A 442,100-nucleotide genomic window follows, 5' to 3' on the forward strand; every position below is an offset into this window, starting at 1 on the left:
CGGGAGCCGCGAGCTCCCTCAAGAGGCGAACACACCCCAGCCCGCGCAGGCAAGGACGGCGGTCAAGCCTCAACCCCGATCAAATTCGAAGAGCCGGAAAAGGTCGTTCTCGTCACGGGCGCCTCCGCCGGCATCGGCAAGGCCACCGCCCTCGAACTCATCCGCGCCGGCCACATCGTCTACGGCGCCGCGCGGCGCGTACACAAGATGGACGACATCCGCGACGCCGGTGGACACGTCCTGGCGCTGGACGCACGCCGGCCGGAGGACCTGGAACGGGTCATCGGCGCCGTGGTCGAGGAGCAGGGCCGCATCGACGTACTGATCAACAATGCCGGCACCGTCCTGCACGGCGCGGCCGAGGACATCCCCCTCGACCTGGCGCGCGACCAGTTCGAGGTCAACGTCTTCGCACCGGCCCGGCTGACTCAGCTCGCCCTGCCGTACATGCGCGAGCAGGGATCCGGCACGATCGTCAACGTCTCCTCCATCGGCGGCGAGATCGCGCTCCCGCTCGGCTGCTGGTACTACGCGACCAAGCACGCGCTGGAGGCCTACTCCGACTCCCTGCGCATGGAGGTGGAGCCGTTCGGCATCGACGTCGTGATCATCCAGCCCGGCATCATCAAGACCGAGTTCGAGGACCGCACGGCACAAGACCTCCGTGAGATCTCCGGCGCGACCGCGTACGGGCAGATGGCCGAAGCCATGGCCAGACGCGCCGAGACGCAGCTCGGCGAGAACACCCAGGGCAGCGACCCCGGCGTCGTCGCCACCACCATCCGGCAGGCCATCGAAGCCGGCAAGCCCGAGACGCGCTACGCGGTCGGCTGGACGGCCGACAAGCTCCTGGAGCTCAACAGGACACTGTCGGACCGCGAATTCGACAAGCTCATCATGAACGCCGCGAAGTAGGCCCCCGCCATGTCGCACCAACCTGACCCACGCAGATGGTGGGCGCTCACCGCGCTCGTGCTCACGTCGCTGGCCGTGGGCTTCGACGTGACCATCCTGAACCTGGCACTGCCGAGCATGGCCGAGGCCCTGCACGCCGACAACGCCCAGTTGCAGTGGTTCGTCATCGTCTACACGCTGGTGCTCGCCGCCGGCATGATCCCGGCGGGAATGCTGGGCGACCGTTTCGGCCGCAGGAGGACGCTCCTGGTCGCGCTGGCCATCTTCGGCGTCAGCTCCCTGGCCGCCGCCTACGCCTCCTCGACCGGGATCTTCATCGCGGCGCGTGCCGCGCTCGGCCTGGGAGCGGCGCTCATCATGCCCACGATGCTGGCGCTGATCCCGACGATGTTCACCGCGAAGGAGCGGCCGAAGGCGATCGGCACGCTGGCGGGCGCCTCGATGCTGGCCTTTCCCATCGGCCCGATCCTGGGCGGCTGGCTGCTGGACCACTTCTGGTGGGGCTCGGTCTTCCTGATCAACATCCCCGTGGTCATCCTGGCGATCCTCGCGGTCGCCGCCTGGCTTCCCGAATCGCAGCGGGAGCGCGGCAGGCGGATCGACGCGGGCGGCGTGGTGCTGTCGAGCGCGGCGCTGACGGCATTGACATACGGCCTCATCGAAATCGGTGAGCGAGGCTGGACCGACGCCGCCGTGTTCGGGCCGATCCTCGGCGGGATCGCCGCGCTGGTGCTGTTCGTGGTCTGGGAGCGACGGGCCGGCGCACCGCTGGTGGACCTTTCGCTGTTCGCCAATGCGCGCTTCACCGTCGGCACCGCGCTGGCCACGCTCGTCAACTTCACCATGTTCGGCGTTCTGTTCGTGCTGCCGCAGTATTTCCAGGCGAACCTGGGCACGGACGCGATGGGCAGCAGCTTACGGCTGTTGCCGCTCATCGCCGGGATGCTCGTCGGGATGTCGGCGGCAGGCAGGCTGAGCAGGTTGATCGGCCCCAAGCCGGCGGCCGGCCTGGGGTTCGTCCTGCTCGCCGGGGGCCTGTTCTGGGGGGCCACCACCGGTACGGGCAGCGGCGTCGTGCTGGCGGCCGCGTGGACGGCCATGTACGGCCTCGGGCTCGGCTGCGTCCTGCCCACGGTCATGGACGCGGCGCTGGGCGCTCTGTCGCCCGGCAACGCCGGCGTCGGCGCCGCGGTGAATCAGTCCATCCGTACCCTGGGCGGCAGCTTCGGCGCAGCGGTGCTGGGCTCGATCCTGACGTCTGCCTATCGCGCCGCGGTGCCGGAGCATGCACGCGAGAGCGTCTTCGCGGGGCTGGCCGCCGCACGATCCGCCGGCTCCGCGGCCTTGGCAGATACGGTCCGCTCTGCCTTCGTCCACGGCCTGGACCTCGTCCTGGCCACCAGTGGCGGCCTCGGCCTCCTCGGCCTCATCCTCGCCCTGGCTTGGCTGCCTGGTACGCCCGAGCGTCCCCGGCCGAGCACGACCCCGGCCAAGCGGGTCCACGTACCGGATATCGAGTGAGTTCTTGATCGTCCGGCTTGGATCCGAGCGAGCGGAGGGGCGCGGGGCTGCTACTGCGCGCGCACCACCGGCACACCCTCGCTCGCCTGTACCAGCACGAACCCCTGACCCTGGAACGCGAGCTGCATCGCCTCCCCGCTCCCCCGGCCGATCAGCGCGCCCACCTTCATCGTCCGGTTCACGCCGACGTGCAGGCCGGTGCTCCAGCAGACCGCCGCCTGCCCGTCGGCGTACGTCGGCATGGCCGCCGCGTCCAGCAGCACCGGCGTGCCGTGCGTGGTGACCGCCACCCACCCGGTGCCGGTGAGCGTGGTGTTGAACAGGCCACCCGCCGCGACGCCCGCGCCCTGCACCCGCTGGATGTCCCAGGTGAGCTGCGGCTGGAAGGCCAGCAGGTTGCGCCCGTTGACGGTGAGGCCCTCGTTCTCCAGGTAGAACAGGTGGATGTCGTCGGCGTTGTCCGCGAGGTAGAGCAGGCCCTGGCCGCGTACCCGCATCAGGGACGCGCCCTCGCCCGTCATCGCCTTCTTGAACAGCTTGCTGATGCCGCCCGCGCCCTCGTAGTCGAAGTCCATCTGACCCTGGAAGGCGACCATCGAGCCCTGCTTGGCCAGCACCTCGTCGGGGAGTTGGACGCGGAGCATCTTGCCGTTCTCCAGGGTGAAGCCGGCGGGAAGCTGCCGCGGATCGAGGTTGCCGAAGACTGAGCTGCGCATGATCGACCTTTCGAAGGAGCGGTCCCGCCAGCGTAGGTCACTTCGGGTCAGGCCAGTGGCTTCTGGTAGGCGCGCACATGATCCACCACGAGCTGCGCGGGGAACACCGTATCGGCGTCGGGGTCGCCGACCCAGCCGTCGCCACCGCCCACGGCCAGGTTCAGGATCAGCGTGTGCGGGTGGCGGAAGGACTGCGCCCAGGCGGCGCCCGCCGCGGCGGCGGTCAGCGTACGGGTGACCACTCCGTCGATCGACCACTTGATGTAGCCGTTGGCACCGGCGTCCCAGTCCACGGCGTAGGTGTGCCAGTCGTCGATGCCCTCCCCTTCGGGCAGGGGCGTGCTGTCGCCGAAGTTGATGTCCTCCAGCCCGCCGTGCGCGTGCTGCTCCACGAGCGCAGGGTGGTCGCCGAGGGTCTCCATGACGTCGATCTCGCCACTGGCCGGCCAGTCGACCTGGGCGTTGTTCCCGCCGACCGTCCAGAACGCCGGCCACAGCCCCTTGCCGAGCGGGGCAATCATCCGCGCTTCCAGGTGACCGCCCGCCTGCGTCCAGGCGGGCAGGCCGTCGTTGCCCGCCCAGTCGAGCATGGTCAGCCGGGCCGTGGCGTACCTGCACGGCAGGTCCGGCTCCGCCCCGTGGTCCGTTCCCGACTTCCAGCCGCACATGGCGCCGGGGGTCACGTTCTGGTCGGCCGTCAGTACGAGATGGCCCTGCCCGTCGAGCTTGGCGTGGTCAAGCTTGTACTCGGCGATGCTGCCGGTACACGCCTGGTGCCAGCAGGGGTCGTTGAACCACACCGGGCCGGCCAAGCCGGTGTTCGGCCCCGCACCGGCCGCGCCGGAGAAGTCCTGGTCGAACGTGATCGGGTTGGCCGCGACGGTGAACGTCTTGCGCGGCGTCAACTCCGTCCAGACGTCGCCGACCTCATAGGCGACGAAGTACGTGTAGGTGCCCGCTGGATAGGCCCGCGCGTCAGTCGTGAACGCCTTCGCGGCCGTCGTGAGCGTGGTCGCGATCGCGCCGGGGAAATCGACGACCTGCCCGGCGGAGTCGCGTACCGCGATGGTGAGCGCCTGGACGGGAAGCGTTCCCGACGCGCGCACCTTGGCGGTGGCGGTCATCGGGCGAGCGGCGGTCGGGGCGGAGTCCTCGACGGCCAGGGCGTCCACAGTGACGGTCACCGCGGCTGACGCCGGGGACGCACTGAAGGTGGCCACGCCTAAGACGGCCGCGGCGACCAGGACGCGAAAGCGAGCAACCATGATGCCCTTTCTGCACTGTTTTGAAGATCGAACTCGACGCATCGTATAGGCGGGTTTCCGGCGATCTCAGGAGTGTTCAAGGTTTTCTGAATTCAGGACTTCATGTATCGTCAGGGGCATGTTGACGATCGCCCCCGAGATCGAGGTGCTCGCCCGGTTCGGTCGCGCGCTGGCCGACCCCATCCGCTGCCGGATCCTGATCGCGCTGCGCGAAGCGCCGGCCCACCCCGCCGACCTGGCCGAACTGCTCGGCATCTCCCGCACCCGGTTGTCGAACCATCTGGCCTGCCTGCGCGACTGCGGCCTGGTGGTCGCCGTGCCGGTGGGCCGGCGCACCCGGTACGAGCTGGCCGATCCCCGGCTGGGCCACGCCCTGGACGACCTGCGTACCGCGGTGGTGGCGGTGGCCGCCGACCGCACCTGCGTGGACGCGGCCGAGAAGGGCTGCTGCTGATGACCGTCCTCGGCGCGGACCGCCGCGTGACACTGACGCGGCGGATCCGGCTCCTGGTCGCCGCCACCATCACCTACAACGTGATCGAGGCGATCGTCGCCATCACCGCCGGGAGCATGGCCTCTTCGGCGGCGCTGATCGGGTTCGGCCTCGACTCGGTGGTGGAGGTCGCCTCGGCGACCGCCGTCGCCTGGCAGTTCTCGGCCGCCGACCACGCCCGGCGCGAGAAGGCCGCGTTGCGCGTCATCGCCGTCTCGTTCTTCGCGCTGGCCGCCTATGTGAGCGTCGACGCCGTCCGCGGGATGCTGGGCGTCGGCGAGGCGGGGCACTCCACGCCAGGCCTGGTGCTCGCTGCCCTGTCCTTGATGGTCATGCCATTCCTGTCGGCCGCGCAACGCCGCGCGGGCCGCGAACTCGGCTCGGCCTCGGCGGTCGCCGACTCCAAGCAGACGCTGCTGTGCACCTACCTGTCGGCGGTGCTACTGGTCGGGCTCGGGCTGAACAGCGCGTTCGGCTGGTCGTGGGCGGATCCCATCGCCGCCTTGGTGATCGCCGCCGTGGCGGTCAAGGAGGGGCGCGAAGCCTGGCGCGGGGACACCTGCTGCGCCTCGCCCACGCGCACCGCCACCGACACGTCCGCTCGCACTGACGACACAGCCGCTTGTACCGACGACTGCTGTCGAATCGGCGAAACGGCGACGCACTGATCGGCCGCCATGCCGCGCTGGAGACCACGTACGTCGGCCGGATGAACGCGGCCCGCGCCAGGGCTCGGTGACCGCACCGGGAGTGGGCGCAGATCAGAGATCAGCGCTGATCGTAGTGGTCGTGGTGGTCGTCGTAGCGGTGTTGTCGTCACGGACATCACCGCAGGCCGTCTCGAATATCTTCAGCGCCTCGGCGGCATGCACCGGGTCCAGGCGGGCCGCGAAGCCGTCAAGACTGAACGGCTTCTTCGCGCTGAACGGCGGATGGACGGCTGCTGTCGCGACCTTCTCGTAGAGCGGTTTGATGATTCCTTTGAAATAGGCGTCGGCCAGCTCGCCTTGAGTCACCTGCGCGTGTGCGACAAGCGCCTCGATCGCTTTGTACTGAGCGCTGTACTGGGCGTCGCTCCTGACGATCTTCCCGTCTCTTACGAGGCCGGTCACGAGCAAGCGGGTGAAGTACTCGGTGAGGCCTTCGCCGAACCAGTGGCCGAGGACGTGCTCCAAAGCCGGATGGGAGAGCTTGTGAATCGCCTCGTGATACTCCGTTCCGGTGCCGAGCTCGTTCAGCTGTACGTAGATGTCCGCACCGATTCGCACGCCGGGTGTGCCCTTGCCCTCGTTGAAGGTACCCCCGTTCTCCAGCTCTGCGGCTTTGACCTCATCTTCACTTTCGGGCGCTCTCTTCAACACGAAGACTGCACCCATCTCCTCCGGAGTGACGTAGTGTATTTGATCGTCGCTGAGCCAGCCGGGCGTGGAAAGATACGGCCTGAACGAGTCGTCCGCATGGAAGACCTCGAGGATTTCCTTCGCGGCCAGCTTCGCGTTGAGGTTTAGTTCTTTCGCCTTATCGACATGACCTTTTTCGACTCCCCACGACCGGTCGGGAGAGACGACCACCTCCATGCCGTCGGCATTTATGATCACGCTGAATGGGGCAAGCTGGCCGTGGGCGACTGTCACGTTCGACATGAACCCGACAATGTCATACTCCGCAGCCGGAACCGTGATGTGGCCCCCCTCCTCGACTTTGCGGTCTTTTATCGCCTTCGTGTTGATCCCCGGCACGCTCTCGCTGAAGCTGACCTTCCCGGCTCCTTCGAGCTCTTGCCTCCTTTCCTCCCAGAACCCCCGGCGGAGTTCCTTGCTGTTCCTCTTTGCGAGATCGTCTATTAACGTCGTCGTTGATTTGTACGTCAACTCGACGAGGTCGGCGCGGTCGATGAAAACGGGGTCGCCTCCTGTGACACGCTGCCCCTTGATCATCGGCCGCCCGTCCGCATGGTAGACCCATTTTGTGTCGTCGAATTCGTCGAGTGCGAGAGATTCCCAGCCTATCGCGCCCGAGATTTCCTGGCCGATCGTGTCGCCCTCCTGCACCCGATAAACTGTTATCTGGTTTGGATTGTTGTATTTTGGATTCCAGGAGATCTTGATCTTCGGCGTCTCGGGCTTGACGAACACCTCGGCGCCGGACTTCAGGAAGCTGTCTCGCTTGCTCTTGGCGAAACCATCCGGTTCCCCGGGCTTCGGCGCGTTCAGTTCACCCAGCAGTTCTTCCAGCGTTTTCTCCGGCTGGGGTTCTTTTCTGATGCTCGGTGACAGGTCCGGGAGCTCTCCCAGGTCGAGCATTGATTGATCCAGGTCGGCTAACAAGTCGGCTGTGTTGTCCCGCTCGACGTCGCTATCCTGCTCGATGTCTTTGTGCCGCTCGGTGTCCTTGTCGCGCTCGTCGCCGGAACTGCCGCTTCTGTCGCGAGACGTGGTGGGGGCGCTGCCGTCAGTCGACTTGCGCCGTGGCGATCTGGCCCTCGGGCGTCCAGACATCTCGGCTCCTCAGGAGGTGGCGCACCATGGTGTCACCGCCCCGAGGCCCCGTACATGAGCACCAGGGTGACGTTACGCAGGGGACGCTGGTCGTGTCGACATATCGTGATCGGCGGGCGGGGTCGCCTCATGCCCGCGCGTACGAGGCCATGTCCTTCTGGGACCTCGGCAGCCCGTAGTGCGTGACGAACTCCAAGAAGTTTCCCAGCTCCCAGACGCCCCGCGAGTCCGCGAGGACCTGGAGGAGCTGCTGCTGACGGTCGTCCAGCGCGGTGAAGGGTGTGCCAGCGACCAACGGTTCGGGGTAAGCGATCCGCAGGGCGACGACGGCCACCGGCAGCGCCTGCATTCCGGACAGGGCGGGCAGCCGGGCCAGCAGCGCCGCGAACAACGCGTCGGCATGGGCGTCGCCGAGCTCCCGCAACGCCAGCACGGCGTACCCGCGGAGGTCGCCGTCGTTGAACGGGATCGCCTCGTACGACGCGTCATCGCGGGCGATCCAACCCAGCAACTCGTCCGCGACCCGCTCCCCCGCCTCCGGCCCCAGCAGCCGGGACCGCGCGATGGCCGCACCCCAGCGCACCACATCGCGAGGATCGTCCAGCCCAGCGCCCAGCACGGCCGCCGTCTCGGAAGCCGTCTCGGAAGCCGTCTCGGAAGCCGTCTCGGAAGCCGGCCTCCCGCTGGACGGGACGCCGAGCAGGCCGATCGCGACCAGGGCGGTGGCGGCTACCGAGGGCTCCTCGTCCGCCGCCGCCCTGAGCAACGGTGGCAGGCTGACGGACCGCTCTTCGGGATACCAGGCCAGGGCGTACGCGGCGGCGGCGCGCAACCGGGCGTCCTCGTCGGCGATCAGGCCGCGGAACACCGGCAGCCCGGCACCGACCGCGTCGTACGCCTTCAGCGCGAAGTACGCGAAGAGCCGCTCCTCGTCCTCGGGCTCAAGCGTCTGCAGGTAATTGAACAGACCGAGATCCTCGTCCCAGTCGTCCTCTTCGTCGTCTTCATCGTCATCGTCATCGTCGTCGTCCGCGAACTCCTTGCCGGCGGCCAGCAGCAGGTCCCCGCCCGCAGCCGTAGCCCGATGGCCGTCGAGGGGATAGCCGGACGGCAGAAGTTGCTCGCCGTAACCAACGGCCAGCTGGGTCAGCAACCCCAGGACGGCCACCCGATCCGGTGTCTCGGGATCGGCGGCCAGCTCCAGCAGGAACGGCACCGCGTACGCGCTCGCCTCGAACCGAGTGCCCTGGTGGAAGATGTTCCCGTACAGGCTGTGCAGCGCCTTGTCCCGGATGCCGGGATCGGCAGAGCGCAGGGCCCGGATCTGGTCCGGTACGTCCGTCGCGCGACCGTAAGCGTGCGTCAGGTCGGCCCAGTCGATCATGTCGAGACTCGCCAGCATGCCGACATGCTGGCATATGGCCCACGCCATCGCCCGGCAGTTGGCGCAACAAGGTCACCAGGTCCGTGACACCGCACCCGCTGAGGGCAGATGCCGAGTACGGCACCGACCAGTACAGGAGGCATTCATGCAGAGCAAAGAGTGGACCGTGCACATCTACATCAGCGAGGACGACGCGGACAAGCGCACGCTGGCCCGTGCGGTCCTGTCCGCACAGGACAGCGAGTGGCACGAGAGCGTCGGCATCGCCAGGCGCAACCCCGACGACCGCGCCGTGCCGGAGATCGGCGACGAGCTGGCCGCGGGGCGGGCGCTGATGGATCTGGCCGACAAGCTCCTCGGCGACGCCGCCGAGGACGTGGCCCAGCTCGGCGGCCCGGTCGAGGCAAGTTGACCGCGCGCGTGGAGGCGCCCAGTGGGAGGCCCGCCGGGCGCCTTCACACTCTGTCGCACATCTAGGTGCGCAGGAGCAGCTCTAAACAGGCAGGAGCAGCCGGAATTCGGTTCGGCCCGGGCCGCTCCGTACGTCCACCGAGCCGTCGTGGGCGGCCACCACCGCCTGGACGATCGCCAGCCCGAGCCCGGCCCCGCCGGTGGCCCGCGAGCGGCCCTGGTCGGCGCGGGAGAACCGCTCGAAGATCCCTTCCTCCAGGCCGGGCGGTATGCCGGGGCCGTCGTCCTGGACGGTGATCTCCACCGCGTCCGGCAGCCTCCGTACGGCCACCACGACCGTGGTGCCGTCGGGCGTGTGGATGCGGGCGTTGCTCAGCAGGTTCGCGATCACCTGGTGCAGCCGGAGCGGGTCGCCGGTCACCGTGACGGGTTCCTCCGGCAGCTCGAGCTGCCAGCGGTGGCCGGGTCCCGCGGCCCGCGCGTCGCCGGTGGCCTCGATGGCCAGGCGGGACAGGTCGACCTCCTCCCTGGCCAGCGGCCGTCCCGCGTCGAGCCGGGCCAGCAGGAGCAGCTCGTCGACCAGCTCGCTCATCCGTTCCGACTCGGCGTCGATCCTGCCGAGCGCGTGCCGTACACCGTCCGCCATCGGCTCGTCGCCGCGCAGGGCGAGCTCGGCGTGCCCGCGGATCGCCGCCAGCGGGGTGCGCAGCTCGTGGCTGGCGTCGGCGGCGAAGGCGCGCAGCCGCTGCTCGACGGCGTGCCTGCGGCCGAGAGCCGACTCCACGTGGCCCAGCATGCGGTTGAACGCGGCGCCGACCTGGCCCGTCTCGGTGCGCGGGTCGGTGTCGGGTACGCGTTCGGCCAGGGTCACCTCGCCGCTGGCCAGAGGCAGCTCGGTGACCTTGCGGGCCGTCGCGGCGATGCGTTGCAGGGGGCGCAGCGCCAGCCGTACCCACAGTGCGCCCGCGACACCCGCGGCGGCGAGCGCGCCGGCGAACATCACCAGCTCGAACAGCTGCAGGCGGTTCATCGTCTCCTCGACACCGTGCAGGGACAGCCCGGTGATCATGACGTCGTTGTCCCGGCCCGCGGTGGCGAGGAGCCGGTAGTCGTCCAGGACCGACAGGTCCACGGTCCGCGGCGGGCCCCCGACCGGCAGCGCCGCCAGCGTCTTCTCGTCGTCGGGGCTGAGCCCGGGTTGGGCGCCGTTCCGTTCCGACACCACGGCCGCGTGGGTGACGCGCCCGTCGACCAGGCGCGCGCCGAACGTGCCCCGTGCCTGCCCCCGCGTGTCCTCGCCGTGCTCCAGGCTGGCGGCGAACCGCCCGTGGTCGGCGGCGAGCTGCTGGTCGATGGGGCCGAGCAGGAAGCGCTCCATCGCCACCGACGTGGCGACGCCGACGGCCGCGCACGACAGCGCCAGCAGTACGAGCAACCCGGCGATCAGCCGGGCTCTGAGGGTGCGCGGGAGGAGGTTCACGGCTTGAGCACGTACCCGACGCCGCGCACGGTGTGGATCAGCGGCCGGCGGCCCGCGTCGATCTTCTTGCGCAGGTAGCTGATATAGAGCTCCACGACGTGGGCCTGGCCGCCGAAGTCGTAGGACCAGACGTGGTCGAGGATCTGCGCCTTGCTCAGCACCCTGCGCGGGTTGCACATGAGCAGCCGCAGCAGCTCGAACTCGGTGGGCGTCAGGTCGACCGGCGTGCCGTCCCTGCTCACCTCCCTGGCCTCCTCGTCCATGGACAGGTCGGCCACGACCAGCCGGTCTCCGGTGCCGGGCCGCGCCATGCCCGCCCGGCGCAGCAGCCCGCGCAGCCGCGCGAGCACCTCGTCCAGGCTGAAGGGCTTGGTCACGTAGTCGTCGCCGCCCGCCGTGATGCCCGCGACCCGGTCCTCGACCGCGTCGCGGGCGGTCAGGAACAGTACGCACAGCTCGGGCCACCGCGCTCTGAGCCTGCGCATGAGCTCCAGGCCGTTCAGGTCGGGCAGCATGACGTCCAGGATCGCGGCGTCCGGCGCGAACTCCTCGGCCGCGCGGATCGCGGCGGCCCCGTTCGGCGCGGTGCGGACCTGCCAGCCTTCCTGGCACAGCGTCTTCTCCAGCACCTCCAGGAGGTCCGGTTCGTCGTCCACGACGAGCACGCGGATCGGCGTGCCGTCTGGGCGCAGCAAACTGCTCATTTCAGAAAAATACGTGCTTCGTCTGAGAATGCGGTGAATGGGTCCGTTCATAGGGAAAACAGAAGATTGCCTGGCACGGTGTGTGCCATGACCACTCTTCACGCTCCAGCACGGCGAGCCGCCGTCACGGCGCCGCCGCGCCACCGGGTCCGGCCCGAGCTGTTGCTGTGGGCCGTGGTGGCCGGCGCGCTCGCGGTCATCGGCCTGTGGTGGCGCGGCACACCGTCCGTGTCGGGCCTGGACGGCTGGCTCACCGAAAGCGGCCGCGTCACGGGCCTGCTGGCCGGGTACGGCATGGCCGTCCTGCTCGGGCTCATGGCCCGCGTCCCCGCTCTGGAACGCGGCGTGGGCAGCGACCGGCTGGCCCGCTGGCACGCCATGGGCGGCCGGTACGTCATCGGGCTCGTCGTGGCGCACGTCCTGACCATCATCTGGGGGTACGCGGTCGCCGACCAGTCCGGGGTGGTGGACGAGGCGGTCACGATGGCGCTGTCCTTCCCGGATGTGCTGAAGGCGACCGTGGCCTTCTTCCTGCTGCTCGGGGTGGCCCTGGTGTCGGCCCGCGCCGCCCGCCGCAGGATGCGCTACGAGACCTGGTTCTACCTGCACTTCTACACCTACCTGGCGGCCTGGCTGGCGTTCGGGCACCAGCTCGCGACCGGCGCGCAGTTCACCGGCGATCGCGTGGCCCAGGTCGCCTGGTACGTCCTCTACCTTGGGGTGGCCGCGCTGCTGGTCTGGTACCGCTTCCTCGGCCCGGTCCGGGTGTGGGCGCGGCACCGCCTGCGGGTGGCCCACGTCACCGCCGACGCGCCGGGCGTCGTCTCGATCCACCTCACCGGCCGCCGCCTGGCCCGGCTCGGCGCCGAACCGGGCCAGTTCTTCCGGTGGCGCTTCCTGACCCGCGAACTGTGGTGGTCGGCCAACCCCTACTCGCTGTCCGCCGCGCCGGACCGTGACGGGCTGCGCATCACGGTCAAGGCGCTGGGCGACCACAGCGCGGCGCTCGCCCGGCTGCGGCCGGGCACCCGGGTGATCGCCGAGGGACCGTACGGCGGATTCACCGGACGCCTCGGCCGCAGCCCCAAGTCGGTGCTGATCGCGGGCGGCGTCGGCATCACCCCGCTGCGCACCCTGTTCGAGACGCTGCCCGGGCAACTGACCCTGCTCTATCGCGCGCGTACGCCGGAGGAGCTGCTGTTCAGGGACGAACTGGAGGAGATCGCCAGAGTGCGCGGGGACGCCAGGCTCTACTGCTCGGTTGGCTCGAGATCCCCGGATCTGTTCACCGGGCTCGACCGCCTGCTGCCCGACCTGCGCGAGCACGACGCCTACGTGTGCGGGCCGCCCGAGATGACGCGCTCGGCGATCCAGGCGCTGCGGTCGGCGGGCGTGCCCGCCCATCGGATCCATCACGAGTCTTTCGAGTTCTAGGGGTTCCCGCCATGAAGAGAGCACTGCTCGCGGTGGTCACCACCGTCATCGGCCTGGTGCTGCTGCTGTCGTTCAAGCCGCACGACGTCACCGGGGCCGCCCAGCCGCCCGCCGCCCTCGCCCAGACCCAGACGTCCGCGACGCCCGCGCCCACCTCGGCCCAGCAGTCCGCGGGCGCCCGTACGGTCGACGGCGACGCGGCCGACACGCGCTGGGGTCCGGTGCAGGTGCAGATCAGCGTCACCGGCGGCAAGATCTCCAGCGTCCAGGTGCTCCAGGCGCCGAACGAGAACCGGCGCGACGTCGAGATCAACAACACCGCGCTGCCCATCCTCCAGGAGGAGACCATGTCCGCCCAGAGCGCCCAGATCGACTCCGTCTCGGGCGCCACCTACACCAGCGACGGCTACATCCAGTCCCTGCAGAGCGCCATCGACCGGGCCGGGCTGTGACCCGCCACGTCGAGCACGCGATGGGGACGGTCTTCTCCTTCGACGTACGCCACGACTTGGACATACGCCACGACGCCGCCGACGCGGTGGCGCGGGCGGTCGCCTGGCTGCACCACGTGGACGCGGTCTTCTCCACCTACCGGCCGGACAGCGCGATCAGCCGTCTCGGCCGGGGCGAGATCGACGTGTCCGCCTGCCCGCCCGAGGTGGCCCAGGTGCTTGCTTTGTGTTCACAGACAGAGCACGACACGAACGGATATTTCACCCTGTACCCCGGCGGCCGCCTGGACCCGACCGGCCTGGTGAAGGGGTGGGCGATCGAGGAGGCGTCCCGGCTGCTGTCCGAGGCGGGCGCGTCCCACCACTGCGTCAACGGCGGCGGCGACATCCAGCTCGGCCCCGGCCCCTCGCCGTGGCGGATCGGGATCGCGCACCCGGCCCGGCCAGGCGCCCTCTGCACCGTGGTCACCGGCCACGACCTGGCCATAGCCACCTCGGGCAACGCCGAGCGGGGCCCGCACATCCTCGACCCCCACACCGGACGCCACGCCGCCGCGCTGCTCTCGATCACCCTCGTCGGCCCACGTCTGACCGCCGTCGACGCCTTCGCGACCGCGGCGTTCGCGATGGGCGATGCCGCCCGCGACTGGGTGGAGGAGATCGACGACCTTGAGGCGTTCGCGGTGACCGCGAACGGCGGCTGGCAGACCAGCGGCTTCGGCGCCCTCACCGCCAAGAACTGACTTCTCCCCACCCCGCCACTGTGTTGGCGGCGCAAGCTGGTTTAAGATACAAACCAGTTTGATGGTTAGAGGAGTTGTGATGGTAGACGACGGCGAGCGGGTCCGCAGCCCGGAAGAGACCCTGCGCCTCATCGAGGAACAGCAGGCCGCCACTGTGCGGCGGCTGAGGGGCGATCCCCTGTTCCTGTACGTCCCCTGGGGCGTCGCCTGGATGGTCGGCTTCACCTGCTTCTTCCTGCACTACGGGCTCGACGGCAAGCCGTACGCGCCGATCTCCCAGACACAGGCGCTGACCGTCCTGATGATCTTCCAGTTGATCGCGGGCTCCCTGGTCGCGTACGAGATCACCAGGATGAACATGGGGCTCCGGGGCGACACCACGGCCAAGGGTGCGATGTACGGCTACACGTGGTTCGCCGGGATGGTGGTGATGTCGGTCATCGCCATCCGGGTCAGCCCGATGCTGCCCGAGGCGGAGTCCGGCCTGCTCTGGGCGGGCATCTCCCTGCTGGTGGTGGGCGTTCTGTACATGGCCGGCGGCGCGATCTTCCTGTTCTGGCCGATGTTCTTCGTCGGCATCGGCATCAGCGCCGTCAACGCCCTGGGCGTGTTGCTCGGCCCCGGCTGGCACGCGCTGCTGACGGCGGTGCTGCTCGGCTTCGGGCAGATCGTCGTGGGCCTGTGGTGGAGACGGAGGCGGCGCCCGTGACGGCCGGCAACGCCGTTCCGGAACTCGATCCGGTGATCCACGCGCAGGCCAGGCTGCGCGTCGTGGCCGCGCTCAACACGATGGGCGCGGGCGACGAGATCACCTTCCCGGCGCTCAAGGACCTGCTCGGCATGACGGCCGGCAACCTCTCGGTCCACCTGACCAAGCTTGAGGACGCCGGCTACGTCCAGATCACGAAGACGCACAAAGGCCGTACCCCGGTCACCTACGTCGCACTCACCACGCGCGGCCGGCTGGCCTTCGACGACTACACCAAGGCGATCCGCGCCCTACTCGACTCCGCAGGAGGCACCCCATGACCATCCTCGCCAGAACGGTCGACGCCACCCGCCGCTACGGCGACGTGCTGGCCCTCGACCGCGTCTCGCTCGACATCAGGGCCGGCGAGCTGGTCGGCCTGCTCGGCCCGAACGGCGCGGGAAAGTCCACGCTGATCAACCTGTTCGTGGGCCTGCGCCGGCAGACGTCCGGCACGGTCGAGCTGCTCGGCGGCTCCCCTCAGGATCCGCTGGTACGCCGGGGCATCGGCGTCACGCCTCAGGAGACGGGCCTGCCCGAGTCGCTGCGGGTCGGCGAGATCGTCGACTTCGTATCCTCACATTTCCCAGAAAAAGCGGATAAAGGGGAGTTGCTCGCTCGGTTCGGCCTCGACGATCTGGTCAAGCGGCAGATCGGCGGCCTGTCCGGCGGCCAGAAGCGGCGGCTGGCCGTGACGCTGGCCTTCGCCGGCAACCCGCGGATGGTCTTCCTCGACGAGCCGACCACCGGCCTCGACGTGGAGGCCAGGCGCACGCTCTGGGACGGCATCAAGGACTTCCACGACGGCGGCGGCACGGTCCTGCTCACCAGCCACTATCTGGAGGAGGTCGAGGCCCTGGCCAAGCGGGTCGTGGTCGTCGGCCACGGCCGGGTGCTCGCCGACGACACCGTCCAGGCCGTACGCGACATGGTGGGTGTCCGGCGCGTCTCGCTGGTCGCCGAGAACCTGCCCGAACTGCCCGGCGTACTCGCCAGCGACCACGAGGACGGCCGGATCAACCTGGTGACCACCGACCCCGACCGGCTGGTCGTCGAGCTGGTGCGGAGCGGCACGCCGTTCTCCGGCCTGGAGATCAGGCCGACCTCGCTGGAGGAAGCCTTCCTGACCATCACCTCGAACTCGAACCCAAAGGAAAGCGCCCATGTCTAGCCTGACCCTGGCCCACACCCGCTACCAGGTGCTGGAGCAGATCCGGGTGCCGATCGGCCTGGTCGCCAGCGCGTTCTTCCCCGCCGCGTCGATGCTGGCGTTCGTGGTGCCGTTCACCGGGGACGATCCGGTGGCCTCGACTCGGGCGACGGGGTCGATGATGCTGATCGGCGCGATGTCGGCGGCGATCATGGGGCTCAGCATCACGGTCGCCCAGGACCGCGAGCAACCCTGGAACACCTACGTGCGCACCCTGCCCGCCGGGCCGTTCCCCCGCTTCGCCGGGCGGATCCTCACGACGATGGCCACGATGCTGGTGGCGACGATCCCGGTGCTGCTGATCGCGACCCTGTTCACCGCGGCGACCATCACACTGCCCAAGCTGCTGATCGGGCTGGTCGCGCTGCTCGGCGGGGCGGTGCCGTTCATGCTGATCGGCCTGTTCCTGGGCTACCTGCTGGCCTCGAAGGCGGCCATCGGCGTGTCGCAGATCCTGTTCTTCCCCATCGCGATCCTCGGCGGGCTGTTCCTGCCGCCGCAGATGATGCCGGACTTCGTGCAGGCGGTGTCGCCGTTCGTGCCGAGCCGCGGGGCGGGCGAGCTGATCTGGGCCGTGACGACGGGAAGTTCCCCGAACACGGTGGCGGTGATCATGCTTGGGGTGTGGACCGTGATCGCGGCGCTGGCCGCCGGCTGGGCCTATCGGCGCGATGAGGGGCGCCGCTTCTCCTGAAAAACTGAACGGGGGGTGTGCCGCCGAGTCCGCAGCGATCTCGACGGCACACCCGTCCGTGAGGGGGTCCGGTGTTACTTCTTCTCTTGGAGGGTGACGGTGACGTTACTCGACTTTCCGTCCCTCATATAAGTGATCTGAACCTGTTGGCCCACTTTGAAACCTCTGACCTGGCCAACAACCGTATCTCCGCCCTCCACCGGCGTGTTGCCGATCTTGGTGATGAGGTCGCCCTGCTTCAGCCCGGCCTTGTCCGCAGGGCTTCCGGAGGTGACCTGCCGGATCAGCGCGCCCGGCACGTCGCCGGTGGCGTCGGTGACGCTCACGCCCAGGAACGCGTGTGTCACCTTGCCGCCACTGATGAGCTGGTCGGACACCTGCTTGGCGGTGTTGACCGGGATGGCGAAGCCGACGCCGATGTTGCCGCTGCTGCCGCCGTTGGTGGCGATCGCGCTGTTGATGCCGATCACCTGACCGGCCGCGTTGACCAGCGCGCCGCCGGAGTTGCCCGGGTTGATGGCCGCGTCGGTCTGGATGGCGTCGCCCAGCGTCGTCGTCTCGCTCTCCTGGCCCTGCTGCTGTTGCTGGCCCCAGCCGGGCGGTACCTGCTGCTGCTGTTCCTGCTCGCCGCCGACGGTGACCGTGCGGTTGAGCGCGCTGACGATGCCCGCCGTGACGGATCCGTCGAGGCCGAGCGGGCTGCCGATGGCCAGTACGGAGTCGCCGACCTGGATCTGGTCGCTGTCGCCGAGCGAGGCCTTGGTCAGGCCCGAGACGCCGTCGGCCCTGATGACCGCGAGGTCGGTGGACGGGTCGGTACCCACGACCGTCGCCTTGGCCGTCTTGCCGTCGTTGAACTTGACGGTCATCTGGCCGCCCTGTCCCGCGCCGACGACCACGTGGTTGTTGGTGAGGATGAGCCCGTCATCGGACAGCACCACGCCCGACCCCTCGCCGGTCTGCCCCTGGATCATGACGACCGACGGCTGCACCTTCCGCGCGACCTCGGCCACGGTGAGCTGGCTGGACGCCTGCTTGAAGACCGGGCTCGGCGCGGAGACGACACGCGTGTCCTGGAACGACGTGGCGGCGACGGCCCCCACAGCGCCGCCTCCCACTGCCATGGCCGCCAGGGCGAGCCCGGCGATCGCCTTACGCCCGACGGAGAGACCCTGCTTGGGCGGCTTCGGAGGTGGTGGAGGCTGGTTCATTCTCACGGTGTCCTGCCGGGGAAAGCCCCCGGCGGAGGGCGGCTGGTCGCCGAACTGGCTCCAGCCGCCGGCGCCCTGCTCGCGAGGCTCGTTCGCGTTCATCGTCATCTCCTCATGTACCGATGACTCAAGAGTGCCAAGAAGCCCGTAAGTGCAGGTTAAGCCGTTGATCAGAACTGTATGAGAGGGTTGACAGCAGCCTTATCACCCCTGGTCGGGGGCCGCTTACGTGGGTGGAAACCGCTCAGAAAAAACCTGCTGAGCAGCCGGCACAGGCGTACACGATCATGCGAGGGTACGCCCTGAAAGGCCAGCTCATCTGTTCGCTTAGGCCACTGTCGTCCACCTGGCGGTCTCGGGTCTACGCTGTCGCAGTGACCACGGAACACACGCATGACGATGCGTCGCAGCACGTCCCGAAAGTCGGCGGCCGACTGCGGAAGATCGGCTGGGGGGCGCTCGCACTGTTCCTGGCCGCGTTCGCGATCTTCGAGAGCGTCAAGTACGGCCTGCCGACCACGGCCGCCATGCTGGCGTTCTTCGCCCTGCCCGACCTGGCACGGCTGGCCGGAGTCCGCCCGCCTGGGCTGCCCTACCAAGTGGTTCACCGTGTGTGGGTCCCGTTGGCGATTGCGGTCGGCTACTCGATCGGGCCGATCGTGTGGCCGCCGCTTTTCACTGCGGGCCTCGGCTGGCTCACCCGCATCGCCGTCGAGCGGGCGTTCTGGCGTGGGCTCTCCCAGAGCGGTTGACCAACTCGTTCGTCTCGTTGCCGATCTTGGCGACGGAACGAACGGCCCTTCCACCCGTGTGCTGATCTCCTCTGCCACGTCTTGGATCTGGCAGAAGCTTGGTGTATCAAAAGCTCGGGCCTGGCAGCTACTCACGGCCGCTCACGGCGACGTTGACAAGTAGCCCCCGCGCTCCGGGCTCACCTCAAGCGGGCCAAAAGGTCGCGTAGCCTGCTGCAACGTCACAAGCAGTGGGGTATGTGGGCGCATTGTGGCGACTGCGCCGATCATTGATAGTGATCTAATCTCTGGGTCGCGTAGAAGGAGATCGTATATGCGCGTTCGTGCAGGGATCGTCGCCATGGGAGTGGCAGCGCTGGCGACAGCGATGCTGGCCCAAGGCGTCACGACCAACGTCCTCAAGACACGCCACGACACTGTGAAGAACACGTAACGGAAAGCGTGGCTGCGGCCCCAGGCCGCTCAATCCTCTGTGCCCCATCCCTGTGTTCCGCCATCGTGACGCCTACCTCTTGATCTCATCACGAACGACATCGTGGGCAAATGTCCACGATGCCGTTCGTGAAAACTGAGGCCCTGCCAGACGGCAGGGCCTTTCGCATGCCGATACGCCAAGACCGCCGTAGCCGCGCTGTTCGCCGCGATCGTCCTCGTGAACGGCGCGGTGTCCGACGACGTGCTCACTGCCACCGAGATCGTCAACGCGGTCCTCATCGTGCCCGCGGAGTCGACGAAGCTGGTCTACAACGGGCCGGTCGGCGACATCTGAAGGGTGACGGCTGCTTCATCTCTTGCGGCGGTTGACGACCATCACCACGAAAACGAACGTCACGATGACCATGATCACGGCCAGAAAGACGATCATCTCGACGACGCCGATGCCGAACATGGCGCTCCAAGCTGGGTAGGGGGTGACCTGTGGGTGCAGCGTAACGGTTGCGTGCCCGCGTGATCTACGTCGTGGCGGGCCAGTACTCGTCCTTCAGCAACCGCTTGTACAGCTTGCCCGTGGGATGGCGCGGGAGCTCCGCGCGGAAGTCCACCGACTTCGGGCACTTGTAGTGGGCCAGCCGCGCCCGGCAGTACTCGATCAGCTCCGCCTCCAGCGCCGGCCCCGCCTCGGCCATCGACATCGGCTGCACCACGGCCTTGACCTGCTCGCCCATCTCCTCGTCCGGGATCCCGAAGACGGCCACGTCGGCGACCTTCGGGTGGACGCACAGGATGTTCTCCGCCTCCTGCGGGTAGATGTTCACGCCGCCTGAAATGATCATGTACGAACGGCGGTCCGTCAAGTAGAGGAAGCCCTCGGCGTCGAGGTAGCCGATGTCGCCGAGCGTGGTCCAGCCCCTCCCCTGAGGGTCCTGGACGGAGCGGGTCTTGTCGGGGTCGCCGTGGTATTCGAAGCGGGCGGGGCTCTCGAAGAAGATCGTGCCGTGCTCGCCCAGCGGCAGCGCGTTGCCGTCTTCGTCGCAGATGTGCACGTTGCCGAGCAGCGAGCGGCCGACCGTGCCCGGGTGCTCCAGCCAGTCCTGTGAGCCGGTGTAGAGGAAACCGTTGCCCTCGGTGCCCGCGTAGTACTCGTGGATGATCGGGCCCCACCAGGCGATCATCTGCTCCTTGACGGGCACCGGGCAGGGAGCGGCGGCGTGGATGGCGCACTGCAGGGACGACAGGTCGTACTTGTTCCTGATCTCGCCGGGCAGTTTGAGCATCTTGATGAACATGGTCGGGACGAGCTGCGAATGCGTCACCCCGTACTTCTCGACCAGTTCCAGATAGCGTTCGGGGTCGAAGCGTTCCATCACCACGATCGTCGCGCCGAGCCGCTGGAAGGTCATGCAGTAACGCAGCGGCGCCGCGTGATAGAGCGGCGCGGGCGACAGGTAGACGCTGTCGGCCGCCGGCGCGAACAGGGCCTCGACGAGCTTGAGCAGCAGGTTCGACTCCGTCAGCGGCGTGCGCGGCAGAGCGGGCTTGACGCCCTTGGGCCGGCCGGTGGTGCCGGAGGAGTAGAGCATGTCGGAGCCCTGGCACTCGTCGTCGATCGGCGTGGGCGGCTGTCCGGCCACCGCCTCCTCGTAGGAGTCGAAGCCCTCGGCGGTGCCGTCCAGCATGAGGCGCAGCTCGACACCGGGCGTCGCGGCGGTGATCGAGGTGGCGACCTCCGCCAGGCTCGCGTCCGCGAGGAACACCCGGGCGCCGCAGTTGTTCACGATGTACGCGAGCTCGTCGGTCCCCAGCCGCGAGCTGATCGCCGTGTAGTACAGGCCCGCGCGATGCGCCGCCCAGGCGATGGCCAGGTAGAGCGGATGGTTGGCGAGCATGAAGGCGACGTGGTCACCCGGCCGCAGCCCGGCGGCGCGGAACAGGTGGGCCAGCCGGTTCGACTCCTCGTCCAGCTGACGGTAGGTGACGACCCGCCCGGAGGCCGCCATGATCACAGCGGGCTTGTCGGGCGTGACGGCTGCGATGGCTCCCGGATGCATGACCGAACAGTATTCGGCAAAGCGCGCGCGGCGCCAGGGAATGACCATCAGGGAGTACGGCGAAGCCGCGATCTCATCGTCGAGATCGCGGCTTCGCGGTCCGCTCAGGCAGCGGCGTGATACACGTCCTGCCAACCGGAGTGGAAGCCGGTCGGTTCGTGCCTGTTGCCCCTGCTCACGTCGACGTAGATGTGAGCCGCGTTCTTACCCGAGAACGAGTAGTCGGCGGGGTGCTTGCGGCAGTTGGAGAAGGAGTTGAAGGTCGCGTGACCGTCGTGGTCGACGACCTTGAAGGTCTCCCATGCGCACTTGTCGCGGCCCCACCACTTGTAGGTGGTGAGGGTGCTGTCGACGGTGAAGAAGTAGTTGTAACGCCACTCCCACACGTGCTTCTTGATCTTCTTGACGACGAACTCGCAGTGCTTCTTGTGGCTCTTCTTATCGAAGGAGCACACTTTCTCCTTGACGAAGAACGTCTTCCAGTACCAGAACTTGAACCGCTTCTTGTCCACGGTCACCTGGCCTTCTGCCTCGGCCTTGTGATCGCTGGAGAAGTAGGGTCCCCAGTCCGCCTCGTAGAAGTGCGACGAGGTGATGGTGGCTGGAGTGGCGGGTGTCGCCGTTGTGGCATTGGCCGATGCCGGTGCGCCGATGGCCACCATGGTGGTGGCCGCGACGCCGATCATGATTCGTGAAACGAATCGCACTGGGTCCTCCTCGGGAGAGGTATTGCTGACCCAGTCTTCGTACGTCCGACCGATTGCCGCCCGCTTTCAACCCACTTAACACCACAGGTGGCGAGATAAGAGGACTTTCCCGATCTTCCGGATTTATCGTGTTATTCGCCGGCAGGGATCACGGAACCGGCGTACTTCTGCTTGATGAAATCCTTGACCTTCGGGTCCTGAAGGAGCTTGCCCAAGGTCACGATGTTCGCGTCCTTCTCGTGCCCGGCAGCCACGACCAGCCCGTTGACGTACGGGTTCCCCTCGGACTTCTCCAGCACCAGGGCTTGCGAAGCGGGCTTGAGCCCGGCCTCGATGGCGTAGTTGCCGTTGATGACCGCGGCGTCGACGTCGTCGAGCGAGCGGGGCAACTGCGCGGCCTCCAGCGGCTTGAACACCAGCTTCTTCGGATTGTCGGTCACGTCACGCTCGGTCGCCGCGGTGCCGGCGCCGTCCTTGAGCTTGACCAGGCCGTTGTCGGCGAGCAGCTTGAGCGAGCGGCCCAGGTTCGTGGCGTCGTTGGGCACGGCCACGGTGGCGCCCTGCGGCAGGGCGGCGAGCGTGGTCGCCTTCTTGGAGTACAGCCCCAGCGGCTCCAGGTGGACCGGGGTGACGAAGCTCAGCTTGGTGCCCTTGGAGGCGTTGAAGTCGTCCAGGTAGGGCTTGTGCTGGAAGAAATTCGCGTCCAGCTGGCCCTCACTGAGCTGTACGTTCGGCTGCACGTAGTCCGTGAACTCCACGATCTCCAGCTTCAGCCCGGCCGCGGGGGCCAGGTTCTGCTTGACGAAGTTCAGGATCTCGGCGTGCGGCACCGGGCTGGCGCCCACCTTCAGCACGGTGTCGGCGGACTCGGCGGCCTTGCCGGTAGCACCCTGCGACGTTCCGCATGCGGCGAGCAACAGGGCCAGGGCAGCAGCGCCCACAATGTTCCGAAATTTCATTATTTTTCCTTATCTATGTGACAAGCGGCGGGCGACCAGGTCGCCCAAGCTCTGGATCAGCTGCACCAGCACGATGAGCAGCACGACGGTGACGATCATGAGCAGGGTCTCGAACCGCTGGTACCCGTACCTGACGGCGAGGTCCCCCAGCCCGCCCCCGCCGATGGTCCCGGCCATGGCCGAGTAGCCGATGAGCGCGACGACGGTGACGGTCACCGCGGCGACGAGGCCGGGCAACGCCTCGGGCAGCAGCACCTTCCGCACGATGGTCGTACGGCCCGCCCCCATGGCCTGCGCCGCCTGCACCACGTCGGCCCCCACCTCGCGGAGCGCCGTCTCCACCAGCCTGGCGAAGAACGGCACCGCCCCCACGGTGAGCGGCACGACCACGGCCGCGGTGCCGATGGTGGTGCCCACGACCAGCCGGGTGAAGGGGATGATGGCGATCATCAGCACGATGAACGGCAGCGACCGCCCCACGTTCACCACGACACCCAGCACCGACTTGACCGCCGGCAGCGGCCGCAGCCCACCGCGATCGAACACGACGAGCGCCACCCCGAGCGGCAGACCGAACAGCACGGTGAACAGGGTCGACCAGCCGACCATCTGCGCCGTCTGCCCGGCCGCCTCCCACAGCAGCGGCCCCATCTCATCCCAGGTCATAGCTGTTCCTCCCCCGAACGGTCTGCCGAATCCCCGGACCGGGGCCAAGAAGACGCACGTCACGGCGGGCAGCCACCTCCACCGGAGGAGCGTGCCCCTGGACAGGGCCCGGCCACGGGCGGTGGGTGGCGCCCACCGTGCTGTGCCGTACGACAAGAAAGGCTTTTCTCATCACAACACCACCCCCCGCGCGCGAAGGAAGGCCAGCGCGGCGGCCTCCTCATCGCCCGACAGGGACACCCGCAGGCGGCCGACGGCGAGTCCCGCGAGGTTCTCGATCGAGCCGCCCAGGATGTTCACGTCCACGTCGAACTTGCGCACCACCTCCGACACCACCGGCTGATGCGGGTCGCCCGTGAACGTGAGCGTGATCGAGCCCGCGGGCGCCGGCTCGGACAGGGGGAAGATCTCGCTGGTCAGTCGCGACCCCGGCGTCCTGATGAGGCCGGCGATCGTGCCCGATTCTTCGACGCGGCCGTCCGACATGATGGCGACCGAGTCGCAGATGCTCTTGACGACGTTCATCTCGTGGGTGATCAGCAGGATCGTCAGGCCGAGCTCGGTGTTGAGCCGCTTGAGCAGGGACAGGATCGACTGCGTGGTGGCCGGGTCGAGGGCGGAGGTGGCCTCGTCCGACAGCAGTACCGACGGGTTGCCCGCCAGCGCCCTGGCGATGCCGACGCGCTGCTTCTGGCCGCCCGAGAGCTGGTTCGGGCGGTCGCCGCCCCGGCCGCCGAGGCCGACCAGGTCGAGGAGTTCGGTGACGCGGCGTTCCCGTTCGGCCCTGGGCACGCCCATGACCTCCAGCGGAAAGGCGACGTTCCCGGCGACCGTGCGCGAGGAGAGCAGCGCGAAGTGCTGGTGGATCATGCCGATGCGCTGCCTGGCCCGGTTGAGGTCGCCGCTGCGCAGCGCGGTGAGGTCCTGCCCGGCGACGGTGACGGTGCCCGCGGTGGGGCGTTCGAGCAGGTTGACGCAGCGCAAGAGGGTGCTCTTGCCGGCACCGCTCTGGCCCAGCACGCCGTAGATCTCGCCTTCGCGTACGTGCAGGTCGACGCCGTCGAGGGCGACGGTGTTCCCATACACCTTGCGCAGGCCGGACGCCTGTATCACCAAAAATCCCCACCACTAAGAGCGGCAGCACGCCGCTGGAATCGACATCGTCATCGTCGGAGCGCCCGCGGGCGGGCGGTCTAACGCGTGCCGGGGTGGAAGGGCAGGTGGCTCAACCTGCGCAGCACAAAACTGGGAGAAATCATGGGTGACCTTCGAGGTGAGGACGTCGGGTTATCGGCTCTGACAGTCCATGGCGAACATTCGCCCCATACAGCAACACCTGGCGCCGCTGCGGGCGCTCTGGTCTGTCGCGTATGCCTCGTTCACGCCATTGCTAACGGCTATCTGGCTTCCCGCTATTCCCTATCTCCTCGGTGACTTGGATCACGATGCTCCAGCCGTGCGCCGGAACGACGGCCGGGTCGGTCCCGCCATGCCGCGGCTCGGCCACGCTGTCGACCTGGCCGATCGGGAACCGGTGCGGCTCGTCGCCGAGGTTCAGCAGGGTGACGATCTCCGTCCCGCCACCGTCGCGGGGCCGGGAGCGGAGGGCCACGGCCGTGTTGGTCAGGTGTTCGGCGGTGGTGTGGGCTCTGACCAGCCACGGGTGACGCCGGCGCAGGCCGATGAGCCGCTGGTGCAGCCGGTAGACCTCGGTCCCGTCCGGGGCGAGCCCGCCTGGCTCCGCGGGGAACGCCGGCCTGATCGCGTCGTCACCTCCGACCCGCTCCTCCTTCACCCCCTGGAACGCCTGCTCGTCCCCGTAATAGACGCTCGGCAGGCCACCGACGGTGAACAGCACGGCCAGGGCGTGGCCGAGGTGCTGAGGGTTCTCAAGCCGGGTGGCGATCCTGGTGACATCGTGGTTCCCGACGAACGTGAGGGGGACGAAGGTGTCCAGCAGCCCGTCGTGGCGGTCGAGGGCCCAGGCGAGTTCGAAGAGGTTGCGGTCGTTGAGCGAGCTCCAGATGGCCTTCCACAGCTCGTACTGGGTGACGGAGTCGAGCCCCGACGCGGCGACATATTTGGCGTAGTCGCCATGAATCACCTCGCCACCGAACCACGCCTCCGGGTGCCGCGCGCGCACCTCGGGCAGGACCTCCCGCCAGAACGACGCCGGTACGGCATAGGCGGCGTCGAGCCGCCACCCCGCCGCGCCACGGTCGAGCCAGTGGTTCAGTACGGCGGCGACGTGGTGGCGCACGGCGGGTTCGGCGTGGTCGAGCGCGACGAGCCCGTGATGCCCCTCGAACACCTCGTAGCCCTCGGACCCCCTCCTGAACCATCGCTCGTCCGCCTGGAACGACCGGCCGACGTGGTTGAACACGCCGTCGAGGATGATCCGCAGCCCGCGTCGCCGTGCCTCGGCGACGAGAGAGTCGAAGTCGGCGTCGTCACCGAGGCGGGGGTCGATCCTGAAGTGATCGACGGTGTCGTAGCCGTGGGTCTCGGCGGCGAAGATCGGGCCGAGCTGGAGCCCCGAACAACCCAGTTCCACGACGTAGTCCAGCCACGCCTCCAGGTGGCGCAGCCGGTGCCGCACCTCTGGTCGGGCGGTGGCCGGGGCCCCGGTGAAGCCGAGCGGGTAGACCTGCCACCAGATCGCATGGTCAGTCCACGATGGCACGTGCGCTCCTCTCTCGGCGTACTGCCCAGGGCAGGTATCCCAGCCCCAGAGCCAGCACGCACCCGATGGCCGTGTCGGCCAGCCGGTATCCGATCGTGGCGGGGGCCACGCGTCCGCCGCCCTCCATAAGCAGCAGCACGAGCGGCGTCATGACGGTCGCGTACAGGGTGTAGTCGCGATCCTTGAGTACCGGCCTGACCGCGGCCAGCCCGGTGACGAGCAGCACGAACAGCCACGGCGCCGGCACCCACAACAGTACGGCGGACCCCGCCACCACTCCGGCGCCGGTGCCCGCGGCCCGCTCGATCGCCCGCCGCAACGCACCGTCCAGTTGCCGCCTGACGACGATCACGACGGTGACGGCGATCCAGGAGGCGGTCGGCTGCGGCCACACCAGGCCGATGATCTCGGCGGCGGCCAGGCAGGCGGTCAGGCGGATGGGGTACTGCCAGCCACTCAGGGTCCCGAGCGTCCGCCACCAGCGGCGCAGCAGCGCTCGCTTGGTGGGCGCGGGGTTCGCCGGCGGTACCGCGACGGGCTCTGCGCGGCGGGCTCCGAGGCGCGGTTGTCTCGTGTGGGTGCACAGCGCGGTGATCAGGAGGCCCCAGATCGCCCCTTCGGCGAACAGTACGGCGGCTGCGACAGGAGCGGCGTGCTTGGCCAGGCCGGTCGAGATGACCATGAAGACGATGAAGCGCGTGGTGTGCTCGGCCATGGGACGGCTCATTCCGCCCACCACCGCCACCACGGCCGCCACCAGCACGATGGTGACCGCCGCGATCCAGCCATGCCCGCCGACGGCAGCGCCGACGAGCCCCGCCACGGTCGTGGTCGCGACCGCGTAACCACCTCGCCCCAGCCCCTCCGCCAAGGACACGCCTCTGACGGCCACGCCGTCGGCGACACCACCAGCGGGGCCCATGGAGACGCCGCTGACGGCGAGAGCCCCGATGGCGGCCAGCGCGCCCAGGGCGGAGTGCCCAGAGGCGACGCCCCACGCGACCGGCCCGCCGAGCCCCAGCCCGGCGGCGATCATACGTCGCGTCTCGATCCCCACGTCGGCACCTCCCGACGCCGGACCCTACCACCTTCCTACGCATTGCGTATCAAATAGCGCCCTAACATCATGGATGGCCGGATATTTAGTAAGTGCTACCGTAATAATTATGGACGACGAGGAACTTCGAGCCACAGCCGTAACACTCCGCCGGGCCGCCGTCAGCCTGGCCCGGCGCCTGCGCGACGAGCGCCCCGCACACGGCCTCGGCGCCCTGGCCCTGTCCCTGCTCGGCCACCTGCACCGACGCGGCGCCATGACCGCCGGAGAGCTGGCATCGGCCGAACACCTGCAACCGCAGTCCGTCACCCGCGTCCTCGCCGCGCTGGACGAGCAGGGCCTGATCCGCCGCTCACGCGACGAAGACGACCGCCGCCGGCACCACATCGTCCTCACCGAACAGGGCACCGCGCTGCTCACCGAGCGGGCCGGCACCACGGACCTGTGGCTGGCCCAGGCGATGGCCCAGCGGCTCACCCCGGCGGAGTGCCGGATCCTGGCCGTGGCAGCCGACCTGCTGGACCAACTGCATTCGTAGTCGGGTCGTCCAGCTCCTACCGGTAGGGGTCGCGCAGCGGGGTGACGCGTTCGGCGAAGTCGGCTTTGATCCTGGCCATGCGCGGGCCTGGGGCGTAGAAGCGGCCCTTGGTCTCGCCGTACGGCTGGAGCCAGCCCTTGGCCGCGAGGTCGCGCAGGTCGCGGGCGGCCTGGCCCTGGCTGAGCCCCTCGTCGGCCTGGTAGCGGCTCCTGCGCAGGCGCCTGTTCACGAACACCTCGTAGAGGGCGGAGACGCTCCGGCTGTTGAGACCGTCGGCGTCGACCTGCTCCTCAAGCAGCATCCAGATTTCTCCGGCCTCGGTGAGTCGCTGGCGGACCCGCTGGGCCTGAAGGTGATGGGCTCGCAGGCAGAATCGCACCCAAGGCAGCGTCTCGCCGTGCGGCCGCCATGAGCCTTCCTGGATCTCTCGGAGCGCGCGGTAATAGTCGACCGTGTTCTCGCCCAGGCCGAGCCACTCCTCGATGGAAGAGAACTCCGGCGTCAGGATCTGCTCACGAGCGAGGACCAGTGTCTGCAAGGCACGCGACATCCTCCCGTTGCCGTCACGCCACGGGTGGATCGCGACCAGGTTGAAGTGGGCCATCGCACCGCGCACGTAACTCGGCGCATCGAGATCTCCGGTGTTCAGCCATGCGATGAGCTCGTCGAGCAGCCCTGGCACCGCTTCGGCGTCGGGGCCCTCGTAGACCACCTCTCCGGTCGCGGAGTTGCGAACATAAATGCCGCCCGGACGCACAACTCCGGGAGTCTTGTCACGATGGTGACCGATCATCATGAAGTTGAGCGCATTGAGCAGCCCCTCGTCGAAGCGGAACGCGGGAGCGCGCGAAAGCAGCTGGATATAGGTCAGCGCCTGTTGGTATCCCGCGATCTCTCGGGTGACCGACGCCGACGTCTCCAGCGGCTCCTCGCCTTCCATAATCGACTCGATGTCCTCGACGCTGGCCCGGTAGCCCTCGATCGAGTTCGACCCCTGGATCGCCCGCGCCTGCAACTGCCTGCGGAGCTGCCCGTCCCAGCGATGCGTCTCAGCCAGGCGGTACTTCAGGTCGCGCCGCATGTCCTCGATCTCCGCGAGCACCGCCTTATCCGCGGCCTCCAGCGTGGGCGTGTCGTACAACATGAGCCAAGGAAAGCATGCGCTAATCATTCAGTCAAACGAACGGATGATTCGCTCAAAACGCCAAAACCCCGCTGTACCGGAGTACAGCGGGGCAGATGGTCGGTCAGGCCGCGACCGGAGAGGCGACCTGGGCCGGGGACAGGGCGATGTCGAGGACCTCGCGTACGTCGCTGACCGGGTGGATCGTCAGCTCGTTGCGCACCTCCTCGGGCACGTCGTCCAGGTCCGGCTCGTTGCGGGCCGGGATGAGGACCGTGGTGATGCCCGCCCGGTGCGCCGCCAGCAGCTTCTGCTTGACGCCGCCGATCGGCAGCACCCGCCCGGTGAGCGAGATCTCACCGGTCATGGCCACGTCACTGCGTACCGTACGGCCGGACAGGAGCGAGGCCAGCGCGGTCGTCAGCGTCACGCCCGCCGAGGGGCCGTCCTTGGGCACGGCGCCCGCGGGGAAGTGGACGTGGACCGAGCGGTCCTTGAACGCGGTGACCGGCAGCTCCAGCTCCGCGCCGTGCGAGCGCAGGTAGGAGAGCGCGATCCGGGCCGACTCCTTCATGACGTCACCCAGCTGACCGGTCAGCGTGAGCCCGGTCTCGCCGGTCTCCGGCTCGGCCAGGGACGCCTCGACGTAGAGGACGTCGCCGCCCGCGCCGGTGACCGCCAGGCCCGTCGCCACTCCGGGCACCGAGGTGCGCTGGGTGGCCTCGGGCAGCGACGACTCCGGCACGAACCTGGGGCGGCCGATGTAACCGACCAGGTCGTCCTCGCCGACCGTGACGGGCAGCTCGTCCTTGGCCGTGACCTTGCGCAGGATGCGGGCGACCGAGCGCTCCAGGGAGCGTACGCCGGCCTCCCGGGTGTATTCGGCGGCCAGCCTGCGCAGCGCCGCGTCCTCGACGCGTACCTCGTCGGCGGTCAGTCCGGCGAGGTCGAGTTGCCGGGGCAGCAGGTGGTCACGGGCGATCGCCACCTTCTCGTCCTCGGTGTAGCCGTCGAGCGTCACGATCTCCATGCGGTCGAGCAGCGGCCCGGGGATGGCCTCCAGGACGTTGGCCGTCGCCAGGAACAGCACGTCGGACAGGTCCAGCTCGACCTCGAGGTAGTGGTCGCGGAACGTGTGGTTCTGCGCCGGGTCGAGCACCTCGAGCAGGGCCGCCGTCGGGTCGCCGCGGTAGTCGGCGCCGACCTTGTCGACCTCGTCGAGCAGGACGACCGGGTTCATCGACCCGGCCTCGCGGATGGCGCGGACGATGCGGCCGGGCAACGCGCCGACGTAGGTACGCCGGTGACCGCGGATCTCCGCCTCGTCACGGACGCCGCCGAGCGCGACGCGGACGAACTTACGGCCCATCGCCCGCGCGACGGACTCACCCAGCGAGGTCTTGCCCACTCCGGGAGGACCGGCGAGCGCGAGTACGGCGCCGCTGCGGCGGCCGCCCACCACGCCCAGGCCCTTGTCCTGACGGCGCTTGCGCACGGCCAGGTGCTCGATGACGCGGTCCTTCACGTCGGCGAGGCCGGTGTGGTCGGCGTCCAGCACCTCACGGGCGCCGGTGATGTCGTAGTTGTCCTCGGTCCGCTCGTTCCACGGCAGGTCGAGGACGGTGTCGAGCCAGGTACGGATCCAGCCGGTCTCGGGAGACTGGTCGGACGTACGCTCCAGCTTGTCGACCTCCTTGAGCGCGGCCTCGCGCACCTTCTCCGGCAGGTCGGCCGCCTCGACGCGGGCCCGGTAGTCCTCTTCCTCGGTCTCGGTGGAGTCGCCGTTGAGCTCCTTGAGCTCCTTCCGGACCGCGGCGAGCTGCTGACGCAGCAGGAACTCACGCTGCTGCTTGTCCATGCCCTCCTGGACGTCCTTGCGGATCGTCTCGGCCACGTCCAGCTCGGCGAGGTGCTCGCGCGACCACTCGACCAACCTGGCCAGCCGTTCGGCCGGGTCGGCGGCCTCCAGCAGCTCGACCTTCTGGGCCGTCGTCAGCCAAGGCGTGTAGCCGGAGCTGTCGGCCAGCACCGAGGGGTCGTCGATCTGGTTGACCTGGTCGACCACCTGCCAGGCGCCGCGCTTCTGCAGGATCGTGGTGGCCAGGGCCTTGTACTCCTTGGCCAGCTCCTGGGCGCGCTCGCCGGCGGAAACGGCCTCGATCACGATGGCCTCCACCCAAAGGGCGGCGCCGGGGCCGGTCGTGCCGGTGCCCACGCGAACCCGGTTGACGCCACGCACCACAGCAGCGGGCTCGCCGCCGGGCAGCCTCCCGACCTGCTCGACAACGGCCTGCACACCGACCGCGCCGTAACGGCCGTCGATCCGGGGAACGAGGAGGACCCGCGGCTTGTTGCCACCAGATGCCTGGGCCGCGTCAATGGCCGCCCGCACCTCGGAGTCGGACAGGTCCAGCGGAACCACCATGCCCGGCAGGACGACCTCGTCGTCCAGCGGCAGGACCGGGAGGATCAAGCTCTCACTCATACGAACTCCAAAGGGTTGAGTTATATCGACTCAAGTCATTAGAGCCTCTGATTGTTCCCAGGGTTGCCGATGTTCGCTCACGGCGATCGTAATCATGTAAGCTAGTCATACCTGAGGATGACGACCCAGGGTTGATGTCCGCCCGATCCCGCACCCGTAGGGTGGTCGCGTGTTCTCGGCAGTGGTGCGACCCTTCGCGCTGGCGCTGTTCCAGGGCGACGCGGACCCGCCGCCGCCCCGATCGCGCTGGCTGCGTTTCCGGCTGCCCCGCTGGCAGCCGCTGGCCGGCGTTCTCGACCTGGTCCGGGTGGCGGACATCCTGATGGCGCTGCTCCTGTTCGGCAGCTCGTACTCCCAGCTCGTCAACTGGAACAACGTCGCCAAGCTGCCGGTCAACGACCCACTGCTCTACCTCACCGCTGCCGCACTCTCCGTGCCCGTGGCGCTGCGCGACCGGTGGCCGCTGGGCGCCTGGCGGATGACCATGGTCCTGCTGCCGGTCGTCCTCTGGGTGACGCAGACGGTCGGCACCAGCAATCCGCCCTACTCGCTCGGGCTGGCGGTGATGTACCCGTTGGTGACCTATTCGGTTGCCGCACGCTGCGACCGGCAGATCACCGTCGGCGTGTGGGTGCTGAGCCTCCTGGCCGCGTGGATCGTCGATTCCCACTCGTTTTACCTCGTCGCGATCATGGTGACGGTCGCCCTGCTGTTCGGCTACAACGTGCGCGTACGGCGTAACGCCACAGCGAGGCTCGTGGAGGAGGAGCAGCGCACGCGGCTCGCCGAAGGCGCTCAGGCCGTGCTCGAAGAGCGGGCCAGGATCGCGCGCGAGCTGCACGACGTGGTCGCCCACCACATGTCGGTGATCGCCATCCAGGCCGAGGCGGTGCCGCTCAAGGCGGCCGGCGATCCCGCCCGGCTGGAGGCGGGCCTGGCCGAGATCCGCAGCCTGTCCCTGGAGGCCATCGCCGAGCTGCGCCAGGTGCTCGGCGTGCTGCGCGACCAGGACGGCCGCACCGACACCGCGCCGCAACCCGGCCTCGACCGGCTCGACGAGCTCGTGTCCAACGCCCGCGCCGCCGGGCTGACCGTGCTGGTCGCATTACCTGAGTCGCTCGGGGCGCTGCCGCCCGCCGTGGGCCTTTCCGCGTACCGGATCGTGCAGGAGTCGCTGAGCAACGCGATGCGGCACTCGCCCGGCGCCACGGTCACGATCACCGTCGAGCCTGACGGCGGCGCCTTACGGCTCCGCGTCGCCAACGGCGGCGGCACCGCGCCCGGCGGCGCCGAGGGGGCCGGGCATGGGCTGGTGGGCATGCGCGAACGGGCGGCGCTGCTCGGCGGCACGTTGGAGGCGGGACCGGTCGACGGAGGCGGTTTCCAGGTGATCGCCACGCTGCCGATCGCGGTGGCGGTAACGGAGGAGACGACGTGATCCGGGTCCTGATCGCGGACGACCAGGGGATGGTGCGCACCGGGTTCACGGTGTTCCTGAGCACGCAGGCCGACATCGAGGTGGTGGGCGAGGCGGCCAACGGCGAGGAGGCGTTACGACAGGCGGCCGAGCTGCGGCCCGACGTGGTGCTCATGGACGTACGCATGCCGGTCATGGACGGGCTGGAGGCCACCAGACGGCTCCTGTCGTCGGACGACGGCCCGAAGGTGCTCATCCTGACCACCTTCGACCTCGACGACTACGTCTATGAGGCGTTGCGGGCGGGGGCGAGCGGGTTCCTGCTCAAGGACGCCTCGGCGGTCCAGCTCGCCGAGGCCGTGCGGGTGGTCGCGGCGGGCGACGCGCTCATCGCTCCGGCGGTCACCAAGCGGCTGATCCACGAGTTCGCCCGGCTGGGCGCGCCTCGGGCGCCGACGGTGCGGCGGCTGGCGGAGCTGACCGAGCGCGAGACCGAGGTGCTCGCGCTGGTCGCGCAGGCGATGTCCAACCAGGAGATCGCGGTGAAGCTGGTGGTGGCGGAGCAGACGGTCAAGACGCATGTGGGGCGGGTGCTGATGAAGCTGGGGCTGCGCGACAGGGCACAGGCGATCGTCTACGCGTACGAGACGGGGCTGGTACGACCGGGCGACTGACCGCGTACGGATGCGGGACCGCCCCGCGCCAGGCTGGCAGTCGGGAACCTCCGCCAGACCGCTCTGGCCGGGTTTCTTCACACCGTGACGGCCTCAACGGCGGGATGGCGGGCAGGGGGCGGTCAGATGAGGACCACGACGGCGATCAGCGCCAGGACGGTGACCACGGTCGCGGCCGTGATCGTACGGAACCGGGCAGGGGCGAAGAGCCCGGCCTCCAACTGCCGCCCAACGGACCGGTACCGCGCCGTTCCATAGGCGCTCACCAGCAAGCCGGCGAAGATCAGGATGCCGCCCGAGACCACGGCATGGACTCCTCTGTGCGGGGCGAACTTCGCCACCGCGACACCGAGCGCCGCCACACTGATGCCGGTGCGCAGCCATGCGAGGTAGGTCCTCTCGTTGGCCAGGTGATCCCGAGCGCGGCTGCCGGTGTTCGCTGCGGCCTCATCGGGGATCTCCCCATTCATGCGTCCTCCCGGTGTGTTCGGTGACCCGGAACGAGTCGAGGAGGTTCGAGGACATTGTCCGCTTCAGGTGTGCCACCCCTCCCATCCGGGGGGCCGTGACGGCGCTCCAAGCTGTTCGCAGTTCGGGACTGGTAACCCCATGCCGACGGAGCGAAGCCGCAGGCCAGACCATTGTCGGGAATCGGCGTCGGGCCTGCTCGGCCGGCTGCCGGCAGCGGCGGTCAAGCCGTTGATGGCCTAACTATTGGAGTGTTTTCTCCCTTTATAGACCTTAAGTCGGGAAGGGAGCATTTATGGCTGACCTTCCTTTTCATGACCGGACCGACTTCGACAACGCCGAGCGAGGATTCGTCTCGCGGCTGAGCCCAGCGGTGGTCAAGGCCGCCGACGGCCGCGTCATCTGGGACAACGACTCCTACGACTTCCTCAACGCCGACTCTCCCGAGGGCGCTCACCCGAGCCTGTGGCGGCAGGCCCAGCTGTGCGCCAAACAGGGCCTGTTCGAGGTGACAACCGGCATCTACCAGGTGCGCGGCCTGGACCTGTCGAACATGACGATCGTGGAGGGCGAGACCGGCGTCATCGTCATCGACCCGCTGATCTCCACCGAGTGCGCGGCCGCCGCCCTGCGGCTCTACCGCGACAACCGAGGTGACCGTCCGGTCACCGGCGTCATCTACACCCACTCCCACGTCGACCACTTCGGTGGTGTGCGCGGCATCACCAACGGTGAGGGCATCCCCATCATCGCCCCGGCCGGTTTCATGGAACACGCGGTCTCCGAGAACGTCTACGCCGGCATCGCCATGAGCCGGCGCTCCGTCTACATGTACGGCCCGGCGCTGCCCCGCTCGGCCGAAGGACAGATCGGATGCGGTCTGGGCATGACCACCTCGACCGGCACCCTCTCTCTCATCGCACCCACCGTCGACATCACCCGCACCGGGCAGGAGGAAACGGTCGACGGAGTACGCATCGTCTTCCAGCTCACCCCCGGCACCGAAGCGCCCTCGGAGATGAACTTCCTGTTCCCCGACCGGCGCGCGCTGTGCCTGGCCGAGAACGCCACCCACAACCAGCACAACATCCTCACCCTGCGCGGCGCGGTGGTACGCGACGCCCGCGTCTGGGCCCGCTACCTGACCGAGGCGATCACGCTGTTCGGCGACAAGGCCGACGTCGCCTTCGCCTCACACCACTGGCCCACCTGGGAGAAGGTGAACATCGTCCGCTTCCTGGCAGAGCAGCGTGACATGTACGCCTACCTGCACGACCAGACCCTACGCCTGCTGAATCGCGGCCTGACCGGCATCGAGATCGCCGAGGTCATGGAGATGCCGCCCGTTCTGGAGCAGGCCTGGCACACGCATGGCTACTACGGGTCGGTCAGCCACAACATCAAGGCCATCTACCAGCGCTATCTCGGCTGGTTCGACGCCAACCCGGCGCATTTGTGGGAGCACCCACCGGTCCAGCAGGCCAGACGGTACGTCGAGTGCCTGGGCGGCACCGCAGGAGTCGTCGGGCTGGCCCGACGTTATGTGGGCGAGGGTGATCTGCGCTTCGCCGCCACCCTGCTCAACCACGCCGTCTTCGCCGACGAGCACGCCGCCGAGGCCCGCAAGCTGCTGGCCGAGGTGTACACCGCCCTCGGCCACGGCTCGGAGAACGGCACCTGGCGCAACTTCTACCTGATGGGAGCCCTGGAACTGAACGGCGGCATCGTGCCGTCCGACATCGACGTCACCTCACCCGACATGATCGCAGCTTTGACCACAGAGCAGATCTTCGATTCGCTGGCCATCCGCGTCAATGGGCCCCAGGCGTGGAACGAGCGCTTCGCCATCGACTGGCACCTCACCGATTCCGGCGAGCATCACCGCACCAGCATGTCGAACGGGGTGCTCATCCAGCAGCAGGACCCGCCTGAGGCCACCGTGGAGCTGACCGTGCGGCTCACCAAGCCGCAACTGCTCGGCTTGCTCGCGGGTAAGGGCGCCGACAGCCTCGACCACGACGGGGACCTGAGCGTCCTGCGGCACCTCACCGCCGTCCTGGACGACCCGGCACCCGACTTCGCCATCGTCACTGCCTGAGAGCCGTCTTCCCCGCTGCCAGGCACGCCTTCACCGCCGGGGACTGGACGGTCAACTGGACGCGCCCGATCGCCTACGCGCGGGTGGCGTTATGACAGCCTTTGCCGACGCTCGTGTCACCCCCAGGTACTACCGGAGAATTCAGCCCCTGCGGTGACGCGGTCGACGGCCTCCCGCCCGTAGCTTCTGATCATGCTCAGAATGCTCACGCTCGCCGGAAGTCTCGCGTTCGGCGCGGTCCTGGCACTGCCCAGCCAGCACAGTGGCCGGCTCGTGAAGGTCTACGGCGACCTGGCCACCGCCGATCGGGTCGCCATCGTCGTGCCGGGTGCCGACACCACGGTGGCCACCTTCGAGGCGAGCACGAAGCGGCCGGGCGGTGCGGCCCGGGCGCTGCTGGCCGAGGCCGCGAAGGTGGGCCACGGCGAACGACTGGCCGTGGTCGCTTGGCTCGGCTACGAGGCGCCGCCAACGTGGAGCCTGGACGCCATCACGGACGCAACGGCCATCGAGGGAGCGAAGGCCCTTCGCCGTACCGTCACGGAGTTGCACGCGCGGACATCCGCGCCGATCGCCTTGCTGTGCCACAGCTATGGCTCCGTGGTGTGCGCCAAGGCCGGGCCAGACCTGCCCGTGGCCGATATGGCCCTGTTCGGCAGCCCCGGAATCGACGCACCGTCCAACCGCACGCTATCCAAACCCACGCGGCTCGACCGCACGCCATCCGACCGCACGCCATCCGACCGCACGCTGCCCAACCCCCTACCGTCCGACCCGACGTTGCCCAACGCCACGCCATCCGACCCCACACCATCTGCCACCAGGGTGTGGGCGGGTGTGGGCGGGGGCGATTGGATCCGGTTCGTGCCGAAGGTGAAGCTTGGGCCGCTCGGTTTTGGGGCCGACGCGCTGAGTCCCGGGTACGGCGCGCGGCTGTTTGAGGTCGGTCCCGGCGGGCACAGTGACTACTTCGCACCCGGTACGCCGTCGCTACGCAATCTCACGTTGATCGCCTTAGGCCGCCCCGGTGACGTGGTGGCTGCCGCACCAGCATGACAGGGTCGGGTTTAATGACAGTGTGTCGTCATCAACTTGACGTGCCCATCCAGGGTTTGTGACACTTTGTCATGAAAGACCGGCCACACATTGGGGTGAAGCGTGACGTCGTTCTCCGAGACCTTGAAGAACGCCACCTGGGGCGACCACGAGTCGGCCGAGGACGAGAGCTACCTCAAAGAGCTGATGAGCGGCCGGTTGAGCGAGCAGGACTACGGCGAGCTCGTCGCCCAGCACTACTTCGCCTACCTCGCTCTCGACGGCGCCGCCAAGACACTGGTCGACCATCCGGTGACCGGGCGGTTCGTCTTCCCGGAGCTCTATCGGGAGCCGGCGCTGGAGCGTGACCTGCGGACCGTCTACGGGGCCGGCTGGCGTGACCGGATCGCCCCCTCGAAGGCGACCCGGACCCTGGTCGCGCGGATCGAGCAGGTGGCCGACTGGCCGGGCGGCTACATCGCCCACCACTACACCCGCTACATGGGCGACCTGTCCGGCGGGCAGTTCATCCGGATGGAGCTGCAGAAGATCTACGGCTATCAGAAGGGCGGCGGGGTCGACTTCTACCTGTTCGACGAGGTCGGCAGCCTGCCCCGATTCAAGAACGAATATCGCGCCCGCCTCGACGCGCTGCCCTTCGGCGAGCGGGAGCAGCAGCGCATGATCGGCGAGGTCAAGCTGGCCTACCAGCTCAACACCGAGGTGCTCGGCGAGCTGCTCCACGTGATCAAGGCCGCCGCATAGGACGCCCTGCCGGTGAAATACGAGTGGCCGCGCCGCCACTGACCGATCGGCGCGCATTTCGAATATCGCCCTCTTTCCTGCGCTGCCGACGCAGGCGTTGACGCTGGTCCACCGCATGCCGGGTCGCGGAGTACGCGCATTCGCCAACATTTCCAGGAAAATTGAAATCGTGGCTTCGCCGCCGTGTGCGCACTTATATTTGCTCGCGTCGCACGAAATTCTCGCACGCTTCAGGCGCATCATTCATGCCTGACCGCACCGCACCGGAAGGCGAACCGTGACGCAGCCGACCACGTACCAGCAAGGAAGTCAGCAGGACGCGGCCACGCGCGCGCTGACCGCGCACGAGCACATCACCCAGATCCACAGCAGGCTGCTCCAGATCCCCGAACAGCTCGGCGGCGCGTGGAAAGGCGAGTCGGCGACCGTCTACGCGCAGGTTCTCAACGAGTGGAACCCGCAGTTCAAGAAGGTCATCGACGCCCTCCACCTGATCGCCGAGAACCTCAAGGGCTCGGGGATCGAGTACGAGGAGGCCAGCACCTCCACGCAGGCCGTCACCCAGAATCTCATGGCCGCGCTCAACGGCGGCAAGCTCTGAACACCGACTGCTAAGGAGGGGTGGCCATGGGCAACCCGGACATCATTCTCGCTAATTTCGACCAGATGGAGGAGATCGCGGCTGAGCTCGGCCGGGCGTACGGCAGCCTGGTCGGCGAGCTGACCGATCTGGAGAGCGACCTGAAGATCCTGGAGACCTGGGACGGCTCCGCGAAGGGCGTCTACCTGGAGGCCAAGCGCAACTGGAACGAGGCCGTGGTGACGATGGGTGACACCATGCAGCGCTTCGGCCCGGCCTTGCACGACGCCACCGGGATCATGCGGGACGCCGAGCAGGCCAACGTCCGCCGCTGGGGCACCTGACCGCGATCGGCGGCCCGACCTGGCCCAGCGAGCCGCCGCACGCGGCCGCCCGCCCGAACGACCACCCGCGCAGACCGACCGAACGACCGTGCCACACGCCGCCAACCTCGGCCGCCCGCGCGAACGACTTTGCCGCACGCGGCCGACCGTGCCGCACGAGCTAGACCATGTCGTCCGGCTTGGCCCGCAGACCGTATCAACCCACTCGCATCACCCCACCTGCGCAAAAGTCGGCTTACAGCAGGATGCCCAGCCGGCCTTCGGGCCCCGGCCTACCATGGACGCATGCCCCGTATCTCCGCCGCCACGATCGGTGAGCACCGAGCCCAGACGCGCGATCGCATTCTGCAGGCCGTCGCCCGCCTGTCGAGGGTGCAGGGGATCGACGCCATCTCGATGACGGACGTGGCGAACGAGGCCGTGATCACCCGGACCGTCCTCTACAACTACTATCCGGACAAGGCCGCCCTGCTGCTGGCCTTCACCGAGCGGGTCACCAGCTACTTCATCGAAAGCTACGAGCGGGAGTTGCCGGCAGGGGCGTCTCCCGCCGACCGGCTGCGCGTGTTCGTCCGGCTGCAGCTGACCGGCCTGCTGGCGCACCCGCATCCGGGAGCGGCCGACCTCGGCGCCGCGCTCGGTCCCGACGCCTACCAGCAGCTCGCCGAACACGTGGCGCCCATGCAGCGCATCCTCGTGGAGATCCTGGAGAGCGGGATCGAGTCAGCCGCTTTCCAGATACTCGACGTCGAGGCGACGGCCCGCATGATCCTCGCGGTGATCGGCGCGGAGCGGGTGCCCTTGATCAGCGGTACGGTCACCGTCGAGACGGCGGGGGAACTGGTGACGGGCTTCGTGCTGAGGGCCCTGGGCAACACCGCGCCGTCGACCCCGCTCAGCAGGTCGTCGAGGTCTTCCTTCAGCGAGGGCCCGGCCGAGTCCCCGTAGGGCGACATTCCGGTGATGTGCCAGGCGGCGTCGGCGGGCGCGCGTCACCGGCCTGCCGATCGCAGACCGGTATGTCGTAGAAGGACGGGAAATGTTCGTAGAACACGAACATTGCTCCACTTGTCGGGGGGAGCCCAGATGTACCAGAAGGCGGTGACAAGATTGGCTTCATGGACGACGATCACGTAGCGCTGAAATCCGCCCGTGGGCGCTGGATCCTGGCGGCGACCGTGCTCGGCTCCGGCCTGGCCATGCTCGACAGCACCGTGGTGAACGTCGCGCTGCCCTTTCTCGGTGACGACCTCGATGCGGGCATGGCCGGGCTGCAGTGGACGATCAATGCCTACACGCTCACACTGGCCGGGCTGATCCTGATGGGCGGCTCGCTCGGGGACCGCTACGGCAGGCGGAAGGTGTTCCTGATCGGCACGGTCTGGTTCGCGCTGGCCTCGGCGCTGTGCGGGCTCTCGCCGAACATCGAGTTCCTGGTGGCCGCCCGCGGGCTGCAGGGCGTCGGCGGCGCGCTGCTCACCCCGGGGGCGCTGGCGATCATCCAGGCGTCGTTCGTCAGGGACGACCGGCCGCGCGCGGTCGGCGCCTGGTCCGGGCTGGGCGGGGTGGCCGCCGCGATCGGCCCGCTGCTGGGTGGCACGGTGGTGCAGACGGTGGGCTGGCGGTGGGCGTTCCTGATCAACCTGCCGTTCGCGGCGATCGTCGTGCTGGTCACGCTGCGGCATGTGCCCGAGAGCAGGGACGAGCAGGCCGCGGGGCGGTTCGACGTGCTGGGCGCGGTGCTGGCGGCGCTGGCCCTCGCCTTCCTCACCTACGGCCTGATCGAGAAAGGGGCTACGATACCGCTGGTCGTGGGGCTGGTGCTGGGCGCGGCGTTCGTGGTGCTGGAGAAGCGCAGGTCCCCCGACGCGCTGGTGCCGGTGAGCATCTTCCGGGACCGGGTGTTCACGGCCGTGAACGTGGTGACGCTGTTCGTGTACGCGGCGATGGGCGTGGTGTTCTTCCTGCTCGTCGTGCAGTTGCAGGTGGTGTCCGAATTCCCGCCGACCGCGGCCGGGCTGTCGATGCTGCCGGTGACGATCCTGATGCTGCTGCTGTCGGCGCGTGCCGGCGAGGTGGCCAAGCGGTACGGCCCGCGCTGGCCGATGACGATCGGCATCCTGGTGGCCGGGCTCGGGTTCCTGTGGATGAGCACGATCGGCTTCGGCGCCTCGTACGCGCTGCAGGTCTTTCCCGCGGTGACGGTGTTCGGGCTCGGCTTGACGGCGGTGGTGGCGCCGCTGACCGCGACCGTGCTGGCCACCGTGAGCGAGCGCTACGCCGGTACGGCCAGCGGCGTCAACAACGCGGTGGCCCGCACCGGCAGCCTGCTGTCGGTGGCCGCGGTGCCGCCCCTGGTCGGCCTGGTCGGCGACGCCTTCAAGAACCCGCCCGTCTTCAACGCGGGCTTCCACGCCGCGATGCTGATCAGCGCCGCGATGATGGCCGTCTCCGCGCTGATCACCTTCGTGACGATCAGGAGGAACGTCCTGGCGCCTGAGGAGCAGCTCAGAACGTGAACCCCTGGCTGCTGACGCTGTTGTCGAAGTTCGACAGGAGCAGGTCCGGCTCGCCGACCGCGCGGATCTCCGGCAACCTGGTCAGCAGCACCCGGAACATCGTCCGCAGCTCCTGCCGGGCCAGGTTCGCGCCGAGGCAGAAGTGCGGCCCCGGCCCGCCGAAGCCGACGTGCGGCTTGGTCTCGCGGGTGATGTCGAAGCTGTCGGGGTCGGGGAAGACCGTCTCGTCGCGGTTGGCCGAGCCGTAGAAGAGGACCACCTTGTCGCCCTCCTTCAGCTCCAGGCCGCGCAGGGAGTAGTCCTGGGTCAGCGTGCGCCGGAACTGCATGATCGGCGACACGTGGCGGACCATCTCCTCGATCGCGTTGCCGATGCGGCCGTCGAAGTCCTCCATCAGCAGCTCGCGCTGCGCGGGGTTGTCGGTGAGCAGCTTGATGCCGTGGGCCATCGTGTTGCGGGCGGTCTCGTTGCCCGCCACCAGGAGCAGCGCGAAGAAGGAGCCGAGCTCGCGGTCGGTAAGCTTCTCGCCGTCGGGGTTGGCGGTGACGAGCAGGGACACCAGGTCGCCCCGCGGGTCGGCGGCCCGCTCGTGCCCCAGCTTGATCACCATGCGCTGGAGGGCGAGCAGGGCCAGCATGTTCTGGCCGGCGAGCTGCACGCTGCGGACCAGGCTGGGGCGTACGCCGGTGTAGGCGGTGGAGACGTCGACGTGTTCGTGGACCTTGGCCCGCAGGTCGTCGGGGATGCCCATCATGTCGCAGATGACATGGATGGGGAGCCGGGCCGCGACCTGGCGGACGAAGTCACGCGGGCCCTGCTCGACGACGTCGTCGACGATCCGCTGGCAGGCGGCCTCGATGTCGTCCTGCAGGCCGGAGAGCATGCGCGGGCTGAACGAGCGGGTGACGATGCGGCGCAGCCGGGCGTGGCGCGGGTCGTCCATGTTGACCATCGACTCGCCGAACACCTGCTTGACCCAGCCGGGCGGCTCCGGATTGGTGACGGCGGGCTCACTGGAGAAGACCTTGGCGTCGCGGCTGGCCTCGATCACGTCCGCGTGCCTGACCAGCGCGTAGAAGCCGCTTCCCGACCGGAGGAAGGGCACCTTCTTCTCCGGGAAGAACACCGGATGTTCCAGTTGCCGGAGTCTGGCGAACGCCTCGTGCCGCTCCTTGGGGGGCCGGCGCCAGAAGCCCAGATCCGCGAGGTCGATGTCCACCCGCCTATCCTGGCACGTTCCCGTAGCGTTAAGACCTGGTTCGGGCGGGGCGGAAATACCTACCAGTATGAACGCTCTGCTAGCCGCCTGCCTGGTTCTCCCCCTCGTTTCGGGTACGACCCACAGCGCGGCTCCGTCATGCGGCGGATCCCCTTCCGACTTCGACGGCGACGGCCGTCCCGATCTGGCGGTGGCCGCCCCGTACGACGACCGGCGGGCCGGTTCCGTGACGGTCGTCTACGGCAACGGCCAGAAGGTGAAGCTGACCCAGGAGGGCGCCGAGCCGGGCGACTCGTTCGGCTCCGCGCTCGCGGTCGGTGACTTCGACGGCGACCGGTGCGCCGACCTGGCGGTGGGCGTGTCGGAGGAGTTCGCGGGCGAGCGCGTGCCGGGGGCCGACGGCAACGGCGTCGTCGAGCTGTTCCACGGCTCGCCCACGGGCCTGCGGCCGGGCAAGGAGCTGGCGCCGGCCAAGCCGTCGAGCGACCGGTTCGGGGCGTCGCTGGCGGCCGGCGATCTCGACGGCGACGGGCGCGACGAGCTCGTGGTGGGCTCTCCTGGCCACCGTACGGGCGGGGGCGTCACGATCTACTGGATGAGGGGCCGCAAGCCGTACCAGATCACTCAGAAGACGCCGTGGATCCGGCAGGCGGCGAACGTGACGGACCAGTGGGGCGCGGCGCTGGCGACCGGCGACTTCGACGGCGACGGGCGCGACGAGCTGGCCGTGGGCGCGCCCGCCGACAGCGTCACCCAGGACGGCCAGGGCTCGGTCACCGTCATCGACGTACGGGCCAAGCGGGCCCGGCTCCTGACGCAGAGCAGCTCCGGGATCAAGGGTGCCGCGGAGAAGTGGGACGCGTTCGGGGCGGCGCTCACGACCGGCGACTTCGACGCCGACGGGCACTCCGACCTGGTCGTCGGCGTGCCCGGCGAGGGGCTGAGCGCCAACCAGCGGGCGATGGACTACGGCGACGGAGCCGTGCACGTCCTGTACGGGAACGGCAGCGGGCTGCTGCGCGGCGCGCGGTCGGAGATGTGGACGCAGCGGCTGCTCAAGGGTGAGCCGCGGTACTACGACAGGTTCGGCGCCGCGCTGGCGGCCGGGGACTTCAACGGGGACGGCGACGACGAGCTGGCCGTCGGCGTACCCGGCGAGAAGGGGGTCCAGGTGCTGGCCGGAGCCAGGAAGGGCGGGCTGACCAAGGACGGCAACCTGCTGATCAAGGGCAAGGGGCGGGACTTCGGCGCGTCACTGGCCGCGCTGCCCGCGCTCGGCGGGCGCTACCGGCAGCTCACCAAGGAGCGTCAGCTGTTCGGGCTGGTGGTGGCGGCGCCGGACCAGGGCAAGGTGCTGTACGTGCCGGGCTCGCGCCAGCCGGGCACGCGTCCCGGGCTGCGCCCGGGGAAGGTCCGCGAGCTCAGCAGCGGCCCCGGCCTGTACGGCTACGCCTTCGGCTGAGGCTGAGCGCGGAGGCGAAGCTACGCGTTCGGCTGAAGAGAGCCCTTCACCCGAGGTGGAGCGATCTGAGACGGGGCGAGCGGAAGCGTGACGCGGAAGGTGGCGCCCTTGCCCGCCGCGCTCGACGCGGCGACGCTGCCGCCGTGCGCCTCGACGAGCGTGGCGGCGATCGACAGCCCCAGCCCGGCACCGCCGGTGCTGCGCGCCGGATCGGCCCGGTAGAACCGCTCGAACACCCGCTCGGCCACCTCAGGCGAGAACCCGCGTCCCTCGTCGGTCACCTCGACGACGGCCTTGCCGTCACGCGCCCCCACCCCGACGGTGAAGGCCGTGCCCGGCGGGGTGTGCGTGAGCGCGTTGCCCACCAGGTTCCCCAGCACCTGCCCGAGCCGCAGCTCGTCACCGGTCACGAGCACCGGCCCCTCGCTCCCGTACAGCATGACCAGCTCGATCTTCCGGTCGGGCGCGAGCGTCTGGGCGTCGATCACGGCGGTGGCGGCGACGCTGAGCACGTCGACGGGCCGGGCGTCGAGCTCGCGGCGCTGGTCGAGCCTGGCCAGCAGCAGCATGTCCTCGACCAGCAGGCCCATCCGCGCGGCCTGCCCCTCGATCCGGCTCAGCAGCCGGGTCGCCTCCGTCAGGTCCTTGTCCGCCCCAAGCCGGAACAGCTCGGCGAACCCCCTGATCGAGGTGAGCGGGGTCCGCAGCTCGTGCGAGGCGTCGGCCATGAACCGGCGGGTCAGCTCCTCCGAGCGCCGCGCCGCCCTGGCCGACTCGCGCGCCGACTCGGCCGCCGCCTCGCGCTCCCGCACGGCCACCTCGATCCGGCCGAGCATGCCGTTCAGGGCCCGGCCGAGCTTGCCGACCTCGGTGGTGGCCGCCCAGAGCGGGACACGGCGCGACAGATCGCCGTCCGCGATGTGGCGGGCGGTCCGCTCGATCTCCCCCAAGGGGCGCAGGCTCCGCCGTACGAGCCAGTAACAGGCGAAGCCGAGCACCACGAGGGTCCCGCCGCCCCCGACCGCCACGATCAGGAGCAACTGGGAGACGGTGTCGTCCAGGTCGCCCAGGCTGATCGCGATGATCCTGCTGTCGCCGTCGCGGCCCGGCATGGCGACGGCCCGCCAGGAGGGGCCGTCGGCGGCCTGCGATTCGACGGTGAAGGGCTGCCCGGCCATGCGCGCGACGTCGGCGGTGGTGAGCCTGGGCAGGTTGGGGGTGTGAGTCTCGGTCGACTCGGTCATGGTCCTGATCTTGGCGCCGGTCGGGTCGACGAGCACCGAGTGGAACAGGCCGAAGAAACGCTGCGGCTGCGGGCGCGGCTGCGGGTCGGGAGGCGGCGGAGCGCCCCGCCACGGCGTGCTGGCGGCACGCAACTGCTGGTCGACGCGCTCGACGAGATAACCGCGCAGCAGCCGTACGGCGAACAGCCCGGTCAGCGTGATGGCCAGCGTGACCATCAGCAGGGTGGCCGAGACGAGACGCAGCCAGAGCGGCGTCCGCGCGAGATACCTCCTCATGTCATGTCCCGGCCGGGTTCAATCCTTGGGCGGGCGCAGGATGTAGCCGACGCCGCGCAGCGTGTGCAGGTATCTCCGCTCGCCGGTGTCGACCTTGCGACGCAGGTAGGAGACGTACGACTCGACCAGCCCGACGTCGGTGCGCCAATCGCCGTTCCAGACGTGGTCGAGGATCTGCGTCTTGGACAGCACCCGTCCCGCGTTGAGCATGAAGTACAGCAGCAGCCGGTATTCGGTGGGCGACAGCCGCACCTGGACGCCGTCGCGCCACACCTCGTGCGTCTCCTCGTCCAGCTCCAGGTCGGCGATCCGCAGCCGGTTCGGCGGCGGCGTGCCCCGCCTGGTCCTGCGCAGCACCGCCCGGATCCGGGCGATGACCTCCTCCAGGCTGAACGGCTTGGTCACGTAGTCCTCGCCGAGCCCGAGCCCGGCCAGCCGGTCCTCCGGCGTGTCCTTGGCGGTCACGAACAGCACCGGGACCCGGCGGCCACGGGACCGCAGCCTGCCCGCGACGGCCAGGCCGTCGAGGTCGGGCAGCATCACGTCGAGCATGACCAGGTCGGGCGTGCTCTGCTCGGCCACCCGCAGGGCCTCCTTGCCGTCGGCCGCCGTGAGCACCTCGAACCCGGCCATCCGCAGGCTGGCGGAGAACAGCTCCCTGATGTTGGGCTCGTCATCCACCACCAGCAGCCTGGCCTCCGGCTCGGTCATCTGCCCCCTCCTCCCTGGCTGATCGAGGTGGCCGCCACCGAGCCGTCCCCGCCCTTCTCACCGCGCACCACGACATTGGTGCCGGTCGCCAGGTCGGCAAGCTTGCCCGGCTTGGTCACCTGAACCGTGGTCGCGTCGGTGGTGGTGACCGTGACCGTGGTGCCGTCCATGGTCTTGACGTAGACCTTGCCGCCTTCGACCTTCTCGACGGTGCCCACGGTGCCGCCGCCACCGGCGCCGCCCATCCTCTGACCGTACCCGCCCGGCATCTGTCCCCTCCCGTCGGGCTGCTGGCCGTAGCCGCCGGCCATCCCCTGCCTGGCGCCGCCCTGCTGGCCGGCGGCGGCCGTGGCGGGTGAGCCCAGCGCCTTCTGTACCTGGATGCCGATCACCACCCCGGCCACCAGCACCACGCCCGCGATCAGCCCGAGCGTCACCTTCGACAGCGGCTTGCGCGGCTGGACGGCCAGTTCGCTGTTCAGGTCGTCCGGATACGGCGAGCCGTCAAGTGGGGCCATTTCTGTCTCCTTCGGGGGGTCTGTCACTCGTGGCGCAGGGCCTGGATCGGCCTCAACTTGGCGGCTCTGTTGGCGGGATAGCTGCCGAAGAACAATCCGATGCCGACGGACACGCCCAGCGCGAGCGCGACCGACGACGGGACGAGCACCGGTTCGATGCCCGCGATGGTGAAGCGGGTGCCCAGGAACGCCACCAGCACCCCGGAGAGCCCGCCGACCAGGCTCAGCAGCGTGGCCTCCATCAGGAACTGGCCCAGGATCGCGCTCCTGGGCGCGCCGATGGCCTTGCGGATGCCGATCTCCCTGGTCCGCTCCGTGACGGTGACCAGCATGATGTTGGTGATGCCGATGCCGCCGACCAGCAGCGAGATCGCCGCGACCGCGCCGAGCAGCACGGTGAACGTGCCGGTCGCCGCGCTGACGGTCTCCTGCAGGGTGGCCTGGTTGAGTATCCGGAAATCGGCCGAGGTAGTGCCGGTGATGCCGTGCCGCTGGTTGAGTATGGCGGTGACCTCGGACTGCGCCGACTCCGTCGCCGCCGAGCCGCCGGCCTGCACGACGATCGAGTTGAGCGAGTCGAACCCGGTCAGGCTCTGTTGTACGGCCGGCAGCGGCGCGATGGCCACGTCGTCGGCGTCCTGCTGCCCGCCGGTCGACCCGCTCTCCTTCAGCACGCCGACGACCGTGAACGGCACGCCGGAGATCGTCACCTGCTTGCCGATCGGGTCGAGGGTGCCGAACAGCTCCTCGACCACGGTCTGCCCGAGCACCACGACCTTCCTGGCGGCCAGCACGTCGTCGTTGAAGAAGTACGTGCCCTTGGTCACCGGCTTGTTCGTGGCCTCGAAGTAGCTCGGGTAGGTGCCGATGAGCTGGGAGATCGAGTGGCTGGCCGCTCCGTAGGTGGTGGCGGCCGAGGAGGCGGTCACGACCGGCGAGACCGACGCGACCGACGGCGCCACCGTCTTGTCGGTCAGGGCCTTGGCGTCGGCGAGGCTGAGCTCCCTGGCCTGGGTACGCGGGCCGGTGTTCTGCCCGCCGCCGGGCGCGCCACCGCCGCCCCCGGCCCGCGCGAACCCTCCGCCGCCGCCCCCGCCACCGCCCGAGAAGGACGGGGAGATCGTCAGCGTGTTGGCGCCGAGCCGCTGGATGTTCTTCTGGATGCTCTGCGAGGAGCCCTCGCCCACGGCGACGAGCAGGATGACCGCGGCGACGCCGATGAGGATGCCGAGCGTGGTCAGCGAACTGCGCATCTTGTTGGCCAGCAGTCCGCGCAGGGCGAAGCGCAGGATCTCGAGCTGGTTCATCGGGCGACCTCCGCCATCCGCGGCGGCGGCCCGTCGATCGGTCCCTGCCGGACGTCCTCCACGATCTCGCCGTCGACCAGCCTGATGACCCGCTTGGCGTGCGCCGCCACGTCGTTCTCGTGCGTGATGAGCACGATCGTGCGGCCCGACTCGCTGAGCCTGTCCATGATCTCCAGAACGTCCTGCGTGGAGGCGGTGTCGAGATTGCCGGTGGGCTCGTCGGCCAGCAGCAGGGCGGGGGCGGTGATGAGCGCCCTGGCCACGGCGACGCGTTGCTGCTGGCCGCCGGAGAGCTGGTTGGGCTCGTGGTGGATGCGGTCCGTGAGGCCGACCTGCTCCAGCGCGGCCAGCGCGCGCCTGCGCCGTTCGGCCTGGCCGATGCCGCCGTAGACCAGCGGCAGCTCGACGTTGGCCAGCGCGCTCATGCGCGGGATGAGGTTGAACGACTGGAAGACGAAGCCGACCCGGCGGTTGCGCAGCTTGGCGAGCTGGTGCTCGTCGAGCTGCCCGACGTCCGCGCCGTCGATCAGGTAGCGGCCGGTGGTGGGCACGTCCAGGCAGCCGAGGATGTTCATCAGCGTCGACTTGCCGGAGCCGGAGGCGCCCATGATGGCGAGGAAGTCTCCCTGCTCGACGTCGAGGTTCACCCCGCGCAGCGCCCGTACCCTGGCGTCGCCCTCGCCGTACTCCTTGACCAGGTTCTGCACGCTCAGGACGGGAGCCGTCATCGTCCGCCTCCCGGCACGCCGCCGCCGCCCGGGAAGCCGCCGCCGAAGCCGCCCTGCCGCTGGTTGCCGGTGCCCGTGGTGGTGGAGGAGGTGGCGGGCGGGACGATCTGGTCGCCTTCGGAGACGCCCGACTTGATCTCGGTCAGCGAGGCGCCCTGGACGCCCACCTCGACCGGGGTTCTGACCTGCTGGCCGTTCTTGAGCAGGGTGACCGTGTTCTGGCCGCCGCTGGTGGAGACCGCGGTGGAGGGGACGGTGATGACGTTCTCCGCCTCGCCGGTCACGACCTCGACGGTGGTGGTCTGTCCCAGGCGCACCTGTTTGGGGACCTTGGTGAAGGAGATCGTCACCGGATACTGCACGACGTTGTTGCTGGTGGAGGCGACCGGCTCGATCTGGGTGACCTTGCCGGTGGCGGTGACGCCCGGCAGCGCGTCGAACGTGACGCCGGCCGCCTGGCCGACCTTGAGCTTGCTGACGTCCGACTCGGTGAAGGTGCCGACGAGCTGGAGCTTGCCGGTGTCGGCCAGGTCGATGAACCCCGACCCCGATCCGCTCCCGCTCTGTCCGCTCTGGCCGGTGCTCTGGGTCGAGGTGCCGCTGGAGGTGCCGGATCCGCTGGAGGAACCGCCGACGGCGCCGTTCACGGCCGTGACCGTGCCGGCGAACGGCGCTCTCAGCACCGTCGCCGTGGCCGTGCGCTGGGCCTCCCGGTAGGCGTTGCGCGCCTTGATGTAGGCGGCGTAGAGCTGGGCGGTCGAGGTCCCGTCGTCGACGGCGCTGTCGTACGTGGCGCGCGCGGCCGACAGGTTCTCCTCCGCCGCCGCGTCGTCGAGCTTGGCCAGGATGTCGTCCTTGCGGACCTTGTCCCCTGCCTTGACGTAGACGCGCTCGACGGTCCCGCTCGTCCCGAACGCGAGCGTTCTGCTCCTGGAGCTCGCCACCGCGCCCGAGGCGGACACCGAGGCGGTCACGGTGCCACGCCCGGCGGTCACTGTCCGGGTGGCCGTCTCACTGGCCACCTCGTCCGTGCCGAGCTGGGCGTACGCGAACGCGACACCGCCCAGCAGGAGCACGCTCAGGGCCCCGTTGGTTATCAGCGCTCTGCGCCTTGTCGACACCTTCACAGCCGGTGACCCTTGCACACCAGCCTGCGCTACAGCCGCGAGCTAGCTGAAGGTTCGCTGACAAAGTCCACGCATCTGGAGACACACAGACAACTCTGAGCTGCCTCGCAGCCCTGTACTAACCTGCTCACGCCATGATGGGCCCTCATGAGACCGACTTTCCCGCCTAAGGCGCTCAAGCTAGGCGGGCTCGCCCTGGCCGTCCTGGTGGCCGGCTCCGGCCTGGTGCTGGCACTCCGCGACGATCCGGAGCCCGCCGCCCAGGTACGGCTGGCAGCCGCCAAGCGGGGCGTCGTCACCGCCTCGGTCACGGCCGCGGGCAACACCGTGGACGGCTCGCGGCGCGACCTGGGATTCGGCGGCTCTGGAGCAGTGACCAAGATCTACGTCAAGGTCGGCGCCAAGGTGAAGAAGGGCCAGGTGCTGGCCCGGGTGGACGGCACGGCGGCGCGCGAGGGCTACACGGCCGCCGCCGCCGACCTGGCCGCCGCCGAGGAGGCCCTGAACACCGCCTCGACCGCCACCACCAGCACGGCCACGTGCTCGCCGAGCAGCGGCGGCACGTCCGCCTCCGTCGTGGGAGCGGTCGCGGCCAAGGGCGCCTTCGGGCCTTCGGCGGTGCCCATCGCGGACGCCGCCCCCACCACCACGCTCACTCCGGCCACGACGCCGACCCCCCGGCCCACCTGGACGCCGACCCCGGAGCCCACACCGAGCGGCCACGAGCCGCAGCCCACGGTCACGGTGACCGTCACGGCCACGGCGACCGTCACCGCGACGGTGACGGCCACGCCGGACGGCGGCCGGCCGTCGGCCTCGCCGACCGGCACCGCCACCGGCAAGCCCTCCGCGAAACCCACCGGCAAGTCCTCCGCCAAGCCGACCGGCAAGGCCACGGGCAAACCCACCGGAAAGCCCGGCGCCTCAGGCAAGCCCACCGGGAAGGCCACAACGGGAGCCCGCCAGTCCCAGGGCGGCAGCCCCTGCAGCGGCGCCAACGGCAAGGGCGGCATCAGCGAGGACCAGGCGAGCGCGAACGTGGACCGCGCCCAGGCCGCCCTTGAGCAGGCCGCCGACGAGGTACGCGGCACCCGGATCGTGGCCCCCGCCTCGGGCACCGTCCTGTCGGTGGCCGGATCGGTCGGCGACACGGCGGGCACCAGCACGTTCATCAGCCTCGGCGACCTGAACGAGCTCCAGGTCGACGCGATGGTCACCGAATCCGACGTGAACAAGCTCAAACTCGGCCAGGAAGCGAGCATCACCCTGGCCACGCGCGGCTCGGAGAAGTACGCGGGCAAGGTCACCCGCATCGCGCCGACCGCCACCGTGAGCGACAAGCTCGTCCGCTACTCGGTGACGCTCGCCTTCGACAAGCCGCCGCGCGGGCTGATGCTCGGGCAGACGGCCTCGGTGTCGGTGACGACGGGCACGGCCGACGACGGCATCTACGTGCCGGCCGAGGCGTTGAAGAGCCGCTCGGACGGTACGACCGTGGTCACGGTGCGCTCGGGCGGGCACGACTCGGCGCGGGTGGTGCGTACGGGGGTGCGCGGGGACCAGTACGTGGAGATCACCTCGGGGCTGAGCGAGAGCGATCAGGTGGTGATGGCGGGCAGCGCCACGGGCGAGTTCCCGGACACCGCCTGGCCGGAGAGCTGACGACCCCCGGCCGGGCCACCTCGGTGGCTCGGCCGCGTACGCGTTGAGCCAACCCTCAGCCTTTTCACAGCGGACATTCAGGTTAGGACGCCGGAGACGGCCCGGGGCACTCGGCGGGTTCAGGTTCGGGCGCCGGAGACAGCCGGGGTCACCCGGCGGGTTCAGGTTCGGGCGTGGGCGGTGGCGGGGATTGTGAGGCTGTGGGCGGTCTTGGCGGGGGCGCCCTTGCGGGAGATGTACTCCAGCGTCCGGTAATCCACGGAAATATCGTCACGAGTGACTTTGGCCATGATGTAGCCCCGCCGCTGGTCGATGTAGGAGATGTGCGGGTTCTCCTGCAACGCCTCGGCGATCCACGTCTTGTCCCGGTACCCGTCCCCGTCGCTGGCGATCGACGACGTCACCAGTTCCCTGGCCACCACGGGCGAGTCGGGGTCGTCGAAGTCGGTCTTGAGGTCGGCCAGGTGGTGCATGTGGGCGTCGCCGGTCAGCACGACCGGGTTCGAGGTGCCGGACAGCGAGCCCAGCAGCCGGGTCCGCTCGGCGGCGTACCCGTCCCACGAGTCGAGGTTCACCTCGCGGCCCGGCCCCACCTTGTAGTCGCGCTGCGCCATCAGGATCTGCTGCCCGAGCAGGTTCCACCGGGTGCCGGACTCGCGCAGGCCGTCCTCCAGCCAGCGCCACTGGTCGGCGCCCAGCAGCGTGCGCTTGGCCGCCAGCCGGTCGTCGCACCCGGCGCGTACCCCGTCCAGGCACGCCTGGTCGTCACGGAACTGCCGCGTGTCGAGCAGGTGGAAGCGGGCCAGCGACCCCCAGGAGACGCGCCGGTTCACCCGCAGCACCGCGCCCTGCACACTGGCCCGGCGCAGCGGCATGTTCTCGTAGTACGCCCTGAAGGCGTCCGCCCGGCGCCGGGCGAAGCCGGGGGCGCCGGTGCTGGAGACGGGCCCGGCCCAGTTGTTCTCCACCTCGTGGTCGTCGAAGGCCACCAGCCACGGCGCCACCGCGTGCGCGCGCTGGAGGTCGTGGTCGCTCTTGTACTGGGCGTGCCGCAGCCGGTAGTCGGCCAGCGTCTCGCACTTGCCCGGGGTGTGCGTGCGTACCCGCCCGGCCAGCGCGGTGTAGCCGCTCGGGCCGTACTCGTACATGTAGTCGCCGAGGAACACCACCAGCTCGGGCTCCTGCTCGGCCAGCCGCCGGTAGGCGGTGTAGTAGCCGTGCTCGTAGTGCGCGCAGGCGGCGACCGCGAACGTCAGCGGCCGCTCACCCGTCGGCGTGGTCCTGGTACGGCCCGCGGGCGAGAGCCTGCCTTCGCTCTTGAACCGGTAGAAGTAGTCGCGCCCCGGCTCCAGTCCCCCGACCTCGACGTGGACGCTGTGCGCGGCGTCCGGCCGGGCCTCGGCCGTACCGGATCTGACGATCGAGGAGAAGCGCTCGTCGGTGGAGATCTGCCAGTCGACGTCCACGCCGCGCGAGGGCATGCCGCCGCGGCCGTCACCGGACAGGGGGTTCGGGGCGAGGCGGGTCCAGAGGACGAAGCCGTCGGTCGACGGGTCTCCGGAGGCCACGCCGAGGGTGAAGGGGTCGGTCTTGAGGGTTCGGGTCTGCTGGGCTTCGGCCTGCTGGGACGGCACGAGGAAGGTCACTGCCGCCGCGGCGAGGAAGGATCTGCGGTCCACGGTCCAGGTATGTCCACCCCGACTGACACGGTCGTGACTGCGGAGTCAAGCCTGGATGAACAGCATCAGTCCTCCTCCCGCCGCTCCTCCCCCTCTTCTCGCAGCTCTCCGGGCAGATCCCGGCCCCTCACGTCACGCCTTGAGCGTCTTCCGCAGGGCTTCGGCGGAGGTGAACTGGACGCCCGTCATGCCCGCTCGCTCGGCTCCGGCCACGTTCTCCAGCCGGTCGTCGATGAACACGATCTCGGCCGGGTCGGCGTCGAGCTCGGCCGCCATCCGGTCGAAGATCTCCCGGTCCGGCTTCACCAGGCCCATCCTGCCGCTGTAGAAGCGCCGTTCGATGGCCGCGATCCAGGGCAGCCCGTCCAGGCCGTCGGCCAGGCAGGCGGGCGCGTTGGACAGCAGGGCCACGTCGTCGCCACGGTCCAGGAGATCGTTCAGGATGGCGACCGTACCCTCGTCGGGGTAGGCCCAGCTCGCCAGGTCCATCGCGACCAGCCTGGCGACCTCGGCGATGGCGGCCGGCCGGTCGAGGACCGCCGACCAGTAGGCGGCCGGGGTCAGCGACGCCCGGTCGAACTCCAGGCGGTGCTCCCAGTAGCGCCGCCTGAACGCCTTGGGATCGGCGTTCACCGCCTGGGCCATCTCGTCGGCGTCGGACTCGGGCTGGGGCAGGGACAGCACACTGCCGTAGTCGAAGACAATCCACGTCATGGCAGGAATGGTCGCAGATGCGGGTCGAGTGCCGGGCAACCCAGGTACTTCTCGGCGGTGTGAAAGTCGATCCAGTCGAGGTTGACCCGTTCCTCCACGTCCACGCCGGTGAAGCTGCCGCCCAGATCGGCGGGGATGGCGGCGATGTCGTCCTTGTCGGCGATGTTCACCCAGCGCTTGACGCCCGTGGGCCGTAGGCCGAGGCCGTTGATCGGGGCGGGCAGGAGGCGCTCGAAGACCACGTTGCGCATGCCGAGCGGGCTGCCGAGGGTGAGCAGCAGCTCGACCTCGAGGTCGGGGTTGGCCCAGAGCGTCTCGTAGGCCACGACGCTGCCCAGCGAATGGGCGACCACCACCCGGGGACTGTGCTTCCTGATCGCGTCGCGGACGGCCTCCTGGCACCTCACGCGCCTGGCCGGGTCGGTCAGGTAGGCCGCCACCTCCGGCGCGAACATCGACGCGAACGCCGCCGACCTGCTGTCGAGCCGGGTGAGCAGCCACCCGGTGAACATCTTGAGCGCCCCGGTGAAGCGCTCGCCCATGTCCAGGTTCCTGGCCCAGCCGACGAGCACCTGCTGGGCGGAGGCCGGCAGGGCCGCGAACGCCTGCGGGCCCTGCTTGGGCTGCCGGTCGTGCAGCAGGTGGGAGAAGTAGGCCACCTCGCTGAAGTAGTCGCGGCTCTCTCCCCCGAGCGCCGCCCGCAGGTAGCGGTCCCACTTGAGGCGCATCGCCTCCGCCGCCCCCGTCGCCGAGTTGCCCGCCGCCACGTAGTAGTTGTACTTGCCGATCCCGTGCACGCCGACGATGCCCGCCACAGCGCCTCCCCATTCACCCCGCGATTCCAGAGCGATAGTGACACACCTCACTTGCAGCCCGCCTTCAGGTTTAGTCTTGCCTAAAGGTTTAGGTAGAGCTAAAGTGAAGAGACAAGGAACCGAGCGCTGAGAGCGAGACCGTGATGGCCTTTCGCCGGAGCACGCCCGATGAGGGGAGTCCGGGCGCTCTCGCCCAGGACGCCGTCGACGAGATCACCTGGTATATGCGGGAACACAAGATGTCCCGTGCTGATCTGGCCGCTTCGATGGGCGTTTCGCCCGGCAGGGTGAGCCAGATCCTGTCGGGAGACGAGAACCTCACACTCCGTACGCTCGGTGCCGTCGTCAAAGCGCTCGGCGCCCGCATCGAGTTCACGCTCAGCGAGGCCGAGGAGGAGTCCATCCTGCTCGTCGAGGAGACTCACGGGTGAGGCCTGAGCGGCGCGGCGATCCGTGACCGCGACGGCGGCACGAACCTCGGCAGCGACCGATACCCGGCCCGATAGGCCGAGGCCAGCAGCCGCAGGACGTCGTTCTCCGCGTCATGCCGGAGGATGCCGTGTAACCGGGTCAGATCATTGACATACCGCTCATACCTTGCCAGCCGTGTCTGCCGGGAGCCGCGCAGCGCGGTGATCACCTTGGAGCGCGGCGCCCCGTCCTCGATCAGCGCGGCCACGTCGAGCCGCCGTTCGATCGCGTCCAGCCGGGCGTGCACCCGTTCCTTCCTGCGCTCCTCCGGCGAGAGCCGCTCGCCGATGCGCTCGTGGTAGCGGTTGGCGGCCAGGCTCAGTTCGTACACGCTCCACGAATCGTCGACCCGCCGCTCGCACCAGCGCCGCTGGTCCTCGGCCATCGCCTGGTCGAGCCGGGCCAGCAGCGACACCAGCCAGAACGTCGCCGCCTCCTTGGCCAGCGAGCGCCGCTCGTCCTCGCGGGAGCGCACCTGGCTCAGCCACAGTCCGCCCGGCGCGGCGGCGCCCAGCACCGTGGACAGGTAATTGTTCAGCAGTTCACCGCTCACCAGCGCCACGCCGGCGGAGACCAGGCCGGTCAGCAGGATGATGGCGACCGCCAGCCACCAGCCTCCGGGACCGAAGGGCCGGCCCTTGCCCTGGCAGCGGAGCAAGAGGAAGCCCGTGGCGGAGGCGATGGCCAGTGGCACCGTCAGTGCTATCTGCGCCGCCGTCACGTGGACCACGGAATCGGCCTCCCCCACAGATCGTTGTCTCCATAATCGCAGCGGCGCCAGTTATTGGAAATGCCGTTGCATTAGGGATATGTAGCTCAGATACGGTGACATTCCACATTGAAGAACAGGAGTACCCCGACATGCCCGGCCCGCTGGTCGTCAACGACTCGGTCGTCATCCCGGACGCCGAGCTCGTCTGGCGTTTCTCCCGCTCTTCCGGCCCGGGCGGCCAGGGCGTCAACACCACCGACAGCCGGGTGGAACTCGTCTTCGACGTCTCCGCCACCACGGCCCTGCCACCGGCGCTCAAGGCCCGCGCCCTCGACCGGCTGGGCACCCCCACGATCACCATCGCCGCGTCGGAGTACCGCTCCCAGTTGCGCAACCGCGAGGCCGCCGAACAGCGCCTGGCCCAGCGCATCCGCGAGGCCATCGCGCCCCCGCCCAAGCGCCGCCGGGCCACCAAGCCCAGCCGGGGCGCGGTCGAGCGCCGCATCGCCACCAAGAAGCTCCGCTCCGACGTCAAGCGCCTGCGCCGCAGCCCCAGACCCCGGTGACCGACCGGACTATGCCGAAGGACCCGTCAGGACGAGCTGGGGCGAGAACACGGGCTGCACGGTGAGCGGCACGGGGCAGAGCTGGCCGACGATCTCCCGTACCTGATCGCGCAGGTAGAGGGCCGTCAGGCGGCCCTGGTCGTCGAAGTGCGGGCAGGTGGGCGAGAGCACCAGTTCGGTGCCCATCACGACCGCGCCCGCGCCCATGAGCTCCTTGAACAGCTCCGCCTGCGCCCACATGGCGCCGCAGGCGCGCACGCTGGCGCTCATCACGGCGACGTGCTTGCCCGCCAGGCGCCCGCCGGTCGCCATCCAGCGCAACGCGTGGCTCAGCTCAACCGGGAGCAGGCTGTGCTCGGGCGCGGTGAGCAGCACCGCGTCGCACTCGTCGACCTTGCGGAGCAGGCCTGCCACCTGCTCGGGTACGGGACCGAGCGCGTGGGGCGGGACCGCGCCGAGTCCGCGCCAGCACTCCAGGCGGGCTCCCCTGGGCAGCTCCCCGCCCATTGCCTCCAGCAATTTGTTGATAAATGATCCCGCGTGGAGGCTCGCGGCGATCCCGAAGATTTTCACCCTTCACTCCTAGAGATGTTGATGTGTTGCCCGTGGTCGGGAACCTGCCCGATGTCGGCTATGTCCAAGACCAGCTCCGGGTCAAGAGGACGCACGGGCTTTGCCGGATGATGATCCCCATGGAATACACACGCGTGGGCAGCTCGGGCCTGAAGGTGTCGCGGATCGGCCTGGGCATGATGAGCTACGGCGATCCGGCGGACGCCCCTTGGTTCCTGCCGGAGGAGGCCGCCGAGCCGATCGTGCGCCGGGCGGTGGAGGGCGGGGTGACCTTCTTCGACACCGCCGACATGTACTCCGGCGGCGTCAGCGAGGAGATCACCGGCAGCCTGCTGCGCGGGCTCTTCGACCGCCGCGACGACTACGTGCTGGCGACCAAGGTCGGCTTCCCCATGGGCGAGGGGGCCAACGAGCGTGGCTTGTCGCGCAAGCACATCCTGGACTCGATCGACGCCTCGCTGCGCCGGCTGGGCACCGACCACGTGGACCTGTACCAGATCCACCGCTGGGACGACGAGACGCCCGTCGAGGAGACCATGCGGGCGCTGCACGACGTGGTCAAGGCGGGCAAGGCGCGCTACATCGGCGCCTCCCTCATGTACGGCTGGCAGCTCTCGAAGGCGCAGCACGCGGCGAAGGCGGCGGGTCTGACCGGGTTCGTGTCGATGCAGACCCGCTACAACCTCGTCTACCGGGAGGAGGAGCGCGAGGTGCTCCCCTACTGCGCCGACCAGGGGCTGGGCGTGCTGCCGTACAGCCCGCTCGCTCGCGGCCTGCTGGCCGGCGGGGAGGGGCGCGCCACCGCCAGGGCGGCCCACGAGGACCGCGCGCCCGCGGACGAGGGCATCGTGGCGGCCCTGCGGGCCGTGGCCGGAGAGCGGGGGGTGCCGCCCGCGCGGGTGGCGCTGGCCTGGCTGCTCGGCAAGAGGCCCGGGAACGGCAACGGCGCCGTCGCCGCGCCGATCGTGGGGGCGACGCGGCCCGGCCACCTGGACGACGCGCTCGCCGCCGTGGACCTCGTCCTCACCGCGGAGGAGGAGGCCCGCCTGGAGGCGCCGTACCGGCCGCGCGAGCCGTTCGGCTACGGCTGGTGATCACCTCGCGGGCGGCGCGGTCGATCATCGCGCGGTGGCGCGCGCCTCGCGGGCGGCGTGCGCGGTCATCGTGTGGCGGCGCGCCTCGCGGGTGGCGTGCGCGGTCATCGCGCGGCGGCGCGCGCCTTGCGCTCGGCCCTGCGCTCGACGAACCTGGCCGCCGTCGTCTCGGTCTTGGCCAGGAACGCGGCCAGCTCCTCGCGGGCCTGCTCGCCGCCCGCGTCGAGGCCGGTCTTGTCGAACACGGCCCACTGCTTCAGCACCGGCATGAGCACGTCGTCGAGGTGCAGGCGCAGGTCGTAGATGCCCTCGTGGGCGATGATCATGGCCTTGCGGGTGAAGCCCTCGATGCTGGAACCGGGCATCTGGAAGGTCTTGACGACGTCGGTCACGGCGCGCATGGTCTGGTTCGGGTCCAGCTCGAAGGCGGCCTTGAGCAGGTTGCGGTAGAAGAGCATGTGCAGGTTCTCGTCGGCGGCGATCCTGGCCAGCAGCCGCTCGCAGCCCTCGTCGCCGGAGGCCCGGCCGGTGTTGCGGTGCGCGATGCGGGTGGCCAGCTCCTGGAAGGAGACGTAGGCGAGCTGCTGGAGCATGGTGCCGTACTCGGTGATGTAGCCCGCCTCCATGTGCCTCATGCGGGCGCGCTCCAGGGCGACCGGGTCGACCGCGCGGGTGACGGTGAGGTAGTCGCGGATCGCGGTGCCGTGGCGGCCCTCCTCGGCGGTCCAGCGCTGCACCCAGGTGCCCCAGGCGCCGTCACGGCCGAACGTCGTGGCGATCTCGTGGTGGTAGCTGGGCAGGTTGTCCTCGGTGAGGAGGTTGACGATGAGCGAGATCCGGGCGGGCTCGGGGAGTTTCGAGTCACCGTCCTGCCAGGCCTCGCCGCCGTAGATGCCGTCGAAGTCACGGCCCTGGCTCCACGGAACGTACTCGTGCGGGAACCATTCCTTCGCCATCGCGTTGTGGCGGTCAAGCTCCCCGGCGACCACGGGCTCGAGCTCGTGCAGTAGTTCCGTCTGCGTCATCGCCATCAAGATCGTCTCCCTGTAGTTACGGTACCGTAAGTTAGGCTACCCGAAGGTCATCGCGACCAAATAGGGTGACCTTATGCGACCAAGTGTCCGGGGCGTCCTACTCGATCACGACGAGCAACTGATGATCTTCCGCCGGACGGTGCCGGGCCGCCAGGTCTACTGGTCGGTGCCCGGCGGCCACGTCGAGCCGCAGGACGCGACCCTGGAGCACACGCTGCACAGGGAGCTGCTGGAGGAGCTGGGCGCGACCGTCTCAAGCGTGACGCCACTGACCACGGTCACCTATCCGTGGCAGGGCGGGATCAAGACCCAGCACGTGTACGGCTGCCGCCTGGTCGCCCTGGATCCGGCCCTGCGCCACGGGCCCGAGCTCGAGGACCCCTCGCGCGGCGTGTACGAGGTCGTGCGGTTACCGCTGCGGGAGAGGGAGATCACCTCCCGGCACGTCGTCCCCGAGGCCGTGGCCGCCTACCTGTCGCGCAACATCAGCGCGCTGCCGCGCCTCATCGGCGATCCTCGATCTCCCACAGATGGTCGATGACGTGCCAGGCCGTCCCCCGCATGGCGTAGGCGGGCGGCCAGCCGGTGGTCTGCGGCGGCTGCCAGGGGCGTGACAGCACCTCGGCGAGCTCCTCGCGCATGGCGTCGCGGTCGTCCCGGCTCTTGTACGGCCTGTGCCGTACGTCCACCTTCCTGGCGTAGGCGCGCTCGGCGTTGGCGACGTGCGCCATGACCTTCGACAGGTCGCGCCCGCCGCCCCGCGGCCCCTTGCGCAGGTCCTCCGGCGACTCGGCCGCGACCTCGTCGAACAGCTCCCAGGCGGCGCGCAGCAGCGCCACCCGGCGGCCCGCGGTCTCGGCGTCGATCGGCGCCTGGTCGAGCTCGGGGATCGCGAACGGCGCGCCGAAGTCGGTCATCGCGGTGCCCGGCACGCGGGCGACCACCACGGGATCATCCGGCTCGAACCGGAGCCCGGCCCGCCCGGCGATCACCCGGTAGCGCGGCGCGTACTCCATGAGCAGGTCGATGGCCGCCTCCTCGCCCTTGGCCACACGGCACCAGCCGGGCCACTCCAGCGAGCAGGCGAAGACCTTCTTCGGGCCGACCTCCAGGTAGATGCGCGTCATGCGGACCACCTTCCCAGGCGTACCTGTCAACCGGCGTCAGGTTCAGATCAGGTCGATGAGATCCGCCACCGAGTCGACCACCAGCGACGGCCGGTAGGGGAAGCGGTCGATCTGGTCGCGCTGGGTGACGCCGGTGAGCACCAGGATCGTGTGGAGCCCGGCCTCCATCCCGCACACGATGTCGGTGTCCATCCGGTCGCCGATCATCGCGGTGGTCTCGCTGTGGGCCTCGATCTCGTTGAGCGCGCTGCGCATCATCCGCGGGTTGGGCTTGCCGACGAAGTAGGGATCGACGTCGGTGGCCTTGGTGATCATCGCGGCGACCGCGCCGCAGGCGGGCAGCGAGCCCTCGGTGGACGGGCCGACCGGGTCGGGGTTCGTGGCGATGAAGCGGGCGCCGCCCTCGATGAGGCGGATGGCCCGGGTGATCTGCGTGAAACTGTAGGTGCGGGTCTCGCCGAGCACCACGTAGTCGGGGTCGATGTCGGTCAGCACGTAGCCGACCTCGTGCAGCGCGGTGGTCAGCCCGGCCTCGCCGATCACGTAGGCGGAGCCGCCCGGCCGCTGGTCGTCGAGGAACTGGGCGGTGGCCAGCGCCGAGGTCCAGATCGACTCGGCGGGCACCTCCAGGCCGGCGGCCGCCAGGCGTACCGAAAGGTCGCGCTGGGTGTAGATGGAGTTGTTGGTCAGTACCCGGAATTTCTTGCCGGACTCGCTGAGCTTCTTGATGAAGACGTCGGCGCCCGGGACCGGCCTGCCTTCGTGTACGAGCACGCCGTCCATGTCGGAAAGCCAGGAATCGATCCGCTTACGCTGAGTCACGCGGCCCATCGTACCGAGTGTCCCTTATCGACTTCGCGACCAGCATATGAAGAATGTTCTTCATGTCGTTCACTGAATCCGCGCGGGACATGCGGGACGATCTCGTCCGGCTGCGCCACTCGCTGCACACCACTCCGGAGATCGGCCTCACACTGCCGCGTACCCAGGAGAAGGTCCTCACGGCGCTCGACGGGCTGCCCCTGGAGATCACCACCGGCAAGGCGCTCAGCTCGATCACCGCCGTGCTCAGAGGCGGCCGGCCGGGCCCCTCCGTACTCCTGCGCGGTGACATGGACGCGCTGCCGGTCGCCGAACGCAACGACCTGCCGTACCGCTCGCAGATCGACGGGCAGATGCACGCCTGCGGCCACGACCTGCACACCGCCATGCTCGCGGGCGCCGCGCACCTGCTCAGCGCGCGGCGCGAGGAGCTGGCCGGGGACGTCATCTTCATGTTCCAGCCGGGAGAGGAGGGCCACGACGGCGCCAGGCACATGATCGAGGAGGGCGTGCTCGACGCGGCGGGCGCGCGACCCGTGGCGGCCTATGGCCTGCACGTCGTCTCATCGATGCTGCCCCAGGGCCTGTTCGCCTCCCGGCCCGGGCCGCTCATGGCCGCGGCCGACGTGTTCAAGGTGACGGTGAAGGGGCGCGGCGGCCACGGCTCCAGCCCGCACCGCGCGCTCGACCCGATCCAGGCGGGCTGCGAGATGGTGGCGGCGCTGCAGACGATGGTGACCAGGACGTTCGACGTGTTCGACCCGGTGGTGGTCACCGTCGGGTCCTTCCACGGGGGCACGGTCGACAACGTGATCCCGGACGAGGCGCACTTCGAGGCGACGCTGCGCACGTTCTCGCCGGGCAACCGGACGCTGGCGAAGCGGCGGCTGGTGGAGGTGGTCGAGGGCATCGCGGCCGCGCACGGGCTGTCTGTCGAGGCGTCGTTCGGCATGGGGTACCCGGTCACCGTGAACGATGCCACCGAGGCGGAGTTCCTCTCCAGGACGGCGGAGGAGGTGTTCGGGCCCGGGCGGTTCTTCGTCACGCCGCAGCCGGTGATGGGGTCGGAGGACTTCTCGCACGTGCTGGAGAACGTCCCGGGGGCGTTCGTCTTCCTGGGGGCCTGCCCGGCCGACCGCGATCCGGCCGTCGCGCCGTACAACCACTCCCCTGAGGCGCAGTTCGACGACTCCGTCCTGCCGGACGGCGCCGCCCTGTACGCCTCTCTCGCGCTGTCGCGGCTGGCGTCCTGAACCAGCCCGAGTTCTTTTACGGCCGGCATGGGCCGGCCCCACCCGCCGACCGGTGCCGGGCCCTGTCCAGGGGAACGCTCCTCAGGTGGGATTGGCCAGGCACCGTGACGTGCGCGTTGTCGACCGTCTGAGGAGGTCTCGATGCAGGCGTGGATTCCGGACCCGGCCCGGCTACTGGTCATGGTGGACAAGCCCGTACCGGAGCCGGGGATGGGTGAGGTGCTGGTCCAGGTCGAGGCCTGTGGGGTGTGCCGGACCGACCTGCACCTGATCGAAGGGGACCTGGCGCCCCGGCACCCGCGGATCTCGCCCGGCCATCAGGTCGTCGGGCGCGTGGTCGGCGGCGACGGGGATATCGGCGGGCGTGTCGGGGTCGCCTGGCTCCGGTGGACATGTGGTGCCTGCCGGTACTGCCTGGAGGGTAAAGAAAATCTTTGCCCTTCGTCCGCCTACACCGGGTGGGATGCCGACGGCGGTTACGCTGAGTATCTGACCGTGCCCACCGCCTACGTCTATCCCCTGCCCGAAGGCTTGCCCGCCGAGAGGCTGGCACCCCTGCTGTGCGCGGGGATCGTGGGCTATCGGGCGCTGCTGCGAGCCGAGGTGCCGGAGGGCGGGCGGCTCGGGGTGTACGGGTTCGGCGCGTCCGCCCATCTGACCGCCCAGGCGGCGATCGCCCATGGGGCCGTCGTGCACGTGGTGACCAGGTCCGCCGCCGCCAGGGAGCTGGCCCTGCGACTGGGCGCGGCGTCCGCCGGAGACCGGCCGCCCGAGCCGCTGGACGCGGCGATTCTTTTCGCGCCCGTAGGTGATCTGGTGCCCACCGCGCTGGAGGCGCTCGACCGGGGCGGCACGCTGGCCGTGGCCGGGATCCACCTCACCGACATCCCCTCGCTGAACTACCAGCGCCACCTCTTCCAGGAGCGGACGCTACGGAGCGTGACCGCCAACACCCGGGCCGACGGACGGGCCTATCTCGACCTGGCACTCGGGCATCCGCCCCACGTGACGACGGCGCCCTATCCCTTCGACAGGGCCGACGTCGCGCTCCGCGATCTGGCAGATGGGCAGGTCAACGGGGCTGCCGTGCTTATGCTGGGTTGATGGCGCCGAGCTACATCGAGGAAGCTATGAAGAAAAATTACATTACACTTACAACATCTGGAGATTATTGACGTGACCTGTGCGTGACCGTAAGGTCCGGGCTAATCCCCCGCGATCCTGAACAGGTCCGAACATTCACCCCCGGAGCGGTACATGAAGCGACTAGCAGCGGTAGTAGCGTTGCTGGGCCTTGCCACTGCCACAGCGTGCAGCAGTGGCTCCACCAACAAGTCCAGCTCGGGCGGTGGTGGCGGGCTCTTCACCACAATCGACGTCAACAGACCGGGCCTCGATGCGAGTGCCCCGGCGAACCCGTACAACCCGAAGGGCAACTCGTTCTCGGGCTTCAACGCGATGCGACTCGCGTGGGTCAAGAACCACTTGACGGATCCCAACCAGGCTCTGCCCGGCATCGCCGCGAGCTGGGAGATCGCCCCGGACAACTCCGCCATCACGCTGAAGCTTCAGCCCAACGCCAAGTGGTCCGACGGCAAGCCGGTCACCGCCGAGGACGTCAAGATGTCCATCGGCATCGCCTACACGCAGGGCAGCACGGCCTTCTCGGTCACGCCCGGCGCGGCGGGCGCCGCCGCCGAGGTCACCGTCGTGGACCCGCAGACGCTGAAGATCACGCAGGACATGGCCAACCCCAGTCCGAAGTTCGCCCGCGGCGTGCTCGACACGGCGGTCCTGCCCGCCCACGTCTGGAGCAGCGTCCTTCCCGCGGACTTCTGGGACAAGCTCAAGGCCGCCCGCGGTGAGGGCGCGGAGGCCGAGAAGGCCCGCGCGGAGATCACCACCCTGGGCCAGAAGGTGCTCACCTTCGCGCCGCCCAAGGACGTCTCCGCGGGCCCGTTCGTGCTGGAGCGGGTCAATCCCGGCGAGGCGCTGCTGGTCAAGAACAAGAACTTCTTCAACGCCGCCAATGTGGCTCCGGCGCAGGTGAAGTTCCTCAACTACACCGGCAACGAGCAGATCTGGAACTACCTCACCGCCGGCAAGCTCGACGCCTCCGGGTTCGTCGCCGCTCCCACGGACGTGATGAACCGGATCAAGGCGGCCCCGGGCAGTGAGGTCATCAAGGGCTATTCGCCGGTGGCCGTGAGCATGGCCTTCAACCAGTCCAAGAAGCCGTACGACAACGTGCACGTGCGCCGGGGCCTGGCCTACCTCATCGACCGCGACCAGGTCACCAAGGTCGCCTCACCCGAGGGCGGCACGCCGGCCATCACCACGACCGGCATCCACCAGAAGGCCGCGCAGGCCTGGATCCCCGACACGCTGTCGAAGCTCGAGCCGTACAAGCCGGACGTGGCCAAGGCGGAGGCGGAGTTCAAGGACGCCGGCCTGACGAAGAAGGACGGCAAGTGGATGCTGGCCGACGGCAAGGCGTGGAAGGTGTCCATGCACGCGCCGGCGGGCTTCTCCGACTGGCTCTCGGCGCAGGAGAACATCAAGAGCCAGCTCATCAAGGCCGGTGTCGACGCGGAGGTCGTGACCACCACGGACTACCCGCTCTACCTCGAGGAGCTGGCAGCGGGCAAGTACGACGTGGGCTTCTGGCTCATGGCGCTCGGCCCCGCGCCGTATGACATCTTCCAGCGCCTCTACGGGGCCTCCAACGGCTGGACCAACGTCGCCGGCAAGATCGAGCACTCCCCGGCGGGCAAGAACGGCAACTGGATGGGCGACCCCGAGCAGATCGAGGTCGACGGCGCCAAGATCAACCCGGGCGAGCTGACCGGCAAGCTGAACTCCGCCACCGAGGACCAGGCCAAGCCGATCATGGCGCAGCTCGCGACGGCGGCCAACCAGGACCTTCCGGTCATTCAGCTCTGGGACTACGTCAACAACCAGTTCGTCAACAACAGCCGATTCACCGGCTGGCCACACGACGACGAGATCCTGCGCCTCGGCACGGGCGTCCTCGCCTCCGGTGTGTGGATCCAGCTCGGCATGGTCAAGTCGAAGCAGTAAATTTATGATGATCCTTACACGGCGACTCGCGGGCCACCTGGCCCGCGGGTTCGTCATGATCCTTGTTGTCGCCACGATCAGCTTCTTCATCATCAACAACATCCCGGGCGACCCGATGGCGGCCCGTTACGAGAAGCTGATCGAGGGGGGCATGGCGCCCGAGGCGGCCGCGCAGGCCGTCAAGGTGCTGTACGGGTTCCAGCCGACGGGCACGCTCTGGCAGCAGTACTCCGACTTCATGGGCGGCCTGCTCCACCTCGACCTCGGCGTCTCCGTCAGCAGGCCGGGCACTCCCGTGGTCGACGTGCTGACCGAAGCGGCCAAATGGACCGTTCTACCGGTGCTGGTCGGCACGCTGCTCAGCTTCCTCGTCGGGGTCGTTCTCGGCGTGTACGCGGCGATCAAGCGCACGGGCAAGCTCGGCGACGCGCTGGCCATCTCCGGCTCGTTGCTGCACGGCATCCCGCAATACGTACTCGCGCTGCTGCTCGTGGTGATCTTCGCGACGCTGATCCCCATCCTGCCCGCGGACGGACCGGTGGACATCCTGTTCGATCCGGGCTTCAACGCCGGCTACATCGGCTCGCTCATCGAGCACGCCGTGCTGCCGGTCGTCACCTACGCGCTGTCGGCCTACGGCGGCTGGGTCCTGGCGATGAAGTCCAGCGTGGTCACCGTGCTGGGCGACGATTTCATCCTGGCCGCCGAACTACGGGGCATGAAGCGCTCGATCGTCTTCCGTTACATCGCCCGCAACGCGATCCTGCCGCTCTTCACGATCCTCGCCCTGTCCCTGGGGTTGCTCCTCGGTGGCGCCGTGTTCATCGAGAAGATCTTCAACTATCCGGGGCTCGGGCTGCTGCTCATCGACAGCGTCAACGATCGCGACTACGCGCTGATGGGCGGCGCCTTCCTGCTGATCACCGCTTCGATCATCGTCGCGAACATCGTGGCCGACCTGTTCTACACAGTGATCGACCCGCGGGTGCGGAGCGGAGAGGACGCGAAATGAGCGACACGCTGATCCCCGAGATGATCCCCGAGACGGGGATGTCCACCTCCGCGACCATGCGCCGTAACTTCTGGCTCGGCGTCTGGCGGGTGATGAAGCGCAAGCCCAGCCGGATGGCCGGTGTGGTCATCATCGCCGGCTTCGCCTTCATGGGCGTCTTCGGGCCGATGTTCTTCCCGGCCCAGTTGCCGGACAATCCCAACGCCATCACCCAGCCGCCGAGCTGGGCCCACTGGTTCGGGACCGACCCTCAGGGCCGGGACGTTGTCGCGCTGGTCATCACCGGCTCGCGCTACGTACTGCTCAGCGCCGCGGTGACCGCGCTCATCACGGTCGTCTTCGGTACCTCGCTCGGCCTGTTCTCCGGGTTCAAGCGGGGCCGCTGGGACACCGTGCTCATGCGGATCACCGACATGAAGCTCACCATCCCCGGCCTGCCCCTGCTGCTGGTCCTGGCGACCGTCTGGAAGTTCGGCAGCCCCATCCAGATGGGCCTGGTTCTCGGCCTGCTGGGCTGGGGCGGCGTGGCGCGGGCCGTACGCGCGCAGACCCTTTCCCTTCGTGAACGCGGCTTCATCGAGGCCGCACGCGGCCTCGGCCTGTCCACGAAGCACATCATCAGCAGGGAACTGCTGCCCAGCATGGCGCCCTACATCGCGATGAACATGCTCATCGCGGTCACCGGCGCCGTCTACGCGCAGGTTGGACTGTTCTTCCTCGGTGTCCTGCCCTATGAGTCGGACAACTGGGGTGTGATGCTCAACCTGGCGGTGTTCCAGGCAGGCGCCATGATCACCACGAATGCGCTCGGGTACCTGCTGGCGCCCCTGCTGGCGATCCTGCTGCTCACCCTGGGCATCGTGCTCGTGGTCGACGCCATGGACGAGATCTTCAATCCCCGGCTGCGTGAGGAGTAGCAGTGGCTGAGCAAGCGCCGGGAGTGCGCATCGACGGCCTGACGGTCGTCTACAAGACGCCGGCGGGCGAGCTGCCCGCCGTACGCGGCATCAGCCTGACCCTGGAGCCCGGCACGATCACCGGCATCGTCGGCGAGTCGGGGTCCGGCAAGTCCACGCTGGCCCTGTCGCTGCTGAACGCGGTCCAGCCGCCGGGCCGGATCTCGGCGGGCAGCGTGGAGATCGACGGGCTCGGCGACGTGGTCGGGTTCGCGGGCGAGCAACTGCGCAAGGCCAGGGGTGCCCACATCGGGTACGTGTTCCAGGCCGCCCAGAACTCACTGAACCCCCTCAAGACGGTCGGCAAGCAGCTCCTCGACCTGGGACGCTCCCACGGCGTCGAGGACCTGCGCGGACTGGTCCGCGAGGCCAAGGAACTGCTCGGCCGGATGGGCCTCGACGGGGCCCGGGTGCTGGACTCGCACCAGCACGAGCTGTCCGGCGGCATGCGGCAGCGGGTCGGCATCATGCTGGCGCTGGTGCTCAACGCGCACCTGGTCGTGCTGGACGAGCCGACGACCGCGCTCGACATGATCACCCAGGCGAACATCCTCAAGATCGTCCGTGAGGTGCACGCCGAGCGCGGCCTGACCACGCTGGTGATCACGCACGACATCGGCGTGGTGGCCGAGGTGGCCGACCGGCTCGCGGTCATGTACGGCGGCCGGCTGGTGGAGCAGGGCCCCACCAGGGAGGTGCTGGGCTCGCCCCGCCACCCCTACACCAGGGGCCTGATCAGGGCCATCCCCCGGCTGGTCGGTGACATCGACGAGGCCCGGGCGCTGCCGGGACGCCCGCCGACGCTGGTGACGGTGCCGAAGGAGGGCTGCGTGTTCAGGGAGCGCTGCGAGCTGCGGATGGAGGTCTGCGACACCGTCGATCCCTCGGTCGTGGCGGACGGATCCAGGATCGTGGCCTGCCACGCCGTGACGGTGAAGGAGCACGCCTCGTGATCAACGGAACGGGCATCACCAAGACATTCAAGCAGCGGGGCAACGTGCTCGGCCGGAGAGAGGTCCCGGCGCTGCGCGGCGTGGACTTCGCGATCGGCAAGGGCGGGTCCGCCTCGTTCATCGGCGAGTCGGGCTGCGGCAAGACCACGCTCGGGCGCATCATCGCCGGGCTGGAGACGTACGACTCGGGCGAGATCGAGATCGACGGCACGCCCATGTCGCCGCTCAAGCACAAGCACCGGCAGCCGCACTTCCGCAAGATCCAGCTGATCCACCAGGACCCGTACTCGGCCCTGAACCCGACCCGGACGATCTACCAGACGCTCCAGGCGCCGCTGGCGCTGCGGGCCGGGCAGACCGGCCGGTCCAAGGGATGGATCGACGAGCGGGCCGCCGAGGTGCTGTCCCTGGTCGGCCTCGATCCGGGAACGGTCCTGTCGCGCTACCCGCACCAGCTCTCGGGCGGCATGCGGCAGCGCGTCGTGATCGCCCGCGCGCTGACCGTCGATCCCGAGATGCTCGTCGCCGACGAGGCGGTCTCGATGATCGACGTGTCGCTGCGGCTCGGCATCCTGGCGCTGCTGAAGGACCTGCGCGAGCGGCTGGGCGTCAGCGTGCTGTTCATCACGCACGACGTGGCCACCGCCCGTTACATCGGCGGCGACAGCGAGCTGTACGTCATCTACCGCGGCCAGGTCGTGGAGCGGGGGCCGGTCGACACGATCATCGCCGATCCGGTGCATCCGTACACGCAGTCGCTGCTGTCGGCGATCCCCGTGCTGCACGGGCTGGAGCTGCCCGGCGAGGAGCCGGTGGTGCCACTGGAGCCGCTCACCGGGGAGCAGTCCGAGAATGGGTGCCTGTTCGCGGCCCGGTGCCCGTTCCGCGGGGACGGGTGCACGGACGAGCGGCCGCTGCTCCGGGTGACGAAGGGTGTTCCGCAGGAGCACGCCTGCTACTACCCGCAGCGGCGCAGCGTCATCGCCCGCCCGATGAGCGAGGTGTGACCCCTTGGTCCATGCCGACGACGCCGTGACGCCCGCTCAGAACCACCCGGAGGCGCCGTACGCCACCGCGGAGACCCGCGCCGTCCTTGAGGCGGGCGTCCGTGAGGCGGGCGTCCGTGAGGCGAGCGTCCGTGAGGCGAGCGTCCGTGAGGCGAGCGGCTCCGCGGAGCTGGGGGACGCTGCTGAGGTGGCGCGGGTGGCGCTCACGCTGGACGCCGGTGAAGGGGCCGCTCTCGTCGACCGACTGGCGCACCCGCCCGCCGGTCGGCGCTGGACCGCCCTGGTGATCGAGGGCGGGGTCGTCATGGCCTCCGTGTCCGCCAAGGATCCGGCCGTCGGACATATCGACCTGCTGGCCGTACACCCCGATGTCCAGGGGCGGGGACACGGCCGGGAGCTGGTCCGCGCGGCCGAGGGGTGGCTGCGGTCGGCGGGCGCGGCGCAGGCGCGCTTCGCCGGGAACCCGCCCTGCTACGCCTGGCCGGGCATCGACGTGCGCTACACCGCCGCCGCGTGCCTGGCGGAGAGCCTCGGCTACGAGCGCTACCACATGGCCTGGAACATGACCGCCGACCTCGGCACGGACCTGTCCGTCGACGACGACCTGGCACGGCTGGCCCAGAGAGGCGTGCACGTCCACGCGGCCGACCAGGGGCGCGACAGCGTCGCCCCGGAGGGGCGCGAGAGGGTCGCCGCGTTCGTGCGTGAGCACTGGAACGAGAACTGGGCCTGGGAGGCCGCCAACGCCGCCGGGCTGCACTACGCCGAGCGCGACGGCCGGATCCTGGGGTTCGCGGCCTGGGGGGCGCGCCCCGCCTGGTTCGGGCCGATGGGGACGGCGCCCGAGGCGCGCGAGCTCGGCGTGGGCGGCGTGCTGCTCCGCCGCTGCCTGGCCGACATGCGCGCCGCCGGGCAGTCCAGCGCCCAGATCAGCTGGGTCGGGCCGCTGCGGTTCTACTCGCGCGCTGTGGGCGCGCGAGCGGAACGCGTCTTCTGGCTCTACCGACGCGATCTGGCGTGATGTCACACGTAAGTGCAGAGTCCGCCACCCACGGTGCGCCGCTAGCCGCGACCACCGTAGAGCAGTCGTCCTTCGGGGTGTACGGGGTCGGGGCAGAGGGCGCGGGGGTCCTCCCCGGCGTCGAGGCACCTCGTGAGCGTGTCGGAGCCCCACAGGTGGTCCAGGAACAGCTCGGGCCCCCACCAGGCGAGCTCGCCGGTGTAGAGCGTACGGGCGACATGCAGCATCGACAGCCCGGTCAGCACCGGCCGGTACGCGGCCCGGTCGTACACGTGCAGTTGGACCCCGTGCACGGTCGTGCCCACGTGCTTGTGGAACATCGGCGTGAACCACGTCTCCCTGAACCGCACCCCGGGCAGGCCGAGCGCGTTGAGCGCGGGCGCGAACCCGTCATCGACGTACGGCGCGCCGACCAGCTCGAACGGCCGGGTGGTGCCGCGCCCCTCGGAGAAGTTCGTGCCCTCGAACAGACCGGTGGCCGGGTAGGCGTACGCGGTGTCGACGGTCGGCATGTTGACCGACGGCATCACCCAGGGCAGCCCGGTCTCGGCGAACGTCATGCCGCGCCACCAGCCGTCCATCCTCACCACCTCGAGGTCCAGGTCGAAACCGAACAGCGTGGCCAGCTCACCCGCGGTCCTGCCGTGGCGCACCGGCAGCGGGAACCTGCCGACGAAGCTGGCGAACTCCGGGTCGAGCAGCGGCCCCTCCTCGACGGTCCCGCCGAGCGGGTTGGGCCGGTCCAGCACCACGAACCGCAGGCCCAGCCGGCTCGCGGCGGCCATGAGGTCGTACATGGTCCAGATGTAGGTGTAGAAGCGGGTTCCCACGTCCGCGATGTCGAACACCAGCGTGTCCACGCCGGATCGCGCCACCACCTCGTCCAGCGCCGCGCCGGAGACCTTGTGCGTGTCGAAGACGGGCAAACCGGTTCTGGCGTCGATCGTGTCGTGCTCACCGGCGTTCGCCTGGGCGGTCCCCCGCATGCCGTGCTCAGGGCCGAACAGCGCCGTCAGCGGCACTCCGGCCGCTCTGAGAGCGTCCGTCGTGGGGGTCAGATCAGGCAGAACGCCTGTGGGATTGGTGATCAGGCCCAGCCGGTCGCCACCCACCAGGGTGGGATCCGTGGCCAGCCGTTCAGCGCCAGTGCGCACGTTCGTCATCAACCCATTGTGTGAAAGATATTTACAAGAGAGAAGTAGAGGGTGGAAATTAGCGTCATGATCAATCCGCTCCCTGAGCCGCCCACCGAACAGAGCGATCCCCGCTACAGCCAGATCGACCGGCTGCCGACGGAGCAGGTCGCCCGGCTGATGAACCAGGCCGACGCCGCCGTGCCCGCCGCGGTCGCCGTCGCGATCCCGGCCATCTCCGCCGCCATCGACGCGATCGCCGCGCGCATGGCCGACGGCGGGCGGCTGCTGTACGTCGGCGCGGGTACATCGGGGCGACTGGCCGTGCTCGACGCCTCCGAGTGCCCGCCCACGTTCGGCACCGATCCGTCGCTCGTCCAGGGCATCATCGCGGGCGGACTCGACGCGCTCACCCGCTCCGTCGAGGGCGCGGAGGACGACGCCGAAGCGGGCGCCGCCTCGCTCGCGGCGCTGGAGGTGGACGCGCTCGACTCGGTGGTGGGCGTGTCGGCCAGCGGACGTGCCCCTTTCGTCCTCGGTGCACTGGCGGAGGCGACCCGGCGGGGCGCGCTGACCGCCGCCCTTTCGTGCAACGACGGCGCGCCTCTGTCGGCCGCCGCCGAGCACGCGATCGAGGTGGTGGTGGGACCCGAGGTGGTGACCGGCTCCACCCGTCTCAAGGCGGGCACGGCCCAGAAGCTGGTGCTCAACATGATCTCCACCATCTCCATGGTCCGGCTCGGCCGTACGTACGGAAACAAGATGGTCGAGATGTCGGCGATGAACAGCAAGCTGGCCGACCGGGCGGTCCGCATGGTCAGCGACATCACCGGCGCCGACCACGACACGGCGGGCAAAACGCTGGATGCGGCGAGCGGCCAGGTGAAGATAGCGGTGCTGATGATCCAGCACGGGCTCGACGCCGGTGGGGCGCGGGCCCTGCTCGAATCGCACGGCGAGCGGCTCAGCGACGCGCTGAGCAGCTGACCGCGCAAGAGTGACCGCGCAGGAGTGGCTGCGCAGGAGTGGCTGCGCGGGAGCCACTGCACGGGGCGGTATTCACGGGGAGGCTGAACGATGTCCGACCGGCTGGACGCGATCCTGGCGGACGGCGTGCCGCGCGTGTGCTCGGCGGCGGTGGCGCTGATCGCCGTGGACGGCTCCGTCGCGGCCTCGGCCGCGACGGGCGAGCTCGTCCGCTATGCCGACGCCGAGGGGACCCTGGCCGCCGACCGGCCGCCGGCTGGGCGCGACTCGGTCTTCGACCTGGCCTCGATCAGCAAACTGTTCACCACGGCCGTGGTGCTGTCGCTGGTCGAAGAGGGCCGTCTGGACCTCGACGAGCCGGTGGCGGCCTGGCTGCCGGTCGGCGACCCGCGGGTCACGCTGCGACGCCTGCTCACCCACACGGCCGGTCTGCAGCCCACCCGCCGCATCGATCTCGAACTCCCGGACGCCGACCCGGCCACGCGCATGGCGGCGGTGGTCGGCACTCCGGTCACCGGCCCGGTGGGCGGTCCGTACCTCTACACCGACGTGGGCATGGTCATGGTGGGCCGCATCGCCGAGTTGGCGGGCGGCGCGCCGCTGGACGCGCTGGTCGGCGACCGGGTCACGGGCGTGCTCGGCCTGGCGGACACCGGCTACCGGCCGGGGCCGGCGATGCTCCCGCGGGTCGCCGCCACCGAATGGAAACCGGAGCGCCAGGGGGCCGCCGCCACCGACGGGACGTCGGAACACCAGGGGACCGTCGCGGGCTGGACGCCCGAGCCGCTGACGCCCGGTTGTGTGCGCGGCGAGGTGCACGACGAGACCGCGTACGGCCTGGGCGGCGTGGCGGGGCACGCGGGCGTGTTCGCGACGGCCGACGACCTGCTGGCGTTCGGCGAGACGCTGCGGTTGGGCGGCGGCGGGTTACTGCGCCCGGAGACCGCGGCCGAGATGGTCCGCGACCAGGGGGCGGAGGGTGCGGCGTTCAGGCACGGCCTCGGCGTACGGATCGGCGACCCGGCCATCGTGGGACCGCTGGGCGCCGCCGCTTTCGGCCACTCCGGGTTCACCGGCACCTCGCTGGTCGTCGATCCCGCGCGCGGGCTGACCGTGGTGCTGCTGACGAACGCCGTACACCCCGTACGCGGCCGCGACGGCATCCGCGCCCTGCGCCACGCGGTCGCCGGAGAGGCACTGCGGCTCGCGGGCTGAAGCGCCGACGCGGCAGCGGTCCACGACCGTGGTGGCGCACCCAGCGGCCACCTGAGGCAGCAGCCGCCGGCAACGCTTGTCCTGGTTCACCCGTGGATCGAGGATGAGCTAGCCGGGTGACAGGATCAGGCCGGGAGGTCTACGAGGACCAAGGGGCCGAGGTCACATAGCTGGCGGAACTCGCCGGGGAGATCGGCGCCGAAGGGGCCGCGGACAACGGGGAGTTCGGGGCCCAAGGGGAATCTCCTGGCTGGTCGGGGCGGATGGGGGTGAAGCGCACCGGCAGGTGCGCCAGCGACCGGTGGAACGGGCCCGGCCGCCACCGCAGTTCCTCGCGCGGCACGGTCAGTTCGAGGTCGCTCAGGTGAGAGGTCAGGCGCTCGATCGCGGTCACGGCGATGAGCAGGGCCGGGTCGCTGACCGGGCAGCGGTGCGGCCCGGCGCCGAAGCCCAGGTACGCGCCGCCGTCGGAGCGCAGTTCCTCGGGCACGTTGGTCGGCTCGGTGTTGGCCGCGGCGTAGGAGACGAGGACCAGCTCTTCCGGCTGGATCCAGGTGCCGTGGAAGTGCACGGGCTGGCGCACGAAGTACGGGCCGAAGTTCGCCATGGCGGGCTCGGCGCGCAGGGCTTCCATCACGGCGTCGTACGTGCTGAGCGCGCCATTGGAGAGGGAGCTGTAGTACCGGTCGTCGCTGACCATCCGGGAGATCGCATTGGAGATCAGACTGGACGTGGGGTCGAAGCCCGCGGCCACGACGAGCACCACGTTCTGCACCAGCTCGTCGCCCTCCAGCCCGGCCGGATGGTCGATCATCCAGGAGGTCAGGTCGTCGCCTCGCTGGGCGTACTTGGTCTCGATCAGCTCGCCGATGTAGCGGCTGAACTCATCGCTGCCCCGCTTGCCCACCTCACCGACCGCCTCCATCATGTCCGACAGGGCCTTGCTCAGAGCGGCGCTGTCGGAGTCGGGCCGCCCGAAGAGCAGGTTGAAGACGCGCACCGGGATGGGCCGGGCGAAGTCGGCGGCCAGGTCGGCCTCGCCCTTCGCGGCGAACTGGGCGATGAGCGAGTCGGCCACCTCGATCACCATCTGGCGCAGCTTGTGCGGCTGGAGCAGCATGAAGCAGTCGGAGATCACCTTCCGGTAGCGGGCGTGCTCGGCCCCGTCGGTGAGCAGCGCGCTGGGCCGGTAGCCGAGCAAGGCGATCATTCCCGCGGCGTCCGGGGTGTCGGGGAGCCGGGTCTGCCAGGCGCTGGGGTTCTTGCTCCAGACGCCGCCGACGTTGTTGAGCACGTCCACGGCGGCCTGATAGCCGATCACCAGGTGGGCCTCTATGCCCGGGGAGATCTCCACGGGCGCGACCGCGCCGTGCCGCCGGCGCAGCTCCGCGTAGATCGCCTGCGGGTCCCGGGCGTACTCGTCCCCGTACAGGCGCCCGGCGTCGGGCATGTAGCGCAGGGTCATGACAGCACCAGCTCTCTGATGTGCTCCACCAGCGCGATCAGCGAGGCGCGGGCGGAGGCGGGGTCGCGTGCGTCGCACACCACCATCGGCGTGCTCGGGTCCAGGTCGAGCGCCTTGCGCACGGTTTCCAGCGGGTAATCCGGGGAGTCGGGGAAGTGGTTGACGGCCACCGCGTAGCGGATGCCGGCGTTCTCCACCAGGTCGAGTACGGCGAAGCTGTCGTCGATGCGGCGGGTGTCGGCCAGCACCAGCACTCCCAGCGCGCCGCGGACCAGCTCGTTCCACAGGACCTGGAACCTGGTCTGTCCCGGTGCCCCGAACAGGTAGAGCACCACACCGGGCAGGGTGAGACGGCCGAAGTCGATCGCGGTGGTCGTGGTCGTCTTCTCGTTCACGCCGGTGAGGTCGTCGACCAGCGTGCCCGCCTGGGTGAGCACCTCCTCGGTGTTGAGGGGCTTGATCTCCGAGAGCGCGTCCACGATGGTCGTCTTGCCCACGCCGAACGGTCCTGCGATGACCAGCTTGACCGGGATGTGTTCGGTACTGATGCGGCTGTCAGAGAGCGCGGAGGCCACTGAGCACCAACTCCAAGATCTCGATGTCGGGCAGGTCGGCGGCCGGCGGATCGCGGGTCAGCAGCGTTCCGCCGCCGACGAGCCCGGCGACCAGCAACCGCACCACGCAGTACGGCAGGCCCAGATGCGCGGCGCATTCGTACACCGACAACGGCCCCTCCCGCAGCAGGGCCAGCAGATGCGACGCCGGAGGGTCAAGCCCGTCGGTGGCGGCGTCGGGCACGATGGAGACCAGGGTCGTGCGTTCGACCGTGATGTGGTCGGGCAGGGTCAATCTCGCGGCGGCCATGTAGTCCGGGACGACCCGCCGCCGCTGCCGGCCGGAGGTCATGTCCGAACGCCCGGCACCCTGGCCGCGCTGGCCTCGTCGAGAGCCTTGATCAGTTTCTGCACCTGGAGCTGCACCTCGTAGGCCAGCGCGCCGATGTTGACCGCTCCGGTGGCCGCGACGACGAGGGCGGCGCGGTCGCCGGCCGGGGCGACGTAGTAGTAGCCGCTGCCGGCGGAGATGACGATGTCGACCACCTCGCCCTCGGTGCCGTTGCTGAGGCCGTCGCACAGGGCGCGGGCGGCCCCCAGGACGGAGCTCGTCATGGCGGCGGCGCGCTCGCCGCTCTCGACGCCGACGTCGGCCGAGCCGCCGAGGATGAGCCCGTCACGGCTCAGCACCACGCCGCGGGTGACTCCGGGCAGTGCCAGCAGGGGCGACAGGACCCAGGACACGTCGAGGGACAACGGGCGCCCCTTGGTCTGAACACGACCGGAAGCACTGTGGGTGTCCATGGAACGGTCAATTCCCTTCGGTGATGTCATGCTGCTGCGGCGGGAGCGCTTCGCGGCGGCCCGCTTCGGCTCCGACCTGGAAGTCTCCCCACCGCTTCTGGGCCTCTTCCGGAGTGGTGAGCGCCTTTCCGCCCGAGCCGTCAGAACCACCGGAGCCGCCCGGTCCGCCGGTGGGCCTGGAGCCGGACGCGGCACGCGTCGGCTGGCGTCGGCGCTGCGGCAGCGGCGCCAGATCCTCCGTCTGGTCATGCCGTTGCTGGGGCCCCGTCACGGGTTCCGGACGACGCGCTTCCGTGAGCTCGGGCCGTACGGAGGAGGCGACGGGCTCCGGTCGACGCGCTTCCGCGGGCTCGGGCCGTACGGAGGAGGCGACGGGCTCCGGTCGGAAGGCGGCCGCGGGCTCCGATCGGATGACCGTGGCGGCGGTCGGGACGCTGGCGCGGACCGGCTCGGGGGCCAGCACCGACGGCCTGCTGTCCTCGGGCATCTCCACCAGCAGGGCCGCCGGAATGCTCAGCACGGCCTGGACGCCGCCGAAGGCGCTCTTCTTGATCGTGACCTGCATGCCGTAGTGCGCGACCTGGCGGCCGATCGCAGCCCAGCCGGTGCGGGGCGGGTTGCCCAAGTCGACCAGGCGGACCGGGTGGGTGCCGCTCAGCAGGCGGGTCGCGCGGGCGTACTGCTCCTCGTTGAGGCCGACGCCGGCGTCGTCGATGACGATGGCGGCACCGTTGTTGGTCTCGTGCACGGCGATGGTCACCTTCAGCGTGCCGTGGGAGTGGTGGACCGCGTTGGCCAGCAACTCGGCGGTGGTGAACAGGATCGACTCCGCCGCGCGGGCGGCGACCCCGATCCGGCGGCGCAGGTGGTTGGCCGGGCCCTCGATGCGCTGCTCGAAGTTCTCCACCCGTGAGATGGCGCCCACCATGAGGTCCACCAGATAGGTGTCGTCACGCGACAGGCCGGGCGTGGCGCCGCAGGCGATGCCGGTGGCCTGCACGCGACGGATGATGAGTTCGTTGAACATGTCGAGCCCCAGCACCTCGCGCAGCAGCGTGGTGTGCTCATCGCCGCTGTAGCGCCGTTGCACGTCCGCGAGCAGGTCCTGGGCGCGTAGCGCCTGGGTCTGCACGCGGGAGATCGCGCCTCTGACGACCGCCTGGGCCGCCTCGTCGATGCGCTCGCCCTCCTCGCGGACGCCGCGGGTGAGCGTGTCGAGGATGGCGCGGTGCAGCCTTTCGACGTTCGTGCCGGCGAGCGCCGGGTTCTGTACGCCGGGCACGATCACGTGCGGGGCGCGCAGGTGCGACAGCAGGGCGGGGATCCGCGTCGAGAGCAGGTACTCGGTCTCGGCGCGTACGAGGTCCTGCTGGGCGCGTGCCTCGCGCAGCAACTCCGTGCTCTCCTTGGCCTGGTGCTCCGCGCGCACCAGGCGCTGGTCCCTGGCACCGGACTCGCCCGTCAGGTGCTCTTGGGCCCGGCGGGCCTGAACGAGCTGCCCACGGGTCTGAGTGAGGTCACGGCGTACACGCAGGTGGAGGGTCAGGACGCCCACGAGGGCGAGGGCGAGAACGGCGGCGCCGATCATTATGGGGACGCTGAAGGAGTCTTGCAGCATGACGATCCTGGGGTCGGGGGAAAACCGGAGGAGGGCTATTGACCGCCGGAGAGCCTGCGCTAGCGGCGCGTGGGGGTCTCGCGCAGCGGCCGGCTGGGACCGCGTCGGCGTGACGCGCGCCCTTCCGCGACGCCGGCACGGTGGAGTGCCTGATGCGATGCGGACTGAGGCATGGCGGGGCCAGACGACATGGGCATCCTCGGTCTCAGCGGAACGATGGACAAACGGGAAACCGGAATTTCCAGAAGGTCACGATAGTCTACGGTAAGTAAGATCGTAACTGCGTTCGGCCATATATCATGATATTTGTCGGGATCGACAAGAATGTGGTCGCCATGCAGGCGATCATGGCGGGTTCGCGCTTCAGTGATCTTCCTGCCCAGGTCGTCGAAAGTGGCCTGGAGATCGCTACCCGACCTCGCCGAGGTCGAAGGCGACGTCGGCGAGATGAACCGTCCGCACCTCCGGGTCGTCGAGGAGCTTGCGCAGGTCGGCGAGTTTCCAGCCGTCGACGACGAGCCCGTGCACGACGCCCTCCTCGGCATGGTCGGCGAGCCACTCGTAGTGCAGACCGAACTCCTTGAGGTCGTCTCCCTCGCCAAGCAGCCCGACCCACCGGCGGAACTCCGCCAGCGCCGCCGCGGGCTCGGTCTCGCACTGGTAGGTGATATCCGCGGAGAAGTCGTCCTCGACCATGTCGCGGTTCCAGACGATCGCGTTCGCCGAGGGCGGGTCGCTGGAGTCGTAGTAGGACAGGGAGTACATGTAGGAGACGTCCGCCCCTCCGCAGATCTTGTGCCTCCGGTTGAAGGCGACGAGCCGCTCGGTGGTCATCGAGTCCGCGAACTCCACGACCGCGACGGCGTCGAGCGTCTGGGGAAGCCCGTCGATGGCCTTCCGGGCCTTCTCCGTCACCACTTCGTCGACGTCGGCCTCCTCCTCCACGGAAGCGATCGCGTCGGCCAGGCTGCCGGACGGCCCATCGAGGGAGGGGGCCCGGACGGCGCCGAATAAGTTCTCCACGATTGTGTACTCCGTCCCGCCCCCGCCGGGACCGGCCCTGCGCGGCTCCCCCCACAGCGTGTAGGTCGTGTCCCGCAGTCCCCCGCCATTGCTGTAACCGTCCAGCAGGCGCTTGTCCGGGTTCGCGAGGCGGGCGGCCGTGCCGTACACCTTGGCCATCCGCCCGTCATCGAAGTCGACGAACAGCCACAGAACCCGCTCAGCCACGCTGAGGACCAGGAACAGCGCCGCGGTAACGGCCAGGACCTTGAAAAGGGACCTGGCCACGTACGCCCAGTCGGGCTCGCTCACGTTCATCATCGTGCGCCCCTACGATCTAGATCAACTCGGGTAGGGCGCACCATAGCCGCACAAAACCTGACTTGCGAGCGATCGTTGAGTGCCCGCCAATGATCCTGCAAAGGAGGTCGCTTATTCATTGATGCACAGGGTCCGGATGAATTGTCCTTACCGGGACCCCTCGTATCTAGGAGCACCCGATGAAGCGCACCCTGCTCGGTCTCACGGTCACCGCCGTCGCGGGCCTGGCCACCGTCGTCCCCGCCACCACGGCATCCGCGGCCGCCGGCCCGGACTACTGCCTCGACGGCTACGTCTGGCGCCAGGCCGGACCCACCGACTACGTCTGCGTCAGGGCGAGCGCCCGGTCCCAGGCCGCCGCCGACAACGCGGCCGCAACCCGCCGCTGGATCTCCGGTGACCAAGGTCCGCACACCTGCGTCGCCGGCTACGTGTGGCGCAGGGCCTTCGCCGGAGACGAGGTCTGCGTGACGCCGGCCGTACAGTGGCGGACCGCCACGGACAACGCTCAGGCTTCCACCCGCTGGGTGACCACCCGGTTGACGGTCACCTCGTACGTCGACCCCGTGGAACCCGGCAAGCCCGTACTCTCGGACTCCGACCTCCCAAAGATCATGATCAAGGGCGACCATTTCAACTACGGCACCACCAAGCTGTACATCTACCGGCCCAACCACCAGATCATCTGGCAGGGCACGGCGAAGGCCGCCGGCCACAAGGGAATCGCCGGAGGCAGCTTCAGCGCGAAGACGGGGGTCATCGACTGCCAGAAGCTCGGGAGCACCGACGGCTTCCTCGCCTACGCCCAGGCGCAGGACGGGCTGTCCGGGCGCTGGTCGGACAGGTACCAGGTCAAGGTCGGCTGCACGGTGGCCTGACGCCGTCGGCGGCGGCCAAGAAATCCCACCGGCCGAATAATGGCGCACATTTCGGGCAATTTATAACAATCACGGCATTCTTCCGTAGCGGCTAGCTTGTTGACAATCCGCCCATAGGAGCCATTCGCTCTCTCAAGAAACAGACCCGATCAGGTGAAAGCCCTTTCGACTTAGAGGATCTTGGAATATGCGGCCAAAGACGTAATATTGCATGATTCTCCGGCCATAGCGGTTTATGATGGCCCCCTGTTCGCGGGACCTGGGGAATCCCGTTATAGAGGTAACAGGGGGGCATGGGGCGTGGAGTGGTTTCTGAGTCTCATCGGTGGATCTCTTATCAGTGGCTTCGTCAACTTGATTCCGGAACTCATCGGCGACGAACTACGCACCCGTGGCGTCATCCGTACGCTGAACCACCAAGACCGGCTGAGCCGAGTCGCCGACGAACGGCGGCATGCCGCGCGGATGGCCTACCTGGACGAAGAGCACCGGCGGCAGTTACTCCTGGAACGTTACAAAAGCTTGAACGCCCGCTATCCCCTGGGCACGATCGGGCGGCTGCGCTCGATGACCACCGACCCGCGGCCGGCGGTGCTGATCTCTCCGATGAGCTTCGCCGGCGGCACGAGTGGGCGGGTCACCGGCCTGGTCCACGACGCGCTACGCCAGATCCCGGACTTCTCCCGGCACGCCGCGCTGCACACAGGGGCGTTCGTCAGCGACGGCGGGGTGAGCCGGCTGATCGAGGGCTCGACGGGCGCCGCGGAGATCAGTGCCCTGGAGTTCCCCTCGCACCCGGCGGTGCTCGTCTACTTCGAAGGCGACGGCGATCATCTCAACGCGTTCGCGTACCTGAGCTCTCTCTTCCCGACGGTCGACGGTCTGACGGGCTTCCCGATCCGGATCGCGTGCTTCGGCTGGGGCGACCGGACGACCACGGGTCAGTCCGGCGAGGGCGCGCTGCCTGTCTGGCAGTACGTCAACATGACCGAGCTGGACTACCCGGACGAGCAGATCGTCGCGGCCATCGTGGCCTGGTTCGTCCTGACCTGCGTGGAGATCTACTGGCAGCTTCGCGGCGCCGCGGTGAGCCTGCGCCCGGACGCGGCCGGGCTCTTCATCGGTCCCGTGCCGGCTCGGGCCGTCGGCGCCCAACCGGCTCCTCCCCTGCCCGAAGCCTCGGTCTACGGCGCCCAGGACGTGTTCGCCTGCCGGGTCGAGATGGAGGTCATGGAACTCGAGCGACGAGGCTTCACCGTGGAGACCCTGGAGCTCGATCGAGATCGCGTGGCGCTGATCGTCTCGACGAACGACCTGGGGGTCTCCTTCGTGCTCGACGCCGGCTTCCCCGCCACCCCGCCCGACGTCTTCTATGTGGAGGACACCGGTCCGGAGCACCTCGAACTCGACTCGTCCATCTGGTCACCGGAGCGAACCCTGCTGGACATCGTGGAGGTGCTCGGATGAGCGAGCATTTCGTGGTCCGCATCTACGAGTCCGAGCTCGCGGTGATCACTGACGAGACGTTGGACCATCATGAGCTGGAGACCGGTGGCAGCCTCTTCGGCCTCTTCGGCCACGGCGGCGGACCGACGGTCTTCCTCGCGACGCGTCCGGCGGGCGAGGTCCTGAAACGACAGACCTCACTGGAACTCGACCCGCAGGTGACCCGTGCGCTCGAGCAGGTCGCCTGGGACGGGTTCGGGGTCCAGTGCATCGGCATGTGGCACTCACACCATTGGATCGACCTGATGGAACCGAGCAGTGGCGACCGTGAGCGCACTCGCAGGTACGCGCAGAAATATCACCGTCCGCAGTACACCGAGATACTCGCCAACTTCGTCAGCAGGGAAACATCGCATTCCCGGCATGGCAGGGGCCGGCCCGGGAGCGACTACCGCGTCCAGCTCACGCCCTTCTTCTATCTGGACGCCCGTAACCTCACCAGGGCGGAGACCTTCTTCCACGTGCTCCCCGGGGAGAGCCCGCTGCGCGGCACCCTCGCCAAGCTCGTGGGCGGGCTCGTGGACAGACCCAGCCTCAGCACGGCCATGCGGCCCGCTTCGCGGCTCCCGGAGGAGTCCTACCGGCTTGCCGGGTCCGCCGCGTCGGCAGTGTCCGGGTGGCGGCGCTTCGTCTCGGGCGTACGGTCGGACTCCGGCGACGAGGTCGCCGACGACCATCGCGCCGACGAATCACCGGAGGCACCGGACGCCAAGCCGGCAGCCGAGGAGCTTGCCGAGAGCTCGGCGGTCGTCGAGAAGCGGCCGGACGATCTGGAGCGACCGCGTGCTGAGCGACCGCGAGAGGCGGCGGACCTCCCAGCGGCTCCCGCGAAGCCGTCGCAACCCTCGGGAGGCCGGATCCTGCTCCTGCCGATCCCTGATCTGCCCGACTACGTCACCCAGTACATCGAGCCCGCCGTGCAGTCGCTGGCCGGCCGTTACGACGTCGAGGTCAAGGTGATCCATGCGGATCGCATCGCCTTGATCGTGAGAATTCCCGGCCGCGCGACACGCCTCCTCCTCTTCGCCGCCTGGGACGGCGAACGCGCTGTCACCGCCGAGTGCAGGGTCGCGGTGGTCCGCGGGAAGTCGCACGAGGTCGTGGAATGGCACGCGCGGCAGCGGGCGGAGATTTACGACCTGCGCGTTCCGCTGAAATGGGGAGTCCTGCTTCTGGAGAAGCTTCCTTGAATTCTAGGGGGGAACTGTGGCCTGGGATTACTACCAGAGGATGCGACTCGTCGAAGACTCGAATGGGCTGCGGACGTACTTCCCGTCCTTCAGCTTCTATGAGCCGACCGGCCGCACATATGTCAGCGGTTACTGGACGAGCAACATGGGCAACGGCTACGGGGTGATGATCACCGTCCCGCCCGGCTACCCGGATGAGTGCCCGAGCACCTACATCAGCTATCCCAGCCCGTTGCAGGGCTATATGGGGTGGCGGACGGTCGAGTCTTATGGCACCAGCCACGATATGCACACCTGGAAGACCGATCAGCCCGGCTGGGTGAAGATCTGCACCTATCGCCCTGAGCACTGGTCGGTCGAGCACTCGATGCTGAAGATAATCGAGAAAGGCCTGCTGTGGATCGTCGCGTATGAATGCCATCTGCAAGACGGCCAGCCGATCAAGAGTTTTCTCATAGACGCGTGAAAGAACCGAAACCGCAGGAGGCCCCCATGGCCACGGATAAACACAACGACATCCGGGCGTTCATGGAACAGATGAAGGCATCGGGGGGAAACCCGCCGTCCGGCAAGCGGATGGTGCTCAACCCGCAGACCGGCAAGTTCGAAGTGCGCTCGGTCGGCGACCGGCCCGGCGACCAGATCCCGAACGTGTCCGCCGAGGACATGAAGGCTTTCGCTCATGACTGACCAGCCGAACGTGCCCCACCATGTGGTGTTCACCGACAGCGCGCTCGCCGTCATCGCGAGAGTCGCGACGCCCGGCCCGATGAAGCTGGGCATGCGCCTGCGCGACCAGGGCGACCTGGCAACCGTCGAGGGACCGGCCGGCAACGACGTTCTGGTGCTTCCGGAACAGCCCGCGGACGACTGGGTCCTCGACGAGCCCGGCCCGCTGATCGCGTGCTGGACCGACGACGACGGCATCCGCGCGCATCGCACGTCCGGCTTGGGCGGCCCGCTGGGGGAACGGATCGGGGCCTCCGTGGTCCCCGCCGCCGCGGACGCCTTCGAGCGAGTGCACGGCATCTTCGAGACCGACGTGCTCCGGAAGAAGTCCGTCGCGGTGCTCGGCTTGGGCTCCGGCGGCAGCTTCATCGTGCGCGAACTCGCCAAAGCCGGAGTCGGCCGCTTCCTGCTCCTCGACCACGACCGGCTCGAGGTGGGGAACGTCTCGCGGCACGAGTGCGGGCTCGCGGACGTCGGCCGGCTGAAGGCCAACGCCATGCGCGACGTCGTACATCAGCACCATCCTGCCGCGCGGGTCTTCACCAGCGGCCTGCATCTGAACGGCGAGACCCGCCAGCAGGTCAAGGACCTGATCAAGTACGTCGAGGCGGATCTGGTGATCTGCGCGACCGATACCCGGGAGAGCCGGCTGCTGATCAACCGGATGTGCCTGCAAGAGGGACTTCCGCTGATCCTCGGGGGTGTCTACCGTCGCGCGTACGGCGGCATCGTGCAGCGGGTCATCCCTGGTCTGACGCCCTGTTACCAGTGCTTCGTACAGGCGCTCCCCGAACAGGCCGCCGACAACGAGATCAGCAGCGCGGAGGACGCCGCGCGCGTCTCCTACACCGACCGCGCAGTGGCCCCGCAGCCCGGCCTGTCCACCGACATCGTCCCCATCGCCCTCCACATGGTCAAGCTGGCGTTGCTGGAGCTGCTCGACGGCGAGTCACCCGCCTTCGCGACCCTCGGCGCCGACCTGGTCGCCCCGATCCACCAGTGGATCAACCGCCGGGAGCTGGCCCACGCGGGACTCGAGCCGATGGGGGTGTCCGTCGACGGGCAGAGCGTGCTCCGCTGGTACGGAGTCCTCCTCGACCAGCTCGAAGACTGCGCGGTCTGCGCGGCCGGCTCCGGCGCGGTCAAATCGGAAGACGACGAGTACTTCGGCGGCCCCGAACCGGCCTGACCGGTCATGCCCTGCCGGCCGCTGCCTGCCCGGAACGGCTCTCGTGCAGGAATGAGCGCAGTTCGGCGGTGTCGATGACGTGGGCCAGTCTCGGGAAAACGCTGGTCATCAGGGTGTGGTGGGCTTGCGGGTCCGGGTCGGCGACGCCGTCGGACAGGATGTAGAGCTGGTAGTCGCGGTCGGCGGCGTCGATGACGGTGGACAGAACGACGCCGCTGGTGGTGATGCCGGCGATGACCAGGGTGGTGATTCCGCGTTCCCGCAGTTGCCGGTCGAGGTCTGTCGTGGACAGCGCGCCGTACCGGGTCTTGCGGACTGTGATGTCACCGGGCTCGGGGGCGAGCTGATCGTGAAAGGCGGTGGCGGGATCCTCGTGGTGCATGAGGCGCTGCCGGCCGATGAAGGAGAAGGTCTTGTTGGCCGGCGGTATCGCCGCCCAGTCGGCTTCGGTGAAGCCGACCCGCACGTGGGCGATGGCGGCACCGTGCGCTCGCATGTCGGCGATGGCGCCCGCTACCCGTGACAGCAGCGCTACAGGGCTGGCCGACTCGGGGAGCGAGGCCAGGATTGTCGGCTGGTAGTCCATGACGAGCAGTGCGGTTGTCCGAGGGTTCAGCGCCGGGGTGGTGACGGTCATGTCTGTCCTTGGGTGATGAGGGTGCTCTGGCATGTGAGAACGCGTACCGGGGACCGGCTACGCCTTGCCGGGACGGGTTCGGCAAACTCCTTGCGGTTGTCTTGGAGTCCCTTGGCGGCGCTCATCAAAGCGGAGCCTGTCGCGCGGTGTCCAACAACCGACACGCCGCCAGAAACAACCAGGAGTTGTTCACGGAGCTGGCCCTCGGGAGATCGAACGGTTAGCGGGTGGGCGTTCTGCACGCTTATGACCGATCTGAGGATGGGCAGCGGTTTCCCACTAGTCTTGATCCCCGTCAGCCCCGAACGAACGAGACGCTCCATGACCACCCCAAACGTGGCAGAACTCCGCGAAAGCTCGCGTCGGCGAGTCGCCGACCGGCCCAAGGGACCTGCGCTGAGCCATGTGGAAGACCTCCGCGGTCCGAACGGCATCCCGCTGCGCCACTACCGGCCGGCCGAGCAGCAACGGCCGCTGGTGGTGTTCGCGCACGGCGGCGCCTTCATCCTCGGCGACCTCGACACCCACGACCGCACCTGCCGGCGCATCGCCGACACCTGCGACGTCGAGGTGCTGGCCGTCGACTACCGGCTCGCGCCCGAGCATCCCTGCCCCGCGGCCATCGATGACGTGGCCGCCGTACTGCGCTGGGCACGCCCGGCGGCGGTAGCGGGCGACAGCTCGGGCGGCTACCTGGCCACCATGGCGTGCCTGCGACTGCGCGACGCCGGCGATCCCCTGCCCGGCCTGCAGATCCTGATCTGCCCCAACACCGACCTGACGCTCTCGCAGCCCAGCGTCCTCGACAAGGGCACCGGTCACGCGCTCGACGCCGACTTCCTCGCCTGGGCCATCACGTGCTGGACGCCGGATCTCACCGACCGCGCGCCCGCCAGCCCACTGCTGGCACCAGACCTGTACGGCATGCCCGACACCCTCATCGTGACCGCCGAACACGATGCGCTGCGCGACGAAGGCGACGCTTACGCCCATCGACTGGCACAGACCGGAGCGCATGTGGTGCACCGCCCAGAACCCGGCCTGCAGCACGGCTTCATCCAGGGCATGGACCTGACCTCCCCCGAAGCGGCCGCCGCCCAGAAGCGGCTGTTCGACGACATCGCCGCCCTGATCCACAGATGAGCGCGCGAGCGGTACCGGGGCAGACCAAACCGCGACTCTGAAGCGCCTGCGCGTTCATTCCAGCTACCGAAACGGCGGTACCTGATCCCGATCACAGCGCGGGACCCGGTAAGCATGTGGTGGACGGACGGTATCGACTGAGAAAGCAGAGGCGCCGCGATGCGTGATGAGCTGGCTGTGCGACCGATGGGCCGGATCGGGTTGCCGGTCACGCCGGTGGGGATCGGGTTGGCCGCGCTGGGCCGGCCGGCGTACATCACACTCGGCCGGGAGGAGGACCTCGGCGATGATCGCAGCGTCGCCGCGATGCGGGCGCGGACCTGGGCGGTGCTGGATGCGGCGCTGGCGGCCGGCGTACGGTACTTCGACGTGGCCCGCTCCTACGGCAGAGCCGAGGAGTTCCTCGGCGGCTGGCTGCGTGAGCGCGCCATCGCGCCCGGGACCGTCACTGTGGGGTCGAAATGGGGGTACGCGTACGTCGGCGACTGGCAGATGGACGCCGACCGGCACGAGGTGAAGGAGCTGTCCGCTGACCGGCTGCGGCACCAGCTGGACCAGACCCGAGCGCTGCTGGGCGAGCACCTGTCGCTCTACCAGATTCACTCGGCCACCGACGAAAGCGGCGTGCTCGGCGACGAGGACGTCCTGGCCGAGCTACACGAGTTGCGCGCCGGAGGCGTCGCGGTCGGCCTGTCCACGACCGGCCCGCACCAGGCGGACACCATCGATCGGGCGGTCGAGATCGGGCTGTTCGACACGGTCCAGGCCACCTGGAACCTGTTGGAGCGATCCGCCGGCCCTGCCCTGGCCCAGGCACACCGTTCCGGTCTGGGTGTGATCGTCAAGGAGGGTGTGGCGAACGGCCGCCTGACCTCCCACGCCGCGCCTGCCGCGCTCGCCCGTGCCGCCCGGGAAGGCGGCGTCACGCCGGACGCCCTGGCCTTGGCCGCCATTCTCGCCCAACCGTGGGCCGGTGTGGTGCTCAGCGGGGCCGCCTCGGTGGATCAGTTCAGCAGCAACCTGACCGCGACCCGCGTCGACTGGGATACCGAACTGGACGAGCGCCTGGCCGCACTGACCGAGAGCCCCCAGACGTACTGGACGACACGAGGGTCGCTGCAATGGCAGTGATCGCTCTGTTGCAAGGACTGTTCGTGGCTGGGTTGCGAACTTTTCGCGCTGACTCGTAGGGGGTTCGGCTGGTCACGGATGCGTGCGAGGTCGTGCCGCTGCCATCATCGGCGCGGCTCGGCGACGCCGCGCCGGACCACGCCGGCTGCGGCGACACCAAGCTCACGCGGGGCGCGACCGGGTACGGCGTCCGTTTCCTGCGTGCCGGCTCAGCGAGCGGAACACCTGACCGCGCCCGCGGCTACTTCCTCAGCCAGAGCATGTAGAACGGGCTGTCCCAGCGGCAGTCGTACTCTTTGTAGTTTTCCATGATGAGCTTGGCGGTTCCCACCTTGACGCAGTTCTCAAGCGTCCGGAAGCCCTGGTACGCGGTCCAGCCCGACGCCGTGGCACTGGCCGGGGTGGCGGCGCCGAGAGCGCCGGCGACGAGGGCGCCGGCCATCGCCAGGGTCACGCCGAACCGTGCGGCTTTCTGTCGCAAGACATCGTCCTTCCTCGATGGGCGGCGCATGCGCCGCCATACGGATGGCCCCACGGTAACGTCCCTTGATCATTAAATTCAGGCATATATCGATCTTCATCGAAGGGTGGGCAGGATGGCGACGTGCCCCATAGACCGCACCCGTCCGTGAAGGAACGTCTCACTCCACGCCACCACCGAGGCCACGTCCGGCCAGGGGAGCCGGCGGTTCCAGGCGCGCGACCATGGCCACGCCGCAGAACGACACACCCCATGCTCGTCGACCTCCCGCTCACCGCCGTGATGCGGCGGGAACCGAACAGTGCGATCGCGAGAGGTCCGCCTGTTACATCTGAGCGATGTGGCCAACCGGTCGGGTCCCCAATGCGGTGGCGGCTATGTCGATCCGCTTGATGCGGCGTATGCTGGGCCTTTTCATGGCTTTGATCGGATTCTTGGTAGCGGGCGGATCGACCTTTCTTCAAACTGCGATCCGGCAACAAACGTAATTTGATCGGACTGGGATCCATCAGCTTCTTCTTGGCGCTGCGCTGGATCATTCATTTTGGACGGAGCTGAACGTCATGCAGGTGTACCACCCCAAGCTCATCGCGCCGGTGCGGAGCGTGGGGAGGCGAGAATTCGACCTGTCCCGGCACATAGTCGTGATGGGAATTGTGAACCGTACGCCGAACTCGGGCCTGGATCCGAATCGGTCGATGGAGGTCAGTGGGGCGATCAAGACGGCGGAGCGGGCGCTACGGGACGGCGCGGAATGGCTTGACGTAGGGGGTCGGGCGTTCCGCTCCGATCAGCCACCGTTGTCGGGGGCGGAAGAGATAGACCGAGTGGTGCCGGTGATCAAGGGCATTCGGGAGAAGAGTGACGCCGTGATCAGCGTGGACACTCACCTGCCGGAGGTTGCGGAGGCGGCTTACAAGGCGGGTGCCGACGTGATCAATGACACGAACGGGCTCCGTTCGCCGGGGATGGCGAGCCTTATTGCCGAGACGGGGATGAGCGTTGTCATTACCCACAGCATCGGCGGGCCGGGAGAAGTGGTGGCGAGTCCCCAATATGATGATGTCCTCAGCGAGGTGACGGAATTCCTTCGCCAACGGGCGGACACCGCAGTTGGATGCGGCATCAAACCGGAGAAGATCTTCATCGATCCGGGGCACGACCTGAACAAGACCACCGAGCACTCGAACACGATAACCCGCCGACTGGGAGAGATTGCGGCAATTGGATATCCGGTGCTCGTGGCGTGCAGCAACAAGCATTTCATTCGGGAAAGCCTCGGGGTGGAGCCGGGTAGCGAAGCGCTGAAGGCCGGAACGATTGCGGCGAACACGGCATGCGTCTATCGGGGTGCGAGGGTCGTGCGGGTCCATGATGTCGCAGGGAATGTTGCCGCGATGAGGGCAGCGGAATCAGTACTCGGTATGGCGTAAATCTGTGCGGCTTGGCGGACATTTTTCTGAAGCGCGCGACCGGTGCGCGGGTTCGGCGAGTCGAGCGAGCTGACGGCACGCAGTGCGGCGCCCAACCCGCCCCGACGTGCCGAAGAGCCCGCGCAGGGCGGGCTTTTCGGGGTTGGATATTTCCGAATTAAGACATCGTTTCCAGTTCGGCACGCGTCAGCTTGAGGGTGTTCTCCGGCAGCGACGCGGGATTGCTGGAGGTGTCCAGCGGATACTTCGCCTGGACGGGGTTGAGCAGTGCGGCGGGCGAGTCAGGGTAGGTTTCCAGGAACAGGACGTAGCCGCTGTCCTGGTTCATCGCAGTGGTGTGTTCCTCCGCATAAGTCACCCCTTCGAAGTTCCCCCCGAGCTCCTTGACCTCGATGGACTGCCCTACCTGGGCCTGACCTTTGAAGACCTTTACCACCTGGGCCGTGTAGACGGTGATGACCGTCGGCGGGGCCTCGGGCTCGGCGGCCACCTCGGCCGGGGCTCCCGCGTTGGGATTCAGGTTCGGATCCGTCTCTGCGGGATCGGGCGCTTCCGCCTGTTCCTGGAGGTAACGAGGCTCGCCGACGATGCGGGCTTCGACGACCAGGGTCGCCTTGTCGAAGAGCGCATCGGCGCTTTGGTATTGGGGATAGTCGGCTCGATAGAGGACGGGTTCCTCATGTGCCGAGCATGCGGTCACGAACACCGCGGCGAAGACAAGCGCGCCAAGACGCCGTAGCACTGGTCGGCCTCCTTTAGTAGTAGGCGTTGACGTCGGCGACATCGTGCGACTGGGGCTTGGTCATCGAGTTGCGGTTCCTGCTCGAATTCATGATCGAGGTGCCCGAGTTGTGCGCGAGGTTCAACGCGTGCCCGAGCTCGTGAACCAACGTGCTCGTGACGAAGTTCGAGAAGTTCGACGCGTCCCTGTTGATCGTCCGGGAGTTCAGCCGGACGTACATGCACATCCCGCCGCACCTCTGATAGTGCCCGTAATAGGTGTTGCTGTAGGACTTCACGGTGATCGTCGAACCCGAATTCGAGTTCTTGTAGAAATTAGCGGGGCTCGAGGTCGCGTTCCAGTTGGACAACGCCTTGTTCATCGGCGTCTGCCAGGTGCCGTTATAGCTGTAGGGGTAGATGTGGATACTGGCGATGTCCTGGCCGGTGCCGTTCCAGTGGGCGAATGCCGGCGAGATGCCCACCGTCCCCACCAGCATGACGGCGAGGACCACGAAAAAGCCTCGCCGTGCGTTACGTCCTAACGTTCCCGGATGCATTTTCGAGACGTCACTCCTTGCGTTCTGGGGGTGCCGTGCGTGAACACAAAAGGGGCCGACAATCGAGATGAGAAGTCAAGGCCCGGCTATCGAAGGAAGAGGCATCGGAAAGATGATCGAAGCGCTTTTAACGGAGTATGAATGCCAGAATGATCACGTGTCAAGGATGGTTGAGCGGGATTTCAGAGGCATGGGGGTGAGGGCGCGAAATGAGGTGCACCGGAGCGTCCTGGAGGGTTGATCAAGCGTGATTCTTCCCTGCGGAGAGTCCGCACATGCGTCCTCGGCGGGCTCGGTCATGCCGAGCGACTGGCGTGGAACGTGCCATATGAGCGCGGCCACGCGGTGTGCATCTTCGCGTGGACGTGCAAGTGCAGTAGTCCCGTCTATGAACTGTGCCAGGCGGGCGGTCTGCGGTTCATCCGGCGCCCCCGAGACGGACCGAACACGCGAATCGTCGACGAAAGCGACCGATGGAATGCCGGGCAGGCGGTGGCCTTTCCTAGGCGGAGGGGGCCAGGGCCTCCAGCGCCTCCTCCGCGCGGCGCATCGCCTCCTTGGCGTCGGAGGTGACGATCTCCGGGTCGAAGTTCAGGTCGTGGAAGACCTCCGTCACGCCCCTCGTCGCCAGCTCCCCCACGTCCGCCCTGATCTCCTCGAAGGTCCCCGTCAGCGGCTGCCGGTCCTCAGCCCCGCCGGGGCGTACCCGGGTAACCCCCCGGCAGACGAAGCGGAACCCCTCGGTGTCGCGGCGGCCCGCCTCCACAGCCGCCGACTTGATCAACTCGATCCGTCCGGCGACCGCCGAAAGGTCCTCCCGGCTTGAGCTGATCCAGCCGTCCGCGAGCCGCCCGGCCCGGCGCAGTGCCACGTCGGCCGTGCCGCCGAGCAGGATCGGGGGCACTGGCGACGGCTTGGGGTCGATGTGGGAGCGCGGCACCTGGTAGAACTCCCCGTGGTGCTCGACCACCCCGTCCTGCCACGCCTTGCGCAGGACCTGGACGAACTCCTCGCCCCGGCGCCCCCGGTGCTCGAAGCCGACGCCCGCCGCCTCGAACTCCTCCGGCAGCCACCCCAGCCCGAGCCCGGCCGTCAGCCTGCCCATGGAGACGGTCTGCAGGGTCGCGAGCTGCTTGGCCAGCAGCACCGGCTGGACGAAGGCGTTGATGATCGCCACGCCCAGCCTGATCGTGTTCGTCGCCCCGGCCAGGTAGGCGAGCGTGACGAGCGGGTCGTGCACGCTGCGATATGTCGGCCCCATCGGGTGCCCCACCGGATAGAGCACCCGCTGGAAGGTCCAGAGCTCGTGGTATCCCAGTTCCTCGGCGCGGACGGCGACGCGGCGCATGTTGCTAGGCGTGGCCCACGGCCCTGACTGGGGCACGGCGAAACCTATTCTCATGCCATCTAGTCTGACCGACCCTCGTTCGCTCCAGGAATAACCCTATGACCTGTGAAAAGGAACGCTCTAAAGATCTAGCATCTGCCGTGCTCGCCGCGGCGGCCGGGTGCATGCAGCTCGCCGCTGCCGCCACCGTCCACGCCATTCTCCGGCCTGTGGAGCGGCGCCCGATCGACGAGGAGTACGTGCGCGGCTACACCCGCGCCAGCCGCCGGTTGACCCGGTCTCGCTAATCCGCCTTCCGGTCTCGCGCCGGGTCGGCGAACCGGCCGCAGCCGGGAATGTGGTGGATGAGCCCTTCTTCGCGCAGTTTCCGGAGCGCGATCGTGATGGTGATGGCGGCCGGCCCGTACTCCTTCATCAGCGCCTGCTCGGAGGGAGCGGGTCCCCGGGCTTGAGCTGTCCGGAGGTGATGGTCTCGCGCAGATTCTCGGCCAAGCGGCGGGACGGCGGCACCGGCGCGCTGGTATTCCCCCGCTCGACGACGTACGTACCTTTCGCATGCACGATCTCGACGCGGCCCTGCTCGCGCAGCAGAGCGATGGCCGAGCGGGCGTTTCCCGGCGATATCCAGCAGGATCGTGGGGGGGAAAGCGATCTTGTCTCGGGCATCCCCGTCGAACGCGTCCGACAAGCGATCCAGTGCGTCCGCGAACCGCCTGTCGGTCACCTCGGCCAGGTGCGGCGGTACGGCATGGATGTCACCTCCCCCTCGCCGAAGCGTCGTGGAGCGTCACCCCCCTGAACACCAGCCGACGACGACATCCCCTGGTCGGCCAGGTGGGTCAACCACACCCTGCAGTCGGCCTGAATGCCGCCTGAGGGATCGCCAAGCTCGCCTTCTGCGCCGACACTAGGGTCAACCCGGGACCAGGCGACCCGTGGGACGAGTTCGCCCCGTCCCAGCCCGGTGAACTGCCTCGGCGCCCGCGCAACCACGAGCCCAGGAGAAGGGACTGCACCATGCGGACCTGCCAGAACTACATCAACTACGAGATCACGGGCCTGCCCCGCGTGACGCTGCCGTCCGACCTCAACACTGAGACGGTCCTCGCCAAGATCCTCGGTAGCCCGCTGAAGAAGCGCGGGCTCGGCCTGGGCGACACGACCCCGGAGGAGCGCGCCGCCCTGTTATGGCTCCTCGCTCACTACTGCACGGAGGACAGGCGCGGCACGACCCACCACGCGCTTCTGCCCATCCGCCCGGGAGGGGGTGACGCCGCCCTCGGGCAGGTGATCCTCCAGTACGACGACCAGCTCAACGGGACGGCCACCCTCGCCGGGCGCGGCCTCCCCCTCGGCGGCCCCGCCTTGAACATCACCTTCAAGGGCCTGAGCGACACGCTCATCAACAACTACATGCTTGCGGGCATCTCCGGTAGGTGGACCACGGAGGAGCTGACCAAGCTCTATCACGCCCTGGCCCTCGTCCCACTCGATGACCGGCAGGCCTTGTGGGGGGTCCAGGTGGATCGGGTCGAGACGCTGGTGGCCGACGAGCAGAAGGCCCACACGCAGGGCAGGTTCGAGCACTCGGTGGGGTCGGCCTCGGCTGACCTGGGCACGCTCACGCTGACGGACGCCGCGTTCGGCAGCGACGACCAGGGCTTCTACGGCGGCAGCGACACCTCGATCGCCCGCCCGCCGAGCGTGCAGGTCATCCTGCACGAGGTCGGCCACGCGGTCGAGAGCCTGGTCCGCAGGAGCGAGTCCCGCAACATCGCCGAGCGCGCCCTGAGGAGCCTCAACTACGGTTTCGCGCCGAACTCTCCACTATCGACGGAAGCGATCACAGACGCCTGCCAACTCCGGTACCAAACCCTCAATGGCGCGTTCGATGCGGTGAAGCTCGCCGAGGACACCTACCGCCTTGCCGCGTCCAAGGGCAGCGAAGCGCGCCAGAAGATCACCCAATGCGAGAACCTGGGCGGCAAGATGAAGGACTTTGCCCAGGCCGCGCGAATCATGCTGGACGACCAGACCTCCACCTCGGCCTTTGACCTGCTCAACGAGCTCCAGACCGAGTACACGACGCTGTCCGACTGGTACAAGTCCGCCAAGGACATGATCAGGGGACGGTTCGACGCCGACCAGTACACCCGCATGACCGACGCCATGCGGGGCAAACTGGACCACGAGCCCTGGCTGATCTACCGCTACGAGCTCCACCGCTGGGCCGACCTGCAGAGCCGCATGTCCGCCTGGGACGACAAATACGTCAAGTCCAAGGGGGTCGTCACCGGCCGGGAGCAGGCTCTCGTCGACTTCGTCGAAGGCCTCAACGACAACTTCACAATCCATTTGACGCAGTACACGACGAACTTCTTCAGCAAAGACAAGTCCTACGGCGAACTGTACGCAGAGGCGTTCAGCCTCTGGCTCGTCCACCCTGAGGCGCTGGGATCGCACAGCCCCAGGCTGCTGGAATACTTCGAGAGCGGTGATTACCGCCGGGGCGACTGAGCCGCACGTCGCCAGGCCGTCCCCCCGGCGACCCCGCTCGACACGATCAGCCGCCGAGGCTCACCGTAACGAGAGTCGCCGCTCATGTGGATCTCCTGACGTGTGTGAATCAGGGGCTGTGGGTGAGGCGGGCGATGAAGTCGCCGAAGTCGTCGGCGGTCTCGGCGGTCATGGTCAGTTTGTGCTGGTTGCCGTCATCGTACAGATGGAGGTTCCAGGAGCCGAAGGGTGGGTCTTCGGCGTGGTGCGGCATGGTGTTGTGCATGGCGATGATCCGGACGCCGGGGGCGTGGCTGCCGAGTGTGCGGTGAGGCATCAGGCACGCTCCTCGGACGGCCAGGCGGCGATGTAGGCCGCTTTCTCCTCATCGGTGATTCTTTCGACCTGGTCCGGGTGGATCCGGTCGGTGCGGCCGATGTCGTGCCAGATCACGGACAGGTCGCCATCCTCTGCGGCCGACCTGGACTCGCTCACGCTCATCCCCGCGCGCATCACCCCGAACACCCGAGCCCGCCTCATCGCAGGGCTGCCACCAGGAAGGCGAGGGCGGGCAGGAGTTCATCCCGGCCGCGCTCAACGCGTGGTGCGACCAAGTCGAGCAGCAAGATCATTTCGCGGGCATTCCGCGATCAGCGGCACGCACAGGCATCGACTGGCACACGATGGCATACGCCGAACGTGGACGGGCTGCCGTTACCGCAGGCCAGGTGGGCGATTCTGAATGGTCCGGCGAGTACGTGCGGCGAGCTGCGACCCCACACCAGCCGGATAGTCTGTATCAGTGGCTCTGGAGGAGGAACTGGCGGGGATCGCCGGCGCTTATGGCGGCACGGGCGACCTCGTGCGTCACCCGACGCGTACGGACGTGGTGGTCCTGCGCCGGGGCGAGGTGGTGGTGAAGGCGCACTCGGTGCGCGACAAGGTGGAGTCGCTGCGGCCGAGGCTGCGCGCGGCCGCGTCGGCGGCGTTGAGCGGCCTGATGCTGGCACCGCTGGACCCCGAGGTTCTGACGGTGGCGGGCCGCGCCGTCACGGTGTGGCCCGCGGGCCGTCCCGTATCCCAGGACGACCCCGACGCCGCGCCCTGGGAGGAGGGGGCCAGGCTGCTCGCCCGGCTGCACGCCGTACCTCTGACGTTCTTACCGGCGCTGCCCGCGGCGGGAGGGCCGGCGCGGGCCGCCAGGGCGGTGCGGCGGATGCCCGGTGATGGTCCCGTCGAGCAGCTCGTACGGCGGGCGTTCATCGAGCTCCCCGAGCCCGAGCCGGGGCCGGGACTGCTCACCCACGGCGACTGGCACCTGGGTCAGCTCGTCTGCCGCGACCGCTGGTTACTCATCGACGTCGATGACCTCGGCATCGGCGACCCCGCCTGGGACCTGGCCAGACCGGCCGCCTGGTACGCCGCGGGGCTGCTCGACCCGGACGTCTGGGATCGGTTCCTCGGCGCCTACCTCGCCTCCGGCGGGCCCGCGCTCGGCCGGGGCGACGACCCGTGGCAGTGGCTGGACCTTCCGGCGCGGGCGCTGACCGTCCAACTGGCCGCCGTGGCGGTGCTCAACGCCGAGCGGGAGCATCGGGAACTGGACGAGGTAGAGCATTCGTTGGTCGAGTCGTGCAACAGAATCGTCCGAGCGTGACGGGGTCGCGCGCGGTAGGTTCTTCCCTAAACTCCAAAGCCGAGGAGAGCGCGACATGCAGTGCCCGAAGTGCCGCGGCAATATGCGGACATATGAGCGTAATGGCGTCCACATCGAGCAGTGCGACAACTGCCGTGGGATCTTCCTCGACTACGGCGAGCTCGAGACGCTGACCCGGATGGAGTCGCAGTACCACGCCGCTCCCCCGCCCGCGCCCGGCCCGGCATGGGGCGCTCCCCACGGCGCTCCTCACGGGGGCCACTACGGCCACCACCGCGGCCAGCGCAGCTGGGTGGGCATGCTGTTCTCGACCTGACCTGGTCTGAGGCCTGAAACAGGGCGGGCCGCGCACTCCAGGTGCGCGGCCCCGGCATTTCAGCTGGGGAACTGCCCCGGATCCACGTCGGAGGTGCGGGCGTTGCCCCCGGAAATGGCGTGCAGCGTGACCCGCCAGTCGTGCCAGAGGATCTGCGTCGAGGTGAACGTGGTCTTGAACTTCACCGTCTTCTGGAACCGCTCGAAACTGCAGTCACGGGTGAACGACTTGCTCTTGCCGTCCCAGTCCACGCCGTGCGTGAAGAAGATCTTGTAGGTGCCGTCGCGGACGCCCCTGACCTTGAACTTCGACTTCTTGCGCACGTACACGCTGAACGCCCTGGACTTGCCCTTCATGACGGTGACGACGGCGTCGCGGGTGCCGCCGTTGTCGATCTGCAGCGAGCTGCGGCCCGTCATGCTGCCCTTGCGCAGGTAGTGGCCGTTGCCGAGCCGCCTCGTCTGCTTGCCCTTGGCCTTGACGGTGACGACGTCGGCCGGATAGCCACCGGCGCCCTGCAGCGCTTCGCCCGCCTTGTCGAGGGAGCCGAGCCGGCTGCCCAGGTCGGTCAGCACGGCCGACGAGGTGCACAGGGTGCGGCTGCCGACCTTGCCCGCCGTGGTGCCGAGCTGGGTGGCGAATTCGCGCAGGCTGCTCACGTACGCGTCGTGCTGGGCGCGTACCTCCTGGGGCGGCGTCATGGCGGCCAGCTCGTTGGCGGCGCCCAGCAACTGCTCCTGGGCGCGCTGCACGCGCTGGTCGAGTGTCTTGAAGGTACGAGCGCCGACCATGGCGTTGATCGCGTCGAGCATGGCCTTGTGCTTGGTGCCCAGCTCGCTCTTGTACGCCTCGGCGGTCAGCGCGGTGGGGCCGGTGCTCTGGGGGGTGGCGGGGCCGGAGTTCGCGATGATCGAGCCGGTGCCGCCGCCGACACCGCTCACGCTGGCCTCGCCGCCACTCGGCCGCTGCGGCGTGGCGGAACACGCGGCCAGCGTGAGGGTCGCGAGCGCGAGCGCGGAGGAGATCAAGCGAGGGGCAGCCACCTGCCACACTATCTCCGGATTGATCCCCGCCCGTCAATCACGATTCAGCCAGTCCCTCGTCGCGGTCCTGGCGCAGCCACCTGGTCAAACCGAGCATTTCCAGGAATGGCAGATCATGACTGGCCACGATCAGCGCGCCGCGGTAGGCGGCGAGTGCCTGTGCGAGCTGGCGGACGCTGGGCATGTCGAGGTTGTTGGTCGGCTCGTCGAGCAGGAGCAACTGCGGCGGGGGCTCGGCCGACAGCAGCGCCGCCAGGGTCGCGCGGAACCGCTCGCCGCCCGACAGCGTGCCCACCGGCCGCGACACCCGGTCGCCCCTGAACAGGAACCGCGCCAGACGGGCGCGCACCTCGTGCACCGGGGCGGACGGCGCCAGCGCGTGGACGTTGTCGAGCACGCTGAGTGAGTCGTCGAGCAGGTCGAGCCGCTGTGCCAGGTAGCGGACCGGGACGTTCGCACCGTGCTCGGCGATCCGGCGCAGCAGGGTGGTCTTGCCGGACCCGTTCGGGCCGAGCAACGCGATCCGCTCAGGGCCGCGCACGACCAGCTCCTCCAGTACCAGGCCATCTTCCCTGTCGGTGTCGCGCGCCGGACGGGGAAGCGGGAGTTCCAGGATCACGCGCCCGGCGGGCACCGCGGTGCCCGGCAGTTCGATGCGGATCTCCGCGTCGTCGCGGACGGCCTGCTCGGCCTCGGTCAGCCGGTCACGGGCCTCCTCCAGCTTCTCGGTGTGCATGTTGCGGTGTTTGCCGGCCGACACCTGGGCCTGGCGCTTGCGCTCCTGCATGATGATCTTCGGTTCGCGCTTGTTCGCGTACATCTTCTTGCCGTACCGCTGGCGCCGGTCGAGCTTGGTGCGGGCCTCGACGAGCTCGCGTTGCTGTCGCTTCACGTCGGCCTCGGCGACCCGGACGTCGCGTTCGGCGGCCTCCTGCTCGGCGGCGAGCATCTCCTCGTAGTCGCTCAGGTTGCCGCCGTAGCGGCGGACGGTGCCCTCGCGCAGGTCGGCGATCTGGTCGACGAGTTCGAGCAGCGCCCTGTCGTGGCTGACGACCACCAGCACGCCCGGCCAGGCGGCGACCGCGGCGTAGAGGCGCCGCCGCGCGTCGAGGTCGAGGTTGTTGGTGGGCTCGTCGAGCAGCAGTACGTCGGGCCGCTTGAGGAACTGGGCGGCCAGCGCGACCATGACGGTCTCGCCGCCCGACAGCGTGGCGACGGTACGGTCGAGCCCGACGTGGTCGAGGCCGAGCCGGTCCAGCTCGGCCCGCGCGCGTTCCTCCACGTCCCAGTCGTCGCCGATGGCCGCGAAGTGCTCCTCGGCGACGTCACCGGCCTCGATGGCGTGCAGCGCCGACCGGGCCGCACTGATGCCGAGCAGGTCGGAGACGGTACGGGTGGCCTTCAGGGAGAGGTTCTGCGGCAGGTAGCCCACTTCTCCCGCGACGGCAACCGATCCGGTACGCGGGACCAGCTCGCCCGCGATGATCCTGAGCAAGGTGGACTTGCCGGAGCCGTTGGCCCCGATCAGACCGGTACGCCCGGCCGGGAAGGCGGCGTCCAGGCCGTCGAGCACAGCAGTGCCGTCGGACCAGGAGAAGGACACGCCGTCAACGACAATGGAAAAAGACATGAGGTGGCTCCCGTCACAAAGATCGAAATTTCGTGACTTGGCGGGAAACACCGCTGAATACGCCGAAGGATCGTACGCCGAAGGAATCGGCCAGGTGCGGTGCCCGCGACCTCAGATCCTCACGTCAACTGCCCCCAGGGCTCGGCGATACGTCGCAGAGGACAGTACCCGCCCGGAACCTATCCGGCAAGACCCCTGGCCCGATGGGCCGCCACGTTCACCCTGTTGGAGCAGGCCAGCGAGCAGAACCGGCGGCGCCCGTTGCGCGAGGTGTCGACGTACACCGTGTCGCACCCCGCCCTGTCGCACCGGCCGAGCCTGCGCCCGTCGGAGAACGAGATGGCCATGGCCAGCCCGCCCGCGGTGGTGTCCTTCGTTCTGCTGACGATGTCGGCGTCGACGGAGAAGAAGTGCAGGTGCGGCTCGCGGCCGTCGTGCGCGCTCACGTACGGCTTGGACGCGGTGATGTCGAGCAGGTCGTTGATCAGCTTGATCTGGGTGTCCTGGTCCCGCTCGCCGAACAGGGGGGCCAGCCGGTGCCGCCACTCCGCCAGCTCGCGCGCCTGCCCGGGCGTGACCTGCGGGCGGAGCATGCCGTGCTCCGTGAGCATCGGCTCGATCGCCTCCGGCCGGAAGTCGGTGCCGTTGACCAGGGCGGCCGCCAGGGCGGCGCCGTTGCCTCCGTAAGCATTGAAATGCATAAGACCATTACATCAGGCTGGAGTCATGCATTCCAGACATGTCCACGACCCGCTGGCTCTCGCCGTCGTCTCCTCTCACTCCACCTCCGAGGGTGTCGTGTCCTACCTGCGCTGCGACTGCGGAGCGTGGGAGGTGCGGACCCCGCACATGGTCGCCACCACCGGGCCGCGCGGGGACGTACGACGGGGCTGAATGCATCGACTGGTGTGGGGCGGGGGATCTAGAGTCGGCAGCATCACCCCCACCAGGAGGTCAGGCATGTCCAGCATCCCCGCCCTGCTACGCGACCGGGTCGCGGCCACCCCCGACGCGGAGGCCTATCGGGTGCCGTCGGAGGACGGCTGGACCTCGCTGTCCTGGCGGGACGTCGGCGAACGCGTACGCGGGCTCGCCCTCGGCCTGGCCGCCCTGGGCGCCGGTCCGGGCACCCGCGTGTCGATCCTCTGCTCCACCCGGCTCGAATGGGTGCTCACCGACCTCGCGGTGCTGTCCACGGGGGCCGCGACCACCACGATCTACCCGTCCAACACCGCCGCCGAGTCGGCCTTCGTCATCACCGACTCCGGCAGCACGATCATCATCGCCGAGAACGACGACCAGGTGGCCAAGCTCAGGTCCGTACAGAAGGAACTGCCCGACGTCACCCACGTCGTCGTCATCGACGGCGAGCCCGCCGACGACGGCTGGGTGCTCACGCTGGACTCACTGAGCACCCAGGACACAGCAGGCGACTATGACGCGATGGTCGACGCCATCGGCGAGCACGATCTGGCGACGCTCATCTACACCTCCGGTACGACCGGCCGCCCCAAGGGCGTGGAGCTGACCCACGACAACTGGCTGTACGCCGCCGACGCGGTCCGCAAGATCGACCTGCTCTCCGAAGCCGACCTGCACTTCCTCTGGCTGCCGCTGTCCCACTCGTTCGGCAAGCTGCTGCAGGTCGTGATGATCGACATCGGCGTGGCCACCGCGATCGACGGCCGGCTCGACCGCATCGCCGAGAACCTCGGCACGCTCAAGCCGACCATCATGGCCGCCGCGCCGCGCATCTTCGAGAAGATCCACAACACCGTGGTGGCCACCGTGCAGCGCGAGGGCGGCGTCAAGGCGCGCATCTTCGCCTGGGCCCGGGAGACGGGCATCCGGGTCAGCAAGGCCCGCCAGCACGGGGTGGCGATCCCGCTCACCACCCGGCTGGAGTACGGGCTGGCGGACCGGCTGGTGTTCGCCAAGCTGCGGGCGAGGTTCGGCGGCCGGATCCGCTACTTCATCTCCGGCGCGGCGCCGCTCAATCAGGACATCGGTGAGTTCTTCGACGCGGCGGGCCTGACGATCCTCGAAGGCTACGGGCTGACCGAGTCGTCGGCGGGCAGCTTCCTGAACCGGCCGGACTCGGTGAGGTTCGGCACGGTCGGGCAGCCGCTGCCCGGCACCCGGGTGCGGATCGCCGACGACGGGGAGATCCTGATCGGCGGGCGCGGCATCATGCGCGGCTACCACGGCCTGCCGGACGAGACGGCCGGCACGCTGTCCGACGGCTGGCTGCACACCGGCGACATCGGCGAGCTCGACGAGGCCGGGCGGCTGATGATCACCGACCGCAAGAAGGAGCTGATCAAGACCTCGGGCGGCAAGTACGTGGCGCCCACCTACCTGGAGGGCCGTATCAAGGCCGCCTGCCCGTACCTGTCGCACGTCTTCATCCACGGTGACCGGCGCAACTACGTCACGGCGCTGGTGACGCTCGACATGGAGGTCGTCAAGCCGTGGGCCCAGGCCGAGGGACTGCCCGCCGACCCGGAGTCGCTGCGCGAGCATCCGCGCATGCGCGAGGAGGTCGAGCGCGCGGTCAAGACGGTCAACGCCGACCAGGCCAGCTACGAGACGGTCAAGAAGTTCGCCATCCTGGCGGCGGACTTCACCGTGGAGACGGGCGAACTCACGCCGAGCCTGAAGGTCAAGCGCAAGGCCGTCGAGGAACGCTACGGCGACACGCTCGACTCCTTCTACGACGGCCCCGCGTGAGCGGTGCCGGTCACAGCACTCGCTTGGCGCCCGGCAGCGACCGCACCAGGTAGGCCAGCCCCCAGCAGACCGGCAGCGCGATGACCGCCGCCACGGCGAACTTGACGACCGCGACCGCGTGCAGCCCGGCCAGCGCGTAGCTGATCGGCACCAGGACGAGCGGGTGGATGATGTACACGGTGAACGCCTGGGCCGACAGCCACCTGCCGCGCGGCCCCTGGTGGTTGAACCGCTCCCTGAAGAACACGGTGAGCCCGATGATCAGGCTGACGGCGAAGGCCGACTCCCAGGTGGCGGTCACGGCGGTCGACAGCAGGCCGGTGGTGAGCTGCCCGAGCGGCAGCAGGACGACCGTAACCAGGCCCGCGCTGATCAGCCCGAGCAGCCCGGCCCTGGCCGGCAGGGTCTGGAACCAGCCGCGCCTGAAGGCGATGAGGCCGACCACGAACATGGCCGCGTACTGCGGCAGGAAGTACGGCGTGGGCAGCCCGAGCACCGGCACGTAGGAGCCGACGGGCACCGGGATCCGCCACAGCGTGGTGGCCACCGCCAGACCGACGGTGAACAGCACGATCCAGCGCACCCGCAGCACCGAGTCCCGCGCCCCGACCTCCGCCTCGGCCGGCGCGCGGAAGCGCCGCCACAGCACGTAGAGCGCGGCGAACACGATCAGCACCTCGGCGAACCACATCGGTCCCGGGTCCCACGACCCGATGTAGTACTGCCAGTACGGCAGCGAGGCGTATGCGGACTTGTAGGAGCCGAACGTCACCAACGGCCGCAGCACCAGCAGGAAGACCAGCAGCGGGATGCCCAGCCGGATCAGGCGGTCCCGCAGGAACGCCCGCCCGCCCTTGCGGTCGTGGGAGCCGGGCGTGAAGAAGCCGGAGATCAGGAAGAAGAAGCCCATGAAGAACGCCTGGTTGAACACCACGAGAATGTCCAGCGCGACCCCCGAGGGGTCCTTGGCGGGCTCGATGTAGTACCAGAGCGGGATGTTCCCGTACGTGACCGCGACATGGTGGATGACCACCAGCGCGGTCAGCACGATGCGCAGGTTGTCGATGGCGAAGAGCCGCGTGGCGGTCCTCAGCTCGGTCTTCACTTTACGGCCCTCTCGAATAGGTCGGCCAGCTCTCTGGCGTGCGCGTCCAGGTCGTGGTCGGGGTAGGTCACCCAGTAGCCGAACATGTTGTCGACGGCCGCCGACATCGTGACGGCCATCACCCGCACGTCGAACTGCCGGAACTCCCCGCTCGTCTGCCCGGCGAGGTAGATCCGCTCCAGCTCCGCGTAGGTCTCCTCGTTGGCCTTGATGCCGTAACGCGGCTGGCCGTCGGCGGTGCGCAGGTTGTAGAAGATCTCGCCGAGCGCCCTGAGCTGCGTCCGATGCGCCCTCATGTGCGCGGTGATCGACAGGATGTACGTCTTGAGCAGGACCGTGGCCGATTCCACACCCTTCATCTCGGCCAGCACGTGCTCGCCGATCGCGGTGTAGACCCGGTTGACCACCTCCTCCATCAGCTCGTCCTTGCCGGCGAAGTGATAGGAGATGACGCCCTTGCTGATGCCGGCGTGCTTGGCGATCTGGGCCAGCGACGCCGCGGCGAACCCCGACTCGGCGATCACCTCGATCGCGGACGCGACGATCTGGGCCCGCCGCGCCTCCTCGATGAACGAGCGCGCCTTCTGGCCGCTCGACTCAATTTCTGACCGCATGGCCAAAATTTAACACATGCGGCCAGGATGTGCGCATCTCGTGTACGGCCATCGGCCTCAGCGCAGGCGCGACCGGTAGACCGCCCTGGCCTGTCGCAGCACGGCCAGGTGGTCGGCGAGCTGGTCGCGGCCGGCCAGCCTGGCGTACCGCTTGATGAGGCCTTCGAGCAGGTCGAGCCAGTCGAGGCACCACTGGACGTCGGCCGGCCTGGCGACCCGCCCGCCGTCGACGTCCACGTGTACGGGGCTGGTCAGGGCGTAGCCGGTGTGGTTGAGCGTGCGCGGGTGCGGGTCGCACAGGGCCTCGGCGATCACGTACGTGGGGTGGCCGGCCTCCAGCTCGACCGTCACGCTCAGCACCTCCTCCTCGCCACGCCGGTGGAGCGTCGGCGGGCGGCCGCCGGCCTCGGCCCAGTCGCCGGGGCTGGTCGCGGGCTCCAGGCCGCGTACCTCGCCGCCCCACCGCTCGCCCGCCGGGAGGCGCTCGGCTCCGGCGCGGACGCCTTCGGCCGTACGGACGCGGACCGCCGTGGCCTCCGGGCCGATGGCGGTGGCGGTGACCGTCAGCCGGTCGCCGGGGCGGGCGTCGATCGTGTCGCCCGGCCCGTACCCGTCGACCGACAGCTCCAGCCAGGGTCCGGTGGTGGCGAACGTACGGCCGGCCCGCACCGCGTCGGCGAACGACGCGGCGGTCAGCGCGCCCTCCACCTGCGCGTAGACGCGGGCCCAGCCCGGCGGGTTCGACTGGTTGCCGGCCCGGGTGAAGGAGATCATCGAGTCGGTGCCCGCGGTGACGGCCAGCCGGTTGCCCGCCCCGATCAGCCGCCGGTACACCGCCGCGGTGCCCGTGATCGAGGAGTGGGTCAGCACGTCGAGGCTGTCGACGAGCCCGAGCGCGGCGTCGGCGACCAGCTCCCTGGCGGCGCAGTTGCGGGGCGCGGGCCAGACGATGGACTTGGGCGAGTCGCTGTCGCCGATCGGCTGGTGGAACGGGTGGCTGTAGCCGACCAGCGCCCCCAGGCCGCGCAGCTCGCGCAGCCCCTCGGCGTTGGGCGGCCAGTCGGCGTCGCCGTCGAACCCGCTGTGGAACCGCTCCGGCGCCGCCAGCGGCGCGAAGGCGTAGACGTGGCCGAGCAGGTCGTTGCGGTACTCGGCGCCCATCCTGGCCACGTGGGTCGCGTCGGACCAGGGCAGATCTTCGCCGCCCCAGTGGTCGAGCGCCGCCCGGTCGTAGACGCGGGCGCCCGACACGTTGCCGGCCAGCAGGTTGAGCACGTGCAGGTCCTCGCCGTGCTGCGCCGCCGCCGCGTCGGACGGGCCGCCGACCACGTCGCCGGCCCAGTTGAGGTGTACGTGCAGGTCGCCGCCGTACCAGCCGAGGGCCGCGGCGTCGTAGATCCGTTGCGGGACCAGCCGGACCAGGCGCTCCTCGCCCGGTTCCGGGGTGATCTCCGTGGTGGCCTCGCCGTACTCCATGCCCCTCGTCACCGTGATCGTCAGCGGCTCGGCCGGGACACGCAGGAGAAGGTCGTCGCCGTGGAAGTACGGGCGGCCGTGGAAATCGTGGCGGTGCGGGGTCGCCTCGGGGAACCAGCCCTGGCCGTCGGCGCCGGTGACGCTCCACCGGCAGGGGAACCCGGCGCTCAGCCGTACCGTGGCGGCCGGGGCCCTCCTGACCAGCCCGTCGATCGGCACGGACGCTCCGTCGACGGTGAGCGTGCTGTCGCGGTCGATCTCGACCAGCCAGGCGCCTCGCGGCGCGACGACCCGTTCGGCATCGTCCACGACGACGGTGTGGGCGACGTCGCGCCGCGAGTCGACCAGCAACGCGATCCGCGGCCTGGCGTGGTCCGCGCGGTCCAGCAGCACGCGCGGCGCGGGATCCTGCGCCGCGCACGGCGCGAGATCCTGCGTACCGCAGTCCAACACCGCCTGCGGTACGCCGTCCAGCACCGTCTGCGGTACGCCGTCCAGCACCGCCTGTGGCACGCAGTCCAGGACGGCGCCGGTGGCCGTCAGGCGGAGGGCGGCCAGGTGGGCGGGCAGTTCGCCGTCGAGCGTGTCGCGCAGGAGCTCGTCGAAGTCCGGCTCCGCCAGGCGGGTGGCGAGCTGGTCCAGGGCCTCGCCGGGGTGGCGCTCGGCGAGGCGGCGGAAGGCCAGCCGCCAGAACAGGTCCATCTGGGCGGGAGCCAGGACCCTGCGCCTGGCGAAGAGCTTGACGTAGGGGATCTCCGGCTCGCCCCACGTGATGCCGTGCTCGCCGAGCAGCCGCCCGTACTCCTCCAGTGCCCCCGTGACCGCCTCCGGCAGCTCCGACTCCACATCCATGGGCCCCTCCCCGCGTCCGATGTGCGCCATAGTGACATGGATCACGTCACCGATCGGTTACGGCGCGTAGAAGTGGATGGGATATTCCACCCAGCGGAGGAGGAATCTCAACCCGAGAACCACTCACCTCAGCCGGTCGTCGGTCAGGGGCGCTTGAAAGCGTTCAGCAGGCGGTCGGCGGCGAGCGCGGGGGTGAGGGTGCCCGCGAGGACGTCCCGTTCGACCTCGTCCGCGATCGCCGCCACCTCCGGCGCGTCCCGGAGCTCGGTGAGCAGCCGGTCGCGCACCAGCGTCCACGTCCACTGCACCTGCTGGCCGCGGCGCTTGGCGGCCAGGTCCAGCGACTTCTGGTGGGCGAGCACCTTCCGCCACAGCTCGTCGAGCCCGGCGCCGGTGAGGCCGCTGCACGTGAGGACCGGCGGCGGCGCGGAGCCGGAACGCAGCATGCGCAGCGCCCCCGCGAGCTCCCGCGCCGCTTTACGCGCCGCGAGCTCGTGCTCGCCGTCCGCCTTGTTGACCGCGATGACGTCGGCCAGCTCCAGCACGCCCTTCTTGATCCCCTGCAGCTGGTCCCCGGTACGCGCCAGGCTGAGCAGCAGGAACGTGTCGACCATGTCGGCCACCGCCGTCTCCGACTGGCCGACGCCCACGGTCTCGACGAGCACGACGTCGAACCCGCCCGCCTCCACCACGACCATGGCCTCCCTGGTCGCCTTGGTGACACCGCCCAGGGTGCCCGACGTGGGCGAGGGCCGGATGAACGCGCCGGGGTCCACCGAGAGGCGGGCCATGCGCGTCTTGTCGCCCAGGATGCTCCCGCCGGTCCTGGTGGAGGAGGGGTCCACGGCCAGTACGGCGACCTTGTGGCCCTGGCCGGTCAGCATGGTGCCGAGGGCGTCGATGAAGGTGGACTTGCCGACGCCCGGCACCCCGGACACGCCCACCCGTGTGGCCCCGCCGGACAGCGGGGTGAGCTCGACCAGCAGCCGCTGGGCGAGCACGATGTGGTCCGCCCTGGTCGACTCCACGAGCGTGATCGCTCGGGCGATCCACGTGCGCGACCCTTCTCGCACGCCGCGGGCATAGTCCTCCAGCGAACGCACTCACCCCTCCTTTTCTACGCTCGGTAAGCCTAACGTCCACAAATCCTGACTTTTGGCGCTAGGGTGCTGGACTGTCTATTCTCAGCGGTCACAGGAGTCACTCCCCTTATGCCCAATGTCGAACCCTTACGTGCGGGCGACCCGGCGGCAGTGGGGCGCTACCGGCTCGTCGGGCGGCTGGGCGCGGGCGGTCAGGGCGTGGTCTATCTCGGCCAGGCGCGCAACGGGGCGCCGGTCGCGATCAAGGTGCTCCGTGAGGACATCGCGGGCGACGACCGCTTCGCCAAGGAGATCGCCGCCGCGCGGCGGGTGGAGCCGTTCTGCATCGCCCAGGTGCTCGACGCCTCGACGTCGGGCCGGCCGTACATCGTGACCGAGTACGTGGACGGGCCGTCGCTCCAGGACGCGGGCCGGCACAGCGGGGCGGAGCTGCAGCGGCTCTCGGTCGCCACGGCGACCGCGCTGGCCGCCATCCATCAGGCGGGCGTCGTCCATCGCGACTTCACGCCGTCGAACGTGCTGCTCGGGCGGGACGGCCCCCGCGTCATCGACTTCGGCATCGCCCGCGCGCTCGTCTCCGGGGTGACCTCGACGAGCAGCATCGTCGGCACGCCCGCCTACATGGCGCCCGAGCAGTTGGCGGGGCAGGTGGTGGGGGCTCAGGCGGATGTGTTCGCGTGGGCGTCGGTGATCGTGTACGCGGCGTCGGGGGTGCCGCCGTTCGGCGACGACTCGCTGCCCGCGGTGATCAACCGCATCCTGCACAGCGAGCCGCAGGTGGGAGAGCTGCCGGAACCGCTGCGTTCGGTGGTGCTGAGCTGCCTGGCCAAGGATCCGGGGCACCGCCCGTCCATGCAGGACGTGCTGCTGCACCTGCTCGGCGGACAGTCCCGGCCGGTGACACCGCCGCCTGGCCCGACGGGGTACGGCGCCGAGCCGAGCCAGGTCGGATACGGCGCCGCCCCCGACCAGGCCGGGTACGGTGCCGCGCCGGATCAGGCCGCGTACGGTGCCGCCCCCGACCAGGCCGCGTACGGTGCTGCGCCGGATCAGGCCGCCGCGCACGGGACCGCGCAGGGACAGGCGGCCGGGCGCGACGGCGGACCGGGAGCGGGGCGGGCGCGGCGGCGAGGGAAGACCGCCGCCATCGCGGGCGCCTCCGGCATCTCGGTGCTGGCGCTGGCCGGGGCGATCGTGTGGCTGACCCCGTCGACACCGCAGCCGAAGAACCTGTCGGGCGTCTCCACGAGCACGCCGAGCCCGTCCACCTCCCCCACGCGTACGCCACGCCCGAAGAAGACCGATACGTCCCAGCCGACCACGGATCCGGCGAGCCAGAACGGCACCCCCACCGCGGACCCCGCGACCGCTACCGGGCAGCTCAAGCTCCGGTACGTCCGCGTCGGCGGCGCGCTCGACAACGGGTGCTACGCCGGCGGCCAGGTGACGCTGACCGGCCTGGTCCAGCGCCAGGGCAAAGCGGTGAACTTCGGCTTCACCTGGATCATCGACGGCAGGACGGTGTGGCGGTCGACGGCCATCATCCCGGAGGACGGCGAGCTGTACCTGACCTCGCCCCGCAACCTCAAGGGCACCGGCGGCACCCACTCCGCGACTCTGCGGATCACCTCACCCGTGGCCAGGCAGCGGAGCGTCTCCGTCACCTTGTGCCCGCGTGAGACGTACTGAGGCCACACGTGGAACCGCTCCTGCCGGAGGATCCCGGCGCCGTCGGCCCGTACCGGCTGGTCGGGCGGCTGGGCGAGGGCGGTCAGGGCGTGGTGTACCTGGCCGAGGCGCCGGACGGCGGGCCGGTCGCGGTCAAGGTGCTGCAGGACGGGCTGGCCGGGGACGACCGCTTCGCCAAGGAGGTCGCGGCCGCGCGGCGGGTGGAGCCGTTCTGCATCGCGCAGGTGCTCGACGCTTCGCTGGGCAGCCGGCCGTACATCGTGACCGAGTACGTGGACGGGCCGTCGCTCCAGCAGGCGGGCCGGCACACCGGCGGCGACCTGCAACGGCTGGCCGTGGCGACCGCCACGGCGCTCGCCGCCATCCACGCGGCCGGGATCGTGCACCGCGACTTCAAACCGGCGAACGTCCTGCTCGGGCGGGACGGGCCGCGCGTCATCGACTTCGGCATCGCCCGCGCCACGGACTCCGCGCTGACGGTCACCAGCAGCATCGTCGGCACGCCCGCCTACATGGCGCCCGAGCAGCTCGCCGGGGCGGCCGTCGGGCCCGCGGTGGACGTGTTCGCGTGGGCGTCGGTGATCGTGTACGCGGCCGGCGGGGAGCCGCCGTTCGGTCAGGACGCGCTGCCTGCCGTCATCAGCCGCATCCTCAACAACGAACCCCAGCTCGGCGACCTGCCGGGCTCGCTGCGGCCGATCGTGTACGCGTGCCTGTCCAAGGATCCGGCCCGCCGCCCGACCATGCAGGACGTACTGCTCGGCCTCCTGGGCGGCCGGCCATCCGGCACGACGGGGCCCGGTTTCCCGGAGTCCGGAGCACATGGACCGCCGGGTGCCGGGCTGGGCTTCCCGGGGTCCGCAGCGCATGGACCGCCGGGCCCCGGGCATGGCACCCAGCCCGGCGGGCCGATCGGGCCCGGGCACGGCGCGCCGCCTAGGGGGCCGATCGCGGTTGGGCCCGGGGAGGGGACGCGGCCGGGCAGGCGGTCGGGCGGGCTCGGGCATGGCGTGGAGCAGGGGCAGGGGCACGGGCAGGCGGCGGGACGTGGGCGGGTGCTCATTCCGCTGCTGGCCGGTGGGGGTAGCGTGGCGATCATGGCGTCCATCGCCACCGCCGTGACGCTCGCGTTCCCGCCGGGCACGGGGACCCAGCCGCCGGCCGCCGCCTCCTCCAGCACCTCCGTGACCGAGGCAGACGTCCCCACCTCGGACGGCACCCCGTCGAAGAGCCACCGGCCGCGGCCGCGCAAGACCACCCACAAGCCCACACCGAAACCCAGCGCGACCCCCACCCGGACACCCACGACGAGACCCACGCCCTCCCCCGAACGCACGACGCCCACGCCCACCCGCACCACGAAGAAGCCCACCACCACGAGGGCCAACCTCTCGATCCTCGCCATCAACGTCCACGGCGCCCACCCCACGAACGGCTGCCTCATGCCGCCGGTCAACTTCGACACCCAGGTGGAGACGGACAAGACCCCGGCGGGCGAGTACGGCACGCTGAAGTACAACTTCGCCTGGGTCATCGACAGCAAGACCGTCATGCGCCGCGGGGGCCTGATCGGCCATGGCGAGTACACCGGCTGGGAGGGGTCCCTGGGCTACATGGTGTCGGCGGGCACGCACACGGTCACGTTCAAGCTGACGTCGCCGGTCGTCAAGAGCAGGTCCACCTCGTTCACCGTCTGCTCCATCGAAGACTGATGACGCAGGAGGATCCCACCGAGATCGGCCCGTACCGGCTGGCCAGGCGGTTGGGCGCGGGCGGTCAGGGCGTGGTCTACCTGGGGTACGCCCCGGACGGCACGCAGGTGGCCGTCAAGGTGTTGCGGACGGGTTCGGGCCACGACGACCGCCTGGCCAAGGAGATCGCCGCGGCGCGGCGGGTGGAGCCGTTCTGCATCGCCCAGGTGCTCGACGCTTCGCTGAGCGGCCGGCCGTACATCGTGACCGAGTACGTCGAAGGCCCCTCGCTCCAGGAGGCCGACCGGCACACCGGCGCGGGCCTGCAGCGCCTCGCGGTCGCCACGGCCACGGCGCTGGCCGCCATCCACCGTGCGGGCGTCGTACACCGCGACTTCAAACCGGCGAACGTCCTGCTCGGCCCCGGCGGCCCCCGGGTCATCGACTTCGGCATCGCCCGCGCGTCCGGCTCCGCGCTCACGGTCACCAGCGGCATCGTCGGCACTCCTGCCTACATGGCGCCCGAGCAGTTGTCCGGGACGGCCGTCGGGGCCGCGGCGGACGTGTTCGCGTGGGGGTCGGTGATCGTGTACGCGGCGTCGGGGGTGCCGCCGTTCGGCAACGACGCGCTGCCCGCCGTCATCGACCGCATCCTCAACAACGAACCCCGGCTCGGCGACCTGCCGGACGGCTTACGGCCGATCGTGTACGCGTGCCTGTCCAAGGACCCGGCCCGCCGCCCGACCATGCAGGACGTCCTGCTGCGACTCCTCGGCGGTACGGCGAACCCCATGTCAGGCGGTCACGCGCCGAGCGCCGGGAGCGGATCCTTAGGCCCCGGACCGGCCGGGGGCGGACCGCCCAGCGGGGGCGGGGCGTGGAACGGGGGCGGGCGGGTTCAGGGGCGCAACCGGGCGTTGCTCGTGGGCGGTGCGGCGGTGGCCGTGGTGGGGGTGGTGGTGACGGCGACCGTGGTCTGGGCGCTGCCGTCCTTACGTCTCCCGAACATCGTCGGCGCCTTCACCGCCCCCACCCCAACGCCCAGCACCAGCCCCTCCCCCACCGCCGCCGCCCCCACCAAATCCACCGGCACCAAGAGCAAACCGTCGCCGAGGCCCTCCCCCGGACGCGAGCAACCCACCCGCGACACGACCACCACCCAGCCGACGACCAAGCCCTCCACCAGACCGAGCACCAAGCCCAGCACCACCGCGACCGCCACCGAACCCGCCGCCGAGCCGACGACCGCGAGCGGCGGGGTCCGGTCCGTGAACCTGCGCACGGAAGGCGTCGACCTGGGCGGCTGCTGGCGTGGCGACCTCAACGTGTACGCCGTCATCGACGGTCCCAAAGGTCACGCCTTCACCTACCGCTGGCTCGTCGACGGCCAGAACCTGGGCCGCACCCCGGCCGTGACCCCGCACAAGGTCTACCTGCCGGCCGGGTCGTTCAAGACGCAGGGCACGCACCGGGTCGCCTTCAACGTGGTCAGCGGGGGCAGCCGGCAGCGCGGCATCACCGTGAAGATGTGCGCCCTCGACCGGATGGAGTGAGGCCGGCTCAGTGCCCCAGGCGGGACGCGAGCTCCTCCAGCAGGTCCAGGGCGGCGTCGGCGATGACCGTACCGGGAGGGAAGATCGCTGAGGCGCCGGCCGCGCGCAGCTCGTCGAAGTCGCCCGGCGGGACGACGCCGCCGACCACGATCATCACGTCTTCGGCGCCCAGCCCGGCCAGGGCCTCCCGGAGCGCGGGCACCAGGGTCAGGTGGCCGGCCGCCAGCGAGGACACGCCGACGACGTGCACGTCGGCCTCGACGGCCTGCCGCGCCACCTCCTCCGGCGTCTGGAACAATGGGCCGACGTCCACGTCGAACCCCAGGTCGGCGAACGCGGTGGCGATCACTTTCTGGCCGCGGTCGTGGCCGTCCTGGCCCATCTTGGCCACCAGGATGCGCGGGCGGCGGCCCTCGGCGCGCTCGAAGGCGGCGCACGCGTGCCGTACCCGCTCGATGTTGGCGGTCGGGCCCGCCTCGTCGCGATACACGCCGGAGATGGTACGGACCTGCTCCGCGTGGCGCCCGAAGACGCGCTCCAGCGCGTCGGAGATCTCGCCCACGGTCGCCTTGGCGCGGGCGGCGTCGATCGCCAGTTTGAGCAGGTTGTGCTCGAGGCCCGGGGCGGGGTCGCCGGCGGCCTTGGTCAGGGCGTCGAGGGCGTGGGTCACGGCGCCGTCGTCGCGTTCGGCCCTGAGCCTGCGGAGTTTGTCGAGCTGCTGCGCCCGTACGGAGCTGTTGTCGACCTTGAGCACCTCGATCGGCTCGTCGGCGTCGGTGCGGTACTTGTTCACGCCGATCACAGGCTGGCGGCCCGAGTCGATGCGGGCCTGGGCGCGGGCCGCGGCCTCCTCGATGCGCAGCTTGGGCAGGCCCGCCTCGATGGCGCGGGCCATGCCGCCGGCGGCCTCGACCTCCTGGATGTGGGTCCAGGCGCGTTCGGCGAGATCGTGGGTGAGGCGTTCGACGTAGTAGGAGCCGCCCCACGGGTCGATCACCTTGGTGGTGCCGGACTCCTGCTGGAGGAGGAGCTGGGTGTTGCGGGCGATCCGGGCGGAGAAGTCGGTGGGCAGCGCGAGCGCCTCATCGAGGGCGTTGGTGTGCAGGGACTGGGTGTGGCCCTGGGTGGCGGCCATGGCCTCGACGCAGGTACGGGCGACGTTGTTGAACGGGTCCTGCGCGGTGAGGGACCAGCCGGAGGTCTGGGAGTGGGTACGGAGGCTCAGCGATTTCGGATTTTTCGCGTTAAATCCGGAAACGAGGTTTGCCCATAGGAGGCGGGCGGCTCTCAGCTTGGCGACTTCCATGAAGAAGTTCATGCCGATGCACCAGAAGAACGACAGCCTGGGCGCGAACCGGTCGACGTCCATCCCTGCGGCGACGCCTGCGCGCAGGTATTCGACCCCGTCGGCCAGGGTATAGGCCAGCTCGAGGTCGCAGGTGGCCCCGGCCTCCTGAATGTGGTAGCCCGAGATGCTAATGGAATTAAACTTCGGCATCTTTTCACTGGCAAATGCGAAAATATCCGAAATTATGCGCATTGATGGGGCTGGGGGATAAATGTAGGTATTGCGGACCATGAACTCCTTGAGGATGTCGTTCTGGATGGTCCCGGCCAGTTGCTCCGGTGCCACCCCCTGCTCCTCGGCCGCCACGATGTAGAGCGCCAGCACGGGCAGGACCGCGCCGTTCATGGTCATCGACACCGACATCCGGTCGAGCGGGATCCCGTCGAACAACTGCCGCATGTCATAGATCGAGTCGATCGCCACCCCGGCCATGCCCACGTCACCGGCGACCCGCGGATGATCGGAGTCGTAGCCCCGGTGCGTGGCCAGATCGAAGGCCACTGACAGCCCCTTCTGCCCGGCGGCGAGGTTGCGGCGGTAGAAGGCGTTGGAGTCCTCGGCCGTGGAGAAGCCCGCGTACTGGCGGATCGTCCAGGGCTGGTTGACGTACATGGTCGGATAGGGGCCGCGCAGGTACGGCGCGGCGCCCGGATAGGTCCCCAGGAAGTCGAGCCCGCCGAGGTCGTCGGCCGTGTAGACGGGCTTGACCGCGATCCCCTCGGGCGTCTCCCAGACCGCACCCTCACTCACCGCGACCCCGCCGGGCTCGGCGGATTCGGCGGATTCGGCGGATTCGGCGGATTCGGCGAGTGTGGCGGGCTCGGCGCGCTCGCCGGGGGTCGGGCCGGTCAGCGGGATGGCGGAGAAGTCCGGGATCATCGCGTCACCTCCAGGTCGTCGAAGGTCGTGCGGAGTACGGCGAGTGCGTCGCACCCGGCGTAGAGGCGGCCGTCGACGCCCTCGTACTCCCCCTTCCCCGCCAGCCAGACCTTTCTCGCGCCCGCCCGTCTTAGCGCGGCGGCGACGGCCTCGGCGTGCAGGCCGTACATCTTGTCGCTGGAACACAGGCAGGCGACGTTCGAGCCGCTGACGGCGAAGGCGGTGGCGATCTGGTCGGGGTCGGTCCCCGGCCCGGCGGACTCGGTGGCCAGCCCACCCGCCTGGAACAGGTTCGCGGCGAACGCGGCACGGGCCGTGTGGGCGGCGACCGGGCCGATGGTGGCCAGGAACACCACGGGCCGCTCCGGCTGCGCGTCGGCGAGGTCCCGCAGCGCCTCGAACTCCTGGGCGTACCGGATCTCCGGCAACCCCTCCCCCGCGCGGCCCGCCGCGCCCTCGGAAACCCGTTCACGCGGGGGACGCTCGCCCTCAGCAACGTCCGCGCCGGCGCTCGGGACGGGCTGTCCGCGGACCGGCTTCTCGGCGATGTCGGGGAACTCGCTCACGCCGGTGATCGGGAAACGCCGGTGGGCGATGTCGTCGGCACGACGCCGCCTGGTGTCCGCGATCCGGCCGGCGACCAGCTCGGACGCCGCCCCGATCCCCCCGGCCGCCTCGATCTCCTGGAACCAGGCCCAGGCACGGTCGGCCAGGTCGGCGGTGCGGCGCTCGACGTACCAGGAGCCGCCCGCCGGGTCGGCCACCCTTCCGGCTCCGGCCTCCTCCAGCAGCAGCGCCTGCGTGTTGCGCGCCATCCGCCGGGCGAAGGCGTCCGGCGGACCCAGGCACGCGTCGAACGGCTGCACGGTCACCGCGTCCGCACCCCCCACCCCGGCGGCGAAGCAGGCGATGGTGGTGCGGAGCAGGTTCACCCAGGGGTCGCGGGCGGTCATCATGGCGGAACTCGTCACCGCGTGCTGCCGCTGCCCGCCGTCCGCCGCCCCGCACACCTCGGCCACCCGCGCCCAGAGCGTGCGCGCGGCCCGCAGCTTGGCGATGGTGGCGAACTGATCGGCGGTGACGGCATAGCGGAACTCCAGTTGCCCGAACGCCCGCTCGACGCTGAGCCCCGCGCCGGTGAGCGCCCGCAGGTGCTCGACCCCCAGCGCGATCGAGCAGCCGAGCTCGTCGGCGTCGCTCCCTCCCGCGTCGTGGTACGGCGTGGCGTCCAGCATGACGGCCCGCATCCCGGGGAAACCGGCCGCGCACCGCTCCGCCAGCTCGACCGTCACGTCCCGTCCCGCCGTACCGATCGAGGCGCCCAGGTTGCCCGTCGGCGAGACGCCGCGCTCCGCCGCGAGCCCGAAGAGCACCTCGGCGGCCTCCCGAGCTTCGGCTCCGGCCTGCATGACGATCGGCGCGAGGTCCAGATAGACCTCCCGCAGGAGGTCGGGGAGGCGCCCGACCGGGATCGCGCCGGCACCCAGGACCAGCCAGAGCGAGGTGACCCCGTGCTCCAGATCGGCCAGCACGGTCTCGGCATCGGCCACGGAGTGCCGCTGCCGCACATCCCACCCGGCGCCCGCCGCCTGGCGAGCGCGCGGCAGGTGCTCGGGCAGGTCGGCGGCGTCATAGAGCGGCGCGAGCGTCACACCGTCGTACGTGACGCCGGACAGCGCCTCCTCCGGCGACCCGGCCTCGACACCCGACTTACGCAGAACCTCGAGCGCCAGGGCCCGCCAATCGTCCCGGTTCGTGGTAGGAAAGCCCGCTGCCAGATGCATGTTTCGGATAGTAGGCGTTGCCCGCCGAACCCAGTAACCCCGGGTTCGCCCCTGACCGACCCCACCGTCAGGTCAGCGGTGCCTCCCATGACAGCCGCCAGGTGGCCGGCCCGACGATGCCGTCGTCGCCGATGCCCTGTTCGCGCTGGAAACGCAGGCAGACCTCGCGTGAGCCGCTGCCGTAGGCGCCGTCGACGTCGATGTCGAGGCCGCGTACCTTCATCTGCTGCTGCCATGTACGCACGTCTTCGCCATGCATCACGGGCGGGTACTTCAGCAGCCGCCCGGGGAACGGCGGCGCCGTCGGCGTGTCGGGCGGCGGGGGGGTATCGCCACCCGGCCGCGGCGCGCCGCGCTTGACCCACGCGTAGAGGGGTTCGCCCGGGCAGTCGGTCGAGTAGCCGTCCCGGTGTCCCTTGATCTCCTTGCCCGCGTTGCCACGTTCCCGGACGTACTGGACCGCGTCCAGGATCGCGTGGAGCACTCCGTCGGGCGGCTCCACCAGCCCGGCGTTGCCGACCAGGCCGAGCACGGCGTAGTGGCCCGTGTTGAGCCCGGCCCCGTTGGCCGCGGGTAAATGGTGGAGCCCCCGCCCCTCGAACACCTTCCGATGCGGACAGGCCACGAACGAGTAGCCGATGTCGATCCAGCCGTTGCCGTCCATGTGGTAGCCCTGGATCGACTGCACCAGCGACACGCAGACCGCGTGGTCGCCGATGATGCCCGGATCGACCCGGCCGCCCGTGTAGTGGACCTTAACTCCCTTGGTGGAGTCGAGCTGTGTGTAGTCGCCGTGCCGCTCACGGGCGTGCCAGTCGCGCCGTAACACGAGGTCGATGGCCACCTTGTGCTCTCCGGGGGTTGGGGAATGTGACCACTGAGCGTAGCCCGGAGTGCGCGGAAAGGTTGGTAGATCTGGTTATTTTGGCACCTATACCGGCTTAAGGCCTGATGACCCGCTTGTCGGTGACGATCGCGGTGATGAGATCGTGCGGGGTGACGTCGAAGGCCGGGTTCAGCGCCCGCGTGCCCTCCGGCGCCACCCGCCTGCCCCTGATGGTGACGATCTCGTCGGCGCCTCTGTCCTCGATCTCGATGTGCTCGCCGGACGGGGTGGCCTGGTCGATGGTGGTCTCGGGCGCGACGACGATGAACGGCACCCCGGCCCGCTCGGCCCCGAGCGCCAGCGCGTACGAGCCGATCTTGTTGGCGGTGTCGCCGTTGGCGGCGATGCGGTCGGCGCCGATGAGCACCGCGTCGATGCCGCCCTTGGCCAGCAGGTACGCTCCGGCGGAGTCGGCGATGAGCAGGTGCGGCGCGCCCATCCTGGCCAGCTCCCAGGTGGTGAGCCGGGCGCCCTGCAGCAGGGGGCGGGTCTCCAGGGCGAGCACCTCGGCCAGCCGGCCGCGCTCGTGCAGGGTCTGGACGACGCCGAGCGCGGTGCCCCGTTCGACGGCCGCCAGCCCGCCCGTGTTGCACACGGTCATGATGCGCAGCCGGTCGCCTTCGAGGAGGTCGGCGCCGCGCTTGCCCATGGCCTCGCAGGCGGCGATGTCGTCGTCGCGGATCCGCAGCGCGGCCCTGAGCACGGCCTGCCGGCCTTGGGGCAGGTGGGCGACGGCCTGGTCGACGCCCCAGGCGAGGTTCACGGCGGTGGGCCTGGCGGCGCGCAGCCTCGCTATGGCGTCCTGGTCGCCGGCCGCCAGCACGACGCCGAGCGCCCCGGCCACGCCGAGCGCGGGCGCCCCGCGCACGGCCAGCCGCCGGATGGCGTCGATCAGGTCGGTGACGGTCTCGATCCGCACCATGACGCACTCGTCCGGCAGCAGCGTCTGATCCACCAGCTCGACCGCGCCATCTACCCAGTCAATCGTCCTCACGCCCAAACCGTAGCCGTCCACGACCGTCCGCGTGGCGTGCCGGTATAGACCGCTTTCCCGCGCTGTGTCCACCGTCGCTGCCGGCCAGGTAGCGGACCTGGACCGTTCGGCCGGCGGGGAGGCTTCAGGGCCCTTCCAGCTCCTAGGATCTGCGTGGAGAAAGCCACAAACAATGACGACGCACGCAAGGCTTCGTTAACCGGTGGGTCACCGTGAGGGAGGGTCATGGAGCTGCGTGACATCGAGATCTTCCTGACGCTGGCCGAGGAGTTGCACTTCGGCCGGACCGCCGAGCGGCTCCACGTGACCCCCGCCCGGATCAGCCAGGTGATCAAGAAGCAGGAACGCCAGGTCGGCGCCCTCCTGTTCGACCGGACCAACCGGACGGTACGGCTGACACCGATCGGCGAGCAGCTACGCGACGATCTCCGGCCCCTCCACGCGGGGCTGATGGACAGCATGCAACGGGCCAAGCTGGCCGCCCGAGGCAAGACCGCCCGGCTCCGGATCGGCATGATCCCGGTCAACACCCACGACCTGCGCCCCTACTGGTCGACCTTCCGCACCCACCACCCGTACTGCGAACTCCAGCTCCGCCACGCCTCCTTCGTCGACCCCTTCGGCCTCCTGCGGCGTGGCGAGGCCGACATCCTGGTCATCTGGCTGCCCGTCGAGGAGCCTGATCTCACGGTCGGCCCGACCCTGTTCGCCGACCGCCGGCTGCTGGCCGTCGCCGCCGACCACGCACTGGCCGGACGATCGGCGGTCTCCGTGGAGGACATCGCCCACTTCCGGCACTCCGGCGCCAGGCCCGTTCCCGCCTACTGGGAGGACACCTTCGTCCCCTTCCAGACCCCGCGCGGCTACCCGATCGAACGCGGGCCGCTCGTCACGAACATGGACGAGCTGCTCTCCTTCGTCAGCATCAGCGAGACCGTCAACGTCCTGCCCGCCCATTCCGCCCGCTACTTCTCCCGTCCCGACATCACCTGGTTGCCCATCACCGATCTGCGGCCTCTCACCTTCGGCCTGGTCTGGCGGACAGAGACGGAGAACGACCTCATCCGGGCCTTCGCCCGAATCGTCACCGACCTCGGCCCCCTCTGACCCGACCGGGGGGCTTGGTCCAGGGAGGGGACCAGGGTGTCTCACCGGTGCCACCTGCCGCTTCGTGCGGAAGCGTCTTGAATTCCCTGTAGTTCCCTGAAGGAATCAGGCAACTCGGACAGGCGTGGCCCGGCCTGGGCCACCCCCGTGCTCGGTGAAGGTGAGCACGGGAGTGGCTTTGGCGTGGTGGAAGCCTGTTCGATGGCGAGAATTCCTGACATGCCCTGTCCGGTACGGCTGGTGCCGTCCCGGCTTGGGTGCACTCGCCCAGCCCATGCACGCACCCCCGAGCCCGACAGCCGAGCCCGACAGCGCAGCGACCACCACGCCGAGCCGGAAGACGACGATCACAGCCCACCCCCAGGGCGCCCAGGCGAACGCCGACCCCGCCCCCGTGCCCCAAGGCTCGGCCGGAAACCCGCCCACTCGCCGCCGCCCCGAAGACGAGACCGGATCCATGCCCCAAACCACGTTCAACCGGCACAACACGGACTACGAGTCCATAGCGGAATCTGAGGTTCTCATAGCGAATATGCGGAGCGGTTCATACCCTCGACCTTGATGACCATTTCCGCTACCCGACCGAGGCCAGCCTGCCGATCCGGCTGCTGATCGACATGGTCACCCGCCGCGACGAGCTGGATCCCGACACCGGTCCACCCTCGCGATAGCCGGCGGTTTCGGGAGCGCGGACCCCGGTCAGGGGAGCACGGTGGCGCTACGGCCGCCGAGCGAGGTTCCGCTCGGCGGCCGGGAGCACGGCGGGGCCGCCGTACAGGGCGGTCGTGCCCGTCAACGCTTGACGGACAGCCCCGCTGTGGGGAACAGGACGAGCGGCGACGCCTGTGACGTCCTCGCGCCGCTCTGGCCGCACAACGCCAGCAGCAGATGGTCCACGAGGGCGTAGTCGATCGGGCTCGGTTCGATGTTTCCGTTGTCGTCGAGGTGCTGGTACTTGGCCAGGTTGAGCCCGAAGGACAGCTGCCGCTCGCCGTCCGGGCTGGACAGCGACTGCGTGAGCATGCCGAACACGCCGCCGTCGTGCCCCCAGAACCGTCCGCAGGGCAGGTCGAGAGAGTAGATCCCGAGGCCGTAGTCGATCGCCACGCCGCCCGCCAGAACCCGCACCGTCTTCCGCATCTCGGTGAGCTGGGCGTCGCCGATCAGTTCGCCGCGCAACAGCGCCCGGTAGAACCGGTTGAGGTCGTCCATGGTGGACACGACCGCGCCCGCGGTGCTCGCCCACGACATGTTGTAGACGCTGTAGTCGCGTGGCGGGTCGATCCAGCCGAACAGGGACTCGTAGGCCTTGGAATGCGGTCCGGGAATCTGCGGCGTGCGGGGGAAGGAGGTGTTCCGCAGGCCCGCCTTGCGGATCACGTTGCGGGTGATGTACTGCTCGGCGCTGATGCCGGTCACCTTCGCCAGCAGCAGGCCCGCGATCACGTAGTTGGTGTTGGAGTACGATCCGGGCGTCGTGCCCGGCTCCCCGGTCGGCGGCGCGGCGAGGCCGAACTTGACCAGCTCTTCCGGGGCGATCTCCCGGAACCGGTTGTCGTCCAGGCTGGCGGCCGAGCCCTCCAGCAGTGAGGGGAACGCACCCGCGATGTAGTCGCCGATGCCGCTGGTGTGGTTGAGCAGCATCCGTACGGTGGTCTTCTGGCCGCGGTCGCCGGGGATCAGGCCGGGCAGGTAGCGGTTCACCGGCGCGTCCAGCTCGATGGCGCCGCGCGCCACCTGCTGGAGGATCGCCACCGAGGTGAAGGTCTTGGTGATGCTGCCGATCCGGTGGACCATCTCGGGCCGGACCGGCCGGCGGGTCACCACGTCGGCGACGCCCGCCGCTCCCTGCCACGTCTTGGCTCCGTCGCGTACGCCGGAGTAGATGCCGAACATCCCGGCCTGGTGGACGGCATCGAGGGACTGCCGGAGCGCCTGCCGGTCAAGCCCTGGCCCGGGCGCCGCCGAGGCCGCACCGGGCGTGGCCAGAACCCCGGCCACGACCAGCGCGGTCACCGCGGCCATGACCCGCCTCGGGCGGCGCGCCGCGGGTAACTTGTCGAGCTGTCTGGGATGGCGAGAAATCATAGCCATCAGCCTGATCCAGGAATGCCGACAGCGTCAGACCGCATTGTCACCGGCCCGGCATGACACCAATCATGCGAAACCGATGACAGGCGCGCCCACCTCGCTGAACCGCCCAAGCGAAGCCCCTCGCACCTACGCATCCGCTGAGAAGTGGGCGACGGCGTCCACAAAGCGTCCGTGACCCCCGCCGCTGCGATCTCGCACACCGTCCACCGGATCCTGGCCTCCATCCTGGACGAGCGGCGGCGCTTGTCAGGCCGGCTCGCGAGCACGGTGCGGACAGCGTCGATGAGGCCATCGGTGCGGGCCCCGCTCGAAACCGGCCCAGTTGAAGGTCGTCGTCGCCCGACTGTCTCCTTCAGCTGTCTCGTCGGCGGGCCCGCCACAGTGCCGTCGCCGCGCCTACGAGCAGCAGCGCGACTCCGATGAACGCTTCAGTGCCGTCGTGGGGTGCGAGGTGCCCGGTGTGGGCCAGCAGGGTCGCCGTCATCGCAGGTCGAAGGTGGTTGCGACGGCTGGGGCCTCGGCGAGGTGGATGGTGTGGGTGGTCGCGATGTGCAGCCAGGCGTTGCCGGTCCGCAGCGTCGTGACGGCCTTCGCCAGGCCCCAGAACGCGACCTGCATGAACCATGCGAGGGACAATGCGACCTGCGCGGGCGAATCCCACGCGAGGAACGCCTCGGTGATGTTGAGGGCGCCGTAGGCGAGGGCGGACAGGACCGATCCGGTCACCCACGACCGCGCCAGGACCGACAGCCGCGGGGTCAGCAGCGACTGGGTCGTGATCATGATGGGCAGGAACGACCCGAGGGTGAACAGCACGAGGGTGAGCGCGTGCCCGGTGACGGAGGTCGTGTAGTACTCCGGGGTGGCGACGAAGAAGATCGGCGGGAGCCCGACGAGGATGAAGTACGGTATCCACACCTTCGGCCGGTCGAACCGCAGCAGCATGCTGTCCGGGCGGTAGCCCAGCCGGTAGCGGAAGAACCAGTACGGCAGCACCGCGAGAGTGACGAAGTTGAAGATCGCCCAGGTCAGGGTGGTCGCAGGGGTCTGCCGGTCCCAGACGGCCTGCGCGCCGGGAGCGAGCCCGACGAAGGCGATGTGGGTGCGGATGCCGAACACGCTGCCGATCGCCAGGACCGCCGCCATCCAGGCCAGCAGCCCGGCGGTCTCCTTGCCGGGGTTGCGGAAGTCGGGGGCGTTGCGGTGATCGAGCGGTGCGCGGCGCCGCGCGAGGAGGAATAAGAACGCGATGCTGACGATGCCGCCGCCGATGCCGGAGAAGTACCCGATCGGCTCTTGGTCGCTGAGCGGCAGCATGGACCGGTCGGTCGTGAAGATGTAGACGGTGGCGGCCGCCCAGACGGCGAGGAACAGCAGCAGCCATCGGTTGGTGAACAGGTCGCGCACGGCGGTCGGTGCCGTCGTCGGTGCGGGGGTGGTCATGGGGGACTCTCCCGAGGAGGCCGGACAGAATGGAGAACGATGTTCTCGTTGAGAGCATCGTTCTCTTTTGCCGCTCTGTCAAGAACAGTGTTCTCGTTTTGTGCGACCATGACGGGATGACGACCGCTTCCACCGGTCTGCGGGCCCGCCGCCGACAGGAGCTGCTCGCCGCCATCCGGACCGCCGCCCTCGAGGAATTGCGCCGCTCCGGCGCCGCCGGCCTGTCCTTGCGCGCCGTCGCCCGCGACGTCGGGATCGCCGTTTCCGCCCTCTACCGCTACTTCCCGAGCCGCGACGAGCTGCTGACCAACCTCATCGTCGCCGCGTTCGACGAGCACGCCGACGCCGTCGAAGCCGGCGGCGCGCACGATGACGTGGGGGAGGCGCTGCGTGGGGTCTGGCACGCGTACCGGGCCTGGGCGGTGGCCCACCCGGCCGAGTTCGGGCTCGCCTACGGCACACCGGTCCCCGGCTACGTCGCGCCGCCGGAAGACACTGTGCGTGCCGGCAGCCGCATCGGCCGGTTCGCCCTCGGGCTGCTCGCCCGCGCCTACGCCGAAGGCCGCCTCGACCCCGACACGCTGCACCGGCGCGCCGCCCACCTCTCACCGGGCACCGCCGAACAGCTCGAGACCTGGTCCAGACGGCACGAACAGCAGGTGCCGACGGAGGTCCTCGCCGTCTGGCTCGACCTGTTCGTGCGCCTGCACGGTCTCGTGTCCATGGAGGCGTTCGGCCTGCTGCGCCCCATCACCCCGGACGCCGCCCTCTACGCCGCCGAAGTCGTCGAGACCGAGCTCGCCGCTCTGGTCAGACCCCGACCTTGATGGCCGGATGTTCGCCGCAGGGGACGCTCGTGACGCGCCGTGACGCCCGATCGGCGGCCACCAGGAGAAGAAGGGCGGGACGAGACGGCTATCGACGGACTGCGACGACAACAGCCGATCGGCCGTCTTCCGTCCGACTCCAGGCCCGACCTCGATCTCGTGCCGCGCGTTCCCGAGACCCTCGCCCATCACGGACATCCAGTAGCAGCAGACCCCGCTTCCGCAGACTGCCCGCGAGGCCGTCGGACGCATCTAGGCCATGTCAGCAATCCCCGTACCAGTCAACGAAGGCGATGCTGTCCCACTGCTCCTGGGTGAGAGCAACGTGTGTCTCTTGTCGTATGAACAGAATGATTCCCTCCAGCATCTCGGGACCGTCCATGGTCACGGTGGCCACCGTGCCCCCCGACGCGTTGCGGTAGAGCCACTTGCCGTGCCACGTATCAGTGAACACGGTGGAGACGGTGTAGAGGTTGCCCTGCCAGAAGGCCCGCGACTGGCCGGACTGCGGGGGCTCGAGGTTGATCTCTGCGGCGAAGAATTCGTGCTGGTTCTGGCCGATCTGCCGGCAGTCACCGGCCGTGAACGTCCGGGGAAGCACGGAAATCCCCCGCACTCCTCGCCCGGTGAAGCCGACTCCGAGGCTGGAGCCACTGGCGGCCTGCGCCACACCAGGTAGCAGCGCCACGACCGCGACGCAGGCGCCCACCACATTCTTGAGGACGTCCGGCAGGAGCTCGTCGATGTAGCTCCGGACGAGGGCGACGCCTCGACCGAGTGCGGGCGCACCTCAACGCCGGTGCGGACCGACGAACAGAGGCTGAACCGCGCCCGGCGACGGGCCGCGGTTCAGCCTCTCCGCCGTCCGAGGACCGCGTCCCGCTCGCACGGCGGCTGGTCAGACATCGACGCTTAGGCGGACCGTCACCATGTCGCCTACCTCAAGTCCTTCGGCTTTCCGCACCCCCGCCTTCACCGGCACGATGTAGCGCCCATCTTTCGGGAACAGCGAAGTCTTCCAACCGATCTCCCCGATCCGTGCCGTGACCGGAATCATGCCCCAGCCGTAGGTCACGAACGCGGAAGTCGCCGCCAGCTCACCGCACTCCTCTTCCGGAACGGTGATGAAGTGCCACGGCGCCGGACCTCTCCAGAACCACATCAGCCCGCTGAACTCCACGTTCATTCGAGCAGGATAGCGATTACCGGAGCAGGGCCTCCTGGGTCACCGAGGCGATCAGTGCCCCGTCGGCGGCGCGGATCGAGCCCTGGGCCAGTCCACGGGTGCCGACATGGGCGACAGAGCTCATGGAGTAGAGGAGCCACTGGTCGACGCGGGGCCGGCGGTGAAACCAGATCGCGTGGTCGAGGCTCACCTGCAGACTGTAAGGCCCCTGCGCGTGCGGAGATCGGGCGGCGCCGACGACGGCGATGTCCGACAGGTAGGTGAGCAGGCACGCGTGCAGATCGGGATCACTGCCGACGGGCGGGGTCAGCCGGATCCAGAACGGGTGGAGGATCGGGAATCCCCCGGGGCCGGGTGCGACGACGGGACGGATGTCGAACGGCCCGTCATCCCCGAACATCCTGGAGAACTGGAGGGACGCCAAGCCCTCCGGCGGGGGTACGGACAGCGGGCCGGCCGCCTGCCAGTCCTCTCCGGGTTCGGGATCGTGGAAGGAGGCGATCATTTCGAAGATCGGCTTACCCTCCTGGACGGCGGCCACCGAGCGGGTGGAGAACGAGCGTCCGTCCCGGGTCCTGGTCACGTGGAAGTGCAACGGTTCTTCCGGCCGGGCGGGGCGGATGAAGTAGGAATGCAGGGAATGTACGTGTCTCGGGCCGCTGACGGTGAGACCCGCGGCGCGCAGGGCCTGGGCCGCCACCTGCCCGCCGAAGGTCCGTCCCCAGCCGGGTCCGCCGGCTGAGGCGACGAACAGGTCGCCGTCCAGCTGCTCCAGGTCGAGCGTTCTCAGAAACGATGATGCGTCGGTCACGGCACCTCTCATCAGGGGTCAGATCCGGCGGGAGCCGGCCTGCCAGTAGGGGTCGCGCAGCAGCCGCTTGTACAGCTTGCCGGTCGGGGTACGCGGCAGTTCGGGGACGAAGTCGATCGAGCGGGGCACCTTGTACCCGGCCAGGGAGTCACGGCAGTGGGCCATCAACGCGTCGGGCAGGTCGTCGGTCGCATGGGCGTCTTCCGCCAGCTGGACGACGGCCTTGACCTGCTCGCCGTACTCGTCGTCGGGTACGCCGAACACCGCGACGTCCCGGACGGCGGGATGAGTAATCAGGGCGTTCTCGATCTCGGCCGGGTAGATGTTCACGCCACCGCTGATGATCATGTCGATAGCTCGGTCACACAGGAACAGGTAACCGTCCTCGTCGAAGTAGCCGATGTCTCCGGTCGTGAACAGGCCGTCGGTACGGTGGATCGAGGCGGTCTTGTCCGGGTCGCCCCAATACTCGACGTCGTCGCCGCTGGTGTAGCGGAACCAGATCTCGCCCTGCTCCCCCGGTTTGGCGACGGTGCCATCGGAACGCAAGATGTGGATCTCGGTCGTGGCGAGCGCGCGTCCGACGCTGCCCGGCTTGGCCAGCCACTGGTCCGCGGTGATGATCGTGTTGATGGACGCTTCGGTCGAGCCGTAGTACTCGTGGACGACCGGCCCCAGCCAGTCGATCATCTCGCGTTTGACCTGTGGCGAGCAGGGGGCGGCGCCGTGCCAGACCGCGGCGAGGCTGGTCCCGGAGAAGGACTGCCTGGTCGCGGCGTCCAGGCGCAGCAGGCGGACGAACTGGGTGGGCACCAGATGGACGTTGGTGATCGCGTGTTGATCGATCAGGTGCAGGGTCTGGGCGGGGTCGAACGCGCGCCGCATGACGACGGACCGGCCGCTCAGGAACAGCGTGAAGGAGAACGCCCACTGGGCCGAGTGGTAGACCGGGCCGACCAGGAGCGTCCGGCCGTGCTCCGGGATGGCGAAGGTCGCGGCGAAACCCTCAGCGAGCGGCGCGAGGTGGTCGATGGGCGCTCCCACGGTGAACAGCTTGCGGTTGACGCCTTTCGGACGGCCGGTGGTCCCGGAGGTGTAGAACATCGGGGTGCCCATGACCTGTACCGCCGGCTCGTCCGGCGAGGCGGCGGCCACGAACTCCGCATACGGGACAAACCCGGGGATGCCCGTACCGAAGGCCACCCGCGTGGGCAGGTCGAGCCCGACGAGGGCCTCGCTCGCCTGCGCGGCGAAGGCCGGCTCGGAGAAAAGGGCCCGCACACCCGCGTCCTGGAGTACGTAGCGGAGCTCCTGGGCGGTCCAGTGCCAGTTGACGAGGACGTAGCGCAGGCCGATGTGGCTGGCGGCCGCCATGACTTCGAAGTACTCGCGGCGGTTGGCCGCGTGGACGGCGATGACATCACCAGCGGCGAGCCCCGAGCCGAGGAGCGCACCGGACAGCCGGTCGACTCGCTCGTTCAGCTCGCGCCACGTGGTGATGCCCTCATCGTCGACCAGCGCGAGTTCGTCCGGCCGGGTCTCGGCGAAGCGGCGCAGCAGTCGGGCCATCGATGATCTCCACTCTCCAGTCGCCTGATGTGTTCATCGACATCTTGACCGATATTAGAACACGATTCTAGAGTGCAGCTCTTGACCGTGGTGGGCCAGGGGATCGCCGCCGTTCCAGCCGGCCACGTCCGCGCCGGGCGACTTGCCTGTGACCTGCAGCTCCTCATCTGCCTGTCTCAGCATTCGAGAACTTCTCAAGCCCTGCACCTCCTGCTCTGCCGCGCGCATGGGAAGGCTCAATGTCCGTACAGCTGGGTCGACGTCCAGGTGTTCGCGCCGGTCGCGGGACCACCGCTCACGCGCCGGGTACGGCGACGCGCAACACCTGGTGACGGCGAACGGGACAACACAGTTCACGCTGAGCTATCCCAACCGCGGCTGGGACAACTGGACGCACGTCCTGGCCCAGCTCACGCTGACCGCCGGCTGGAACACCCTGCGCTTTCAGCGCGCAACATCGTCTGTCCCTACCACGCGTGGACCTATGGCCTCGACGGGCAACTGAAGGCGGCTCGTCGCGCCGAGAGGATGGCGTCCTTCGACAAGAGAGAGATCTGCCTCGACCAGGTGCGGGTGGAGGAGTTCGGTGGGTTCGTCTACGTCAACCTGGACCCGGGCGCCGTTCCCATGGGCGAGCAGGCCGGGGACCTGGCGGCCGACATCGCCCGGTGGGCCCCCGACGTCGCTCGACTGACCCACGCCAAGCGGCTGACGTACGACGTCAGGAGCAACTGGAAGAACGTCATCGACAACTTCCTTGAGTGCTACCACTGCCACATCGCCCACAAGGAGTTCGTCGACCTCGTCGACATGAGCACCTACGAGGTGAAGACCCACGGCATCTGGTCGAGCCACTTCGCCGAGGCCGGCAAGCACGAGAACTCGGCGTACGACGTCTCAGGCGCATCGGTCACCCAGCACGCGGTGTGGTGGCTCTGGCCCAACACCTGTCTGCTGCGATACCCGGGTCGCGGTAACTTCATGGTCTTCCAGGTCGTTCCTGCCGGTCCCGACCGGACCCTGGAGACCTGGGACTTCTACTTCGAGACGGCCGAGCTCGATGGCGCCGAGGTCCAGTCGGTGAGATACATCGACAAGGTGCTGCAGGAGCAGGACATCTCCCTCGTGGAGAGCGTCCAGCGCGGCATGAGCACCCCTGCCTTCGACCAGGGCCGCATCGTTTGCGACCCGGCCGGCTCCGGGCTGTCAGAACACGGGGTGCACCACTTCCACGGCCTTGTCCTCGACGCCTACCGGTCGTATGTGGCACGCTCCGGCACCGGGCGCGATCACGAGGAAGCTGTCCCCACCCTCACCGACTGAAGGAGCGGCCATGTCGAGGCCTGTCATCATCACCTGCGCACCGACCGGCGGAATCCACACCCCGACGATGTCACCGCACCTGCCCGTGACCCCTGACGAGATCGCTGCCGCGTCCATCGAAGCCGCCGAAGCGGGCGCGGCGATCATTCACCTCCACGCCCGCAACCCCGAGACCGGCCGGCCCGACCCACGACCGGAGCTGTTCCTGGACTTCATGCCGAAGATCAAGAGCGCCTGCGACGCCGTCCTGAACGTCTCGACGGGAGGGGGTCTCGGAATGACCCGCGAGGAACGGCTGCGAGCCGCCGTCGCGACCTCCCCGGAGATGGCGTCGCTCAACGTCGGCTCGCTGAACTTCGGGATCTTCCCGATGCTGGAGAAGCACTCCCAGTGGAAGCACGACTGGGAGCCGGCCTTCCTGGAGATGACGCGTGACTTCGTCTTCAAGAACACCTTCGCCGACCTGGAGTATGTGGTCAAGGAACTCGGCCATGGTCACGGGACCAGATTCGAGTTCGAGTGCTACGACCTCGGTCACCTCTACAACCTGGCCTGGCTCATCGACCAAGGCTGGCTCGAGCCGCCCTTCTTCGTGCAGATGGTCTTCGGTGTGCTCGGCGGCGTCGGTGCCGACCTTGACAACCTCCAGCACATGCACACGGTGGCGGACAGGCTGTTCGGGGACGGCTACGAGTGGTCGGTGCTCGCCGCCGGACGCCACCAGATGCCGTTCGCGACGCAGGCCGCCATGCTCGGCGGCAACCTGCGGGTGGGCATGGAGGACAGCCTGTACATCGGACCGGGCGAACTCACGTCGTCGAACGCCGACCAGGTACGCAAGATCCGCGGCATCGTGGAGGCGCTCGGACATGAGATCGCCACCCCGGCGCAGGCCAGGGAGCGACTCGGTCTCAAGGGAGCCGACCGTGTCACCTTCTGAGCTCGCGCGCCGCCCACCGCGGTCGCCCGTGTCGCCTCGCTCGGCGGCGGAGTGATCGGTCAGAGCTGGACCGCCCTGTTCCTGGCCGCCGGGAAGTCGGTCGCACTGTTCGATCCCGACCCGGCCGCGGAGTCGCGGGTCCGCCGCGCGGTGGAGACAGCGTGGCCGGCCCTCGTCGAGCTCGGCCTCGCGACCCGGGCCGAGCCGGAAGGTGAGCTCCTCGTGTGCGCGGATGCGCGGACGGCGGTAGCGGAGGCCCAGTTCGTCCAGGAGAGCGTGCCCGAGCGGATCGAGCTCAAGCACCAGCTGTACGCCGAGATCGAATCCGCCCTCGCGGACGGGCCAGCTCCCGGGAGCCACGGAGCCGCTCTGGTGGACCCAGCTGTGGGAGACCGCACCGGGAGCGGCCGCACGGCTGGGGACCACACACCTGGCGTCGACGGACCTGGGGTTCTCTCGGCTCGTCTTCGGGGACCTGCTGGAGGCTCGGGTGACTGAAGACGACTCAGCGATGGACCTGTCGTGGCCCAACGGATCGGTCCGCGTTCACACCTCGGACCGTCCAGGCGTGACCGGAATGAGCCTGCGCGGCGGTCCCGCCGGCGGCATCGCCATCGGTCCCGCCCGGCTGGGCACGCAGGCGCTGCATGACACCTTGGTCTCGCTGATCGTCGAAGGCGTCGGAACCGCAGATGGTCAAGTCGCTGGATCTGGTGGCCGAGATCGGGCACCGGGCTCGGCAGGCTAACGCTGGACGCCGCGCCCCTGTGCCGCCCCGGGGAGACGCCCGCTGAACCGGGTGCCACGTCCCGCCGTTACGGCCCGCGCTGCGACGCCTACGTGGTCTTCCCGGCCCCGTTCAGCGTTCGGCCAGGACGATGACCGCGTCCTGCCGGTTCAGGACGATGGGCTCGGACTTCGGTGGGTTGAGGACGATGCCGTAGTGCGGCGGGATGTTGATGGCCGAGGTGTCGCGGTAGCCGATGGCGGTCTCGCCGCGGCGGCGCGCCGCTTCTATGACCGTCGAGAACGTGACCTGCTTACCCGACGCGACGTATGAGCCGGCGGGGCGCGGATAGATCTCCGAACCGCGCGAGTCGAAGAGGTAGCCGAACACGTCCGCCAGGTGGCGGTTCTCCGCGAGCTGGGCGAGCAGGAGGCCGATCACCGTGTCGCTGATGACGATGTCGTCGGCCTCCGTCACCTCGGCGAGCTCGCGGTTGTTCTCGTCGTGCATCTCGCTGACGATCGAGTAGTGCTCGCCCAGCGCGCTCTGCATGTCGCGGAGCTGCAGCAGCGTCATGAGCGTGCGGGTGTCGGCGTGGTGCGGCTTGAAGCGGTCGTCCGACAGGACGATGACGTGCTGGAAGAGGCCGACGCCGAGCGATTCGAGCGCGTACCGGTCCGTGGTGTCGCATTCCTTGACGTTCACGGTGAGGTTGGCCAGGCCCGCGAGGCCGGCTCCGGCCTTGGGGTGGTCGGCGGCGACCTCCAGGACGGAGCCGGGAGAGACGTAGCCGTCGAGGTACTGGACGATCTGGTCGGCCCGGCCGTTCCAGTTGAGCAGCAGCGTGCGCTCGGGTTCGGGCTCGGTGCGGTCGGCGACGGCGATCGCGGTCTCGTCGAGGGCGGGCTCGCCGGTGGCCGGCCGGATGGCGGAGTCGTCGTGCGCGATGACGATGACCTGGTCGGCGGCTTCGATGAGGGTGTCCATGGGCGGGTTCAGCACGACTCCGGCGGGCCTGCGCAGCCCGATGACGGTGGCCGTCTCGTAGGCGTGCAGCGCCTCGCCGTACGTGCTGCCCGCGAGTTCCGTTCCGGCGCGCAGGTAGATCTCGCCGCCGTCGAAGTTCAGCAGGTCCATGCAGACGACGGACATGCCCGACTGGCGCGACGACTGGACGATGAGCCGGGCGGCGGTGTCGTCGGAGTCGACCAGGTGGACGTCCTTGCCGCCGGCCAGGCGGGCGGCGGCGATGTTGCGGCTGGCGGCGATGGCGGCGATCACCGGCGGGCGGATGCCCGGGCGCTTGGCCAGGGCGAGCAGGATCTTGATGACGTGCGCGTCGGGGTCCTCGCCGTCGGGTGAGAGCACGACGACGGACCTGGCGGCGGCCAGGTTCATCAGGTTGAGGTCGCGCGACTCCGTGGGACGTCCCGTGCGGCAGACCAGGCGGGTCCTGCCCAGGTCGCCGAGGTGCTCGCGGATGTCCTCCTCCATAGCCAGTTTGTCGCGTTCGGCCAGTACGGCGATGACCGAGCCCGGCTGGCTGGCGTGCGCCTTGACCAGCTCGGCCACGATCGTGAACACCTGGTCCGACCAACCGAGCACCACCGTGTGCCCGGACTCGACGATGCGGGAGCGGCCCCGGCGCAGCCGGTCGACCTTCTGCTTGAGGCCGTTGGACAGCAGGCCGACGAGCATACTGACGATGAAGATGCCGCCGAGCGACCCGGCGAACATCACCGCCATATAGGCGACCGACCCCTTGTCGCTGGCGACCTTGCTCGGGGTGAGCGCGTGCATGAGCGCGATCCACATCACGTGGCCGGCGCCGCCGACCCCGTCGGGCTCCTCCGGGGCCAGCCAGAGGGTGAGCCCGGCGACCACCGCGATGAGTCCGAAGGACACCACGGCCAGCCAGCCGATCAGGGAGGCCGTACCCCTGGACATGGTGTTGTCGAACCAGTACCGCACCCGCTCGCGGAACGTCACCCTCGCCACCCCGAAAACCTCCACATAGGCGTGATTTGATCAAGGACACAAGGTACCGGGCTATCTAGGCAAATGCATGGTGACCGGTAACGTATCCGCCATGGCGACCCCCCTGACCCCTGACGATCCCGCATCGCTGGGCGCGTACCGCCTGGCCGGGCGGCTCGGCAAGGGCGGGCAGGGCGTCGTCTACCTGGCGCACTCCCGCGACGGCGAGGCGGTCGCGATCAAGCTGCTCAGCACCGGTGACCAGGAGACCCGCGCGCGGCTGGCGCGGGAGCTCGACGCGCTGGAGAGCATCGCCTCCTTCTGTACGGCGCGCGTGCTGGACGTCTCGATCGAGGGGCCGCGGCCCTACGTGGTGAGCGAATTCGTGGAGGGGCTGTCGCTGGCCGACCGGGCTCGCGAACGCGGCCCGTTGCGCGGCGGCGAGCTGGAACGCCTGGTGGTGGGCACCGCCACGGCCCTCGCGGCCATCCACGCGGCGGGCGTCGTGCACCGGGACTTCAAGCCGGCCAACGTCCTGCTCGGTCCCGACGGCCCCCGGGTGGTGGACTTCGGCATCGCCAGGGCGGAGGGCGCGGCGACGATGACCTCGGGGCTGATCGGGACGCCCGCCTACCTGTCGCCCGAGCAGATCGCCGGCTCGCCCGCCTCCCCCGCGTCGGACGTGTTCGCGTGGGCGGCGACGATGGTGTTCGCGGCGACGGGCCGCAGCCCGTTCGGCGCGGACACGGTGCCCGCGGTGCTGCACCGGGTCCTGCAGGCGAACCCGGACCTGTCGGACCTGCCGCCCCGGCTGCAGGGGCTGATGGCGTCGTGCCTGTCGAAGGATCCCGCGCACCGACCCACCGCCCGGGACCTGATGGTCTCCCTGGTCAGCCCCACCTCGACACCTCCCGCCCCCTCACAGGGCTTCCCCGCCGGAGGGCCGGGCGGCGTCCCCGGTATGGGCGCTGGGGAGCGTACGGGACCACGAGCCGCCGCACTCACCACCGACGTCTCCAGGCGCAACCGCTCGCGTGGCCTGCTGATCGGCGCGCTGGCGGCCGTGCTCGCCCTGGCCGCGGCGGGCGGCATCTTCCTCTGGACCAACCGCGCCCCGACCGGCACCGGAGCCCAGGCGTCCACCAGCCACACGCCACGCGCTGACAGCACCGCCGAGAAAACCGCCGACCAGACGACCGAACCAACCCGCGCCACCACCGAACCGACACCCACCCCCAGCCAAGCGACCACCACCGAGCAGCAGCCTCAAAGCGGCTCGCTGAAGATCCCCGCCGCGTTCACCGGGAAGTGGTCCGGCCACATCACTTCCACGAACCCGCTCGACAGCGACGGCGCCGACGACACGATCGAGCTGAAGGCCGGGCGGTCCACCGCCCAGTGGGAGTCGAAGGGTGGCTACGTCAGCTGCACCGGCAAGATCACGCTGACCAAGGTGGCCGGTACAAAGCTCACCTTCACCCTCCAGCCCGACACCATCGACTGCATCGCCGGCACGGTCTGGCTCACGCTCGACGGAGACAAGCTCACCTACCTCTGGCGCGACGTACCGGGCCCCGGCTTGGTGGAGGAGACCGGCGAACTCAGCCGGAGCTGACACCCGGAGCACCAGCAATACCTCCGCAATTGCGCAAATCCCGTCGACAGACCGGGCCGCGAACCGGGATCATTAGTGTTATGTCTGTGATTAAGGAGGTGCCGTTCCCCAGTCCGGACTCCCCCGAGCTTCCGATGAACATCTGGATCGACGACGCCGACTCCGCCATCGACGTCATCGACGCTCTGGCGCTGTCGCCGTTCGCGACCGGAGTGCAGCCCTGGTCCCGCCTGGCCAACCTGGAACGCGTACGCTCCGACGCCGCGCTCCGTCCCGAGCAGGGCCGGATCGTCCGCACCGCGCAGGTGCAGGACGGTTCCGAGTCGCGCCTGATCTGCGGCGAAGGCTGGACCTTGCGGATCATCCGGCACCGCAACCGCACCGCGACCGTCAGCGTCACGGCCGTCAGCGACGAGCTGGCCCGCTCCGTGCTGAAGGAGTGCACCGACGGAGCCGAGGAGCCGGAGCCCGACGCCGACCACGTCGAGATGGGCTTCTGGTGGCGCGGCACGCACGGCGGCACCCGCTCCGAGAAGCCGATCACCGCCTCGCCGTGGGACGAGATCAGCGGCAACTACTCCGCCCGGGTGCGCCGGTCGCTCGACGGCCTGATGACGGTCACCCCGGCCGACATCGGCGGGCGCCTCATCCTGCTGCACGGCCCGCCGGGCACCGGCAAGACCACGCTGCTGCGGTCGCTGGCCAAGCAGTGGCAGGACTGGTGCCAGGTCGACTGCGTACTCGATCCGGAGCGCCTGTTCAACGAGCCGGGCTACCTGATGGAGGTGGCGGTCGGCTACGACACCGATGAGGACAAGCAGCGGTGGCGGCTGCTCGTACTGGAGGACTGCGACGAGCTGATCAGCTCGTCCGCCAAGGCCCAGACGGGTCAGGGGCTGTCGCGGCTGCTGAACCTCACCGACGGCCTGCTGGGGCAGGGCCGTGACGTGCTGGTGGCGATCACCACGAACGAGGACCTGACCCGGCTGCACCCCGCCGTCGTCCGGCCTGGCCGCTGCCTGGCCCAGCTCGAGATCGGCGCGCTGACCAGGGACGAGGCGGTCCGCTGGCTCGGCTCATCGCAGGGCGTCGGGCCGTCGGGGGCGACGCTGGCGGAGCTGTACGCGCTCCGCTCGGGCCGCGCGATCCCGCCGCCCGCCGAGGGCGAGTCCACCGGCCTGTACCTCTGACCGGCCGGCCCGCTCCGCGCTGGACGAGCCGAGCGGGCAAATGGATCAGCCGAGCCAGGCGGACGGGCGGGTGGGCGGGCGGATCAGCCGAGCCGGGCGTGCAGGCGGCGCGCCTCACGCACGAAGCCGCTGCTCCCCTTGCGCCGCGCGATCTCCGCGACGCACGGCAGCTCCCCCCGGGCCCCCGCCCATGACGCCACCCGTACGGCGAAACCGAGTGCCTGCGTGTGGGCGGTCTGCGGACGCTCCCCCGGCCCGGGCAGGTAGGCGGCCAGGAACCCGGCCACCACCTCCCACACCTCCACGTGCGCCCCGTGCCGAGCCGCGCTCTCCAGCGACTCCACCACCGCGCCCAGCTTGAACCAGGCCCTGCGCAGCAGCAACGCGAGCTGCCGCCCCACCTCGGCGGCGGGCAGGTCGCCCCGCTCGGCCATCCTGACCAGCACCCGGACCCCTTCGTTGGGCTGCGCCTTACCCAGCGGCGAGTCGCGCTCGACCAGGAAGTACGCCAGAAGCAGCGCCACCCCCTCACCCGCCGGCCCCTCGGCCCGAGCCAGCGCCCTCAGCACGCCGGGCTCCACCCCGGGCGTGTTCCAGTGGTAGAGCAGGAACGGCAGGGCGTGCAGCGCCACCGCCTCCCGGTCCGACGGCAGCAGGGCGGGCCACCACAGCATGTAGACGTCGCTGCCTTCCCGGCGTGAGGCGTTCGGGTCGGCGAGCAGGTCGCGGAGCAGGCCGGGCTCGCCGGACGGCAGATCGATCCTGGGCACGAGGTCGGGATGCTCCCCGCCGGAGGGTTCGCGGTCTCCGGCGTAGGCGGTGGAGCCGCCGCGCGTCCACCCGACGGCGGTCGCCGGCGAGAGGCGGCCGCCGTTCATCCATCGCGCGGCCGTGACGCCCGCCCCGGACGTCAGCCCACCCGCCCGCGCCGCCACCTCGGGCGCGATCGAGCGGGGCAGCCGCAGGAGCGCCTGCCACAGGTCGGCGTCCATGGCCTTGGCGCCGGTACGTTCGTAGCCTTCGAGCCGATCGACCAGCACGCCGGGATCCAGGTGCCCGGTGCCGCTGGTGGGGGTGGCCAGCAGATACGGCGGCAGCGTGCCCGCCCGCAGCGCGAAATGGACCTCCGCCCAGCGCCGCAGCAGGAACAGGTGCGGCGGCGACACCCGCGCGGGCGACGGCAACAGCGACGACGACTGCGCGGACGGCGGGCCGAGCCGGATCCCGGGCGTGACGATCTGCCTGGCCATCGCCTCAGACCACTGCTCGAGGTAGCGCCACTCCGGCTGCACGTCCAGCCGGGTCGGCCAGCTCGTCCAGCGGGCCAGCACCGAGCGGAGCAGGTCACGGTCATCGGTACAGAACCGGACGAACGCCGCCAGCCAGCGTTCGGCACCCTGCCAGTCCTCGCGGTCGGGGAAGGTGTCCAGCTCCCGGATGTCCCCGATCGGCGCGAAGCCGGCGGCCGGCAAGGAGAGCTCGGGCAGCGGCACGGGCACGAAGCCGTCGTCCTCGTCGGCCGCCACCTCACCGCCGAACACCGCCACGAGCTGCTCGCCGAGGTCCGGCGGCAGCAGCCCGAGTGCGTCACGGATCACCTCGGCGCCTGCGAGGGTGAACCGCTTACCGTGCTTGAGCGCCAGCCGTACGGCCCGTTCCTGGATGTCGCCGGACTCGCACGCGAAGGCGTACGCCAAGGCCAGGGCGTACTCGTCGGCATTGTCACCGGCGTCGCGGGCGGCCTGGTCGAGCCAGGTCAGCCCGGCCGACACCAGCTTGCGCTCGGGCCGGAACAGCAGCGCCTGCAGGGCCTCGGCCACATCTTCGGGGTCGAGCGCTTCGAGGCGGCGCAGGTGCCGCAGCGCCAGCTCGGCGACCGCTGCCGGCGCGGCGGGCAGCAGCCGCAGGTAGTCGCGGGCGCGCGAGTCGACCTCGGCGTAGGTCGGCTCGACGAGCTCGTGCAGCCGGGCGAAGAAGCGCAGGTCGCCGGCCGAGCCGCCGCGCAGGAAGCGGCGGACGCAGCCGTCGAGCAGCAGCCCCCGGTCGATCGTGCCCTCGCTCTGGAGCACCGCCAGTGACGCCAGCCAGGTGCCGGGCATGAGCGGGGCGATCTGCTCCCCTTGCAGCGCCCTGCCCACGCCCTCCGCCTCGAAGATCAGCGGGAGCAGGTGGCCGAGCAGCGGGTCCTCGCGCAGTCGCCGCGCGGTGGGCGGTTCGCCGACCCAGGCGACCACCAGCGGATCGTGCGCGGGCGGGACCGCCCCGCTGCGCCGGAGCAGGAGGAGCGCCAGCCGGCCGCCCTGCTCGGTGGTCGGGCTCAGGACCCTGAGCCGCCGCGCGACGCGGATCGCCAGGTCGGCCTGCCATTCCTGCGGCCGGGCGGCGAGCACCCGGAGCAGCGGCTCCAGTTCGTCCGGCTGGGGCCGCAGGCCCGCGAACTCGCGGCGGTTGAGCCAGGCGGCGACGGCGGCCGCGCCGCCGATGGTGCCCGCCCCGGCGACGCGCATCGGCTCGATCCAGTCGTCGCCGACATTCATGCCGCCCTGCCAGGGCCAGTCGGGTGCGAGCGAGAGCGTGAACCGCTGCCTGGCCGCGGGGAAGTGGCCGGGCAGCCGTCCGGCCACCTCCTTCCTTTCCTGGTCGTCGAGCCCGAGCACGATCTCCGCGACCTTCCCCGTGTCACGGGTGGCGATGGCCTCCTCGACGGCCTCCCAAGCGCTCACGCCTCGGCCCCGGCACGGGCACGGGCACGGGCGGCGATCCGGGCGGCGAGTACGTGCTTGCACGGTCCGCGCGACCCGGCATGGTCGAACCACCACGGACAGGTGCAGGACCCCTCCGCGAGGCGGACCAGCCGTACGCCGCCATCGGTTGTCACCTCCGCCGTTTCGCCGGAGAGGCGCACCGCGCCCGAGTCGACCAGCGCGCGGGCGGCGGTGAGGCGCGGGTTGAGCTCGGCGACCTGGTCCCGGTCGTAGGGGAGCTCGCGGTGGAAGTGGGCGGCCTCGTGCAGGTCGTAGCCGACGCGCCCGGACGTGCCGAGCTGGGTCAGCGCGGCGCGTACCCGCGACGGTGGCAGGCCCGAACGGTCGGCCAGCAGCCCGATCTCCACGGCGGGCTCGAAGTTGAGCAGCATCCCCACCACGTCGGCGTCCTCGGCGGCCTCGTCGGTGGCCAGGTCGGCGAGCACCGCGCCCTCTCCGGAGAAGCCACGCCACGGCTGCGGCGAGATCGCCAGGGTGTAGCGCATGCCGGGCAGCTCCAGCTCCCAGGCGCTCGCCTGGTGCTCGGCGCCGCCCGCCGGGCCGCTCGCCTGGCGCCCGGGACCGCCCGCCGGGCCGTACACGCGCAGTGCCTTGGCGAACCTGAGCAGCGGCATCAGCGTGGCGATCCGGCCGGCCCCGGACAGGCAGACGCCGCCGGGGGCGGGCGCGGTCGCCACCCGCAGGTCACGGCCCGCGGGGATGGCCCAGACGGTGGCGTTCGCCCGCTTCGGCAGCGAGCGCAGGAAGCGTACGGCCTGCGGCCCGTGCAGCTCGGCCCGCAGGTCGAAGGCGGCCGCGATCACCTGCACCTCGGCGAAGCCGCGCAGCCAGCGCGACGGCAGCGGCACCTTCTTCTCCACGACCGCGCCGTCGAGCGTGGTCACCGCCATCTCGTCGGGCCCGACGCCCAGGTGGAGCGGGTCCCTGCCGCCCACCCTGGCCAGGGCCTCGCGGAGCGGGCCGTTGACGTCGACGTTCGTGGTGCCGCGGTCGAGCACGTCGCCGTCGAGGGCGAGCACGTCGAGCCGGGCGTAGACGCCGCCGCAGGCGGAGAACGACTCGAACCTGAGCCGGTCCCCGTCGCAGGTCACCACCGGGTCGCGGGTCCAGCCGGGGCGGGGCTGGTGGTAGCGGGTGAGCGCCACGTCGGCCACGGCCAGCAGGCCCGCGGCGGCCGGCGCCGCCTGGGTGAGCAGGCCGCTGAAGAATCGGGGATGGGTCTGGGGACCGGATAACGCCGTCCCACCGGACGTCGAGAGACCGAGTCTGCCGTCGGCGAGCAGGGAGGGTCCGGCGTAGGAATACGCCTGCACTGCTTGAGTCATGGCCGGAACATTAGAGATCACCACCGACAGGATCACCGCAGTACGTAAACCTTCCGATGCGCGACAACCGGTGCGAAACCACAATGGGTTCGGTGCTCACCGTGGACCTGGCCCGCGTCGCCTTCGCCCGCTTCGCCATGCCGGCCACCCCTTTCACCTCATGGACCAGCCCGGAACAACGCATCGGCTTCACCGCCACCCAGCTCGTCCCCTCGTGGACCGCGCTGACCCCGCCCGGCACCTGGATCGAGGTGGAGCTGCAGGTCAGGATCTCGGCGGGTGAGCTGTCGAAGTGGTACGTCATGGGCCGCTGGGCCGAGCACGGCGAGGTCCGCACCTCGTTTCCCGGCCAGGGGGACGAGGACGGCGACGTGGCCGTCGACACGTTCGTGGCGCGGCGGCCGGTCACGGCCTATCGGGTGCGGGTCACGCAACACGGCGCGGGCGCCCGCGTGGACTGCCTGGGCGTGATGGCCTCCGCCCCCTCCCGGCGTCCGCCCGTCCCGAGCCGTCCCGGCAGGGCCGAGGCCGTCGAGCTGGTGGTGCCCCGGCACTCGCAGTACACCCATGCCGGTCACCATCCGGAGCTGGACGGCGGGGGCGCCAACTGGTGCAGCCCCGCCTCGGTGGCGATGGTCCTCGGCTTCTGGGGCCGCGGTCCCGATCCTGAGGAGCTGGCCTGGGTGGTGGCCGGCGACCCGAGTCCCGTGGTCGACCACGCCGCGCTCGGCACCTTCGACCACAGCTACCAGGGCACCGGCAACTGGCCGTTCAACGTGGCCTACGCGGGCCGTTTCGGGCTGGCCGGGTTCGTGACCAGGCTGCGCTCGGCGACCGAGCTGGACCTGTTCGTCCGGGCGGGGATCCCGGTGATCGTGTCGCTGGCGTTCAAGGCGCACGAGCTGCCGGGGTCCGGCTTCTCCTCGGGCGGGCACATCCTGGTCGTCACCGGTTTCACCGCCGAGGGCGACGTCGTCGTCAACGACCCGGCCGCGCCGAGCGACGCCGATGTGCGCCGGGTCTATCCGCGGGCCGCGTTCGAGAACGTCTGGCTCAGGAGCTCGGGCAGCGGCGGCATCGTGTACGTCATCCACCCGCCCGAGCATTCCTTGCCCCCGTCCCCTGGCAATTGGTGACATATGAGCATTCGACCGATCGATGTGGCCCGGACCGATGGCGGTCCCCAGTGGGTGGAGGCCGTCGCCACGCCCGCCGGGCTGGAGGTCTGGTGGGACGATCCGCGCCCACATGAGGGCGGCCGGCGCTGCGTGGTGCGCCGCCTGCCGGACGGCTCGCTGGTCGACGCCCTGCCCCAGGGGTGGAACGCGCGCAACCGCGTGGTCGAGTACGGCGGCCGGTCCTGGCGCCCGCTGCCCGGCGGCGGCCTGGTCTTCACCCACTGGGCCGACCAACGCGTCTACCTCCTGGACGGCCCACCCGCGACAGGCGAGGCGGCCGCAAACGGAGGCGCGGCCGCCGAGCCCGTGGCGGGTGGGCCCGCACCTGGTGGGCCCGTGGCGGGTGGGCCCGTGGCGCTCACGCCTGAGGGGTCGGCGCGCTACGCCGACCTCTACCTGCCGCCGGGCCGGGAGGAGGTGTGGGCCGTGCGCGAGCAGGACGACGTGCGCGACCTGGTCGCGGTGCCCCTCGCCGGCGGCCCGCTCAGAGTGATCACCAAAGCCCAACATTTCCTGATGAACCCCCGCATCTCCCCCGACGGCGGATATGTCGCCTGGATCGGCTGGGACCACCCGAACATGCCCTGGGACGGCACCGAGCTGTGCGTCGCCCCCCTCGGCCAGGACGGCACCGCCGGACCGTACCAGGTGGTCGCGGGCGGCCCGGCGGAGTCCGTCATCCAGGCGGAATGGCGCGACGAGCACGCCCTGTACGCGGTCACCGACCCGACCGGCTGGTGGAACATCCACCTCGTCGCCCGCGACGGCTCGGGCGGCCGCAACCTCACCCCGGTGGAGTCCGAGGTCGGCACCGCGCCCTGGAAGCCCGGCAGCACCTTCTTCGCGATCGCCGGCGACCGCCTGGTGGTCGTGCACGGCACCGCCGGCCGCCGCCTCCTGAGCGTCCTGGACCCGGAGCGCGGCGACCTGCGCGACCTCGGCGGCGAGGCGACGTACTGGGCTCCGACGATCTCGGCCGCCGGGGGCAAGGCCGTGTCGGTGTCCGCCACGCCGTACACGCCGGCGGAGGTGACCGTGGTCGACCTCGACGGCGGCGCGCACGAGGCGGTGTCGGCGCCGAAGCCGCTGCCCGACCGGGCGCTGCTGCCGACGCCCGAGGCGGTCACGATCGAGGGCGTGCACGCGCACCTGTACCACCCGACCGGCGTCGAGGGTCCCGCGCCGTACGTGGTCTTCGCGCACGGCGGGCCCACCGGCAACTACACGATGACGCTCGACCTGGAGCTCGCCTACTTCACCAGCCGGGGCCTCGGCGTGGCCAAGGTGAACTACGGCGGCTCCACCGGCTACGGCCGCGCCTACCGCGAGCGGCTGCGGCACGAGTGGGGCGTGGTCGACGTGGACGACTGCGCCAGGGTGGCGCGCGGGCTGGTCGAGCTGGGCCGGGCCGACGCGGCCAGGATCGCGATCCGCGGCGGCAGCGCCGGTGGCTGGACCACGGTCGCGGCGCTGGTGCACAGCGACGTGTTCGCGGGCGGCGCCGCGCACTACGCGATCACCGACCCGGAGAGCTGGGCGGCCGAGACGCACGACTTCGAGTCGCGCTACCTCGACGGCCTGATCGGGCCGCTGCCCGAGACCCGGCGGCGCTACACCGACCGCTCGCCGCTGCTGCACGCCGCGCGGACCTCTGGGCCGTGCCTGATGCTGCACGGCCTGGAGGACGCGATCGTGGACGTGGGCCAGGCGGAGCGGTTCGTCGCCGAGCTGGACCGGCACGGCAAGCAGTGGGCCCTGCTCACCTTCGCCGGTGAGCAGCACGGCTGGCGCCGGGAGGAGACCATCGTGGCGGTGCTGGAGGCCGAGCTGGCCTTCTACGGACTGATCTTCGGGTTCGAGACGCCCGAAGTGGCACCGCTCAAGCTGAAGGGACGGCCGTGAAGAGCGTCGGCGAAATCTGCTCGGACCTGATCAGGTTCGACACCACCAATCCGGGGTCCGGCGAGCGCCCGGCGGCCGAGTACGTGGCCACGTTGCTGGCCGACGCCGGTCTGGAGCCGGCGGTGTTCGAGTCGGCGCCGAAGCGGACGACCGTGGTCGCCCGGATCGACGGCGACTCCCGCGACGCGCTGCTCATCCACGGCCACCTCGACGTGGTGCCCGCCGACCCGGCCGAGTGGCGGATGCACCCGTTCTCGGGTGAGATCACCGACGGCTGCGTCTACGGCAGGGGCGCGGTCGACATGAAGGGGTCGTGCGCGATGACGCTATCGACCGTGCTCGGCATGGCGGCGAGCGGCCTGCGTCCCAAGCGTGACCTGGTGCTGGCGTTCCTGGCCGACGAGGAGGCGACGGGCGACTACGGCTCGCGGCACGCCGTCGCCGAGCACCGGGAGCTGTTCGACGGCGTGACGGAGGCGATCAGCGAGTCGGGCGGCTTCAGCGTCGCCGACGGCGAGCACCGCGTCTACCCGATCGCCGTGGGCGAGCGCGGCACGGCCTGGATGAAGCTCACCGCCCACGGCGTGGCCGGCCACGGCTCCAGGCCCGCGGTGGACAACCCGGTCGCGACGCTGGTGCACGCCCTGTCGCGGGTGGCCGCCCACCAGTGGCCGGTACGCCTGACGCCGTCGGTCGCGGCGCTGCTCCAGAGCCTGTCGGAGATCACCGGCCGGCCCATCGACCTTGACCGCCTCGACGAGGAGGCGGCCCGGCTGGGACCGCTCGGCCACCTGTTCAGGGCGCAGATCCGCAACTCGGCCAACCCGACGATGCTCGACGCGGGCTACAAGGTCAACGTCGTGCCGTCCACGGCCCACGCGCACGTGGACGGCCGCTACCTGCCGGGGCTTCAGGAGGAGTTCCTGTCGACCATGGACGAGCTGCTCGGGCCGAAGATCACCAGGGAGTTCGTCAATCTGGAGGACGCGCCGGCCGCGCCGTACCCCTCGCCGTTCTTCGACTCGCTCGCGGGCGCGCTCGTGGCCGAGGACCCGCTCGCCCGGCCGGTGCCGTACGTCATGAGCGGCGGCACCGACGCCAAGTCGTTCTCCGACATCGGCATCAAGGGGTACGGCTTCGCGCCGCTCATGCTGCGGCCCGATCTGGACTACTTCGGGATGTTCCACGGGAAGGACGAGCGGGTGCCGGTGGAGGGGCTGGAGTTCGGCACCCGCGTGCTGACCCGGCTGCTCACCTAGGGCCGAACCAGGTGTCGAGGGCCTCGGCGAGACCGGCTTCCGCACCGGCCCAGGCGACGTAGCCGTCCGGGCGTACCAGCAGGGCGGCCTGGTCCGGCGCGCCTTCCAGCACGCGGAGGTGGTCTTCCCGGCCCTTGGCGGCCGCGCGGGTCTCGGACGGGCCCGTCAGCAGGCCGCGGCCGTCCCTCAGCAGGTCCCTGAGCCAGCCGGCGCCCTCGATCTCCCAGTCCGGCAGGAACCGCCCGATCAGCGGATGCGGCGCGTCCGGCGCGTAGTCGATGTCCGTGCCGTTGGCCATGGCGATGAAGTGCCGCTTGGTCTCCGGGAACTCCAGCACCTCGGTCAGCACCTCACGCAGCGCGTCGACCTGCGGCCCCGGCCGCATCAGGGCGACCTGGGCCCTGGTGTTGCGCAGGACGCGGGCCGCCACCGGGTGCCGTTCGGCGGTGTAGGTGTCCAGGAGCCGTTCGGGCGCCTGGCCGCGGACCACCAGGGCGAGCTTCCAGCCCAGGTTGGCCGCGTCCTGGAGGCCGAGGTTGAGGCCCTGGCCGCCGATCGGCGAGTGGACGTGCGCCGCGTCTCCGGCGAGCAGGATGCGGCCCCGGCGGTACGTCTCGGCGTGGCGGGTGTTGTCGCTGTAGCGGATGCCCGCTTCCAGCCTGGTGACGACCGCGTCCGTGCCGCTGACCCGCCGGATGCTCTCCTGGAACTCCTCGGCGGTGACCGGAAGGTCCCGCTCCTCGGGACCGCCGTCGAACTCGATGGTGGCGATCTCCCCCGGCACCAGCGACTGGTTCACCAGCCCGCCGGGACCGCGCAGGGACGAGGTGATCGCACCGGGGTCGGCCAGCTCGGCCACCACGGTGCGCCCGGTCATGGTCGCGGACGTGCCCGAGAACGGGATGCCGGACCGCTTGCGCACGAGGCTCCGGCCGCCGTCGCAGCCCACCAGGTACCCGGCCCGTACGGTCCCGCCGTCCGCGAGCGTGGCGACCACGCCGGTGCCCTCGTCGGCGATCTCGACGACCCGGCACCCGGACCGCACGCCGACGCCGAGTTCGGCCGCGCGATCGGCCAGGACCCGCTCCAGCTGGTGCTGCTTGAGCAGGAGTATCTCGGGGGTTCTGTTGCCGGGCTCGCCGATCAGCGGCAGGCCGCTGAAGTGCCCGCTGCTCACGCCCTGGCGGAGCGTGTTCACGAGTCCGGCGACGATGTCGCCCTCCGCCGGCTCGCGGCCGGTCGCCAGCTGGTCGAACAGCGCCCACTGCGCCTCGGCCAGCGGCTCCACCAGCCCGCGCAGCCCCAGCGTGTGCATGGTGCGCCCGTTGAGCGAGCGCAGCCCGAGGCTGCGCGTGACCCGTTCCCGGCCGGTGGCCGCCTCCAGCACCAGCGGGTCCACGCCGGCCACCTTCAGCTCGCAGGCCAGCAGCAGGCCGACCGGCCCGCCGCCGACGATCAGTACGTCCGCGTCCACGGCATCTCCCTACTTACGGTGTATGCTTACGTCGTAAGTAGAAACATACACCGTAAGCTCTGTCAACCGGAGACCTACGGCAAGAGGAGCGACAATGGCCCGGCGCGAGCCGCTGAACAGGGAGAAGATCCTGGACGCAGCCCTGGAATTGGCCGCGGAAGAGGGTCTCCAAGGGCTTGCCATGCGGCGGCTGGCGAAGGCGCTCGGCGTCGAGGCGATGTCGCTCTACAACCACGTGTCCAACAAGGCCGACATCCTGAACGGCCTGGCGGAGCGGGCCTTCAGTCAGGTGGAGCTGCCCGACCCGGCGCTGCCCTGGCAGCAGCGGATCCGGGCCCTGGCGCTGAGCATGTATGAGGTGTTCAGCCGCTCTCCGGTGGTGCCGATCGCCCTGATGACCGACCAGGCGAACCCGACCTCCGTACGGGCACTGACTCCGCTCGACAGCCTGGTCGGCACCCTGTACGAGGCGGGTTTCGACGACGCGGGGGTGTGGCGCGCGCTCGGCGCGGTGAACGGCCTGCTCTTCGGGTCGCTGCTGCTGTCCACGGCAGGGTTCAGCGGCGACTTCCGCGACCACGCGGGACGACAGCGGGTCGGCGTCTACATCCAGGAGATGGACCCGGCCCAGCTACCCCATTTCAGCAAGCTGCTGCGGAACATCCCCCAGACCGATCACGCCAGGGACTTCGAGCGTGCGCTGGACATGCTCATCGCCGGACTGGAACAAAGCATTCCGTTCTGATATCATAGAGGCACAGCGGAACGAACGGAAGGACCCCTCATGAGCGACAACCTGACCACCGGCTGGGACGTACTCGACGCCTCGCACCGGGCGCTCCGCGAGGCCGTGCGCAACGTCCCGGCCGGCGGCTGGAGCCTCCCGACGCCCTGCGCGAAGTGGAACGTCACCCAGGTGCTCCAGCACGCCGCGGGCGACCAGATCGGCTTCGCCGCCTTCCTCACCGGCGAGCCGGGTCCGGCCGAGAATCCGTTCGAGCCGTCGGGCGAGCTGGCCGAGGAACCCGGGGCGTACGCGGAGGCGGCGATGGAGCGCTCGGCCAGGGCCTGGGCCGGGGTCGACAAGAACGCCGAAGAGGTGCCCGTCCCGGTGCCGCCGAACAAGATGGCGCCCGCGCTCGGCGCGGGCGCCTGCGCGCTCGACGCGGCGGTGCACGCCTGGGACATCGCCCTGGCCACCGGGCAGCCCTCGCCGCTGACCCCGGAGCTGGCCAGGGAGCTGCTGCCGGTGGCGAAGAGCATCGTCGAGCCGCTGCGCCAGTGGGGCGCCTACGCCGCGGTGCTGCCCGCCGAGCCGGGCGACGACGAGGTCGCGGAGCTCCTCCGCTACCTGGGCCGCAACCCGGCCTGGACCGCCTGAACGCCCGGGCCCGTGCGCGTCAGCGGAACCTGCCGCGCACGGTCCGCCGCACGACCAGGCCGAACATCGCCACCGAGGCCACCGTCAACATCCCCGCCTCGATCCACTGGAAGCGCCAGAAGCGCGCCGGCGGGTGGTAGTAGACGACGTACCGGTAGCCCTTGCCGAACAGGCACCGCTCCCACGCCTCGGCGTTGCGGTTGCTCCGCCCGACGTCCACCCGGCGCGGGCACACCCCGGCGGCCGGGCTCTCCACCTCCCTGCCCGACGGCTCCTCCCACGCCACGCCGACCAGCCGTACGTCGGGATCGTTCATCACGACACTGTCCGTCAGCTCGGCCCGCGCCGGCTCCGCGTAGTAGTCGCTCACCGCGAACAGCGTGAACATGCTCGCCATGATCCCGGCCACGACCAGCGCCATGGCGGGCACCGTCCGCCGGAACAGCGACCCGGCCAGCGTGCCGAGCGCGAACGCGAACAGCCACCACGCCGCCGGCGCGACTCCGACCATGTTGAACACGCCGATGTTGCCGAACGCCGAGTCGATCCCGCTGCGGAACACCGGCCGCCACAGGCTCACCATCAGCGACAGCAGCAGGCCGCCGGCCACCGCCGCCCCGCCCAGCACGGCGAGCTTGACCGCCAGCCAGCGCCCCACGGGCAGCGACTGGGTCCAGGCCAGCCGGTAGGTGCCTCGCTCGTACTCGCGGCCCAGCAGCGGGGCGCCCCAGAACGCGCCGATCAGCGCGGGCAGCACCAGCGGCATCCAGCCGAAGATCGTATAGACCGCGTCGTAGCGCTGCCCCAGCACCACGTCCAGCTCGCCGCAGACCGCCGCGGGCCCCGGGCAACCGGGCGGGGCGTGGCCGGCGATGTAGAGCTTCGCCTCCACCGCCGAGCCGAGCAGCAGCAGCCCGAGCGCGGCCAGGAAACCGGCGGTGATCACCATCTGTGACCGGTGCTGTCGCCAGGTCAGCCAGATCATCCGCGCACCCCCGCCAGCCCCGGCAGCGCCACCGACTCGGGGCTGCGCAGGTAGGCCATGACCAGCTCCTCGAGCCCGGCCGGCCGGACGTTCCAGCGCGGGTCCAGCACGGGCTCGCCCCGTACGAGCAGCGTGGCCTGCCGTGCGGTGCACGTGGCGCCGACGACCCGCGTCCTGGCCGCCACCCCGTCGGCCAGCTCGGCGGGGCCGGACAGCACGCGGTGCTCGGCCAGGAGCTCCTCGACGTCGCCGCTGACCTGCAGCCGCCCGCCGTTCAGCACGACCAGCCAGTCGCAGGTGTCTTCCAGGTCGGAGACCACGTGCGAGGACAGCAGCACGGTCAGCCCGCGGTCCGCGACCTCGGCCATGATCGACCGCATGACGTCGTGCCTGGCCAGCGGGTCGAGGTTGGCCAGCGGCTCGTCCAGCACGAGCAGATCGGGGTGCCTGGCCAGCACGAGCGTGAGCGCGACCTGAGCTTGCTGTCCGCCGGAGAGCTTGCCCACCTTCCCGTCGAGCCCGATGCCGAGTGTCCGGAGCCTGCTCCGTGCGGCCGTGTCGTCCCAGCCGGGGTTGAGCCGGCGGCCGAACGCGAGCATCTCGGCGACGGTGAAGCCCTCGTACAGCGGCTTGTCCTGGGCCATGAAGGCCGCCTCGCCGTACACCGTGACCGAGCCCCGGTCGGGGGTGATCAGGCCCGCGGTGGCGTGCATGAGCGTGGTCTTGCCCGCGCCGTTCGGCCCGACGAGCGCGGCGACCCGCCCGGCCGGGACGGAGAGCGAGCAGTCGCGCAGCGCCCACGTGCGCCGGTAACGGACGCCCAGGCCCGTCGCCTCCAGCGCGGGCCTCACGCCACCCCCTCCTTCATCGCGTCGGTCACGACGACGTTGAACAGCGCCCGCAGATCATCCAGATCGAGCCCCGCCTCCCGCGCCTCGTGCACCCACCCCTCCAGGCTCCGGCGCAGCCGGGTGTGGTCGGCGAGCCCCGCCCCGAGGATCGCTCGGAGCACGAACGTCCCCTGCCCGGGGCGCCCCTCGACCAGCCCTTCGCGTTCGAGCTCGCGGTAGGCCTTGAGCACGGTGTTGGGATTGATCGCCAGGCTCTCGACGACCTCGCGCGCGGTCGGCAACTGGTCGCCCGGCCGCAGCATCCCGAGCCGGAGCGCCTGCCTGACCTGGTGGACGAGCTGCAGGTACGTCGACACCCCCGAGCCGCGGTCCAGGGAGAACTCGATCATCAAAGAATCCTTTCCCTAATTCAATAGTGAAAGGGTGTTGGACGGGAGCGCTCCTTGTCAACCGGACACCGCGACGACATCCCGTTCCGTCACTACTGCTACCTTTATGCGTTTTAGTCCGTCTATGCAGGGTGAGGTACAGGGGTGCGGCGGTTCGGCACAGTGATCGGTAGCGTGACGGCGGGATGCCTGCTGGCGGGATGCTCCGCCCTGCCCGCCCTGCCAGGGCTCGGCAAAGCGGCGGAGCCGAAGGCGGCGCCGGCCTCCTCCGCCGCCGCCTCACCGGGGGCCGGCCGCTCGGTGTCGGACGAAGAAGGCGGCACGATCATCGCCGGCTACATCAACCGCAACAACGCCGCCAACCAGGCCAGGAGTGAGAAGCTGCTGGCCGGGTTCGAGGGCGGGTCCAGCTTCGCCATCGACAAGGCCGCCTACACCTCCAGCCGGCTGCTGACCAAGCAGGCCGCCCACACCTACAAGCCCTTCGTCTACACCAAGCCCACCTACTACGCGCCGCCCGCCGGTGACGCGGCCTGGTTCCTCACCACCGCGCACTGGCAGCGCGGCAAGGAGACGGCCAAGGAGGTGACGTACCTGCTGTTCGCGCGGGAGGCGGCCGGCTGGCGGCAGGTGTACTCCCCCGACTCGTACGAGGACGGCACGGCCGGCGTGCTGCCGGGCGTCAAGACCGACGGCGCGGGCGCCGCCGCCGAGGTGGCCCAGGCGGACGGCAAGGGGCTGCTCATGTCGCCCGCCGACTTCGCCCGGCGCTACGCGGCCCACCTGAGCGGCAAGGGCACCGCGGCCGACAAGACCCTCTTCGCCGCCGACGACATCTCCACCGGCGCGGCGTCGAACCGCGCGAAGATGGCCAGGTACGCGGAGCTCACCGAGACGGTCCGGCCCGCCACCCGCTACCCGTCGTACGCGCTGCGCACCGCCGACGGCGGCGCGCTGGCCTTCACCACGCTCCAGCGGGACCGGCTCTACGACGTGCGCCAGGGCCCGGAGCGCAACTACGTCTTCCAGAAGGACAGCGGCCTGCTGCGTGGCCACTACTACAACTCCATGAAGATGACCGAGCTGATCCAGGTGGCGGCGCACATCCCGCCCAAGGACCGGAAACCCGCCCAGGTCGAGGTGGTGGCCGGCTACTCCGGTATTACGGCCGGCAGCGGCCGCTGACCGGCCTTAGCTGAACTTGCTCTTCGGCCGTTCCTGGAGCTCGCCGTCGAGGTAGATGTCGAGCTTCTCGTTGTAGAACGCGACCAGCCCCGCGACCCGCTCGCTCTCCGGCAGCGGCGTCCGGTACGACCAGGCGAGGTCCTTGCGGCCGTTGACCGTCCAGTACTCCGCCGTGCCCTTGTACGGGCAGTGGGTGGCGGTTTCGGTGTGTTCGAGCAGATCGAACCGGACATCCACCTTGGGCAGGTAGTAGCGGGTGGGCAGGCCCGTCTCGAAGAGGATGCGGGGGCTGCGCGAGTCGGCCACCGTCACGCCGTCGACCTCGACGCGTACGTGCCGCGAGCTCGGCAGGATGTCGACCCTGGTGTACGGGTCACGCGGGTGGAAGAAGACCTCCTCGTCCTCCTCGAACCAGGCGTGCATGGCGTCCCACTCGAAGCGGATGTGCCCGCGGATGTCCTCCAGCGGCGACTCGGGGTACGCCAGGGCCGCCTCCGGGGCCTCCGCGCCTCCCGAGGTGACCGTGTAGACGACGCCGTCCCCCCGGCTGGGCGAGTGCTTGGTCGTGCCCGTCTGCTTGAGCGCCGCCTCCTCCACGTCCGCCAGCGGGAAGTAGTACGTCGGGTAATAGGGGATCTCCCACACCAGGAGGGCGTGGGTGGTGTCGGCCACCACCCGCCCGCCGAGGTAGGTCCTGACACGCTTGGCGGAGCGCTCGACACGCACCCGGCCGCGGCTCGTGGCTTCCTTCGCTTCCATGCTCGGCGCAACCGCCAACCGGCCGCCGCTATTCCAGCTGTCTCAAGGCCCTTACGACAGACCGAACGCCGCCAGCGTCGCCCAGGTCGCCGCCGTGCCCACCAGTGCCCCGGCCACCACCTGCGCCCACGTGTGGTGGGCCAGTCGTACCCGGGCCCAGCACACCACCGCCACGACGGCCGCCCCGGCGAGCGCGGTCGGCAGCACGGGCAGAACGTGGGCCAGCACCACCACGGTCCCCGCGCAGACGGCGGCGTGGAAGGAGATCTTCCAGCGCATCGTGACCGGCACGGTGACGGCCAGAGCGACGAGCATCGCGGTCACCGTGGCCACCAGCAGGGTCGGCGCGCCCAGCGCGACGAGCAGCACCAGGGCGACCAGCACGGCGGCGACGGCGGCCAGCAGCGGCCCGGTGCGGCGGGCCCGGTCGACGATGTGGTGGGAGTCGAGCCGCCCCGACCGGACACCCAGCGCGATCACCGAGGCGGGCACGCCGCCGCACAGCGCCGAGGCCGCCAGGCCCCACGCGCCACCGCTCCAGCCATGGGCGATCAGGCCCACGGCCGGGGGCATGGTGATCACCAGCACCTGCGGGGCCAGCAGGTCGGTCACCCGCTTCGCCACCAGGTCCGCCGTCATGACAGCAAAGACTACGCGATCATGAAGAGGTCAGCCCATGCCCGCCGCGTTGACGATCCTGGTGGTCGAGCGGTTGGGGATGGCCTCCAGCTCCCAGCATTCGGCGCCCAGCAGCGCGGCGGCGGCGCAGCGGCCGCCCGCGTGCGGGTCGCCCGCGGTGTGCGCGAGCGCTCCGGGCCGCATGGGGGCGAGCAGGTCGATGTAGTCCTCCGGGCCGTGCGCCTCCGAGGGCCCGGTCACGATGAACACCCCGCTCACGAAGCGGAGCGCGGCCAGCACCTCGGCGCGTTCGGCGGCCGGGTTGACCGGGCGTGTGGGTCCCTTCCAGGCGCGTACGCGTGGATCGTCCTCCACGCCGACCACCAGCGGCAGCCCGCGCCCGGCCACGTCACCCAGATAACGCACGTGGCCGACGTGCAGGATGTCGAAGACTCCGGTCACGAACACGGCCCCCGGGTGGTCGTATGGCTGCACCCAGACGGCCTCCAGGCTGCTCACGCAGGCACCCCTCCTAGTCGACTCGTCGATCGCAGCGTACTCGGTCGGCCGGAACGGGTGCGCAAGCGATCGCGGGAAAGGGCATTCCTACCTTTTCGCAATAACCTCTCGCACCCGTCTGACGCGTCTCATGACGTCGCCGTAATCGGGGAGGTCGCCGTGGCACCGCCGGACTTTCACAGCGTCGAAGGAGGCGAGGAGCCCGGCAACGCCGCGTTCGTCGTCCGGTTCCGGGGGACTCCGTCCCAGGTGGCGAGGGTGAGAGGGCTGGTGACGGCGGCGCTCGGCCGCGACCATCCGCTGTACGACGACTGCGTGCTGCTCACCAGCGAGCTGGCCACGAACGCGATCCTGCACTCCCGCTCCGGCGACGGCGGCTGGTTCACGGTGTCGGTGCACTCCGCGGGGCCCCTGGTGCGGGTGCTGGTGAAGGACGGGGGGTCGAGCGGGGTGCCGTGCGCGTGCCGTACCGGGACGCAGGCGACCAGCGGGCGCGGACTGCCGCTGATCGAGGCGCTCAGCCACCGGTGGGGGGTCGTCCGCGAGAGCGGCGCGACGGCCGTGTGGTTCGAGTTACGACTGGTGACGATCCCCGCGCAACGGTCAGCGGAGGCGCTCTGACCTGCAACCATGCAAGAACAGATATGGAGCCGTTCTCGATATCGATATTAGACATCACCTGATCCGATCTGCTGTGCTCCTCTCCTCTGTTGGACGAGAGCAAGGACATGGCATGCGAAACCCCCGCGCCCGTCGCTTCCCGGCCGCGCTGCAAGCGGCCGCGCTGACGATCTCCCTCCTTGGGGGCGGCGTCTATGGGACGGGCACCGCCTCGGCGGCGACGGCACCCTCGAAGGCGGTGAGCGGCCTGCGGGACGCCTCGAGCGCCCAGAGCGAGCTGCGCGCGCTTGAGGCGTCTTTCAAGGGCCGCATCGGCGCGTACGCCCTGGACACGGCCACGGGGAAGACGATCGCCTACCGGTCGGGTGAGCGCTTCCCGCTGCTGTCCACCTTCAAGGCGATGGCCTCCGCCGCCGCGCTGCACAAGGCCCGCACCTCGGACCCGGGCCTGATGGAGCGGGTCATCCGCTGGACGGCCGACGACCTGAAGCCGAATTCGCCGGTGACCGAGAAGCACGTGGCGGACGGGCTGACCGTCGCCGAGTTGTGCAAGGCCGCGATCACCTACAGCGACAACACCGCCGCCAACATGGTGCTGAAGCAGATCGGCGGGCCGGCCGGCCTGACCCGGTACTTCCGTACGCTGAAGGACCCGGTCTCCCGCCTGGACCGCTGGGAGACCGAGCTCAACGACTGGACCCCCAAGGAGCGGCGGGACACCACCACTCCCGCGTCCATCGCCCGCGACCTCCGCAAGGTCACGGCCGGTGACGCGCTCGACGCCAAGGACCGGGCGACCCTGAACGACTGGCTGACGGCGAACACCACCGGCGGCGCCCGCATCCGCGCCGGCCTGCCCAAGACCTGGACGGTCGGCGACAAGACCGGCACCGGCTCGACGTACGGGACGGCCAACGACATCGCGGTCGTCTGGCCCGCCAAGGGTGCCGCCCCCATCATCATGGCGATCTACACCAACCGGCCGGCCGCCGACGCCGCCAACGACGAGAAGACCATCGCCGCCACCGCCACCATCCTCGCCCGCGGCCTGGGCAAACTCCCGTAACGCGGTCAGACGTCGAGACGGCACAGGCCCTCGGCGAGGGCCTTGGTCGTCAGGCGGGTGCGGCTGTCGCAGCCCAGCTTGGCGAAGATGTGCTCCAGGTGGGTCGTCACGGTGCGGACGCTGAGCACCAGGGCGGCGGCGATCTGCGGGTTGGAGTCGCCGGCCGCGACCCGGGTGAGCACGTCCACCTCCCTGCCGGTCAGCTCGTACGGCAGGGAGCACGGGCGTTCGGCCACCACCGCGCCCTGGATCGAGCCCTGGAAGCCGACGCCGGCCCGCACCACCCGCACCTCGTGCCAGCGGCCGCCGCGATCGAGCCAGAGGCCGCGGCGGCTCAGCTCGCGCGAGTCGATGAAGGCACGGGCGAGTCCCGCGATGGCCGATTCGTCCCATAAGGCGGCGGACTTCGCGACGCCGGGGACCTCGCGCCGGACGCCCAGCCGGTCGTAGGCGGCCGCGAGGAACCCCGGCGGCAGCCCCACCGGGTCGATCACGCACCGGGTCAGGTCCGTGACGTGCGCCAGCATGGGCGCCACGGCCGCCACCAGCGGGCCGGTGAGCTCGAGGAACGCCTCCCTGGCCGCCAGGTGCAGCAGGCCGGTGTAACGTCCGTCGGCCAGGAACAGCGGCGCGGTCAGCCCGGCGCGCCAGCCGTACGGGGCGAGATGGCGGCGGAAATAGCGCTCGGTGCCCGGCTCGGGCATCGGCACCGGCGCCCGCGTGGCCATCGCCGTGCGGTAAGCGTCGAGCCCGGCGTACTCCTCCGCGGCATCGCCGTCGATGCGCCGGTGACCGTCGGAGACGACGCTGTGGTGCCGCCCGTTGGCCGGGTCGAACGCGACGAACTCGTAGGCGTCCACCGGGACCACCCGGCGCAGCGCGGCCATCGCGCCGCGCGCGCCACCGCCACCCGCCGCCTGGTAGCCGACCTCGGCGAACGCCTGCAACTGGCGGACGTTCAGAGTGATCTCGGCCACGGTTCTTTATATCAGTGCGCGAACTTGCGCACCGAGACCGCACGGCGGGGCGTTCCCCGCCTGGCTGGCACAGGAGAAGGGCCGATCCCCCGCGTTATAGCCAGTCCTTCTTCTTGAACACCACGTACAGTGCGACGGAGGCCGCGGCCACCAGCGCCGACGACAGCCAGACGCCCCAGGGCTGGCCTTCACCCGGATAGGGCACGTTCATGCCGTAGAAGCCGGTGATCGCGGTCGGCACCGCGATGATCGCCGCCCAGCTGGTGACCCGCTTCATGATCTCGTTCAGCCGGAACCCCTGCTGGGCGAGGCGGGTCTCCCGCATGTTGGCCAGCAGATCGCGCAGCGACTCCGTCCACTCCGTCACGCGCACCACGTGGTCGTAGACGTCCTCGTAGTAGGGCGCCATGACCGGGTCGGCGATCAGCTCCTGGTCGCGGCGGAGCAGGACGCCGACCACCTCGCGCATCGGCATGGTGATCTTGCGGAAGCTCGCCATGTTCTTCCGCAGGTCGTACATGGTGCGCTGCAGTTCCCTGCCGTCGACCGGGGTCTCCTCGAACAGCAGGTCCTCCAGCTGCTCCACCCTGCCGTCGAACTCCTGGACGAGGTCGAACTGCTCGTCGACCACATAGTCGAGCAGGCCGTGCAGCAGGAACGCCACGCCGTGCCCGGCCATCCGTTTGTTGGCGTCCCAGCGCTTGACCACCTCGCCGATGTCGAAGTGGTCGCTCTCGCGGACGGTGACCAGGGCGTTCTTCGTCACGAAGGCGTTGACCTCGACCGGGTCGAGCCGCCCGTCGTCGAAGTGCACCCCATACATGGTGAGGAACAGGTGATTCTGGTAGATGTCCACTTTGGGGCGCTGGTGGTCGGACAGCACGTCCTCGACCGCGAGCTCGTGCAGGCCGAGCTCCTCGCCGACGACGGCGAGGTCCTCCGGCGTCGGTGAGCACAGGTCGAACCAGACGGTGTTGGCCTCGTCGTCCACGTAGTCGGAGACTTCCTCGATCGGGAAGCCTTCCTTCTCCAGGACACCGTTCCTATACAGGCGGGTATGCACTAGACGAGTCTGGCAAAGCGCAGCGCGTTGCGCACAGCCGCTCCCCCGAGATCGTTGTTGAAGTAGACGTAGGCGTCGCGCCAACCGGCTTCCCCGACCCGCCTGGCCCAGGTCTTCAGCGACGTGTCACCGTACGACGGGCTGGGGGTGGCCAGGCCCTGGTGCAGCCGCACGTATCCCCAGCCGGCGGTGCGCCAGAACGGGTTCTGCGGCCGGCCGAGGCGGTCGGCCCAGCACAGTGCGGCGTCGCGGGCCGCCAGGATCTCGCGGACCTCGTCCGTCCACCACGACGGATGCCTGGGCTCGACCGCGACGCGCACATGCTTCGGGAAGCAGTCCAGGCAGCGGGCGAGCCGGTCCGGATCGGCCTTCAGGGTCGGCGGGAGCTGTACGAGGATCGGGCCGAGCTTGTCCTTGAGCTCCGAGGCGGCGTTCATCAGCCGCTCCACCGGCTCCGCCGGATCGGCCAGCCGCTTGATGTGGGTGAGGAACCTGCTCGCCTTGACGGCCATCACGAACCCGTCGGGCGTACGGTCCCGCCAGCCGGCGAAGGACTCGGGTGAGGGCAGGCGGTAGAAGGCGTTGTTGCTCTCGACGGTGCGGAACGCCTCGGCGTAGATCTCCAGCCAGAGGCGCTGCGGGACCCCCTGCGGATAGAGGATGCCGCGCCAGTCCTTGTACTGCCACCCGGACGTGCCCACCAGCGTCGCCATGCCCGTGCGCCTACCCCCTGGAAGGCGCCCCTATCCCCTGGGCTCAGTCGACCTCGGCGCTGCCGTCCACCCGCAGCTTGCGCCGGGCCCGCTCGTAGAACGTCGTCCCCAGCCGCACCACCTTGGCCGCGCCCGGCAAGGCTGACACCGTGATGCGGTCACCGGGACACAGATGCCCCAGCACCGCCCCGTCCACCTCCACCGCCAGCCGCCCGCTCGACGGCAGCAGCTCCAGCGTCACGTCCTCGTCGGCGGGCAGGACCAGCGCCCGGTTGAACGAGGAGTGGGCGGCGGCGGGCACCACCAGCAGCCCTTCCACCCGCGGCGACACGATCGGCCCGCCCGCGGCGAAGCTGTAGGCGGTGGACCCGGTGGTCGTGGCCACGATCACGGCGTCGGCCGCGTAGCGCACGAACGGATCACCACCCGGCATGACGCTCACCGCCGCCATGCCGTCGCCCGGGATGCGCACCAGCGCGATGTCGTTGAACGCGATCAGCTCCGCGTCCCCGTCGATCTTGGTCCGCACGGCCATGCGCGGCTCGACGGTGTAGCGGTGGCCGTCGATGGCGGACAGGGTGGCGGGCAACTCCTCGACGTCGATCTCGGCCAGGAACCCCAGCCGCCCCAGGTTCACCCCGAGCACCGGCGTGTGCCGGCCGGCGATGAGCCGCATGGTACGCAGCATCGTCCCGTCACCACCGAGGCTCACCAGCAGATCGGCCCGCTCGACCAGCATGTCGGCGTCGACCGCCACGGCGCTGCAGTCGATGCGGCCGACCTCCTCGGGCAGCCCCATGACGGTGACTCCCTTGCCGGCGGCCCAGCTCAGGATGGTGTCGATCGCCTCTTTGGAGTCGCGCCTGGGATGCAACACCAGTCCGACCGTACCGACCATGCCCATATGGCCAGCTTATGGGTGCCCTCACCGCCACCCGGCCACGGCCCTGTCAGACGATGTTGAGCTCGGGCCTGGCCCCGGCCAGGACGAAGCGGCTCGCGTCGAGACCGGCGACGTCGACGAACGGCGTCCGTTCCAGGTAGAGGTCGCGGACCACCTCCCCGACGGCCGGGCTCATCAGGAAGCCGTGGCCGGAGAAGCCGGTGGCGTAGATGAACCTGTCGATGTTCGGGGCGGTCCCGATGAGCGCGTTGTGGTCCGGTGTCACTTCGTACAGGCCGGCCCATCCGGTGGCGATGCCGGTCTCCATCAGCGCCGGGGCGCGGCGGGCCATGGCCTCGCCCAGCCTCGGCAGCCAGGCGTCGGACCGGTCGAACTTGAACCCCGGCGTCTCGTCCGGATCGGACATGCCCAGCAGCAGGCCGGGACCTTCCCGGTGGAAGTAGAACGTGGTGCCGAAGTCGATGGTGAAGGTCATGGGCGGCAGATCGGGGACCGGCTCGGTGATCAGGATCTGCCTGCGCAGCGGGCTCACCGGCAGGTCGACGCCCACCCACGCGCCTATGGGGCTCGACCAGGCGCCGGCCGCGCAGATCACGGTGTCGGTCTCGATCCGGCCGCCCTCGGTGTGGACGGCGACGATGCGGCCGTCCACCGTCTCGATGCCGGTCGCGGCGCAGTTGGGCAGCAACCGGGCGCCGAGCCGGCGGGCCGCGCCCGCGTAGCCGAGCACCACGGATTCGGGCGTGCAGTGGCCGTCGGTGGGCGAATAGGCGGCGGCGAGCAGCCCGTCGGTGTCGATCAGCGGCGACAGCTCCGCGGCCTCGCGCACCGAGATCATCCGGCTGGGCACCCCCAGGTCGTTCTGGATCGCGACGTTCTTCGCGAACTCCGCGACGGACTCGGGCGAGTCGAGCAGGAACAGGTAGCCCACCTGGTGCAGGTCGATCTCCTGCCCGAAGCGGCCGGCGAAGGTCTCGAACGTCTCGAGGCTGCGTGCGGCGAGCTCGATGTTGACCCGGTCGGAGAACTGCGCGCGCACTCCCCCTGCGGCCTTCGAGGTCGAACCGGAGCCCAGCGGCCCCTTGTCGACCAGGACCACGTCGGTGACTCCGGCCGCGGCCAGCGCGTAGGCCGAGCTGACGCCCATGGCGCCGCCCCCGATGATGACCGCTGAGGCCCGCGCGGGCAGCTCGCGTCCGGTTTCGTTCATTGACCAGTTCCCTCCCTTGACCACTCTAGGATCGCGGAACGCGCGGAGCGGGAGGAAGCGGTCGAGCACGGTCATCTGTGGGCGTAGCCGAAGAGGTTCTTACGCTTCCACCCGCGATCCGTCTGACCCGTCAGGCGCGGTCGAGACGCTGGTACAGGCCGTACACGAAACGAGCCCGATAGTCCGTACCCTCGTGAACGAAGTCGACCACCCAGTGATGCGGAGCCGAGCCCTCGCCCTGGGCGGCCCCGGGGAAGCTCGTAGCGACGTCGGTGACCACGCACCCCCACGGAATCAGGTCCGCGAAGGCCAGCGCCTTGTCGCCGTGCGGACGGACGAACCACTGGTTCCACACCACGCCATCAGGCCCGAGCAGCACCTCGAACTCCAGGTTCGGCCAGGACGGCAGCGCCCAGCGAGCCACGTCGCAGGTCAGGCTCCCGATCGTGGCCTTGCCCTGGTACGGCGGCGGCCCGAGCACCGTCCGCAACCCGGCCAGCCCCTTCGAGGTCCGCACGGAGTGGGCCATCTTCGTCCATTGGGTGTGGGCGGCGCGGAGCTCGGCCCGGGACGCGCCCATGTCGATGAGCGCGTCCTCCACCCGCTCGGCGTTGAGATCACGCATCCGATGCATCAAGGTCAGCTCGAACTGACGAACCCCGAATCCCATGGCCGCAAGCCTGTCATGAAGTCCTGCGTTTCAGCGCCAGGTAGAGAGCGGCCGAGATGAGGAAGCCCACCTCGAAGGCGATGTCGCCGACCGCGGGGACCTGCTGGGGGATCAGGCCGACGTACTGCTGCTGGTTGGAGAAGAGCCAGACCGACACGACGACCCCGACGACCATCGCGATCGGGCCCGCCCAGTTGGTGTGCCGCCTGTCGAACAGCACCGGAGGGAGCTCCTCACCCCGGCGTAGGAACAGATCCGTCAGCACCACGCCCAGCCACGGGCCGATCCAGTAGGCGATGACCAGGAGGAACGCCTCGTACTTGTGCCCGGCGTCGGCCAGCCCGGACAGCGCCACGGTGAAGCCGATCGCCCCGCAGGCCAGGGCCATGATGGCTCTGCGCAGGTGCAGCGGAAGCCGTACCCCCAGCGCGAGCAGCGACATCGCGCCCGAGTAGACGTTGAGCGCGTTGGCCGCGACCGCGCCGAGGGCGATCGCGAGCAGCGTCAGCCCGGCCACCGGGCCGGGCAGGTGCTGGGTGAACGCGGTGGTGGGCTGGCCGAGCGGGTCACCTCCGGCGATGGTCACGGACGCCGCGCCGACGCTCTGAAGGATCACGCAGGAGACGAACACGCCGAGCCCGGCCGAGAGGCCGACCGCCCGGCGGGAGGAGCCGGGCGGCAGGTAGCGGGTGTAGTCGGCGGCGTACGGGTTCCAGCCGGCGGCGTAGCCGAAGGAGGCGCCGACGGCCAGCAGGAAGCCGCCCATCCCGCCGCCCTCGCCCGCGTAGCCCAGGTCGGCCTGGGCCACGATGATGACCGAGGTGACGAGCAGGATCACGGCGAGCACGGGGAAGGCGAGGCGTTCGAAGGCCTGGACGAGGTTGTGGCCGAAGAAGCCGAGCGCCACCATGGCCGTCACGGCGATGGCCAGGCAGAGCCAGGCGGGCAGGCCGGTCAGCGTGTTGAGGGCGAGCGCGGCGCTGACGCTGTTGACGGCGAACCAGCCGATCCCGGCGGCCACCGAGTTGAACGCGGCAGGCAGGATATTGCCCCAGTAGCCGAAGGGCAGCCGTCCGAGCACCATCTGCGGCACTCCGGAGGCAGGTCCCTGGGCCGACAGGATGCCGTGCGTGATCGCGCCGAGGCCGCTGCCCACGGCGCAGGCCAGGACCGCCTGCCAGAAGCTGAGCTTGAAGGCCGCCACGGCGAGCACACCGAGGAAGATCGTGGCGAATTCCAGGTTCGGCGACATCCAGGTCCATAACAGGCCCGAAGGCTTGCCGTGCCGGTCCGACAGGGGGATGAACTCCAGACCGCCCGGCTCGATCGCGGCGACTTTGTCGCCGTAGGTGCCTTCGCGTACGACGGTCATAGCGTGATCGCCCTCAGCTTCTCCATGAGGTAGTCGGATGCGACGACGGGCTCGGCGTCACCGGTGAGCGGCACCACCTCGGTGAGCGGGTTGCACTCGTAGAAGTAGATGAGCGACACCAGCTCCTCATCGGGGGCCGACGGGGCGGGCGGCAGGACGCGGTGACGGGTCGAGCGCCAGCGCTCACCGGTCCAGCGGGCCAGCAGGTCGCCGATGTTGATCGTGAGGGCGTTCGGCACGTAGGGGGCGTCGATCCACTCGCCGTCGAGGGTGAAGACCTGGAGGCCGCCGACGCCCAGCTGGCGGTCCAGGATCGTGACGGTGCCGAAGTCGGTATGCGGGCCGATCCTGAACTGGCCCGGCTCGGGCGGCCCGATCTGCGACAGCGGCGGGTAGCGGTTGATGTTCATGGTGAAGGTCGGGTGGTCGGCCCTCGAGGTGAAGAAGTCCTCCTCGACGCCGAGGGCCCGCGCGCAGATCAGCAGCAGCCGGTCGGCGAGCGCGCGCATCTGGGTCAGGTACGCGGTGACCAGCGGCTCCAACTCGGGCACCTCGGGGGGCCACACGTTCTGGAGGAACCATTCGCGATCGATGCGTGGATGGCCGATCGGCCGGTCGGCGCCGACGGCGAAGGTCTCCTTCAGATCGGGCGGGGTGGGAGTGCCCTCGGCGTAGCCGTTGGCCTCCACCCCTGGTGGCAGCCAGCCCCGCTCTCCCACGGTGGCCGCGTACCGCTCCTTGACCTCTCCTGGGAGGGCGAAGAAGCGCTTGGCCGCCCGCCGGACGTCGGAGCGGAGTTCGGCGGGGACGCCGTGGCCGGTGATCAGCAGGAATCCGAACTCGCGGAGGGCGGCGTCCACCCGCTCCGGCACGGACTCGCCTTGAAGGTCGATGACGGGGATCATTTGCCGATGTCCTCATTCCACAGCGTGGGGTTGGCGGCGATGAAGGCGGTCATGAGGTCGACGCATTCCTGGGAGTCGAGCACCACCACGTCCACGCCGTGCCGGGCGAGCCACTCGTGCTGGCCCATGAAGGTCCGGCACTCCCCCACGACGAGATGCGAGATGCCGAACTGGCGGATCAGCCCGCTGCAGTACCAGCAGGGCGACAGTGTGGTCACCATGGTCGTGCCCCGATAGGTGGGTTGCCGGCCGGCGTCGCGGAACGCCGCGGTCTCCCCATGCACCGACGGGTCGCCGTCCTGGACCCTGCGGTTGCGTCCACGGCCCAGCAGCGTGCCGTCCGCCGCGAACAACGCCGCTCCCACCGGGACGCCGCCTTCGGCGAATCCCTTTCTTGCCTCTTCCAGCGCTACTTCCAGCATGTTTCGACTATCCCCTCAGGCGGGTGACGGTCACCGTGATTTCCTGACGGCTTTCCCCTGGGCCCTGATAGACGCCCTTCAGGGGAGGGACGTCGGAGTAGTCGCGGCCGCGGGCCACCACGACGTGGGCCTCGCCGACCGGGGAGCCGTTCGTGGGGTCGAGGGGAAGCCACTCCCCCGCCCAGTACTCCACCCAGGCGTGGCTCTGCCCCTCCACCGGCTCGCCGATCTCGGCGTCGGGCTTGGGATGGAGGTAGCCGGAGACATAGCGGGCGGGCAGGCCGGCGGCGCGGAGCATGCCGACGGTCAGATGGGCCATGTCCTGGCAGACGCCCTTGCCCTGGTCCCACGCCTCCTGCCCGGAGGTCCGCACGCCGGTCGAGCCCGGCATGTAGGCCACGCGGGCGGCGACCACCGCGCAGATCGCCTCGGCGCCCTCATGCGGGTCGCGCCCGCTCGCCTGTGCCGTGGCGAGCTCTGCCAGCTCGTCGCTGACGGAGGTCGCGGGGGTACGCCCGAGCAGCTCGCTCATGGACGGGTCGGGCGTCCCGGCAACGGACCGGGGCCCGCGGGGCCCGGTCGTCTCCACCCGGCTGACCGCCTCGACCGACAGCGAGCGGTGCGGATGGGACACGTCGAAGGCACTCACCGTCGTGCCCCAGTAGTCCTGGTAGGTGTAGATGTGGGCGGCGGGCTGTACGATAATGCGGCTCGACAGCACACCGGTCGCCGGCGTCATCCGCACCTCGTTGAAGGAGGACCGCGCCTCGTCGGCGTACTCCATCAGCGTCAGGTGACGGACCATCAAGCGCCAACCCATGCCAGCTCCTCCCTCCGCTGGAAGAACCGCTCGCCGATCGCCTCACCAGCGGACGCGCACGCCTCCTGCAGGGTGACGAGCAGCTCGGGCACCCGGTCCTGCAACTGGTCGAGATCCGTGTACTCCAGGCCGGTGCGTACCCGGCCGATCGCGGCCAGCGCGGGATCGGCGACTCCGGCTCTGACCCTGGCGGGCGTCAGGGCCCGCAGGCATTTCTCCGCCGTCAGCAGCGAGTAGAGGACTGAGCGCGGGAACAGGTTGTCCAGCAGCAGGAACTCGAGGGCGTGGTCGGCGTGGGCGCCGTGCGTGCGGGTGAAGGACTCATCGGCGCCGCTGGCCTGCAGCAGCAGCCGCCTGTCTCCGGGCAGGTGTACGGCCAGCAGTCTGGTCGTCATGTCCACCCGCTCCAGACTCCGGCCCAGCACGATGAACCGCCAGCAGTCGTCCCTGCTCATCGTCGCGTCGGCCAGCCCGAAGAACAGCGCGGCCCGCTCGCGGACGAAGGCCAGGTAGCCGTGCGGTGCGACCGTCGGGAGACGGCGGAGCTGGTGCCAGGTGACGTTGAGACATTCCCACGCCTCGCTGGAGATCACCTCTCGCACGCCACGGGCGCTGTCCCTGGCCGATCTGACCGACGCGGCGATCGAGGCGGGTTCGTCCAGATCATAGGCGAGCCGCCGGATCATCCCGGTGGCGCTCAACGGCTCAGGCTGCAGGATGCCGAGAGTGGCGCAGATGGAGCGGCACGTCTCGGGCTCGTCCAGCATGCGGTGCGCGGACACGTCGAGGAGCCGGGCGGTGTCGTCGGCGCGTTCGATGTAGCGGCCGATCCAGTACAGGGTCTCGGCGATGCGGCTGAGCAGCGGGCGAGTCATCGCGGGTCCTCCTCGTACGGGCGGGTCATTGTTCCTCGGTCCCCGCCGCGACCCTGCTCGGGCTCCACTGGGCGACAGGCGGAGCGGTGACCGAGGCCATCGGAGCGTGCGCGTTGCCGAGCACCCACGTGTCCTTGGAGCCGCCGCCCCGGCTGGAGTTGACCACCAGTTCGCCCTCCGGCAGCGCGACGCGGGTCAGGCCGCCGGGCAGCAGCCACACGTCGTCGCCGTCGTTGACCGCGAAGGGCCGCAGGTCGATATGGCGCGGCACCGGCCGCTCGCCGATCCAGGTGGGCGAGGTGGACAGCATCACCGGCCGCTGGGCGATCCAGCCTCGCGGATGGTCCCGTACGGCCTGCCGTACGGAGGCGAGCTGGCCCGCGGTGGCCACCGGACCGATCACGATCCCCTTGCCGCCCGCCCCGTCCACCGGCTTGAGCACGAGCTCGGCCGCCGAATCCAGCGCCCAGTCCCGCATGTCGGGATCGTCCAGCCGGTAGGTTTCCACGTTGCGCAGGAGGGGCTCCTCACCGAGGTAGTAGCCGATCAGCTCGGGCACGTAGGTGTAGACGAGCTTGTCGTCGGCGACCCCGTTGCCGACGCCGTTGGAGATCGTGACGTTGCCGGCGCGGGCGGCGTTGACCAGACCGGGGCAGCCCAGCACCGAGTCGCCGCGGAAGTGCAGGGGGTCGAGGTAGTCGTCGTCGATCCGCCGGTAGACCACGTGGACCGGCCGCCTGCCGTACGTGGTGATCATCGAGATGCGGTTGCCCTCACAGATGAGGTCGCGCCCCTCGACCAGCTCCACCCCCATGAGGCGGGCGAGCAGCGCGTGCTCGAAGTAGGCGGCGTTGTAGACGCCGGGCGTGAGCACGACGACGGTCGGGTCGGTGACCCCGGCGGGTGCCGCCTTGCGCAACGCGGCCAGCAGCCTGGCCGGGTATTCCTCGACTGGGCGGACGAACTGCTCGGCGAACAGCGACGGTAGCGTCCGGGCCATGGCCAGGCGGTTCTCCAGCACGTAGCTGACCCCGCTGGGGGTGCGGACGTTGTCTTCGAGCACACACAGGGCGCCCTGCTCGTCGCGGATGAGGTCGATGCCGCCGACGTGCACGCGTACCCCGTTGGGCGGGCGCCAGCCGTGTGCGACCCGGTGGTAGTGGGGGCTGGAGTGCAGCAGTTGCCAGGGCATCACGCCGTCGCGGAAGACCTGGCGCGGGCCGTACACATCCTCCAGGAACGCCTCGAGCGCGCGGATCCGTTGCCGGACGCCGCGCGCCACGAGATCCCATTCGGCCGCGTCGATCACCCGCGGGATCAGGTCGAGCGGGAAGGGCCGTTCTTCGCCCGCGTAGTCGAAGGTCACGCCACGATCGGTGAACATCCGGGCAAGCTGGTCGGCTCTGGATCTCAGCTCGTCCACGCCGAGCGGTTGGAGGGCGGCGAAGAGCGCCTGATACTGCGGCCGGGGGACGCCCGGCCGCTCGAACATCTCATCCCATGATTCGGACCCGAGGGAGTAAGCGTCGAATATGTCCGCCATGTCCGGAGATTAAGGACAGTATGTTTCGCGCAATCGCCTCGCGTGTTACAGGACCGCCTCCTCGGGGGCTGGACGCAGGGTCGGGCGCGGGGTCGGGCACGGTGGCGAGGGTCCCGTCGCGCGCTCGCACAGCCGCTGCGGGCCTGGGCGTGAAGCAGCGCAGAGAGGATTATTGTCTACATGAACCACCCGGCTGGTCGGATCCGCTTGCTGAGCCAGTTCGTGGGTGTTATCCACAGTGGGTAGCTCCGTGCCGATATCGAGGAAACCGACGAACCTCCTCCAGCAGATGCCGATACAGTTGAATGATCCTCACGATTTCCGGGAATTCCTTGCTGAACTCATCGCTGTAGCGCCAGCCAGGCAAAAGCGTCCTATGCCATTAATGTCGACAAACTGGATGTCTCAGGATGAAGTGGTGGAGAGCCATCGATCGACAGGGTCAGATGCGGCCAGTTCGCGACATTGAATGAAATCTCAGTTGCTTATGTGACAAGATGTAGGCGATTGCCGAGCGGCAATTTGCCGAATTGGGAGCATAAATGCCGACTGCTCGCGGTAGAGGCGACTTGACGGGAATCCCGGGCGAGACATTGCGCCAGTCCGGACCGACAGCGTTGCGGATGCTGGTCGGCGTACGTCTGCGCCGGCTGCGCGAGTCACGCGGCATCACCCGCGCGGACGCGGGGTCCGCCATCGGAAGCCCGCCTTCCACGATCAGTCACCTGGAGAGCGGGCGTACCGATCTCCCGCTGGACGACGTGGCCGATCTGCTCAGCCTGTACGGCGTCGACGAGGCCGAACGCCAGGTCGTGCTCACCTTGGCCGCGCAGGCCGACGCCCCTGGCAGGTGGCAGGACTACCGAGACGTGATCTCCGACGAGTTCGCGGCGTTTCTCGGGCTGGAGCAGGACGCGACGGTCATCCGCACCTACGCGGTCCAGCACGTCCCGGCCCTGCTCCAGACCAAGGACTACGCCCAGGCCGTCATCGGGCGAAACCGCGAAGGCCACGCCGAGGTGATCGAGCGCCGGGTCGCCTTGCGCATGCACCGCCAGCAGCTTCTGCGGTCCCCCCAACCACGCAAATTATGGGTGGTCATGGATGAGTCGGTGCTGCGCCGTCAAGTCGGTGACAGCGCGACGATGCGTGCCCAGTTCGAGCATCTCCAAGAGATGATCAACCTCCCGCACGTCACCCTCCAGGTGCTCTCCTTCGGTCCCGGTAAGGGCGTGGACCCCTTCACGATCCTGCGCTTCGCCGAGGCGGACCTGCCTGATGTGGTCTATCTGGAACAGACCGCCGACGCCCACTACCTCACCAAGGACGCCGACGTCCGGCCGTACCGGCATCTGCTCAATCAGCTCAGCGTCTACGCGCAGCCCGCGGCCGCGACCCCGGAGATCCTCCACCAGATCATCAGCACGCTGTGGTCGGCGCCCCCGCCGCCGGAGTAGGCGAGCCGTCCCCGGGGATGGCTCGCCTGTTCAGCCGCCAGGCGGCCGGGCCTCAGTAGCCCAGCTTCTTCAGATCGGGCTGCTCGTAGCCCGCCTGCGGGACGTCACCCCGGAACGGGCCGGTGATGACCGGCGGGACGAAGGTCTCCTTGATCGTACGGGCGTTCACCCAGCGGATCAGGTTGAAGATCGAGCCCGCCTTGTCGTTGGTGCCCGAGGCGCGGGCGCCGCCGAACGGCTGCTGGCCCACGACCGCGCCCGTCGGCTTGTCGTTGATGTAGAAGTTGCCCGCCGCGAAGCGCAGCCGCTCCGAGGCCGAGGCGATCGCGTAGCGGTCCTGGGCGATGATCGACCCGGTCAGCGCGTACGGCGAGATGCTCTCCATCTGGTCCAGCACCGCGTCGAAGTCGCCGTCCTCATAGACGTGTACGCCCAGGATCGGCCCGAAGTACTCCTTGACGAAGATCTCGTCAGTGGGGTCGGCGCACTCCAGGATGGTCGGCTTCACGAAATATCCGGTGGAGTCGTCGTACGAGCCGGTGAGCAGGTCGATGTTCGAGGCGCCGTTAGCCCGGTCGATGGCCGCCTTGTGCTTGGCGAAGGCCCGGTCGTCGATGACCGCGCCCATGAACGTCGACAGGTCGGCCGCCACGTCGCCCATGGTCAGCGACTCGGCCGCGGACACGAGGTCGTCACGCATGCGCGACCAGATCGACCGCGGCACGTACGCCCGCGAGGCCGCCGAGCACTTCTGGCCCTGGTACTCGAAGGCGCCCCTGATCAGCGCGGTCGAGAGCACGGCCGGGTCGGCCGACGGGTGGGCCAGGACGAAGTCCTTGCCGCCGGTCTCGCCGACGATGCGCGGGTAGCCGCGGTAGGTGGTGATGTTCGCGCCGATCGTGCCCCACAGGTGCTGGAAGGTCGCGGTCGAGCCGGTGAAGTGGATGCCCGCCAGCGCCGGGTGCGTGAGCGCCACCTCGGAGATCGCCTGGCCGTTGCCGGTGACCATGTTGATCACACCCGGCGGCAGGCCGGCCTCCTCCAGCAGGCGCATCGTGAAGTGCGCCGCGAACTGCTGCGTGGGCGACGGCTTCCAAACGACGACATTTCCCATCAAAGCCGCCGACGTCGGCAAATTTCCGGCGATGGCGGTGAAGTTGAACGGGGTGATCGCCAGGACGAAGCCTTCGAGCGCCCGGTACTCCATCCGGTTCCACACCCCGGGCGACGACACCGGCTGGTCGGCGTAGAGCTGCCGCGCGTAGGCCACGTTGAACCGCAGGAAGTCGATCAGCTCGCAGGCCGCGTCGATCTCCGCCTGCTGCGCCGACTTCGACTGCCCGAGCACGGTCGCGGCGTTCAGCGTCGCCCGCCACGGCCCGGCCAGCAGGTCGGCCGCCTTGAGGAAGATCGCCGCCCGCTCGTCGAACGACAGCGCCCGCCAGGCCGGAGCGGCCCGCAGCGCGCTGTCGACGGCCTCCCGCACGTCCTGGGCCGTGGCGTCGTGCGTGCGGCCGAGGACGGAGGCGGTGTTGTGCGGCTGCACCACGTCGATCGGAGCGCCGCCGCCGAGCCGCCGCGCGCCGTCGATCGTCATGGTCAGGTCGATCGAGGAGCCGGACAGCTCCTTGATCCGGTTCTCCAGCGTCGTACGCTCCGGGCTGCCCGGCGCGTAGCCGTACACCCGCTCGTTGGCGGGAACGGGCACGTTGCTGATGGCATCCATTTACTTACCCCCAAGGGCACGAAGGAAGAAGGCGACGTTGGCGGGGCGCTCGGCCAGGCGCCGCATGAAGTAGCCGTACCAGTCGTCGCCATAGGGAACGTAGACGCGGACGGTGTGACCCGCTCCGGCGAGATCCTCCTGCCGGTCGGTGCGGATCCCGTACAGCATCTGGTATTCGTAGGACCCGAGCCCGCGGCCGAAGCGGTCGGCGAGCAGCTCGGTGATCGAGATGATCCGGTCGTCGTGCGTCGCCACCATGGGGTACCCCTGCCCCGCCATGAGGATCCGCAGGCACCGTACGTACGCCTTGTCGACGTCGTTCCTGCCCTGGTGGGCGACCGAGGCGGGCTCCCGGTAGGCGCCCTTGACCAGGCGTACCCGCGAACCCTCACCGGCCAGTTCGCGGCAGTCGTCCGCGCTGCGGAACAGGTAGGCCTGGATCGCCACGCCGGTCGCCGGGAAGTCGTCGCGCAGCTTGCGCAGGATCCCGAGCGTCGAGTCGACGGTGGTGTGATCCTCCATGTCGAGCGTCACGGTCGAGCCGCCCGCATCGGCGGCGGCGCAGATCTCGCGGGCGTGCTCCAGGGCCATCGCGTCGTCGAGCCGCTGCCCGAGGGCCGACAGCTTGACCGACACCTCGCCCCGGCGGCCGAGCTCCAGCGGGCGCAGCGCGTCGAGCAGCGTGATGTACGCCTTGGCGGTGGCCGCCGCCGCGGCGGCGTCGCGGGTCTCTTCGCCGAGGTGGTCGACGGTGACCGCGAGATTGGCGTCGCGCAGCCGTTCGATGGCGGTCCTGGCCTCCGCCACGCTCTCACCGGCGACGAACCTGCCGACGACCTTGCGCGTGAGCGGGAAGCCCGACACGGAGCGGCGTACCAGCGCGCTCCGGGAGGTGGCGAGGAGCAGTTGACCCAGCATGTTCTCAGCCTAAAACCGCAGCTCATCATGGGGCCATCGACGCGCGTAACGGCGGTTGTGGCAGGCTGTCATACAAATGCACAATTCGGCAGATCTACAGGAGACCGTCGACGAGCTCGCCCGCCTGCTGGGGGCGTCCGCGACGCTGGAGGACCGCTCGTTCCGCCTGCTGGCGTACGGCGCGCAGCACGGCGACATCGACACCGTCCGCCAGGAGTCGATCCTGCGCAGGCGCGCCACGGGCGAGGTCCGCGACTACTTCGAACGCTACGGCATCGCCCGGGCGCACGGCCCGGTCCGGATCCCCGCGGACGCCGACCTCAAGGTCCTGGCCAGGGTCTGCTGGCCGCTGCGCCACGGCGAGGTCACCTACGGCTACCTGTGGCTGCTCGACTCCGGCAGCCTCACCGACGAGGTGCTGCTGCGGGCCGCCCCGCTGGTCGCCAGGGCCGCCGCCGCGCTCGCCCAGGAGGCCAGGAGCCGTCAGGACCTCGGCCACGGCCTGCGCGCGCTGCTCTCGGCGGACCCGGAGGAGCGGGCCGGCGCCTCCATCGAGATGCGCGGACCCGTCGCCGCGATCGCCGTGCGCGAGTCGGAGGAGCGCGTCGCCGCCCTCTGGACGCTGCCGCGCGGCGTCCTGGCCCGCGCCGGCTCGCCCGTCGCGCTGCTCGCCCCGGCGCACCTGGCCGCCGAGGTCGCCCAGACCCTCCAGAGCGCGTACGGTACGGCGGCCGGCCTCGGCGCCCCGCGGGCGGACCCGGCGGACGCCTGGCAGAGCTGGCGCGAGGCGCGGCAGGCGCTGCGCGTCGCCGAGCACTTCCCCCGCTTCGCGCCCGTCGCCCGGTGGGAGGACCTGGGCGTGCACCGGCTGCTGGCCAGGCTCGGCCAGAGCGACCTGCGCGAGCTGGCGGCCGAGACCGCGGCGCTCGACCACGAGCTGGCGCACACCGTGGAGATCTACCTGGACCACGGCGGCCACGCCCAGAAGACGGCGGCCGAGCTGGGCATCCACCGCCAGACGCTGTACTACCGGCTGGGCAAGGCCGAGCGGATGCTGCACCGGGACCTGTCGGACGGCGACGACCGCCTGACCGTCCACCTGGGCCTCAAGGCGGCCCGCCTCCTGCCGCCCTGAGTGGTTCGGGACAGACGGCTGATCGCCCTGAGCGGTTCAGGACAGACGGCTGAGGGCCGACGAGTCGCCCGGCCCGCCGCGCTCGGTCAGCCCCTTGGCGACCCGCTCCCGGTGGGCGGCGTCCTTCTGGCCGTCGTACTTGAACTTGCCGCGGATCTCCTCGATCGCCAGCCGGACCCCCTGGATGCCGGACATCAGCCGCGGCATCCGGGCCGGATCGCCGTGTCCGGGTTCGAGGTCCTCAAGCTGCTCACGCAGGATCTCCAGTTTGCCCTCGACCTCAGTGACGACCTCCGCCTGGCAGATGAGCTGGACGGAGGAGTAGTACGTGGTCGGCACGCCGAGCTCGGGTTCGATCCCGGGCTCGGCCCGCCACCGGCCGGGGATGTAGGCCCAGGAACCCGCCACCGACATGATCACCTTGGGGTTCTCGCCGATCGCCGCCCAGACGGGGTTGGGCCTGGCCAGGTGGAGCACGATCGTCCGGTCGTCCACGAGCAGGAACTGCGTCGGCACCACGACGGGCACCTCACGACCGCGGCCCGCGGCTATGAGATGCCCGAACTGGTTGTCCTTCACGTACGCCAGGGACTGCTCGTCGGTGCCGGCGTCCCAAGGATGAATCATCATAAAAGGAACTTTAGGCGCAGGCGAGCTCGTACACCCGTACCAGCTCCTGGCTGACCCGCTCCCACGAGTAGCGCGAACGGGCGCGGTCGGCGCCCGCGTAGCCGAGCGCGGTGCGCAGCGTCGGGTCCGTCAGCAGCTCGCGGGCCAGGCGCGCGGTCCGCGCGGGACGGTCCGGCGGCACCAGCAGGCCGGTGACGCCGTCGATGATCGAGTCGAGGTGCGCGCCGACGGCCGAGGCGATGACCGGTACGCCGCAGGCCATGGCCTCCAGCGCGACGACGCCCGTCGTGGCCTCGCGCGGCAGCGACACCACGGCGTCGGCGCTGCGCATGAGCTTGGGCACCGCGGCCCGCCTGACCTGGCCGAGCAGGGTCACGCGGTCGGACACGCCGAGCTGCTCCGCCAGGGCGCGCAGCCGGCGCGCCTCCCGGTCCTCGTCGAGCAGCTCCGGCTCGGGGCCGCCCGCCAGCACGAGCTCGACGTCCTGGAGGCCCTGCAGCGCGCGGATGATCGTGGGGGCGCCGCGTTCGGGAGTGAGCGGGCCGAGATGCAGCAGGCGCTTACGGCTGCCGCGCGTGGCCACCGGGCCCTGGCGGTGGAAGCGCTCGGTGTCCACGCCGTACGGCACGATGGCGATGTTGTGGCGCGGGACGCCGAGCCGGATCAGCGCCGACTCCTCGTCACCGGAGCCGACGATGACCGCTCTGGCGTTCCGGCCGAGCGCGAGTTCGAGCTTCAGGTGGGTCGTGTCGACCGAGTGGAAGGTCTGGGTGACCGGCACCTGCAAGCCCTTGGCGCCGCTGACCGCGGCGAGGCCGCCGGTCCAGGAATGGGCGTGGATCACGTCCGGCCGTTCCTGGTTCCACCGCCGACCCAGGTACTCGCCGACATCCTTGAGGTACGGCATGACATCGGTGGGGGTGAGATCACGCAGCGGGCCCACGTCGATGTGCTCCAGCATGACGCCCGGGGCCACTCGCGTTCTGGGCTTTCCCTCGGCGCTGTCACGTCGGGAGTAGATCGTGACGTGATGATCGCGTCCCAGCTCACGTGCGACGGAGAGAATCTGATGACGCTTGTTTCCGGTGGCGGAAGCGACGATCGCGATATTCATGGCACACCTCAGCGTTGAAACAGCTTTCAAGGTGTGCCTGCGTCTTAGGCACGTCGTTCTCTGGACAAGACCTTACCCGTCGATGGCTCATCCGCAAACCCCCGCAGATCAGACACCACGGAGAGCCAGCACCACGATCTCATCCCAAACCTGCCCACTGGAGAACGCGTGCCGGTCCGCCTCGACCGCCTTCACGATCGTCGTCGGCGCCTGACCCGCGCATCTGCCCAGCACGTCGGCCAGCCGCTCCTCCCCGTACGGCTCGCCGACCTCGTTCCTGGAGGAGATCACCCCCTCGGAGTAGAGCAGCAGCGTCTCACCCACCCCGACGTTGAGCTCCTCGGCCTCGGTCTCGGCCTCCGGCGAGATGCCCAGCGGCACGCCGCCACCCGCGGCGAAACGGACGCTCCCGTCGGGCAGCAGCAGCGCGGCCGGATGGTGCCCCGCGGACGACAGGCGGATCCTGCGGCCCCGCACGAACCCGGCCACCACCATCACGAACATGCCGGTGCCCTGCGACACCAGGGCCTCGTTCACCTTGCACAGCACCACGTCGGGATCGGACTCCCAGACGCTGAGCACCCGCACCCCGCCCCTGACCATCGCGCTGACCGACGCCGCCTCCTCACCCTTGCCCGCGGCGCCGCCGAGCGCGAACGCCCAGCCGTCCGCGACGGGGAACACGTCGTAGAACTCGGCGCCGACCGACGCGCCGGGGTTGTAGATCGCGGCGGCCTCGTACCCGGGCACATCCGGCAGGTTACGCGGCGCGACGGTCGCCGACAGCGCGTCGGCGGCCCGTGCACGGCTCTGGAAACTGCTCTGCGCACGCAGCGCGAGCCCGAGCTGGAGTCCGACCTCCTGCATGACCCCGAGGTCGGCCAGCGTGAACGGCGGCCGGTCGTGCGCCCTGATCAGCGTCAGCACGCCGTCGGCCCGGCCGATGGGCACGCACAGCATCGAGCCCGCGCCCATCGCGGTCAGCAGCGGCCCGTCGGCGCAGAACCCCAGCAGCGTCTCGTCGTCGACCATCTCGTGCACCACGCCGGAGCCGCGCTCCAGCACCTGGGTCACCACCTGGCTCGCGGCCGGGGCGGCGGACTCGACCTGCCGTACCAGATCGCCCAGCGGGTGGTCCTTGGGCGCCACCACGGCCGCGCGGCGGGTCAGCCCGTCACGCACCACGTCGGCGATCACCCAGTCGGCCCAGCCGGCCGCCAGCAGCCGGGTCGCCCTCGGCAGCGCCACCGGCTGCCTCAGCGCCTCCTCGTCCAGCAGCAGCGTGGTCATCGTGGCCAGCAGGTCCTGGCGCTTGGCCGCCGCCAGCAGCAGCGCGCCGTCCGACTGCTCGGGCCGCCGCGCGCCCGGCTCGGGCAGTTGTACCTCGGTCGGCAGCGCCACGGCCGCCACCATCTGCTGCGGCTCGCCGGGCATCGTCAGGCGGGTCAGCGCCACCTGGACCGTGTGCGTCCTGCCCTGGTGCGCCAGCCGCGACTCGAACGCCGCCGGCTGCCCGGTCTGCAGCACCGACGTCAGGTGCGAGCGGAACGCCGCCCGCCGCGACACGTCCACCAGCAGCGGGAACGACCGGCCGACCAGGTAGCCGTCGGGGCTGCCCAGCATCCGCGAGGTCTCGGGGTTGATCCGCCTGACGACGCCGCCGCCGTCGAGCACGATCACCGGCACGGGGAAGGCCCGGTAGACCTGGCGCAGCAGCTTCAGCTCCCGCTGGGTCCCGTCCTTCTTGCCGCCCTGCCGTTTGGAGGCGTTGCTGAGTGCTTCGCGCGCCTCGGCGAGCAACTCGGCTGCGGTGTCGAGCTCCGCCAGCGCGGCGTCCAGAGTCGGCGCCAGGTCGGAGGGGTAGGCCGCCCGCGCCTCGCGCAGGGAGGAAACACGTCCGGACAGAGCGTCCAGGGCATGTTCGAGGCCGGGCATGGTCATCCTCTGACGCTACGCCACGCTGGATAATGCTAGCCATAAGGGGTAGGGCTTGCTTGCTATGAAATCAACGGCGATGATCACCCCCGGACTTGCCCGTAACCTGGCGACTCTCGGGCGGTTGGGCGAAGACAATTCCACGGAAAGTGTGCTGCGCGGCCTGACGACCGCGCTCGCCGACGGAGTGCCCGGCTGCTCGGGCGGCTCCGCCGAGCACTGGCGCGACCAGCGGGTGCTGGTGTCGGGCTCGCACAGCGAGCTGATCATGCTGATCGAAGGCGAGCGCGACATCGGCGAGGGCCCGTCGACCGAGGCCCGGCTGACCGGCGGCCGCGTGGTCGTGACGGACGTGCTGAGCGACTCGCGCTGGCCGCGCTACGCCCCGCTCGCCGCCCGCTGGGGCGTGCGCTCGGTGCTGGCCGTGCCGATCCGGCTCGACCCCGCCCTGCTGGTCATCGGCCTGTATTCGGTACGGCCGTCCGCCTTCTCCCCGCAGGCCGCACAGGCGCTGGCCGACATGCTGACCGAGCAGGTGGGCGTGGCCATGGCCAACCTCTGGGACTTCGAGGAAGCGCGTACCGACGCCGCCCAGCTCCACGAGGCCCTGGCCGGACGATCGGTGATCGACCAGGCCAAGGGCATCATCATGAAGACCAGCGGATGCTCGGCCGAGGCCGCCTTCGAGGAACTGCGCCGGATCTCACAGCACCATCAGGTCAAGGTGGCGGATCTGGCCAGGCTCCTGGTCGAGGAGCATCAGAAGAAATCCCGCCGCAAGTGATGTCGGATCGCGCTCAGCCAATGGCGGCCAAGGCGTCGTCGAGCGTGTCGTACAGCGGCAGCCGCTGCGCGAGCCCAGTGATCCACATCACCTTCGACTTCGAATATTCCACGCCGACCAGCGCGAACCTGGCCCCCGACGCCAGGCTGGTCTGCCAATGGTGGACGATCAGGCCGAGCGCGCGCGAGTCCATGAACGTCACCCCGGACAGGTCCAGGATCAGCTCGGAGCCCGCCATGGAGAGGTAGTCGGCGAACTGCTCGCGCGTCGTGGCGTCGAGTATGCCGTCAACCTTGATCACCGTGATCTCGTCCACGGTCGACGACGTAAGGCGCAGGGCTGTCACCGCCCCTTCGCCGTTCTCCGGCATTGTCACGGGGCAACCTTACTGTCACCACGCGAAGGAGGAATACTTCCGCCGTTTGGGGGGACACTGGATCCGAAGTCCAGCAGAGGGCTTCCGTCTCGGATGTAGAGCGAGGCACGCCTCTGCCTGGGCTTTTTTTGCAGGTGGAGGCCGCCCTGCGACCCATATGAGGAGCAGCGATGGCTGTACAGGAATACGTCCTCGAGGAGTTGACCGCCGAAGAACTGCTGGCCGAAATGGTCAGCGAAGCCACTCCCGGCAGCCACAGGGAACGCCTGCGGGAACGCATCGTCGAAATGCACCGCGCGCTCGCCATGGAGATCGCCAGGCGCTACCGCTACCGCGGCGAGCCCATGGAGGATCTCCTGCAGGCCGCGTACGTCGGCCTGATGAAGGCCATCAACGGCTTCGACCCCACCCTCGGCCACGCCTTCAGGGGGTACGCCGTCGTCACGATGACCGGCGAGGTCAAGCGCCACTTCCGCGACCGCACCTGGGCCATCCGGGTGCCGCGCCTCTACCAGGAGCGCCGCTCCGAGCTGAACCGGCTCGTCGCCGACCTCAGCCAGGACCTCGGCCGCTCCCCCACCGTGGCCGAGCTGGCCGCGAAGATGAACATCAGCGAGGAGGACGTCCTGCTCACGCTCGACGCCTCCGCCGCCTACAGCACGCTGTCGCTCGACGCGCCGCTCGGGACCGACGACGACGCCGCCTCGCTCGGCGACATCATCCCGGAGGACGACGACACGCTGAGCAAGATGGTCGATCGGGAGGCGGTCAAGCCGCTGATCGACGCTCTCCCGTCGCGGGAGAAGCACATCCTGCTCCTTCGTTTCTTTGGGAACATGACTCAAGCCGAAATAGCGGCAGAGTTCGGCATCTCTCAGATGCATGTATCGCGAATCCTCCGTAAAGTGCTGGACCAGCTACGTAGTGAGCTAGTCGGCTGATAAGGCGGTTACCGGGTGAACGGGGATGTCGATCCTCAGGCGGGCTCCATCAGTCCGCCACCTGGCGCGCCCGTGAAAGAGCTGAGCTTCCGGCTGCCGGACCTGCCACGGGTCCGGCAGTTCGCCGCGTCCGAGGCCCGAGGGGTGGGCATGGCGGAGGAGGCGGTGGGCGATTTCGTCATCGCCGTCAACGAGGTGGCCACCAATGCCGTCACGCACGGCACGGTCGACGCGCAGCTCCGCACCTGGGTACACAACGGCGAGCTGGTGGTCGAGGTACACGACGAAGGCACCTGGAAGCCCGGGCCGATGCCCGGCTCCGTGGGCGGGATGGGACTCTGGGTGGCCCGCCTGCTCTCCTCCGACCTGTCACTGCGGGTCGGCGGCGAGGGCAGCACGGTCACCATGCGTTTCCCCAGCAAGACCTGAACTCGTGACATGTACGCGCGGCGCCTCGTGACCGAGTGCGCCGCGCGTCTGTCTGATGTGCTTCGTCTGCCTGACTATCGACGGGTGCGGCCCCGCCAGCCGCCGTAACTCTTGACGCTGCCCGTACCGATGCCGGCCTGGTGCAGCGCCAGCAGCGTGAGACCGAGCAGCATGAACGTCGTGCCCGAGATCCCCGACCCGATGCGTACGTTCAGCAGGTCGAGCAGGAAACCCAGACCGAAAATGATCGCCGCGACTATCGCCAGCATGTCCCGTTACCTCGTTTCGTGGGCCGAGCCGGATTCATGAGCTGACAGGGTGAGCAGGCGCTCCAGCACGACTCGGTACTCGCGCAGAGCCAGCCGTAGCTGCTCGGTGTCGCCGGCGCCCTTCCAGCGGTCGCGCAGCTCGCCGGTGCGGGCCGTCAGGCTGCTGGTCAGCGCCTCGACAACCTCGTCAACGAGCCCCTCGGCCCGCTGGACGGAGTCGCCGGGGTCGTCCACGAACGAGGTCTGCAGTTCGCGCCAGCGGGCCTGCACCTCGGCCGGGTCCTGGTCGAACAGGATGACGGACTCGGGAGGCGCCGCGTGGGACGGCGCGCCGTCCACAGCCACGAGCTCGCGTACGTCGTTCTGTTCGTCGTCCTGTTCATCGCCCTGTTCATCGTCGTACTCGGACTCGGGCTCGGCGTGTGCCGGGTCCGCGCCCAGGCTCGGCTCGGGGTCCGCCAGCATGTCGCCGCCCGTCGGGGCGTACGGCTCGTGGTGGCGGTTCTTGTCGTCTCTGGTGAGGTCGGCCGTGGGGGTGTCGTTCGCGCGGAGGTCGTCCCCTTCGGAAAGAGCGTCGGTACGGAAGTCGTCCGCCGGGCCGTACCCGCCGCCCGAGGCGCGCCCGTCGAGGTGCTCGCGTGAAGGGTTGTCCTCGCGCTCGTCCTCGTCGTTGGCATGGTCCGCCCGTTGCGACGGCACTTTGAGCTCGTCGCTCGTCATATCTGTCACCGTCCTCGCGTGGTCTCTTGCAGGAGTTCCTCGAAGAGCGCGCGGTAGTGCACCATCGCCTGGCGGAGGTCCTCGGTGGAGGCCTCCTTCCTGGCGGCGCGCCCGCTGATCTCGTGGGCTGTCCGGTAGTGGTCCAGGGTGGCCGCGTGCCCGACGGACAGGTCGGACAGCCGCTGCTCGAAGTCGTCCGTCGGGTAGCCCCGCTCGGCCATGACCGCCGTGACCAGCTGGTCGGCTTCGGTCACCGAGAACCCCGGGGCGTCGACGAAGCGCTCCTGCACCTCGGTCCACCGGGTGGCGTAGCTGTCACGCGACTCCTCCGGCAGGGGCCGGATGTCCAGCTCGGAGTGGCGCTGCTCACGGGCGAGCAACTCCTGCTCCGTGTCGCGCCTGCTGTCGTGCTCAGCCATCAGACGTTCGTACTCGGGGCCGAAACGTGCGCGGAGACGGCTGTGGCGCTGCTGCTGCAACACCACGTAGCCGACTGCGGCAAGGGCCACCACCGCGACCACGACGACGACCACCCAGATAAAGGTGGACATGATGTTCGCCTCCGGTCTCTATTGTCGAGACCAGCGACTGCCCTCCTGCGAACGTCCGAAACGCCGGCGTCAGCGGCCTTCCATCGCTTTCCTGGCGCTTTCGAGCACCGTTGCGACGTGAGAGCCACCAGGGGCCGCCGCGACCTCCCTGAACCCGCTCACGCTGTCGTAATCGACGTCCAGCCCGGCATCGACAAGCCGCTGCGCCCACCGCAGGGCGGTGTTCAACCGCTCGGCCGCCGGCGGCTTCCCCTGCGCGGCGGCGGACAGGTTCCGCAGGTTCGTGGCGGGCCCGGACTGCACGTGCCCGCGCTCCAGCTTCCACGGTACGGCCCGGCTGTGATCGAGCATCGGCTTGGCCAGGCCCGCGGCCCGCTTGGCCTGCAACACCCCGGACTCGCTCACCCCGAAGTGCGCGGCCAACTCGTGCACACTCATCCCCTCAGCGACGAGCCGAGCCAGCTCACCCCGATCGACGGTCGGCCTGCGCCCCACGAGCCCCTCCTGCCTCCTGCTGAGTACACGTGCGGTTCTGATGTGCGCCCAGGCTATGGCACCCCACCCCGCTGGCGGCTCGCAGCCATCCGCCGCGTTGTTCCAAATCGCGGTTATTCAATGAGGCTGCGAGCGGATCCGACGCGGAAGCGCTGATACTTCTTGAGTGAAATTCGCAGCTTTCCCGTCACAATTTCGATGGGGATGAGATAGATGTTGAGATCGCCGTCGAGAATGAAGAACTGCTCGACGTCCGATGCGTCGTACGGGACTAGCGCACCCTTCGTCGTACCCGACAGCCTGTAGGCGATCGTCACGTCACCCTTGCTCGCCATGCACGTCTTGATCTGCACGCGTTGAACGGAAACCCCAGTGTCCACGAGGAGATCGTACGGCTTCGCTTCGAGCGGCATCGAAGGGATATGGCCGCGAAGAATGAACCAGGCGGCGGCAATGGTGGGCGCGGCCGCACGCAGATGGCTGAGGTGACTTTGACCGAGCGTGGCAGGCTTGGGCTCGTCCTGCATGTGTGCCGTGGGTATATCCAGGCGGTCGGCATGACGCAGAATGGTGGTGCGATTCTGCCGGTTGTCGGCGACGCCGAGGGCCTGAGTCACCGCATCCCAATCGCCGGCTCCTTCCAGGGCCTGGCTCAGTTGCGAGGGACTCCAGCGTCGAGTTCCCTTGAAATGGGACACATCCAGGCCAAGGGCCTTGATGCGGTCTTTGAGGACTCGAAACTGTCGACCACCCTTGGACGATATGCCCAGGGACCGGGACACTCCTCGCCACGAAGTCGCCACTGCCACGGCCGTACGGAGTTCGTCGTCTCCCCACGGTGGATGAAATTGACCGGCGAGCAGGTCTGTCGGTGGCAACTTACGGGGACGGCCGGGCTGGGCAACGAAGTGCGAGCTATCGATGCCGAGTTCGGTGGCGCGCTCCTGCATGATCTTCCTGGAGGCACTCCCAGTAGGACTGTAGCCGAGGATTCTCGCCACCTCGGCCCAGCTATGTGCGGTTATGACAGCGGATGCCAGTTCGCTGTCGTTCCATCGCAGCGCGTCCTTGCGAGTATTTTTATGGGTGAGAGCCGACACGGCCCAAGAATAATAAAACCCGACCACCCTTTAACAGTGGTCGGGCAAATGCCAGAAATGTCGGGACGACAGGATTTGAACCTGCGACCCCCTGACCCCCAGTCAGGTGCGCTACCAAGCTGCGCTACGTCCCGTCAAGTCCTTTGCGGAATCTTTAGCCCCGCGCGTCCTTGCGTGATGAAGACTATCACGAGCGGCGGACCCCTCCGCGCCAACTCTTGTGAGGACCAGAGAGGTCGGTGGCCGTTGACAGCAGGAGGGAGCCCGTGCCGATTGACGGTTACGAGCAACCGCCTGCGCGGCCACTCGACGCCGGCCCGGGAAGGGGGTGAAACGCCGATCCCAGTCCTTGGATGAGGTAGACGCCGGGACATGCGCGGGTTGGCCACGGTCGCCGACGGACTGATGGGGTCGGCGGTATCGAGCGCGTCAGCGTCCAGGTGCCCCGCGGAGCCAAGGCTTGGCTGAGGGCATCGTTAACGCCTATGGCGAGACTTCGGGTTTGGACTGCTCCCCGCCGTTGGTGATCTTCCTGCCTGGAGGACCGGACGTTGCTGCAGGCCACAGAGACAGGCCCCATCGGGCGCGCAATACAGGTGATCGACTGGTAATGCCCGTGCACGTGTCCCCCATCGCAATGCCCATGGTGCAGATCACGCTGCGAAGAGCGCATGATCGTGTGATCGGCTCGACTTTCTGGAGGCGTTCCATGGACTCACCGGCTCCCGCCGACCACACGCCAGCCGCGTGCAGGGCGCGCGAGATCCTGGACCGGGTGGCGGACAAGTGGTCGCTATCCGTGATCTACCAGCTCGATGAGGGCACCAAGCGGTTCACCGAACTCAAGCGCGGCATCGACGGCATCAGCCACCGCATGTTGACGGTCACCCTGCGCGAGTTGCAGCGCGACGGCATCGTTTCGCGGACCATGTACGCGGTCATGCCGCCCCGCGTGGACTACTCGCTCACCCCCATGGGCCGGACACTTCTCGCCCTCACCGGCACTTTCGTCACATGGGCGGAGAGCAATCTCGACGAGATCGAGACTGCCCGCACCACTTACGACTATCAGGCCGAGACAGTCAGCCCTCTTCCGGAAGGGAAGGGATGACCTCGTCCGCAAATCTCCGGAAGTCCAGCAGGGACGGCGGAGGCAGCGGCTCATGTTCGGTGCCGGGGGCCGGGCTCCGCTCCAGGAGCCGGGTGCCGACCACGTGGCCGCCGAACACGGCGTGCAGTCTGAGCACACCGCCAGAGGTGTTGCGGAAGCCATGGGCGATGCCCGGCGGCACCAAGATCACCGACCCCGGCCCCACCGGCTGCCACTCGCCGTCGTAGAAAGCCTCCGCCTCGCCGTCGTCGACGATCAGGACCTCCTCGTTGGTGTGCTCGTGCACCGGAATTACCTCGCCGGGCGCGAGGAGCTCGAAATTCAGCACCAAATCCTTGACATAGGCCCCGTCCGGCCGGGCCCCGTCGAGCACCATTGAATAACGCGAGTTGGGCTTGTAGTTGTGCGGGTCGTCTGGAAAGGGGACGTACTTCATATTATTGATGATCGTCATGAGCAGAGTATGAGCCAGAATATCCGCCGTAGATAGACCGCACTATTTAGTGACCGTGTTATCCCAAGGTAACCCGCCGGGGTGAGGCCACATGTGGGCAGAACTCCTACGTCTGGCTGAGGCGATCCCGCAGCGCGTCGTACACGTCTGCCGGGAGCGGGCCCTTCTGGGCGGCTGCGACATTGGACTGCACGTGCGCGGCATCGGTCGAGCCGACGATAACCGAGTGCAGATCTCGGTGACCGAGGATGAAGCGGAGCAGGAGTTCCATCGTCGAGGCGCCTTCCGCCAGATCGTCCAGGCCGGCGGCGGCGAGCCGCGCGTGGCGGTCGGCGAGCGGCCGGCGCATCGGCTCCGGCATGGCCTCGGACGGAGCCACGAGCGGGCGGGCGACTGAGCCGCGAGCGATCGTTCCCGCGCCGGCTGTCGCGGCGGCGGTGATGAGTTCCTCGTGGGAGCGGTCGAGCGCTGAGTAAGGGAGGAGGAAAACGTCGAACGCCCCGGTCGCGATGTGCTCCGGAAGGTTGGGCAGATCCCCTGACATGCCGGTGAAGCGGATCGCGTCGCAGTTCAGTTCGTCGTGGATGATCTGCATTTCGCGGCGCACCGTGTCCGGGGCGAAGGGCTCGTGGGTGGTGGTTCCGGAAGACAGGAAGCCGGTGTCGTAGGTGACACCGAAGGCACGCATCGGGGGCCTCCGTGTGTGGTTGTGCGGGTCGGACATGCAGGGGGTAATGCCTTGGTCCTCAGACGCGGGCGGGTTCGATGACACCGAACCACCGCCGCAAGGCTGCCCGGAGTGCGTCCAGCTCCGCTGGATCTGGATGAGGTGATGCCGATGCCCAGGCCACGTAGCAGTCCGGTCGAAGGAGCAGAGCTGTGGGCGCGGAGGTCTGGGGGCGTGCGGTGACGATATCGACGTGGTCTTGCCATGGGGCGAGCGTCTCGGCGAGCGATGTGTCTTCGGTCAGGTCCAGCAGCAGAGGGCGTGCGGTTCTGGTCAGCTCGGCCAGCCGGACCGGGCCGGCCGGGGTGCGCAGTTCCAGGTCCGGGGCGAACCGGCCGGTCAGTGGGTGCGCCTCGGGTTCGCCCATGTCGTAGCGGACGTCGGCGCCCGCGGTGAGTTCGGCCAGGCGCTGGACGGTGTTCGGGTCGCGGAGCAGTTCGGTGAACAGGTCGCGCAGTCCGGTGACGTCGCTGCCGGGGGCGATCAGGGCGGACTGTGCCCGCGCGTTCAGGACCATGCGGTGGGCGGCCGATCGCCGCTCGGTCTCGTAGCTGTCCAGCAGTCCGGGCGGGGCGCTTCCCCGGAGCTCGGCGGCGAGTTTCCAGCCGAGGTTGATCGCGTCCTGCAGACCGAGGTTGAGTCCGGGTCCGCCCCCGGTGGCGGAGTACACGTGGGCGGCGTCACCGATCAGGAACACCCGGCCGTCGGCGAACCGTTCGGCGACCCGGGTGTTACCCCCGGTCAGCCGGCGCAGCGCGTGCGGCCCTTCGCCGTCGGGCGGACCCAGTGGCACGTCGACGCCGAGCACGCGGCGGATGCTCGCCCCCAACTCCTCGAGGCTCATCGGCGCGTCGGTCGCGGGCTGGTCCCACTCTGTGGTGGTGACCAGCGGCGGGTGGCCGGGCATCGGCGCGTAGGAGAACCCTCCGTGCTCGGTGCGGTGGGGCAGGAACGGCAGAACAGCGCCATAGCCGGGCACGTTCAGCGCACCGGTCGCGGGATCGACCCAGTTCGGCGGGATCGTCGCGTGCCCTGAGCGGACAGTCATCCGGTCGTAGGTGATGCCGGGGAACTCGATGCCGGAGAGCTTGCGCGTGGTGCTGTGGGCTCCATCCGCACCGATGAGATACCGGGCCCGCGACTGGTACGCCCCACCCGGACTCGCGACGTCGATGGTGACCGCGTCGTCGTCCTGCGACAGGCCGACGACCTCGTGTCCTCGCCGGATCTCCACGCCCAGCTCGATGGCGCGCTCCTGCAGGACCTGCACAATGCGGAGCTGCGGTACCGGAAGGGCATAGATGGGGCTGTTCTCCAGCAGGCTCAGGTCCAGGCCCATCGCGCCGAACATGAAGTACGCGGAGTTCGGCCGCGGCGGTCCCGGGCTACCGCTGAGACGTTCGTACAGGCCGCGGCGGTCGAGCATTTTCACGACCTGGCCGAGCAGTCCGTTCGCTTTCGGTTCCTCGCTCGGCTCCGGTAGCCGCTCCAGCACGATCGGCCGGACCCCGGCCAGGCTCAGTTCGCAGGCCAGCATCAGCCCGTTCGGACCGCCGCCGGCGATGACGACATCTGTGATCACGTGTACTCCTAAGTTCGCACGGAAAAAGAGCAGGAGGAATCGACCCGGCAATGGCCAGGTTGGGAGGGGTTCGCGCGGGTTCTTACGGGACGGGTAGACCCGCGGTGAGCTGGTCGAACACCTCGCGCAGCAGCGGCGCGAGCGGAATCGGCCGATCGGCGCTCAGGACGTGCTCCACGGCCACGGCACTGCCCGCGCTGACCACCGCGGCGACCAGTTTCGGGTAGACGTCATGTGCCACGTCGGTGCCGGTGCGCTCGGCGATCGCCTTGGCCAGCTCATCCTTCGCGGCCGCGTCCGCCTTGAGGACCTCGCCCTGTAGCGCCGGCTCGGTCAGTAGGAGCCGGAGCCCGTCCTGCCATCGCCGGTCGTGGGGAGACCCGCCACCGTTGCCCTCCCCCGATGCGAGCTGGGCCTGGACCGCGCTCACGATCGAGTCCCATAGCTGCTCATCGACCGGCCGCGCTCGTAGTTCGTCGGCGAGCCGCAGCGCGCGTTCCAGGTGGCTGGCGGCAATCGCCTCGGCCTTGCTCGAGAAATAGTTACGAAAGGTGCGCACGGACACGTTCGCCGCCGCGGCGATGTCCTCCACCGTCACGTTGCTCCACCCGCGCTCGACGCACAGGCGGATCGTGGCCTGGCTCAGCGCAAGCCGGGTCTCCCGCTTCTTGCGCTCCCGCAGCCCGATACCGACATTCCCGTCAGCCGTCATGTCGACCAGCGTAGCGGATCTTGCCAAAAATGCAAAAATGCCGTTTTGGCAAGATCATTCAAGGAGATGAAATCTGACCGTCGGACCGATCCGGCCGCCTCGCGTCTCGCGACGCGGCTCACGCCTCTCCCCCGATGTTTTCGGGGAGTTGATGAAAGTTTCAGTAATTTTGGAGTGTTTGCCCAGTTCACCCGCGTCCCTGCTTGACCGGCCAGCACTCTGCGGGGAGGTTCGTGTCGAACCTTTCTGCCTTGGGAGTCCGATGAGTCGCCGGTTACTCGCCATCCTGCTTCCCGGTTTCCTGGTCGCGCTGTGCGCCCTGATGCCCTTGACGGAACAGTCCGCCGGCGCGGTCAGCGACCCGCCCGGCCCTGTGACGGGCAACGCCACCTATTTCGACGGGCTCGGCATGCCGTACGGCGGCTGCGGAGTGCCCCAGGCGAACCTCGACTCACAAGACTTCGTCGCGCTCAACGTCTACAACACGCCCGGTGATTACACCTTCTACCCCCGGCCGTTGACGGGAGCCAACCTCAGCAAGGCCGGGTTGTGGAACAACGGCCTGAACTGCGGCCGCTACGTACAGGTAGAGATCAGCGATTTCTGTACGGGCGCCAACGACGGCGCGCAGAATCAGTCGTTCTGCCGCAACGGCTCCTGGGTCGCCGACGCCTACAACGGCGCGAAGCTGACCATGCTGGTCGCCGACAGTTGCGGCGACTCCAACGCCTGGTGCCGCGACGATCCCTACCATCTGGACCTGGCCAAGGACTCACTCAACCGGTTCGTGAAGAACGGCGCCGGGGTCGGGGACATGTATCCCGGCCACTGGAACAACCGGCACGTCACCTGGTCGTTCATCCCCGCGCCCAACTACAGCGGCGACATCAACATCGGGTTCCTGCAGTCCGCCCAGGTCTGGTGGCCCGCGATCTCCGTCTCGCACCTGGCCAACGGCATTCACGGCGTCGAGTACTTCGCCAACGGAGCGTGGCAGACGGCCCAGATGAACGGCGACATGGGCCAGTCCTACATCATCGGCGGGACCACGTCGGGGGCCAACCAGTTCCAGATCCGGGTGCGAGACGTCACGGACACGCTGATCAACGGCGGCCGCGTGTACAGCTTCACGCTTCCGTCCTCCTGCGGCACGATATGCGGCACGCCCTACACCAAGGTCAGCTACACCACCTCAACCGGCCCGACCGCCACGCCCACGGTGACCCCCACAGTCACCCCCACGCCCACAGGTGGCACCGGTCTCCCCTGTGGCGTGAACTACCAGGTCGCCAACGTCTGGCAGGGCGGCTTCACGACCAACGTCACCGTGCGGAACACGGGGACCGCGACCTGGAACAACTGGACGGTCACGTGGACCATGCCGTCCGGCGTGACCCTGACCAACGCCTGGAGCTCCACCATCACGTCGTCGGGCACCACATGGACGATCAAGGCGCCGAGCTGGGCCACCAGCCTGGCGCCGGGCGCGTCGGCCACCTTCGGCTTCCAGGCCAACGGCCCGTCCACGCCCGGCCCGACCAACATCACCTGTTCTTGAGGCAGAGACTCAGCTCGTGGTCATGAGGGTCAGGCTTTCGTCCTTCACGGAGGTCGCGATGTCGCGGGTGACGCGGTAGGGGGCGAGGTCGGGACCGTCGCCGCTGGTGATCTCCTGAGCCGCGAGGCGGCCGAGTTCGGGGGCGAGGTTGACGCCGCTGTGGGTGACCAGGTGATAGAGGCCGGGGGCGCCGGGGTGCGTGCCCACCAGCGGCAGGCCGTCCGCCGGCACGGGCCGGACACCGAGACGGACGCCGGCCAACCGGGCGGTGCGCAGCGCGGGAAGGATCCGCTGGCCACCGGCGTGCAACCGTTCCGCCAGGGCGTCGTCGCTCTGACCGGGGAGCAGCGCGTCGACGGGCCAGGAGATGGAGCAGATCCGGTCTCCGGGGGCGGGGCGCAGGTCGACCTGCGGCGTGGCCAGGATCGCGTCGAGCCGGAGTCCGGGGATGGGGGTGCTCTCTCCCACCAGACCGGGGATCCGGGTCATGGGGAGGTCGGTGCCGGCGAGCACCGCGATGCGGTCGGCGTCCGGGCCGGTGCAGTTGACCACCCAGTCGGCTTCCCAGCGTCGCGTACCGGTCTCGACGCCGGTGACGGTGCCGCCACGGCGGATCAGCGCCTGTGCCCGCAGGCCGTACCTGATGTCGGCGCCGAGCGTGGCGGCGCGATCGAGCAGGCGCTGAACGAAGAGCGGGGCGTCGTACCACGCGCTCTGGTCGTGGATGACGAGTTCGCTCGCCGTACACGCCGCGGGGTCGACGGCGGGGGCGAGTTCGCGCAGCTCGGACGGGTCGGCGATGCGGCAGGGATGTCCCCAGGATTTGAGGCGGACGGCCCGCTCCCTGAGCCCTCGCCGACTCTCCTCGCTGTCACCCCACTGGATGGCGGGCATGGGGTGCCACCACGACGGGCCCTCGAGTTCCTCGGCCAGCGTGGCGTGCAGGGCGGCGCTGGCGCGGTTCAGCTCGTAGTAGGTGCGTGGGGTCTTCAGATGGGTGACGTCCATGGAAAAGGTCGCGCTGGAGGTTCCCGCGGCGGGGCCGCCGGCTTCGATGACGACGACCTGAGCCCCTGCGACGGCCAGGTGGTAGGCGACGGAGGCACCGAGCACTCCGGCGCCGAGAACGATGACGCGGGACACGTGGATATCTTTCCTTCGGGGTCAGAGAACCTTGCTGAGGAATGCCCGGGTGCGCTCGTGCCGGGGTTCGCCGAGCACGGTGCCGGGGGGCCCGGATTCCACGACGATCCCGTCGTCCATGAAGACGATGGCGTCGCACACCTCGCGGGCGAATCCCATCTCATGGGTGACGATGATCATCGTCATGCCGTCCGTACGCACCAGGTCGCGCATGACGTCCAGGACCTCGCCCACGAGCTCGGGGTCGAGGGCCGAGGTCGGCTCGTCGAACAGCATGAGACCGGGCCGCATCGCCAGGGCACGGGCGATGGCGACGCGCTGCTGCTGGCCCCCGGAGAGCTGGTCGGGGCGGCTGTGCGCCTTGTCGGCCAGTCCCACTCTGGTCAGCAGGGCGTGGGCGCGCTCGCGTACCTCCGCCTTCGGCTCCCGCTTGGCCATGATCGGCGCCATCATGATGTTCTCGAGCGCGGTCATGTGCGGGAAGAGGTTGAAGCGCTGGAAGACCATCCCGATGTCCACCCGCTGGGCGGCGATCGCCTTGTCCGGCAGTTCGTAGACCTTCCCGCCGCGCTCCTCGTAGCCGATCAGGCGGTCGCGGAAGTAGAGGCGGCCGGCGTCGATGCGTTCGAGGTGGTTGATGCAGCGCAGGAAGGTGGACTTGCCGGACCCCGACGGGCCGATCAGGGCCAGCACCTCTCCCTCCGCGACCTCCAGGTCGATGCCTTTGAGCACGTCGAGCGTTCCGAAACGTTTGTGCACGCCTTCCGCGCGGATGAGGGTCTTCATCGGCTGAACCTGCGTTCGATGTAGTGCTGTCCGGCGTTCAGTACGGTCGTCGCCACGAGGTACCAGAAGCAGGCCACCGTGAGCAGGGGGACCTGCTGGAAGTTCCTGGCGTAGATGCCCTGGATCGAGGTCAGGAGCTCTGGTACGGCGATGGCGAAGACGAGGGAGGTGGTCTTCAGCATGGAGACCACCTGGTTGCCCGTCGGCGGGATGATGACCCGCATGGCCTGCGGAAGAACGACCTTGCGCAGGGTCTGGAAGCGGGTCAGGCCCAGGGCGTGGGCCGCCTCCGTCTGGCCGGGGTCGACGGAGGCGATGCCGGCCCGCACGATCTCGCCCATGTAGGCCGCCTCGTGCAGGCCGAGGCCCAGCACCGCCGCGGTGAGCTGGGTGATGATCAGGTTGGTGTCGAACTCCACGAACGTCGGCCCCCAGGGCACACCGAGTCCGATCGTCGGCACCACCGCGGACAGGAAGTACCAGAACAACAGCTGCACCAGCAGCGGCACACCGCGGAAGATCCAGATGTAGAACCCGCTCAGCCCCGCCAGCAAGGGGTTGGGCGACATGCGCAGCACGGCGAGGACGACGCCGCCCGCGACGCCGACGACCATGGCGAGCACTGTGAGCAGCAGCGTGGTGGCGAGCCCGCTCAGGACCGCGGGAGCGAAGAGGTACTCGCCGACCACCTTCCACTCCATGCGCGGGTTGGCCAGCCACCCCTGCACCAGGAAGATCGCCAGGAAGCCGAGGACGCCCGCGCCCACCCAGCGCCCCGGATGACGGAGCGGGACGGCCTGGATCCGCGCCCGCGCGTTCGGTTGTACGGTCTGCCGGGTCGTGATCACGACCCGCCGCCGTTGATCACGGCTTTGTCGAGGGCGCCCGACTCCATCTTCCACTTGGCGAAGATCTTGGCGTAGGAGCCGTTGTCCATCAGCTTCTGCATCGCCTGTTGCACGGCCTTGGCCAGGTTCTGATCCTCCTTGTTGACGAGGATCCCGTACGGGAGGAAGCGGTAAGGCTGACCCACCTGCTTCATCCGGCCACCGGATTGGGTGGCCTGGTAGCTGATGGTGGGTGTGCCGCCGATGAAGGCGTTGGCCCGGCCGGTGGAGACGGCCTGCAGGCAGCCGACCGTGTCGGGGAACACCAGCACCTTGACCGCGGGCTTGCCCGCCGCCGTGCACTTCTTGTTCTGCTGCTCGGCGTCGTCGGCCTGGGCGGTGCCCTGCTCGACGGCCGCCGTCTTGCCGCAGAGATCGTCGAGCGACTTGATCGCCTGAGCGTCCTTGTCCTGGACCAGCAGCGAACTGCTGGTCTTGAAGTAGTCGACGAAGGTGACCTTCTCGCGGCGTTCCGGCTTGTCGAGCATCGCCTGGATGGCCAGGTCATAACGGCGGGCCTGCACACCGGCGATGAGGCTGTCGAAGCTGGCCTGGTTGAACGTCACTTCGACGCCGAGCACCTGGCCGACGGCCTTCATCAGCTCGGGTTCCAGGCCGATGACCGACTTGTTGTCGGTGTCGAGGAAGACCAGCGGTGGGTAGTTGTGGCCCGCCGCGACGTTGAGCGTGCCACCTTTCTTGATCTTGTCGGGTAGAAGATCGTGGAGCTCTTGACTCTTCTGCTGCGCCGGGGCGGCCGCCTGGGAGGCGCCACCTCCGGAACAAGCGGTCAGGGACAAGAGTCCCGCCAGGCCGAATGCGGCGGCTGCTTGGGTGAACCGCATGGAGCAGGACACCCCCTCTCGGGCTCAGTGCTACGTTCCGTAAACACCAATATTGGGGTCCGTTTAGATACGGCAAGGTGAGCGAGCGTGCTTATTTATGCACATACTGTTCAGTCTCGCTTATCCTTTTTCTCGATCTCACCAGCCAACCGGCGATCGTCTTGCCTCAAGATGGATCGCAGTCTGGTGATGCAAGTCGCCGGACTGTTAAGTTGGAGCGATGCTTACTCCGGTCCAGTTGCAGGCCATCCGTGAAGTGGTCGCCACCGGTTCGCTCAGGACCGCCGCCAAGCGCCTCGGATTCACCCCGTCGGCGATCTCGCAGCAGGTCTCCTCGCTGGAGCGGACCCTGGGTGTCCAACTGTTCGAGCGCCTGCCGCGCAGCATCCGGCCCACCGCGGCGGGGGCCGAGCTGGCCCGCAAGGCCGCCAGGTTGCTGGCCGACCTCGAGGCGGCGGAGGAGGAGATGCGGTCCTTCGCCGGCGCCCACCGGGGCAGATTGCGGCTCGGCAGCTTCTGGTCCGCCGGATTCCGGCTGGTGCCCGCCGTACTGGCCGAGTTTCTCCGCGACCGTCCCAACGTGGACATTCGCTACGAGGAAGGCGATCCGGCCAGGACCATTCCAGCGGTGAACGAGGGGCGGCTCGACCTGGCCGTGGTCTTCGAGTACGGCATGGTGCCGCACAGCTGGCCGAAGGACCTGAACATGACGTTGATCATGGAGGAGCCGCTGTACGTGCTCGTGCCGACCGGCCATCGGCTGGCCGCCAGGAAGCGCATCCAGTTCGGCGAGCTGTCCGCCGAACGATGGATCTCCTACACCGAGGGGATGGACGCCTCACTCAACCTGTCGCACATCTGCGCGGCCAGCGGCTTCGACCCCGACGTGCTGTTCCGCACCAACGACTACAACCTGCCCTTCGAGCTCGTCCGCAAGGGGCTGGGGGTGGCGATCGTGCCGGAGCTGGCGATGATCGAGTCGCACGACGTGTGCGTGTTCCGGCTCGGCGACCCCTCCCACATCCGCCGGGTCTTCACCGTGAGCCGCGCCACCGACCCGAACCCGCTGCTCGGCCACACGACGAACATGCTCATCAGCGCCGCCGAAGTCCTGCATCGGCGCACGGACCTCCCCGTCGCCGTATAACTCTCGTCGTCCGTCGGTCTCCGCACCCGTTGTCCGTCGGTTTCCGCACCACCGCCACCGCCCGGCGGGCGGCGCCTACTCCGGCTCGGCGTGCAGCCGGCGGAAATCGTCCAGGCTCCGGCGGTAGAGGGCGAGGTCGCTCTCCAGCTTCCGTCTGGTCAGCCGGTCAGGCGCGGACTCGGCTACCGACCTGCCCGACTCGGTCCAGAAAGCGTCGGGGGGCAGCTCGGCCGCGCCCGGCGGGAAGAACTTCAGCGCCTCTTCCACGGCGGCCGCGGCGAAGCTCCAGTCGGCTTCGACGTTGTCGTAGCTGTGGTCGCCGGACGGATCGGCGGCGTAGAAGAGCGCGCCCTCCAGCGCCCTGCTCGTGTACGTCGCGGCGATGAGGATCCACTGACCGGGGTCGATCAGCTCGGAGAGCCCGGAGCCGAAGATCGCGCCCTCCTCCCGCGCGCCGATCTCGGCCTCGTAGGGGACGAGGATCTCCAGAGCGCCGAGGCCGACCACGATCCCGTCCGGTTCCCGGGCGAGCGTCGCCCGCCGCGACGCCCCCGGCGCGCCGTCGTGGGCCACCAGGTCGAGGTAGACGTACGCCTCCACCAGTGAACGGCCCAGGCCGCGCTCAGGCATGACCGGCCGCCAGGTCCTGGTAGGTGTCCTTGACGACCAGCAGCCGGTCGAGCTGGAACCGGCCGGGCTCGGCCGCCCGCATCCGCTGCCCGCGCTCGGACCAGAACCCGTCGTCGGGCACGGCGTCCGCGCCGGGCGGCGCGAACTTGATGACCTCCTCGACGGCCGCGGTCGCGACCCGCAGCGCCCGCCGGGCCTCGGCCCGGTCGTCCACGGGTACGTTGCCCGCGCTCAGGTCGGCCACCCACAGCCACTCACCCGCGTCGAGCAGCTCCGACGGCTCCGGCCCGCCGAACGTCGGGTAGCCCGTGGGCATCACCGGCCGCTCGGGCAGCCCGAACAGGTACTCCCGCGCGGTTTCGCACTCCTCGCACGTGCCCGTGTAGCGGTTGACCAGCTCGTCCTCGACGCTGACCAGCCCACTGTGCCAGGTCGTCTCCGCCGACCCGCACACGCACGGGTGCAGGTCGAGGTAGAGATGCGCCTCGTCCCTCGTCCGCGCCACCGCGAATGCCATAGCCGTCCTTTCCTCGACAGTCCATCATGCCGGAACGCCGCCCTGCCCCTCACAGCGCGACCACGCGCTCCCCCGACGGCTCCCGCTCCCGCTCGGCCTCGGGTTCGGGTTCGGAACGGTAGCCGCACCGGCACGGCTCGTCCGCGGGGCACCGGCACTCCCCCTCTTCCGGCGGCCACCAGCCGGTCGTGTTGGCGAGCGCGCGCAGGCGGTCCAGGTGCGCGGGCCAGTCCCGCGGGCGCTTGCCGTTCGCGAGCGCGGCGAGCTCGTCGGCCACCGGCCGCGGGATGAGCCCCCACACCTCCGGGCGGGTGCCGGCGAGCAGGTCGAACAGCATGCCGAGCCGGCCGAACCGCTGGGCCGTGGTGGCCGCCCGCGCCTGCCGCACGGCCTCGTGCAGCTCGGCCAGGGCCGCGTGGTCGCCGGGGTGCCTGCCCAGCGCGCGGGCGACGGCCGCGGCGGCGGTCGCGGCGGCGGCCCGCTCGTTCGCGCCGATCGTGCGGCGGCCGTCCATCTGGAACGTCAGCATGCCGGGCTCGGGGGAACCGGCCCGGTCCGGCAGGACCTCGACGGGGATGGGCGGGCGGCCGGGCAGCACGATGTCCATCAGGCCGGGGCCGTACACCTGGACACGTGCGCCCATGAGCGCCGCGGCGCGTGCGATCGCCTTGGCCGCGGCGGTCTCGGGCAGCGCCGCCCCGCCGCGGACGGCCGCGACGTCCGCGGGAGAGAGCTCGCCCGCCCGGGCGAGCTCCAGCAGCCTGGGTGTGGCCCCGTCCTGGCCGGGTGCCAGGCCCGCCCGGCTGATCTCGGCGCGCAGCGCGGACCTCTCGGCCGCGGCGCGGGGGCCGGCCTCGGCGATCGCGTGGACCAGGCCGCGGAGCCTGGCGAGCGTCCTGGCGTCGGGCACGCCGAGTGCCCGGGGGGACACCACTGGGCCCGGCCCGAGCAGTAGCTCGTCCGGCCGTCCGGCGAGCCGCGCCGCGTGCGCCGCCACCTGCTCGGCCACCGCGGCCGTCACCCGGGCGCCGCCCTCCGAGGGCACCCGGAGGGTCAGCCGGTCCGATGTACTCGCCTCGACGGTCACCTCGGTGGCGTTCCGCGCGGCCTCGGCCAGCTCCAGGGTGAACCGGCGGCCGCCCGCGGTCACGGTGAACTCCTTCACCTGGCCCGGTGCCGGACGCACGTCGGCCACGCCGGCGATCTGGGCCACCTTGGAGAGCCCGGCCGCCGAGGTGTCGAGGCCCGTGGCGCTCCCGCCGCTGAGCAGCCGCGCGATCCTGCTCTGCGGCTCGGCGGCGGCCGGTGCGCGCGGGCCCGTCCCCCAGGGTGGCGCGGGCAGGGTGTGGCCGCGCCGCTCGACGTCGGCGGCGATGGCGTCGATCGCGTCCGCCAGGCGCGACCGGGTGGCGGTGTCGGTGGCGGCGCGCCACTTGTCCGACAGGTGGGCGTGCTCGTTCAGGCGCGGGATCAGGCAGAGGTCGGAGCCCTCGGCCTGCTCCTGGGAGAGCGATGGCCGCACGACGCCCTGCGGCGAGCCCCAGGCGGCGGCCGTCGCCTCCTGGGCGACGTGCGAGAGCTCGTGCACCACGGTGGACGACACGACGTCCGGGTGCACGCGCGGCCCGATCCGCATCAGGTGCGGGTCTTCCGGCGTGCCGGCGCGCAGCTCCGTGGCGGCGTTCAGCCCCTCGCCCGGGTTCCCGACGATCACGCGAACGTGCTGGTCGGGTGAGGCGGGGAGCTGGACGGCCATCGTGTCATCGGCGGTCCAGCTGATGCGCTCGGCGACCCCGGTCGCGGAGCGGGCCTGGGCGCGTACCTCGGCCGTGGTCAGGTCGGGAACCCCCGCGGGCCGGGCCGACCTGGAGAAGATGGTGCCCTCGATCGCGGGCGAGGTCACGCTGGGCGGCGACACGCCCTGGCCGACGCTTCCGCCCACTGGCTCGTTCGGGAACGGCCGCTCGGCCGGCCACGACGCCTTCTCGGTGTTGACCGCGACGACACCGCGGGACATCAGCGCGGCCCTGACCTGGGAGGCGAAGGAACCAGGCGTCTCGGAGTTCATGAAGACGTCGCGCAGGTCGAGGTTGATGCCGGAGGCGGCGTCCAGCAGCAGCGGGGAGAGCGTGGCGAACGCCTCGGCGAACCCGCCGTCGGGGGTTACGCTGCGCAGCGCGCCGTTGGGGTAGGCGTCGTAACGGTGCAGGCCGTCCGCCTCCCTGACCGCCACGCGGGCCACCGCGCCGCGTTCGCGGGCGGCCAGCCGCGCGTCCCGCAGGGCGTCGATCGGGCCGTGGCGGCCGGTCTCGGGGATGAAGTTGAACGTCTTCTGCCACATGTCCCCGGTGGGCAGGGGCGCGAGCCGGACGTTCTCCTCCATCCGCACCAGCAGCTCCTCGATCTCGTCCCCGAAGAGGACCACGTCGATCTCGCCGTTGGTGGCGCCCGGCAGGCGGACGGGCTTGCCGACGGGATGCTCGCGGCCGTCCCTCAGCCGTGCCACATTCTGGAACGTCAGGTCGTAGTCGACTCTCAGGCGGACGAGGTAGGCCGCGCTCTTCTGGAACATGCTGCGCTCGCGGCGCGCCCCGTGGTGATCGCTGACAGCCTCGGATGTCTCCAGGCGGACGCGGGCGCCCAAGCCGAGCCCCGACTCACCGTCTGAGAAGTTGCCGCCCGCCTGGCCCGGCAGTACGCGGTCGCGGGACAGAGTCGCGTTCTGGGCGTTGGCCGCCCTGTCGACCTCTCCCTTCTCCGCGTCGAACGGCCCGGCCGCGATGGTGAGGTCCGACAGGCGAGCCGTGATGTTCACCTCGGTGCCCTGGTTCCTGAACTTCTGCCTGGCCGCCCGTACGATCACCTCGCCCTCAGGCCCGGCCATCCGCTCGAACGCGGTCAGCAACGCCGACGGGAGCAGCCGCGTGACCAGCTCGGGGCGGATCTCCGCGACCGACTTCGCGCCCATCATCTTGGTGAGCTGCGCGACGATGACCTCGTACAGGGTGGGCCCGCTCGGGTCCTCCCGTATCGCCGCCGGGAAGTGGCCCGGATGCAGCTCGACCGGCCGGGGGTCGGGCACGGTCACCAGCGGTCCGTCATCCTCGGACACGGGCCGGATCATGCCGGTCGGGATGCGCCGGACCAGGGAGGCGGCATAGGTGACCAACGGCGCGGAGCGGATCCTGCCCCGCAGTTTGTCGGCCAGCCTGCTCAACCGGCCCGACAGCTTGCCCTTGCGCCTCGGCCTGCGCTCGACCTCGATGACGAGCAGCATGTCCTGCTGGACCCGGTCGAGTTCGCTGAACAGGCCGATCCGCTGCAGCCGCGTGGTCTGCCGGTTGATCGAGCCGGTGTACGAGCGGCCCCGGTCGGTGGACACTCCCCCGCCGTGGTCGTCGCCATTGTCGGAGGCGCCGTAGTCGAGCCCCGCCGAGTAGGAGCCGTTGTACGACTCGGAGTGCGAGCGGTCGCCGTAGCGGTAGCGCTGGATGATGATCCCGGCCTGCGTCAGGTGCGCGAGGAACTTCGCCCAGCGGGGATGCTTGGAGTCGGCCGGCACCAGCCGCGCCCTGACCGTGACGTCCTCGGTGTGCGTGCCGTTCTGCACCTCGTATGTCTTCTCGAAGCCGCTGCGCGACCACATGTCGAGGACGCGGATCCGGACCGCGTCGTCGGAGAAGTCGACGGCCAGCTCCTCGCCCAGGGTCGGGCTGCCCTCCATCGCCCCGGGGACCGTGGCCGTCACGGCGCGGGTCACCGCGTCCAGCATCGGCAGGTGGTCGCCGTTCTCGTCGGCGAGGTCGAGCGACTCCACCGTGCTCAGGCTCACCGACTCGTCGAACGATGGGGCCAGCACGACCTCCCTGGAGCGCTCGAGCAGGTCAGCCGCCTGGCTGAGAACCTGATCGAGATCCTTCGCCGTGTCCCCCGGGGGCCGGCCGGGCAGCGGCCGGCCGTTCGAGTCCGTCTCGGCCGGGTCGGGCGTGACCCCCATCACCTCCTTGATTCTGCCGAGCAGGGCCTTCGGGGTGTGCCGCGCCGCGTAGCCGACGTCCGCGCCGGCCTTCCGCGCCGTGGCCACGTCGGCGATGTAGCGCTGGACCAGGGGCACGGCGATGCTGGTGTCGAGGTTCAGGCTGCGGTTGAGGAAGCGCTCGATGGCGTCGCTGACGAGGACTCCTGGCAGCGAGAGATCGCCTTCGGCGTACATGAGCAGCGCCTCTTCCTCGGCCAGCGAGAACAGCGCGGTGCCCGGCGCCGTGGCCGTCCGGGTTTCGCCGAGGGGGATCCGGCCCGCGGCCGGCAGCGCGTTCGCCGTGCTCTCCGAGCCGGTGAACGTGAGCTCCGTGGACGCGCGGATGATGTAGTGGCGGCCGTACTTGATCGTGAGTTCCTCGTTGCCCCAGATGTCGAGGATCGAGGTGGAGTCGGAAGTGCCCCCCGACCGGGAGGGCAGCGACAGCGTGCCGCCGTCGCTCGACTTCCCGCCGTCGTCGAGGTCGGAGACGTTCGTCGTGGCGCCGACGGACACATTCGACGATCCGCCCCAGGACACGCCGGCGCTGCTGAGCCCGAACAGGATGTCGCCGCTCACGTGGTCGACGATGCCGATCACTTCCGCCTCGCCGAGTTCGCCGGCCACCGACAGCGATGAGCGGGTGGGAACGCCGTCGACGCTCAAGCCGAGGCCGGCGGTCAGCGCCCGGGTGAACATTTTGAAGTGGGAGACGAGGTTGCGCACGTTCAGCATCGCGGCGATGGTCTGGAACGCACCGGAGCCGGGGCGCATGCCCCTGTTCAGCACCTGCTGGGCGGCGGCGTGTGACCCCGGCACATCCATGTGCAGCAGCGTCAGGCTGCTCTGCACCTTCCTGGAGAGCTTGCCCAGGGGTGCGGGCGGGGTGTCGTTCGTGGCCGGGAGGAGGTCGCCGGCGATCTTCAGGGTCGCCCTGCCGGACTCGGTGGCCAGCGTCGTCGTCGTGCCGTTGTGCAGGAGCTCGGCGGTCATGACATGCCCCAGGGAGACGATCGCGACCGGGCCGCTGCTCTCCTGCAGCGTCACCACGTTCACCGTGCCGCCGGCGCTGGAGCCGGCCGTCCTGGTGCGGCTGCCGCCCGCGTTGACGCCCACTTCGTGCGCCATGCCGTCGTGGCCCTTGTCGGGCCCGTCGCCCTCGCTGACGGACGCGCCGCCCGCGTACGTCCTGGACTTGCTGATGGCCCGGGCGGAGGTGTCGGAGCCGATGTCGAGGTTGACCACCGTCTCCGCGTCGGTGTGCTGCATGGGGCCCACGTCGCTGAAGTCCTGCTTCAGCGACAGGCGCAGCTGGTAGTTCTCCGGGGCGCCGTTCAGGCCGTGCAGCGAGAGGTCGAGGAGGATGCCGTCCTGGGCGAGGGAGTCGTAGGCGGCGCGGATCCGGTGCTCCCTCAGCTGCTCCGTGACCTCCTGGAGGTTGAGGATCTGGGCAGCGCGTTCGAGCCGGTTGGACGCGTACTGCGGCACGTCGTCGACGATCTTGGGGACGATGCCACGCTCGGCGAGCTCGTCCAGCACCTTTGCCGTGAACGCGTCCAGACCCTCGATGTCCCCGACGACGGCGGGACCCGCGCCGCGCATCTGCCCGGGGCCGTCGCCCAGCCAGACGGGCAGCTCGGCCTTGCGGCCCGGCGGCGGGCCGGGGCGCGGGTCTCCGTGCACCAACTGGACGCCGTTGGCGTCGGTCACCGGCTGGCCGTTCTCGTCGAACACCAGTGCCGCTCTGTCGACGGGCAGCCCGAAACGGCGGGCGGCCGACACCCGCATGCTGACCACCGCCGTGCTCCGCACCGGGCGTAGCGTGACCGGCGGCTTGCCGAACACCTCCACCGTGTACGTGGTCTCCACCACGAGCTTGTAGGCCTGCTTGGGGCTGGTCTTCCGGTGCACGCTCGGGTGGATCGCCTGCTTGTTCGCGGTGGCGGAGTACGACCGCGACACCGACCTGGAGCCTCTGGCCTTGGGCCCGATGGTGGGGTGGTAGGGCCCGAGGCCGTCGATTCCCTCCAGCGAGGGATCTTTGAAGCCGGCGGAGGCGTTGCCCTCCCTCGACCTGCCGACCGACGCCCCGCCAGGCACCGCGACGAAGTCGGTGGCCACCTCCTCCTCCCACTCCTCGGCGGACATGCCGCCCACGGGCTCGCACAGCACCAGGACGATCCTGCTGTCGGCGCGTACACTCGCGTGCGGCTGGCCGCCCCTGGTGAAGACGCGCGTGTAACCGTTGTTGACGGCCTCACCCAACTGGTGGGGCACCTCGTCGGTGATGAACGTGCGTAACTCGTCATGCGGGACGGCACCGACCTGGGTGTACTCCCCGCCGAGGGCCGCGGCGACGGCGTCGAGGTTGTTCTCCGCGTCGCTCATGCTGAGGAGGACGTGCGGGGGGAATTTCGGGTCGCGGTGGGCCTCGTCGATCCAGGTCAGCTTGCGCGGCGGCTGGTCGGCGTAGGACTGCGAGATCCATATCCGCTGCGCGGCGGCGTCGCCCGGCGCTCCGGAGTCGACCGTGACGCTCTCGCTCCAGCCCTCCGACTTCCCGAAGCGCACCTGGACGTTCCAGCTCGCGGTGGCGTCGAACAGCAGCGGCTCGCTCCTGTCGTCGGCGACGTAGCCGCCCTGCGCGAACGACCCGGACCCGCCCGTCGCCGCCCAGCTGCGCCCGACGTTCGCCCCGACGCTGACCCCCAGCATCTGGACCAGGTGTCTGGCCACCTCGCCCTCGGGCAGCATCGGCGCCAGGGCATTGCTGTTGAAGCCCGGGGATACCCCGACGCTCCCCGATTCGGTGGCGGAGACCGTACGGCCCGACTGGAAGAACTGGCCCACCATGATCTCGGAGGCCTTGATGGCCGGGTCCAGCACCTCGACCAGGTCGGAGAGGGTGAGCCTGATCCGCACCTCCGCCGCCGACTGGCCGCGGCCTACCCGCAGCACGACGCCGTCGGAGGAGACGGCCTTGTGGAAGTCGGCTCTCAGGGCCTGCTCCAGGTCGATCGCCGTGAACCTGGGGCCGGGTCCGTTGGCCTCCAGCATCTTGTTCACGGTGGCCGTGAGAGTGGTCAGATGGGGGAGCCGGCCCGTCGGCTGGGACGCGGACAAGCTGAGCTCCTGCGGCAGCGCCGCCGCCAGCGCGTCCAGATAGCTCTGGTGGTGCCGCTGGGCATCGGCCGCCAGCCGCCGGGCGATGTGGGTCATGCCGACCTCGCCCGGCTGGGTTGGTCTGCCGGCCTGGCTCATGGCCTGAAGGAGTTGCTCGTACGTCTGCCGCGCTCGCGTCGCCTCCGCCAGCGCGACACGGTACGCCGCGGCTATCCTGAGGTTCCGCTCCTGCGCGGCGCGGAACGTCCGGTTCTCCTGCCGGGCCTTGCGCGCCCGCTCGAAACGGCCGCTGTCGTGCTGCTTCTTCGCCTTGCGGGCCGCGCGCGTGGCCTGGCGGGCCTTCTTCTTCGCCTCCGCGGCGGCATCCATCTTGTGCTGGATCTGATGCTGAAGCGTGTACTCGGCCTTCGCCAGCGCTTCGGCGACGGCCTGCACCTGGTCGGCGCGGGCGCTGTTGGCGGGTAAGGCCGGGGCCTGCTGCGCCCGGGTGGCCTGCGTGGGCGCCCAGGGCGGCAGCGGCGGGGTGTGGCCGCGCTCGCTCAGCTGGCGGGCCACGCCGTCGATGTCCACGGCGAGCCGGCGCTGCTCGCCCAGCGTCGGGGCCCGCCGCCACTTCTCGGCCAGGAACGCCAGCTCGTTGAACTGCGCCGCCGCGCACATGTCCCGGGTGTTCTTCCCGGGGCGCGGCAGGACTCGCTGCCCCCTGCCCTCGCCGGCCGACAGCACCTTCTGGAGCGTGTCGGTGATCTCGTGCAGCCAGACCCTGGAGACCTGTCCCTCGGCGATGCGCGGGCCGAAGTGGACCAGGTACGGCTCGTCCTCGGTGGTCCCGCCTCTTTTGGTATCGGTCTCGCCCATCAGGCTCTTGCTCAGGCCGCCGATGACGGGGCGGAAGTAGAAGGTGCCGTTCGTCCTCGTGTGGACCGCCAGCAACCGGCCGCCCTGCGACCAGGAGAAACCGGTCACGTCCTCGTTGAGGAAGTGACGTGCCTGCAGGTCGGCGAACGCGTGGTGCACCTCGTCCAGGGTCAGGTCGGGGCCCAGGCGGCCGTCGGGCACGTGCCTGGTGCCGGGGACGGGTCTCGACGTGACCGTGCCCGGCTTGCTCGTCGGCGCCGCGGCGGCCAGGTCGTCCTGGGCGGGGGTTGCGCCCTGGGCGGGGGTTTCGCCCTCCTGGACGACCAGCAGCATCGCGGTCGCCTCCGCCTGCAGGTCCGCGACGTCGGTGACCTGCTCGGCGCGGGTGTCGAGGGCGGCGCGGAGGCGGGTCATCGTGGCGGCGGTGATCGTGCGCACGCTGGAGCCGGAGGTGACGAGGAGGTCGCCGGTCGGGCCGATCACCGCGTCGGGGAAGTCCGTGGCGAGCGCGCCGATCAGCGCCGTCCGGGCCCGGTCGGCGGCCGGGGCGGTGACCGCGGCAGGGTGCGTGGCCGTGTCGCGCGTCCCGTGGTCCGCCGCGTCTGCCTGTTGGGCGGTATGGGCCGAGGGGGCAGCCGTGGTCTGGTCGCCGGTGGTTCCCGTTTGGTCGGGCGTCGCCGTGTGATCCGGCGTTGCCGTTTGGTCAGGCGTTGCCGTCTGGTCGGGCGTTGCCGTGTGATCCGGTGTCGCCGTGTGGTCTGGGGCTTGGGCCTGTTGGCCTGCCGCCTCGGCCGTGTCCGGCGAAGGGTGTTCCGCCGTCCCGGTCTGAGCCTGCGCAGGCGCCGCCGTGGTGCCGCGCCCGGAGGGGTGGTGTGCCCCGTTGGCGGACTCCGGGGAGGCGCCGGTCTGCGGGGCCTGGGCTCGATCGCCACGGTCCTGGGCGGCCGAGCCGCGCTTGGGCGCGGACGTGTCCAGGTCCGGGGTGGCGGCGGCGCGCCCGGCGGCGCCGTCCTGACCCGTGGGGGACGGCACGGTGCCCGCCGGCCTCGCCGTCGCGGGCGAGGGGGGTGTGGCGTGCGCGGCGCCGGCCCTCGGGGCACCGGCCGTCGCGGGATCGGGTACGCGTACGGCCGCGCCCGGCTGGCCACCGCCTGGGGCGGGGCCGCCACCCACCGGGCTCCCGTCCGGCCTGCCCCCCGGCGGGTCGCCGCCCGCGCGGACGGCGTCGGCGCGGGCCGCGGCGTCGTAGGCGGAGGCGAGAGCGGTCGTCGGATGGGCCAGCGTCGTGTAGACCTCGGGGTTGAACGGGCTGATGGATCCGGTACGCCCGGCACCGCCCATGAAGCCGCCCATGACGGAGTCGGCCGTGAACGGGTTCTCCCACTGGCCGTAGACCACACCGTTGGCGACGAAGCTGCCGACCGGAGAGGCGATGGTGTTGGTCGCGCCCGTGGTGATCGCCCGGCCCGCGAACCCGGGCACGCCCCCGGTGACAAGGGACACGGGCCCGGCCACCTTCATGCCCACGATCGCGCCGCCGCCCGCGCCGATGATCGCGGCCTTGGACTTGTTCCAGTCCACCTCGTTCCTGGTGCCCATCTTGATCTGCTGGTACTGGGCGGCGAAGTCGATGAAGAACTCCTCGCCGATCTCCTCGATGAGCTCGCGGCCCATCGCGGAGCCGAGCAGCCTGGTGATCACGCTCCGCCCGGTGGCGCCGCTGAGCACCGCGACTCGGGCCAGCCGCGTCGTGCCCACCTGCCTGGCCCCGGCGGCCGCGAGCCTGACGAGGATCCGGCTGATGGCCGCGCGGGCGCCGGCCGCGTACGGGCCGATGATCGCGGTGGTGGATCCGGCGGTGAAGAAGTTGACGATGATGGCGATGGCGATGGCGATGACCGTGACCCAGAACGCCACGTTGACGGAGAGCTTGGAGTACTGGGTCTCGACGGCGAAGTTGCTCGCCTGCTGCGAGTAGGCCCGCGCGTTCTGGGCCACCCCCGACATCCCGCCCTCGTGGCCGTACAGGACTTTGGCCCTGGTGATGAAGTTGGCGGTGGCGGGCGAGCTCCAGCCGGTCGCGATGGTGCGCGCGGCCGTACCCGCGCGCGGCACGCTGCCGGCGGACCCAGTGGCCAGGTTCTCGTACGTCTGGCCCAGCTTCGACAGCCCGCTCTCGCTGGCGTCCGGCCATTTCTGGCCGGCGGACAGCATCGGGATCAGCCAGTTGATGACCCAGGCGGGCAGCGCCTCGGTCTCCCAGGCGGGCAGGACGTCCCTGTCGATGCGCACGATCGGCGGGGCGCCGGTCGCCTGGCTGCCTGTGCTCACAGCGCCGGAAGCGCCGTTGACGGTCACCTCCCGGGCCTCAGATCTCTCGCGTCAGCCCGAATAAGTCCTGGTACGTGGCGGCGTGTGTGCGCAAGGTGTTGTCGATGGTCTTGCGCATCCTGTCGCCGGCGTCGGTGATCTCCTTGGTGAGGTGGGCAGATTGTTTGAGCATCTGGGTGGGGCCGTCGCCGCGGAAGTGGGCGGCCTTGAACGCGACGCCCTCGGCCGCGGCGCCCCAGGGCTCCGCGGCGAGCGCCTCGTAGACCGCCGCCCTCAGCTGCGGCTCCTCCCGCTCCCATTCCTCGGCCATCGTGCACCACTGCGAGATGCCTTGGTTCACGACCGGCTTGGCGATCTCCACGCCATCCCAGGGCTTCAGCTCGTGCCTCCCATCCGCTCGGCGAAGCGCGCCATGACGGTTTCGAGGTCACCCTCGAGATGCGCCTTGAACTCCTCGGCCGGGATCACCGGCTCGAAGATCTCGGTGATGCGCTCCTGGGCCTTGGCCGCCGCCCGCTGGGCGGTCTCCGCGATCGTGTCGGCCAGGTATCGCGCGTCGGGCCGCCGGTAGATGCGCGGGTCGAGGTCCAGCCGGACGAGCTCCCCGCGGGCGCCGACCGTCACCGACACCTGGCCATCGCGTGAGGTCTCGGTGACCTGGACCGCTTTGGCCTCGGCGTGCAGCTCCGCGCTCGCCTCCTGGATCCGCTTGAACACCTCGCGCAACTCGTCGGCGTAGGCCCTCGTTCCCGCCGTGTCGGGCTGGTCAAGCGACTCCATGGACCCCCCTCGAACCCAAAACAGTGCGTTTGTCCCTTACGACACTGTCGCATTTCCCCCTAGTTTCTGCCACATGAACATCAAGAGACAAGAGCGTTACGCCATATGTTGATCTTTGATATCCAGCGGTACGGCCTCCTCACTGATGCCGGTCACCTCCGCGAGAGGCACCCACAGGCGGTAAACGCCCCGCTCGACCCGCTCCAGCCCCAGCTCCAGCGCGGTGAGCGCGGATCCGCCCAGGTATTCGAGCAGCAGCAGCCCGTCCTTCTCGTCGTGCACGTGGAAGCGTTCTCCGCGCCACTGGCACACCATCGTCACGAAGTCCAGGGCGGCGCACTCCGTCACGGGGACGGTGCGCACGTGACAACCCGGCTCGACCTCCTCGAAACCGTCCGCGGGTTCGGAGCTGCGCAGCCGTACCCACAGCTCCAGGGAGTGCGGCTCCGGGCTGGCCACGTAGTCCGCGCCCTGCCAGCGGGCCCGGTAGAAATGCCGGCTCACGCTGCCTGCCTGCCCACCAGCAGCCAGCGCCGCAGGTCGCCGTGGTACATCGCGCGCCGGTGCTCGGTCCCCTCGAAGGTGAGCTCCCAGATCTCCGCACCGTGCGGCAGGCCCACGCCGTACACCTTGTACTCGCGGATGACGTGATCGACGTTGGGCACCAGGCCCAGCCCCACGAACGGCGCCTCCTCGACCACCCAACCGGCCACCGCGGTCTTGCCCTCCTCGTCGGTCCCGCCGTATGGAGTGCGGTACAGGTTGAGGCCGACGGGCCGCCAGCGCAGGATGTTCAGGCAACCGCCCGAGGTCAGCATGCCGGGCTGGCCCAGCGCCTCGGCGAGCACGGCGGGCGTGGCGATGTGGGAGACGTCCAGCGCGTGATGGCAGTAGCCGGACACACGCGGCTCGCCGCCGGTCAGGAGGCCGTGGACGTCGGCCGGGGCGAGCAGCTTCTGGACCACCGGCACCCCTGACCCGGGAGCGAGCACCAGGTCCTGGGCCAGCGTCGGCACCGCGAGCCTGGCCACCGTGCCCGACTCCAGCATGAAGACGGTCGGCAGCCCCGGGTTGATCGCGAGGCCCCACCGCGGGTCCGGCCAGCCCGCCGCCAGCTCGGCCAGCGAGGCGACGCGGTAGTGCGTGGCGACGCCACCGGTGGCCAGGCGCATCGCCTCGGCGGAGGTGTAGGCCAGCAGCCAGGTCCGCTCGGGGTCCGCGGCCGTCGCCCAGGCGGGGGCCTCGGTCCCGGCCGCCGCGGCGGCGGTGATCGGGAGTGCCAGGTCGGCGTCGCGGATCAGGCTCAGGCACAGAGCCTCCTGCCCGTTCTCACGCGCCGCCCACAGCCGCTCCTCGAACGGCGTTGCCGGATGGTGATCACTCATCATCTGTCCAGTCTGCCCACTCCTGCCGCCTGGATCGGTCCGACGACCGCGGTCTTCCCGGCCCTCCGGGCCTAGGCCGCCTGCCGCATCCCCCATCACCGCGGCCGGCAGGACGCTGCCGCCGTCCTCAGCGAGGACGGCGGCAGCGTGCCCGGCGTCTGAGCTCAGCGGTCCACGTACACCCGGCCGAACTCGACCAGCGGAGTACTGCCGGCGAAGTTACGGTCGACCTCGGCCCGTTCGGCCGCGCTCGGGTTCGCGTTCGTGCAGCTCACAGGAGCGCTGGAGCCGGACATCAGGTCGGAGCAGAGGCCGGTGCGCCGGTCGGGCAGGCCTAATATGTGGCCGATCTCATGGGCGGCGATGCGTACGGGGTTGTAGCCCTGTGAGGTGGCTTGCCTGCCCATCCAGACGGTGCCCCGGCCCAGGCTCGTGGGCAGAGCGCGGGGCCAGCCGTTGTCGGCGACGACGACGAAGTCGGCGGGGGTGCCTGCGACGAGGCGAACGTTCGTGACACTGGAGTTCCAGATTTGCGCGGCCTGGTCGACCGCGCCGCGGAACTCGGCCGCGCGGCCGGCGTCGTACCGGAGGGCCCTGACCAGGGGCGCGGCCTGCGCGGGCGAGGTGGCCAGCAGGAACGCGACGGTGAGGACGAGAGAGAGCGCGAGACGGAGGGGTCTGGGCATCGTGTCTCCTCGGACAGCGGGGGTTGCTGTCACGGTAGGCGCGACGACGCCGTCCGGGGATAAGCCAGTTTGCCCCTACTGCCGTGGTATGGATGCGCCGATGTCATGCCGTCCGCGGAGCACGCCGTACCGTCAGGAAAGATACTGCTCGCGCAACGCCGTGATCAGCTCGTCGTCGACGCCCAGCCGGGTGGCCGCGTAGTCGGCTACGGAACCATGGCCGACGGCCGGCTCCGCCAGCCAGAGCCGCATGACCTCGCCCGGCGCGCGACCGTAGCCGGGCCACTTCAGCGTCCGGTCGGGGTGGCCCGCCCGCCAGTCGGCGACCAGCCGGTCAGTGGCCAGCTCGGTGAGCGCGAAGTCTTCGACGATGCTCCCCTCGTCCACCCCCAGCAGGGACAGCACCAGCGCGGCCAGCAGCCCGGTACGGTCCTTGCCCGCGGCACAGTGCATGACCAGAGGAGCGCTGTCGCCGGCGGCGATCACCTTCAGCGCCAGCCGCAGCTCCTCGACCCCGTCCAGCGCGATCTCGGCGTAGCGGTCGGCGAGGAAACGCGCGGTGTCGATGTCCGGGCCCAGCTCGGCCTGGTCGTAGGGCTGGTGTTCGATGCTGAGGTTGTGGTACACGAGCCCGTCGCTCTCCGGTACGCGGCCCCTGCGGGCTATCTCCCATGGGTAGCGCAGGTCGATCACCGTACGCACGCCCAGGTCGAGAAAACGGCGCCAGTCGTCGCCCCGGAGCTTGGCCAGGGAATCGGAACGGTACAGGCGCCTCCAGCGCACCGTACGCCCGTCGCGGGTCCGGTAACCGCCCAGGTCCCGGAAGTTGTGCAAGCGTTCGAACGCGATATGCCTCATCGATCACACCCTATGAGGTCGGCGGACCTATAGACGTAGCCACCAAAGATGACCAGATTGGTGGAGATATCCGTCTAAGCCCGGAGGTACGCGTGAAGCGTGTCATCGTCCTGGCCGCCTGCACCCTTGTGGCGACCGCCCTCGTCACCCCCGCACAGGCAGTCCGGACCCCAACCGGTCAGGAAACCGAATACGTCGTTTTATACAAGGAGGGCGTGCGCCCGGCCGACGCCCGCAAGGCCGTCCAGGCCGCCGGCGGCACGGTGGTCAAGGAGAACACCGCCGTCGGCGTGGCCACGATCTCCACCACCAACGCGGGCTTCGCCGCCGCCTTAGCCGCCAGCGCCTCGATCGAGGGCGTGGCGCACAACCGGTCCATCGGAACGGTCCCGTCCGCCGCCCGCTCCGCCGCCGAGGCGCGCAAGGCCGTCGAGGCCGTGGAGAAGGCCGGTGACGGCGCCCCCGCCGCCACCACGTTCGGCAAGCCCGCGCCGACGGCCGAACCACTGTCGGAGCTGCAGTGGGACATGAAGCAGATCCACGCCACCGCGGACGGCTCCTACCGTTACGCGCAGGGCGACCCGGGAGTGCTGGTCGGCATCCTGGACACCGGCGTGGACGCCTCGCATCCGGACATCGCACCCAACTTCAATCGCGCCCTGAGCCGTAACTTCACGGTCGACATCCCGGTCGACGCCAACGGCGCCACGATCGACGGGCCCTGTGAGGCCGAGTCCGACCACTCCTGCAACGACCCCGCGGACGTCGACGAGAACGAGCACGGCACCCACGTGGCGTCCTCCATCGCCTCCCCGATCAACCGGCTCGGTGTGGCCGGTGTGGCGCCCAAGGTGTCCATCGTCAACCTGCGGGTCGGCCAGGACTCCGGCTACTTCTTCCTCCAGCCGAGCGTGGACGGCCTGACGTACGCCGGCGACCACGGCATCGACGTGGTCAACATGAGCTACTACATCGACCCGTGGCTGTTCAACTGCGTGGACAACCCGGCCGACTCCCCCGCCGACCGCGCCGAGCAGGCCACCATCATCAAGGCGACCCAGCGGGCCCTGAACTACGCCCACGCCAGGGGCGTGACGCTGGTGTCGGCGGCGGGCAACGGCGCCACCGACTACACCAAGGAGCTCATCGACGGCTCCAGCCCCGACTTCGCCAGCGTGCCCGGCGAGGCGGCCTACGATCGGACGATCCCGCCGAGCTGCGTGTCCATGCCCAGCGAGGGCCAGCACGTGATCGCGGTGTCGGCCACCGGCATCAGCAAGCGCAAGTCGTACTACTCCGACTACGGCAACGGCTATGTGGACGTGGCCTCGCCCGGCGGCGACGCCTATGACACGCCGACCAACACGCGTGACGTGACCAGGGCGACGCTGGCGGCCTACCCGCAGTCGCTGGCGCAGGAGAACGGGCAGCTCAACCCCGACGGCACGCCGAACACCCCGTCGGTGGTGCGCGACTGCCGCGACTCGGTCTGCGGGTACTACACGTACTTGCAGGGCACCTCGATGGCCTCGCCGCGCGCCGCGGGCGTCGCCGCGCTGATCGTCAGCCGGTACGGCCACCGCGACCGCGCTCACGGCGGCCTGACCATGAACCCGGACGCGGTGGAGGCGGTACTCAAGGCGACCGCCACCAAGACGCCGTGCCCGGAGCCGCGCGCGTTCACCTACACCCGCATCCTGCCGAACGGTACGACGACGACGGCCACGCACACCTGCGAAGGCGGCAGGGCGCGTAACGGCTTCTACGGCTCAGGCATCGTCGACGCGTTGACCGCGGCCCGATAGCCGACGGCATGCCCGGTGCGCGCCCGCGAAGGCGAACGCGCACCGGGTCACCCGGGCACCACCGACGGACCGGGGTCGGACGAACCTGAAGCCGACGGACCCGAGGCGGGCGAGCCGGGAGCCGACGGACCGAAGGCGCCGGCTCGGGCGGCGGCCAGCGTGACGCGGACCGCCTGGTCGGCGACGGCCTCATCGACCGGTTCGGCGGTCATCAGCAGCCTGAGGTAGACCGGCGCCGCGAGGGATTTGATCACCTCCGCCGCATCGGTCCCGGCGGGCAGTTCGCCGCGTGACACCGCGCGGGTGACCACGGGGTTCGCCCGTCGCAGCCGATCGTCGAAGATCTGGCGCCGGACCTCGGCGACCTCCGGCAGGCGCGCGGCATCGGAGAAGACCGCGGCCAGCAGGGCGCGGGCCGATGCGGCGGTCATCATCCGGACCAGCGCACGCGCGAGCGCCCGCAGGTCCGTCTCGACCGAGCCCGTGTCGGGGATCGGGACATCCGCCGCCACATGCCCCGCCAGCGCGTCGACGACCAGGCTCTCGCGGTCCTTCCACCGCCGGTACACCGTCGTCTTGTGCACCCCGGCCCGCTGGGCGACCCCGTCGACCGTCAGGGCGGCGTACCCCTTCTCGGCCAGTTCGGCGAGCGTCGCCGCGTGGACGGCGGCCTGCACCTTCGCGCCACGCCCAACCGGCCGGGTCCGCACGACAGGCTCGGCGCGCGCGGTGTCCGGAAGGGTCGCGTCACGTGCGGTCGGCCGGGCGTGCTCAGCATCCATTGCAACTCCAAGTTGCGTTAGCGGGCGAGGACGTGCCATCATATCGCAACTCAAAGTTGCAATACGAAGGACGCCAAAGATGTGGACATTCGATGACATCCCCGACCAGTCCGGACGCCTGGCGGTGGTGACCGGCGCCAACAGCGGCATCGGCTACGTCACGGCCCGCGAGCTCGCCCGCCACGGCACCCACGTGGTGCTGGCCTGCCGCGACCCCGAACGCGGCCGGGACGCGGCCGATCGCCTGCTCGCCGAGGTGCCGGGAGCGAAGGTCGAGACCCGCCGCCTCGATCTGGCCGCCCTCGCCTCCGTCCGGGAGTTCGCCGACGGTCTGGACCGGCTCGACCTGCTGGTCAACAACGCGGGCGTGGCCATGGTCCCGCAGGCCAGGACCGCCGACGGGTTCGAGTCGCAGTTCGGCGTCAACCACCTCGGAACGTTCGCGCTGACCGGACTGCTGCTCCCCCGGCTGCTCGCCGCACCGGCGCCCCGAGTGATCACGGTGAGCAGCGAGGGGCAGCGCTTCGCCCGGTTCGACCTGGGCAATCTCAACGCCGAGCGCGGTTACCGCGCCGTCAACGCGTACCTGCAGTCGAAGCGGGCCCTGCTGTACTTCGCCGTCGAGCTGCACCGCCGGGCGACGGCGGCGGGGCTCGCGCTGCGCAGCATGGCCGTCGCCCCCGGACTGACCCGCAGCAACGTGCTCACCGGCGGCGCCAACGCCGATCGCGGGCGGCTGTACGGAACGTTCGCCTCGCGGCTGGTCCGTCACGTGTTCAGGCCCACGCCGGAGGGGGCCAAGACGTCGTTGTACGCGGCGACGGTCCCCGGCCTGGCCGGCGGCAGCTACGTCGCCCCCGACGGCCTTCTGGAGCTGCGCGGCGAGCCCGCGATCCACCAGCGGCACCGTGCGATCACCGATGCCGTCACCGCGCGCCGCCTCTGGGAGATGTCGGAGGACCTGACCGGCGTGCGCTATGGCCTCTGAGCGCCCATGGCCTCGATCACCAGGGCCAGCTCGCTCTCGAAGAGGTCCGCCGACGTCATCGTGCCCAGGTGGGAAGCGACCGCGCTCAGGTGCGGCAGCCCTTCGGCGTCGACGGGGGCATGGCCGAGCAGCACGCTGTGTGCGTCACCGGAGGACTCCCGGTGGACCCGGCCCGCCACCACATCCATGAACACCGTGAACCACCGCGCCGCCTCCGCGCCGTCCATGCCCGCGCTCCGGATGATCCCGATCACCGTGTCGAACAGCCGCAGCGACCCGGGCCCGTGGCCGTGCCGCGCGGCCAGGAGGTCGGCGAAGCCGGGATAGGCGAGCAGCGTCGCACGCAGCTCGCGGGCGAAGGCGCGGAGCTGCTCCCGCCACGGCCGGTCGGTCGCGACCGGCGGCACCACGGCCTCGGCGACGGCGTCCGCGACGAGCTCGATCAGCGCCTCCTTGTCGGCCACGTGCCGATACAGCGCCATGCGGGAAGCCCCGGACTCCTCGGCCACGCGGCGGATGGTCACCGCGCCGAGTCCCTCGCGCCGGGCCAGGTCGAGCGCCGCGACGACGATCCGCTCGCGGGTGAGACTGCCCCATGCCCGCCGGTCCCGCGTGCTCATGCGGTGGACAGTACACTTGCGGACGCTGTCCGCAAGAATTAGGGTTGCCTAACCTTTGATGGAGGAGGCGACTTGACCACGACACTTCCCGCCCGCGCGACACTGATCGCCGCGAGCCTGGCCACCAGCTCGGCGCAGACGATCGTCGTCGCGGCCTTACCCGGCTTCCAGCGCGAGACCGGCGCCCCGCTGAGCGCCGTCGCGTGGCTGCTGACGACGTTCATGCTGGCCAGCGCCGTCGCCACGCCGATAGCAGGGCGGCTCGGCGACCTGTACGGCCACCGCCGCGTCCTGGCAGCTCCGCACCCCCGTGCCGCTGGTGGATCTGCGGCTGCTGCGGACGCGGGCCATGGCCGTGACGAACCTGACCGCGCTCGTCGTGGGCGCCGCGATGTTCAGCGCCGTGACCCTGTTCCCGCAGTTCGTGCAGGCGCCGGTCGCCACCGGGTACGGCCTGGGCGGCTCGGCGACGACCACCGGGCTGGTCATCCTGCCGATCGCCCTGGGCATGCTGGCCGGCAGGCCGCTGGCCGGACGCCTGGCCGCCAGGTTCGGCGCGGCCGTCCCGTTGCGGGCCGGGGCCGCGTGCGCGGCCGTCACGTTCGCCGTCCTGGCGCTCCGCCCGCCGCCGCTGTGGGAGTTCTACCCCGCCGGGCTGCTGCTCGGGATCGGGTACGGCCTGGCGTTCGCGTCGATGGGCCTGCTGGTCGTGGCGGCGGCCGCGGCCGACCAGACCGGTGTGGCCACGGGCGTCAACACCATCGCCCGTACCGTCGGCGGGGCGGCCGGAGCGCAGGTCGCCTCGGCCATCCTGGCCGCCACGGCCACCGCTCACGTGCCCACGCTCAGGGGGTACACGATCGCGTTCTGGACGTTCGCCGCGATCGCCCTGCTCGCCGTGGTCACCGCCGCCCTGATCCCGGCGCCGGCCGTACGGGAAAGCGAGCTCGCGGGGCGGTAGTCCCGCCGTACGGCCGTGCCGTTCGTACCCGGCGGGACGGCGCTAGGCGCGGCGGCCCCGGGCGAGGAGCCACAGCAGGAGGGGCGCCCCGAGCACGCCGGTGACCACACCGACGGGCAGCTCCACGTCCGGGATGACGCGACGGGCGATGAGATCGGCCGCCAGCACCACGAACGCCCCGGCCAGCGCCGAGGCGACCGGCGGCGGCCAGGCGGTGCGGGCCAGGCGCTGGGCGATCTGCGGCGCGGCCAGCGCCACGAACGCGATCGGCCCCGCGGCGGCCGTGCCGAAGGCGACCAGCGCGACGCCCACCAGCAGCAGCGTCAGCCGCGCCCGCTGCACCGGCGCGCCGAGCACCACGGCCACCTCGTCACCGAGCTGCAGCGCCCGGCTCCAGCGGCCGAGCAGCAGCGCGACGGGCACGAGCACGGCCAGGGCGACCGCCAGCGGCACGGCCTGGCTCCAGGTGCGGCCGTTGAGGTTGCCCCAGAGCCAGCCGAGCGCGGCCTGCGCCTGGAAGGTGTCGCTGGTGACCATGAGGTATTCGGTGGCGCTGGTGAAGATCCACGACAGGCCGATGCCGACCAGCACGATCCGGTACCCGGTGGTGCCGCGCCGCCAGGCGAACAGGTAGGTGAGCAGCGCCGCGAGCACCGCCCCCGTGAAGCCGAGCACCTGCGTGCCGGGCCCGGACCCGAGGCCGAGAACGATCCCGGCCACCACGGCGACGCCCGCCCCCTGGGTGACGCCGATCATGTCGGGGCTGGCCAGCGGGTTGCGGGTCATGGTCTGGAACAGGGCGCCGGACAGCCCGAAGGCGACGCCGGTGAGCAGCCCGGTCAGCGCCCTGGGCAGGCGCAGCTCCCGTACGACGAACAGGGTGCCCTGGTCACCGGTGCCGAGCAGGGACTGGACGACCTCGCCGAGGCCGAGCGGGAACTCGCCCAGCCCGATGCCGAGGCAGAAGACCAGGAACGTCGCGGCGGCCAGGACCAGGCACACCGCGACGACGCGCGGGCGCAGCACCCCGGACACGGGCGGCGTCGAGAGGCGGAAGGTGAGCTGGCCCATCACAGCTCCGCCAGCCGCTGCCGGCGGGCCAGCACGATGAAGAACGGCCCGCCGATGAAGGCGACCAGCAGCCCGGCCTGCACCTCGATCGGCGGCACGACGAGGCGGCCCAGGATGTCGGCGGCCAGCAGCAGGCACGGCGCGAGCAGCGCCGACAGGGGCAGCAGCAGCCGGTGGTCGGTCTCCGCGCCGGCCCGCCGGGCGACGGCCCGCGCGAGATGCGGCACCACCAGCCCGACGAAGACGACGGGTCCGATGGCCGCGACCGCGGCGCCGGTCAGCAGCATCACGGCCGCCGCGCCCTGGAGGCGGACCAGGCCCACCCGGCGGCCCAGCCCGCGGGCCACGTCGTCGCCGAGCGCGAGGCTGTTGAGCGCGGGCGCGCAGGCGACCGCCAGCACGGCCCCCGCCAGGATGAACGGCAGCAGCTGCGGCAGTACGCCGGAGCCGTGCCCGGACAGCGACCCGGCGGACCAGAACCGGTAGCGGTTCAGCGATTCGGGGTCGACGAGCACGATGGCGCTGGTCACCGAGCTGAGCAGGAACGTGACGGCCACCCCGGCCAGGGCCAGCTTGACCGGTGTCGTCCCGTCGCGGCCCATCCCGGCCAGCGTGTACACGACGAGGCTCGCCACCAGTGCGCCCGCGAGCGCGAACCACACGAACCCGGACAGCGCGCTGATGCCGAGCACGCCGATGGAGATCACCACGCCGAACGCCGCCCCCGCGCTGACGCCGAGCACTCCGGGGTCGGCGAGGGGGTTGCGGGTGAGCGCCTGCATGAGCGTGCCGGACAGGCCGAGCGCCGCCGCGGCGAGCACGCCGAGCAGCGTCCGCGGCACGCGTACGGACCAGATCACGTCATGCGTCTCCCGGTCCACGCCCAGGCCGCCCAGTGCCCTGGCCACCTCGCCCAGGGGGATCTGGCGGGCGCCCAGGGCCAGCGACAGCAGGCAGACCAGGGCGAGGGCGCCGAGCGACGCCCCCACCAGGACGACCCGCCGGGTCACGAGGGCAGCCCGACCTCGGTCGCCGGGTTCCCGTCCACGGCCGCCGCGAGCCGCGGCACCAGCGCGTCGAGCACGTACGGCAGGCTGAGCACGGTGATGAAGGACACGGCGTTGCCGTCGTCGGTGCTCTCCTTCACGAACACCTCGCGCCCCTCCTTGGCCACCTTCAGCCCCTTGTAGACGCTGTCACCGCGCAGCGCGGCCGTGTCCTTGTCGACGTTGGTCACGCTCCAGATGAGCGCTCCGGTGTCGAGCAGGTCGAGGCGTTCGCGGCTGATGTTCGCGCCGAACTTGTCGCCGATGGCCTTGTCCAGGTCGGCGGGCAGCTTGAAGCCGAGCGAGGCGAGCAGGCGGGAGCGCGGGTCCTGGCTGCCGAAGACGAAGTAGCCCTCGTAGACCGTCGCCATCAGGGCGGTCTGCCCGGCGAACTCCGGATGTTCCTTCTGGACGGCGGCGAACCGGTCCTCCACCTGCTTGACCAGCGCGTCCGCCTTGGCGACCTCGCCGACGGCCACGCCGACCTGCTTGGTCACCTCCTGCCAGGAGATCCCGTAGTCGATGTGCTCCTTCGGCTGGGCCACCGTCGGCGCGATCTTGGACAGGGTGGTGTACTGCTCCTGGGTCAGCCCCGAGTACAGGGCCAGGATCAGGTCGGGGCGCAGTGCCGCGATCTTCTCCATCTGGGGGCCGCTGCCCGTGTCCTTCAGCACCTGCGGGACCGGGGCGGAGCCGAGCTTGGTCTTGGCCCAGGGGCCGATCGCGCCCGGGTAGCCGCCGAACCACTCGGTGGTGGCGACGGGCACGATGCCGAGGGCCAGCAGGGCGTCCTGCTCGACGAGGCCGACGGTGACGATCCGCTTGGGCTTGGCGGAGATCGTCGTGCTGCCGTACTTGTGGGTGAGGGTGGCGGAGAAGGCCGACGACGCCGCCGCCACGGGGGCCTGGGGTGTGGTGGTGGAGCCGCAGCCGGTGACCAGGGCGAGGGTCAGGGCGGCGAGCGCGTACAGGGCGCGGGTCATTGCTGGAGACTCCTTATTCGTTGTGCTCGGCGCGGCCCAGCCGCCAGTAGCCCATGAAGGCCACGGCCCGCCGGTCCATCCCCCGCTCGGCGACCAGATGCCGCCTGAGCGTCCTGATCACGCCCGCCTCGCCGGCCAGCCAGGCGTACAGCGGGCCGTACGGCGACTCCTCGGGCACCTCCCACAGCTCCTCCACGTCGACGTCCACGTCCTCGAAGGAGTCCGGTGTGGGCAGCGGCGGGAGCAGCCGGTCGGCGGCGGCCCTGACGGCGGGCACGAGCAGGGCGCCGCGCTCCGCGCCGTCGCGGGCCAGCCAGGTGACCTTCAGCCCGCTCGCCGTCTCGACGGGCAGGAAGTCGTCGGCGCAGGGCACCTCCATCAGCGCCTCGCCCTGGGAGCCGGTCGGCAGCCGTTCGAGGATGGAGCAGATCGCGGGGACGGCCGTCTCGTCACCGGCGATCAGCACCGCCCCGGTGTCGGCGGGCGGGTGGAACTCCAGGCCACCGTGCGGCCCGGTGTGCCGGGCGTCGGGGCCGAGCAGCACCGCGACGTCGCCCGGCCGCACAGCGGCCGCCCAGAGCGCCACGGGACCGTCGCCGTGGTCGTGCAGGACCACGTCCACGTCCACCTCGCGGGCCTCGGGGCGGACCAGGCGGGCGGTGTAGGTACGGAGCGGGTTGCGCTGCTCGTCGGGCAGGTCGCGCCAGCGCGGGAACCAGTCGGGGCCGGACGGCAGGTGCTCCAGCCCGTGCCCGTCGACCGGCAGGATGAGCTTGATCCGCTGGTCGAACCCGTTGTCGGCGAAGAAGCTCAGGTCCGCTCCCTCGAACGTCACACGCAGGAACGACGGGCTCAGGCGTGCTAACCGGTTCACGCGTACGTCGAACATGCGAAAGGGCTCGATCATCGTCAGCTCCACCTCGTTTCGTTAAGGTGAGGCTAACCTAACCCATGCTGATCGACCAGCCCGCCCCCCGGAAAACGGCAGGCGCCCCCGTCCCTCCAGCCCGGGACGGGGGCGCCTGCCTTTCCGAGCCCATGTCCGGCGGACTCGGAGGTCTGCGACACGACGAGGGCTGCGGCGCCGCCGAGCATCGCCCGCTCCCTCGGCGGCGCCGCGCCCGGCATGCGGACGGAGCATGGAAGCCTGATGCAGGACACTAGGCGGAGAGCAGCGGCGTCGCGACAGGGCCGGACCTAGGGATGTCCCTAGGCGCCTTTGCCGCTCACGGGCAGAACGTCGAAGTGGACCACCACGCGACCGGTCTCCGGGTCCGGAGCGCCGGGAGACTCGATCTCCCGGCGGTCGGCCACCGCCCGGTACTTCTCCAGCACCTCGAACACCTCGTCGCGCATCTGCCGCGTCTCGGCCACGGTGAGCCGCATCGACCGGCGGCCCAAGCCGCTCGCCTGCACCCACTCCTCGGGAGTCGTGGCCTCCTCCTCGCGCCAGCGCGCCAGCTCGGCGCCGCGCTGGCGGATGAGGTCGTCGAGCAGGAAGGCGAACGCGCCGGCCACCTCGGGATCGGCCGGCTCGCCGGCCGAGGGGGCGCCGTAGGAGAAGCCGCCCGGCACGATCCGCCAGTACTTCTCCTTGCCCTTGCCCAGCTCGGGCACCGTCTCGATCATGCCGTGCCGGGCCAGCTCGCGTAGGTGGTAGCTGGTCGCCCCGGTGTTCTGGTCGAGCAGGCCCGCCAGCCGGGTCGCCGTCGACGGACCGTGCTCGTCGAGCAGCTCGTAGATGCGCAGACGCAGCGGGTGCGCGAACGACTTCAGCGCGTTCGCATCGAGCGTCCTGGCGGAGTAGTGCTTGCTCTGCATGGCTGTGCACACCTATCCTTGCAAAGAAATCTGTGCATAGTTTCCCTTACACACTATCGGAGTGGGCCATGCCACGTCTGGGCCGATCGTTCGGCTTCCTGCTGTCGTCGACCGCGCTCTCGAACCTGGCGGACGGCGTGCTCAAGGTCGGCGCGCCGCTCCTGGCCGTGTCCATGACCCGGTCCCCCACGCTGGTGTCCCTGACCGGCGCGGCCGCCACGCTGCCGTGGTTGCTGTTCGCCCTGCACGCGGGCGCCATCGCGGACCGGCTCGACCGCAGGCGGATCATGGTGCTGGCCAACCTCGCACGTTCGGCCGTGCTCGCGGTGGCGGCCGTGCTCGGCCTGCTCGGGCTGCTGAACCTGTGGGTCGTGCTGGCCGCCGTCCTGCTGGCGGGCGTGGCCGAGGTCTTCGCCGACACCTCGGCGCAGTCGGTGCTGCCGATGGCGGTGCCGCCTGAGCGCATCACGGCGGCGAACGGACGGGTGCAGAGCGCCCAGATGATCGGCAACGAGTTCGCCGGCGCCCCGATCGCGGGCCTCGTGGTCACGCTGCTGCCCGCCGCCGTCGTCGGCGGCCCCGCCCTGCTGTACGGCGCCGCGGGCCTGCTCCTGCTGGGCATGAGGGGCTCCTACCGGGCACCTGCCGCACGGGGCCCCAGGCCGTCGCTGCTGCGCGACATCGTGGAGGCTCAGCGCTATCTCTGGTCCCAGCGGTTCCTGCGGACGCTGGCCGTCTCGGCCGGGATGCTGAACTTCGCCAGCGCCGCCTACTTCGGGGTGTTCGTGCTGTGGGCCGTCGGCGACGGGTCGCGGATCGGACTGTCGCCCAGCGGGTACGGCCTGATGATGACCGCGCTGGCCGTCGGCGCGGTGGCCGGGTCGCTCATCTCGGAGCGGGTCTCCGGGCTGTTCGGGGAGGGCCGGACGCTGGTCGGCTCCTGGCTGGTGAGCGCCCTGCTGTACCTCGTGCCGGTGTTCTGGCCCGTCGACTGGCTGATGTACCCGACCGGCGTGGTGTGGGGTGTCACCGGGGCCGTCGCGAACGTGCTGGTCATCTCCACACGGCAGCGGCTGATCCCGGCCGAACTGCTCGGCCGGGTCAATTCGGCCTACCGGCTGATCGGCATGGGCGGCATGCCGGTGGGGGCCGCTCTCGGCGGGGTGGTGGCCGAACTGGCCGGGTTGACCGTCGTGCTCGCGGGCGCCGCGGGGGTCTGCTTGGTGGCCGTGGGGCTCGTGTGGCGCGCCTTACACGATCGAATTTCTCGCCCCTTGACCAGCACACCTTCCGTTCTCGACACATTCAGATCACGTTAGTCACACTTTGGCCTACCCCGAGATGACATGATTACCCCGAGCAATGAGGGGATGGCATGCGGGAGATCGGCGGACGGTACCTCCTTAATGAGGAGGCCGGTCGTGGAGGTATGGGAGTCGTCTGGCGGGCCTTTGACCAGCTTCTCCATCGTGAGGTGGCGCTCAAGGAGCTGACCCTCAGCGGTGAGGCCGAGATGGTCCGCCGCCGGGTTCTTCGTGAGGCGCGGATGGCCGCTGGCCTCACCCACCCGAACATCGTCACCGTCCACGACCTCATAGAAGAGGGCGGCAAGCTCTGGATCGTGATGGAGTACCTCGACGGCCTCTCACTCCACCAACTGCTCTCTCAGGTGGGGACACTGCCCGCGCAGTCGGTGGCGGCGATCGGCGTGCACCTGCTCGCCGCGCTGCGCACCGCGCATCAGGCCGGGGTGCTGCACCGCGACGTGAAGCCGGCCAACGTGATGCTCACCGGCGACCGCGTGGTGCTGACCGACTTCGGCATCGCCACGGTCGAGGGCGACATCCGGATGACCACGTCCCGGCGGCTGCGCGGCACGCCCGCGTTCATGGCCCCCGAGCGGTTACACGGCGGCCCGGCCAGCAAGGAAGCCGACATGTGGTCGTTCGGCGCCACGCTCTACAGTGCCATCGAGGGCCAGCCGCCCTACCCCGGGCAGGACGCGGCCACGGTGCTCGGTATGGCCAGGAGCGGCGGCTACCCGCCGCCGCGCCGGGCCGGGGTGATGCGGCCGCTCATCGAGGGTCTGCTGTCCCACGACCCGGTGCGCCGCTTCACGCCCGAGCAGACCGCCGGACTGCTGGCGGGCATGCGCGCCAGCAGCTACCCCGCGGCGATCTGACCGGCCGCTACTCCCCTGCGGTCACCTGAGTGGCTGCCGCGTCATCTGACCGGCCGCTGTTTCCCCGCGGCCGGTCGGCCGGTCGCTATTCCTCCTCGCCCCGCTTGGCGCGGGCCTCCGCCTCGGCGGCGTCCATGGCGGCGGCCTCCTCCGGCGTGGGAGCCGTGCCGCCGAGGTGGCGGGGCTGCCACCACACGCCCGGCGGGATCTCCGGGTAGGTGCGCTGAGCCCGGTCCACCAGCTCCGACATCCGCTCGTGCAGGTCGGCGGCGTGCTGGTTGACGTCCTCGCCGCGCTTGGGGTGGATGGGCTCCCCCACCAGGATCGTGATGGGCACGTGCCGCAGGGTGAGCTGCTTGGACCGGCCCTTGGTCCAGATCCGCTGACTCCCCCACAGCGCCATCGGGATGACCGGGACCTTGGTCGCCTGGGCCATGCGGATGGCGCCGTTCTTGATCTCCTTGACCGTGAAGGACCGGCTGATCGTCGCCTCCGCGAAGACGCCCACCACCTCCCCCGACTTCAGCATGCGCAGCGCGGTCGCGTACGACCCCGCGCCCGCGCCCCGGTCGACCGGGATGTGGTGCATGCCACGCATCAGCGGGCCCGAGATGCGGTGGTCGAACACATCCTGCTTGGCCATGAACCGCACCAGCCGCTTGGACGGCACCGCACCGAACCCGGCGAAGATGAAGTCGAGATAGCTGATGTGATTGCTGACCAGCACCGCTCCGCCGGTCCGCGGCACATGCTCGGTGCCCTCCATGTGGAAGCGGTAGTCGAGCACGCGAAAGAGGGTCCGCGCGGCGGCGATCACCGGCGGGTACACGATCTCAGCCATGACCAGAAGGTAGCCTATTCAGGCCGGTCGGACGGAAGTCGGGAGGCTTAGCATGCCTCGCACGTTCCCGTGCCTGGTGCGCCTGATGCCTGCGGCGTCGATCTCGTAGCCGGGGGCGATCAGTCCCGTCAGCTCCTCCAGCGTCACCCGGGCCTCCATCCTGGCCAGCGGCCCGCCGAGGCAGTAGTGGCGGCCCGCGCCGAAGCTGATCGAGTAGACGAGTTCCACCGTCTGAGATTTCCTGTACCTACCTATGCCCGTGTGGGCTGGGTGTTGCGGGTGGCGTAGCGTGGCGAGAGCCAGTTCCGTACTCGGCAAGGCGGAGCACGGGGCTGGCTTTCACTTTGTGGAAGCCGGTCCGGTGGTGGAAATCCCGTACAAGACCTGTACGCCCCGGCTTGCGCCGGTTCGTCTGGGGTGCTTGGCCCGCCGGACGGTTCCCCACCGCGAGGGTGGGGGGCGGGCACCGGACGCCGGTCGGGCATCTGGCTGGAGGTCATCTTCTTGACGCGGGTCTGGCGTTTGCGGGTAGGACCGGTCTTGGCCCTGCTGGTGCGGCTCTCAGGTCTGGGATGCAGATCGGTGCCCGACCTGCGGGCGCGGCGGATGGCGCGGGTCGGCTTCTTAGCCCGGCGGACACGGGTGACGTTGCCCTCCACACTGGTACGGATGGTCCGCTTACCGGTCGTACGGTCCGTGAACGTGGCCTTCTGCCCGAGCAGGCCCCGGGAGGCGATGCGTTCGGCGGCGGCCCAGTCCCGGTCACACGACAGGCCGCATTTCGGGCAGTACGCCCACTTCCAGCCACGCTGGGTGAGCCGGTCGGGGGCGGGCGCATGCGTGAGCGCGCTGTTGCCGTCCCCGCAACGGGGACAGAACTTCGACGTCCCACGCGCAGGTACAGTCACGACCGCGATCTTCACCTTCGCCGCCAGATGCCGGATCGCCTCCACCACCGCGCCCCGCACCTGCCCCGACAGCATCGCATTCCCGCGACGACGACCGCGCGCTTCCAAGGTGGCCAGGTCTTCGAGGTAGATGACACTCGCGCCGGCCGCGCTCGCCTGGTCCACCGCCCACCGAGCGGCGCTCCAGGCCAGTGCCTGATTCAGGTGCCGGATCCGCGCGCACACCTGCCGGTGTTCGACGTCCGTGCGCTCGTAGCGGACCAGGAGGTCCGGCTTGCGCACGTCATCGTCGGCCAGCCCGGCCAGCAGCCTGTCAAAATGCCGCCGCTTGACGGCCAGGTCCTCCCGGTGACCACGCAGGCGGTGAAGCTTCGCACAGACCACGGTCGCGTCGTAGAAGAGCGGGCGCCCGTCGGTCTCGACCCGGCCCTGCGGGGTGAGCCGTCCGATCGCGGCGGCCAGCAACGTGTTGAGGCCCCAGTCGAACCCGGCAGCGATGACATGCCCGGACGCAGGGGCGAACGGCACCTCGGTCTCGAACGGCAGATCCACCCGCACCCGGCTGTTACTCACCCGCAGCGTGGGGACACAGATCTTCAGTGCTTCGCCGGGCACGTTACGAGGCAGATTTACCGGCAGGACATGCCAGGCCCAGTCTTTCGCCGAGGACGGCCATTCGACCAGGGGAAGCTGGATACGCAACTCGGCCGTCCGACTCCCCGTCCGCGCCACCATGACCAACTGCTTGTCCGCAGCCGCCAGAACGATCTGCGCCGCGGTGAACGGCACGCCTTCTATCGCGGTGATCCCCGCCGGGAGCGCGCCCCCGGCATCGATGATCGCCTGGACCTGCCGGGTCCGGTTGCGGATCTCCGCCGCCGACACCTCCACCGGCAGCGCCTCCCGCAACGCCGCCCATTCGGCGTCCGTGCGTTTGCGCGAATTCTCCGGCCAGGTTCCAAGGATCGCCTCGACGACCTCCCGGCGATGCAGAGCCAGCCGCAACGCGCGAGCCGCTTCCTCATCCGCGCAGCACTTCACCCGATCCGAGACGTACACGCCCGGCTCCGGAACGCTGCCCCAGCCCAACCGGCGCAACGCCTTATAGCCCTTGGCGGGAAGTTCCCGACGGTCCGGGCCGAGGCCGCCCGCGAGCTCATCAAGCGCCTCCTCCGTCCAACGTTGCGCGATCACAGACGAAGCCAGTGCCTGGGCGAGAGCGGTCAGCCAGCCCACCCGCCCCACCACCACCTCCGCGGGCAAAACAACGCCGCTCTTCTCCACGATGGCCCGGTAGGCGGTACACGTCGCCGTCGCGGTCTGCTTACCCACCCGCACCCCCTCCGCCGTTGGTGTCCCCGGTGGTGTTCGCCGACGCCGCATCCAGCAGCCGCGTCCGCACCTCCTTCGACCGGATCCCATACATCCGTTCCGCGAACGTCGCCACCAGCGACATAGAATCCGCCAAGTATTCCTCCCTACCCCCGGCTCCACCCTTGGCGTGGAGAATCTCCACACTGACACCCCGCTCGGCGAGCAGCATCGTGATCCAGCCGACACCGAACCGGGCCAGCCGGTCCTCATGAGTGACGTGGACCACCGTGAACTTCCCGGCGGCGGCATCCTTGAGCAGCTTCGTCAACCCGGGCCGGTTCTCCCGCGACCCACTGGCTCTGTCCAAATACACGCCAACGATCCCCAACATGCTGGTCCGCGCGAATTCCTCGGCCTGCGCCCTCAGCGACGGCTCGTGCCCCGACGACCCCGGCACCCGCACATACGCAGCCTCGACCCGCTCCCGCTCCGACGGCAACACCCCCGCGAACGCGTCCAGGTCCCGCTCGCCGAAGCGACGCTCCGGCCGCTCGTCGCCCACCATCCGAAACGGAACACACCCCTCGATAGCCCACCGGCGCAACGCCATCGGATGGACCCCGAGACGCTTCGCCGCCGCAGACAATCACAACAGAGCCAGGCAGGGATCATAGAAGTAAACAACGGTTTGCTTAACCAAAACAACCAACTGCTCTTACCCTCGCTTGTCCTTGCTCCGAAACGGGCAGATGTTTCTCATCATGAAGAAGCTCATCAACTCGGCCGAATCCGTGGTCGACGACGCGCTGGCCGGGATGGCGGCGGCGCACCCGTCGCTGCGGGTCCGCGACCGGGTCGTCTACCGCGCGTCGGGGCCGCGAGCAGGCAAGGTCGGGCTGGTGTCCGGCGGAGGCTCGGGGCACGAGCCGCTGCATGCCGGATTCGTCGGGTACGGCATGCTCGACGCGGCCTGCCCGGGAGAGATCTTCACCTCGCCCGTGCCCGACCAGATCATCAACGCCACCGAGGCCGTCGACGGCGGCACGGGCGTGCTGCACATCGTCAAGAACTACACCGGCGACGTGCTGAACTTCGAGATGGCCGCCGAGCTGTGCGACGACGTCCAGGTCGCCGGCGTGCTCGTGAACGACGACGTGGCCGTCCAGGACTCCCTCTACACCGCGGGCCGCCGGGGCACCGGCGCGACGCTGTTCGTGGAGAAGATCGCCGGAGCGCTGGCCGAGGAGGGCGCGCCGCTGAGGGAGGTGGCGGGCATGGCCGCGGAGGTGAACGAGCGCAGCCGCTCGTTCGGCATCGCGCTCACCTCGTGTACGACGCCCGCGGCGGGCAAACCGACGTTCGACCTGCCGGAAACGCAGGTGGAGCTGGGCATCGGCATCCACGGCGAGCCCGGCCGGAGCCGGGAGCCGCTGGCCTCGGCCCGCGAACTGGCCGAGGTGGCCATGGACGCGATCCACGGCGACCTGCCGCTGGAGGGCGATCTGCTGGTCATGCTGAACGGCATGGGCGGCACGCCGCTGATCGAGCTGTACGTGGCGTTCGCCGAAGTGAGCGCCTTCATCCACGGCAAAGGGGCGCGTGTGACGCGGTCGCTGGTGGGCAACTACGTGACGAGCCTGGACATGCAGGGCTTCTCCGTGACGATCTGCCGGCTCGACGACACGCTGACGCGCCTGTGGGACGCGCCGGTCGAGACGCCGGGGCTGCGCTGGGGGCGCTGATGAGCACCTCGATGGACCCCGACTCCGTGGACGGCGATTTTGCGGACGGCGTGTTGACCACGGCCTTCTTCGTCGCCTGGTTCGACGACATCGCCGAGCAGGTCCGGCTCCAGCGTGAGCGGCTGACCGCGCTCGACGCGGCGATCGGCGACGCCGACCACGGCACGAACCTCGACCGCGGCTTCACCGAGGTGGGCAAGGCGCTGACCGAATCGCCGCCGGCCTCGCCCGGCCAGGCGCTGCTGTCCGCCGGCACGACGCTGATCCGCCGCGTCGGCGGGGCTTCCGGGCCGCTGTACGGCTCGGCGTTCCGGGCCATGGGCAAGGCGGTGGAGGCACCGGTGACGCTGGCCAGGTTCGCGGCGGCGTTCGACGCCGGGGTGGTGGCGGTCGAGCAGTTGGGCAAGGCCGTGCCGGGCGACAAGACCATGGTGGACGCGCTGGTTCCGGCGTCACGGGCCCTGGCGCTGGCCGTACGGGATGGGGTGGGGGTAGGGGAGGCGTTCGAGCTGGCGGCGCGCGCGGCCGAGCAGGGCGCACGGGCCACGATCCCGCTGCGGGCCCGCAAGGGCCGGGCCAGTTACCTGGGCGAGCGCAGCATCGGGCACGAGGATCCGGGGGCGGCATCGTCGGCCCTCATCGTCGCCTCCCTCGCCACCGTCGCAACCGCGGCCTCGTGATGGTGGGCATCGTGCTGGTCGCGCACAGCGCCGGGCTGGCGGTGGAGGCGGCCGCGCTCGTCCGTGGCATCGCCGGGGCGGGCGCGCCGGTGGCGGCGGCGGGCGGTACTGAGGACGGCGGGCTGGGCACGAGCCTCGACCTGATCGAGAAGGCGCTCGCGGCGGTCGACCGGGGCGACGGCGTGGTGCTCGTGCCCGACCTGGGCAGCTCGGTGCTGACGGCCCGGCTGCTGGAGGAGCCGGGGCGGGTGGTGGTGGCCGACGTGCCGTTCGTGGAGGGGGCGATCGCGGCGGCCGTAACGGCGAGCGCGGGCGCGCCCCTGGCCGCCGTTCTCGCGGCCGCCGAGGAGGCCCGCGACTTCCGCAAGCTCGGTGGCCCTTGAACGCCTCCCCCAGCCCCACTCGCCCTTTCCGCAAGCTCAGTGGCCCTTGAACGCCTCCTCCAGCCACCACGAGCCGCGCTCCCTGGTGACCTTGGCGTGGACCAGCAGCGGCCGGTCCCTGGGGCCTTTCAGCCACTCGGCCACCCCGGCCAGGTCACCGGCCCCGGTGACCGTCACGGCCGCGAAGCCGTAGCCGGTGGCGATCGCGGCGAAGTCGGCGGGCGGGAACGTGACCGTGCCGAGCGGGTGCCCGTGCGGCCCGAAGTGGTGCACCTCGGCGCCGTACGCCTCGTCGTCGTAGACCACGACCACCATCGGCAGGCCGAGCCGTACGACGGTCTCGAACTCGGCGACGCCCATCAGCGCCCCGCCATCGCCCAGCGCGGCAACCGGCAGCCGGTCGGGCCGGGCGAGTGCGGCGCCGATCGCGGTCGCCAGCCCGAGCCCGATCGACTGGAACGCCTGCGTGAAGCAGAACCCCCGCTCGTCGGGCACGTCGAGGAACATGGCCGGGTAGCCCATGAAGTTGCCGGAGTCGACGGCCACGATCCGCTCCGCGGGCAGCAGGTCGTCCAGCCCGATCGTGAGCGTCCTGGGGTCGATCAGCCCGTCGCCGCCCTCGTCGTCGTAGCGCACCGTCTGCCACCTGCCCTCGGCCCGGATCCGCCCGGCGACCTCCGCCGACCGGTAGCCGCGCTCGGGGCCGCCCGTGGGTTCGAGGGCGGGCAGGGCCGTGGCGGCCGTGGATTCGAGGGCGTGCAAGGCCGTACGGGCCGTGGCGGCCGTGTCGCCGACCAGGCCGAGGCTGACCGGCCGGTGGACGCCCAGCGCGCTCTGGTCGAGATCCACCTGGACGAGCGTGGTGTGCTCGCCGATCAGCCGGCCGTGGCGGGTGGTCCACATGTTGAGCGCGCAGCCCCATCCCACGACGAGGTCGGCGTCGCGGATCAGCTCGGCGGCCAGGGGCGTGGCGAAGCCGCCGCTCACGTCCAGGTCCCACGGGCTGCCACGGAACAGGCCCTTGGCGACGGCGGAGGTGGCGAGCAGCGCGCCGGTGGCGGCGGCCAGCTCTTCCAGTTCGGCCCGGGCGTGCCGGGCACCGCGCCCGGCGATGAACACCGGCCGCCGCGACTCCGCCAGCAGCCTGGCCAGCGCGTCGATCTCCGCGGCCGGAGGCGTACTGAACGACGGGCCGGCGGTGCCGGCCACCACGCGATGGGAGGCGACCATCTGGTCGAGGAACTCGCCGATCAGGCCGCGCCACGGGACGATGTCCTGCTGCACGTCGAGCGGCAGGTTGAGCACCACCGTACGCCGCTCGCGGGAGGCCGTGCGGTAGGCCGACAGCGTCTCCTCGACCGCCTCGGTGCCGGCGGTGACGCGGAGCGGCACCGCGCCGACCGCCGCCGCCAGCGCGTCCTGGTCAATGTGGAAGTTGGAGCGTACGTCCGTCGCCTCGCCGGTGAGCACGATCATCGGGGTACGGCTCTTGGCCGCCTCGGCGATCCCGGTCATGGCGTTGGTGAGGCCGGGGCCCTGGTGGACGGAGACGATCCCGACCTTGCCGCTCATCCTGGCGTACGCGTCGGCCATGGTGGCGGCCCCGCCCTCGTGGCGGGCGGCGACGAAGCGTACGCCGTGCTCCACGAGGGCGTTGGTGACGTGGAAGTTGCCGCTGCCCACCACGCCGAACGCGGTGTCGGCCCCGAGCTCGGCCAGCACCCGCCCGACGGCCTCGGCGACGATCACCGCTCGAGCTTATGGTCGCGGCCGCTTCGGAGCTCGTTGGCTCGTTCCTCGCTCTCTCCCTCTGAGCTCCTCCGCTCGACCAGAGCCAGCACCCGCACAGGACTTCCAGAACCCCCCACGATCGGCAGCGGCGGGGCCAGGACGACGGCGCCGGTGACCGGGAGGCGGTCGAGGTTGCGCAGTTGGGTCAGGCCGTACTTGCCCGCCCCCAGCAGGAACGAGTGGCAGGGGAAGGCCGGGTCGAAGGAGTGGGCGGTGCCCGCGTCGGTGCCGACGGTCTCGACGCCGAGCCCGAGGATGGGCGTCTCGCCGGCCAGCCAGGCGGCGCATTCGACGGAGATGCCGGGGGTGTGCGGGCCGGTCTCGTCGGCGTTCAGGAAGGCGGCCTGGTCGGCGGATCTGGCGTCCCAGCCGGTGCGGTAGAGGAGCCAGCCACCGTCGGGCAGCGGACCGTTGGCCCGCTCCCATTCCTTGACGTGGTCGATCCGGAGCAGGAAGTCGGGGTCCTTCTGCGCCTCCGCCGACAGGTCGAGCACGACGGCGGGCGCCAGCAGGCTGGACACGGGCACCTGGGAGACGTCCTGGCCGTCGCGGCCGGTCACCCAGTGGATCGGCGCGTCGAAGTGGGTGCCGGTGTGCTCGCCGGTGTGGATGTCGTTCCAGTACCAGGCGGGGCCGCGGTCGTCGTAGCGGCTGATCTCCTCCAGCCGGAACGGGATCGTGTTGCCGAACGGCTCGGGCAACTGGAGGATCGGCGTCTCGGGCGACAGGGGCGAGGTGAGATCGACCACCTCGATGGCGCCACCGCGCAGGCTCTCCACCAGGCTCCGCAAGATCGACATGTCATCCTCCTTGATGGGCTGGCTGCATCCTCTTATATCGGCCGACCCGGCTCCAAACACCTCAGGCCTTGGTCCATTCGGCGCAACCGGCCGTCTGGAACGCCTTGTCGGTGGCCATGATCGTAACGGTGGCGGGGCCCGCCGGCATGCCGGCCGAGATCACATCGCTGACCTGGGCGGATGCGCTCTTCATCCGGGCCCAGTAGCACTTGGCCGCGCCCGCCACGGGACCCGTCGTACGGTAGTCGCCGGGCTGGATGTCCACGCCCACGATGAGCGTCCGCGTGGCGGCGAGCCCGCCCGGCGGAGCGGACGAGCCGACCGGCGCGGACGCGGTCGGACCCAAGCCAGTCGGACCCAAGCCAGTCGGGCCTAAGCCTGCCGGGTCCGAGCCCGTCGGCGCCGCCCCCGTCGGAGCCGCGCCCGTCGGCGCCGCACCGGTCGGGCCCAGGCCAGCCGGACTCGACCCGGTCGAGCCCGGTGTGGCCGACGGGTCCGTCTGCTGGTCGGCCGGCGGGGTCGAGTCCTCGATCGTCACCGTCACCCGGGGCCCGGCAGCGGACGAGTCCGTCGTCTCCCCCGAGCCCATCCCGGTGAAGAACCCGAGCAGGAACCCCAGCACACAGGTCAGCCCGGAGACGAGCACGATGATCGGCGGACTTTTCGTCGCCCGAGGATATTCAGGAGCCGGCGGGTATTCGGGAGGAGGCCCGTACATCACGGGCACCAGCGTCCCACCTCTGTCAACGGTGGAGGTAGTCGACCAGCGACGCCTTCTCCGTCTCCAGCTCCTCGATCGCGCTCTTGACCACGTCGCCGATGCTCACGATGCCGACCAGCCGCCCGTCCTCGACCACGGGCATGTGGCGGAACCGGTGCGTGGTCATGGTCCGGCGCAGCTCCTCGACGTTGTCGTGCGGGCCGACCGTCCGTACCTCAGAGGTCATGATCGTGGACACCGGCTGGTCGAGCACCGCCGCGCCGCGGTCGTGCAGGCGACGGACCACGTCGCGCTCGGACACGATGCCGGTGATCGTCGCGCCGTCGGCGGAGACGACCACGGCGCCGATGTTGTGCTCGGCGAGCTTGGTCAGCAGCTCGCGGACCGTGGCCTCCGGCGACACGGTCGTCACATCGCTTCCCTTGCCGCGCAGAATCGTCCCGATGAGCATCTGAACCACCTCGGCTCTCAGTTATCCCGAGCAGTTACCCCGAGTGGGCTCCGGTTATGCGCTCCACCCGCGTCGCTTTCAGGCAAGCAAGCAGGTAGGGAGGCCGTCAAGCGTTCCCGTAGGCTGCATGCCGTAAACAGCCCTTGTGAAACAGGATGCGTCATGACAGAGCCGCTCAATACCGGCAGCCACGACCTGCCCATCACCGCGGAACTCGCCGCGTTCATGCGGACGGGCTGGGCCGACACCCGGCGTACGGACGTGGCGGCGTTGCCGATCGCCCCCTGGGCGGCCCGGCGCCGCGCCGCGCTCGCCGCCCGCTTCCCCGGCGAGCGGCTCGTCGTGCCGTCCGGGACGCTGAAGGCGCGCAGCAACGACAGCGACTACCCGTTCCGGCCGCACAGCGCGTTCTCCTATCTGACGGGCGCGGGTGAGCCGGGTGACGTGCTCGTCATCGAGCCGTCGGGCGAGGCCACGCTGTACCTCAGGCCGCGCTCGCCGCGCGAGGACGGCGAGGAGTTCTACCGCGACAGGCGTTACGGCGAGTTCTGGGTGGGGCGGCGGCCCGACCTGGCGGAGGCCGCCGAGCTCTACCAGATCGGCTGCGCCCACATCCGCGACCTGTCGCTGGCGGGGCCGGCCAGGGTGCTGGGCGGCGTGGACGCGGCGGTCGACGCGCTGCTGCCGGGCGACGCGGAGTTCGAGGGCTTCCTGGCGGAGCTGCGGCTGATCAAGGACGAATGGGAGATCGGCGAGCTGCAGTCGGCGGTCGACGCCACCGCGCGCGGCTTCGAGGACGTCGTACGCGCGCTGCCCGCCGCGCTCCGGCACCCGCGGGGCGAGCGCCACCTGGAGGGCGTGTTCGGGCTCCGTTCGCGCCTGGAGGGCAACGCGGTCGGCTACCCCAGCATCGTCGCCTCCGGCGCGCACGCGTGCGTGCTGCACTGGATCCGCAACGACGGCCGCCTCGACGCCGACGACCTCCTGCTGCTCGACGCGGGCGTCGAGTCCGACACCCTCTACACGGCCGACGTCACCCGCACGCTGCCTCTGTCCGGCCGCTTCAGCCCGGTGCAGCGGCAGGCGTACGAGCTGGTGTACGAGGCGCAGACGGCGGGGATCGCCGCCCTCAAGCCCGGCGCCCGCTTCCGCGACTTCCATCTTGCGGCGATGCGCGTCATCAGCGAGGGCCTGCACGGCTGGGGGCTGCTGCGCGACTCGCCGGACGCGCTGATGGAGTCGGGCCTGTACCGGCGCTACACGCTGTGCAGCAGCGGCCACATGCTCGGCCTGGACGTGCACGACTGCGCCCGCGCGCGGTCCGAGGTCTACCTGGACGGCGTGCTGGAGGAGGGGCAGGTGCTCACCGTCGAGCCGGGCCTGTACCTGCAGCCCGACGATCTCACGCTGCCGGCGGAGTTCCGGGGGCTGGGCATCCGGATCGAGGACGACCTGGTGATCACCGCCGACGGCGCCCGGCTGATGTCCGCCGCCCTGCCGCGTCACCCGGCCGACATCGAGTCGTGGATGTCCGAGCTCATGGGCTGAACGGCCACAAAGCGATCACGTTTCGTAGCGGACTGACAACATGTGATCTGGGTCTCATACCTTTTCCTCAAATTCCAGCGAAAGCATCGACTTACTAGACAGCCCGTCAGTAGGGTTACTGCTCCGTAGTCGGCTGGTTACGAGGTGGTCAGTTGTCCGGGTACGTGGGCCGCAAGGCCGTGTCCGTGCTGGGCCAGGTGGGCGACCTCTTCGTCATCGTCCTGGAGGGATTGCGCCGTAGCTGGGACGTCCGGAGCTGGTGGTGGGAGTTCGTCGACCAGTGCTGGTTCCTGGCCCGGGTGACCAGCGTGCCCGTGCTGCTCGTCTCGTTACCCCTCGGCGCGACCGTGGCGTTACAGGTGGGCGACCTGGCCTGGCAGCTCGGCGCGGCCTCCGCCACCGGGAGCGCCGTGTTCGTCGGGCTCATCCGGGAGGTGGCGCCGCTGGCCAGCGCCCTGCTGATCGCCGGGGCCGGCGGCAGCGCGATGACCTCCGACATCGGCGCCCGGCACATCCGTGACGAGCTGAGCGCCATGGAGGTGATGTCGGTCAATCCGATCCACCGCCTGGTCACGCCGCGCATGTGGGCGGCCAGCACGGTCGCGGTCTGCCTGTGCCCGCTGGTCATCCTGGCCGGGGCCAGCGGGGGCTACTTCTTCAACGTGGTCGTCCAGGGCGTGACCTCGGGAGCGTACTTCGACGGCGCGCTGTCCCTCGTGGTGAGCTCCGATCTCTATGTGACCCTCTTCAAGGCGTGGATCTTCGGCTTCATCGCCGCGGCCGTCGCCTGCTACAAGGGCATGACCTGCGCCACCAGCCCCGTCGGCGTGGGCCGCGCGGTCAACCAGTCGACGGTGGTCACGTTCATGCTGGTGTTCGCGTTCAACTACGTGATCTCCGCGGTCTACTTCCTCGCCTACCCACCGAGGGCGCTGTGATGGTCACGCGGACGGCCGGCCTCAGGGTCGCCGTCACCGGGCGCGAATGGGCGGAGCGGTTCGCGACCCTGGCCAACTGGCCGCTGTTCGTGTGGAAGGTGCTGTTCTACTCGGTCCGCGACGTGATCCTCCGGCTGAAGTACGTCAAGGTCGTCATCCGCCAGGTCAGCGACGTGGTCGTGGGCGTCGGCGCGACCGTCATCGGCGGCGGCATGATCTTCGTGGTGTTCACGATGGCCTTCGTCGTGGGCGCGACCGTCGGGCTGCAGGGCTACCAGGGGCTGGCGGCGATCGGCGCCGAGTCGTTCATGGGCCTGGTCGGCAGCTTCGCCAACGTACGCGAGATCACCCCGATCATCGCCGCGACCGCGCTGGCCGCGCAGGTCGGCTCGTCGTTCACCGCCGAGCTCGGCGCGATGCGGATCTCCGAGGAGATCGACGCGCTGGAGGTGATGGGCATCAACGCCTTCACCTACCTGATCTGCACCCGGGTGGTCGCGGCGCTGCTGGCGCTGGTGCCGATCTACCTGATCGCGCTGTTCGCCAGCTTCTTCGCCACCCGGCTGATGAGCACGGTGCTGTTCGGGCTGGCGCCGGGCGTCTACGACTACTACTTCTACCTGTACCTGCCGGTCAGCGACATCGTGTTCAGCGTCACCAAGGTGGCCGTGTTCGCCTTCACCGTCGTCGTCATCCACTGCTACTACGGCTTCTACGCCACCGGCGGCCCGGTGGGCGTGGGGGTGGCGGCGGGGCGCGCGATCCGGCAGTCGATCGTCACGATCGTCCTGCTCAACCTGCTGTTGTCGTACCTGTTCTGGGGTGGCGGCGGCAGCGTGAAGCTGACGGGGTGAGCGATGGGACGCGACGAGTTCTCCCTGCCCGTCCGCGCGGGCATCGCGCTCGCGCTCATCCTGGTGCTCGCGGCGACGACGATCTTCATCGTACGGACCGCGTCCGAGATCAGCGGCACCAGGATCGACGCCGTGTTCGACCGGGCCGGTCAGGGCCTGGACACCCAGTCCCCCGTCAAGATCCGCGGCATCACGGTCGGCGACGTGACGGAGGTGTCGCTCGACGCCAAGGGCAAGGCCGTGGTGAGCATGGCCATCCAGCCCGGCGTCCGGCTGCCGGGCAGCACCGTCGCGGCCGTCGAGCCGTCGTCGGTGTTCGGGCCCAAGTTCGTCGACCTCAAGCTCGGCGCGGGCGAGACCACCGGTCCCTATCTGGCGAGCGGCGCGGTCATCACCACGACCGAGGAGCCGCTCGACCTGTCCGACACGCTGGGCGCCGCCTACCGCGGCCTGAACGCCGTGGACCCGCGTGAGGTCACCGTCATCGTGCACACGCTGGCCCAGGGGCTCGACGGCGAAGGGACACGGCTGCGCGAGCTCATCGACGACGCGGGCACGGTCGTCGGCGTCGCGCACCGGCAGCGCGCGCGGGCCAGGCAGTTCCTGCACGACGCGGCCGGGCTGTCCACCGCTCTGTCCGACAAGGGCGACGAGCTGGTGTCCATCTCCTCCGACGTCAATGTCATCACCCCCGACCTGCTGGAACGGGCCGACAAGGTGCGGGTCCTGCTCCAGGAGGTCACCTCGGTCTCCGACCTGACCGCGCACGGCCTGCGCGAGCACCGGCAGGACCTGCGGGCGGCCGTCCACTCGGGCGAGCGGGTGGCCGCGCTCATCTACGCCCAGCTCGGCCTGGCCGGTGACGGCGTACGCGGCCTGAACCGGCTGGTGGATCTGCTGAACGAGCTGATCGAGGCGCCGGGCCCCGGCAACACCCGCCAGCTGCAGGTGGAGGCGTTCGTCTCGACCGACATCTGCGAGCTCGTCGTCGGCTCCTGCGGCCCGACCGACGGGAGGGACTGACGTGGCGCTGTCCAGGGAACGTGTGACCCGCCGGTGGACACTGCTCCGCGTCGTCCTGTTCGTCGGGGTGACGCTGACGCTCATCGTGCTGATCGCCGTACAGATCGCCCGGGTCAGCACCGGCGGCGGATACCGCCTTGTCGCGACATTTGATGATGTGTCGGGGCTGACGGAGGGCGACCAGGTGAAGATCGCCGGGGCGCCCGTGGGCCAGGTCGACACGATCAAGGTGGTGAACGGCCGCGCCGAGGTCACCATGGAGGTTCAGGACGCCGTCAGGGTGCCCTCGGACACCGAGGCCGCGATCAGGTGGCGCAACGCGGTCGGCCAGCGGGTCGTCTACCTGCTCCCCGGCACCGCGCCCGGCCGGCTCGCCCCCGGCTCGCGGGTGATCCGCACCTCGTCCGTGGTCGACATCGGCGCGCTGGTGAGCGACCTCGGCCCGCTGACCCGCAGCCTGGACCCGGACCAGATCAACCAGTTGCTCACCGCTGCGGCCAAGTCCCTGAAGGGCAACGACAAGAACATCCCGCGGCTGCTCGACAACGTCAACGCCATCACCGGCACGATCAACGAGCGCAAGCGGACGATCCAGGGATTACTGAAGGACTACGCCACCGTCACCGGCGTGGTCGCCCAGCGCGACAAGCAGATCGAGCAGCTCGTCGACAACCTGGTCACGCTCTCCGAGGCGTTCGCCGGCAACCACAAGCTGGTCGACGACTCGATCGTGCGGCTCTCGACCACCGTCCACACCTCCGACGAGGTGCTCGGCAAGAATGCCGACGAACTGGGCGCGCTGGTCGACCACCTGTCCGGGCTGACCGGCGGCATCAGGCGGCACGTGGGCGAGATCGACAAGACGATCAGCACGTTCCAGCCGCTGTTCGCCCGCGCCTACTCCAGCGTCGATCGCGGCCACTACTTCATCACCGCGGTCCCCTGCCTGGCACTGAGCGCCGCTCCCTGCCCGTACCCGATGAAGACGCCGCCCCCGCTGCGCGGCAGCACCCGGATCCAGAGCTCGAAAGACCTGCAGAAGCTCATGGTCGGTGAGTGATGGCGCTCAAGTCCTTCCGCGACCGCAACAAGATCGTCGTCGGCCTGGTCTCGCTGGCGGTGCTCGGCGCGGTCCTGGTGGCCACCTTCCTCGTCGGCAACCTCGGGCTGCTCGAAGGCGGCTACTACATGTCCGGCACGTTCGTGGACTCCGGCGGCCTGCGCACCGGCAACGACGTGCGCGTCGCGGGCGTGCGCGTCGGCAAGGTCACCGAGGTGCGGCCCGACTACGGCCAGGGCAACGTGGTCGTCACCTGGAAGGTCGACACCGACGTGCGGCTCGGCCGCGCCACCCGGGCCGACATCACGCTGTCCAACCTGCTCGGCGGCCGGTACGTCAAGCTGTCCGGCCCCGTCGCCGCCCCGTACGTCGACCAGCTCCCCGAGGCCCAAAGACGGATCCCGGTGACGCGGACGGGCGTCCCCACGCTGATCAACGACGCCATCAAGGACGCCACCCACCTGGTCCAGAAGCTCGACACCAAGGCCGTGGACGACCTGCTGACCGAGCTGGGCAAGATCGACACCAGCAAGCGCGGCCGGATCACCAAGCTGCTGAAGAACATCGGCGACCTGTCCGAGACCATCAGCGAGAGCGAACCGCAGTTGCAGAAGCTCCTCGACAACGGCACCAAGATCATGAACGTCCTGGAGCGGAAGGACAAGCAGCTCGCCCGCCTCATCGACGCCATCGAGGTCATGCTGCACGAGCTGCGCTCGCGCCGCAACGAGCTGCGCACGCTGCTCGGCGACGGCAGCGACCTGGTACGGAGCACCACCCGGCTGATCAACGAGCACGAGGGGACGCTGGTCCGGGTCCTCGACGACACCGGCGCGATCACCACCAAGCTGAACAGCAGCAAGAAGGAGTTCAACGCGCTCCTGGCGTGGGCCGGCCCGACGTTCTCCGGGCTGTCCACGATGGGCGGCCAGGGCCCGTGGCTCGAGGCCATAGCCACGGGCCTGGGCCCCATCGACCCGGAGGTGCTCGGCGCCATCGCCAAAGACAGGAAGAACGACAGATGACCCGCTTACTGGCGGTCCTGCTGGCCGTGACGCTGCTGGCGGGCAGCGGCGGGTGCACGCTGCTCGGCGCGGAGCCGTACCGGCTGACCGCGATCTTCAGCAAGGCGCCGTCGCTGTACGAGCAGGCGCGGGTGAAGGTGATGGGGCTCGACGCCGGATACGTGACGAACATCCGGATCGACGGCGACAAGGTACGCGTCGAGCTGTCGGTGGACCGTGAGGTGCCGCTGCCCGCGAACGTCAAGGCCGTGGTCGCGCCGCAGAACACGCTGGGCGAGCGGAACGTGGTGCTCTACCCGCCGTGGAAGCCCGGCGACCAGCGGATCGCCTCCGGCGCCACCATCCCGCTGGAGCGCACCGACCTGCCGGTGGAGATCGACGACGCGCTCGACGCGTTCACCAAGCTGACCGACGCGCTCGACTCCGACAAGCTGGGCGACGTCGCGGGCAACCTCGCCGACAGCGTCAGGGGCCGCGGCAAGACGGTCAACAACGCGATCTCCGACACCGCGCACCTCACCGACACGCTGGCCAAGCAGGACCAGCAGCTCATCGACCTGGCCAAGGGCCTGAACAAGCTGGCCACCAGCCTCAACAAGCGGCAGGACCAGGTGACGGGCGCGATCGACTCCTTCGCCGAGGCCAGCGCCATCCTGGCCGAGGAGCGGCGGCGGCTGCGCACGTTCATCTCCGGCATGGCCGACTTCGTCCGCCGCGGCGACGTGATCATCGAAGCCTATTCCGAACGGCTCCCCCAGGCCGCCGGCACGCTGGCCGAGCTGGTGCTGACGGTCCGGGCGAACAGCGCGTCGCTGGCCCAGGCGGTCAAGGGCGCGGCCGACTTCGCCGACATCCTGATCGACTCGTGGGACAAGAAGCAGCACGTGCTGAAGATCCGCGTGGTGCTCAACGCGATGACCAGAGCCTGGCTGACCCCGCTGTTCGACGCGCTGAACCTCGGCAAGGTGCCGTGCCTGCCCGCCGGCCTCAGCAACTGCCCCTACGAGCAGGGGAAGAAGAAGCGATGAAGGCACGTGTCCTGTCAGGGCTGCTCGCGCTGGGCATCACCGCCTCGTGCTCGCTGCAGACGCTCGGCGCCACCGGCGGCGACCTGACGATCAACGCCACCTTCGACGACGTGCAGAGCCTGGTGACCGGGCACAGCGTGCAGATCTCGGACGTGCGGGTGGGCACGGTCACCGGCATCCGGCTGCAGGGCTACCAGGCCAGGGTCACCATGTCGATCATGCCGGAGCACCCGGTGCCCGAGGGCAGCACCGCGACGGTGGCCAAGACCTCGGTGCTGGGCGAGAACTACGTCCAGCTCACGCCGCCCGCGGGCAAGGACCTGTCGAAGGGCCCCTACCTCAAGAACGGCGCCACGATCACCGACACCTCGGTCGAGCCGGACATCGAGCAGGTCACCGCCAAGGCCGGGCCGCTCATCGAGGCGCTCGGCACCCAGGACGTCAACGCCATCCTCGACGCCGCCTCGACCGCGTTCGCCGGCAAGGGCGCCGACGTCAACAAGCTGATCAAGCAGACGGCCGAGGTGACCGACACCTACGCCGCGGCCCGCCAGGACATCGCCACCACCGTGGATGCCCTGGCCAAGCTGGGCGACCAGCTCGCCAAGGGCAGCAAGGAGCTGGACCGGCTGCCCGGCACGCTGGCGGCGGCCACCACCCGCCTCGCGCACGGCCGCAAGCACGTGAAGAAGGCCATCATCGCCCTGACCGACCTGGCCAAGGAGGCCAACCTCACGGTCTACCCGCGGCACGCCGCCCGGCTGCGCACGCTGCTGCGCGAGCTCGACGCGATCACCTCCTCGATGCTGCGCGGCAAGGAGGACCTGAAGGCTCTGGTGACCAAGCTCCAGGCGTTCATCGACGCGCCGCCGATCACGGTCAACGGCCAGGTGCTCATCTACGTGTGGCTGAAGGGCCTGCTGCTGCCCAAGCACAAGGGGCTCCTGCCGGACGGCAACACGGGCGTGCTGCCCAACCGGGTCGAGGACTTCCGTCTGCTCCTGGAGCCGCCGCGATGAGGAACCGCCGCATCTACCTCAACCTCGGCTTCTTCGTCGTCCTGGGCATCGTGATGACGGTCTGGGCGTTCAGCACGATCATCAAGCTCGACGCGATCACCAAGCCCTACCGGGTGTCGGCGGAGTTCGTCTCCTCCCCCGGTCTGATCCGCGGCTTCGACGTCGCCTACCTCGGTGTCCGGGTGGGCAAGGTCGGCGACGTACGGCTGGCGCCCGGCAAGATCATCGTGGGGCTGGACATCGACAAGGAGATCCGGCTGCCGAAGGCCAGCACGGCCGAGGTACGGCGCAAGTCCGCGATCGGCGAGCCGTACGTGGAGCTCTCGCCGCCCGCGACCGGCGTGAACGGCCCGTCGCTCGCGGCCGGCGACGTGATCCCGCTGTCCAGGACCACGGTGCCGCTCGACTACAAGAAGCTGTTCGAGGGCGTCGGCAAGCTGCTCGCCGCAGTGCCGCCCAAGGACGCCAAGACGATCACGCACGAGCTGGCGGTGGCGCTGGACGGCCGGTCGTCGTCGATCAGGAGCATCATCGAAGACGCGCACGACCTGACCGGCACGCTGGCCGACAACTCCCAGGTGCTCGACGACCTGTCCGTGCAGCTCACCCAGCTCACCCACACGCTGGCGGGCAGGAAGGACAAGCTGGCTTCGGGCATCACGGACCTGAGCACGGTGACGGCCACGCTGCGCGAGTCGCGTACCGACCTCGACGCCTTCCTGGACCAGGGGCCGGGCGTGTTCGGGCAGCTCGACCGGGCCATCAAGCGGGCCAGACCGGGCCTGTCGTGCCTGCTCACCGCGGCCGGCCTGCCGCACAAACCGGCGTTCTCCGCCGAGACCGAGCGGAACGTGCACCACCTGCTGAGCATCGTGCCCACGGCGCTGAGCCTGGCGGACGACATCAGCGCGAAGGAGGGCCGCACGGTGTACGGCAAGGCGCAGTTCGTCTTCAGCGTCCCGGGCGGCCCGCGACCGGCCGAGGAGTACGCGGGTCCGGTCGGCCCGCCGACCGTTCCCCGCCTGCGTGCCTGCCCCGACCGCGCCGTGGACGATCCCGTCCGTACGGAAGACGCCGCGGGCAAACCCCGCAAGGACCCGACGACAGAGCGGACCAGGCGGCCGGCCGCCAAGGCCACCGCATCGCCCGAGCGGACCCCGGAAGCCGCGGCGGGTGCGAAGTCGCCCGCCGCGGCTGCCGGGCCCGCGTCCCGTACCCCGGTGGACGCCGCTCCGCTGATTGCCGCGATATTCCTCGCGGTGGCGGCGAGCGGTGGCATCTTGGGGTGGATTGCGGTGGGCCGGGCCGCCCGCCGCAGTGAGGAGAACTCATGACCACCAAGCAGGACCTCGCCACGGAGGAGGAGGCCAGGGCGGCGGATACCCCGACCGCCTCGGACACGCCCGCTGAAAGGCCCTCCAGCAGCCGACTGGGCCGGGCGCGGATCATGGTGGTGATGGCAGCCCTGCTGGTGGCCGCGCTCGCCGCCACGGCGGCGCTGCAGTGGATCTCCGCGAGCCAGGCCCGCGACTCCCTGGCCCGGCTGGAGAGCGAGCGCGCCCTGCGGCTGGAGGTCTCAGGCGCGGCCAGTTCGTTCGGCAAGGCCCTGCTCAGCTACGACTACCAGGACCTGCAGGCCACCCGCGCCACGCTGACGGCCCAGGCCACGGGCGACTTCCTGGCCACCTACGACGAGGCGTTCGGCGGCGCGATGGCCCAGGTCATCGTCAAGCTCAAGGCCGTCTCCCAGGCGAACGTCCGCGAGGTCTACCTGTCGGACGTCGACGAGGCCACCGCGCACGCCATCGTCGTGGTCGACCAGCAGGTCAACACCTCGGAGGCGATACGCTCGGTCAAGGATTCCCATCTGAAGATCAGTTTGGTCAAGGAGAAGGGCGTCTGGAAGGTCCACGACGTGTCCGTGCTCGGCGCCGCCAAAGAGGACCAGTACAAACTGGACAGCGGCTCGAAGAAAGAGGACTGACCGATCGGCCCCGTAGCGATGGGCGGACGCCCCGACGAGGTGCTCGCCCCAGAAGACTGGCTGACCGACGTCGAGCGGACCCGCGCCGCCCGGTTCGCGTTCGAGCCCGACCGCCGCTCGTTCACGGCGGCCCACCTGCTCGTACGCCTCTGCGCCGCGGCGGTGCTCGACACCGATCCGGCCGGGCTGACCCTGTTGCAGTACTGCGAGGTCCACGGCCCCGGCCACGGCCGCCCGTACATCGAGCAGGCCCCCTCACTCGGCGTCAGCCTCAGCCACACGCGCGGCTACGTCTGCGCGGCGGCCGGTGCGGGCCGGGTCGGCATCGACGCGGAGCGGGTGCCGCCGGGCCCGTTCGACCGGCTGCTCGCCGGCCGGGCGCTCACCGAGCAGGAGCTCGCGGTGGTCACCACCAACGAAGAGCTGATCAGGCACTGGACGCGCAAGGAGGCGCTGATCAAGCGCGGCGAGCTGACCATCGACGGGCTGCGGGGAGCCGACGCCCACCCGGCGGGCCGTCACCTGCTCGAATGGACCGCCGAGGGCGACATCGTGGTGGCCGCTATCACAGACGCACCAGCAGTCCAGATCCCTATATTCGGATAAAGTGGACGTATGTTCTACCGCAAGCCACTAGAGGAGCGGATCGCCGATCGGGTGGCCCAGCGCAGGCCGCTCGAAGAGGGCAAGACCTTCGAGCACGGGCCGGCCAAGTTCGTCTTCATCTCGCTGATCGTGGCCGTCGTGCTCATGCACGTCGTCGGCCTCGCCGTGGTGATGGCTCTGCACTAACGGCGCCGGGTGGGAGTGGGATCCAGGAACACCTGGGAGATACCGGGATAGCGGTCCCGCAGCCGGCGGTCGAGCTCGTCGCAGGCGATCTCCACGCCTGCGGCGCTCGCGTCGTCCCGGAAGTCGATCTTCGCGGCCACCATGAGGCTGCCCGGACCGAGGTACATCGTGAGCAGCTCGACCACGCTCATCACCTCGGGCTGCGCGGCCAGCACCTCGCGGATCTCCTTCTCGACCGGGTCCGGCGCGGACTGGCCGATCAGCAGCGACAGGTTCGACCGGATCAGCGTGAGCGCGGCCACCAGCAGGAGCAGGCCGATCGCGATCGACGCGCCGCCGTCCCACACGGCCGAGCCGGTCACCTGGGAGCCGAGCAGGCCCAGCGCCGCGATCACCAGCCCGACCAGCGCCGCCGCGTCCTCGTACACGACGGCCTTCAGCGCGGTGTCCGAGGTGATCGAGACCAGGCGGAACGGGCTGACGTCATGCCTGCGGGCCTCCTTGCGAAGCTGCGCGAGCGCGTTGAGGAAGGACCCGCTCTCGATCGCGAAGGAGAGGGCCAGCACGATGTACGACGGGAGCAGGTTGCCGAGGCTCTCGCCGTGACTGATCTCGTGCACGCCGTGGGTGATGGAGAATCCCGCACCGCCGACCAGGGTCGCGACCGCCGCCATCATCGCCCAGAAGAAGCCCGCCTTGCCGTGCCCGAACGGATGGCGCCCGTCCGGGGGCCGCCGGCCCCGGCGTACGGAGACCAGCAGCAGGAGCTCCGTCACCGTGTCCGCGGCCGAGTGAGCCGCCTCCGACAGCATCGCCGCGGAGCCGCCGATCAGGCCCGCGATCAGCTTGGCCACCGCGATGGCCAGGTTCGCGCCGCCCGCCACGAGGACGGTGCCCAAACTCTCGCCCGAGTTGTCCGCCACAACGGGTCACTCTATGGTGAGCCGCGTTCAGCGGCCCAGGTACCCGCGCGCGCAGCGGCCTTCCACGCGCGGCGGTATTCACAGCTTCGTGCGCTAGATTGGAGATCATGAGCGCGCCCCGCTGGCTTTCCCCCGCTGAGCAACGTGCCTGGCGTACCCACCTGGCGCTGCACAAGCTGCTCATGCACCGGCTCGACCGCGAGCTGCAGGAGCACGCTCTCTCGGTGAACGACTACGAGATCCTGGTCAACCTCTCCGAGAGCCCCGAACACCGGATGCGGATGAGCGACCTGGCCGACGCGACCATCCAGTCCCGCAGCCGGCTGTCGCACCAGATCTCCCGCATGGAGGCCAAGGGTCTGGTCGCCAGGGAGGACTGCCACGACGACCGGCGCGGCACGTTCGCCGTACTCACCGACGAGGGCTGGGCCACGATCGAGAGAGTCGCGCCTGATCACGTGGCCAGTGTCCGGGAGCACTTCGTCGACCGGCTCACCGACGACCAGCTCGACGCGCTCGTGGTGGCCTACGAGCCGATCGTGGAGCATCTGAAGAAGCTTCGCTGACCGCCCAGGCCGACACCTAACCGATATGCCTGACGGCGCACGATCGTTCCGGGCGCTCGCTACGATCCGCTCATGCTCCGAAAGCTGCTGTTCGTCGTCATCTTCGCGCTGGTGTCCGCCTGCTCATCAGGTGGCAGTGGCAGCGAGTTGCCCGCCGGACCCGATCTGCTGAAGAAGTCCACCGAGGCCATGAAGGCGGTCAAGTCGGCCACCTTCTCCATCGCCACGGACGGCAAGCCCAAGGTGCCGGTGAAGAAGGCCGACGGCAGGCTGACCGCCACCGGTGACGCCGACGGCACGATCACCATCGAGGTCCTGGGCAGCCTTCAGGAGCTCACTTTCGCCCTGGTCGGCGACACCGTCCACTTCAAGGGCCCGACCGGCGGCTTCCAGAAGATGACCAGGAAGGACCTGGCGCAGATCTACGACCCGTCGCTGATCCTCAACCCGACCAAGGGCCTCGCGCAGTTGCTCGGCACGGCCACCGACCCGCGCGTCGAGGCCGAGGAGAGCGGCGTCTACCGGGTGGCCGCCACGTTCTCCGGTCAGGTCCTCGGGACCCTCGTCCCGGGCGTCACCCAGGGTGTCAACGCCAAGATCTGGGTGGACAAGGCCACCAGCCGGCTCACCAAGGTCGAACTGCCGCTGCAGGACGGCACGGTGACCGTGTCGCTCAGCGACTACGACGCGCCGGTGACGATCACGCCGCCCGCCGCCGGATGAGGCGCGCCCGCCGGGTCGCGCTCGGCGTCGGCGGGGCGGTGGTGCTGCTCGCCGCCCTCGACGCGTACGTGGTCGTGACCGTCCTGCTCGACATCGCCACCGACATCGGCATCCCCACCAACCGCCTGGAGCGGGCCACGCCGGTGGTCACCGGGTTCCTGCTCGGCTACATCGCCGCGATGCCGCTGCTCGGCCAGCTCTCCGACCGGTACGGCCGGCGGCCCCTCATCCACGCCTGCCTGGCGGCGTTCGCGCTCGGCTCGGTGCTGACCGCGCTGGCGGCCGGTGAGGTGATGGTGGTGACGGGCCGGACGATCCAGGGGATCGCGGGCGGCGCGCTGCTGCCGATCACGATGGCGCTCATCGGCGACATGTGGGACGAGCACGAGCGCCCGGTGGCGCTCGGCGCGGTCGGCGCGGCGCAGGAACTGGGCAGCGCGCTCGGTCCGCTGTACGGCGGGGTGCTGGCGCTGATCCCCAGCACCTCGGTGTTCGGGATCGAGATGGGCGGCTGGCACGCCATCTTCTGGATCAACCTGCCGCTGGCCGCGCTGGCCGCCGTGGCGGTCCAGTTGACCGTCCCCCCGCCACGGCCTCGGCGGCCAGTTGCCGGCTTCGCGGTGCCGGCCCCTTCTGAGCCTTCCGATCAGGCTTCCTCCGGTCGCGTGGACGGGGTCGGCGGTGTGTTACTGGCCTTGAGCCTCGCCCTTCTGGTGGTGGGCCTGTACAACCCTGAGCCCGCCACGACCGTACTGCCGCCATGGGGCCTGCCGATGATCACGGCGGGGGTCCTGGCCGGAGCGGCGTTCGTCTGGTGGGAGATCCGGTCGGAGGTCCGGCTGCTCGACCTGACGGGCATCCGCAAGGGGCCGCTGCTGGCCACGCTGGGCGTGAGCTTCCTGACCGGGGCCGCGCTGCTGATCACCATGGTGTTCGTCCAGTTCACCGCGCAGACGCTGCTCGACATGGAGGCGCTGGAGGCGGCGCTGGTGCTGGCCAGGTTCCTGATCGCGCTCCCGGTCGGCGCGGTGGCGGGCGGCGTGCTGGCCCGCCGGCTCGGCGACCGCCTGGTGGCGGTGGCGGGCCTGATCGTGGCCACGGCCGGATATGTGCTGATGAGCCGCTGGCCGCTCGACCTGGCGAACGCCGGACTGATGGTGGACCTCGCGCTGATCGTGGCCGGGCTGGGTCTGGGGCTGGTCATCGCGCCCGTCTCGGCGGCGGTGCTGCGGGTGACGCCTGCCACGCAACACGGGGTGGCCTCGGCGGCGGTGGTGGTGGCCAGGATGATGGGCATGCTGATCGGCATCGCGGGGGTGTCGGCATGGGGGTTCCACCGGTTCCAGTCGCTGACCGCGAACCTCGACACACCGCTCCCGGTCGGGGTCGAACCCGCCGTGTACGCCAAGCAACTGAGCGAGTACCTCGCGAAGGTGAACGCGGCGCTGCATCTGGAATATACGGAGATGTTCTTCCTCACTGCCCTGATCTGCCTCCTCGGCGCGGTGGTCGCCGCCTTCCTCCCCCGCCGTCAGGTGAAAGCCGTCTGACCTGCGATTCGACTGGTTAATCAGCACCGTCAGTGCCGATAGGGATTCTTAGGACAAATCGCGCGCCTCGCTCCGAGCCCTCGATGGTCAGCGTCCCGCCGTGACGCTCGGCGATCTCCCTGGCGATCGCCAGGCCGAGTCCCGTACCCCCCGTGTCCTTGCTTCGGGCGGCATCCAGCCGGGTGAAGCGCTGAAACACGAATTCCCGCAGGCCGGGTGGGATGCCCGGGCCGTCGTCATTCACCTCGAGCACCGCCTCGTCGCCCTCGCGGCGGACCGAGACCGCCACGCTGGAGGTGGCGTGCCGAGCGGCGTTGTCCATGAGGTTGGTGAGCAGGCGGCCGAGTTGCAGCCGGTCACCGCTGAGGACCACGCCCGGCTGGAGGTTCGTCACGATGCGCACCTGAAGGGTGCGGCGTCCCAGCTCGGACTGGATCAGCTCGCTCAGGTTCACGTAGTCGTCCGCGCGCTTGGCACCGGAGTCGAGACGGGCGAGGACCAGCAGGTCGATGACGATCGCCTCCAGCCGGTCGAGGCTGGCCAGCAGGGCTCGCGTCATGGCGGGCCAGTCCGCATCCTCCGGGTGCAGCAGCGCCTCCTCCACCTGGGTGCGCATGGCGGTGATGGGACTGCGCAGGTCGTGCGAGGCGTCGGTGGCGAAGCGCCGCTGCTGCTCGACCGTCGCCTCCAGCCGGTCCAGAGTCCGGTTCGCGGCCTCGGCCAGCTTCCGGATCTCGTCGTGGTGATCAGGCACGGGCACGCGGCGGCCCAGGTCGGTCGAGGTGATCTCGGCCAGCTCGGCGCTGATGGCGTCGACCGGGTCGAGGGCCTTGCTGACGGTACGGTAGGCGCCGAGCGCCGTGGCGCCGACCAGCAGCACAGATCCGATCAGGAGCCTGGCCAGGAATGAGCGGTCGACGTACCACGGGATGACGGCATCGGCGCCGTAGACGATGTATTCGGTTCCGTCCTTGTGGATCTTTATGGCCTCGACGATCAGGCACTTGCCCGGAAAGCTCGGCACGCCGCAGACGACCTGGTCCGCGCGCAGGTTCTCCCCCGGCAGGGAGAAGGAGGCCATCCGGGGTTGGCCGGCCATCCGCTCGTTGGACGCCACGACCCGCCCGGTCGGGTCGACCACCTGGAGGGCGGCGACGCCGAGTTCGGGCAGCACGGGAGGGATCTGATCCAGCAGGATGTAACGGACCGCCCGTAGGTCCGCGGCCAGAATCCGGTCCGCCTGATCATCCGTGGCATGGTCGTGGGCGCTTCCCAGGATGGTCCCGCTGAAGATCGCGCACAGCAACGCCATGACGACACCGGACAGCAGCGTCATCCGAGTCCGCACGGACCAGTCGCGCCGCAAGCTCACCATGCCCCTCCATCCACCTGACGATCACGCTAAATGCGCATCGTGCGAGGCTGAGGCAGGGGACAGGCAAGACGACATAAACTATGCGCCAAGAACGTGACGCCTCTCCCTCCTGCGGCAGCGGAGCCACGCCGCTCGGCGTCTCCGTCCCCGAGCCCGACCAGCGGTTCTCACGGAGAGAGCCGATGCAGGTCGCGCGGGAACAACGTCGCCTGGCGGATGTTCGCCGCGCCCACGAGGCGCGCGGTCCAGCGCTCGAGGCCCAGCGCGAACCCCCCGTGCGGCGGCATGCCATGCGCGAACGCCTGCAAATACCCCTCGTACGGCCCGGCACCCTCACCCCGCGCGGTGAGCGCGTCAAGGTAGTCCTGGTACCGGTGCAGCCGCTGACCGCCCGTCACCAGCTCCAACCCCCTGAACAGCAGGTCGAACCCGTTCGAGTACCCCGCACGCAGCGGGTCCGGATGCGTGTAGAACGGGCGCTTGGCCATCGGATACCCCGTGACGAACAGGAACTCCGACCCGTGCTCCCGCACCGCCCACTCCGACAGCCGCCGCTCCTGTTCCGGCGACAGGTCCGGCTCGAACTCGCCCGTGAGCCGCTGCGCCTGCGTGAAGTGGATCTCCGGGATCTCGGCGGGCACCTCCGGCAGCGCCACGCCGAGCAGGTCGATCGCGGGCTGCCCCCGTACCGCCTCCAGCATGTCAGCCACCGCCTCGCGCAGCACGGCCATCACGTCGCGGTGGTCGCGCACGAAGCCCAGTTCGGCGTCCAGGCTGGTGTACTGGGCCAGGTGGCGGACCGTGTCGTGCGGCTCGGCCCGGAAGACCGGCCCCACCTCGTACACCCGCTCGAACACACCGACCATCGCCTGCTTGTAGAACTGCGGCGACTGCGCGAGGTAGGCGGGGCGGCCGAAGTAGTCGATGCCGAAGACGTTCGCACCCGACTCGGTGGCCGAGGCGACGATCTTGGGCGTGTGGATCTCGGTGAACCCGAGCCGGTCCAGCGCCCGGCGGAACCCGGCCACGCTCGCCGCCGAGATCTCCAGCGGCGCCCTGAGCCGCGGATGGCGCAGCGCGACCGGCGCGTGGTCGAGGATCGTGGGCAGCGCGGCGGGTACGACGGGCCGGTAGAGGTCGAACGGCGGCGCCTCCGCAGGCTCGGCCAGCACCTCGATCTCCGGCTCCGTGAGCTCGGCGCCACCCGGCGCCTGCGGGTTCGCGGTCACGACGCCCGTCACCCGGACGACCGTCTCCTCACCCGGAACCGCGCCGGGCGCCACCACTTGGGCGAGCCCACTGCGGTCCCTGATGACCAGGAAGGACACGGATTTAAGCCGCCGGCGGCGATGGACCCAACCGGCGATCGTCACTCGTTGTCCGGCGTGCTCAGCGAGCTCCGCCGACAGGACACGAGAGATCATCACAGCTCCTCACGAGGAATTGCATGATCCCTTGGGAGTGCGGGGGAGAAGGGAACTCCCGGTGCCACCGCACTTTCGCCGCCCACGACGGGGCGGCCTCCACGACCCGATGACGGGGGTCAGACCGGCGGGGCATTTCCTCCCCGCACTCGGGAGTGTCTTCGCCGAAGGGGCGCGAGGCCGCCTTCCCAGCTACCGGCGGCTCTCTCCGGCCCGCGCGGGCCTTCGGTTACTTGTCTCCGTCCACGTGTTGCCGGTGATCGTAGCCACCCTCGGCGGACGTCGGCAACTCGGTTTCGGCCCTACGCGCGGGCTAGTCAGCGGTCTGATGACGGCAGGGGGCGGATAGGGGTTATCCGGCGGCCGGTCGCCGAGCACACTCGGGGCAACCTGTCCCCCTGAGGAGGTCGGCATGCGCAGAGCCCTGGTCGGATGCGCCGTCGCGCAGATCGTCGTGGTGATCCTGCAGTTCTACCTGGCCACGTTCGGCGCGTTCCAGATGCCGCGGCCCACGGGCTCGGAGGCCGCGGCGATCGGCTTGCACGCCGCGAACGGCCTGTTCGTCATCCCGGCTGTCTCCCTCGCGGCCACCGTCGTCGCGGCGCTGGCGAAGGTGCCCGGCAGACTGATCGCGCTGTGCGCCGCGCCGCTGGTGCTGAGCGCGGTCCAGATGCTCGTCGTCTTCCCGCTGGCCGGGCTCGCGGGCGCGACGACGGACGACACGCCGCTGGCCAGCCTGTTCGTGTACGGTCTGCACGCCATCGTGGGGCTTGGCCAGCTCTGGGCGGTAATCGTCGGCTACCGTGCCGTACGCAAGCACACCAGGACGCCCGTGGACCAACCCCAGCCCCAGACGGTCTGACCGACCTCGCTCCCAGACCCGAACCTCGCTCCCAGGCCCGGCCCCGGACCGGGAGCCGGGCCGGGACCTGGGCCGGGGCTACTTCTTGGTCTGGCCGCTCTTCCGCTTTTCGCGGATCTTCATCGACACGTCGATCGGCGACCCGGCGAAGCCGAACTCCTCGCGGATCCGGCGCTCGATGAACCGGCGGTAGGTGTCCTCAAGCCAGCCCGAGGTGAACAGCACGAACTTCGGCGGCTCCACCGACGCCTGCGTGGCGAAGAGGATCTTCGGCTGCTTGCCGCTCCGCACCGGCGGCGGCGTCTGGTGCACCAGCTCGGTCAGGAACGCGTTGAGCCTGGCCGTCGGCACCCGCGACGACCACGAGCCGAGCGCCTTCTCCAGCGCCGGGACGAGCCGGTCCATGTGGCGCCCGGTCTTGGCGGAGATGTTGACCCGCAGCGCCCACGGAGTGCGGACCAGCTGCCGGTCGATCTCCTTCTCCAGGTAGTAGCGGCGGTCCTCGTCGACCAGGTCCCACTTGTTGAACGCGACCACCATCGCCCGGCCCGACTCGATCACCAGGCTGATGATCCGCAGGTCCTGCTCGGTGAGCACCTCGCTGGCGTCGATCAGCACGATCGCCACCTCGGAGCGTTCGAGGGCGGCCCTGGTGCGCATGGCGGCGTAGAAGTCGGCGCCCTGCAGCTCGCGGTCGCGCCGCCTGATGCCGGCGGTGTCGACGAAGCGCCAGGTCTTGCCGCCCAGCTCGATCAGCTCGTCGACCGGGTCGCGGGTGGTGCCCGCCATCGGGTCGACCAGCACCCGCTCCTCCCCCGCCAGCATGTTGAGCAGCGAGGACTTACCGACGTTCGGTTTGCCGAGCAGTGCCACCCGGTAGGGGCCGCGCTCGCCGTCGAACCTCAGCTCCGGCGTCTCGGGCAGCGCCTCGAGGATCACGTCGAGCAGATCGCCACTGGAACGGCCGTGCAGGGCCGACACCGGCTGCGGCTCGCCGAGGCCGAGCGCCCAGAGCGAGGCGGCCTCCAGCTCCAGCTGCTGGTTGTCGACCTTGTTGGCGGCCAGGATGACCGGCTTGCCCGACTGGCGGAGGATGGAACCGACCGTCTCGTCGGCGTCGGTCGCGCCCACGGTGGCGTCGACGACGAACACGATCACGTCGGCCAGCTCGACCGCGACCCGCGCCTGGTCGGCGATGCGCAGGTTCATTCCGGTGGCGTCGGGGTCCCAGCCGCCGGTGTCGACGACCGTGAAGCGGCGCCCACGCCAGTTGGCGTCATAGGTGACGCGGTCGCGGGTGACGCCCGGCACGTCTTCGACGACCGCTTCGCGGCGGCCGATGATGCGGTTGACCAGCGTGGACTTGCCCACGTTCGGTCGGCCGACGATGGCCACGACCGGCTGCGGGCCGCTGTCGACGACGTCGTCGGATACTTCGAGATCGTCGAGGTCAGCCTCGACCCAATCCCCCGTTGACACGATTTTTCATCCTTTGTGAGTGCCGCACCTTGTCAGGTGCGCTCCTTGACCAGACTCAGCACCTCGCCGATGACCTCTTCGAGGCTCAGCGGCGTGGTGTCGAGCTCGACGGCGCCATCCGCCATCGAGAGTGGATCCGTTTTGCGGGTGGAGTCGAGGGTGTCGCGCCGGGCCATGGCGGCCTGCTGCGCCTCCACCGTGGTGCCGGCCAGCTCCGCCGTACGACGCAGGGCACGGGCCTCGGCGCTGGCCGTCAGATAGACCTTGACGGCGGCGTCGGGGGCGACCACGGTGCCGATGTCGCGGCCCTCGACCACGATGTCACCGGCGCCGATGATCTCCCGCTGCAGCTCCACGAGACGCGTACGCACCTCGGGCACCGCCGCGACGGCAGAAACCGCCCCGGTGACCTCGGCCTCCCGGATCGGCCCGGCCACGTCGACACCGCCGACATGGATGGACGGGCCGTCGGGGTCGGTGCCGCAGGCGATCTCGGGCTCGCCGGCGCGGGCCGCGACAGCGACGGGATCGGTCAGATCGACGCCCTGCTGGAGCATCCACCAGGTCATCGCACGGTACATCGCCCCGGTGTCCAGGTAACGCAGCCCGAGCGCCCGGGCGACTCCGCGCGACACGCTCGACTTACCCGACCCCGAAGGACCGTCCATGGCGACGACCAGACCGGTCACGGCCTCTCCCTCTTCACGTTTTCCCCAACCTGAAGAGGTTACCGCCTCGCAACGACGCGATACGCCGGTACAGCGCTCGAGGTCGCGCGCGACGCCGGGCCAAGATGCGGCCTGGGGGCACGCTGCTGGTCATGAGCGGCACCGGCGGCCGGCCCGTCGGTCACGGCCGGCCGGAACGAGCTGCGGGCGACGCTCCCGATCGGCCGCGTCGTCGGCCCCGCCGACGTCGCCGCGCTCGCCGTCCACATCATGACCAACACGGCGCTCACCGGCGCGACGTACGACATCGACGGTGGCCAGCAGTTCGTCTGGTGAACGCCCGTCGGCCGGGAGGCAGATCGATCACTTGAGGCCCGCCGTCAGCCGGAACAGGCCGACCGGCGCCAGCCCGCGCTTGAGCAGCCGGTAGGTGGGCATCGGGCTGCTGCTCACGGTCTCCTTGTAGGCGATGGCCCACCGTCCCGTCAGGTACCACTTGCGTGGCGTGTCATCGGGGTGGGTGAACTGGATGACCGCGTCCTTGCGCCCGAGGCTGAGCGGCTGGTGGACGTACCCGAACCGGAACGCCTTCACCCTTCGGCCGAGCAGCCCGTCGGCGAGCGCGTCGGCCGCGTGCAGGCCCGTCGGGATGCCGCCCTGGCAGGTCCCGTGCATGACACCGTACGGCTGGCGCACCGCGGCGGCGTCGCCCACGGCGTAGACGTCCGGGTGGGACACCGAGCGGAGCGCGGAGTCGACCACGATCCTGCCCCGCTCGTCCACCGTCAGCCCGGCCTCTTCGGCCGGCGGCAGCCCTCTGGTGCCGGCGGTCCAGAGCGTCGCGTCGGAGTCGATCAGTTCGCCGCCGGCCAGCTCGACCGCGTCCGGCAGCACCTTGACGACGTCCGCGCCGCCGCGTACCTGGATGCCCAGCCGGGCCATCGCCTTGTCGACGTACGCGCGGGCCTTGTCCCCCATCATCGAGCCCGGACGGCCCCGGCTGAGCAGGACGACGCGCAGGTTCGGATGCGCCTCCGCCAGTTCGGTCGCCGACTCGACACCGGTCAGGCCGCCACCGGCCACGACGACCGTACCCCGGTCGAGTTCGCCGAGCCGGCGCGCGAGCCGTACGGCCTGGTCGTGGTCGTCGTAGACGTAGGCGTGCTCGGCCACGCCCGGGGTCGAGAGGTCGGTGACGGTGCCGAGGGCGTAGATCAGCTTGTCGTACCCGATCACCCGCCCAGTGCGCCCGCCGTCCGCCCACGCGCCCAACGGTCCGCTGTCCGCGCGGTCAGTGCCCGCAGGCCCGCTGTCCGCGTGGACGCCGGTCACGATGACCTCGTGCCGTACGGGGTCGAGGGCGGTCACGCGGCCGAGGACGAGGTCGATGCCCGTTCCGGCGAGGATGTCGGCGATCGCGTGGTCGCGCAGCCGTTCGCCCGCGGCGGTCTGGTGCAGCCGCAGCCGTTCCGTGAACCTCGGCGAAGCGCTGACCAGCGTCACCTTGCCGCCGTGGCGGCGAGTCCTGGTGGCGGCCCTGATCGCGGCCGCGATGCCCGTGTAGCCGGCGCCCAGTATCAGGATGTTCGTCATGTCCCTGGCTCCTCGCGATTCCGGGTGGATTCCGTCCTGAAGACGGAGCGAGAAGCCAAGGACGTGACATCGGCCGGTTTAGGGGACCTGCCAGCCGCGTTCGTGCAGGGCCTTGGTGAGCACGACCGCCGCGTCGGGCTGCACGGAGACCTCGGCGATGCCCAGGGGCAGGCCCGGAGCGTGCTCCAGGCGTACGTCCTCGACGTTCACGCCGACCTCGTCGCAGATCTGGAAGAGCCTGGCCAGCTGGCCGGGGCGGTCGCCGACGATGACCTGGACCACGACGTACGCGGGCGCGGGGCCGCCGTGCTTGCCGGGGATGCGGCCGTGACCGGCCACGCCGCGCTTGAGCAACTGGGTGAGATCCTGTGTGGCGGTGCCGTCGCCGTCGGCCAGCGCGCGGAGCGCCGTCGCGGCCTCGGACAGGTCGCGGGAGACGGCCTCCAGCACCTCGGCCACCGGGGTCGCGTTGCCCGACAGGATGCCGAGCCAGAGGCCCGGGTCGCTGCCCGCGATCCTGGTGACGTCGCGTATCCCCTGCCCGGCCAGGCCGAGCGCGATGTCGGACGCGTCCGCCAGCCGGGCGGCGACGGCGGACGCGGCGACGTGCGGCGCGTGCGAGACGACGGCCACGGCCTGGTCGTGCTCGGCGGCGTCCACCTCGATGGGGTTGCCGCCGCACAGCTCCACCAGCTGTTGTACGGCCGCCCGGGCCTCCGGCGTGGCGTCGGGGGTGGGACAGAGCGCCCACGGACGCCCCAGGAACAGGTCGGCCCTGGCGGCTCCGGGGCCCGACTTCTCACGTCCGGCCAGGGGGTGGGAGGCGACATAAGTGGACAGGTCGCAGCCCAGCTGGCCGGCCCGCTCGATGGGCTCCACCTTGACGCTGGCCACGTCGGTGTAGAACGTGGCGGTGCCGTTGCGCTGGAGGGCCAGCAGCTCGCTGGCCACGTGCGCGGGCGGCACCGCGATCACCGCGAGATCGATCGTCTCGGCCGGGGTGCCGGTTTCGGGGTGCCATTCCTCGCCCGCGCCGAGCTCCCGGGCCAGCCGTACCGCTCCCTGGTCGTGGTCGGCGAGCAGCACGCGTACTCCGCGCTGGCGGAGGGCCAGCGCCATGGAGGTGCCGATGAGACCGGTGCCGACTACCAGCACGGTGCGGAGTTCGGAGGCCATGTGAATGTCCTGATTTATCGGGCGTCGGAGAAGCTCGGTCGGGTGGAACTAGTCGTTCAACTGGTCGCCTACTGGGCGATGTCCTGGCGTAGCGCGACGGCGCCGCGCAGGTAGACGTGCTGGATCTCGGAACGCGGCCGGTCGGTCTCGACGTGGGCCATCAGGCGTACCACCCGGGGCAGCGCGCCCGGCACGTCGATCTCGGTGCAGCAGATCAGCGGCACGTCGTGGAAGCCCAGCTTCCGCGCCGCCAGCGCCGGGAACTCGGCCGTCAGATCGGGAGACGCCGTGAACAGCACGCTGATCACATCGTCGGTGGTCAGCCGGTTGCGCTCCATCAGCTCGCTGACCAGCTCCGTGGTCGCTTCGATGATCGCCCCACGGTCGTTGGCGTCCACCTGCGTCGCCCCGCGGATCGCCCGCACCATGTGATCCGTCCCCTCTATAGCGGTGAAGCCCGTGCGGAGGTTCGCACGGGCTCCTGCGTTCCCGCCAGGTTACAGCTTCACGGCCGCGTAAAGCTCGCCGACCTCGTGCAGGGACAGCGCCCTGACGGTGCCTGCCTTGGTACGGCCCAGCTTGACCGGCCCGAACTCGATCCTGGCCAGGTCGATGACACGATGACCCGCCTCCTCCAGCATCCGCCGGACGACGTGGTTGCGGCCTTCGTGCAGGACGATCTCGACCAGCGCCTGCTGGCCGTGCTCCTGCACGATCGCGAAGGAGTCGGCCTTGGCGAGGCCGTCTTCGAGCTCGATGCCCTGCTTGAGCCGGCGGCTCAGGTCACGCGGGATCGGCCCGGGAACCTTCGCCCAGTACTTCTTCTGCACCCCGTAACTCGGGTGAGTCAGCCGGTTGGCCAGCTCGCCGTCATTGGTGAGCAGCAGCAGCCCCTCGGTCTCGGTGTCGAGCCGGCCCACGTGGAACAGCCGCGGCGCGAGCTCCTCCACATAGTCGGCCAGGCACGGGCGGCCCTGCGGGTCGTCCATGGTGGACACGACGCCGATGGGCTTGTTCAGGGCGTAGTAGACCAGGTCGGGGGCGGTCGGGATGCGCTTGCCGTCCACGTGGATGACCTGCGCGGCGGGGTCGACCTTGGCCCCGAACCTCCGTACGACCTGCCCGTTCACGGTGACGCGACCGGCACCGATCATCTCCTCGCAGGCGCGGCGGCTGGCGACGCCCGCCTGGGCGAGCACCTTCTGCAGCCGTACGCCGCCGGGGACCTCGGTGGTGTCGCGCTCGTCGGTGTAGCCGTCGGGGAAGAAGTTGCGATCCCGCATGGGCTGGCGAGCGGTCTTGAACCTGTCGCGGGGTGCGGCGCTGCCCGCCCCGTCACGCCTGCCGGACGTGCGGCCGCCGATGGTCTGGACGTCGTCGCGCCTCGGGGTACGGCTCGGACGGCCGTCCTCGCGTCGCGAGCCGGCGTCGTCACGCCGTCCGAAACGGGCTCGGGTGGACTCTCCGCGGCCGTAGCCGGTCCGCGTGGGCTCGCTACGGGGACCACCTTCCCTGCGGCCACCACGGTCGGCCCGGAAGCCGCCACGGTCGTCACTGCGCCCGGGACGGGAACCGCCGCGATCGTCACTGCGCTCGGGACGGAAACCGCCACGATCGTCGCTCCGCTCGGGACGGGGGCCGCCGCGGTCGTCAGTGCGGTTGGTACGGAAGCCGTCACGGCGACCCGTCTGGGCTCCGCCACGGTCGTCGGGGCGCTGGGGACGGAAGCCGTCACGGGCGCCGCGCTCCCGGGAGGCGGAACCGCCCCTGTCGTCACTGCGGGCGGAGCGGAAGCCGCCCCGGTCGTCACGGCGGTCCGACTGGAAACCGCCACGGTCGGAACGGAAACCACCGCGGTCGTCACGACGCTCGGGGCGGAAACCGCCACGATCGTCCGTGCGCTCGGGGCGGAAGCCGCCGCGGTCGTCACTGCGGTCGGAACGGAAACCGCCGCGGTCGTCACTGCGCTGGGGACGGAAGCCGTCACGGGCGCCGCGCTCGCGGGGGCCGGACCCAGCGCGGTCACGAGGACCGGAACCGCTGCGGTCACGAGGACCGGAGCCAGTGCGGTCGCGAGGGCCGGAACCGCTGCGGTCACGAGGACCGGAGCCAGTGCGGTCGCGAGGGCCGGAACCGCTGCGATCACGGGGGCCGGAGCCGGTGCGGTCGGAGCGGTATCCGCCACGGTCTCCGCCAGAGGACGAGCCGTAGCCGCCGCCCTCGCCGCGAGACGACGCGCCGTAGCCACGGTCGCCGCGCGGCTGCGCGCCATATCCGCCTCGGTCGCCGCGGGACTGCGTGTAGCCGCCGCGGTCGTCTCGGGACCGCGTGCCGTAGCCACCGCGGTCGCTTCTGGGCGCCGAACGGTCGTCGTCGCGGGGGGACGTACGGTCATCGCGGGACGGACGGTCGTCGCGAGGCGTGCGGTCGTCGCGGGAGGACGTACGGTCGTAGCCGCCCCGGTCGCCCGTGGAGCCGGAGCGGTCGCGGGTGTCGCCGGAGTCCGGCCTGCCGTACCGGGCGCGGGAACCGCCACGGTCGGCCCGGAGCGAGTCGCGGCCGGAACCCAGCTCGCTTCCGGAGTCGCGGCTGCCGCCGCGGTCACTGTCGTCGCGGCGCGGTCCGCCGCGGGAATCGTCTCGGTGGGAACCGCCACGGACCCCCTCACGGCGGGGACCGCCGCGCGAGTCATCCGAACGGAAGGCGGGACGGCCGCTACGGCTCGCGCCGCCGGTGCGTCCACGACCGCGTCCATCACCGGACGGGGTGCTGCGCCTGTTGATCACTTTGTATTCTCCTCGAGGTTTTCCACGTCGTCGGGGAGGAAGGGGGCGAGCTCGGGGAGTTCGCCGATGTCCTTCAGTCCCAGGCGTTCAAGGAAGTATGAGCTTGTCCGGTAGAGCATCGCTTGGCTCTCCGGGTCGGTGCCGGCCTCTTCGACCAGCCCCCTCGCGACGAGCGTCCGCATGACGCCGTCGCTGTTGACGCCGCGGACCGCGGCGACACGTGCACGGCTCACCGGTTGCCGGTAGGCCACGACCGCGAGTGTTTCCAGCGCGGCCTGGGTGAGCCGGGTCTGCTGGCCGTCGCGTACGAACCGCTCGACCAGCGTGGCACAGTCGGCTCGCGTGTAGAACCGCCAACCGCCTGCGACTTCCCTGAGATCGAAACCCCGTCCGGCTTGGGTGTATTCCGCAGCCAGGGCTCGAAGTGTGGCGGTCACCTCATGGGTGGGCCGTTCGAGCACCTGCGCCAGGGTCACTTCGGGGACGGGTTCGTCCACGACCAAAAGGATGGCTTCAAGCGCCGCCCCAAGCGTGGGACCGCTTTCGACGGGTTCATCGGGCACGCCAGAGTTGGGCTGCTCGGACGCGCGTGTTGCGCCGCGCTCCGCCGTACCACCACCCGCCGCACCGGCGCCAGGAGAGCCCGCCGCAGACCGACCGAGGAAAGACGCCTCGCCCGGCTCGGGAAGCGCGCCCGGCTCGGGAGACCCGCCCGCGATGGGCCGCTCGGAAGACGCGCCCTCCGGACGGGCAGCCGCGCCCCCAGCGGGAGACACGAGGCCGTCGGCCGTATCCGGCTCCGCGTCATGGAGACCGTCGGCCACACCCGACTCAGGCGCCAGGTCCCGCGGACCGTCGGCCGCATCGGGCTCAGGCACCAGGTCCCCCAGATCGTCCGCCACATCCGGCTCAGGCGACACATCCGGCAAACCATCGTCCGACTCAGACGCCACACCCTCCGACTCATCTTCGGCGGGCGTGTCTGAGGTGTTCTGGGTGGCGAGGGAGCCTGGGAGGGTCATCCAGGCGGGCAGTGGGGCGGATTCGGGCGGCGGGTTGTCGTCCAAGCGGTCAGTCATCAGCCGTCTTCTCCGCGCTCTCCTCGTAGTCGTCCCCCACCGCGACGTCCCCATCGTCCGAGCCGGTCCAGGTCACGTGCAGGTCGCCCAGGGCCTCGACCTGCTCGAAGGTGACCGCGGACTCCCGGAAGAGCTCCAGCACAGCCAGGAAGCGGGCGATGACCTCGATGGTGCCGTCACAGTCGGCCACCAGGGCCCGGAAGGTGGCCCGCCGCATCCGCCGCAGGTGCGCCACCAGGATAGCGGCTTGCTCCCGCACGCTGGCCAGCGGTTGGTAGATGTGCCCGACGCTGACCGTGGGCGGCAGCTTGGGGACGAAGGCGCGGGCGGCGATCCGGGCGAGGTCGTCCGGGCTGATGCCGAGGATGAGCTGCGGAAGCAGGTTGGCGAACTGCGGCTCCATGGGCGCGGTACGGGGGAAGCGCAGCGCCTCTTCGGCCATGCGGCCGGAGAAGATCTTCGTCACCTCCTTGTACGCCTTGTACTGCAGGAGCCTGGCGAACAGCAGGTCGCGGGCCTCCAGCAGGGCCAGGTCCTCTTCGTCCTCGACCTCGCCCGACGGCAGCAGGCGGGCGGCCTTGAGATCCAGGAGCGTGGCCGCGACCAGCAGGAAGTGGCTGGTCAGGTCGAGGTCCCACTCGGGGCCGCGGGCCCGGATGTAGGCGATGAACTCGTCGGTGACCTTGGAGAGCGAAATCTCGGTGATGTCGAGCTTGTGCTTGGAGATCAGGCCGAGGAGCAGGTCGAAGGGCCCCTCGAAGACGTCCAGGTGAACCCTGAACCCTTGTGGCTCTGCCTCCTCCGTCACCTGGCCATTGTGGCAGGCGCCGGCCAACGGGACAGCACCTCTCTGGCCAGCTCACGGTAAGCGTTGGCGCCGAGGGACGACGGGTCGAACGTGGTGATCGGCTCGCCGGCGACCGTGGCGTCGGGGAAGCGCACGGTGCGGTTGATCACGGTGTGGAACACCTTGTCGCCGAACGCCTCGACGACGCGGGCGAGCACCTCGCGGCCGTGCAGGGTGCGGGCGTCGTACATGGTGGCGAGCAGGCCCTCGATCTCGAGGTTCTCGTTGAGGCGCTCCTGCACCTTGGTGATGGTGTCCATGAGCAGGGCCACGCCGCGCAGCGCGAAGAACTCGCACTCCAGCGGCACCATGACGCCCTGCGCGCAGGTCAGCGCGTTGATCGTGAGCAGGCCGAGCGACGGCTGGCAGTCGATCAGGCAGACGTCGTAGTGCGGCAGCAGCGGCTTGATCACGCGGCCGAGCACCTGTTCGCGGGCGACCTCGGTGACGAGCTGGACCTCGGCGGCGGACAGGTCGATGTTGCTGGGCAGCAGGTCGAGGCCATCGACGCCGGTCTCCAGCAGCACGTCCTCGGCGGTGACGTTGCGCTCCATCAGCAGGTTGTAGACCGTGAGGTCGAGCTGGAGCGGGTTGATGCCGAGGCCGACGGACAGCGCGCCCTGCGGGTCGAAGTCGACGAGGAGCACCTTGAGGCCGTATTCGACGAGCGCGGCGCCCAGGTTGATGGTGGTGGTGGTCTTGCCGACCCCACCCTTCTGGTTGACCATCGCGACCACCCGCGCGGGCCCGTGGATCTCGGGCGCGACGGGTTCGGGGAACACCGGGCGGGGACGCCGGGTCGGACCCAGATTCACGCCTACGGAAGGCGTGTTGGTCTTCGTGTCACCCCAGGGGTTGTCGGGGGTCCCCGGGGTCGAACCGTTGGTCTTCACAGTCACCAGCTCGAACCTCCCTGACGATCCCGAACCGGACCGTCCGGACGGACACTATGGCGTCACCACTAAACGCGGCAAGGCGGCACGCCGAAGTGCCGCACGTCGCAAAAGACTATAGATCACTGCCGGGCACGGGGATGCGCAGCGGCGTATACCTCGCGGAGTTTGTCGACCGTGACCAGGGTGTAGACCTGCGTGGTCGTCACCGAGGCGTGGCCGAGCAACTCCTGGACCACCCTAACGTCGGCTCCACCGTCAAGGAGGTGGGTTGCGAAGGAATGCCGGAGAACGTGAGGAGATATCCCGGCGAGTCCGGCTCGTTCGGCGGCGGCCTGGAGCACTTCCCAGGCGCCCTGCCGGGTGAGCCGCCCGCCCCTGGCGTTGAGGAAGGCGGCGGGGGTGCCCCGGCCATGGGCCACGAGGCCGGGCCGGGCCCTGACGAGGTAGGCGTCGAGCGCGGAGCGGGCGTAGCGGCCCAGGGGCACGACACGCGTACGGCTGCCCTTGCCGCGCAGCCGTACCTGCTCGGCCTCCAGGTCGTCCACGGCCAGGCCGACGGCTTCGGAGATGCGGGCGCCCGTGCCGTACAGGACCTCCAGCAGGGCCCGGTTGCGCAGGGTCAGGGGCGCGCCGTCGGGGCCGGAGGCGGCGATGAGCCGCTCGACCTCGTCGACGGTGACCGCCTTGGGCAGCCTGCGGAGCTGCCGCGGCGGGCGTACCTGGTGCGCCGGGTCGTGGGCCGTGACGCCCTCGCGCAGCGCGAAGCGGTGCAGGCCGCGGACGGCCGACACCGCCCGCGCGGCCGAACTGGCCACGAGGGCGGGGTGGTCGCAGTCGCCCTGACGCAGTGCGGCGAGGAAGTCGAGGACGTCGGCCTCGCCCACCTCGCCGAGCGTCACTCGCCCGCGTGACCGCAGGTGCTCGACGTAGCGGCGCAGGTCACGGCGGTAGGAGGCCAGCGTGTTGGCAGCCAGGCCCCGCTCCACCGTCAGGTGGGCGAGGTAGCTGGAGAGCACCGCCTCCACGAAGTGGTCCTTCCGTCATGCCTCCTTGGCGTCGGCAGGGCGCAACAGGGCGAAACCCTCGACCGAAGCCGCATATGCGGCGAGGATACCGGCCACGGTCGGGGAATTGTGGATCATTCCCATGAGCGCCCTTTCGACCGCGTCGGTCAAGGGCACCCACTCGATCGGCATGTCGATCTCCTCGTGTTCGTGAACGAAGCCGTTCTCGTCGTCGGGGATCTTCGACAGGCCGCGGGCCAGGAACACCCGGATCCGCTCGTTGGACATGCCGGGCGAGGTGTAGAGGTCGACCAGCGTGCGCCAGGTCTCGGCGCGGTATCCGGCCTCCTCGGCCAGCTCCCGCGCGGCGCCGGTGACCAGCGGTTCGCCCTCGACGTCGCGCAGTCCGGCGGGCAGCTCCCAGAGCAACTGACGGGTCGGGTGGCGGTACTGGCGGATGAGCAGGACCCGGTCCTGCTCATCGAGCGCGAGGACGGCGACCGACCCGGGATGCACGACGTAGTCGCGATCGGCGACCGTGTCTTTCGGCATGCGGACGGTGTCGGTGACCACGTGGACCACCCGGCCCTCGAACCGATCCTTGGATTCGACGACGTCCCACGCCTCGGGCGTGTCTTCCACCCTCACTTGGCCACCTTCGAGGTCACACGGCTGTCGGCGTAGGCGAGCGCGGCGGTGATCAGGCCCTTGAACATCGGGTTGGCCCGCGTCGGCCGGGAGCGGAACTCGGGGTGGGCCTGGGTGCCGATGAAGAACGGGTGGGCCTCGACGGGCAGCTCGGTGTATTCGACCAGGCGGCCGTCGGGCGACAGCCCGGAGAACACCATGCCGACCTTCTCCAGCCGCTCGCGGTAGGAGTTGCCGACCTCGTACCTGTGACGGTGACGTTCGGCGACCTTGGCCTTGCCGCCGTACAGCTGCCTGGCCAGGGTGCCCTCGCCGAGCTTGGCAGTGTAGCTGCCCAGGCGCATGGTGCCGCCCATGTCGCGTTCGCCGGCGACGACGTCCTCCTGGTCGGCCATCGTGGAGATGACCGGGTCCTTGGCGTCGGGGTCGAACTCGGTGGAGTTGGCCCCTTGGAGTCCCGCCAGGTTGCGCGCGGCCTCGATGACCATGCCCTGCATGCCGAGGCAGATGCCGAGGAGCGGGATCTTGCCCTCCCGGGCGTGGCGGATCGCGCCGATCTTGCCCTCGATGCCGCGCACCCCGAACCCGCCGGGGATCAGCACGCCGTCGACGCCGTCGAGCTCGCGCTCGGCGCCCTCGGGCGTCTCGCAGTCGTCGCTCTTGACCCAGCGGATGTTGACGCGGGCGTCGTTGGCGAACCCGCCCGCCCGCAGCGCCTCGGTGACGGACAGGTAGGCGTCGGGCAGGTCGATGTACTTGCCGACCAGCGCGATGGTGACCTCCTTGGCCGGCCGGTGCACCCGGCGCAGGAGCTCCTCCCACTCCTTCCAGTCCACGTCGCGGAACGGCAGGCCGAGCCGCCGCACCACGTACGCGTCGAGCCCCTCGGAGTGGAGCACCTTGGGGATGTCGTAGATCGAGGCGGCGTCCACGGCCGAGACGACGGCGTCCTCGTCGACGTCGCACATCAGGCTGATCTTCCGCTTGATCGCCGTCTGCACGGGCCGGTCGGAGCGGAGCACGATCGCGTCGGGCTGGATGCCGATGCTGCGCAGCGCGGCCACGCTGTGCTGCGTCGGCTTGGTCTTCAGCTCTCCGGAGGGGCCGATGTACGGCAGCAGCGACACGTGCAGGAAGAAGACGTTGTCGCGTCCGACCTCGTGCCTGATCTGGCGTACGGCCTCCAGGAACGGCAGCGACTCGATGTCGCCGACCGTGCCACCCACCTCGGTGATGACCACGTCGACCTCAGGACTCGCCATGCCCCGGATGCGGTCCTTGATCTCGTTGGTGATGTGCGGGATGACCTGGACCGTGTCGCCCAGGTATTCGCCGCGCCGCTCCTTGGCGATGACGTTGGAGTAGACCTGGCCGGTGGTGACGTTCGCCGAACCGTGCAGATCGGTGTCGAGGAACCGCTCGTAGTGGCCGACGTCGAGGTCGGTCTCGGAGCCGTCGTCGGTGACGAAGACCTCGCCGTGCTGGAACGGGTTCATCGTCCCGGGGTCCACGTTGAGGTAGGGGTCGAGCTTCTGCATGGTGACCCGGAGACCGCGTCCCTTGAGCAGACGGCCCAGGCTGGAGGCGGTGAGCCCCTTGCCGAGACTTGAGGCGACACCGCCAGTTACGAACAGATGCTTGGTTTGCGATGCGCTGCGCAAAGGGGCTCCCGTGGGTCGAGTTGTGGTCGAAGCGTCCACGGGCTCTCAGGATATCAAACAACGCCCCCGACATGCCCGAACGGCATGACCTAGCGGTAACTTTGGGCCCTATGTCACTAGTACGGCGGGCAACGGGCGCGCTGATTCACCGTGCCTACAGGGCGATCCGCGCGGCAGGGGCGATCACTCCCGCCAGTCCGGGCGGCACCCGATTCCGGCATTTGGGCGACGGAGTCAGCATCGCCTTCCCGCCGGGCGCGATCTTCGGCGAGCAGTGGATCGAGATCGGCGACCACACGCTGATCGGCGAGCGCGTGTCGCTCTCCTGCGGCATGGGTCCCGGCGTGGACCTGGGCCCGGACTCGATCCTGCGGATCGGCGGCGGCTGCTCGATCGGCCGGGGTTCGCACATCGTGGCCCACCAGTCGATCGACATCGGCGAGCACGTCTTCACCGGCCCGTACGTCTACATCACCGACCAGAACCACGTCTACGACGACCCGGAGACGCCGATCGGCAGGCAGTGGCCACGCAACAGTCCGGTATCGATCGGCGCAGGCTCCTGGCTCGGCGCGGGCGCGATCATCCTGCCCGGCACCAGGATCGGCCGCCAGTGCGTGGTGGCGGGCGGCGCGGTCGTGCGCGGGGAGTTCCCCGATCACAGCGTGGTCGCGGGGGTGCCCGCCAAGCTGGTGCGCAGCTACGATCCCGCGCTCGGCTGGCACACGCCGGGCATGTCGACCGGCAGGCCATCTCCTCGTGATCCCGCTCTCGTGGATGGTGGATCAGGACACCTGGACCGAACAACCTTCTGACGGTTAGCGTCGGTCCATGCGGACCGCTCTTTGCGAACGTCTCGGCGTCGAGTTCCCGTTGTTCGCCTTCAGCCACTGCCGTGACGTGGTGGCCGCGGTCACGAACGCGGGCGGCTTCGGCGTCCTGGGCGCGATCGCCTACACGCCCGAGCAGCTCGACACCGAGCTCACCTGGATCGACGAACGGGTGGACGGCCGTCCGTACGGGGTGGACGTGCTGGTGCCCGGCAAGATCGACGCGTCGGCGCTCGATCGTGACGCCCATCTGACCGACTTCATCCCGGAACGGCACCGCGACTTCGTCACGCACCTGCTGTCCAAGTACGGCGTGAACGCGCCGCCGCAACCGGTGGCCGCCTCGGCGGACGAGTTCGGCCGGCGGGTGACGGCGGCGGGCGCGACCGGGCTGATCGACGTGGCGCTCAAGCATCCGATCGGCCTGATCGCCAGCGCGCTCGGGCCGCCGCCGCCGGAGATGGTGGCCAAGGCCAGGCAGGCGGGTGTGCCGGTGGCCGCGCTGGTCGGCACCGTCGAGCACGCCCACCGGCAGGTGGCGGCGGGCGCGGACCTGATCGTGGCGCAGGGCACCGAGGCGGGCGGGCACACCGGCGAGATCGCCACCATGGTGCTGGTGCCGCAGGTCGTGGACGCGGTCGCGCCGGTGCCGGTGCTGGCGGCGGGCGGCATCGCCTCGGGACGGCAGATGGCGGCGGCGATGGCGCTCGGCGCCGAAGGCGTGTGGTGCGGGTCGGTCTGGCTGACCACCGAGGAGGCGGAGACGGCGCCCGCGGTGAAGCGGAAGCTGCTGGCCGCCTCCTCGCTCGACACGGTCAGGTCCAGGTCGCGCACCGGCAAGCCGGCCAGGCAGCTCAAGTCGGCCTGGACCGAGGAGTGGGACTCGGGGCAGGAGAGCCCCGGCCCGCTCGCGATGCCGCTGCAACTGCTGGTGGCCGAGGCCGCGATGGCCCGCATCGGCCTGGCCGCCGAGCGTGGCGAGCCGGGGGCCGTGGAGCTGGCCAACTACTTCGTCGGGCAGGTCGTCGGCCAGCTCGACCAGGTCAAGCCCGCTCGCGAGGTGGTCTACGAGATGGTGAGCGAGTTCGCCGACGCGGTGGATCGGCTGTCCAGATTGTCGCAGTGACCGGCTACGATGCGCGTGTGGTCGGGACACCCGAGGTCGAGCGTGGCACCGGTGTCCCCGCGCACGTGCAGATCGAGCGGTGGCTGCTGGAGTCCATCGGCAGCGGCGAGATGGAGCCCGGCGACCGGCTGCCGGGCGAGCGGGAGCTGTCGGCGCGCCTGGGCGTGAGCCGGATGACGCTCAGGCAGGCGCTGGCGACGCTGGAGCACGACGGCGTCCTGGTCAGGGTGCCGGGCAGAGCCGGCGGCGCGTTCGTCGCCGACCCGCGCGTCGAGTGCGATCTGACGGGGCTGGCGGGGTTCACCGAGCAGATGCGACGCGCCCACCTTCAGGCCGAGGCCAAGGTGCTGCTCGCCGCGACCGTCCCGGCGCCCCATTCCGTCGCCGCCGCGCTGCGGACCGCCGTGGGCGAGCCGGTGCACGAGGTCGTCAGGGTGCGCTCGGCCGGCCAGTCGCCGGTGGCGCTCGAACGCTCCTTCTTCCCCGCGCTGCCCGGCTTCCTGGAGGAGGATCTCGGCGGATCGCTCTACGCGCTGCTCGCCGATCGCTACGACCTGGAGCCGCGCACGGCCGTCGAACATCTCGACCCGGTCATCGCCAGGTCCGACGAGGCCGCCGAGCTGGGCGTGGCGCCGGGCACCCCGCTCATGCTGATCGAGCGCACCGCCTACGCGGCGGCCGGCGAGCCGGTGGAGTTCGCCCGTGACCTGTTCCGCTCCGACCGGGTGCGCATCTCGGTCCGCAGCGGCCTCAGCGCACCCGCTCCCCCGCCGGGTCATAGAGCGGATCCTTGACCACGCTCCCGGTCACCCATACGCCCTCCACCTCGACCTCGACCTTGGCGCCCGGTCCCACGGGCAGGTAGGCGTAGGCGATCGGCGATCCGACCGTGTAGCCGTGGCCGCCCGAGGTGATCCGGGCCACGACCTGGCCGTCCAGGCGCACCGGCTCGTTGCCGAGCGCGATCGCCCCCGGCTCCAGCGTCAGGCAGCGCAGCCCGCGCTCGGGTGCGGGGTCGAGCGCGTCCTTGCCGAGGAAGTCCTTGTCGAGCTTGACGCAGAAGCCCAGGCCCGCCTCGTACGGCGTGGTCTCCGGCCCGACGTCGGCGCCCCAGACCCGGTAGCCCTTCTCCAGGCGCAGGCTCTCGATGGCCCTGTAGCCTCCGGCCCGCAGCTCGTAGGGCCGCCCGGCCCGCCACAGCGTCTGCCAGAGCGCCAGGCCGTACTCGCTGGAGCAGTACAGCTCCCAGCCCAGCTCGCCCACGTACGTCACCCGTAGCGCCAGCACCGGCACGTCGCCCACGGTGAGCTCACGCGAGGACATGAACGGGAAGTCGAGCGGGTCGGCTGTGAGCGTCCCGAGGATGTCGCGGGCGCGCGGCCCCCACAGGGCGAAGCAGGCGTACTGGCCGGTCACGTCGGCGATCCGCGCGTCGGCGTCCCTGAGCGCGGCCTGCTTGCGCAGCCAGCCCAGGTCGTGCGAGCCGAACGCGGTGCCGGTCACGATGAGGAACTCGTCCTCGGCCCGCCTGGTGACGGTGAAGTCGCACTCGATGCCGCCGCGCCGGTTGAGCGCCTGCGTGTACGTCACCGCGCCGACCCGGCGGGCGACGCGGTTGTCGCAGACCCATTCGAGCAGCTCGGCGGCGTCCGGCCCGGAGACCTCGATCTTGGCGAACGAGGTCTCGTCGAACAGGCCCGCCGTCTCTCGCACGGCCCGGTGCTCCACCCCGATCGCGGGCGACCACAGCCGTCCGGCCCAGCCCCGGGGCCGCTCGTCGGTGCCGTCCGGCTCGTTCGAGCGGTAGAAGTTGACCCGCTCCCAGCCCGCCTTCTCGCCGAACTCGGCGCCGTGCGCGGCGTGCCAGCCGTAGGCCGGGGAGACCTTGAGCGGGCGGCCCGCCGAACGCTCGTGGCCGGGGTAGCGGATGTCGTAGTAGGTCTCGTAGTTCTCGATCGCGCGGGCCAGGGTGTAGGAGGGGGAGCGGTACTGGCGGCCGAATCGGCGGATGTCCATGTGCCAGACGTCCATGGCGGGCTCGCCCTCGACGATCCATTCGGCCATCACCTTGCCGATGCCGCCGGCGCCCGCGATGCCGTGCGCGCAGAAGCCGGCCGCCACGAAGAACCCGCCGACCTCGGTCTCGCCGAGGCAGAACTCGTTGTCGGGGGTGAACGCCTCCGGGCCGTTGATCATCTTGCGGATGCCGACGTCGGCCATGGCCGGGACGCGGATCCGCGAATTCTCCGAAATTTCGGTAAATCGGTCCCAGTCTTCGGCCAACAGGCGGGCGTTGAAGTCGGCCGGGATGGCGTCGTAGGAGGTCTCGTTCGCCGTCCAGGGGGCGCAGGTGCGCTCGTAGCCGCCCATGACCAGGCCCTGCACCTCCTGCCGGTAGTAGACGAGCAGGTCGGGGTCGCGCAGCGTCGGCAGCCCGGTGTGCTCGTGGAAGGCGTCGGTGACCACGTACTGGTGCGACATCGGCACGATCGGGATCCGCACCCCGGCCATCCGGCCGATCTCGGCGGCGAACATGCCGCCGCAGTTGACGACCACCTCGCAGTCGATGTCGCCCTGGTCGGTGCGCACCCGCGTGACCCGGCCGCGTTCGGTGTCGATGCCGAGCACGCGGGTCCTGGTCCTGACGCGGGCGCCGCCCTCGCGCGCCTTGGCGGCCAGCGCGTAACAGAGCGCGGAGGGGTCGATCTGCCCGTCGGTCGGCAGGTACGCCGCGCCGACGACGCCTGAGGGGTCCATCAGCGGGAACAGCTCGGCCGCCTCGGCGACGGAGATCTCCTCCAGCGGCAGGCCGAACGTGCGCGCCCAGCCGATCTGGCGGCGGATCTCGGCCATCCGCTCGTCGGTGGAGGCCAGCTTGATGCCGCCGCACTCCGTCCAGCCGGCGTCGAGCGTGCGATAGAGCTCGACCGAGTACTGGTTCATCCTGGTCAGCGTGGGGTCGGCGCGCAACTGGCCGACGAGCCCGGCGGAGTGGAACGTGGAGCCGCTGGTCAGCTCGTCGCGGTCCAGGAGGACGACGTCGCGTTCGCCGAGCTGGGTCAGGTGGTAGGCGACGGAGGCGCCGCCCACGCCGCCGCCGATGATCACGATGCGGGCCGAGTCGCTCATGCGGGCGAGGCTACACTAAAAGGTCTAGACCGTTTAGGGGGTGGCGGCGCTAGCATTGACCATGACCGAGATCTTCGATCGCATCCCGCTGCTGTCCGGCGCGCCGCGTTCCGTCGAGGAGCTGCCCGGCGGGCTGACCAACCACAACTACAAGGTGACCGTTCCCGGCGGTTCCTACGTGGTGCGGGTGTCGGCCAGCGAGGGATCGCTGCTGGCGATCGACCGGGACGTCGAATACTCCTGCTCGCTGGCCGCCGCGGGGATCGGGGTGGGGGCGCCGGTGCACGACTATCTGCCGGAGCTCGGAGTGCTGATCGTGGGTTTCCTGCCGGGCCGGACGTTCACGGAGGCCGATCTGCGCGATCCGGCGAACCTGCGGCGGCTGGCCGAGGTGTGCGGGCGGCTGCACGCGGGGCCTCGGTTCGCGCGGGACTTCGACATGTTCGAGGTGCAGCGGGGATATCTGGAGATCGTCCAGATCCGCGGCTACCGACTTCCGGCGAAATATCTCGATTTCATGCCCGATGTTGAGCGGATCCGGAAATGTCTTGATATTCGGGATGTGGGGCGGGTGCCGTGTCACAACGACCTGCTGCCCGGCAACATCATCGACGACGGCGAGCGGCTCTGGCTGATCGACTACGAGTACGCCGGCAACAACGACCCGTGCTTCGAGCTCGGCAACATCTGGAGCGAGTCGGACCTGTCCCTGGACCTGCTGGAAGAGCTGGTCACGGCCTACTACGGCCGCCGCCTGCGCCACAAGATCGCGCGGGCGCGGCTGCTCGGGCTCATGTCCAAGTACGGCTGGACGCTGTGGGCCTCGATCCAGGACGGCGCCAACCAGAGCATCGACTTCGACTTCTGGTCGTGGGGCATGGAGAAGTACGAGCGGGCGGTCGCCGAGTTCACCGGATCCGGGCTGGCCTCGCTCATGGACGAGGCGACCCGGGCAGACTAGAGACATGTTCGCCGCATTGACAGGACTTGGCCTGTCCACCGCCGCCGGGCTGAACGCCTACATTCCGCTCCTCGTGGTGGGCGTGCTGGCGAACGTCACCGACAGGGTGAAGCTGCCCGACGGCTACTCGTGGCTGTCCAACTGGGGCGTGCTCGCCGTGATCGCGGTGCTGCTGGTCGCGGAGATGGTGCTCGACAAGGTCCCGGCCGTCGACAGCGTGAACGACGCCATCCAGACGGCGGTACGACCGGCGGCCGGCGGCGTGGTGTTCAGCGCCACGAACGCGGCCGCCGAGCTCGACCACTCGACCTGGATGACCGAGCACCCGTGGGTGGGCTGGGTGCTGGGCATCCTGGTGGCGCTGGCCGTACACGCGCTGAAGGCGACGGCCCGTCCCCTGATCAACGTGGGGACGGGCGGCGTGGGCGCGCCCGTCGCGAGCACGGTGGAGGACGTCGGGTCGCTCGGTATGAGCCTGGTCGCGGTGTTCGTGCCCGTGCTGGTCGTCGTCGTACTGCTGCTGATGGCCCTGCTCGCCTGGTGGACGATCAGGAAGGTACGCCGCTACCGCGCCGCCCGCCGGGCCAGAAACGGGTCAGGAAGCCCGTAGCCATCGGCGCAGGACGACCAGGAACTCACCGGGACGCTCCTCGTGCAGCCGGTGGCTGGAGCCCTCCCAGCACACCACCTTCGACGCCGGATGCTTGCAGAGCCCCGACTCCCAGGCCGCGCGTTCCGGATCGCTCCAGATCGACAGCACCGGGCACTCCCTGCGGGCCATGTAGTCGTCGCTCGCCGGCCGCACCCCGATCGCGCCGGGCAGCGTGAACATGGCCTCGAACGCCTGGACCAGCACGTGCGGCGCCATGCCGTACAGCCTGCGCTGGTGCCAGCGCCTGATGACGGCCGGGGTGGCGGAGTTGGTGCACCACTGGTCGAGCTGTACGGCGGCGGCGTGCGCGTGCGGGCCGCGCAGCGCGGCGATCGTCTCCGGGAACCCGCGCGCGAGCTCCGCCGACATGCCGTAACCGGGATCGACCGCGACCAGCTTGCGCACCTTGTCCGGATGTTCGACGGCCAGGATGGAGACGACCTGGCCGCCCATGGAGTGGCCGATCGCGATCACTTCGGGGACGGCGAGCGTGTCCATCAGCGCGGCGAGGTCGTCGGCCATCTGGCGGGGCGTGTTGCCCTCGTCGGGCACGGACGAGTAGCCGTGGCCGCGCAGATCCACCGCGATCACCCGGTGCTTGGCGGCGAGCGCGTCGATGTGCCACGACCACTGATGGGAGTCGGCGCCCCAGCCGTGCACGAGCAGCAGCGGCGGGCCGCCACCTGTGCCGTCATCGGTATAGAAGAGTCGGATATTTTGCCCTATATCCGCGTACGGCATCCTTCACCCCACCTGCTCATGGATGGTCGCGCAGACCTTCGCCCCGGCCTCCTTGGCGGCGGGCAGCAGCGAGCCCAGCCCGAAGAACCCGTGGAACATCCCGGCATAACGCACGCTCCGCGTGTCCACCCCGGCCGCGCGCAGCCGCTCGGCGTACGCCTCTCCCTCGTCACGCAGCGGATCGTGCTCCGCCGTGATCACCAAGGCGGGCGGCAGCCCACGCACGTCCGCGTTGATCGGCGAGCTGTACGGCTCGGCTCGGCGCGCGGGGTCGGGCTGGTAGCAGTCCCAGTACCACCGCATGTGCGCCGTGGTCAGGAAATATCCGTCCGCGTTCTCCGCGTACGAGGGCGCGTCCTGGGCGGCGTCGGTGACGGGATAGATCAGCACCTGCAGCGCGATCGGCGGCCCACCCTCGTCCCTGGCCTTCAGGCACGTGACGGTCGCCAGGTTCCCGCCCGCGCTGTCGCCGGCGACCACGAGCCGATCGGGATCCGCGCCCAGCTCGCGGGCGTGCTCGTGCACCCAGCGGGTCGCGGCGTAGGCGTCCTCGACGGCGGCCGGATACGGGTGCTCCGGGGCCAGCCGGTAGTCGACGGACACCACGATCACGTCGGCGTCCGCGCAGATCAGGCGGCAGATGGGGTCATGCGTGTCCAGCGTGCAGAGCGTGAACCCGCCGCCGTGGAAGTACACCACCACCGGCCGCGCCGCCTGCTCCCCCGGCGGCCAGTAGACGCGCACGGGGAGGTCCCCCGCCATCCGGTTCTCCACCCGGCCCACCTTGTACGGCTCGGCCTCCAGCGGGGGCATGTCGGCCAGGATCCGCCGGGCCTCGACGGGGTCCGTCACCTCGGTGCCCACGTTGGGGAAGACCGCCGTCATCGCGTCGATGACCGCCCTGGTGAGATCGTCAACGGCCATGTGCTCACTCACCGTCCGTACGGGAGAGCAGCACGGTCTCTCCCGCCGTCCAGCCGCCGTCCACCGCCAGCTCGGCGCCCGTGATGTAGGACGCGGCGTCGGACAGCAGGAACGCGATCGCCTCCGCCACCTCCTCGGGCTCACCGCACCGCCCGGCCGCGACCAGCGGGAACCTGCCCTCGCCCGAGACCGCGCCGTGCGGAAGCGTCATCGCGGTGACGATCATCCCGGGATGCACGGAGTTGACCCTGATCCGGTGGGGGCCGTACTCGATCGCGGCGATCTTGGTGAGGCCGCGGACACCCCACTTGGACGCGCCGTACCCGCCCGTGCCGGGGAGCGCCGTCAAACCGGCCGCCGACGACAGGTTCACGATCGAGCCGCCACCGGACGCGCGCATCGGCGCCACCACCGACTTGAGCCCGAGGAACACACCGACGAGATTGACCTTGAGCACCCGCTCGAAGTCGTCGAGCGAGTACTGCTCCAGGGGCGCCGAGGGCGCGATCCCCGCGTTGTTGACCAGCCCGTCGAGCCGGCCGTACTCGTCCAGGACCTCCTGGATCACCTCAGCCCACTGATCCTGATTTGTCACATCGTGCGGGATAAATCGTGATTCGAGGTCTTTTGCGGTGGCGACGCCGTCCTCCACCAGAACATCGGTGATCACGACACTCGCCCCCGCCGCGACGCAGCGGCGGGCCGTGGCGGCCCCCATGCCCCTGGCGCCGCCGGTGATGAGCACTACCTTCCCGTCAAGCATGCGTGGCTCCTTCGCGGTACGTGAACTGAACCACGCCCTCACGGCTCAATCAAGAGCTTGCTTGGTCACAAAGATCTTGTCCGGCCACGCATCCGCCCGGCGCTCGCACTATCCTCTAGGCAGCGGCCAATCAGCAGGAGGCGAGGACGATGGTGGAGGTCATTCTCATCATCCTGGCGGTCCTGGCCTTCCTCGGCCTGGTGGCCGGCGTCGGCATCTTCTTCCTGGTCAAGCTGGGCCAGAAAGCGGCGGTCAAGGCCAAGCAGGCGGCGACCCAGCTGACCACGCACGTCAACGCCATGGGCCCCGGCGACGCCGGCGAGGTCGAACGCCTCCGCCTCGACCTGCGCCGCGAGGTCTCGATCACCCGCCAGGCCGTCGAACACGCGCAGCGCCAGGGCTGGGGCCTCGGCGACCTGCCCCGCCTGCTGGCCGACCTTTCGGCGCAGGCCGACGTACACGACGCCCAACTCGCCATGTACGCCCAGCAGCGCCGCGCCTCGCCGTACGTCGACCACGCCACGCTCCACCGCCTACGGGAGCACCAGGCCAAGCTGACCGCCATGTGCGCCCGCATCCGCGCCGACCTCCTCGGCGACCAGCTCCAGCACGCCGCGGCCGGCATCGACGACCTCAACTCCCGCACCGACCTGGAGATCGAGGCCCGCCGCCGCCCCCCGGACCCGCTCGACGAGATCGACGAGCTCTATCGCAGAAGCACACAGGAGCGCCGAGACCTCCCCTGACGGTTACCTGGGCCTACGTGCCGAGCCTCGATCTGGCCAAGTTCATCGGCTGACCTCTCGCCCCCAGGTGCCGTGGATGAACGCGTCATACTCCTCCGCACTGGCGCCATCGTTGAGCATGGCGCGGGCGGCCTGCGCCTGCCGGGTCGTGGGAAGCCGCCCTTCGAGCAGGATCGGCAGCGAGAGCCGTCGCGCCAGCAGTTCAACCGCCGAGATCCCGTACGGCCTGCGCACCACCGACAGGTTGACCCGCACCGCGTGCTCGTTCCCAGGCGCTGCTCCCGGCCGGTCGACTTCGATCGCGACATATCGGAACCCGTTCGCCAGATCGCACGGCCCGCACCCGGCCGGGCCCCGGCTCAGCCGGCCGCCGCACTCGGGGCAGGTCAGCCGGTCGTAGGCCGCGTCGACCACCCGCCACAGGTGCCGGTCGGGCTCGTCGACCACCATCTCGGCGATGGCCCGCTCGTCGGCCTGCTCGGCCGTGCCGAACTCCCGCTCCAGGAACGCCCGCCAGCCGTCCTCGACGATCAGATCCACCAGCCGGGCACACCGGACACACTCCGGCGCCCCGGCCGGTTCCCAGTGAGAGCACTCTCCACATCGCCGCACGGCAGCACCGTACCGGCGGCGAAAAGCCGACTTCACCTGATTATCCAGCCGCTCACCACCAGCAGGTTCTGCGAGGAGTTTTGCGAACAACCACCTTGCGCTCGGTGATGCGGACCCGAGTGAGGGCCAGGGTGCCTGGTGATCTCGCGGCGTGACCTCGCTTGACCTTGACACGGTGTGGAATGAAGTCTGTCCGCTACGGTCTTATGGGTCCGCCTGTCCCCTTTAGGGCAACTTTCGTCCGCACCCGTCCGTGCCAGTCCGTCGTGTCTGTGAGAGATGTGTGAGATCGGGGGCGCATGAAGACGAGCGCCATGCCCTGACCGAATATGCCGAAAAGTTCCGACCCACCTAATGACAGGACGCGATTGGTTAGCTACGATCCGAGATCGACCCTCCAGGTGTAGGCGAGGAGCCACGGTCGCCGCACCGGCCCGGAGAGTCCTACCCGAGGCACTCGGCACCCGAGCCGGTGCGGCTCCCGCAAGGGGGCGGGGACCTCGACACTCATACTGCCGAGGTCCCCTGTCCCTGCGGGCACTCGAAGTGTGGGGCCTACTCCCCCGCCTTGTCCCCCACATCGTCAGTGCGATCAGTGACAAAGTTCCCGAGGTTCGGCTTGGTGTAGACGAGCCCTTCCTCTCGCAGTCTATGGACCGCTTTCCTGGTCGTCTTCTTCGCTACGCCAAGCTCCTGCTCCAACCGGGTTTCCGAGGGCAGCGGTGTGTGCGGCGCGTACGTCCCCTCCAGGATGCGCCGCTTGAGTAGCTCATACACCTGAACCCACCGGAACTCGTTATCCCTGAACTGGAACTCTGTCACGGCAGCAGCATGCCGAGGTGTGCCGGAGCCTGCCCCGGCGGGCAGCGGTAGGCCCCGGCATACCCCGGCGTGCCCCAGCAGAAGTGCACGACAGATCCTTCGCTTTCCTGGGAGGGATGCGCCCTGCGGCGCCAGGTCAGCGGACGATCACGACGCTACGCGGGACAGGACCGATCGCCAACTGTCCGCATGTGGCCGTACACCTCACCGGCCGGTTGGGCGTCTCACCTCGCCAGGATCCCTCTCCCCAGGAGCCACGCCATGCGCTCACGAACCGCTGCGCTAGCCGCGTCCGCCGCTCTGACCGCCGGGTGCACCAGCACCCAACCAGCAACGGTCACGGCCACAGTCGCGGCCTCGCCAACCATCTCCGCCAGCCCAAGCCCAACCGGCGACCCCGCCTGCGAAAGCAAGGACCTCGACAAGTTCCTGCGAGAGATCGACGCCTACAGCAAGCGCGGAGCCTTTGACACGAAACCCAAGATCCGGCTCAACCCGGACAAGGTCTTCGGCTGGCAGATCGCGCTAGGAGCGGTCAAGGCCGACGCCGACCTCAAGCTGTACAAGATTGCTGCGAGCGCGAAAGAAGCGGTGGACGACTGGCCGTCGCTAACCCCCGGCAGCCTGGCGCAGAGGGCGACCACTCTGACGATCCAGTTGTCCGCCAAGACGCTCGCGATGACATGTCGCATCCACGACCGGTACGAGTTCTCCAAACTCTAAAGGAACATCCGCGCCGCGACTCAGAGTCGCGTTCGGCGTGCTCCCGGTAGAGCCCCGCTCCCCCGAGGCGGATGGGAACCAATCTGACAGGCGGTGTTCTTTACACCGGGCGGGAGTTCAGGCCGGTGCAGGATGCGGCCGGCGCCGCTAGCGTCAGCCCCGATGGATCGACGGCCACGCGGGTCACGCCTCCATCACGCACGGGACGGCCCCGTCGCCTGCAGAAGGCGGCGGGGCCGATCGCGTCAGGCGCACCGTTGGCGAGTGACCAAGCGGTACGCCGGCCGCCATGCCAGGCCGCGACTCTCATCTGGATGACGGCTTACTGCCAGTCGCTGTCAGGGTCGATGCCGTCTTTGGAAACCCTGATCGTCACGTGCTCGCGATGTAGCAGCGCCAAAACGCCCACGAGGTGCATCTCCAGCACTGTGGCGGCTTCCGGTTCTATGCATCGCAGCCACACATGCCAGCCGATGGCGTTGCGCTGGCGTCGCTGGCTGAACTCCTCATCCAAGGTGACGAGGACCGCGCCGCGGCTGTGCGCGTACTGCGTCAGATTGTCATCCTCGTGAGCGGCAAGGCCTGCATTGCGGGCCGTCCAGCACTCATGGTCGTGTCGACGCAGCATCTGGCCGACACTCACAGGGACATCGTTGTCCAAGAAGAAACGCAACGGGACCGCCGGGGGTTGAAGGCGGGCGGAAGGTCAGGATGCGGCAGCGTAACGCCGGGCCGCCTCGATGTCCTCAGCGGTAAGGTCTGGGTACTCGGCAATGATCGCGTCGGTGTCGTACCCGGCGGCGATGAAGTTGCGCACCGTCGATACGCGGATTCTTGTCCCGGCCACGATCGGCGCGCTGGCGTGGACGCCCCGCACCTTAACGATCTTCCCGTGACAGTCTGGGTCCCGCTCGCCGGCCTTGAGAATGCTTGCGCGGATCAGCTCCAGCTTGATGACCCATTCCAGAACGGTCTGGTTCGGCACCTTTCCGCCTTCCCACGTTCCGTCGGGATGCTGGAAGTAGATCTCCTTGCCGTGGGTGGCGAAACGCAGTTGGCGTAGCGGCGCGTCGTAGCCCTGGTTCCGGAGGTGGTCCATGACCTGGCGCATGTGCTGGAGCGTGATGTTGCGGCCCTTGCGCAGCGTGGCGGCGACGAGCAGCTCGACGAGATCCTGGTACTCGTAGAGCCGGATCGTTCGGCGGACGCTGAGGCGGCGCCGGATGCCGGGGACTACCACGCCTCGGAATTCCCAGTAGCGCAACTGCGCCATGCTGATCCCTGCGAGCTTGGCGGCTCTCTTGTCGGGAATGGCGAGCAAATCTTCTGTGGCGCTGACCATGGCCGTCCTCCAGGCTTCCGGTTGATCCGATCGTAACCGAACAGTGCCAAACGGTTCCGAACGTGACCGTACGGGTTTTGTGACGCCGGTGACAGTCGATCGGTTGACGGAGTCGTGAAAACGACAGCGTCGGTCCCCATGGAAGGGCAGCCCGATCAGCGCTCGGGCCCGCGGATCTCGACCTTGTCGGCAGGCAGGAGGTCAACCTCGCCGGCACGTCAGGTCTTGGGCCAGTCCTTCTTCGGCGAGACATAGGAGCCGCGAGCGGGCACCGTGAAGACCCAACCTTGCTCGCGCAGGAGGGCGACCGCGTTCCGGACCGTCACCTTCGCCGCGTCGTACTGCTGCATCAGTGTCGTCTCGCTCGGGATCGGCAGGTTCGGCCGCAGCTCCCCGGCGCGGATCCGCTCGACCAGCTCGGCGGCGATCACGCGGTGCTTCGCGGTCGCGTTCGCTACGCGAGGAGCGTCTTCGGGGCCGACGTACGTGCCTTCTCCCCTGACGGTGTACACGAGCCCTTCGTCGCGGAGCAGCCGAATCGCCTTCGTTGCGGTGATTCGCGAGACGTCGAACTCGTCCATGAGCCCGTGCTCGCTCGGGATGGCGTGACCGGGCGGGATCTTCCCGCCGGTGATGCGTCGCCTGATCTTGTCGGCGACCTGCTGATATAGCGGCACAGGCCCCTCACGGTTGAGCACGGTCAAGAAGTTAGGTGAGCTATCTCGTGCCCTATTGAACCACTACGCGCAGATAGCTGATCGCTGTCATCCTGCTGACTGACTTATAGCTACCACTAGACCGGATAGAGCAAGTGGAAGTACCGTCACAACCATGGTCCCTCCGCATGTTCCCGACTGCGACATCGTCGCGATGGACGACGGCGCGTTCCTCGTCACCCACCTGGGCTCCGGCCACGTGCGCACTGCAGCGAACGGCAGGCAGGCGCTGATCGTCGGCACTGGGCTCGCCATCGCCTACACGTGGCAGACAGCCCTCAGGCCATGCCCTCCAAGCGGCCACCTAGGGCCCATCGTCACTGACCCGGCGACCTCCACCAAGAAATGCAAGGCGTGCGGCATTACGGTCATCTGGGGCTAGGCCGACCGTGAACCCTGACGAGACGGCCGCCTACTACGACGACCCCGCCCACGCCGCCAACATGTGCGACCTGCTGATGCGCACCTACCCCGGCTGGATGGTGTGGCGGGACGACGACCGCAGGTGGAGAACCCGACACGCGGACGCCCCCGACGACCGGCCACCGATCGCGTATAGGACTGCTGGACTGCTCAACCGCACCATGTACCGGATCGCCTGCGGGAGGGCGTCGTGACTGCGGCCACCGTCCTACCGGTGCCGTACGTCACCGCCTACGAGGAGGAGAGCGTCGCGCTCAATCTCACCTTCATCGGGGATACGTGGGCGCTCAACGGGCTGCGGCTGTCCTACACCGACCCCACGGACAGCGACCGGGACAGGGACGTGCTGTGGGCCCGGCAGAAGACGTGCCGGGCCGGGAGGGTCCTGTATGACGAGATGCACACCGTTCGGCAGAAGGAATGCATGCTGGGCAGGCTCTGCCAGGTGTGCCAGCGCCCTGCGCTGGATCCCCGCACTGAGCGCTTCACGTGGGTCTTCCACGTCGAGCCGCCCGCCATGTCCGGACGCCTCAGCAAGCCGCCCATCTGTCGAGACTGCCTGCCAGAAGCGATCACCGTATGCCCGTACTTGCGCCGCGAGGCTCACGTGTACAGCTCGGCCGGCTATGGCGTGTGGGGCGTCAAGGGCCTCGTCCTGTCCCCGTTCGGCCGTGAGCCGGTCTGGCGGGACGTCCCACGGGATGACCTGCACACGCTGGAGTTCACCCTTGCCAGGGCCCTGGTCGGGTACGTGTCGGAGCTGCGGCGTGAGCGTGTCTAGCCACGAGTGGACGCCCTACATCCCGTCCGGCCACCGCACACGGGTGGTGGAGGCGTCGTGCTGCAACCTCTACGAGCTGCTCCAGGAGGGCGGCGCGTACGTCGTCACACTCCTGTTGGATGCGACGCCCATCGTGGAGACGGCCAGAGGTTCGACCGGCCACGCCAGGCAGGCGTTCGACGACCTTGTGGCTCTACATCTCATCGCGACGCAGGAGCACCGACCATAGACAGCCCGGTGCCCGCCTTCCATCGGATCGCGGGTGTCGGGCGGGTGGCCTTGCCTCAGGGCTGGAGGGCTTCCGGGCGGGGCCACCCACAATCCACAACCTACGGAGTCCCGATGAACTCTCAGACGGCGTGCCTCCTCATGATGCTGGCCAGCGTCGGCGTGTTCCTCATCGGCGCGGTCGTGGTGTGCGCCGAACAGATCCCCGATGGCGTGCGCTGGGTGTGGCGGCGTATCACCGGCCGCGCGCCCGGCTCTCAGTAGGGGCGACGAGACTCCCGGCACGAGCGCGGAGCCGGGATCGGGCGGTCCCCGTCTGGCCTATCTGGAGGGAGGGCCGGGGCGGGGGCCGCCGCCTACTTGCCGCCCTCGGTCTACATCACACCGGGCCTTTCGCAGCGTTCCGATGTGTCGGTAGAGGGACACCGAGGGCGGCCACGCACGCCGAAGAGCCTCACCCGAATTGGGTGGGGCTCTTCGGCCTTTCTCGGGAGGGACAGTTCTCACCAGTCTTTACAAGTTACTTGTATCGATCTTGCTCCCCTGCTACACAAGGAAAGTGCCGGAGAACTTGGAGGAGCTGAGCGACCAGATGCTTGCCGACAGACTCCGCGACACAGCCAAACGGATGAGAGCCGCCATCACCGAGAGGGACGCCCTCATCTTGGAGGCGGGACGCCGAAAGCAAGCAGGCAACCCCACGTGGACTCAAGAGAAGATCGCAGCACTCGCTGACCTGTCTCAGCAGGCCGTATCGCTGCAACTGAGGAAGAACCAGAGCGCCAACTCTGGAGACACAACCGAATAACCAATGCCCCGGGCCCCCGCGCGCCAACGCGGGAACCCGAGGACTTGACCACAGACCGCCCGACTAGAACCGAAGGTCTGCAGCCCATGAGGCACATTAGTGCTGCCATGCTGGTCAGCGGTACCCCCGTTGATCGTTTGTCTTCGTCCGCGCCCTCTGACTGGTGGGCGTGGATATGGGTGCACATCGCGCCCTACCTTCCGTCCGCCGAACAGCGGTGGATCGTCGGCGCGCTGTGCGCCATCGTCCTCACCTGGCAGTTCGGCCGCGTCGCCCTGAGCGCCGGCCAACGCGCCGCGCACGTCGCCACGGCGTACGTCTCCAGTCGCCCCATCGAGGATCTGCTCACCGTCGTGGCCGCGTCCATCGCGACCGGCGTTTCAGCGACCGGCATGTGGCGCTTCTCGGGTGACGTGCTCGGCCTCGACGGGCCGCTGCGGCTGCTGCTGTTCGCGTTCATCGAGGTCGCGATCATCACCTCGGCCGTACGGGCGCGCCGCAACATGCGCGAGAACTTCTCCGCCGGGATCGACGGCATCGCGGTGTGGGCGCTGACCTGCCTGACCGCCGTACTGTCCAGCATGGACGCGCGGAGCGCGCCCGAGGCCCTCTTCCGGCTCGCCGCGCCGCTGGTCGCCGCCTGGCTGTGGGAGCGCGGCATGGCCATCGAGCGCCACCGCATCAGGGGCACGGGCCGCATCAACTGGCGGCTCACCCCCGAACGCGTCCTGATGTGGCTGGGCCTCGCGGAAGCGTCCGACCGCACAGCGGGCGAGGTCGACGCGCAGCGCCGACTCACCCGGGTCGCGCTCGCAATCAAGCGCGTGAAGGCGTTGCGAGCATCGGGTGCGTCCGAGCGGAAGCTGCGTGGCGCGCTGGCCAAGCTCGACAAGGCGATGGACCAGGCCGTCGCCCACGCCAGGCTGGCCGTCGACGAGACACGACAGGAGGCGCTGCTCGCGCAGATCGACGCGCTCTACAGCACCGATGCTCTCGTCAAGAGGCAGAAGGTCGCCAAGTGGGCCGACCCCACCACCCAGGAGGACCGGGAGCGCGCCGAAGCGGCGTTGGACGAGGCGCTGCGATTTGACACGGCCGAGGCGACCCAGCGTGCGATCGACAAGACGGCGATCACCCTGATGGCGTTGACCGAACTGGTGACCTCCCCGGTGACCTATCCAGAGGTCACCGACAGGGTCAACAGGAGTGTCCTCAAAGGCGCCGTCCCAGCGCCTCGGCAGACGTCGGCTGCGACCCCCTCGTTGATCAACCCGGTGACCCCGTCGGTGACCGTGGAGCAGGTCAACGACAAAGTCACCTTCGACATCACCGACCCCACGGTTTTCGACCTCGAACAGATGCTCGCGGCGGAGCCCGTGGTGACCCCGGCGTTGACCCGCTCGGTGACCTATCCAGAGGTCACCCGCGAGGTCACCGAAGACGCCGCAGACGCGACGAAAACCAAGGTCATGCGCGCCTTCTGGGAAAACGAGATCGCCCAGAAGCGTTATCCGCGTCCGATCGATCTTGCCCGCCATGCCAATGCCGATCGCAGCCTCGCCCGTCGCCTACGGGCCGACTGGGTTGAGGAGCTGTCTGGCTGGGCGAAGCGACGGGCCAAAGCCGCTCTACGCGACAAGGCATCCGCTTAACCACACCCGCACGGAGGCTTGGTATGACGACTCTGCTGATCATCGCTGGCGTTATCGCCGTGATGGCCGGCGTGCGCCGCTCCCGCTACGACGGGATCCCGCCGCTCGTGTGGTGGGGGCAGGAGCGCATGTACCGGCGACGCCGGGCGATCGGCGGTCGCGCTCTGCGGGTCCTGCTCGCCGTGGCGCTGGCTGTCGGCGCGTTCATGGCCGCCGCGATGGTGCTGCTCACCGTCGTGGCCGCCGCGGTCGTCATCGCCGTGCTGCTGGCTGTGTGGTTCTACCTGCGGCAGGGCGCGATCGCGGCCGAGCCTGTGCCGAGCCTGGCCGAGCGGCTCGCCAGCGGCGAGCTCCAACCGGAGGACCTCGACCGTTTCGGCGGCTACCCGCCGCCCTCGCGGATCTCGCTGGCCGTGGCTGGCGAGACGACCCCAACCCCTGCCCGACCCCCGTACGAGATAGAGGAGGCGTAACGCATGGCACGCCGAGCGGCAGACCTCGCCCGCATCCCCACCCGCACCCCCGAGCAGGTCAAGAACTACGGGCGGGCCGGTGACGAGCTGCTCGGCGCGATCGCTGTCGAGTTCGAGTGCCGCCGCCGCGAGATATCCAAGCGGGTGCACGCCCTGCTGAAAGAGGCCAAGCGGCAGGGCTGCGGCAGCGGCAAGGACATGTGGGTCCGATCCATGCGGATCACGATCGGCCTGATCGAGGCCGCCGTCGCCGTGCGTCTTGCCCGGCACGGCCTGCGCGTGGTGTACCCGACGCTCGAAAAGCTGGCCGGCGTCGAGATCGACGGCCTACGCGACCTGAAGTACGGCAAGGACCGCGACAAGAAGCAGCCCGACGACGAGCGCATGGACGTCTGATGATCACAAATGCGGAGCTGCGTCAGCGGCGCAAGGCCGAAAAGAAGGTCGCCCGCGACCTCGGCCAGCATGTGGGCAGCGACTTCGGGCAGCTCTGGCGCACCTTCGCGCCGTGGCTGCTGCTGTTCGCCGCCCTGGCAGGGGCCCCGATTGCGCGGGGCGTGGCCATGTGGGGCGAGGTCGAGGTGTACGTCGCACTCTGCGTTGCCCTGGCCGGGGGTGTGGTCCTGTGGGTATCACTGCGGCTGACCGCTGGGCGGCGCCTGCTCGGCCGTGCGCACGAGGCGTTCAACATCGCAGCCCCGACCGCCGTCGTCACGTACACCGTGGGCTGGGGCATCGACAAGTATGTGATCATCGGGGCGGCCGTGTCCGGCACCGCCTCGGCAATCATCTGGCACCGCAGGCACGCCAACAGCGACACCCGGGAACTCGAACGCGTCGGCGGCGGCGCGTGGCAGGGCGATACCGTGCCCGCCCGCTGGAAGGGGTTCGTCGCCGAGCACATGCCCACCCTCTCCGACTCGACGATCACCGTGTTCAAAGACGACACCCACGAACTCGCCGTAGGTATTGACCTGGGAGAAAACGGCGTCCCGAGCGACTTGACCCCGCTGATCGAGCGCTTCACCCGCTTCGCCGGCGGCATCGCCGGTGGCACGTCGGTCGTCGTCGGCGACTACCTCGACCGGGTCGGGATCCGGGCGATGCGCAAGGACCCCCTCAAGACGCCGTTCCCCTGGACGGGCCCGTCCGAGCCGGGCGCCTCGATCATGGAGCCGATCGGAAACCTCGGCCTCTACCGCGACGGCGCCCCGCTCGAACTGTGGCTGCCGCACGTGCCCGGCGCGGGCCTGGACGGAAACGACAAGCCCCTGTCGCACCTGAACATGGTCGGGATGAGCCGCGCCGGCAAGGGCGAGGCCGGTGAGCAGCTCGATGTGAGCGTGATGCTTCGCCGCGACTCGGCCGTGATCCTCTGCGACCCAGTCAAGGCTGACCAGCAACTAGGCGTGATCGGTGTGGGCGCGGCCTACGTACTCGACACCCCGCACAAGATTCGTTCGTTCCTGCATCGCCTGGTCAACCAGACGATCCCGGCTCGTAGCCGGTTCCTCGGCGACCCGACACGCAACCTGCTCGGCAGGGTCTGCAAGGAATGGGAGCCCGGCTGCGGCCTGACGTGGCTGATGGTCCACATCTACGAGGGCGCAGCCCTGTACGGCTCCCAGAACCTGACCAAGGTGTCCGAACAAGCTGCCTCGTGCGGCATCGAGCTGGTGTTCGAGGCGCAGAGGATGATCCACGACCGGGTCGACACAACTCTGCGCGCGAACATGGGCGACATGCTCATGTTCGGCGTGAACGACCCCGACGACGCCCGGCTGATCCTGCCCGAGGAACTGCTTGACCTCGGCGCCGACCCGTCCGTCTGGCGAAACAAGCGGGCGGGCATGTGCTACACGATCTTGTCGACGTTGCCGCTCTCCCGACAGATCATTCCGGCCCGGTTCGCCCGCAAGGCCAAGGACGGCAGCGACATCGCTGCTGCCCTGGCCGAGTACGGGCATCTCGGCGGCAGCCTCGACCCCGTGACGGCCAAGACGTTCGGTGAGCCGTACGAGCAGTGGGCTGCAGCCCGCGCCGCCAAACGCGGCAGCGCCCCCAAGACGCTCACGTTCGCGCCAGGACCTGCCGCCGGCCGCTACGTCGAGTCCGTGCCAGCTCCTGGGCCGCAGGCGACGATCCCCGGCCGAGTCCTGGTCGCCGACGGGCCTGCTGCCGCCGCGATGCTGCCGCCCTCTGCCACTAGGCGCAGCACTGCGACCGACCCCGCCGAGGAAGGCTTCGACCTCGACCCCAACGCTGGAGACGAACCGATGAACGAAGACGCCGAAGCTGATCTGATCGCCGATCTGGCAGCTGAGGCGGCGGAGGCGGTGGTCGCGCAGATCGGCGATGCGATGCTCGACGATCCCGAGGCGGCCCAGGTCGTCGCTCTGGCCCGCGAGGCCCTGAACGCCGACCTGGACGACGACGGCGAGGGCGAGATCGCCCCGCCGCTGCCCGACATCGAGTTTCCCGACGATCCCGACGAAGCGCACTTCACGCCGATCATCGACCGGAACGAAGCCCTCGACGTCCTGCTCTCCGTGCTACGCGAGGACATCGGCGAGGGCCGCACGTTCAAGCCGCACGCCTTGTATGACGCTCTGGACCGGCGGGCCCGCCGGTCGGACTCGTGGGTGCGCCGCTGCATGAAGACTTTGCAGGAGTGGGGCTGTATCCGGGAGACCGAGGTGTTCGGCGAGTACGAGGTGATCCACACCACCCGCCCCGAGCACAGTTACAGCGAGTGACCATTTACGCGTAACCGTTACCAAGATCACGTAACTGTTACGCGTAACAGTTACGCCCGACAAAACGGACACGAACCCGCTCTCCCCTTAAGGACACGAGGCCGCACAGTGCCGACGTAACAGTTGGCGCCACGGCCTGCGGAACGCCCCGCATAGCTCGGCGCCCGCGCACGCACGGTAATCAGAGAAGATCACGAACGGAGACATCGATGACCGCCCGCCGTGCAAGACCGAAGGCCCAGCAGCGACGCCCCCCGCCCAGGACCGCGCCTCGGCGACCCACCCGAAAGCGGGGAGCCGACGTCTCCACGCTCATCAACGCCGCCCACCGTGGCCTTGCCCGCGGCATTGGCAACCTCATCCGCGCCACCGCCGGGGGGCCGGACGTCGTCAACGAGACTCAACGACACGACAGTGCCGCACTCAACCTCCTGACCGGCGCCGCACTCATGATCATTCTCGGCGATGGTCACGGCATCTCGATGCTCGACGCCCTCGCCTACGCCGAGGCCGTACCGTTCGGCATCAGCTACCGCCTGACGCCCCTCCTGCTAGCGTGGGCGGCCATCCGGATCTGGCGCCGCCCAGACGACCACGTGACCACGATGCGCCGCGGCGCCGGCCTGACGCTCATGTTGGGCGCCGTGCTCGGCATGGTGCACCTGGCGCACGACACGCCCCTCATCGGGGATGCCGCGGCGTGGGGTCGCCTCGCCGCGGCGGGCGGCCTGCTCGGGCTGGCCGCGTCCTGTCTGGTGCTGTTGATCCCCGCTGCCTTCGTGATCGTGCTGCAGGTTGCGGTCGCTGGCTACGGGCTGGTCCTGGTGTTCGGCGGCCTGTCTCTGCCTGGTCGCGTCGCCGCGCGGCCTGCCCGCCCGGCTGGCCGCGAGCCCACCGACGACATCGAGGAAGCCGAGGCTGCGGACGAGCAGGACGAGCCTGTCGAGGAGGAGCCACAGGCCGAGGAGGAGCGCGACCCGACCGACGAACCCAAGTCGCAGCCGGCCAAAGCTCAAAAGGCTGAGCGCAAGCCCCGGAAGCGCGCCGACTCCGCCTCGTACAGTCCGCCCGACGTGTCCGCGCTGAAGACCGGGTCGGCGTTGAGGGCGCGGACGAAGGCGACCGACGCGACCATCGCAGCCCTCACCCGCGTGCTGAAAGAGTTCGACATCGACGCCGTGGTGGAGGACTTCGTCCGCGGGCCGCAGGTCACCCGATTCTTCCTCAAGCTGGGCCCCGGCGTGAAAGTCGAGAAGATCACCGGCTTGTTGAAGAACTTCCGGCTGGCCACCGCGTGCGACCAGATACAGATCCTCGCCCCTGCACCCGGCCGGGCATCGATCGGCATCGACGTGCCCAACGCCGAACGTGACCTGGTCCGCCTCGGCGACATTCTCCGCTCACCGGAAGCCCGAGCGCGCAAGCACCCGATGACCGTCGCCCTCGGCGTCGACATCGAGGGCAAGCCGATCGTCGCCAACCTGGCCGGAACGCCGCACCTGCTCATCGCCGGGGCCACCGGCGCCGGCAAGTCCATCTGTGTCCACGACCTCATCGCCAGCATCCTGCTGCGCGCCACGCCTGACGAGGTGCGCATGGTGCTCGTCGACCCGAAGCGGGTCGAGTTGACCGTCTACAACGGCATCCCGCACCTGATCACCCCCGTCATCACCGACGCGAAGAAGGCCGCCGAAGCCCTGGAATGGGTGGTCGGCGAGATGGACCGCCGCTACGACGACCTCTCCACGCATGGCTTCCGGCACGTCGACGAGTTCAATAAGGCGGTGCGAGCGGGCAAGCTCAAGCCGCCGCCGGGCAGCGAGCGCGTCTACCGGCCCTACCCGTACCTGCTGGTCCTCATCGACGAGTTGTCCGACCTGATGATGGTCGCCCCGCGTGACGTCGAGGACTCCATCGTCCGCATAACGCAGCTCGCCCGCGCCGCGGGCATCCACCTTGTGCTCGCCACCCAACGGCCCGAAGTCAAGGTCGTCACCGGCCTGATCAAGGCGAACGTGCCGTCGCGGCTGGCGTTCGCCGTCTCCAGCCTGACCGATTCGCGGGTCATTCTGGACCAGGCTGGCGCCGAGAACCTGATCGGCAAAGGCGACGGGCTCTACCTGCCCGCAAGCGAGAGTAAGCCGATCCGGCTGCAGAGCCCGATGGTGACCGAGCAGGAAATCAGCCAGATCGTCGCCCACTGCAAATCCCAGGGCGCCGCCGCCTACCAGGACATCGGCGCAGCCAGCCCGACGGCGGCCAAGGAGGGGTTGGACGTCGGCGACGACCTCGACCTGCTCGTACAGGCGGCCGAGCTGATCGTGAGCACGCAGTTCGGCTCGACCTCGATGCTGCAGCGCAAGCTCCGCGTCGGCTTCGCCAAGGCGGGCCGGCTCATGGACCTGCTGGAGAGCCGCAACGTGGTCGGCCCGAGCGAGGGCTCCAAGGCCCGCGAGGTGATCGTGAAACCGGATGATCTCCCCGCCCTGCTTGCTGACCTGCGTGACTCCTGAGCGCGGATGCTGCGAGTGATCGCCTGGCCGTACGTCGGCGGGCGGCTGTTCGCGGCGCACAAGGAGATGCTGCACCACCTGCTCGAACTCGCCGCCTTACCACCCAACCAAAGGAGACCTGTCATGCGAAAGACCATCGTCGGCGTACTGCTGGCCCTATCCCTCACAGCGTGCGCAATGCCCGCCCAGAACGGCAGCCCGATCAGCGCCAGCAAGAGCACGGCCAGCGCCAGCCAGGAAGCCGCCGAGAGCGGCATGAAGCCGGTGTCGAAGGACGACATGCCGGGCGTCGTCCTCGCGCTGATCGGCGACGACGAAGGGCTGACCATCCTGCCCATCGAGGATGCGGACAGCTACGACCGCAAGGCGACCAAGAAGCAGGTCCGCGCCTGCATGAAGGGCGCCCCATACCCCGCCTGCCTGCCGTAGACCGCCCGTGCCGACGCCCCGACCGAATCCCCGCGGCCGGGGCGTCTCCATGTCCGGGCCGCATGTCCGGCTTGTATAGATTTGGCGTGTGAGAGTGTGGCGCGGCCTGGACGGCATTTCGGTAGAGGTGATCGTCCTGGACGACCGCCCTCGGCTGAAGGTCACCCAGACCATCAACGGCCGCCGAGCTACCTGCTCGGCTACTGCCGAACCATCCGGGACGTGGAGCGGCACGTCGACTTGGCCGACCTGGTCGAGGTCATTCACCTACCTGGACGATAACCGAACCGGCCGTATATGGCACCAGCTCAGGCGTGCCGAGGTCGATCACGGTGCTGCTGGTCTGGATCGCATGGACAGGATGGGCGCGGGCGTAGGCGTCGATTGTCAAGGCGAGCTTCGGTTCGACGTTCGAGGGCCAGACGCGAGCGCGGGCGAAGGCGATGAAGTCGGCGCTGAGGCGGGCGCGTCCTTCCAGGAGGAGCAGGTTGCTTCGGCCATGTTCGCGTTCAAGGGCGTGAGCGACGCCGGGCTCGGGTTTCTCGGTGAGGCTCAGTACCTGCTGAGGATGCGGTCCCGGCGTGGTGGCGAGGACACCGCGTTGCCCGGCCAGTTCATCGCGGAAGGGACGGGCCAGCACACTCACCCCCGGGGGAGCCTTGGCCAGATCAAGCAGCGGGTTCGCTCCGGGGTAGAGGTTGTCAGAGAAGACCACGTACAGCTCGCCGGCCCCAGCGGGCGTGGAAGCGAAGTGGTCGTCGGCGTTGAAGACCGACGTCAGGTCCGCGTACGGGCCGCGCTGAGCGACGAACTCGACACGCAGATGCCGGTACCGGTCGGGTTCGAAGAGATCCTGCCCGGCCGCCCGCAGGTAGCGGCTGCGGCTGTGCGGGCTCAGCGCCTGGCGAGCCCACTCGGCGAAGGACGCGTAGTACGGGTGGTGCACGATGACCACGTGAGCGGGGCCGAGCTGAGCGATCTCCTCCAAGATGTGCACGATGCCGGGGCGGCCGTCGACAGGGAGGAATTCCTTGGGCAGGTAGCGGGCCCATGAGCGGACCCGTGTCCCAAGTCCGCCGGCCGCCACCACGACCCGTGTTCGTTGGGTACCGGTCATCGGGAGCCTTCCTCGGGTACGTTGCCGGAGTGAAGGTACGTGTCACTGGCGTCCTCATCGAGGACGACCGCATTCTGCTGCTTGACCAGGACACCGACAGCGGGCGTTCCTGGTCCCTGCCCGGCGGCAAAGTCGACCCGGGCGAATCCCTCGCCGAGGCGCTCGTGCGCGAGATGCGCGAGGAGACCGGCCTGCTCGTCGAGCCGGGCCGTCTCCTGTACGTGTGCGACTACCAAGTCGCCGACGTCCTGCACATGACGTTCGAGGTGAGCTGGAGTAGCCGCCGCGTCGCCGCCTTCGACCGCGACCACCCCGAGACGGTCCCGATCCGCGGCCTGGAGTGGGTGAAACTCGCTGACCTGCCCTCCAAGGGCTTCTCCCAGAGGTTCGCCGACCTCGCCCAAGAGGGGTTCCCCTGCGCCGGCTCCTACATGGGGCCGAAGTCCGCCATCGGCCTGTGACCTGAGCGCGTCGACCAGGCGACCGTCCAGCTCTCGCAGCGTCCGGCCGCGCTCGCCGAGCACGGCCAGCCAGCCCGACAGCATCGCGGCGAGCCCCTCCGCCGCGACCGGCCGCGCCCCGCCGTCCCGCACGACCCGGACGCCGACCCCGCGCGAGCTGCCCACCAGGATCCGGGCCCGCAGGCGCGTCACCTCTTCCCGCGAGCCGGGAGTGTTCCAGGCGGCGCCGAACAGCCACCGTTCGCACCCCGCCCCGCCGTTGTCGGGCCCGTCCGAGCACCACACCTGCACGTTGCCGACCAGGTGGTGCACCTCTGCCGGGCCGCGCCCACCCTCGACCACCGCCACGGTGTCGCCCACCGCGTACGCCACGTTCGACGGTGCGCATCCGGCGGTCGCGTCGACCAGCTCCGCCCGTAAGGGGAGCCGCCCGCCGAGCCAGGCCGACGCGACGGCGGCGCCGATCCATGTCACCCAATAGGCGGGATGATCCTCGAACCCGGGGCTGACCGTCCAGCGGCCCGTGCCCGGGTCGCAGTGCAGGCGTCCGCCCCGCTCGTGCGGCATCTCGCACACCAGCAGGTAGGCGCCGTCGTGTTGGTTGGCCAGCCCGGCGGCGGCCAGCTCGTTCAGGAACGCGGCGTACTCGGCGTTGGAGATTAGCAGGTTGCGCCAGGCGAGCGGGCCCCGAGGCAGCCACGTGATGGGGCACGAGACCGGCTCGGCAACCGGGGAGGACTCGGCGGCCGTTCTGATGCGCGATGTGCCGGTGGTGGCCACGGGTGGGGCCAGCTCGTACAGGTGGTCTCCGGACAGCCAGCGTGAGGCCCTGGCCAGCGCCCCGGGTGAGATCACTTGCTCCGTAACCAGCCGCGCGGCCACGGTCAGCGAGGCGGCCAGGGTCTCGCGTACGACTTCGGCCGCCCGGGCGTTGAGGTCGGCGATCAGCCGCGTCTTGTTCACGGTCGTGGCGAACGTGTCCTCCCCGGCTGGCGCGCTGGCCACGGCAGCGGGGCGCGGCACGCCGTCGAGATCGGGCAGGAGCTCGACCAGCTCGGCCCATCCTGCGGTCCGATCGGTCACGGCGTCTTCGTAGGCGACCGTGACCACGTCGCGGCCGTCGAGGGCGTTGGCCAGCAGCAGCGTGTTGAGCGCATGTAACCGGACCAACGCCACCAGGTCGCCAGGCTTGTCGTCAGGCATGAGATCAGCCCACGCCGCCCATGGAAGGCGGTGGGTTACCGCCACCAGATGGCGGTACCTGGCCGCGTACCCCCACCGGGAGAACAGGCCGCCCCGCGTGAACGAGCTGGCGACGCCGAGCGGGCTGCGCGTCAGCACCGCGACCGGCGCGTCCGGGAAGAGTGCTAGCAGGTGCCTCGTCGTGAAGAACAGATTCGTCTCCTTGATCGCCTGCCGTTCACGGGCGTACTTGCTGACGGCGAAGGTCACCAGCCAGTGCCACCCGTACGGGCCGAGCCGAGAGCGGGGCTCGGCCGCGCCGGCCAGATCAGGGTTGAGGGCAGACAGCGGATGGGCGGGCGCGAGTTGCTGCCGGAGCGGCTCGTTGTGCTGGCCCATGATCGGGCGAAGGGTGTCGCTCAACCAGTTGGATCCGACCCGCTCCATGGTGCCCAGCAGCAACAGCGGCGAATGGAGGGGTGACCCCTGAGACGCGGCGGCCGTCCGCGCCTGCTCGACCCGGGCCGAGATTTCCGCCAGGGCTTCACCTACAGTGCCATGCTCGATGCTCGGGGTAGCGCGGTCGCACTGATCAGCCCCGATGTAGTGACCGGAGTGCATGGGTCCTCCCGCTGTGATTCGGCTCGTGGCCTGCACCGATACGGTTACGGCGCGTGCTATTGACGGTGCTCTTCGTGTGGCGCATCGTCGAGAGGTCCTCGATGTGAAGCGATGTGAAGATGGCCCCTCAACGCACTCATCCCGTCACCAATCAGGCCCTAGCTGCGCTGATCCAGCAGGCCGGTTGGACACATGCGGCCACGGCGCAGGAGATCAACGCGATCGCGGCCGAGAACGGCCCGTCGCTGTACTACGACCGTTCAGCGGTCGGAAAGTGGCTGGACGGGACCATCCCGCGCGCGGAGGGTATATGTGCGGCTGTGGAGGCGTTTCGCCGTCGCCTCGACAGACCGGATCTTGGCCCAGTGGACCTGGGGTGGCCACAGACCGCCATTGCCTGGCCCGCTGATAACCCCTGGCGGGGCGATCCGGTCGCCCGATTGGGGGCGCTGGGAGAGGACGACATGCTCAATCGCCGGACGGTGCTGACCGCAGGCGCGTTCACGCTGGCTGCGCTGTCCGGCATGACCAACGGCGACGACCCGCCCCCGCGCCCGGTCCGCCGCGCCGGAGCTAGCGACGTGGCGAGGATCCGCGCCACCACCCGCACCTTCTCCGACCTCGACGACCAGTACGGCGGCGGGCACGCACGCGCGGTGGTCGCCGCCTACCTGGTGCGCGAGGTCACGCCGCTGCTGCGTAACACCACCGGCCGGGCCAGGCCGGACCTGTTCCGCGCCGCCGCCGAGCTTTCCTACCTCGCCGCCTACATGGCCATGGACGCCGGCGAGAACGCCCTGGCGCAGCGGTACTACATCAGCTCCATACGCCTGGCGAACGAGGCGGGCGACATGGCGATACGCGCGACAGGGCTCCGCAGCATGGCCGTCCAAGCTATCGAGCTCGGCCACAACCGGCTGGCGCTGGCCCTGGCCGATGCCGCCGCCTCATCCCTCGGACGACGCGGCCCAATTCGCACCCTGGCATGGGTCACCGGCATGCAGGCCGAAACTCAGGCGGCGGCCGGTAGCCGGTGGGAGGCGTTGAACCTGCTGCGGAGCACCGAGATGCACCTCGAACACGCCGACTCCCTGCCGGAGACCGACTGGACAGGCAATTACAGGCGCGAATCCTTCGAGCACCAGACCGCGCTGACGCTCACGCAGCTCGGCGACCATGCCACCGCCGCCCACCACTACGCCGGCTCGATGGCCGCACGCCGACCCGTCGAACGCCGCACTCACGCGCTGATCGGCCTGAGGGCAGCCCACGCCTACCTCCTCGCCGGCGACGTCGACCAGGCAGCCGCCACCGTCCTCAGGCTCGGCGCCGACGTGCGTTCGATCTCGTCAGCGCGGGTCCGCAACCAGGCGCGTCGACTCCGCGCCGACTGGCAGCCGTACCGGGCCAACGCGCAGATCGCCGCTGCCGACCGGATAGTCGCCAGCACCTAGTCCGTCTTGTCGGCCGCCTCCCGGAGTGCTTTCTCCGCCGCCTGCCGGTTGTCTACCTTCGCCCACCAGGCGTGGACTTGGATCTCCGCTGCCAGGGTCCGGCACTTCGCTTGGACGTCCCGCCACTCCTGCAGTTGCTCCTCGGTGGGCGGTTCTGCCTCCAGTGCGGCAACGGCGGCAGCGGACGGGATGGACCGGCCGAGCGTGGACAGGCGGGTCTGCGCGGCGACGAAATCGACCCGCTTCTGCAGCAGGTCGTCGGGCACTTCGTAGTCGGCCATGGCGGTTCTCCCCTGGTGCGTGGTTCGGGGCGATCCTAGACCGAACACCCGTGCGATCAGGGAGGCGGGTCCGGGTGTTGACCTGAAGCGGACGCGACCTCACGACAACCAACACGCCGTGGCTGGCGTCTCACTGTCCGCCAGGTTCCGCTCCCCCACGCAGAGGACTCAACGATGCGTCCCGCTCCCGCTCTCGCCGCCGTCGGCACCGCTACGGCCGTGCTGCTCACCCTCGCTCCGCCAGCCCAAGCGGCGACTCCCGCCGTGCAGATCACGAAGGTCTTCTACGACTCGCCAGGCTCCGACCGGGGCGGCAACACGTCACTCAACGGCGAATACGTGGTGTTGAAGAACACCACCAAGAAGGCGATCAACATGGAGAAGTGGCTGTTGCGCGACAAGACCGGCCACAAGTACCGCTTCCCCAAGTTCACGCTCAAGCCGGGCAAGAGCGTGACCGTACGGTCTGGGGAGGGCAACGACGGCACGAGCACGATCTTCTGGCAGCAGAAGTGGTACGTGTGGAACAACGCGGGCGACACGGCGGGCATCTACCGGGGCAGCGACCTGAAGAAGATCGACACGTGCTCGTGGGGGCGCAGTAGCAGGGCGTACGTGGCCTGCTGACCGAGACAGACGAGAGGGCGCGGGGCGGCGACGCACGGGAAGCAATGCGGCCCGCCCGCGTAGCGATCTATGACACTGCGTGAAAAGAATCATCATGTTAGCCATGGACGATGAAAGCGGGCATCCTCCACTGAATCAATCTGCGAATGCAAGTGATTCACGTCACATTCATGCCATCGTTTTTATAACGATGATCTTTGGATGGCGCTTTCTTGATGCACTGATCACTTACGGTGTGGGCATGAGAACGCTTCGCATACGCCTCTGAATCACAACAGAGCCGCGCGGATGGGGCACTCTTATGCCTCACGAGTCCGCGCGGCCAGTGTGCGTTAACGGGAACGCCACCGCGCAAGCTTCGGGGGAGGCGCGCGGTGAGCCGCCGTTTCAACCAATCCCAGAGGGCCGCCCTCTTCCTGGCAACTAACGGCTGCTGCGCACGCTGCGGCATCGACCTGCAGCCAGGCTGGCATGGCGATCACGTCACACCTTTTTCCAAAGGTGGCACCACAGACGTGACCAACGGAGACGCGTTGTGCCCCGAATGCAATCTCCAGAAAGGGGATCGCATGAGTCAACTCAGGGCCTGGCAAGAGGACGCTCTCAGAGAGCACACCCTGTGGACCCCTCGCGAAGGGAACGGCTTCCTCGTCGAGGCGACACCCGGAGCCGGCAAGACGCGCCTGGCGATCGAGATCGCGTGCCGAGCCCTCGCGTCGGGCCGTATCCAGCGCATCGTCATCGCCGTCCCCACCGGCCGGCTCGAAGGCCAGTGGGCCGAAGAATTCGGCAAGCAAGGCATCAGCATCAACCCTGGCTGGCACGCCGCGGACGGCCGCCTCGCCTCCGATGAACAGGGGTGCGCGGCCACCTACGCTGAGATCGCCAAGCAGCCGCAGATCTACCGCAAGCTCGTCTCAGACAAGCCGACCCTGGTCATCCTGGATGAGATCCACCACTGCGGCAGCGATGAGCGGGCCTGGGGAGCCGGAGCACGAACCGCGTTCGAGCCGGCCGCAGCGAAACTCCTCCTCTCCGGCACGCCCTTCCGGTCCGACAACGACGAGATCCCCTTCGTCAACTACGTGGACGGCGTCGGCGCCCCCGACTTCCGGTACGGCTACGACCGCGCACTCGCGGACGGAGTCGTCCGCGCAGTCTTCTTCCCACGGCGCGGCGGGCTCATGGAATGGACCGCTCCGAACGGTGCCGCCCGCAGCGCCACCTTCGAGGACCAGTTGAACGACCGTGACGCCGCCCACCGGCTGCGCACGGCCCTCTCCCCGTCAGGAGACTGGCTCCCCTCGGTCCTGGGAGAGGCCAACACCCAACTTGCCGAACTGCGCACCAACGACCCCGAAGCCGGCGGCATCGTCTTCTGTGAGGATTCCTACACCGCCCGCGAAGTAGTCAAGCTGCTCACCAAGCTCGGGCAGACGCCAATCCTCGCGATCTCCGACGAGCCCGAGGCGGACGCCAGGATCAAGACGTTCAGGTCGGCGAAGGACCCATGGATCGTCACGATCCGCAAGGTGAGCGAAGGCGTCGACATCCCGCGCCTGCGCGTGGGCGTGTACGTCACCCCGTGGATCACCGAGTTGTTCTTCAGGCAGGTGGTCGGCCGGCTGGTACGCACCAGGCAGGGAGAGGAAGACCCGACCGCCTACCTCTACATCCCCGACGACGCCCGGCTGCGGGAGATGGCCGCGCAGATCAAGCAACAGCGAGACCACGTGCTCGACCAGCAGGAGGCGGACCTCCTCGGAGACGACGACGGCACCGGCCCGGGAAGCGGAGGCGAGCAGGCACTGTTCTCGCTGTTCACCCCGATCTCGGCCACACCGACCGACGAGGGTGTGATCGTCGACTCGGACACCATCACGCCGGCCGAGCTGGCGAACGCCGACCAGGTCAAGCGGATGGACCCGGCGACGATCATCATGCCTACCGCGCTCGTGGCCAAACTGCTGCGCAACGCGGGGACTGGCATGGCCGGGCCCTCGACCTCGCAGGCAGCGTCTGCGAGCGCAGAAGCGCCGTACGAGCGCAAGGAGAAGCTCAAGAAGGCCAACCACACCGCAGCCACACGCGTGGCCAGCGCACACGATCTGAACTACGGCATGGTGAACGGGCAGCTCAACACCCTGGTCGGCGTCCCCAAATCCAGAGGCGTACGGCAGTGCAGCGAAGAGCAGCTTGAGCGTCGGCTCCGATACGCCCAAGAGTGGCTGGCGAAAGGCGTCCAGCCGACAAGGAGGGATGCCGAGTGACCGTCGATCCCCGGGTCGAGAACGACCACCTCATCACGGATCTCCGCGGAGCTGTTCACAACGGAGAATCCGGACTGGCCTACGTGCCGCGACTCCTCAAGCGCGTTCTGGAGACGGAAGCCTGGCGGGAGCGCTACGACATCAAATCGCGGAGCATCGTGACCTTTCAAACCTTCGCGGAGTTCGTCACCACCCCGGCTACGGAGGGCTTGGGGGCTTCGATGGAACTAGTCGCCCGAATCGTTGGGACGGACGACCCTGACTTGCTGACTCTTCTCAGGCATGCTTCTTCCCTGGGGCAGGGCACCCGTACTGACTTGCTACCTCGCGTGGATTCCACGCGAGGTAGGGGGGATCACGATACTGCGGCAACTGCCTCGCGTCTTGCGCGGGAGGCGCCGGAGGAGTTCGGCGCCGTCCAGCGGGGCGAGAAGAGCATCCACGCTGCGGCGGTCGCCGCAGGGATCCGAAAGCGGCGAATCCCTGTTCGCCTGGACGACGCATCCTCCGCCCTCAAAAGCCTCCGAGCGAACAGCAGCCCCGAGTTCTGGGACGAGTTCAGGCGGCTGGTGCTCGACTCAGACCGGTGAAGCCCCACACGCAACGAGAAGCCCCCGCCCCGGTCCGAAGACCAAGGCGGGGGAAGGGCAGGTGGGCTTCTCGGTCCCAGGCGTCTCGGCCAGAGTAGGCGCGGGTCTCGTATGGCACAAGGCGTTGTACAGCGTGGACGATATGCGGCTTGTGCCCACACTCTGCAGGCCAGGGCGTTCGCGTTACATGGGACACGCCGCAAAGCCGCAGGCCAGGCTTGTGACTCTTCGGCATGGCGGCTCCCGTTACCAGTCTGAGACCTTCTTTCTGTCTCCCCGTCTCGCTTCCTGACCAGGCACGTTGCCCTGGCCGAGGCGGGAACAGAAGGGCTCGCCCATGCGCCGCTTCGCCCTCACCTCTATCAGTGCCGCCCTCAGCGCGCTCCTGCTCATCCCCCTAGCCCCGAACGCAGCGTGGGCGGGACCGCCCGGCATCCCCACGGCGGAGATCGCTATCAACGAGCTGGCCGCCGTAGCCACCGCCGAAGAGACGCACGCCGACACCTATGACCGGAAGAAGTTCATCCACTGGGCGACGATCAGCGGCGCCTGCAACACACGTGAGACGGTGCTCGTCCGAGACGGCGAGAACGTCGAAACGGACGACTCCTGCGCCGCCGTCAGCGGCTCCTGGTACAGCCCGTACGACGGCGTCACGTGGACGTCCGCCTCGGACATCGACATCGACCACATGGTGCCGCTGAAAGAGGCGTGGCGGAGCGGCGCCTGGGAGTGGACGACAGCCAAGCGCAAGGCGTTCGCCAACTCGCTGTCCGACAGTCAGCTGTGGGCCGTCACCGACCGCGTCAACCAGGGCAAATCCGACCAGGACCCATCCACGTGGCGTCCGCCGCTGGCCAGCTTTGAATGTGAGTACGCCCGTTCGTGGGTGGACGTGAAGTTCGACTGGGGCCTCACGATGCAGCCGGCCGAGCGGTCCGCGCTGGAGACGATGCTGGCCACCTGCTAGCCCGTACAACGCGAGAAGCGCCCCACCCCTCCCGGAGGAAGGGGCGGGACGCTCACGCAGGCGACGGCTCTGCCACCGTACGCCGTGACCGGTCGAGACGCCAGAGAAGCGCCGCCCGGCCCCGCGAGGGAACCGGACGGCGCTCTCAAGTATCAGCCCTACGGCTGGTGCTCGCCCACAGGTGAGGGGATCACGGGTTGGATGACGAGTTCAAGTAGACACGGCGACCGGCCCGTCAAGGTGGCAGGCGAACGAGCATGTCTCCGAGCCGCCCGTAAGGCACTCGCCATGGCAGGCGTGGAGGCAGTGACCGTCGTCCCGTTCGGCGGTCGGCAGGAGCCCTTCAGGGCGTAGCTCGCGGACCCACTCGCGCTTCTCGCGCACGCGTTCTACCTTCACCGCTCGCGGGCCGTTACAGCAGAAGCAGTACAAGCCGTAGGCGGTTTTACGGCCGAGCATCCGGACCATGACCCTCCTCCCGCTGCGTCTTGAGCCGCTCCTCCGCGCCCGCCCGTATCTCCGCCACCTGAGCATCCCACTCAGCCCACGCCTCCTCCGGCCGCAGCGACGACCAGTCCACGGCGAGGAACACGAGGCGTCTGTCGAGATCGACGTCAACGACCGAGCCGAACCCGCGCAGCCCGGACTCCGGCTCGTACACGGTGACCACCTCGCCCAGGTGTAGGTCCGCAGCCTCACCCTCCACATCCTCGAACCCGGTGTACGTGTTGTCGCCTCGTACACGGACGTTCGGATCGATACGGGCCCGCATCAGCCCTCCAACTCGACGGGCTCGCCCTCGGCCATCGCCTGGTCAAACTCGTCCTCGGTGGCGTCGAATTCCGCGCACTCGCCGCACGGACGTGTACGGAGCTGGCCGGGCTTCCAGAACAGGATGAACGCCCCGAACGGCGGGATGACCACAGCGATCGACGGGTTACAGTACTCGTCCTCGCCGCGGAACAGGCTCGGCTTCCACCAGCACGTCAGCGTCCTCGGAGGCCACCACATGAAGCGGGCGATCCGTAGCTGCACCACACCTCCCAAAGATAGTTGGGGGATTCTCGCGCGGTCGCACCTAGGACGGGATCGTCCTGTACAACCACGAAAGGGCCGGGCCACCCGTAGGTGACCCGACCCCGTACGCTCCCGCCGCTGTACCACCGTCGTGGGTGCCAGGGTTTCCCATGGCAGAGGCGGGCAGGCCAGCCTGGCGGGCAAGGCTGACACTCAGCGGACGATCTGCCGCTCCGCACGCACGAACCCCGGAGCAGGGTCGGCGGCAGGAGTGAGGCCGAGCGGCATCAGCAGCATCAGGACGACGTTCAGCGCCGCGATCAGCGCGCCCGACGACTGCTCCGACAGCGGAAGCCCGAACGCCACGAACCCGGTCAGGATCGTCTGCACGGCGCCGGTGAGCGCCGACACGACGAGCGGCCTGGTAGCGATCGCGACTAGCAGAGCGACAGCACCGGCAGCGAGAGTCATCACCCAACCCGACACCTCCTCCGTCAGGCCGAGCTGGTTGAGCGCGGGCAGGGTGACGAGGAACGCCAGCACCGCCTGAAGCGCGTGAAGGATGACCGCCGGTTCACGACCGAAGATCTTCATAGCCCCTCCTCGGGGACAGCCCGCACCTGCGGCGGGAAGATTTGAGCCCTCAGATGGGGCTGGAGTGATCCGGTTTTGTCAGTGCCGCCCAATAGATTCGATCAGTGCAACTCCGGTACAACTTCCGCCTCTATCCGACTGCTGGTCAGTGCCATGCACTGGCCAAGGCGTTCGGGTGCGCGCGGACGGTGTTCAACGATGGGCTGCGCTTGCGGCAGCAGGCTCACGAGCAAGGGCTGCCGTACATCTCGGACGGGGACCTGTCCAAGCAGGTGATCACGCGGGCGAAGAAGGTGCCCGAGCGGTCATGGCTGGGCGAGGTCTCCGCCGTTGTGCTCCAACAGGCGCTGGCCGACCTGAACACCGCCTACCGGAACTTCTTCGCCTCGATCAGCGGGAAGCGGAAGGGGGCGAGAGTCGCCCCGCCGCGCTTCCGGTCACGCAAGGACAATCGGCAGACGATCCGCTTCACCAAGAATGCATGCTTCAGGGTCACCCCGGGCGGGAAGCTGCGATTGCCGAAGATCGGCGACATGGTGGTGCGGTGGTCCCGACTCTTGCCGTCCGAGCCGTCCTCGGTGACGGTGGTCAAGGACGCGGCCGGGCGGTATTTCGCATCGTTCGTGGTCGAGACAGCCGACGAGCCATTGTTGGAGTCAGCGAACGAGATCGGGATAGACCTCGGCCTGTCGCATTTCGCGGTCATGTCGGACGGTCAGAAGGTGGACAATCCGCGCCTGCTGCGCCGGGCAGAGCGCCGGTTACGGAAGGCACAGCGAGCCCTGTCCCGCAAGGAGAAAGGCTCTGCCAATCGGATCAAGGCCAGAACTGAGGTCGCCAAGGCTCACGCCAAGGTGGCCGACGCGCGCCGAGACTGGGCGCACAAGCTCTCCACGCAGATCATCCGCGACAACCAAGCGGTGTACGTGGAGAACCTTGCCGTGTCTGGCATGATGCGTACCAGGTTGGCCAAGTCGTTGCTCGATGCGGGCTGGTCGCAGTTTGTGACCATGCTGGAGTACAAGGCGAAACGGTATGGCCGGACGTTCGCCAAGATCGACCGATTCTTCCCATCGTCGAAGCTTTGCTCGGCGTGCGGCACTCTGGCCGACAAGATGCCGCTGGACATCCGCTCGTGGACCTGCCCATGCGGCGCAATTCACGACCGGGACGTTAACGCCGCGATCAACATCCTGGCCGCCGGACGGGCGGACAGACTAAACGCCTGTGGAGACCAGGTAAGACCACCGCTCGCGGTGGCACAGGTCAGCGAAGCAGGAACCCATTCCAAGCTGCCCGCTTCGGCGGCCCAGCAGGGGAAAGTCCCCGCCCTGTCGGGCGGGGGAGGACGTCAAGGCTTGACGGTGTAGCCGCCGTTCCAGTCCCACGACTTGCTGGAGTAGACGTCGGCGCCGTTGGCCTTGGTCACCCAGGCCGTGTCAGCGTCGTTGTTGTAGAACTGGCCGAACGTGCCGCAGTCGGTGTCGCTGTTGGCGAACAGCTGGTACTCGCTGCCGACCTTGCGGTTTCCGCCCCACCGGGAGCCGTTGAAGACGGTCACATACTCATTGGGCTGGGCCATGGTGGTGGCGTTGGACGGCAGGTCCACGATCTTGTACGTGTTGCAGGAGTGGGCGTCACCCGCCACCGTCCTGGCATGCGCCCAGTTGTCCTCAACGAGGACGTTGGCTACGTCAACCGCAGCGCTGGACACGTTCTGGAACTTCACGAACTCGCGGTTACGGTTCGCGTAGCTGTCCGCGCCCATGGCGTCGGTGCCGACCTCGACGATCCGCAGGACGTCGCCGGGAACGTCGGCAGCAGTAGCCGACGCCGGGACGCCGAACAGCGCCAGCGCGGTGAAGACGGCGGACAGTAGGACAGCGCTCTTGGAGATGCGCATCGAGGGATGCTCCTTGGAGATGGGGATAAGAAAGAGCGGACCGCATCGGCAGTCCGCCCGGTGAGGGTTGAAGCCCCTCGTTAGTTGCTCTCGTCGATCAGGCCCGGCAGTCGATCGTCGGGCTCGTGATCCTCCGCAGGCTCGGGATGCCGCGGCAGGAAGGATTGGTAGGGCCAGTAGCGCAGCCAGAGGCCGTCGCCCATCAGGACACCCGCAGCAACGCCGTCCAGGTGTCACGGCCGATCAACGCGTCATCGTCGAGCTTCCTGAGGCGCTGAAAGCCACGGATCAGGCCGGCGAACTCGTCGTCGTACTTCGTCCGCTCCAGCCACTCCTGCAGTCCCACCGCGGCGTACACGGCCTCGGGCAGGTAGCCGCGGGCGTTCAACGCTCCCCGTGCGGTCTTGACGTCGTAGTTGTCGGCGCCCGGTCGGAGCAGGGGCAGATCCTTCACGAGGTCCTCCGTCCATGAGGTGGCGGGCTTGGCCGGTTCGCCGCGGAGCAGCGTGGCCACGTCGGCGCGGAAGTCGTCCATGTTGACCGAGTGCGGGTCCGGCTTTTGGGTGTTGACCTCTTTGTGGCCCTTCACCCGCGAGGCCGACAGGCCGAACTCCCTGCAGAGCTCCGCGCACAGCCGCTTGTAGGAGTCGAGTTGGACGGCCGGCCACGGTTCCTTGCCGTTGTTCTCCGCCTCGATGCCGAGGGCGTTGCTGTTGGTGTGGTTGGCGCTCGTCGACGGCGCGTTGTGCCAGCACCTCCCGGCCGCCACCACGAAGATCGTGCCGTCACGCCGCAGCCAGAACTGACTGAGCGGCCCGTCCAAGCCCGGCCGGCCATCCCTGACCACGTGCATGTCGTCGCGCCCAGCCGTGTGGTGGGCGACGACGCCGCGTACGGCCGACTGGGGCCCGTGCCCTTGGGCCTTCCACCCGGGCACCTCGACCACCGGGAAGCCCGTACGGCGAGCCACCTCGGCGAGTTGGGTCAGGTACGGCATCAGGTGCTTCCCTCCGTGCTTTGCTTGATCCCGGCCAGCGTCAACTGCAGGCGCAGGTCGTTGACCGTCCGCTCCAGCTCTTCCACGTGGCTGCGCAACGTCCGTAGCTGGCTTCGTAGCGCGTTGGAGGTGTCCTGCTCCGTGGCCAACTGCTGGTTGACCCGATCGAACTGCTCCCGCATGCGCTCCAGCTGACGTTCCAGCTCCCGCAGCGACCCCTCATAGATGCTTTTCGCTCGTTCGAACGCCGCCGCATCCACCTTGCTCGACTCGATCGATGTCGCCCGTGTTGAGGCCCGGTAGGAGAAGAAGGCCCCGATGATCGCGGCGATCCCTGCCACGATCGCCACCAGCACGGACGGGTCGGTCACCGGTCACCCCCAGGTTCTGGCCATCGAGAAATGACGTGCACGAATCCGGCGAACGCCAGCCATATAGCCGCGGCTACGTAGCCGCGCGGCAGGTCGACGACGATCCAGCCGACCAGATAAATCAGTCCCCAGCCGACCTTCAGCGCGGACGCGCACGCGAACGCCAGCCGGTCCGAGCGCATGAACGCCTGCATCAGGCAGAGCAGCCCAACGACGAGCCACACAACGGCCCACACCGGAATGGGCAGCAACTGGGCGAGGAACACGTACGACGGCGACGCGAGCGTCTCGGGAGGCGCCGATGCCAGGCTGGCCGAGTACACGAGATCCACCAGAGCGAAGAACAGTAGGGCTGTCCCCCGGTGGCCTACGCGCCGGCTGACCGGGCTCCAGAGTTGGTGGGCGGTGCGTCTCAGCGCTCGCACGCGACTACCTCCATGCGTGGTTGTCGCGGGCTTGGGGTGTGCCGCCCGCTCGCACCCTCAGACGAGACGGGCGGCACGATCGTGGTGGTGGAGAGTTGTGAGCCGCCCGCCAAGCATCCCTACTGACGCGCCGTGGACAGCGCTGAGCGGGCGGCCACGATCAGGAGCTGGCCTGCTGGCCGGAGGCCCGCTCGGCGTCCATCTGGTCGGCCAGCGTCTGCCGGACCGCGCGAACGTCTTCGCGTACGGCCTGACAGTAGGAGGGGCTGTACGTGCCGGGGGCGGAGGCGCCGGCGGTCATGTTCGCCGTGTGGGCCACGTACGTCGCTTGCAGGAACATCCGTTTCGTGCCTGCGGTGGTGGCGGCGAAGAAGTTGCCGCCGTTCGAGCCGATGTGCACGGTGCCCGCTTCCACAATCGGGATGCTCATGTCGGTCAGCAGCCAGCCCTTGGACGCCTGGGTCTGTCCAGGGCGGGCCTGGAGCAGCGCCTTCAACTCGGCGACGTCCTTCTCCAACTGGCGGATTCTGGCGGCGGCGTCGCTCGGGTACACGTCAGGCACCAGGCACATCCAATCCTTCGAGCACCAGACGGGCTTCTTCCTTGCCGGACCCTCGGGAGGTGGGGGTGATGGCGACGCCGATGATCCTTCGGGTGCGCCACACGCCGCGATGCCACTGGTTGTTGAAGTAGAAGCGGGCTGCGTCGCCGAGGTTGTTGGGGGTGAACGACGGCGTCTTGCCGAAGGTGACCGTCACCTGGTCGACCCTCAAGGCGCCGGGGGCGGTGGCCGCCCAGAAGGCGGCGTAGTCCTCCAGTGTCTGGCTCTCGCTCACCGTGCTGTAGTTCAGGGTGCGATCCAGTCGTGGCCAGCCGGCGGCCAGGTGGGCGGTCGCCTCGTGGGCGGTGGAGACGAGCGGCGTGGAGCTGGTGGAGGCGTCGGTGGAGATGGTGGAGCCGCGCGCCCGCCACCGGGTGGCGCCCCTGAGGGCGTCGATCTCCTCCTGCCACTCCAGGATGTCGCCGCCGTTGCGGCCGTCGGAGAACAGGTGCTGCGGCGGGTCCTGGACGCCGAGTTTCGGGTAGCCCCACCGCCACTGCCGTTGCAGTGCCCCATCTACGAGCGCCAGGTCGATGACCCACTCGAACCCGTCGTCCACCTGCGCCAGCTCGACCAGGCGCTGGCCGTAGGAGCCTCCTTCGGACTCCAGATAGGCGCGCTCTCTCGGAACGCCGGACGTGCCAGCCTGCATGGTGAGGCTGATGTTGGCGTGCGACAAGCCCATCGCCGACGTGAGCAGCGACCGGGCGATGTCGATCTGGTCGGCCGCGTAGGTGAGGTCGGTTTGGATCTCGACCCTGCCCAGGTAGGCGTCGAGCGTGCTGCCTCTCAGGGCGATGGACGGCGTGCCGCGCCTGCTACGGGAGGGTTGGGCGGAGGTGATCCAGTACTCTCCCCACGGCTCACCCTCCCTGTAGATCTGGCAGGTGATGACGCCCGGCCCGATCGACAGGTCCGTGTCGTTACGGGGGATGATCTCCGCCACCTGGTCGCCGATCCTACGGTTCGGGATCGGGATCGTCGCCGAGAAAGCGCCCGGCTGCAAGATCCGCTTGTCGAAGGTGACGCCTACCAGGTTCAAGTCGCCCAGGTAGGTGCGGTCGAGCAGCCTCGTGAACACGTACCTGAACTTGCTGGCGCCCTTGCCCGGCGCGAACGGCTGCGTAACCGGCGGCTCCGGGACGGGCGCCTCGGCGCTGGCCAGGAACACCGAGAACGCGGCAGCAGCCAGCGACGGTGAAGGCGACAGCGCCACGTCGCCGGACGGGGCCGACGACACGACCAGCTTGGACACCATCGCGCCCGACGTCCACACACCGGACTGCCCCTGCCCGCGCGAGGTGTAGGCGCCCGGCAGCGTCCACGACACCGACCCGCCCGGAGGCGACGGAACACCGGTCACATACCGCAGTTCCAGGCCGGACGCCTGGCTGGGGGTGATGCTGGGCGTGGTCGTCCCAGACTGGTTGACGATCAGCGTGCTGCCGGTGTCCGCGCCGGAGACGGCGACGATCGCCACCATGCCGTCCGCGACCGGACCTTGGGACGCGGCGTACGTGTCGGGCTCGTCGAGGGCGCAGACGCGCTTCCAGACGATGCAGCCCGCCCACGTCCCGTTCACCGACCCTGGCCAGAACCCGCCAGCGTGCGAGTCGAGCAGCAGCCAGTCGCCGCCCAGACCCATGGCGCCGTGCCCGCCGCTGTCAGCGCTCTGGAAGGCGAGCAGTACGTCGCCGACCCGGGCATCGCCCCGGTTGACAGTGCCGCTCGGCCCGTGGACCGCAGTGAACTCGGTTGAGCGGACCGTAGCCGTCACGCCGACCTCCGATCCAGCAGGTCAGCGCACTACAAGGTCAGATGGTGGCGTCGCGCCACGTCAGGTCAGCACCGTTGGTGCCGTCGGCCGACGTCGTGTAAGTGATGGTGTTCGACCCGGCCTGCAGCACGAAGTCGTGGACCGGGTCCGATACGCCGCCCAGGGTTGACATTTTGGACACGCCGTCTTGGGTGGCGGTCCCGCCCTTGGTGTCGATCTCCAGGATCTGGCCGGCCGTCAGCGTGATCGTGAACTGCAGCGTCCGGTCCAGCGTCTGGTTGACCAGCGTCGGGTTCGTCAACGGCCCTTCCAGCCGAATAAGCGGATGGGTGGAGGCGTTACCCGCGTTCGACAAGGCGGTAGGCGTGTTGAGCGGGACCGTCGCGCCGCGCGGATCCAGGCCGTACAGGCGGGCATCCCCGCAAGCGATCAGGACGCCTATCGTGGGCAGACCGGCGTTGTAGTCGCCGTCCATCACGATCGGCCGGTCGATCACCTGCCCATACGCCAACTTCGGTGAGCCGTAGCCCTTGATGACCAGCGGCAGCGGATCCTCCGACTCGGGGATGCCCGTCGCCGCGATCACCTGCTCCAGCAGCTCGTCAATCGACGGAATGTCCGACACCGAGTTGGCCTGCAGTCGCAGCGACACAATCCGCTGCTTGGCCAGCTTGAGGGCGTCCCAAGCGCCGTGATTGTTCGGCTTCTCCACGTTGAGGTTGTCGATGTCCGGAGACCCCAGCCACCCGTCCACCGGCAGCAGCACCTTGACGCTGGTGGTCGGCCCCCACAGGGTGCCGTTCCACTCCGCCTCACCGTTCGCCCCGGTCAAACTGTCTCCGGGCTTGATCGGGATGGTGACCGTCAGAGCAGGCCACTCGCTCACCGATTCGAACGGCGGCAGGGTGAAGACCTGATCGCGGCTAAGCGCGAGAGCCGGCCACTCCGAGATCGATTCGAACGGGCCGAGAAACAGGTTGACGTTTGGGGTGACGACGCTGAGCGCCGGCCACTCCGAGATCGATTCGAACGGGGGCAGCGTGATCGAGGCGCGCGAGTAGCGTAGACGCCCCTTGATCGTGACGGGGATCGGCTGGGACCGGCCGAGACGAGCCATACGCCCTCCCTGCTAAAAGGTGAAGGCGCGGTTGACGGCCTGGCCCAGGATGAGGGGGCGCGGAGCTAGGAACGGCACCACCTCGGGCAGGATCTCCACAGCCACCCACGCCCAGTCCCGGGCGGACGCCCCGCCGTTGAAGTTCAGCGTGACCGTGCTGCCGCCCACCGCCGTGTCCGCCGCCTTGTGGACCGCGATGCCGGAGTACGCGCCGGCGTGGTTGAAGGCGAACCCGGTGTCGGAGGAGGTCGGGTTTCCGGCCGCGTTACCGTCGGCCGCGATCCCCACCCCGCGCGAGTTCGCCACGGTGGAGGTGTAGGCGTTGACCGTCAAGTTGATGGTGGTCGAGTTGCCTTCACCGACCGCACCGGCCGGTGTCCCCACAACGTCAGCCCCGGTGACGACCAGGACTTTCAGGTCGGTTTGTGACCCGCCCACGGCGCTGGTGTAGGTGACCGTCCGCGCCACGCTCGTGGCCGCCACCGCAGTGAAGACGATCAAGGACACAAACACGCCCGACTCGGCGGAGGTACGGGACACCCGCGCCGTCCACGTCAACGCAGTGGACGAGTTGCTCATCGTCCCAACGGTGCCGTCCTCATCCGCGCACAGTGCCACCAGCAGGCTGCCTGCGGGGGCGGTGAAGGAGGCGGTGGTAGACGAGCTGGTGCCGGACGCCAGGGCGGGCGTGGAGGCGTCGATAGCCAGCGCCATCGGATCAGCTCTCGATCCAGATCACGTACGTGTACGCGTTGACCGCCGTGCCCGTGAGAGTCACCCGCACGCGCAGGAACTTGCTCACCGGGACGACGAACTCGCGCCCAAGCGGGAACTGGCGGACATACTGCGTGGTGGGCGCAACGAATTGGACGTCGCCTGTTCGGGTGGCGGTGATCGAGCCTTCAGCGGAGGCGGTGTAGCCGGTCGCCGACGTGCCCAAGGTCATCAACGACGCAGGGGCCCCCGGATCGTCATACGGTTGCACACCGGCCGCGACGTGCGCCGTCACCGTGGCTGCCACATCGGTCTGGATCAGCTCGCACTTGACCGGCGCTGCGGCCGTGCTGCCGTCGAAGCTGATCCCCCACTCGACGACGCGAATCATGCGCGTCGACGGGGTGGCGATCTGCAGCATGGTTTTGATCGCCGTGCCCGTGGTGACCGGCGCGAGCGCCGCCGTCGTGGCCATCGCCCCGTTGGCAGCCCAATACAGAGCCACAATCGGCCCCCTTTACATGCGAAAACCCCGCACGCTGGCGGGGTCGAGGACAGATGGACGGCTCAGGTCAGGCGGTGTTTCTCAGGACGGTCCGCCAGGCGCCGGTGGTGTCGAAGGTGATCTCGTAATCACCGTCGCTGGCATCGTAGGACTGGCCGAACCACCGAAACACGAACGCGCGGTTGCTCAAGCCCGGCGCATAGATCAGCAGCCCTTCGGCGGCGAACGTCGCCGACGTCCACGTCGTGGCCGAGAACCGCCAGCCGACCTTGTTCGCGACGCCGGACAGTTCGGCGAACGACACCACCGTCAGGTCGTTTCCGCCCGCCGTATAGCCGGGCCCGGACGCCTGGCCGGTGTTCCACGGCGACACGTTGTAGGCGGGGTTGGTCTGGCTGAAGTCCGGTACCACCGTGCCCGTGTACAGGGCGCCTTTGAACACCCCCGGCGTGGTCGAACCCACATCGATCGTGATCGTCTGACGGACCAGCTTGGTGTAGGTGTCGTTAAACCAGGCGTCCTGAGTGAATGCCACGCCCGCCTCCTAACGCAGGTTGATTCGGACGTGCTTACGCTGACGGCCCGAAGACGTGGTCTCCTCGGTGACCCGGTGACCGAGTTGGTCGGTGACCTGCTTGAACCGGGAACCCGCCTCGGTGCGGCCTTCTGCCACCTGGTCGCGGGTCACCCACGTCGGCTCATCGGTGATCACGTCGACCGTGCGGCCCTGGCCGAGTGGTGCACCGTCACGCATGTAGTCGCCGAAGGTCTGGCCGCTGGATGGATCCCAAGGCATGGCGTTGCCCGCCCCTCCTGTCGTGTTGGATTGAAAGGGCGGGCTCAGCCGCGACTGTCGAGAACCACGCCGATCTTGGCGGCGACCACGCTGGCATCCATCTCGTCGTGAATCGTCGTGCCGTAGAAGTTGACCGAACTGCCGCCCGAACCGCCAGACCCGGACCCTCCTCCCGCGTTCACGCCCTCGCTTGACGAGATGCGGCTAGCGGATATGGAGGCCGCCGTTTGCTGCTGAGGTGCGGACACCCGGCTGTAGTTCGTCATCAACGCCGCGTCCGGGTTGCTGCCGGTCATCCCGTACAGGCCGTAGTCACCGGCAACCGAGTTGCTTGCGTTCATCGAGGACGACGAGCCCGGAGCAGGCGGGATGACCGACCCTAGGCTGCCCTTGCCGGACCCCTTGGATTTGCCAGGTGCGGGCACGTTGGTCGAGCCCTTGCTGCCCTTGCCGGAGCCGCCAGACGCCGAAGCGGCCGACAAGATGGCCTGCGCCGCCTTCGCGACGACGTCGGCCACGGTGAGTGCCGCGTCCTTGACCTTGTCGGTGCTCACCACGATCATGTCCGAGGAGATGCCGATCGCGGTGTTGACGCCCACCACGCTGTCGCTGACAGTCTGGGCGCCAGCCGCCCAGGTGGCCGACATCTGCTCGCCGACCGTACCCACGCTGGCCACCGTCGACGTGAGCGTCCCAGCGTCGCCCAAGGTCTGCGACAGCATCGACGTTGCCTGCGAAAGGCTCGAACCGACGTTGTACTGGGTTTCCTTCAGCGTTCCCGTGAGCGAATCGACTTGCTTGCCCGCCTGGGCGTTGAAGACCTGCAGCCCGAAGTCGCCGGCCACCTGGCCGAGTAGGGCGGTCGCCCTGTCCCGGTAGGCCGGGTCGTACGGGATGAAAGCCTCCGGCGCCCGCCCCTCGCCGTACAGGATCGTCGGCGAGGACGCGATGTGCGGGGCTGGAGTCGCCCGCCCGCCCTCGGCGAACCGTTGGACGCCGCCAGCCGCGTAGCGCATGATCGCGCCTGCGGCCAGCTGCGAGTTCTTCGTGTAAACCGACAGTGGGATCTTCCGTCCGGAGTTCAACCGGACGAAGTTGTCGATGGCGTCCTGGGCAGGCTTAACGTCGGCCCCGACCCTGATGTCCTTCGACTTCAGTTTGCCGAGCACCTCGACGAGGTCCTGCCCGCCGCGCGCCGCCTTCTTCGCGTCTGTCTCGCTGATCCCGTATGCCTTGGCCAGTTCAATGACCTGGTCGCGGGCGGACTGGTTCTTTCCAGCCAATTCGATCATCGCCGGGAGTTGCCGTAGAACAGCGTCCCGAGCGTCGGTGGTCCGCCCAGACAGGGTCGCCTGAGCATCCGCGCTGGCCTTGATCTTCTCCAGGTAGCCTGCGAAAGCGTCCCTGGCGGCGATGACTGCGTCCCGCTGCTTGCCTGTCAGGCCGGGCGTCAACTCCAGCTTGCCGTTCGCCGCCTCGATCGCCGACTTGGTGTCGGAGAACGCCTTCTCCATCTCGCGGACGGCCTGCGCCGCGTCGGTCTGGCCGTTGAACGCGTCGATGCTCGCTTTGAAGTCGGACATCCGCTTGGCGGCCTCGCCAAGCTGCCGTTGAGTGCCGTCTGCTTTGCCGCCGAGCAGCTCGATCGCGGATCCAACGCCGCCCGTGGTGGCCGGGACGCCGTCCATGCTGGCCGCGTACTGAGGGAACAGTTCCTTCAGCTTTTCGACGGGGACGCCCGCGTCTAGCGCCTGCTTGGCCAGCCGGTTGAACGCCCCGGCCGCCCCTTCGGTGTTGCCGCTCGCCACCATCGCGGCGAGCCGCTGGTCGAGGTTGTCGATCGCCTGACGGCCGCTGTCGAGCTGGACGCTGAATGTGTCGTCGATGAACCCCGTAAAGGAGTCAGCGATCTTCGCCAGCGGATTGTCGCCAGCTAGGCGAGCGGCCGAGTCGCTGAACGTCTCGAACGCCCCTACCACGCCACCGATCTTGGGGCCGAGCTGGTCGAGCAGCGCCGACGCGGGTTCGCCGCCCTTTCCGAATGCCAGCAGGTTCTTCGACAGATCATCCACGTTCGGATTCAGGCCGCTGAGCGAGTCGGTCATCTTGTCGAACGCGGCCACGCTGCCGAGCACGGCGGCTGCGATGACGCCGCCCTTGAACACCCCGCTGAGGAGCGAGAACTTGCCGCTCGCCGCTCCGGCGGCGTCACCCGCGGCGCCTACCTTCGACGAGAATCCACCGAGGAAGCCCGCGACTGTCTGGAAAATCTGGTAGCCCTTGACCGCTCCGACGACTGCGGCGATAGCGACCGCGAGAGCCTGGATCTGGCCTGGTGACATCTTGCTGAGCACCTCGGCCAGCGCAAGAAGACCGGCGATCTTCAACGAGGCGCCCAGTTTCATCGCGGCGAAGATCAGGCCGACACCCTTGGCGACCGCCTCGATCTGGGCGGGGTTCAAGGCTGCCAGCTTGTCCGACAGCGACACCAGGAAGTCGAGGACGCCCGGCGCTGCCCCGGCCCCGACCTCGAAGACCTTGCCGACGAATTCGGCGATGTTGCGCAGAACCTCGCCGACCTTTGGCCCCTGCTCCTGCACATACTTGATGAACGCCGCGAACTCGGGGCTGCCCTTGAGGTTCTGCCCCCAGTCCTTGAACCGTTGGGTCGCCTCCCGCAGGAAGTCCATCAGCGGGCCCGTGTAAGGCAAGAACGCCTGGATCACACCTGTCAGGCCGCCGGCCACGTTCAGCGCGGCGTCGCCGAGCCCGCGGATGGCCTTGGGTGCCTGCTCCGTCAGGTCGTCGAAAAACGACCGCCACTGCTCGGACTTGAGTTCCTGGTTGGCTTGCTTCAACAGATCGTTGATGGCACCAGCCGACGCCTTGACCAGCGGGGTGCTGAGCTTCATGCCGGTGCTCATCAAGTCCATGCCGGACCTGATCGCCGGGAACACGTCCGGCTGCAGCGACCTCTGCCAGGCGACGTAGGAGTCCTGGAACTTCTTGACGTCCTTCGCGAGAGCCTGCTCCGCCTTGGACAGTTCGGCGAACTTGCTCGCCGCCCCGCCCGCAGCGCCGCCCGCCTGCTGCATGGCCGCCTTCTGCTGCAACTGCGTCACAACCAGCTGCTTCTGAGCCTCGACCAAGTCTTTCTGTGATCTGAGCAGCTTGTCCTGGGCGCTACGAACCTGGTCGGACCCTTCGACCCCGGCCTTGTCGGCCTTCGCCTTGTCCTCTTGCAGTCGCTTGGTGCGGACGCCCTGGTCTTCCAGGCGCTGGACGGCCTCGCGATAGTTGAGCTCGGCCCGCTTGCGCTCCAGTTCAGTCGCCTTGGGGTCGGCCTGTACCTCGGCCAGCCTCTGACGGGCCTCCTCGACAGACAGGGCCGCGTCTTCCTCGGCCAACGCGGAATCCTTGACGCTGAGCGTCAGATCCTCCAGGGCGCGCTTGGCATCCTGGCGAGCCCGCGTCAGATCCTCCTGGCTCGCCTTAACGGCTTTCTGGGCGTCGCTGACGCGCCGCTCGGCCTGCTCGAGTTGCAGAGCCCGAGACGCCGCCTCGGCCGCAGACTGGCCGGCTGACTTCGTTGCCCCGCCAGCCCCGCCCGCTGCCGACGCCTGCTGTTTGAGGGCGTCGTTGATCCTTCCCATGCTTGGCACCGCCACCGCCGCGAACCCTGCCGCCCCCACACCGGCAGCGGTGAACGCGGCTCCCAGCGCACCCACGCCGACAGCGACTGTCGTCACTGCGGGCAACGACGCCAGAGCGGCACCCACCAGTGCGATCGCGGTCAGGGCGCCGCCGACATCAGCGTTGATGTTGACTCTCGCGCTGCGGCCGTTGACACGGTCCACCTCGCCGGTGATCGCCCTCAGCTCCGCCAGGGCGCTACCAGAATCGACACGGACATCGATGTCCGTCGACTTGGCCAGGGCGTTCAGCTCGCGTTCGATCGCGGCGATCTCGGCCAGCGCCGCAGCGGAGTCGAGATCTACGCCGATCTTCTTGTCGGCGAGACTGACCAGCTTCTCCCGCAGCTCCGCAATCTTGATCTGCGCTGGTGTGGAATCCGCGTCGACCTGAATCTTGGGAAGGGATCGGGCAGCCCCTTCGACCTGGGCGCGCAGCTTGTCCGCGAATGTCCGGTCGGCCTCGATGTCGATCTCAACCTTTTGGCCGTCGAGCCGCTGCACCTCGCGGGTGACCGCGTTCAGGTCGGCCAGCGCGTTACCGATGTCAGCCCGCACCTCGAACAACGCGCCATCGCCGATGCCTTCCAGCTCGTGCTGGAGGGCTGCCATCTCGACCAGGGCCTGGCTGGCGTCGATGTCGACGCCGATCTCCTTGCCGGACAGCTTCTCCAGCTTGGCGCGGAGCTCGGCGAGCTTGACTTCCGCCGGGGTGGAGTCCGCGTCTATCTCGATCTTGGGGAGCTTCTTGGTGGCGTCTTCGAGCTTCTTTCGGAAGCCCGCCGCGAAGCCTGCCGTCTCGGCGAACTTCTTGTTCAGGCCGGTCAGGTTCTTCTTGACGCCGTTCGCGCCAACCTCGAATTCCGAGATACGCAGACGCAAGCGGACCGATACTGAGCGGTCTGCGATTTTGACCACCTCCGGACATGGAGCCCCAAAGGGGATCAAAGATTGAGATTGATCACGGTGTGTGGTGCGACGCTGCCAACCAGGCGTCCTCAGGGGGCGTCCTACGCCGCGTCAGCCCCAGTCGACGAAGGAGATCCGCCGTGGACCCGTATGGACCGCAACAGGGCCAGCAGCCGAACCAGAACCAGTTCGCCCAGCAGCAGTACGCCGGGCAGCCGCAGCAGTACGCGCCGCCTGGCTACGTCCCCACTCCGCCGAAACCTCGGCCGGTGCTCGGCATCATCGCGCTGGTGGCCGGCTTATTGGCGCTCGTGTTAGCGATCTACCAGGCGGCACCGATGCCCAACGGCGCGAGTCCCGCGCCGCTCATCGCCATCGTCACGTTCATCATGTCGATCGTCGCCCTCGTCAAGGCGAGGCGGCGGCCCACTCACGGCGGGATCGCCGCGTTCGCCCTGATCGTCAGCATCGGAGCGTTCGTCGTAGGAGTGCAGGCCACCAAGACGATGCAGGCCCGCCAGGACTACCAGCGGCAGGTCGTCAACTGCCTGATCTCCAGGAACTGCTAGCAGGCGCAGGTCCGCTCCACATGCCGCAGTAGCGCCTCCGGCCGGCGGGTGTCCTTGGCCTTCTCCTGATCTCTCAGCAGAGCGTCACAGGCGTGACAGCGTGCCGGCTCCGGCACGCTGTAGGTGTGCTTGGGCCGCCCGTTCTCCATCGCTGTCGTTTCCGACAGCGGCAGGCCGCACGGTCCGGGGCAGCGCTGTTTGAGTTCGAGCCGGAACGCGGTCGCCCATGCCACGTCGTCGTCGGTCCACACCGGCTCCTGCGTGGTGACCGACCGGACCAGCCGCCCCTGCTTGTCGTAGTGGTGGCGGGTGACCTTCCTCGGTTCCCGCCCCAGCAGCTTCGACCTGGGGATGCCGTAGGCGGCGGCCAGTTCTAGCTCGTGCCAGTGCTCGACAGAATCGCGGAGGCGCTCGCGGAGAAAGGGACGTCGACGTTCCGCCTGTTCAGCATGAAGGCCGTCAGGTACAGGTCGTCCCACTGGCCTTGTGTGAGGATCTCGTCAACGAGTTCCTCCACCTCCGGGATCGACATTTGCGGGTCGATGCAGCATGCGGCCACGACCGCAACAGGAAGCGTCTCCCCGTTGTGGTCGAGCCCGGCTTCCTTGTCCTCCGGGCGCGGCTTGTGCTTCGCGATCATGTCGGACCAGCGCTTCTTGGACAGCGCCCGCAGGCGGAAAACCGTCGTCTCCGCCTGCATGCGCTCGCGCAGCGCCTCGATCTGCTGCGCGAGCTCCGTCTCAGCGCGGCTCCGGCCCGTGGACGCCATGGTGGCGCCCTGCTTGTCGGGCCGGGTCCGCTCAATCTGCAGCTGCCGCTCCAGCTCCTCGAACTCGGCCTGCAGGTCACCCGCGAGGACGAGCGGGACGGTCTTCTCAGGCAGCTTGGCGTTCTTCTTGACGTCGGCGAACGTGGTCATGTCAGGCCGCTACCGTCGACTCGATCGAGTAGGTGGAGGAGGCGAACAGCTTGATCGAGAACTTCTCCTGCGACTCCCGCTCCGGCGCGAGCTTCTTACGCTCGCCACAGGTCACGCCGTAGACCTCGACCTTCTGCGCCGCCGCGTAGGCGGTGGCGACGACGAGGCCGCGGCGAACCACGAGGTAGCCGACGGTGCCGCGCACCATGACCGACCACATGCGGTCGCTGCCGGACACCGAGTCGCGGTAACCGGTCAGCTCGATGTTCACCTTGGACCGGCCGGGAGCCTCAAAGTCCTGCACCGAAGCGAGCGTCGGACCGGCGATGGTGCCCTCGTCGAACTCGACCTTCAGGCCGTCGTCGGTCAGCGTGTCCTCCAGCGCGACGATGCCGACGGCGGTCAGCTCGGCCACGGTGGGCGCGGTGATGGATGCGATGGCCGGCACGAACGTGGCCTTGGTGTTGCCATCGGTAAGGATCTGGCCCATGAGTTAGCCCTTCTTCTCGCCGCGCTGCGGCCGGGAGGTGCCGGGAACCTCCGGCTGGTCAGGAGCCGCGGATGCGGCGGAAAGCGCGTCGGGCGCGTCGGCGTCGGGCTGGTCATCGAGGATCAGACAGCCCGGCTTGTCCACCCAGAACGGGCGGGCGGTGGCGTCGACCGTGAACTCGTGGCCGTACTCGTTGCGGATGCGGATCTCGGCCATGTCAGCCCCGCACCACGTAGTAGGTGACCGACGTGGTGGCCGACCAAGTGAGGGCGATCAGGCCGTCGGACGGGTCGGCCCACTCGCGCAGGAGCTTGACCGCCTTGGTGGTGCTGTTGGTGATGGTGCGGACAGGGTCCGGGTTGGCCTCGCCGTAGCTGTTGTTGCCGACCACGGTGACGGTGCAGGTGATCGGGGCCCCGCCGCCGTTGGTGATTATGAGGAACAGTTCGCTATCCGGCGTGATCTTGTCGCCGGACGCAGCGGTACGCGAGGTGAGAGCGGTCCCAGCGACCGTCATCGCCTCAGCGGAATAGGTGGCCACACGGGCTCCTTTCGGGCATGCCAAAGAGCCCGGTCACCAGGCGGTGGCGGGCTGGATCAGGTGGAGGTCAGGTCAGCGGGTTGGACCTGAAACGAAACTGGGCGATGCCGTAATGGACGGGCGGTGTCGCCGCGTCATCGCGCGTGACTTGCCGGTCAACCTCGGCCTGATAAATCGGAAACGCCGCCCGGTCAGACACCGACGGCGTGACGCCCACCAGGGCGATGCGGGCCCTATCCATGACGGTCTCGGCCTGGTCTTGGGTAGCGCCGACGCAGGTCAACTGGAAGAGATAAGTGAGACTGTCATGTGGCTGCCCAAGGGAGGTGGCTTCATCTCTGCCGGTGAACGGGTAGAGCACGGTATAGCCGATGAACGCGCTCGCCCCCGGGGTCCCTTGCCAGCCGGACCCGGCGGGCGGTTTCCCGCGCCCCATGGGCACGCTCGCGCCGGCCAGTAGTGCCGCGACTGCATCGGAGTGTGGCCGTGTCGCCGCTACCGTCATTCGAGGACCCGCCCGCCGATGGTCTCTATCGCCTTGACGAACTGCTCGCTGGCCCGGTCGAAGGCTGGTAGAAGGTATGGCTGCGGCGCCATCCTGCTGGTCCCCAGTTCCACGTACGCGCCGTACTCGGCCGTGGGGCCAGCTTCGAAGCCGAACTCGTCGGGATCGAAGTCCACGCCAATGGAGTTCTTCAGGTTCCCGGTATCCACAGGAGCTAGGGCTTGCGCTCCAGCGACTGTGTCGAAGCCGGTCTTCTTCACCGCGACCTTGGCCATCTCTTCTGCCTTGATGCTGGCCTGGTCGAGAACAACCTCAAGGCGGGCGAGATCGGAAAAGTCGAAGTCGTCCATCACGCCTCCCGTTCGGTGAGGTTGATTTGAGCCTTCAGGATCCGCTCGAAGCGTTCGGTGGCGTGCCGGATGTCGGTGACGAGCAGCTGCTTGCCGACGATGCCCGGATCCGGTGCGGCGGTGATGGTGATCAGGTCGTGCTCGAACACCTCTGCCGCGTCCCATTCGATGGCGATCTCGTAGGAGGCGACCGCGGTCTGCTGCTCTCCCACGACGATCACGCTGGATGGGGACGGCGCTGTGATGCGGCACGGGCCGGTGTAGACGGTGGTCGAGGCCGGCGGATGCCAGGTCCCGTCCGGGTCTTCGGTTCCGTCTCCGGCCCCAGGCCGGGTGATGGCGCACCTCCCGGTCTGCGTGCCGGTGGCGACGGGCCGGTGATGCTCGGACCATCTTCCGTGGATCGGCGCGCTACCTGCCAGGGGCGACACTGGGGCCTCCCCTCAGCAGGGCGTGTAGCCGCGGTATCCGAGCCAGGGGTCGAAGTCGACGATGGCCAGGCCGACGCCGTCGTCTCCTACGCCGTCGTCCACCTGCTGGCGGAGCGCCGCGGCGCGGGCCCTGAGCTCGGCGGCCACTTTGGTGCCGTCCGTGGACAGGTCCTGGGTGGTGATGACCTTGCCGACCAGCGCCTCATTCGAGGCGATGAGTTCCAAAGCCGTGGCCGCGGCCAGCTTGACCGAGCCCTCCATGGACAGGAGGGCGTCGATTTGCGGGTCGATCAGCAGCAGGTTGTCTACGTCCGTGTCCGGAATCAGCAGCCGCACCCGGCCGACATCCGTCGAGTAGTCGATGGCCATCGCGACCTCCTAGGAGGCGGGAAGGACAGCGATCCCGAACGTGGCCGACGCCGGATCGACAGCGCCGGCAGTGCCGTTGATGATCCGGATGGTCACCGTGTTGGCGGCGCTGACGAACCCGCAGAACACCAGGCCAGCAGTCAGGTTGCCGGGCGGAGCCACGATCACGAAATCGCCCGTGGCGGCGCCGGTGACCGTAGCGGTGAGGGTGCCGACCGCGCCGGCGGCGATGGACGCGAAGTCCAGCGTGGCGGTTGCGGTGAGCATCTTCTGCGCCGCCGGGACGCGGCCCGAGGCGTTGAGTGTGGCGAGGCCGCCGGCCACGCCTCTTGCGGTGGTGCCCATCAGGAGCCCTTCCTGCTCGTTGTGCGTTTGCGCGTGTTCCGGCTTGGAGCGGGCGCCGGTTCCTTCAACGCCTTCAGCGGCTCCTCCACGGGGGTGGGCGGCTCGGGCTGGGTGTCGGGCTCCCGCAGCTCGACCGTTTCCGGCACGGCTGCGGGAGCCTCGTGCTCGGTCGGGCTCTGAGGCATGCGGTCGAGCATCTCTCCCAGTCGGTCGTACACAGCGGCCAGGTACGCCTCCGTGCCGTTGATCGGCGGCGGGAGCGGAGCCACGGTCAGGAGCCGGTGCCGTTGGACGCCACGCCGCTCTTCGGGTCCAGCAGGACGCCGCCGAACACGTGCCTCACCTTGTGGTCGATCGCGTCGGTGTCGAAGTCGCCGTCCATCGGGTCGACGGTGCCGCCGCCCACGCGGGTGGCGTTCGGCGACTTCATGAACAACTCCGGCGTCTCATGGCCGGACAGGAAGCCGATCTCCATGGCGGGACGGCCCACGTTCGGGTCGGCGAACAGGTACCAGGAGGTGTTGCCGTTGGTGGTGGAGACGATCGGCAGCCACGGGTCGACGACCACGCTGACGTCGTTCTTCAGCCAGTTGGCGACGCGGAGCTGGTTGTTGCCGGTGCCGTCGCCTCCGCCGTCGGCGGCGAGGATCTCGGTGGCGTTGAGAATGTTGTTCGCGGTGATCTTCAGGGCGGGCGGGACGACGAGGATGACGTTGCCCAGGTAGATGGGGTTGCCGTCCGTGTCGACCTGCGCGGCCAGCACGGTGAACGCCGTGGTCAGGCCCGCGACAGACAGGGCCGGGTTGGCGGTGACGATGTTGTTGTTGCCGCTGGCGAAGAACGTGCCGTCAGGGCCGGTCGTGCCAGCAAACAGGTCGGTGACGAACCGCTCCTCGGAGAAGCGCGCCGAGTTGGCCAGTCGCTGAGGCATGTCGCGCAGCGCGTCCAGGTCGTCGTTGATGAACGACTCCCACGAGAAGGGCAGCCGCTTGCCGTACTTCTTGACCTGGTACTGGTAGCGGGCGTCGGAGACGGACGCGGCCGGGTACTCAGAGGCTTCCTTCACCTCGGACAGGACGGCCTCGCCGCCGTTGACGGCGAACCGGTCGACGGTCCGGAAGTCCCGCACCCGGCCGCGCTTGGCGATCGACTGCCACATCACGGGCATGTGCTGGTAGGAGGCGAGCATCTGCCGGTCGATGATGTCGCCGAACAGGAGGCTGAAGTCGCTGGTCGTCATGGCCTCCGCCAGGCGGTGGCCGGGGAGTCGACCGGACAGGACGCCCTCGTACAGACGGGCCGCCTCCAGCAGCGACTGCTTGTACTGCGGGGTGTTACGGCCGCCGCGCACACGGCGGCCTTCGCGGGCGTAGAGCCGCTCGGCGGTGGCGTCCTGCGCGTTGTAGGTCTCGATCAGGTCGAGGAGCTGCATTGTGGTTTTCCTTGCTCGTCAGGCGCTCCGCGCCGGGGCATGAGAAGAGCCCCCGGCCGGTGGCGCGGAGGCTGCGAGAGAGCGGGGTGGGCGGGAGGTCAGTAGCCGATCTTCACGCGGATGGTGGCAGTCGCACCCGAGGTGACGGCCTCCAGGGCATAGCCGAACCGGACGCCCGACGTGGTCACCGACAGCTTCGGCGTGTTCGCGGTGACGTAGTAGAGGATGTCGCCCGCGGCGATGGCGGCGTTGCTGCCGCTGGTGCCCTTCACCGACAGAGTGGCGACGCCGTCCGTCTTGATGGTGGTGAGCCCATCGGCGGCCTCGGTGATCAGCGCGACGCCGGGGATCTGGCCGATCAGGACCGGGTCACCGGACGCGGGAGAGGCCGGGTCGGTCGCCACGGCGGCGATCTGAGTGCCGTCTTCGAAGATGATGTTGCGCGCCATGGTCAGGCCCTCCCGTGAGCCGCCGTCAGGGCGGCCTTCTCGTCCAGGCCGATACCTGCGAAGGCTTCGGCCAGCTGCTTGTCGATGTCGCCGGCGTCCGCTTCGTGGCTGGTGGACTCACCGAGCCCGCGGACGGCGCCGAATCCGGCCGCCTCCGCCAGGGTCGCCACGTAGGCGTTCTCGGCGTCGATGGTGGCCTTGATGGACTCGCCCAGCTTGGCCAGGTCGAGCGTGCCGCTTTCGACGGTGGGCAGGGCGCGGCACACCGACTCCGCGACGCGGGCATGTGAAGCCTCGTGCAGGCCGGCGGTCTTCAGCGCCTCGGCGACCGCCGCGCGTGCGGCCTTGTCGTTGGTCAGGCGCAGCTTCTCGGCGTCCGACTCGTCCAGGCGGGTCTTCAGCGCGGCGAGTTCGTCGGCGGTCGCTTTGCGGGCTTCGGCCAGTTCGTTCTGCGCTTCGGCGAGCTTGACGGCGAGGTCCTTCTCGCGCGCCGACTCGGTCACCTCGCTGGTCGCCTCCCTGTCCGGGGGCGTCTGCTTTTCGGTGCTCCCAGACACGGGGGCTCCCTTCGTGTTGTTTTCCGCCGTGGCGGCTTGTGCGGGCTCCGGGTCGTCCCAGATGTCCCGCTGGTACAGGTGGGGGCAGTCGGCCTCGACGCGGGAGGTGAAGGCTTGCAGGCCGTCGCCGATCGCGGAGGACAGGGAGATGCGTTCGTCGCGGGTGAGGCGGCCTTCGCCGAACATGTCGTCGGCCATGCCGGTGAACGCCGAGTGGATACGGGACTCGAACCAGGCGCCGACGTTGCGCGCCTCGCTGACCGCGGACTTCTTCTTGTTCTTGAGGAAGGCGGGGAGTCCGGCCTTCTTCGTGCCGTCCGCGTTCTCGTCGTCCTCGTCCTCGCCGCCGTCGGCAGCGTCCTCGGTGTCGTCAGCCGCCTTGTCTGCGGCGTTGCCCGCCTTGTCGTCCTTGGTGCCCTTCTTCTTGAAGGGCGGGGCGAGTGCTTCGGATGCTTGCCTGAGTAGTTCGCTTTCGGATCTTGCGGACTCCAGCAGTGCCACGATCTTCCCTCCTGCTCCTGCGGCGGTCACGAAGTCGACGGATGCCGCCTCGGCGAGGCTGGTGACGATCGGGCCGCGAATGTCGTCCTGGGTGGATGCCTCGACGGTGCCGGAGGCGCGGATGCTCATGCCGATGTCGCTCGCCATGGCTTCGATGACGGGCGCCCAGTGCTCGTACACCTCGACGTCGGCGTACAGGCCGTCACCCTCGTACGCGGCGGCCGTAGCCAGCCGTCCGGCAAGGTCACGCACGGACCGTTCCGGCCGGTCGTAGGACTCCGTGGCACCGGGGTGGTCGAGGAAGACCGGGAGGCCCTCACGGAAGACGCCGGCGTCGCGCTTCAGCATCTCCGCCGGGTAGAAGCCCGACGAGCCCTGAATGTCTCCCTGGATGATGCGCGCCCGGAAGCGGCGGCCCTTCGGCTTCTGACCTCCGGCAGCCTCGGCGAGCGGCACCCGCTCGGTGAGCGCCTGCTGTTCGGGCATGGTTACTCCTCCGCTGGTCGCGGCATGTGGATCTCCAGACGGGTCAGGCGGCGCGGCGTTTGGCGATGTGTTCCAGGTCCTTGACCGGTCTGACGCCGTAGGAGTCGCGCCAGTCGGACGTGGTCCTCCGTTGCGGCAGGTCCGCCCACGCAATCTCTCCCGAGTCGAGCAGATCGAGGCGGCGGCGCCCCATGATGGCGACCCGTTCTGTCTCGGGCAGCGCATCGAAGATGGCGCGGGCGTCCGGGATGAGGTCGTCGGGCTCGTCGATGTCGAATCCGAGATCGGCCCAGCTCTTCGTCTTGGGCGTCCGCGAGCATCGTCCTTGCTGGTGGTCGATGGGCCCCGGCTCCGACAGCGGATGGACGGTGCCGTGCTTTGCCCAGCACGACGGGCAGGTACGGCCGCGGCTGCTGTTGAGCTCGGCGTGCCACACCCAGCCGTCGAGCACGTCTTCGTGTACTTCCTGGCCAATCTCCGCGGCCTGCCGATGTGAATCGAGGATCTCTGTGCGGGCCAGGTTCAGGGCTCTCGTGAGCCCGCCGTTGAACTCGCCTTCGAGGCTGCGCAGCATGCGGGCCGCCGCAGTGCGCGGATTGTCGCCCACGACCACTCCGCGGACCAGCTCCCGTTTCATCGCCGCGGTCGCTTCGTCGGCGAGCGGCCAGTGGACGGCGTTGATCTGTTCAGCGGTTCGCCGGACGATCGCGTCGATGGTGTCGGGCTGCTGCCTCCGGTAGCGGGCGGCGAGCGCTTGCGTGGAGCCGTACGGGAGCTGGGAGGAGATGAGTTCGCTTTGCCCGTCCAGTGCGATCCTGGCGGCTTCCTGCGCCCCGGTGATCGTCTGCGAACGGGTGAGCGCCGCGAGCCGGCCAAGCGCTGCGGCGACGACTTCGAGCGCGGACATGGCGCGGGCGGTCTGCTCGATCTGCCGCCGGGCAGGCCAACGGCCGTCGCCTGCCTGCAGGAGTTCGGCGATGCCTGCGGCCACGTCGACGGCGAGTTGATCCCACGCCCTCACCCACGCCGAGACGAGGCCGCGGGTGACCCCGTCGACGATGGAGCCGACCGCGAGCCGCATCTGCTCGACCAGGCGCAGCGTCTCGTGAGTGATCGCCATGATCACCCCCCTACGCCTTGTCGGGCTCCTTGCCGTCCGGCTCGGGTGCGGCATCGCCCTGTCCGTCATCGGGTGCGGGTCCGCTGTCGGGCTCTCCGGGCTTGCGTCCGGCGAGCATGGCGGCCGGGTCTTCGCCGCGGCGGAACGCGTCCACCGCGGCCTGGCCTGCCGCTCCGGCGGCGCCTTCGGGCGGCTTGTAGTTGCCTTCCTCGTCGGTGAGGTCGTGGAGGATCTCGTCCACGTCCTTCACGCCGAGCGCCTCAAGGAGGAGGCGTACGACGACGAGCGGCGGCATGTAGGTGGTGCCGTCCGCGGCGACGATCGCCTGCACCAGTGTGGTGACGTCGACGTCGTCCAGGTCGGGCCAGGAGATGTCGACGGTGCCTTCGATGCCGCCGGACAGTTCGACGGTTTCGGCGCCGGTCTCGTCGCGGGTGACGCTGCCCTTGAGGGGGCCTTGCGGTGCCTTGATTGCGGAGGCGATGACGTGGTCGAGGATGGCCCGAAGCGTCTCGGACCATTCCTGCTGCCGCAGCTCCATGGTGCGTTCGGTCGGCGTGTCGAGCGTTTCCGCGGTTGCTCGAGCTCCGGTGGTGCCGGGGTCGCCGAGCAGCATCGTGACCGGCACGTCCAAAGCGGCGGCCACCATGGCGGCCAGCGGGCGTCCAGACTCGGAGTCGATGGTGGCGCCCGACTTGGGGATGGCTTCCAGCGCCATCTCAGGAGTGAGCAGCGCGGTCGCGCCTGCCCGCTGCGGTTCTCCGGTGAAGCGGTCCGTGGCCGGCGCCGTGGCCATCCGCTGCCGGACCTGGGCCTGCTTGCTGCCCTTACTGGTGAGCCGCCACGCGAACCGCGACAGCGCTTTGATGAGGACAGCCCAGTCGGTCAGGAACTCCTTGTACGCCTGCGCCCAGTCCACAGCGGAGTAGGCGACGCCGAGCCCGAACTTCCAGCCCTTGCCGCCGCCGACCCGCATGTGGTGGACGGGCGCGTCCCACATCACCTCGGCTGCGTCGCCGAGCTGGTCGCGAACCCTCAGCGGCCGTGAGCCCTTCGGCTTGTAGCCGAGCGCCGGATAGTAGACGGTGCGATGCCTGGAGGTGTAGCCGCCAGTGATCGGGTCGGTCGAGTTCTCGTACCAGACCCGCTTGTAGTACCACGGCTCGGCCGAGTCTTCGGGGTTGGTGATGACGTCGGCGATCTCATCCCACGGAATAGAGCGGGCCTGCACCCGGCCGGTCCTCGGGTTGGTGAACAGCGCCCAGAACAGGTTGCCGTCCGTGTCGAGAGCCTTCTCATTCTCCGAACGCGCCTGCGCCCCGGTCAGGCACCTGCGGTTGCCCGCGTCGTCGAGGAACTGCTGAATCAGGCCGTTGACGTCCTCGTCGCGGGCGGAGATCTCCAGCCCTTGACCCCACACGTACGCCATGCGCAGAGCGAGCCCACGCTTGAGCAGCGGATTCTTGAGCGCCATGACGCGGTTGACGGCGGTGATCTGCCGCAGCCCGTCACGGGTGAACTCCCGCTCCGCTTGAGCCGTGAGGTGAGTCCATCCGGGCTCCAACATGCGGGCTTCAAGGTCGGCGAGCGACTCCCTGAGGTGCTCCACCGTGGCCCGCTCCTGGCGGAGCACTTCGGCGAACTCGGATCGCCCGGTCGCCCGATACCAGGTCTCCCTGACAGGTGCGGTGAACGTCTCTCGCAGGGAGGCGGCGAAGCCCACAGCGCCTCCCTCGGCTCAGTAAGGCGAGATGGTGTAGCCGTCGATGTCTTCGTCCAGGTCTTCGTCGCCGATGATCTGATCTGGCGGCACCACGTGGGCGTAGGCGAGCATCACCGCGTCGGCCCGGTCCGGACTGGGCAGGCCGCGTTTCTTCATGTCGTCCTTCGACTCGATCAGGACTTGGCCGCGGGCGGTGAACTTGTACTTCAGCGTGCCCAGTTGCGCGGCGAGTTCGTCATCTACGGGGTCGAGGTCGATGTCGCCGGCCTCGAACCTTTCGCGTAGCCCCCACCACCATTCGGCGCGGGCGTTCACGTAGTGCTCCCGGTCGATCGCCCCAGCCCCGGACTGCATATCCAGGACGTCGTGCCCCGCTTCGAGCAGCTCGTCGACGACGCCCGAGCCGACGCCCACGCCATCTACGCGAATCTCGTGCACCTGGTGCTCGCGCTTGGCTGCGATCACTTTTCCGGTGGTTTCGGTGGTTCGTGCATGTGAGTAGTCGCCGATGATGCGGGCGAGCGGGCCGCGGGCCAGGCAGAGAATGCTTCGGTCGGAGCCGAACCGGGCCACGTCGACGCCGAGCACGTTGACCGGGCCTGGCTGGAGAGTCCGCTGCTGTGCGGCTTCGATCCAGCGAGGCGAGATCAAAGTGTCGTCGCCGACCTCGGGGAACTCTCCCAGCACCTTGGACACGTAGCGGGGTGAGGTTTCGCCCCAGCGGCGTTTCTTGTCCTCCACCCACTCCGGCGACAGCATCAGCGGCCGGAGGCGTTCGGGGAACGGCTCGTCGGTGAAGTTCGGGGTGTCGAACGCTGCGACGCCGATGACGTTCCAGCCCGAGCCGGGCTTGCACACGTTGCCGAACTCGGTGTTCGGGTCGTCCGGGTTGCCGATCGCCAGAATTCGGCAGTCGGCGCCGGTCGTGATGGCCTCTACGGCGGTCCACAGCTGTTCCGGGATGCCGCACGCCTCGTCGAGCAGGACCAGGACATAGCGGCGGTGGATGCCTTGGAAGCCGTGTTGGTCGGTATCTGCGGGCTTGCGACCCCAGCCGACCAGCGTGCCGTCGTCGAGCTTCCACTCATCCGACTGGAGCACGCGGCCGGGCAGCGGTTCGCCCATCGCCGCAGCGAGCTTCGCAGTCTTGCGGATCTCTTCCCACAGGATCGCGTGGACCTGTGGATAGGACGGGGCGGTGGAGACCACGAACGCCTCGCCGGGCGGATGGACGTCGATCCACCATGAGCCGAGCATGCCCGCAGTCCACGACTTGCCGGCGTTGTGGCAGGACTTGACGGCGGTGCGCCGGTTGGCGACTACGGATCCGGAGATCTCCCGCTGCTTGCTCCACAGATGCACGCCGAGTCGTGCTCGCGCCCAGCCCTCGGGGTCGTAGCGGTAGGGGGAGACAGGCGTCGGCTCGAACGCGCGGGCTGCATGCTCCCAAGCGGTCAGCGTCATGGCCGCCCCTCACGCACGGTAACGATAGGCCGGAATCGCCCCGACGTGCACATCCCATGATCGATGTAGTCCGCATTCACCGGCGGACAAGGACCGACCGGGCGACACAACCGCCAGCACTCTCACGCAGTGTCACGACACCGCGCGGAGATGCCGCGGGACCACAGTCGGTACAAGTTCGCGCTGCTCGGCGGTCAACTCCAGGTCGTCGAGAATGCGCTGGATCACCCCGACCAGGAGAGCGCCCTGCTGCTCAGCCAGACGCACCTGCCGCTCCGCGATACCTGCGGCCAGAGCCGCCTTGCACACGTCGGTCAGGTGCTTACGCTCGCGGTGGTACAGCTCCAGCCACACGTTCGGCTTCGCCGCCGACGTGACGTCGATACCGGAGAACTCGGTGGCGGTCTTGTTCACCTCTTCGGTGACACCCCACACCAGCGCCTCATCGTCGAGCTCCGCCACCTTCTGCTGAAGCCAGGCGACGTGGCCGGCAGACCTGTGCACCTCTTCCAGAAGAGCGACCGCGGGGTCTACCTCTCGGGGCAGCCCGTACGTGGCCACAGCCAGGCGGGCCCTCTCATTCTTGGCGGAGGCGACATGGTTCTTCGTGGACCCGCCGTGCTTGCGGCACTTGCCGATGCCAACGTGGTCAGTGCCCCAACCTGCGGTCTGGGTGCAATGGCCACCAGACCCGTCTCGCTTTCGTGCGCCGCACTTACCGTCAAGACCTGGCTCTTCGGGGTCCGTCGTCATGACCTGGCCTCCGCTCGGTGTGCAGAGGCTAGGTGGTCTACGGCTGTAGCCCACAGGGCGGGGATGGTGGCGACGTTGGCCACGGCGGGATCCACGTATGGGGTGCCGTTGGCGGAGTAGTAGGCGAGGACGGCCTTGTCGCAGTCCCGGCAGCGCACCGCCACTCCACCGCCTGCATCACCGGATAGGTCAAGGCGAGAGTCGAGTAGGGCGGCGATGAGGGAGTCGATGGCAACCTTCACGTGGTGTCCTGCTCGGTGAGGCCGAACCGCTTGCGGATGGCGAGGTCTTCGGGTGAGCCGGACTCGTGGTTGTCGATCGTCATGCGCGCCCGGGGTTTTGAACAGACCGTGAGGCTCTTGCGTGCCATCAGGCGTCCGAGATGGAGATCCAGCCGTCGATGGCGGTCTCTGTGTTGCCTGTGATGGTGACCCTGATCTTGTAGAACCAGGTGCCGGGTGAGGCGGTGACGTCCGCGGGGATCTCCGCCTGAACCTTGCCGAGGGAGGTGTCGACGAGCGTCAATCCCGTTCCGACGGTCAGCGTGTAGACGCCTGTGACGGCGTCGTCCTCAACGTGCTGGCTGGCTTTGATGACCATGACGACGGTGGCGGCGGACAGGTTGAGCGGCGACCCGGCCTGGGTGATCTGCCAGGTGCGGAGCGGAGTGTCGTCCTCAACGAGGGTGAGGGAGACGGTGCTGGCCATGCCCGCCTCCTAGATCAGAGTTCCGCCGAGGCTGGTGTCGAGGAGGGATCCGCCGAGCCGCCCTGCGGTGATGGCGTCGCTCATGGACATCTGTAGGGCGGGGAGTGTCGCGGTCAGGGTGCCGGGGTTGACGACGCTGGCGGAGGCTGTGGCGGTCAGCGCGGGCAGGGTGGCCGACAGGGTGGCGGCGTCTACTACCGTGGCCGTCATCGAGGCGGTCAGCGGCGGGAGGGTCGCGTTGAGTGCGCCGGCCGAGGTGACGGTCGCCGTCATGCTGGCGGTGATCTGCGGCAGCGTGGCGGTGAGCGTGCCGCTGGTCTCGGACGGCGGCAGGATGACCACCGGGATGGCCGAACCCCACGCGAGGGGCGGACCGTCTTCGGTGGTTGCTCCGGTTCCGCCGGTCAGCGTGTTGCCGTTGCCGGAGTAGTCGGTCACCTCGGCGTTGATGAGAGGGTGCCAGCGCAGCAGGTTCGTGGTGCGGAGCGGCTGGTACTGGCCCAGCTCCTGCTCGACCTCGGAGGCGGTGAGGGCGGCGTCCCACATTTTGATCGCCGCGAACCGGCCGTCCCACCAGTTCGAGAACGGGTCGGCTCCGATCCACAGCTGGTTCGGAGTAGCGGGCGGGCTGAAATCAGCCACCGAGGCGGAGGTGAGCGGGTCGCCGGCGGCGGCGCTGTAGAACGTCGCGTTGGCGCCGTTGACGACGGCCGCTACCCGGTACCAGGTGGCCGGGCTGATGGCGAGCGGGCCGACGCCGCCGAACGCGTATGACACGTCGTCGGACAGCTGGATGTCGGTCGGCAGGTTGCGGACCTGGATGGCCGTGTAGTGGTCGCCGGAGGACTGGCGCAGGTAGTGGACGACCCGGTAGCGGGATCCGAGATCTGTCGCCCACACCCACGCGGTGATCGTGTAGACGGTGGTGGGCAGGCCGGTGGTGGCCTGGTAGTGCTGGCCGGAGGCGCTGAAGCGGACCGCCATGTCCGCCTCCTAGTAGTCGAAGGAGAAGCGGACCTTCTTCAGCCAGGCGTCCCCTGCCAGTGTGTCGTTGGCGTGGTCGGCGACCCTGGCGATTTTCAGCCACACCTCGTCCCCGCCCGCGACGCTGTCCAGAGAGGAGCCGGTCAGGGTGATGGTGGCCCGCATCAGCCGCTTGGCTGTGGTGCCGAGGTGGGTGTCATCCACTGCGGTGGCGGTGGCGTACGTCTTGCTTTCCGGGTCCTGGCTGTCGCTCTCAGGGGTGATCGCTGCCAGGGCGGCGGACCAGCGGACCACGCCCGACGTGGCTGTCGCAGCGCCCCACACGACATCCACGGTGATGTTCGGGTTCGACACCGGGTAGGCGAACGGCTCCAGCTCCCAGAAGGCGCTCTCCGGCGTCGCGGCGTCGAAGGCGAACCACTCGACCGGGCCGCTGCTGCCCATGTTGCGCAGGATCTGGGCGAAGGCCGTGGTGGGGACGAGCGCCGACCCGGGGCGGAGGTCCTGATAGGCGGTGGCCACTAGTCCTCCTCAGCCTTGAGCTTCCCGATGCGACGCCACAGCAAGAAGCCGAGTAGGTCGGCCTTCTGCTCTGCGGTGGCGGCGGCCTTGAACCCTGCCGGGAGGGCGTTGTTGAAGGAGGCGAGATTGTCCTCAACCCACTGATCTGCGGCGCCGATCGCGTTGTGCAGGCTGGCCTTGGTGAAGGTGCAGGTGGTGGTGTTTTCGCGCATCCACTGCGCTGCGGTTCTGGCCCTGTGGGTTGCGTCGAGCAGCGGCATCCGGCCTCCTTGGAGATCCCTGCGGGCAGGTCGGGCGTCGACTACGAGCCGGGCATCGTGAGGTTGCCGGACGTCACGTTGATCGTGAGGCCGGTGCTGATGGTGGTGGTCGCCAACTCCAGTTGGCCACCGCCTCCGGTTGTGGTGACGGATCCGTCGAAGACGGTCGCTCCGCCGGAGCCCTTGACGCGGCACCAGCCCGCCGTCCCGTCGGCAACGCCCGTCGCGGTGCGCGGGGTGGAGGCGAGGGCGGCCACGCCTGTGGCGGCTCCGCTGTAGGCGGGCGTGGCGAGCGTCACCGTGGCGAGGAGCGTCCCGGTGGCGGTGTCCTGCGCGGTGGCCGGCTGGGTGCCGGTACGGATCTCCACGGAGCCGCCGGACGCCAACGCGGCTATGGCGTCGGCTGCCGCGTTACGGGAGGCTGTGGCTATGCGGATGGCCATCACAGGCCCCCCTTGTCTCACGGGAGGCTACGGAGCCTCGTGGCTGCGGGTCTGGGACGGCATGCGAAAAGCCCGCGCAGAGGCGGGCCTAGGTGGTCGGGTCAGGTGGCGTTACGGCTGGTCGGGTGCGGCTCTCGTGCGCGGCACCCGCGAGTAGTCCTCGCCGGGGATGGGCTCCACGCGGTCGGCTGGCAGCCACTCGTCCCGCTCATTGAGGCCCGCCCGGTAGGCGGCGCCGCCTACTTCCACCCACGTGACGTGCGCCTGCCAGGAGCCGTCCTCTTGTAGACGCCACTCGTGCAGGAATCCGGCATCGTCCGGGAGAATGCGCACAGTTGGAGGGTCGCCCTGCATGCGGTCAGGATATCCAGCGGGCCGAACGGCTATTCGAGTCGGGTCAGAGCCGGTCCTCGTATGCTCGTCGCATGTGCGACTTCTGCCAGGCTCGGAGCGGCTTCTACTGCCGCGAGTGCGGCGAGATGGTCTGCGACGAGCACGGGTGCTACTGCACGAGGTGCAGGCATCCGGGCTGCAGCGAGGTCCACCAATAGGCCGCCCGGAGGTCCAGCCAGAGCGCGAAACCCAGCAGAGGGTTCAGACATCGCGGGCCGCCTTCGGCCTTCAGCGCGTCGAGGCGGGCCTGTAGCTCGTCGAGGTTGTCCGGCTGTAGAGGCTGCTTGCGGCGCTCCTCCGAACCGGCCAGCCACTCACGGACATGCGGCGGAGTCGGATGCCACTCATCCCGCCAGCCAGGACGGTTCTGGTAGCCCGCAGCTATCAGCCGCAACAGGCGCTCGTTCGGCGTGGGGATCATCTCGTCGACGATCGCCAACTCCGACAGGCAGCGGGCGATCGTGTCCCGAGGCTGCTGCAACACAATGTGGTCAGCGGCTTCCCGCTCCCACACGCCGCCGCCGTCCGAATAGTTGAGGGTTGCCACCTGCAGAAGCGCTGGGGACTCAACCGGCTCGGGGCCGTCCCAGTTGACCTCGGTTTCGCCCGTGGGCGCTCCGTGGATTTGCCAGGCGTCGTCCTGTCCTGCCTGCCCGGTGTTCACCCACGGGCCGGGAGAAGCCTCGTCGGCTGCTCGGGCTGCCGCTAGGTCGCCCTCGATCGTGGTCTTCAACCAGGAGAGAAGATCAGACATCGCGGGCACCTTCGGCCTTCAGGCGGGCGAGTTCGCGCGCCTGCGCCTTGAACTGGAAGTCGAGGAAGTTGTAGTCGGCAAGGAAGGTGGTGGAGCGGTGCTTCTCGAACGCCACCTCCTCGCGGAGTTCGGACAGTTCCTCATCGTCCTCGCCCGCGAGCCTCGCCCTGTGCCGGTCGGTAACGCACGCGAGTGCATCGTCGGCAGCGCCCAGCATCAGCGCCACGCAGTTGACGCGGTCCTCATCCGAGGCGGCGAGGAAGCCTGTGATCCAGTCGCGGGCACGCTGGCGAAGGTCATCGGACATGAGGGGTCTCCGGGGTGAGGGGTTGTATCCGGGCGGACGGCGGCGTGCAGTCACAACCGCCCGCCCGGAGGTCTTGGGGTGCTACATCAGGTCGTCGTCATCGGGAACCGGGTAGTACCAGGGATCATCGGTGGGATCGCCGCCGCCCTTGATGACGCGGAAGCCCGGCGTGCCGTCGATGACGTCGCCATCCTCCGGGTCGGGGAGGTTGGGCGGTCCATACGTAGCTGACGTGCCGTTCATCCGCAGGAGGTTGCCGACGATCGCGCGGGTCTCCACGGCGGTGAACTTGCTCGGCGACCGCTCCAACTGGAGGGCGAGGGCCACCCATGCCTGGTTGACGCCGATGCTCTCCAGGTGCTTTACGCCGCAGTCGGCGTGGAACCACCACGTGAAGATCTTCGTGATGGCGTCGCCAGCCTGCGGCGTCTTCCCGCACTCGGGGCAGGTCGTGGAACGACCGGCAACGGTGTAGGTGACCGCGCCCGTGTGGTCCTCTTGGTGCTCGATCCGGGGCGGGATCGGGCCGCGCGACTCCGACAGGGACACCCTGATGTCGTAGGTCACGCGACACCGTCCATGGGCTTGCGCAGCGAACCGAAGTCGTTGAGCCGGGTCACCGCGCGGTCCCACGCCCACCCGTCGCCGGGAGGGGTGAGCCGAGAGGAGTAGCTGATCCGCAGGACGCCGTTCTTGTCCTCGTACTCGGTTTCCTTCTCCCGGATGAAGTCCCGGTCGGTGGCGAACGACTTCGGCCTGTTGTTGCGGACCGTGTTGCCACGGCAGATGAAGCCGATCTCGCCGAGGAAGTCGAACACGTCCTTGTGCTTGATCTTGATGCCGAGGTTCTGGACCGACCAGGCGTTCAGTTTGTTCGCGAAGTCCGACAGCGTCATGAGCCCGTCCGCCGCGCGGTGGTGATCAGCAGCGGCGGCCTTCGGGCCGATGATGGCGATCTCCTCTTCGGCGGCCTGACGTCCAGCGGCTTCGATCATGCGCCCGGTCTGCTCGCGCTGGATCTGCTCGGCCTGCTCATCGATCCTCGCGAGAGCGGCACCGAACATCTCGTGGAACTGCTTGAGCGCTCGCACGTCCCGCAGGTTCACCAGGTCGGCCGAAGGCGGCGCGTCGATCGCGTCGGCTAGGGCCTGCTCGGCCAGTTCTTGCTTTCGGGTCTGCTGGGCGAAGTACGCCTGGGCGTTCGCGATCGCGGGCTTTCGCGGGTCGCCGTTCATGGCGACGAGGAACGCCCCGTGTCGGCTCAGGCGGAAGTCGTCGAGGATTCTCCGATGTCCGCGAGCGTTCTTAGTGATCTTGCCGGAGGCGGCAATGTGATCTTGGACGATCTCTCCGCTGTTCCGGAGTGCAGCCATCGCCCGTTCGATGGAATCGACGAAGCGCCGCCACTGCTCGTAGTCGAGATGCGGCATGACGTCGCGACCAGACCAGAACTCGCCCTCCTCATCCACCTGACGAAGAGCATCGAACGGCGACGCGGCCATCGCTGGCGAGATCTGGAGTTCCGTTCCTACGCCCCGGCCGTCATCCTCCGGGTCGAACAAAGTACTGTTGTCCATCGTCAGCCTGCTCCTAACAGGTTGGCGTGAGACCTCGATGGGCGTTCGTGCAAGTCCGCCTGTCGAGGTCTTTTTGATGTCCTTATTGTCCCAGAAGATCACGCCGAACACTGGCCAAAACGCCCAGGTCAGGACGGAAACATCGGCCATATGTTCGAGCGAGACCGGGAATAACTGGGCAGTTTGCTGAAGTGAGACGGGGCTCGCTGTACAAACTGCTCAACGCGCCCGGTTTAGGTTAGAGATGTCCGTTTCAACTCAGTCCGCGCCTTGTCTCGCTGCCACGCTTTCCTCGCCTCGTAGGCGTACGTGAGCAGCCAGCCCATGGTGACGAGTTGACCTCCCGCCATCCACCACAACCCCTCCGTCGCCAGCACAAATGCTGTGCAGACCTGGCCAATACAGGCCATCACCAGGAAGTACGCCCTGAGGATGCGTTCCCGCCGAGACATCAGCTCTGCCCCTCGTCGCTGAGCCCTTCGACATGCTGCGGTGACGCGGTCCGGTCGGGGTACCAGCCGCCGTGCTTGCGCGCGAGCTGCCGGGCGCACTCGTCGGCGAACCTCTCGGCGTCCGCGTCGCCCGCCGCAGGAGCAGCGTCGGCGTACCGGTCCACGATCTCCACCGTGTACGGCGTCGTCAGGACCGCCAGCGCACAGCAGGACAGGCCGAACTCCGCCCAGGCCGCGCTTTCCGCTGGCGTACCCTCCCACTGGTCGATGACCAGCGCGAACGGCTCGTCCATGTCGTCGCCGACCATGACGGACGGGAGAGGAAGGATCTGGATACGCATCAGGCGTCCACCCACGATTCCTTGTGAGCGATCAGCGATCGAATACATCCGCACGCCGCGCAGTACTGCGCGAGGTGCCCCTGTTGAACGCCGTCGTACGGGTCACCCTTGGCCGCGACGAAGGGATGCGGGACGTCGCTCACCTCCCGCATCGAACCTGTGAGCCCGAGAGCCGCACGGACTGCGCTGCCGGCGCGAGAAACCTCCAGCCACGCCGGGTCGGTGATCTGCCCGTCTGCGATCCGCTCCTCGGTGCGCGCCCAATCGAACAGTTCCTCCGCTTGGGCCTCCTCAAGCCACGCCAGGTTGAAGCCGGGACGGTAGCGACGGGCCTGCGCCAGAGCGCGGATGGTCGGGCACAGGATCTCGTCGCGGTCGCCAGCAGGAAACACCTGCGAGCCGGTCTCGGTCACACAATCGTGCAGGTCCTCATGCATAACGAGCAGCGCCAGTTCGGCCTCGCACCGGGCGATCACGTCCCTGGGGCCGTGGGCGGCGATGAGTACCGCTTCGCAGGGGTCGAGGTCACCCCACTCGGAGTCCCCGCCGAACGTCTGATCTTGGCTGGTCTGGATATGCCAGTCGCCGTGCGCTTTTACGGCGGTCCAGATCTCGCCGTCGAGCGCTTCGGCTGCCACCTTGTCGCCTTCGATCGTGGCCCGAAGCCACGAGAGCAGATCGGACATCTCACACCTCCCGCGAGGGAGGAAGCGAGGACAGGGTCACGATGTCGGTGTAGGTGACGTACTCGTCGGTGACCTCGTTGAGGATCTTGCGCCCGTCCGCGTCGAACTCGAAGAGGTGCACGATCGCGTACGGCGGCTTCCCGTCGCGGCCCTCGTACACCTCGCAGCGGTTCCCCTTCTCGGGGTCGATGCCTTCCGCTCGCAGCCACGTCAGGAACGCGTCATACGGGTAGTGGCTCTCGTCTTTGTCGCGGCCCAATCTGGCGTCGATTACCAGGTACGGCTTCACCGTGTCCATGTGGTCTCCAGGGGGTTGGAGGTTGATACGCGCCCGAGCTCTGGTGACCCCCCACGCTGAGCCGGGCGCGCGCTTTGGGGGTGGTGACGGCCTGGCCTGCGCCCGTGGACCCCTCAGATCCCGCAGACCAGACCGACACCGGGTGGGGCTCCACGCCGCACCCCACGGGGGCAGGATGCGGCGGAGCCAGCACGCTCCTTGCACCAGGAGCGCGCGTCTATGAAGTCGTATAGCGCTGTCTAGGCGGCGATCGAGAGGGCGGCGCGCAGTTCGTCGCGCTCCTCAGGCGTGGCCGGCACAGGCTCGCCGCGGTGGAGCTGGCGGGCGATCGTGGCGATGTCCAGCCAGTCGTACCAGGCTGTCTTGCCGAGCTTGAGCAGCTTGCGGGCGTGGTGGCGGGAAGCCCACACGCGCACCGTCGGCTCAGGCTTTCCGAGACGCTCAGCGGCGGCGGCAATCGTGATCCGCTCAGGGCGGTCCGGCATGCTGGCCACCCCCAGACATGCGAAAAGGCCCTCGACACGTCTGTGTCCGAGAGCCTTTGATCCCACGATCAATCGATTTATAACAGGTCATCAGCCGAAACGACAACTTCGGCGCACCGAAACGCGGACTTCATAGCCGCCATCCCGGCACCGTGACGGGATGGCGGCTACGGATCAACCGCTCACGCCCGCCTACTGCCCGCATCGTCCAGCACAGCGACTCGAACTCCACCCCGCCGGTACGTCTTCACCGGCTCGGCCCGAACCTTGGTCAGTTCGATGTAGTCCTCCTGGTCGTACTCGCAGCGGCAGGTGCGGCACCGCGCCCCATCGGGCTGCCCGTCGTCGTCGAGGACCTCGTACAGTTCGGCGAACCCGCAGTCGCAGTACACGCCGGCCAGGTGGCGCGGGGCCTGCTTGGTGTCGGTGAGGAACGCCCGGCAGCGGTAGGCCAGGTGCAGCAGTTCCAGCCCCGCGTCGGAGCCGGACAGGTCGGCGAGTTCGTCGCCGCGCAGCATCGGCTCCGCAGGCAGGGCGAGCAGCGCGTCGAGGTGTGCGGCGAGGATGGTCCACGCCTGCGTCAGCACCGCCCCGTCACGGCGCCGGCGGGAGGCGCCGGTGTCCATCAGCGAGAGTCGGGCCACGGTACGGACCCGCTCCTCCCACGAGACGAGGATGGCCAGGATGAGACGCAGCAGTTCATCGGCGGGCAGAGAGAGCGGCACGGGCGCGGTCTTCGACATGGCGACGATCGGGCCTCCCGCCGAGGCGGCGAACGTCTTGTCGAGGCGCTGGTGGACGCGGACGAAGAGCGTCGGAAGGTCGTTGAGGGCCTTCTCGACGGCGTTGCGGTCCTGGTGGCAGAACGCCTGATAGGTGAGAGCCGGGAGACGGACCGTCTTGGCGCCCTGCGCCGCCAGACGCGGGTCGGAGCATCTGTCGCCGCGGGCGCATTCACGCTGGCCGTTGTCGCGCCAGTGGCCGTCGTCGGCGTTGGGGTCTGAGTGGATCCACACGGTTTGGCCTCCCCGATCAGTACGCTGTACGGGAGAGACCTGAGGCTGTGGTGGTCGACGGTCAGGCGAGGTTGTGGGTGAGGCGGCTCTCCGTTGGTGGCGGGGAGCCGTTTCCGCTGTCTAGCGCTCGGACGTCGCTGTGTGTTCCCGGCCTCGTTCGGCCAGCCACTCCCCCAGATCGGCGAGCTGCTCGCCAGTCACAGTCGGGCAGTACACGAGGAGATGCCACTCGCCGGAACGCATGGCTCGGTGGAGTTGAATGCCGGGGATGCGGGGATGGCCGATCATGAGGGCCGGAGAGTCGTGCACAATGCGGCCATTATCCCAGATAGGCGGATATACCCGGCGTGAACGCGCTGAGCTGACGGGCTCGACAGACCTCGCAGGGCCGGATCATCAGGGGATGTTTGGTCCGCGCTCTGCCCGCATCTCAGCGACCACAGCCATGTCCGGCGGCTCGTACGGAACGCCCATCAGGTCGTGGAAGCGCTGGTAGACGCCCGACTCCAGGAGTTCGAGTTCGATCTGCTGCCACGGTGTGGCCTCGTCGAGCGCTTTCGTCATGACCGCGATGCGGTGGGCGACGGACTCGCAGCCGACCGACCAGCAGCCGTCCCGAGCATCCCGCATCTGATGGTGAAGGTCGCCCCACAGCCGCATCAGCTCGTCAGCGGCGGCCTGCTCCAGGGAGGTGAAGCCTTCCTCCTCGGCGGAGTCGATCGCCTCCTGAAGCTCTGCAGCCCGGTCCAGCGTCACCACGGTCTCGTCCCTTCCGTGACGGCTTCGATCAGCTTGCCGAACTCGATGAACTGGCCTCCGTTGCAGTGGTGAAGCACCACAGGAGGGCCGTCGTCATCCGCGAAGGGGAACTCACCGTCGTGCCACACGTACACATCGACGCAGCCCGCGTCGAGGACGATCACGGCGTGGGCGGTGTAGCCGCCCATCTGCGGGTACCAGCAAGCGATGCCCTCTTTGCCGTCGCCCAGGACGACGGTGGCGTGGGAGGTGCACTCCTCGTGGGTCGGCTCCCTCATGGTGTCGCTCCCTCCGCTACAGCCCGCACGTGTCGCATCTCGCAGTGCCCACATGTCGGGCAGTGCGGGTGGTCGGCCTTCCCGCAGTCTGGGCCAGGATTCCAGGTGCAGCGCTCGCAGGCGGGGCACAGCGTCGACGGGTCCGGCCACTTGCCGATGATCTCAATGCCGATCACCTCACCGTCGGCGTCGTAGTCGACGTTCACCATGGCGTCCACTTCGGCCGTCTTTGCCACACCTCCCTCTGGGATGGGGTGGCGCAGGTAGACGTATGTGGCCCCCGCCTCTGGGTCGTAGGTGTAGCGGGCACTCTTCGACTCGTCGGCCGGCCGCGGGTCGTTGCAGTTGCCCATCCATCCGCGAGGGCTGTGGGTGTAGCCGACCGCGCAGGGCGTGATCGGCACCCCGCAGACGCACAGCATCTCTTCGTCGTCGGTCAACGCTCCTCCTCCAGTAGGTCGCCTTGCCCGTCGCAGTCTCCGCCAGCGCGCTTTGAGAAGCGGGGCGATGTCGGGGCGATGATCCCTAACCTCTCCGCGCAATCCCTGCCATAGCCGAGTTCTCGGTACTTCGGGTCCCACAGGAACTTGCCGCAGCCGCCGAGGCAGAGCATCGGCGGCAGGGGCGGGACGTGGAGGTCGAGGAGGTTCACGGCGCGCTCCCGAACTCCTTCTCAGCCGCTTCTCTGGCTGCTGCTTCCGCGAGGTGCTCCACGAGCGCGTCACCCGCAGCGCGGATCTTGTCGGGCTGGTGCACCTTCGTACCCTCGTCGGGCCAGACGGTGGCGATCAGCTTGCCGTCGCCGTCGGTGAAGGTCAGGGCCGCGCCTACGACGATCCCAGGGCTGGCGGCGGTGCGGCGCTTCCTCCACACCTGCACGTTGTCGAGGGCGTGGAAGAGCTCCCAAAAGCCTCGCGAGACCCTCTCAGCCAGCCCCATCGGTCATCTCCTCTTCAGGCTCGGCGAGCGCGCGGAGGGTAGGGCACCGGTCCCCCGGCTGGCCGCACGAGCAGTAGCCGTCGGACTTGCACGGGTTCGGGGTGCGGTCGAGCACGTGCCCATCCTCCTCGCAGTGGTGGACGTGGTGCACTGCGGAGACGCGGGCCACGGTGGCTTCTGCGCGTCCGGCGCGCTGCCGTTCTCGCCCCAGCGCCTCTTCAGCGAGGCGGAGCTTGAGTTCGACGACCTTCTCACCCGCCATGGTCGGTCCCTCCGGTGTCGTCGTGAGCCTGACGCGTCCGGCAAGGGGCGGGCTGGGCGCACTCCACGCAAAGGACCTGGCCGGCGGCGTGAGCCTCTTCGGCGCTGGGATGAAGAGCACGGGTTCGGGCGTTCGCGGCCTCGGCCTTGCGGAGTCGAGCGAGCATCCCCGGGAGCGCCTTCTCGCCGTAAGCCGCATGCCACTGCTCCAACTCGTAGCCAAGGCGCTTACCCTCGGCGCGGAGCCGCTCCAGCTCCTCGTCTCGTACGGCCAAAGTTGCGTCCGCGTAGCCCAGCCACATGTTGCGGAACCCGTCCCAGGCTGGTCCTGGCTTCTTGAACGTCTGCGAGTTCGCCGCATCGGCCAGCGCTTCGGCGTAGCGCTGGCGGAGGTCTTCAGCCACAAACAGGCTCCTTGTCGTCAGGACTGGCGAAAGCGGCGAGCCATTCGGCGGCCTGCTCGATGTGCCGGCCGGTGAGCCCCTTGCGTGGGCCGACGTCGATGATCCGGAAGGCGCCCACGTTGGCGTGATGCTTGAGGTGCAGGCGGTCGGCCCGCTCCAGGTCATCGTCGAACCAGACGAACGGCCTGCGGTTGACGTACTCGGCGACGGGCGGCGTCTTCGGGTGGACGCGAGGAACCTCGCCACCCGAGTTGACTGCGATCACGGGCAGTTCGGGTAACCCGATCAGTGGCCCGATCTCCTGGTTGGCGTGCTCCTCCCACGTGGTCGCCCACACCAGTTTGGCGCCGGTCTCTTGCGCGAGCTGGAGCAGCATCGGACCGTGCTCGGGATTGAGCACCACCGGATAGGTCACTCCGTCGCAGATGGCTTTCACGCTCAACCAGGTTGGCCCCTGCTTGTGCCACGGGTTGAGGACGCCATCCACGTCGAGAAGAATCAGCGGGCGGAGGTCGTCATCCACGATCGTCCTCCCTTCCCGCGGTGCTGCCGAGAGTCCAGCCGGGCGGCAGGTCGTCGCCGGAGTCGACCGCGTCGAGCAACTCCATCACCTCTTGCCTGACCGGGTCGTAGGAGTCGGCTTCGTGGTGGGCTCGCCCGTACTGGTCTTCACCCATGTACAAGATGGGGCAGCCCCGGCCGTCGTCGCGCCACCGGATGCCCTCGCCGGCCTCGAACGTGAACGAGAAGCCGGTGTGCTTCGGTGCTCCTCGGTCGTCGATCCTGTCGGCCCATGTGCGGAGCCAGCGAGCGAGGCGAGGAAGGTTAGGCATCGGCAGTCCTCTCGGGTAGGGCGGCGAGCAGTTCGCCAGCTCTGGCGTGCGGACAGCCAGGCCATGTGGAAGTCGGTCCGTGAGCTTGGCAGCCCCCGTCGTGGTCGAACTCGCACGGGCTGGGATCGGCGAACTCTTCGATGAGGCCGAGCAACTCTCGGTGCTCTTCAGCGGAGACGACGACCAGTCCTGCGCAGGCCAGAGCGTCCACGGCCGCCCGCAGAGCGACCGTGAGCACGGCGGGCAGATCTTCCCGGCATACGGCGCAGTCGCTGTCGAAGTTGTGGATGTTGTGGATGGACCAAGGCGCGTCCGCCTTCCACTCCTTCGCGTTGACCGCCTTCACAGCAGCTTGTACGGCTTCCTCGGGAAGGTCAGGCACGGCTACTCCTCAGGTGGCGTCGGACCGGGATGCCTGCCTTCTCTGCGAGGTCGGCCGTGTGGGATGCGCCGCGAGAGGAGTCGACGATGAAGGCGAGCACCAGATTGGCGCCGAGTGAGACCATCTCGGCGTTGCGGGCGAACCCGGCGCCGCGCTTGGCAGGGCCGTTCCAGTCGGCCGGATGGCGTTCGACGCGAACGGGCGTCCACTCCCCTGCGTTGCGGAAGGCAGCCCACTGTTCGGCGATCCGGTCGGCTCCGCGCGGGCAGGCGCCGTGCACGAGGACGATCGCCTTGTGGCGGAACAGCAGCTCGCTGAGAGCGTCGTGGATGACGCCTTCGTCCGTCCATGTGCGGGATCCGGTCACCAGAACCCGGAACGGGGTGCGGGCTTCCGCTGGGATGGGATCAGGCATCGGCGTTCTCCTTGATCGGGTGGTGGTCGAAGCGCCGTCGGAGCTTCCACTGATGCCCGCAGCTGCGGGCATCGCAGACCGCCCAGGCGCCCACGTGGCTGCTGTTGTCCGCCGTCACGACGGGCGGGTCTTGGTATTCGGCGGGATGGACCAAGCCATCGCGGCTGACGACGGCGAGCCCCCAGTCCAAGGTCCCGAGCACCCTCTCAACGACACCCGCCTGTGACCCGCACTTCGGGCAGGTGAGAGGCGTCTCAGGCTCAGGCATCGCTCGCACTCGTTCCGTGGGAAGGGCAGGGATCGCTCTCGATGAACTCGCCACACAGACCGTCTGGCATGTCCTCTACCGGGACAGCGCAGGCGAGGATGGAGTGGATCCAGGTCGTCGGGTTCGGCTCTGGCGCGGTCAATCGGACACCTCCCCGAGTTCGGATTCGAGCATCTGCACGAGCGGGTCGGAGGTGGGCACGCCGGCCGCGCGTAGCTCGTCGATGGTCAGCGCAGAGATCGCCTGGTTGCGGTCGTAGGCGCCAGACCTTCCGGTGACCGTCCACCGGCCGTCAGGCTGGCGGGTAGCAGTCGCGTCGCACATGGTGCTCGTCATCGCGCCGGCGTCGTCGTCGATCGTGAGAGCCACGTCAGCCCTCCTCTCCCAGCGCCAGGAAGGCGCACCTCAACGCGTACTTGTCGGCATAGTCGCAGTGGCCGGACGCCGACTGCTCGATGCGGCGGACCTGGTCGAGCGTCGCCGCAGGAAGCCCCTCCTCGGCGCGGAGTTCGTTGACGAGGGCGAGCATCTGTTCCGCCTCGTACACCACCCACGCGGGATCCTGTGAGCCGTACAGGCCGGGGACGAGCTCTTGGCTGTCGTCGCGGTGCCGAGCCGCCTCGGCCAGTTTGGCGAGGAAGGCGTCTCGGGCCGCCAAGCGGACCTTGAGCGTGGCCATCGCTTAGCCCTCCTCGGGCGCGGAGACTGGTTCGGACACGGTCAGCGTGGAGTACGCCCGGCCGAGCCTGTGGGTGACAGCCCACCCGGACGCCTCCAGGTGGCCGATCAGCGCTTCCCCGGCAGGCGTGGAGCGCGGGTCGTCGAGGCGGTCGAACAGGCGGACGCTCACCTCGTGGCGTCCGTCCATTCTCTTCAGAGTGAGGCTGACCTGGTCGGCGAACGGCTTGGTCTTGGTCTCGTGGATCGCCTCTTGAACGGCGGTCTTGGTGAGGCGGCGCTTGGCCATCTCGGGCCTCTCCTGTCGTTGATCGTTCGGGCTCTTCAGTGGTGCTCTCCCCTGCGTCTGAGGCGAGTCCCGTCCGAGCCGGGAAGGAGGAGAGCCGAGGAGGTCAGGAGCGGGCCTTCGCCTGGATGGCGGGCAGCACCGACGTACGAAACCATGCGGTTGCCTCGGACCCGGCAGAGCACAGGCGGGGCAGGCGCTCGTACCCCGAGTAGACCTCTGCCAAGGTGTCGGCCTCCCACAGCCATCGCACGGCGCGCTCGTCCAGCCACCTGCCGAGGTCCGCGACAAGGGACGCATGCAGGTCGCCGCAGCGTCGGCCTTGTTCATCCCGGTAGCCATACGCGGTATCGAACGAGACCTCCAGCCAGCAGGCCGGGTTGTCGTGCTCGGCGTAGCAGCCTGGGCCGCAATACCATTCGCAGCCGTTGTCGGCGGCGCGGAGCGGAGCGTTCGGCCGGTAGTAGATGTCCAGCAGGGCGCAAAGCCCCTGATCGGCGTGATTACCGAGGATCCATGCGTTGCCCGGCTCCGGCTGGCCGACGCCACCCACGCGCCATGTCTTCTTCTGCTCGTCGCGGAAGCGGGTGTTTTCCGTCGCGCCGATGAGCTGGTTGCCTTTAAGGAACACGTCTTGGTGGGCGATCTCGTCTAGGACGTAGACGGAAGTGGTGAGGGTCATCGGTCGGTTCTCCGTTCGGGTAGGGCGTCTTCCCGGCAGGAGCCGGGAGACAGGATCAGGGCGTCAGGCGTCTTCGTCCGTCTCGACCATCAGGCCGTGCTGCTTGGCGTCGTAGGTGTTGAACGCGTTGTAGAAGTCCTCCAGAGACAGCCAGTCGTCCGCGCTGGCCGTCCAGTGATCGAACTGGCGACGGCCAGCCTCTTGGTCTGTAAAGGGCGGCACGACGTTGTACGCCTTCTCCAGCGCATCGTCTTCGTTGTCGGCCTCGACGTAGGCGGTCAGCCACGTCACGCGAGCCAGGTTGACCTTGTACTTCGGCATCTTGGGGTTCTCCGTTCAGGGGGGTAGGCGGCGGGAAAGCGCTTGCGGCGCGGGATCAGGCGTCTGCGGTCTGCTGCTTGGGGCCGTGGTGCGGGTGCTCGTCGCAGCCCCAACGACCCGGCAGGAACGCCTTGCGGCAGTACGTGTGGACGCACATCGCGTTCATCAGCTCGTCCATGCGGCCGCAGTGCCGACAGGGGCAGAACTTGTCGTGCGACAGGACCTTGTCCGTCAGGGCGTCGAACTCCTCGGCGCTGATCAGTTCGCGGGTTCCGGTCTCGTTGCTCTCTCTGGTGGCCATGAGCATCGGTTCTCCTTGGTCGTCGTCGAGGGGTTGGGGGCGGATCAGGTGTCGAGGATGAACTTCGGATCCCACAGCCGCCCCACATGCAGGTCCGCCAGCTCCGCGATCCGCTCGTCGCGGGCGCGAACCGACAGGTAGTGCTGGTGCGCTCGCTCCCACGTCTCGTCGATCAGGGCGGGCGCACACGCCACCACGTCGGCGACGTTCTCGTAGCCGAGCGGGTTACGGTCGTCGGCCGCGGGCGGCCACGGCATCGAGCTTTGCGGCCGGCCGTCGTCGACCAGGTCCGTCGCCTTGCCCAGCGCGACGGTCCAGACGTGGATGTCGCGGGCGATCCGCAGGTAGGCGTCAGCGTCCGGGTCTCCGGTGGCGACCAGTTTGTCGGTCATCGCGGTCACGTCTCCTACGTCGGAGGGGCGGGGAGGGAGCCCCGGGAGGTGCTGGAGTCCTCCCGGGGAACAGGGGTCAGTTCGGCCTAGTCGGCCCATCCGGCGTACTCGGGCTCGACCACGCGCACCTTGCCGGACTCCAGCTCGCGGATCTCCGCCTGGCGGTGGACGTACCGCTCGCGCCCGTCGCTGCCGACCATGAGCACGTGGGAGTCGGAGCCGTAGTCCTCCACACGGGCGATGCGGGTCCCGCCGGGGAGCGGAGCGCCCTCCCGCAGGGCGTGCACCTTGTAGCCGAGCATGCCGCCCTTGGCGGGCACGGTGCGGACGACGGTGCACGGGCAGCCGGGGGCGCCCGCCCCGTCGTCCAGGCACTCCCCGTTCTCGCAGTCCTCGGCCGGGCAGCAGGGGCAGGTGCTGCACTCGCCGTTGTCGGGGGCCAGCGGCTGCGGCTCGTCCTCGCTCTCCTGGGACTGAGTGTCGCCGAGCGCGCGGTAGATGATCCCGGCGAGGATGTTGAGCGCGCCCTTGAGTTCGCGCGCCCACGCCTCGAACGGGCGTCCGGCGAGCCTCTCGGCGTGCAGGTTCTCCACGTCGGCCATGGCCTTCAGCCACACCTGCGACCAGTCGGTGATGTCGAGGCCGGTGATGCTGTCGGCGATGTCGTCGAGCAGGTTGAGGGTGTGCGTGAGCGGCAGGTGGGCACTGTCGGTCAGCGCGTTGGTGGCCGACATGAGCCGGTCGAGGTGGGCGCGCAAGCTCGCGGTCTGCGCGGCGTCGATGGCGATCGCCAACGTGGCTCCAAGGTCGAAGGGACTTGGTTGCGTGCCCGCCCGGGTCTCGCACACCGGGTGACTTCTGGTCGGGCTGGGGTGGCCCCGGGGTGCCCGGGGCCGGAGAGAAGGGTCAGGCGATGCGAGCGGCGACGATGTCCGCGCGGTCCCGGCGGAAGAGGCGGGTGCGGTGAGCGCCAGGCCACCACTCGTTCTGCCAGTCATCCGCTTCCGTGATCTCGACGATGCCGGGGAGCTCGACGGAGTCTTGGACGTCCAGGATTCGGGCGGTCTCGCCGTTGCTGAACGGGGTGAGCCACAGCACGTGGTCACCAGTCTTGATGTCTACGGCGGTGAGCTTGGCGGTCATCTCGTTCTCCCTGGTCGCTCTTACTGATGACTCAAAGCTACCTGATTTGGCTTATCCGTCAAGCCTTATATGGCTTACTCGTTCGCCTCGTGACATAAACGTGATTGAGCCACCCATGGCTTGACCGGAAAGCCGCGCCCGGTATGCTGATCACATGGCCGGGAGACACGACATCGTTGGATACGCCGAGATCATCGAGCGCGCCCAAGAGGACTTCGGCGCGGACTTCCCGGTGAGCACCGTCCGCAACTGGGAGAAGTACCGCCGCGCTTGGGTCGCCAAGGGCGCCCCCGCGCGCAGCGGACTCCGCCCTCGCGAGACGCCGATGCCAGCCCCCGAGACCACCGTCAACGGGACACCCGCATGGTCTTGGCGGAAGGTTCGCGAGTGGCTGATCCACAGCGAGCGCGTCCAGCAGCCCGTCTCCGAGTAGCCGTTCACCGGCCCTCCCCTGGCGTCTCCTGGCGCAACCAGAACAGGTCAGGATCGGCTGCGATGCGCTCGGCGAGGTCGCGGTCGATCGCAGGCAGGTCCCGCTCTCCGATCGCCCAGAACAGCGTTCGGGCAACGTCTCGGGCCTGGTCCACCCACGAGACGGGCATGACAACGGGAGCGCCTTCGGAGTGGCAGGGGCAGCGGCACAACTCCGGCTCTCCGAGGGCGTACTTGCAACTGATCCGGCACCAGGCATGCAACTCCTCGCGGCCCTCATGGGCGGCGTGGGCGCACGCGGTGGACACGTAGTCGTGGACCCAACCGGCGGGCGCCTGTACCTCCCCCGACATCGAACGCGTGCACGGAGCGCAGAAGTGGCACCCGTCCCGGACGCTCCAGTCGTAGCGCTCGACAGCGAAACGGATCACGGCCTCCACGGTGGGTCCGGTGAGTTGGCAGTACGCCCAGCAGCCTGGGGTGTCGCAGTCGAGGGAGACGCCACGGATGCTCACGGCGCCTCCCCGGACTGGCCGGCCAGCTCGGACAGATCGATGCTCAGCTCGTCACGCAGGCGCCTCAGCCGCTCCCACGACCAGCAGCCCAGGCGGCTCTCACGGGCCAAGGCCCGCATCCGCTCGGTTCCTGACTGGTGCACGGCGGCGAGGATCCGCAGCCACGCCACGTCAACCCACTCCGGCGCGGAGTGGGGGTAGCAGCGGTGCTGGCCGATGCGCTGAGGGCCGGTGGTGGGCGGACAGCCGACTTCGATGAGCGGGTACGAGTAGCGGCCGATCAGCAGGTCGCAGCGTGCGTGGCCGTCGACCCCTGCAGTGATCGCGGCGGCGGCGGTTTCAGGGCGGTCGTACTCGGCCTCCACGGTTATGGCGGGGTCGTGGGAGAGGCACAGGATGCGGTAGATGCTGCTCACCGGGACACCCCGCCGTCCTGCTCGGCAGCCACGACGACGGGCTCCAGGTAGGTGATCGGCTTCTCACGCTCGGCCGCATAGGCGATCTCGCTTCGGGTGCTGGCTCCGACGTACCCGCCCGGGTTGACGACGTAGACCGAGTCCGCCAGGTCGATCTTCCGCCTGTGGAGGTCGTCCAAGAGCTGCTTCTGCTCGTCGGTCATCGGGTCTCCGGAGTGGCCGAACACGCCCGGAGCCAGCACGATGTGGCCCTCGCTGGTGAGGTCGCGGTTGGCGCGGGCGAACTCGTCGCGGAAGCGGGTGGAGCCGCACAGGGCCACGATCGGCGGGCAGTCGCCGCCGAACTCCCGCACCAGCACTCTCGCGGGATCTGTGGCGCGGATCCGCTGCTCTTCGGCGGTGAGTTGGTCGGTGAAGTAGCTCATGAGTCGTTCGATTCCTCTCTCGAACATGGATCAAGAAGTGCTTGATCCATAGCTAAATTCGATCTTGAGTTCTGCTCGCGGCCCTGAGAAGGCCGCTGAGACTCCAGGAGGACGGCACCCTTAGACGGGTGCGGAATCCGCCTCAGATCGCGTGAGCGGCGTTGCTGGCGGCCTTCCCGGCGCATCTCTGTCCGAGTCGTGCATGCCGGATGCGAGAGACGCGACGTCGAACTGGCCCGCTTCAACCCCGGCGACGAACGCGGCAACCTCCGCCCGGTCGAACGACAGCGCCACGTCCGGCTCGTCCCGCAGCCACATCAGCCATCCGGCGTCGACGTCCGCCACCCACATCAGCGACCTCCGTCGTTGATCAAGAACAGGGCTTCCGCGCTACCGTGCTCATCCGCCGACCGGTCGCATGTGCCCGGCTTGCACTCGTCGCACAGTGCCTCGTCGCGGGTGAACTTCCAGTGGCCGGCCAGCGCCTGCTCCGCTTCCGCGAGGTTGTCGAAGTGGCAGACGCCGTCCTCGTCCTCGTCGTAGATGTACTCGCAGCAGGAGCAGGCGACGATGACGCAGGGGTGGTCGAGCTGGCGAGGCTTGAACACCTCATCGCCCTCGATTTTCGCGGCCTCTTCCTCGGCGTGCTTCTCGCTCGGGAAGTGCGGGATGCCGTCCTGGTCGAGGTCTTCGCCGTCAGAGTTGGTCAGCACCCAGCAGGTGGTGTCAGCCACGGTCGGCCTCCCGCTCCGCAATGATCTGCCTGCCGCATTTGGCCCCTTCGAGCCACTGGCGTACATCGGCTGTGGTGATGGAGCCGCCCATCCGGTCTGCGACATCGCAGCACTCGGCGACGAACGCGAGAGCGTCCTGAGCCTTGTACAGCTCGGTGGCCAGGCGCTCCACTTCGGCGAGCGCCGGGTCTTCGGTGTCGTCACCCACGAGAGGCCACCTCCTCGGCGGCAGGCTCGGACACGGGCTCCCAGTTGTCCTCGACGGGTTCGATGAGGCCCGCCTTTTCCAGGTGGGCCCGTAGCCAGCCCTCGACCTGGCCGGTCGTGTGGAGCCAGATCTCCTCACCGTGGTAGCGGATCGGCGAGCCGGGCAGGTTGCCGTCGTCGAGGTCGTTGAGCAGCGCGTAGGCGAGCTGCGCGGGGGTGGTGATCTTCGGGTCAGCCATTCGGGGTCTCCTTGTCGGTCTCGGGGTTGTCGGCCGCCAAGTCCAGGGCGGCCAGGATGCGGCGGGCGTCCAACGTGAAGTTGCCGCCCATGAACTGCGACTTGCGCAGCATGTTCAGCACGACCGGGACTCTCGGGTCGTCCGGCGGGCAGAGCGGGAACTCGGGCTCAGTCACGGGATCCGCCTGTCCACAAGCTCGGCCTTCGGCCCGGGACGGCAGCCGAAGGACCCGCGCCCATGGCAGTCAGGGCAGCGGCACACCGTGTACCCGTTGTGTTCAGCCTCAGGGCCAGCGCATTCACCGAACTGCGTGCACTCGTAAGTGCCGTCGTTGTGGTTGATGACACGCCCCGGGCAGGTCAGCGTCGCCTTGCGCCGTTTCGGGTCGGCTTCCACCCACTGCTGCTCGTATAGCGCTGCCCGGTGCCGGCACCCGCCGCGACCGACGTGGAACGTCACCGCCGGGCCGCCCAGCACCTCCACGTTGTCAGCGAACGTCAGCGACCGCTGCTTCGCCGTCACCGGCTCCTGACAGGACGGGCACACGCCGGCCATCTCGAACCGGCCCATCCACTCCGCGGCCTTCCGCGACACCTGCTCGGCCATCCGCTCACGGCACGGCAGCGGCTCCGAGCAGGAGGCGCACACTGCGTAGTGCTCGTCCCGGTACACGTCCCAGTAGTGGCCGCGAGACTCCAGGTGCACGTCACGGCCGCGATCCTGCGGGTCGTCGCTGGAGTCGACCGGCCGCAGCACAACGGCGTGCGGCGCGTAGGACTTGCCCATGCTCGCCACCCGGGCGCGAGCCTCCTCGCTCCACAATTCGGCCGGGCGCGGCGTGAAACTGACGACCCGGTACACCTGGTGCTCCCAGGCGACGAGGGCACCAACGGCCGGACGCAGCTCCGTGGTCGTGCCGAACGGATGCCAGCGGTAGGGCAGGGTCACGCGCTCTCCTCCGTCTTGTGATCTTGTTCGGTCCGGTCTTGCGGTCCAGGGGTGATCACGTGGCTGCCGTCGATCCGGGCTCGGCGTTCCAGCTCCTTGGCCCAGCCCTCGTCGGAGTTGCGCTTGGCCACCTCCCGGGCGATGGCGGAGGCCAGAGCGCCCACAGATGCCTGATGGCGCAGGGTCTTGTACCGGGCCTCCAGGACGACGAGCCGCTCCAGCGACTCGCGATCCTCAACGAACTCGGCAACCACGCCGTCGGTGACGTGGTGGTAGCAAGCGACGTTGCTGTACCAGCCCGCCTGCGCCGACGTCTCGCCTCTGGCCCGGCGGCCCACATCTGTGCGGGCGTACTCCAACGTCCCGAGCCGCTGCGCGGCTGCACGCTGCTCGGGAGTCAGCTGGTCGTACCAGGCGATCCGCTCCGAGGTGCGGGACGGGCGAGGCGGAAGCAGGCCCCGGAGCCGCCTGATCTCCTGCGTCAGCGCAAACCTCGCGGCCTCCGACAGGCTGGTCTGAAGCTGGTCCAGCTCTTTCACCTCGTCAGCGGACAGGTAGTGCTCCACGCCCTCCGGCACCCGTTCGAGCGGGTAGCAGGCTGTCCGCACCGAGTACTCAGCGGCGGCTGCCCACTCCTCGCGTGATGGCCAGACGTAGCTCACAAGGTCTCCTTCGAGTCGAACGGGGCAGGGGTGCCGAGCCACCGCAGGACAGCGGCGTACGGGGCAGGGCGGGCGGACGGTCGAGGTGTCACTGCGCCTCCTCGATCGGGTCGGGCGGTCCGGGGTTGGCCAGCTCTGCTGCGGCTTCGTCGGCCATCTCAGCGACGAGTACGGCCAAGTTCCGCTCCGCCTGACGCCGCGAGATCGGCCGGCGTGCGGGATGCCGAACGACCACCGGCCACGCCTCGACGCTCACCCGCCGCACCAGCTCGGCGTGGGCGCACTCCCCGCACAGCGGCTCATCCGCCGAGCTGTGAGCGATCAGGCCCAGGTGGGTGCCGCACGCCTGCCGGTAGGTGGTGACGCTCACGGCAGCCGCTCGTTCTCGTCGGCCTTCAACTTGGCCGCGGCGTTGGCACAGTCGATGCGGGCTTCCGCGAGCAGGTCGGCGTGACGCTCCGGATCGGTGCCGCGGCCGACCAGAGGCCCCCACGACACCGCGGCCTGAGCCGGCGTGGGTCGCCAGCCGCGGAATCGCAACGCCATCACGTACTCCAGCGCGAACGGCTCGATGTCGGGCCGGTCCTCATCGGTCGCCTCGTCGCGCTGCCGCATCCGGTGGACGAGGGCGGCGACGGCCTCGCGGGTGGCCTGGTCGAGGTTGGGCAGGTCGGTGTTGGCCATCGGTCATGACACCCCTTCCGATCCGGCACCGAAGAGGTCCGAGAATCCGGCGCCGGGTCGGGTCGGGCGCGGCGGGCGGATGTCGTCGGACGAGATGTCGATGAAGCGGCTGTAGTGGCCCTGGAAACCGACCGTGAGCACGGCAGTGGGCCCGTACCGATGCTTGGCGATGATCAGGTCGGCCTCGCCAGCGCGGGGCGACTCACGGTCGTAGTAGTCCTCGCGATGCAGCAGGACAAGCAGGTCGGCGGAGAAGGTGATCGCGCCCGACTCTCGCAGGTCGTCCAGGCGGGGGCGCTTGTCGATCCGCTGCTCGGGGCTGCGGTTCAGGTGCGCGGTGGCGACGACGGGCACCTGGAGTTCGCGGGCGAGGGCCTTCAGATCCCGCACGACGTCGCCTACTTCGCGTTCGCGCAGGTCGTTGCGCCTCTCCGGCTGGATGTCCTGGATTCCGTCGATGGCGATCAGGCGCGTGCCATGCTGCGCGACCAGTTCGGTGGCCTTGCCTGCGATGTCGGCTGCGGTTGTGGAGGGTGGCGCGTCGATGACCAGCGGAGCGCCCTCCATCGCTTTCATCTGCTGGGACAGCCGCTCCCATGCCGCCTTGTCGATGGTGCCGGCCAGGAGCTGGTGACGCGGGACGCGGGTCTCGGCGCTCAGGAAGCGGGTGACGACGTCCTCGCGGCTCTCTTCCAGGGTCGTGAGCATGGTCGCCCGGCTGTTGCGGATGGCGTTGTGGCGGCAGATGTCGTGCAGCAGCGTGGTTCGGCCCATGCCAGGCCGGGAGGCGATGACTGTGAGGGTGCCGGGTCGGAGCCCTCCGCCGGTCAGGGTGTCGAGGTCGGCGAAGCCGGTGGGGGCCAGCTCGCTGTTGGGCTTCGCGGTGACGGCGCTCGCCCATGTCGGGCTTGTGGCGTCGGGGGTTTCGTCGGTGGGGGTCATGCCGTCCTTCGTTCGGGGAGTAGTTGGGGGTACTTGACGAGTGCGACTTTGGCAACGGCGATGGTGAGTGCTTGGCCGTGCAGCGGGTCGTGTCCGTGTTCGGTGGCGTCGGCGTGGAGGGCTGCGACGAAGGTGTCGATCTCGCCGCCGAGGGACTGGATGACCTTGAAGGCGTCCTGGTAGCTCAATCCAAGATCGCTTTTCGGTTCGGCGCGGTCGCCGTCCCCTTCCACGGAACCGAAGTGATCAGAGGTATGTGAGTAATGGCTAGGTGCTTGGCTAGGTGCATGGCTACTTGGGCGGCAACTCCTGCCGGTGGTTCCGGTAACAGTTGCCGGTGGTTCGGGTAACAGTTGCCGGTGGTTACCGGTGGTAACACCCTGATTCGAGCCGTCGTCGTGCCCGGTTTCAGGTGATTCTGATGCCCAACCACCGGCAGCACTTGCCGGTGCTTGGCTGCTTTCCTCCGTTGAACCACCGGCAGGAGTTGCCGGTGCCTTGGTCCGCTTCTTCCTCGTCGCAGGCTCCGGCGGAGCGACCTCCATGCCGCCCTTCGTCACCATGCGGCGCTTCGGATCCCACATCGCCACGCGCTCGCCAAGATCGTCAGGGAACGTCAGCCGATACTCGTCGGCCTTATCCCTCAGACCCGTCAGCGATGCGTGGAAGGTCCGCTCGATCAGGCCAAGCCCGCGCAGCAGGGTCAACGCATCCCGCACAGTCCGGTCGCCAAGCTCGGTGTCCTTGACCAGCAGCGCCACACCAGGCCGCACGGAGCCGCCGTCGCCGCTGGCGTAGTTCGCCAGCGTGTAGGCCACGAGCTTGACCGTGGAGCCGATCAGGCAGCGCGCGACAACCGTCCGCCACGCAAGCGGATCCATCGGGGAAAGGCTGGTCATTCGTGCGTCCCCGCGTCCCGCCAGATCGAGGTGAAGATCTGCGCCTCTCTACGTGCCACGTGCCTTGCTCCAGCTGGTGAGTGGTTCGGTTAGGTCCGGAGCGGGCTCTGTCTTCGCATCTCAGTATAGCCAACTTGAGAGTTGGCCGAAAGGCCAGTAGGCCGTATGCTAAGTTGGCGATACGACAAGGATGCCGACCCCCATGTCACAATCAGGAGGTGACCGATCCGATGGCCCCCCTCGACACCGCCCTCGCCGAGATCGAGCGCGCCGAGCAGCAGGCAGCCGAGATCGTCCAAGCCGCCCGGCTCAACCTCGGCCGCACCATTCGCGAAATGCGCGCGAGCGGCATCAAGCAAGTCGCCATAGCCCGCCACTTCGGCTGGGACCGCGAGTACGTCCGCAGGCTGCAGGAAGCCGCCGACATCGCCGATGGCATCAAGCCGGCGCGTTCCGGCTCCTGATCCGCTGCCGGTCATCGCTTCCTCCGCCCAGGACGGTGACCGACGTGCCAGCCGCCGTCGCAGTGCTCGCACCGGTACACGTTCAGCCACGCGCTCGCCGCTCCCTGCTCGACGAGCGACCGCAGGTGAGCGGAAGCTTCGCCGCGGCTCTGGTGGCGGACCTTCGTCCCGCACTTGCGGGCTCGCGTCTCCGTCATGACGCCTCCGCCAGACGCGATTCCTGCCGAAGGCGCCGGCCGACACGTTCACGCTCCTGGATGGCACGGCACGGCTTGCACCTCGACTGCAGCCCGTCAGAACTGGCCGGGTTCGCGTGATACTCGTCGGCGGTTTTCGCGACCTTGCACCGGCTGCACCGCTTCACGCCGTTCGGCAGCGGCCTGCCCGGGCGACGCGCGCGGCACCGGGGGCAGCGGGCCTGTCCGTCGCCGCGGTCGGCGAAGTCGGCGGAGGGGACGCGCTGCTTGCAGCCCTGGCACAGGCGCGTCCGCGGCTGCTCAACCTCGTCCAGGCCGAGCACCGCGAGCAACTCGGTGACCGCTTCCGGGCCGAGACTGGCCGCGGCGCGGGAGACGACCCGGCGGGCCGCCTCCACCTCGCCAGGCTCCAGGTCAGGGATGTGACCGATCGACAAGACGTTCCTGTCACGCCGCGCCTTCGCCTTGCGCGCCCGGCCCGCCTTCAACAACTGATCGTTCAGGGCGCGCTCGCACTGCAGCAGCCATTCGGCGTCGTGGCTTCGTATCGCCGTGACGTAGGCCATCACGCCACCGCCTCAGACGGCTTGGACTGGCCATCTGGCTGCAGATCGACGTTCGCCCGCTTCCTCTCCTGAGCGCGCCTGGCACGGTCTCTGGCGCACTGCTTGCACTGGCCGCGAGGTCCCGTGTTCTCCGGCGACATCTCGTGCGCCTTGAAGCAGTGAGTTCTCGGGGGCTTCTCGACCTTGGGTTGCGCTGTTCTCCGCTCCCGCTTGCGGGCTAATTCACGGTTCCGGAAGTCCGGGTCGTTCTGCCACGCCTCACGGAGCTGTTGTGAGCGGCAGTCCTTGCACCAGCCCTGCCGCCCGTCCACAGCTCCGCGCGCCCGGTGAAAGGCGTCGAGCGGCTTGACGATCTCGCAGGCGGGGCAGCGCTTCTCCTGCGCGATCAGCTTTTCGAGCAGGCGCTTGGCTTGCCTCTCGTATCCCTTGGCGAGCCCGGCGAGATTCGCACGCTTGCGCTCTATGGAGTCGCGCATGTTGTCGGCTTGGGTGCCGGATCGCAGGTGGGAAGGATTGCAGCACGGCGGGTTGTCGCAGTCATGTCGGACGACCAGGTTGGTGATGTCTTCGCCGCTCGCCAAGAAGTGCGCGACGCGATGGGCAAAGAGCTTCTTCGTCTTACCGCTTCGATAGATGCGGAAGATCCCATAGCCTGTGTTGCCGATCTCGCCGGGCCAGACCCAGCACCCTTCCTGACGCTGAACCTTCGCGTGGAAACGCGCGATCTCTTTGGGCCGCAATTCGACGTTCACGCCGCGCTCACCCCCCGCTGAGCCTTGTTCTTCAGCCAGGTGCGCCGTTTGGTGCGCCGCTCCTCCTCGCCGAGTCCGCCCCACACGCCCGTGTCCTGCTTCAGCTCGAAGGCGGTCTCACGGCATTGGATGCGCACCCGGCAGCCGTCGCAGATGGCTTTTGCTCTGGCTTCACGCACGTCGCGCTCGGGCTGCCGCTCCCCCTCACGACCGAAGAACAGCAAGAGATCTTGTTCGCGGCAGGCCGCATCGTCCTGCCAAGCCCAGCTAGGAACCGTCATTGTTCGTCTCCGTTCGAGGGTCTGAGGTGACGTCCGGATCCGTCCGGTCCTGTCCGAGGAGGTCCGCCGCGGACCGGGCGAGCCGGGCCATCGCAGCTACCGCGGCGCGGACTTCGGCGGGTGCGGACTCGTCTTCTGCCGCACGTTCCAGGCAAGGGATGTGGCGGGCTATCCGCTCAAGGTCGTCAGTGAGGTCAGGCATGGGCCACCTCGCTGAACAGGTCAAGCTGGATGGGGGATGTGATCACGACGGGCGTCTCGGCCGGCACGGCGGGCGCTTCGTCGGGGATGCCGAGGTTCTGGATCGCCGCCAGCTTCGGGTGGATGCGGGCGTACTCTTCAGCGCTCACCTTCTCGGCGAGGAGCGAGTCGCCGACGACGATGCGCGGCTGGAACGGCGGGATGGTGTCGAGCCGCAGCGTGGGCAGCAGGCCCGAGCGGTGCATGAGGTCGCCGATCGCGACGACGAAGCGGAGGCGGGCCACGGCCGCGGTGAGCGGGTCGATCTCGCACCCGTCCACCCCGGCGACGATCCGGCGGATCGCCTCGGCCGCAGGTAACGGGGTGCCGCCCGTGGCGGGCTTCATGGTCTTGCCCGGTTTCATCTGCCGCTGGTGCAGGCTTCCGGTGGTGTACCACTCCCACAGGTAGTCGATCTTCCGTACGAGGAAGTGGCCCGTACCGCAGGTCGCGTCGATCGTCTTCAACGTCTCGCCGCGGAACTCGGCCGCCGCGGGGATGAGGGTCATGTCGAGGATGCCGTCGGCGATCCACCACGGGGTCTGGGCGTTACCGCCTCCCCCGCCGCCGGGCCGGGAGTCACGCAGGAACTGGAGGACATCCCCGACGATCCAGCCGGAGATCGACGCAGGGCCGCTGGTCACCTCGTACGCCAGGGTTGGCGCGTCGGAAGTCCACCAGTCGACAAGATCCCGGCAGACGTCCTCCGACGGGTTGTGGGCTCTCAGCGCGCTATACCGGGGATCCAGCAGGCACCAGGTGGCCGGGTGGACGCACAGCGCCGCATACGCCCGAGCGAGCCAGCCGCACATGCCGCCGGCCTGGGGCGGCGCGTACTCCTCGCGCCTGTCCTTGGCGTCGGCGCGCAGCCACGGATCGACGAGCTTGTGGTCTTCGGCCCAGGCCACGAGCGCGGAGTAGTAGACCCATGCCGCTGCGGACAGGCGGACCTTCTCCAGAGCGGCGAGGGTCGCCTTCGGTCCGGCCATCGACTCGGCGAACGCGTCGACGTGGCAACGCAGTGCTTTGACGAGCGGGCCCGTGAAGGCCCCATCGTCAGCCAGGTTCGTCATGATGCCTCCCGCTCGGGCAGCTCGGGAACGGCCATCTCGTGCATGGCGGCTTTCTTTCTGGCGCGCTGGTCACGCTGGTCGGCCATGGCAGCGTCGTGGCAGGGCGGGCACCGGCAGGCGTGGTTGCGGTAGGTGTTGGCCTTGCCGTGCTGGATCACCAGAGGCGCCCTGCCGGTGCGGTACTTCACGCGGGCGGCGGGGTTCTTCCGCCGAGCACCGACGGTCTTCGATCGCCGGTCCAGGCCCCAGACCCCCGAGGGAGCCTCGCCCTGGTGCCACAACTGCAGGAACTCGCGCCGCGCCTTGGACAGATGGACGCTCCACAGGTTGACGTTCATGTCCAACGCGGCTGCGGCCGGGGCGTGATCGCCGAAGGTGGCGAGCGCGATCAAGACTTGACGGTGCCGGGGACGTAGCTGCGGCCAAATCTGGTGCAGCGCCACGGCGTCGACGATGCGCGGCTCGTGGCTGCCCGACCAGCCGCTGATCTCCATCCAGTAGACGGTGAAGGCCCGCTGGTTGTCGGCGATGCCGTGGGCGTGGCGGATCTCTCGGACGGCGCGCTGCAGGGCGGCGGTCCCGGCACGGGTCAAGTCGTATTCGGCGGGCGCCTCGCCGGCGGCACACAGGTGTTCGGCGATGGCCGACCAGGCGATCTCGTAGCGGCCTGCAGCATCCGAACCGCGCCAGAACGCTCCGGAGGCGTCGATGTGGACAGCCTTGCGGCTCAGCCTGTCCAGGTCGGCCAGCGTGTAGCCGTACCGGATATCAATCGCCTCAATCATCGGTCGCCCTCCTGTACGGCTGGCGCCGCAGACAGGCGAGACGGTACGGGCGGCAGCTCGCCGAGCTCGCGGAGCTTCCTCACGTACTGGCAGATCGCTTCTCGGGACACGTCCATCGCTTCTGCGGCCTGCTCGTACGTCAGGCCGCGCACGCGCAGGGCCCGGTACTGGGCGAGACGCTGAGCCATGGGAGGGCCACCACGTGGACGGCCAGGGCGGTTAGGCATTGGCCGTCACCTGCTTTCGCAGGGCGCGGTCGTACCGGCGTGTGGTCTCCTCGCAGACGCCGAGACGGGAGGCGGCCTGCTCGCGGGTCTCGTTCCATGAGCGGAGCTCCAGGTAGTCCTCTCGGCGGCCCTGCACCACGGCCTGGTACGCGGCACGCGCCTGTGCGGCGCACTCCAGCCGGGACAGCGGCTGCGGCGGACCATCTTCGGGGCGTCCGGCTCTCTTCCACCGCTGATAGCAGGCCGAGCACCAGCCGAACGCGCCGTGAAGCCCGAAGCGTGTACAGAAGGAGCATCGGACGATCTGGGAGCTGGTCACAGCAGCGGCCCTCCTTGCTGGGGCTCGTCGGGAAGGTCGAACATGGCGGCGGTCGGCGGGTCCTCGCGGCGGGCGTCGCACACCGAGTAGTGGTCCAGGAGGACTTGCTGGCAGCAGGGGCGGAGATCGGGGGCCATCACGCCACCTCCTCGGCGTGAAGGGCGGCGCGGAGCCGGCTGCTGATCCAGTGCCCGACCGGAGGGCTGACTGCGTTGCCGAAACCGTCGACCTGGTCGCGTGCGGAGCCCCAGACGATGTAGGTGCCCTTGTGGTCGGCGAAGTCGACGTCGAAGCCGCAGCCGGCGCCGACCTCGTGCGAGGCCATCATGCGGAAGTAGCAGTCTTCGAGCTTCAGGTTCGCGAGGACCTCGCGCCATTGGGCGTGGGGTAGTTCGGCGCCGTTCTGCGTGTGCCAGCCGGAGAAGAGCATGCTCTGGGTGATCGCGGACCCGACGACAGTGCCGAGCGGGTCGTCGAGGCCGTGGGCGCGGTACTTCGCTTCGTCGATCGACCCGTTGTTCTTGATGGTCCCGGCTGCGGTGAGCACGCCGGGGATCTGGTCGGACGTGACGGTCGGCATCGCTTCGGCGTGCGATGTCGGGGTGGTGTTCTTCCGGAATGGAAGGACACCGGTAGAGAGCAGCGCCATGGTCTCCGAGCCGCCCTGTGTGGGGAGTGTCTCGTCGACGCCACGAGGTGCGCCCTGGAAGTTGTTCACCGCGACCAGGACGGCCTTCTCGTGCGTGCTCGTGACCGTGTCCATCGGCTGGGTGATGTGCTTGCCGTCGCCGTTGTGCCGGTGCGCGACCATCACCTGTCCGGTCACCAGGGCGACCGGAGGCGTGAACAGTGCCTGCGTGTTGGTCGCGGTCTGCGAGGGCAGAGGGTCGCCCAGGTCGCGGGTGCGGCAGTCGGAGCCGGGACGCTCGTAGGTGTTGCCCGCGGCGGCGATGAGCGCGCCGGTCGAGAGGATCGAAGTCTCTTGCTGGCTGGTCTGCGTCACGAGGGGCTGCCACGGGTGGCGTTCGGATCCGCGCTGGGACTTGGCCGGCATGAGCACGGCGGGGAAGTCGGCGAACCGCTGCCTGCATCGCTCCGCTCGGGCCATGGTGGCTGGTGCGAGCGGGCTGAGGATGGTCTCGCCGGTCGTCTTGTCCGTGAATTCGCGGAGCGGCTTGTCGCCGATCCGGGTGCCGAGGTTGGAGAGGTCGAGCGCGTTCAGCGACGGCGCGAACGGGGGGATCACGACGCGCCTGCATGACGGGCAGCGGTAGTCGTACTGCTTGCCGTAGCGGACGCTGCCGGTGGGCGGGATCCCGGTCTTCCACGTCCATGCGGCTTGCACGATGGTGCCGCATCCGGAGCACCACGACTCGGGCCGGTGGTCGAGGTCCGGGGTCGGCAGGCGCTCGTCCCAGAAGATCCAGTAGCCCCGGTCGCGGGACTGCGGGACGCCGAAGAACATCGAGTTGAGGTAGTTGACGCGACCCTTGTAGCCCAAGATGCCGAACTGCTTGACCCACCACTTGTAGGTGCTGCCGTCGCCGTACTTCTTGACCGGCACCGCCGGCCCCCACGAGAAGAGTTCGGTGGTGCACTCGATCAGGATCATCCGGGGGTGGTGCTCGGCGACGTAGTGAAGCGCGCAGTTCGCCGTGGCGCGGTCACGCTCCGACTTGGTGACGCGCTCCTCGAACTCGGGGTCGGGGAGGTCGAACAGCGACAAGCTCTCCGCGTATGCCTTTTTGGTGTTGGCCTGCGAGTGGTTGACGCAGCTCACGCCGGCGACCAGGAGATCAGCCGGGGGCAGGTCCCTGGCGGAGTGGTAGTCGGACGACTCCCGGTCGACCAGGTCCGCGATCCAGTGCTCGGCGTGCGGGTGGTTGGCCTCGTGGACCTCGACTTTGTAGGCGTTGTGGTTCGCCGCCATGATCGTGGTGAACCCGGCCTGTTCGATGCCCTGCGTCAATCCACCGAATCCGCTGAAGAGGTCGACGGCGATGAGCTCGTCGTGGCGGAACCGGCGCCGGCGTACGGCGGGGCGGTGTGTCGCAACGCGGTGCTGCTGCGAAGGTCGGCGACTCAACGAGACTCCTCCTCGGGAAACGCGTCGTGCAGGTCGTCGAAGAGCGTCCGCTCGTCGGCCTCGTCGGAGAGGGCTCGGCGTAGCGTCTCCTCTTCCTCGTGCTCGTCGAGGAGGCGTTGGAGGCGGGTGGGCGGCCGGTTGACGGCGTGGGCGCCTGCCTCGTTCCACTGGTCGACGACGGAGCGGGCCCGGATCTCCGCTACGGCCTGCTGCTCGCGGCGGAGTCGGCGGAACGCGGCGGCGGCGACCCATCCGCTCGCCGCGAGGGCGGCCAGGAGCAGCATCGCGAACCCCGCCTTCAGCGAGTCGGCGTCGGGGGCGGCCAGCAGGTCCAGCAGGGTCACGTGGAAGGTCACCGCCGCTCACCTCCGACCAGGCCGGTGAGCATGGCGTTGCGGGCTTTGAGGGAGGCGGTCTCTTCGCCGGCCGCCATCAGCTCCTCTTCGGCGACGGTGGCGCGCTCGGCCCACTGGTCGCGGTGGGCTCGCGCTTCGCCGAGGTCGGCGCGCAGGCGGCGGAGGCGGGCTTGCTGGTCGCGGTCGTGGAACCACCACCACCAGCCGTTCGCCAGGGCGATGGCGACCAGGGCGGAGACAATGAGCGTGTCCGCGAGCGGGCCGCTGCCCACGACCACCGCCGTGAGTACGACGGCCCCGGCGACGCCAGCGGCGGCCAGCCGGTAGGGGCGGATGAGCGTCCACGCGTCCCGCAGAGTGCGGCGGACCGCCTCCGCGACGAGGAGGGCCATCACTCGGACACCGCCCCAGCCGCGACGAGCTCAGCGCGCTTGCTGTCGTACTGGCTGATCCCCCAGACGATCCCGTGGAGCGCCCACAGGAACGACCAGTCGTAGTCCTTGAACGACCACTCCCACAGGTCGTAGAAGCGGAAGCCGTCCACCCGCTTGTGGGTGGTGCGATGCCGGACCTGCGCGTTCGCTTCGTTGATGTGGCGCCAGCCCCACATCTCGGCGTCGTGCAGCTCGGCGAACTCGTCCTTGGCGTCGCAGGTGCAGGACACCTGGTACTTGGCGCCGTACTCGAAGTCGTCCAGCTCGCGCCGGGCGCCCTCCTCATAGGTGATGTCGCCGTTCTCCAGAAGCTCCCGGATCGCCTGGCTGATCCCCCGAGGCGCGATCCGGTCTTGGATGGCCTGAGCGACGTGTTCTCTAACCTGCTGCTGGAACAGTTCCTGGTCGTATTTCTTGATCCCGTCACGCCCGGAGGTGAGTTTCTCTGCCCAGTAGCCAGGGTTGATCCGGCCGACCGGTCCCCGGAAGAACGCGAACATGTCGTCCTCGCGACTGAACACGTAACTCGTGCCGCTACTCCGGTAGATGAGCGCGCGCGAGACGGTGATCAGTTCGAACCAATTGAAGCTGTTGGGCCCACGGAACTGCAGGTGCCGGTACAGACCGTCGTCGTGCAGGACGGTCATCTCGTGGTCGGCGGTCTCGCGTGCGAACCGCTCGGCGATGTCAGCATTCATGAGGCGCTCTCCGTCCCGGCAGCGAGAGGCTCCAGGTAGCGGACCCGCTTGCCGAGCTTCTCGGCGTACTCGATCTCCGAGCGGGTGGACGAGCCGATGTAGCCGCCGACGTTGAGGACGAGCACCTCGTGCGCCATGTCGATCTTCCGCTTGTGCAGCTCGTCGAGCCGCGCCTTGACGTCCTCCAGTTCCGCCTCGGACATGCCGTCGAAGATGTCGCCGTCGCAGCGCATGTCGCAGCCGATGGACAGGACGACGCGCCCGGCCAACGTCTCGCGCAGGTTCGCCTCCTGGAAGGCGGCGGAGAAGCGGGTGGAGCCGCACAGGGTGACGATCGTGGGGGCGGGCCCGCCGAAGTCGACCACGAGGTCGTGGTGCTTGTGGCAGTCGTCTCTGAAGTGGCCGTAGCTCATGCGGCACCCCGCTTCAGGCCAGCAGCGGCCAGAACGTCATCGGGCACGAGGTCCTCGAAGTAGGCGCAGTCCTGGTCCGCGGCGCACTTCTCGACCAGCGCAAGGAGCGACTTCTCCCGCGACTCCAGGCGCCGGAACAGCCACATGTCCGCGATAACGAGGACGAAGAGCGCGGCGAAGAGTACGACAGCGGCGGCCACAGATGCGGCGGGGATCGCGGTTGCGATGACGGCGATCTCGGCGGCGAACACAGCGCAGGCATGGACGATGAGAGGGCGGCGCTTCACGAGGCACCGCCGCTTTGCTCTGCCTGAGCGGCCTCAGCGAGGTCCACGTCCAGAGCGAGGATCTGCGCCCTAAGCGCCGCGATCGTGGCCGGCATGAAGGCGAGAGACTCGGAGCCGAGCTTCCGGGCCGCTTCGTCGAACCGCTCGTTGACCCGCTGCTCGAACGTGGACCGGTCGAAGACGAGCGGCGTCTCCTCGCCCTCGACGACGACCGCCCAGAAGTGGACCTCGGGGAGTCGCGTCCCATCCTCGTCGTCGGCGAACGGCTCGACACCGATGCGGACGACGTTGCCGACCGAACTCATGCTGAGCTTCCAGTCGTAGCCGTCGTGGAGGTCGTTGTCGGCCTCGGTCAGCAGGTCGGCCACCAGCTCGACGGTGGGGGGCGTCGCTGCGACCTTCTCGGTGGTGATCTCGCTCATGCGGCACTGTCCTTCGGGGTCTCGTAGGGTCGGCGGCCAGCCGGATTCCGTAAGTCGGCAACCCTGATAGCGGGGATGGCGATGGTGGACACGTCGTCGCCGGTCATCACCGGCGGACGCGGTTCGACCCTGGGCGGCGCGTTCCAGTGCGGCTCCTCAACGACGACGCGGCCGAGCGGGCCGGCGGCGCAGTCGGGGCAGATGAGCAGCCGGGCAACCGTCTGCTTCCAGCCGTGCTCGGCGGCAGCGGCCCGCTGGAGTTGCTCGCGGGCTGGGGCGGTGAACTCCGAGTCCAGGTCCACCGGGTGGCCGAAGATGACTTTGCAGCCTGCGATGTCGCAGGACATCTGCCCGCCGAAGATGTCTTCGAGGGACTTCGGGATCTTGATGGCTTCGGTATCGGCTGTCACGGTCATGATTTCTCCTGGCGGTTGGAGTGATCGGGGAGGAGATCGCCGCGCCGGCGGAACGTCGTCCGGAGGGTGACAGCGACACCGACCGAGCCCCAGTTGAGTTCGTCGGTCCAGTTCGCTGCGTCTTTTGGGAGTTGGGCGTCCCACTCGCCGTCCGGGATGTGCCGGCGGTCCCAGAAGGACCTCCAGCGCTGCCGCCGCTCCCACACGCGGGCCCGCCACGGCTCCGGCAGGCGACGCCACAACCTGTGGACGGGCGTCTGTTTGCGCTTCACCGGAGCGGTGCTGTGGCGTCCCATGCGATCTCCTGGGTCTGTTGCGATCTTGCGGGGTGCGTGCTCGCCCCCGAGCGGTGAGCACGCCGAAAGCGGAGGTCTACGAAGAGGGGAGGTCCACGATGTGGCGGGCCAGGAACGGCTTGTCCCCGTCAGGCACCGGATCGGGAGCGACGCCGAGAGTGCGGGCACGCTGCCGGGTGAGCAGCCGCTGGCCGACATCCCTGGGGATGTCCGGGTCTTCGAGGACGGCCCACACGTCGATCAGGGGATGCTTGATGTCGTCGAGGTTGGCGTTATCGAACCCAGGCATGGACCTTCTCCCCTCCGAGGAGAGGGGCGCCCTCAGGGCCTTTGACATGGGGAGCAATCCAGACCGGGCGCCGTAACGACCCCTTGGGGCCATATGGCTGCTGCCTCCAGTGGCCACGTACCACCCACTGATGGAAATGCTCGTGGTCCTGCTGGCCATTGGAGTCGCCATGCGCACCCCGACGCAGCCTGATCACCCTCACGGCGGCGGGTGGGACCTGTTGGCGCTCAAGCCGTCGACGAGCCGCTCTATCGAATCGAGCCGCCTCGTTCACGATGAGCGGCTGCTGCATGAGCCGCCAGATCGTCTTGAAGATCCGATTGTCGGGGTAATGCCGATCGTGCCGAGCTTCCTCTTCGCTTCCCCACTGATAGGAGTCACCCGAGAGAGGCCATGCGGTCGTTGAGAACGGGAGATAGAGGCCGGGCGCGGACCCGGTCACGACGTAACCTGCATCGCGTAGCTGACGGTGGAAGTCGGCCTTGTCCGCCAACCGGACAATGATTACGGCGCCGTGCGGGTAGTCCTCATTCGCGGCGGCGACGGTCCAGTAGATGCCAGTCACGCTCGCGGAAAGGGTCTGAGGAACACCGAGGATCGTCTCTTCGTAGATCGTGGTGTGGAGCGTCTCAGGGGTGTAGAGGAACCCAGCCGGTGCCGGGACGTCTTCGATTCGCAGCACATAGTCTGGGAGGCTGTCTGCGGCATGCATGGCAAGGCGAGCCATCTCCGGTGCGACGTAGAAGAGTTCGGCAGCATCCAGGTTCTGCCGCAGCGGGCGTCGAGTGGCCAGTTCCGGGGGCTTCCGCCAGGTCGCCTCCCACCACCCCTTTGACTCATCGATCCATCGCCCCAGGCCCACGCGAAGCGCTGGCAGGTCTGTCGGTTGGATGATCACGCTTCACCCCCAAGGGGAAGCTCGGGCTGGCCGGGATGCACCTCAGGCGATGCGGGCGGAGTCTGGCCATTCCGTACCGTGTGGAAGCGTTGGAGGGCTGCCTTCTCGACCGCCTCCGGGTCGATGCCGAGGGACTCCAGAGCGGTCCACGTCAGGGCGAGCAGCGGCGGGTCTTCCCAGTCGTTCCACAGGGCGACGGCGATCTCGTCCGCCTTGTCGGGCAGGTGCTCGATGAGCACGCGCAGCAGGAACGACACCGAATGTTCGGCGGACATGAGCGCCTGGTTCAGGTTGTAGTGCGCCGCCAGGTCTGCGAAGTTGTCGCCCGACGCCTCGGCTGCCGCCATGGCGCGGAAGTGCGTCATGTTCAGCGACGCCGACCAGTGCGCCTCAACCGCCATGTACTCGGCCAGGCGGCGAGCGGTCACATCGTCAGTGGTGTGCGGGTAGGAGGCGAAGTCATCGACGGTGGGAAGGTTGTCGGTCATGCGATCTCCCCGATGGCGAACAGGCCGGGCTGGTGGTTGAAGTGCTTGACGAGCCGCTTGCGGAGCCAGCCCAGGCCCTCGGGCGTCACGCGGGTCGTGGGCGTCGAGTCGTTGCCCGCCTTGGTCGGGATGATCTTGAAGTAGCGGTCCAGGGGTTTGACCTGGTAGGGCGTGTTGTTCGCCTTGAGGATCTTCAGGTCGTCAGAGCGGAGCAGGTCGAGGAAGTTGTTCCGGCCCAGCCCGCCCGTGATCCGGGAGAAGATCTGCGCGACGGCGGCCCAGTCGAACGTGCCGTCCGCCTCCATCAGGTCGGCGTACGCCTCCGCAAGCGGCTTCAGCGCATCCCGCTGGCTCTCGGCCAGGACCCGGGCGTCATGCTCGTCCGCCAGGCGGCGGAGCGCGCCCGAGTAGTCCTCGGGGATCGCGGGCTGATCGACACCCTCGACCACGTATCTGCCGGTCTCGCGGATCTGGCGCAGGATCTCCTTGACCCGCTTCTTGATCGCCTTCGCGCCGGGCAAGATGCTGCGGAAGATCAGCTCCCACATGCCGTCCTCGTAGATGACGTTCATCTGCTGAGGTCCGCCGGGGGTACGCACAATCTGCGTACCCTTTTCGTCCTCGTCCAGGAGGCGTGTGGCGTCAGTGGCCTTCGCGTGACCCATGGCCTTCGCGTAGTCGGAGGCGACCGCGAACGGGCGGCCGTCCTCGGCGGTGCCGAACCTGATATTGCTGCCCGCCACGTCGAACAGTTGGATTTCGCTCACTTCGACCTTCTCCTCTCTTGGTTGCTGGTCTCGGGTATCCGCCGCCACCTCGACCCCCGATCAATGACGAGGCGGCGGCGGAAGGATCAGAAGTCGCCGTCAGCGACCTGGAGCACGGTCAAGCCGAGCGCTCGCCACATCTCGACCACCTGGCGCCGGTCGTCCAGCACGCAGGCGACGTCGTAGAAGTCGCGGATGTGGGCGTCGAACAGGTCCGCCTTGACTGCGGAGTCCTTGCGAAAGTCGCCGGCGGCTCGCATGTGCAGTGCCTCCCACGGGACTTGCAGGTGCGCTTGCAGCCACGCGCTGGTGGCTTCGCGGCAGGCGTCGGAGCGGCCGGACATGACCACGATCAGGTGGCCTGCGTCATGCAGCGCGCGGACGACCTTGATGACGGGCAGGTTCGGCCGGTCCTCGCCGACGCGCGTCTCATCGAACGGCGACCGGTCGCACATCAGGGCGGTGGTGCCGTCGATGTCCACGAGCACCGCCTTGGGAGTGTCGGGTTTGGCCGTGTACGGCTCCCGTCCGTCCGCCTCTTCGCCCTCCTCCGGCATCGGCAGCGGGTAGGTCCTGCCGCGCAGGTAGCGGGTGTGCATGTCGCGGATGACCTGCTCCCCTACCGACCTTTCGCGGATGGCGTCGCGGGTGATGCACGTCTCCAGCGGCCGGTCGGTCAGGTCCCATACCTCAACGTCGGCGCCTGCCCGCTTCGCGAGCTTGGCCAGGTCCCGGACGGTCCGCGAAGGGAGGTTGGTGTCATCGGAAACCACGTCCACGCCCTTGCGTAGCAGCGCCGATATGGCCGCGTCCCGGACGGCGATGATGCGCGGCTCGGTGACGCCCTTGATGTGCAGACTGTCGTGGACCATGCCGCGGAGGTCGTCGCGATTCACGCGAGCCCGCGAGTCGGGAGATTCAGCCACCCACGCCGACGCCCGGTACGTCTTGCCGCAGCCGGGCAGGCCGCGCGTGATGTAGAGGGTGCTCATGCGACGTCCTCGGAGTAGTTGACGGGCCGCATGTCGCTGGCCGGGCGGAGCGTCTTCCAGATCGCCGGGCGCGGGTCTCTGCCGTCGAGCAAGTTGAACAGCCACGGGCGCAGCGTCGACTTGGACGCCTCCAGCGCGTAGTCCTTGCGCGTCCAGCCCTCCGGCAGACGGCCGAGGATCTTGTCGTGGAAGCGCTCGGTGTCGTACAGCAGGTCGTCGGCCTCTTCCGACAGCCGCCCGGCGAGGTCCTTCACCCACTGGTGGAACTCGTCCGGCAGCGGCTCGCAGATGTCGGCTACCGTCTTGCCGTCGCCGATCAGCTCCCACACGCCACGCGCGTTCAGGCCGGTGATGACCTTGTGCAAGGCCACATAGTCCGCTTGCTTGAGCTTCACCATGTGGCCGGAATCCACCAGCCGGACCACCAGCCCCTCCGCACCGGGACGCGGCGGCATCGCCAGCGCCTCGCCGAGAGTGCGGACGTTGAACACGGCGGCCTGCGGGCCACACCAGCCCGACACCCAGTCAGGGCCGACTACCTGCCCAGTGGAGATGTCGACCGCCCCGAGCAAGAACAGGTCGTCGGCGCCGCCGTACTCGCAGACGATCCGGTTCTCCGGGTAGACGATCTCGAACAGGACCGTCATGCCCTGCGGCGGCCCGAAGTCTTCGTACCGAGCCTGCAACAGCGCCGTGGCGTGGATCGCCTGCATGGAGGTGAACGAGCCCCTGGTCGCTACGGCGTACCCGGCCGAGGTCGGGTAGAGGATCCCTAACGATCCGTCCATCTTGTCGACGACCTCGGCCGGAGCCGACAGGTCCAGTTCGCCCGCCATCGGGTCGCCGTGGTTGAAGAACTTGGCGAACGGCCGCGCCAGCACCGCGCCGTGCTCGTCCACGATGAGGCCGCGGCAGGCCAGCGTGACCGGAGTCCACACCTGCTCGTAGACGCAGCGCTCCGTGTAGTTGAAGATCCGTAGCGGCTCGACGGGATGCACCTGCACCCGCACATAGCCCGCCTCCACCGCGGCCTCAAGGTCCAGCACGTCGAAGAGGTCATCGAGGTACACCTGGTCACTCACGTTGCGCTCCTGCATGTCAGGGGATGTCGAGGTCGTTCAGGGAGCCGTACCGGGGATCGGACCGCTGGGCGTCGAGGCACGGGCCGCATTCGCCGCACGTCGTCCCGTCAGCTCGGCCAGCGGTGCACCCGACCGCGCCGGCCGGGCAGTCATGATCGGCCGGCTGCCAGGCGTCACACCATGGGCAGTAGCGAATGTCCTGGACGGTCATGAGGCACCCGCCGCGCGTGCTTCGTCTCGTTTGCGCTGCTTGTATGCCTTCTGGCACGTCATGCACTTCCGGCCACCGTTCTTGTACGTGTAGTCGAACGGGTGACCGTTTTGGCATTGCTCCTTGCGAGCGTTGTTCGCCGCGATGCCATTGCCGCGCCGGTTGTTCTCAGCGAGCGTCACCGGCTCCAGGTGCTCAGGGTTCACGCACCGCCGGTGAAGGCATTCGCGACCACTAGGGCACGCCTCATCGCGCGTGTGGCATGTGTGATCAAGCTGGAGGCCTTCGGGGATCGGCCCGATTAACTCCTCATAGACGTACCTGTGGGCTGGTGTGGACCACGGTCGCCCGCCCGGCTTGGCGGCGGCGTAACCATCGGGGTGCACGTTGACCGTCCACCACCAGCAGCGGTTCGACTGGATGGCTATACGGTCCCTGGCGTACAGCGAGAGCCGGTCGAGTCTGCAGCCCGAAGACGTAGGGCAGCAGGCGCATGCTCGCTCGCTATCTGCACAAGTACTGCAGCCGGGGCGCACGAAGCGGTAACAGGCAAGCCAGGCGTCGAAGCGCCAACCCGTCTTCACGCTGATGTCCATCTGCGCTTCGACTTCCGACCTCTGGAGTCCAGAGCGCCGCAAGTGGGCGTACCGATTAAGGCGCTGCGCCAGCGTGAAGCGAACCTCGCAGTCCTCGGCGATGTCGCGCGGGTTCAGCCGACATGCGCACTTCCGGCCTTTGGTCGGCCGCCACCTGGTCACGTGCGATCCGCCCTCTGAGGGCGGGGGCAATGGCGCGCACGCGCTGCTCGTCTTCATGACGCCACCGCCCGCATGTCGTCGATGACCTGCCAGGTGCCGTCAGCCAGCGGGTACGCCCAGCCGAGCCAAGCCACCATGACGGGCACGGTCGCCGGGTCCGCGGTGCCGTTGGTGGGCAGCACCCAGCCGTACCGTTCGGCGTCGATCTCCCACGGCCGCAACGTGATCGACCCGTGGCAGCCCTCAGTCGGCGAACCGCACAAAACGAGCGCGTTGGAGATGACGTTCGCCTTGCGAGAGCCGCCCATGCCGCGGTTGCGCCGGTGATGCACATTGCCGCCGGTGCCGACGACCACGCCGCACCGCACGCACGTGTTGTCGTCGCGCCGACGAGCCAGCGCCTTCAACGCGTCCAGGCCCTTGTTCGTCTTCGCCTGACTGGTGCTCTTGCGCGGCTTGTTGGCGGCCTGCTTGAAGCCCTTGCCGCGGTTCATCGGCTTCTTCGGCTTCAGCTCCGTGTACCGCTTCAGCGGTCCTCCGGACTTCACTGGTCGCCCGCTTCAAGAGCAGGACGGAGCAAGTCGACGAGCGAAAGTTCTTCCGACTGCCACGCTTCAGCGATCCGGTCACGCCCGCCCGACTGTCCGTTCTTCGCCTTCTCGAAGGTGAGGACGAACGCCCCAGAAGGCTCCGTGCGCACCGTCTCGGCGAGCTTCGTAACCTCGCCCGTGCCCTCATCGACCAGTTCGCCGTCAGGGTTGAGCTGGGCAAGCAGCTTCGCCAGGTAGGCGGCACGGACCCGCTTGGCCGACAACTCTGGATAGAAGCGGCGCACGTAGGCGACGACGTCGGGCCGGTCCAGAGCCGCCGGCGAGACCACGTTTTCGATCTCAGTCGGGGCACGGTCGAGCGCCCACGCCAGCACCGCGGCCTCGTTCACCTTGGCGGTGTCCTCGCCCGCCTTGATGGACACGGTGCCGACCTGGACGCCGGACGGGAGAGCCACCTCCAGCTGCTTGGTCCCCTCCACGCGGGCGGCAGCGAAAAGCGGCTCAGCTTCTTTCCGCGCTGCCGTAAGGGCTGAAGCGACTCGTTTGGCCAAGGCGTCAAGGACCGCGACCTTGAAAGCGGCGTCACGCGGCGTGGTCATGGTTCTCCTCCGGGGTGGTGACGATCTCGCCTTCGATCACGTCGGCGTTGTCGGCTGCCGCCATCGCCTGGTGCAGCGCGTCGGTGAGAGCGGCCGACGGATCCTCGGCCTGCGTAAGCGGCTCCAGCACGTCGATGAGCTGCTGCGCTTGGGCGTTGGTCAACTCCCTGCTGGAGTCGACCTTGTGTCCGGTCAGCAGGGCGATCGTCATGAGGCCCTCGTCGCGGTCGGTCACACCGAGCGCCGTGAACTGGGCTGCGAGTGTGGCGAGCAGGTCCTTGCCCACGTAGTCGTCGGCCGACGGCGGCGGGGGCGGAGGGGGCGAGGGCGCAGTTTGCGGGCGAGCGTCGGTGATGACGACCGTGCCGTCTTCGGCCACCTCGGCGCCCAACTCCTCAGGCGTGTAATGCAGCCCGAACAGCACCTCTTCGCAGGCGTCGCGGGCGCACTCAGTGATGGCCCTGGCCTTCAACATCGCTTCCGTGTACTTCTCCCACGGCAGCGCCCGACCGTTCTTGTCCCGGGCGAACGGCTTCCCGTCCTTGATCCGCACCAGATCGGCGCGCACCGCACGCTCCAGCGTCCACACCGACTCGAAGGCGTGCTCGGGGTCATCCGCTCGGACGATCTCGGCGACCGCGCGGGGAGATCCCTGCTGGTCGTACTCGACCCGGATACGCAACCGGTGCCCAGCCCGCCGCACCAGCGCCGAGATGAGCCCAGCGGAGGCGGTCGGCTTGCCGTCGATGACGTGGACGCCGGTGATGGCGGCCATCGTGCCGATCCCGATGGTCGCGCCGTACTCCAGCGCGTACAGCACGTTGGCAGGCTGCTTGCGGTATTGGGCTGGCAGAAGGCCGGACTCGGCGAGGGCCTGCGCGTAGTTCATCTTCTCCGGCAGGCTCGGCATGGCCTGCACGAGTTCGGTGGAGGTCACTGCTCGTCGTCTCCCTCTTCGTGGGGGGTGTCGTCGTAGTCGGCCTGCTGATCGCGGGCTTCGGGATCGTCGGCGGAGCTCCACGGCTTCCACGCCGGCTTCGCGCTCTCGGCTACGACTTCGCCCTGGCGGGCGGTGAAATCCGAGGCGTTCAGAAGGGCCATCACCGACGCTTCGTCGATGGCGTCGTGGTCGTCGCAGATACGGGCGCGGGTCAGCCGCCCCACCGCGACCAGATCGTCCAGATCGCTCATGCGCTGCGCCGGGATACCGAGCCGCCGGGCGGCCTCGTACGGCGGGATCCAGGACGTGATCACCACGGCACCTCGTCATTCACGGAGGGCTCGTCAGTAGCTGGCGGGTAGACCTGCGTGAGCGGCCCGGCGCTCGTGTTGAGGTCCTCGAACCGGCAGAAGTTCCCCTGCCCGTCGCAGAACGCCAGGAGGCCCCGCTCGTTGTACGCGACCCACCACAGCGAGCCCGTCCCGTCCTGCCAGACCTCACGGGGCCGCGGCCAGCCGCCGGTCGGGGCCAGTCGTTCAATCTGCACCGACTCCCAGCCAGGCGGGATCCGCAGCGTGACGCCGCCGCGGTCGTCCTTGACGTCGAGTAGCAGTTCAGGCCAGCCGCCCTCGAACGGGTCGCCCGCGACCACCTCGCCGACCGTGCCCTCGACCGTGACGCGGATCTTCTCTCCAGGCAGGTACCTCATGCCGCGTCTCCCACCTGCTCGGCCAGGTAGCGCACCCCATAGCGCGGGAACACGGGAACCTCTTCACCGCGCTCCACCGTCATCGACCAGGAGCCGGAGAACACCTCACGCGCGCCGTAAGCGATCGCCTCGCCGCCCGTCGCCGGGACCAGCTTGGAGATCAGCAGCTCGCGGCCGTCCGGCATCACGATCGTGTCGCCGACCACCAGGGCGGGGCCGATCATCGGGATGCCCTTCAACGGACACCGCCCCACCGCTGCCACGGGCTGGCGCCGGTCCGCCACCAGATGCTCGCGTCGGTCGGGAGGTCCCACCGCTCCTGGTATTCGAGGATCCGCGCGCACTCCAGATGGGCGTCCGCGATCCCCTCTACCGGGTCGCTGCCCGCCTGCTGGTCGCCTTCGGAGTCCAGGCAGGTGTACCTGACCTGGAACTGGGCGACACCGAGCCCGGCAATCTCCGGCATTACGCCGGTCCGTTCGGGAGATGAGATAGTCATTGAAGGTCTCGCTCTCTATCGATCAGTCAGTGCTCTTGAGCGGGATCAGCGGGTCCGGCAGGGGTGAGAAGCTGCTGGGCCCGCGGCCTGTTCAGGGAGTGGAGACGGCGCGGGCTATTTGGCGCGCGGGGCGGCGCCCTCGCGGAACACGCGGGTCCGCCGCGTCGAGGTGAAGGCGTTGCGCTCCTCCGCCTCCAGGCGCTTCTCGGCGCGGACGGTCTTCATGTAGCCCTTGTGGCAGGGGCCGTTGAAGCGGCGCATGGCAATCTCCTCAGATCGTGGGGATGGGGGTGGCCGCCATGTCGGCGGCGAACTCCAGGGCGTCGTCGATGGCGCGCAGGATCCGGGCGAGCAGGAAGCCGGCCTCAACGCGGCGGTTGTAGCGCTCGGTGGCGGTCACGACCCACCTCGCTCGTACTCGGTCTCGATCCGGTACATCTCGAAGACCGCAGCCATCCGGCGCAGGTGGGCCGTGGCGGCATCCATCATGTTGCGGTAGTCGGCGGTGTAGATGTCCTTCGCCAGCGCGTAGCGAAGGTCGCGGCGGTAGTCGGTGTTCACCGGGGCAGCGCTCACTCGGCACCGCCGAGAGCCTGCAGAATGCTGGCCGTGATGACCCGCTTCTTGCCGCCGACAGCGATCACCTGAGCGGGAAAATCGCCCCGCTTGATCAGCTCGTACGCGTAACTACGGCTGATCCCGAACGGCTTTCCGCCCGTGGCGGGGTCCACGGTGGCGGGCCATCCCTTGATCTCGTCCAGGGTCGGGACGGTGTGCTCGCTGGGCGTTGCCATCATTCGGCCCTCGCCGAGGCGATGAGTTCAGTCTTCTCGCAGCGCAAGATGCGGCAGATGGCCCCGAACAACTTGGCGCTGGGCTGACGCTTGCCGGACTCCAATCGGTAGATGGTGGAGGAGTGGACAGGGCGGCCGAGGTCCTGCGCGAGGAGGGCGGCGAGAACCGTCCCTGACAGTTCTCGGTCCTCGCGGAACTCTCGGAGCTTGTCGCCGTCGATGACTGCGGATCGCATGTAAGCCAAGTTATGCCAACTTGTGGGCCAAGGGAAGCAAGTTAACCAAGATTCTTTGTATAACTTGCTCTTACTTGGCTTAACCTGGGCCTTGACCAGGAAGAATGCAAGTTGGACACACGTCTATGCCTAGACGTGCCAACATCTGTCAGGCACACTCGTCAACATGCGAGGGACCGCCGAAGACAAGCAGAGATGGCGAGCTGCACTCGGGCGCTACATGGAGGACCGGCGCCTAGAGCTTGGCCTCCTCTGGGAGCAAGTCGCCGAACTTACCGGCCTCAGCGCCCAGGGCCTGCGAGACGTCCGCGAAAAGTCGGGCAGGCCCCGGCCGCTCACGAAGCAAGCCATCGAGAAGGCGCTTCAGTGGGAACCGGGCAGCATCGACCTCATCCTTGCCGGGGGAGAACCCATCCCCCTCTCGCCCGCGCCCCTTCGCCGCCGGCAGGAGCCTTCCCCCGCCGCGACGGTGTCGCCGGACATGGCCACGCGTATCCCCAACTGGTTCAAGAGTGAGCTGGAAAGACGAGACGTCCAAGCGCCTGCGATCTTGAGGGCGCTTGACGTGTTGCGGGCCATCGCAGATCACAACCAGTCGACCTTGGCCGAGCTGCTGCTGGAGGCTGGGCTGGCAGGTCTTGACGAATTGGGTGTGCGAGATAGGCCGGACCTGATCAGGGACGCCATTGAAAACTTCCGTAGAGAAGTTCAGCGTATTACGGCGTCTCCGCACCTTTCTTCGAGCCAGAAGCGAGAGACCAGGGCTATGGCCGCTGAGGAGCTTCTGAAGATTCTTGAGAAGGGTGCGGAGACTACGTAAACCAAATGCCGCAGTTAAGCGACGGACTCCAGGCGGCCGGATATACGGTCGGCTTTGGCTCTCTCTACCACGGCGGCTTCTTCCATGATCGCCTCGTCGAGGCGAAGCGTGGCAAGCTTCAGCCTGACGTGGCTGAGAAGCCCATGGTCGGGCCGTGTCATCCAGAGCGCGACGCTGGTGAAACTGCTGATCAGCGTCGCCAACCACACGGTCATGTACACCTGGATATGCGGCTGGATCGCCATGGTGATTACAAGCGCGCTCCACGTGGCGCCGGTCACGCCAAACATGATCCAGCGTGTCTTGCGATCTTTCACTCGTCCACCCCTTCGTGGCCGACGTCGCAGATGCGGCGGCCATGCTGCGACATTCCTTTTCCCGAGGCATTCGCGGCAGTGCGAGAACTTTAATTCAGGTTGGATTTTTACGGAACAGGACAGAAGTCGATTTCTAGTGCGCCACTATGAAGGGACGCCGGAGCGGGTATGCGACCTCACCGAGGGTTACGGCCATGCCCGTAATGCGGTCGGAATACACTGCTATGCCCGGAACGCGTAAATAGTCCAGTAAGCGAATCGTATCCTCGCGGATAGTGTCCTGGGATGGCGCCCCGGCGCTAGATCTTTCTTCCCCTCAAGGCCGTGCATCGCAGACAGCACGTGCGGCAAACTCATCCACACCCTCAGGGAGGAGCGCGATGTGGCGAGAGACCCCATCAAGACCGTCACGCTGAAGGACGGCACCACGCGCTATCGGTTCGTCGTGGACATCGGCCGCGATGAGAATGGCAAGCGTAAGCAGCTCACCGTCACGAAGGACACGAGGAAGGAGGCCAAGGCCGAGTACGCCCGCATCGCGCACCAGCGGAACACGGGCACCCTGATCATCCCGCATCAGATGACGGTCAATGAACTGCTCGACGCCTGGATCAAGTTCTCCACGCGAGACGTCGAGGAGGGGACAGCCGCCAACTACGCGCACGCCATCCGGCCCGTACGGCTGCGGCTCGGGCATAAACCCCTGCAACAACTCACCGAGGATGACATCGAAGACCTGATCGACTGGATGCTGACCAAAGGGCGGCGGCGCGCTGGCACGCCAGGAACCGGGCTGGGACTGCGGTCCGTGCGGCTCACGCTTGGCAGGCTGCGTGCAGCGCTGAACCTCGCCGTCCGGCGCCATCTGGTTGTCCGGAACGTCGCCTTGGACATCACCATCTCCCGCGAGCAGAAGAACAGGGCGGTCAAGCCCAAGGTCAAGCCGTGGACTCCGGCCGAGGTCAAGGCATTCATCGCCGCCATCAGCGCTGATCGCCTGTTCGCGGTGATGCTGCTCGCGCTCATCGCCAGCAGGCCCGCCGAGGTTTGTGGGCTGCGCTGGGAGGAAGACGTGGACCTCGACGCGGGGACGATCGCCATCGGAAACACTCGGACGATCGTCTATGACGACTCTCGCGAGTTGGGCCAGCGCGTCAAGGTCGTCGAGAAGGGGCCCAAGTCGGACGCCGGCGAGAGGACTCTTCCCGCCCCCGCGCCGGTCCATCGAGCGTTACGCACGTTCAAGGCTCTGCAGGCAGCGGAGAAGCTGGCGGCCGGGGCGGCATATCAGGACAGCGGCTACGTCCTGGTTGATGAGCTGGGGCGGCCGTGGAAGACCAGCAAGCTGCGGCGGCAGGCGTACAGGCTCATGGAACAGGCGGGCGTGCGCAAGGTCCGACTGTACGACGCCCGGCATGCCTGCCTGTCGTGGATGGCGAACAACGGGGTGCCGGACACGGTGGTGTCGGCGTGGGCGGGTCACAGTGACCTGTCGTTCACGAAGCGTGTCTACGTTCACCCGGATCCGGAGAGTCTGCGGTCGGGGTCGGACAAGCTGTCTGAGTTGCTCAGCTAGGCGGCCAAGCGTTTGCTTGTGATGATTTGTGAGACGCTAGGCCAGAGAAGCGATCAGGCGTCGCGCCTCGCCCAAGAGATCCGAGGCTGTGAACTGGGGATCCTTCTCGTTTGTCTGTCGGGAATGATCAGACTCGGCTTCGCTTGACCTTGACACGGTGACAAGGTCTTCACTGTTGCCAAGGAGGTGGTCCCGATGACCATGCAGGAACAGGACACGGATACGATCCGAGCTTTCCAGGGGCTGGAGGACAGCCGCTCGTCAGTGCGGCTGCGGGCGGCGATGGCGGTCGGTACGGCCCCTGACCCGCGGTTCATCGACAAGCTCATCGAACGATGCGCGATCGAACCCGAGTTCTATGTGCGCGATATGCTGACGTGGGCACTCACCCGCCACTCAATATCCATGACGATTCCAGAGCTTCTCAAGGAACTCCGCTCGGGGCGTGCGCAGGCACGAAGCCAGGCGCTGCACACGCTGTCCAAGATCGGGGATCGGCAGGCGTGGCCGGCGATCACACGGGCGCTTCTGTCCGACACCGACGATGAGGTGGCGCGGAGCGCTTGGCGGGCAGCGGTCGTGCTCGTGCCCGCAGGCGAAGAGCCGGAATTGGCCGCGGTGTTGTCGACACAGCTCGGGCGCGGCGAACGTGAGACGCAGCTGAGCCTCAGCCGGGCGCTGATCGCGCTCGGCGAGGTGATCGTGCCCACGCTGAGCGCTGCGATGGCGGATCTCGACCCGCGCGTACGCGCCCACGCGATCGCCACGGAACGACTGTTGCGCGACCCGGATGCCGGATTCGAGTTCGCGATCGAGGAGGCCAAGCGCGTCGTAGCCCTCGGCGGCACCGGCAAGGAGGAGTGATGGGCAGTGTTGATCGGTGATGTGGCACGGCGGTCCGGGGTCAGCGCCCGCATGCTCCGGCATTACGACTCGCTCGGCCTGGTGCGGCCAACGGGTCGTACCGAGGCGGGCTATCGCGAGTACTCCGGCGAGGACATCCGGCGGATCTTCCAGATCGAGAGCCTGCGGTCGTTGGGGCTGTCGCTGCGTGAAGTCGGGCGCGCGCTCGATGATCCCGGCTTCACGCCCTCAGAGCTCGTCGACGACCTCATCCGCCAGACGCGAGAACGCATCGCGGCTGAGACGGAGCTGCTCACGCGACTGCGTCGGATCGACGCCGTAGAACCCGCCGGTTGGGAGGACGTCCTCCAGATCGTCGCGCTCCTCCAGGCGCTGGGGTCGAAGAACGCCGACAAGCGCCAGCGCGCGGCCTTGTCCTCAGTCGAAGAGGCTCCGATGCCAGTGGAAGCGCTGGTCGAGGCAGCGCTGAGCGAGACGGACCCGCACGTCGCCGGAGCCCTTCGCTGGGCTTTGGCGCAATCGGGCGATGACGGCTTGGCGCTGCTGGCGGAGGGCCTCGGCGCATCAGCAGCCGAGGTGCGCAAACGTGCCGTCCAGTCCATCGCCGAGATTCCGAACGGTGCGGCGACCACACTGCTGCAGGAGGCCCTCACGAACCCCGACATCGCGGTCCGCAGGTATGCGGCTCTAGCACTCGGGGCACGTGGAGTAGCCGACACGATCCCGACTCTCATCGATATCGTCGTCGAGGGCACGAATGACGTCGATGCAGCCGACGCCCTGAGCGCGCTGGCGAGTCGTCCCGCGTTGGCGGATCAGATCGCTACCGGGCTCGTTGATCGCCTTGCCCACGGCACCGTCGAACCGTCCGCACGTCGACGGCTGACACAGGCGCTCGCGGACGTCCCGGGAACCACAGCGTCACGAGCCCTCGCAGATCTGTCACATGACGAGGACCGTGCCGTTGCGCTTACCGCGACATACATTCTCGGGATACGCGACGCACGATGACGGATCTTTCCTGGCGTGCTGTGTGCGGCGCCGGACCACGAGGGCGCTTCCCTCACAGCGGATGTACCGATAGCCCGCCGACCAGCGGCACCCGATCGCTGACCGACATCATCGACATCCCCGGCCGCGCGGACCTCGCAGTCCGTACTGCCATGCGGGCGTCACGGATGACCTGCTCGTCCGCGGCCTCGCGGGCGTTGACGACCCCTGTCGATTTCCGAAGCCGCCGCGTCAGATTTCGGTGGCGAGCCGTGGCGGAGGACGTGGGCCGAATCGTCCGACCAGAACCCCATCAAATCTGACGCACCGCAGGTCACAGGCCTGTACCTGTGTCAGCTCAACTGGGACGGGACGACAACCGCCTGAGTAAGCCCAGATCGGCAGAGACATCGTACTACTCGGGGGTCCGACGGGAGCTTTCCAGGTGGCAGTGGTAGCAGACTCCTTTCCAAGGACATGCGCCGCGCTGGAGGAGGGGGATGCCGCATCGGGCGCATGGGATGCCGAGGTGCCTCTCCAGGTATCGCGGGCAGTCGTCTTCCGGGTAGATGGGTGAGGGGAACCAGAACGGGACGTTGAACTGGTCCGCGATCATCCGGCCGGCCCAGGCTGCGGCCTCCGCTTCAGGCCATGGGGGTACCTGGGCGTTGAACAGCCGAATGTCGCCGCCGAGCCCGCGGAGGAAGCCCAAGCTCCGTTCGGCCGGTTTGCCGTCAGCGAGAACGATCGCGCCGAGCCAGACTCCCCAGCCTGTCGTGTCGCCGTCCCATAGGGCTTCGATCGCGATCGGCGGCTCGGTGAGCGCGGCGGCGGACTGGAGGACGTGCTCAGCGGGCAGCTGGCGGAACTTGGCGATGGCCCGCTCCCAGTCGGCCGTACTTCCGAAAGTCACCCGTACCCGCCGGCGGCCGCGAGTGACCGGAGCTTTCCGCCGTTGGCGTCGAGCCAGCGGGTCATGTCCTCCAGCTTGCGGATTCGGTCGGCGACCTCGCCGAACTGGGCCTTCCCGCTCAGCCAGAGGCCCGCCCGCCACAGGACGCTGCCGACCGCCCGGGCGAGGAGCAGCCGGGGCAGCGCGTCGGCCTCGGCGGCGTCCAGCGGGCGGACCGAGGCGTACCCCCGCAGGAAGGCCGCCGTGCGAAGCTGCCAGTCGCGCGTCTCCAGGGCCCCGCTGTAGAACAGCGCCGCCATCACGTCCTGGACCAGAAAGCCGACCCCGGCGAACTCGAAGTCGAGCAGCCCGCTCACCTCCCTGGTGTCCTCGTCGACCAGCACGTTCCAGACCGCCAGGTCACCGTGGATGACCTGGGTCGGCAGCACGCCGTCGCCGGCAAGCCACTCCTGCCCGACGCGGCCTGCCATGGCGTCGAGGAGGGCGGCCTGCTCCGCGCTGAACCCGGCAGCGCGCAGCTGACGGCAAAGGGCGCCGACGTGCGGTACGGCGGGATGCGCCAGGAGAGGGTCACCGCGCCAGTCCCCCAGCCCGTCTTCTGGCGGCACGCCCAGCATCGCCTCGCCGAGCAGCCCGGCCGCCCGGCCGAAGCGCTCGAGTGCCGTCTGGCCCGTGAGATCGGGGCGCACGCCGGGGATCCACCGGCAGACGGTGGCCGGCCCGGCCGCAGTCTCGATCACCGTGTCCCCGCTGGGCGCGGCGACCGGCTCAGGCACCTGGAAGGGAAGTCCGACCTGCCGAAGCCACCGCAGGATCCGGTGCTCAGCACCGACCTGCGCGGCGGACAGGGTCTGGCTGACCCGGAGCACGAACCGGAGCTCCCCCTGGCGGAGCATGAACGTCTGGTTGTTGGTCCCCTGCTCGGCTCGGGTGATCGTCGTGCCCGGGGGGAAACCCCACACTGCCGGCAGCCGGGCCAGGTCGGCGGGCGCGGTCATGCGGCCATTCTGGCGGCATGCCCAGGCCGGCGCGCAACCGGTTATAGGCCCCCTCAGAGCAGGAGCCAGCAATGGATTCCACCTCTGGTCAACCAGCCGGGGCGCGCTTTCCTACTCGGGTCGAGCCGAGGTATGAGCAGAAGCGGCCATCAGTCGATCACGGGCGCAATCTCGGAAGCACGGCTGGCGCGAACCCCACGACGGAGCTCGGTACCTCGATATTTCCGCGGTCAGAGAGTTCAAGATCCGCTCACGGCCGGAATTCCTGCTATCTCGGCTGACCGCGAGGTCCGGGCCGTCCGGCCGGTCATCGTTGTACGTGCCGATGTGGAGCGGACGCGCCAAGAACTCCTCCAGCCATGAAGTCGCAGACGGTGATGCGCCGGTTTGGGTGGGTGGGTAAGAGTACGTGAAGGGAGGGGGCCGGAAATTGAGTTGCCGCAGCCAGGCCCCGCTCGGCATACTCAGCCAGGCTGACCACAGCGCGTTACCCAACCGCGTAGTCGGTGGGTATCACAGCGCTGTACGTGGAGGGCGAAGGGAGGTTGAGACCGTGATGACGACTGTTCGCGTGCCGTTTTCCGCGTCCTCTGACCTCCCCACCGGGTTCTCACCCATCTGATCGCTGAGCCGGTGGGCCTCATTCCTGGAGAAATCCCACCGTGCCCAAGCACTCCTCGCCCCGCCGCCGGGGCAAGTACGCCCTCGACGCCGATGATCTCGAATGGCTCGACAGCGCCCCCGTGGACGACGGACCACCTGTGGGTGACCGCTGGTCGACCTGGGACCAGAGCACACCCACCGAGCGCGGCCCGAAACCGCACCCGGACTGGCTCGTCACCGAGCTCGCCGCCGTGGACACCGAACTCGGCATCCTGAAAACCGGCAAGGAGGCAGACGTCCACCTGGTCTCCCGCGGCGTACCGGACACGGACCGGATCTGCCTGCTGGCCGCCAAACGCTACCGCTCAGCGGAACACCGCTTGTTCCACCGGGACGCCGGCTACCTGGAAGGCCGCAGCACCCGCGAAAGCCGCATGAACCGGGCCATGGCCAACCGCACCGCCTTCGGCAAACAGCTCATCGCCGGCCAGTGGGCCGCGGCCGAATTCGGCGCCCTGTGTCGCTTGACCGAACTCGGGCTGCCGGTCCCCTATCCGGTGCAGATCGTCGGCACCGAAATCCTCCAGGAATTCATCGGCGCCCCGGACGGCTACGCGGCACCCCGCCTCGCCAACGTCTCGGAGGACCTGGACGACCTCTGGGCGCAACTGGTGGAGGCGCTGGTCATCCTGGCCAGGGAGGGTCTGGCTCACGGCGACCTGTCGGCGTACAACCTGCTGGTCCGCGAGGGCAGGCTGGTCATCATCGACCTTCCCCAGATCGTCGACGTGATCTCCCATCCCACGGGCCCGCAGTTCCTCGACCGGGACGCCCGCAACGTGGCCACCTGGTTCGCCGCGAAGGGAATCGCGTCAGCAGACCCCGACACCCTCTCGACCCTGCTCCGATCGGAGGCCGGAATGCTCTGACACCCACGCGCTGGACGCTCGCTGCACACGCGCATCGACGAGAGGGGCGTAGATCAAGACCGCCACGACGACGGCCAGCGTGCCGACGGCGGCGATGCCTATCGAGATCAGGGCGTTCTATCCATCGAGGCTCCAGGTTGGTGGTGTAGCTGGTTGTGGGTTGCCTCGCCCGGAGGCCCTCCAGCCCTGAGGCGAGGCCACCCGCACGGCGGCTTGACGGGCCGCCGGGTCTTACATTCCCGGAGCCCTTGTCACTTGAGGGGCGACAGAGGGCAAGGGGCTGAGGCCCGGCTCCCGCGACCAATGCCGAGGGAAGCGGAAGCCAGGCTGTCTAGGGGAGCGCCTCGCGGCGCAGATCCCGGACATGCACGGTGAGAGCCCGCGCGAGGGTGTATTCGAGCCGGTGGAAGGCATCCAGCGGAACGTCCTGGCTGAGGGTGAGCCGAGGCGCTCCGTCGGGGTTCAGGGTGACGACGTCTCCCAGCACGCCGTACGGCTCGTACTCGCCGCCCGAGGTATAGACGTGCGCCTCGGTGCGGAGACGCGGGCATGACCGGATCGCCTGCGGGATGCACCCGAAACACGTGGCGGGCTTGGTCGCATACAGCGACGCGGAGGGCGCCGGCCGGGGAAAGACCCACCGCAGGCGTCCACTGGACGCGTCCAGGGCGGTTCCCCCGCACACCTGGCACAGCGCGTTCAGCATGCACTCCCGCTGCCTCAAGGTGTGCACCTGGTCCCACAGAGGTGTGCCGTGCCGGTGGCCCTCCTGGCGAGCCCACAGCACACCCATCTGCCAGTCGTCCTCTACCGGATCGGGGTATGACAGCCTGCGACCATCCGTCGCACCGTCGTAGCGCGCCAGAACAACCTTGAGGTCGATCTTCTCGGCGCTGCGGGGTGCGAGGTACGGCACCGGAAGTACGGTGGCCGCGGTCACGACACCACCCCGCGGATATTGGTCTCCCAAATGGCCTCTTGGAGTAGCCCGGCGCGCCGGTCGGCGAGCGGCTGCCGCCCTCGATGCCAGGCCCTGTGCCGGGCCTGCCAGACGCGGTCCTGCCGCCGCCCAACCACCCAGGTGGGGAAGGCGCACATCAGCGTGGGGGCTACGGACCCGTGACTGTCCATGCCAAGGACGGTACGACTGCTGGGTACGCACTCTGAAGCATTGTGCTTCAAGATGCAGCACTATTAAAGAGGCAGAGCACCCCGCGCATCTTGGAGCATCTTCCTTAGCGGCGAGGCTCCAAGTCGTCAACAACGTTCTCGATCAGCGCGCGAGCCTCGCGACCGTAGATCGCCACGTCGGCCAGCTGGGCGAAGGTACGCAAGTACGTGCCGACTTCGGGAGCCTGGGTGATGGTGAGCGCAGCGGTGATGGTCTCGACCGACACCCACCGATCATCGAAGATCCAGAACCCGTGCACGGGGGCGACCGGCAGGACCGTGGCGAAGGGAACAACGCCGAGTCGCACGGTGCGCAGCGTGGAGGAGACTGCCAGCTTGTCGAGTTGGCCGGCCAGAACCTCGGGCGGGCACAGTTGCAGCCGAAGCACAGATTCGGTGATCACGAAGTGGAAGCGGCGGCCCGGCGCGTAGAGGATCTGCTGGCGCGCCATCCTGGCGGTGACCGACTCATCGAGGTCATCGTGAGCGCCGTCGGAGGTGATCGCCTCTTGGAGGCGATAGCGGGCGTACTCGGGTGTCTGGAGCAGGCCAGGCACGAAGCAGGACTCGAAGTTGCGGATGATGGCGGCTTCCGCCTCAGCTTCGGCGAATGTTTGCTGTTGGGCCGCCATACCGCGCCGGAACATGCGGCGGAACTCGACGTACTGGCCTTCAAGAGAGCGCAGTGCGGCGATCAACTCGGGGGTCTGCTCGGGGACGTTGCATGTCGCCGCCCATGCCTCCAGGTCGGCGTCTGAGGGAGTCTGCTTCCCGCCCTCGATCTTGTAGATCTTCGTGCGGTGCCAGCCGTGAGCCTCGGCGAGCTGCTGGCCGGTCAGCCGAGCGTCTCGCCGAAGTTCACGTAGGCGAATCCCAAGAGCTTCACGGGCTCTCTCGTAGGTGGACATCCTGCTCGGTGTACTCCTGCCACGGGACGGCGTAGTGCTGGGCCACGTCCCGGTAGTAGCAGTGCTTCACAACCACAGCGGGATCGGTGACAAGGTCGGCGCCGAGGAGAACATCATCGTCTCCAAACCTCAGCATGAGGAGCGTAGTGGAGTCGATCAGCCAGAAGTCGTGGTCCGGCAAGCCGAGCTGGGCGGCCTGCGGGCGAGGCAGATACCGGATGTCCTCACCCGCCTGGACGTTGAAGCGGGCAAGAGCCAGGCCGAACCGGGTGTAGTCCGAGTGCGGCTCCGATACGACGCGAACCCGCTCCATGCGCTCGCCGGCCGAGAGGCGGGGTGCCAGCTCGGCGGTCCAGTCGTCCATGTAGGACTCGTCGATCTCTCCGCTGTCGAGGAACTGACGGACGATGGGCTCCTCCTCGGTCTCGCCGTAGTTCTCGCGGACTTCGAGCCGGAACGCGGTGTGCTGGAAGGCATGCAGGGCCTCGACCCACTCGGTTCTCGTCAGGAACCTTCCGTTCACTCCTGCGGTCCTGGCGCGAGCCTCAGCACCTCTGGCGGGACCTCGACATAGATCTCGTCGTCGCGTACGTCGACGAGATCGGCTATCGCTTCCGGATCGTTTACGCGTTTGCCCTGGACGACGTAGGTGCCACGGTCGGTCTCGTAGAGAGCTGGGCAGCCGTTCTTACCGCTGGACGTGCCGAGGAGTCTGAGCCTCATTGATCGCGCCTCTCGGGAAATCGAATCCGAATGCACTTGATGCTCAATGATGCGGGCATGCGCGTCAAGGTGCGCGCGGGCTAGGACGTAGTCACCCGTGAGAGAAGCTCCGCTCGGGTGATTGAGAATGGGGACCGCACGGCCAGACAAGGACGCCTGGGAGCGCCTGGGACTGCCTAGCCGTGCGGCGTTCACGTCCCTCGCCATTCGGGCCAGTCATGAACGTAGCTTGTGAGGGCGCCGTATACCCCCTGCTATAGGTAGAGGGTCTTCCTCCATGAGTGGGAATCCTCGTACTCTGATATTGATCTTTCCTCCACGTTCCGCTTCGGGCGTCTATCGTCGAGGCTGGACGCCTGGGCAGCGAACACCCACCCAGTACGAGTGGGGTGGGCGTTTCCTGGCTCTCAGCTCGCCCGGCGATCCTGGACGCCGGCTGCGGATAGGCGCTCGCGGCGCCGCTCCCGCAGGCTGACCACACCGTGCTTGACCCGCTGCGCCTCCAACAGCTTGCGGCTCTGAGGGGTCGAGCGGTAGGAGCCAGTACCGGTCTCGATGGTGGTGCCGCCAAGGCAACTCGCTCCGACCAGCCGACCGGGCGAAGCGTTCTTGGAAGGCGGTCCGAGCGTAGCGAGGTCCTTCAGGGGGCGGGCGTCAGCCCGCCTGGGAGGACGTCCGGAGCGTAGCGGAGGGCCTTTTTGGGCGGGTGGGCATCAGACGGCCAACCACCGAATCGGGTAACGGGCGGGGAGAAAGAACGTCCGGAGCGAAGCGGAGGCCCTTTCTCCGGTCGGCCGCCTACTTCACCCCCGCCTCCCGCATGTCCCGCAGCTCCCGCTTGAGCTCCTTGATCTCGTCGCGCAACCGAGCAGCCACCTCGAACTGCAGGTCGGCCGCCGATTGATGCATCTGCTCGGTGAGCGACTCGATCAACGACTCCATCTGTGCCCGGGGCATCTCGCCCGCGATGGTCTTGGCGTGCTGCCCGGCCTGGCGGGCGGCGAACCCGGGCACCGGTGCCTTGCCGCGCGACTGCTGGCGGCCGCCCCCGAGGAGCCGGTCGGTGTCGGCGTCCTCGCGTTGCAGCGAGTCGAGGATGTCGGCGATCTTCTTGCGGAGCGGCTGCGGGTCGATGCCTTTGGCCTTGTTGTAGGCGATCTGCTTGTCCCGCCGCCGGTTCGTCTCGTCGATGGCCCGCTCCATCGACGGCGTGACCTTGTCGGCGTACATGTGGACCTGTCCGGAGACGTTACGGGCGGCCCGGCCGATGGTCTGGATCAGGGAGGTCTCCGAGCGGAGGAAGCCTTCCTTGTCAGCGTCGAGGATGGCCACCAGCGACACCTCGGGCAGGTCGAGGCCCTCGCGCAGGAGGTTGATGCCGACCAGCACGTCGTACTCGCCGGAGCGCAGCTCGCGCAGCAGCTCGATGCGGCGCAGCGTGTCGACCTCGCTGTGCAGGTAGCGGACCCGGATGCCCAGCTCGAGCAGGTAGTCGGTGAGGTCTTCCGACATCTTCTTGGTCAGCGTGGTGACCAGGACCCGCTCGTCGCGGTCGGCGCGCTCGCGGATCTCGTGGACCAGGTCGTCGATCTGCCCCTTGGTGGGCTTGACGACCACCTCGGGGTCGATCAGCCCGGTCGGCCGGATGACCTGCTCGACCACGTCGCCCTTGACCCGGCCCAGCTCGTAGGAGCCGGGCGTGGCCGACAGGTAGACGGTCTGGCCGATGCGCTCCAGGAACTCCTCCCACTTCAGCGGCCGGTTGTCGAGTGCCGACGGCAGGCGGAAGCCGTGGTCGACCAGGGTGCGCTTGCGGGAGGCGTCGCCCTCGTACATGGCGCCGATCTGCGGCACGGTCTGGTGGGACTCGTCGAGGACCAGCAGGAAGTCTTCGGGGAAGTAGTCGAGCAGCGTGTTGGGGGCGGTGCCCGCCTCGCGGCCGTCCATGTGGCGCGAGTAGTTTTCGATGCCGGAGCAGGTGCCGATCTGGCGCATCATCTCGATGTCGTAGGTGGTGCGCATGCGCAGCCGCTGTGCCTCCAGCAGCTTGCCCTGCCGCTCCAGCTCGGAGAGCCGTTCGGCCAGCTCCGCCTCGATGCCGGTGACGGCCGCCGCCATCCGCGCCTCGCCCGCGACGTAGTGGGAGGCGGGGAAGATGTAGAGCTCCTCGTCCTCGGTGATGACCTCGCCGGTCAGCGGATGCATGGTGGCGAGCTTCTCGATCTCGTCCCCGAACATCTCGATGCGTACGGCCAGCTCCTCGTACTTCGGGATGATCTCGATCGTGTCGCCGCGCACCCGGAAGGTGCCCCGGGTGAAGGCGAGGTCGTTGCGCGTGTACTGCATGTCGACCAGGCGGCGCAGCAACTGGTCGCGGTCGATGTCCATGCCGACGCGGAGCCTGGCCATGCGGTCGACGTATTCCTGCGGCGTGCCCAGGCCGTAGATGCAGGACACGGAGGCCACCACGATCGTGTCGCGGCGGGTCAGCAGCGAGTTGGTCGCCGAGTGGCGCAGCCGCTCGACCTCGTCGTTGATCGAGGAGTCCTTCTCGATGTACGTGTCGCTCTGCGGGACGTACGCCTCAGGCTGGTAGTAGTCGTAATAAGAGACGAAATATTCAACAGCGTTGTTGGGCAGCATCTCCCGCAGTTCGTTGGCGAACTGCGCGGCGAGCGTCTTGTTGGGCTGCATGACCAGCGTGGGCCGCTGCAATCGCTCGATCAGCCAGGCGATCGAGGCCGTCTTGCCGGTGCCCGTGGCGCCCAGCAGGACGTTGTCCTTCTCCCCGGCCTTGACGCGGCGCTCCAGCTCGGCGATGGCCGTCGGCTGGTCGCCGGAGGGAGTCATCTCGGTGACGACCTCGAAGGGCGCCACCTTCCGCTGCAAATCAGTGACCGGTCGCATGCTGCCACTTTAGGCGGCGCCACTGACAGAAACCGTCAACCTGGTGAGGGGGTTACCAACCGTCGGATGTCGAGTGTGCCTGATGTGTTTCCAGTGGTGCCTCGACCTTCCTGGGACGTGCCGGAACAGGCGCGTGAGCAGGGGTGAGTCCTCACGACTGCGCGCTCTTCACGGCACCGGCCAGGAGCGTGACCAGCTCGTTGACGATCGGGGGGCGGGCGCCGGGTCTGCTGACGGCGAGGATCTCCCGGTGGAGCGGAGCGACCCCGGGTGGCAGAAGCACCCTCTCGATTCCGGCGTCGTGTCCTGCGCCGAGGAGCGTGGCCGGGATCAGGCCCACCGCGAGGCCGGCTCTGATCATGGCGAGCATGCTGTGCAGGTCCTCGGTCTCCAGCGTCACCTGGGGCGCGATCCCGAGCTCTCCGGTCCAGCGGAGCAGCAGACGCCGGTCGGGGTTGTGCGCGTGGCCCGAGACCCACTCCCGTTCCAGGCATTCGGCCAGCTCCACCGGGCGTCGGCGCCCCGGCTCGGCACCCGTGACCAGGACCAGCGGTTCGCGACCCAGAACGGTGATCGTCAACGCCTCGGACGGGGCCGGTGGGTCCTCGGGCAGGTAGCGGTAGGCGACGAGCAGGTCCATGTCCCCTGACTTCACCCTCGGCACCCCCTCGTCCGTCTCCACGACGATGAGCCGGATCCGGGGACCCGGGCGGCGAGCCCTGAGCGTGGACAGGACCTCCGGGAGCAGGTAGGTCATGGCGCTGGGGTAGGTCCCGACGCGCAGTTCGGCGATCTCGCGGTTCGCGATGCCGTTGGCGGTGTCCTGGAACCGCGCGGTCGCATCGAAGAGCGTCTCGGTCGCCTGGGCGAGGGAGCGGCCGGCCGCGGTGAGGATCAGCCGGCTGCCGGGGCGGCGGACGATCAGTTCGATGCCCATGTCGCGTTCCAGCGCGGCGATGTGCTGGGACACCGCCGAGGGCACGTAGCCGAGCGCCGCCGCGGCCTCGGCCATCGAGCCCTGGCGCACCACGGCCAGGAACGTGGCCAGGAGCTTCAGATCCGGCTGAGACTTCATGGATCATGAACTTTCTCTTCGAGATCCATCGCTTTACGTGCTCGCGAGGTCGACGCCAGAGTAAAGGCACTCCGCCCGACAGAAAGCCGAGACTGTGGCCATCGACCTCACCGCCCTCCGGGCCCATTTCCCCTCCCTCGAGACCGGCCTCGCCTACTTCGACGGGCCGGCCGGAACGCAGACCCCCCGCCCCGTCGCGGACGCCATCGCCGCGACGCTGACCGGCCCCCTGTCCAACCGGGGAACCGTCAGCCCGTCCGAGCTCAACGCCGAACGTGCCGTCGCGGACTTCCGCGCCGCCTACGCCGACCTGCTCCACATGCCCGCGAACGGCATCGTCCACGGCCGCAGCGCCACCCAGCTCACCTACGACTTCTCACGCCACCTGGCCAAGGGCTGGAAAGCGGGAGACGAGATCATCCTCAGCCGTCTGGACCACGACGCCAACGTCCGCCCCTGGATCCAGGCGGCCGAGCGCGCCGGAGTGACGGTCCGCTGGATCGAGATCGACGCCGACACCACGGAGCTGGACCTCGACTCGTACGACCGGGCCCTCTCACCGCGGACCCGCCTGGTCGCGGTCACGGCGGCCTCCAACGTGCTGGGCACCAAGCCACCCGTCCGCCGGATCGCCGACCGGGCCCACGAAGTCGGCGCCCTGGTGTACGTGGACGGAGTCCACTTCGCCGCGCACCACCTTGTGGACGTACCCGCTCTCGGGGCCGATCTGTTCGTCTGCTCGCCGTACAAGTTCCTGGGACCGCACTGCGGGGTGCTCGCGGCAGCACCCGAGTTCCTCGAAACCCTGCGCCCGGACAAGCTCGTGCCGTCCCCTGACACCGTTCCTGAGCGTTTCGAGTTCGGCACGCTCCCCTACGAGATCCTGGCGGGCGCCACCGCCGCCGTCGACTTCCTGGCGGCGATGGACCCCGGTACGGGGACCTCGCGCAGGGAGCGGCTGACGCGATCGCTGGGCTCCATGCATGAGCACGAGCAGTCGCTGCGGACGAGACTGCAGGAGGGTCTGCGGGCCTTCGGCGACGCGGTCACCCTGCACTCGAACGCCCCCGACCGCACCCCGACGCTCCTGATGACCCTCCAGGACCGCGACGCACGCGAGGCCCAGGCGCACTTGGCCGCGCGCGACGTGGTGGCGGTGGCCGGGTCGTTCTACGCCCACGAGCCTTTCACCGCGCTGAAGCTCAAGGACCCCGCCCTGCGAGTGGGTCTGGCCCCGTACAACACCACCGATGACGTGGACCGGCTCCTCGATGGCCTCGCCACCTTCCTCTGACTCGAAGACCTCAGTCGGGCAGCCCCCAGAAAGATCCGTGCAGGCCGACCTCGGCGAAGTAGGCGGTGGCGGAGGCGAGGTCGCGGCGGGTGTAGCCCGGTTCCAGGCGTCCGGTGTACCAGTCGCGGGCGAGCCGCCACAGGGTGCCCAGATCCATGACGTATCCGCGCTCCTGGCCCGTTCGCCGCAGCCAGGTGCCGACGCAGTCAGTGGAGCAGAACAGGCGCTGGTTGGCGCAGGTGTGGACGACATCGTCCCAGGCCCGGTGCATGGGGGTGCGGAAATGGGCTACCTGGTCGCCTCGCGGGGGTGCGTCTCGGCCGACCGCCCAGGCGTGTGGGGTGTCGCAGGCCGGACAGCGGGTGGCGACCAGGACGTCGGGCTCGTTCTGGAGCAGATGGGGGATGGCGAACGAGTCCCAGGCGCAGCCGCCCCACCACAGTGTGCGCGCCCCCATGACGGAGAAGCCGAGCGGCACGGACGCGAAGGGGTGGGCCATCACGACCTGGTCGTTGTCCTGCGGGTTCAGGACCACATCATGGCTTCCGTGAAGGGTGCGTAGTTCCTGACGCACCTGGTCGGAGGCGAGTCCGGTGAGTGCGGCCAGTTCCGGCACGCTCGGAGCACGGCCGGTGCGGGCGAATCCGTGGTAGACGGCCAGGCGGACCCGCTCCGTCCCGTGAAGGCTCGTTGGTGGTACTGAGACGTTCCCGGTCATTCTGGTGATTCCTTCGCTGGTTGCGGCGATGTGTGTCCAGGGTGCGCCTTGAGCAGGTCCGGGGGCTTGAACGCTCGTGCGGCACAATGGAGCGATGCCGTCTTTCGGAGAACGCGCTGCCTACTGGCGGGTTCCCGGGCTTGCGCTGGAGGCCATGCACGCCCGCTTCGAGCACTACGCCTATCCGATGCACGCCCACGACACATACTCCTTCGGAGTCACCGACGACGGCGCCCAATCGTTCGCGTGCAGGGGAGAGCGGCACGTCAGCGCGGCCGGACTGGTCATGGCGTTCAATCCGGACGAGCCACACGACGGACAGTCGGCCGTCCACCACGGGTACCGCTACCGGATGCTGCACGTCGGCGAGGATCTGCTCCGGGACGTCCTCGACGACGCGGCTCCCGGCCGCGCCGGGCTGCCGCTCTTCGACACCCCGGTGGTGGACGACCCGGCCCTGGCCCGAGCCGTGGCCCGCCTCCACACCGCGGTCGTCGAGAACGCACCCCGCCTGGTCGTCGAGGAACGCCTCACCGCCGCCGTGCTGGCCCTGTCCCGCGACGCCGCCACGCGTCCGGCACGTCTGCCGGACCGGCAGGGCCGAGTGGAGCTGGCCTCCATGGCACGGGCCCGCGGTCTGCTGCGGCAGCGATTCGCCGAGAACATCGCCGCCGACGAGCTGGCCCGAGTGGCCGATTGCAGTCGCTTCGCGCTGTACCGGGGCTTCCGCGCGGCGTACGGCTTCGCCCCCAGCGACTACCAACGCGATCTGCGGTTGCGCCGAGCTCGTGCGCTCCTGGCCGAGGGCGCGTCACCGGCGTCGGCGGCCGCCGACGCCGGCTTCGCGGACCAAGCCCATCTCACCCGATGGTTCACCCGCACCTACGGTGTCACCCCAGCCGCCTATCGCAGGGGTTGCCTTAAAGATCCTTTGATCCCAGTTGACCGACCGCTCCGGTTGATGTGAGCAGACCCCCGCGCGCACCTCGATTCTCCTTCGTCGCTGAGGTACGGCCTGGGGCGGCGTCCGGAATCCGGTGCAAAAGGGACGGGCGCGGTTCCGGCGTCATGGTGATGTCAGGTGGTGCCGCTTGCTCGGGCCGTCACGGGGGGAACCGCTCCGGGCGGAAGTCCGCAAGCATCTCATCTCTCTTCCCGCTGAGGATCTCCGAAGCAAGCAACCGGCCGATCACCGGCCCGAGCGTGATGCCGCTGTGGGAAACGGCCTCGTAGTAGCCCGGCACAGACGGCACCGCTCCCACCGAGGGGTATCCGTCGGCCGGGATGGGCCGGTCGACTACCCGTGTCTCTACGATGCGGGAGTCGCCGAGCTCGGGAACGACGTGCCGCGCCGATTCGTGGAGCAGCCGTGCGAGTTCCGCTGGATCTTCGCCTGTGTCGATGAGTGCGTCGATCTCACGGCTGTGGAGGACCACCGAAGCGTCTCCGTCAGGACGGATCTCGATGTGCGGCGCGTGCATGGCCCGGCGAACCGGGACCTGAGCGCAGCTGATCCGGGTGACGACGCCGGGTTCCCGGCGCATCGGCAAGCGCCGTGCGATGAGCTCGGCGACGTGGGAGGCGCCGGGGCCCGCTGCGTTCACGACGGTGTCGACGTCGAGACGGCTCCCATCGGATAGAGCAACTGTCCGGATGCTCCCGTCGGTATCGGTGCCGATGTCACAGACGGCGGTGCCGGACCGGTGCTCGGCGCCGGATGCAACGGCCTGGCCGACCAGGCGGCCGACGAGATGACGTCCGTGCACCCAGGCTTCGTCGGGGTAGAACACGACTGGAACCTCGCCGGGCATCGTGAGAGCAGGTTCGAGGCGGCGGCGCACCTCGGCCCCCGTGCACACCTCGACCCGGTAGTTCCAGCCGGCCAGCAGTCCGGCTGTTTTCAGGAGCTTCGCCTCCGCTGCGGGATCGTCTGCCCAGCGCAGGTGGCCGCTGGGATGCCACCATGAGTCCGGCCCGATGGTCCTGGCAAGCTCACGGTAGGCTGCCATGCCCGCGACGTTCAGGTCGAAGTAGGACTTGCGCGCGGTCTTGTTGCTGGCATTGACCCACGAGAAAGACCAGTTGGTGACGCCTTCACCCGGCTGGCCCGCGTCGATGAAGATCACCTTGGCGCCGTGCCGGGACAGGTTCCAGCCCACGCTGGCTCCGAGGATGCCCACTCCGATGACGGCAACACGTTCAGGCCGCTTCACGGACCCGATCCTCACGAACGCCCCTTCCTAGATCACGGGCGAACTCCCATTTCTAGCATGCGAACAGGTGGAACGGTGAGCACTATGAACGGGACAGGCAAAGGCTCCGGAATCGGGTGCCGAAGCGGGCGAGCGCGGTGCCGGCTTCTTGGTGGGCACTGACTTTCCCGGGGCGGTCGCCTTCCCGGGCGGCGGTGCGTGGCCGGAGCCGGCGGGGCGGGTCGAGGAGCGAGCGGCGCAGGTCTTGGAGCGTGGCCCAGAGAAACCGATCACCGTTCTTCGGGAACCACAGGTCCGCTTGGCGAGCACCGGCAACAGTTCATTCCCTGGAGACATGCCTGGCCGTACGTTCATCCAGCCGTGGGGCGATCGCCGGAGACGAGGTCGCCGAGCTGCACCACCGTGATCTCGTACTGATCGATGGCGCCGACCCAGCCGGCTACCACCGAACACTCGAACCGCTCCAGCGGGTTGTCGGCGTCGGCGCCCAGATAGCTGAGATCCGCGATCGACGAGGGGTCGCAGAAGCCGCGCAGGTGCGCGCGGAGCGCCGCGTCGGTCACAGCGGCGATCTGTTCCTCTCCTTCCGCGTCGATCTTGCCCTCGTAAGGGACGAGGCTTTCGGGGCCGGCGCCGATGCCGGTCGCGACTCGGAGAGCGTCCAGGAGCGTGCCGTTGGAGGCGATGCGCGCTTCGTAGAGGTACCAGACGTCCTCCGGCAGGTGCGACGCGGTCAGGTCGACGCTGTGTCGTTGCAGCAGCTGCCCCAGATCGGCACCGCGGATGAGATCGGAGGAGGGCAGACTCATGGCGTCCAGGTCGCGGGCGAAAGCCTCAGGGAGCCCTTGCGGGTCCACTCCGAACCATGACTCCTTTGCGTCGAACCGCAAAGGCGCGTAGTCCATCTCTCCGTTGAGGAGGAGATGCTCCATGGCCAGTGTTGTTTCGCCGGCCAGCGCGGCTGGGTCCAGCCATGCGGCATCCGTGCGCGCGTCGGTTTCGTAGAGCCAGTTGCCGCCGTAGTAGGCCGCGTAGGCATCGGTGGGGTCGAAGCTCGACAACGGACGGCCCAGCAGGACTCCGAAGGCCTGTTCCAGCGACGTCTGCCAGCCGTGGGAGATGTTTGCGGCAGTGTGGTCATGTGTCGACATAGCAGCACTGTAGAAGGTCTCGACGATGGTGCCGCCATAATCTGCCCGCCCCAACCAGCCGACCCGGCGAAGCGTGCTGGAAGGCGGTCCGAGCGCAGCGAGGTCCTTCAGGGGGCGGGCGTCAGCCCGCCTGGGAGGACGTCCGGAGCGAAGCGGAGGGCCGTTGTGGGCGGGCGGGCATCAGACGGCCAACCACCGAATCGGGTAACGGGCGGGGGGAAGGACGTCCGGAGCGAAGCGGAGGACCTTGGGTGAAGGTCAGGCGGACCGTTCCCCGATCCGTGGAAAAGGGGTGGTGGAGAAGACAATCTCGACCGACACCTCGAAGTATTCGGCGATCCGCAGCGCCAGGTAGAGGCTGGGGCTGTATTCGCCGCGTTCCAGATAGCCCACGGTCTGGTAGTGCACGCCCAGAGCGTCGGCGAGTTGTCGGCGGGTGACACCGCGTTCGGCGCGCAGCAACGCGATGCGGTTGTAGACGATCTCGCTCATCGCCGCCCATCTTCTCAGCCGATCAGCCGATACGTTGCAGTGCTCGGTCGCGGCGCAGCTGCATCAGCGAGCCGGCCTCGCGCCGGGCCATCCTGCGCAGGATCGGCGGCGCCAGCAGCAGGCCGGCCACGGACCAGGCGCCGAGTACGCCGATCGTCTCCAGGGTGTGCCAGGAGCCGCCGATCTCCGCGGCCGCGGCGGAGGCGGGCGACAGGGCCGAGCGCATCCCGAGCCCCAGCCAGTACAGCGGGAACACGTGCGCCAGCGCCTGCAGCCAGCCCGCCAGTGCCGTCAGCGGGTAGAAGATCCCGGAGACGGCGGTGAGGCCGCCGACGGCGAGCATCGACAGCCCGGCAGCCGTCTGCGGGCTGTTGGCCAGCGAGCCGATGATCGCGCCCAGCGGCAGCGTGGCCAGCAGCCCGAGCAGGATCACCCAGGCCATGGTCAGCCAGCCGCCCGGCCCGGTGCGCGTCAGCGATGGCACCAGGAACAGCCCGGCCACGAGCACGATCAGCACGCTGATCACGGTGGTGAGCGACACCGACACGATGCGGCCGACCAGATAGCCGACCATGCCCTGCGGCAGGGCCTTGGCCCGCAGCAGGGTGCCGTCCTCACGTTCGACGGCCAGTGCGCCGACCGCGCCGAGCAGGGCGTTGAAGGCGGTCAGCATTCCGAGGATGCTCGGCAGGGTGACCGCGGCCAGCGAGATGGACGTGCCGGGCAGCGTCGCGTCCCGCTGGAAGTACATCACGACGACCAAGGCGACCGAGGTGACGACGGTGAAGCCGATTTCCTGCGGGTTGACCAGGGCGTTCTTGAACTCGGTCCAGCCACGGGACACCCCGAGCCGGGCGGCGTGCAGCGTGGGGTTCATGCTTCTTCCCTTCTGACGATCGCCATGTAGGTGTCCTCGAGCGTCGCCCGCCGTACCTCCAGATCGCCGATCTCCTCGCCGTGCTGGGCGAACAGGTCGCGGACGAAGCCGGTGGCGTCGTCGGTGGCATGGACGAAGTGCTCGCCGCCGACGCTCCAGCGCACCTGCGCGTCGCGGGAGACCTGGCGGGCCAGGCGGTCGGCGCTGCCGTCGGCGACGATCTTCCCGCCGGCCAGGATGAGGATCCGGTCGGCGAGCTTCTCAGCCTCGTCCAGGTCGTGAGTGGTGAGCAGGATGGTGGTGTCGTCGAGGTCCGACAGCCGGTGCACGAGGTCGTGGAAGTCGCGGCGGGCCTGCGGGTCGAACCCGGCGGTGGGCTCGTCGAGGAACAGCACGTCAGGGCGCCCGACGATGCCGATGGCGACGTCGAGGCGGCGGCGCTGCCCGCCGGAGAGCCGGGCGACCCGCTTGTCGGCGTGTTCGGTGAGGCCGACGGCGGCCAGCAGTTCGTCGGTGGGGAGCGGGCGGATCCGGCCCTCGTCCGAGTACGGCGCGTAGTAGCGGCCGAAGTGGTCGAGCAGGTGGCGGACCCGCCAGCGGCCGTGGTCGCGCCACGACTGCAGCACCACACCGAGCCGGGCCCGCCACCGCTCGTCGCCGTGGGCCGGGTCGGTGCCGAGCACGCGTGCGTCGCCGCCGGAACGTACCCGGAAGCCTTCGAGGATCTCGATCGTGGTCGTCTTGCCCGCGCCGTTCGGGCCGAGCAGCGCGATCACCTCGCCCGCGTGCACGGTGAAGTCGACGCCCTGGAGCACCTCCACCGGCCCGTAGCGCATGCGCAGATCACGGACCTCGATGACGGCGGGATCCGTCGGGTCCGTCAACCCGGAGCCTTCATCCAGCTCCCTCATGACCTTCATCAGATCCTCCCGATAGTAGGTCTACTACATTGGTAGCACACCTACTATCAATTGCAAGAGGAGTGCGATGACCGCTTGCAAGCGAACAGTAAGTGTCACCCGATACGGTCGGAATCGCCCGTAGCGGAAGAGGAAGGTGCAATGTCACGACCCAGAGAGGCATTGATCCAGGCAGGTCAGGGCATAGCCCAAGCGGTCGTTCAAGGCGGTGACATTCGTCAGGCCGTCGGGCAGGCCGTGAATCAGGCGGGCCAGTGGACCGGTCAGGCCCAGGGCTTCACGCTCAACCCGTACGACTTCGCGGCCGCCCGTGACGGCGGCGTGTCGGTGGGCACGCTGATCGAGGCTCGGACGGCGTCGCTGAACGAGGCCGGCGAGATCATCAACCGCAGCTTCGCCGAGAACGGCATGCACGTGATCTCGCCGGTGGTGATCCCCAAGGGAACCACCGCGAAAGTGGTCGTGCCGCTGGGCATCCTGGTGGTGCTCGGCCTGATCGGCGCGCTCGGCAACGTCATACCCCGAACCGACGTGTTCTTCGGCCCGCACTACTGGGTCGTCCTGATCCTGGCCGCCGCCTTCCTGTGGTGGCGGCGCAGCGTGGTGATGGTGCCCGAGGGCTGCAAGGCGCTGATCACCAAGTTCGGCAAGCTGGTGCAGATCGCCGACCCCGGCCGGGTGACGCTGTTCAACCCGTGGAAGCGGGTCAGCTACATCGTCAACACCACCCGCGAGTACCCGTTCAACGCCCCCATCAGCGAGGCCCCCACCCAGCAGGGCGTCAAGGCGAGCGTCGACCTGTTCCTGCAGTTCCGGATCGAGAACCCGGCGGAGTTCATCTTCGTGCTCGGCTCGGTCAGCGGCTTCCAGTCCAAGCTGCAGAACGCCATCAGCGAGGTCACCCGCTCGCTCATCTACGCCCAGCGGGCCGAGGACATCTACGACCTGGTGGGCGAGAGCACGCTGGGCATGCTGGACAACCTCAACCAGCAGTTCCTGCCCGCCGTACGCCTCACCGACGTGAACATCACGCACGCCGAGCCGTCCAGCCAGGAGTACCGGATGGACCTGGCCGCGCCCGAGATGGTGCGCGTCGCCAAGGAGGCCTACACCTACGAGTACGAGCTGCAACTGCGCAAGGAGCAGAACGAGGGCGACCTGATCAAGGAACTGGCCGGGCTGCAGGAGACGCTGAGCGCGATCCAGGCGGAGATCGCCGGCTACCAGGCGCGCATGGACACGGCGCTGGAGCGGGCCTCCCACCAGGCCAAGGCACAGGCCAGGCAGCGCCTGGTCGAGGCGGAGTCCTCCGCCAACGCCAACTCGGCGCTGCTGGAGGCGCAGGCGCTGGACATCAGGGCGCTCAGCGCGGCCGAGGCGCCGGAGATCCTCGACTACCGCTTCCAGCAGGACCTGCTGGACAAGCTGGAGTCGGTCGCGACCCGGCTGCCGCAGGTGGTGCAGGTGGGCGAGCACACCGACATCGACTTCCTGGCGCTGGCCCAGCAGCTGGTCGGCGGCAAGGGGGCGGCGCTGTTCTCAGCCGAGGACATGGCCGCCATCCGGGGCCGGCTGGGCGAGATCGGCAAGCGCGTGGAGGACAGGGAGGCGGAGATCACCGAACTGCTCAGGAAGGTCGCCGAAGAGGTGACCGAGGCGCCGGAGCCCGAACTCGCCGCCGCGCTGCCGACCATCGAGGGTGAGGTCCGATGAGCCGCGAGTTCTCGAAGATCAAGGAGTCGCTGGCCTCCTGGTCCGACATCCGCCAGTTGTTGCGCGGTGGCGAGCAGGGCCAGCTCGTGCCCGTCGTGATCCCCAAGGACAGGCGCGGCTTCGCCTGGATGACGCTGATCTTCGTCGCCGTCTACTTCGCCGGGATGGCGGTGATGGGCAACCTCGTCATGACGGCCTCGCTGGCCGCGGTGTTCTTCCTGGCCGTCGCGCTGGTCTGGATGTGGCGCCGGGCGATCATCGAGATCGAGGAGGGCACCACCGGCGTACGCAGCCGCTGGGGCGCCATCACCGGCATGCTCCCGCCGGGCCGCCACTACCTGTGGCTGCCGTGGGACCGGGTGGACGCGGTCGTCGACACCTCCACCGAGATCCCGTACTCGGCGCCGATCGTGGCCTGCCCGACGGCCGAGAACGTGCCGCTGAAGTCGATCGAGTTCTTCCTCAAGTTCCGCATCGTGGACCCGGTCGCGTTCGTCCGCACGATCGGCGCGGGCAACTTCGACCTGGTGCTGTCGAGCGCCGTACAGGACGCGATCAGGCAGCGCAGCCGCCGGGTCAACACCGAGCGCGCGTACGACCTGCGCGGCTCCGACGTGGGCGACATGCAGGAGGCGCTCAACCGCCAGCTCGGCCGCTACGGCGTGCGCATCACCGGCGCCAACATCCCCGACGTGCAGTTGCCTGACCAGTACCAGCAGCACCTGGCCACCCGCGAGAAGGTGGCCAAGGAGCTGTCGGCCTACGAGCGCGAGTGGGAGCTGACCCGCAAGCGCCGCATCGACACCCTGCTCATGGAGATCGAGCGGTCCAAGAAGACCCGTGACGCCCGCGTGGTCGAGGTCAAGGCCGCGCACAACACCGCGCGCAAGGACGTGGCGCGCATGCTGGAAGAACAGGCGACGGAGGCGCAGCGGGTGCGCTGGGAGATCGAGGCCCGCGGCCGCGCCGAGCTGACCTCCGCCGAGAACGAGGCCAAGGCCCTGCGCAGGCTGGCCGCCTCCTACCGCGACAACCGGGCCGTGCTGCAGTACGAGCTGGCCCGCAGGCGCCTCGACGTGGGTGCCAAACTGGCGGAGAACGCCCCCCAGCCGCTGGTGGTCCGCACCCAGCAGGGATCCGGCGACTCCGCACTGTCGACCTTGCTCCTGGCCCAGTTGCTCCCCCGCTTCACGGGCCATCACAACGGAGAGACCCCCGGGTCATAGGAGAACCCCCATGGTGTTTCGCAAACTGATGGCCGCGTTCGGCGCGGGCGTCGAAGTAGACACGGTACTGACCGACAGCGGTGTACGGCCCGGCCAGACGTTACGCGGCGTGGTGCACTTCCGCGGCGGCGGCGCCGACTACAAGGTCGAGGGCATCTACCTCGACCTGACCGCGGTGGTCGAGGTGGAGCGCGGCGACGAGGAGTACAAGACCAGCTACGGCTTCCTGCGACGGCAGGTCGCCGGGACCTTCCAGCTCACCGCCGGCGCGCAGCACAGCCAGCCGTTCGAGATCGTCATCCCGTGGGAGACGCCGATCAGCGCCGTCGGCGGCCACCCGCTGCACGGCATGCGGCTGGGCGTGCAGACGGAGCTGGCGCTGGCCGGCGCGATGGACAAGGGCGACCTCGACCCGCTGTTCGTCAACCCGCTGCCCGCGCAGGAGCACGTCCTGGCCGCGCTCGACCGCCTGGGCTTCGGCTTCAAGAAGGCCGACCTCGAACGCGGCACGCTGCGCGGCTCGACGATGCCGTTCTTCCAGGAGATCGAGTACTACGCGGGCGGGCAGTGGCGGCGGCACTTCAACGAGCTGGAGCTGACGTTCATCGCCGGGCCGCGGCAGATGGACGTCATCCTGGAGGCCGACAAGCGCGGCGGCTTCCTGACCTCCAGCCACGACGCCTACAACCGGTTCACGGTCCGTTATGACGACCATCCGGGCTCGGCGGACCAGGCGCTGCAGCACGCCCTGGAGCAGATGGCCCGCCGCCGCGGCTGGCTCTGAGCCCTGATCCCAGCCGCCGGGCGGCGTCGAGCGACAGCTCGGGCCGCCCAGCGGCTGGGGAACGTCAGTGCCGAGGACCGTGGTCGTTGATCTTGTACATGCGTTCGAACCAGGCCCCGTAGTGCCAGCCGGACCTGGCCCGGTAGTCGTGGCTCCGGTAGACGCCGAAGATCTCGCGCTTGAGCTCGCGCATCCGCCACGGCACGTTCGGCGCCCAGACCGTCATCGGGTAACCCCGATAGGCCACCAGGCGCACCTGTGTGTGCTCGGCGGCGGCGGCCGCGAAGCGGGCGGAGGCCACGTGGTCGGGGTGGTCGCACATGCGGCAGCGCGGCGGCGGGTCCGGGTCGAGCGTGCGGACCACGTTCGCGTGGTACTTGCGGTAGATGGCCCGCAGCAGCAGCACCACGTCCTCCCGGCTCACACACGGCCGGTCGGCACCGCCGAAGGGGTGCACGCAGTTCCGGCCCGCCCATAACCTGGTCAGCGCGTCACGGCCGCCGTCGGCGCGCGGGTCGCCGCCGTCCGGCAGCCCGACGAAGATCAGCATGACCCGTGGCCGCTCGGCCAGGGAGTCCACCTGGACGGCCAGCCGCCCGGCCGTCATCACCTTGGTGCGCCACGCGTTGCGCACCCCCGCCAGGTGGGCGTACGCGGCGCGCAGGCCCGCCACGCGGTCCCGCGCGTACACGAACGGATCATGCTGATCGTCCAGCCCCGCGGTGCCCTCGCCCGCGGTGAGGTAGACGGTGATGCTCGGCCGTTCGCCCCGCACCCCGCCGTACAGGTCGGGGCTCATGAACAGCAGATCGTCGTCCGGATGGGCGACGACCTGCACGAACCGCTCCCCCAGCACCGATTCGGACGGCGCGGCGGCGAGGGCTGGCCGCACCGGGCACACCGTGTGAACGACCAGCGCCAGCGCCAGAGAACCCGCGCGAAAGCTCGATAAAAATCCCCTCATTCCCCACCCCTGGGGAGCAAGCGTAGAGATCTGTTGGTCTCCGCGCCTTACCTATTAGGGGGAGATGTCAGGTCATCCCAGGGGAGGAGGCACGCTCTATCCGCGCGCTTGTAGCGGTCGTTACCATGATTGCGGAACTGTCTGATCGTCGGATGCGGGGCAAGCGATGGCACGGTTCACGGCGGCGCTGAAGCGGATCGCCCCATGGGCGGCTCAGAACGCCGACGGTGCGATCGCGCTCGGTCTGGCCATCGTGGTCGGCGTGCTCGGCATCATGCCCGACACGATCTTCGGCAAGGAAGGCGACGACGTCCAGAAGCAGCTCGTCAGCGCCGCGACCCTGGTGATCCTGGCGCTGGTGGCCACCGCGCTGCTCCGCGACCGGGCGCGCCAGGCACCGCTGGAGGAGACCGTCACCTCCGGCGCGCTCGCCCAGCTGCCCGTGCGCCTGGCCCGGCTCGAGGAGATCGAGAGCCTGGTCACCGGCACCCGGCGGGCACTCGACTCCCTCCAGCTGGTCAGGGTGCTCGGCAGCCGGCAGGAGATCGCGCAGGCGCACGCCGACGCCCGCAAGGACACCACGAGGTGGAGCTTCAAGGGCGGCACCGGCACCTACCTGCGGGCGGTCACCCTGCCCGAGTGCGTGGCGGCGGCCAGGAAGGTCAAGCGCCACCTCACGGTCAGGATCGAGGTCATCGACCCGTCCAACGTCGAGGTGTGCGAGACCTACGCCCACTACCGCCGCTCCCTGTCCGACGTGCCCGACGGCACCGGCGAGACGTGGACGGCCGACCGGGCCAGGAAGGAGTCGTACGCCACGATCCTGGCCGCCTTCTGGCACCGCCAGCGCTACGGGCTGCTCGACATCGGCATCGGCTTGTCGTCCACGATGACGACGTTCCGCTGGGACCTGTCGACCACCCGCCTGATCATGACGGTCGAGGACCCCAACCGGGCGATGACCGCGCTGGCCGGCACCTTCTACTTCGAGAACTGCGACACCGAGCTGCGGCTCAGCTTCGAGCAGGCGCGGCTGGTGCCGCTGGAGATGTACAAGAAGGTGCAGCTGAGCGACGAACCCACCGTCGAGGAGGTACAGGAGCTGTTCACCCGGATCTCCGTCCCGCTGCCCAGGTCCTACGACGACCGCGACGTCGTCGACATCGCCCGCAAGGCGCTGCGCGCCAGGAATCCGTACGACACATGAGTCATCGCGGCGTCCACCAGCAGCTCGCCCGGGGACGGGCCCGCCCCTGGGCGCTGGCGGCGCTGTCGGGCCCCCGCATCAGGGCCGTACGCCACCCGCTCGGCTTCGTCTGCCTGCCGCTTGAGCGAGACGGCGGCGACGGGGTATGTCTCCATCTGTGGTCGGCCACGTTCGCGCACGCGGAGAGCACCACGTCGGGCATCCACTGCCACAGCTGGGACCTGTTCAGCCACGTGCTCTACGGCCAGGTACACAACGTGCACGTGGAGGTCACCGACGCGGTGCGCGACGCCACGCACCGGGTGTTCGAGGTGGTCAGCGCCGCCGACGGCGACCGCATCACGCCCACCGGCCGGACCGTGCGGCAGGAGACGGGGCTGGTGGAGGTGTTCGGCCCCGGCGACACCTACACGCTGCCCGCGGGCCGTTTCCACAGCAGCGTGGTGCCGGAGGGCGGCGAGGCGGCCACGATCGCGCTCGGCCGCGGCCGTCCGGGCAGCCGCGATCTGTCGCTGGGCCCGCTCGGCACCGGCGACCACCACGTGTCCAGGCAGCCGCTGGACGACGAGGAGACAGCACTCGCCGTCCGCCTGATAGCCGCCCACCTGAGTTGAGGGATGCCCGATGGATCTGGATCACGCTCGCGCGGTCGCCGTCGCCGCCGCCGAGGCCGCGGGCGAGCTGCTCGTGGCCGGCACCCGCGGCGCGCTCGGCGCCCGGCCCAAGGGCGGCTCGGGCGACGTGGTCACCGAGCTCGACCTGGCCTCGGAGAAGCTGCTGGTCGAGCGCGTCCTCACCGCTTTCCCGGCACACTCGGTCATCGCCGAGGAGTCGGGCCTGCTGGGCGCCGCCGGTGGCGAGTGGACATGGCTGATCGACCCGCTCGACGGCACGAACAACGTGGTGATCGGCCTGCCCGCCTACGTCGTCGGCCTGGCCCTGTGCCGCTCGGGACGCCCCATGCTGGGCGTGGTGCACGACCCGGTCTCGGCCCAGACCTGGTCCGCGATCCGCGACCGCGGCGCCGTCACCTCCTCGGGGGTACGGCTGGCGCCGCCGCACAACCCCTCGCCGCACGGCCCGCTGCTGGCGTGGACCCAGGGCTACTCCGTGTCCAGGAGCGACACGACGGCGCAGGCCATCACGCACGCCTTGGAGCTGCGCGCCAGGCGCGTGCTGCGGCTGTGGGCGCCACTGCTGTCCTGGGCGATGCTGGCCAGAGGCGACATCGACGGCATCGTCGGCTACCGGGCCGAGGCGATCGACCTGCCCGCGGGGGCGCTCATCGCGCGGGAGGCGGGCATCGAGATCCGGGCGCTCGACGGCGGGCCGTTCGAGGAGGGGTTCGACGGCACGCCCGACGACCGCAGCTTCGTCGCCACCCACCCGAGCGCCATGCCCGGCCTCCTCGACCTGCTGCGCACCCGAGCCGCTATGTGACCTTGCCCTTGCGACCGTGCGTGCCACGGCGGCGGGTGGTCAGCCGAAGGTGACAAGGGCCCAGACGGTGGTGACCATGCCGACGACCGCCAGCCCCGCGCCGGTGGCCAGGAAGCGGCGCATCGGGACCCGTACGTCGTGGCGGCGGCACGACTCGAACCAGAGCAGCGTCGCCAGCGACGCCCACGGCGTGATCACCGGCCCCACGTTCGTGCCGACCAGCAGGGACAGCAGCCGATCCTGGTCGCTCGACGGGATGACGCTCGCGATGGCCTGGAAGGCGGGCAGGTTGTTGATCAGGTTGGACAACCCGGCGCCCACCGCCGCCGTCCGGTAGGGATCCTCCTCGGCGCCGATCATCCAGCGCATCAGGTCGGCCAGGCCGTACCGGCTGAGGGTGGGCACCACCAGGAACAGGCCCGTCACGAAGATCAGCAGTTGCCAGGGGATCAGGCTCCACGTCAGCCGGGCGCGGTCGCGCACGAAGAACGCCACGACGACGACCAGCGCGGCCGCCATGGCGGCCGCGCCGACCTGGACCTTGAGCAGCAGCGCGCCGATGAACAGCAGGCAGCCCGCGCCCGCGGCGGCGAACAGCACGCGGTCGGCGACCGGCTCCAGCACGGGCGGCGTGTAACGCAGGTCGCGACGCTGGCCCCGGCGCCAGTAGAAGACCCAGAGGAAGGCCATCGTCACGGCGATCGAGACGATCTGCGGCGCCCACATCCGCGCGGCGAACTGCTGCGCGTCGAGAGCGATCTTGTTGATGCCGAGCAGGTTCGTCAGGTTGGAGACCGGGAGCAGCAGGCTGGCGGTGTTGGCCAGCCAGATCGTGGTCATCGCCAGGGGCAGCGCGGCGATGCGCGCCCTGGGCGCCAGCGCCAGCATGACCGGGGTGAGCAGCACCGCAGTCGTATCGAGATTAAGAAATATCGTAATAAATGAGGCGAAGGCGGTACAGAGGAAGAAGAGCGCGACGTAGTTACCCCGCCCCAGCACCGCCATCCGCGCCGCGATGGCGTCGAAGACCTGGGCCTCCTTGGTCAACTCCGCCAGCACGATGATCCCGACCAGGAAGACGAGCAACGGCCCGATCTCGTCCATGCTCCCGGCGGCCTCCCGCCACGGGAGCAGCCCGGTCGCCACGAAGAGCAGGCCGAGCGCGAGCAGCCCGATCCGGATCCAGTCGAGCACACCGAGACGTCGCCACACCCGACGATGATCGCACAACCCTGTTTATGGCCTCACTTCGTGAGGCGGGCTCGGTCGCCCGATGCCGCCGTCTTCCCCCGTCGCTCTGGTCGCTACGCTCCGTGCTTATTTGCCTCACTCCGTGAGGCGGGCTCGGTCGCCCAATGCCGCCGTCTTCCCCCGTCGCTCTGGTCGCTACGCTCCCGGCGCTCCTCCTCCAGACGACGGCACTCCCTCGCCGGCTCCTCCTCCAGACGACGGCGCTCCCTCGCCTGCAAACGCCGATCCCACAGGGGATACTGACGGAATGGCACGTGACGGCAGGCCGACAGAGATCTTCGTCAGCTACTCCCCCGCCGACACGGCCTGGGCGACCTGGATCGCCTGGGAGCTGGAGGCGGCGGGCTACAAGACCATGATCCAGGCATGGGACTTCGTACCCGGCACGAACTTCATCGACTTCATGGACCGCGGCGTCAGCGAGGCGCAGGTGGTCGTGGCCGTGCTCTCGCGCAACTACCTGACCTCGCGTTACGGCCGCATGGAGTGGCAGGCCGCGCTCCGCGCCGACCCCGACAACCCGTCCAACAAGCTGGTCACGATCCGGCTCGAAGACGTACGCCTCGAAGGGCTGCTGTCCACGATCACCTGGGTGGACCTGCTCGGCGTCACCGATTCGGGCCAGGCCAGGGCGCTGCTGCTGGGCCGGGTCAGGGAGGCGATGTCGGGCCGGGCCAAGCCGGAGGCGGCGCCCGACTTCCCGACGGGTGCGGGCCTGCCGCTGCCCGCGCCGACGCTGCCGCCGCCCGGTGAGCGCTCGCGGGCCCGGCGCGCCCCGGTGTCGGCGCCGAAGTTCCCGCCGTCGGCCATCGCCGACCGCGCCCGCGAGTCGCTGACCGTGCTGCACATCGGCGGTCCCCGGTTCGGCCGGGCCCTGCCCGATCCGGGCGAGCCGTTCACGCCCGAGGACATGCAGGCGCGGATCTGGGCGGATCTGACCTCGATGTACGACCGGGGCATGCCACGCCCCGACCTCATGATGGTCACCGGCGACCTGACCGAGTCGGGCAGCCTTGGACAGTTCGGGCACGCGACGCGGTTCATCACCGACCTGCGGCTGCTGATCGGCCTGGAGCCGCACCGGCTGGTGATCGTGCCGGGCCCGCGCGACGTCACCAAGGCCGCGGCCAGCGCGTACTTCCTGACCTGCGAGGCCGACGACGTCTCCCCGCAGCCGCCTTACTGGCCCAAGTGGCGGCACTTCGCGGGCCTGTTCGGCGAGGTGTACCAGGGGCTGGACGACCGGGTGTTCGACGGCGGCCAGCCGTGGACGCTGTTCGAGGTGCCCGACCTGAGGGTGGTCGTGGCCGGGCTCAACTCGACGATGGCCATGAGCCACCTCGAACGCGACGCCTATCCCCTGCTCGGCGAGGGGCAGGCGGCCTGGTTCGCCGAGCGGCTGCGCCCCTACGAGGAGAGCGCCTGGCTGCGGCTCGGCGCGATCGGGCACCCGCCGTCCATCCTGCGCGACGCGCCGACCTACGACCGGGTCCTCTCGCGGCGGCTCAACCTGCTCTTCCACGGCACGGGGGAGGCCGCTGAGGCGGCCGTCGCCGCGCCGCGCTCCGGCCATCACCACGTCGTCGAGATCACCAAGAACGGCCTGCGCACCTGGCTGCCCGACACCGACCGCCCCGAACGCGTCTCGCACGGCTGGCGGTCCGCCCAGGCCACCTTCACCGGTGACGCGCCGGCCGCCCGCGCCCCCGAGCCCGCGCCGGTCGAGCGCGAACCGGGCCCGGTGGACCTGCTGCTCGACCGGATCACCGAGGTCTGCGAGGCCAGGCACGAGCGGGCCAAGATCCGCCGGTTCGCCGCCCACCTGGTCGTCACCCACCCCGAGGACGGATTCGTCCGGCAGACGATGGTCGGCGCGCACGTGGGCGAGCTGACCGCCGCCGAGGCCGACGCCTTCGTCCGGCAGGCGCACGCGGCCGATCTCGCCGCCGAGCTGGTCTACCAGGGGTCGCCCCCGGCCAGGACGCTCCGCGACGAGCTCATGCGCAGAGGCGTGCGGCTACGCAGCTTTACCGAGTTCCAGGGTCTGCTCGACCTGTCGGGTTATGTCGCCGAGCAGACGGCCAGGCTCACCACCGACCGCCGCTACCCGCCCAGCCTGTACGTCCCCCAGCGCTACCGCGAACTCGACCGGCCCGGACACCAGGTCAGGGAGGGCCTGACGGACGAGCTGATGCGGCTGCTGGCCGCCGACCACGGCCGGTTCCTGCTGCTGCTCGGCGACTTCGGCCACGGCAAGACCTTCGCGCTGCGCGAGCTGGCCAGGCGCATCCCGGCCGAACTGCCGCACCTGACGCCGATCCTGATCGAACTGCGGGCACTGGACAAGGCGCACTCGGTCGACGCGCTCGTCGCCGCCCACCTGGCCGGGCACGGCGAGGAGTTCATCGACCTCAAGGCGTTCCGCTACCTGCTGCGGCAGGGGCGGATCGTGCTGCTGTTCGACGGGTTCGACGAGTTGGTCACCCGGCTCACCTACGACCGGGCGGCCGACCACCTGTCGACGTTACTGGCCGCGGCCGAGGACAAGGCCAAGATCGTGGTGGCCAGCCGTACCCAGCACTTCAAGTCGCACAGCCAGGTGCTCACCTCGCTCGGCGAGATGGTCGGCGTGCTGCCGCAGCGTCGGGTGCTCAGCGTCGAGGACTTCACCCACGACCAGATCCGCACCTACCTGGCCAACCGCTTCGACGACGGCGACGCGGCGGCGGCGCGCATGTCGCTGATGGAGAGCATCACGGACCTGCTCGACCTGGCACAGAACCCGCGGATGCTGAGCTTCATCGCCGACCTCGACGCCGACCGGCTGCGCACGGTGGCCGGCGCCCGCCACACGATCAGCCCGGCGCTGCTGTACGAGGAGATCCTCGGCTCGTGGCTGGCGTTCGAGGAGCGGCGGGCCAAGGTGCCGGGGTCGCCGACGCCGCTGACCACCGACGAGTTGTGGCAGGTCGTGACGGGGCTCGCGCTGCGGCTGTGGGACTCGGGCGAGTCACTGCTGGGCGTCGACGAGCTGACCGAGTTCGCCGAGACGCTGACCGGCCTGGCCGGCGGGCAACTGTCCGCCGAGCACGCCGCCCACGCGGTGGGCTCGGGGAGCCTGCTGGTACGCACCGAGGAGGGCATGTTCGGGTTCATCCACTCCTCGGTCATGGAGTGGCTGATCGCCCGGCACATCGCCGCCACGATCGAGGCGCCCCTGGTGCTGTCGCGCAGGCCGCTGTCGGCGCTGACCGTCGAGTTCCTGTGCGACCTGGCCGACATACGGGCGCTGCGGGCGTGGGTGTCCGACCCGCCCGCCGACGACCTCTCGCGGGCGAACGCGGTCAAGATCTCGGCGCGGCTGCGTACCCCCGCCCGGGCCGACCTGCGGGGCGCGAACCTCAAGGGCGAGGACCTGTCGGCCAGAGACCTGCAAGAGGTCGACCTGACCGGCGCCGACCTGACCGACGCCACGCTCGTCGGCACGAACCTGTCCCGAGCCGTCCTGCGCGACGCCAAGCTGGCCGGGGCGCGGCTCGACGGCGCCAAGCTGGCGGGCGCCGACCTGACCGGGGCCGACCTGTCGGGCGCGCGGCTGGCCCATACCGATCTGAGCGACGTGTCCGCCGAGGGCGCCCGCTGGCACCGGGCCACGCTGATCAACGTGACGGGCACGCTGCCGCACCTGCCGGGCGCCTCCGTCGTGCCGGGCCAGCCGGTCGAGATCCAGCTCGCGCCCGCCGCGATCGGCGTCCCGTACGGCTATCACTTCCAGACCAGCCGGCTGCCCGAGCCCATCGCCTACAGTCCCGACGGATCCACCATCGCCGTCGGCAACGAGGACGGTGGCGTGCTGCTGTGCGTCGGCGGCGCACCCGTGCGGACGCTGCAGGGGCATCGGGGCCGCGTCTACGCGGTCTCGTTCGCCGCGGAACTGCTGGCCACCGGCGCGAGCGACGGCCTGGTCGTGCTGTGGAACGCCCTCACCGGCGAGCACCTGCGCGAGCTGCGCGGCCACGCCGACGGGGTCTGGCCGCTCCGGCTCAGCACGTCGGGCGAGCTGGTCGCGGCGGGCGGCGGCGACGGCGTCATCCGCGTCTGGGACACCGCCACCGGCCGGCTCGTCCACGAGCTCGCGGGCCACCAGGCACCCGTCTACACGGTGTCGTTCGGCGACTCGGTGCTGGTCAGCGGCGACTCGGCGGGCGTGGTGCGGATCTGGGACCTGACGTCCGGACAGGTGACGGGCACGCTCGACGGCCACCGCGGCTCGGTCTTCCGGGCGGTCCACAGCCCGGACGGATCGCTGCTGGCCACCGGCGACGAGGCCGGGACGGTACGCCTGTGGGACACGACCACCTGGTCGCTGCGCCACGAGCTCAAGGGGCACCCCGGCAGCATCTACTGCCTGACCTTCGCCCCCGACGGCTCACTGCTGGCCAGCGGCGACACGGCCGGGACCGTACGGCTGTGGGACCCGGCCGGCCAGGCGCACGGCGTCCACACCAGCCATTCCGGATCCGTCTACCAGGTCGTCTTCTCCCCCGACGGCCAGACGCTGGCCAGCGGCGACTCCAACGGCGTCGTCCGGCTGCAGGAGGTGGGCGGCGGCCGGCGGGTCGAGCTGGCCGGGCATCGCAGCTCGGTCTGGCCGTTCGTGTTCCGCCCCGACGGCGAGCAGCTCGCCACCAGCAGCAACGACGGGACGGTACGCCTCTGGGATCCGGCCAGCGGCCAGTGCCAGCGCGTGCTGCGCGGCCACGGCAGGCGGATCTCCTCGGTCAGGTTCAGCACCGACGGCTCGATGCTGGCCACCAGCGGCAACGACGGCGTCGTACGCATCTGGGAGCCCCACACTGGGCGCCGCCTGCGCGAGGTCACCGGCACCGCCGACCGGCTCATCTCGGCCCTGTTCTCACCTGCCGGGCCCGTACTGGCCACCTCCAGCAACGACGGCGGCGTACATTTCTGGAACGCCGTCACCGGCGACTACGAGCGTGAGCTCAACGCCGAGACCGACCACGTGTGGGCCGAGGCGTTCAGCCCCGACGGCACTCTGCTGGCCACGGCGAACGACGACGACAGCGTGCGGATCTGGTACCGGCCGACCAGCCGCCTGGTGAGCAACCTGGCCGACCATCGGGGCCGGGTCCGCTCGATCGCCTTCAGCCCCGACGGCCGCTTCGTGGCGACGGGCTGCGACGACCGGCTGGTACGCCTCTGGCACGTCGAGTCGGGCGGCCGGGTCGCCACCCTGGAGGGCCATACCGACCGGGTCTACTCGGTCGCCTTCTCGCCCTCGGGCCGGCACCTGGCGAGCGCCGGCAACGACGGCCGCGCCATGGTGTGGGAGCTGCGCCCCGGCCAGCCGTGGCAGCCGCTCCTCCAGCACACGCTCGACAAGCACGCCGGACGGTTGTGGAGCGTCGCGTTCGACGCCACGGGCGAGCGGCTGGCCACGGGCGGCGACGACCTCATGGTGCGGGTCTGGGACACGGCGACGGGGCGGGAGCTGCACACGCTGGCGGGGCACTCGCGGCGGGTGTGGTCGGTGGCGTTCAGCCCCGCGGCGGATCTGCTGGCCAGTGCCGGGGACGACGGGGTGGTGATCCTCTGGGCGGGGGCGGAGCGGCGGGCCACCCTGCTGGGCCTGCCGGAGGGCTGGGCGGCGCTCGCCCCGGACGGGAGGTACAAGATCCAGGGGGAGGTTTCCGGGCAGTTCTGGCATGTCATCGGGATGTCGCGGTTCGAGCTGGGCGAGCTGGACCCCTATCTGCCCGGCGTCCGTCAGGTGCCGCTCGACTCCCCGTTCTGAGAACCCCGCCGGACCGCCGAAACCGCCGCGCCGGATGCCGTTGCCACCGCGCCGTGACGACGGCGAGCGCAGTGGACGGCGAGCGCGTTGTCCGCCTCGGTCAGCCGCGTCCGGACCGGGTCACCAGGTCGTCCCAGACCTGGCTGACCTTGGCCTCCAGGTCGTCCAGATCGCCCTCGTTGTCGATCACGATGTCGGCGACCGCCAGCCGCTCCTGGCGGGTCGCCTGCGCCGCGATGCGGGCCTTGGCGTCCGGTTCCGGCATGCCGCGGTGCTCGGCCAGGCGGGCGATGCGCACCTCGTCGGCGGCGTCCACGACGATGACCACGTCGTACATCGGCGCCAGCCGGTTCTCCGCGAGCAGCGGCACGTCGTAGACCACGATCGCGTCGGCGTCCGCCCGGCTCTGCAGGTCGGCGACCCGCTCCCCCACCAGCGGGTGCACGATGCCGTTGAGCACCGCCAGCCTGTCGGGGTCGGCGAACACGATGGCGCCGAGCTTCTCCCTGTTGAGCGAGCCGTCGGGATGGAGCACCTCTTCGCCGAACGTGGCGACCACCCGGGCCAGGCCCGGGGTGCCGGGCTCCACCACCTCACGGGCGATCTTGTCGGCGTCGATCACCACGGCGCCCCTGGCCGCGAGGCGCTTGGACACCTCGCTCTTGCCCGAACCGATGCCGCCGGTGAGCCCGATTTTCAACACGCGGAAAGACTATCCGTGATCGGGATCACGGCGCATGTGCACCAACGTGAGGTGATCGTCCATTCGCTCCCTGCGGGTCTCGCGGTAGCCCAGGCGGCGGTAGAGACGCAGGTTGGCCTCGGACAGGTGGCCGGTGAACAGGTCGAAGGCCGTCGCCTCCGGCGTCTGCTCGTGCAGCGCCTCCAGCAGCGCCCGGCCCAGCCCGCGACCCTGCTGGTCCGGCGCCACCACCAGGCGCCCGACCAGGCAGGTCGTGCCGGCCAGTTGGCCGCGTACGGCTCCCACGATCCGGGCACCATCGGTCGCCTTGAACACGATGCCGGTCTCGATGCCCTTGCGGACCTGCTCCACGGACTCCAGGAGCGGGGGCAGGAACGGGTCGCCGTAGAGCTGCGCCTCGGTCACGTACGCCGCCCGCTGCACGGTGAGGATCTCACCGGCGTCAGCGGCCCGCGCACGCTCGATCTCCACGCGAGCACCCTACTCCAGCCCCACACCCACGTCATTCGCGTCCCTCAGCAACCCGGCTGAACACCGAGACGCTGCACCACAACATCGACCACTCGATCAGGATGGTGACCGCGCTCAGCCCCGTCGTCGGTTACGACCAGGCCGCCCGCATCGCCCACTACGCCCTCGACAAGGGCCTGGCGCTCAAGGACGCCGCACTCCAATGCGGCATCGCCGCGGACCTCTACGACAAGATCGTCATTCCCGAACGCCTCACCCAGCCCGGCGTGCCAAGCCCGGACGGCGGCACCCGGCACTGAAGAAGCGGCATAAAGGGCGACAAAGGAGTGAGCCGGGGTGCGGCTACCGCCCTGAACGGGCAGTGGCCGCCGACGGGCCGGTGTCGTGGGTGATGGTCTTCCTGTTGAAGTTCTTGCCTCTGTCTCGCCCGGTGCCCTGACGCCTGGCGTTCCCGGAGATGGAGGGCGGGCATTCGAAGGGATCTCCCTGGAAGCTGCTTGCCAACGCATGGGGGCGGCCCCTGGAGCGGTTCTCCAGAGGCCGCGATGGCGGACGACATCAGTTCTATGGCATCCGAACTTCGCGCTCGAGCCTGGAAGACCAGTCGCACCAGACAAGGCCGGGCAGGAACGCCCCGCCGGCCTCGTCCAGGTTGTCCTCGACGTAGGGGATCGTCGCGTCGCAGACCTCGATCGCCGCGTCGAAGAAGTCGACGGTGTCGGTGTTCAGGTGATAGCTCCAGCGCGGGTTGTAGGGGGCTTGGCGCTTGAGGATGCGTCCGATAACGTGCGGTCGATCGGTGGTGTCGCCGTTCACCAGGTCGCGGGCGTGCTGGATCTTCGCAGGGTCCGTGAGCTTGATGACGAACTGCTCGCGGGTGATGTCGGTCATCACGAAGTAGGCCGACTCTGCCGCCTGAGCGGGTGCGGGGGCGGCGACGCTGAGCGCCGCGATGGCAGCGAGAGCCGTGACGGTCTTAGTCAGGGTGCGGTGCATGGATGCCTTTCACCTCGGACAATTACTGAGAGTTGCCTTTGCATACGCAAAGTAATCACACGAAGATTGACGCACCCCCTGGCGCCACAGTGACAAGGCCATCACCTCCTGCCTCCGCTGGAACGCCTTCACGTCCTCGACAGACGTGAATCGCAGAAGGGGCACACTCGACCCATGCGCCGATCCCTAGCCGGCCGCGGCCTTGCTGGGGCCGCGATCTTCACTTTGAGCGTTCCTTTGACTACTCTTTGTAGCCGACAGGTTCGCTTCGCCAACGGAGAGTGACTCATGAAAAAGACCTTCCCGACGACCCTGCTCGCACTGGCCGTGGTGGGGATCGCCGGTCCCGCCCATGCTGACATCGACGTGAGCTTCGGCGGAGGGGTGAACGCGGCGAACAACTGGAACTTCACCGCTGCGGCCGTCTGCTTGCAGGAGGTGGCGGTGGTTCCGGTCCTCGGAGACTGGGTGGGCGATCACGTGAACAACTGCTCCAACGGCAACGTCATCGATCACAGCCGGTAAGTAGGTGTAGGCCTGCGGGCCGGCGAGATCACTTTGCCGAGGACGAGCCCTCAGCGCCGACGATGCAGCGGAGCGACGTTCGGTTCGGGCAGATCCAGCCGCTCCCGCAGTTCCTGGTTCTCCAGGCTGAGCTGGTGAACGGCCCGGACCGGAGCGGGGACGTCTGTACCCGGCCCCAACCGCCGAGCGCCACGCAATGTACAGATCGCGCCCTGAAGGCCACGGCCGCGGGCGCCGTGACCTTCAGGATCAGCGAGTCAGGCCGTGAGAGCCGCCGCCGCTTCCCGGTAGATGACGCTCGGGTCCTCCGACAGCCACGTCTTCACCTGGCGGCTCCAGTCGTCGGCGAGCACCTCGGGCCGGCGCGCCTCGATGCCGTCGAGGGCCGCCGCGACGATCACCTCGGGGGCGGTCTTGTCGCCGTTGTACCAGGCCATCATGTCGGTGTCCGCGGCGCCCAGGTGCAGGCCCGTCACCAGGGTGCGCTGGTTGGCCAGCTCCAGGCGTACGGCGTTGGTGAGCGCCCATTCAGCGGCCTTCGCCGCATGGTAGGCGCCCGCGCCGTCGAAGGCGAGCCACGAGATCGCGGACAGGACATTGAGGATCGCGCCGTCGGCCAGCTGGGGCGCGAAGGCGCGGATCACGTTGAGGGTGCCGTAGAAGTGGGTGTCCATCTCGCGGCGGATCGTGTCCAGGTCTCCGGTGACCAGGTTCGCCCCGGTCGAGATCCCCGCGTTGTTGATGACGATCTTGACGTCGCCCGCCGCGGCGGCCGCGGCGGCGACCGATGCCGAATCCGTGATGTCGAGGTGCAGCGGGATGGCCCCTGGTACGTCGATGAGGTCCGGGCGGCGGGCGGTCGCGTACACCTTGCCGGCGCCACGGTCGAGGAGGGAAAGGACGAACTGCCGGCCCAGGCCGCGGTTGGCGCCGGTTACCAGCACATGTGCCCCGTTTATCTTCATGCCGGATAGGCTAAAACCTGACGTTGACGTCAGAGGCAAGTCTTGTGTCGGAGGTCACTGTGCGTATCGGCGAGTTGGCGGCGAGGTCGGGCGTCAGTGTGCGGGCCCTGCGCTACTACGAGGAGCAGGGTCTGCTGGACGCGAACCGGAGCGACTCCGGGCAGCGCCACTATCCGGAGCCGGCGGCCGACCGTGTCCATCTGATCCAGATGCTCTACGCGGCGGGCCTGTCCAGCCGGACCATCGCCGAACTGCTGCCCTGCGTCGAAGCCAAGGTCAGTACTCCGGAGTCGCGTGCCCGGCTCGCCGCCGAGCGCGAGCGCATCGATGCCCAGATCGCCGCGTTGACCCGCACCCGTGACCGCCTGGACATGGTCATCGCGCTCACGGAAATCCCCGAGAACGGCTGCGCGTGGATCGCGGACCGAGACGTCGCCGCAGAGGCGAGCCACTCCGTGACGCACTGATCACCGAGGCCGCGGGCCCCGCTCCACGACAAAGCCACTATGGAGGTCCTGGAGCCGGTGATCGTTCTCCTGCGGAACCTCCCGAGCAGGGCCGGCAAGCCCTCGCCGCGGACCAGCTGGTCCGCCTGACAACACCCAGATGACCTTGACGGGCGAACCACCGGGTAGGCCGGCTGCGCCCATCCTGGAAGGGGTTGCGGACTGAATCGTTCACCTTTGACCCAAAAGAAGAACCCCGCACCAGACGGTGCGGGGTCCTTCTCTACTTAGCTAGCCAACCAGATCAGCTCTGGCCGCCCGCGAGCTTCTCGCGCAGAGCCGCGAGAGCCTCGTCGGAGGCAAGAGCGCCGGCCGCCGGAGCGGACGAGCCCGAGCTGCTGGCCGGAGCCGCCGTCTCACCGGTGTAGGACGAGGGAGCGGCTTCGCCCGCCTCGGCCTCCGCCTTGCGAGCCTCTTCGATCTGCTTCTTGTGCGCCTCGAAGCGGGTCTGGGCCTCGGCGTACTGCCGCTCCCACTCCTCGCGCTGCTTGTCGAAGCCGTCGAGCCACTCACCGGTCTCCGAGTCGAAGCCCTCGGGGTAGATGTAGTTGCCCTGGTCGTCGTAGGTCGCCGCCATGCCGTAAAGCGTGGGGTCGAACTCGACCTCGGTGCCGACACCCTCGTTGGCCTGCTTCAGCGAGAGGCTGATGCGACGCCGGTCGAGGTCGATGTCGATGATCTTGACGAAGATCTCGTCGCCGACCTGGACGACCTGCTCCGGGATCTCCACGTGGCGCTCGGCCAGCTCGGAGATGTGGACCAGGCCCTCGATGCCCTCCTCGACCCGGACGAACGCGCCGAACGGCACCAGCTTGGTGACGCGACCCGGCACGACCTGGCCGATCTGGTGGGTGCGGGCGAACTGCTGCCACGGGTCTTCCTGAGTGGCCTTGAGCGACAGGGAGACGCGCTCGCGCTCCATGTCGACATCGAGGACCTCGACCGTGACCTCCTGGCCAACCTCGACGACCTCAGAGGGGTGGTCGATGTGCTTCCAGGACAGCTCGGACACGTGGACCAGGCCGTCGACGCCGCCGAGATCCACGAACGCACCGAAGTTGACGATCGAGGAGACGACGCCCTTGCGGACCTGCCCCTTCTGGAGGGTGTTGAGGAACGTCTGGCGAACCTCGGACTGCGTCTGCTCAAGCCACGCGCGGCGGGACAGGACCACGTTGTTGCGGTTCTTGTCCAGCTCAATGATCTTCGCCTCGAGCTCGCGGCCGACGTACGGCTGCAGGTCGCGGACACGGCGCATCTCGACCAGGGACGCCGGCAGGAAGCCACGGAGGCCGATGTCGAGGATGAGTCCACCCTTGACGACCTCGATGACGGTGCCGGTGACGATGCCGTCCTCGTCCTTGATCTTCTCGATCGTGCCCCAGGCCCGCTCGTACTGAGCGCGCTTCTTGGACAGGATCAGGCGGCCCTCTTTGTCCTCCTTCTGGAGAACGAGGGCCTCGACGTGTTCGCCGACCTCCACGACGTCAGCAGGATCGACATCGTGCTTGATCGAAAGCTCACGCGAGGGGATGACACCCTCTGTCTTGTAGCCGATATCGAGAAGGACCTCGTCTCGATCGACCTTGACGACGGTGCCCTCGACGATGTCGCCGTCGTTGAAGTACTTGATGGTCTCGTCGATCGCTGCGAGGAAGTCTTCCTCGGACCCGATGTCGTTGACCGCTACCTGCGGGGTGCTCGAGGTGGCCTCAGTGCTGGACGTCATGTGTGGAATTGCTCCGAACGCGGACAGAATGTCGATGTGGCGGACGCGCGGCAGGCTCTCTTCCGCATCAAGCCGAGGAATAACGACATCGACGTGACCGAGCGCGAGCCCGCTCCGTCTGAGGCGCGCGCGAGCCCACAGCGCAGCGATCAGCATATGAGACCTTGAGCATGAGGTCAATCCAACCGCCCGAGCACCGGTCAATAGACGACGAGCTGGCCTCTCCGCTTTGGCGCAATATTACCCTGAAGGCGCTGCGGGATAGAGATCTTTGTGGGGTCCCCGTCGGACACGTAACGGTCCCCAGGGTGCTTGTTCAGCCACCCCAGCCAGTACTGCGAGCACCACTTGCGGCATTCGCCCTTGTTGCCGTTGCTCTGGATGCGCTGGATGGCCACGGGATCGAAATTTTTCGCATAAGGCGAACGTGAGGGCTCGGCCCCGGCCAGGAAGACCCCGGCGAAGTCATAGGTGGTGCCGTCCCACTTGCCGTGACGGGCGATCTTCTTGGGGTGCGGCATCGCCCCGAACGGCAGGGCCATGGTGATCGACGGACCGGCTCCGAGCTTCTTCAGCAGCCGTTCGAGCCGGACGATCTGCTCCTTGACCTTCTTCTTCCGCATGGCCGCCAGATTGGGGTGGGACCAGGTGTGGTTGGCCACCTCGAACCCGTGATCGACCAGCCACCGCACGGCCGCCGCCTGCTCCTCGGGCTTCCGCAGCCCGAACGGGTCGTGGTTGATCCACAGCGTGGCGACCGGACGGAACTCGGGATAGCGCCGGGCCACGTCTAAGAGCACGCCGACCGCCGTGTGCGGCTCGGGGTTGCCGCTCGCGTCGAGCCTGAAGTGGCTCTCGTGCCCGTCGTCGAAGGTCAGCACGACGGGGAACCTGCCCGCGGGCACCCGGATGTCGCCGGTGGCGAACTCCTTGGCGGTGATCGGCCAGTAGCCCTGCTTGGCCAGCTTCTCCAGCTCCCTGCGTAGCTGGTCGGGCGTGCGGTCGATCGAGGCGAAGCGCTTCTTGAGTATCCGGTGGTACATCAGCACCGGCACCAGGCCGAGCTCGTTGGCCTTGACCTGCTTGGCGAACTCCGGCGTGGACACCGCTCCGGGCGGCTCGGCGACCGTCGGCACGGGCTCGGCGGGGGTGGGCTGCGCGGACTGCACGACCCTGACCGCCGCCGGTGGCCCGGGGACGGGCCGGCCGGAGGGCAACTGCAGCATCAGCCCGAGGACCGCCACTGCCACCACCCCGATCGCCACCACCCCGATGTGCACGATGGCGATGACCCGCGGGAAGGACGCTGACGATCGCACAAGGCTCCCGTGCCAGTCGGGGAAATGTACTTTCAGGGTAGTCCAAAACCCCGTATCGGCCGCTGTTCTCGACACGCCGGACCGCCCTGTTTCATGGCGCGGGGCCGCCCTCAGCGGCCCGTCAGTGGCCCGCGTCCTCCCAGGTGCGGCCGACGCCCACGGAGACCTCCAGCGGGACCCGCAGGCGGTAGGCGGCGTTCATCTGGTCGCGCACGATGTCTCTGAGCCGGTCGAGCTCGCCGGGCGCCACCTCGAACACCAGTTCGTCGTGGACCTGGAGCAGCATCCGGGAGCCCAGTGCCTCCTCGCGCATCGCCTGGGAGACGTTGAGCATGGCCACCTTGATGATGTCGGCCGCCGAGCCCTGGATGGGCGCGTTGAGCGCCATGCGCTCGGCCATCTCGCGGCGCTGCCGGTTGTCGCTGGTCAGGTCGGGCAGGTAGCGGCGGCGGCCCATGATGGTCTCGGTGTAGCCGTCGGTGCGCGCCTGCTGGACGATGGCGTACAGGAAGTCGCGGACGCCGCCGAACTCCTGGAAGTATTCCTCCTTGAGCGCCCGCGCCTCGGCCACCGGGATGTTGAGCTGCCCGGACAACCCGAAGTCGGACAAGCCGTAGGCGAGGCCGTAGTTCATCGCCTTGATACGGGCCCGCAGCTCGCCGTCGATCTGCTCGGGCGGCAGGTCGAACACCCGGGCCGCGGTGGCCTGGTGGAAGTCGTGACCCGACTCGAAGGACGCGATCAGCGCCTCGTCACCCGACAGGTGGGCCATGATGCGCAGCTCGATCTGGCTGTAGTCGGCCGTGAGCAGCGTCTCGTAGCCCTCGCCGACCACGAAGCCCTGCCGGATGCGGCGGCCCTCGGAGGTGCGGATCGGGATGTTCTGGAGGTTGGGCTTCTCCGAGGACAGGCGGCCCGTGGCCGCGATGATCTGGTTGAACGTGGTGTGGATCCGCCCGTCGTCGGCGATCTCCTTGATCAGGCCCTCGACGGTGGTGCGCAGCTTGGTCTGGTCGCGGTGGCGCAGCATGATGATCGGCAGCTCGTGCTCGGTCTGCGTGGCGAGCCAGGCGAGCTGGTCGGCGTCGGTGCTGTAGCCGGTCTTGATCTTCTTCGTCTTGGGCAGGTTGAGCTTGGTGAACAGGATCTCCTGCAGCTGCTTGGGCGAGCCCAGGTTGAACTGCTCGCCGACGGCCCGGTGCGCCTCCTCGACCGCGTGCTTGACCGCGGCGCCGAACTCGGCCTCCAGAGCGGTGAAGTATGCGCTGTCGACGGCGATGCCCGCGCGCTCGACCTCCGCCAGCACGGTCAGCAGCGGGAGCTCCACGTCGGTCATGAGCTGGGTGCCGCCGCGGCCCGTCAGGAAGGTCTCCAGCGCCTCGGCCAGCCCGAGCACGGCATGGGCGCGCAGCGCCAGGTCCTTGGCGGGGGCGTCCTCGTCGTCGCCGAACAGCGCGGCCTGCCCGGTGGACTCCTCCTCGGCGTGCAGGTCGCGGTTGAGGTAGCGCCGGGCCAGGTCTTCGAGGGCGAACGTGCGCTGGCCGGGCATCGCCAGGTAGGCCGCCAGAGCCGTGTCACAGGTCAGGCCCTTGAGGCCCATGCCCTGCGCCCAGAGCGCGAGGATCGGCCCCTTGGCGTCGTGGACGGCCTTGGGCTTGTCGGCGTCGGCCAGCCAGGCCCGCAGCGCGCCCTCGTCGGACTCGGTGAGCTTGACCGGGTCGATGTGGGCGGCCGTGCCGTCGGGCGAGGCGATCGCGATGGCGTCGATGCGCCCGGTGCCGCTGCCGTAGGCGCCCTTGAAGGCGAGGCCCGCCCGGCCGGCGGGCAGCGCGGCCAGCCAGCCCGCGACGCGGTCGGGGCCCAGGATGATGGTCTCGACCTCGAAGCCCTGGTCGGGCTCCTGCTCGCTGGTGCCGAGCACCTTGAAGACGCGCTCGCGCAGCTCGCCGCGGATCTGCAGCGTGTCGAAGAGCTTGTTGACCTCTTCGCGCTCCCAGACGCCCTGTGTGAGGTCGCCCAGCTCGACCTCGAGCGGGACCTCGCGCAGCAGCTCGGTGAGCCGGCGGTTCATCAGCACCTGGGCGACGTGCTCGCGCAGCTTGTCGCCGACCTTGCCCTTGACCTCGTCGACCCGGTCGACCAGCGCGGTCAGCGAGCCGAACTCGCGCACCCACTTGGCGGCGGTCTTCTCGCCGACGCTGGGAATGCTGAGCAGGTTGTCGCTGGGGTCGCCGCGGAGCGCCGCGAAGTCGGGGTATTGGACCGGGGTGAGGCCGTACTTCTCCTCGACGGCCTCGGGCGTGAACCTGGTCATGTCGCTGATGCCGCGGCGCGTCATCAGGACCGTGACGTGCCCGTCGACCAGTTGGAGCGCGTCGCGGTCGCCGGTGACGATCAGCACGTCCATGTCCTGGGCGCTGGCGCGGGTGGCGAGCGTGGCGATGAGGTCGTCGGCCTCGAACCCGGCCTTGGACAGGTGCGGGATGCGCAGCGTGTCGAGGAGCTCATAGATGAGCTGCATCTGGCCCCGGAAGTCCTCGGGGGTCTCGCTCCTGTTGGCCTTGTACTCGGCGTATTCCTCGTGCCGGAACGTCGGCTCCGACCGGTCGAACGCCACGGCCACGTGCGACGGCTGCTCGTCGCGCAGGATGTTGGTCAACATCGAGGTGAACCCGTAGACCGCCTCGGTGTGCTGACCGTCGGTGGTCATGAGGTTGGCGTCCTTGAGCGCGTAGAACGCGCGATAGGCCAGGGAATGCCCGTCGAGCAGCAACAGGCACGGGCGGCTAGGGGTCACTTCACTCTTCGGCACACAAGCAGCCTAGTCTCCATCTGCGACAGAAAACCTGAGCTCGAAAGACTGGAGGACTCCCCTTGACGCGGATCGACCCGGCCGATTTCCCGGCGTTGAACGCTGTATACGAAGGCACGCTCCCCGACCGGATGGGCATCGAGTTCGTCGAGGTCAGCGCGGAGCGGGTCGTCGCCCGGATGCCGGTCGCGGGCAACACCCAGCCGTACGGCCTGCTGCACGGCGGTGCGTCGGCGGTGCTGGCCGAGACCCTGGGCTCGACCGGCGCGGCCGTCCACGCGGGCGCGGACCGCATAGCGGTCGGCATCGAGATCAACGCCACCCACCACCGCTCGGCCACCTCCGGCTTCGTCACCGGCGTGGCGACCCAGTTGCACGGCGGGCGCTCGATCGCCACGTACGAGATCGAGATCACCGACGAGCAGGGACGGCGTGTGTGCACCTCACGGCTGACCTGCATGCTGCGTGATCGCTGATCACTGAACGCCACGCGACTTTGCGGCTCTCTTTGCACACGAGCCCCGTGGGTCGCTACGGTGTTCCGAGCGGAGCCCGCGGGGAGGCCGAGTAGATAACGTGTAAGGCCGGGGAAGCCCTACATGGTCCCAAAGGTCCTCTTCCGCGGGCTCGTTCACGTTCTGCAGCGATCGTTGCGCATTCGCGCCCGGAAGCGCCAGGCGTCTAGTGGGATTTAGCCCCTGACCTGGCGTCTTGTTTCCTCACATCAGCGACACGCACGTGTCACTAATTGGTGACGAACGACCCTGAACCGGGCGCGACCAGAATAAGCTCCCGCCATTGCATGCCTGTTGTTGTGCCTGCGATGCCCGCGTGTCGAGATGGAGGGGCACAACCCCGCCCTGACCTATTTTGAGGGAGCACCATTGCGCAGAGCCGTGATCGCGTTCACGGCCTTCCTGGGTGGACTCATCTTCCTGCTCGCGGTCCCCGCCCAGGCGGCGGCCCCTGATCAGGGTCTGAGAGGGACACTCAAACTCCAAGGCCAACCAGTGAACGGCGTGAAAATCGTCGTGACCACCGAAGGCGGACAACCCGTCAAGGAGGTTACAAGCAACGCCCAGGGTGCATGGGTAGTCCCGATTGACAAACCGGGAAAATACAAGGTCACACTGGATGTCAAGACGCTTCCGCAGAACGCGATGGTCCGCGGCGGCAACGCCGTCCGCACCCCGACCGTCTTCTCCGGCAACGTGTCCACCGTCCTGTTCGCCCTGCAGCTCAAGGGCGCCGCGGGCCAGGCGGATGAGGGCGGCGAGACCAGTCCCTTCTTGGACCAGGCGGCTCAGCTCACCTTCGAGGGCCTGAACCTCGGCCTGATCATCGCACTGGCCGCGCTCGGCCTCTCACTGATCTACGGCACCACCGGCCTGACCAACTTCGCCCACGGCGAGCTGGTCACGTTGGGCGCGCTGCTCGCCTACCTGTTCAACGTGACCTTCGGGCTGCACCTGATCCCCGCCGCCGTGATCGCGGTGATCTGCGGGGGCGCGCTCGGCTACCTGCAGGACCGGCTCTTCTGGGGGCAGCTGCGCAGGCGCGGCACCGGCACCATCGCCATGATGATCATCTCGATCGGCGTGGCGCTCTTCCTGCGCTACGTCTTCCTGATCCTGTTCGGTGGTCAGAACGAGTCGTTCGCCCAGTACACCGCGCAGCCGGGCATCGAGATCGGCCCGATCTCCGCGGCGCCCAAGAACTTCATCGCGATGGGCATCGAGCTGCTGGTCCTCATCATCGTCGGCCTCGCGCTGCTGCGCACCCGCACCGGCAAGGCGGCCCGCGCGGTCGCCGACAACCCGGCGCTGGCCGCTTCCTCCGGCATCAACGTCGACCGGGTCATCCGCATCATCTGGACCACCGGCGGCGCCATCGCCGCGCTGGCCGGCATCATGCTCGGCCTGTCACAGAACCTGAAATACACCATGGGCCAGGACATCCTGCTGCTCATCTTCGCCGGTGTGACGCTCGGCGGGCTCGGCACGGCGTTCGGCGCCCTGGTGGGCTCTCTCGTGGTCGGCCTGTTCATCCAGGTCTCCACACTCTGGGTGCCGCCAGAGCTCAAGAGCGTCGGCGCGCTGGCCGTACTCATCATCGTGCTCCTCTTCCGGCCACAGGGCATCCTGGGCCGCCGAGAGCGGATCGGCTGACGGGGGGAGTCACATGGACTGGATCACGATCATCAGCACCACCGTCAAGTCCGCCATCGGCGTCGAGACGGTGCTCTACGCGCTCGCCGCGATCGGCATCAACATCCACTTCGGCTATACGGGCCTGCTCAACTTCGGGCAGGCGGCGTTCATGGGCGTCGCCGGCTACGGCCTGGCCGTCACGGTCACCGTCCTGGGCCTGCCCTTCTGGGTCGGCATCGGGGTCGGCCTCGCCGCCGCGGTACTCCTGGCCCTGCTCTTGGGCGCGCCCACGCTCCGCCTGCGGGCCGACTACCTGGCCATCGTCACCATCGCGGCGGCCGAGATCGTCCGGCTCGTCTTCCGTTCGGTGCAGTTCAAGGACGTCTTCGGCGGTTCCGACGGGCAGCGCGGCTTCTCCGATGGCTTCTACGCGCTCAACCCCTTCCCGGAGGGCGAGTACGGCATCGGCTGGTTCAGCTTCAACCACCGGCTGCTGTGGATCATGCTCGTCGGCTGGGCGCTGGTCGCCCTCTCCTGCGGCATCGTCTACCTGCTCATGCGCAGCCCATGGGGCCGCGTGCTCAAGGCCATCCGCGAGGACGAGGACGCCGTGCGCAGCCTCGGCAAGAACGTCTTCTCCTACAAGATGCAGTCGCTCATCCTCGGCGGCGTCATCGGCAGCCTCGGCGGCTTCATCTACGGGCTGGCGTACGCCTCGGTGCAGCCTGACGTCTTCGGCACCGAGACCACCTTCTTCGCCTACACCATCGTGATCCTCGGCGGCGCGGCCCGCGTGCTCGGCCCGGTCGTCGGATCGATGATCTTCTGGGTGCTGCTGGTCCTGGTCAACGGTGTGCTCAGTGAAGCGGTTCAGGCGGGGTACATCCCGTTCATGACCTCCATCCAGGTCGGGCCGGTCCGCTACATCCTGGTGGGTCTCGGGCTGATCCTGTTGCTCATCTTCCGGCCACAGGGCATCTTCGGTGACAAGAGGGAGATAGCTTTCGATGTCCGCTGAAACGTCGTCCGCTGAAACCACGATGTCCGACCGCAAGGCCGCTGCTCTTGCCGCCTTCAAGGACCTGGCCCGCGACCCCGGCGTGCCGAAGCCCGACCCGATCCTCGTGGTCGACGGCGTCACGCGCCGATTCGGCGGCCTGACCGCCGTCGAGGTGGCGCACGTCGAGATCCAGCGCGGCTCCATCACCGCGCTGATCGGCCCCAACGGCGCCGGCAAGACCACGTTCTTCAACCAGCTCACCGGGTTCGACACCGCTGACGCCGGCAAGTGGACGTTCAACGGCCAGAGCATGAGCGGCGTGCCCGCCCACCGGGTGGCCCGCGCCGGCATGGTCCGTACCTTCCAGCTCACCAAGGCGCTGTCCAGGCTGACGGTGCTGGAGAACATGCGACTCGGCGCGCAGCACCAGCGCGGCGAGAACTTCTGGCGGGCGCTCGTGCCCAGCGCCTGGCGCGCCCAGGAGGACGCGATCACCGAGCAGGCCGAGGAACTGCTGGCCAGGTTCAAGCTCGACGCCAAGCGCGAGGACTTCGCCGGCTCGCTGTCCGGCGGCCAGCGCAAGCTGCTGGAGATGGCCCGCGCGCTCATGGTCAAGCCCGAGCTGGTCATGCTCGACGAGCCGATGGCGGGCGTCAACCCGGCGCTCACCCAGTCCCTGCTCGGCCACGTCAAGGACCTGCGCGACCAGGGCATGACCGTGCTGTTCGTCGAGCACGACATGGACATGGTCCGCGACATCAGCGACTGGGTGATCGTCATGGCCCAGGGCGCCATCATCGCCGAGGGACCACCGGACACGATCATGTCCGACGCCCGCGTCATCGACGCCTACCTGGGCGCCCACCACGACGCGCCGCTGTCGGAGAGCGAGCTCGAAGAGCAGCTGCACCAGGCGGAGGCGGCGCTGGAGGCCGAGATCGAAGAGGAGACGCAGAAGTGAACGCCGTCCCCGAGTCCGCGCCCGGCTCCGCGCCCGAGTCGAAGGCGGCGATCACCGACCGCGCCGCCCACCTGGCGGGCGCCGAGAACGCCGTGCTGCGGTGCGACGAGCTCATCGCCGGCTACCTGCCGGGCGTCAACATCCTCAACGGCTCCGACCTCTACGTCGGCGAGGGCGAGCTGATCGGCATCATCGGCCCCAACGGCGCCGGTAAGTCGACGCTGCTCAAGGCCATGTTCGGGCTGGTCAACATCCGCAGCGGCACGGTGGTGCTGAAGGGTGAGGACATCACGAACATGAAGGCGCACTCGCTGGTCTCCCGCGGGGTCGGTTACGTCCCGCAGACCAACAACGTCTTCCCCAGCCTCACCATCGAGGAGAACCTTGAGATGGGCGCCTTCCAGGTGCCCGGCAAGTTCAAGGAGCGCTTCGAGTTCGTCGCCGAGCTGTTCCCGGCGCTCAAGGAGCGGCGCAAGCAGCGGGCCGGCTCACTGTCGGGCGGCGAGCGCCAGATGGTGGCGATGGCCAGGGCGCTCATGACCGAGCCGTCCGTGCTGCTGCTGGACGAGCCGTCGGCGGGCCTGTCGCCCATGCTGCAGGACCTGGTGTTCATCCAGGCCCAGCAGATCAACAAGGCGGGCGTCACCGTCATCATGGTCGAGCAGAACGCCCGGCGCTGCCTGCAGATCTGCCACCGCGGCTACGTCCTCGACCAGGGCCGCAACGCCTACACCGGCACCGGCCGCCAGTTGGCCAACGACCCCAAGGTGATCGAGCTCTATCTCGGCACCCTGGCGAAGGCCTAGAAAGATTCCAGAACGGCGAAGGGGCTCCCCAGGAGCCCCTTCGCCGTTCTTTAATGAGCGCTGTGAGACGTCTTGCGACCATCGCGCTCCTGCTGCCCATCCTCGTCGGCTGCCAGCACACGGCCGCCTCGGCCGGTAGGTACAGCACCGGCGGAGACCCCACGGACGACCCCTGCGCGCGCGTGGTCTCCGCGATCGGCTACGCGGGCCTCATGCTGAAACCGAAGGGGCAGGAGGACACCCAGTACTTCGAGGACGCGGTGCTCGGCCGCCTCGCGGAGGTGCGCGGCATCACGCTCCAGTTCGGTGAGCGCCTGCCCCAGTCACTGGGTACGGCCGTGCACACGGTCGAGTCCACCACCGCGGGCCTGTCCAGGGCCGATGTCCCGCGCGAGCGCCAGGTGAAGCTGCTGAAGGAGTACCGGGTCGCCGCGGACGAGATCACAGCGGGCTGCGAATAAGCCGAAGGGGCCCGATCCAGTGGACCGGGCCCCTCAGATGTGTCTGTGTGTCTTATGGACTAGCCGGCGATGTTGCCGGTGCGGTACTCGAGCGCCTTGGTCGGGTACTTGTTGTCCGCGCCGTACTCGTAGATGCCGATGGTGGCCACGGCCGGGTCACCGGCGTCGTTGAACTCGACCGGACCGCTCACGCCGTCGTAGTCGATGTCCTTGCCGGCCTTGAGCAGGTCGGCGCACGACTTGAAGTTGTTGCACTTCTCGCCGCCCTTGCTGACCTCGGCCAGCTTGGCGCCGATGTCCACGCCCGCGTCGCTCTTGGCGGCCTCGGCGGCCAGCGCGATCAGGTTCATGGCGTCGTAGGACTCAGGCGCGTAGCTGAAGTCCTCCAGCTTGGGGTTGACCGCCGTGAGCTTGCCCTTGAAGTCGTCAGGAGCGGCGGCACCGGGGATGGTGCCCTTGACGCCCTTCAGAGTGCCCTTGGGCATCTTGACGTAGTTGGTGTTGGAGGTGTTGCCGTCGACCATGTACCACTTGTGCTTGGTGGCCGGCAGACCCTGCTTGATCAGCTCCTGGATGACCTTGGCGGTCTCCTCGAAGCCGATCAGCACGATGGCCTTCGGGTTCTTCGCCTTGAGCTTCGCGACGTCGGCGGAGAAGTCGGCGGCCTTCGGGTCGTAGTCCACGCGCTCGACGACCTCGGCGCCACCGTCGGTGACGGTCTTGGCCACCTGGTCGGCCAGGCCGGTGCCGTAGGAGTCCTGCATGGCCAGGATGCCGACCGTGTCACTGCCGTCGGCGATGATCAGGTCGCCCAGCACGCGGCCCTGCAGCTTGTCCGGCGGAGCCGTACGGAAGTAGAGGCCGTTGTCCTTGATCGTGGTGAACTTGTCGGAGGTGTTGGCCGGCGAGAAGTGGACCACACCAGCGCCGGTGATCTTGTCGATCACGGACTCCGACACGGACGAGGACGCGGCACCGATGATGGCGTCGGCCTTCTGCGCGAGCAGCTTGTCCACCGACTGCGAAGCGATGTTCGTGGTGGTGTCACCGGAGTCGGTGTCATATTTGGTGACCGGCTTGCCAAGCACGCCGCCGGCTTCGTTGATTTCCTTGATCGCGGCGTCAACACCGGCGAACTCGGGCGGGCCGAGGAAGGCAAGCGAACCGGTCTGCGGCAGCAGCGTGCCGACGGTCAAGGTGCCGTCGCCTTTCGCTGCCGGAGCAGCCGCACTTGATGGCGCAGCCGAAGAGGAGGCTGGTGTAGCGGTGTCGCCGCCACCACCGCAGGCTGTCAGGGCCAAGCTCGTGGCAGCCACGACAGCCAGCACCCGTCCTGCGGGAGCAATGCGGATCATGGAGTGTCTCCTTCATCTCCAGGCCGGGTCAGGTCAGCACCGCCGACGTTCCCGAACGAATGACGGAAAGCTACAGAACAAAAGGCCAGTTCAACAGACGCCACGAAGAACTGTCGGCACTTGGATGCGGAGTCGTAATCACTCCTCAACTTACGAGAGACGGAGGATCACGCCTAATGTTCAACGGGTGAAGCGCATTGCGGCCTTCCTGCTCGTGGCGGTGCTCCCAACTGGCCTTCTGACGGCCTGTGGCGCCTCTGAGGCGCCCGCCACGCCGCCACCCGACCCACCTGCGGGTGTGTCCGTCTCGCTGGCCCAGTGGCGCTCAGACGAGCCCGTGCACGCTATCGAGGTGGCGGTGCGCAACGCGACCGACACTCCGGTCTATTTCTCCGACGTTCAACTGGTCACGCCGTCCTTCACGACGCTCCCGCCCAAACGGGCCGACGCGCTCCTCAAGCGAACCCCGCGCACCGACCTCCAGATCCCCTACGGCGCGGCCAACTGCTCGCCCAAGGGCCTGCCGACGCTGCAGCCGGCCACGGTCGTGGCCCACCTGCGCACCGGGTCCGAGCCGCTGCGCAGAGTGGTCTTCAAGGTGCCGCACCCGGACCCGCTGCTGACCAGGCTGCTGCGCGACGAGTGCTCCGCGTTCCTGATCAAGGAGGCGGCCGACATCGAGTTCGGCGCCGACTGGACACAGGTCGGCAAGGTGATGCGCGGCACTCTCGTCCTGACCCGGCGCAGCACCGGCGTGGTGGCCGTTCAGGACGTGGGCGGCACCACCCACTACATCGCCACCCCCGTCAAGAAGAGCAGACCGCTGGCGACCCTGGACGCCGGGGCGCAGCGGGCCGAAGTGGCACTCGAACTCACCCCCGGCCGCTGCGACCCGCACGCGTTCGCCGAGGGCAAGAAGGCGTTCCTGTTCCCGGTGCGGGCCACCATCGACGGCGGCGAGGAGCGCGTGGTCATCGTCGTGCCCCCCAAGCCGCTGCAGGAGCGGCTGACCGCCTATGCGCTCAAGACGTGCGGTCTGGGCGGCTGAGCCTCAGCCCTCGATCTTGCCGGTGCGGTACTCCAGCGCCTTCGAGGCGTTGTACTTGTTGTCGTCGCCGTACTGGTAGATGCCGATCGTGGCGACCGACGGGTCACCGGCGGCGTTGAACTCGACCGGACCGCTGACGCCGTCGTAGTCGATGTTCTTTCCGGCCTTGAGCAGCGCGACGCAGGTCTTGAAGCTCTTGCACTTCTCCCCGCCCTCGCTCACATCGGGCAGCTTGGCCGCGATCGCCCGGCCGCTGTCGTTCTTGGCCGCCTCGGCGGCCAGCGCGATCAGGATCGCCGCGTCGTACGACTCGGCGGCATAGGTGAAGTTGGTCAGCTTCGGATCGATCGCCAGCAGCCTCTTGACGAAGTCGTCGGGCGCCGCGGCACCGGGAATGGTGCCCTTGACGCCCTTCAGCGTGCCCTTGGGCATCCTCAGGTAGTTGCTGTTCGACATGTTGCCGTCGACCATGTACCACTTGACCTTGTCGCTCGTGAGCCCCTGCTTGACCAGCTCGGCGATGACCTTGGCGCCCTCCTCGAAGCCGATCAGCACGACCGCCTTCGGGTTCGCCGCCTTGATCTTGGCCACGTCCGCGGAGAACTCCGCGGCCTTCGGGTCGTAGTCCACCCGCGCCACCACCGAGGCGCCGGCCTCCTCCACGGTCTTGGTGACCTGGTCGGCCAGGCCCGAGCCGTAGGAGTCCTGCATGGCCAGGATGCCGACCGTGTCGTTGCCGTCGGCGACGACCAGATCACCGAGCACCCGGCCCTGCAGCTTGTCCGGCGGGGCCGTGCGGAAATACAGGCCGTTGTCCTTGATCGTGGTGAACTTGTCCGAGGTGTTGGCCGGCGAGAACTGGACCACCCCGGCACCCGTGATCTTGTCGATCACCGACTCCGACACCGAGGACGAGGCCGCGCCGATGATGGCGTCCACATTCTGCGCGAGCAGCTTGTCCACCGACTGCGAGGCGATGTTCGTCGTCGTGTCGCCCGAGTCCGTATCGATCTTCTTCACCGGCTTGCCGAGCACCCCGCCGGCGTCGTTGATCTCCTTCACGGCCAGGTCGACCCCCGCGAAGTCGGGCGGCCCGAGGAAGGCCAGCGACCCCGTCTGCGGCAGCAGCGTGCCGATGGTCAGCGTGCCGTCACCCTTGGCCGCCGGCGCGGTCGCCACGGCCGACGTGGTCCCCTTGGCCCCTGTTTCACCGCCGCCACCGCAAGCCGCCGTCAAGGCCAGGCTCGAGACGGCCGCCACCGCCAGCAGGCGCGTGCGCATCATGAGACTCCCCCTTACCAGGGAGGAGATATGGAATTCTTACAAGCCTTTTCTACCCATTTGTAATGCCCCAATCGCCGACGGCCCCCGATCCTCGGATCGGGGGCCGTCACTGCGGAGGCGTCACCCGGAGATGTCGCCCTTGCGATATTCGAGCGCCTTGGCGGCGTTGTACTTGTTGTCGGCGCCGTACTGGTAGACGCCGATCGTCGCGACCGACGGGTCACCGGCGTCGTTGAAGTCGACCGGGCCGCTCACGCCGTCGTAGTCGATGTCCTTGCCGGCCTTGAGCAGCTCGTCGCAGGACTTGAAGTCCTTGCACTTCTCGCCGCCCTTGCTGACGTCCACGAGCTTGGCCCCGATCGCCGTGCCCGCGTCGTCCTTGGCCGCCTCGGCGGCCAGCGCGATCAGGATCGCCGCGTCGTACGACTCCGCGGCGTAGGTGTAGTTGGTCAGCTTCGGGTTGACGGCCAGGAGCCGCTTCTGGAACGCCTCGGGCGCCGCCGCTCCGGGGATGGTGCCCTTGACGCCCTTCAGCGTGCCCTTGGGCATCTTCAGGTAGTTGGTGTTCGACATGTTGCCGTCGACCATGTACCACTTGTACTTGTCCGTCGTCAGCCCCTGCTTGACGAGCTCCGCCACGACCTTGGCGGTCTCGTCGAAGCCGATGAGCACGATGCCCTTGGGGTTCGCCGCCTTGATCTTGGCCACATCGGCGGAGAACTCAGCCGCCTTCGGGTCGTAGTCCACGCGCTGGACCACCTTGGCGCCTCCCGCCTCGGCGGTCTGCGTGACCTGGTCGGCCAGACCGGTGCCGTAGGAGTCCTGCATGGCCAGGATGCCGACCGTGTCGTCGCCGTCGGCCACCACCAGGTCACCCAGGACCCGCCCCTGTAGCTTGTCCGGCGGGGCCGTGCGGAAGTAGAGCCCGTCGTCCTTGATCGTGGTGAACGTGTCGGAGGTGTTGGCCGGCGAGAACTGCACGACCCCCGCCCGCGTGATCTTGTCGATGATCGACTCCGACACCGAGCTCGACGCGGCGCCGATGATGGCGTCGGCCTTCTGCGCGAGCAGCTTGTCCACCGACTGCGAGGCGATGTTCGTGGTGGTGTCGCCCGAGTCGGTGTGGATCTTGACCACCTGCTTGCCCAGCACCCCTCCGGCGTCGTTGATCTCCTTGACGGCCAGGTCGACGCCGGCGTACTCGGGCGGCCCGAGATAGGCCAGCGACCCCGTCTGCGGCAGCACCGAGCCGATGGTCAGCGTGCCGTCACCCTTGGCGGTCTGCCCTGTGGGCTGAACGGTGGCCGTCCCCGCGGAGGTCGGCGCGGCGGTGGTGCCCCCGCTGGAACAGGCCGCCAGCGCCAGGCCCGCCGCGGTGGCGGCGGCCAGCGCCCGGGAAATGCGGATCATCGAAGCGTCTCCGTCCAGATGAGCGGATCTTCTGTCCGCCCATCAGCATGCGACCGGGACGCCTCGGGCCAAGGAGACCGAGGCCGGTTGGATGCCCACTCGTAATCGCGCCACAACCCACGGGGGCAAATCCGGTGATATACCGCCCCTCAGCCACGCTCCGCCGTGTCGTCTATAACGATCTGGGCAACCTCGCGCATGCTCAACCGGCGATCCATCGACGCCTTCTGGATCCACCGGAACGCCTGCGGCTCGCTCCAGCCGTGCGCGGACATCAACTGCCCCTTGGCCCGCTCCACCAGCTTCCGGGTCTCCAGCCTGTCGGACAGGCTCGACACCTCCGCGGCCAGCGCCACCATCTCCTCGTGCCTGCTGACCGCCATCTCGATCGCGGGCACCAGGTCCGCCTTGGTGAACGGCTTGACCAGGTAGGCCATGGCCCCCGCGTCCCTGGCCCGCTCGACCAGGTCCCGCTGGGAGAAGGCGGTCAGGATGAGGCACGGGGCGATCCGCTCGGCCACGATCCGCTCGGCCGCCGAGATGCCGTCGAGGACGGGCATCTTGACGTCGAGAATCACCAGGTCGGGCCTCAGCTCGGTGGCGAGCTGGATCGCCCGCTCGCCGTCACCGGCCTCGCCCGCGACGATGTAGCCGTCCTCCTCGAGCATCTCCTTGAGGTCGAGGCGGATCAGTGCCTCATCTTCCGCGATCACCACTCGCCGCTGCGTACTCACGAGCAAGAGAGTACCGATGTCCGCTAGATTAGAGCGACGCCGGTGGTGGGTGGCCGTGGATTTCGGTTACCCTTTCGCCGTGCGATAAGGACGGATCCGGATATTTCCGGATCCTCGCCCCGGTATCCCAATTGGCAGAGGAAGCGGATTCAAAACCCGCACAGTGTGGGTTCGAGTCCCACCCGGGGCACCTGATCACCCGCCCGGTCTCCGCGACCGGGCGGTGGCATCTCCGGGGTGCCGCGTTCCGGCCGTCATAGCTCCGGGCTTTTGCGACCAGCTCATGGACGCCCTCAGAGACACTCCTCGGCAACGTAGCCAGCGGCAGACGTCCCTCTCGCGCTCGACCGCCGCACGGGCCAGATCGCGCGGTGCTCCCTGCCGTGCGGCCTCGACCCCGTCCAGCAGTACGTCGTCCGCGTAGGCGGCCAGACGCCCGTCGCCCGTCGCCCGTCGCCCGTCGCCAGACGCCTGTCGTCCGTCGTCCGTCGTCTGTCGTCTGCCGTCCGCAGAGACGAGCGCGGCGACCACCTCGCCGTCTATCCGGTAGAGCGTCGGCCGTCGTACTCCTCGCCTCTGATTTAGGTAGATATTTCCGGATGACCACCACTAACGGCGCCCAGCCGGTGAAAGGGCCTCAGCGCGACGCCCCGTCCGGTGGGCAGCGTCAGCGCGACAACCTGTCCAGGGAACGGCCTCAGCGCCGTGACCGGCTCGACGAACGGTCTCAGCTCGGCGACCAGGCCGGTGAGCGGCCGAGGAGTGCCACCACCCGGTCCAGGGCCGGAGCGTCGTTCGCCGCCGCCACCCCGGTCACGAACGCCCTGCCCTCGCCACGCGTCGCAGGCGTGTCGGGCACCTGGGCGGCCAGTGGCAGCGCGGCCTCGGCCAGGTCTTCGTCCACGTTCGCGGGGACTCCCAGCGCTTTGGCGAAGTCCCAGTCATGCACCACGCAGTCGATGAAGTGAAACCCGATCACCAGCTTCGCGGGGAACGGACCACCGTCACGGATCTCGGGCAGGTAGAACCGACGATCAAGCACGCCCTCCTCGGCGAAGGCGTCCATCACCGCTCGCGCCGACGCCGCGTACTCCTCCACCGGGTCGTCCCCCACCGGCCGCGGCTCCCACATGTCCAGCCCGGACCGCTCCCCCGAGGCGGCGAAGGCGAAGCCATGGTTCTGCACGATCTGGTGGGCGAGCAGATCGCGCACCGCCCAGCCGTCGCACGGCGTCGGCCGGTCCAGGTCGCCGGGCTTGATGGTCGCCACCAGGTCCACGGTCGCCCGCACAGATCGCCGGTTGAGTTCAATGAGGTCTACCAAGGCGTTGTCCCGTCGTCGTCGAAGAATCCGCCCGTCGGCCCATCAGGACCGAGGGTGGCCAATCTGACGATAATGGCTGCCCCGTCGGCCGCCGTACGAGTGATGTGCAGCCCGAGATCCTTGGTGAAGTCCGTGGCGCAGCCTCCGGGGGCCGCGGCGTTAATCAGGATGCCGTCCTTGCGGAGCTCCTTGGCGTACTGGATCGTCAGCGCGTTGAGCGCCGTCTTGGACGGTGGATACACGGCCGAGGCCAGGAGTCTCGACATGTAGTGATCCGGGGTCGTGTGGTGGGTCAGGGAGCCGACACCGCTGGAGACGTTCACGATGCGGGCGGCGGGTGCGCGCCTGAGCAGGGGCAGGAACGCGTTCGTCACCATGAGCACGCCGACGACGTTCGTCTCGAACACCTCGCGCACCAGCTCGGGCCGGGTGGTGCTGGGCGCCTCGCCGGCTTGGTGACCGGAGATACCGGCGTTGTTGACGAGCACGTCCAGGTGTCCGTAGCGGTCGGCTACGTGGGCAGCGGCCGCCTCGATGGCGGCTGGGTCGGTGACATCGAGGACGAACACCGCACCCGCAGGGCCGGGCTGACCGAGCCGCGGCTCGTCGTAGCCCTGAAGCCGGGCGGCGACGGCGCGCTGCTCCCGGACATCCTGGCCGCCTACCAGGAGTGCCCGGATGCCCTGCCGGTGGAGGTGGTGCTGTGCGGGGTGGCGGAGCGGGCCCGGCTGCTGCGTGACGGCACGGCGGACGTGGCGTTCCTGCACAGCCCCTGGGAGGACCTGACGGGGTTCGACACGGAGCCGCTGCTGGTGGAGGGTGGGGTAGCCGTCGTGCCGGCCCGGCACCCGCTGGCGGCGCGGCCATTCGTCCACCTCGCCGACCTGGACGCCGAGCCAACCCCACGCTGGCCCGATCCGCGCGCCTCTGAGTCCCACGCCTCCAAGCGACAAGCGTCCGGGCCTCGCGTCTCCGAGTCGCACGTCGTGTCCAAGTCGGCGGGCGCGTTCGAGCCGCACGTCGCTTCGGGGCTGCGGGCGGGTGATGCCGCTCAGCTCATGCAGCTCGTCGCCCTCGGCAGGCTGATCGTCGTCGTCCCCGAATCGGTCAAGGAGCAGGTGCGCCGCGATCTGGCCTGCGTCCCCGTCGTCGACGCCGCCCCCACCACGGTCGTCCTGGCCTGGCCCGAACAGACCCGCTCCCCCGCCCTGGCCGCCTTCGTCCGCACCGCCGCGGACGTCGCAGCCGGAGATGTGGCACGGCGGCCTGCGTTCGAGCCGCAGACCAGGTGACCGGCCACCGGCACCCGCGATCCGCAGCCGAGGACCACATGACCGACCACAGGCACGCGCGAGCCGTAGCCGAGCACCACATCACCGAATAGGGCGCGCGTGACATGTGGGATGCCGTTCGATGGACGGGTGAGGGCCGGGCGGCGCGCCCGTGCCCCGGCGGGCCGTCTGTGACACGGAGGGCTCGGGGCTCAGGGGGCAGTCTGGATGACGATAGTTTGTGCCTGTGACAGCTATCGATCCCACCGTGACCGGCGCGCACGCCATCGGGCTCGCGACCATCGCCACTGACGGCACCGTACTTGACACCTGGTTCCCCGCCCCGCAGCTGGGCGACCCGCCCGTGACGGGCACCGAGCGGCTTTCCGCCGAGGAGGCCGGTGAGCTGGCCTCGCTGGTGGGGCCCGACCCGGCCAGGGGCGTCGAGGTGGTGGCCGTGCGCACCGGCATCGCCAAGCTCTCCGAGCCGCCGGCGGACGCGCACGACGCCTACCTCAGGCTGCACCTGCTCTCCGCCCGCCTGGTCAGGCCGCACGGGCTGAGCCTCGACAACCTGTTCTCCCTGCTGGCGAACGTCGTGTGGACCAACTTCGGACCGTGTCCGGTGGAGGGGTTCGAGCAGGCCAGGCTGAGGTTGCGGGCCAGGGGCGCGGTGACGGTGTATGGGGTGGACAAGTTCCCGCGGATGGTCGACTACGTGCTGCCGACGGGCGTGCGGATCGCCGACGCCGACCGGGTACGCCTCGGCGCGCACCTGGCCACCGGCACCACGGTGATGCACGAGGGCTTCGTGAACTTCAACGCCGGCACGCTGGGCGCCTCGATGGTCGAGGGCCGCGTCTCGGCGGGCGTGCTCGTCGGCGACGGCTCCGACGTGGGCGGCGGCGCCTCGATCATGGGCACGCTCTCGGGCGGCGGCAAGGAGGTCATCTCCATCGGCGAACGCTGCCTGCTGGGCGCGAACGCGGGCGTCGGCATCTCGCTGGGCGACGACTGCGTGGTGGAGGCCGGCCTCTACATCACGGCCGGCACCAAGGTCGCCCTCCCGGACGGCCGCACCGTCAAGGCCAAGTCCCTGTCCGGCACGAACGGCCTCCTGTTCCGCCGCAACTCCCAGACGGGCGCGGTGGAAGCCGCTCCCCGCGCGGGCGGCCCCGTCGAACTCAACGCCTCACTCCACGCGAACTGACCGATCTACAAGCTCAAGATCTGTTACGGCCGGCCCGGTGAGCCCCACCCCCCGCACAGGGCTGAGCCCTGTCCAGGGACACGCTCCTCCGGTGGAGACGGCTGGCCGCCGTGACGTGCGCATGGTCGGCCATGGCTTCCGTGTGGTCGACCGGCGCACTCCCCAGCGGACAGATCCGGACACCATGACGTGCGCACCCCACCCGGCGCCGCGATCCGCCCACCCACCGGCACGCACTGCCCACGGAGACGGCCAAGAATGCGCACGTCGCGGCGGCAAGCCGGTGAGGCGGAGGAGCGTTTCCCTGGAGGGCCCTCAGCCGATCGCCCAGGGTGGGTCTTCCCGTGCTGGCCGTAAAAAATAGCCTTAAAAGGTTTTGCCCAAATCAGTGGTGAGAGACCGCTGATCCGATGGTGTGGACGCGGAGGGCGTTGGTGGAGCCCGGGGTGCCGGGAGGGGAGCCTGCCACGATCACTACCTTGTCGCCCTTCTCCAGGCGGCCCAGCGTCAGCAGCGACGCCTCCACCTGGCGCACCATGTCGTCCGTGTGATGGACGAACGGCACGTGGAACGTCTCCACCCCCCACGTCAGCGACAGCTGCCCCCGCACGTGCGGCGCCGAGGTGAAGGCCAGCAGCGGGATCGGTGAGCGGTAGCGGGCCAGGCGGCGGGCCGTCTCGCCGGACATGGTGAACGCGATCAGCGCCTTGGCGCCGACGATCGCACCCACCTCGGCGGCGGCGCGGGCGATGGCGCCGCCCGTCGTCTCCGGCAGGCGCTCCAGGGAGTGGGTGGCGTGCAGCGAGTGCTCCTCCGCCGCGCGGGCGATGCGGTCCATGGTGGAGACCGACTCGATGGGATAGGTGCCCACCGAGGTCTCGCCCGAGAGCATGACCGCGTCGGCGCCGTCCATGACCGCGTAGGCGACGTCGGACGCCTCGGCGCGGGTGGGGCGGGGCGCGCTCATCATCGAGTCGAGCATCTGCGTGGCGACGATGACCGGGCGGGCCTTCTCGCGGCAGAGCGTGATGATGCGCCGCTGGACGATCGGCACCTGCTCCAGCGGCAGCTCGACGCCCAGGTCACCACGGGCGACCATGATGCCGTCGAACGCCTCGACGATCTCGGGCAGGCGGTCGACCGCCTGCGGCTTCTCGATCTTGGCGAGCAGCGGGAGCCGGACGGCCTCCTGCTCCATGATGTTGCGCACCACGTCGGCGTCGGACGGGCGGCGGACGAAGGACAGGGCGATCATGTCGAAGCCGGTGCGCAGTGCCCAGCGCAGGTCGGCCTCGTCCTTGTCGGTGAGCGCCGGTGCGCTGACGTTGATGCCCGGCAGGTTGAGGCCCTTGTTGTCGGAGATCATGCCACCGATGACGACCCGCGTGATGACGCGGTCGGCCTCGACGGTGGTGGCCTCCAGGACGAGGCGGCCGTCGTCGACCAGGATGGTGTCACCGGGGCGTACGTCGCCCGGCAGGCCCTTGTAGGTGGTCGAGACCTGCTCGCGGTCACCCGGCACGTCTTCGGTGGTGATCGTGAAGACGTCGCCGAAGCCGAGCCGGACCGGGCCTTCCTCGAACCTGCCGACGCGGATCTTGGGGCCTTGCAGGTCGGCGAGCACGCCTACACCGCGGCCGAGGTCGGCCGCCACCTCCCTGACGCGGTCGTATACCTCTCGGTGCATGTCATGATCACCATGACTGAGGTTGAACCGGGCCACGTCCATGCCGGCGGCGATCAGCTCGCGCAGGCGTTCAGGGGAGGATGTGGCGGGACCTAGTGTGCAGACTATTTTCGCGCGACGAGTCACGAGTCCTACCTTAATTGGTACAGACCACTTGGCTGTCATTGACGACGCAGAACGTACCCGACGTAGGAGAACAACACGAGAATGGCAACCCCCAGGCGCGCCAAGTTCGCGTATTCCTCCGGGTAGATCACGCCTTCGATGTAGTGGTCGATGAAGCCGGTGGGTGGGAGGCCCTGGAGGCCGGCGCTGCGGCGCCCCCAATCCTCTACGACTGTAAGCGGGCACTCTACACCTGTGGCCAGTGAGAACAGGCCCCAGGCCACGACCGCGAGATGGGCCCAGATCGTGCGCCGCCAGCGCCACGCGACATACCCGCCCACGGCCATGTAGGCCAGGAAGGCGAAGTGCACCACCATCGCGGCATCCGCGATGAGGCGATACATCATGGTCTGACGGTAGCCGCCTTCCAGGCGTCGACGATGCCGTGACCGTAGAACCCGTTCTTGGACTTGCCGCCCTGGCAGGTCTGCTTGTCGCTCTCGCCGAAGACCTCGTAGGTGTACGTACGGGGTGACGGGCACGCCTTACGGTCGGCGGTCTTGTACAGGAGCTTCTGGACCGTGGCCGGGGAGAGCGTCAGGCCGCCCTTGCCGGGCTTGCCGAAGCGGCTGATCAGGATCGCGGCGACACCGGTCGCGTGCGGGGAGGCCATCGAGGTGCCGTCGAGGTACTGGTAGTAGGAGCAGCTCCCGCCGGTGCAGGAACGGACGACCGCGCTGCTCTTCGGCTTGCCCGACTTGTCGATCATCCCGGTACGGCGGAGCACGGACTCGGGGGCGGCGGCCAGGATCGACCTGCTGGCCGAGGAGCCCTTGCCGTCCGTCGCGTCGCCGCCGGGTGCGGCCAGGTCGTTCTGCTCGATCCCGTAGTCGCTGTAACTGGCCTTGCGGCCGGACGGGCCCACCGCGGAGACCGAGATGACGCCCTTGGACTCGGCGGGCACGTTGATGCAGGAGTTGTCGACCTTGCGGGTCTTCTCGTCGCCGCGCGGGTAGCCGGGGCTGCTCGTGTCGACCTTGGGCCTGCCCAGGTCGGTCGAGCCGTTGCCGAGCGCGGAGATGAGCGTGACGCCCTTCTTGCGGGCGTAGTCGAGTGCCCGCTGCATGCCGGTGATGATCGCGCGCTGCTGCAGCTGCTGCTTCTTGCTGTCGGCCTTGTTGTGGGCGCAGTTGAACAGCCACGGGTCGACGTAGTAGCTCATGTTCACCACGTCCACGCCGATGTCGGCCGCGTACGTGAGCGCGTCGAGGCTGGGCTTGAGGAAGAAGAACCCGGAGTCCTGCCCCGCCCTGATGTTGACCAGCTGCACACCCGGCGCCACGCCCGCGATGCCGATGTGGTTCAGCGGGGAGCCGATCGTGCTGGCCACGTGGGTGCCATGGCCCTCGTCGTCCTCGTCGACCGGGTCCTTGCAGCTCGCCACCTCGCAGGGGCCGTCGAGGGTGTCGCCGTTCTCGTCGTTCGGCTTGTCGGTGACGAAGTTGCGGCTGAGGGCGCGGTTGAAGTTCGGGGCTATGTCGGGGTGCTTGCCGTCGATGCCGGTGTCGATGACGCCGACGAGCACCTTCTTGGTGCCGGGCGCCTTCTTGTTGGCGCGGTCGGCGCCGATCATCTTCATGTCCCACTGGCGGCCGGCGAGCGGCTCTCCCGCGACGCCCCTCATGGCCGACAGGTCGGGGAACGCCCGCGGCACCAGCGACGCCCGGACACCGGACGCGAGCGCGCCCGCGCCCGTCATGGTGTGGTCAGCGGACGCGCCCGTCGCGCTGCCGTTACCGGAAACGAGCGCGCCCGCCGTGCTCCGGGCGCCGGACGCGCCCACGGCCGCTGCGCTCTGGGCATCGGACGTGTCCACGCCCGCTGTGCTCTGGGCACTGGAGGCGAGCGTGGGTGCGAAGCCGATTTCGCGGTCGGTCGTGACGCCGACGATGGCCTGGTCCGAGCCGAGGGCGTCGACGAACGCGTCGCCACCGCCCTTGGCCAGGACATAGCCGAGCTTGGTGTCGGTGGTGACGATGTGGCCGCCCGCGCGCTCGACGGCGGCGAGCGCCGCACGCGCCCGCCCGTCGGCATAGAAGACGAGGTACTCCTTGTCCGACCCCGTATACGGCCCCGCCTTGGGAGCTGCGGGAGCCGCGCAGGACGCGAGCGAGACTGCCACGGCCAAGGCCGTTAGACCCGAGGCGAATCGCCTCATTGTTCCCCCATCCACCGCGCCACCCAAGAAACTGCATCTTCCCGACACCCGTCGCCCGATGCAACTTTGTCGCAAAATTTCGGTCTTTGTGGGGCAAAATTGGCCAGCTCTGTGAAGCGGGTCGAGTCAGGCGAACGTTCTTGAGCGCCACGAGCAGCCCCGCGCCGAGCAGCAGGATCGGCACCAGCCAGGCGAACACCCCGGTGACCGCCCCCGAGAACGCGACCTGAGTGGCGCGCCACGCCGCCTCGGGCCGGGCCTGGATGGCCCCGGGCGTGACCGACGCCTGCCCCGCCCCCAACCGGCCGCTGAACACGGCGCCCAGCACCGAGACTCGCTCCGCCAATGCTACGTGCGAAGGTGACCGCCAGGTTGGCCACCCCTTGATCCACCCCGACGAAGCCGTGGTCCGGCTCGCGTACCGCCGGTTTGGCAGGGTGAGGGTGACCTGCAGCAGCCACACCCCGCGCCGGCAGATCAGGTCGGCCTCGCCCACCGGTAGCGCGTCCACGGCTTTGAGGTCTTCTGGTCGGCCGGTGAAGGGGACGGTGACGCGGCCGGTGGGCGTCCACAGCGACACGGTACGGGCGTCACGATTGAAGCTCATCAGCCGGGCGTCATAAGGGACAGCGCCGCGCGGGCGGAAGATGTGAGCCCGTTTCTTGCTGGCCTGCCGGTTGGCGTACGCGCCGACGACCCGGGCGATCGCCCGCACCGCCGCCTGCGCGCCCAGCCCGGCCACCTGCCCCCGCACCGCGTAGTAGGCCAGCCGATGCAGTTCCACCACAGCGAACGCGCGGTGCTGCCAGGCCAGGCGGGAGACGACGGTGGCCGCCTGATTACACAACAGCACCGCCGCGGCCAGCGACACGGCCTGAGCCGGTGTCGGCGTGAGCCCGCAGTTGCACGATCGTGGGCAGGCCGTGCCGTTTGGTGGCGGAGCGGCGGATCGCCCTCGCGCACCTCCTGTCACTGATCCCTCACCCACCGCACGCATTACCGAACGCGACCGAGACTTTCCCTACTGTTTTCGAAAAGAGTGGCAACGCTTCCTCTCGGTTCTGAGGGACCAGGCCTCCGCGCTTCACTTAACATGAAGTGACTCCTTGCTTCTTTCGCGAGGGCAGGAGGAATCGGCGGCGATCGGGGGTGCCACCCCGGTCGCCGCGTTCCACAAAGGTCAGAGTCCGTGTTCGAGCAGCATGAAGCCTCGTCGAGCAGGTCTTCGACGGACGCGCCCGTCTCCAGTGACTCCTGGATGGCGGAGATCGTCCCGCCGAACGAGGCGATGACGAGCAGCCGCGCGTGCGCCCGCTTGTGGTGCCGGACCGTAGTTTGATGGCGTCAATGATCGTGTCCATGACCTTCGGCTGATCGACGGCGCATTTGGGGGCGGCCACGTTCGGCAACTCCATGAAGGGCTGCATGGCCGCCCATATCGGCTGAAGCCGCACTCCGATCTCCTGACGACCGCTTTCAGCGGACTGCAGGATCTGCTCGTCGGCAGGGGCCGTTTGAACAGTTCCACGAAGTCTTCGGGCTGCCACATCAGCTCCATGACGAGCGCCTCTTCACCTCCGTCTCCCGTTGGGTCGGCTCGGCCAAGCAAGCCAGCCGTCGGTCGCGACTCACCGGCCCGTACGGCGCGGCGCGCAGTCAACGATCGAGGGACATCGCCCGGTTTCGAAGAAGGGCTGGCAAGCCCTGAGCTGCCTCGCGACCGGGGCGATCCACTGGACCACTGGGTCGACAAGGTGGTCGGGCCAGAAAGGCGTCAGGCGAGCGAGCACGTTCTCGCCTCGGGACAAAGCGGCTCGGGGTCGCGGCGGCGGCGCTGTTGGGCGACCCGACGGCGCTGATCCTCCCCTGTCCGCCTGGTCCCGGAGGGGGCGGCCCAGGTCAAGAAGTACGCACGTCACGGCGCCCAGCCCCGTAAACCGCAGGAGCGTGCCCCTGGACGGAGCCCGGCCACGTGTGGCGGGTGGGGCCCACCGGGCTGGCCGTACAAGAGAAAAGGAAGGCGCCCGTCCGGGCAAGCCGGACAGGCGCTTCGGAAACGGACGCGGTGGAACGGGCGGATCAGAAGCGCCCGCCCGGGCGAGCCGGACGGGCGCTTCTGGAAACGCGGTAGAACGGACGGATCAGACGAGTGGCCGCGCCGTCGGGAGGATCGGGTACGGCAGCGAGGTCTCGCCGGAGAGGAACCGGTCCACTCCGGAGGCGGCCGCGCGGCCTTCGGCGATCGCCCAGACGATCAGCGACTGCCCGCGGCCCATGTCACCGGCCACGAACACCCCCTCGACCTTGGACATGTACGTCTTGTCGCGAGCCACATTGCCCCGGGCGTCGTAGAAGCCCTCCACAGCGAGGTCCTCCAGCAGCGCGCCCTTCTCCGGGCCGAGGAAGCCCATCGAGAGCGTGACGAGCTCGGCCGGGATCTCCCGCTCGGTGCCCGGGATCGGCTTGAAGCCGTGCTGCGGCCCCTCGACCTCGACCAGCCGCAATGCGCGGATATTTCCGGACTCGTCGCCGACGAACTCGGTCGTCGAGACCGCGTACACCCGCGCGCCCCCGCCATCCTCCAGCTCCTCGTGCGCACTCTCCATCTTGAACAGGATGGGGAACGTCGGCCACGGCTGGCCGCCGGCCCGGAGGACGGGCGGCCGCGGCATGATCTCCAGCTGGGTGACCGACTCGGCCCCCTGCCGGATCGCGGTGCCGATGCAGTCGGCCCCGGTGTCGCCGCCGCCGATGACCACGACGTGCTTGCCCTTGGCCGAGATCGGGGCCTCGGCGAGGTCGCCCTCCTGCACCTTGTTCGACAGGGGCAGGTACTCCATCGCCTGGTAGACGCCGCCCAGCTCGCGCCCGGTGATCGACAGGTCGCGCCACTGCGTGGCCCCGCCCGCCAGCACCACCGCGTCGAACTCCGCACGTAGCTGCGCCGCCGTGATGTCGACGCCGACGTTCACGCCGGTGCGGAACTCGGTGCCCTCGGCCCGCATCTGGTCCAGGCGCCGCTCGATGTGGCGCTTCTCCATCTTGAACTCGGGGATGCCGTAACGCAGCAGGCCGCCGATGCGGTCCGCGCGCTCGAACACCACCACGTCGTGGCCCGCCCTGGTGAGCTGCTGGGCCGCGGCCAGCCCGGCGGGACCCGAACCGACGACCGCGACCTTCTTGCCCGTCTTCACCAAGGCCGGCTGCGGGGTCACCCAGCCCTCGTCGAACGCGCGGTCGATGATCTCGACCTCGACCCGCTTGATCGCCACCGGGTCGGAGTTGATGCCGAGCACGCACGCCGCCTCACACGGAGCCGGGCAGAGCCGGCCGGTGAACTCCGGGAAGTTGTTCGTGGCGTGCAGCCGCTCGATCGCCTCCCGCCAGTCGGTGCGGTAGACGAGGTCGTTCCACTCGGGGATGAGGTTCCCGAGCGGGCACCCGTTGTGGCAGAACGGGATGCCGCAGTCCATGCAGCGAGCCGCCTGCTTGGTCAGCTTGTCCTGGGAGAAGTCCTGGTAGACCTCCCGCCAGTCGCCGATGCGGACGTCGACGGGGCGGCGCTCGGGCAGCTCCCGGTCGTGCGTGAGAAAACCCTTGGGGTCAGCCATCGGTTACGCCTCCCTTAACCCTGAACCGCGGCGGCCATGACCGCCTCGTCGATGTCCCTGCCTTCGATGCGGGCGGCCTCGGCCGCCGCCATGGCCCGCTTGTAGTCGGTCGGCATGATCTTGCCGAACCGGGCGAGCGCCGCGTGCCAGTCGGCGAGCAGCTCCTTGGCGATCGGCGAGCCCGTCTCGGCGAAGTGCTTCTCGACCGTCTCGCGCAGGAACTCGCCGTCCTCTTCGGTGAGCTCCTCGATGGCGACCATCTCGCGGTTGACCCGCTCCAGGTTGAGGTCGAGCAGGTAGGCGATGCCGCCGGACATGCCCGCCGCGAAGTTGCGTCCCGTCGGGCCGAGGACGACCGCCTTGCCGCCGGTCATGTACTCGCAGCCGTGGTCGCCGACGCCTTCGACGACCGCGGTGGCGCCGGAGTTGCGGACGCAGAAGCGCTCGCCGACGACGCCGCGGATGAACGCCTCCCCGGACGTGGCGCCGTAGAAGGCGACGTTGCCGGAGATGATGTGACCGTCGAGCGGTGCCTCCTCGTGCGGCCGCAGCGTGATGCGCCCGCCGGAAAGGCCCTTGCCCAGGTAGTCGTTGGCGTCGCCGGTCAGCCGCAGCGTGATGCCACGCGGCAGGAACGCCCCGAAGGAGTTGCCCGCCGAGCCGGTGAAGCCGATGTCGATCGTGTTCTCGGGCAGGCCCGCGCCGCCGTACCGCTTGGTGACCTGGTAGCCGAGCATGGTGCCGACGGTCCGGTTCACGTTGCGGATCGGCAGTTCCAGCGTGACCGGGGCGCCGTTGTTCAGGGCGCCTTCGGCGAGCTGGATCAGCGTGTTGTCGAGCGCGTGCTCCAGCCCGTGGTCCTGCCGCACCGTGCGGCGCAGCGGGGTGCCCGCGGGCAGCTCGGGCTGGTGCAGAATCGGCGACAGGTCGAGGCCGCCGGCCTTCCAGTGGTTCTCGGCGGCCGTCATGTCGAGCAGCTCGACATGCCCGATCGCCTCGTCGAGCGAGCGGAAGCCCAGCTCGGCGAGGTATTCGCGGATCTCCTCGGCGATGAACTCGAAGAAGTTCACCACGAACTCGGGCTTGCCGGTGAAGCGCCTGCGCAGCTCGGGGTTCTGCGTGGCGACGCCCACCGGGCAGGTGTCGAGGTGGCAGACCCGCATCATCACGCAGCCGGACACGACCAGCGGCGCGGTGGCGAAACCGTACTCCTCGGCGCCGAGCAGCGCCGCGATGACCACGTCGCGGCCGGTCTTGAGCTGGCCGTCCACCTGCACCACGATGCGGTCGCGCAGCCCGTTGAGCAGCAGCGTCTGCTGCGTCTCCGCCAGGCCGAGCTCCCACGGCGCGCCCGCGTGCTTCAGCGACGTGAGCGGCGAGGCGCCGGTGCCGCCGTCGTGCCCGGAGATGAGCACCACGTCGGCGTGCGCCTTGGACACGCCCGCCGCGACTGTGCCGACCCCGACCTCGGCCACGAGCTTGACGTGCACGCGCGACTCGGGGTTGGAGTTCTTCAGGTCGTGGATGAGCTGGGCCAGGTCCTCGATCGAGTAGATGTCGTGGTGCGGCGGCGGCGAGATGAGGCCGACGCCGGGCGTGGAGTGCCGGGTCTTGGCGATCCACGGGTAGACCTTGTGGCCGGGCAGCTGGCCGCCCTCACCGGGCTTGGCGCCCTGGGCCATCTTGATCTGCAGGTCCGCGGCGTTGACCAGGTATTCGCTCGTCACGCCGAACCGGCCCGACGCCACCTGCTTGATGGCGCTGCGCCGGGTCGCGTCGTGCAGGCGCTCCGGGTCCTCGCCGCCCTCGCCGGTGTTGGACTTGCCGCCCAGCCGGTTCATCGCGATGGCGAGCGTCTCGTGCGCCTCCATCGAGATCGAGCCGTACGACATGGCGCCGGTGGAGAACCGCTTGACGATCTCGGAGACCGGCTCGACCTCGTCGATCGGGACCGGGGTCCGCCCTTCCTTCAGCTTGAACAGCCCCCGCAGCGTCATCAGCCGCTCGGCCTGCGAGTCCACCAGGCCCGTGTACTCCTTGAAGATCTCGTAGCGGCGCGTGCGGGTGGCATGCTGCAGCTTGAAGACCGTCTCGGGGTTGAACAGGTGCGGCTCGCCCTCGCGCCGCCACTGGTACTCGCCGCCGATCTTGAGCCCGCGGTGCGCGTTCGCCACCCTGGGGTAGGCGTGCGCGTGCCGCCGGGCGGCCTCTTCGGCCAGCACGTCGAAGCCGACGCCGCCGAGCCGCGAGGTGGTGCCGATGAAGCAGGCGTCGACGACCTCCTGGCTCAGGCCGAGCGCCTCGAAGATCTGCGCACCGGTGTAGGAGGCGACGGTGGAGACGCCCATCTTGGACATCACCTTGATGACGCCCTTGCCGTAGGCCTTGATCAGGTTCCGTACGGCCTTGCGCTTGTCGACCTTGAGCGCCCCGGTGTCGACCAGGTCCTCGACGGTCTCGATGGCCAGGTACGGGTTGACCGCGCCCGCGCCGTAGCCGATGAGCAGCGCCATGTGGTGGCACTCGCGCGCCTCGCCGGTCTCGACGACGAGACCGATCTTGGTGCGGGTCTTCTCCTGGATCAGGTGGTGGTGGACCGCTCCCGTCAGCAGCAGCGACGGGATCGGCGCCAGCGTGTCGGACGAGCCGCGGTCCGACAGCACGATGATGCGGGCGCCGTTGGCGATCGCCTCCGACGCCTCGGCGCGGATCTCCTCCAGCCGGTGCAGCAGCGCCGCGCCGCCGCCCGACACCTCGTAGAGGCCGGAGATCACGTGCGGGTCGAAGCCGGGCAGGTCGTGCTCGTCGTTGATGTGGATGATCTTGGCGATCTCGTCGTTGTCGATCACCGGGTACGGCAGGACGAGCTGACGGCACGACGTGGGCCCGGGGTCGAGCAGGTTGCCCTCAGGCCCGAGCACGCTGGCCAGCGAGGTCACCAGTTCCTCGCGGATGGCGTCCAGCGGCGGGTTCGTGACCTGCGCGAACAGCTGTGTGAAGTAGTCGAACAGCAGCCTGGGCTTCTCGCTGAGCACCGCGACGGGCGTGTCGGTGCCCATCGAACCGATCGGCTCGGCGCCGACCCTGGCCATCGGCGACAGGATGATGCGCAGCTCTTCCTCGGTGTAGCCGAAGGTCTGCTGCCGCTTGACGAGCGCCTCGTGCGTGGGGATCTCCCGCTGCCGCGCCGGCAGCTCCTCGAAGCGGACCAGGCCGGCGTGCAGCCAGTCCTCGTACGGCAGGGCGGCCGCGAGCTCGGCCTTGATCTCGTCGTCCTCGATGATCTTGCCGCGGGCGGTGTCGATGAGGAACATGCGGCCGGGCTGCAGGCGGCCCTTGCGCACGACGTCCTCGGGCTTGAAGTCGAGCACGCCCGCCTCGGAGGCCAGCACGACCAGGCCGTCGGCGGTCACCCAGAAGCGGCCCGGGCGCAGGCCGTTGCGGTCGAGCACCGCGCCGGCCAGCGTGCCGTCGGTGAAGGTGATCGACGCGGGGCCGTCCCACGCCTCCATCATCGAGGAGTGGAACTCGTAGAAGGCCCGCCGCGAGGCGTCCATCTCGGTGTGGTTCTCCCACGCCTCGGGGATCATCATCAGCACGGCGTGGGGCAGGCTCCGGCCGCCGATGTGCAGCAGCTCCAGGGCCTCGTCGAAGGATGCGGTGTCGCTGCCGTCTGGGTCGCAGATCGGGAAAAGTCGCGACATGTCGCCCGGGATCTGGGCGGATTCGAGCATCGCCTCGCGGGCCCGCATCCAGTTGCGGTTGCCCTTGACCGTGTTGATCTCGCCGTTGTGGGCGACGTAACGGTACGGGTGGGCCAGCGGCCAGCTCGGGAAGGTGTTGGTGGAGAAGCGCGAGTGCACCAGCGCGATCGCGGTCTCGTAACGCTCGTCCGACAGGTCGGGGAAGAACGGCTCGACCTGGTCGGGGGTGAGCATGCCCTTGTACACGATCGTCCGGGCGCTCAGCGAGGGGAAGTAGACGTCCACCTCGTGCTCGGCCCGCTTGCGCAGGCAGTAGGCCAGCCGGTCCAGCTCCAGCCCCGACTCACCGTTGGGGCTCGCCACGAACAGCTGCGTGAAGTGCGGCATGACGGCCCTGGCGCTCGGCCCGGGCAGCGCACGGTCGACCGGCACCTCGCGCCAGCCCAGCACGTTCAGGCCTTCCTCGGCGGCGATCTCCTCGATCATGCGGAAGGCGATGTCGCGCGCCTCGCCGTCGAACGGCAGGAAGGCCATGCCGACCGCGTAGTGGCCGGCCCCGGGCAGCGCGAAGCCAACGTTCGTGCGAAAGAAGGTGTCCGGGATCTGGGTCAAGATCCCGGCTCCGTCGCCTGTGTCAGGCTCGCTACCCTTGGCCCCCCGGTGATCTAGATTGCACAGCGCCGTCAGCGCCTTCACCACGATCCCGTGCCCGCGGCGGCCGGCGACGTCGGCCACCATGGCGACACCGCAGGCATCATGCTCGTTGGCGGGGTGGTAAAGGCCCTGGGGCTCGGGGAACCCGAGGTGGGCAGCAGGCATTGAATCCCTCCCGTCGTCATCGTCTGTCAAGAACTGCTCTACAGGCGGGGACGACGTTGGCCCTGCTGCGTGTGCGTAGAGATTACAACACCCTGCCGGAATAGTTCCCGCCTGGTCCGCATTGCGAACATTGGCGACAATCCCGACATCCGGACTGCTATGTCCCAAACGCCGGACCGGTGGCCCCGAATTCCCTCGATAGGGTTGGGCCCATGGACCGTGACGGGGTGGAACGCCTGCTCGACGAGGCCGGAGTCGACGGCAGGCGGCTGCGGCACGCCCTGACCCTCCTCTGCGACGGGCAGTGGTGGACCCTCTCCGATCTGGTCAGGGAGACGGCCACGTCCCGGCGGACGATCGAGGCGTTGCTGCGCGAGGTCTCGCTGGAGCGCTCTGGCGACAGGTTCCGGGTGCCGCTCGCGCACACGCCCGGCTTCCAGGACCTGCTGGCCATGGCCGCGCCGCCGGAGGATCCGGTGGCCCACCTGCTCCCCCACTACGCGCCGGTGCTCCAGCGGCTGCGCCGCCTCATCGACGAGGCGCCACGCGCCCGCCACGCGCTGGACCACGTGGCCGCCACTCCCGAGACCGTGCTGCGCAGGGCGTTGCTGCTCGGCGCCCGCTTCTGGCTGCGGGGCGCGAAGCTGCTCTGCGTGGGCGACCACGATCTCACCTCGCTCGCGGTCAAGCTGGTCCACCCCGAGGCCGACGTCACGGTGGTCGACGTGGACGAGCGCATCCTGGCCTACCTCGACGCCCAGGACCTGGGCGTACAGACCCGGTGGGCCGATCTGCGGCTGTCGCTGCCGCCGTCGGCCCGCAGTCACGACCTGGCCCTCACCGACCCGCCGTACACACCGGAGGGGGTCGGGCTGTTCGTGGCGCGCGCGGTCGAGGGGCTGAAGGACGACGGGCGGGTCCTGCTGGCGTACGGGGCGAGCGAGCGTACCCCGATGCTCGCCCTGAAGGTCCAGGACTCCCTCTCCGCGCTCAACCTCACGTATGAAGCTATTTACCCAGATTTCAATCGTTATTTTGGGGCGGAAGCCATCGGCTCCGCCGCCGACCTCTACGTCCTGCGTCCCACCACCAAGACCCGCCCCGCCGTCACCGCCCGCCTCGACCGTCTCACCACCGCCATCTACA

Annotated in this window: 479 protein-coding genes, 2 tRNA genes and 4 pseudogenes (1 of these 485 running past the window's edge); 166 read left to right on the forward strand and 319 right to left on the reverse strand. The window is 69.2% G+C overall.

Features of this window, described 5'->3' with window-relative positions; genetic code table 11:
- Together AB0F17_RS06730 and AB0F17_RS06735 are read left to right on the forward strand one after the other, a co-directional pair.
- A partial coding sequence (locus AB0F17_RS06730; RefSeq protein ID WP_358017403.1) for an oxidoreductase occupies window positions 1–915 on the forward strand: 915 nt, incomplete at its 5' end.
- A 9-nt stretch (window positions 916–924) separates the two neighbouring features.
- Window positions 925–2,436 (forward strand): DHA2 family efflux MFS transporter permease subunit, encoded by a 1,512-nt coding sequence (locus tag AB0F17_RS06735; protein ID WP_358017406.1) that lies wholly within the window; start codon window positions 925–927, stop codon window positions 2,434–2,436.
- 50 nt (window positions 2,437–2,486) lie between these two features.
- Here AB0F17_RS06735 and AB0F17_RS06740 read toward each other — a convergent pair whose 3' ends face one another.
- Both AB0F17_RS06740 and AB0F17_RS06745 read right to left on the reverse strand, forming a co-directional pair.
- Window positions 2,487–3,152 carry an AIM24 family protein gene (locus AB0F17_RS06740; protein WP_358017409.1) on the reverse strand — a complete coding sequence of 222 codons (666 nt, stop codon included), beginning with the start codon at window positions 3,150–3,152 and terminating at the stop codon, window positions 2,487–2,489.
- Between the two features lie 47 nt (window positions 3,153–3,199).
- Window positions 3,200–4,417, reverse strand: a complete 1,218-nt coding sequence (locus AB0F17_RS06745; RefSeq protein WP_358017412.1) for a glycoside hydrolase family 16 protein — start codon at window positions 4,415–4,417, stop codon at window positions 3,200–3,202.
- Window positions 4,418–4,535: 118 nt separating this feature from the next.
- Here AB0F17_RS06745 and AB0F17_RS06750 point away from each other — a divergent pair, with 118 nt between their 5' ends.
- Entirely contained in the window at window positions 4,536–4,871 is a 336-nt protein-coding gene (locus tag AB0F17_RS06750) for a metalloregulator ArsR/SmtB family transcription factor (RefSeq protein ID WP_214641542.1), read from the forward strand.
- Window positions 4,871–5,578: a cation transporter gene (locus AB0F17_RS06755; protein ID WP_358017416.1), complete on the forward strand. Its 708-nt coding sequence runs from the start codon at window positions 4,871–4,873 to the stop codon at window positions 5,576–5,578. Before AB0F17_RS06750 ends, AB0F17_RS06755 begins: the two co-directional genes overlap by 1 nt.
- A gap of 93 nt (window positions 5,579–5,671) precedes the next feature.
- On the opposite strand, the gene AB0F17_RS06760 is transcribed toward AB0F17_RS06755, so the two are convergent.
- Window positions 5,672–7,408, reverse strand: coding sequence for a hypothetical protein (locus AB0F17_RS06760; protein ID WP_358017419.1), 1,737 nt, complete (start codon window positions 7,406–7,408; stop codon window positions 5,672–5,674).
- Between the two features lie 127 nt (window positions 7,409–7,535).
- Window positions 7,536–8,810, reverse strand: coding sequence for a HEAT repeat domain-containing protein (locus AB0F17_RS06765; RefSeq protein ID WP_358017422.1), 1,275 nt, complete (start codon window positions 8,808–8,810; stop codon window positions 7,536–7,538).
- 127 nt (window positions 8,811–8,937) lie between these two features.
- Here AB0F17_RS06765 and AB0F17_RS06770 point away from each other — a divergent pair, with 127 nt between their 5' ends.
- Window positions 8,938–9,204, forward strand: coding sequence for a DUF1876 domain-containing protein (locus AB0F17_RS06770; RefSeq protein WP_358017425.1), 267 nt, complete (start codon window positions 8,938–8,940; stop codon window positions 9,202–9,204).
- Window positions 9,205–9,285: 81 nt separating this feature from the next.
- On the opposite strand, the gene AB0F17_RS06775 is transcribed toward AB0F17_RS06770, so the two are convergent.
- Together AB0F17_RS06775 and AB0F17_RS06780 are read right to left on the reverse strand one after the other, a co-directional pair.
- Window positions 9,286–10,683 (reverse strand): ATP-binding protein, encoded by a 1,398-nt coding sequence (locus tag AB0F17_RS06775; protein ID WP_358017428.1) that lies wholly within the window; start codon window positions 10,681–10,683, stop codon window positions 9,286–9,288.
- Window positions 10,680–11,387: a response regulator transcription factor gene (locus AB0F17_RS06780; RefSeq protein WP_358017431.1), complete on the reverse strand. Its 708-nt coding sequence runs from the start codon at window positions 11,385–11,387 to the stop codon at window positions 10,680–10,682. Before AB0F17_RS06780 ends, AB0F17_RS06775 begins: the two co-directional genes overlap by 4 nt.
- A gap of 87 nt (window positions 11,388–11,474) precedes the next feature.
- On the opposite strand from AB0F17_RS06780, the gene AB0F17_RS06785 reads away from it, so the two are divergent.
- From AB0F17_RS06785 to AB0F17_RS06815, 7 genes are all read left to right on the forward strand, one after another.
- Complete coding sequence (locus AB0F17_RS06785) at window positions 11,475–12,821, forward strand: ferric reductase-like transmembrane domain-containing protein (RefSeq protein ID WP_358017434.1); 1,347 nt, start codon at window positions 11,475–11,477, stop codon at window positions 12,819–12,821.
- A gap of 11 nt (window positions 12,822–12,832) precedes the next feature.
- Complete coding sequence (locus tag AB0F17_RS06790) at window positions 12,833–13,273, forward strand: FMN-binding protein (protein ID WP_358017437.1); 441 nt, start codon at window positions 12,833–12,835, stop codon at window positions 13,271–13,273.
- Entirely contained in the window at window positions 13,270–14,016 is a 747-nt protein-coding gene (locus tag AB0F17_RS06795; protein ID WP_358017440.1) for an FAD:protein FMN transferase, read from the forward strand. The genes AB0F17_RS06790 and AB0F17_RS06795 overlap by 4 nt, the downstream gene beginning before the upstream one ends.
- Window positions 14,017–14,095: 79 nt before the next feature.
- Window positions 14,096–14,725, forward strand: a complete 630-nt coding sequence (locus AB0F17_RS06800) for a hypothetical protein (RefSeq protein ID WP_358017443.1) — start codon at window positions 14,096–14,098, stop codon at window positions 14,723–14,725.
- Window positions 14,722–15,045, forward strand: a complete 324-nt coding sequence (locus tag AB0F17_RS06805) for a transcriptional regulator (protein ID WP_358017446.1) — start codon at window positions 14,722–14,724, stop codon at window positions 15,043–15,045. Before AB0F17_RS06800 ends, AB0F17_RS06805 begins: the two co-directional genes overlap by 4 nt.
- Window positions 15,042–15,935, forward strand: coding sequence for an ABC transporter ATP-binding protein (locus tag AB0F17_RS06810; RefSeq protein ID WP_358017449.1), 894 nt, complete (start codon window positions 15,042–15,044; stop codon window positions 15,933–15,935). The genes AB0F17_RS06805 and AB0F17_RS06810 overlap by 4 nt, the downstream gene beginning before the upstream one ends.
- Entirely contained in the window at window positions 15,928–16,668 is a 741-nt protein-coding gene (locus AB0F17_RS06815; protein ID WP_358017452.1) for an ABC transporter permease, read from the forward strand. The genes AB0F17_RS06810 and AB0F17_RS06815 overlap by 8 nt, the downstream gene beginning before the upstream one ends.
- A gap of 74 nt (window positions 16,669–16,742) precedes the next feature.
- Here the strand turns inward: AB0F17_RS06815 and AB0F17_RS06820 are convergent, their stop codons facing one another.
- Window positions 16,743–17,981, reverse strand: coding sequence for a trypsin-like peptidase domain-containing protein (locus AB0F17_RS06820; RefSeq protein ID WP_358017455.1), 1,239 nt, complete (start codon window positions 17,979–17,981; stop codon window positions 16,743–16,745).
- 272 nt (window positions 17,982–18,253) lie between these two features.
- Between AB0F17_RS06820 and AB0F17_RS06825 the strand changes: the two genes are divergently transcribed.
- A complete protein-coding gene (locus AB0F17_RS06825) occupies window positions 18,254–18,631 on the forward strand; it encodes a hypothetical protein (RefSeq protein ID WP_358017458.1) in 378 nt (125 codons plus the stop codon).
- A 953-nt stretch (window positions 18,632–19,584) separates the two neighbouring features.
- Here AB0F17_RS06825 and AB0F17_RS06830 read toward each other — a convergent pair.
- The 7 genes from AB0F17_RS06830 to AB0F17_RS06860 all read right to left on the reverse strand — a co-directional run bounded on the left by AB0F17_RS06830 (window position 19,585) and on the right by AB0F17_RS06860 (window position 27,192).
- The gene (locus AB0F17_RS06830) at window positions 19,585–21,120 is read right to left on the reverse strand and encodes an AMP-binding protein (protein ID WP_358017461.1); all 1,536 of its coding nucleotides are present in this window, start codon (window positions 21,118–21,120) and stop codon (window positions 19,585–19,587) included.
- A gap of 104 nt (window positions 21,121–21,224) precedes the next feature.
- Entirely contained in the window at window positions 21,225–21,827 is a 603-nt protein-coding gene (locus AB0F17_RS06835; RefSeq protein ID WP_358017463.1) for a hypothetical protein, read from the reverse strand.
- Window positions 21,828–21,958: 131 nt separating this feature from the next.
- A complete protein-coding gene (locus AB0F17_RS06840; protein ID WP_358017465.1) occupies window positions 21,959–22,786 on the reverse strand; it encodes a MetQ/NlpA family ABC transporter substrate-binding protein in 828 nt (275 codons plus the stop codon).
- A gap of 9 nt (window positions 22,787–22,795) precedes the next feature.
- On the reverse strand, window positions 22,796–23,452 hold the full coding sequence (locus AB0F17_RS06845) for a methionine ABC transporter permease (RefSeq protein ID WP_219534282.1): 657 nt from the start codon (window positions 23,450–23,452) through the stop codon (window positions 22,796–22,798).
- A 171-nt stretch (window positions 23,453–23,623) separates the two neighbouring features.
- Complete coding sequence (locus tag AB0F17_RS06850; RefSeq protein ID WP_358017469.1) at window positions 23,624–24,565, reverse strand: ATP-binding cassette domain-containing protein; 942 nt, start codon at window positions 24,563–24,565, stop codon at window positions 23,624–23,626.
- A gap of 277 nt (window positions 24,566–24,842) precedes the next feature.
- Complete coding sequence (locus tag AB0F17_RS06855; protein WP_358017471.1) at window positions 24,843–26,135, reverse strand: alpha-amylase family glycosyl hydrolase; 1,293 nt, start codon at window positions 26,133–26,135, stop codon at window positions 24,843–24,845.
- Window positions 26,119–27,192, reverse strand: a complete 1,074-nt coding sequence (locus tag AB0F17_RS06860; protein WP_358017474.1) for an FUSC family protein — start codon at window positions 27,190–27,192, stop codon at window positions 26,119–26,121. The genes AB0F17_RS06855 and AB0F17_RS06860 overlap by 17 nt, the downstream gene beginning before the upstream one ends.
- 109 nt (window positions 27,193–27,301) lie before the next feature.
- Between AB0F17_RS06860 and AB0F17_RS06865 the strand changes: the two genes are divergently transcribed.
- Window positions 27,302–27,730 carry a MarR family transcriptional regulator gene (locus tag AB0F17_RS06865; protein ID WP_358017477.1) on the forward strand — a complete coding sequence of 143 codons (429 nt, stop codon included), beginning with the start codon at window positions 27,302–27,304 and terminating at the stop codon, window positions 27,728–27,730.
- A gap of 16 nt (window positions 27,731–27,746) precedes the next feature.
- Here the strand turns inward: AB0F17_RS06865 and AB0F17_RS06870 are convergent, their stop codons facing one another.
- Together AB0F17_RS06870 and lon are read right to left on the reverse strand one after the other, a co-directional pair.
- A complete protein-coding gene (locus AB0F17_RS06870; RefSeq protein ID WP_358017480.1) occupies window positions 27,747–28,874 on the reverse strand; it encodes a Fic family protein in 1,128 nt (375 codons plus the stop codon).
- A 103-nt stretch (window positions 28,875–28,977) separates the two neighbouring features.
- Complete coding sequence (lon, locus tag AB0F17_RS06875) at window positions 28,978–31,338, reverse strand: endopeptidase La (RefSeq protein WP_358017483.1); 2,361 nt, start codon at window positions 31,336–31,338, stop codon at window positions 28,978–28,980.
- A gap of 169 nt (window positions 31,339–31,507) precedes the next feature.
- Here lon and AB0F17_RS06880 point away from each other — a divergent pair, with 169 nt between their 5' ends.
- Window positions 31,508–32,776: a sensor histidine kinase gene (locus AB0F17_RS06880; RefSeq protein WP_358017486.1), complete on the forward strand. Its 1,269-nt coding sequence runs from the start codon at window positions 31,508–31,510 to the stop codon at window positions 32,774–32,776.
- On the forward strand, window positions 32,773–33,429 hold the full coding sequence (locus AB0F17_RS06885; RefSeq protein WP_214641868.1) for a response regulator transcription factor: 657 nt from the start codon (window positions 32,773–32,775) through the stop codon (window positions 33,427–33,429). Before AB0F17_RS06880 ends, AB0F17_RS06885 begins: the two co-directional genes overlap by 4 nt.
- A 122-nt stretch (window positions 33,430–33,551) precedes the next feature.
- Here the strand turns inward: AB0F17_RS06885 and AB0F17_RS06890 are convergent, their stop codons facing one another.
- On the reverse strand, window positions 33,552–33,899 hold the full coding sequence (locus tag AB0F17_RS06890) for a DUF202 domain-containing protein (RefSeq protein ID WP_358017489.1): 348 nt from the start codon (window positions 33,897–33,899) through the stop codon (window positions 33,552–33,554).
- Between the two features lie 293 nt (window positions 33,900–34,192).
- Here AB0F17_RS06890 and AB0F17_RS06895 point away from each other — a divergent pair, with 293 nt between their 5' ends.
- From AB0F17_RS06895 to AB0F17_RS06925, 7 genes are all read left to right on the forward strand, one after another.
- Complete coding sequence (locus AB0F17_RS06895) at window positions 34,193–35,995, forward strand: alkyl sulfatase dimerization domain-containing protein (protein ID WP_358017492.1); 1,803 nt, start codon at window positions 34,193–34,195, stop codon at window positions 35,993–35,995.
- A 201-nt stretch (window positions 35,996–36,196) separates the two neighbouring features.
- On the forward strand, window positions 36,197–37,051 hold the full coding sequence (locus AB0F17_RS06900; RefSeq protein WP_358017495.1) for an alpha/beta hydrolase: 855 nt from the start codon (window positions 36,197–36,199) through the stop codon (window positions 37,049–37,051).
- A gap of 102 nt (window positions 37,052–37,153) precedes the next feature.
- Complete coding sequence (locus AB0F17_RS06905; protein ID WP_358017498.1) at window positions 37,154–37,795, forward strand: biliverdin-producing heme oxygenase; 642 nt, start codon at window positions 37,154–37,156, stop codon at window positions 37,793–37,795.
- Window positions 37,796–38,072: 277 nt separating this feature from the next.
- The gene (locus AB0F17_RS06910) at window positions 38,073–38,396 is read left to right on the forward strand and encodes a WXG100 family type VII secretion target (protein WP_214641864.1); all 324 of its coding nucleotides are present in this window, start codon (window positions 38,073–38,075) and stop codon (window positions 38,394–38,396) included.
- A 26-nt stretch (window positions 38,397–38,422) separates the two neighbouring features.
- A complete protein-coding gene (locus tag AB0F17_RS06915; RefSeq protein ID WP_358017501.1) occupies window positions 38,423–38,719 on the forward strand; it encodes a WXG100 family type VII secretion target in 297 nt (98 codons plus the stop codon).
- Window positions 38,720–39,004: 285 nt separating this feature from the next.
- Window positions 39,005–39,667 carry a TetR/AcrR family transcriptional regulator gene (locus tag AB0F17_RS06920; RefSeq protein WP_358017504.1) on the forward strand — a complete coding sequence of 221 codons (663 nt, stop codon included), beginning with the start codon at window positions 39,005–39,007 and terminating at the stop codon, window positions 39,665–39,667.
- Between the two features lie 170 nt (window positions 39,668–39,837).
- Window positions 39,838–41,238, forward strand: coding sequence for an MFS transporter (locus AB0F17_RS06925; protein WP_358017507.1), 1,401 nt, complete (start codon window positions 39,838–39,840; stop codon window positions 41,236–41,238).
- On the opposite strand, the gene AB0F17_RS06930 is transcribed toward AB0F17_RS06925, so the two are convergent.
- On the reverse strand, window positions 41,228–42,457 hold the full coding sequence (locus AB0F17_RS06930) for a cytochrome P450 (protein ID WP_358017510.1): 1,230 nt from the start codon (window positions 42,455–42,457) through the stop codon (window positions 41,228–41,230). The two genes, AB0F17_RS06925 and AB0F17_RS06930, sit on opposite strands and share 11 nt — an antisense overlap.
- 67 nt (window positions 42,458–42,524) lie before the next feature.
- Between AB0F17_RS06930 and AB0F17_RS06935 the strand changes: the two genes are divergently transcribed.
- Window positions 42,525–43,919: an FG-GAP and VCBS repeat-containing protein gene (locus tag AB0F17_RS06935; RefSeq protein WP_358017513.1), complete on the forward strand. Its 1,395-nt coding sequence runs from the start codon at window positions 42,525–42,527 to the stop codon at window positions 43,917–43,919.
- Between the two features lie 20 nt (window positions 43,920–43,939).
- Here the strand turns inward: AB0F17_RS06935 and AB0F17_RS06940 are convergent, their stop codons facing one another.
- Genes AB0F17_RS06940 through AB0F17_RS06965 form a run of 6 tightly spaced genes read right to left on the reverse strand, consistent with a single transcriptional unit; the run spans window position 43,940 to window position 49,830 of the window.
- Window positions 43,940–45,439, reverse strand: a complete 1,500-nt coding sequence (locus AB0F17_RS06940; protein WP_358017516.1) for a HAMP domain-containing sensor histidine kinase — start codon at window positions 45,437–45,439, stop codon at window positions 43,940–43,942.
- Window positions 45,440–45,457: 18 nt separating this feature from the next.
- On the reverse strand, window positions 45,458–46,150 hold the full coding sequence (locus AB0F17_RS06945; protein ID WP_358017519.1) for a response regulator transcription factor: 693 nt from the start codon (window positions 46,148–46,150) through the stop codon (window positions 45,458–45,460).
- Entirely contained in the window at window positions 46,147–46,668 is a 522-nt protein-coding gene (locus AB0F17_RS06950; RefSeq protein ID WP_358017522.1) for a hypothetical protein, read from the reverse strand. The genes AB0F17_RS06945 and AB0F17_RS06950 overlap by 4 nt, the downstream gene beginning before the upstream one ends.
- Window positions 46,669–46,691: 23 nt before the next feature.
- Complete coding sequence (locus AB0F17_RS06955) at window positions 46,692–47,975, reverse strand: ABC transporter permease (protein ID WP_358017525.1); 1,284 nt, start codon at window positions 47,973–47,975, stop codon at window positions 46,692–46,694.
- Complete coding sequence (locus AB0F17_RS06960) at window positions 47,972–48,703, reverse strand: ABC transporter ATP-binding protein (RefSeq protein WP_358017528.1); 732 nt, start codon at window positions 48,701–48,703, stop codon at window positions 47,972–47,974. Before AB0F17_RS06960 ends, AB0F17_RS06955 begins: the two co-directional genes overlap by 4 nt.
- Complete coding sequence (locus tag AB0F17_RS06965; protein ID WP_358017531.1) at window positions 48,700–49,830, reverse strand: efflux RND transporter periplasmic adaptor subunit; 1,131 nt, start codon at window positions 49,828–49,830, stop codon at window positions 48,700–48,702. Before AB0F17_RS06965 ends, AB0F17_RS06960 begins: the two co-directional genes overlap by 4 nt.
- 147 nt (window positions 49,831–49,977) lie before the next feature.
- On the opposite strand from AB0F17_RS06965, the gene AB0F17_RS06970 reads away from it, so the two are divergent.
- The gene (locus tag AB0F17_RS06970; protein ID WP_358017533.1) at window positions 49,978–51,492 is read left to right on the forward strand and encodes an efflux RND transporter periplasmic adaptor subunit; all 1,515 of its coding nucleotides are present in this window, start codon (window positions 49,978–49,980) and stop codon (window positions 51,490–51,492) included.
- Between the two features lie 161 nt (window positions 51,493–51,653).
- Here AB0F17_RS06970 and AB0F17_RS06975 read toward each other — a convergent pair whose 3' ends face one another.
- The 3 genes from AB0F17_RS06975 to AB0F17_RS06985 form a co-directional block, all read right to left on the reverse strand.
- Window positions 51,654–53,171: an alkaline phosphatase D family protein gene (locus AB0F17_RS06975; RefSeq protein ID WP_358017536.1), complete on the reverse strand. Its 1,518-nt coding sequence runs from the start codon at window positions 53,169–53,171 to the stop codon at window positions 51,654–51,656.
- Window positions 53,172–53,303: 132 nt separating this feature from the next.
- On the reverse strand, window positions 53,304–53,885 hold the full coding sequence (locus AB0F17_RS06980) for an HAD family phosphatase (protein WP_358017539.1): 582 nt from the start codon (window positions 53,883–53,885) through the stop codon (window positions 53,304–53,306).
- Window positions 53,882–54,700 carry a hypothetical protein gene (locus tag AB0F17_RS06985; protein ID WP_358017542.1) on the reverse strand — a complete coding sequence of 273 codons (819 nt, stop codon included), beginning with the start codon at window positions 54,698–54,700 and terminating at the stop codon, window positions 53,882–53,884. The genes AB0F17_RS06980 and AB0F17_RS06985 overlap by 4 nt, the downstream gene beginning before the upstream one ends.
- Window positions 54,701–54,843: 143 nt before the next feature.
- Between AB0F17_RS06985 and AB0F17_RS06990 the strand changes: the two genes are divergently transcribed.
- The gene (locus AB0F17_RS06990) at window positions 54,844–55,131 is read left to right on the forward strand and encodes a helix-turn-helix transcriptional regulator (protein ID WP_358017545.1); all 288 of its coding nucleotides are present in this window, start codon (window positions 54,844–54,846) and stop codon (window positions 55,129–55,131) included.
- Here the strand turns inward: AB0F17_RS06990 and AB0F17_RS06995 are convergent.
- Window positions 55,122–55,919: a hypothetical protein gene (locus tag AB0F17_RS06995; protein ID WP_358017548.1), complete on the reverse strand. Its 798-nt coding sequence runs from the start codon at window positions 55,917–55,919 to the stop codon at window positions 55,122–55,124. The genes AB0F17_RS06990 and AB0F17_RS06995 overlap by 10 nt on opposite strands.
- Before the next feature lie 113 nt (window positions 55,920–56,032).
- Here AB0F17_RS06995 and arfB point away from each other — a divergent pair, with 113 nt between their 5' ends.
- Window positions 56,033–56,449: an alternative ribosome rescue aminoacyl-tRNA hydrolase ArfB gene (gene arfB, locus AB0F17_RS07000; RefSeq protein ID WP_358019265.1), complete on the forward strand. Its 417-nt coding sequence runs from the start codon at window positions 56,033–56,035 to the stop codon at window positions 56,447–56,449.
- A 9-nt stretch (window positions 56,450–56,458) separates the two neighbouring features.
- Here the strand turns inward: arfB and AB0F17_RS07005 are convergent, their stop codons facing one another.
- Window positions 56,459–57,022 carry an NAD(P)H-dependent oxidoreductase gene (locus AB0F17_RS07005; protein WP_358017551.1) on the reverse strand — a complete coding sequence of 188 codons (564 nt, stop codon included), beginning with the start codon at window positions 57,020–57,022 and terminating at the stop codon, window positions 56,459–56,461.
- A gap of 119 nt (window positions 57,023–57,141) precedes the next feature.
- Between AB0F17_RS07005 and AB0F17_RS07010 the strand changes: the two genes are divergently transcribed.
- Window positions 57,142–58,116: an aldo/keto reductase gene (locus AB0F17_RS07010; RefSeq protein WP_358017554.1), complete on the forward strand. Its 975-nt coding sequence runs from the start codon at window positions 57,142–57,144 to the stop codon at window positions 58,114–58,116.
- 104 nt (window positions 58,117–58,220) lie between these two features.
- Here AB0F17_RS07010 and AB0F17_RS07015 read toward each other — a convergent pair whose 3' ends face one another.
- The gene (locus AB0F17_RS07015; protein WP_358017557.1) at window positions 58,221–59,147 is read right to left on the reverse strand and encodes an acyl-ACP desaturase; all 927 of its coding nucleotides are present in this window, start codon (window positions 59,145–59,147) and stop codon (window positions 58,221–58,223) included.
- Between the two features lie 76 nt (window positions 59,148–59,223).
- Here AB0F17_RS07015 and AB0F17_RS07020 point away from each other — a divergent pair, with 76 nt between their 5' ends.
- Window positions 59,224–59,691, forward strand: coding sequence for an NUDIX hydrolase (locus tag AB0F17_RS07020; protein WP_358017560.1), 468 nt, complete (start codon window positions 59,224–59,226; stop codon window positions 59,689–59,691).
- Here the strand turns inward: AB0F17_RS07020 and AB0F17_RS07025 are convergent.
- Window positions 59,654–60,277: a hypothetical protein gene (locus tag AB0F17_RS07025; protein ID WP_358017563.1), complete on the reverse strand. Its 624-nt coding sequence runs from the start codon at window positions 60,275–60,277 to the stop codon at window positions 59,654–59,656. The two genes, AB0F17_RS07020 and AB0F17_RS07025, sit on opposite strands and share 38 nt — an antisense overlap.
- Before the next feature lie 42 nt (window positions 60,278–60,319).
- Window positions 60,320–61,108, reverse strand: coding sequence for an HAD-IIA family hydrolase (locus AB0F17_RS07030; protein ID WP_358017566.1), 789 nt, complete (start codon window positions 61,106–61,108; stop codon window positions 60,320–60,322).
- Window positions 61,109–61,161: 53 nt separating this feature from the next.
- Here AB0F17_RS07030 and AB0F17_RS07035 point away from each other — a divergent pair, with 53 nt between their 5' ends.
- The 8 genes from AB0F17_RS07035 to AB0F17_RS07070 all read left to right on the forward strand — a co-directional run bounded on the left by AB0F17_RS07035 (window position 61,162) and on the right by AB0F17_RS07070 (window position 70,382).
- The gene (locus tag AB0F17_RS07035; protein ID WP_358017569.1) at window positions 61,162–62,352 is read left to right on the forward strand and encodes a M20 family metallopeptidase; all 1,191 of its coding nucleotides are present in this window, start codon (window positions 61,162–61,164) and stop codon (window positions 62,350–62,352) included.
- 141 nt (window positions 62,353–62,493) lie between these two features.
- Window positions 62,494–63,456, forward strand: coding sequence for a zinc-binding alcohol dehydrogenase family protein (locus AB0F17_RS07040; protein WP_358017572.1), 963 nt, complete (start codon window positions 62,494–62,496; stop codon window positions 63,454–63,456).
- 153 nt (window positions 63,457–63,609) lie between these two features.
- Window positions 63,610–65,433, forward strand: coding sequence for an ABC transporter substrate-binding protein (locus AB0F17_RS07045; RefSeq protein ID WP_358017575.1), 1,824 nt, complete (start codon window positions 63,610–63,612; stop codon window positions 65,431–65,433).
- A gap of 4 nt (window positions 65,434–65,437) precedes the next feature.
- The gene (locus AB0F17_RS07050) at window positions 65,438–66,445 is read left to right on the forward strand and encodes an ABC transporter permease (protein WP_358017578.1); all 1,008 of its coding nucleotides are present in this window, start codon (window positions 65,438–65,440) and stop codon (window positions 66,443–66,445) included.
- Window positions 66,442–67,362: an ABC transporter permease gene (locus AB0F17_RS07055; protein WP_358017581.1), complete on the forward strand. Its 921-nt coding sequence runs from the start codon at window positions 66,442–66,444 to the stop codon at window positions 67,360–67,362. Before AB0F17_RS07050 ends, AB0F17_RS07055 begins: the two co-directional genes overlap by 4 nt.
- A 2-nt stretch (window positions 67,363–67,364) precedes the next feature.
- Window positions 67,365–68,354, forward strand: coding sequence for an ABC transporter ATP-binding protein (locus AB0F17_RS07060; RefSeq protein WP_358017584.1), 990 nt, complete (start codon window positions 67,365–67,367; stop codon window positions 68,352–68,354).
- Window positions 68,351–69,361: an ABC transporter ATP-binding protein gene (locus tag AB0F17_RS07065; RefSeq protein ID WP_358017587.1), complete on the forward strand. Its 1,011-nt coding sequence runs from the start codon at window positions 68,351–68,353 to the stop codon at window positions 69,359–69,361. The genes AB0F17_RS07060 and AB0F17_RS07065 overlap by 4 nt, the downstream gene beginning before the upstream one ends.
- Before the next feature lie 4 nt (window positions 69,362–69,365).
- Window positions 69,366–70,382 carry a GNAT family N-acetyltransferase gene (locus AB0F17_RS07070; RefSeq protein ID WP_358017590.1) on the forward strand — a complete coding sequence of 339 codons (1,017 nt, stop codon included), beginning with the start codon at window positions 69,366–69,368 and terminating at the stop codon, window positions 70,380–70,382.
- 41 nt (window positions 70,383–70,423) lie between these two features.
- Here AB0F17_RS07070 and AB0F17_RS07075 read toward each other — a convergent pair whose 3' ends face one another.
- Window positions 70,424–71,545, reverse strand: a complete 1,122-nt coding sequence (locus AB0F17_RS07075; RefSeq protein ID WP_358017593.1) for a DUF1343 domain-containing protein — start codon at window positions 71,543–71,545, stop codon at window positions 70,424–70,426.
- Window positions 71,546–71,602: 57 nt separating this feature from the next.
- Between AB0F17_RS07075 and murQ the strand changes: the two genes are divergently transcribed.
- Window positions 71,603–72,502: an N-acetylmuramic acid 6-phosphate etherase gene (gene murQ / locus AB0F17_RS07080; RefSeq protein ID WP_358017596.1), complete on the forward strand. Its 900-nt coding sequence runs from the start codon at window positions 71,603–71,605 to the stop codon at window positions 72,500–72,502.
- A gap of 90 nt (window positions 72,503–72,592) precedes the next feature.
- Window positions 72,593–73,717 (forward strand): serine hydrolase domain-containing protein, encoded by a 1,125-nt coding sequence (locus AB0F17_RS07085; protein ID WP_358017599.1) that lies wholly within the window; start codon window positions 72,593–72,595, stop codon window positions 73,715–73,717.
- 139 nt (window positions 73,718–73,856) lie between these two features.
- Here AB0F17_RS07085 and AB0F17_RS07090 read toward each other — a convergent pair whose 3' ends face one another.
- From AB0F17_RS07090 to AB0F17_RS07115, 6 genes are all read right to left on the reverse strand, one after another.
- A complete protein-coding gene (locus AB0F17_RS07090; RefSeq protein ID WP_358017602.1) occupies window positions 73,857–75,182 on the reverse strand; it encodes a cytochrome P450 in 1,326 nt (441 codons plus the stop codon).
- On the reverse strand, window positions 75,179–75,757 hold the full coding sequence (locus AB0F17_RS07095) for an ATP/GTP-binding protein (protein WP_358017605.1): 579 nt from the start codon (window positions 75,755–75,757) through the stop codon (window positions 75,179–75,181). The genes AB0F17_RS07090 and AB0F17_RS07095 overlap by 4 nt, the downstream gene beginning before the upstream one ends.
- A complete protein-coding gene (locus AB0F17_RS07100) occupies window positions 75,738–76,088 on the reverse strand; it encodes a DUF742 domain-containing protein (RefSeq protein ID WP_358017608.1) in 351 nt (116 codons plus the stop codon). The genes AB0F17_RS07095 and AB0F17_RS07100 overlap by 20 nt, the downstream gene beginning before the upstream one ends.
- Window positions 76,085–76,492, reverse strand: coding sequence for a roadblock/LC7 domain-containing protein (locus tag AB0F17_RS07105; RefSeq protein WP_358017611.1), 408 nt, complete (start codon window positions 76,490–76,492; stop codon window positions 76,085–76,087). Before AB0F17_RS07105 ends, AB0F17_RS07100 begins: the two co-directional genes overlap by 4 nt.
- A 55-nt stretch (window positions 76,493–76,547) precedes the next feature.
- Window positions 76,548–78,158 (reverse strand): hypothetical protein, encoded by a 1,611-nt coding sequence (locus tag AB0F17_RS07110; protein WP_358017614.1) that lies wholly within the window; start codon window positions 78,156–78,158, stop codon window positions 76,548–76,550.
- Between the two features lie 408 nt (window positions 78,159–78,566).
- Window positions 78,567–79,472 carry a hypothetical protein gene (locus AB0F17_RS07115; RefSeq protein WP_358017617.1) on the reverse strand — a complete coding sequence of 302 codons (906 nt, stop codon included), beginning with the start codon at window positions 79,470–79,472 and terminating at the stop codon, window positions 78,567–78,569.
- A 188-nt stretch (window positions 79,473–79,660) separates the two neighbouring features.
- Between AB0F17_RS07115 and AB0F17_RS07120 the strand changes: the two genes are divergently transcribed.
- From AB0F17_RS07120 to AB0F17_RS07145, 6 genes are all read left to right on the forward strand, one after another.
- Window positions 79,661–80,359, forward strand: a complete 699-nt coding sequence (locus tag AB0F17_RS07120) for a hypothetical protein (RefSeq protein ID WP_358017620.1) — start codon at window positions 79,661–79,663, stop codon at window positions 80,357–80,359.
- Window positions 80,360–80,713: 354 nt separating this feature from the next.
- On the forward strand, window positions 80,714–81,826 hold the full coding sequence (locus AB0F17_RS07125) for a hypothetical protein (protein WP_358017622.1): 1,113 nt from the start codon (window positions 80,714–80,716) through the stop codon (window positions 81,824–81,826).
- Window positions 81,823–83,055: a hypothetical protein gene (locus AB0F17_RS07130; RefSeq protein WP_358017625.1), complete on the forward strand. Its 1,233-nt coding sequence runs from the start codon at window positions 81,823–81,825 to the stop codon at window positions 83,053–83,055. Before AB0F17_RS07125 ends, AB0F17_RS07130 begins: the two co-directional genes overlap by 4 nt.
- Window positions 83,056–83,095: 40 nt before the next feature.
- Entirely contained in the window at window positions 83,096–83,521 is a 426-nt protein-coding gene (locus AB0F17_RS07135; RefSeq protein ID WP_358017628.1) for a hypothetical protein, read from the forward strand.
- A 26-nt stretch (window positions 83,522–83,547) separates the two neighbouring features.
- Complete coding sequence (locus AB0F17_RS07140) at window positions 83,548–83,745, forward strand: hypothetical protein (RefSeq protein WP_219534339.1); 198 nt, start codon at window positions 83,548–83,550, stop codon at window positions 83,743–83,745.
- On the forward strand, window positions 83,738–84,973 hold the full coding sequence (locus AB0F17_RS07145) for a ThiF family adenylyltransferase (protein ID WP_358017631.1): 1,236 nt from the start codon (window positions 83,738–83,740) through the stop codon (window positions 84,971–84,973). The genes AB0F17_RS07140 and AB0F17_RS07145 overlap by 8 nt, the downstream gene beginning before the upstream one ends.
- Window positions 84,974–84,977: 4 nt before the next feature.
- On the opposite strand, the gene AB0F17_RS07150 is transcribed toward AB0F17_RS07145, so the two are convergent.
- Window positions 84,978–85,610: a cysteine hydrolase gene (locus tag AB0F17_RS07150; RefSeq protein ID WP_358017634.1), complete on the reverse strand. Its 633-nt coding sequence runs from the start codon at window positions 85,608–85,610 to the stop codon at window positions 84,978–84,980.
- Between the two features lie 321 nt (window positions 85,611–85,931).
- On the opposite strand from AB0F17_RS07150, the gene AB0F17_RS07155 reads away from it, so the two are divergent.
- From AB0F17_RS07155 to AB0F17_RS07165, 3 genes are all read left to right on the forward strand, one after another.
- A complete protein-coding gene (locus tag AB0F17_RS07155; RefSeq protein WP_358017637.1) occupies window positions 85,932–86,753 on the forward strand; it encodes an alpha/beta hydrolase in 822 nt (273 codons plus the stop codon).
- Between the two features lie 159 nt (window positions 86,754–86,912).
- A complete protein-coding gene (locus tag AB0F17_RS07160; protein WP_358017640.1) occupies window positions 86,913–87,884 on the forward strand; it encodes an aldo/keto reductase in 972 nt (323 codons plus the stop codon).
- Between the two features lie 92 nt (window positions 87,885–87,976).
- Window positions 87,977–88,150 (forward strand): hypothetical protein, encoded by a 174-nt coding sequence (locus tag AB0F17_RS07165; protein WP_358017643.1) that lies wholly within the window; start codon window positions 87,977–87,979, stop codon window positions 88,148–88,150.
- Here AB0F17_RS07165 and AB0F17_RS07170 read toward each other — a convergent pair.
- Complete coding sequence (locus tag AB0F17_RS07170) at window positions 88,126–88,365, reverse strand: hypothetical protein (RefSeq protein WP_358017646.1); 240 nt, start codon at window positions 88,363–88,365, stop codon at window positions 88,126–88,128. The genes AB0F17_RS07165 and AB0F17_RS07170 overlap by 25 nt on opposite strands.
- Window positions 88,366–88,928: 563 nt before the next feature.
- On the opposite strand from AB0F17_RS07170, the gene folP reads away from it, so the two are divergent.
- Complete coding sequence (gene folP / locus AB0F17_RS07175; protein WP_358017649.1) at window positions 88,929–89,798, forward strand: dihydropteroate synthase; 870 nt, start codon at window positions 88,929–88,931, stop codon at window positions 89,796–89,798.
- A gap of 157 nt (window positions 89,799–89,955) precedes the next feature.
- On the opposite strand, the gene AB0F17_RS07180 is transcribed toward folP, so the two are convergent.
- The 3 genes from AB0F17_RS07180 to AB0F17_RS07190 all read right to left on the reverse strand — a co-directional run bounded on the left by AB0F17_RS07180 (window position 89,956) and on the right by AB0F17_RS07190 (window position 92,480).
- Entirely contained in the window at window positions 89,956–90,540 is a 585-nt protein-coding gene (locus AB0F17_RS07180) for a hypothetical protein (RefSeq protein WP_358017652.1), read from the reverse strand.
- 13 nt (window positions 90,541–90,553) lie between these two features.
- A complete protein-coding gene (locus tag AB0F17_RS07185; RefSeq protein ID WP_358017654.1) occupies window positions 90,554–91,033 on the reverse strand; it encodes a hypothetical protein in 480 nt (159 codons plus the stop codon).
- Between the two features lie 547 nt (window positions 91,034–91,580).
- Complete coding sequence (locus AB0F17_RS07190; protein WP_358017657.1) at window positions 91,581–92,480, reverse strand: TIGR03619 family F420-dependent LLM class oxidoreductase; 900 nt, start codon at window positions 92,478–92,480, stop codon at window positions 91,581–91,583.
- A gap of 44 nt (window positions 92,481–92,524) precedes the next feature.
- On the opposite strand from AB0F17_RS07190, the gene AB0F17_RS07195 reads away from it, so the two are divergent.
- On the forward strand, window positions 92,525–92,713 hold the full coding sequence (locus AB0F17_RS07195) for a hypothetical protein (protein WP_358017660.1): 189 nt from the start codon (window positions 92,525–92,527) through the stop codon (window positions 92,711–92,713).
- On the opposite strand, the gene AB0F17_RS07200 is transcribed toward AB0F17_RS07195, so the two are convergent.
- Complete coding sequence (locus tag AB0F17_RS07200) at window positions 92,710–92,841, reverse strand: hypothetical protein (RefSeq protein WP_358017663.1); 132 nt, start codon at window positions 92,839–92,841, stop codon at window positions 92,710–92,712. The genes AB0F17_RS07195 and AB0F17_RS07200 overlap by 4 nt on opposite strands.
- A gap of 602 nt (window positions 92,842–93,443) precedes the next feature.
- Here AB0F17_RS07200 and AB0F17_RS07205 point away from each other — a divergent pair.
- Window positions 93,444–94,943 carry a hypothetical protein gene (locus AB0F17_RS07205; RefSeq protein WP_358017666.1) on the forward strand — a complete coding sequence of 500 codons (1,500 nt, stop codon included), beginning with the start codon at window positions 93,444–93,446 and terminating at the stop codon, window positions 94,941–94,943.
- Window positions 94,944–95,052: 109 nt separating this feature from the next.
- Here AB0F17_RS07205 and AB0F17_RS07210 read toward each other — a convergent pair whose 3' ends face one another.
- Both AB0F17_RS07210 and AB0F17_RS07215 read right to left on the reverse strand, forming a co-directional pair.
- On the reverse strand, window positions 95,053–95,259 hold the full coding sequence (locus AB0F17_RS07210) for a hypothetical protein (RefSeq protein ID WP_358017669.1): 207 nt from the start codon (window positions 95,257–95,259) through the stop codon (window positions 95,053–95,055).
- The gene (locus tag AB0F17_RS07215) at window positions 95,259–95,462 is read right to left on the reverse strand and encodes a hypothetical protein (protein ID WP_358017672.1); all 204 of its coding nucleotides are present in this window, start codon (window positions 95,460–95,462) and stop codon (window positions 95,259–95,261) included. Before AB0F17_RS07215 ends, AB0F17_RS07210 begins: the two co-directional genes overlap by 1 nt.
- 262 nt (window positions 95,463–95,724) lie before the next feature.
- On the opposite strand from AB0F17_RS07215, the gene AB0F17_RS07220 reads away from it, so the two are divergent.
- Window positions 95,725–96,579, forward strand: coding sequence for a phosphotransferase (locus tag AB0F17_RS07220; protein ID WP_358017675.1), 855 nt, complete (start codon window positions 95,725–95,727; stop codon window positions 96,577–96,579).
- A 55-nt stretch (window positions 96,580–96,634) separates the two neighbouring features.
- Window positions 96,635–96,895, forward strand: coding sequence for a zf-TFIIB domain-containing protein (locus AB0F17_RS07225; protein WP_214641807.1), 261 nt, complete (start codon window positions 96,635–96,637; stop codon window positions 96,893–96,895).
- A 59-nt stretch (window positions 96,896–96,954) separates the two neighbouring features.
- Here AB0F17_RS07225 and AB0F17_RS07230 read toward each other — a convergent pair whose 3' ends face one another.
- The 3 genes from AB0F17_RS07230 to AB0F17_RS07240 form a co-directional block, all read right to left on the reverse strand.
- Entirely contained in the window at window positions 96,955–97,938 is a 984-nt protein-coding gene (locus tag AB0F17_RS07230; protein ID WP_358017678.1) for a hypothetical protein, read from the reverse strand.
- Between the two features lie 37 nt (window positions 97,939–97,975).
- Window positions 97,976–99,568 carry an ABC-F family ATP-binding cassette domain-containing protein gene (locus AB0F17_RS07235; RefSeq protein ID WP_358017681.1) on the reverse strand — a complete coding sequence of 531 codons (1,593 nt, stop codon included), beginning with the start codon at window positions 99,566–99,568 and terminating at the stop codon, window positions 97,976–97,978.
- A 179-nt stretch (window positions 99,569–99,747) separates the two neighbouring features.
- Window positions 99,748–100,269: a CGNR zinc finger domain-containing protein gene (locus AB0F17_RS07240; RefSeq protein ID WP_358017684.1), complete on the reverse strand. Its 522-nt coding sequence runs from the start codon at window positions 100,267–100,269 to the stop codon at window positions 99,748–99,750.
- Window positions 100,270–100,294: 25 nt separating this feature from the next.
- Between AB0F17_RS07240 and AB0F17_RS07245 the strand changes: the two genes are divergently transcribed.
- Together AB0F17_RS07245 and AB0F17_RS07250 are read left to right on the forward strand one after the other, a co-directional pair.
- A complete protein-coding gene (locus AB0F17_RS07245) occupies window positions 100,295–100,462 on the forward strand; it encodes a hypothetical protein (RefSeq protein ID WP_358017688.1) in 168 nt (55 codons plus the stop codon).
- A gap of 66 nt (window positions 100,463–100,528) precedes the next feature.
- Window positions 100,529–102,298, forward strand: a complete 1,770-nt coding sequence (locus tag AB0F17_RS07250) for a long-chain fatty acid--CoA ligase (RefSeq protein ID WP_358017691.1) — start codon at window positions 100,529–100,531, stop codon at window positions 102,296–102,298.
- A gap of 10 nt (window positions 102,299–102,308) precedes the next feature.
- Here AB0F17_RS07250 and AB0F17_RS07255 read toward each other — a convergent pair whose 3' ends face one another.
- From AB0F17_RS07255 to meaB, 4 genes are all read right to left on the reverse strand, one after another.
- Window positions 102,309–103,403 carry an acyltransferase family protein gene (locus tag AB0F17_RS07255; protein ID WP_358017694.1) on the reverse strand — a complete coding sequence of 365 codons (1,095 nt, stop codon included), beginning with the start codon at window positions 103,401–103,403 and terminating at the stop codon, window positions 102,309–102,311.
- Window positions 103,400–104,017 (reverse strand): TetR/AcrR family transcriptional regulator, encoded by a 618-nt coding sequence (locus AB0F17_RS07260; protein WP_358017697.1) that lies wholly within the window; start codon window positions 104,015–104,017, stop codon window positions 103,400–103,402. Before AB0F17_RS07260 ends, AB0F17_RS07255 begins: the two co-directional genes overlap by 4 nt.
- A gap of 57 nt (window positions 104,018–104,074) precedes the next feature.
- Window positions 104,075–106,345 carry a CehA/McbA family metallohydrolase gene (locus tag AB0F17_RS07265; RefSeq protein WP_358017700.1) on the reverse strand — a complete coding sequence of 757 codons (2,271 nt, stop codon included), beginning with the start codon at window positions 106,343–106,345 and terminating at the stop codon, window positions 104,075–104,077.
- Between the two features lie 143 nt (window positions 106,346–106,488).
- Window positions 106,489–107,448 (reverse strand): methylmalonyl Co-A mutase-associated GTPase MeaB, encoded by a 960-nt coding sequence (gene meaB, locus AB0F17_RS07270; protein ID WP_358017703.1) that lies wholly within the window; start codon window positions 107,446–107,448, stop codon window positions 106,489–106,491.
- Between the two features lie 108 nt (window positions 107,449–107,556).
- On the opposite strand from meaB, the gene AB0F17_RS07275 reads away from it, so the two are divergent.
- From AB0F17_RS07275 to AB0F17_RS07285, 3 genes are read left to right on the forward strand one after another with little or no spacing between them, the layout of a single operon-like run.
- On the forward strand, window positions 107,557–109,137 hold the full coding sequence (locus tag AB0F17_RS07275) for a serine/threonine-protein kinase (protein WP_358017707.1): 1,581 nt from the start codon (window positions 107,557–107,559) through the stop codon (window positions 109,135–109,137).
- An 8-nt stretch (window positions 109,138–109,145) separates the two neighbouring features.
- Window positions 109,146–110,849, forward strand: a complete 1,704-nt coding sequence (locus AB0F17_RS07280) for a serine/threonine-protein kinase (protein ID WP_358017710.1) — start codon at window positions 109,146–109,148, stop codon at window positions 110,847–110,849.
- Window positions 110,849–112,381: a serine/threonine-protein kinase gene (locus AB0F17_RS07285; RefSeq protein WP_358017713.1), complete on the forward strand. Its 1,533-nt coding sequence runs from the start codon at window positions 110,849–110,851 to the stop codon at window positions 112,379–112,381. The genes AB0F17_RS07280 and AB0F17_RS07285 overlap by 1 nt, the downstream gene beginning before the upstream one ends.
- A 7-nt stretch (window positions 112,382–112,388) precedes the next feature.
- On the opposite strand, the gene scpA is transcribed toward AB0F17_RS07285, so the two are convergent.
- The 4 genes from scpA to mtnA form a co-directional block, all read right to left on the reverse strand.
- Complete coding sequence (gene scpA, locus AB0F17_RS07290; RefSeq protein WP_358017716.1) at window positions 112,389–114,608, reverse strand: methylmalonyl-CoA mutase; 2,220 nt, start codon at window positions 114,606–114,608, stop codon at window positions 112,389–112,391.
- Complete coding sequence (locus tag AB0F17_RS07295) at window positions 114,605–116,392, reverse strand: methylmalonyl-CoA mutase subunit beta (protein WP_358017720.1); 1,788 nt, start codon at window positions 116,390–116,392, stop codon at window positions 114,605–114,607. Before AB0F17_RS07295 ends, scpA begins: the two co-directional genes overlap by 4 nt.
- Window positions 116,393–116,459: 67 nt before the next feature.
- Window positions 116,460–117,236: an N-acetylmuramoyl-L-alanine amidase gene (locus AB0F17_RS07300; RefSeq protein WP_358017723.1), complete on the reverse strand. Its 777-nt coding sequence runs from the start codon at window positions 117,234–117,236 to the stop codon at window positions 116,460–116,462.
- Window positions 117,237–117,333: 97 nt separating this feature from the next.
- Complete coding sequence (gene mtnA, locus AB0F17_RS07305) at window positions 117,334–118,272, reverse strand: S-methyl-5-thioribose-1-phosphate isomerase (RefSeq protein ID WP_358017726.1); 939 nt, start codon at window positions 118,270–118,272, stop codon at window positions 117,334–117,336.
- Window positions 118,273–118,497: 225 nt separating this feature from the next.
- Between mtnA and AB0F17_RS07310 the strand changes: the two genes are divergently transcribed.
- Window positions 118,498–119,379 (forward strand): LysR family transcriptional regulator, encoded by an 882-nt coding sequence (locus AB0F17_RS07310; protein ID WP_358017729.1) that lies wholly within the window; start codon window positions 118,498–118,500, stop codon window positions 119,377–119,379.
- 792 nt (window positions 119,380–120,171) lie between these two features.
- Here the strand turns inward: AB0F17_RS07310 and AB0F17_RS07315 are convergent.
- The 3 genes from AB0F17_RS07315 to AB0F17_RS07325 all read right to left on the reverse strand — a co-directional run bounded on the left by AB0F17_RS07315 (window position 120,172) and on the right by AB0F17_RS07325 (window position 122,916).
- Window positions 120,172–121,467: a serine hydrolase domain-containing protein gene (locus tag AB0F17_RS07315; RefSeq protein WP_358017732.1), complete on the reverse strand. Its 1,296-nt coding sequence runs from the start codon at window positions 121,465–121,467 to the stop codon at window positions 120,172–120,174.
- A 358-nt stretch (window positions 121,468–121,825) separates the two neighbouring features.
- A complete protein-coding gene (locus AB0F17_RS07320; protein WP_358017735.1) occupies window positions 121,826–121,957 on the reverse strand; it encodes a hypothetical protein in 132 nt (43 codons plus the stop codon).
- Window positions 121,954–122,916 carry a hypothetical protein gene (locus AB0F17_RS07325; protein WP_358017738.1) on the reverse strand — a complete coding sequence of 321 codons (963 nt, stop codon included), beginning with the start codon at window positions 122,914–122,916 and terminating at the stop codon, window positions 121,954–121,956. Before AB0F17_RS07325 ends, AB0F17_RS07320 begins: the two co-directional genes overlap by 4 nt.
- Before the next feature lie 116 nt (window positions 122,917–123,032).
- On the opposite strand from AB0F17_RS07325, the gene AB0F17_RS07330 reads away from it, so the two are divergent.
- Window positions 123,033–123,743: a TetR/AcrR family transcriptional regulator gene (locus AB0F17_RS07330; protein ID WP_358017740.1), complete on the forward strand. Its 711-nt coding sequence runs from the start codon at window positions 123,033–123,035 to the stop codon at window positions 123,741–123,743.
- Window positions 123,744–124,005: 262 nt separating this feature from the next.
- On the opposite strand, the gene AB0F17_RS07335 is transcribed toward AB0F17_RS07330, so the two are convergent.
- The 5 genes from AB0F17_RS07335 to AB0F17_RS07355 form a co-directional block, all read right to left on the reverse strand.
- Window positions 124,006–124,455, reverse strand: coding sequence for a hypothetical protein (locus tag AB0F17_RS07335; RefSeq protein WP_358017743.1), 450 nt, complete (start codon window positions 124,453–124,455; stop codon window positions 124,006–124,008).
- Window positions 124,456–124,641: 186 nt separating this feature from the next.
- The gene (locus AB0F17_RS07340; RefSeq protein ID WP_358017746.1) at window positions 124,642–124,929 is read right to left on the reverse strand and encodes a DUF1905 domain-containing protein; all 288 of its coding nucleotides are present in this window, start codon (window positions 124,927–124,929) and stop codon (window positions 124,642–124,644) included.
- Window positions 124,930–124,945: 16 nt separating this feature from the next.
- The gene (locus tag AB0F17_RS07345; RefSeq protein WP_358017749.1) at window positions 124,946–125,740 is read right to left on the reverse strand and encodes an acyl-CoA thioesterase domain-containing protein; all 795 of its coding nucleotides are present in this window, start codon (window positions 125,738–125,740) and stop codon (window positions 124,946–124,948) included.
- A gap of 18 nt (window positions 125,741–125,758) precedes the next feature.
- Complete coding sequence (locus tag AB0F17_RS07350) at window positions 125,759–127,309, reverse strand: AMP-binding protein (RefSeq protein ID WP_358017752.1); 1,551 nt, start codon at window positions 127,307–127,309, stop codon at window positions 125,759–125,761.
- A gap of 54 nt (window positions 127,310–127,363) precedes the next feature.
- On the reverse strand, window positions 127,364–127,492 hold the full coding sequence (locus AB0F17_RS07355; protein ID WP_358019318.1) for a hypothetical protein: 129 nt from the start codon (window positions 127,490–127,492) through the stop codon (window positions 127,364–127,366).
- 84 nt (window positions 127,493–127,576) lie between these two features.
- On the opposite strand from AB0F17_RS07355, the pseudogene AB0F17_RS07360 reads away from it, so the two are divergent.
- The 5 genes and pseudogenes from AB0F17_RS07360 to AB0F17_RS07380 all read left to right on the forward strand — a co-directional run.
- Window positions 127,577–127,837: pseudogene (locus AB0F17_RS07360) on the forward strand (Rieske 2Fe-2S domain-containing protein); the annotation flags it as partial.
- Window positions 127,838–128,632, forward strand: coding sequence for an SRPBCC family protein (locus tag AB0F17_RS07365; RefSeq protein WP_358019268.1), 795 nt, complete (start codon window positions 127,838–127,840; stop codon window positions 128,630–128,632).
- 10 nt (window positions 128,633–128,642) lie between these two features.
- The gene (locus tag AB0F17_RS07370) at window positions 128,643–129,572 is read left to right on the forward strand and encodes a 3-keto-5-aminohexanoate cleavage protein (RefSeq protein ID WP_358017755.1); all 930 of its coding nucleotides are present in this window, start codon (window positions 128,643–128,645) and stop codon (window positions 129,570–129,572) included.
- Between the two features lie 42 nt (window positions 129,573–129,614).
- A pseudogene (locus tag AB0F17_RS07375) lies at window positions 129,615–130,070 on the forward strand (3-hydroxyacyl-CoA dehydrogenase NAD-binding domain-containing protein); the annotation flags it as partial.
- Window positions 130,063–130,320, forward strand: a complete 258-nt coding sequence (locus AB0F17_RS07380) for a hypothetical protein (protein WP_358017758.1) — start codon at window positions 130,063–130,065, stop codon at window positions 130,318–130,320. The pseudogene AB0F17_RS07375 and the gene AB0F17_RS07380, both read left to right, overlap by 8 nt.
- Window positions 130,321–130,431: 111 nt before the next feature.
- On the opposite strand, the gene AB0F17_RS07385 is transcribed toward AB0F17_RS07380, so the two are convergent.
- Window positions 130,432–132,297 carry a potassium transporter TrkA gene (locus AB0F17_RS07385; protein WP_358017761.1) on the reverse strand — a complete coding sequence of 622 codons (1,866 nt, stop codon included), beginning with the start codon at window positions 132,295–132,297 and terminating at the stop codon, window positions 130,432–130,434.
- A gap of 91 nt (window positions 132,298–132,388) precedes the next feature.
- Between AB0F17_RS07385 and AB0F17_RS07390 the strand changes: the two genes are divergently transcribed.
- Both AB0F17_RS07390 and AB0F17_RS07395 read left to right on the forward strand, forming a co-directional pair.
- On the forward strand, window positions 132,389–133,891 hold the full coding sequence (locus tag AB0F17_RS07390; protein ID WP_358017764.1) for a serine/threonine-protein kinase: 1,503 nt from the start codon (window positions 132,389–132,391) through the stop codon (window positions 133,889–133,891).
- Window positions 133,892–133,971: 80 nt separating this feature from the next.
- Window positions 133,972–135,081 (forward strand): DUF5925 domain-containing protein, encoded by a 1,110-nt coding sequence (locus AB0F17_RS07395; protein WP_358017767.1) that lies wholly within the window; start codon window positions 133,972–133,974, stop codon window positions 135,079–135,081.
- A gap of 83 nt (window positions 135,082–135,164) precedes the next feature.
- Here the strand turns inward: AB0F17_RS07395 and AB0F17_RS07400 are convergent, their stop codons facing one another.
- Both AB0F17_RS07400 and AB0F17_RS07405 read right to left on the reverse strand, forming a co-directional pair.
- A complete protein-coding gene (locus tag AB0F17_RS07400; RefSeq protein WP_358017770.1) occupies window positions 135,165–137,804 on the reverse strand; it encodes a DUF6493 family protein in 2,640 nt (879 codons plus the stop codon).
- Complete coding sequence (locus tag AB0F17_RS07405) at window positions 137,801–139,171, reverse strand: SWIM zinc finger family protein (RefSeq protein ID WP_358017773.1); 1,371 nt, start codon at window positions 139,169–139,171, stop codon at window positions 137,801–137,803. Before AB0F17_RS07405 ends, AB0F17_RS07400 begins: the two co-directional genes overlap by 4 nt.
- An 83-nt stretch (window positions 139,172–139,254) precedes the next feature.
- On the opposite strand from AB0F17_RS07405, the gene AB0F17_RS07410 reads away from it, so the two are divergent.
- From AB0F17_RS07410 to AB0F17_RS07420, 3 genes are read left to right on the forward strand one after another with little or no spacing between them, the layout of a single operon-like run.
- Window positions 139,255–140,307 (forward strand): C39 family peptidase, encoded by a 1,053-nt coding sequence (locus AB0F17_RS07410; protein WP_358017776.1) that lies wholly within the window; start codon window positions 139,255–139,257, stop codon window positions 140,305–140,307.
- A 3-nt stretch (window positions 140,308–140,310) separates the two neighbouring features.
- Window positions 140,311–142,251: a prolyl oligopeptidase family serine peptidase gene (locus AB0F17_RS07415; RefSeq protein ID WP_358017779.1), complete on the forward strand. Its 1,941-nt coding sequence runs from the start codon at window positions 140,311–140,313 to the stop codon at window positions 142,249–142,251.
- On the forward strand, window positions 142,248–143,510 hold the full coding sequence (locus tag AB0F17_RS07420; RefSeq protein WP_358017782.1) for a M20/M25/M40 family metallo-hydrolase: 1,263 nt from the start codon (window positions 142,248–142,250) through the stop codon (window positions 143,508–143,510). The genes AB0F17_RS07415 and AB0F17_RS07420 overlap by 4 nt, the downstream gene beginning before the upstream one ends.
- Here the strand turns inward: AB0F17_RS07420 and AB0F17_RS07425 are convergent.
- A complete protein-coding gene (locus AB0F17_RS07425; protein WP_358017785.1) occupies window positions 143,503–144,984 on the reverse strand; it encodes an FAD-dependent monooxygenase in 1,482 nt (493 codons plus the stop codon). The two genes, AB0F17_RS07420 and AB0F17_RS07425, sit on opposite strands and share 8 nt — an antisense overlap.
- A 94-nt stretch (window positions 144,985–145,078) precedes the next feature.
- On the opposite strand from AB0F17_RS07425, the gene AB0F17_RS07430 reads away from it, so the two are divergent.
- Complete coding sequence (locus tag AB0F17_RS07430) at window positions 145,079–145,729, forward strand: TetR/AcrR family transcriptional regulator C-terminal domain-containing protein (protein WP_358017788.1); 651 nt, start codon at window positions 145,079–145,081, stop codon at window positions 145,727–145,729.
- 39 nt (window positions 145,730–145,768) lie between these two features.
- Window positions 145,769–146,365, forward strand: a complete 597-nt coding sequence (locus AB0F17_RS07435) for a TIGR03086 family metal-binding protein (RefSeq protein ID WP_358017791.1) — start codon at window positions 145,769–145,771, stop codon at window positions 146,363–146,365.
- 19 nt (window positions 146,366–146,384) lie between these two features.
- Here AB0F17_RS07435 and AB0F17_RS07440 read toward each other — a convergent pair whose 3' ends face one another.
- Genes AB0F17_RS07440 through AB0F17_RS07450 form a run of 3 tightly spaced genes read right to left on the reverse strand, consistent with a single transcriptional unit; the run spans window position 146,385 to window position 148,590 of the window.
- Window positions 146,385–147,350 carry a hypothetical protein gene (locus AB0F17_RS07440; protein WP_358017794.1) on the reverse strand — a complete coding sequence of 322 codons (966 nt, stop codon included), beginning with the start codon at window positions 147,348–147,350 and terminating at the stop codon, window positions 146,385–146,387.
- Window positions 147,347–148,201 (reverse strand): ABC transporter ATP-binding protein, encoded by an 855-nt coding sequence (locus AB0F17_RS07445; protein WP_358017797.1) that lies wholly within the window; start codon window positions 148,199–148,201, stop codon window positions 147,347–147,349. The genes AB0F17_RS07440 and AB0F17_RS07445 overlap by 4 nt, the downstream gene beginning before the upstream one ends.
- Window positions 148,198–148,590, reverse strand: coding sequence for a GntR family transcriptional regulator (locus AB0F17_RS07450; RefSeq protein WP_358017800.1), 393 nt, complete (start codon window positions 148,588–148,590; stop codon window positions 148,198–148,200). Before AB0F17_RS07450 ends, AB0F17_RS07445 begins: the two co-directional genes overlap by 4 nt.
- 174 nt (window positions 148,591–148,764) lie before the next feature.
- On the opposite strand from AB0F17_RS07450, the gene AB0F17_RS07455 reads away from it, so the two are divergent.
- Complete coding sequence (locus AB0F17_RS07455) at window positions 148,765–149,775, forward strand: hypothetical protein (protein WP_358017804.1); 1,011 nt, start codon at window positions 148,765–148,767, stop codon at window positions 149,773–149,775.
- 6 nt (window positions 149,776–149,781) lie between these two features.
- Here the strand turns inward: AB0F17_RS07455 and AB0F17_RS07460 are convergent, their stop codons facing one another.
- From AB0F17_RS07460 to AB0F17_RS07470, 3 genes are read right to left on the reverse strand one after another with little or no spacing between them, the layout of a single operon-like run.
- Window positions 149,782–150,534, reverse strand: coding sequence for a DUF427 domain-containing protein (locus AB0F17_RS07460; protein ID WP_358017807.1), 753 nt, complete (start codon window positions 150,532–150,534; stop codon window positions 149,782–149,784).
- 51 nt (window positions 150,535–150,585) lie between these two features.
- Window positions 150,586–151,173, reverse strand: coding sequence for a hypothetical protein (locus AB0F17_RS07465; protein ID WP_358017810.1), 588 nt, complete (start codon window positions 151,171–151,173; stop codon window positions 150,586–150,588).
- A 30-nt stretch (window positions 151,174–151,203) separates the two neighbouring features.
- Window positions 151,204–151,671, reverse strand: a complete 468-nt coding sequence (locus AB0F17_RS07470; protein WP_358017813.1) for an adenylyltransferase/cytidyltransferase family protein — start codon at window positions 151,669–151,671, stop codon at window positions 151,204–151,206.
- A gap of 159 nt (window positions 151,672–151,830) precedes the next feature.
- Here AB0F17_RS07470 and AB0F17_RS07475 point away from each other — a divergent pair, with 159 nt between their 5' ends.
- A complete protein-coding gene (locus tag AB0F17_RS07475) occupies window positions 151,831–152,292 on the forward strand; it encodes an ATP-binding protein (protein ID WP_358017816.1) in 462 nt (153 codons plus the stop codon).
- A 112-nt stretch (window positions 152,293–152,404) separates the two neighbouring features.
- Window positions 152,405–153,358, forward strand: a complete 954-nt coding sequence (gene bla / locus AB0F17_RS07480; protein WP_358017819.1) for a class A beta-lactamase — start codon at window positions 152,405–152,407, stop codon at window positions 153,356–153,358.
- Between the two features lie 5 nt (window positions 153,359–153,363).
- Here the strand turns inward: bla and AB0F17_RS07485 are convergent, their stop codons facing one another.
- From AB0F17_RS07485 to AB0F17_RS07545, 13 genes are all read right to left on the reverse strand, one after another.
- Window positions 153,364–154,335 carry a LuxR C-terminal-related transcriptional regulator gene (locus tag AB0F17_RS07485; protein WP_358017822.1) on the reverse strand — a complete coding sequence of 324 codons (972 nt, stop codon included), beginning with the start codon at window positions 154,333–154,335 and terminating at the stop codon, window positions 153,364–153,366.
- A gap of 94 nt (window positions 154,336–154,429) precedes the next feature.
- Complete coding sequence (locus AB0F17_RS07490) at window positions 154,430–155,398, reverse strand: magnesium transporter CorA family protein (protein ID WP_358017825.1); 969 nt, start codon at window positions 155,396–155,398, stop codon at window positions 154,430–154,432.
- On the reverse strand, window positions 155,398–156,111 hold the full coding sequence (locus AB0F17_RS07495) for a DUF72 domain-containing protein (protein ID WP_358017828.1): 714 nt from the start codon (window positions 156,109–156,111) through the stop codon (window positions 155,398–155,400). Before AB0F17_RS07495 ends, AB0F17_RS07490 begins: the two co-directional genes overlap by 1 nt.
- Window positions 156,112–156,154: 43 nt before the next feature.
- Entirely contained in the window at window positions 156,155–157,015 is an 861-nt protein-coding gene (locus AB0F17_RS07500) for an NAD(+)/NADH kinase (protein ID WP_358017831.1), read from the reverse strand.
- Between the two features lie 46 nt (window positions 157,016–157,061).
- Window positions 157,062–158,225, reverse strand: a complete 1,164-nt coding sequence (locus AB0F17_RS07505; RefSeq protein WP_358017834.1) for an FAD-binding oxidoreductase — start codon at window positions 158,223–158,225, stop codon at window positions 157,062–157,064.
- Between the two features lie 130 nt (window positions 158,226–158,355).
- The gene (locus AB0F17_RS07510; RefSeq protein ID WP_358017838.1) at window positions 158,356–158,895 is read right to left on the reverse strand and encodes a hypothetical protein; all 540 of its coding nucleotides are present in this window, start codon (window positions 158,893–158,895) and stop codon (window positions 158,356–158,358) included.
- 13 nt (window positions 158,896–158,908) lie between these two features.
- Window positions 158,909–160,267: a cytosine permease gene (locus AB0F17_RS07515; protein ID WP_358017841.1), complete on the reverse strand. Its 1,359-nt coding sequence runs from the start codon at window positions 160,265–160,267 to the stop codon at window positions 158,909–158,911.
- Window positions 160,264–161,172, reverse strand: a complete 909-nt coding sequence (locus AB0F17_RS07520; RefSeq protein ID WP_358017844.1) for a 2-oxoglutarate and iron-dependent oxygenase domain-containing protein — start codon at window positions 161,170–161,172, stop codon at window positions 160,264–160,266. Before AB0F17_RS07520 ends, AB0F17_RS07515 begins: the two co-directional genes overlap by 4 nt.
- Window positions 161,169–161,594 carry a nucleoside deaminase gene (locus tag AB0F17_RS07525; protein WP_214641747.1) on the reverse strand — a complete coding sequence of 142 codons (426 nt, stop codon included), beginning with the start codon at window positions 161,592–161,594 and terminating at the stop codon, window positions 161,169–161,171. Before AB0F17_RS07525 ends, AB0F17_RS07520 begins: the two co-directional genes overlap by 4 nt.
- Before the next feature lie 7 nt (window positions 161,595–161,601).
- Entirely contained in the window at window positions 161,602–162,414 is an 813-nt protein-coding gene (locus AB0F17_RS07530) for a transglutaminase family protein (RefSeq protein WP_358017848.1), read from the reverse strand.
- On the reverse strand, window positions 162,399–163,289 hold the full coding sequence (locus tag AB0F17_RS07535; protein ID WP_358017851.1) for an alpha-E domain-containing protein: 891 nt from the start codon (window positions 163,287–163,289) through the stop codon (window positions 162,399–162,401). The genes AB0F17_RS07530 and AB0F17_RS07535 overlap by 16 nt, the downstream gene beginning before the upstream one ends.
- A gap of 25 nt (window positions 163,290–163,314) precedes the next feature.
- Window positions 163,315–164,832, reverse strand: a complete 1,518-nt coding sequence (locus tag AB0F17_RS07540) for a circularly permuted type 2 ATP-grasp protein (protein WP_358017854.1) — start codon at window positions 164,830–164,832, stop codon at window positions 163,315–163,317.
- Between the two features lie 45 nt (window positions 164,833–164,877).
- Window positions 164,878–165,069, reverse strand: a complete 192-nt coding sequence (locus AB0F17_RS07545) for a hypothetical protein (protein WP_358017857.1) — start codon at window positions 165,067–165,069, stop codon at window positions 164,878–164,880.
- A 332-nt stretch (window positions 165,070–165,401) separates the two neighbouring features.
- On the opposite strand from AB0F17_RS07545, the gene AB0F17_RS07550 reads away from it, so the two are divergent.
- The gene (locus AB0F17_RS07550) at window positions 165,402–166,289 is read left to right on the forward strand and encodes a helix-turn-helix transcriptional regulator (RefSeq protein WP_358017860.1); all 888 of its coding nucleotides are present in this window, start codon (window positions 165,402–165,404) and stop codon (window positions 166,287–166,289) included.
- Between the two features lie 52 nt (window positions 166,290–166,341).
- On the opposite strand, the gene pruA is transcribed toward AB0F17_RS07550, so the two are convergent.
- Together pruA and AB0F17_RS07560 are read right to left on the reverse strand one after the other, a co-directional pair.
- Window positions 166,342–168,015, reverse strand: coding sequence for an L-glutamate gamma-semialdehyde dehydrogenase (gene pruA, locus AB0F17_RS07555; protein ID WP_358017863.1), 1,674 nt, complete (start codon window positions 168,013–168,015; stop codon window positions 166,342–166,344).
- Window positions 168,016–168,933 (reverse strand): proline dehydrogenase family protein, encoded by a 918-nt coding sequence (locus tag AB0F17_RS07560; RefSeq protein ID WP_358017866.1) that lies wholly within the window; start codon window positions 168,931–168,933, stop codon window positions 168,016–168,018.
- A gap of 76 nt (window positions 168,934–169,009) precedes the next feature.
- Between AB0F17_RS07560 and AB0F17_RS07565 the strand changes: the two genes are divergently transcribed.
- On the forward strand, window positions 169,010–170,068 hold the full coding sequence (locus AB0F17_RS07565) for a helix-turn-helix domain-containing protein (protein WP_358017869.1): 1,059 nt from the start codon (window positions 169,010–169,012) through the stop codon (window positions 170,066–170,068).
- 36 nt (window positions 170,069–170,104) lie between these two features.
- Here the strand turns inward: AB0F17_RS07565 and AB0F17_RS07570 are convergent, their stop codons facing one another.
- The 3 genes from AB0F17_RS07570 to AB0F17_RS07580 all read right to left on the reverse strand — a co-directional run bounded on the left by AB0F17_RS07570 (window position 170,105) and on the right by AB0F17_RS07580 (window position 173,753).
- Window positions 170,105–170,698 carry an FMN-binding negative transcriptional regulator gene (locus AB0F17_RS07570; protein WP_358017872.1) on the reverse strand — a complete coding sequence of 198 codons (594 nt, stop codon included), beginning with the start codon at window positions 170,696–170,698 and terminating at the stop codon, window positions 170,105–170,107.
- 10 nt (window positions 170,699–170,708) lie between these two features.
- Window positions 170,709–171,812, reverse strand: a complete 1,104-nt coding sequence (locus AB0F17_RS07575; protein ID WP_358017875.1) for a glycosyltransferase — start codon at window positions 171,810–171,812, stop codon at window positions 170,709–170,711.
- Window positions 171,813–171,920: 108 nt separating this feature from the next.
- Entirely contained in the window at window positions 171,921–173,753 is a 1,833-nt protein-coding gene (locus tag AB0F17_RS07580) for a SpoIIE family protein phosphatase (RefSeq protein ID WP_358017878.1), read from the reverse strand.
- 118 nt (window positions 173,754–173,871) lie between these two features.
- On the opposite strand from AB0F17_RS07580, the gene AB0F17_RS07585 reads away from it, so the two are divergent.
- Window positions 173,872–174,531: a GAF and ANTAR domain-containing protein gene (locus AB0F17_RS07585; RefSeq protein WP_358017881.1), complete on the forward strand. Its 660-nt coding sequence runs from the start codon at window positions 173,872–173,874 to the stop codon at window positions 174,529–174,531.
- A gap of 13 nt (window positions 174,532–174,544) precedes the next feature.
- Here AB0F17_RS07585 and AB0F17_RS07590 read toward each other — a convergent pair whose 3' ends face one another.
- Window positions 174,545–174,901, reverse strand: coding sequence for an STAS domain-containing protein (locus AB0F17_RS07590; protein ID WP_358019271.1), 357 nt, complete (start codon window positions 174,899–174,901; stop codon window positions 174,545–174,547).
- Between the two features lie 176 nt (window positions 174,902–175,077).
- Between AB0F17_RS07590 and AB0F17_RS07595 the strand changes: the two genes are divergently transcribed.
- Entirely contained in the window at window positions 175,078–175,848 is a 771-nt protein-coding gene (locus AB0F17_RS07595) for a SigB/SigF/SigG family RNA polymerase sigma factor (protein ID WP_358017884.1), read from the forward strand.
- A 72-nt stretch (window positions 175,849–175,920) separates the two neighbouring features.
- Window positions 175,921–176,277, forward strand: a complete 357-nt coding sequence (locus AB0F17_RS07600) for an ATP-binding protein (RefSeq protein WP_358017887.1) — start codon at window positions 175,921–175,923, stop codon at window positions 176,275–176,277.
- A gap of 74 nt (window positions 176,278–176,351) precedes the next feature.
- Here the strand turns inward: AB0F17_RS07600 and AB0F17_RS07605 are convergent, their stop codons facing one another.
- The 6 genes from AB0F17_RS07605 to AB0F17_RS07630 form a co-directional block, all read right to left on the reverse strand.
- Window positions 176,352–176,546, reverse strand: a complete 195-nt coding sequence (locus AB0F17_RS07605) for a hypothetical protein (RefSeq protein WP_358017890.1) — start codon at window positions 176,544–176,546, stop codon at window positions 176,352–176,354.
- 6 nt (window positions 176,547–176,552) lie between these two features.
- On the reverse strand, window positions 176,553–177,266 hold the full coding sequence (locus tag AB0F17_RS07610) for a hypothetical protein (RefSeq protein ID WP_358017893.1): 714 nt from the start codon (window positions 177,264–177,266) through the stop codon (window positions 176,553–176,555).
- A gap of 5 nt (window positions 177,267–177,271) precedes the next feature.
- Window positions 177,272–177,817: a hypothetical protein gene (locus tag AB0F17_RS07615; protein ID WP_358017896.1), complete on the reverse strand. Its 546-nt coding sequence runs from the start codon at window positions 177,815–177,817 to the stop codon at window positions 177,272–177,274.
- A gap of 69 nt (window positions 177,818–177,886) precedes the next feature.
- Entirely contained in the window at window positions 177,887–178,312 is a 426-nt protein-coding gene (locus tag AB0F17_RS07620) for a hypothetical protein (RefSeq protein WP_358017899.1), read from the reverse strand.
- A 113-nt stretch (window positions 178,313–178,425) separates the two neighbouring features.
- A complete protein-coding gene (locus AB0F17_RS07625; RefSeq protein ID WP_358017902.1) occupies window positions 178,426–179,412 on the reverse strand; it encodes a group I intron-associated PD-(D/E)XK endonuclease in 987 nt (328 codons plus the stop codon).
- A 60-nt stretch (window positions 179,413–179,472) separates the two neighbouring features.
- Window positions 179,473–179,546, reverse strand: a tRNA-Pro gene (locus tag AB0F17_RS07630).
- 509 nt (window positions 179,547–180,055) lie between these two features.
- On the opposite strand from AB0F17_RS07630, the gene AB0F17_RS07635 reads away from it, so the two are divergent.
- Window positions 180,056–180,523 carry a helix-turn-helix domain-containing protein gene (locus AB0F17_RS07635; protein ID WP_358017905.1) on the forward strand — a complete coding sequence of 156 codons (468 nt, stop codon included), beginning with the start codon at window positions 180,056–180,058 and terminating at the stop codon, window positions 180,521–180,523.
- Here AB0F17_RS07635 and AB0F17_RS07640 read toward each other — a convergent pair.
- The 4 genes from AB0F17_RS07640 to AB0F17_RS07655 form a co-directional block, all read right to left on the reverse strand.
- Window positions 180,495–180,977 carry a cupin domain-containing protein gene (locus AB0F17_RS07640; RefSeq protein ID WP_358017908.1) on the reverse strand — a complete coding sequence of 161 codons (483 nt, stop codon included), beginning with the start codon at window positions 180,975–180,977 and terminating at the stop codon, window positions 180,495–180,497. The genes AB0F17_RS07635 and AB0F17_RS07640 overlap by 29 nt on opposite strands.
- A gap of 106 nt (window positions 180,978–181,083) precedes the next feature.
- The gene (locus AB0F17_RS07645; RefSeq protein ID WP_358017911.1) at window positions 181,084–181,665 is read right to left on the reverse strand and encodes an aldo/keto reductase; all 582 of its coding nucleotides are present in this window, start codon (window positions 181,663–181,665) and stop codon (window positions 181,084–181,086) included.
- Between the two features lie 58 nt (window positions 181,666–181,723).
- Window positions 181,724–183,286, reverse strand: coding sequence for an FAD-dependent oxidoreductase (locus AB0F17_RS07650; RefSeq protein ID WP_358017914.1), 1,563 nt, complete (start codon window positions 183,284–183,286; stop codon window positions 181,724–181,726).
- Between the two features lie 82 nt (window positions 183,287–183,368).
- Window positions 183,369–183,998 (reverse strand): TetR family transcriptional regulator, encoded by a 630-nt coding sequence (locus AB0F17_RS07655; RefSeq protein ID WP_358017917.1) that lies wholly within the window; start codon window positions 183,996–183,998, stop codon window positions 183,369–183,371.
- A 262-nt stretch (window positions 183,999–184,260) separates the two neighbouring features.
- Between AB0F17_RS07655 and AB0F17_RS07660 the strand changes: the two genes are divergently transcribed.
- The gene (locus tag AB0F17_RS07660) at window positions 184,261–185,556 is read left to right on the forward strand and encodes a cellulose binding domain-containing protein (RefSeq protein WP_358017920.1); all 1,296 of its coding nucleotides are present in this window, start codon (window positions 184,261–184,263) and stop codon (window positions 185,554–185,556) included.
- Between the two features lie 9 nt (window positions 185,557–185,565).
- On the opposite strand, the gene AB0F17_RS07665 is transcribed toward AB0F17_RS07660, so the two are convergent.
- The 4 genes from AB0F17_RS07665 to AB0F17_RS07680 are packed head-to-tail and all read right to left on the reverse strand — an operon-like array spanning window position 185,566 to window position 189,217.
- The gene (locus AB0F17_RS07665; RefSeq protein ID WP_358017923.1) at window positions 185,566–186,699 is read right to left on the reverse strand and encodes an FAD-binding oxidoreductase; all 1,134 of its coding nucleotides are present in this window, start codon (window positions 186,697–186,699) and stop codon (window positions 185,566–185,568) included.
- 21 nt (window positions 186,700–186,720) lie between these two features.
- Entirely contained in the window at window positions 186,721–187,485 is a 765-nt protein-coding gene (locus AB0F17_RS07670; RefSeq protein WP_358017926.1) for an amino acid ABC transporter ATP-binding protein, read from the reverse strand.
- A complete protein-coding gene (locus tag AB0F17_RS07675; protein WP_358017929.1) occupies window positions 187,482–188,333 on the reverse strand; it encodes an amino acid ABC transporter permease in 852 nt (283 codons plus the stop codon). The genes AB0F17_RS07670 and AB0F17_RS07675 overlap by 4 nt, the downstream gene beginning before the upstream one ends.
- Complete coding sequence (locus tag AB0F17_RS07680; RefSeq protein WP_358017932.1) at window positions 188,330–189,217, reverse strand: ABC transporter substrate-binding protein; 888 nt, start codon at window positions 189,215–189,217, stop codon at window positions 188,330–188,332. The genes AB0F17_RS07675 and AB0F17_RS07680 overlap by 4 nt, the downstream gene beginning before the upstream one ends.
- 220 nt (window positions 189,218–189,437) lie before the next feature.
- Here AB0F17_RS07680 and AB0F17_RS07685 point away from each other — a divergent pair, with 220 nt between their 5' ends.
- Window positions 189,438–190,364 carry a LysR family transcriptional regulator gene (locus AB0F17_RS07685; protein WP_358017935.1) on the forward strand — a complete coding sequence of 309 codons (927 nt, stop codon included), beginning with the start codon at window positions 189,438–189,440 and terminating at the stop codon, window positions 190,362–190,364.
- 75 nt (window positions 190,365–190,439) lie between these two features.
- Here the strand turns inward: AB0F17_RS07685 and AB0F17_RS07690 are convergent, their stop codons facing one another.
- From AB0F17_RS07690 to AB0F17_RS07730, 9 genes are all read right to left on the reverse strand, one after another.
- Window positions 190,440–190,994, reverse strand: coding sequence for a hypothetical protein (locus tag AB0F17_RS07690; RefSeq protein WP_358017938.1), 555 nt, complete (start codon window positions 190,992–190,994; stop codon window positions 190,440–190,442).
- On the reverse strand, window positions 190,987–191,511 hold the full coding sequence (locus AB0F17_RS07695; protein ID WP_358017941.1) for a hypothetical protein: 525 nt from the start codon (window positions 191,509–191,511) through the stop codon (window positions 190,987–190,989). Before AB0F17_RS07695 ends, AB0F17_RS07690 begins: the two co-directional genes overlap by 8 nt.
- 49 nt (window positions 191,512–191,560) lie before the next feature.
- Entirely contained in the window at window positions 191,561–201,841 is a 10,281-nt protein-coding gene (locus AB0F17_RS07700) for a hypothetical protein (protein ID WP_358017944.1), read from the reverse strand.
- Between the two features lie 37 nt (window positions 201,842–201,878).
- Window positions 201,879–202,202, reverse strand: coding sequence for a hypothetical protein (locus AB0F17_RS07705; protein ID WP_358017947.1), 324 nt, complete (start codon window positions 202,200–202,202; stop codon window positions 201,879–201,881).
- 14 nt (window positions 202,203–202,216) lie between these two features.
- Window positions 202,217–202,621, reverse strand: coding sequence for a YbaB/EbfC family nucleoid-associated protein (locus tag AB0F17_RS07710; RefSeq protein WP_358017950.1), 405 nt, complete (start codon window positions 202,619–202,621; stop codon window positions 202,217–202,219).
- 96 nt (window positions 202,622–202,717) lie between these two features.
- Window positions 202,718–203,125 (reverse strand): hypothetical protein, encoded by a 408-nt coding sequence (locus AB0F17_RS07715; RefSeq protein ID WP_358017953.1) that lies wholly within the window; start codon window positions 203,123–203,125, stop codon window positions 202,718–202,720.
- Complete coding sequence (locus tag AB0F17_RS07720; RefSeq protein ID WP_358017956.1) at window positions 203,122–204,009, reverse strand: SseB family protein; 888 nt, start codon at window positions 204,007–204,009, stop codon at window positions 203,122–203,124. The genes AB0F17_RS07715 and AB0F17_RS07720 overlap by 4 nt, the downstream gene beginning before the upstream one ends.
- A 161-nt stretch (window positions 204,010–204,170) precedes the next feature.
- The gene (locus tag AB0F17_RS07725) at window positions 204,171–204,692 is read right to left on the reverse strand and encodes a snapalysin family zinc-dependent metalloprotease (protein ID WP_358017959.1); all 522 of its coding nucleotides are present in this window, start codon (window positions 204,690–204,692) and stop codon (window positions 204,171–204,173) included.
- A 132-nt stretch (window positions 204,693–204,824) separates the two neighbouring features.
- Window positions 204,825–205,550, reverse strand: a complete 726-nt coding sequence (locus AB0F17_RS07730) for a tyrosine-protein phosphatase (protein ID WP_358017962.1) — start codon at window positions 205,548–205,550, stop codon at window positions 204,825–204,827.
- Window positions 205,551–205,642: 92 nt separating this feature from the next.
- Here AB0F17_RS07730 and AB0F17_RS07735 point away from each other — a divergent pair, with 92 nt between their 5' ends.
- The gene (locus AB0F17_RS07735; RefSeq protein WP_358017965.1) at window positions 205,643–207,355 is read left to right on the forward strand and encodes a S8 family serine peptidase; all 1,713 of its coding nucleotides are present in this window, start codon (window positions 205,643–205,645) and stop codon (window positions 207,353–207,355) included.
- 47 nt (window positions 207,356–207,402) lie between these two features.
- Here the strand turns inward: AB0F17_RS07735 and AB0F17_RS07740 are convergent, their stop codons facing one another.
- Window positions 207,403–208,137 carry a TetR/AcrR family transcriptional regulator gene (locus AB0F17_RS07740; protein ID WP_358017968.1) on the reverse strand — a complete coding sequence of 245 codons (735 nt, stop codon included), beginning with the start codon at window positions 208,135–208,137 and terminating at the stop codon, window positions 207,403–207,405.
- 79 nt (window positions 208,138–208,216) lie between these two features.
- Here AB0F17_RS07740 and AB0F17_RS07745 point away from each other — a divergent pair, with 79 nt between their 5' ends.
- Window positions 208,217–209,125 (forward strand): oxidoreductase, encoded by a 909-nt coding sequence (locus AB0F17_RS07745; RefSeq protein ID WP_358017971.1) that lies wholly within the window; start codon window positions 208,217–208,219, stop codon window positions 209,123–209,125.
- On the opposite strand, the gene AB0F17_RS07750 is transcribed toward AB0F17_RS07745, so the two are convergent.
- On the reverse strand, window positions 209,113–209,745 hold the full coding sequence (locus AB0F17_RS07750; protein WP_358017974.1) for a TetR/AcrR family transcriptional regulator: 633 nt from the start codon (window positions 209,743–209,745) through the stop codon (window positions 209,113–209,115). The genes AB0F17_RS07745 and AB0F17_RS07750 overlap by 13 nt on opposite strands.
- Before the next feature lie 72 nt (window positions 209,746–209,817).
- Between AB0F17_RS07750 and AB0F17_RS07755 the strand changes: the two are divergent.
- Window positions 209,818–209,982: pseudogene (locus AB0F17_RS07755) on the forward strand (hypothetical protein); the annotation flags it as partial.
- Between the two features lie 73 nt (window positions 209,983–210,055).
- Window positions 210,056–210,706 carry an MFS transporter gene (locus tag AB0F17_RS07760; protein WP_358017977.1) on the forward strand — a complete coding sequence of 217 codons (651 nt, stop codon included), beginning with the start codon at window positions 210,056–210,058 and terminating at the stop codon, window positions 210,704–210,706.
- Between the two features lie 42 nt (window positions 210,707–210,748).
- Here the strand turns inward: AB0F17_RS07760 and AB0F17_RS07765 are convergent, their stop codons facing one another.
- From AB0F17_RS07765 to AB0F17_RS07785, 5 genes are all read right to left on the reverse strand, one after another.
- Window positions 210,749–211,777 (reverse strand): iron chelate uptake ABC transporter family permease subunit, encoded by a 1,029-nt coding sequence (locus tag AB0F17_RS07765; RefSeq protein ID WP_358017980.1) that lies wholly within the window; start codon window positions 211,775–211,777, stop codon window positions 210,749–210,751.
- The gene (locus AB0F17_RS07770; RefSeq protein ID WP_358017983.1) at window positions 211,777–212,787 is read right to left on the reverse strand and encodes an iron ABC transporter permease; all 1,011 of its coding nucleotides are present in this window, start codon (window positions 212,785–212,787) and stop codon (window positions 211,777–211,779) included. Before AB0F17_RS07770 ends, AB0F17_RS07765 begins: the two co-directional genes overlap by 1 nt.
- Window positions 212,784–213,806 (reverse strand): iron-siderophore ABC transporter substrate-binding protein, encoded by a 1,023-nt coding sequence (locus AB0F17_RS07775; protein ID WP_358017986.1) that lies wholly within the window; start codon window positions 213,804–213,806, stop codon window positions 212,784–212,786. The genes AB0F17_RS07770 and AB0F17_RS07775 overlap by 4 nt, the downstream gene beginning before the upstream one ends.
- Window positions 213,807–213,819: 13 nt before the next feature.
- The gene (locus tag AB0F17_RS07780) at window positions 213,820–214,713 is read right to left on the reverse strand and encodes a siderophore-interacting protein (protein WP_358017989.1); all 894 of its coding nucleotides are present in this window, start codon (window positions 214,711–214,713) and stop codon (window positions 213,820–213,822) included.
- Between the two features lie 302 nt (window positions 214,714–215,015).
- The gene (locus tag AB0F17_RS07785) at window positions 215,016–215,627 is read right to left on the reverse strand and encodes a helix-turn-helix domain-containing protein (RefSeq protein WP_358017992.1); all 612 of its coding nucleotides are present in this window, start codon (window positions 215,625–215,627) and stop codon (window positions 215,016–215,018) included.
- 68 nt (window positions 215,628–215,695) lie between these two features.
- Here AB0F17_RS07785 and AB0F17_RS07790 point away from each other — a divergent pair, with 68 nt between their 5' ends.
- Together AB0F17_RS07790 and AB0F17_RS07795 are read left to right on the forward strand one after the other, a co-directional pair.
- Window positions 215,696–216,946, forward strand: coding sequence for an MFS transporter (locus tag AB0F17_RS07790; RefSeq protein WP_358017995.1), 1,251 nt, complete (start codon window positions 215,696–215,698; stop codon window positions 216,944–216,946).
- Between the two features lie 56 nt (window positions 216,947–217,002).
- Complete coding sequence (locus tag AB0F17_RS07795) at window positions 217,003–217,809, forward strand: serine/threonine-protein kinase (RefSeq protein ID WP_214637516.1); 807 nt, start codon at window positions 217,003–217,005, stop codon at window positions 217,807–217,809.
- A gap of 85 nt (window positions 217,810–217,894) precedes the next feature.
- On the opposite strand, the gene AB0F17_RS07800 is transcribed toward AB0F17_RS07795, so the two are convergent.
- From AB0F17_RS07800 to AB0F17_RS07815, 4 genes are read right to left on the reverse strand one after another with little or no spacing between them, the layout of a single operon-like run.
- The gene (locus AB0F17_RS07800) at window positions 217,895–218,650 is read right to left on the reverse strand and encodes a lysophospholipid acyltransferase family protein (protein ID WP_358017998.1); all 756 of its coding nucleotides are present in this window, start codon (window positions 218,648–218,650) and stop codon (window positions 217,895–217,897) included.
- Between the two features lie 18 nt (window positions 218,651–218,668).
- Entirely contained in the window at window positions 218,669–218,968 is a 300-nt protein-coding gene (locus AB0F17_RS07805; RefSeq protein WP_358018001.1) for a cytochrome P450, read from the reverse strand.
- On the reverse strand, window positions 218,902–220,890 hold the full coding sequence (locus AB0F17_RS07810; protein WP_358018004.1) for a zinc ribbon domain-containing protein: 1,989 nt from the start codon (window positions 220,888–220,890) through the stop codon (window positions 218,902–218,904). The genes AB0F17_RS07805 and AB0F17_RS07810 overlap by 67 nt, the downstream gene beginning before the upstream one ends.
- Window positions 220,883–221,437 carry a recombinase family protein gene (locus tag AB0F17_RS07815; protein WP_358018007.1) on the reverse strand — a complete coding sequence of 185 codons (555 nt, stop codon included), beginning with the start codon at window positions 221,435–221,437 and terminating at the stop codon, window positions 220,883–220,885. Before AB0F17_RS07815 ends, AB0F17_RS07810 begins: the two co-directional genes overlap by 8 nt.
- Before the next feature lie 196 nt (window positions 221,438–221,633).
- Between AB0F17_RS07815 and dhaK the strand changes: the two genes are divergently transcribed.
- The 3 genes from dhaK to AB0F17_RS07830 are packed head-to-tail and all read left to right on the forward strand — an operon-like array spanning window position 221,634 to window position 223,677.
- On the forward strand, window positions 221,634–222,614 hold the full coding sequence (gene dhaK, locus AB0F17_RS07820; RefSeq protein ID WP_358018010.1) for a dihydroxyacetone kinase subunit DhaK: 981 nt from the start codon (window positions 221,634–221,636) through the stop codon (window positions 222,612–222,614).
- Window positions 222,614–223,294 carry a dihydroxyacetone kinase subunit DhaL gene (gene dhaL, locus AB0F17_RS07825; protein ID WP_358018013.1) on the forward strand — a complete coding sequence of 227 codons (681 nt, stop codon included), beginning with the start codon at window positions 222,614–222,616 and terminating at the stop codon, window positions 223,292–223,294. The genes dhaK and dhaL overlap by 1 nt, the downstream gene beginning before the upstream one ends.
- Complete coding sequence (locus AB0F17_RS07830) at window positions 223,294–223,677, forward strand: phosphoenolpyruvate--protein phosphotransferase (RefSeq protein WP_358019274.1); 384 nt, start codon at window positions 223,294–223,296, stop codon at window positions 223,675–223,677. Before dhaL ends, AB0F17_RS07830 begins: the two co-directional genes overlap by 1 nt.
- A 36-nt stretch (window positions 223,678–223,713) precedes the next feature.
- Here the strand turns inward: AB0F17_RS07830 and AB0F17_RS07835 are convergent, their stop codons facing one another.
- The 4 genes from AB0F17_RS07835 to AB0F17_RS07850 form a co-directional block, all read right to left on the reverse strand.
- The gene (locus tag AB0F17_RS07835; protein WP_358018016.1) at window positions 223,714–225,426 is read right to left on the reverse strand and encodes a thiamine pyrophosphate-binding protein; all 1,713 of its coding nucleotides are present in this window, start codon (window positions 225,424–225,426) and stop codon (window positions 223,714–223,716) included.
- The gene (locus AB0F17_RS07840) at window positions 225,423–226,268 is read right to left on the reverse strand and encodes a cyclase family protein (RefSeq protein WP_358018019.1); all 846 of its coding nucleotides are present in this window, start codon (window positions 226,266–226,268) and stop codon (window positions 225,423–225,425) included. Before AB0F17_RS07840 ends, AB0F17_RS07835 begins: the two co-directional genes overlap by 4 nt.
- Before the next feature lie 61 nt (window positions 226,269–226,329).
- The gene (locus AB0F17_RS07845) at window positions 226,330–226,995 is read right to left on the reverse strand and encodes a hypothetical protein (RefSeq protein WP_358018022.1); all 666 of its coding nucleotides are present in this window, start codon (window positions 226,993–226,995) and stop codon (window positions 226,330–226,332) included.
- A gap of 16 nt (window positions 226,996–227,011) precedes the next feature.
- Window positions 227,012–227,440 (reverse strand): CBS domain-containing protein, encoded by a 429-nt coding sequence (locus AB0F17_RS07850; RefSeq protein ID WP_358018025.1) that lies wholly within the window; start codon window positions 227,438–227,440, stop codon window positions 227,012–227,014.
- Between the two features lie 162 nt (window positions 227,441–227,602).
- Here AB0F17_RS07850 and AB0F17_RS07855 point away from each other — a divergent pair, with 162 nt between their 5' ends.
- The 12 genes from AB0F17_RS07855 (at window position 227,603) to AB0F17_RS07910 (ending at window position 238,711) form a co-directional block, all read left to right on the forward strand.
- Window positions 227,603–228,988, forward strand: a complete 1,386-nt coding sequence (locus tag AB0F17_RS07855) for an aminopeptidase P family protein (protein ID WP_358018028.1) — start codon at window positions 227,603–227,605, stop codon at window positions 228,986–228,988.
- 185 nt (window positions 228,989–229,173) lie between these two features.
- Window positions 229,174–229,926, forward strand: coding sequence for an ABC transporter permease (locus tag AB0F17_RS07860; protein ID WP_358019276.1), 753 nt, complete (start codon window positions 229,174–229,176; stop codon window positions 229,924–229,926).
- Window positions 229,926–230,780: an ABC transporter permease gene (locus AB0F17_RS07865; RefSeq protein WP_358018030.1), complete on the forward strand. Its 855-nt coding sequence runs from the start codon at window positions 229,926–229,928 to the stop codon at window positions 230,778–230,780. Before AB0F17_RS07860 ends, AB0F17_RS07865 begins: the two co-directional genes overlap by 1 nt.
- A gap of 3 nt (window positions 230,781–230,783) precedes the next feature.
- Window positions 230,784–231,803: an MCE family protein gene (locus tag AB0F17_RS07870; protein WP_358018033.1), complete on the forward strand. Its 1,020-nt coding sequence runs from the start codon at window positions 230,784–230,786 to the stop codon at window positions 231,801–231,803.
- Between the two features lies 1 nt (window position 231,804).
- On the forward strand, window positions 231,805–232,863 hold the full coding sequence (locus tag AB0F17_RS07875; RefSeq protein ID WP_358018036.1) for an MlaD family protein: 1,059 nt from the start codon (window positions 231,805–231,807) through the stop codon (window positions 232,861–232,863).
- Window positions 232,863–233,888 carry an MlaD family protein gene (locus tag AB0F17_RS07880; RefSeq protein WP_358019279.1) on the forward strand — a complete coding sequence of 342 codons (1,026 nt, stop codon included), beginning with the start codon at window positions 232,863–232,865 and terminating at the stop codon, window positions 233,886–233,888. Before AB0F17_RS07875 ends, AB0F17_RS07880 begins: the two co-directional genes overlap by 1 nt.
- Window positions 233,885–234,916, forward strand: coding sequence for an MCE family protein (locus tag AB0F17_RS07885; protein ID WP_358018039.1), 1,032 nt, complete (start codon window positions 233,885–233,887; stop codon window positions 234,914–234,916). Before AB0F17_RS07880 ends, AB0F17_RS07885 begins: the two co-directional genes overlap by 4 nt.
- Entirely contained in the window at window positions 234,913–235,935 is a 1,023-nt protein-coding gene (locus tag AB0F17_RS07890; protein ID WP_358018042.1) for an MlaD family protein, read from the forward strand. Before AB0F17_RS07885 ends, AB0F17_RS07890 begins: the two co-directional genes overlap by 4 nt.
- Window positions 235,932–237,269: an MlaD family protein gene (locus AB0F17_RS07895; protein ID WP_358018045.1), complete on the forward strand. Its 1,338-nt coding sequence runs from the start codon at window positions 235,932–235,934 to the stop codon at window positions 237,267–237,269. The genes AB0F17_RS07890 and AB0F17_RS07895 overlap by 4 nt, the downstream gene beginning before the upstream one ends.
- On the forward strand, window positions 237,266–237,919 hold the full coding sequence (locus AB0F17_RS07900; protein WP_358018048.1) for a hypothetical protein: 654 nt from the start codon (window positions 237,266–237,268) through the stop codon (window positions 237,917–237,919). The genes AB0F17_RS07895 and AB0F17_RS07900 overlap by 4 nt, the downstream gene beginning before the upstream one ends.
- Window positions 237,920–237,937: 18 nt before the next feature.
- On the forward strand, window positions 237,938–238,525 hold the full coding sequence (locus AB0F17_RS07905) for a 4'-phosphopantetheinyl transferase superfamily protein (protein ID WP_358018051.1): 588 nt from the start codon (window positions 237,938–237,940) through the stop codon (window positions 238,523–238,525).
- Window positions 238,526–238,534: 9 nt separating this feature from the next.
- Window positions 238,535–238,711, forward strand: a complete 177-nt coding sequence (locus AB0F17_RS07910) for a hypothetical protein (RefSeq protein ID WP_358018054.1) — start codon at window positions 238,535–238,537, stop codon at window positions 238,709–238,711.
- Here AB0F17_RS07910 and AB0F17_RS07915 read toward each other — a convergent pair.
- Window positions 238,708–239,634, reverse strand: a complete 927-nt coding sequence (locus AB0F17_RS07915) for a cation diffusion facilitator family transporter (RefSeq protein WP_358018057.1) — start codon at window positions 239,632–239,634, stop codon at window positions 238,708–238,710. The two genes, AB0F17_RS07910 and AB0F17_RS07915, sit on opposite strands and share 4 nt — an antisense overlap.
- 107 nt (window positions 239,635–239,741) lie before the next feature.
- Here AB0F17_RS07915 and AB0F17_RS07920 point away from each other — a divergent pair, with 107 nt between their 5' ends.
- The 3 genes from AB0F17_RS07920 (at window position 239,742) to AB0F17_RS07930 (ending at window position 242,473) form a co-directional block, all read left to right on the forward strand.
- Window positions 239,742–240,200: a MarR family transcriptional regulator gene (locus AB0F17_RS07920; RefSeq protein ID WP_214637536.1), complete on the forward strand. Its 459-nt coding sequence runs from the start codon at window positions 239,742–239,744 to the stop codon at window positions 240,198–240,200.
- Between the two features lie 72 nt (window positions 240,201–240,272).
- A complete protein-coding gene (locus AB0F17_RS07925) occupies window positions 240,273–240,923 on the forward strand; it encodes an LppX_LprAFG lipoprotein (protein WP_358018060.1) in 651 nt (216 codons plus the stop codon).
- On the forward strand, window positions 240,920–242,473 hold the full coding sequence (locus tag AB0F17_RS07930) for an MFS transporter (RefSeq protein ID WP_358018063.1): 1,554 nt from the start codon (window positions 240,920–240,922) through the stop codon (window positions 242,471–242,473). Before AB0F17_RS07925 ends, AB0F17_RS07930 begins: the two co-directional genes overlap by 4 nt.
- A gap of 16 nt (window positions 242,474–242,489) precedes the next feature.
- Here the strand turns inward: AB0F17_RS07930 and AB0F17_RS07935 are convergent, their stop codons facing one another.
- Window positions 242,490–243,848 carry an ATP-binding protein gene (locus AB0F17_RS07935; RefSeq protein ID WP_358018065.1) on the reverse strand — a complete coding sequence of 453 codons (1,359 nt, stop codon included), beginning with the start codon at window positions 243,846–243,848 and terminating at the stop codon, window positions 242,490–242,492.
- Between the two features lie 167 nt (window positions 243,849–244,015).
- Window positions 244,016–245,272 (reverse strand): aspartate--tRNA(Asn) ligase, encoded by a 1,257-nt coding sequence (gene aspS, locus AB0F17_RS07940; protein WP_358018067.1) that lies wholly within the window; start codon window positions 245,270–245,272, stop codon window positions 244,016–244,018.
- Between the two features lie 412 nt (window positions 245,273–245,684).
- On the opposite strand from aspS, the gene AB0F17_RS07945 reads away from it, so the two are divergent.
- Entirely contained in the window at window positions 245,685–246,134 is a 450-nt protein-coding gene (locus AB0F17_RS07945; protein ID WP_358018070.1) for a hypothetical protein, read from the forward strand.
- A 78-nt stretch (window positions 246,135–246,212) separates the two neighbouring features.
- Here AB0F17_RS07945 and der read toward each other — a convergent pair whose 3' ends face one another.
- The 12 genes from der to AB0F17_RS08005 all read right to left on the reverse strand — a co-directional run bounded on the left by der (window position 246,213) and on the right by AB0F17_RS08005 (window position 259,971).
- Window positions 246,213–247,613 (reverse strand): ribosome biogenesis GTPase Der, encoded by a 1,401-nt coding sequence (gene der, locus AB0F17_RS07950; RefSeq protein ID WP_358018073.1) that lies wholly within the window; start codon window positions 247,611–247,613, stop codon window positions 246,213–246,215.
- A gap of 32 nt (window positions 247,614–247,645) precedes the next feature.
- A complete protein-coding gene (gene cmk, locus AB0F17_RS07955) occupies window positions 247,646–248,281 on the reverse strand; it encodes a (d)CMP kinase (RefSeq protein ID WP_358019282.1) in 636 nt (211 codons plus the stop codon).
- Window positions 248,282–248,644: 363 nt separating this feature from the next.
- Window positions 248,645–249,874: an FAD-dependent oxidoreductase gene (locus AB0F17_RS07960; RefSeq protein ID WP_358018076.1), complete on the reverse strand. Its 1,230-nt coding sequence runs from the start codon at window positions 249,872–249,874 to the stop codon at window positions 248,645–248,647.
- 78 nt (window positions 249,875–249,952) lie between these two features.
- Window positions 249,953–251,050 (reverse strand): prephenate dehydrogenase, encoded by a 1,098-nt coding sequence (locus AB0F17_RS07965; RefSeq protein WP_358018079.1) that lies wholly within the window; start codon window positions 251,048–251,050, stop codon window positions 249,953–249,955.
- A gap of 68 nt (window positions 251,051–251,118) precedes the next feature.
- Window positions 251,119–251,478: a chorismate mutase gene (gene aroH, locus AB0F17_RS07970; protein ID WP_214637545.1), complete on the reverse strand. Its 360-nt coding sequence runs from the start codon at window positions 251,476–251,478 to the stop codon at window positions 251,119–251,121.
- 69 nt (window positions 251,479–251,547) lie between these two features.
- On the reverse strand, window positions 251,548–253,836 hold the full coding sequence (locus AB0F17_RS07975) for a pseudouridine synthase (RefSeq protein ID WP_358018083.1): 2,289 nt from the start codon (window positions 253,834–253,836) through the stop codon (window positions 251,548–251,550).
- On the reverse strand, window positions 253,833–254,399 hold the full coding sequence (scpB, locus tag AB0F17_RS07980; protein WP_358019284.1) for an SMC-Scp complex subunit ScpB: 567 nt from the start codon (window positions 254,397–254,399) through the stop codon (window positions 253,833–253,835). Before scpB ends, AB0F17_RS07975 begins: the two co-directional genes overlap by 4 nt.
- Window positions 254,400–254,907: 508 nt before the next feature.
- Window positions 254,908–255,723, reverse strand: a complete 816-nt coding sequence (locus tag AB0F17_RS07985; protein WP_358018086.1) for a segregation/condensation protein A — start codon at window positions 255,721–255,723, stop codon at window positions 254,908–254,910.
- Window positions 255,720–256,571, reverse strand: a complete 852-nt coding sequence (locus tag AB0F17_RS07990; protein ID WP_358019287.1) for an AAA family ATPase — start codon at window positions 256,569–256,571, stop codon at window positions 255,720–255,722. The genes AB0F17_RS07985 and AB0F17_RS07990 overlap by 4 nt, the downstream gene beginning before the upstream one ends.
- A gap of 206 nt (window positions 256,572–256,777) precedes the next feature.
- Window positions 256,778–257,683 (reverse strand): site-specific tyrosine recombinase XerD, encoded by a 906-nt coding sequence (locus tag AB0F17_RS07995; RefSeq protein ID WP_358018089.1) that lies wholly within the window; start codon window positions 257,681–257,683, stop codon window positions 256,778–256,780.
- Between the two features lie 15 nt (window positions 257,684–257,698).
- Window positions 257,699–258,310 carry an NUDIX hydrolase gene (locus AB0F17_RS08000; protein ID WP_358018092.1) on the reverse strand — a complete coding sequence of 204 codons (612 nt, stop codon included), beginning with the start codon at window positions 258,308–258,310 and terminating at the stop codon, window positions 257,699–257,701.
- Window positions 258,307–259,971 carry a CTP synthase gene (locus AB0F17_RS08005; RefSeq protein ID WP_358018095.1) on the reverse strand — a complete coding sequence of 555 codons (1,665 nt, stop codon included), beginning with the start codon at window positions 259,969–259,971 and terminating at the stop codon, window positions 258,307–258,309. The genes AB0F17_RS08000 and AB0F17_RS08005 overlap by 4 nt, the downstream gene beginning before the upstream one ends.
- A 110-nt stretch (window positions 259,972–260,081) precedes the next feature.
- Between AB0F17_RS08005 and AB0F17_RS08010 the strand changes: the two genes are divergently transcribed.
- The 3 genes from AB0F17_RS08010 to AB0F17_RS08020 are packed head-to-tail and all read left to right on the forward strand — an operon-like array spanning window position 260,082 to window position 262,721.
- Window positions 260,082–260,786 (forward strand): acyltransferase, encoded by a 705-nt coding sequence (locus AB0F17_RS08010; protein ID WP_358018098.1) that lies wholly within the window; start codon window positions 260,082–260,084, stop codon window positions 260,784–260,786.
- A gap of 16 nt (window positions 260,787–260,802) precedes the next feature.
- Window positions 260,803–261,927: a nitronate monooxygenase family protein gene (locus AB0F17_RS08015; RefSeq protein WP_358018101.1), complete on the forward strand. Its 1,125-nt coding sequence runs from the start codon at window positions 260,803–260,805 to the stop codon at window positions 261,925–261,927.
- A 17-nt stretch (window positions 261,928–261,944) separates the two neighbouring features.
- A complete protein-coding gene (locus AB0F17_RS08020) occupies window positions 261,945–262,721 on the forward strand; it encodes a GntR family transcriptional regulator (RefSeq protein ID WP_358018104.1) in 777 nt (258 codons plus the stop codon).
- Here the strand turns inward: AB0F17_RS08020 and AB0F17_RS08025 are convergent.
- Entirely contained in the window at window positions 262,678–265,056 is a 2,379-nt protein-coding gene (locus AB0F17_RS08025; RefSeq protein ID WP_358018107.1) for an FAD-dependent oxidoreductase, read from the reverse strand. The two genes, AB0F17_RS08020 and AB0F17_RS08025, sit on opposite strands and share 44 nt — an antisense overlap.
- Window positions 265,057–265,117: 61 nt before the next feature.
- Here AB0F17_RS08025 and AB0F17_RS08030 point away from each other — a divergent pair, with 61 nt between their 5' ends.
- Together AB0F17_RS08030 and AB0F17_RS08035 are read left to right on the forward strand one after the other, a co-directional pair.
- Window positions 265,118–266,017, forward strand: coding sequence for a choline kinase family protein (locus tag AB0F17_RS08030; protein WP_358018110.1), 900 nt, complete (start codon window positions 265,118–265,120; stop codon window positions 266,015–266,017).
- A gap of 4 nt (window positions 266,018–266,021) precedes the next feature.
- Window positions 266,022–266,627: a DUF4126 domain-containing protein gene (locus AB0F17_RS08035; RefSeq protein ID WP_358018113.1), complete on the forward strand. Its 606-nt coding sequence runs from the start codon at window positions 266,022–266,024 to the stop codon at window positions 266,625–266,627.
- Here the strand turns inward: AB0F17_RS08035 and AB0F17_RS08040 are convergent.
- Genes AB0F17_RS08040 through AB0F17_RS08050 form a run of 3 tightly spaced genes read right to left on the reverse strand, consistent with a single transcriptional unit; the run spans window position 266,613 to window position 269,097 of the window.
- A complete protein-coding gene (locus AB0F17_RS08040) occupies window positions 266,613–267,410 on the reverse strand; it encodes an alpha/beta hydrolase (protein WP_358018116.1) in 798 nt (265 codons plus the stop codon). The genes AB0F17_RS08035 and AB0F17_RS08040 overlap by 15 nt on opposite strands.
- A 3-nt stretch (window positions 267,411–267,413) precedes the next feature.
- A complete protein-coding gene (locus AB0F17_RS08045) occupies window positions 267,414–268,334 on the reverse strand; it encodes an alpha/beta hydrolase (RefSeq protein WP_358018118.1) in 921 nt (306 codons plus the stop codon).
- A 4-nt stretch (window positions 268,335–268,338) separates the two neighbouring features.
- On the reverse strand, window positions 268,339–269,097 hold the full coding sequence (locus AB0F17_RS08050) for a glucose 1-dehydrogenase (RefSeq protein ID WP_358018121.1): 759 nt from the start codon (window positions 269,095–269,097) through the stop codon (window positions 268,339–268,341).
- A 149-nt stretch (window positions 269,098–269,246) separates the two neighbouring features.
- Between AB0F17_RS08050 and AB0F17_RS08055 the strand changes: the two genes are divergently transcribed.
- On the forward strand, window positions 269,247–269,843 hold the full coding sequence (locus AB0F17_RS08055; protein WP_358018123.1) for a hypothetical protein: 597 nt from the start codon (window positions 269,247–269,249) through the stop codon (window positions 269,841–269,843).
- Between the two features lie 42 nt (window positions 269,844–269,885).
- Here AB0F17_RS08055 and AB0F17_RS08060 read toward each other — a convergent pair whose 3' ends face one another.
- On the reverse strand, window positions 269,886–270,383 hold the full coding sequence (locus AB0F17_RS08060; RefSeq protein ID WP_358018125.1) for a hypothetical protein: 498 nt from the start codon (window positions 270,381–270,383) through the stop codon (window positions 269,886–269,888).
- Window positions 270,384–271,010: 627 nt separating this feature from the next.
- Window positions 271,011–271,277, reverse strand: a complete 267-nt coding sequence (locus tag AB0F17_RS08065) for a winged helix-turn-helix domain-containing protein (RefSeq protein ID WP_358018127.1) — start codon at window positions 271,275–271,277, stop codon at window positions 271,011–271,013.
- Window positions 271,278–271,538: 261 nt separating this feature from the next.
- Between AB0F17_RS08065 and AB0F17_RS08070 the strand changes: the two genes are divergently transcribed.
- Complete coding sequence (locus tag AB0F17_RS08070) at window positions 271,539–272,000, forward strand: hypothetical protein (RefSeq protein WP_358018130.1); 462 nt, start codon at window positions 271,539–271,541, stop codon at window positions 271,998–272,000.
- A gap of 322 nt (window positions 272,001–272,322) precedes the next feature.
- Here the strand turns inward: AB0F17_RS08070 and AB0F17_RS08075 are convergent, their stop codons facing one another.
- The 3 genes from AB0F17_RS08075 to AB0F17_RS08085 all read right to left on the reverse strand — a co-directional run bounded on the left by AB0F17_RS08075 (window position 272,323) and on the right by AB0F17_RS08085 (window position 274,040).
- Entirely contained in the window at window positions 272,323–272,661 is a 339-nt protein-coding gene (locus AB0F17_RS08075) for a DUF5615 family PIN-like protein (protein ID WP_358018132.1), read from the reverse strand.
- A gap of 45 nt (window positions 272,662–272,706) precedes the next feature.
- Window positions 272,707–273,342: a DUF433 domain-containing protein gene (locus AB0F17_RS08080; protein ID WP_358018135.1), complete on the reverse strand. Its 636-nt coding sequence runs from the start codon at window positions 273,340–273,342 to the stop codon at window positions 272,707–272,709.
- A gap of 218 nt (window positions 273,343–273,560) precedes the next feature.
- Window positions 273,561–274,040 carry a GntR family transcriptional regulator gene (locus AB0F17_RS08085; RefSeq protein WP_358018138.1) on the reverse strand — a complete coding sequence of 160 codons (480 nt, stop codon included), beginning with the start codon at window positions 274,038–274,040 and terminating at the stop codon, window positions 273,561–273,563.
- Between the two features lie 133 nt (window positions 274,041–274,173).
- Here AB0F17_RS08085 and AB0F17_RS08090 point away from each other — a divergent pair, with 133 nt between their 5' ends.
- The 12 genes from AB0F17_RS08090 (at window position 274,174) to AB0F17_RS08145 (ending at window position 284,121) form a co-directional block, all read left to right on the forward strand.
- The gene (locus AB0F17_RS08090) at window positions 274,174–274,440 is read left to right on the forward strand and encodes a hypothetical protein (RefSeq protein WP_358018141.1); all 267 of its coding nucleotides are present in this window, start codon (window positions 274,174–274,176) and stop codon (window positions 274,438–274,440) included.
- A 7-nt stretch (window positions 274,441–274,447) separates the two neighbouring features.
- The gene (locus AB0F17_RS08095; RefSeq protein WP_358018144.1) at window positions 274,448–274,675 is read left to right on the forward strand and encodes a hypothetical protein; all 228 of its coding nucleotides are present in this window, start codon (window positions 274,448–274,450) and stop codon (window positions 274,673–274,675) included.
- Window positions 274,672–275,262: a hypothetical protein gene (locus tag AB0F17_RS08100; RefSeq protein WP_358018147.1), complete on the forward strand. Its 591-nt coding sequence runs from the start codon at window positions 274,672–274,674 to the stop codon at window positions 275,260–275,262. Before AB0F17_RS08095 ends, AB0F17_RS08100 begins: the two co-directional genes overlap by 4 nt.
- Complete coding sequence (locus tag AB0F17_RS08105; protein WP_358018150.1) at window positions 275,249–275,491, forward strand: hypothetical protein; 243 nt, start codon at window positions 275,249–275,251, stop codon at window positions 275,489–275,491. The genes AB0F17_RS08100 and AB0F17_RS08105 overlap by 14 nt, the downstream gene beginning before the upstream one ends.
- 113 nt (window positions 275,492–275,604) lie before the next feature.
- Complete coding sequence (locus AB0F17_RS08110; protein ID WP_358018153.1) at window positions 275,605–275,754, forward strand: hypothetical protein; 150 nt, start codon at window positions 275,605–275,607, stop codon at window positions 275,752–275,754.
- Between the two features lie 295 nt (window positions 275,755–276,049).
- Complete coding sequence (locus tag AB0F17_RS08115; RefSeq protein ID WP_358018156.1) at window positions 276,050–276,298, forward strand: hypothetical protein; 249 nt, start codon at window positions 276,050–276,052, stop codon at window positions 276,296–276,298.
- Window positions 276,299–276,477: 179 nt separating this feature from the next.
- Window positions 276,478–277,950: a hypothetical protein gene (locus AB0F17_RS08120; RefSeq protein WP_358018159.1), complete on the forward strand. Its 1,473-nt coding sequence runs from the start codon at window positions 276,478–276,480 to the stop codon at window positions 277,948–277,950.
- A 23-nt stretch (window positions 277,951–277,973) separates the two neighbouring features.
- The gene (locus tag AB0F17_RS08125; protein WP_358018162.1) at window positions 277,974–278,423 is read left to right on the forward strand and encodes a hypothetical protein; all 450 of its coding nucleotides are present in this window, start codon (window positions 277,974–277,976) and stop codon (window positions 278,421–278,423) included.
- A 3-nt stretch (window positions 278,424–278,426) separates the two neighbouring features.
- Window positions 278,427–278,819 (forward strand): hypothetical protein, encoded by a 393-nt coding sequence (locus tag AB0F17_RS08130; RefSeq protein WP_331910118.1) that lies wholly within the window; start codon window positions 278,427–278,429, stop codon window positions 278,817–278,819.
- Window positions 278,819–281,179, forward strand: coding sequence for a hypothetical protein (locus tag AB0F17_RS08135; protein ID WP_358018165.1), 2,361 nt, complete (start codon window positions 278,819–278,821; stop codon window positions 281,177–281,179). The genes AB0F17_RS08130 and AB0F17_RS08135 overlap by 1 nt, the downstream gene beginning before the upstream one ends.
- Before the next feature lie 209 nt (window positions 281,180–281,388).
- A complete protein-coding gene (locus AB0F17_RS08140; RefSeq protein WP_358018168.1) occupies window positions 281,389–283,692 on the forward strand; it encodes a DNA translocase FtsK in 2,304 nt (767 codons plus the stop codon).
- A 6-nt stretch (window positions 283,693–283,698) separates the two neighbouring features.
- A complete protein-coding gene (locus AB0F17_RS08145; protein ID WP_358018172.1) occupies window positions 283,699–284,121 on the forward strand; it encodes a hypothetical protein in 423 nt (140 codons plus the stop codon).
- Window positions 284,122–284,380: 259 nt separating this feature from the next.
- Here AB0F17_RS08145 and AB0F17_RS08150 read toward each other — a convergent pair whose 3' ends face one another.
- Window positions 284,381–285,238 (reverse strand): transcriptional regulator, encoded by an 858-nt coding sequence (locus AB0F17_RS08150; RefSeq protein WP_358018175.1) that lies wholly within the window; start codon window positions 285,236–285,238, stop codon window positions 284,381–284,383.
- On the opposite strand from AB0F17_RS08150, the gene AB0F17_RS08155 reads away from it, so the two are divergent.
- Complete coding sequence (locus AB0F17_RS08155) at window positions 285,172–285,699, forward strand: NUDIX hydrolase (protein ID WP_358019290.1); 528 nt, start codon at window positions 285,172–285,174, stop codon at window positions 285,697–285,699. The two genes, AB0F17_RS08150 and AB0F17_RS08155, sit on opposite strands and share 67 nt — an antisense overlap.
- Before the next feature lie 2,267 nt (window positions 285,700–287,966).
- Window positions 287,967–288,956, forward strand: a complete 990-nt coding sequence (locus AB0F17_RS08160) for a hypothetical protein (protein WP_358018178.1) — start codon at window positions 287,967–287,969, stop codon at window positions 288,954–288,956.
- Here AB0F17_RS08160 and AB0F17_RS08165 read toward each other — a convergent pair.
- The gene (locus AB0F17_RS08165; RefSeq protein WP_358018181.1) at window positions 288,953–289,237 is read right to left on the reverse strand and encodes a hypothetical protein; all 285 of its coding nucleotides are present in this window, start codon (window positions 289,235–289,237) and stop codon (window positions 288,953–288,955) included. The genes AB0F17_RS08160 and AB0F17_RS08165 overlap by 4 nt on opposite strands.
- Before the next feature lie 174 nt (window positions 289,238–289,411).
- Here AB0F17_RS08165 and AB0F17_RS08170 point away from each other — a divergent pair, with 174 nt between their 5' ends.
- The 5 genes and pseudogenes from AB0F17_RS08170 to AB0F17_RS08190 all read left to right on the forward strand — a co-directional run bounded on the left by AB0F17_RS08170 (window position 289,412) and on the right by AB0F17_RS08190 (window position 293,694).
- Window positions 289,412–289,864 (forward strand): lamin tail domain-containing protein, encoded by a 453-nt coding sequence (locus tag AB0F17_RS08170; protein WP_358018184.1) that lies wholly within the window; start codon window positions 289,412–289,414, stop codon window positions 289,862–289,864.
- A 374-nt stretch (window positions 289,865–290,238) separates the two neighbouring features.
- Window positions 290,239–290,427, forward strand: a pseudogene (locus AB0F17_RS08175) (HNH endonuclease signature motif containing protein); the annotation flags it as partial.
- A 6-nt stretch (window positions 290,428–290,433) separates the two neighbouring features.
- A complete protein-coding gene (locus AB0F17_RS08180) occupies window positions 290,434–292,134 on the forward strand; it encodes a DEAD/DEAH box helicase (RefSeq protein ID WP_358019293.1) in 1,701 nt (566 codons plus the stop codon).
- A complete protein-coding gene (locus AB0F17_RS08185) occupies window positions 292,131–292,724 on the forward strand; it encodes a hypothetical protein (RefSeq protein ID WP_358018187.1) in 594 nt (197 codons plus the stop codon). Before AB0F17_RS08180 ends, AB0F17_RS08185 begins: the two co-directional genes overlap by 4 nt.
- Before the next feature lie 337 nt (window positions 292,725–293,061).
- Complete coding sequence (locus tag AB0F17_RS08190; RefSeq protein WP_358018190.1) at window positions 293,062–293,694, forward strand: DUF1524 domain-containing protein; 633 nt, start codon at window positions 293,062–293,064, stop codon at window positions 293,692–293,694.
- A gap of 445 nt (window positions 293,695–294,139) precedes the next feature.
- On the opposite strand, the gene AB0F17_RS08195 is transcribed toward AB0F17_RS08190, so the two are convergent.
- The 3 genes from AB0F17_RS08195 to AB0F17_RS08205 all read right to left on the reverse strand — a co-directional run bounded on the left by AB0F17_RS08195 (window position 294,140) and on the right by AB0F17_RS08205 (window position 295,305).
- On the reverse strand, window positions 294,140–294,466 hold the full coding sequence (locus AB0F17_RS08195; protein ID WP_358018193.1) for a hypothetical protein: 327 nt from the start codon (window positions 294,464–294,466) through the stop codon (window positions 294,140–294,142).
- Window positions 294,466–294,729 carry a hypothetical protein gene (locus AB0F17_RS08200; protein WP_358018196.1) on the reverse strand — a complete coding sequence of 88 codons (264 nt, stop codon included), beginning with the start codon at window positions 294,727–294,729 and terminating at the stop codon, window positions 294,466–294,468. The genes AB0F17_RS08195 and AB0F17_RS08200 overlap by 1 nt, the downstream gene beginning before the upstream one ends.
- Window positions 294,730–294,924: 195 nt before the next feature.
- A complete protein-coding gene (locus AB0F17_RS08205) occupies window positions 294,925–295,305 on the reverse strand; it encodes a hypothetical protein (protein ID WP_358018199.1) in 381 nt (126 codons plus the stop codon).
- A 104-nt stretch (window positions 295,306–295,409) separates the two neighbouring features.
- Here AB0F17_RS08205 and AB0F17_RS08210 point away from each other — a divergent pair, with 104 nt between their 5' ends.
- On the forward strand, window positions 295,410–296,675 hold the full coding sequence (locus tag AB0F17_RS08210; protein WP_358018202.1) for a transposase: 1,266 nt from the start codon (window positions 295,410–295,412) through the stop codon (window positions 296,673–296,675).
- Here the strand turns inward: AB0F17_RS08210 and AB0F17_RS08215 are convergent.
- From AB0F17_RS08215 to AB0F17_RS08275, 13 genes are all read right to left on the reverse strand, one after another.
- Window positions 296,657–297,208: a hypothetical protein gene (locus tag AB0F17_RS08215; protein ID WP_358018205.1), complete on the reverse strand. Its 552-nt coding sequence runs from the start codon at window positions 297,206–297,208 to the stop codon at window positions 296,657–296,659. The two genes, AB0F17_RS08210 and AB0F17_RS08215, sit on opposite strands and share 19 nt — an antisense overlap.
- Before the next feature lie 80 nt (window positions 297,209–297,288).
- On the reverse strand, window positions 297,289–297,411 hold the full coding sequence (locus AB0F17_RS08220; RefSeq protein ID WP_358018208.1) for a hypothetical protein: 123 nt from the start codon (window positions 297,409–297,411) through the stop codon (window positions 297,289–297,291).
- Entirely contained in the window at window positions 297,411–298,205 is a 795-nt protein-coding gene (locus tag AB0F17_RS08225; protein ID WP_358018211.1) for a peptidoglycan recognition family protein, read from the reverse strand. The genes AB0F17_RS08220 and AB0F17_RS08225 overlap by 1 nt, the downstream gene beginning before the upstream one ends.
- On the reverse strand, window positions 298,205–298,576 hold the full coding sequence (locus AB0F17_RS08230; protein WP_358018214.1) for a DUF6779 domain-containing protein: 372 nt from the start codon (window positions 298,574–298,576) through the stop codon (window positions 298,205–298,207). The genes AB0F17_RS08225 and AB0F17_RS08230 overlap by 1 nt, the downstream gene beginning before the upstream one ends.
- On the reverse strand, window positions 298,573–299,001 hold the full coding sequence (locus tag AB0F17_RS08235) for a hypothetical protein (RefSeq protein ID WP_358018217.1): 429 nt from the start codon (window positions 298,999–299,001) through the stop codon (window positions 298,573–298,575). The genes AB0F17_RS08230 and AB0F17_RS08235 overlap by 4 nt, the downstream gene beginning before the upstream one ends.
- Window positions 299,002–299,161: 160 nt before the next feature.
- Window positions 299,162–299,563, reverse strand: a complete 402-nt coding sequence (locus tag AB0F17_RS08240; protein WP_358018220.1) for a hypothetical protein — start codon at window positions 299,561–299,563, stop codon at window positions 299,162–299,164.
- Window positions 299,556–301,379, reverse strand: coding sequence for a hypothetical protein (locus AB0F17_RS08245; protein WP_358018223.1), 1,824 nt, complete (start codon window positions 301,377–301,379; stop codon window positions 299,556–299,558). The genes AB0F17_RS08240 and AB0F17_RS08245 overlap by 8 nt, the downstream gene beginning before the upstream one ends.
- 37 nt (window positions 301,380–301,416) lie before the next feature.
- The gene (locus tag AB0F17_RS08250; protein ID WP_358018226.1) at window positions 301,417–302,496 is read right to left on the reverse strand and encodes a hypothetical protein; all 1,080 of its coding nucleotides are present in this window, start codon (window positions 302,494–302,496) and stop codon (window positions 301,417–301,419) included.
- 12 nt (window positions 302,497–302,508) lie between these two features.
- Window positions 302,509–303,210 carry a hypothetical protein gene (locus AB0F17_RS08255; RefSeq protein WP_358018229.1) on the reverse strand — a complete coding sequence of 234 codons (702 nt, stop codon included), beginning with the start codon at window positions 303,208–303,210 and terminating at the stop codon, window positions 302,509–302,511.
- 4 nt (window positions 303,211–303,214) lie between these two features.
- On the reverse strand, window positions 303,215–303,685 hold the full coding sequence (locus AB0F17_RS08260; protein ID WP_358018232.1) for a hypothetical protein: 471 nt from the start codon (window positions 303,683–303,685) through the stop codon (window positions 303,215–303,217).
- Window positions 303,686–303,782: 97 nt separating this feature from the next.
- Complete coding sequence (locus AB0F17_RS08265; RefSeq protein ID WP_358018235.1) at window positions 303,783–304,250, reverse strand: hypothetical protein; 468 nt, start codon at window positions 304,248–304,250, stop codon at window positions 303,783–303,785.
- A gap of 9 nt (window positions 304,251–304,259) precedes the next feature.
- On the reverse strand, window positions 304,260–304,511 hold the full coding sequence (locus AB0F17_RS08270; RefSeq protein ID WP_358018238.1) for a hypothetical protein: 252 nt from the start codon (window positions 304,509–304,511) through the stop codon (window positions 304,260–304,262).
- Between the two features lie 44 nt (window positions 304,512–304,555).
- Complete coding sequence (locus AB0F17_RS08275; RefSeq protein ID WP_358018241.1) at window positions 304,556–309,085, reverse strand: hypothetical protein; 4,530 nt, start codon at window positions 309,083–309,085, stop codon at window positions 304,556–304,558.
- 167 nt (window positions 309,086–309,252) lie between these two features.
- Between AB0F17_RS08275 and AB0F17_RS08280 the strand changes: the two genes are divergently transcribed.
- Complete coding sequence (locus AB0F17_RS08280; protein ID WP_358018244.1) at window positions 309,253–309,681, forward strand: hypothetical protein; 429 nt, start codon at window positions 309,253–309,255, stop codon at window positions 309,679–309,681.
- Here the strand turns inward: AB0F17_RS08280 and AB0F17_RS08285 are convergent.
- The 56 genes from AB0F17_RS08285 to AB0F17_RS08560 all read right to left on the reverse strand — a co-directional run bounded on the left by AB0F17_RS08285 (window position 309,678) and on the right by AB0F17_RS08560 (window position 339,684).
- Entirely contained in the window at window positions 309,678–310,160 is a 483-nt protein-coding gene (locus tag AB0F17_RS08285) for a hypothetical protein (protein WP_358018247.1), read from the reverse strand. The genes AB0F17_RS08280 and AB0F17_RS08285 overlap by 4 nt on opposite strands.
- On the reverse strand, window positions 310,055–310,600 hold the full coding sequence (locus AB0F17_RS08290; RefSeq protein ID WP_358018250.1) for a hypothetical protein: 546 nt from the start codon (window positions 310,598–310,600) through the stop codon (window positions 310,055–310,057). Before AB0F17_RS08290 ends, AB0F17_RS08285 begins: the two co-directional genes overlap by 106 nt.
- A 1-nt stretch (window position 310,601) precedes the next feature.
- Window positions 310,602–311,090, reverse strand: coding sequence for a hypothetical protein (locus tag AB0F17_RS08295; protein WP_358018253.1), 489 nt, complete (start codon window positions 311,088–311,090; stop codon window positions 310,602–310,604).
- Window positions 311,091–311,093: 3 nt separating this feature from the next.
- On the reverse strand, window positions 311,094–311,306 hold the full coding sequence (locus tag AB0F17_RS08300) for a hypothetical protein (RefSeq protein ID WP_358018255.1): 213 nt from the start codon (window positions 311,304–311,306) through the stop codon (window positions 311,094–311,096).
- Between the two features lies 1 nt (window position 311,307).
- Window positions 311,308–311,631, reverse strand: a complete 324-nt coding sequence (locus AB0F17_RS08305) for a hypothetical protein (RefSeq protein WP_358018258.1) — start codon at window positions 311,629–311,631, stop codon at window positions 311,308–311,310.
- A gap of 67 nt (window positions 311,632–311,698) precedes the next feature.
- Complete coding sequence (locus AB0F17_RS08310; protein WP_358018261.1) at window positions 311,699–311,992, reverse strand: hypothetical protein; 294 nt, start codon at window positions 311,990–311,992, stop codon at window positions 311,699–311,701.
- 140 nt (window positions 311,993–312,132) lie between these two features.
- Entirely contained in the window at window positions 312,133–312,486 is a 354-nt protein-coding gene (locus AB0F17_RS08315) for an HK97-gp10 family putative phage morphogenesis protein (protein WP_358018264.1), read from the reverse strand.
- Window positions 312,486–312,917: a DUF6093 family protein gene (locus AB0F17_RS08320; protein WP_358018267.1), complete on the reverse strand. Its 432-nt coding sequence runs from the start codon at window positions 312,915–312,917 to the stop codon at window positions 312,486–312,488. Before AB0F17_RS08320 ends, AB0F17_RS08315 begins: the two co-directional genes overlap by 1 nt.
- Window positions 312,918–312,929: 12 nt before the next feature.
- A complete protein-coding gene (locus tag AB0F17_RS08325; RefSeq protein WP_358018269.1) occupies window positions 312,930–313,286 on the reverse strand; it encodes a hypothetical protein in 357 nt (118 codons plus the stop codon).
- Window positions 313,287–313,295: 9 nt separating this feature from the next.
- On the reverse strand, window positions 313,296–313,631 hold the full coding sequence (locus tag AB0F17_RS08330) for a hypothetical protein (RefSeq protein WP_358018272.1): 336 nt from the start codon (window positions 313,629–313,631) through the stop codon (window positions 313,296–313,298).
- Window positions 313,631–313,900: a hypothetical protein gene (locus tag AB0F17_RS08335; RefSeq protein WP_358018275.1), complete on the reverse strand. Its 270-nt coding sequence runs from the start codon at window positions 313,898–313,900 to the stop codon at window positions 313,631–313,633. Before AB0F17_RS08335 ends, AB0F17_RS08330 begins: the two co-directional genes overlap by 1 nt.
- Before the next feature lie 2 nt (window positions 313,901–313,902).
- Window positions 313,903–315,063 carry a hypothetical protein gene (locus tag AB0F17_RS08340; protein WP_358018278.1) on the reverse strand — a complete coding sequence of 387 codons (1,161 nt, stop codon included), beginning with the start codon at window positions 315,061–315,063 and terminating at the stop codon, window positions 313,903–313,905.
- Between the two features lie 98 nt (window positions 315,064–315,161).
- Window positions 315,162–315,512, reverse strand: a complete 351-nt coding sequence (locus tag AB0F17_RS08345) for a DUF2190 family protein (protein WP_358018281.1) — start codon at window positions 315,510–315,512, stop codon at window positions 315,162–315,164.
- A 2-nt stretch (window positions 315,513–315,514) separates the two neighbouring features.
- Window positions 315,515–317,056, reverse strand: a complete 1,542-nt coding sequence (locus AB0F17_RS08350) for a hypothetical protein (protein WP_358018284.1) — start codon at window positions 317,054–317,056, stop codon at window positions 315,515–315,517.
- Between the two features lie 43 nt (window positions 317,057–317,099).
- Window positions 317,100–318,176, reverse strand: coding sequence for a hypothetical protein (locus AB0F17_RS08355; RefSeq protein ID WP_358018287.1), 1,077 nt, complete (start codon window positions 318,174–318,176; stop codon window positions 317,100–317,102).
- Window positions 318,177–318,186: 10 nt separating this feature from the next.
- Complete coding sequence (locus tag AB0F17_RS08360; RefSeq protein WP_358018290.1) at window positions 318,187–319,899, reverse strand: hypothetical protein; 1,713 nt, start codon at window positions 319,897–319,899, stop codon at window positions 318,187–318,189.
- 15 nt (window positions 319,900–319,914) lie between these two features.
- Complete coding sequence (locus AB0F17_RS08365; protein ID WP_358018293.1) at window positions 319,915–321,363, reverse strand: hypothetical protein; 1,449 nt, start codon at window positions 321,361–321,363, stop codon at window positions 319,915–319,917.
- Window positions 321,364–321,495: 132 nt separating this feature from the next.
- A complete protein-coding gene (locus AB0F17_RS08370) occupies window positions 321,496–321,867 on the reverse strand; it encodes a hypothetical protein (RefSeq protein WP_358018296.1) in 372 nt (123 codons plus the stop codon).
- Between the two features lie 245 nt (window positions 321,868–322,112).
- A complete protein-coding gene (locus AB0F17_RS08375; RefSeq protein ID WP_358018299.1) occupies window positions 322,113–322,358 on the reverse strand; it encodes a hypothetical protein in 246 nt (81 codons plus the stop codon).
- The gene (locus AB0F17_RS08380) at window positions 322,355–322,486 is read right to left on the reverse strand and encodes a hypothetical protein (protein ID WP_358018302.1); all 132 of its coding nucleotides are present in this window, start codon (window positions 322,484–322,486) and stop codon (window positions 322,355–322,357) included. The genes AB0F17_RS08375 and AB0F17_RS08380 overlap by 4 nt, the downstream gene beginning before the upstream one ends.
- Window positions 322,486–322,824: a hypothetical protein gene (locus AB0F17_RS08385; protein ID WP_358018305.1), complete on the reverse strand. Its 339-nt coding sequence runs from the start codon at window positions 322,822–322,824 to the stop codon at window positions 322,486–322,488. Before AB0F17_RS08385 ends, AB0F17_RS08380 begins: the two co-directional genes overlap by 1 nt.
- Before the next feature lie 9 nt (window positions 322,825–322,833).
- Window positions 322,834–323,808 (reverse strand): LamG domain-containing protein, encoded by a 975-nt coding sequence (locus tag AB0F17_RS08390; RefSeq protein WP_358018307.1) that lies wholly within the window; start codon window positions 323,806–323,808, stop codon window positions 322,834–322,836.
- A gap of 9 nt (window positions 323,809–323,817) precedes the next feature.
- Window positions 323,818–324,330, reverse strand: a complete 513-nt coding sequence (locus AB0F17_RS08395; protein ID WP_358018310.1) for a hypothetical protein — start codon at window positions 324,328–324,330, stop codon at window positions 323,818–323,820.
- A complete protein-coding gene (locus AB0F17_RS08400) occupies window positions 324,330–324,590 on the reverse strand; it encodes a hypothetical protein (protein ID WP_358018313.1) in 261 nt (86 codons plus the stop codon). The genes AB0F17_RS08395 and AB0F17_RS08400 overlap by 1 nt, the downstream gene beginning before the upstream one ends.
- Window positions 324,591–324,631: 41 nt before the next feature.
- Complete coding sequence (locus tag AB0F17_RS08405; protein WP_358018316.1) at window positions 324,632–325,033, reverse strand: hypothetical protein; 402 nt, start codon at window positions 325,031–325,033, stop codon at window positions 324,632–324,634.
- Between the two features lie 111 nt (window positions 325,034–325,144).
- Window positions 325,145–325,366, reverse strand: coding sequence for a hypothetical protein (locus AB0F17_RS08410; RefSeq protein WP_358018319.1), 222 nt, complete (start codon window positions 325,364–325,366; stop codon window positions 325,145–325,147).
- 169 nt (window positions 325,367–325,535) lie between these two features.
- Entirely contained in the window at window positions 325,536–326,180 is a 645-nt protein-coding gene (locus tag AB0F17_RS08415; protein ID WP_358018322.1) for a DUF6221 family protein, read from the reverse strand.
- Window positions 326,173–326,487, reverse strand: coding sequence for a hypothetical protein (locus AB0F17_RS08420; protein ID WP_358018325.1), 315 nt, complete (start codon window positions 326,485–326,487; stop codon window positions 326,173–326,175). The genes AB0F17_RS08415 and AB0F17_RS08420 overlap by 8 nt, the downstream gene beginning before the upstream one ends.
- A gap of 81 nt (window positions 326,488–326,568) precedes the next feature.
- A complete protein-coding gene (locus AB0F17_RS08425; RefSeq protein ID WP_358018328.1) occupies window positions 326,569–327,054 on the reverse strand; it encodes a hypothetical protein in 486 nt (161 codons plus the stop codon).
- Window positions 327,051–328,064 (reverse strand): phage antirepressor KilAC domain-containing protein, encoded by a 1,014-nt coding sequence (locus AB0F17_RS08430; protein ID WP_358018331.1) that lies wholly within the window; start codon window positions 328,062–328,064, stop codon window positions 327,051–327,053. The genes AB0F17_RS08425 and AB0F17_RS08430 overlap by 4 nt, the downstream gene beginning before the upstream one ends.
- A gap of 451 nt (window positions 328,065–328,515) precedes the next feature.
- Window positions 328,516–328,857 carry a hypothetical protein gene (locus AB0F17_RS08435; RefSeq protein WP_358018334.1) on the reverse strand — a complete coding sequence of 114 codons (342 nt, stop codon included), beginning with the start codon at window positions 328,855–328,857 and terminating at the stop codon, window positions 328,516–328,518.
- Complete coding sequence (locus AB0F17_RS08440; protein WP_358018337.1) at window positions 328,857–329,543, reverse strand: DUF6221 family protein; 687 nt, start codon at window positions 329,541–329,543, stop codon at window positions 328,857–328,859. The genes AB0F17_RS08435 and AB0F17_RS08440 overlap by 1 nt, the downstream gene beginning before the upstream one ends.
- A gap of 1 nt (window position 329,544) precedes the next feature.
- Entirely contained in the window at window positions 329,545–329,841 is a 297-nt protein-coding gene (locus AB0F17_RS08445) for a hypothetical protein (protein ID WP_358018340.1), read from the reverse strand.
- Between the two features lie 239 nt (window positions 329,842–330,080).
- On the reverse strand, window positions 330,081–330,326 hold the full coding sequence (locus AB0F17_RS08450; protein WP_358018343.1) for a hypothetical protein: 246 nt from the start codon (window positions 330,324–330,326) through the stop codon (window positions 330,081–330,083).
- 182 nt (window positions 330,327–330,508) lie between these two features.
- On the reverse strand, window positions 330,509–331,342 hold the full coding sequence (locus AB0F17_RS08455) for a hypothetical protein (RefSeq protein WP_358018346.1): 834 nt from the start codon (window positions 331,340–331,342) through the stop codon (window positions 330,509–330,511).
- Between the two features lie 396 nt (window positions 331,343–331,738).
- Entirely contained in the window at window positions 331,739–332,101 is a 363-nt protein-coding gene (locus AB0F17_RS08460; protein WP_358018349.1) for a hypothetical protein, read from the reverse strand.
- Window positions 332,095–332,379 (reverse strand): hypothetical protein, encoded by a 285-nt coding sequence (locus tag AB0F17_RS08465; RefSeq protein ID WP_358018351.1) that lies wholly within the window; start codon window positions 332,377–332,379, stop codon window positions 332,095–332,097. Before AB0F17_RS08465 ends, AB0F17_RS08460 begins: the two co-directional genes overlap by 7 nt.
- The gene (locus tag AB0F17_RS08470) at window positions 332,376–332,819 is read right to left on the reverse strand and encodes a DUF2283 domain-containing protein (RefSeq protein WP_358018354.1); all 444 of its coding nucleotides are present in this window, start codon (window positions 332,817–332,819) and stop codon (window positions 332,376–332,378) included. The genes AB0F17_RS08465 and AB0F17_RS08470 overlap by 4 nt, the downstream gene beginning before the upstream one ends.
- A complete protein-coding gene (locus tag AB0F17_RS08475) occupies window positions 332,816–333,031 on the reverse strand; it encodes a hypothetical protein (RefSeq protein ID WP_358018357.1) in 216 nt (71 codons plus the stop codon). The genes AB0F17_RS08470 and AB0F17_RS08475 overlap by 4 nt, the downstream gene beginning before the upstream one ends.
- Window positions 333,028–333,318 carry a hypothetical protein gene (locus AB0F17_RS08480; protein WP_358018360.1) on the reverse strand — a complete coding sequence of 97 codons (291 nt, stop codon included), beginning with the start codon at window positions 333,316–333,318 and terminating at the stop codon, window positions 333,028–333,030. Before AB0F17_RS08480 ends, AB0F17_RS08475 begins: the two co-directional genes overlap by 4 nt.
- Window positions 333,305–333,580: a hypothetical protein gene (locus AB0F17_RS08485; RefSeq protein WP_358018362.1), complete on the reverse strand. Its 276-nt coding sequence runs from the start codon at window positions 333,578–333,580 to the stop codon at window positions 333,305–333,307. The genes AB0F17_RS08480 and AB0F17_RS08485 overlap by 14 nt, the downstream gene beginning before the upstream one ends.
- Window positions 333,570–333,983 carry a hypothetical protein gene (locus AB0F17_RS08490; protein WP_358018365.1) on the reverse strand — a complete coding sequence of 138 codons (414 nt, stop codon included), beginning with the start codon at window positions 333,981–333,983 and terminating at the stop codon, window positions 333,570–333,572. The genes AB0F17_RS08485 and AB0F17_RS08490 overlap by 11 nt, the downstream gene beginning before the upstream one ends.
- The gene (locus AB0F17_RS08495) at window positions 333,976–334,506 is read right to left on the reverse strand and encodes an HAD domain-containing protein (RefSeq protein WP_358018367.1); all 531 of its coding nucleotides are present in this window, start codon (window positions 334,504–334,506) and stop codon (window positions 333,976–333,978) included. Before AB0F17_RS08495 ends, AB0F17_RS08490 begins: the two co-directional genes overlap by 8 nt.
- Complete coding sequence (locus AB0F17_RS08500; RefSeq protein WP_358018370.1) at window positions 334,499–334,816, reverse strand: hypothetical protein; 318 nt, start codon at window positions 334,814–334,816, stop codon at window positions 334,499–334,501. Before AB0F17_RS08500 ends, AB0F17_RS08495 begins: the two co-directional genes overlap by 8 nt.
- Window positions 334,809–335,198 (reverse strand): hypothetical protein, encoded by a 390-nt coding sequence (locus AB0F17_RS08505; protein ID WP_358018373.1) that lies wholly within the window; start codon window positions 335,196–335,198, stop codon window positions 334,809–334,811. The genes AB0F17_RS08500 and AB0F17_RS08505 overlap by 8 nt, the downstream gene beginning before the upstream one ends.
- Complete coding sequence (locus AB0F17_RS08510; RefSeq protein WP_358018376.1) at window positions 335,191–335,613, reverse strand: DUF2493 domain-containing protein; 423 nt, start codon at window positions 335,611–335,613, stop codon at window positions 335,191–335,193. The genes AB0F17_RS08505 and AB0F17_RS08510 overlap by 8 nt, the downstream gene beginning before the upstream one ends.
- Window positions 335,606–335,815 (reverse strand): hypothetical protein, encoded by a 210-nt coding sequence (locus AB0F17_RS08515; protein WP_358018378.1) that lies wholly within the window; start codon window positions 335,813–335,815, stop codon window positions 335,606–335,608. Before AB0F17_RS08515 ends, AB0F17_RS08510 begins: the two co-directional genes overlap by 8 nt.
- 204 nt (window positions 335,816–336,019) lie before the next feature.
- Window positions 336,020–336,250 carry a hypothetical protein gene (locus AB0F17_RS08520; protein ID WP_358018381.1) on the reverse strand — a complete coding sequence of 77 codons (231 nt, stop codon included), beginning with the start codon at window positions 336,248–336,250 and terminating at the stop codon, window positions 336,020–336,022.
- Window position 336,251: 1 nt separating this feature from the next.
- Complete coding sequence (locus AB0F17_RS08525) at window positions 336,252–336,560, reverse strand: hypothetical protein (RefSeq protein ID WP_358018383.1); 309 nt, start codon at window positions 336,558–336,560, stop codon at window positions 336,252–336,254.
- A 3-nt stretch (window positions 336,561–336,563) separates the two neighbouring features.
- Window positions 336,564–336,848: a hypothetical protein gene (locus AB0F17_RS08530; RefSeq protein WP_358018386.1), complete on the reverse strand. Its 285-nt coding sequence runs from the start codon at window positions 336,846–336,848 to the stop codon at window positions 336,564–336,566.
- 103 nt (window positions 336,849–336,951) lie between these two features.
- On the reverse strand, window positions 336,952–337,527 hold the full coding sequence (locus tag AB0F17_RS08535; protein WP_358018388.1) for a hypothetical protein: 576 nt from the start codon (window positions 337,525–337,527) through the stop codon (window positions 336,952–336,954).
- A 63-nt stretch (window positions 337,528–337,590) separates the two neighbouring features.
- Complete coding sequence (locus tag AB0F17_RS08540) at window positions 337,591–337,848, reverse strand: hypothetical protein (RefSeq protein WP_358018391.1); 258 nt, start codon at window positions 337,846–337,848, stop codon at window positions 337,591–337,593.
- Between the two features lie 55 nt (window positions 337,849–337,903).
- Window positions 337,904–338,149: a hypothetical protein gene (locus AB0F17_RS08545; protein ID WP_358018394.1), complete on the reverse strand. Its 246-nt coding sequence runs from the start codon at window positions 338,147–338,149 to the stop codon at window positions 337,904–337,906.
- A gap of 44 nt (window positions 338,150–338,193) precedes the next feature.
- Window positions 338,194–338,541 carry a hypothetical protein gene (locus AB0F17_RS08550; RefSeq protein WP_358018397.1) on the reverse strand — a complete coding sequence of 116 codons (348 nt, stop codon included), beginning with the start codon at window positions 338,539–338,541 and terminating at the stop codon, window positions 338,194–338,196.
- 86 nt (window positions 338,542–338,627) lie between these two features.
- A complete protein-coding gene (locus tag AB0F17_RS08555) occupies window positions 338,628–339,335 on the reverse strand; it encodes a hypothetical protein (protein WP_358018400.1) in 708 nt (235 codons plus the stop codon).
- Window positions 339,336–339,447: 112 nt separating this feature from the next.
- Window positions 339,448–339,684 carry a hypothetical protein gene (locus AB0F17_RS08560; protein ID WP_358018403.1) on the reverse strand — a complete coding sequence of 79 codons (237 nt, stop codon included), beginning with the start codon at window positions 339,682–339,684 and terminating at the stop codon, window positions 339,448–339,450.
- Window positions 339,685–339,838: 154 nt separating this feature from the next.
- Here AB0F17_RS08560 and AB0F17_RS08565 point away from each other — a divergent pair, with 154 nt between their 5' ends.
- Complete coding sequence (locus tag AB0F17_RS08565) at window positions 339,839–340,117, forward strand: hypothetical protein (RefSeq protein ID WP_358018406.1); 279 nt, start codon at window positions 339,839–339,841, stop codon at window positions 340,115–340,117.
- A gap of 4 nt (window positions 340,118–340,121) precedes the next feature.
- On the opposite strand, the gene AB0F17_RS08570 is transcribed toward AB0F17_RS08565, so the two are convergent.
- The 14 genes from AB0F17_RS08570 to AB0F17_RS08635 form a co-directional block, all read right to left on the reverse strand.
- A complete protein-coding gene (locus AB0F17_RS08570) occupies window positions 340,122–340,631 on the reverse strand; it encodes a hypothetical protein (RefSeq protein WP_358018409.1) in 510 nt (169 codons plus the stop codon).
- Complete coding sequence (locus AB0F17_RS08575) at window positions 340,628–341,047, reverse strand: hypothetical protein (RefSeq protein WP_358018411.1); 420 nt, start codon at window positions 341,045–341,047, stop codon at window positions 340,628–340,630. The genes AB0F17_RS08570 and AB0F17_RS08575 overlap by 4 nt, the downstream gene beginning before the upstream one ends.
- Entirely contained in the window at window positions 341,044–341,472 is a 429-nt protein-coding gene (locus AB0F17_RS08580; protein WP_358018414.1) for a hypothetical protein, read from the reverse strand. The genes AB0F17_RS08575 and AB0F17_RS08580 overlap by 4 nt, the downstream gene beginning before the upstream one ends.
- A gap of 120 nt (window positions 341,473–341,592) precedes the next feature.
- Complete coding sequence (locus AB0F17_RS08585; protein ID WP_358018417.1) at window positions 341,593–341,823, reverse strand: hypothetical protein; 231 nt, start codon at window positions 341,821–341,823, stop codon at window positions 341,593–341,595.
- Window positions 341,823–342,206: a hypothetical protein gene (locus AB0F17_RS08590; protein WP_358018420.1), complete on the reverse strand. Its 384-nt coding sequence runs from the start codon at window positions 342,204–342,206 to the stop codon at window positions 341,823–341,825. Before AB0F17_RS08590 ends, AB0F17_RS08585 begins: the two co-directional genes overlap by 1 nt.
- Window positions 342,199–342,414 (reverse strand): hypothetical protein, encoded by a 216-nt coding sequence (locus AB0F17_RS08595; RefSeq protein ID WP_358018423.1) that lies wholly within the window; start codon window positions 342,412–342,414, stop codon window positions 342,199–342,201. The genes AB0F17_RS08590 and AB0F17_RS08595 overlap by 8 nt, the downstream gene beginning before the upstream one ends.
- Entirely contained in the window at window positions 342,407–342,652 is a 246-nt protein-coding gene (locus AB0F17_RS08600; protein WP_358018426.1) for a hypothetical protein, read from the reverse strand. The genes AB0F17_RS08595 and AB0F17_RS08600 overlap by 8 nt, the downstream gene beginning before the upstream one ends.
- Window positions 342,645–342,827 carry a hypothetical protein gene (locus AB0F17_RS08605; RefSeq protein WP_358018429.1) on the reverse strand — a complete coding sequence of 61 codons (183 nt, stop codon included), beginning with the start codon at window positions 342,825–342,827 and terminating at the stop codon, window positions 342,645–342,647. The genes AB0F17_RS08600 and AB0F17_RS08605 overlap by 8 nt, the downstream gene beginning before the upstream one ends.
- Window positions 342,824–343,600: a hypothetical protein gene (locus AB0F17_RS08610; protein ID WP_358018432.1), complete on the reverse strand. Its 777-nt coding sequence runs from the start codon at window positions 343,598–343,600 to the stop codon at window positions 342,824–342,826. The genes AB0F17_RS08605 and AB0F17_RS08610 overlap by 4 nt, the downstream gene beginning before the upstream one ends.
- Window positions 343,597–344,262, reverse strand: coding sequence for a hypothetical protein (locus tag AB0F17_RS08615; RefSeq protein ID WP_358018435.1), 666 nt, complete (start codon window positions 344,260–344,262; stop codon window positions 343,597–343,599). The genes AB0F17_RS08610 and AB0F17_RS08615 overlap by 4 nt, the downstream gene beginning before the upstream one ends.
- An 88-nt stretch (window positions 344,263–344,350) precedes the next feature.
- A complete protein-coding gene (locus AB0F17_RS08620; protein ID WP_358018438.1) occupies window positions 344,351–344,632 on the reverse strand; it encodes a hypothetical protein in 282 nt (93 codons plus the stop codon).
- Window positions 344,629–344,946, reverse strand: coding sequence for a hypothetical protein (locus tag AB0F17_RS08625; protein WP_358018441.1), 318 nt, complete (start codon window positions 344,944–344,946; stop codon window positions 344,629–344,631). Before AB0F17_RS08625 ends, AB0F17_RS08620 begins: the two co-directional genes overlap by 4 nt.
- A gap of 3 nt (window positions 344,947–344,949) precedes the next feature.
- Window positions 344,950–345,888, reverse strand: coding sequence for a DnaB-like helicase C-terminal domain-containing protein (locus AB0F17_RS08630; RefSeq protein ID WP_358018444.1), 939 nt, complete (start codon window positions 345,886–345,888; stop codon window positions 344,950–344,952).
- Window positions 345,885–346,769 carry a hypothetical protein gene (locus AB0F17_RS08635; RefSeq protein WP_358018447.1) on the reverse strand — a complete coding sequence of 295 codons (885 nt, stop codon included), beginning with the start codon at window positions 346,767–346,769 and terminating at the stop codon, window positions 345,885–345,887. The genes AB0F17_RS08630 and AB0F17_RS08635 overlap by 4 nt, the downstream gene beginning before the upstream one ends.
- A gap of 236 nt (window positions 346,770–347,005) precedes the next feature.
- Here AB0F17_RS08635 and AB0F17_RS08640 point away from each other — a divergent pair, with 236 nt between their 5' ends.
- Window positions 347,006–347,251, forward strand: a complete 246-nt coding sequence (locus AB0F17_RS08640) for a hypothetical protein (RefSeq protein ID WP_358018450.1) — start codon at window positions 347,006–347,008, stop codon at window positions 347,249–347,251.
- Between the two features lie 11 nt (window positions 347,252–347,262).
- Here the strand turns inward: AB0F17_RS08640 and AB0F17_RS08645 are convergent, their stop codons facing one another.
- The 38 genes from AB0F17_RS08645 to AB0F17_RS08830 all read right to left on the reverse strand — a co-directional run bounded on the left by AB0F17_RS08645 (window position 347,263) and on the right by AB0F17_RS08830 (window position 366,912).
- Window positions 347,263–347,448, reverse strand: coding sequence for a hypothetical protein (locus AB0F17_RS08645; protein ID WP_358018453.1), 186 nt, complete (start codon window positions 347,446–347,448; stop codon window positions 347,263–347,265).
- The gene (locus AB0F17_RS08650) at window positions 347,445–348,014 is read right to left on the reverse strand and encodes a hypothetical protein (protein ID WP_358018456.1); all 570 of its coding nucleotides are present in this window, start codon (window positions 348,012–348,014) and stop codon (window positions 347,445–347,447) included. The genes AB0F17_RS08645 and AB0F17_RS08650 overlap by 4 nt, the downstream gene beginning before the upstream one ends.
- Window positions 348,014–348,766, reverse strand: coding sequence for an HNH endonuclease (locus AB0F17_RS08655; protein WP_358018459.1), 753 nt, complete (start codon window positions 348,764–348,766; stop codon window positions 348,014–348,016). Before AB0F17_RS08655 ends, AB0F17_RS08650 begins: the two co-directional genes overlap by 1 nt.
- Window positions 348,763–349,047, reverse strand: a complete 285-nt coding sequence (locus AB0F17_RS08660; protein ID WP_358018462.1) for a WhiB family transcriptional regulator — start codon at window positions 349,045–349,047, stop codon at window positions 348,763–348,765. The genes AB0F17_RS08655 and AB0F17_RS08660 overlap by 4 nt, the downstream gene beginning before the upstream one ends.
- Before the next feature lie 194 nt (window positions 349,048–349,241).
- Window positions 349,242–350,360: a hypothetical protein gene (locus AB0F17_RS08665; protein WP_358018465.1), complete on the reverse strand. Its 1,119-nt coding sequence runs from the start codon at window positions 350,358–350,360 to the stop codon at window positions 349,242–349,244.
- The gene (locus tag AB0F17_RS08670; protein ID WP_358018468.1) at window positions 350,357–351,145 is read right to left on the reverse strand and encodes a hypothetical protein; all 789 of its coding nucleotides are present in this window, start codon (window positions 351,143–351,145) and stop codon (window positions 350,357–350,359) included. The genes AB0F17_RS08665 and AB0F17_RS08670 overlap by 4 nt, the downstream gene beginning before the upstream one ends.
- On the reverse strand, window positions 351,142–351,333 hold the full coding sequence (locus AB0F17_RS08675) for a hypothetical protein (RefSeq protein WP_358018471.1): 192 nt from the start codon (window positions 351,331–351,333) through the stop codon (window positions 351,142–351,144). Before AB0F17_RS08675 ends, AB0F17_RS08670 begins: the two co-directional genes overlap by 4 nt.
- A gap of 31 nt (window positions 351,334–351,364) precedes the next feature.
- On the reverse strand, window positions 351,365–351,691 hold the full coding sequence (locus AB0F17_RS08680) for a hypothetical protein (RefSeq protein WP_358018474.1): 327 nt from the start codon (window positions 351,689–351,691) through the stop codon (window positions 351,365–351,367).
- Window positions 351,688–351,828, reverse strand: a complete 141-nt coding sequence (locus AB0F17_RS08685; protein ID WP_358018477.1) for a hypothetical protein — start codon at window positions 351,826–351,828, stop codon at window positions 351,688–351,690. The genes AB0F17_RS08680 and AB0F17_RS08685 overlap by 4 nt, the downstream gene beginning before the upstream one ends.
- Window positions 351,828–353,777, reverse strand: coding sequence for a DNA cytosine methyltransferase (locus tag AB0F17_RS08690; protein ID WP_358018479.1), 1,950 nt, complete (start codon window positions 353,775–353,777; stop codon window positions 351,828–351,830). Before AB0F17_RS08690 ends, AB0F17_RS08685 begins: the two co-directional genes overlap by 1 nt.
- Window positions 353,774–354,133, reverse strand: coding sequence for a hypothetical protein (locus tag AB0F17_RS08695; protein ID WP_358018482.1), 360 nt, complete (start codon window positions 354,131–354,133; stop codon window positions 353,774–353,776). The genes AB0F17_RS08690 and AB0F17_RS08695 overlap by 4 nt, the downstream gene beginning before the upstream one ends.
- A complete protein-coding gene (locus AB0F17_RS08700) occupies window positions 354,130–354,525 on the reverse strand; it encodes a hypothetical protein (protein ID WP_358018485.1) in 396 nt (131 codons plus the stop codon). The genes AB0F17_RS08695 and AB0F17_RS08700 overlap by 4 nt, the downstream gene beginning before the upstream one ends.
- A complete protein-coding gene (locus AB0F17_RS08705) occupies window positions 354,525–355,265 on the reverse strand; it encodes a hypothetical protein (protein ID WP_358018488.1) in 741 nt (246 codons plus the stop codon). The genes AB0F17_RS08700 and AB0F17_RS08705 overlap by 1 nt, the downstream gene beginning before the upstream one ends.
- Window positions 355,262–355,678 carry a hypothetical protein gene (locus tag AB0F17_RS08710; protein WP_358018491.1) on the reverse strand — a complete coding sequence of 139 codons (417 nt, stop codon included), beginning with the start codon at window positions 355,676–355,678 and terminating at the stop codon, window positions 355,262–355,264. Before AB0F17_RS08710 ends, AB0F17_RS08705 begins: the two co-directional genes overlap by 4 nt.
- Window positions 355,675–355,965: a hypothetical protein gene (locus AB0F17_RS08715; protein ID WP_358018494.1), complete on the reverse strand. Its 291-nt coding sequence runs from the start codon at window positions 355,963–355,965 to the stop codon at window positions 355,675–355,677. Before AB0F17_RS08715 ends, AB0F17_RS08710 begins: the two co-directional genes overlap by 4 nt.
- Entirely contained in the window at window positions 355,962–356,387 is a 426-nt protein-coding gene (locus AB0F17_RS08720; RefSeq protein WP_358018497.1) for a hypothetical protein, read from the reverse strand. The genes AB0F17_RS08715 and AB0F17_RS08720 overlap by 4 nt, the downstream gene beginning before the upstream one ends.
- Window positions 356,384–356,803, reverse strand: a complete 420-nt coding sequence (locus AB0F17_RS08725; RefSeq protein ID WP_358018500.1) for a hypothetical protein — start codon at window positions 356,801–356,803, stop codon at window positions 356,384–356,386. Before AB0F17_RS08725 ends, AB0F17_RS08720 begins: the two co-directional genes overlap by 4 nt.
- Window positions 356,800–357,099, reverse strand: coding sequence for a hypothetical protein (locus tag AB0F17_RS08730; protein WP_358018504.1), 300 nt, complete (start codon window positions 357,097–357,099; stop codon window positions 356,800–356,802). The genes AB0F17_RS08725 and AB0F17_RS08730 overlap by 4 nt, the downstream gene beginning before the upstream one ends.
- Window positions 357,100–357,175: 76 nt before the next feature.
- Window positions 357,176–357,388 carry a hypothetical protein gene (locus AB0F17_RS08735; RefSeq protein ID WP_358018507.1) on the reverse strand — a complete coding sequence of 71 codons (213 nt, stop codon included), beginning with the start codon at window positions 357,386–357,388 and terminating at the stop codon, window positions 357,176–357,178.
- Window positions 357,372–358,286, reverse strand: a complete 915-nt coding sequence (locus AB0F17_RS08740; protein WP_358018510.1) for a hypothetical protein — start codon at window positions 358,284–358,286, stop codon at window positions 357,372–357,374. Before AB0F17_RS08740 ends, AB0F17_RS08735 begins: the two co-directional genes overlap by 17 nt.
- Entirely contained in the window at window positions 358,283–358,774 is a 492-nt protein-coding gene (locus AB0F17_RS08745; RefSeq protein ID WP_358018513.1) for a hypothetical protein, read from the reverse strand. The genes AB0F17_RS08740 and AB0F17_RS08745 overlap by 4 nt, the downstream gene beginning before the upstream one ends.
- On the reverse strand, window positions 358,771–359,541 hold the full coding sequence (locus tag AB0F17_RS08750) for a phage antirepressor KilAC domain-containing protein (RefSeq protein WP_358018516.1): 771 nt from the start codon (window positions 359,539–359,541) through the stop codon (window positions 358,771–358,773). Before AB0F17_RS08750 ends, AB0F17_RS08745 begins: the two co-directional genes overlap by 4 nt.
- A gap of 86 nt (window positions 359,542–359,627) precedes the next feature.
- A complete protein-coding gene (locus tag AB0F17_RS08755; RefSeq protein WP_358018519.1) occupies window positions 359,628–360,533 on the reverse strand; it encodes an AAA family ATPase in 906 nt (301 codons plus the stop codon).
- Complete coding sequence (locus tag AB0F17_RS08760) at window positions 360,530–361,615, reverse strand: RNA ligase (RefSeq protein ID WP_358018521.1); 1,086 nt, start codon at window positions 361,613–361,615, stop codon at window positions 360,530–360,532. The genes AB0F17_RS08755 and AB0F17_RS08760 overlap by 4 nt, the downstream gene beginning before the upstream one ends.
- A gap of 16 nt (window positions 361,616–361,631) precedes the next feature.
- Window positions 361,632–361,826 carry a hypothetical protein gene (locus AB0F17_RS08765; protein ID WP_358018524.1) on the reverse strand — a complete coding sequence of 65 codons (195 nt, stop codon included), beginning with the start codon at window positions 361,824–361,826 and terminating at the stop codon, window positions 361,632–361,634.
- Window positions 361,823–362,032, reverse strand: a complete 210-nt coding sequence (locus tag AB0F17_RS08770; RefSeq protein ID WP_358018527.1) for a hypothetical protein — start codon at window positions 362,030–362,032, stop codon at window positions 361,823–361,825. The genes AB0F17_RS08765 and AB0F17_RS08770 overlap by 4 nt, the downstream gene beginning before the upstream one ends.
- Before the next feature lie 605 nt (window positions 362,033–362,637).
- The gene (locus tag AB0F17_RS08775) at window positions 362,638–363,132 is read right to left on the reverse strand and encodes a hypothetical protein (RefSeq protein WP_358018530.1); all 495 of its coding nucleotides are present in this window, start codon (window positions 363,130–363,132) and stop codon (window positions 362,638–362,640) included.
- Window positions 363,129–363,734: a hypothetical protein gene (locus tag AB0F17_RS08780; protein WP_358018532.1), complete on the reverse strand. Its 606-nt coding sequence runs from the start codon at window positions 363,732–363,734 to the stop codon at window positions 363,129–363,131. The genes AB0F17_RS08775 and AB0F17_RS08780 overlap by 4 nt, the downstream gene beginning before the upstream one ends.
- The gene (locus AB0F17_RS08785) at window positions 363,718–364,671 is read right to left on the reverse strand and encodes a hypothetical protein (RefSeq protein ID WP_358018535.1); all 954 of its coding nucleotides are present in this window, start codon (window positions 364,669–364,671) and stop codon (window positions 363,718–363,720) included. The genes AB0F17_RS08780 and AB0F17_RS08785 overlap by 17 nt, the downstream gene beginning before the upstream one ends.
- Window positions 364,668–364,988: a hypothetical protein gene (locus AB0F17_RS08790; RefSeq protein WP_358018538.1), complete on the reverse strand. Its 321-nt coding sequence runs from the start codon at window positions 364,986–364,988 to the stop codon at window positions 364,668–364,670. Before AB0F17_RS08790 ends, AB0F17_RS08785 begins: the two co-directional genes overlap by 4 nt.
- A complete protein-coding gene (locus AB0F17_RS08795) occupies window positions 364,985–365,383 on the reverse strand; it encodes a hypothetical protein (protein WP_358018541.1) in 399 nt (132 codons plus the stop codon). Before AB0F17_RS08795 ends, AB0F17_RS08790 begins: the two co-directional genes overlap by 4 nt.
- Window positions 365,380–365,607, reverse strand: a complete 228-nt coding sequence (locus AB0F17_RS08800) for a hypothetical protein (protein ID WP_358018544.1) — start codon at window positions 365,605–365,607, stop codon at window positions 365,380–365,382. The genes AB0F17_RS08795 and AB0F17_RS08800 overlap by 4 nt, the downstream gene beginning before the upstream one ends.
- An 11-nt stretch (window positions 365,608–365,618) precedes the next feature.
- Window positions 365,619–365,849: a hypothetical protein gene (locus tag AB0F17_RS08805; RefSeq protein ID WP_358018547.1), complete on the reverse strand. Its 231-nt coding sequence runs from the start codon at window positions 365,847–365,849 to the stop codon at window positions 365,619–365,621.
- Between the two features lie 147 nt (window positions 365,850–365,996).
- Window positions 365,997–366,143, reverse strand: a complete 147-nt coding sequence (locus AB0F17_RS08810; RefSeq protein ID WP_358018550.1) for a hypothetical protein — start codon at window positions 366,141–366,143, stop codon at window positions 365,997–365,999.
- 10 nt (window positions 366,144–366,153) lie between these two features.
- Window positions 366,154–366,282, reverse strand: a complete 129-nt coding sequence (locus AB0F17_RS08815) for a hypothetical protein (RefSeq protein WP_358018553.1) — start codon at window positions 366,280–366,282, stop codon at window positions 366,154–366,156.
- Window positions 366,279–366,458: a hypothetical protein gene (locus AB0F17_RS08820; protein ID WP_358018556.1), complete on the reverse strand. Its 180-nt coding sequence runs from the start codon at window positions 366,456–366,458 to the stop codon at window positions 366,279–366,281. Before AB0F17_RS08820 ends, AB0F17_RS08815 begins: the two co-directional genes overlap by 4 nt.
- Window positions 366,455–366,676, reverse strand: coding sequence for a DNA-binding protein (locus tag AB0F17_RS08825; RefSeq protein WP_358018559.1), 222 nt, complete (start codon window positions 366,674–366,676; stop codon window positions 366,455–366,457). The genes AB0F17_RS08820 and AB0F17_RS08825 overlap by 4 nt, the downstream gene beginning before the upstream one ends.
- A complete protein-coding gene (locus tag AB0F17_RS08830) occupies window positions 366,676–366,912 on the reverse strand; it encodes a helix-turn-helix transcriptional regulator (RefSeq protein ID WP_358018562.1) in 237 nt (78 codons plus the stop codon). Before AB0F17_RS08830 ends, AB0F17_RS08825 begins: the two co-directional genes overlap by 1 nt.
- Window positions 366,913–367,078: 166 nt before the next feature.
- Here AB0F17_RS08830 and AB0F17_RS08835 point away from each other — a divergent pair, with 166 nt between their 5' ends.
- Window positions 367,079–367,732: a hypothetical protein gene (locus AB0F17_RS08835; protein WP_358018565.1), complete on the forward strand. Its 654-nt coding sequence runs from the start codon at window positions 367,079–367,081 to the stop codon at window positions 367,730–367,732.
- Window positions 367,733–367,746: 14 nt separating this feature from the next.
- On the opposite strand, the gene AB0F17_RS08840 is transcribed toward AB0F17_RS08835, so the two are convergent.
- A complete protein-coding gene (locus tag AB0F17_RS08840; protein WP_358018568.1) occupies window positions 367,747–368,049 on the reverse strand; it encodes a hypothetical protein in 303 nt (100 codons plus the stop codon).
- Between the two features lie 382 nt (window positions 368,050–368,431).
- Here AB0F17_RS08840 and AB0F17_RS08845 point away from each other — a divergent pair, with 382 nt between their 5' ends.
- The 3 genes from AB0F17_RS08845 to AB0F17_RS08855 all read left to right on the forward strand — a co-directional run bounded on the left by AB0F17_RS08845 (window position 368,432) and on the right by AB0F17_RS08855 (window position 371,500).
- Window positions 368,432–369,625 carry a tyrosine-type recombinase/integrase gene (locus AB0F17_RS08845; RefSeq protein ID WP_358018571.1) on the forward strand — a complete coding sequence of 398 codons (1,194 nt, stop codon included), beginning with the start codon at window positions 368,432–368,434 and terminating at the stop codon, window positions 369,623–369,625.
- Window positions 369,626–369,820: 195 nt separating this feature from the next.
- Entirely contained in the window at window positions 369,821–370,489 is a 669-nt protein-coding gene (locus tag AB0F17_RS08850) for a HEAT repeat domain-containing protein (protein ID WP_358018574.1), read from the forward strand.
- A 6-nt stretch (window positions 370,490–370,495) separates the two neighbouring features.
- Window positions 370,496–371,500, forward strand: coding sequence for a HEAT repeat domain-containing protein (locus AB0F17_RS08855; RefSeq protein ID WP_358018577.1), 1,005 nt, complete (start codon window positions 370,496–370,498; stop codon window positions 371,498–371,500).
- Window positions 371,501–371,894: 394 nt separating this feature from the next.
- Here the strand turns inward: AB0F17_RS08855 and AB0F17_RS08860 are convergent, their stop codons facing one another.
- Together AB0F17_RS08860 and AB0F17_RS08865 are read right to left on the reverse strand one after the other, a co-directional pair.
- Window positions 371,895–372,392 carry a hypothetical protein gene (locus AB0F17_RS08860; RefSeq protein WP_358018580.1) on the reverse strand — a complete coding sequence of 166 codons (498 nt, stop codon included), beginning with the start codon at window positions 372,390–372,392 and terminating at the stop codon, window positions 371,895–371,897.
- Complete coding sequence (locus tag AB0F17_RS08865; RefSeq protein ID WP_358018583.1) at window positions 372,389–373,390, reverse strand: phosphotransferase; 1,002 nt, start codon at window positions 373,388–373,390, stop codon at window positions 372,389–372,391. Before AB0F17_RS08865 ends, AB0F17_RS08860 begins: the two co-directional genes overlap by 4 nt.
- Window positions 373,391–374,052: 662 nt before the next feature.
- Between AB0F17_RS08865 and AB0F17_RS08870 the strand changes: the two genes are divergently transcribed.
- Window positions 374,053–374,922, forward strand: a complete 870-nt coding sequence (locus AB0F17_RS08870; RefSeq protein WP_358018586.1) for an RIO1 family regulatory kinase/ATPase — start codon at window positions 374,053–374,055, stop codon at window positions 374,920–374,922.
- 331 nt (window positions 374,923–375,253) lie between these two features.
- Here AB0F17_RS08870 and AB0F17_RS08875 read toward each other — a convergent pair whose 3' ends face one another.
- The 7 genes from AB0F17_RS08875 to AB0F17_RS08905 all read right to left on the reverse strand — a co-directional run bounded on the left by AB0F17_RS08875 (window position 375,254) and on the right by AB0F17_RS08905 (window position 381,705).
- Window positions 375,254–375,862 (reverse strand): hypothetical protein, encoded by a 609-nt coding sequence (locus AB0F17_RS08875; protein ID WP_358018589.1) that lies wholly within the window; start codon window positions 375,860–375,862, stop codon window positions 375,254–375,256.
- Window positions 375,859–376,053, reverse strand: a complete 195-nt coding sequence (locus tag AB0F17_RS08880; RefSeq protein WP_358018591.1) for a hypothetical protein — start codon at window positions 376,051–376,053, stop codon at window positions 375,859–375,861. The genes AB0F17_RS08875 and AB0F17_RS08880 overlap by 4 nt, the downstream gene beginning before the upstream one ends.
- Before the next feature lie 104 nt (window positions 376,054–376,157).
- A complete protein-coding gene (locus AB0F17_RS08885) occupies window positions 376,158–377,000 on the reverse strand; it encodes a helix-turn-helix transcriptional regulator (RefSeq protein ID WP_358018594.1) in 843 nt (280 codons plus the stop codon).
- A complete protein-coding gene (locus AB0F17_RS08890) occupies window positions 376,975–377,523 on the reverse strand; it encodes a DUF6879 family protein (protein WP_358018597.1) in 549 nt (182 codons plus the stop codon). Before AB0F17_RS08890 ends, AB0F17_RS08885 begins: the two co-directional genes overlap by 26 nt.
- A complete protein-coding gene (locus tag AB0F17_RS08895; RefSeq protein ID WP_358018600.1) occupies window positions 377,520–377,723 on the reverse strand; it encodes a hypothetical protein in 204 nt (67 codons plus the stop codon). The genes AB0F17_RS08890 and AB0F17_RS08895 overlap by 4 nt, the downstream gene beginning before the upstream one ends.
- Before the next feature lie 798 nt (window positions 377,724–378,521).
- Window positions 378,522–380,630, reverse strand: coding sequence for an excinuclease ABC subunit UvrB (gene uvrB / locus AB0F17_RS08900; RefSeq protein WP_358018603.1), 2,109 nt, complete (start codon window positions 380,628–380,630; stop codon window positions 378,522–378,524).
- 151 nt (window positions 380,631–380,781) lie between these two features.
- On the reverse strand, window positions 380,782–381,705 hold the full coding sequence (locus AB0F17_RS08905) for a LysR family transcriptional regulator (RefSeq protein WP_358018606.1): 924 nt from the start codon (window positions 381,703–381,705) through the stop codon (window positions 380,782–380,784).
- A 94-nt stretch (window positions 381,706–381,799) separates the two neighbouring features.
- On the opposite strand from AB0F17_RS08905, the gene AB0F17_RS08910 reads away from it, so the two are divergent.
- Window positions 381,800–382,999: a cysteine desulfurase-like protein gene (locus tag AB0F17_RS08910; RefSeq protein ID WP_358018609.1), complete on the forward strand. Its 1,200-nt coding sequence runs from the start codon at window positions 381,800–381,802 to the stop codon at window positions 382,997–382,999.
- A 10-nt stretch (window positions 383,000–383,009) separates the two neighbouring features.
- Here the strand turns inward: AB0F17_RS08910 and merB are convergent, their stop codons facing one another.
- On the reverse strand, window positions 383,010–383,717 hold the full coding sequence (merB, locus tag AB0F17_RS08915) for an organomercurial lyase (RefSeq protein WP_358018612.1): 708 nt from the start codon (window positions 383,715–383,717) through the stop codon (window positions 383,010–383,012).
- Window positions 383,718–383,811: 94 nt separating this feature from the next.
- On the opposite strand from merB, the gene AB0F17_RS08920 reads away from it, so the two are divergent.
- Window positions 383,812–384,684, forward strand: coding sequence for an AraC family transcriptional regulator (locus tag AB0F17_RS08920; RefSeq protein WP_358018615.1), 873 nt, complete (start codon window positions 383,812–383,814; stop codon window positions 384,682–384,684).
- 136 nt (window positions 384,685–384,820) lie between these two features.
- Here AB0F17_RS08920 and AB0F17_RS08925 read toward each other — a convergent pair whose 3' ends face one another.
- The 5 genes from AB0F17_RS08925 to AB0F17_RS08945 all read right to left on the reverse strand — a co-directional run bounded on the left by AB0F17_RS08925 (window position 384,821) and on the right by AB0F17_RS08945 (window position 389,361).
- Entirely contained in the window at window positions 384,821–385,945 is a 1,125-nt protein-coding gene (locus AB0F17_RS08925; RefSeq protein ID WP_358018618.1) for an FAD-dependent oxidoreductase, read from the reverse strand.
- A gap of 335 nt (window positions 385,946–386,280) precedes the next feature.
- Window positions 386,281–387,135, reverse strand: a complete 855-nt coding sequence (locus AB0F17_RS08930; RefSeq protein ID WP_358018621.1) for a hypothetical protein — start codon at window positions 387,133–387,135, stop codon at window positions 386,281–386,283.
- Window positions 387,136–387,339: 204 nt separating this feature from the next.
- Entirely contained in the window at window positions 387,340–387,573 is a 234-nt protein-coding gene (locus tag AB0F17_RS08935; protein WP_214637574.1) for a helix-turn-helix transcriptional regulator, read from the reverse strand.
- A 22-nt stretch (window positions 387,574–387,595) separates the two neighbouring features.
- Window positions 387,596–388,450, reverse strand: a complete 855-nt coding sequence (locus AB0F17_RS08940; RefSeq protein ID WP_358018624.1) for an ABC transporter permease — start codon at window positions 388,448–388,450, stop codon at window positions 387,596–387,598.
- Complete coding sequence (locus tag AB0F17_RS08945; RefSeq protein WP_358019296.1) at window positions 388,447–389,361, reverse strand: ABC transporter ATP-binding protein; 915 nt, start codon at window positions 389,359–389,361, stop codon at window positions 388,447–388,449. Before AB0F17_RS08945 ends, AB0F17_RS08940 begins: the two co-directional genes overlap by 4 nt.
- A 150-nt stretch (window positions 389,362–389,511) precedes the next feature.
- Here AB0F17_RS08945 and AB0F17_RS08950 point away from each other — a divergent pair, with 150 nt between their 5' ends.
- Genes AB0F17_RS08950 through AB0F17_RS08960 form a run of 3 tightly spaced genes read left to right on the forward strand, consistent with a single transcriptional unit; the run spans window position 389,512 to window position 393,093 of the window.
- Window positions 389,512–391,083 (forward strand): SPFH domain-containing protein, encoded by a 1,572-nt coding sequence (locus AB0F17_RS08950; RefSeq protein WP_358018627.1) that lies wholly within the window; start codon window positions 389,512–389,514, stop codon window positions 391,081–391,083.
- Window positions 391,080–392,309, forward strand: coding sequence for an SPFH domain-containing protein (locus AB0F17_RS08955; RefSeq protein WP_358018630.1), 1,230 nt, complete (start codon window positions 391,080–391,082; stop codon window positions 392,307–392,309). Before AB0F17_RS08950 ends, AB0F17_RS08955 begins: the two co-directional genes overlap by 4 nt.
- 10 nt (window positions 392,310–392,319) lie before the next feature.
- Complete coding sequence (locus tag AB0F17_RS08960; protein ID WP_358018633.1) at window positions 392,320–393,093, forward strand: sporulation protein; 774 nt, start codon at window positions 392,320–392,322, stop codon at window positions 393,091–393,093.
- 64 nt (window positions 393,094–393,157) lie between these two features.
- Here AB0F17_RS08960 and AB0F17_RS08965 read toward each other — a convergent pair whose 3' ends face one another.
- Window positions 393,158–393,985 (reverse strand): PIG-L family deacetylase, encoded by an 828-nt coding sequence (locus tag AB0F17_RS08965; protein WP_358018636.1) that lies wholly within the window; start codon window positions 393,983–393,985, stop codon window positions 393,158–393,160.
- 238 nt (window positions 393,986–394,223) lie between these two features.
- Here AB0F17_RS08965 and AB0F17_RS08970 point away from each other — a divergent pair, with 238 nt between their 5' ends.
- From AB0F17_RS08970 to AB0F17_RS08980, 3 genes are read left to right on the forward strand one after another with little or no spacing between them, the layout of a single operon-like run.
- Window positions 394,224–395,264, forward strand: coding sequence for a hypothetical protein (locus AB0F17_RS08970; RefSeq protein ID WP_358018639.1), 1,041 nt, complete (start codon window positions 394,224–394,226; stop codon window positions 395,262–395,264).
- Window positions 395,261–395,878, forward strand: a complete 618-nt coding sequence (locus AB0F17_RS08975) for a hypothetical protein (RefSeq protein ID WP_358018642.1) — start codon at window positions 395,261–395,263, stop codon at window positions 395,876–395,878. Before AB0F17_RS08970 ends, AB0F17_RS08975 begins: the two co-directional genes overlap by 4 nt.
- A 10-nt stretch (window positions 395,879–395,888) precedes the next feature.
- On the forward strand, window positions 395,889–396,704 hold the full coding sequence (locus tag AB0F17_RS08980; protein WP_358018645.1) for an inositol monophosphatase family protein: 816 nt from the start codon (window positions 395,889–395,891) through the stop codon (window positions 396,702–396,704).
- A 39-nt stretch (window positions 396,705–396,743) separates the two neighbouring features.
- Here the strand turns inward: AB0F17_RS08980 and AB0F17_RS08985 are convergent, their stop codons facing one another.
- Entirely contained in the window at window positions 396,744–397,916 is a 1,173-nt protein-coding gene (locus tag AB0F17_RS08985) for an SLC13 family permease (RefSeq protein WP_358018648.1), read from the reverse strand.
- A gap of 286 nt (window positions 397,917–398,202) precedes the next feature.
- Here AB0F17_RS08985 and AB0F17_RS08990 point away from each other — a divergent pair, with 286 nt between their 5' ends.
- Window positions 398,203–403,770 carry a TIR domain-containing protein gene (locus tag AB0F17_RS08990; RefSeq protein ID WP_358018651.1) on the forward strand — a complete coding sequence of 1,856 codons (5,568 nt, stop codon included), beginning with the start codon at window positions 398,203–398,205 and terminating at the stop codon, window positions 403,768–403,770.
- Between the two features lie 100 nt (window positions 403,771–403,870).
- Here AB0F17_RS08990 and coaE read toward each other — a convergent pair whose 3' ends face one another.
- Window positions 403,871–404,473: a dephospho-CoA kinase gene (gene coaE, locus AB0F17_RS08995; protein ID WP_358018654.1), complete on the reverse strand. Its 603-nt coding sequence runs from the start codon at window positions 404,471–404,473 to the stop codon at window positions 403,871–403,873.
- A gap of 9 nt (window positions 404,474–404,482) precedes the next feature.
- Window positions 404,483–404,944, reverse strand: a complete 462-nt coding sequence (locus AB0F17_RS09000) for a GNAT family N-acetyltransferase (RefSeq protein WP_358018657.1) — start codon at window positions 404,942–404,944, stop codon at window positions 404,483–404,485.
- Window positions 404,945–405,045: 101 nt separating this feature from the next.
- Here AB0F17_RS09000 and AB0F17_RS09005 point away from each other — a divergent pair, with 101 nt between their 5' ends.
- Window positions 405,046–405,243 carry a hypothetical protein gene (locus tag AB0F17_RS09005; RefSeq protein WP_358018660.1) on the forward strand — a complete coding sequence of 66 codons (198 nt, stop codon included), beginning with the start codon at window positions 405,046–405,048 and terminating at the stop codon, window positions 405,241–405,243.
- Between the two features lie 265 nt (window positions 405,244–405,508).
- Here the strand turns inward: AB0F17_RS09005 and AB0F17_RS09010 are convergent, their stop codons facing one another.
- A complete protein-coding gene (locus tag AB0F17_RS09010) occupies window positions 405,509–405,940 on the reverse strand; it encodes a calmodulin-binding protein (RefSeq protein WP_358018663.1) in 432 nt (143 codons plus the stop codon).
- Window positions 405,941–406,228: 288 nt separating this feature from the next.
- On the opposite strand from AB0F17_RS09010, the gene AB0F17_RS09015 reads away from it, so the two are divergent.
- Entirely contained in the window at window positions 406,229–406,465 is a 237-nt protein-coding gene (locus AB0F17_RS09015) for a hypothetical protein (protein WP_358018666.1), read from the forward strand.
- A gap of 257 nt (window positions 406,466–406,722) precedes the next feature.
- On the opposite strand, the gene AB0F17_RS09020 is transcribed toward AB0F17_RS09015, so the two are convergent.
- Window positions 406,723–407,430 carry an SDR family oxidoreductase gene (locus tag AB0F17_RS09020; protein WP_358018669.1) on the reverse strand — a complete coding sequence of 236 codons (708 nt, stop codon included), beginning with the start codon at window positions 407,428–407,430 and terminating at the stop codon, window positions 406,723–406,725.
- Window positions 407,431–407,489: 59 nt separating this feature from the next.
- Here AB0F17_RS09020 and AB0F17_RS09025 point away from each other — a divergent pair, with 59 nt between their 5' ends.
- The gene (locus AB0F17_RS09025; RefSeq protein ID WP_358018671.1) at window positions 407,490–407,897 is read left to right on the forward strand and encodes a MerR family transcriptional regulator; all 408 of its coding nucleotides are present in this window, start codon (window positions 407,490–407,492) and stop codon (window positions 407,895–407,897) included.
- 283 nt (window positions 407,898–408,180) lie between these two features.
- Here AB0F17_RS09025 and rpsA read toward each other — a convergent pair whose 3' ends face one another.
- From rpsA to polA, 3 genes are all read right to left on the reverse strand, one after another.
- The gene (gene rpsA / locus AB0F17_RS09030) at window positions 408,181–409,665 is read right to left on the reverse strand and encodes a 30S ribosomal protein S1 (protein ID WP_358018674.1); all 1,485 of its coding nucleotides are present in this window, start codon (window positions 409,663–409,665) and stop codon (window positions 408,181–408,183) included.
- 200 nt (window positions 409,666–409,865) lie between these two features.
- Window positions 409,866–410,984: a polysaccharide deacetylase family protein gene (locus AB0F17_RS09035; RefSeq protein ID WP_358018677.1), complete on the reverse strand. Its 1,119-nt coding sequence runs from the start codon at window positions 410,982–410,984 to the stop codon at window positions 409,866–409,868.
- Between the two features lie 121 nt (window positions 410,985–411,105).
- A complete protein-coding gene (gene polA, locus AB0F17_RS09040) occupies window positions 411,106–413,796 on the reverse strand; it encodes a DNA polymerase I (RefSeq protein WP_358018680.1) in 2,691 nt (896 codons plus the stop codon).
- Between the two features lie 131 nt (window positions 413,797–413,927).
- Here polA and AB0F17_RS09045 point away from each other — a divergent pair, with 131 nt between their 5' ends.
- The 6 genes from AB0F17_RS09045 (at window position 413,928) to AB0F17_RS09070 (ending at window position 419,174) form a co-directional block, all read left to right on the forward strand.
- A complete protein-coding gene (locus AB0F17_RS09045; RefSeq protein ID WP_219533665.1) occupies window positions 413,928–414,272 on the forward strand; it encodes a hotdog fold thioesterase in 345 nt (114 codons plus the stop codon).
- Window positions 414,273–414,680: 408 nt separating this feature from the next.
- Window positions 414,681–415,964 carry a branched-chain amino acid ABC transporter permease gene (locus AB0F17_RS09050; RefSeq protein WP_358018683.1) on the forward strand — a complete coding sequence of 428 codons (1,284 nt, stop codon included), beginning with the start codon at window positions 414,681–414,683 and terminating at the stop codon, window positions 415,962–415,964.
- Window positions 415,965–415,977: 13 nt separating this feature from the next.
- Window positions 415,978–416,964 carry a branched-chain amino acid ABC transporter permease gene (locus AB0F17_RS09055; protein WP_358018686.1) on the forward strand — a complete coding sequence of 329 codons (987 nt, stop codon included), beginning with the start codon at window positions 415,978–415,980 and terminating at the stop codon, window positions 416,962–416,964.
- A gap of 22 nt (window positions 416,965–416,986) precedes the next feature.
- The gene (locus AB0F17_RS09060; protein WP_358019299.1) at window positions 416,987–417,907 is read left to right on the forward strand and encodes an ABC transporter ATP-binding protein; all 921 of its coding nucleotides are present in this window, start codon (window positions 416,987–416,989) and stop codon (window positions 417,905–417,907) included.
- Between the two features lie 50 nt (window positions 417,908–417,957).
- Complete coding sequence (locus AB0F17_RS09065) at window positions 417,958–418,713, forward strand: ABC transporter ATP-binding protein (RefSeq protein WP_308168430.1); 756 nt, start codon at window positions 417,958–417,960, stop codon at window positions 418,711–418,713.
- A 62-nt stretch (window positions 418,714–418,775) separates the two neighbouring features.
- Window positions 418,776–419,174, forward strand: coding sequence for a hypothetical protein (locus AB0F17_RS09070; protein ID WP_358018689.1), 399 nt, complete (start codon window positions 418,776–418,778; stop codon window positions 419,172–419,174).
- 59 nt (window positions 419,175–419,233) lie between these two features.
- Here the strand turns inward: AB0F17_RS09070 and AB0F17_RS09075 are convergent, their stop codons facing one another.
- The gene (locus AB0F17_RS09075; protein ID WP_358018692.1) at window positions 419,234–420,370 is read right to left on the reverse strand and encodes an ABC transporter substrate-binding protein; all 1,137 of its coding nucleotides are present in this window, start codon (window positions 420,368–420,370) and stop codon (window positions 419,234–419,236) included.
- Window positions 420,371–420,716: 346 nt separating this feature from the next.
- On the opposite strand from AB0F17_RS09075, the gene AB0F17_RS09080 reads away from it, so the two are divergent.
- A complete protein-coding gene (locus AB0F17_RS09080) occupies window positions 420,717–421,577 on the forward strand; it encodes a hypothetical protein (protein WP_358018695.1) in 861 nt (286 codons plus the stop codon).
- A 3-nt stretch (window positions 421,578–421,580) separates the two neighbouring features.
- On the opposite strand, the gene AB0F17_RS09085 is transcribed toward AB0F17_RS09080, so the two are convergent.
- The 3 genes from AB0F17_RS09085 to AB0F17_RS09095 form a co-directional block, all read right to left on the reverse strand.
- Entirely contained in the window at window positions 421,581–422,861 is a 1,281-nt protein-coding gene (locus AB0F17_RS09085; RefSeq protein WP_358018698.1) for an ABC transporter substrate-binding protein, read from the reverse strand.
- A 120-nt stretch (window positions 422,862–422,981) separates the two neighbouring features.
- Window positions 422,982–424,271 (reverse strand): ABC transporter substrate-binding protein, encoded by a 1,290-nt coding sequence (locus tag AB0F17_RS09090; protein ID WP_358018701.1) that lies wholly within the window; start codon window positions 424,269–424,271, stop codon window positions 422,982–422,984.
- A 149-nt stretch (window positions 424,272–424,420) separates the two neighbouring features.
- Window positions 424,421–425,005, reverse strand: coding sequence for a response regulator (locus tag AB0F17_RS09095; RefSeq protein ID WP_308016122.1), 585 nt, complete (start codon window positions 425,003–425,005; stop codon window positions 424,421–424,423).
- Between the two features lie 116 nt (window positions 425,006–425,121).
- Here AB0F17_RS09095 and AB0F17_RS09100 point away from each other — a divergent pair.
- Window positions 425,122–425,195: transfer RNA gene (locus tag AB0F17_RS09100), tRNA-Leu, on the forward strand.
- Between the two features lie 537 nt (window positions 425,196–425,732).
- Here the strand turns inward: AB0F17_RS09100 and AB0F17_RS09105 are convergent.
- Entirely contained in the window at window positions 425,733–426,329 is a 597-nt protein-coding gene (locus tag AB0F17_RS09105) for a TIGR03086 family metal-binding protein (RefSeq protein ID WP_358018704.1), read from the reverse strand.
- Window positions 426,323–426,898 (reverse strand): SDR family NAD(P)-dependent oxidoreductase, encoded by a 576-nt coding sequence (locus tag AB0F17_RS09110; RefSeq protein WP_358018707.1) that lies wholly within the window; start codon window positions 426,896–426,898, stop codon window positions 426,323–426,325. Before AB0F17_RS09110 ends, AB0F17_RS09105 begins: the two co-directional genes overlap by 7 nt.
- Between AB0F17_RS09110 and AB0F17_RS09115 the strand changes: the two genes are divergently transcribed.
- Together AB0F17_RS09115 and dapD are read left to right on the forward strand one after the other, a co-directional pair.
- Window positions 426,824–427,621 carry a LysR family substrate-binding domain-containing protein gene (locus tag AB0F17_RS09115; RefSeq protein ID WP_358018710.1) on the forward strand — a complete coding sequence of 266 codons (798 nt, stop codon included), beginning with the start codon at window positions 426,824–426,826 and terminating at the stop codon, window positions 427,619–427,621. The two genes, AB0F17_RS09110 and AB0F17_RS09115, sit on opposite strands and share 75 nt — an antisense overlap.
- A gap of 226 nt (window positions 427,622–427,847) precedes the next feature.
- Window positions 427,848–428,810 (forward strand): 2,3,4,5-tetrahydropyridine-2,6-dicarboxylate N-succinyltransferase, encoded by a 963-nt coding sequence (gene dapD / locus AB0F17_RS09120; protein ID WP_358018713.1) that lies wholly within the window; start codon window positions 427,848–427,850, stop codon window positions 428,808–428,810.
- 385 nt (window positions 428,811–429,195) lie between these two features.
- Here the strand turns inward: dapD and pyk are convergent, their stop codons facing one another.
- The 5 genes from pyk to gltB all read right to left on the reverse strand — a co-directional run bounded on the left by pyk (window position 429,196) and on the right by gltB (window position 440,954).
- The gene (gene pyk, locus AB0F17_RS09125) at window positions 429,196–430,623 is read right to left on the reverse strand and encodes a pyruvate kinase (RefSeq protein WP_358018716.1); all 1,428 of its coding nucleotides are present in this window, start codon (window positions 430,621–430,623) and stop codon (window positions 429,196–429,198) included.
- A gap of 35 nt (window positions 430,624–430,658) precedes the next feature.
- Complete coding sequence (locus AB0F17_RS09130; protein WP_358018719.1) at window positions 430,659–431,009, reverse strand: DUF2784 domain-containing protein; 351 nt, start codon at window positions 431,007–431,009, stop codon at window positions 430,659–430,661.
- Window positions 431,006–432,784: a S8 family serine peptidase gene (locus AB0F17_RS09135; protein ID WP_358018722.1), complete on the reverse strand. Its 1,779-nt coding sequence runs from the start codon at window positions 432,782–432,784 to the stop codon at window positions 431,006–431,008. The genes AB0F17_RS09130 and AB0F17_RS09135 overlap by 4 nt, the downstream gene beginning before the upstream one ends.
- Window positions 432,785–434,961: 2,177 nt before the next feature.
- Window positions 434,962–436,431, reverse strand: coding sequence for a glutamate synthase subunit beta (locus tag AB0F17_RS09140; protein ID WP_358018725.1), 1,470 nt, complete (start codon window positions 436,429–436,431; stop codon window positions 434,962–434,964).
- Window positions 436,432–436,445: 14 nt separating this feature from the next.
- Window positions 436,446–440,954, reverse strand: a complete 4,509-nt coding sequence (gene gltB / locus AB0F17_RS09145) for a glutamate synthase large subunit (RefSeq protein WP_358018728.1) — start codon at window positions 440,952–440,954, stop codon at window positions 436,446–436,448.
- Between the two features lie 212 nt (window positions 440,955–441,166).
- Between gltB and AB0F17_RS09150 the strand changes: the two genes are divergently transcribed.
- Window positions 441,167–442,100 carry the 5' portion of a bis-aminopropyl spermidine synthase family protein gene (locus tag AB0F17_RS09150; protein ID WP_358018731.1) on the forward strand. The gene runs 608 nt beyond the window's last position, so 934 of the gene's 1,542 nt are visible here — the first part of the coding sequence; it begins with the start codon at window positions 441,167–441,169; its stop codon lies off the right edge, out of view.

It is taken from the genome of Nonomuraea sp. NPDC026600 (genome assembly GCF_040638335.1).
In the GTDB taxonomy this organism is placed as follows: Bacteria; Actinomycetota; Actinomycetes; order Streptosporangiales; family Streptosporangiaceae; genus Nonomuraea.

Excerpts from the sequence above, each read along its gene's own strand:
- AB0F17_RS06735 (WP_358017406.1), top strand. The coding sequence starts at position 925 with ATGTCGCACCAACCTGACCCACGCAGATGGTGGGCGCTCACCGCGCTC.
- AB0F17_RS06740 (WP_358017409.1), bottom strand. The coding sequence starts at position 3,152 with ATGCGCAGCTCAGTCTTCGGCAACCTCGATCCGCGGCAGCTTCCCGCC.
- AB0F17_RS06745 (WP_358017412.1), bottom strand. The coding sequence starts at position 4,417 with ATGGTTGCTCGCTTTCGCGTCCTGGTCGCCGCGGCCGTCTTAGGCGTG.
- AB0F17_RS06750 (WP_214641542.1), top strand. The coding sequence starts at position 4,536 with ATGTTGACGATCGCCCCCGAGATCGAGGTGCTCGCCCGGTTCGGTCGC.
- AB0F17_RS06755 (WP_358017416.1), top strand. The coding sequence starts at position 4,871 with ATGACCGTCCTCGGCGCGGACCGCCGCGTGACACTGACGCGGCGGATC.
- AB0F17_RS06760 (WP_358017419.1), bottom strand. The coding sequence starts at position 7,408 with ATGTCTGGACGCCCGAGGGCCAGATCGCCACGGCGCAAGTCGACTGAC.
- AB0F17_RS06765 (WP_358017422.1), bottom strand. The coding sequence starts at position 8,810 with ATGCTGGCGAGTCTCGACATGATCGACTGGGCCGACCTGACGCACGCT.
- AB0F17_RS06770 (WP_358017425.1), top strand. The coding sequence starts at position 8,938 with ATGCAGAGCAAAGAGTGGACCGTGCACATCTACATCAGCGAGGACGAC.
- AB0F17_RS06780 (WP_358017431.1), bottom strand. The coding sequence starts at position 11,387 with ATGAGCAGTTTGCTGCGCCCAGACGGCACGCCGATCCGCGTGCTCGTC.
- AB0F17_RS06785 (WP_358017434.1), top strand. The coding sequence starts at position 11,475 with ATGACCACTCTTCACGCTCCAGCACGGCGAGCCGCCGTCACGGCGCCG.
- AB0F17_RS06790 (WP_358017437.1), top strand. The coding sequence starts at position 12,833 with ATGAAGAGAGCACTGCTCGCGGTGGTCACCACCGTCATCGGCCTGGTG.
- AB0F17_RS06800 (WP_358017443.1), top strand. The coding sequence starts at position 14,096 with ATGGTAGACGACGGCGAGCGGGTCCGCAGCCCGGAAGAGACCCTGCGC.
- AB0F17_RS06810 (WP_358017449.1), top strand. The coding sequence starts at position 15,042 with ATGACCATCCTCGCCAGAACGGTCGACGCCACCCGCCGCTACGGCGAC.
- AB0F17_RS06815 (WP_358017452.1), top strand. The coding sequence starts at position 15,928 with ATGTCTAGCCTGACCCTGGCCCACACCCGCTACCAGGTGCTGGAGCAG.
- AB0F17_RS06820 (WP_358017455.1), bottom strand. The coding sequence starts at position 17,981 with ATGAACGCGAACGAGCCTCGCGAGCAGGGCGCCGGCGGCTGGAGCCAG.
- AB0F17_RS06830 (WP_358017461.1), bottom strand. The coding sequence starts at position 21,120 with ATGCATCCGGGAGCCATCGCAGCCGTCACGCCCGACAAGCCCGCTGTG.
- AB0F17_RS06840 (WP_358017465.1), bottom strand. The coding sequence starts at position 22,786 with ATGAAATTTCGGAACATTGTGGGCGCTGCTGCCCTGGCCCTGTTGCTC.
- AB0F17_RS06845 (WP_219534282.1), bottom strand. The coding sequence starts at position 23,452 with ATGACCTGGGATGAGATGGGGCCGCTGCTGTGGGAGGCGGCCGGGCAG.
- AB0F17_RS06865 (WP_358017477.1), top strand. The coding sequence starts at position 27,302 with ATGGACGACGAGGAACTTCGAGCCACAGCCGTAACACTCCGCCGGGCC.
- AB0F17_RS06870 (WP_358017480.1), bottom strand. The coding sequence starts at position 28,874 with ATGTTGTACGACACGCCCACGCTGGAGGCCGCGGATAAGGCGGTGCTC.
- lon (WP_358017483.1), bottom strand. The coding sequence starts at position 31,338 with ATGAGTGAGAGCTTGATCCTCCCGGTCCTGCCGCTGGACGACGAGGTC.
- AB0F17_RS06890 (WP_358017489.1), bottom strand. The coding sequence starts at position 33,899 with ATGAATGGGGAGATCCCCGATGAGGCCGCAGCGAACACCGGCAGCCGC.
- AB0F17_RS06895 (WP_358017492.1), top strand. The coding sequence starts at position 34,193 with ATGGCTGACCTTCCTTTTCATGACCGGACCGACTTCGACAACGCCGAG.
- AB0F17_RS06900 (WP_358017495.1), top strand. The coding sequence starts at position 36,197 with ATGCTCACGCTCGCCGGAAGTCTCGCGTTCGGCGCGGTCCTGGCACTG.
- AB0F17_RS06915 (WP_358017501.1), top strand. The coding sequence starts at position 38,423 with ATGGGCAACCCGGACATCATTCTCGCTAATTTCGACCAGATGGAGGAG.
- AB0F17_RS06920 (WP_358017504.1), top strand. The coding sequence starts at position 39,005 with ATGCCCCGTATCTCCGCCGCCACGATCGGTGAGCACCGAGCCCAGACG.
- AB0F17_RS06925 (WP_358017507.1), top strand. The coding sequence starts at position 39,838 with ATGGACGACGATCACGTAGCGCTGAAATCCGCCCGTGGGCGCTGGATC.
- AB0F17_RS06935 (WP_358017513.1), top strand. The coding sequence starts at position 42,525 with ATGAACGCTCTGCTAGCCGCCTGCCTGGTTCTCCCCCTCGTTTCGGGT.
- AB0F17_RS06940 (WP_358017516.1), bottom strand. The coding sequence starts at position 45,439 with ATGAGGAGGTATCTCGCGCGGACGCCGCTCTGGCTGCGTCTCGTCTCG.
- AB0F17_RS06945 (WP_358017519.1), bottom strand. The coding sequence starts at position 46,150 with ATGACCGAGCCGGAGGCCAGGCTGCTGGTGGTGGATGACGAGCCCAAC.
- AB0F17_RS06950 (WP_358017522.1), bottom strand. The coding sequence starts at position 46,668 with ATGGCCCCACTTGACGGCTCGCCGTATCCGGACGACCTGAACAGCGAA.
- AB0F17_RS06955 (WP_358017525.1), bottom strand. The coding sequence starts at position 47,975 with ATGAACCAGCTCGAGATCCTGCGCTTCGCCCTGCGCGGACTGCTGGCC.
- AB0F17_RS06960 (WP_358017528.1), bottom strand. The coding sequence starts at position 48,703 with ATGACGGCTCCCGTCCTGAGCGTGCAGAACCTGGTCAAGGAGTACGGC.
- AB0F17_RS06970 (WP_358017533.1), top strand. The coding sequence starts at position 49,978 with ATGAGACCGACTTTCCCGCCTAAGGCGCTCAAGCTAGGCGGGCTCGCC.
- AB0F17_RS06980 (WP_358017539.1), bottom strand. The coding sequence starts at position 53,885 with ATGACGTGGATTGTCTTCGACTACGGCAGTGTGCTGTCCCTGCCCCAG.
- AB0F17_RS06990 (WP_358017545.1), top strand. The coding sequence starts at position 54,844 with ATGGCCTTTCGCCGGAGCACGCCCGATGAGGGGAGTCCGGGCGCTCTC.
- arfB (WP_358019265.1), top strand. The coding sequence starts at position 56,033 with ATGCCCGGCCCGCTGGTCGTCAACGACTCGGTCGTCATCCCGGACGCC.
- AB0F17_RS07010 (WP_358017554.1), top strand. The coding sequence starts at position 57,142 with ATGGAATACACACGCGTGGGCAGCTCGGGCCTGAAGGTGTCGCGGATC.
- AB0F17_RS07015 (WP_358017557.1), bottom strand. The coding sequence starts at position 59,147 with ATGGCGATGACGCAGACGGAACTACTGCACGAGCTCGAGCCCGTGGTC.
- AB0F17_RS07020 (WP_358017560.1), top strand. The coding sequence starts at position 59,224 with ATGCGACCAAGTGTCCGGGGCGTCCTACTCGATCACGACGAGCAACTG.
- AB0F17_RS07025 (WP_358017563.1), bottom strand. The coding sequence starts at position 60,277 with ATGACGCGCATCTACCTGGAGGTCGGCCCGAAGAAGGTCTTCGCCTGC.
- AB0F17_RS07030 (WP_358017566.1), bottom strand. The coding sequence starts at position 61,108 with ATGGGCCGCGTGACTCAGCGTAAGCGGATCGATTCCTGGCTTTCCGAC.
- AB0F17_RS07035 (WP_358017569.1), top strand. The coding sequence starts at position 61,162 with ATGTCGTTCACTGAATCCGCGCGGGACATGCGGGACGATCTCGTCCGG.
- AB0F17_RS07040 (WP_358017572.1), top strand. The coding sequence starts at position 62,494 with ATGCAGGCGTGGATTCCGGACCCGGCCCGGCTACTGGTCATGGTGGAC.
- AB0F17_RS07045 (WP_358017575.1), top strand. The coding sequence starts at position 63,610 with ATGAAGCGACTAGCAGCGGTAGTAGCGTTGCTGGGCCTTGCCACTGCC.
- AB0F17_RS07050 (WP_358017578.1), top strand. The coding sequence starts at position 65,438 with ATGATGATCCTTACACGGCGACTCGCGGGCCACCTGGCCCGCGGGTTC.
- AB0F17_RS07055 (WP_358017581.1), top strand. The coding sequence starts at position 66,442 with ATGAGCGACACGCTGATCCCCGAGATGATCCCCGAGACGGGGATGTCC.
- AB0F17_RS07075 (WP_358017593.1), bottom strand. The coding sequence starts at position 71,545 with ATGACGAACGTGCGCACTGGCGCTGAACGGCTGGCCACGGATCCCACC.
- murQ (WP_358017596.1), top strand. The coding sequence starts at position 71,603 with ATGATCAATCCGCTCCCTGAGCCGCCCACCGAACAGAGCGATCCCCGC.
- AB0F17_RS07085 (WP_358017599.1), top strand. The coding sequence starts at position 72,593 with ATGTCCGACCGGCTGGACGCGATCCTGGCGGACGGCGTGCCGCGCGTG.
- AB0F17_RS07090 (WP_358017602.1), bottom strand. The coding sequence starts at position 75,182 with ATGACCCTGCGCTACATGCCCGACGCCGGGCGCCTGTACGGGGACGAG.
- AB0F17_RS07100 (WP_358017608.1), bottom strand. The coding sequence starts at position 76,088 with ATGACCTCCGGCCGGCAGCGGCGGCGGGTCGTCCCGGACTACATGGCC.
- AB0F17_RS07110 (WP_358017614.1), bottom strand. The coding sequence starts at position 78,158 with ATGCTGCAAGACTCCTTCAGCGTCCCCATAATGATCGGCGCCGCCGTT.
- AB0F17_RS07120 (WP_358017620.1), top strand. The coding sequence starts at position 79,661 with ATGAAGCGCACCCTGCTCGGTCTCACGGTCACCGCCGTCGCGGGCCTG.
- AB0F17_RS07130 (WP_358017625.1), top strand. The coding sequence starts at position 81,823 with ATGAGCGAGCATTTCGTGGTCCGCATCTACGAGTCCGAGCTCGCGGTG.
- AB0F17_RS07135 (WP_358017628.1), top strand. The coding sequence starts at position 83,096 with ATGCGACTCGTCGAAGACTCGAATGGGCTGCGGACGTACTTCCCGTCC.
- AB0F17_RS07140 (WP_219534339.1), top strand. The coding sequence starts at position 83,548 with ATGGCCACGGATAAACACAACGACATCCGGGCGTTCATGGAACAGATG.
- AB0F17_RS07145 (WP_358017631.1), top strand. The coding sequence starts at position 83,738 with ATGACTGACCAGCCGAACGTGCCCCACCATGTGGTGTTCACCGACAGC.
- AB0F17_RS07150 (WP_358017634.1), bottom strand. The coding sequence starts at position 85,610 with ATGACCGTCACCACCCCGGCGCTGAACCCTCGGACAACCGCACTGCTC.
- AB0F17_RS07155 (WP_358017637.1), top strand. The coding sequence starts at position 85,932 with ATGACCACCCCAAACGTGGCAGAACTCCGCGAAAGCTCGCGTCGGCGA.
- AB0F17_RS07160 (WP_358017640.1), top strand. The coding sequence starts at position 86,913 with ATGCGTGATGAGCTGGCTGTGCGACCGATGGGCCGGATCGGGTTGCCG.
- folP (WP_358017649.1), top strand. The coding sequence starts at position 88,929 with ATGCAGGTGTACCACCCCAAGCTCATCGCGCCGGTGCGGAGCGTGGGG.
- AB0F17_RS07190 (WP_358017657.1), bottom strand. The coding sequence starts at position 92,480 with ATGAGAATAGGTTTCGCCGTGCCCCAGTCAGGGCCGTGGGCCACGCCT.
- AB0F17_RS07195 (WP_358017660.1), top strand. The coding sequence starts at position 92,525 with ATGACCTGTGAAAAGGAACGCTCTAAAGATCTAGCATCTGCCGTGCTC.
- AB0F17_RS07200 (WP_358017663.1), bottom strand. The coding sequence starts at position 92,841 with ATGAAGGAGTACGGGCCGGCCGCCATCACCATCACGATCGCGCTCCGG.
- AB0F17_RS07205 (WP_358017666.1), top strand. The coding sequence starts at position 93,444 with ATGCGGACCTGCCAGAACTACATCAACTACGAGATCACGGGCCTGCCC.
- AB0F17_RS07210 (WP_358017669.1), bottom strand. The coding sequence starts at position 95,259 with ATGCCTCACCGCACACTCGGCAGCCACGCCCCCGGCGTCCGGATCATC.
- AB0F17_RS07215 (WP_358017672.1), bottom strand. The coding sequence starts at position 95,462 with ATGAGGCGGGCTCGGGTGTTCGGGGTGATGCGCGCGGGGATGAGCGTG.
- AB0F17_RS07225 (WP_214641807.1), top strand. The coding sequence starts at position 96,635 with ATGCAGTGCCCGAAGTGCCGCGGCAATATGCGGACATATGAGCGTAAT.
- AB0F17_RS07235 (WP_358017681.1), bottom strand. The coding sequence starts at position 99,568 with ATGTCTTTTTCCATTGTCGTTGACGGCGTGTCCTTCTCCTGGTCCGAC.
- AB0F17_RS07240 (WP_358017684.1), bottom strand. The coding sequence starts at position 100,269 with ATGCATTTCAATGCTTACGGAGGCAACGGCGCCGCCCTGGCGGCCGCC.
- AB0F17_RS07245 (WP_358017688.1), top strand. The coding sequence starts at position 100,295 with ATGCATTCCAGACATGTCCACGACCCGCTGGCTCTCGCCGTCGTCTCC.
- AB0F17_RS07250 (WP_358017691.1), top strand. The coding sequence starts at position 100,529 with ATGTCCAGCATCCCCGCCCTGCTACGCGACCGGGTCGCGGCCACCCCC.
- AB0F17_RS07260 (WP_358017697.1), bottom strand. The coding sequence starts at position 104,017 with ATGCGGTCAGAAATTGAGTCGAGCGGCCAGAAGGCGCGCTCGTTCATC.
- AB0F17_RS07265 (WP_358017700.1), bottom strand. The coding sequence starts at position 106,345 with ATGGATGTGGAGTCGGAGCTGCCGGAGGCGGTCACGGGGGCACTGGAG.
- AB0F17_RS07275 (WP_358017707.1), top strand. The coding sequence starts at position 107,557 with ATGCCCAATGTCGAACCCTTACGTGCGGGCGACCCGGCGGCAGTGGGG.
- AB0F17_RS07285 (WP_358017713.1), top strand. The coding sequence starts at position 110,849 with ATGACGCAGGAGGATCCCACCGAGATCGGCCCGTACCGGCTGGCCAGG.
- scpA (WP_358017716.1), bottom strand. The coding sequence starts at position 114,608 with ATGATCCCGGACTTCTCCGCCATCCCGCTGACCGGCCCGACCCCCGGC.
- AB0F17_RS07295 (WP_358017720.1), bottom strand. The coding sequence starts at position 116,392 with ATGCATCTGGCAGCGGGCTTTCCTACCACGAACCGGGACGATTGGCGG.
- AB0F17_RS07310 (WP_358017729.1), top strand. The coding sequence starts at position 118,498 with ATGGAGCTGCGTGACATCGAGATCTTCCTGACGCTGGCCGAGGAGTTG.
- AB0F17_RS07315 (WP_358017732.1), bottom strand. The coding sequence starts at position 121,467 with ATGATTTCTCGCCATCCCAGACAGCTCGACAAGTTACCCGCGGCGCGC.
- AB0F17_RS07320 (WP_358017735.1), bottom strand. The coding sequence starts at position 121,957 with ATGACGGCGACCCTGCTGGCCCACACCGGGCACCTCGCACCCCACGAC.
- AB0F17_RS07325 (WP_358017738.1), bottom strand. The coding sequence starts at position 122,916 with ATGACCACCCCCGCACCGACGACGGCACCGACCGCCGTGCGCGACCTG.
- AB0F17_RS07330 (WP_358017740.1), top strand. The coding sequence starts at position 123,033 with ATGACGACCGCTTCCACCGGTCTGCGGGCCCGCCGCCGACAGGAGCTG.
- AB0F17_RS07340 (WP_358017746.1), bottom strand. The coding sequence starts at position 124,929 with ATGAACGTGGAGTTCAGCGGGCTGATGTGGTTCTGGAGAGGTCCGGCG.
- AB0F17_RS07350 (WP_358017752.1), bottom strand. The coding sequence starts at position 127,309 with ATGGCCCGACTGCTGCGCCGCTTCGCCGAGACCCGGCCGGACGAACTC.
- AB0F17_RS07355 (WP_358019318.1), bottom strand. The coding sequence starts at position 127,492 with ATGCTGAGACAGGCAGATGAGGAGCTGCAGGTCACAGGCAAGTCGCCC.
- AB0F17_RS07365 (WP_358019268.1), top strand. The coding sequence starts at position 127,838 with ATGGCGTCCTTCGACAAGAGAGAGATCTGCCTCGACCAGGTGCGGGTG.
- AB0F17_RS07370 (WP_358017755.1), top strand. The coding sequence starts at position 128,643 with ATGTCGAGGCCTGTCATCATCACCTGCGCACCGACCGGCGGAATCCAC.
- AB0F17_RS07390 (WP_358017764.1), top strand. The coding sequence starts at position 132,389 with ATGGCGACCCCCCTGACCCCTGACGATCCCGCATCGCTGGGCGCGTAC.
- AB0F17_RS07395 (WP_358017767.1), top strand. The coding sequence starts at position 133,972 with ATGTCTGTGATTAAGGAGGTGCCGTTCCCCAGTCCGGACTCCCCCGAG.
- AB0F17_RS07405 (WP_358017773.1), bottom strand. The coding sequence starts at position 139,171 with ATGACTCAAGCAGTGCAGGCGTATTCCTACGCCGGACCCTCCCTGCTC.
- AB0F17_RS07410 (WP_358017776.1), top strand. The coding sequence starts at position 139,255 with ATGGGTTCGGTGCTCACCGTGGACCTGGCCCGCGTCGCCTTCGCCCGC.
- AB0F17_RS07415 (WP_358017779.1), top strand. The coding sequence starts at position 140,311 with ATGAGCATTCGACCGATCGATGTGGCCCGGACCGATGGCGGTCCCCAG.
- AB0F17_RS07430 (WP_358017788.1), top strand. The coding sequence starts at position 145,079 with ATGGCCCGGCGCGAGCCGCTGAACAGGGAGAAGATCCTGGACGCAGCC.
- AB0F17_RS07435 (WP_358017791.1), top strand. The coding sequence starts at position 145,769 with ATGAGCGACAACCTGACCACCGGCTGGGACGTACTCGACGCCTCGCAC.
- AB0F17_RS07440 (WP_358017794.1), bottom strand. The coding sequence starts at position 147,350 with ATGATCTGGCTGACCTGGCGACAGCACCGGTCACAGATGGTGATCACC.
- AB0F17_RS07450 (WP_358017800.1), bottom strand. The coding sequence starts at position 148,590 with ATGATCGAGTTCTCCCTGGACCGCGGCTCGGGGGTGTCGACGTACCTG.
- AB0F17_RS07460 (WP_358017807.1), bottom strand. The coding sequence starts at position 150,534 with ATGGAAGCGAAGGAAGCCACGAGCCGCGGCCGGGTGCGTGTCGAGCGC.
- AB0F17_RS07465 (WP_358017810.1), bottom strand. The coding sequence starts at position 151,173 with ATGACGGCGGACCTGGTGGCGAAGCGGGTGACCGACCTGCTGGCCCCG.
- bla (WP_358017819.1), top strand. The coding sequence starts at position 152,405 with ATGCGAAACCCCCGCGCCCGTCGCTTCCCGGCCGCGCTGCAAGCGGCC.
- AB0F17_RS07495 (WP_358017828.1), bottom strand. The coding sequence starts at position 156,111 with ATGGCGACGCTGGTGGGCACGTCCGGGTGGCAGTACAAGGACTGGCGC.
- AB0F17_RS07500 (WP_358017831.1), bottom strand. The coding sequence starts at position 157,015 with ATGGGCATGGTCGGTACGGTCGGACTGGTGTTGCATCCCAGGCGCGAC.
- AB0F17_RS07505 (WP_358017834.1), bottom strand. The coding sequence starts at position 158,225 with ATGAACGAAACCGGACGCGAGCTGCCCGCGCGGGCCTCAGCGGTCATC.
- AB0F17_RS07510 (WP_358017838.1), bottom strand. The coding sequence starts at position 158,895 with ATGGGATTCGGGGTTCGTCAGTTCGAGCTGACCTTGATGCATCGGATG.
- AB0F17_RS07515 (WP_358017841.1), bottom strand. The coding sequence starts at position 160,267 with ATGACCGTCGTACGCGAAGGCACCTACGGCGACAAAGTCGCCGCGATC.
- AB0F17_RS07520 (WP_358017844.1), bottom strand. The coding sequence starts at position 161,172 with ATGATCCCCGTCATCGACCTTCAAGGCGAGTCCGTGCCGGAGCGGGTG.
- AB0F17_RS07525 (WP_214641747.1), bottom strand. The coding sequence starts at position 161,594 with ATGCTGGAAGTAGCGCTGGAAGAGGCAAGAAAGGGATTCGCCGAAGGC.
- AB0F17_RS07530 (WP_358017848.1), bottom strand. The coding sequence starts at position 162,414 with ATGGGTTGGCGCTTGATGGTCCGTCACCTGACGCTGATGGAGTACGCC.
- AB0F17_RS07535 (WP_358017851.1), bottom strand. The coding sequence starts at position 163,289 with ATGACTCGCCCGCTGCTCAGCCGCATCGCCGAGACCCTGTACTGGATC.
- AB0F17_RS07540 (WP_358017854.1), bottom strand. The coding sequence starts at position 164,832 with ATGGCGGACATATTCGACGCTTACTCCCTCGGGTCCGAATCATGGGAT.
- pruA (WP_358017863.1), bottom strand. The coding sequence starts at position 168,015 with ATGGATGCCATCAGCAACGTGCCCGTTCCCGCCAACGAGCGGGTGTAC.
- AB0F17_RS07560 (WP_358017866.1), bottom strand. The coding sequence starts at position 168,933 with ATGCTGGGTCAACTGCTCCTCGCCACCTCCCGGAGCGCGCTGGTACGC.
- AB0F17_RS07565 (WP_358017869.1), top strand. The coding sequence starts at position 169,010 with ATGCACAATTCGGCAGATCTACAGGAGACCGTCGACGAGCTCGCCCGC.
- AB0F17_RS07570 (WP_358017872.1), bottom strand. The coding sequence starts at position 170,698 with ATGATGATTCATCCTTGGGACGCCGGCACCGACGAGCAGTCCCTGGCG.
- AB0F17_RS07575 (WP_358017875.1), bottom strand. The coding sequence starts at position 171,812 with ATGAATATCGCGATCGTCGCTTCCGCCACCGGAAACAAGCGTCATCAG.
- AB0F17_RS07580 (WP_358017878.1), bottom strand. The coding sequence starts at position 173,753 with ATGACCATGCCCGGCCTCGAACATGCCCTGGACGCTCTGTCCGGACGT.
- AB0F17_RS07590 (WP_358019271.1), bottom strand. The coding sequence starts at position 174,901 with ATGCCGGAGAACGGCGAAGGGGCGGTGACAGCCCTGCGCCTTACGTCG.
- AB0F17_RS07595 (WP_358017884.1), top strand. The coding sequence starts at position 175,078 with ATGGCTGTACAGGAATACGTCCTCGAGGAGTTGACCGCCGAAGAACTG.
- AB0F17_RS07605 (WP_358017890.1), bottom strand. The coding sequence starts at position 176,546 with ATGCTGGCGATAGTCGCGGCGATCATTTTCGGTCTGGGTTTCCTGCTC.
- AB0F17_RS07610 (WP_358017893.1), bottom strand. The coding sequence starts at position 177,266 with ATGACGAGCGACGAGCTCAAAGTGCCGTCGCAACGGGCGGACCATGCC.
- AB0F17_RS07615 (WP_358017896.1), bottom strand. The coding sequence starts at position 177,817 with ATGTCCACCTTTATCTGGGTGGTCGTCGTCGTGGTCGCGGTGGTGGCC.
- AB0F17_RS07635 (WP_358017905.1), top strand. The coding sequence starts at position 180,056 with ATGGTGCAGATCACGCTGCGAAGAGCGCATGATCGTGTGATCGGCTCG.
- AB0F17_RS07640 (WP_358017908.1), bottom strand. The coding sequence starts at position 180,977 with ATGACGATCATCAATAATATGAAGTACGTCCCCTTTCCAGACGACCCG.
- AB0F17_RS07645 (WP_358017911.1), bottom strand. The coding sequence starts at position 181,665 with ATGCGTGCCTTCGGTGTCACCTACGACACCGGCTTCCTGTCTTCCGGA.
- AB0F17_RS07655 (WP_358017917.1), bottom strand. The coding sequence starts at position 183,998 with ATGACGGCTGACGGGAATGTCGGTATCGGGCTGCGGGAGCGCAAGAAG.
- AB0F17_RS07660 (WP_358017920.1), top strand. The coding sequence starts at position 184,261 with ATGAGTCGCCGGTTACTCGCCATCCTGCTTCCCGGTTTCCTGGTCGCG.
- AB0F17_RS07670 (WP_358017926.1), bottom strand. The coding sequence starts at position 187,485 with ATGAAGACCCTCATCCGCGCGGAAGGCGTGCACAAACGTTTCGGAACG.
- AB0F17_RS07680 (WP_358017932.1), bottom strand. The coding sequence starts at position 189,217 with ATGCGGTTCACCCAAGCAGCCGCCGCATTCGGCCTGGCGGGACTCTTG.
- AB0F17_RS07685 (WP_358017935.1), top strand. The coding sequence starts at position 189,438 with ATGCTTACTCCGGTCCAGTTGCAGGCCATCCGTGAAGTGGTCGCCACC.
- AB0F17_RS07690 (WP_358017938.1), bottom strand. The coding sequence starts at position 190,994 with ATGCCTGAGCGCGGCCTGGGCCGTTCACTGGTGGAGGCGTACGTCTAC.
- AB0F17_RS07695 (WP_358017941.1), bottom strand. The coding sequence starts at position 191,511 with ATGGCATTCGCGGTGGCGCGGACGAGGGACGAGGCGCATCTCTACCTC.
- AB0F17_RS07710 (WP_358017950.1), bottom strand. The coding sequence starts at position 202,621 with ATGGAGTCGCTTGACCAGCCCGACACGGCGGGAACGAGGGCCTACGCC.
- AB0F17_RS07720 (WP_358017956.1), bottom strand. The coding sequence starts at position 204,009 with ATGATGAGTGATCACCATCCGGCAACGCCGTTCGAGGAGCGGCTGTGG.
- AB0F17_RS07725 (WP_358017959.1), bottom strand. The coding sequence starts at position 204,692 with ATGCCCAGACCCCTCCGTCTCGCGCTCTCTCTCGTCCTCACCGTCGCG.
- AB0F17_RS07730 (WP_358017962.1), bottom strand. The coding sequence starts at position 205,550 with ATGAGGCATATCGCGTTCGAACGCTTGCACAACTTCCGGGACCTGGGC.
- AB0F17_RS07740 (WP_358017968.1), bottom strand. The coding sequence starts at position 208,137 with ATGGATGCTGAGCACGCCCGGCCGACCGCACGTGACGCGACCCTTCCG.
- AB0F17_RS07745 (WP_358017971.1), top strand. The coding sequence starts at position 208,217 with ATGTGGACATTCGATGACATCCCCGACCAGTCCGGACGCCTGGCGGTG.
- AB0F17_RS07750 (WP_358017974.1), bottom strand. The coding sequence starts at position 209,745 with ATGAGCACGCGGGACCGGCGGGCATGGGGCAGTCTCACCCGCGAGCGG.
- AB0F17_RS07765 (WP_358017980.1), bottom strand. The coding sequence starts at position 211,777 with ATGGGCCAGCTCACCTTCCGCCTCTCGACGCCGCCCGTGTCCGGGGTG.
- AB0F17_RS07775 (WP_358017986.1), bottom strand. The coding sequence starts at position 213,806 with ATGACCCGCGCCCTGTACGCGCTCGCCGCCCTGACCCTCGCCCTGGTC.
- AB0F17_RS07780 (WP_358017989.1), bottom strand. The coding sequence starts at position 214,713 with ATGATCGAGCCCTTTCGCATGTTCGACGTACGCGTGAACCGGTTAGCA.
- AB0F17_RS07785 (WP_358017992.1), bottom strand. The coding sequence starts at position 215,627 with ATGCAGAGCAAGCACTACTCCGCCAGGACGCTCGATGCGAACGCGCTG.
- AB0F17_RS07790 (WP_358017995.1), top strand. The coding sequence starts at position 215,696 with ATGCCACGTCTGGGCCGATCGTTCGGCTTCCTGCTGTCGTCGACCGCG.
- AB0F17_RS07795 (WP_214637516.1), top strand. The coding sequence starts at position 217,003 with ATGCGGGAGATCGGCGGACGGTACCTCCTTAATGAGGAGGCCGGTCGT.
- AB0F17_RS07800 (WP_358017998.1), bottom strand. The coding sequence starts at position 218,650 with ATGGCTGAGATCGTGTACCCGCCGGTGATCGCCGCCGCGCGGACCCTC.
- AB0F17_RS07815 (WP_358018007.1), bottom strand. The coding sequence starts at position 221,437 with ATGGTGGGCGACGAGCGGCCGGAGCGTCGCTTCGGCGAGCGGGACCTG.
- dhaK (WP_358018010.1), top strand. The coding sequence starts at position 221,634 with ATGAAGAAGCTCATCAACTCGGCCGAATCCGTGGTCGACGACGCGCTG.
- dhaL (WP_358018013.1), top strand. The coding sequence starts at position 222,614 with ATGAGCACCTCGATGGACCCCGACTCCGTGGACGGCGATTTTGCGGAC.
- AB0F17_RS07830 (WP_358019274.1), top strand. The coding sequence starts at position 223,294 with ATGGTGGGCATCGTGCTGGTCGCGCACAGCGCCGGGCTGGCGGTGGAG.
- AB0F17_RS07840 (WP_358018019.1), bottom strand. The coding sequence starts at position 226,268 with ATGTCGATCTTGCGGAGCCTGGTGGAGAGCCTGCGCGGTGGCGCCATC.
- AB0F17_RS07850 (WP_358018025.1), bottom strand. The coding sequence starts at position 227,440 with ATGCTCATCGGGACGATTCTGCGCGGCAAGGGAAGCGATGTGACGACC.
- AB0F17_RS07855 (WP_358018028.1), top strand. The coding sequence starts at position 227,603 with ATGACAGAGCCGCTCAATACCGGCAGCCACGACCTGCCCATCACCGCG.
- AB0F17_RS07865 (WP_358018030.1), top strand. The coding sequence starts at position 229,926 with ATGGTCACGCGGACGGCCGGCCTCAGGGTCGCCGTCACCGGGCGCGAA.
- AB0F17_RS07870 (WP_358018033.1), top strand. The coding sequence starts at position 230,784 with ATGGGACGCGACGAGTTCTCCCTGCCCGTCCGCGCGGGCATCGCGCTC.
- AB0F17_RS07880 (WP_358019279.1), top strand. The coding sequence starts at position 232,863 with ATGGCGCTCAAGTCCTTCCGCGACCGCAACAAGATCGTCGTCGGCCTG.
- AB0F17_RS07885 (WP_358018039.1), top strand. The coding sequence starts at position 233,885 with ATGACCCGCTTACTGGCGGTCCTGCTGGCCGTGACGCTGCTGGCGGGC.
- AB0F17_RS07890 (WP_358018042.1), top strand. The coding sequence starts at position 234,913 with ATGAAGGCACGTGTCCTGTCAGGGCTGCTCGCGCTGGGCATCACCGCC.
- AB0F17_RS07895 (WP_358018045.1), top strand. The coding sequence starts at position 235,932 with ATGAGGAACCGCCGCATCTACCTCAACCTCGGCTTCTTCGTCGTCCTG.
- AB0F17_RS07900 (WP_358018048.1), top strand. The coding sequence starts at position 237,266 with ATGACCACCAAGCAGGACCTCGCCACGGAGGAGGAGGCCAGGGCGGCG.
- AB0F17_RS07905 (WP_358018051.1), top strand. The coding sequence starts at position 237,938 with ATGGGCGGACGCCCCGACGAGGTGCTCGCCCCAGAAGACTGGCTGACC.
- AB0F17_RS07910 (WP_358018054.1), top strand. The coding sequence starts at position 238,535 with ATGTTCTACCGCAAGCCACTAGAGGAGCGGATCGCCGATCGGGTGGCC.
- AB0F17_RS07920 (WP_214637536.1), top strand. The coding sequence starts at position 239,742 with ATGAGCGCGCCCCGCTGGCTTTCCCCCGCTGAGCAACGTGCCTGGCGT.
- AB0F17_RS07925 (WP_358018060.1), top strand. The coding sequence starts at position 240,273 with ATGCTCCGAAAGCTGCTGTTCGTCGTCATCTTCGCGCTGGTGTCCGCC.
- AB0F17_RS07930 (WP_358018063.1), top strand. The coding sequence starts at position 240,920 with ATGAGGCGCGCCCGCCGGGTCGCGCTCGGCGTCGGCGGGGCGGTGGTG.
- AB0F17_RS07935 (WP_358018065.1), bottom strand. The coding sequence starts at position 243,848 with ATGGTGAGCTTGCGGCGCGACTGGTCCGTGCGGACTCGGATGACGCTG.
- aspS (WP_358018067.1), bottom strand. The coding sequence starts at position 245,272 with ATGATCTCTCGTGTCCTGTCGGCGGAGCTCGCTGAGCACGCCGGACAA.
- AB0F17_RS07945 (WP_358018070.1), top strand. The coding sequence starts at position 245,685 with ATGCGCAGAGCCCTGGTCGGATGCGCCGTCGCGCAGATCGTCGTGGTG.
- cmk (WP_358019282.1), bottom strand. The coding sequence starts at position 248,281 with ATGGACGGTCCTTCGGGGTCGGGTAAGTCGAGCGTGTCGCGCGGAGTC.
- AB0F17_RS07960 (WP_358018076.1), bottom strand. The coding sequence starts at position 249,874 with ATGACGAACATCCTGATACTGGGCGCCGGCTACACGGGCATCGCGGCC.
- AB0F17_RS07965 (WP_358018079.1), bottom strand. The coding sequence starts at position 251,050 with ATGGCCTCCGAACTCCGCACCGTGCTGGTAGTCGGCACCGGTCTCATC.
- aroH (WP_214637545.1), bottom strand. The coding sequence starts at position 251,478 with ATGGTGCGGGCGATCCGCGGGGCGACGCAGGTGGACGCCAACGACCGT.
- AB0F17_RS08010 (WP_358018098.1), top strand. The coding sequence starts at position 260,082 with ATGTCACTAGTACGGCGGGCAACGGGCGCGCTGATTCACCGTGCCTAC.
- AB0F17_RS08015 (WP_358018101.1), top strand. The coding sequence starts at position 260,803 with ATGCGGACCGCTCTTTGCGAACGTCTCGGCGTCGAGTTCCCGTTGTTC.
- AB0F17_RS08025 (WP_358018107.1), bottom strand. The coding sequence starts at position 265,056 with ATGAGCGACTCGGCCCGCATCGTGATCATCGGCGGCGGCGTGGGCGGC.
- AB0F17_RS08030 (WP_358018110.1), top strand. The coding sequence starts at position 265,118 with ATGACCGAGATCTTCGATCGCATCCCGCTGCTGTCCGGCGCGCCGCGT.
- AB0F17_RS08035 (WP_358018113.1), top strand. The coding sequence starts at position 266,022 with ATGTTCGCCGCATTGACAGGACTTGGCCTGTCCACCGCCGCCGGGCTG.
- AB0F17_RS08040 (WP_358018116.1), bottom strand. The coding sequence starts at position 267,410 with ATGCCGTACGCGGATATAGGGCAAAATATCCGACTCTTCTATACCGAT.
- AB0F17_RS08045 (WP_358018118.1), bottom strand. The coding sequence starts at position 268,334 with ATGGCCGTTGACGATCTCACCAGGGCGGTCATCGACGCGATGACGGCG.
- AB0F17_RS08050 (WP_358018121.1), bottom strand. The coding sequence starts at position 269,097 with ATGCTTGACGGGAAGGTAGTGCTCATCACCGGCGGCGCCAGGGGCATG.
- AB0F17_RS08055 (WP_358018123.1), top strand. The coding sequence starts at position 269,247 with ATGGTGGAGGTCATTCTCATCATCCTGGCGGTCCTGGCCTTCCTCGGC.
- AB0F17_RS08070 (WP_358018130.1), top strand. The coding sequence starts at position 271,539 with ATGCGCTCACGAACCGCTGCGCTAGCCGCGTCCGCCGCTCTGACCGCC.
- AB0F17_RS08080 (WP_358018135.1), bottom strand. The coding sequence starts at position 273,342 with ATGGTCAGCGCCACAGAAGATTTGCTCGCCATTCCCGACAAGAGAGCC.
- AB0F17_RS08090 (WP_358018141.1), top strand. The coding sequence starts at position 274,174 with ATGGTCCCTCCGCATGTTCCCGACTGCGACATCGTCGCGATGGACGAC.
- AB0F17_RS08110 (WP_358018153.1), top strand. The coding sequence starts at position 275,605 with ATGAACTCTCAGACGGCGTGCCTCCTCATGATGCTGGCCAGCGTCGGC.
- AB0F17_RS08125 (WP_358018162.1), top strand. The coding sequence starts at position 277,974 with ATGACGACTCTGCTGATCATCGCTGGCGTTATCGCCGTGATGGCCGGC.
- AB0F17_RS08130 (WP_331910118.1), top strand. The coding sequence starts at position 278,427 with ATGGCACGCCGAGCGGCAGACCTCGCCCGCATCCCCACCCGCACCCCC.
- AB0F17_RS08135 (WP_358018165.1), top strand. The coding sequence starts at position 278,819 with ATGATCACAAATGCGGAGCTGCGTCAGCGGCGCAAGGCCGAAAAGAAG.
- AB0F17_RS08140 (WP_358018168.1), top strand. The coding sequence starts at position 281,389 with ATGACCGCCCGCCGTGCAAGACCGAAGGCCCAGCAGCGACGCCCCCCG.
- AB0F17_RS08145 (WP_358018172.1), top strand. The coding sequence starts at position 283,699 with ATGCTGCGAGTGATCGCCTGGCCGTACGTCGGCGGGCGGCTGTTCGCG.
- AB0F17_RS08155 (WP_358019290.1), top strand. The coding sequence starts at position 285,172 with ATGAGCGGACCCGTGTCCCAAGTCCGCCGGCCGCCACCACGACCCGTG.
- AB0F17_RS08150 (WP_358018175.1), bottom strand. The coding sequence starts at position 285,238 with ATGACCGGTACCCAACGAACACGGGTCGTGGTGGCGGCCGGCGGACTT.
- AB0F17_RS08160 (WP_358018178.1), top strand. The coding sequence starts at position 287,967 with ATGCTCAATCGCCGGACGGTGCTGACCGCAGGCGCGTTCACGCTGGCT.
- AB0F17_RS08165 (WP_358018181.1), bottom strand. The coding sequence starts at position 289,237 with ATGGCCGACTACGAAGTGCCCGACGACCTGCTGCAGAAGCGGGTCGAT.
- AB0F17_RS08170 (WP_358018184.1), top strand. The coding sequence starts at position 289,412 with ATGCGTCCCGCTCCCGCTCTCGCCGCCGTCGGCACCGCTACGGCCGTG.
- AB0F17_RS08180 (WP_358019293.1), top strand. The coding sequence starts at position 290,434 with ATGAGTCAACTCAGGGCCTGGCAAGAGGACGCTCTCAGAGAGCACACC.
- AB0F17_RS08190 (WP_358018190.1), top strand. The coding sequence starts at position 293,062 with ATGCGCCGCTTCGCCCTCACCTCTATCAGTGCCGCCCTCAGCGCGCTC.
- AB0F17_RS08195 (WP_358018193.1), bottom strand. The coding sequence starts at position 294,466 with ATGCGGGCCCGTATCGATCCGAACGTCCGTGTACGAGGCGACAACACG.
- AB0F17_RS08205 (WP_358018199.1), bottom strand. The coding sequence starts at position 295,305 with ATGAAGATCTTCGGTCGTGAACCGGCGGTCATCCTTCACGCGCTTCAG.
- AB0F17_RS08215 (WP_358018205.1), bottom strand. The coding sequence starts at position 297,208 with ATGCGCATCTCCAAGAGCGCTGTCCTACTGTCCGCCGTCTTCACCGCG.
- AB0F17_RS08220 (WP_358018208.1), bottom strand. The coding sequence starts at position 297,411 with ATGGGCGACGGCCTCTGGCTGCGCTACTGGCCCTACCAATCCTTCCTG.
- AB0F17_RS08225 (WP_358018211.1), bottom strand. The coding sequence starts at position 298,205 with ATGCCGTACCTGACCCAACTCGCCGAGGTGGCTCGCCGTACGGGCTTC.
- AB0F17_RS08250 (WP_358018226.1), bottom strand. The coding sequence starts at position 302,496 with ATGGCTCGTCTCGGCCGGTCCCAGCCGATCCCCGTCACGATCAAGGGG.
- AB0F17_RS08255 (WP_358018229.1), bottom strand. The coding sequence starts at position 303,210 with ATGGCGCTGGCTATCGACGCCTCCACGCCCGCCCTGGCGTCCGGCACC.
- AB0F17_RS08260 (WP_358018232.1), bottom strand. The coding sequence starts at position 303,685 with ATGGCCACGACGGCGGCGCTCGCGCCGGTCACCACGGGCACGGCGATC.
- AB0F17_RS08270 (WP_358018238.1), bottom strand. The coding sequence starts at position 304,511 with ATGCCTTGGGATCCATCCAGCGGCCAGACCTTCGGCGACTACATGCGT.
- AB0F17_RS08290 (WP_358018250.1), bottom strand. The coding sequence starts at position 310,600 with ATGACCACGTTCGCCGACGTCAAGAAGAACGCCAAGCTGCCTGAGAAG.
- AB0F17_RS08295 (WP_358018253.1), bottom strand. The coding sequence starts at position 311,090 with ATGGGCCAGATCCTTACCGATGGCAACACCAAGGCCACGTTCGTGCCG.
- AB0F17_RS08300 (WP_358018255.1), bottom strand. The coding sequence starts at position 311,306 with ATGGCCGAGATCCGCATCCGCAACGAGTACGGCCACGAGTTCACGGTC.
- AB0F17_RS08315 (WP_358018264.1), bottom strand. The coding sequence starts at position 312,486 with ATGGACGACTTCGACTTTTCCGATCTCGCCCGCCTTGAGGTTGTTCTC.
- AB0F17_RS08325 (WP_358018269.1), bottom strand. The coding sequence starts at position 313,286 with ATGGCCATCGACTACTCGACGGATGTCGGCCGGGTGCGGCTGCTGATT.
- AB0F17_RS08330 (WP_358018272.1), bottom strand. The coding sequence starts at position 313,631 with ATGGGCACCACCGCAAGAGGCGTGGCCGGCGGCCTCGCCACACTCAAC.
- AB0F17_RS08340 (WP_358018278.1), bottom strand. The coding sequence starts at position 315,063 with ATGCAGCTCCTCGACCTGATCGAGACCTACAACGCGCAGGACGCCACC.
- AB0F17_RS08345 (WP_358018281.1), bottom strand. The coding sequence starts at position 315,512 with ATGGCGCGCAACATCATCTTCGAAGACGGCACTCAGATCGCCGCCGTG.
- AB0F17_RS08350 (WP_358018284.1), bottom strand. The coding sequence starts at position 317,056 with ATGCCCGAACAGCAGGCGCTCACCGAGCGGGTGCCGCTCGCCGAGGCT.
- AB0F17_RS08355 (WP_358018287.1), bottom strand. The coding sequence starts at position 318,176 with ATGGCGATCACTCACGAGACGCTGCGCCTGGTCGAGCAGATGCGGCTC.
- AB0F17_RS08365 (WP_358018293.1), bottom strand. The coding sequence starts at position 321,363 with ATGACGCTGACCGCTTGGGAGCATGCAGCCCGCGCGTTCGAGCCGACG.
- AB0F17_RS08380 (WP_358018302.1), bottom strand. The coding sequence starts at position 322,486 with ATGGCACGCAAGAGCCTCACGGTCTGTTCAAAACCCCGGGCGCGCATG.
- AB0F17_RS08385 (WP_358018305.1), bottom strand. The coding sequence starts at position 322,824 with ATGGCCAGCACCGTCTCCCTCACCCTCGTTGAGGACGACACTCCGCTC.
- AB0F17_RS08390 (WP_358018307.1), bottom strand. The coding sequence starts at position 323,808 with ATGGCGGTCCGCTTCAGCGCCTCCGGCCAGCACTACCAGGCCACCACC.
- AB0F17_RS08400 (WP_358018313.1), bottom strand. The coding sequence starts at position 324,590 with ATGCCGCTGCTCGACGCAACCCACAGGGCCAGAACCGCAGCGCAGTGG.
- AB0F17_RS08405 (WP_358018316.1), bottom strand. The coding sequence starts at position 325,033 with ATGGCCATCCGCATAGCCACAGCCTCCCGTAACGCGGCAGCCGACGCC.
- AB0F17_RS08415 (WP_358018322.1), bottom strand. The coding sequence starts at position 326,180 with ATGTCTGATCTTCTCTCCTGGTTGAAGACCACGATCGAGGGCGACCTA.
- AB0F17_RS08420 (WP_358018325.1), bottom strand. The coding sequence starts at position 326,487 with ATGTCCGATGACCTTCGCCAGCGTGCCCGCGACTGGATCACAGGCTTC.
- AB0F17_RS08430 (WP_358018331.1), bottom strand. The coding sequence starts at position 328,064 with ATGGACAACAGTACTTTGTTCGACCCGGAGGATGACGGCCGGGGCGTA.
- AB0F17_RS08435 (WP_358018334.1), bottom strand. The coding sequence starts at position 328,857 with ATGCGTATCCAGATCCTTCCTCTCCCGTCCGTCATGGTCGGCGACGAC.
- AB0F17_RS08440 (WP_358018337.1), bottom strand. The coding sequence starts at position 329,543 with ATGTCCGATCTGCTCTCGTGGCTTCGGGCCACGATCGAAGGCGACAAG.
- AB0F17_RS08445 (WP_358018340.1), bottom strand. The coding sequence starts at position 329,841 with ATGGACACGGTGAAGCCGTACCTGGTAATCGACGCCAGATTGGGCCGC.
- AB0F17_RS08450 (WP_358018343.1), bottom strand. The coding sequence starts at position 330,326 with ATGCCGGACCGCCCTGAGCGGATCACGATTGCCGCCGCCGCTGAGCGT.
- AB0F17_RS08465 (WP_358018351.1), bottom strand. The coding sequence starts at position 332,379 with ATGAGGGAGCCGACCCACGAGGAGTGCACCTCCCACGCCACCGTCGTC.
- AB0F17_RS08480 (WP_358018360.1), bottom strand. The coding sequence starts at position 333,318 with ATGGGGCTGGCTGAGAGGGTCTCGCGAGGCTTTTGGGAGCTCTTCCAC.
- AB0F17_RS08485 (WP_358018362.1), bottom strand. The coding sequence starts at position 333,580 with ATGGCGGGTGAGAAGGTCGTCGAACTCAAGCTCCGCCTCGCTGAAGAG.
- AB0F17_RS08500 (WP_358018370.1), bottom strand. The coding sequence starts at position 334,816 with ATGCCTAACCTTCCTCGCCTCGCTCGCTGGCTCCGCACATGGGCCGAC.
- AB0F17_RS08510 (WP_358018376.1), bottom strand. The coding sequence starts at position 335,613 with ATGCCTGATCCCATCCCAGCGGAAGCCCGCACCCCGTTCCGGGTTCTG.
- AB0F17_RS08525 (WP_358018383.1), bottom strand. The coding sequence starts at position 336,560 with ATGGCCACGCTCAAGGTCCGCTTGGCGGCCCGAGACGCCTTCCTCGCC.
- AB0F17_RS08530 (WP_358018386.1), bottom strand. The coding sequence starts at position 336,848 with ATGGCCAAGCGCCGCCTCACCAAGACCGCCGTTCAAGAGGCGATCCAC.
- AB0F17_RS08535 (WP_358018388.1), bottom strand. The coding sequence starts at position 337,527 with ATGACCCTCACCACTTCCGTCTACGTCCTAGACGAGATCGCCCACCAA.
- AB0F17_RS08540 (WP_358018391.1), bottom strand. The coding sequence starts at position 337,848 with ATGCCGAAGTACAAGGTCAACCTGGCTCGCGTGACGTGGCTGACCGCC.
- AB0F17_RS08545 (WP_358018394.1), bottom strand. The coding sequence starts at position 338,149 with ATGGCCACCAGAGAGAGCAACGAGACCGGAACCCGCGAACTGATCAGC.
- AB0F17_RS08550 (WP_358018397.1), bottom strand. The coding sequence starts at position 338,541 with ATGACCGACAAACTGGTCGCCACCGGAGACCCGGACGCTGACGCCTAC.
- AB0F17_RS08560 (WP_358018403.1), bottom strand. The coding sequence starts at position 339,684 with ATGACCGCCAAGCTCACCGCCGTAGACATCAAGACTGGTGACCACGTG.
- AB0F17_RS08565 (WP_358018406.1), top strand. The coding sequence starts at position 339,839 with ATGGCCGGGAGACACGACATCGTTGGATACGCCGAGATCATCGAGCGC.
- AB0F17_RS08580 (WP_358018414.1), bottom strand. The coding sequence starts at position 341,472 with ATGAGCTACTTCACCGACCAACTCACCGCCGAAGAGCAGCGGATCCGC.
- AB0F17_RS08585 (WP_358018417.1), bottom strand. The coding sequence starts at position 341,823 with ATGTGGGTGGCGGACGTCGACGCCGGATGGCTGATGTGGCTGCGGGAC.
- AB0F17_RS08600 (WP_358018426.1), bottom strand. The coding sequence starts at position 342,652 with ATGGCTGACCCGAAGATCACCACCCCCGCGCAGCTCGCCTACGCGCTG.
- AB0F17_RS08625 (WP_358018441.1), bottom strand. The coding sequence starts at position 344,946 with ATGGCCAACACCGACCTGCCCAACCTCGACCAGGCCACCCGCGAGGCC.
- AB0F17_RS08630 (WP_358018444.1), bottom strand. The coding sequence starts at position 345,888 with ATGACCCCCACCGACGAAACCCCCGACGCCACAAGCCCGACATGGGCG.
- AB0F17_RS08635 (WP_358018447.1), bottom strand. The coding sequence starts at position 346,769 with ATGGATCCGCTTGCGTGGCGGACGGTTGTCGCGCGCTGCCTGATCGGC.
- AB0F17_RS08645 (WP_358018453.1), bottom strand. The coding sequence starts at position 347,448 with ATGACGGAGACGCGAGCCCGCAAGTGCGGGACGAAGGTCCGCCACCAG.
- AB0F17_RS08650 (WP_358018456.1), bottom strand. The coding sequence starts at position 348,014 with ATGGCCTACGTCACGGCGATACGAAGCCACGACGCCGAATGGCTGCTG.
- AB0F17_RS08660 (WP_358018462.1), bottom strand. The coding sequence starts at position 349,047 with ATGACGGTTCCTAGCTGGGCTTGGCAGGACGATGCGGCCTGCCGCGAA.
- AB0F17_RS08665 (WP_358018465.1), bottom strand. The coding sequence starts at position 350,360 with ATGACGAACCTGGCTGACGATGGGGCCTTCACGGGCCCGCTCGTCAAA.
- AB0F17_RS08670 (WP_358018468.1), bottom strand. The coding sequence starts at position 351,145 with ATGATTGAGGCGATTGATATCCGGTACGGCTACACGCTGGCCGACCTG.
- AB0F17_RS08675 (WP_358018471.1), bottom strand. The coding sequence starts at position 351,333 with ATGGCTCAGCGTCTCGCCCAGTACCGGGCCCTGCGCGTGCGCGGCCTG.
- AB0F17_RS08685 (WP_358018477.1), bottom strand. The coding sequence starts at position 351,828 with ATGGCCCCCGATCTCCGCCCCTGCTGCCAGCAAGTCCTCCTGGACCAC.
- AB0F17_RS08700 (WP_358018485.1), bottom strand. The coding sequence starts at position 354,525 with ATGGCCCTCCTCGTCGCGGAGGCGGTCCGCCGCACTCTGCGGGACGCG.
- AB0F17_RS08705 (WP_358018488.1), bottom strand. The coding sequence starts at position 355,265 with ATGAATGCTGACATCGCCGAGCGGTTCGCACGCGAGACCGCCGACCAC.
- AB0F17_RS08710 (WP_358018491.1), bottom strand. The coding sequence starts at position 355,678 with ATGAGCTACGGCCACTTCAGAGACGACTGCCACAAGCACCACGACCTC.
- AB0F17_RS08720 (WP_358018497.1), bottom strand. The coding sequence starts at position 356,387 with ATGAGCGAGATCACCACCGAGAAGGTCGCAGCGACGCCCCCCACCGTC.
- AB0F17_RS08725 (WP_358018500.1), bottom strand. The coding sequence starts at position 356,803 with ATGACCGTGACAGCCGATACCGAAGCCATCAAGATCCCGAAGTCCCTC.
- AB0F17_RS08730 (WP_358018504.1), bottom strand. The coding sequence starts at position 357,099 with ATGGGACGCCACAGCACCGCTCCGGTGAAGCGCAAACAGACGCCCGTC.
- AB0F17_RS08735 (WP_358018507.1), bottom strand. The coding sequence starts at position 357,388 with ATGCCTGGGTTCGATAACGCCAACCTCGACGACATCAAGCATCCCCTG.
- AB0F17_RS08745 (WP_358018513.1), bottom strand. The coding sequence starts at position 358,774 with ATGACCGACAACCTTCCCACCGTCGATGACTTCGCCTCCTACCCGCAC.
- AB0F17_RS08755 (WP_358018519.1), bottom strand. The coding sequence starts at position 360,533 with ATGAGCACCCTCTACATCACGCGCGGCCTGCCCGGCTGCGGCAAGACG.
- AB0F17_RS08765 (WP_358018524.1), bottom strand. The coding sequence starts at position 361,826 with ATGACCGTCCAGGACATTCGCTACTGCCCATGGTGTGACGCCTGGCAG.
- AB0F17_RS08780 (WP_358018532.1), bottom strand. The coding sequence starts at position 363,734 with ATGACCACGCCGCGTGACGCCGCTTTCAAGGTCGCGGTCCTTGACGCC.
- AB0F17_RS08795 (WP_358018541.1), bottom strand. The coding sequence starts at position 365,383 with ATGAGGTACCTGCCTGGAGAGAAGATCCGCGTCACGGTCGAGGGCACG.
- AB0F17_RS08800 (WP_358018544.1), bottom strand. The coding sequence starts at position 365,607 with ATGATCGGCCCCGCCCTGGTGGTCGGCGACACGATCGTGATGCCGGAC.
- AB0F17_RS08805 (WP_358018547.1), bottom strand. The coding sequence starts at position 365,849 with ATGCCGGAGATTGCCGGGCTCGGTGTCGCCCAGTTCCAGGTCAGGTAC.
- AB0F17_RS08810 (WP_358018550.1), bottom strand. The coding sequence starts at position 366,143 with ATGCGCCGCTTCAACGGCCCCTGCCACAAGGGCTACATGAAGACCGTC.
- AB0F17_RS08825 (WP_358018559.1), bottom strand. The coding sequence starts at position 366,676 with ATGGCAACGCCCAGCGAGCACACCGTCCCGACCCTGGACGAGATCAAG.
- AB0F17_RS08830 (WP_358018562.1), bottom strand. The coding sequence starts at position 366,912 with ATGCGATCCGCAGTCATCGACGGCGACAAGCTCCGAGAGTTCCGCGAG.
- AB0F17_RS08835 (WP_358018565.1), top strand. The coding sequence starts at position 367,079 with ATGCGAGGGACCGCCGAAGACAAGCAGAGATGGCGAGCTGCACTCGGG.
- AB0F17_RS08850 (WP_358018574.1), top strand. The coding sequence starts at position 369,821 with ATGACCATGCAGGAACAGGACACGGATACGATCCGAGCTTTCCAGGGG.
- AB0F17_RS08865 (WP_358018583.1), bottom strand. The coding sequence starts at position 373,390 with ATGACCGCGCCCGCCGACCTGGCCCGGCTGCCGGCAGTGTGGGGTTTC.
- AB0F17_RS08880 (WP_358018591.1), bottom strand. The coding sequence starts at position 376,053 with ATGGACAGTCACGGGTCCGTAGCCCCCACGCTGATGTGCGCCTTCCCC.
- AB0F17_RS08885 (WP_358018594.1), bottom strand. The coding sequence starts at position 377,000 with ATGTCCACCTACGAGAGAGCCCGTGAAGCTCTTGGGATTCGCCTACGT.
- AB0F17_RS08895 (WP_358018600.1), bottom strand. The coding sequence starts at position 377,723 with ATGAGGCTCAGACTCCTCGGCACGTCCAGCGGTAAGAACGGCTGCCCA.
- uvrB (WP_358018603.1), bottom strand. The coding sequence starts at position 380,630 with ATGCGACCGGTCACTGATTTGCAGCGGAAGGTGGCGCCCTTCGAGGTC.
- AB0F17_RS08905 (WP_358018606.1), bottom strand. The coding sequence starts at position 381,705 with ATGAAGTCTCAGCCGGATCTGAAGCTCCTGGCCACGTTCCTGGCCGTG.
- merB (WP_358018612.1), bottom strand. The coding sequence starts at position 383,717 with ATGACCGGGAACGTCTCAGTACCACCAACGAGCCTTCACGGGACGGAG.
- AB0F17_RS08920 (WP_358018615.1), top strand. The coding sequence starts at position 383,812 with ATGCCGTCTTTCGGAGAACGCGCTGCCTACTGGCGGGTTCCCGGGCTT.
- AB0F17_RS08935 (WP_214637574.1), bottom strand. The coding sequence starts at position 387,573 with ATGAGCGAGATCGTCTACAACCGCATCGCGTTGCTGCGCGCCGAACGC.
- AB0F17_RS08940 (WP_358018624.1), bottom strand. The coding sequence starts at position 388,450 with ATGAACCCCACGCTGCACGCCGCCCGGCTCGGGGTGTCCCGTGGCTGG.
- AB0F17_RS08945 (WP_358019296.1), bottom strand. The coding sequence starts at position 389,361 with ATGAGGGAGCTGGATGAAGGCTCCGGGTTGACGGACCCGACGGATCCC.
- AB0F17_RS08950 (WP_358018627.1), top strand. The coding sequence starts at position 389,512 with ATGTCACGACCCAGAGAGGCATTGATCCAGGCAGGTCAGGGCATAGCC.
- AB0F17_RS08955 (WP_358018630.1), top strand. The coding sequence starts at position 391,080 with ATGAGCCGCGAGTTCTCGAAGATCAAGGAGTCGCTGGCCTCCTGGTCC.
- AB0F17_RS08960 (WP_358018633.1), top strand. The coding sequence starts at position 392,320 with ATGGTGTTTCGCAAACTGATGGCCGCGTTCGGCGCGGGCGTCGAAGTA.
- AB0F17_RS08970 (WP_358018639.1), top strand. The coding sequence starts at position 394,224 with ATGGCACGGTTCACGGCGGCGCTGAAGCGGATCGCCCCATGGGCGGCT.
- AB0F17_RS08975 (WP_358018642.1), top strand. The coding sequence starts at position 395,261 with ATGAGTCATCGCGGCGTCCACCAGCAGCTCGCCCGGGGACGGGCCCGC.
- AB0F17_RS08980 (WP_358018645.1), top strand. The coding sequence starts at position 395,889 with ATGGATCTGGATCACGCTCGCGCGGTCGCCGTCGCCGCCGCCGAGGCC.
- AB0F17_RS08990 (WP_358018651.1), top strand. The coding sequence starts at position 398,203 with ATGGCACGTGACGGCAGGCCGACAGAGATCTTCGTCAGCTACTCCCCC.
- AB0F17_RS09005 (WP_358018660.1), top strand. The coding sequence starts at position 405,046 with ATGGTGACCGCGCTCAGCCCCGTCGTCGGTTACGACCAGGCCGCCCGC.
- AB0F17_RS09010 (WP_358018663.1), bottom strand. The coding sequence starts at position 405,940 with ATGCACCGCACCCTGACTAAGACCGTCACGGCTCTCGCTGCCATCGCG.
- AB0F17_RS09015 (WP_358018666.1), top strand. The coding sequence starts at position 406,229 with ATGAAAAAGACCTTCCCGACGACCCTGCTCGCACTGGCCGTGGTGGGG.
- AB0F17_RS09020 (WP_358018669.1), bottom strand. The coding sequence starts at position 407,430 with ATGAAGATAAACGGGGCACATGTGCTGGTAACCGGCGCCAACCGCGGC.
- rpsA (WP_358018674.1), bottom strand. The coding sequence starts at position 409,665 with ATGACGTCCAGCACTGAGGCCACCTCGAGCACCCCGCAGGTAGCGGTC.
- AB0F17_RS09045 (WP_219533665.1), top strand. The coding sequence starts at position 413,928 with ATGGGCATCGAGTTCGTCGAGGTCAGCGCGGAGCGGGTCGTCGCCCGG.
- AB0F17_RS09055 (WP_358018686.1), top strand. The coding sequence starts at position 415,978 with ATGGACTGGATCACGATCATCAGCACCACCGTCAAGTCCGCCATCGGC.
- AB0F17_RS09060 (WP_358019299.1), top strand. The coding sequence starts at position 416,987 with ATGTCCGACCGCAAGGCCGCTGCTCTTGCCGCCTTCAAGGACCTGGCC.
- AB0F17_RS09085 (WP_358018698.1), bottom strand. The coding sequence starts at position 422,861 with ATGATGCGCACGCGCCTGCTGGCGGTGGCGGCCGTCTCGAGCCTGGCC.
- AB0F17_RS09090 (WP_358018701.1), bottom strand. The coding sequence starts at position 424,271 with ATGATCCGCATTTCCCGGGCGCTGGCCGCCGCCACCGCGGCGGGCCTG.
- AB0F17_RS09130 (WP_358018719.1), bottom strand. The coding sequence starts at position 431,009 with ATGATGTATCGCCTCATCGCGGATGCCGCGATGGTGGTGCACTTCGCC.
- AB0F17_RS09140 (WP_358018725.1), bottom strand. The coding sequence starts at position 436,431 with ATGGCTGACCCCAAGGGTTTTCTCACGCACGACCGGGAGCTGCCCGAG.
- gltB (WP_358018728.1), bottom strand. The coding sequence starts at position 440,954 with ATGCCTGCTGCCCACCTCGGGTTCCCCGAGCCCCAGGGCCTTTACCAC.